At 71.6% G+C, this 449477-nt stretch carries 443 protein-coding genes, 1 rRNA gene, 1 other RNA gene and 1 pseudogene (1 of these 446 running past the window's edge); 245 read left to right on the top strand and 201 right to left on the bottom strand.

Going from position 1 to position 449477, the window contains the following annotated elements; genetic code table 11:
• Positions 1-84, bottom strand: the start of a protein-coding gene (locus SD460_RS02230) for a DinB family protein (RefSeq protein WP_290055462.1). 462 nt of this gene lie to the left of the window's left edge; only the first 84 of its 546 coding nucleotides appear in the window; it begins with the start codon at positions 82-84; its stop codon lies beyond the left edge, outside the window.
• A gap of 108 nt (positions 85-192) precedes the next feature.
• Here SD460_RS02230 and guaA point away from each other — a divergent pair, with 108 nt between their 5' ends.
• Complete coding sequence (guaA, locus tag SD460_RS02225) at positions 193-1749, top strand: glutamine-hydrolyzing GMP synthase (protein ID WP_290055463.1); 1557 nt, start codon at positions 193-195, stop codon at positions 1747-1749.
• Between the two features lie 66 nt (positions 1750-1815).
• On the opposite strand, the gene SD460_RS02220 is transcribed toward guaA, so the two are convergent.
• Positions 1816-2058, bottom strand: coding sequence for a hypothetical protein (locus tag SD460_RS02220; RefSeq protein ID WP_290055464.1), 243 nt, complete (start codon positions 2056-2058; stop codon positions 1816-1818).
• Positions 2051-3319, bottom strand: a complete 1269-nt coding sequence (locus SD460_RS02215; protein ID WP_318305871.1) for a PspC domain-containing protein — start codon at positions 3317-3319, stop codon at positions 2051-2053. Before SD460_RS02215 ends, SD460_RS02220 begins: the two co-directional genes overlap by 8 nt.
• A gap of 332 nt (positions 3320-3651) precedes the next feature.
• On the opposite strand from SD460_RS02215, the gene SD460_RS02205 reads away from it, so the two are divergent.
• From SD460_RS02205 to SD460_RS02195, 3 genes are read left to right on the top strand one after another with little or no spacing between them, the layout of a single operon-like run.
• Complete coding sequence (locus SD460_RS02205) at positions 3652-4068, top strand: restriction endonuclease (RefSeq protein ID WP_498371756.1); 417 nt, start codon at positions 3652-3654, stop codon at positions 4066-4068.
• Positions 4069-4119: 51 nt separating this feature from the next.
• The gene (locus tag SD460_RS02200; RefSeq protein WP_290055466.1) at positions 4120-5412 is read left to right on the top strand and encodes an ATP-binding protein; all 1293 of its coding nucleotides are present in this window, start codon (positions 4120-4122) and stop codon (positions 5410-5412) included.
• Positions 5413-5431: 19 nt separating this feature from the next.
• The gene (locus SD460_RS02195) at positions 5432-6100 is read left to right on the top strand and encodes a response regulator (protein WP_364623679.1); all 669 of its coding nucleotides are present in this window, start codon (positions 5432-5434) and stop codon (positions 6098-6100) included.
• Here SD460_RS02195 and SD460_RS02190 read toward each other — a convergent pair.
• Positions 6097-6999, bottom strand: coding sequence for a DMT family transporter (locus SD460_RS02190; protein WP_290055467.1), 903 nt, complete (start codon positions 6997-6999; stop codon positions 6097-6099). The genes SD460_RS02195 and SD460_RS02190 overlap by 4 nt on opposite strands.
• Positions 7000-7102: 103 nt before the next feature.
• Here SD460_RS02190 and SD460_RS02185 point away from each other — a divergent pair, with 103 nt between their 5' ends.
• Entirely contained in the window at positions 7103-8005 is a 903-nt protein-coding gene (locus SD460_RS02185) for a LysR family transcriptional regulator (RefSeq protein ID WP_318305870.1), read from the top strand.
• Here the strand turns inward: SD460_RS02185 and SD460_RS02180 are convergent.
• The 7 genes from SD460_RS02180 to SD460_RS02150 form a co-directional block, all read right to left on the bottom strand.
• Entirely contained in the window at positions 8002-9096 is a 1095-nt protein-coding gene (locus SD460_RS02180) for a serine/threonine-protein kinase (protein ID WP_318305869.1), read from the bottom strand. The genes SD460_RS02185 and SD460_RS02180 overlap by 4 nt on opposite strands.
• Before the next feature lie 13 nt (positions 9097-9109).
• Positions 9110-10729, bottom strand: a complete 1620-nt coding sequence (locus tag SD460_RS02175) for a serine/threonine-protein kinase (RefSeq protein WP_290055470.1) — start codon at positions 10727-10729, stop codon at positions 9110-9112.
• Positions 10730-10944: 215 nt separating this feature from the next.
• Positions 10945-11718 (bottom strand): hypothetical protein, encoded by a 774-nt coding sequence (locus SD460_RS02170; protein ID WP_290055471.1) that lies wholly within the window; start codon positions 11716-11718, stop codon positions 10945-10947.
• Positions 11719-12060: 342 nt separating this feature from the next.
• Positions 12061-13365: a hypothetical protein gene (locus SD460_RS02165; RefSeq protein ID WP_290055472.1), complete on the bottom strand. Its 1305-nt coding sequence runs from the start codon at positions 13363-13365 to the stop codon at positions 12061-12063.
• Between the two features lie 334 nt (positions 13366-13699).
• On the bottom strand, positions 13700-14017 hold the full coding sequence (locus SD460_RS02160) for a hypothetical protein (protein WP_290055473.1): 318 nt from the start codon (positions 14015-14017) through the stop codon (positions 13700-13702).
• A 64-nt stretch (positions 14018-14081) separates the two neighbouring features.
• Positions 14082-14378: a chorismate mutase gene (locus SD460_RS02155; RefSeq protein WP_290055474.1), complete on the bottom strand. Its 297-nt coding sequence runs from the start codon at positions 14376-14378 to the stop codon at positions 14082-14084.
• A gap of 166 nt (positions 14379-14544) precedes the next feature.
• Positions 14545-14967 (bottom strand): DUF1707 SHOCT-like domain-containing protein, encoded by a 423-nt coding sequence (locus tag SD460_RS02150; RefSeq protein WP_290055475.1) that lies wholly within the window; start codon positions 14965-14967, stop codon positions 14545-14547.
• Between the two features lie 350 nt (positions 14968-15317).
• Here SD460_RS02150 and pcrA point away from each other — a divergent pair, with 350 nt between their 5' ends.
• Positions 15318-17732, top strand: coding sequence for a DNA helicase PcrA (gene pcrA / locus SD460_RS02145; protein ID WP_290055476.1), 2415 nt, complete (start codon positions 15318-15320; stop codon positions 17730-17732).
• A gap of 687 nt (positions 17733-18419) precedes the next feature.
• Here pcrA and SD460_RS02140 read toward each other — a convergent pair.
• Positions 18420-19100, bottom strand: a complete 681-nt coding sequence (locus SD460_RS02140) for a M23 family metallopeptidase (protein ID WP_290055477.1) — start codon at positions 19098-19100, stop codon at positions 18420-18422.
• Between the two features lie 1072 nt (positions 19101-20172).
• Here SD460_RS02140 and SD460_RS02135 point away from each other — a divergent pair.
• The 9 genes from SD460_RS02135 to SD460_RS02095 all read left to right on the top strand — a co-directional run bounded on the left by SD460_RS02135 (position 20173) and on the right by SD460_RS02095 (position 30292).
• Entirely contained in the window at positions 20173-21957 is a 1785-nt protein-coding gene (locus SD460_RS02135; RefSeq protein ID WP_318305868.1) for a hypothetical protein, read from the top strand.
• 179 nt (positions 21958-22136) lie between these two features.
• On the top strand, positions 22137-22430 hold the full coding sequence (locus SD460_RS02130) for a hypothetical protein (RefSeq protein ID WP_290055479.1): 294 nt from the start codon (positions 22137-22139) through the stop codon (positions 22428-22430).
• A 132-nt stretch (positions 22431-22562) separates the two neighbouring features.
• The gene (gene sucC / locus SD460_RS02125; RefSeq protein ID WP_290055480.1) at positions 22563-23732 is read left to right on the top strand and encodes an ADP-forming succinate--CoA ligase subunit beta; all 1170 of its coding nucleotides are present in this window, start codon (positions 22563-22565) and stop codon (positions 23730-23732) included.
• Between the two features lies 1 nt (position 23733).
• Positions 23734-24624 carry a succinate--CoA ligase subunit alpha gene (sucD, locus tag SD460_RS02120; RefSeq protein ID WP_125307394.1) on the top strand — a complete coding sequence of 297 codons (891 nt, stop codon included), beginning with the start codon at positions 23734-23736 and terminating at the stop codon, positions 24622-24624.
• A gap of 272 nt (positions 24625-24896) precedes the next feature.
• Positions 24897-25679, top strand: a complete 783-nt coding sequence (locus SD460_RS02115; RefSeq protein ID WP_290055481.1) for a DUF5336 domain-containing protein — start codon at positions 24897-24899, stop codon at positions 25677-25679.
• Between the two features lie 144 nt (positions 25680-25823).
• Complete coding sequence (locus SD460_RS02110) at positions 25824-27275, top strand: cell division protein PerM (RefSeq protein WP_438860599.1); 1452 nt, start codon at positions 25824-25826, stop codon at positions 27273-27275.
• 78 nt (positions 27276-27353) lie between these two features.
• Positions 27354-27971, top strand: coding sequence for a phosphoribosylglycinamide formyltransferase (gene purN / locus SD460_RS02105; RefSeq protein WP_318305867.1), 618 nt, complete (start codon positions 27354-27356; stop codon positions 27969-27971).
• Positions 27961-29520 carry a bifunctional phosphoribosylaminoimidazolecarboxamide formyltransferase/IMP cyclohydrolase gene (purH, locus tag SD460_RS02100; RefSeq protein WP_290055484.1) on the top strand — a complete coding sequence of 520 codons (1560 nt, stop codon included), beginning with the start codon at positions 27961-27963 and terminating at the stop codon, positions 29518-29520. Before purN ends, purH begins: the two co-directional genes overlap by 11 nt.
• A 25-nt stretch (positions 29521-29545) precedes the next feature.
• Positions 29546-30292: a hypothetical protein gene (locus tag SD460_RS02095; RefSeq protein WP_290055485.1), complete on the top strand. Its 747-nt coding sequence runs from the start codon at positions 29546-29548 to the stop codon at positions 30290-30292.
• On the opposite strand, the gene SD460_RS02090 is transcribed toward SD460_RS02095, so the two are convergent.
• Entirely contained in the window at positions 30289-31047 is a 759-nt protein-coding gene (locus SD460_RS02090; RefSeq protein WP_318305866.1) for a hypothetical protein, read from the bottom strand. The two genes, SD460_RS02095 and SD460_RS02090, sit on opposite strands and share 4 nt — an antisense overlap.
• A 63-nt stretch (positions 31048-31110) precedes the next feature.
• Positions 31111-31572, bottom strand: coding sequence for a GNAT family N-acetyltransferase (locus SD460_RS02085; protein ID WP_290055487.1), 462 nt, complete (start codon positions 31570-31572; stop codon positions 31111-31113).
• Between the two features lie 210 nt (positions 31573-31782).
• Between SD460_RS02085 and imuA' the strand changes: the two genes are divergently transcribed.
• The 4 genes from imuA' to SD460_RS02065 all read left to right on the top strand — a co-directional run bounded on the left by imuA' (position 31783) and on the right by SD460_RS02065 (position 38316).
• Entirely contained in the window at positions 31783-32493 is a 711-nt protein-coding gene (gene imuA' / locus SD460_RS02080; protein ID WP_318305865.1) for a DnaE2-dependent mutagenesis accessory factor ImuA', read from the top strand.
• Positions 32494-32785: 292 nt separating this feature from the next.
• The gene (locus SD460_RS02075; protein ID WP_290055489.1) at positions 32786-34393 is read left to right on the top strand and encodes a DNA polymerase Y family protein; all 1608 of its coding nucleotides are present in this window, start codon (positions 32786-32788) and stop codon (positions 34391-34393) included.
• A gap of 2 nt (positions 34394-34395) precedes the next feature.
• Positions 34396-35004: a hypothetical protein gene (locus SD460_RS02070; RefSeq protein WP_318305864.1), complete on the top strand. Its 609-nt coding sequence runs from the start codon at positions 34396-34398 to the stop codon at positions 35002-35004.
• Complete coding sequence (locus tag SD460_RS02065) at positions 35005-38316, top strand: error-prone DNA polymerase (protein ID WP_318305863.1); 3312 nt, start codon at positions 35005-35007, stop codon at positions 38314-38316.
• Here SD460_RS02065 and SD460_RS02060 read toward each other — a convergent pair.
• Genes SD460_RS02060 through SD460_RS02050 form a run of 3 tightly spaced genes read right to left on the bottom strand, consistent with a single transcriptional unit; the run spans position 38309 to position 40284 of the window.
• On the bottom strand, positions 38309-39046 hold the full coding sequence (locus SD460_RS02060; RefSeq protein ID WP_290055492.1) for a class I SAM-dependent methyltransferase: 738 nt from the start codon (positions 39044-39046) through the stop codon (positions 38309-38311). The genes SD460_RS02065 and SD460_RS02060 overlap by 8 nt on opposite strands.
• A 13-nt stretch (positions 39047-39059) precedes the next feature.
• Positions 39060-39479: an acyl-CoA thioesterase gene (locus SD460_RS02055; RefSeq protein ID WP_290055493.1), complete on the bottom strand. Its 420-nt coding sequence runs from the start codon at positions 39477-39479 to the stop codon at positions 39060-39062.
• Positions 39445-40284 (bottom strand): AraC family transcriptional regulator, encoded by an 840-nt coding sequence (locus tag SD460_RS02050; RefSeq protein WP_290055494.1) that lies wholly within the window; start codon positions 40282-40284, stop codon positions 39445-39447. The genes SD460_RS02055 and SD460_RS02050 overlap by 35 nt, the downstream gene beginning before the upstream one ends.
• A 77-nt stretch (positions 40285-40361) precedes the next feature.
• Here SD460_RS02050 and SD460_RS02045 point away from each other — a divergent pair, with 77 nt between their 5' ends.
• Complete coding sequence (locus SD460_RS02045; RefSeq protein ID WP_290055495.1) at positions 40362-40829, top strand: VOC family protein; 468 nt, start codon at positions 40362-40364, stop codon at positions 40827-40829.
• Between the two features lie 24 nt (positions 40830-40853).
• Positions 40854-41441 (top strand): pentapeptide repeat-containing protein, encoded by a 588-nt coding sequence (locus SD460_RS02040; protein ID WP_290055496.1) that lies wholly within the window; start codon positions 40854-40856, stop codon positions 41439-41441.
• A 46-nt stretch (positions 41442-41487) separates the two neighbouring features.
• Here the strand turns inward: SD460_RS02040 and SD460_RS02035 are convergent, their stop codons facing one another.
• Entirely contained in the window at positions 41488-44301 is a 2814-nt protein-coding gene (locus SD460_RS02035) for a glycohydrolase toxin TNT-related protein (protein WP_318305862.1), read from the bottom strand.
• Between the two features lie 223 nt (positions 44302-44524).
• Here SD460_RS02035 and SD460_RS02030 point away from each other — a divergent pair, with 223 nt between their 5' ends.
• Both SD460_RS02030 and SD460_RS02025 read left to right on the top strand, forming a co-directional pair.
• Positions 44525-45382, top strand: coding sequence for a bifunctional methylenetetrahydrofolate dehydrogenase/methenyltetrahydrofolate cyclohydrolase (locus SD460_RS02030; protein WP_290059767.1), 858 nt, complete (start codon positions 44525-44527; stop codon positions 45380-45382).
• Positions 45379-45702: a DUF3017 domain-containing protein gene (locus SD460_RS02025; RefSeq protein WP_290059765.1), complete on the top strand. Its 324-nt coding sequence runs from the start codon at positions 45379-45381 to the stop codon at positions 45700-45702. Before SD460_RS02030 ends, SD460_RS02025 begins: the two co-directional genes overlap by 4 nt.
• A 51-nt stretch (positions 45703-45753) precedes the next feature.
• Here SD460_RS02025 and SD460_RS02020 read toward each other — a convergent pair whose 3' ends face one another.
• A complete protein-coding gene (locus tag SD460_RS02020; protein ID WP_290059764.1) occupies positions 45754-46935 on the bottom strand; it encodes an MFS transporter in 1182 nt (393 codons plus the stop codon).
• 183 nt (positions 46936-47118) lie between these two features.
• Positions 47119-47442: an ArsR/SmtB family transcription factor gene (locus SD460_RS02015; RefSeq protein WP_290059763.1), complete on the bottom strand. Its 324-nt coding sequence runs from the start codon at positions 47440-47442 to the stop codon at positions 47119-47121.
• A gap of 109 nt (positions 47443-47551) precedes the next feature.
• On the opposite strand from SD460_RS02015, the gene SD460_RS02010 reads away from it, so the two are divergent.
• Complete coding sequence (locus SD460_RS02010; protein WP_290059761.1) at positions 47552-48730, top strand: MFS transporter; 1179 nt, start codon at positions 47552-47554, stop codon at positions 48728-48730.
• Here SD460_RS02010 and SD460_RS02005 read toward each other — a convergent pair.
• Entirely contained in the window at positions 48727-48915 is a 189-nt protein-coding gene (locus SD460_RS02005) for a DUF1918 domain-containing protein (RefSeq protein WP_290059760.1), read from the bottom strand. The two genes, SD460_RS02010 and SD460_RS02005, sit on opposite strands and share 4 nt — an antisense overlap.
• Positions 48916-49110: 195 nt before the next feature.
• Here SD460_RS02005 and SD460_RS02000 point away from each other — a divergent pair, with 195 nt between their 5' ends.
• Positions 49111-49545 carry a TrmH family RNA methyltransferase gene (locus SD460_RS02000; protein WP_290059757.1) on the top strand — a complete coding sequence of 145 codons (435 nt, stop codon included), beginning with the start codon at positions 49111-49113 and terminating at the stop codon, positions 49543-49545.
• Entirely contained in the window at positions 49542-50093 is a 552-nt protein-coding gene (locus SD460_RS01995; RefSeq protein ID WP_290059754.1) for a hypothetical protein, read from the top strand. Before SD460_RS02000 ends, SD460_RS01995 begins: the two co-directional genes overlap by 4 nt.
• Here SD460_RS01995 and SD460_RS01990 read toward each other — a convergent pair.
• Complete coding sequence (locus tag SD460_RS01990) at positions 50090-50671, bottom strand: HhH-GPD-type base excision DNA repair protein (protein ID WP_290059752.1); 582 nt, start codon at positions 50669-50671, stop codon at positions 50090-50092. The two genes, SD460_RS01995 and SD460_RS01990, sit on opposite strands and share 4 nt — an antisense overlap.
• 30 nt (positions 50672-50701) lie before the next feature.
• Positions 50702-51478 carry a helix-turn-helix domain-containing protein gene (locus tag SD460_RS01985; RefSeq protein ID WP_290059751.1) on the bottom strand — a complete coding sequence of 259 codons (777 nt, stop codon included), beginning with the start codon at positions 51476-51478 and terminating at the stop codon, positions 50702-50704.
• Positions 51479-51527: 49 nt separating this feature from the next.
• Here SD460_RS01985 and SD460_RS01980 point away from each other — a divergent pair, with 49 nt between their 5' ends.
• Positions 51528-51941, top strand: coding sequence for a DUF2000 domain-containing protein (locus SD460_RS01980; RefSeq protein ID WP_290059749.1), 414 nt, complete (start codon positions 51528-51530; stop codon positions 51939-51941).
• 84 nt (positions 51942-52025) lie between these two features.
• The gene (locus SD460_RS01975; protein WP_290059747.1) at positions 52026-52514 is read left to right on the top strand and encodes a hypothetical protein; all 489 of its coding nucleotides are present in this window, start codon (positions 52026-52028) and stop codon (positions 52512-52514) included.
• On the opposite strand, the gene SD460_RS01970 is transcribed toward SD460_RS01975, so the two are convergent.
• The 4 genes from SD460_RS01970 to SD460_RS01955 are packed head-to-tail and all read right to left on the bottom strand — an operon-like array spanning position 52504 to position 54729.
• A complete protein-coding gene (locus SD460_RS01970; RefSeq protein ID WP_290059744.1) occupies positions 52504-53190 on the bottom strand; it encodes a hypothetical protein in 687 nt (228 codons plus the stop codon). The two genes, SD460_RS01975 and SD460_RS01970, sit on opposite strands and share 11 nt — an antisense overlap.
• Positions 53187-53804, bottom strand: a complete 618-nt coding sequence (locus SD460_RS01965) for a class I SAM-dependent methyltransferase (RefSeq protein WP_318305861.1) — start codon at positions 53802-53804, stop codon at positions 53187-53189. Before SD460_RS01965 ends, SD460_RS01970 begins: the two co-directional genes overlap by 4 nt.
• Positions 53805-53813: 9 nt before the next feature.
• Positions 53814-54194, bottom strand: a complete 381-nt coding sequence (locus SD460_RS01960) for a DUF2203 domain-containing protein (RefSeq protein WP_290059739.1) — start codon at positions 54192-54194, stop codon at positions 53814-53816.
• A gap of 25 nt (positions 54195-54219) precedes the next feature.
• On the bottom strand, positions 54220-54729 hold the full coding sequence (locus SD460_RS01955) for a hypothetical protein (protein WP_290059737.1): 510 nt from the start codon (positions 54727-54729) through the stop codon (positions 54220-54222).
• 258 nt (positions 54730-54987) lie between these two features.
• Here SD460_RS01955 and SD460_RS01950 point away from each other — a divergent pair, with 258 nt between their 5' ends.
• Both SD460_RS01950 and SD460_RS01945 read left to right on the top strand, forming a co-directional pair.
• Positions 54988-56211 carry an NADP-dependent isocitrate dehydrogenase gene (locus SD460_RS01950; protein ID WP_290059736.1) on the top strand — a complete coding sequence of 408 codons (1224 nt, stop codon included), beginning with the start codon at positions 54988-54990 and terminating at the stop codon, positions 56209-56211.
• A gap of 183 nt (positions 56212-56394) precedes the next feature.
• Entirely contained in the window at positions 56395-56691 is a 297-nt protein-coding gene (locus SD460_RS01945; protein ID WP_290059734.1) for an SH3 domain-containing protein, read from the top strand.
• Positions 56692-56695: 4 nt separating this feature from the next.
• Here the strand turns inward: SD460_RS01945 and SD460_RS01940 are convergent, their stop codons facing one another.
• From SD460_RS01940 to SD460_RS01930, 3 genes are all read right to left on the bottom strand, one after another.
• The gene (locus SD460_RS01940; protein ID WP_318305860.1) at positions 56696-57244 is read right to left on the bottom strand and encodes a permease; all 549 of its coding nucleotides are present in this window, start codon (positions 57242-57244) and stop codon (positions 56696-56698) included.
• Positions 57245-57323: 79 nt separating this feature from the next.
• Positions 57324-57899: a TetR/AcrR family transcriptional regulator gene (locus SD460_RS01935; RefSeq protein ID WP_318305859.1), complete on the bottom strand. Its 576-nt coding sequence runs from the start codon at positions 57897-57899 to the stop codon at positions 57324-57326.
• 349 nt (positions 57900-58248) lie between these two features.
• A complete protein-coding gene (locus tag SD460_RS01930; RefSeq protein WP_318305858.1) occupies positions 58249-58992 on the bottom strand; it encodes an MBL fold metallo-hydrolase in 744 nt (247 codons plus the stop codon).
• A gap of 91 nt (positions 58993-59083) precedes the next feature.
• Between SD460_RS01930 and SD460_RS01925 the strand changes: the two genes are divergently transcribed.
• Positions 59084-59890 carry an exodeoxyribonuclease III gene (locus SD460_RS01925; protein ID WP_290059725.1) on the top strand — a complete coding sequence of 269 codons (807 nt, stop codon included), beginning with the start codon at positions 59084-59086 and terminating at the stop codon, positions 59888-59890.
• On the opposite strand, the gene SD460_RS01920 is transcribed toward SD460_RS01925, so the two are convergent.
• Positions 59887-60360: a cupin domain-containing protein gene (locus SD460_RS01920; protein WP_290059723.1), complete on the bottom strand. Its 474-nt coding sequence runs from the start codon at positions 60358-60360 to the stop codon at positions 59887-59889. The genes SD460_RS01925 and SD460_RS01920 overlap by 4 nt on opposite strands.
• 82 nt (positions 60361-60442) lie before the next feature.
• On the opposite strand from SD460_RS01920, the gene SD460_RS01915 reads away from it, so the two are divergent.
• Positions 60443-60943, top strand: coding sequence for a MarR family winged helix-turn-helix transcriptional regulator (locus SD460_RS01915; RefSeq protein ID WP_318305857.1), 501 nt, complete (start codon positions 60443-60445; stop codon positions 60941-60943).
• A 58-nt stretch (positions 60944-61001) separates the two neighbouring features.
• Here the strand turns inward: SD460_RS01915 and SD460_RS01910 are convergent, their stop codons facing one another.
• Positions 61002-61730, bottom strand: a complete 729-nt coding sequence (locus SD460_RS01910; RefSeq protein WP_318305856.1) for a chitinase — start codon at positions 61728-61730, stop codon at positions 61002-61004.
• 430 nt (positions 61731-62160) lie between these two features.
• Between SD460_RS01910 and SD460_RS01905 the strand changes: the two genes are divergently transcribed.
• The 6 genes from SD460_RS01905 (at position 62161) to SD460_RS01880 (ending at position 66970) form a co-directional block, all read left to right on the top strand.
• Positions 62161-62538, top strand: a complete 378-nt coding sequence (locus tag SD460_RS01905; RefSeq protein WP_290057750.1) for a hypothetical protein — start codon at positions 62161-62163, stop codon at positions 62536-62538.
• Positions 62539-62785: 247 nt separating this feature from the next.
• The gene (trpS, locus tag SD460_RS01900; RefSeq protein ID WP_290057751.1) at positions 62786-63820 is read left to right on the top strand and encodes a tryptophan--tRNA ligase; all 1035 of its coding nucleotides are present in this window, start codon (positions 62786-62788) and stop codon (positions 63818-63820) included.
• Positions 63817-64317: an AAA family ATPase gene (locus SD460_RS01895; protein WP_290057752.1), complete on the top strand. Its 501-nt coding sequence runs from the start codon at positions 63817-63819 to the stop codon at positions 64315-64317. The genes trpS and SD460_RS01895 overlap by 4 nt, the downstream gene beginning before the upstream one ends.
• A gap of 45 nt (positions 64318-64362) precedes the next feature.
• The gene (yhjD, locus tag SD460_RS01890; protein ID WP_290057753.1) at positions 64363-65373 is read left to right on the top strand and encodes an inner membrane protein YhjD; all 1011 of its coding nucleotides are present in this window, start codon (positions 64363-64365) and stop codon (positions 65371-65373) included.
• Between the two features lie 56 nt (positions 65374-65429).
• Positions 65430-66536 carry an acyl-CoA dehydrogenase family protein gene (locus SD460_RS01885; RefSeq protein ID WP_290057754.1) on the top strand — a complete coding sequence of 369 codons (1107 nt, stop codon included), beginning with the start codon at positions 65430-65432 and terminating at the stop codon, positions 66534-66536.
• On the top strand, positions 66533-66970 hold the full coding sequence (locus tag SD460_RS01880; protein ID WP_318305855.1) for a winged helix-turn-helix transcriptional regulator: 438 nt from the start codon (positions 66533-66535) through the stop codon (positions 66968-66970). Before SD460_RS01885 ends, SD460_RS01880 begins: the two co-directional genes overlap by 4 nt.
• On the opposite strand, the gene SD460_RS01875 is transcribed toward SD460_RS01880, so the two are convergent.
• Positions 66967-68211 carry a D-alanyl-D-alanine carboxypeptidase family protein gene (locus SD460_RS01875; RefSeq protein ID WP_290057757.1) on the bottom strand — a complete coding sequence of 415 codons (1245 nt, stop codon included), beginning with the start codon at positions 68209-68211 and terminating at the stop codon, positions 66967-66969. The genes SD460_RS01880 and SD460_RS01875 overlap by 4 nt on opposite strands.
• A gap of 43 nt (positions 68212-68254) precedes the next feature.
• Here SD460_RS01875 and SD460_RS01870 point away from each other — a divergent pair, with 43 nt between their 5' ends.
• Positions 68255-68485 (top strand): SCO4848 family membrane protein, encoded by a 231-nt coding sequence (locus tag SD460_RS01870; protein ID WP_318305854.1) that lies wholly within the window; start codon positions 68255-68257, stop codon positions 68483-68485.
• A gap of 63 nt (positions 68486-68548) precedes the next feature.
• Positions 68549-69943, top strand: a complete 1395-nt coding sequence (locus SD460_RS01865; protein ID WP_318305853.1) for a S8 family peptidase — start codon at positions 68549-68551, stop codon at positions 69941-69943.
• 43 nt (positions 69944-69986) lie between these two features.
• On the opposite strand, the gene SD460_RS01860 is transcribed toward SD460_RS01865, so the two are convergent.
• The 7 genes from SD460_RS01860 to sdhC form a co-directional block, all read right to left on the bottom strand.
• A complete protein-coding gene (locus SD460_RS01860) occupies positions 69987-71432 on the bottom strand; it encodes a hypothetical protein (protein WP_290057760.1) in 1446 nt (481 codons plus the stop codon).
• Positions 71425-72726 (bottom strand): tyrosine-protein kinase family protein, encoded by a 1302-nt coding sequence (locus SD460_RS01855; RefSeq protein ID WP_290057762.1) that lies wholly within the window; start codon positions 72724-72726, stop codon positions 71425-71427. The genes SD460_RS01860 and SD460_RS01855 overlap by 8 nt, the downstream gene beginning before the upstream one ends.
• Positions 72723-73175, bottom strand: a complete 453-nt coding sequence (locus SD460_RS01850; protein WP_290057763.1) for a hypothetical protein — start codon at positions 73173-73175, stop codon at positions 72723-72725. The genes SD460_RS01855 and SD460_RS01850 overlap by 4 nt, the downstream gene beginning before the upstream one ends.
• Before the next feature lie 83 nt (positions 73176-73258).
• Positions 73259-74029 carry a succinate dehydrogenase iron-sulfur subunit gene (locus SD460_RS01845; protein ID WP_290057764.1) on the bottom strand — a complete coding sequence of 257 codons (771 nt, stop codon included), beginning with the start codon at positions 74027-74029 and terminating at the stop codon, positions 73259-73261.
• On the bottom strand, positions 74029-75783 hold the full coding sequence (sdhA, locus tag SD460_RS01840; RefSeq protein WP_290057765.1) for a succinate dehydrogenase flavoprotein subunit: 1755 nt from the start codon (positions 75781-75783) through the stop codon (positions 74029-74031). Before sdhA ends, SD460_RS01845 begins: the two co-directional genes overlap by 1 nt.
• A 19-nt stretch (positions 75784-75802) precedes the next feature.
• A complete protein-coding gene (locus SD460_RS01835) occupies positions 75803-76216 on the bottom strand; it encodes a succinate dehydrogenase hydrophobic membrane anchor subunit (protein WP_247060758.1) in 414 nt (137 codons plus the stop codon).
• A 1-nt stretch (position 76217) separates the two neighbouring features.
• Positions 76218-76661 (bottom strand): succinate dehydrogenase, cytochrome b556 subunit, encoded by a 444-nt coding sequence (sdhC, locus tag SD460_RS01830; protein WP_103353015.1) that lies wholly within the window; start codon positions 76659-76661, stop codon positions 76218-76220.
• 622 nt (positions 76662-77283) lie between these two features.
• Here sdhC and SD460_RS01825 point away from each other — a divergent pair.
• From SD460_RS01825 to SD460_RS01800, 6 genes are all read left to right on the top strand, one after another.
• Positions 77284-78426 carry a BMP family lipoprotein gene (locus SD460_RS01825; protein WP_290057767.1) on the top strand — a complete coding sequence of 381 codons (1143 nt, stop codon included), beginning with the start codon at positions 77284-77286 and terminating at the stop codon, positions 78424-78426.
• Between the two features lie 169 nt (positions 78427-78595).
• The gene (locus tag SD460_RS01820) at positions 78596-80167 is read left to right on the top strand and encodes an ABC transporter ATP-binding protein (protein ID WP_290057769.1); all 1572 of its coding nucleotides are present in this window, start codon (positions 78596-78598) and stop codon (positions 80165-80167) included.
• Positions 80164-81255 (top strand): ABC transporter permease, encoded by a 1092-nt coding sequence (locus SD460_RS01815; RefSeq protein ID WP_290057771.1) that lies wholly within the window; start codon positions 80164-80166, stop codon positions 81253-81255. The genes SD460_RS01820 and SD460_RS01815 overlap by 4 nt, the downstream gene beginning before the upstream one ends.
• Positions 81255-82532, top strand: a complete 1278-nt coding sequence (locus tag SD460_RS01810; RefSeq protein WP_290057772.1) for an ABC transporter permease — start codon at positions 81255-81257, stop codon at positions 82530-82532. The genes SD460_RS01815 and SD460_RS01810 overlap by 1 nt, the downstream gene beginning before the upstream one ends.
• The gene (locus SD460_RS01805; protein WP_438860642.1) at positions 82532-82933 is read left to right on the top strand and encodes a cytidine deaminase; all 402 of its coding nucleotides are present in this window, start codon (positions 82532-82534) and stop codon (positions 82931-82933) included. The genes SD460_RS01810 and SD460_RS01805 overlap by 1 nt, the downstream gene beginning before the upstream one ends.
• The gene (locus SD460_RS01800; RefSeq protein ID WP_290057773.1) at positions 82930-84213 is read left to right on the top strand and encodes a thymidine phosphorylase; all 1284 of its coding nucleotides are present in this window, start codon (positions 82930-82932) and stop codon (positions 84211-84213) included. Before SD460_RS01805 ends, SD460_RS01800 begins: the two co-directional genes overlap by 4 nt.
• A 177-nt stretch (positions 84214-84390) precedes the next feature.
• On the opposite strand, the gene SD460_RS01795 is transcribed toward SD460_RS01800, so the two are convergent.
• Positions 84391-85518 carry a coiled-coil domain-containing protein gene (locus tag SD460_RS01795; RefSeq protein WP_290057774.1) on the bottom strand — a complete coding sequence of 376 codons (1128 nt, stop codon included), beginning with the start codon at positions 85516-85518 and terminating at the stop codon, positions 84391-84393.
• A gap of 213 nt (positions 85519-85731) precedes the next feature.
• Here SD460_RS01795 and SD460_RS01790 point away from each other — a divergent pair, with 213 nt between their 5' ends.
• Together SD460_RS01790 and SD460_RS01785 are read left to right on the top strand one after the other, a co-directional pair.
• Positions 85732-86826, top strand: a complete 1095-nt coding sequence (locus SD460_RS01790; protein WP_318305852.1) for an adenosine deaminase — start codon at positions 85732-85734, stop codon at positions 86824-86826.
• Positions 86827-86914: 88 nt separating this feature from the next.
• On the top strand, positions 86915-88123 hold the full coding sequence (locus SD460_RS01785; RefSeq protein ID WP_290057777.1) for an MFS transporter: 1209 nt from the start codon (positions 86915-86917) through the stop codon (positions 88121-88123).
• 557 nt (positions 88124-88680) lie between these two features.
• Here the strand turns inward: SD460_RS01785 and SD460_RS01780 are convergent.
• Complete coding sequence (locus SD460_RS01780) at positions 88681-89949, bottom strand: SatS C-terminal domain-containing protein (RefSeq protein WP_290055543.1); 1269 nt, start codon at positions 89947-89949, stop codon at positions 88681-88683.
• 151 nt (positions 89950-90100) lie between these two features.
• Here SD460_RS01780 and SD460_RS01775 point away from each other — a divergent pair, with 151 nt between their 5' ends.
• The 3 genes from SD460_RS01775 to SD460_RS01765 all read left to right on the top strand — a co-directional run bounded on the left by SD460_RS01775 (position 90101) and on the right by SD460_RS01765 (position 93902).
• Positions 90101-92605 (top strand): DEAD/DEAH box helicase, encoded by a 2505-nt coding sequence (locus SD460_RS01775; RefSeq protein WP_290055544.1) that lies wholly within the window; start codon positions 90101-90103, stop codon positions 92603-92605.
• 38 nt (positions 92606-92643) lie between these two features.
• Positions 92644-93687 (top strand): C45 family autoproteolytic acyltransferase/hydrolase, encoded by a 1044-nt coding sequence (locus SD460_RS01770; protein ID WP_290055545.1) that lies wholly within the window; start codon positions 92644-92646, stop codon positions 93685-93687.
• A gap of 77 nt (positions 93688-93764) precedes the next feature.
• A complete protein-coding gene (locus tag SD460_RS01765; protein ID WP_318306579.1) occupies positions 93765-93902 on the top strand; it encodes a hypothetical protein in 138 nt (45 codons plus the stop codon).
• A gap of 3 nt (positions 93903-93905) precedes the next feature.
• On the opposite strand, the gene SD460_RS01760 is transcribed toward SD460_RS01765, so the two are convergent.
• A complete protein-coding gene (locus tag SD460_RS01760) occupies positions 93906-94487 on the bottom strand; it encodes an NADPH-dependent F420 reductase (RefSeq protein ID WP_438860607.1) in 582 nt (193 codons plus the stop codon).
• Positions 94488-94555: 68 nt separating this feature from the next.
• On the opposite strand from SD460_RS01760, the gene SD460_RS01755 reads away from it, so the two are divergent.
• A complete protein-coding gene (locus SD460_RS01755) occupies positions 94556-94879 on the top strand; it encodes a winged helix-turn-helix transcriptional regulator (protein ID WP_290056053.1) in 324 nt (107 codons plus the stop codon).
• On the opposite strand, the gene SD460_RS01750 is transcribed toward SD460_RS01755, so the two are convergent.
• A complete protein-coding gene (locus SD460_RS01750) occupies positions 94770-95420 on the bottom strand; it encodes a hypothetical protein (RefSeq protein WP_318305851.1) in 651 nt (216 codons plus the stop codon). The genes SD460_RS01755 and SD460_RS01750 overlap by 110 nt on opposite strands.
• Before the next feature lie 157 nt (positions 95421-95577).
• Complete coding sequence (locus SD460_RS01745) at positions 95578-96564, bottom strand: sugar-binding transcriptional regulator (protein WP_290056055.1); 987 nt, start codon at positions 96562-96564, stop codon at positions 95578-95580.
• A 129-nt stretch (positions 96565-96693) separates the two neighbouring features.
• Between SD460_RS01745 and SD460_RS01740 the strand changes: the two genes are divergently transcribed.
• From SD460_RS01740 to SD460_RS01725, 4 genes are read left to right on the top strand one after another with little or no spacing between them, the layout of a single operon-like run.
• Entirely contained in the window at positions 96694-97698 is a 1005-nt protein-coding gene (locus SD460_RS01740) for a zinc-dependent alcohol dehydrogenase family protein (RefSeq protein WP_290056056.1), read from the top strand.
• Complete coding sequence (locus tag SD460_RS01735; RefSeq protein ID WP_290056057.1) at positions 97691-99025, top strand: ABC transporter substrate-binding protein; 1335 nt, start codon at positions 97691-97693, stop codon at positions 99023-99025. Before SD460_RS01740 ends, SD460_RS01735 begins: the two co-directional genes overlap by 8 nt.
• Positions 99025-99957, top strand: a complete 933-nt coding sequence (locus tag SD460_RS01730) for a carbohydrate ABC transporter permease (RefSeq protein ID WP_290056058.1) — start codon at positions 99025-99027, stop codon at positions 99955-99957. The genes SD460_RS01735 and SD460_RS01730 overlap by 1 nt, the downstream gene beginning before the upstream one ends.
• Positions 99954-100781, top strand: a complete 828-nt coding sequence (locus SD460_RS01725) for a carbohydrate ABC transporter permease (protein ID WP_290056059.1) — start codon at positions 99954-99956, stop codon at positions 100779-100781. The genes SD460_RS01730 and SD460_RS01725 overlap by 4 nt, the downstream gene beginning before the upstream one ends.
• A gap of 78 nt (positions 100782-100859) precedes the next feature.
• Here the strand turns inward: SD460_RS01725 and SD460_RS01720 are convergent, their stop codons facing one another.
• The 4 genes from SD460_RS01720 to SD460_RS01705 form a co-directional block, all read right to left on the bottom strand.
• Positions 100860-101876: a hypothetical protein gene (locus tag SD460_RS01720; protein ID WP_290056060.1), complete on the bottom strand. Its 1017-nt coding sequence runs from the start codon at positions 101874-101876 to the stop codon at positions 100860-100862.
• A 142-nt stretch (positions 101877-102018) separates the two neighbouring features.
• Positions 102019-102213 carry a ferredoxin gene (locus SD460_RS01715; RefSeq protein WP_290056061.1) on the bottom strand — a complete coding sequence of 65 codons (195 nt, stop codon included), beginning with the start codon at positions 102211-102213 and terminating at the stop codon, positions 102019-102021.
• 36 nt (positions 102214-102249) lie between these two features.
• The gene (locus tag SD460_RS01710) at positions 102250-103449 is read right to left on the bottom strand and encodes a cytochrome P450 (RefSeq protein WP_318305850.1); all 1200 of its coding nucleotides are present in this window, start codon (positions 103447-103449) and stop codon (positions 102250-102252) included.
• Positions 103450-103459: 10 nt separating this feature from the next.
• Entirely contained in the window at positions 103460-104683 is a 1224-nt protein-coding gene (locus tag SD460_RS01705) for a cytochrome P450 (RefSeq protein ID WP_290056063.1), read from the bottom strand.
• 179 nt (positions 104684-104862) lie between these two features.
• Between SD460_RS01705 and SD460_RS01700 the strand changes: the two genes are divergently transcribed.
• A complete protein-coding gene (locus SD460_RS01700; RefSeq protein WP_290056064.1) occupies positions 104863-105501 on the top strand; it encodes a TetR/AcrR family transcriptional regulator in 639 nt (212 codons plus the stop codon).
• Between the two features lie 64 nt (positions 105502-105565).
• Positions 105566-106426 carry a GH12 family glycosyl hydrolase domain-containing protein gene (locus tag SD460_RS01695; RefSeq protein ID WP_318305849.1) on the top strand — a complete coding sequence of 287 codons (861 nt, stop codon included), beginning with the start codon at positions 105566-105568 and terminating at the stop codon, positions 106424-106426.
• Here SD460_RS01695 and SD460_RS01690 read toward each other — a convergent pair.
• From SD460_RS01690 to SD460_RS01650, 9 genes are all read right to left on the bottom strand, one after another.
• On the bottom strand, positions 106423-106986 hold the full coding sequence (locus tag SD460_RS01690) for a hypothetical protein (RefSeq protein WP_290056066.1): 564 nt from the start codon (positions 106984-106986) through the stop codon (positions 106423-106425). The genes SD460_RS01695 and SD460_RS01690 overlap by 4 nt on opposite strands.
• A 2-nt stretch (positions 106987-106988) precedes the next feature.
• Positions 106989-107744, bottom strand: a complete 756-nt coding sequence (locus SD460_RS01685) for a hypothetical protein (protein WP_290056067.1) — start codon at positions 107742-107744, stop codon at positions 106989-106991.
• 10 nt (positions 107745-107754) lie between these two features.
• On the bottom strand, positions 107755-108069 hold the full coding sequence (locus tag SD460_RS01680) for a hypothetical protein (protein WP_290056068.1): 315 nt from the start codon (positions 108067-108069) through the stop codon (positions 107755-107757).
• Positions 108066-108335: a hypothetical protein gene (locus tag SD460_RS01675; protein ID WP_290056069.1), complete on the bottom strand. Its 270-nt coding sequence runs from the start codon at positions 108333-108335 to the stop codon at positions 108066-108068. The genes SD460_RS01680 and SD460_RS01675 overlap by 4 nt, the downstream gene beginning before the upstream one ends.
• On the bottom strand, positions 108332-108790 hold the full coding sequence (locus SD460_RS01670) for a YbaB/EbfC family nucleoid-associated protein (protein ID WP_290056070.1): 459 nt from the start codon (positions 108788-108790) through the stop codon (positions 108332-108334). The genes SD460_RS01675 and SD460_RS01670 overlap by 4 nt, the downstream gene beginning before the upstream one ends.
• 135 nt (positions 108791-108925) lie before the next feature.
• Positions 108926-109792 (bottom strand): aldehyde dehydrogenase family protein, encoded by an 867-nt coding sequence (locus tag SD460_RS01665; RefSeq protein ID WP_290056071.1) that lies wholly within the window; start codon positions 109790-109792, stop codon positions 108926-108928.
• The gene (locus SD460_RS01660; protein WP_290056072.1) at positions 109785-111215 is read right to left on the bottom strand and encodes an aldehyde dehydrogenase family protein; all 1431 of its coding nucleotides are present in this window, start codon (positions 111213-111215) and stop codon (positions 109785-109787) included. The genes SD460_RS01665 and SD460_RS01660 overlap by 8 nt, the downstream gene beginning before the upstream one ends.
• Positions 111215-112189 carry a deoxyribose-phosphate aldolase gene (deoC, locus tag SD460_RS01655; protein ID WP_318305848.1) on the bottom strand — a complete coding sequence of 325 codons (975 nt, stop codon included), beginning with the start codon at positions 112187-112189 and terminating at the stop codon, positions 111215-111217. The genes SD460_RS01660 and deoC overlap by 1 nt, the downstream gene beginning before the upstream one ends.
• An 84-nt stretch (positions 112190-112273) precedes the next feature.
• Positions 112274-112888 (bottom strand): DUF1707 SHOCT-like domain-containing protein, encoded by a 615-nt coding sequence (locus SD460_RS01650; protein ID WP_290056092.1) that lies wholly within the window; start codon positions 112886-112888, stop codon positions 112274-112276.
• An 85-nt stretch (positions 112889-112973) separates the two neighbouring features.
• Here SD460_RS01650 and SD460_RS01645 point away from each other — a divergent pair, with 85 nt between their 5' ends.
• Genes SD460_RS01645 through SD460_RS01635 form a run of 3 tightly spaced genes read left to right on the top strand, consistent with a single transcriptional unit; the run spans position 112974 to position 114968 of the window.
• Complete coding sequence (locus tag SD460_RS01645) at positions 112974-113396, top strand: protein-tyrosine phosphatase family protein (RefSeq protein WP_290056074.1); 423 nt, start codon at positions 112974-112976, stop codon at positions 113394-113396.
• A gap of 5 nt (positions 113397-113401) precedes the next feature.
• The gene (upp, locus tag SD460_RS01640) at positions 113402-114025 is read left to right on the top strand and encodes a uracil phosphoribosyltransferase (RefSeq protein ID WP_285482509.1); all 624 of its coding nucleotides are present in this window, start codon (positions 113402-113404) and stop codon (positions 114023-114025) included.
• Positions 114026-114059: 34 nt separating this feature from the next.
• The gene (locus SD460_RS01635; RefSeq protein ID WP_290056075.1) at positions 114060-114968 is read left to right on the top strand and encodes a pentapeptide repeat-containing protein; all 909 of its coding nucleotides are present in this window, start codon (positions 114060-114062) and stop codon (positions 114966-114968) included.
• A gap of 36 nt (positions 114969-115004) precedes the next feature.
• On the opposite strand, the gene SD460_RS01630 is transcribed toward SD460_RS01635, so the two are convergent.
• The gene (locus SD460_RS01630; protein ID WP_290056076.1) at positions 115005-115616 is read right to left on the bottom strand and encodes a TetR/AcrR family transcriptional regulator; all 612 of its coding nucleotides are present in this window, start codon (positions 115614-115616) and stop codon (positions 115005-115007) included.
• Between the two features lie 83 nt (positions 115617-115699).
• Here SD460_RS01630 and SD460_RS01625 point away from each other — a divergent pair, with 83 nt between their 5' ends.
• From SD460_RS01625 to SD460_RS01590, 8 genes are all read left to right on the top strand, one after another.
• On the top strand, positions 115700-116101 hold the full coding sequence (locus SD460_RS01625; RefSeq protein WP_290056077.1) for a MerR family transcriptional regulator: 402 nt from the start codon (positions 115700-115702) through the stop codon (positions 116099-116101).
• Between the two features lie 50 nt (positions 116102-116151).
• Positions 116152-117075 (top strand): aldo/keto reductase, encoded by a 924-nt coding sequence (locus SD460_RS01620; RefSeq protein WP_290056093.1) that lies wholly within the window; start codon positions 116152-116154, stop codon positions 117073-117075.
• 150 nt (positions 117076-117225) lie between these two features.
• The gene (locus SD460_RS01615) at positions 117226-118767 is read left to right on the top strand and encodes an NAD(P)-binding domain-containing protein (RefSeq protein WP_318305847.1); all 1542 of its coding nucleotides are present in this window, start codon (positions 117226-117228) and stop codon (positions 118765-118767) included.
• On the top strand, positions 118767-119837 hold the full coding sequence (locus SD460_RS01610) for an alpha-hydroxy acid oxidase (protein WP_290056078.1): 1071 nt from the start codon (positions 118767-118769) through the stop codon (positions 119835-119837). Before SD460_RS01615 ends, SD460_RS01610 begins: the two co-directional genes overlap by 1 nt.
• Positions 119834-121099, top strand: coding sequence for a cytochrome P450 family protein (locus SD460_RS01605; protein ID WP_290056079.1), 1266 nt, complete (start codon positions 119834-119836; stop codon positions 121097-121099). The genes SD460_RS01610 and SD460_RS01605 overlap by 4 nt, the downstream gene beginning before the upstream one ends.
• Positions 121096-122376, top strand: a complete 1281-nt coding sequence (locus SD460_RS01600; RefSeq protein WP_290056080.1) for a cation:proton antiporter — start codon at positions 121096-121098, stop codon at positions 122374-122376. Before SD460_RS01605 ends, SD460_RS01600 begins: the two co-directional genes overlap by 4 nt.
• Before the next feature lie 64 nt (positions 122377-122440).
• Positions 122441-123088: a response regulator transcription factor gene (locus SD460_RS01595; RefSeq protein WP_318306533.1), complete on the top strand. Its 648-nt coding sequence runs from the start codon at positions 122441-122443 to the stop codon at positions 123086-123088.
• Positions 123085-124293, top strand: a complete 1209-nt coding sequence (locus SD460_RS01590; RefSeq protein ID WP_290056082.1) for a sensor histidine kinase — start codon at positions 123085-123087, stop codon at positions 124291-124293. The genes SD460_RS01595 and SD460_RS01590 overlap by 4 nt, the downstream gene beginning before the upstream one ends.
• Before the next feature lie 68 nt (positions 124294-124361).
• On the opposite strand, the gene SD460_RS01585 is transcribed toward SD460_RS01590, so the two are convergent.
• The 9 genes from SD460_RS01585 to SD460_RS01545 all read right to left on the bottom strand — a co-directional run bounded on the left by SD460_RS01585 (position 124362) and on the right by SD460_RS01545 (position 133071).
• Positions 124362-125645, bottom strand: coding sequence for a HEAT repeat domain-containing protein (locus SD460_RS01585; protein ID WP_290056083.1), 1284 nt, complete (start codon positions 125643-125645; stop codon positions 124362-124364).
• 32 nt (positions 125646-125677) lie between these two features.
• Positions 125678-126967 carry a histidine--tRNA ligase gene (gene hisS / locus SD460_RS01580; protein ID WP_290056084.1) on the bottom strand — a complete coding sequence of 430 codons (1290 nt, stop codon included), beginning with the start codon at positions 126965-126967 and terminating at the stop codon, positions 125678-125680.
• A 26-nt stretch (positions 126968-126993) separates the two neighbouring features.
• The gene (locus SD460_RS01575; RefSeq protein WP_290056085.1) at positions 126994-127383 is read right to left on the bottom strand and encodes a hypothetical protein; all 390 of its coding nucleotides are present in this window, start codon (positions 127381-127383) and stop codon (positions 126994-126996) included.
• A gap of 91 nt (positions 127384-127474) precedes the next feature.
• Positions 127475-128641 (bottom strand): amidohydrolase family protein, encoded by a 1167-nt coding sequence (locus SD460_RS01570; protein ID WP_290056086.1) that lies wholly within the window; start codon positions 128639-128641, stop codon positions 127475-127477.
• Between the two features lies 1 nt (position 128642).
• Positions 128643-129758 (bottom strand): MAB_1171c family putative transporter, encoded by a 1116-nt coding sequence (locus tag SD460_RS01565; protein ID WP_318305846.1) that lies wholly within the window; start codon positions 129756-129758, stop codon positions 128643-128645.
• Positions 129755-130276, bottom strand: coding sequence for a hypothetical protein (locus SD460_RS01560; protein ID WP_290056088.1), 522 nt, complete (start codon positions 130274-130276; stop codon positions 129755-129757). Before SD460_RS01560 ends, SD460_RS01565 begins: the two co-directional genes overlap by 4 nt.
• A complete protein-coding gene (locus SD460_RS01555) occupies positions 130273-130677 on the bottom strand; it encodes a helix-turn-helix domain-containing protein (RefSeq protein ID WP_290056089.1) in 405 nt (134 codons plus the stop codon). Before SD460_RS01555 ends, SD460_RS01560 begins: the two co-directional genes overlap by 4 nt.
• 307 nt (positions 130678-130984) lie before the next feature.
• Positions 130985-131437, bottom strand: coding sequence for a flavodoxin family protein (locus SD460_RS01550; protein ID WP_290056090.1), 453 nt, complete (start codon positions 131435-131437; stop codon positions 130985-130987).
• On the bottom strand, positions 131437-133071 hold the full coding sequence (locus SD460_RS01545) for a phospho-sugar mutase (RefSeq protein ID WP_318305845.1): 1635 nt from the start codon (positions 133069-133071) through the stop codon (positions 131437-131439). Before SD460_RS01545 ends, SD460_RS01550 begins: the two co-directional genes overlap by 1 nt.
• A gap of 30 nt (positions 133072-133101) precedes the next feature.
• Between SD460_RS01545 and SD460_RS01540 the strand changes: the two genes are divergently transcribed.
• On the top strand, positions 133102-134262 hold the full coding sequence (locus tag SD460_RS01540) for a glycosyltransferase (RefSeq protein ID WP_290058048.1): 1161 nt from the start codon (positions 133102-133104) through the stop codon (positions 134260-134262).
• Positions 134263-134343: 81 nt separating this feature from the next.
• On the opposite strand, the gene SD460_RS01535 is transcribed toward SD460_RS01540, so the two are convergent.
• The 3 genes from SD460_RS01535 to SD460_RS01525 are packed head-to-tail and all read right to left on the bottom strand — an operon-like array spanning position 134344 to position 136477.
• The gene (locus SD460_RS01535) at positions 134344-135123 is read right to left on the bottom strand and encodes a purine-nucleoside phosphorylase (protein ID WP_290058049.1); all 780 of its coding nucleotides are present in this window, start codon (positions 135121-135123) and stop codon (positions 134344-134346) included.
• The gene (locus tag SD460_RS01530) at positions 135120-135539 is read right to left on the bottom strand and encodes an ABA4-like family protein (RefSeq protein WP_290058050.1); all 420 of its coding nucleotides are present in this window, start codon (positions 135537-135539) and stop codon (positions 135120-135122) included. Before SD460_RS01530 ends, SD460_RS01535 begins: the two co-directional genes overlap by 4 nt.
• Positions 135536-136477: a hypothetical protein gene (locus SD460_RS01525; protein WP_290058051.1), complete on the bottom strand. Its 942-nt coding sequence runs from the start codon at positions 136475-136477 to the stop codon at positions 135536-135538. Before SD460_RS01525 ends, SD460_RS01530 begins: the two co-directional genes overlap by 4 nt.
• Positions 136478-136598: 121 nt before the next feature.
• Between SD460_RS01525 and SD460_RS01520 the strand changes: the two genes are divergently transcribed.
• Positions 136599-137225, top strand: a complete 627-nt coding sequence (locus SD460_RS01520) for a MerR family transcriptional regulator (protein WP_438860646.1) — start codon at positions 136599-136601, stop codon at positions 137223-137225.
• Here the strand turns inward: SD460_RS01520 and SD460_RS01515 are convergent.
• Positions 137222-138964, bottom strand: a complete 1743-nt coding sequence (locus SD460_RS01515; protein WP_290058056.1) for a serine/threonine-protein kinase — start codon at positions 138962-138964, stop codon at positions 137222-137224. The two genes, SD460_RS01520 and SD460_RS01515, sit on opposite strands and share 4 nt — an antisense overlap.
• A 138-nt stretch (positions 138965-139102) precedes the next feature.
• Here SD460_RS01515 and SD460_RS01510 point away from each other — a divergent pair, with 138 nt between their 5' ends.
• From SD460_RS01510 to SD460_RS01490, 5 genes are all read left to right on the top strand, one after another.
• Positions 139103-140938, top strand: coding sequence for a methylmalonyl-CoA mutase family protein (locus SD460_RS01510; protein WP_318305844.1), 1836 nt, complete (start codon positions 139103-139105; stop codon positions 140936-140938).
• The gene (gene scpA, locus SD460_RS01505) at positions 140935-143103 is read left to right on the top strand and encodes a methylmalonyl-CoA mutase (RefSeq protein WP_290053534.1); all 2169 of its coding nucleotides are present in this window, start codon (positions 140935-140937) and stop codon (positions 143101-143103) included. Before SD460_RS01510 ends, scpA begins: the two co-directional genes overlap by 4 nt.
• 3 nt (positions 143104-143106) lie before the next feature.
• A complete protein-coding gene (meaB, locus tag SD460_RS01500) occupies positions 143107-144102 on the top strand; it encodes a methylmalonyl Co-A mutase-associated GTPase MeaB (RefSeq protein ID WP_290053531.1) in 996 nt (331 codons plus the stop codon).
• 49 nt (positions 144103-144151) lie between these two features.
• The gene (locus tag SD460_RS01495) at positions 144152-144454 is read left to right on the top strand and encodes a hypothetical protein (RefSeq protein WP_290053529.1); all 303 of its coding nucleotides are present in this window, start codon (positions 144152-144154) and stop codon (positions 144452-144454) included.
• A gap of 197 nt (positions 144455-144651) precedes the next feature.
• Positions 144652-145953: an amidohydrolase gene (locus tag SD460_RS01490; protein WP_318305843.1), complete on the top strand. Its 1302-nt coding sequence runs from the start codon at positions 144652-144654 to the stop codon at positions 145951-145953.
• A gap of 298 nt (positions 145954-146251) precedes the next feature.
• Here SD460_RS01490 and SD460_RS01485 read toward each other — a convergent pair whose 3' ends face one another.
• The gene (locus tag SD460_RS01485; protein WP_318305842.1) at positions 146252-146704 is read right to left on the bottom strand and encodes a gamma-glutamylcyclotransferase family protein; all 453 of its coding nucleotides are present in this window, start codon (positions 146702-146704) and stop codon (positions 146252-146254) included.
• A 128-nt stretch (positions 146705-146832) separates the two neighbouring features.
• Here SD460_RS01485 and SD460_RS01480 point away from each other — a divergent pair, with 128 nt between their 5' ends.
• From SD460_RS01480 to SD460_RS01460, 5 genes are all read left to right on the top strand, one after another.
• Entirely contained in the window at positions 146833-148233 is a 1401-nt protein-coding gene (locus tag SD460_RS01480; RefSeq protein ID WP_290053522.1) for an NAD(P)H-quinone dehydrogenase, read from the top strand.
• Positions 148234-148305: 72 nt separating this feature from the next.
• Positions 148306-148755, top strand: coding sequence for a hypothetical protein (locus SD460_RS01475; RefSeq protein WP_290053541.1), 450 nt, complete (start codon positions 148306-148308; stop codon positions 148753-148755).
• A 139-nt stretch (positions 148756-148894) separates the two neighbouring features.
• Positions 148895-149446: a hypothetical protein gene (locus SD460_RS01470; protein ID WP_290053519.1), complete on the top strand. Its 552-nt coding sequence runs from the start codon at positions 148895-148897 to the stop codon at positions 149444-149446.
• 83 nt (positions 149447-149529) lie between these two features.
• Positions 149530-150177, top strand: a complete 648-nt coding sequence (locus tag SD460_RS01465; protein WP_290053517.1) for a class F sortase — start codon at positions 149530-149532, stop codon at positions 150175-150177.
• 86 nt (positions 150178-150263) lie between these two features.
• Positions 150264-151067, top strand: coding sequence for a VOC family protein (locus SD460_RS01460; RefSeq protein ID WP_318305841.1), 804 nt, complete (start codon positions 150264-150266; stop codon positions 151065-151067).
• A gap of 57 nt (positions 151068-151124) precedes the next feature.
• Here the strand turns inward: SD460_RS01460 and glpK are convergent, their stop codons facing one another.
• Positions 151125-152639: a glycerol kinase GlpK gene (gene glpK, locus SD460_RS01455; protein ID WP_290053514.1), complete on the bottom strand. Its 1515-nt coding sequence runs from the start codon at positions 152637-152639 to the stop codon at positions 151125-151127.
• Positions 152640-152670: 31 nt separating this feature from the next.
• Positions 152671-153420 (bottom strand): MIP/aquaporin family protein, encoded by a 750-nt coding sequence (locus SD460_RS01450; protein WP_290053511.1) that lies wholly within the window; start codon positions 153418-153420, stop codon positions 152671-152673.
• 247 nt (positions 153421-153667) lie between these two features.
• Here SD460_RS01450 and SD460_RS01445 point away from each other — a divergent pair, with 247 nt between their 5' ends.
• Positions 153668-155401, top strand: a complete 1734-nt coding sequence (locus tag SD460_RS01445) for a glycerol-3-phosphate dehydrogenase/oxidase (protein ID WP_290053508.1) — start codon at positions 153668-153670, stop codon at positions 155399-155401.
• A 351-nt stretch (positions 155402-155752) separates the two neighbouring features.
• Here SD460_RS01445 and SD460_RS01440 read toward each other — a convergent pair whose 3' ends face one another.
• From SD460_RS01440 to SD460_RS01405, 8 genes are all read right to left on the bottom strand, one after another.
• Positions 155753-155998, bottom strand: a complete 246-nt coding sequence (locus tag SD460_RS01440) for a hypothetical protein (protein WP_290053506.1) — start codon at positions 155996-155998, stop codon at positions 155753-155755.
• Complete coding sequence (locus SD460_RS01435; RefSeq protein ID WP_290053503.1) at positions 155995-156525, bottom strand: GNAT family N-acetyltransferase; 531 nt, start codon at positions 156523-156525, stop codon at positions 155995-155997. Before SD460_RS01435 ends, SD460_RS01440 begins: the two co-directional genes overlap by 4 nt.
• A 59-nt stretch (positions 156526-156584) precedes the next feature.
• Complete coding sequence (locus SD460_RS01430) at positions 156585-157598, bottom strand: hypothetical protein (RefSeq protein ID WP_318305840.1); 1014 nt, start codon at positions 157596-157598, stop codon at positions 156585-156587.
• An 81-nt stretch (positions 157599-157679) separates the two neighbouring features.
• Entirely contained in the window at positions 157680-158699 is a 1020-nt protein-coding gene (locus SD460_RS01425) for a hypothetical protein (protein ID WP_290053500.1), read from the bottom strand.
• Positions 158700-158772: 73 nt separating this feature from the next.
• The gene (locus tag SD460_RS01420; protein ID WP_290053498.1) at positions 158773-159150 is read right to left on the bottom strand and encodes a DUF1707 SHOCT-like domain-containing protein; all 378 of its coding nucleotides are present in this window, start codon (positions 159148-159150) and stop codon (positions 158773-158775) included.
• A 17-nt stretch (positions 159151-159167) separates the two neighbouring features.
• The gene (locus SD460_RS01415; protein ID WP_290053496.1) at positions 159168-159710 is read right to left on the bottom strand and encodes a DUF1707 SHOCT-like domain-containing protein; all 543 of its coding nucleotides are present in this window, start codon (positions 159708-159710) and stop codon (positions 159168-159170) included.
• A 58-nt stretch (positions 159711-159768) separates the two neighbouring features.
• A complete protein-coding gene (locus tag SD460_RS01410) occupies positions 159769-161562 on the bottom strand; it encodes an acetyl/propionyl/methylcrotonyl-CoA carboxylase subunit alpha (protein ID WP_290053493.1) in 1794 nt (597 codons plus the stop codon).
• A gap of 106 nt (positions 161563-161668) precedes the next feature.
• A complete protein-coding gene (locus SD460_RS01405; protein ID WP_086673790.1) occupies positions 161669-161944 on the bottom strand; it encodes an SAV_915 family protein in 276 nt (91 codons plus the stop codon).
• Positions 161945-162073: 129 nt separating this feature from the next.
• On the opposite strand from SD460_RS01405, the gene SD460_RS01400 reads away from it, so the two are divergent.
• On the top strand, positions 162074-162808 hold the full coding sequence (locus tag SD460_RS01400; protein ID WP_290053488.1) for a hypothetical protein: 735 nt from the start codon (positions 162074-162076) through the stop codon (positions 162806-162808).
• A 34-nt stretch (positions 162809-162842) separates the two neighbouring features.
• Here the strand turns inward: SD460_RS01400 and SD460_RS01395 are convergent, their stop codons facing one another.
• The 4 genes from SD460_RS01395 to SD460_RS01380 all read right to left on the bottom strand — a co-directional run bounded on the left by SD460_RS01395 (position 162843) and on the right by SD460_RS01380 (position 167433).
• Complete coding sequence (locus tag SD460_RS01395; RefSeq protein ID WP_290053486.1) at positions 162843-164195, bottom strand: dicarboxylate/amino acid:cation symporter; 1353 nt, start codon at positions 164193-164195, stop codon at positions 162843-162845.
• 100 nt (positions 164196-164295) lie between these two features.
• A complete protein-coding gene (locus SD460_RS01390; protein WP_290053484.1) occupies positions 164296-164925 on the bottom strand; it encodes a Maf family protein in 630 nt (209 codons plus the stop codon).
• Positions 164926-165212: 287 nt separating this feature from the next.
• The gene (locus tag SD460_RS01385; RefSeq protein ID WP_318305839.1) at positions 165213-166826 is read right to left on the bottom strand and encodes a DHA2 family efflux MFS transporter permease subunit; all 1614 of its coding nucleotides are present in this window, start codon (positions 166824-166826) and stop codon (positions 165213-165215) included.
• Positions 166807-167433 (bottom strand): PadR family transcriptional regulator, encoded by a 627-nt coding sequence (locus SD460_RS01380; RefSeq protein WP_290053479.1) that lies wholly within the window; start codon positions 167431-167433, stop codon positions 166807-166809. The genes SD460_RS01385 and SD460_RS01380 overlap by 20 nt, the downstream gene beginning before the upstream one ends.
• Before the next feature lie 172 nt (positions 167434-167605).
• Here SD460_RS01380 and SD460_RS01375 point away from each other — a divergent pair, with 172 nt between their 5' ends.
• Together SD460_RS01375 and SD460_RS01370 are read left to right on the top strand one after the other, a co-directional pair.
• Complete coding sequence (locus SD460_RS01375; protein ID WP_290053477.1) at positions 167606-168499, top strand: LLM class flavin-dependent oxidoreductase; 894 nt, start codon at positions 167606-167608, stop codon at positions 168497-168499.
• A 9-nt stretch (positions 168500-168508) separates the two neighbouring features.
• Complete coding sequence (locus SD460_RS01370) at positions 168509-168967, top strand: MarR family winged helix-turn-helix transcriptional regulator (protein WP_290053476.1); 459 nt, start codon at positions 168509-168511, stop codon at positions 168965-168967.
• Here the strand turns inward: SD460_RS01370 and SD460_RS01365 are convergent.
• Genes SD460_RS01365 through SD460_RS01340 form a run of 6 tightly spaced genes read right to left on the bottom strand, consistent with a single transcriptional unit; the run spans position 168964 to position 173883 of the window.
• The gene (locus SD460_RS01365) at positions 168964-169185 is read right to left on the bottom strand and encodes an acyl-CoA carboxylase subunit epsilon (RefSeq protein ID WP_290053474.1); all 222 of its coding nucleotides are present in this window, start codon (positions 169183-169185) and stop codon (positions 168964-168966) included. The two genes, SD460_RS01370 and SD460_RS01365, sit on opposite strands and share 4 nt — an antisense overlap.
• Positions 169182-170819, bottom strand: coding sequence for an acyl-CoA carboxylase subunit beta (locus SD460_RS01360; protein ID WP_290053471.1), 1638 nt, complete (start codon positions 170817-170819; stop codon positions 169182-169184). The genes SD460_RS01365 and SD460_RS01360 overlap by 4 nt, the downstream gene beginning before the upstream one ends.
• Before the next feature lie 26 nt (positions 170820-170845).
• The gene (locus SD460_RS01355) at positions 170846-171508 is read right to left on the bottom strand and encodes a response regulator (RefSeq protein WP_290053468.1); all 663 of its coding nucleotides are present in this window, start codon (positions 171506-171508) and stop codon (positions 170846-170848) included.
• The gene (locus SD460_RS01350) at positions 171505-172608 is read right to left on the bottom strand and encodes a sensor histidine kinase (RefSeq protein WP_290053465.1); all 1104 of its coding nucleotides are present in this window, start codon (positions 172606-172608) and stop codon (positions 171505-171507) included. The genes SD460_RS01355 and SD460_RS01350 overlap by 4 nt, the downstream gene beginning before the upstream one ends.
• A gap of 35 nt (positions 172609-172643) precedes the next feature.
• Positions 172644-173435 carry an SRPBCC family protein gene (locus tag SD460_RS01345; protein WP_290053462.1) on the bottom strand — a complete coding sequence of 264 codons (792 nt, stop codon included), beginning with the start codon at positions 173433-173435 and terminating at the stop codon, positions 172644-172646.
• Between the two features lie 31 nt (positions 173436-173466).
• On the bottom strand, positions 173467-173883 hold the full coding sequence (locus tag SD460_RS01340; RefSeq protein WP_290053460.1) for a MarR family winged helix-turn-helix transcriptional regulator: 417 nt from the start codon (positions 173881-173883) through the stop codon (positions 173467-173469).
• Between the two features lie 79 nt (positions 173884-173962).
• On the opposite strand from SD460_RS01340, the gene SD460_RS01335 reads away from it, so the two are divergent.
• Positions 173963-174526 carry a flavodoxin family protein gene (locus SD460_RS01335; RefSeq protein ID WP_290053457.1) on the top strand — a complete coding sequence of 188 codons (564 nt, stop codon included), beginning with the start codon at positions 173963-173965 and terminating at the stop codon, positions 174524-174526.
• Positions 174527-174585: 59 nt separating this feature from the next.
• Complete coding sequence (locus tag SD460_RS01330; protein WP_290053455.1) at positions 174586-174747, top strand: hypothetical protein; 162 nt, start codon at positions 174586-174588, stop codon at positions 174745-174747.
• Here SD460_RS01330 and SD460_RS01325 read toward each other — a convergent pair.
• Complete coding sequence (locus SD460_RS01325) at positions 174713-175078, bottom strand: winged helix-turn-helix transcriptional regulator (RefSeq protein ID WP_290053453.1); 366 nt, start codon at positions 175076-175078, stop codon at positions 174713-174715. The genes SD460_RS01330 and SD460_RS01325 overlap by 35 nt on opposite strands.
• A gap of 83 nt (positions 175079-175161) precedes the next feature.
• On the opposite strand from SD460_RS01325, the gene SD460_RS01320 reads away from it, so the two are divergent.
• Positions 175162-176019: an NAD(P)-dependent oxidoreductase gene (locus SD460_RS01320; protein WP_290053452.1), complete on the top strand. Its 858-nt coding sequence runs from the start codon at positions 175162-175164 to the stop codon at positions 176017-176019.
• Positions 176016-176765: an SDR family oxidoreductase gene (locus SD460_RS01315; RefSeq protein WP_290053450.1), complete on the top strand. Its 750-nt coding sequence runs from the start codon at positions 176016-176018 to the stop codon at positions 176763-176765. Before SD460_RS01320 ends, SD460_RS01315 begins: the two co-directional genes overlap by 4 nt.
• Here the strand turns inward: SD460_RS01315 and SD460_RS01310 are convergent.
• Entirely contained in the window at positions 176749-177477 is a 729-nt protein-coding gene (locus tag SD460_RS01310) for an NAD(P)H-dependent oxidoreductase (protein ID WP_290053447.1), read from the bottom strand. The two genes, SD460_RS01315 and SD460_RS01310, sit on opposite strands and share 17 nt — an antisense overlap.
• 71 nt (positions 177478-177548) lie before the next feature.
• Here SD460_RS01310 and SD460_RS01305 point away from each other — a divergent pair, with 71 nt between their 5' ends.
• Both SD460_RS01305 and SD460_RS01300 read left to right on the top strand, forming a co-directional pair.
• Positions 177549-178547 carry a GlxA family transcriptional regulator gene (locus SD460_RS01305; RefSeq protein ID WP_318305838.1) on the top strand — a complete coding sequence of 333 codons (999 nt, stop codon included), beginning with the start codon at positions 177549-177551 and terminating at the stop codon, positions 178545-178547.
• Between the two features lie 19 nt (positions 178548-178566).
• On the top strand, positions 178567-179430 hold the full coding sequence (locus SD460_RS01300) for a transglutaminase-like domain-containing protein (RefSeq protein ID WP_290053444.1): 864 nt from the start codon (positions 178567-178569) through the stop codon (positions 179428-179430).
• On the opposite strand, the gene SD460_RS01295 is transcribed toward SD460_RS01300, so the two are convergent.
• Positions 179387-180286 (bottom strand): LysR family transcriptional regulator, encoded by a 900-nt coding sequence (locus SD460_RS01295; RefSeq protein ID WP_290053442.1) that lies wholly within the window; start codon positions 180284-180286, stop codon positions 179387-179389. The genes SD460_RS01300 and SD460_RS01295 overlap by 44 nt on opposite strands.
• Positions 180287-180382: 96 nt before the next feature.
• Here SD460_RS01295 and SD460_RS01290 point away from each other — a divergent pair, with 96 nt between their 5' ends.
• Positions 180383-180766: a nuclear transport factor 2 family protein gene (locus SD460_RS01290; RefSeq protein ID WP_290053440.1), complete on the top strand. Its 384-nt coding sequence runs from the start codon at positions 180383-180385 to the stop codon at positions 180764-180766.
• 358 nt (positions 180767-181124) lie between these two features.
• Here SD460_RS01290 and SD460_RS01285 read toward each other — a convergent pair whose 3' ends face one another.
• The 3 genes from SD460_RS01285 to SD460_RS01275 form a co-directional block, all read right to left on the bottom strand.
• Positions 181125-181736: a TetR/AcrR family transcriptional regulator gene (locus tag SD460_RS01285; protein WP_290053438.1), complete on the bottom strand. Its 612-nt coding sequence runs from the start codon at positions 181734-181736 to the stop codon at positions 181125-181127.
• A 25-nt stretch (positions 181737-181761) separates the two neighbouring features.
• Positions 181762-182580: a class I SAM-dependent methyltransferase gene (locus SD460_RS01280; protein WP_290053434.1), complete on the bottom strand. Its 819-nt coding sequence runs from the start codon at positions 182578-182580 to the stop codon at positions 181762-181764.
• Between the two features lie 70 nt (positions 182581-182650).
• Entirely contained in the window at positions 182651-182980 is a 330-nt protein-coding gene (locus tag SD460_RS01275) for a DUF6223 family protein (protein WP_290053432.1), read from the bottom strand.
• A gap of 152 nt (positions 182981-183132) precedes the next feature.
• Between SD460_RS01275 and SD460_RS01270 the strand changes: the two genes are divergently transcribed.
• Positions 183133-184233: a sensor histidine kinase gene (locus SD460_RS01270; protein WP_290053429.1), complete on the top strand. Its 1101-nt coding sequence runs from the start codon at positions 183133-183135 to the stop codon at positions 184231-184233.
• Complete coding sequence (locus SD460_RS01265) at positions 184230-184907, top strand: response regulator (protein ID WP_290053426.1); 678 nt, start codon at positions 184230-184232, stop codon at positions 184905-184907. Before SD460_RS01270 ends, SD460_RS01265 begins: the two co-directional genes overlap by 4 nt.
• On the opposite strand, the gene SD460_RS01260 is transcribed toward SD460_RS01265, so the two are convergent.
• Positions 184880-185902 (bottom strand): C40 family peptidase, encoded by a 1023-nt coding sequence (locus SD460_RS01260; protein WP_290053425.1) that lies wholly within the window; start codon positions 185900-185902, stop codon positions 184880-184882. The genes SD460_RS01265 and SD460_RS01260 overlap by 28 nt on opposite strands.
• A gap of 81 nt (positions 185903-185983) precedes the next feature.
• Between SD460_RS01260 and SD460_RS01255 the strand changes: the two genes are divergently transcribed.
• From SD460_RS01255 to SD460_RS01235, 5 genes are all read left to right on the top strand, one after another.
• Positions 185984-186781: a biotin--[acetyl-CoA-carboxylase] ligase gene (locus tag SD460_RS01255; RefSeq protein WP_290053422.1), complete on the top strand. Its 798-nt coding sequence runs from the start codon at positions 185984-185986 to the stop codon at positions 186779-186781.
• 85 nt (positions 186782-186866) lie between these two features.
• Positions 186867-187445, top strand: coding sequence for a PH domain-containing protein (locus SD460_RS01250; RefSeq protein ID WP_290053419.1), 579 nt, complete (start codon positions 186867-186869; stop codon positions 187443-187445).
• Positions 187445-188374: a hydroxymethylglutaryl-CoA lyase gene (locus SD460_RS01245; RefSeq protein WP_290053417.1), complete on the top strand. Its 930-nt coding sequence runs from the start codon at positions 187445-187447 to the stop codon at positions 188372-188374. The genes SD460_RS01250 and SD460_RS01245 overlap by 1 nt, the downstream gene beginning before the upstream one ends.
• A gap of 37 nt (positions 188375-188411) precedes the next feature.
• Positions 188412-189335, top strand: a complete 924-nt coding sequence (locus tag SD460_RS01240) for a TNT domain-containing protein (RefSeq protein ID WP_290053414.1) — start codon at positions 188412-188414, stop codon at positions 189333-189335.
• A complete protein-coding gene (locus tag SD460_RS01235) occupies positions 189335-189595 on the top strand; it encodes a hypothetical protein (protein WP_003105220.1) in 261 nt (86 codons plus the stop codon). The genes SD460_RS01240 and SD460_RS01235 overlap by 1 nt, the downstream gene beginning before the upstream one ends.
• Before the next feature lie 41 nt (positions 189596-189636).
• On the opposite strand, the gene hisN is transcribed toward SD460_RS01235, so the two are convergent.
• Complete coding sequence (gene hisN / locus SD460_RS01230; protein ID WP_290053411.1) at positions 189637-190422, bottom strand: histidinol-phosphatase; 786 nt, start codon at positions 190420-190422, stop codon at positions 189637-189639.
• Positions 190423-190464: 42 nt separating this feature from the next.
• On the opposite strand from hisN, the gene SD460_RS01225 reads away from it, so the two are divergent.
• Both SD460_RS01225 and SD460_RS01220 read left to right on the top strand, forming a co-directional pair.
• Positions 190465-191160, top strand: coding sequence for a response regulator transcription factor (locus tag SD460_RS01225; protein ID WP_290053539.1), 696 nt, complete (start codon positions 190465-190467; stop codon positions 191158-191160).
• A gap of 3 nt (positions 191161-191163) precedes the next feature.
• A complete protein-coding gene (locus SD460_RS01220) occupies positions 191164-192447 on the top strand; it encodes a sensor histidine kinase (RefSeq protein ID WP_290053408.1) in 1284 nt (427 codons plus the stop codon).
• On the opposite strand, the gene SD460_RS01215 is transcribed toward SD460_RS01220, so the two are convergent.
• The 8 genes from SD460_RS01215 to SD460_RS01185 all read right to left on the bottom strand — a co-directional run bounded on the left by SD460_RS01215 (position 192444) and on the right by SD460_RS01185 (position 199915).
• Positions 192444-193076, bottom strand: a complete 633-nt coding sequence (locus SD460_RS01215) for a response regulator transcription factor (protein ID WP_290053537.1) — start codon at positions 193074-193076, stop codon at positions 192444-192446. The two genes, SD460_RS01220 and SD460_RS01215, sit on opposite strands and share 4 nt — an antisense overlap.
• Positions 193077-193194: 118 nt before the next feature.
• Positions 193195-193839: a response regulator gene (locus tag SD460_RS01210; protein ID WP_290053406.1), complete on the bottom strand. Its 645-nt coding sequence runs from the start codon at positions 193837-193839 to the stop codon at positions 193195-193197.
• An 18-nt stretch (positions 193840-193857) separates the two neighbouring features.
• A complete protein-coding gene (locus tag SD460_RS01205; protein WP_290053403.1) occupies positions 193858-194712 on the bottom strand; it encodes an NAD(P)H-binding protein in 855 nt (284 codons plus the stop codon).
• A gap of 10 nt (positions 194713-194722) precedes the next feature.
• A complete protein-coding gene (locus SD460_RS01200) occupies positions 194723-196012 on the bottom strand; it encodes an MFS transporter (protein WP_290053400.1) in 1290 nt (429 codons plus the stop codon).
• Between the two features lie 86 nt (positions 196013-196098).
• Positions 196099-196458 carry a GNAT family N-acetyltransferase gene (locus SD460_RS46875; protein ID WP_354670609.1) on the bottom strand — a complete coding sequence of 120 codons (360 nt, stop codon included), beginning with the start codon at positions 196456-196458 and terminating at the stop codon, positions 196099-196101.
• Positions 196459-196618: 160 nt separating this feature from the next.
• On the bottom strand, positions 196619-197143 hold the full coding sequence (locus SD460_RS01195) for a GtrA family protein (RefSeq protein ID WP_290053399.1): 525 nt from the start codon (positions 197141-197143) through the stop codon (positions 196619-196621).
• 38 nt (positions 197144-197181) lie between these two features.
• Positions 197182-197679, bottom strand: a complete 498-nt coding sequence (locus tag SD460_RS01190; RefSeq protein ID WP_290053396.1) for a GtrA family protein — start codon at positions 197677-197679, stop codon at positions 197182-197184.
• A 10-nt stretch (positions 197680-197689) separates the two neighbouring features.
• Complete coding sequence (locus tag SD460_RS01185) at positions 197690-199915, bottom strand: sigma-70 family RNA polymerase sigma factor (protein WP_318305837.1); 2226 nt, start codon at positions 199913-199915, stop codon at positions 197690-197692.
• 254 nt (positions 199916-200169) lie between these two features.
• Here SD460_RS01185 and SD460_RS01180 point away from each other — a divergent pair, with 254 nt between their 5' ends.
• The 5 genes from SD460_RS01180 (at position 200170) to purE (ending at position 205328) form a co-directional block, all read left to right on the top strand.
• Positions 200170-201018 (top strand): GGDEF domain-containing protein, encoded by an 849-nt coding sequence (locus SD460_RS01180; RefSeq protein ID WP_290059633.1) that lies wholly within the window; start codon positions 200170-200172, stop codon positions 201016-201018.
• 71 nt (positions 201019-201089) lie between these two features.
• Positions 201090-202439, top strand: coding sequence for a glycosyltransferase 87 family protein (locus tag SD460_RS01175; RefSeq protein ID WP_290059631.1), 1350 nt, complete (start codon positions 201090-201092; stop codon positions 202437-202439).
• The gene (locus SD460_RS01170; RefSeq protein ID WP_290059629.1) at positions 202414-203622 is read left to right on the top strand and encodes a glycosyltransferase 87 family protein; all 1209 of its coding nucleotides are present in this window, start codon (positions 202414-202416) and stop codon (positions 203620-203622) included. The genes SD460_RS01175 and SD460_RS01170 overlap by 26 nt, the downstream gene beginning before the upstream one ends.
• A 13-nt stretch (positions 203623-203635) precedes the next feature.
• A complete protein-coding gene (locus tag SD460_RS01165) occupies positions 203636-204820 on the top strand; it encodes a 5-(carboxyamino)imidazole ribonucleotide synthase (RefSeq protein WP_290059627.1) in 1185 nt (394 codons plus the stop codon).
• 10 nt (positions 204821-204830) lie between these two features.
• Complete coding sequence (gene purE, locus SD460_RS01160) at positions 204831-205328, top strand: 5-(carboxyamino)imidazole ribonucleotide mutase (RefSeq protein WP_086857853.1); 498 nt, start codon at positions 204831-204833, stop codon at positions 205326-205328.
• Positions 205329-205332: 4 nt separating this feature from the next.
• Here purE and SD460_RS01155 read toward each other — a convergent pair whose 3' ends face one another.
• The gene (locus SD460_RS01155; RefSeq protein WP_290059624.1) at positions 205333-206022 is read right to left on the bottom strand and encodes an SDR family NAD(P)-dependent oxidoreductase; all 690 of its coding nucleotides are present in this window, start codon (positions 206020-206022) and stop codon (positions 205333-205335) included.
• A 107-nt stretch (positions 206023-206129) separates the two neighbouring features.
• On the opposite strand from SD460_RS01155, the gene SD460_RS01150 reads away from it, so the two are divergent.
• Positions 206130-207143: an Lrp/AsnC family transcriptional regulator gene (locus SD460_RS01150; RefSeq protein WP_318305836.1), complete on the top strand. Its 1014-nt coding sequence runs from the start codon at positions 206130-206132 to the stop codon at positions 207141-207143.
• Here SD460_RS01150 and SD460_RS01145 read toward each other — a convergent pair.
• The gene (locus SD460_RS01145; RefSeq protein ID WP_290059620.1) at positions 207132-208808 is read right to left on the bottom strand and encodes a class I adenylate-forming enzyme family protein; all 1677 of its coding nucleotides are present in this window, start codon (positions 208806-208808) and stop codon (positions 207132-207134) included. The genes SD460_RS01150 and SD460_RS01145 overlap by 12 nt on opposite strands.
• 114 nt (positions 208809-208922) lie before the next feature.
• Between SD460_RS01145 and SD460_RS01140 the strand changes: the two genes are divergently transcribed.
• From SD460_RS01140 to SD460_RS01130, 3 genes are all read left to right on the top strand, one after another.
• Positions 208923-210080, top strand: coding sequence for an acyl-CoA dehydrogenase family protein (locus SD460_RS01140; protein WP_290059617.1), 1158 nt, complete (start codon positions 208923-208925; stop codon positions 210078-210080).
• A 159-nt stretch (positions 210081-210239) separates the two neighbouring features.
• Complete coding sequence (locus SD460_RS01135) at positions 210240-211160, top strand: esterase/lipase family protein (protein ID WP_290059615.1); 921 nt, start codon at positions 210240-210242, stop codon at positions 211158-211160.
• Positions 211161-211228: 68 nt separating this feature from the next.
• Positions 211229-211654, top strand: coding sequence for a hypothetical protein (locus SD460_RS01130; RefSeq protein ID WP_290059613.1), 426 nt, complete (start codon positions 211229-211231; stop codon positions 211652-211654).
• Here SD460_RS01130 and SD460_RS01125 read toward each other — a convergent pair.
• Positions 211651-212037: a hypothetical protein gene (locus SD460_RS01125; protein ID WP_290059610.1), complete on the bottom strand. Its 387-nt coding sequence runs from the start codon at positions 212035-212037 to the stop codon at positions 211651-211653. The genes SD460_RS01130 and SD460_RS01125 overlap by 4 nt on opposite strands.
• Before the next feature lie 81 nt (positions 212038-212118).
• Between SD460_RS01125 and SD460_RS01120 the strand changes: the two genes are divergently transcribed.
• Positions 212119-212934, top strand: a complete 816-nt coding sequence (locus SD460_RS01120; RefSeq protein ID WP_290059607.1) for a DUF1206 domain-containing protein — start codon at positions 212119-212121, stop codon at positions 212932-212934.
• Here SD460_RS01120 and SD460_RS01115 read toward each other — a convergent pair.
• Positions 212931-214784, bottom strand: a complete 1854-nt coding sequence (locus SD460_RS01115) for a GTP-binding protein (protein ID WP_318305834.1) — start codon at positions 214782-214784, stop codon at positions 212931-212933. The two genes, SD460_RS01120 and SD460_RS01115, sit on opposite strands and share 4 nt — an antisense overlap.
• Positions 214785-215031: 247 nt before the next feature.
• On the opposite strand from SD460_RS01115, the pseudogene SD460_RS01110 reads away from it, so the two are divergent.
• A pseudogene (locus tag SD460_RS01110) lies at positions 215032-215468 on the top strand (DoxX family protein).
• Here SD460_RS01110 and SD460_RS01105 read toward each other — a convergent pair.
• Positions 215465-216175 (bottom strand): TIGR03089 family protein, encoded by a 711-nt coding sequence (locus tag SD460_RS01105; RefSeq protein ID WP_290059603.1) that lies wholly within the window; start codon positions 216173-216175, stop codon positions 215465-215467. The pseudogene SD460_RS01110 and the gene SD460_RS01105 overlap by 4 nt on opposite strands.
• A 108-nt stretch (positions 216176-216283) precedes the next feature.
• Between SD460_RS01105 and SD460_RS01100 the strand changes: the two genes are divergently transcribed.
• Entirely contained in the window at positions 216284-217120 is an 837-nt protein-coding gene (locus SD460_RS01100) for an NAD(P)H-binding protein (protein WP_290059602.1), read from the top strand.
• Positions 217121-217248: 128 nt separating this feature from the next.
• On the opposite strand, the gene SD460_RS01095 is transcribed toward SD460_RS01100, so the two are convergent.
• Complete coding sequence (locus SD460_RS01095; protein ID WP_318305833.1) at positions 217249-218541, bottom strand: LCP family protein; 1293 nt, start codon at positions 218539-218541, stop codon at positions 217249-217251.
• A gap of 37 nt (positions 218542-218578) precedes the next feature.
• Entirely contained in the window at positions 218579-220105 is a 1527-nt protein-coding gene (locus SD460_RS01090) for an LCP family protein (RefSeq protein ID WP_318305832.1), read from the bottom strand.
• A gap of 138 nt (positions 220106-220243) precedes the next feature.
• Here SD460_RS01090 and rfbB point away from each other — a divergent pair, with 138 nt between their 5' ends.
• Positions 220244-221233: a dTDP-glucose 4,6-dehydratase gene (gene rfbB / locus SD460_RS01085; protein ID WP_290062691.1), complete on the top strand. Its 990-nt coding sequence runs from the start codon at positions 220244-220246 to the stop codon at positions 221231-221233.
• A gap of 11 nt (positions 221234-221244) precedes the next feature.
• Positions 221245-222132 (top strand): dTDP-4-dehydrorhamnose reductase, encoded by an 888-nt coding sequence (gene rfbD / locus SD460_RS01080; RefSeq protein ID WP_290062692.1) that lies wholly within the window; start codon positions 221245-221247, stop codon positions 222130-222132.
• 111 nt (positions 222133-222243) lie between these two features.
• On the opposite strand, the gene SD460_RS01075 is transcribed toward rfbD, so the two are convergent.
• From SD460_RS01075 to SD460_RS01065, 3 genes are read right to left on the bottom strand one after another with little or no spacing between them, the layout of a single operon-like run.
• Positions 222244-223329: a glycosyltransferase family 4 protein gene (locus SD460_RS01075; protein WP_290051656.1), complete on the bottom strand. Its 1086-nt coding sequence runs from the start codon at positions 223327-223329 to the stop codon at positions 222244-222246.
• On the bottom strand, positions 223322-225823 hold the full coding sequence (locus SD460_RS01070; RefSeq protein WP_318305831.1) for a glycosyltransferase: 2502 nt from the start codon (positions 225821-225823) through the stop codon (positions 223322-223324). The genes SD460_RS01075 and SD460_RS01070 overlap by 8 nt, the downstream gene beginning before the upstream one ends.
• Positions 225824-225853: 30 nt before the next feature.
• On the bottom strand, positions 225854-226789 hold the full coding sequence (locus SD460_RS01065) for a glycosyltransferase family 2 protein (RefSeq protein WP_290051659.1): 936 nt from the start codon (positions 226787-226789) through the stop codon (positions 225854-225856).
• Between the two features lie 9 nt (positions 226790-226798).
• On the opposite strand from SD460_RS01065, the gene SD460_RS01060 reads away from it, so the two are divergent.
• On the top strand, positions 226799-227875 hold the full coding sequence (locus tag SD460_RS01060; RefSeq protein ID WP_290051661.1) for a glycosyltransferase family 4 protein: 1077 nt from the start codon (positions 226799-226801) through the stop codon (positions 227873-227875).
• A 72-nt stretch (positions 227876-227947) separates the two neighbouring features.
• Complete coding sequence (locus SD460_RS01055; RefSeq protein WP_290051768.1) at positions 227948-229078, top strand: glycosyltransferase family 4 protein; 1131 nt, start codon at positions 227948-227950, stop codon at positions 229076-229078.
• Positions 229079-229191: 113 nt separating this feature from the next.
• Here the strand turns inward: SD460_RS01055 and SD460_RS01050 are convergent, their stop codons facing one another.
• Positions 229192-229725 carry a hypothetical protein gene (locus tag SD460_RS01050; RefSeq protein WP_290051663.1) on the bottom strand — a complete coding sequence of 178 codons (534 nt, stop codon included), beginning with the start codon at positions 229723-229725 and terminating at the stop codon, positions 229192-229194.
• Positions 229726-229859: 134 nt separating this feature from the next.
• Here SD460_RS01050 and SD460_RS01045 point away from each other — a divergent pair, with 134 nt between their 5' ends.
• Positions 229860-230717 (top strand): glycosyltransferase family 2 protein, encoded by an 858-nt coding sequence (locus SD460_RS01045; protein ID WP_290051664.1) that lies wholly within the window; start codon positions 229860-229862, stop codon positions 230715-230717.
• Here the strand turns inward: SD460_RS01045 and SD460_RS01040 are convergent.
• Positions 230714-231166: a hypothetical protein gene (locus SD460_RS01040; protein WP_290051666.1), complete on the bottom strand. Its 453-nt coding sequence runs from the start codon at positions 231164-231166 to the stop codon at positions 230714-230716. The two genes, SD460_RS01045 and SD460_RS01040, sit on opposite strands and share 4 nt — an antisense overlap.
• Before the next feature lie 142 nt (positions 231167-231308).
• On the opposite strand from SD460_RS01040, the gene manB reads away from it, so the two are divergent.
• A complete protein-coding gene (gene manB / locus SD460_RS01035) occupies positions 231309-232388 on the top strand; it encodes a mannose-1-phosphate guanylyltransferase (protein WP_318305830.1) in 1080 nt (359 codons plus the stop codon).
• Between the two features lie 3 nt (positions 232389-232391).
• On the top strand, positions 232392-233288 hold the full coding sequence (locus tag SD460_RS01030) for a DNA-3-methyladenine glycosylase family protein (RefSeq protein ID WP_290051669.1): 897 nt from the start codon (positions 232392-232394) through the stop codon (positions 233286-233288).
• 38 nt (positions 233289-233326) lie between these two features.
• Here SD460_RS01030 and SD460_RS01025 read toward each other — a convergent pair whose 3' ends face one another.
• Genes SD460_RS01025 through SD460_RS00995 form a run of 7 tightly spaced genes read right to left on the bottom strand, consistent with a single transcriptional unit; the run spans position 233327 to position 238108 of the window.
• On the bottom strand, positions 233327-233587 hold the full coding sequence (locus SD460_RS01025; protein WP_290051671.1) for a hypothetical protein: 261 nt from the start codon (positions 233585-233587) through the stop codon (positions 233327-233329).
• Positions 233584-233955, bottom strand: a complete 372-nt coding sequence (locus SD460_RS01020) for a GntR family transcriptional regulator (RefSeq protein ID WP_290051673.1) — start codon at positions 233953-233955, stop codon at positions 233584-233586. The genes SD460_RS01025 and SD460_RS01020 overlap by 4 nt, the downstream gene beginning before the upstream one ends.
• Positions 233952-234443 carry a hypothetical protein gene (locus tag SD460_RS01015; protein WP_290051675.1) on the bottom strand — a complete coding sequence of 164 codons (492 nt, stop codon included), beginning with the start codon at positions 234441-234443 and terminating at the stop codon, positions 233952-233954. The genes SD460_RS01020 and SD460_RS01015 overlap by 4 nt, the downstream gene beginning before the upstream one ends.
• Before the next feature lie 27 nt (positions 234444-234470).
• Complete coding sequence (locus SD460_RS01010; RefSeq protein ID WP_290051677.1) at positions 234471-235016, bottom strand: NUDIX hydrolase; 546 nt, start codon at positions 235014-235016, stop codon at positions 234471-234473.
• The gene (locus SD460_RS01005) at positions 235013-236407 is read right to left on the bottom strand and encodes a coenzyme F420-0:L-glutamate ligase (protein WP_290051679.1); all 1395 of its coding nucleotides are present in this window, start codon (positions 236405-236407) and stop codon (positions 235013-235015) included. The genes SD460_RS01010 and SD460_RS01005 overlap by 4 nt, the downstream gene beginning before the upstream one ends.
• Positions 236343-237332 carry a 2-phospho-L-lactate transferase gene (gene cofD / locus SD460_RS01000; RefSeq protein WP_290051680.1) on the bottom strand — a complete coding sequence of 330 codons (990 nt, stop codon included), beginning with the start codon at positions 237330-237332 and terminating at the stop codon, positions 236343-236345. Before cofD ends, SD460_RS01005 begins: the two co-directional genes overlap by 65 nt.
• Positions 237329-238108: a GNAT family N-acetyltransferase gene (locus SD460_RS00995; protein ID WP_318305829.1), complete on the bottom strand. Its 780-nt coding sequence runs from the start codon at positions 238106-238108 to the stop codon at positions 237329-237331. The genes cofD and SD460_RS00995 overlap by 4 nt, the downstream gene beginning before the upstream one ends.
• Positions 238109-238167: 59 nt before the next feature.
• On the opposite strand from SD460_RS00995, the gene SD460_RS00990 reads away from it, so the two are divergent.
• From SD460_RS00990 to dapC, 3 genes are all read left to right on the top strand, one after another.
• A complete protein-coding gene (locus SD460_RS00990) occupies positions 238168-238341 on the top strand; it encodes a hypothetical protein (RefSeq protein ID WP_290051681.1) in 174 nt (57 codons plus the stop codon).
• A gap of 109 nt (positions 238342-238450) precedes the next feature.
• The gene (gene fdxA / locus SD460_RS00985) at positions 238451-238771 is read left to right on the top strand and encodes a ferredoxin (RefSeq protein WP_086865075.1); all 321 of its coding nucleotides are present in this window, start codon (positions 238451-238453) and stop codon (positions 238769-238771) included.
• On the top strand, positions 238768-239859 hold the full coding sequence (dapC, locus tag SD460_RS00980; protein WP_318305828.1) for a succinyldiaminopimelate transaminase: 1092 nt from the start codon (positions 238768-238770) through the stop codon (positions 239857-239859). The genes fdxA and dapC overlap by 4 nt, the downstream gene beginning before the upstream one ends.
• Here dapC and SD460_RS00975 read toward each other — a convergent pair.
• On the bottom strand, positions 239853-240470 hold the full coding sequence (locus SD460_RS00975) for a TetR/AcrR family transcriptional regulator (RefSeq protein ID WP_290051686.1): 618 nt from the start codon (positions 240468-240470) through the stop codon (positions 239853-239855). The genes dapC and SD460_RS00975 overlap by 7 nt on opposite strands.
• A gap of 81 nt (positions 240471-240551) precedes the next feature.
• On the opposite strand from SD460_RS00975, the gene SD460_RS00970 reads away from it, so the two are divergent.
• Complete coding sequence (locus SD460_RS00970) at positions 240552-241958, top strand: FAD-dependent monooxygenase (RefSeq protein WP_290051688.1); 1407 nt, start codon at positions 240552-240554, stop codon at positions 241956-241958.
• Here the strand turns inward: SD460_RS00970 and SD460_RS00965 are convergent, their stop codons facing one another.
• The 4 genes from SD460_RS00965 to SD460_RS00950 form a co-directional block, all read right to left on the bottom strand.
• The gene (locus tag SD460_RS00965; RefSeq protein ID WP_290051690.1) at positions 241959-242135 is read right to left on the bottom strand and encodes a hypothetical protein; all 177 of its coding nucleotides are present in this window, start codon (positions 242133-242135) and stop codon (positions 241959-241961) included.
• Positions 242136-242239: 104 nt separating this feature from the next.
• Positions 242240-243169, bottom strand: coding sequence for a CHAD domain-containing protein (locus tag SD460_RS00960; RefSeq protein WP_318305827.1), 930 nt, complete (start codon positions 243167-243169; stop codon positions 242240-242242).
• A 28-nt stretch (positions 243170-243197) separates the two neighbouring features.
• Positions 243198-244181, bottom strand: a complete 984-nt coding sequence (gene dapD, locus SD460_RS00955) for a 2,3,4,5-tetrahydropyridine-2,6-dicarboxylate N-succinyltransferase (RefSeq protein ID WP_318305826.1) — start codon at positions 244179-244181, stop codon at positions 243198-243200.
• A 28-nt stretch (positions 244182-244209) separates the two neighbouring features.
• Positions 244210-244638: a hypothetical protein gene (locus SD460_RS00950; RefSeq protein WP_290051695.1), complete on the bottom strand. Its 429-nt coding sequence runs from the start codon at positions 244636-244638 to the stop codon at positions 244210-244212.
• A gap of 23 nt (positions 244639-244661) precedes the next feature.
• On the opposite strand from SD460_RS00950, the gene dapE reads away from it, so the two are divergent.
• Both dapE and SD460_RS00940 read left to right on the top strand, forming a co-directional pair.
• A complete protein-coding gene (gene dapE / locus SD460_RS00945; RefSeq protein ID WP_290051696.1) occupies positions 244662-245732 on the top strand; it encodes a succinyl-diaminopimelate desuccinylase in 1071 nt (356 codons plus the stop codon).
• 136 nt (positions 245733-245868) lie between these two features.
• Positions 245869-246672: a DUF3152 domain-containing protein gene (locus tag SD460_RS00940; protein WP_290051697.1), complete on the top strand. Its 804-nt coding sequence runs from the start codon at positions 245869-245871 to the stop codon at positions 246670-246672.
• Positions 246673-246714: 42 nt separating this feature from the next.
• Here SD460_RS00940 and SD460_RS00935 read toward each other — a convergent pair whose 3' ends face one another.
• From SD460_RS00935 to SD460_RS00905, 7 genes are all read right to left on the bottom strand, one after another.
• Positions 246715-247767, bottom strand: a complete 1053-nt coding sequence (locus tag SD460_RS00935) for a chitinase (protein ID WP_290051698.1) — start codon at positions 247765-247767, stop codon at positions 246715-246717.
• A 145-nt stretch (positions 247768-247912) separates the two neighbouring features.
• Entirely contained in the window at positions 247913-249517 is a 1605-nt protein-coding gene (locus SD460_RS00930) for a M28 family metallopeptidase (RefSeq protein WP_290051699.1), read from the bottom strand.
• A gap of 106 nt (positions 249518-249623) precedes the next feature.
• On the bottom strand, positions 249624-251888 hold the full coding sequence (locus SD460_RS00925) for a M4 family metallopeptidase (RefSeq protein ID WP_290051701.1): 2265 nt from the start codon (positions 251886-251888) through the stop codon (positions 249624-249626).
• A gap of 110 nt (positions 251889-251998) precedes the next feature.
• Positions 251999-252169 (bottom strand): hypothetical protein, encoded by a 171-nt coding sequence (locus SD460_RS00920; RefSeq protein WP_290051702.1) that lies wholly within the window; start codon positions 252167-252169, stop codon positions 251999-252001.
• Positions 252170-252212: 43 nt separating this feature from the next.
• A complete protein-coding gene (locus SD460_RS00915; protein WP_290051703.1) occupies positions 252213-253478 on the bottom strand; it encodes a helix-turn-helix domain-containing protein in 1266 nt (421 codons plus the stop codon).
• Positions 253479-253556: 78 nt separating this feature from the next.
• The gene (locus SD460_RS00910; protein ID WP_318305825.1) at positions 253557-255572 is read right to left on the bottom strand and encodes a M4 family metallopeptidase; all 2016 of its coding nucleotides are present in this window, start codon (positions 255570-255572) and stop codon (positions 253557-253559) included.
• A gap of 256 nt (positions 255573-255828) precedes the next feature.
• Entirely contained in the window at positions 255829-257121 is a 1293-nt protein-coding gene (locus SD460_RS00905; protein ID WP_438860559.1) for a helix-turn-helix domain-containing protein, read from the bottom strand.
• A 95-nt stretch (positions 257122-257216) separates the two neighbouring features.
• Between SD460_RS00905 and SD460_RS00900 the strand changes: the two genes are divergently transcribed.
• Genes SD460_RS00900 through SD460_RS00890 form a run of 3 tightly spaced genes read left to right on the top strand, consistent with a single transcriptional unit; the run spans position 257217 to position 260428 of the window.
• Complete coding sequence (locus SD460_RS00900; RefSeq protein ID WP_290051707.1) at positions 257217-259049, top strand: glycoside hydrolase family 9 protein; 1833 nt, start codon at positions 257217-257219, stop codon at positions 259047-259049.
• 9 nt (positions 259050-259058) lie between these two features.
• Complete coding sequence (locus SD460_RS00895; protein WP_290051708.1) at positions 259059-259844, top strand: LOG family protein; 786 nt, start codon at positions 259059-259061, stop codon at positions 259842-259844.
• A complete protein-coding gene (locus SD460_RS00890; RefSeq protein ID WP_290051709.1) occupies positions 259844-260428 on the top strand; it encodes an LOG family protein in 585 nt (194 codons plus the stop codon). The genes SD460_RS00895 and SD460_RS00890 overlap by 1 nt, the downstream gene beginning before the upstream one ends.
• On the opposite strand, the gene SD460_RS00885 is transcribed toward SD460_RS00890, so the two are convergent.
• A complete protein-coding gene (locus tag SD460_RS00885) occupies positions 260397-261239 on the bottom strand; it encodes a LysR family transcriptional regulator (RefSeq protein ID WP_318305824.1) in 843 nt (280 codons plus the stop codon). The two genes, SD460_RS00890 and SD460_RS00885, sit on opposite strands and share 32 nt — an antisense overlap.
• A gap of 70 nt (positions 261240-261309) precedes the next feature.
• Here SD460_RS00885 and SD460_RS00880 point away from each other — a divergent pair, with 70 nt between their 5' ends.
• Positions 261310-262026: an SDR family oxidoreductase gene (locus tag SD460_RS00880; RefSeq protein ID WP_318305823.1), complete on the top strand. Its 717-nt coding sequence runs from the start codon at positions 261310-261312 to the stop codon at positions 262024-262026.
• Positions 262027-262030: 4 nt separating this feature from the next.
• Here SD460_RS00880 and SD460_RS00875 read toward each other — a convergent pair whose 3' ends face one another.
• Entirely contained in the window at positions 262031-262705 is a 675-nt protein-coding gene (locus SD460_RS00875; RefSeq protein WP_290051770.1) for a lysophospholipid acyltransferase family protein, read from the bottom strand.
• 51 nt (positions 262706-262756) lie between these two features.
• On the opposite strand from SD460_RS00875, the gene SD460_RS00870 reads away from it, so the two are divergent.
• Positions 262757-263659: a glucosyl-3-phosphoglycerate synthase gene (locus SD460_RS00870; RefSeq protein WP_290051714.1), complete on the top strand. Its 903-nt coding sequence runs from the start codon at positions 262757-262759 to the stop codon at positions 263657-263659.
• Here SD460_RS00870 and cydC read toward each other — a convergent pair.
• Genes cydC through SD460_RS00850 form a run of 4 tightly spaced genes read right to left on the bottom strand, consistent with a single transcriptional unit; the run spans position 263595 to position 268907 of the window.
• Entirely contained in the window at positions 263595-265187 is a 1593-nt protein-coding gene (cydC, locus tag SD460_RS00865; protein ID WP_290051716.1) for a thiol reductant ABC exporter subunit CydC, read from the bottom strand. The genes SD460_RS00870 and cydC overlap by 65 nt on opposite strands.
• Positions 265184-266746: a thiol reductant ABC exporter subunit CydD gene (gene cydD, locus SD460_RS00860; protein WP_290051718.1), complete on the bottom strand. Its 1563-nt coding sequence runs from the start codon at positions 266744-266746 to the stop codon at positions 265184-265186. The genes cydC and cydD overlap by 4 nt, the downstream gene beginning before the upstream one ends.
• 10 nt (positions 266747-266756) lie before the next feature.
• Positions 266757-267743, bottom strand: coding sequence for a cytochrome d ubiquinol oxidase subunit II (gene cydB / locus SD460_RS00855; protein ID WP_290051720.1), 987 nt, complete (start codon positions 267741-267743; stop codon positions 266757-266759).
• A gap of 3 nt (positions 267744-267746) precedes the next feature.
• Positions 267747-268907, bottom strand: a complete 1161-nt coding sequence (locus SD460_RS00850) for a cytochrome ubiquinol oxidase subunit I (protein WP_290051722.1) — start codon at positions 268905-268907, stop codon at positions 267747-267749.
• Between the two features lie 141 nt (positions 268908-269048).
• On the opposite strand from SD460_RS00850, the gene SD460_RS00845 reads away from it, so the two are divergent.
• Genes SD460_RS00845 through SD460_RS00825 form a run of 5 tightly spaced genes read left to right on the top strand, consistent with a single transcriptional unit; the run spans position 269049 to position 271365 of the window.
• Complete coding sequence (locus SD460_RS00845) at positions 269049-269366, top strand: helix-turn-helix transcriptional regulator (RefSeq protein ID WP_086681660.1); 318 nt, start codon at positions 269049-269051, stop codon at positions 269364-269366.
• Entirely contained in the window at positions 269363-270031 is a 669-nt protein-coding gene (locus SD460_RS00840) for a permease prefix domain 1-containing protein (RefSeq protein ID WP_290051725.1), read from the top strand. The genes SD460_RS00845 and SD460_RS00840 overlap by 4 nt, the downstream gene beginning before the upstream one ends.
• Complete coding sequence (locus SD460_RS00835) at positions 270028-270351, top strand: DivIVA domain-containing protein (protein WP_290051727.1); 324 nt, start codon at positions 270028-270030, stop codon at positions 270349-270351. Before SD460_RS00840 ends, SD460_RS00835 begins: the two co-directional genes overlap by 4 nt.
• Positions 270348-270806 carry an SRPBCC family protein gene (locus SD460_RS00830; protein ID WP_290051728.1) on the top strand — a complete coding sequence of 153 codons (459 nt, stop codon included), beginning with the start codon at positions 270348-270350 and terminating at the stop codon, positions 270804-270806. Before SD460_RS00835 ends, SD460_RS00830 begins: the two co-directional genes overlap by 4 nt.
• On the top strand, positions 270799-271365 hold the full coding sequence (locus SD460_RS00825) for a DNA-3-methyladenine glycosylase I (RefSeq protein WP_290051730.1): 567 nt from the start codon (positions 270799-270801) through the stop codon (positions 271363-271365). Before SD460_RS00830 ends, SD460_RS00825 begins: the two co-directional genes overlap by 8 nt.
• A gap of 41 nt (positions 271366-271406) precedes the next feature.
• On the opposite strand, the gene SD460_RS00820 is transcribed toward SD460_RS00825, so the two are convergent.
• Positions 271407-272201 (bottom strand): enoyl-CoA hydratase-related protein, encoded by a 795-nt coding sequence (locus tag SD460_RS00820; protein WP_290051731.1) that lies wholly within the window; start codon positions 272199-272201, stop codon positions 271407-271409.
• A 198-nt stretch (positions 272202-272399) separates the two neighbouring features.
• Between SD460_RS00820 and SD460_RS00815 the strand changes: the two genes are divergently transcribed.
• Positions 272400-272567, top strand: coding sequence for a DUF3117 domain-containing protein (locus SD460_RS00815; RefSeq protein WP_013222969.1), 168 nt, complete (start codon positions 272400-272402; stop codon positions 272565-272567).
• Positions 272568-272657: 90 nt separating this feature from the next.
• Positions 272658-274112 (top strand): leucyl aminopeptidase family protein, encoded by a 1455-nt coding sequence (locus SD460_RS00810; RefSeq protein ID WP_318305822.1) that lies wholly within the window; start codon positions 272658-272660, stop codon positions 274110-274112.
• Positions 274113-274245: 133 nt separating this feature from the next.
• On the opposite strand, the gene SD460_RS00805 is transcribed toward SD460_RS00810, so the two are convergent.
• Positions 274246-275151, bottom strand: coding sequence for a LysR family transcriptional regulator (locus tag SD460_RS00805; protein ID WP_438860560.1), 906 nt, complete (start codon positions 275149-275151; stop codon positions 274246-274248).
• Positions 275152-275201: 50 nt separating this feature from the next.
• Between SD460_RS00805 and SD460_RS00800 the strand changes: the two genes are divergently transcribed.
• Positions 275202-276386 carry an MFS transporter gene (locus SD460_RS00800; RefSeq protein ID WP_318305821.1) on the top strand — a complete coding sequence of 395 codons (1185 nt, stop codon included), beginning with the start codon at positions 275202-275204 and terminating at the stop codon, positions 276384-276386.
• 199 nt (positions 276387-276585) lie between these two features.
• Here SD460_RS00800 and SD460_RS00795 read toward each other — a convergent pair whose 3' ends face one another.
• Complete coding sequence (locus tag SD460_RS00795; RefSeq protein ID WP_086865531.1) at positions 276586-277230, bottom strand: O-methyltransferase; 645 nt, start codon at positions 277228-277230, stop codon at positions 276586-276588.
• A 211-nt stretch (positions 277231-277441) separates the two neighbouring features.
• On the opposite strand from SD460_RS00795, the gene sigE reads away from it, so the two are divergent.
• The 4 genes from sigE to tatB all read left to right on the top strand — a co-directional run bounded on the left by sigE (position 277442) and on the right by tatB (position 281298).
• Positions 277442-278032 carry an RNA polymerase sigma factor SigE gene (sigE, locus tag SD460_RS00790; RefSeq protein ID WP_290051771.1) on the top strand — a complete coding sequence of 197 codons (591 nt, stop codon included), beginning with the start codon at positions 277442-277444 and terminating at the stop codon, positions 278030-278032.
• Positions 278029-278679: an anti-sigma factor family protein gene (locus tag SD460_RS00785; RefSeq protein ID WP_290051746.1), complete on the top strand. Its 651-nt coding sequence runs from the start codon at positions 278029-278031 to the stop codon at positions 278677-278679. The genes sigE and SD460_RS00785 overlap by 4 nt, the downstream gene beginning before the upstream one ends.
• Positions 278680-279291: 612 nt before the next feature.
• A complete protein-coding gene (locus tag SD460_RS00780) occupies positions 279292-280809 on the top strand; it encodes a trypsin-like peptidase domain-containing protein (RefSeq protein WP_318305820.1) in 1518 nt (505 codons plus the stop codon).
• A 78-nt stretch (positions 280810-280887) separates the two neighbouring features.
• Entirely contained in the window at positions 280888-281298 is a 411-nt protein-coding gene (gene tatB, locus SD460_RS00775) for a Sec-independent protein translocase protein TatB (RefSeq protein ID WP_290051750.1), read from the top strand.
• A gap of 49 nt (positions 281299-281347) precedes the next feature.
• On the opposite strand, the gene SD460_RS00770 is transcribed toward tatB, so the two are convergent.
• Genes SD460_RS00770 through SD460_RS00755 form a run of 4 tightly spaced genes read right to left on the bottom strand, consistent with a single transcriptional unit; the run spans position 281348 to position 285205 of the window.
• Positions 281348-282493, bottom strand: a complete 1146-nt coding sequence (locus SD460_RS00770) for an Mrp/NBP35 family ATP-binding protein (RefSeq protein ID WP_290051751.1) — start codon at positions 282491-282493, stop codon at positions 281348-281350.
• 10 nt (positions 282494-282503) lie between these two features.
• Positions 282504-283013: a DUF1003 domain-containing protein gene (locus SD460_RS00765; RefSeq protein ID WP_290051752.1), complete on the bottom strand. Its 510-nt coding sequence runs from the start codon at positions 283011-283013 to the stop codon at positions 282504-282506.
• On the bottom strand, positions 283006-284283 hold the full coding sequence (locus SD460_RS00760) for a magnesium transporter MgtE N-terminal domain-containing protein (RefSeq protein WP_290051753.1): 1278 nt from the start codon (positions 284281-284283) through the stop codon (positions 283006-283008). The genes SD460_RS00765 and SD460_RS00760 overlap by 8 nt, the downstream gene beginning before the upstream one ends.
• Before the next feature lie 10 nt (positions 284284-284293).
• Positions 284294-285205: an aminoglycoside phosphotransferase family protein gene (locus tag SD460_RS00755; protein ID WP_290051755.1), complete on the bottom strand. Its 912-nt coding sequence runs from the start codon at positions 285203-285205 to the stop codon at positions 284294-284296.
• A gap of 91 nt (positions 285206-285296) precedes the next feature.
• Here SD460_RS00755 and SD460_RS00750 point away from each other — a divergent pair, with 91 nt between their 5' ends.
• A complete protein-coding gene (locus tag SD460_RS00750; RefSeq protein WP_318305819.1) occupies positions 285297-286148 on the top strand; it encodes a slipin family protein in 852 nt (283 codons plus the stop codon).
• Here the strand turns inward: SD460_RS00750 and SD460_RS00745 are convergent.
• On the bottom strand, positions 286145-286768 hold the full coding sequence (locus SD460_RS00745) for a DUF4190 domain-containing protein (protein ID WP_290051757.1): 624 nt from the start codon (positions 286766-286768) through the stop codon (positions 286145-286147). The genes SD460_RS00750 and SD460_RS00745 overlap by 4 nt on opposite strands.
• Positions 286769-286802: 34 nt before the next feature.
• Positions 286803-287165 (bottom strand): DUF4190 domain-containing protein, encoded by a 363-nt coding sequence (locus tag SD460_RS00740; RefSeq protein ID WP_290051758.1) that lies wholly within the window; start codon positions 287163-287165, stop codon positions 286803-286805.
• Between the two features lie 131 nt (positions 287166-287296).
• On the opposite strand from SD460_RS00740, the gene SD460_RS00735 reads away from it, so the two are divergent.
• The 6 genes from SD460_RS00735 to SD460_RS00710 all read left to right on the top strand — a co-directional run bounded on the left by SD460_RS00735 (position 287297) and on the right by SD460_RS00710 (position 294140).
• The gene (locus SD460_RS00735) at positions 287297-288493 is read left to right on the top strand and encodes an acyl-CoA dehydrogenase family protein (protein ID WP_290051760.1); all 1197 of its coding nucleotides are present in this window, start codon (positions 287297-287299) and stop codon (positions 288491-288493) included.
• A 570-nt stretch (positions 288494-289063) separates the two neighbouring features.
• A complete protein-coding gene (locus SD460_RS00730; protein ID WP_290051772.1) occupies positions 289064-289582 on the top strand; it encodes a YflT domain-containing protein in 519 nt (172 codons plus the stop codon).
• Positions 289583-289839: 257 nt separating this feature from the next.
• Positions 289840-291162 (top strand): ABC transporter substrate-binding protein, encoded by a 1323-nt coding sequence (locus tag SD460_RS00725; protein WP_290051762.1) that lies wholly within the window; start codon positions 289840-289842, stop codon positions 291160-291162.
• Positions 291159-292121: a carbohydrate ABC transporter permease gene (locus tag SD460_RS00720; RefSeq protein WP_290051764.1), complete on the top strand. Its 963-nt coding sequence runs from the start codon at positions 291159-291161 to the stop codon at positions 292119-292121. Before SD460_RS00725 ends, SD460_RS00720 begins: the two co-directional genes overlap by 4 nt.
• Positions 292121-292960, top strand: coding sequence for a carbohydrate ABC transporter permease (locus SD460_RS00715; RefSeq protein ID WP_290051765.1), 840 nt, complete (start codon positions 292121-292123; stop codon positions 292958-292960). Before SD460_RS00720 ends, SD460_RS00715 begins: the two co-directional genes overlap by 1 nt.
• 4 nt (positions 292961-292964) lie before the next feature.
• Positions 292965-294140, top strand: a complete 1176-nt coding sequence (locus tag SD460_RS00710; RefSeq protein WP_290051767.1) for an ABC transporter ATP-binding protein — start codon at positions 292965-292967, stop codon at positions 294138-294140.
• Positions 294141-294202: 62 nt separating this feature from the next.
• Here the strand turns inward: SD460_RS00710 and SD460_RS00705 are convergent, their stop codons facing one another.
• A complete protein-coding gene (locus SD460_RS00705) occupies positions 294203-295096 on the bottom strand; it encodes a hypothetical protein (protein ID WP_290058058.1) in 894 nt (297 codons plus the stop codon).
• 253 nt (positions 295097-295349) lie between these two features.
• Here SD460_RS00705 and SD460_RS00700 point away from each other — a divergent pair, with 253 nt between their 5' ends.
• Positions 295350-295544, top strand: a complete 195-nt coding sequence (locus tag SD460_RS00700) for a PspC domain-containing protein (protein ID WP_290058059.1) — start codon at positions 295350-295352, stop codon at positions 295542-295544.
• A 10-nt stretch (positions 295545-295554) separates the two neighbouring features.
• Here the strand turns inward: SD460_RS00700 and SD460_RS00695 are convergent, their stop codons facing one another.
• Positions 295555-296220 (bottom strand): TetR/AcrR family transcriptional regulator, encoded by a 666-nt coding sequence (locus tag SD460_RS00695; RefSeq protein ID WP_290058060.1) that lies wholly within the window; start codon positions 296218-296220, stop codon positions 295555-295557.
• Between the two features lie 120 nt (positions 296221-296340).
• Here SD460_RS00695 and SD460_RS00690 point away from each other — a divergent pair, with 120 nt between their 5' ends.
• Positions 296341-297840: an MFS transporter gene (locus SD460_RS00690; RefSeq protein WP_290058061.1), complete on the top strand. Its 1500-nt coding sequence runs from the start codon at positions 296341-296343 to the stop codon at positions 297838-297840.
• 44 nt (positions 297841-297884) lie between these two features.
• On the opposite strand, the gene SD460_RS00685 is transcribed toward SD460_RS00690, so the two are convergent.
• From SD460_RS00685 to SD460_RS00675, 3 genes are read right to left on the bottom strand one after another with little or no spacing between them, the layout of a single operon-like run.
• Positions 297885-298541 (bottom strand): response regulator, encoded by a 657-nt coding sequence (locus SD460_RS00685; RefSeq protein ID WP_290058062.1) that lies wholly within the window; start codon positions 298539-298541, stop codon positions 297885-297887.
• Positions 298538-299671 carry a sensor histidine kinase gene (locus tag SD460_RS00680; RefSeq protein ID WP_318305818.1) on the bottom strand — a complete coding sequence of 378 codons (1134 nt, stop codon included), beginning with the start codon at positions 299669-299671 and terminating at the stop codon, positions 298538-298540. Before SD460_RS00680 ends, SD460_RS00685 begins: the two co-directional genes overlap by 4 nt.
• Positions 299668-300498, bottom strand: coding sequence for a CPBP family intramembrane glutamic endopeptidase (locus tag SD460_RS00675; RefSeq protein WP_290058064.1), 831 nt, complete (start codon positions 300496-300498; stop codon positions 299668-299670). Before SD460_RS00675 ends, SD460_RS00680 begins: the two co-directional genes overlap by 4 nt.
• Before the next feature lie 179 nt (positions 300499-300677).
• Between SD460_RS00675 and SD460_RS00670 the strand changes: the two genes are divergently transcribed.
• Together SD460_RS00670 and SD460_RS00665 are read left to right on the top strand one after the other, a co-directional pair.
• Positions 300678-301172 carry a SigE family RNA polymerase sigma factor gene (locus SD460_RS00670; protein ID WP_290058065.1) on the top strand — a complete coding sequence of 165 codons (495 nt, stop codon included), beginning with the start codon at positions 300678-300680 and terminating at the stop codon, positions 301170-301172.
• Positions 301172-301912 (top strand): hypothetical protein, encoded by a 741-nt coding sequence (locus SD460_RS00665; RefSeq protein WP_290058066.1) that lies wholly within the window; start codon positions 301172-301174, stop codon positions 301910-301912. Before SD460_RS00670 ends, SD460_RS00665 begins: the two co-directional genes overlap by 1 nt.
• A 99-nt stretch (positions 301913-302011) precedes the next feature.
• Here the strand turns inward: SD460_RS00665 and SD460_RS00660 are convergent, their stop codons facing one another.
• The 3 genes from SD460_RS00660 to corA all read right to left on the bottom strand — a co-directional run bounded on the left by SD460_RS00660 (position 302012) and on the right by corA (position 304771).
• Positions 302012-302851, bottom strand: coding sequence for a chromosome partitioning protein ParB (locus tag SD460_RS00660; RefSeq protein WP_290062712.1), 840 nt, complete (start codon positions 302849-302851; stop codon positions 302012-302014).
• Positions 302848-303498 carry a metallophosphoesterase family protein gene (locus SD460_RS00655; protein ID WP_318305817.1) on the bottom strand — a complete coding sequence of 217 codons (651 nt, stop codon included), beginning with the start codon at positions 303496-303498 and terminating at the stop codon, positions 302848-302850. The genes SD460_RS00660 and SD460_RS00655 overlap by 4 nt, the downstream gene beginning before the upstream one ends.
• A gap of 184 nt (positions 303499-303682) precedes the next feature.
• Positions 303683-304771, bottom strand: a complete 1089-nt coding sequence (gene corA / locus SD460_RS00650; protein ID WP_290062710.1) for a magnesium/cobalt transporter CorA — start codon at positions 304769-304771, stop codon at positions 303683-303685.
• A 312-nt stretch (positions 304772-305083) separates the two neighbouring features.
• Here corA and SD460_RS00645 point away from each other — a divergent pair, with 312 nt between their 5' ends.
• Both SD460_RS00645 and SD460_RS00640 read left to right on the top strand, forming a co-directional pair.
• Positions 305084-305587, top strand: coding sequence for a MaoC family dehydratase (locus SD460_RS00645; RefSeq protein WP_247014510.1), 504 nt, complete (start codon positions 305084-305086; stop codon positions 305585-305587).
• A 7-nt stretch (positions 305588-305594) separates the two neighbouring features.
• Entirely contained in the window at positions 305595-306689 is a 1095-nt protein-coding gene (locus SD460_RS00640) for a DUF2332 domain-containing protein (RefSeq protein WP_290062709.1), read from the top strand.
• A gap of 410 nt (positions 306690-307099) precedes the next feature.
• Here SD460_RS00640 and SD460_RS00635 read toward each other — a convergent pair whose 3' ends face one another.
• Entirely contained in the window at positions 307100-307513 is a 414-nt protein-coding gene (locus tag SD460_RS00635; protein ID WP_290053822.1) for an NUDIX hydrolase, read from the bottom strand.
• 185 nt (positions 307514-307698) lie between these two features.
• Between SD460_RS00635 and SD460_RS00630 the strand changes: the two genes are divergently transcribed.
• The 7 genes from SD460_RS00630 to SD460_RS00600 all read left to right on the top strand — a co-directional run bounded on the left by SD460_RS00630 (position 307699) and on the right by SD460_RS00600 (position 314085).
• Positions 307699-307863, top strand: coding sequence for a hypothetical protein (locus SD460_RS00630; RefSeq protein WP_163046845.1), 165 nt, complete (start codon positions 307699-307701; stop codon positions 307861-307863).
• A gap of 20 nt (positions 307864-307883) precedes the next feature.
• Positions 307884-308444 (top strand): PH domain-containing protein, encoded by a 561-nt coding sequence (locus SD460_RS00625; protein ID WP_290053824.1) that lies wholly within the window; start codon positions 307884-307886, stop codon positions 308442-308444.
• Positions 308445-308497: 53 nt separating this feature from the next.
• Positions 308498-309361 carry a PHP domain-containing protein gene (locus tag SD460_RS00620; RefSeq protein ID WP_438860579.1) on the top strand — a complete coding sequence of 288 codons (864 nt, stop codon included), beginning with the start codon at positions 308498-308500 and terminating at the stop codon, positions 309359-309361.
• Position 309362: 1 nt separating this feature from the next.
• Entirely contained in the window at positions 309363-309992 is a 630-nt protein-coding gene (locus SD460_RS00615) for a MarC family protein (protein ID WP_318305814.1), read from the top strand.
• Between the two features lie 135 nt (positions 309993-310127).
• On the top strand, positions 310128-312587 hold the full coding sequence (locus tag SD460_RS00610) for an alpha-L-rhamnosidase-related protein (RefSeq protein WP_290053830.1): 2460 nt from the start codon (positions 310128-310130) through the stop codon (positions 312585-312587).
• Between the two features lie 55 nt (positions 312588-312642).
• Complete coding sequence (locus SD460_RS00605) at positions 312643-313494, top strand: RecB family exonuclease (protein ID WP_318306532.1); 852 nt, start codon at positions 312643-312645, stop codon at positions 313492-313494.
• A gap of 12 nt (positions 313495-313506) precedes the next feature.
• Complete coding sequence (locus SD460_RS00600; protein WP_318305810.1) at positions 313507-314085, top strand: hypothetical protein; 579 nt, start codon at positions 313507-313509, stop codon at positions 314083-314085.
• Here the strand turns inward: SD460_RS00600 and SD460_RS00595 are convergent.
• Positions 314078-315421: an Rv3212 family protein gene (locus tag SD460_RS00595; protein ID WP_318305808.1), complete on the bottom strand. Its 1344-nt coding sequence runs from the start codon at positions 315419-315421 to the stop codon at positions 314078-314080. The two genes, SD460_RS00600 and SD460_RS00595, sit on opposite strands and share 8 nt — an antisense overlap.
• Positions 315422-315446: 25 nt before the next feature.
• On the bottom strand, positions 315447-317051 hold the full coding sequence (locus tag SD460_RS00590; protein WP_290053895.1) for a DEAD/DEAH box helicase: 1605 nt from the start codon (positions 317049-317051) through the stop codon (positions 315447-315449).
• Positions 317052-317467: 416 nt separating this feature from the next.
• Between SD460_RS00590 and SD460_RS00585 the strand changes: the two genes are divergently transcribed.
• The 3 genes from SD460_RS00585 to SD460_RS00575 all read left to right on the top strand — a co-directional run bounded on the left by SD460_RS00585 (position 317468) and on the right by SD460_RS00575 (position 319057).
• Positions 317468-318121 carry a ferritin-like fold-containing protein gene (locus SD460_RS00585; protein WP_290053833.1) on the top strand — a complete coding sequence of 218 codons (654 nt, stop codon included), beginning with the start codon at positions 317468-317470 and terminating at the stop codon, positions 318119-318121.
• Between the two features lie 119 nt (positions 318122-318240).
• Positions 318241-318471 (top strand): DUF3107 domain-containing protein, encoded by a 231-nt coding sequence (locus SD460_RS00580; RefSeq protein WP_125307071.1) that lies wholly within the window; start codon positions 318241-318243, stop codon positions 318469-318471.
• A 136-nt stretch (positions 318472-318607) separates the two neighbouring features.
• The gene (locus SD460_RS00575) at positions 318608-319057 is read left to right on the top strand and encodes a pyridoxamine 5'-phosphate oxidase family protein (RefSeq protein ID WP_290053837.1); all 450 of its coding nucleotides are present in this window, start codon (positions 318608-318610) and stop codon (positions 319055-319057) included.
• On the opposite strand, the gene SD460_RS00570 is transcribed toward SD460_RS00575, so the two are convergent.
• Positions 319054-319371, bottom strand: a complete 318-nt coding sequence (locus SD460_RS00570) for a DUF4873 domain-containing protein (protein ID WP_290053839.1) — start codon at positions 319369-319371, stop codon at positions 319054-319056. The two genes, SD460_RS00575 and SD460_RS00570, sit on opposite strands and share 4 nt — an antisense overlap.
• Positions 319368-320135 (bottom strand): TetR/AcrR family transcriptional regulator, encoded by a 768-nt coding sequence (locus SD460_RS00565; protein WP_290053841.1) that lies wholly within the window; start codon positions 320133-320135, stop codon positions 319368-319370. Before SD460_RS00565 ends, SD460_RS00570 begins: the two co-directional genes overlap by 4 nt.
• Positions 320136-320190: 55 nt before the next feature.
• Between SD460_RS00565 and SD460_RS00560 the strand changes: the two genes are divergently transcribed.
• Positions 320191-321099, top strand: coding sequence for an AurF N-oxygenase family protein (locus tag SD460_RS00560; protein WP_290053842.1), 909 nt, complete (start codon positions 320191-320193; stop codon positions 321097-321099).
• Positions 321096-322010: an alpha/beta fold hydrolase gene (locus SD460_RS00555; protein WP_290053843.1), complete on the top strand. Its 915-nt coding sequence runs from the start codon at positions 321096-321098 to the stop codon at positions 322008-322010. The genes SD460_RS00560 and SD460_RS00555 overlap by 4 nt, the downstream gene beginning before the upstream one ends.
• A 66-nt stretch (positions 322011-322076) precedes the next feature.
• On the opposite strand, the gene SD460_RS00550 is transcribed toward SD460_RS00555, so the two are convergent.
• The gene (locus SD460_RS00550) at positions 322077-322703 is read right to left on the bottom strand and encodes a TetR/AcrR family transcriptional regulator (protein WP_125307066.1); all 627 of its coding nucleotides are present in this window, start codon (positions 322701-322703) and stop codon (positions 322077-322079) included.
• Positions 322704-322780: 77 nt separating this feature from the next.
• On the opposite strand from SD460_RS00550, the gene SD460_RS00545 reads away from it, so the two are divergent.
• From SD460_RS00545 to SD460_RS00495, 11 genes are all read left to right on the top strand, one after another.
• Positions 322781-323794 (top strand): alpha/beta fold hydrolase, encoded by a 1014-nt coding sequence (locus SD460_RS00545; protein WP_438860580.1) that lies wholly within the window; start codon positions 322781-322783, stop codon positions 323792-323794.
• Positions 323795-323874: 80 nt separating this feature from the next.
• A complete protein-coding gene (locus SD460_RS00540; protein WP_290053845.1) occupies positions 323875-325023 on the top strand; it encodes a DUF3152 domain-containing protein in 1149 nt (382 codons plus the stop codon).
• 95 nt (positions 325024-325118) lie between these two features.
• Complete coding sequence (gene moeZ / locus SD460_RS00535; protein WP_290053846.1) at positions 325119-326294, top strand: adenylyltransferase/sulfurtransferase MoeZ; 1176 nt, start codon at positions 325119-325121, stop codon at positions 326292-326294.
• A 141-nt stretch (positions 326295-326435) separates the two neighbouring features.
• Entirely contained in the window at positions 326436-327233 is a 798-nt protein-coding gene (locus SD460_RS00530) for a TIGR02569 family protein (protein ID WP_290053847.1), read from the top strand.
• A 132-nt stretch (positions 327234-327365) separates the two neighbouring features.
• The gene (locus SD460_RS00525; protein ID WP_290053848.1) at positions 327366-329414 is read left to right on the top strand and encodes a molybdopterin oxidoreductase family protein; all 2049 of its coding nucleotides are present in this window, start codon (positions 327366-327368) and stop codon (positions 329412-329414) included.
• Complete coding sequence (locus SD460_RS00520) at positions 329411-330838, top strand: FAD-dependent oxidoreductase (protein ID WP_290053849.1); 1428 nt, start codon at positions 329411-329413, stop codon at positions 330836-330838. Before SD460_RS00525 ends, SD460_RS00520 begins: the two co-directional genes overlap by 4 nt.
• A complete protein-coding gene (locus tag SD460_RS00515; protein ID WP_290053851.1) occupies positions 330835-332226 on the top strand; it encodes a nitrate/nitrite transporter in 1392 nt (463 codons plus the stop codon). Before SD460_RS00520 ends, SD460_RS00515 begins: the two co-directional genes overlap by 4 nt.
• Position 332227: 1 nt before the next feature.
• The gene (nirB, locus tag SD460_RS00510) at positions 332228-334735 is read left to right on the top strand and encodes a nitrite reductase large subunit NirB (RefSeq protein ID WP_318305795.1); all 2508 of its coding nucleotides are present in this window, start codon (positions 332228-332230) and stop codon (positions 334733-334735) included.
• The gene (gene nirD / locus SD460_RS00505) at positions 334732-335076 is read left to right on the top strand and encodes a nitrite reductase small subunit NirD (RefSeq protein WP_290053854.1); all 345 of its coding nucleotides are present in this window, start codon (positions 334732-334734) and stop codon (positions 335074-335076) included. Before nirB ends, nirD begins: the two co-directional genes overlap by 4 nt.
• Complete coding sequence (locus SD460_RS00500) at positions 335073-336176, top strand: uroporphyrinogen-III synthase (protein ID WP_318305793.1); 1104 nt, start codon at positions 335073-335075, stop codon at positions 336174-336176. The genes nirD and SD460_RS00500 overlap by 4 nt, the downstream gene beginning before the upstream one ends.
• A 100-nt stretch (positions 336177-336276) precedes the next feature.
• Complete coding sequence (locus SD460_RS00495) at positions 336277-336942, top strand: DUF4097 family beta strand repeat-containing protein (protein WP_290053857.1); 666 nt, start codon at positions 336277-336279, stop codon at positions 336940-336942.
• Positions 336943-336945: 3 nt separating this feature from the next.
• On the opposite strand, the gene SD460_RS00490 is transcribed toward SD460_RS00495, so the two are convergent.
• Both SD460_RS00490 and SD460_RS00485 read right to left on the bottom strand, forming a co-directional pair.
• Complete coding sequence (locus tag SD460_RS00490; RefSeq protein ID WP_290053859.1) at positions 336946-338043, bottom strand: DNA glycosylase AlkZ-like family protein; 1098 nt, start codon at positions 338041-338043, stop codon at positions 336946-336948.
• Between the two features lie 9 nt (positions 338044-338052).
• Entirely contained in the window at positions 338053-338448 is a 396-nt protein-coding gene (locus SD460_RS00485; protein WP_290053861.1) for a DUF3224 domain-containing protein, read from the bottom strand.
• 62 nt (positions 338449-338510) lie between these two features.
• Between SD460_RS00485 and SD460_RS00480 the strand changes: the two genes are divergently transcribed.
• Positions 338511-339479 carry a helix-turn-helix transcriptional regulator gene (locus SD460_RS00480; protein WP_290053862.1) on the top strand — a complete coding sequence of 323 codons (969 nt, stop codon included), beginning with the start codon at positions 338511-338513 and terminating at the stop codon, positions 339477-339479.
• Positions 339472-340278, top strand: coding sequence for a uroporphyrinogen-III synthase (locus SD460_RS00475; protein WP_290053864.1), 807 nt, complete (start codon positions 339472-339474; stop codon positions 340276-340278). The genes SD460_RS00480 and SD460_RS00475 overlap by 8 nt, the downstream gene beginning before the upstream one ends.
• Positions 340279-340372: 94 nt before the next feature.
• Here SD460_RS00475 and SD460_RS00470 read toward each other — a convergent pair whose 3' ends face one another.
• Together SD460_RS00470 and SD460_RS00465 are read right to left on the bottom strand one after the other, a co-directional pair.
• Positions 340373-341227, bottom strand: a complete 855-nt coding sequence (locus SD460_RS00470; protein ID WP_318305788.1) for a siderophore-interacting protein — start codon at positions 341225-341227, stop codon at positions 340373-340375.
• A gap of 28 nt (positions 341228-341255) precedes the next feature.
• Positions 341256-341579: an MGMT family protein gene (locus SD460_RS00465; protein ID WP_318305786.1), complete on the bottom strand. Its 324-nt coding sequence runs from the start codon at positions 341577-341579 to the stop codon at positions 341256-341258.
• Positions 341580-341718: 139 nt separating this feature from the next.
• On the opposite strand from SD460_RS00465, the gene SD460_RS00460 reads away from it, so the two are divergent.
• A complete protein-coding gene (locus SD460_RS00460) occupies positions 341719-344892 on the top strand; it encodes an ATP-dependent helicase (protein WP_318306531.1) in 3174 nt (1057 codons plus the stop codon).
• A 73-nt stretch (positions 344893-344965) separates the two neighbouring features.
• Positions 344966-348202, top strand: coding sequence for an ATP-dependent helicase (locus SD460_RS00455; protein ID WP_318305784.1), 3237 nt, complete (start codon positions 344966-344968; stop codon positions 348200-348202).
• Between the two features lie 3 nt (positions 348203-348205).
• Here SD460_RS00455 and SD460_RS00450 read toward each other — a convergent pair whose 3' ends face one another.
• The gene (locus SD460_RS00450; protein ID WP_290053872.1) at positions 348206-348574 is read right to left on the bottom strand and encodes a DoxX family protein; all 369 of its coding nucleotides are present in this window, start codon (positions 348572-348574) and stop codon (positions 348206-348208) included.
• Between the two features lie 91 nt (positions 348575-348665).
• Here SD460_RS00450 and SD460_RS00445 point away from each other — a divergent pair, with 91 nt between their 5' ends.
• Together SD460_RS00445 and SD460_RS00440 are read left to right on the top strand one after the other, a co-directional pair.
• Positions 348666-349748, top strand: a complete 1083-nt coding sequence (locus SD460_RS00445; RefSeq protein ID WP_290053874.1) for a potassium channel family protein — start codon at positions 348666-348668, stop codon at positions 349746-349748.
• A gap of 78 nt (positions 349749-349826) precedes the next feature.
• Positions 349827-350246 (top strand): hypothetical protein, encoded by a 420-nt coding sequence (locus SD460_RS00440; protein WP_290053898.1) that lies wholly within the window; start codon positions 349827-349829, stop codon positions 350244-350246.
• Here the strand turns inward: SD460_RS00440 and SD460_RS00435 are convergent.
• Positions 350239-351258: a neutral zinc metallopeptidase gene (locus SD460_RS00435; protein ID WP_438860581.1), complete on the bottom strand. Its 1020-nt coding sequence runs from the start codon at positions 351256-351258 to the stop codon at positions 350239-350241. The genes SD460_RS00440 and SD460_RS00435 overlap by 8 nt on opposite strands.
• A 250-nt stretch (positions 351259-351508) precedes the next feature.
• Between SD460_RS00435 and SD460_RS00430 the strand changes: the two genes are divergently transcribed.
• The 6 genes from SD460_RS00430 to SD460_RS00405 are packed head-to-tail and all read left to right on the top strand — an operon-like array spanning position 351509 to position 357535.
• A complete protein-coding gene (locus tag SD460_RS00430) occupies positions 351509-352672 on the top strand; it encodes a hypothetical protein (RefSeq protein WP_290053876.1) in 1164 nt (387 codons plus the stop codon).
• A complete protein-coding gene (locus tag SD460_RS00425; protein ID WP_290053877.1) occupies positions 352666-353298 on the top strand; it encodes a DUF4129 domain-containing protein in 633 nt (210 codons plus the stop codon). The genes SD460_RS00430 and SD460_RS00425 overlap by 7 nt, the downstream gene beginning before the upstream one ends.
• A gap of 34 nt (positions 353299-353332) precedes the next feature.
• Positions 353333-354472, top strand: a complete 1140-nt coding sequence (locus tag SD460_RS00420) for a DUF4350 domain-containing protein (protein ID WP_318305779.1) — start codon at positions 353333-353335, stop codon at positions 354470-354472.
• The gene (locus tag SD460_RS00415; RefSeq protein WP_290053879.1) at positions 354469-355434 is read left to right on the top strand and encodes an AAA family ATPase; all 966 of its coding nucleotides are present in this window, start codon (positions 354469-354471) and stop codon (positions 355432-355434) included. The genes SD460_RS00420 and SD460_RS00415 overlap by 4 nt, the downstream gene beginning before the upstream one ends.
• Before the next feature lies 1 nt (position 355435).
• Complete coding sequence (locus SD460_RS00410; RefSeq protein ID WP_290053881.1) at positions 355436-356728, top strand: DUF58 domain-containing protein; 1293 nt, start codon at positions 355436-355438, stop codon at positions 356726-356728.
• A 60-nt stretch (positions 356729-356788) separates the two neighbouring features.
• Entirely contained in the window at positions 356789-357535 is a 747-nt protein-coding gene (locus tag SD460_RS00405; protein WP_318305777.1) for a hypothetical protein, read from the top strand.
• Here the strand turns inward: SD460_RS00405 and SD460_RS00400 are convergent.
• Entirely contained in the window at positions 357527-358534 is a 1008-nt protein-coding gene (locus tag SD460_RS00400) for a stage II sporulation protein M (RefSeq protein WP_290053885.1), read from the bottom strand. The genes SD460_RS00405 and SD460_RS00400 overlap by 9 nt on opposite strands.
• 33 nt (positions 358535-358567) lie before the next feature.
• Here SD460_RS00400 and SD460_RS00395 point away from each other — a divergent pair, with 33 nt between their 5' ends.
• Positions 358568-359452, top strand: coding sequence for an RDD family protein (locus SD460_RS00395; RefSeq protein WP_290053899.1), 885 nt, complete (start codon positions 358568-358570; stop codon positions 359450-359452).
• 4 nt (positions 359453-359456) lie between these two features.
• Here the strand turns inward: SD460_RS00395 and SD460_RS00390 are convergent, their stop codons facing one another.
• Together SD460_RS00390 and SD460_RS00385 are read right to left on the bottom strand one after the other, a co-directional pair.
• Positions 359457-359969, bottom strand: a complete 513-nt coding sequence (locus tag SD460_RS00390; protein ID WP_290053887.1) for an SMI1/KNR4 family protein — start codon at positions 359967-359969, stop codon at positions 359457-359459.
• A gap of 2 nt (positions 359970-359971) precedes the next feature.
• On the bottom strand, positions 359972-361201 hold the full coding sequence (locus SD460_RS00385; protein WP_290053889.1) for a neutral zinc metallopeptidase: 1230 nt from the start codon (positions 361199-361201) through the stop codon (positions 359972-359974).
• A 377-nt stretch (positions 361202-361578) separates the two neighbouring features.
• Between SD460_RS00385 and SD460_RS00380 the strand changes: the two genes are divergently transcribed.
• The 11 genes from SD460_RS00380 (at position 361579) to SD460_RS00330 (ending at position 375492) form a co-directional block, all read left to right on the top strand.
• Positions 361579-363291, top strand: coding sequence for a DUF2207 family protein (locus tag SD460_RS00380; protein WP_318305772.1), 1713 nt, complete (start codon positions 361579-361581; stop codon positions 363289-363291).
• 2 nt (positions 363292-363293) lie between these two features.
• The gene (locus SD460_RS00375; RefSeq protein WP_318305771.1) at positions 363294-364901 is read left to right on the top strand and encodes a DUF2207 family protein; all 1608 of its coding nucleotides are present in this window, start codon (positions 363294-363296) and stop codon (positions 364899-364901) included.
• Between the two features lie 9 nt (positions 364902-364910).
• Entirely contained in the window at positions 364911-366203 is a 1293-nt protein-coding gene (locus SD460_RS00370; RefSeq protein ID WP_290060144.1) for a M16 family metallopeptidase, read from the top strand.
• The gene (locus SD460_RS00365) at positions 366200-367579 is read left to right on the top strand and encodes a M16 family metallopeptidase (RefSeq protein WP_290060143.1); all 1380 of its coding nucleotides are present in this window, start codon (positions 366200-366202) and stop codon (positions 367577-367579) included. The genes SD460_RS00370 and SD460_RS00365 overlap by 4 nt, the downstream gene beginning before the upstream one ends.
• Positions 367579-368598, top strand: coding sequence for an NAD(+) diphosphatase (gene nudC, locus SD460_RS00360; protein ID WP_290060142.1), 1020 nt, complete (start codon positions 367579-367581; stop codon positions 368596-368598). The genes SD460_RS00365 and nudC overlap by 1 nt, the downstream gene beginning before the upstream one ends.
• 230 nt (positions 368599-368828) lie before the next feature.
• Positions 368829-370028, top strand: a complete 1200-nt coding sequence (locus SD460_RS00355; RefSeq protein WP_290060146.1) for an ROK family transcriptional regulator — start codon at positions 368829-368831, stop codon at positions 370026-370028.
• An 11-nt stretch (positions 370029-370039) separates the two neighbouring features.
• On the top strand, positions 370040-371398 hold the full coding sequence (locus tag SD460_RS00350) for an extracellular solute-binding protein (RefSeq protein ID WP_290060141.1): 1359 nt from the start codon (positions 370040-370042) through the stop codon (positions 371396-371398).
• Positions 371395-372378, top strand: coding sequence for a carbohydrate ABC transporter permease (locus SD460_RS00345; protein WP_290060140.1), 984 nt, complete (start codon positions 371395-371397; stop codon positions 372376-372378). Before SD460_RS00350 ends, SD460_RS00345 begins: the two co-directional genes overlap by 4 nt.
• On the top strand, positions 372375-373265 hold the full coding sequence (locus tag SD460_RS00340; RefSeq protein ID WP_290060139.1) for a carbohydrate ABC transporter permease: 891 nt from the start codon (positions 372375-372377) through the stop codon (positions 373263-373265). Before SD460_RS00345 ends, SD460_RS00340 begins: the two co-directional genes overlap by 4 nt.
• Positions 373262-374527 (top strand): 6-phospho-beta-glucosidase, encoded by a 1266-nt coding sequence (locus tag SD460_RS00335; RefSeq protein WP_290060138.1) that lies wholly within the window; start codon positions 373262-373264, stop codon positions 374525-374527. The genes SD460_RS00340 and SD460_RS00335 overlap by 4 nt, the downstream gene beginning before the upstream one ends.
• On the top strand, positions 374524-375492 hold the full coding sequence (locus SD460_RS00330) for an N-acetylglucosamine kinase (RefSeq protein WP_290060136.1): 969 nt from the start codon (positions 374524-374526) through the stop codon (positions 375490-375492). The genes SD460_RS00335 and SD460_RS00330 overlap by 4 nt, the downstream gene beginning before the upstream one ends.
• Positions 375493-375546: 54 nt before the next feature.
• Here the strand turns inward: SD460_RS00330 and SD460_RS00325 are convergent, their stop codons facing one another.
• The 4 genes from SD460_RS00325 to SD460_RS00310 form a co-directional block, all read right to left on the bottom strand.
• The gene (locus tag SD460_RS00325) at positions 375547-376053 is read right to left on the bottom strand and encodes an SRPBCC domain-containing protein (RefSeq protein ID WP_290060135.1); all 507 of its coding nucleotides are present in this window, start codon (positions 376051-376053) and stop codon (positions 375547-375549) included.
• Entirely contained in the window at positions 376050-376370 is a 321-nt protein-coding gene (locus tag SD460_RS00320; RefSeq protein WP_225439772.1) for an ArsR/SmtB family transcription factor, read from the bottom strand. The genes SD460_RS00325 and SD460_RS00320 overlap by 4 nt, the downstream gene beginning before the upstream one ends.
• 68 nt (positions 376371-376438) lie before the next feature.
• Entirely contained in the window at positions 376439-377803 is a 1365-nt protein-coding gene (locus SD460_RS00315) for a GntT/GntP/DsdX family permease (protein WP_290060134.1), read from the bottom strand.
• Positions 377800-378294, bottom strand: coding sequence for a gluconokinase (locus SD460_RS00310; protein ID WP_290060133.1), 495 nt, complete (start codon positions 378292-378294; stop codon positions 377800-377802). Before SD460_RS00310 ends, SD460_RS00315 begins: the two co-directional genes overlap by 4 nt.
• Positions 378295-378397: 103 nt before the next feature.
• Between SD460_RS00310 and SD460_RS00305 the strand changes: the two genes are divergently transcribed.
• The gene (locus SD460_RS00305) at positions 378398-379081 is read left to right on the top strand and encodes a FadR/GntR family transcriptional regulator (protein WP_438860822.1); all 684 of its coding nucleotides are present in this window, start codon (positions 378398-378400) and stop codon (positions 379079-379081) included.
• A gap of 75 nt (positions 379082-379156) precedes the next feature.
• Positions 379157-380047 (top strand): cobalamin biosynthesis protein CobD/CbiB, encoded by an 891-nt coding sequence (locus SD460_RS00300; protein ID WP_318305758.1) that lies wholly within the window; start codon positions 379157-379159, stop codon positions 380045-380047.
• 135 nt (positions 380048-380182) lie between these two features.
• Here SD460_RS00300 and SD460_RS00295 read toward each other — a convergent pair whose 3' ends face one another.
• The 3 genes from SD460_RS00295 to SD460_RS00285 are packed head-to-tail and all read right to left on the bottom strand — an operon-like array spanning position 380183 to position 382203.
• Positions 380183-380797: an FMN-binding negative transcriptional regulator gene (locus SD460_RS00295; RefSeq protein ID WP_290058100.1), complete on the bottom strand. Its 615-nt coding sequence runs from the start codon at positions 380795-380797 to the stop codon at positions 380183-380185.
• A 50-nt stretch (positions 380798-380847) separates the two neighbouring features.
• A complete protein-coding gene (locus SD460_RS00290; protein WP_290058099.1) occupies positions 380848-381681 on the bottom strand; it encodes an SURF1 family cytochrome oxidase biogenesis protein in 834 nt (277 codons plus the stop codon).
• Positions 381682-381741: 60 nt separating this feature from the next.
• Entirely contained in the window at positions 381742-382203 is a 462-nt protein-coding gene (locus tag SD460_RS00285; RefSeq protein ID WP_290058098.1) for a low molecular weight protein-tyrosine-phosphatase, read from the bottom strand.
• 162 nt (positions 382204-382365) lie between these two features.
• On the opposite strand from SD460_RS00285, the gene SD460_RS00280 reads away from it, so the two are divergent.
• From SD460_RS00280 to SD460_RS00260, 5 genes are all read left to right on the top strand, one after another.
• Positions 382366-382524 (top strand): hypothetical protein, encoded by a 159-nt coding sequence (locus tag SD460_RS00280; RefSeq protein ID WP_290058097.1) that lies wholly within the window; start codon positions 382366-382368, stop codon positions 382522-382524.
• 293 nt (positions 382525-382817) lie between these two features.
• Positions 382818-383639, top strand: coding sequence for a Nif3-like dinuclear metal center hexameric protein (locus tag SD460_RS00275; protein WP_290058096.1), 822 nt, complete (start codon positions 382818-382820; stop codon positions 383637-383639).
• An 11-nt stretch (positions 383640-383650) separates the two neighbouring features.
• The gene (locus tag SD460_RS00270; RefSeq protein ID WP_290058095.1) at positions 383651-384388 is read left to right on the top strand and encodes a zinc ribbon domain-containing protein; all 738 of its coding nucleotides are present in this window, start codon (positions 383651-383653) and stop codon (positions 384386-384388) included.
• Complete coding sequence (locus SD460_RS00265; protein WP_290058094.1) at positions 384385-385506, top strand: bifunctional RNase H/acid phosphatase; 1122 nt, start codon at positions 384385-384387, stop codon at positions 385504-385506. The genes SD460_RS00270 and SD460_RS00265 overlap by 4 nt, the downstream gene beginning before the upstream one ends.
• 183 nt (positions 385507-385689) lie before the next feature.
• The gene (locus tag SD460_RS00260) at positions 385690-387432 is read left to right on the top strand and encodes a HAMP domain-containing protein (protein ID WP_290058093.1); all 1743 of its coding nucleotides are present in this window, start codon (positions 385690-385692) and stop codon (positions 387430-387432) included.
• Here SD460_RS00260 and SD460_RS00255 read toward each other — a convergent pair.
• The 5 genes from SD460_RS00255 to SD460_RS00235 all read right to left on the bottom strand — a co-directional run bounded on the left by SD460_RS00255 (position 387416) and on the right by SD460_RS00235 (position 393612).
• On the bottom strand, positions 387416-388657 hold the full coding sequence (locus SD460_RS00255) for an SLC13 family permease (RefSeq protein WP_290058092.1): 1242 nt from the start codon (positions 388655-388657) through the stop codon (positions 387416-387418). The genes SD460_RS00260 and SD460_RS00255 overlap by 17 nt on opposite strands.
• Before the next feature lie 88 nt (positions 388658-388745).
• Entirely contained in the window at positions 388746-389858 is a 1113-nt protein-coding gene (gene sfnG, locus SD460_RS00250; protein ID WP_290058091.1) for a dimethylsulfone monooxygenase SfnG, read from the bottom strand.
• A gap of 31 nt (positions 389859-389889) precedes the next feature.
• Complete coding sequence (locus tag SD460_RS00245; RefSeq protein ID WP_318305749.1) at positions 389890-392676, bottom strand: AAA family ATPase; 2787 nt, start codon at positions 392674-392676, stop codon at positions 389890-389892.
• A 31-nt stretch (positions 392677-392707) separates the two neighbouring features.
• Positions 392708-393037, bottom strand: a complete 330-nt coding sequence (locus tag SD460_RS00240; protein ID WP_290058089.1) for a hypothetical protein — start codon at positions 393035-393037, stop codon at positions 392708-392710.
• Positions 393034-393612 (bottom strand): sigma-70 family RNA polymerase sigma factor, encoded by a 579-nt coding sequence (locus SD460_RS00235; protein WP_290058088.1) that lies wholly within the window; start codon positions 393610-393612, stop codon positions 393034-393036. Before SD460_RS00235 ends, SD460_RS00240 begins: the two co-directional genes overlap by 4 nt.
• 248 nt (positions 393613-393860) lie before the next feature.
• Between SD460_RS00235 and SD460_RS00230 the strand changes: the two genes are divergently transcribed.
• The 13 genes from SD460_RS00230 to SD460_RS00170 all read left to right on the top strand — a co-directional run bounded on the left by SD460_RS00230 (position 393861) and on the right by SD460_RS00170 (position 409276).
• A complete protein-coding gene (locus tag SD460_RS00230) occupies positions 393861-394529 on the top strand; it encodes a DUF4142 domain-containing protein (RefSeq protein WP_290058087.1) in 669 nt (222 codons plus the stop codon).
• Between the two features lie 6 nt (positions 394530-394535).
• Positions 394536-395336 carry a ferredoxin gene (locus tag SD460_RS00225; RefSeq protein ID WP_290058086.1) on the top strand — a complete coding sequence of 267 codons (801 nt, stop codon included), beginning with the start codon at positions 394536-394538 and terminating at the stop codon, positions 395334-395336.
• Positions 395333-396544, top strand: a complete 1212-nt coding sequence (locus SD460_RS00220) for an NAD(P)/FAD-dependent oxidoreductase (RefSeq protein WP_318305744.1) — start codon at positions 395333-395335, stop codon at positions 396542-396544. The genes SD460_RS00225 and SD460_RS00220 overlap by 4 nt, the downstream gene beginning before the upstream one ends.
• Positions 396545-396564: 20 nt before the next feature.
• Positions 396565-396960: RNase P RNA component class A (rnpB, locus tag SD460_RS00215), an RNA gene on the top strand.
• A gap of 109 nt (positions 396961-397069) precedes the next feature.
• A complete protein-coding gene (locus SD460_RS00210) occupies positions 397070-397924 on the top strand; it encodes an SCO6745 family protein (protein WP_290058084.1) in 855 nt (284 codons plus the stop codon).
• Positions 397925-398373: 449 nt separating this feature from the next.
• Complete coding sequence (locus SD460_RS00205; protein ID WP_290058083.1) at positions 398374-398547, top strand: hypothetical protein; 174 nt, start codon at positions 398374-398376, stop codon at positions 398545-398547.
• Positions 398548-399060: 513 nt separating this feature from the next.
• Positions 399061-399327: a hypothetical protein gene (locus SD460_RS00200; RefSeq protein WP_125307003.1), complete on the top strand. Its 267-nt coding sequence runs from the start codon at positions 399061-399063 to the stop codon at positions 399325-399327.
• 12 nt (positions 399328-399339) lie between these two features.
• The gene (locus tag SD460_RS00195) at positions 399340-399867 is read left to right on the top strand and encodes a hypothetical protein (RefSeq protein WP_318305738.1); all 528 of its coding nucleotides are present in this window, start codon (positions 399340-399342) and stop codon (positions 399865-399867) included.
• 3 nt (positions 399868-399870) lie between these two features.
• The gene (locus tag SD460_RS00190) at positions 399871-402840 is read left to right on the top strand and encodes an ATP-binding protein (RefSeq protein WP_318305736.1); all 2970 of its coding nucleotides are present in this window, start codon (positions 399871-399873) and stop codon (positions 402838-402840) included.
• Positions 402837-404921 carry a magnesium transporter gene (locus SD460_RS00185; RefSeq protein WP_318305734.1) on the top strand — a complete coding sequence of 695 codons (2085 nt, stop codon included), beginning with the start codon at positions 402837-402839 and terminating at the stop codon, positions 404919-404921. Before SD460_RS00190 ends, SD460_RS00185 begins: the two co-directional genes overlap by 4 nt.
• Positions 404922-404924: 3 nt before the next feature.
• Entirely contained in the window at positions 404925-405524 is a 600-nt protein-coding gene (locus SD460_RS00180) for a hypothetical protein (protein WP_290062852.1), read from the top strand.
• Between the two features lie 17 nt (positions 405525-405541).
• Positions 405542-406528 carry a C40 family peptidase gene (locus SD460_RS00175; RefSeq protein WP_438860714.1) on the top strand — a complete coding sequence of 329 codons (987 nt, stop codon included), beginning with the start codon at positions 405542-405544 and terminating at the stop codon, positions 406526-406528.
• Positions 406529-409090: 2562 nt separating this feature from the next.
• Positions 409091-409276 carry a hypothetical protein gene (locus SD460_RS00170; protein WP_290060722.1) on the top strand — a complete coding sequence of 62 codons (186 nt, stop codon included), beginning with the start codon at positions 409091-409093 and terminating at the stop codon, positions 409274-409276.
• On the opposite strand, the gene SD460_RS00165 is transcribed toward SD460_RS00170, so the two are convergent.
• Positions 409273-410217, bottom strand: coding sequence for an ATP-binding protein (locus SD460_RS00165; RefSeq protein WP_290060725.1), 945 nt, complete (start codon positions 410215-410217; stop codon positions 409273-409275). The genes SD460_RS00170 and SD460_RS00165 overlap by 4 nt on opposite strands.
• Before the next feature lie 129 nt (positions 410218-410346).
• Between SD460_RS00165 and SD460_RS00160 the strand changes: the two genes are divergently transcribed.
• From SD460_RS00160 to SD460_RS00150, 3 genes are read left to right on the top strand one after another with little or no spacing between them, the layout of a single operon-like run.
• A complete protein-coding gene (locus SD460_RS00160; protein ID WP_318305729.1) occupies positions 410347-411747 on the top strand; it encodes an RNB domain-containing ribonuclease in 1401 nt (466 codons plus the stop codon).
• The gene (locus SD460_RS00155) at positions 411744-412517 is read left to right on the top strand and encodes a helical backbone metal receptor (protein WP_290060729.1); all 774 of its coding nucleotides are present in this window, start codon (positions 411744-411746) and stop codon (positions 412515-412517) included. The genes SD460_RS00160 and SD460_RS00155 overlap by 4 nt, the downstream gene beginning before the upstream one ends.
• Positions 412518-412552: 35 nt before the next feature.
• Entirely contained in the window at positions 412553-413260 is a 708-nt protein-coding gene (locus SD460_RS00150) for an MBL fold metallo-hydrolase (RefSeq protein ID WP_318305727.1), read from the top strand.
• A 1-nt stretch (position 413261) separates the two neighbouring features.
• Here SD460_RS00150 and SD460_RS00145 read toward each other — a convergent pair whose 3' ends face one another.
• Both SD460_RS00145 and gabT read right to left on the bottom strand, forming a co-directional pair.
• A complete protein-coding gene (locus SD460_RS00145; RefSeq protein ID WP_290060732.1) occupies positions 413262-414689 on the bottom strand; it encodes an aldehyde dehydrogenase family protein in 1428 nt (475 codons plus the stop codon).
• Positions 414686-416041 (bottom strand): 4-aminobutyrate--2-oxoglutarate transaminase, encoded by a 1356-nt coding sequence (gabT, locus tag SD460_RS00140; RefSeq protein WP_290060734.1) that lies wholly within the window; start codon positions 416039-416041, stop codon positions 414686-414688. Before gabT ends, SD460_RS00145 begins: the two co-directional genes overlap by 4 nt.
• 107 nt (positions 416042-416148) lie before the next feature.
• On the opposite strand from gabT, the gene SD460_RS00135 reads away from it, so the two are divergent.
• Positions 416149-417588, top strand: coding sequence for a PucR family transcriptional regulator (locus tag SD460_RS00135; protein ID WP_290060736.1), 1440 nt, complete (start codon positions 416149-416151; stop codon positions 417586-417588).
• Between the two features lie 30 nt (positions 417589-417618).
• On the opposite strand, the gene SD460_RS00130 is transcribed toward SD460_RS00135, so the two are convergent.
• The gene (locus SD460_RS00130) at positions 417619-418326 is read right to left on the bottom strand and encodes a cache domain-containing protein (RefSeq protein ID WP_290060739.1); all 708 of its coding nucleotides are present in this window, start codon (positions 418324-418326) and stop codon (positions 417619-417621) included.
• A gap of 35 nt (positions 418327-418361) precedes the next feature.
• Positions 418362-419096: a FadR/GntR family transcriptional regulator gene (locus tag SD460_RS00125; protein WP_290060742.1), complete on the bottom strand. Its 735-nt coding sequence runs from the start codon at positions 419094-419096 to the stop codon at positions 418362-418364.
• Positions 419097-419206: 110 nt separating this feature from the next.
• Between SD460_RS00125 and SD460_RS00120 the strand changes: the two genes are divergently transcribed.
• From SD460_RS00120 to SD460_RS00100, 5 genes are all read left to right on the top strand, one after another.
• Positions 419207-420628, top strand: a complete 1422-nt coding sequence (locus SD460_RS00120) for a gamma-aminobutyraldehyde dehydrogenase (RefSeq protein ID WP_290060744.1) — start codon at positions 419207-419209, stop codon at positions 420626-420628.
• A gap of 8 nt (positions 420629-420636) precedes the next feature.
• Positions 420637-421698, top strand: coding sequence for an ABC transporter ATP-binding protein (locus SD460_RS00115; protein WP_290060745.1), 1062 nt, complete (start codon positions 420637-420639; stop codon positions 421696-421698).
• 18 nt (positions 421699-421716) lie between these two features.
• Positions 421717-422919 (top strand): ABC transporter substrate-binding protein, encoded by a 1203-nt coding sequence (locus tag SD460_RS00110; RefSeq protein ID WP_290060746.1) that lies wholly within the window; start codon positions 421717-421719, stop codon positions 422917-422919.
• Positions 422920-423011: 92 nt separating this feature from the next.
• Positions 423012-423851, top strand: coding sequence for an ABC transporter permease (locus SD460_RS00105; protein ID WP_290057845.1), 840 nt, complete (start codon positions 423012-423014; stop codon positions 423849-423851).
• 8 nt (positions 423852-423859) lie between these two features.
• A complete protein-coding gene (locus SD460_RS00100) occupies positions 423860-424657 on the top strand; it encodes an ABC transporter permease (RefSeq protein ID WP_290057846.1) in 798 nt (265 codons plus the stop codon).
• A 397-nt stretch (positions 424658-425054) separates the two neighbouring features.
• Here the strand turns inward: SD460_RS00100 and pip are convergent, their stop codons facing one another.
• Positions 425055-425999 (bottom strand): prolyl aminopeptidase, encoded by a 945-nt coding sequence (gene pip, locus SD460_RS00095; RefSeq protein ID WP_290057847.1) that lies wholly within the window; start codon positions 425997-425999, stop codon positions 425055-425057.
• Between the two features lie 421 nt (positions 426000-426420).
• On the opposite strand from pip, the gene SD460_RS00090 reads away from it, so the two are divergent.
• Both SD460_RS00090 and SD460_RS00085 read left to right on the top strand, forming a co-directional pair.
• The gene (locus SD460_RS00090) at positions 426421-427347 is read left to right on the top strand and encodes an undecaprenyl-diphosphate phosphatase (RefSeq protein WP_290057848.1); all 927 of its coding nucleotides are present in this window, start codon (positions 426421-426423) and stop codon (positions 427345-427347) included.
• A 1-nt stretch (position 427348) separates the two neighbouring features.
• Positions 427349-428200, top strand: a complete 852-nt coding sequence (locus SD460_RS00085) for a cytochrome c oxidase assembly protein (RefSeq protein WP_290057849.1) — start codon at positions 427349-427351, stop codon at positions 428198-428200.
• Here SD460_RS00085 and panB read toward each other — a convergent pair.
• A complete protein-coding gene (gene panB, locus SD460_RS00080; protein WP_290057850.1) occupies positions 428197-429072 on the bottom strand; it encodes a 3-methyl-2-oxobutanoate hydroxymethyltransferase in 876 nt (291 codons plus the stop codon). The genes SD460_RS00085 and panB overlap by 4 nt on opposite strands.
• 239 nt (positions 429073-429311) lie before the next feature.
• Between panB and lysX the strand changes: the two genes are divergently transcribed.
• The 3 genes from lysX (at position 429312) to SD460_RS00065 (ending at position 433917) form a co-directional block, all read left to right on the top strand.
• A complete protein-coding gene (gene lysX, locus SD460_RS00075; RefSeq protein ID WP_290057865.1) occupies positions 429312-432635 on the top strand; it encodes a bifunctional lysylphosphatidylglycerol synthetase/lysine--tRNA ligase LysX in 3324 nt (1107 codons plus the stop codon).
• A gap of 63 nt (positions 432636-432698) precedes the next feature.
• Positions 432699-433265 carry a hypothetical protein gene (locus SD460_RS00070; protein WP_290057851.1) on the top strand — a complete coding sequence of 189 codons (567 nt, stop codon included), beginning with the start codon at positions 432699-432701 and terminating at the stop codon, positions 433263-433265.
• 73 nt (positions 433266-433338) lie between these two features.
• Positions 433339-433917: a DinB family protein gene (locus SD460_RS00065; protein ID WP_290057852.1), complete on the top strand. Its 579-nt coding sequence runs from the start codon at positions 433339-433341 to the stop codon at positions 433915-433917.
• Positions 433918-433923: 6 nt separating this feature from the next.
• Here SD460_RS00065 and SD460_RS00060 read toward each other — a convergent pair whose 3' ends face one another.
• Positions 433924-434454 (bottom strand): methylated-DNA--[protein]-cysteine S-methyltransferase, encoded by a 531-nt coding sequence (locus tag SD460_RS00060; protein WP_290057853.1) that lies wholly within the window; start codon positions 434452-434454, stop codon positions 433924-433926.
• A gap of 82 nt (positions 434455-434536) precedes the next feature.
• Between SD460_RS00060 and SD460_RS00055 the strand changes: the two genes are divergently transcribed.
• Both SD460_RS00055 and SD460_RS00050 read left to right on the top strand, forming a co-directional pair.
• Positions 434537-435874, top strand: a complete 1338-nt coding sequence (locus tag SD460_RS00055) for a S8 family peptidase (protein WP_318305714.1) — start codon at positions 434537-434539, stop codon at positions 435872-435874.
• 7 nt (positions 435875-435881) lie between these two features.
• The gene (locus tag SD460_RS00050) at positions 435882-436496 is read left to right on the top strand and encodes a VOC family protein (RefSeq protein WP_290057856.1); all 615 of its coding nucleotides are present in this window, start codon (positions 435882-435884) and stop codon (positions 436494-436496) included.
• 114 nt (positions 436497-436610) lie between these two features.
• Here the strand turns inward: SD460_RS00050 and SD460_RS00045 are convergent, their stop codons facing one another.
• Positions 436611-438332: an NAD+ synthase gene (locus SD460_RS00045; RefSeq protein WP_290057857.1), complete on the bottom strand. Its 1722-nt coding sequence runs from the start codon at positions 438330-438332 to the stop codon at positions 436611-436613.
• 119 nt (positions 438333-438451) lie between these two features.
• Positions 438452-440791 (bottom strand): accessory Sec system translocase SecA2, encoded by a 2340-nt coding sequence (gene secA2, locus SD460_RS00040; protein ID WP_290057858.1) that lies wholly within the window; start codon positions 440789-440791, stop codon positions 438452-438454.
• A 156-nt stretch (positions 440792-440947) separates the two neighbouring features.
• On the opposite strand from secA2, the gene SD460_RS00035 reads away from it, so the two are divergent.
• Both SD460_RS00035 and SD460_RS00030 read left to right on the top strand, forming a co-directional pair.
• Positions 440948-442510 (top strand): alpha/beta hydrolase, encoded by a 1563-nt coding sequence (locus SD460_RS00035; protein ID WP_290057859.1) that lies wholly within the window; start codon positions 440948-440950, stop codon positions 442508-442510.
• A complete protein-coding gene (locus SD460_RS00030; protein ID WP_290057860.1) occupies positions 442495-443958 on the top strand; it encodes an alpha/beta hydrolase in 1464 nt (487 codons plus the stop codon). Before SD460_RS00035 ends, SD460_RS00030 begins: the two co-directional genes overlap by 16 nt.
• Here SD460_RS00030 and SD460_RS00025 read toward each other — a convergent pair.
• The gene (locus tag SD460_RS00025; RefSeq protein WP_290057861.1) at positions 443955-444611 is read right to left on the bottom strand and encodes an LppX_LprAFG lipoprotein; all 657 of its coding nucleotides are present in this window, start codon (positions 444609-444611) and stop codon (positions 443955-443957) included. The two genes, SD460_RS00030 and SD460_RS00025, sit on opposite strands and share 4 nt — an antisense overlap.
• 87 nt (positions 444612-444698) lie before the next feature.
• Between SD460_RS00025 and SD460_RS00020 the strand changes: the two genes are divergently transcribed.
• From SD460_RS00020 to SD460_RS00005, 4 genes are all read left to right on the top strand, one after another.
• A complete protein-coding gene (locus tag SD460_RS00020; RefSeq protein ID WP_290057862.1) occupies positions 444699-445979 on the top strand; it encodes an MFS transporter in 1281 nt (426 codons plus the stop codon).
• 61 nt (positions 445980-446040) lie between these two features.
• Positions 446041-447384 (top strand): type I glutamate--ammonia ligase, encoded by a 1344-nt coding sequence (glnA, locus tag SD460_RS00015; protein WP_290057863.1) that lies wholly within the window; start codon positions 446041-446043, stop codon positions 447382-447384.
• Positions 447384-448940, top strand: coding sequence for an amidase (locus SD460_RS00010; RefSeq protein ID WP_290057864.1), 1557 nt, complete (start codon positions 447384-447386; stop codon positions 448938-448940). Before glnA ends, SD460_RS00010 begins: the two co-directional genes overlap by 1 nt.
• Before the next feature lie 433 nt (positions 448941-449373).
• Positions 449374-449477, top strand: a 16S ribosomal RNA gene (locus SD460_RS00005); the annotation flags it as partial.

Below are 449477 nucleotides of genomic sequence, written 5' to 3'. Positions count from 1 at the left end.
GAGCCCCTCGAGCTTCGGGCGCGTGTGCACGTTCCAGTGGAAGTCGAGCTGGTCGGTCAGTTCCTTGGTCCAGTTCACAGCCATACGCGGACCGTAGGTCCGATCGCGGACAGGGGCGGCCCTGAATCCCGGGTGACCCAGCCCACCTGGGACGATGGAGGGGATTCCCGCTTCTCGCCAGGAGGTCGCCAGGTGCCCAGTCCCACCGGTCCGGTTCTCGTCGTGGACTTCGGGGCGCAGTACGCGCAGCTGATCGCCCGGCGCGTCCGCGAGGCGCAGATCTACTCGGAGGTCGTGCCGCACAGCGCGTCCACCGAAGAGATCCTCGCGAAGAACCCCGCGGCCATCATCCTTTCCGGCGGCCCCTCGAGCGTGTACGCCGAAGGCGCGCCGGGCATGGACCCGAAGCTCACCGAAGCCGGCGTCCCGATGTTCGGCATCTGCTACGGCCACCAGCTGCTCGCCAGCGCGCTCGGCGGCGTCGTCGAGCCGACCGGCGTCCGCGAGTTCGGCCGCACCGAGGTCCGCGTGACCGGTGACGGCGGCGTCCTGCACGCCGGCCTGCCCGCGCACCAGCCCGCGTGGATGAGCCACAACGACAGCGTCACCAAGGCCCCGGAAGGCTCGGTCGTCACCGCGTCCTCCGACGGCGCCGAGGTCGCCGGCTTCGAAGACGTCGAGCGCCGCTTCGCCGGCGTCCAGTACCACCCGGAGGTCGCGCACTCGCCGCACGGCCAGGAGGTGCTGCGCCGGTTCTTGCACGACATCGCGGGCATCAAGCCGCAGTGGACGACGTCGTCGATCGTCGAGGAGCAGATCCAGCGGATCAGCGACCAGATCGGTGACGGCCGCGCGATCTGCGGCCTGTCCGGCGGCGTCGATTCCGCCGTCGCGGCCGCGCTCGTGCAGCGTGCCATCGGTGACCGGCTGACCTGCGTGTTCGTCGACCACGGCCTGCTGCGCGCGGGGGAGCGCACCCAGGTCGAGCGCGACTTCGTCGCCGCCACCGGCGTCAACCTGGTGACCGTGGACGCGCGCGAGCGGTTCCTCGACGCGCTCGCCGGCGTCACCGACCCGGAGCAGAAGCGCAAGATCATCGGCCGCGAGTTCATCCGCGTCTTCGAGCAGGCCGAGCGCGACCTCAAGGCGCAGGGCGACTACAAGTTCCTGGTCCAGGGCACGCTCTACCCGGACGTCGTCGAGTCCGGCGGCGGCGAGGGCACGGCCAACATCAAGAGCCACCACAACGTCGGCGGCCTGCCGGACGACCTGGAGTTCGAGCTGGTCGAGCCGCTGCGGCTGCTGTTCAAGGACGAGGTCCGCAAGGTCGGCACCGAGCTGGGCCTGCCCGAGACGATCGTGCAGCGCCAGCCGTTCCCCGGCCCCGGCCTGGGCATCCGCATCATCGGCGCGGTCGACCAGGAGCGCCTCGACACCCTGCGCGCGGCCGACCTGATCGCCCGCGAGGAGCTGACGGCGGCCGGGCTGGACCGCAGCATCTGGCAGTGCCCGGTGGTGCTGCTGGCGGACGTCCGCAGCGTCGGCGTCCAGGGCGACGGCCGGACCTACGGGCACCCGGTGGTGCTGCGGCCGGTGTCGTCCGAGGACGCGATGACCGCGGACTGGACGCGCCTGCCCTACGACGTCCTGGAGCGGATCTCCACGCGGATCACCAACGAGGTCGCGGAGGTCAACCGGGTGGTGCTGGACGTGACGTCCAAGCCGCCGGGCACCATCGAGTGGGAATAAGGGCCTGGACAGGACTCGAGGCCCTGGCGTGGGATCCAGGGCCTCGAGAGTGAGTGGTGCGCGCGGTCAGCGCCGCCGTTTGCCGCCGAAGGACGCGCCGAGGAGCAGCAGCCCCACGAACACCGCGCCGCCGGCGATCACCCAGCGGAAGTCGAACGAGGGCAGCCAGCTGGCGCCGTCCGAGAGGACGTAGGCCGACACCAGCAGGGTCGCGACCCCGACGATCAGGGTGAAGACGTCCAGGCCGCCGCGCTTGGCGGGCTGGGCGTCCGCCGGGTTGTCGTAGGCGTAAGGGTTCTGCTCAGCCACGTCGCACCTCCACGCTGCCCACGCTGTTGTCCACCTTCAGGGTGATCTTCTGGCCGCCGACGCCGTCGGGGCCGTTGTCCGTGCCCTTGAGCGCGGCCTGGCTGATGCCGTCGGTCGAGCGGTCGAAGCAGTCCGTCGAGCCGGCGCCGGTGTGGCACTCGTAGGTGACGTCGGCGTTCTCCGGCACGGTGACCTTGGTGTCGCCGGCCCCGTTGGAGATCGTCGTCGAGTACGGGTCGCCGACGGGCAGCTTGCTCAGGTCGATGTCGATGTCGCCGGCCGCGTGCTGGTAGCTCGGCTGCACGTCGGCGATGGTGGCCGGGGTCGCCTTGATGTCGCCGACGCCGCCGCGGAAGTCGATGTGCTCGAACGGCGCGGTCGTCAGGATCATCCCGACGATCGCCAGCGGCACGGCGAGCCCGATCAGGCCGCGCCCGCCGCGGGCGAACGCGCCGGCGACGAGACCGATCCCGGTCACGCCGAGCACCAGCCCGATGATGTGCTGCGCGGAGAACCAGTCCACGTCGTTGAGGTTCAGCAGCACCCCGGCGCCGGCGGTCAACACGGCGAACGCGAAGGTCACCGACCCGACCTTGGAGTGCGGCCGTCGCTCAGGCGCGCGGTAGGACGGCGGCGCGGTCGGCGGCGGCGGCTCGGCCGGCGCGTCGGGCAGGTCCCAGCCGGCCGGGTCGGCGGCGAGCGGGTCGAACCCCCGCGCCGGCGACTGCGCCTCGGCGGTGTCGGTCATGGTGAAAGCTCCGTTCCCGGTGACGGACTCGGTCCGCGTCCGCGGCACGACCCGCGCCGGCCGGTTTAGGTGCCCACGGCTGCGGTGCAGCAGGTAGAGAGCGGTGGAGACGAGCGCGAAGCCGATCAGCCCGCCACCGTCGAACCAGGTGGAGCTGAACATCCCGCCCGCACTGACGACGGTGAGCACGGCCAGCACGACGGCGAAGGCGGGCGACACGGTCGACCGGCCACGCCCGATGAGGCCCTCGAAGCCGGACACCTCGTCGTTTTCGCCGGGCAGGAACAGCCACGCCAGCAGGTAGAAGGTCAGCCCGAAGCCCCCGAAGACCGTGGCGACGACCAAGGCGATCCGCACGACGACGGGATCGACCCCGTACCGGTACCCGATCCCGGCGGCCACCCCAGCGACCTTCCGCCCGGCCTGCGGCCGCCGCGGCCGGCTGGCCCAGAAGTCCTTGACGGTCTCCTCGAAGCCGTTCAGGACCCCCGGCTTCTCGCTCACACCACTCATACCGAGAAGCATGCGGCACCGGCGACGGCGGGACATCCGGGATGGTCCCTGAGGTTTCCCGGAGAGGGTCGCGTAACAGGCGGCTCTCCGGCACGACCTTGTTCCGAGTCCGCTTCGGAGGAGGAACCCGCGATGGCGCGGAGGAAGAAATCGGCAGGCGACAACGGCTGCGCCGTGGTCGGGATCGCCGTGGTCGGGATCGTGGTGCTGATCGTGCGGTTCGTCTCGGAGCATCCGGTCGCCTCGCTCGCCGGGGGCACCGTGGTGATCGGCGTGACGATCTGGGGGGTCGTGCTTTGGCGGCAGAAGCAGGCCCGTGAAGCGCGGCAGGCGTGGGAGCTCGAGGTCGCGCGGTCCCAGGAGATCGCCCGCTACCACGCGATGGCACCCGACGAGTTCGAGCGCGCGCCCTCGCTTTTCTCTGCTCGCGGGACGGCTGCTCGCAAGCGACGGTCACCGGCCGCGCCGGTGACCTGGGCGCGGACGTGACCGCTTACGCGCCCGACGGGCGCAAGATCGTCCTGCAGGCCAAGCGGTACGGCGGCACGTCCAAGGTCACCGGTCCGGACCTCCAGCGCTTCGGCGGTACCTGCTACTCCGTGCACGGTGCCCGCGTCGCCGCCGTCGTCACCACTTCGACGTTCACGAAGCAAGCCCGTGAATATGCCGCCCACCACGGCATCCGCCTGCTCGACGGGCCCGGTCTGGCCGCATGGGCCGGCCGCACCGGTCCGGCGCCTTGGCACTGACCTGGGGATCAGGGGTTTCCCCGATGGAACCCCAGGCCCCTGCGTGTGACCATGGACCCCGTGCAGGACTCCCTCGACCTCGTAGCCACCGACCAGGCGGTCGCCGTCCCGGAAAAGCCGAAGATGTTCCGGCGCCGCAACGGGCGGGCGATCGCCGGGGTCGCCGGGGGGCTCGCCGATCACCTCGGGGTGCCGGTGCTCTGGGTGCGGACGGCGTTCGCGCTGCTCGCCGCGCTCAACGGGGCCGGGTTGCTCGCCTACGGGCTGCTCTGGGTGTTCGTGCAGCAGCAGTCCCAGGAAGCCACCGACTCGCCGACGCCGAAGGAACGGCAGCAGGCGTTCGGCCTGATCGCGCTGGGCGTCGGCCTCGCCGTCGCCAGCGGGACGCTCACCGGGTTCATCAGCGGCTGGGTGGCCGTGCCGCTCGCCGTCGCCATGATCGGTCTCGCGGTCGTCTGGCGCGAAGCCGACGAGTCGCAGCGCCGTCGCTGGCGGGTCGGCGCGAAGGACGGCTTCGCGGGCGCCTTCCTCGGCGGTGGCGGCTGGTCGGCCGCCATCCGGATCGTCGCCGGCGTCGCGCTGGTGATCACCGGCATCACCGTCGTCGTGCTGCGCAGCGGCACCCTCGACCAGGTCCAGTTCGCGCTCATCGCGGTGCTCGCGACGCTCATCGGCGTCGCCGTGCTGACCGTGCCCTTCTGGCTGCGGCTGGTCCGCGACCTCTCCGACGAGCGCAAGGCCCGCATCCGCACCGACGAGCGCGCCGAGATCGCCGCCCACCTGCACGACTCCGTGCTGCAGACCCTCGCGCTCATCCAGAAGCAGAGCGAGCAGCCCCGCGAGGTCGCGCGCCTGGCCCGCAGCCAGGAACGCGAACTGCGCGGCTGGCTCTACGGCCCCAACGGCTACGGCAAGCCCACCGAAAACGAAGAGGAAGCCACCGGCCAGCTGTCCGAAGCGCTCGCGACGGCGTGCGGCGAGGTCGAGGACACCTTCGCGATCTCGGTCGGCCAGGTCGTCGTCGGCGACGCGGAACTCGACGAGTCGCTGGTCGCGCTCGTCCAGGCCGCCCGCGAGGCCATCGTCAACGCCGCCAAGCACGCCGGCGTCGAGGAGGTCAGCGTCTTCGCCGAGGTCGAGCCGACGGCGGTCACGGTGTTCGTCCGCGACCGCGGCAAGGGCTTCGACCCCGACCTCGTCCCAGACGACCGCCACGGCCTCGCCGACTCGATCCGCGGCCGGATGACCCGCCACGGCGGCACGTGCAAGGTCCGGACCGCGCCGGGCGAGGGCACCGAGGTGCAGCTCGCCATGCCGGTGAAAGCGGGCAAGGGAGCGGCGTGAGGCGGCTATGCTCGACGACGTGACGGACAGCCAGCGTGAACCGGTCAAGGTGTTCCTCGTCGACGACCACGCCCTGTTCCGCGCGGGGGTGCGCACCGAGCTCGACTCGATCACCGACGAGGTCCGCGTCGTCGGTGAGGCCGGGTCGGTCGCGGAGGCGGTCGCCGGCATCGCGCGGACGAAGCCGCAGGTCGTGCTGCTCGACGTCCACATGCCCGACGGCGGCGGCGCCGAGGTGCTGCGCCGCGTCCGCCCGGAGCTGCCGGACGTCGTCTTCCTGGCGCTTTCGGTTTCGGACGCCGCCGAGGACGTCATCGCGGTCATCCGCGCCGGCGCCCGCGGCTACGTGACGAAGACGATCTCGTCGAAGGAACTGGTCCGCGCGGTGGTCCGCGTCTCGGACGGCGACGCGGTGTTCTCCCCGCGACTGGCCGGCTTCGTCCTGGACGCGTTCGCCGACCGCCCCGGCTCGGCCCCGATCAACGACCCCGAACTCGACCTGCTGACACCCCGCGAGCGCGACGTCCTGCGCCTCCTGGCCCGCGGCTACGCGTACAAGGAAATCGCGTCGGAGCTGTTCATCTCGGTGAAGACGGTCGAGACGCACGTCTCGAGCGTGCTGCGGAAGACCCAGCTGTCGAACCGCTACGAGCTCTCCCGCTGGGCTTCCGACCGCCGCCTCGTCTAGACGCGTTCCAGCACCGGCTCCACCGGCGCCCGCTTCGGCAGCCGCGTCAGCGCGACCCCACCGAGCACGATCACCATGCCCGCGATCACCCGCAGGTGCAGCTGCTCACCCAAGAACAGTGCGCCGAGCAGCACCGACACGACCGGCAGCAGATAACCCACCACCGACGCCGCCACCGCGCCTTCGCTCGCCAGCAGCTGGTAGTTGAGCGCGAACGCGAAGCCCGTCGACCCGACCCCGAGCACCAGGATCGCCAGCAGCGGCCCGGTGGACACGTGCACCGGCGTGAACCCGCCCGCCGGCAGCGCGAGCACCAGCATCCCGCTGGCCAGCAGCATCTGCCCGGCCGAAGTCGCGTATGGCGACAGCGACGAGTCCGACAGGTACTTGCCCTCGTAGACGAACGCGAAGCCGTAGCTGGCCGCCGCCGCGAGGCAGGCCAGCGCGCCCCAGCTCAGCAGGCCCGACGCCTGCCACGGGGCGAAGATCAGCAGGATCCCGCCGAGCCCGATCAGCAGGCCCGCGAACCGCGCGCCGGACATCCGCGACGACGTCCCCATCAGCGGTGCCGCCAGCAGCACCCACAACGGCGTCGTCGAGTTCAGCACGCCGGTGATCCCCGAATCGACCGTCGTCTCGCCGATCGCGAACAGCAGGAACGGCAGCGCGTTGTGGAAGAACGCCGCGACCGCCAGGTGTCCCCACATCCGGCGGTCGCGCGGCAGCCGGGCCCGCTGCAGCCGGCACAGCACCAGCAGCGTGGCCGCGCCCAGCACGAGTCGCGCCAGCACCAGCTGGACCGGCGAGAACATCCCCAGCCCCAGCTTGATCCAGAAGAAGCTCGAGCCCCACATCAACGCCAGCGCGCCGATCCTCAGCAGGGTCTTCGTCTCGCCCACCCAGTCCTCCTCAGCCGATCAAGCGCCAGCTTCGCTCTCCTCAGACGTAAGGACAAGCGAAAATAACTGCAGGAACACTTAAGCCCAGCTGTACGATCGAGCCATGCTCGACGTCCGCCGCATGCAGGTCCTCCGTGCCGTGATCACCAGCGGGTCGATCACCGCCGCGGCCCGCAACCTGGGCTACACGCCGTCCGCGATCAGCCAGCAGCTGTCCGCGCTGGAACGCGAAGCCGGCACCGAACTCCTCGAGCGCGTCGGGCGCGGCGTCCGGCCGACGCCGGCGGGGGCGCTGCTGTCCGAGCACGCCGAGACGCTGAGCATGGAGCTCGCCAAGGCCGAGGCGGCGCTGGCCGAGCTCAAGGAGGGCCGCACCGGCCGCGTCTCGATCCGCTACTTCGCCACGGCGGGCGCGTCACTGGTCCCGCCCGCGATCGCCGCGGTCCGCCGCGAGCACCCCGGCGTCCACCTCGACCTGAAGCTCGTCGAGCCCGACGACCCGATGACGGACGTCGAGGCGGGCAAGGCCGACGTCGCGATCACCGTCTTCCCGCGCAAGACCCCGCCCGGCAAGGGCGTCGAGCTGGTGCACCTGCTCGACGACCCGTACCGGGCCGTGCTGCCGAAGGCCCACCCGCTGGCCCGCAAGCGCGTGCTGGACCTGACGGAGTTCGCCGACGAGCCGTGGGTCGGCGTCGACGGCCTGCCCGGCATCTGCCGCGACATCCTCGACAGCGCGTGCGCGTCCGCCGGGTTCACGCCGAACATCGTCGTCGAGTCCGAGGACTACCAGACGGCGCAGGGTTTCGTCGCCGCCGGCATCGGCGTCGGGCTCGTCCCGGAACTCGGCCTCGGCGCGCAGCACCCCGGCGTCGTCGTCCGCCGGATCCGGAACCCGGAGCCGGTCCGCGCGATCCACGCCGCGGTCGCGTCCCGCGCGTGGGGCTCCCCGGCCGTCCGCACGCTGCTGGAAGCCATGCGCGCAGCGACCGCCAAGGTGGCCTAGACGAAGAACAGCTCCGAAACGAGGATGCCGACCAGCACCGCCGCGAGGATCGCGGCCACGGTGACCAGCGTCTTCTTCGACACCGGCAGGGTCCACGCCTCGGCGGGCCGCGCCGGGGCGGCGGGCGGCGGCGCGTACTGCGTCGCCTGCGGCGGGGGAACCGGCTGCATCCGCTGGGTTTCCTCCGCGGGGGAGTAGCCGGGCGCGACCGGGATGTGCTGCTGGAACTGCGGACCCGACGGCGGCATCGGCGGCGCGGCCGGCGCGAGCCCCGGGTTGAACGGTGGCGGCGGGGGCGGCGGCAGCCCGGGCGCCGTCGGCGGGATGAACGCCGTCTCACGACCTTCGGTGATCGCCTTCAGCGAGCGGACGGTGTCCGCCATCGTCGGGCGCGTGGTCGGGTCCGCGCGCAGCATCTTGCGCAGCGCCTCGGTGAGGACACCGGCGTTCTGCGGCGGGCGTTCGGACGACTGGCCGTCGTCCCCGAACGGCGGCACGCCCTCCACCGCCGTGTACAGCGTCGCGCCGAGGGAGAAGACGTCCGCGGCCGGCGTCGGCGGCAGCCCGCGAACGACCTCGGGCGCCACGTAGGCCGCGTGGGGCCCGCCGCCGCTGATGCCGATGTCGGTGAGCTTCACGCCGCCGTCGTCGGCCAGCAGCACGGTGCCCGGCTCGAGCGTGCGGTGGACGAACCCGGCGGTGTGGATCGCGGCCAGCGCGTTCCCGAGCTGGATGCCCAGCGCCGCCGCCTGGTCCGAGGTGAGCCTGCCGTGCTCGGCGAGGAACGTCGCCATGCTGCGCGAGGGGATGTACTCCATCACGAGCCAGACGTCCTGGCCTTCGGGCAGCACGTCGAACACCTTGATCGCGCACGGGTGCTCGATCCGGGCCGCGTCCTTGCCCTCCTGCATGGCGGCCGCGCGCGCCTGCTCGGCGCGGTCACCGCCGCCGACCGGCAGGTACATCCGCTTCATCGCGACGGTGCGGAACAGCCGCGTGTCGAACGCCAGCCACACGATGCCCGCGCGGCCGCGGCCGATCGGCTGGTCCAGCCGGAACCGGCCGCCGACGATGGTGCCTTCAGAACTCAACTCGGATCCTCGGTCATCCGCCAGCCGGGGTGGAGGTCGGCGTCACGGGAGTGGTCGGCGTCGTTTCGACGGGGGTCGTGTCCGGCGGAGTAGTTGTCTTCGGCGTCGTCTTCGGAGTCGTGGTCTTCTCCGGCTCGCTGGCCCGCGAGGTCGTCTTCTTCGACGAAGACGTCGCCTCCTCCGTGCTCGACGGCAGGTCGACCGTGCTGGTCGGCAGGTCCGTCGTCGAGGGCAGCGACTCCGACGTCGCGGCGGGCTTCGGCTTGCTGCTCGACACCGGCGCGGCCGGCGCCTCCGGGTTGTTCGGGCTCAGCAGCCAGACGACGAGGGCCACCAGGCCCACGACCACGACACCGCCGATGATCGCCGGGCGCTTCCACGCACCGGGCTTCTCGTCGTCATCGTCGGGCCGCGTCTGCGGGCGGGGCCGCGGCGGGGGCGGCGGGGCCGGCTCGTCGTCGTAGTCGTCGTACAGGTCGTCCGCGTACGGGTCCTGGCCGGGCGGCGGCACCGGCACCGCGCGGGTCGCGGCCAGCCCGGGCGGCACGCCCCCGTGGCGGTTGTCCTCGGGGTAGTGGTCGTACCCGTCGTAGTCGTCTTCCGGGTAGCCGGTGCCCTCCGGGTAGTCGTCCTCGTCGTAGTACGGGACGGCCTGGGTCGGCGCCTGCCCGTCGAGCAGGCTGCCCGAGTGACCCGCCGGGATCTCGTCGAACATCTGGGTCGCGTTCGGGTCGGCGAGGGCGGCCGCGCCGAGGACGCCGGCGGCCGGCGCCATCATGGTCTCTTCCGCGGGGCCGCCGAGCGGCGTCTCGCCGCGCGCGACGGCCGCGAGCAGCTCCTCGCACTCTTCGGCGGTCGGGCGGTGCTCGACGTCCGGGTGCAGCAGCACGGCCAGCACGCTGGCCAGCGGCCCGGACTGGCGCGGCGGGTTGATCTGCCCGGCCGCGACCGCGTGCAGCAGGCTCAGCGTGTTCTCGGACAGCCCGAACGGCGGCTGGCCCTCGCACGCGGCGTACAGCGTCGAGCCGAGCGAGAAGACGTCGGACTCCGGGCCGGGCTCGCCACCGATGGCGACCTCGGGGGCCAGGTAGGCGGGGGTGCCGGCGATCATCCCGGTCTTGGTGACCGTGACGTCGTCCTTGGCGCGGGAGATGCCGAAGTCGGTGATCTTCACGACGCCGTTGGCACCGAGCAGGATGTTGCCCGGCTTGATGTCGCGGTGCACGATGCCGACCGCGTGCGCCTCGCGCAGCGCCGCGGCGACCTGGGCGCCGATGCGCGCCACCTCGGTCGGCGGCAGCGTGCGGCGTTCCTGCAGCACGGCGGCCAGGCTGGTGGAGTTGAGGTACTCCATGATCAGGCAGGGCTGGCCGTTGTCGTCGGTGACGACGTCGAAGACGGAGATGGCGTTCGGGTGGTGCAGCCGCGCCGCAATCCGGCCCTCGCGCATCGTGCGCTGCCGGGCGTCTTCGGCGTCGTGCTCGTCCAGGTGCGGCTGGAGGAGGAGCTGCTTGATGGCCACGGTGCGGCCCAGGACGTCGTCGTGCGCCTGCCAGACGGCCCCCATCGCGCCCGTGCCGATCCGGCCGACGATGCGGTACCGATCGGCGACCAGACGACCCTCGTCGCTCACGCGACCTCCCTTTGGGCTCCGACTTCACCAGGGCGTGAGGATAGGTGCCTGGTGACGCGGCCACGAACACGCCGCGTCGCTGGAGCGTATGCACATGTCGTGGGCTCTGTGCCGGCTTTTCCGAGACCGGCCCGTGACAAGGCTAGGCGCTCACTCTGCGCACACGAATCCGGCACGGGCACTTGAACCAGGGGTGAAGGGATGATCGCCGAGGGCTACATGTACTGGGCCGAAACGAGCTCGGCCTCGGTGATCAGCCCGCCGGTGTCGGCGACCCGGAACAGCTGGGTGACGCGCACCAGCGCGCCGTCCGGCCGGTGCAGCGTCGCGACCGCGAGGATCGAGCCGTCCGGCTTGATCTGCGTGTCGGCTTCCTGCACGTCGATGGCGTCCATCGAGCTCCAGGTGCGGACGAGTTCGCCGGCCGCGCCGCCCGCCAGGTCCGGGCTCAGCAGCGCGAGCGCGCCCCGGGAGTCCCGCGCGATGGCGGCGTAGAAGTCCTTGACCGCCTGGATCTTCCGGCTCGCGCTGCGCGCGTCGGCCGCCTTGTCCGGGATCGGCTCGGTGGCGCTCGGCGCCGTCTCCTGCCGCGGGCCCTCGGCGGTCTCGGCGACCGGCGTGCCGCCGTCGGCGGGCGAACCCTGCGACGACTGCCCAGGCCGCGCCGGGGTACCGCCGCCAGCCTGGTGCTGCGGGACGGCGAGGCCGCCGAGCTCCGCGGCCCCGCTGAAGCCGGCCGGGGTGGACTGGCCGCCGGCGGACACCGCGCGGTGGGAGCTGGTCAGCATCGGGGCGGCGATGACCGCGCCGGCGACGAGCGCGCCCGCGGCGACGAGACCGGCCAGCTTGGCGCGGCGGGACAACTTGCTTTCGGGCTCACCGGCGTCTTCGGCCTGCTCCGGTTCGCGCACCGGCTCGGGCCGCGGCGGCAGGAACTTCTGCGGGTCGCGGAAGACCTGCTCGAGATAGTCGCGGTCGGCGTCTCCCACGCCGTCGAGAATCTCGGCCGGGATGACATCCTCGACGCGGACGGCGTGGGGTGTCTCACGCCGTGTGCGCTGCCGATCAAGCACGAAAGTCCTCGCTCTGGGTTCCGGGGACGGTCGCTCGGCCGTTCGCCGGGCTTCCGTTGGTCCGGATGGCCGACTCGTGGCCGGATCCGGATTCGCTGTCGTCAGGTAACCCTGTGCGGACGGCGACCACCAGGCTCTGTCGCCGGAATGCCGTCGCGATACGACGAGCGGCAGCTTATGTCACCCACCTGGACCAGGCATTACCGCTCGGCGATCCGCACGTGCATCAGAACGGGCGAACCGCACGTGCAGGAGTGGTTACTGGCCGTCAGCCGCGATCTTGTCGCCGTCGCCGAACGTCAGCGTGCGTTGTTCGATCGTCTTGGTCCCGTCCGTGTGGGTGACTTCGACGGTGTTCACGGTTACGCCGCGTTGCTGGTCGATGCTGACCTTTTTGACCTCGAAGTAGGCGATGCCGGCGTACCGCTCCGCCAGCGCCTGCGGTCCCTGGTCGTGCAGCTCGCCGGTGGTCACCGCCGACGCCGAGGCGGGGTCGGTGGTGACGGTGTTGAAGAACTTCTCCGAGTTGTCGCCCATGGTCTGGGCGTCCGGCGGGAAGGAGTACCACCACGGCGGTTTGACCGGGGTCTCGCGCTGCGCGGGCGTGACCGGCGGCTTCTGCGGCTGGCTGCTGCTCGGCGTGGCCGTGCCGGGCGTCGTCCCCGAGGGGCCGGACGTGCTGCTGCCCGAGGCCGAGCCGTCGACCGGCCCGGTGCCGCCACCGCCGGTCTTCTTCTCGCCGGCGTTGTCGTTGTCCGGCCGGGCCGAGCTGTCCGGGCCCGACGCGGAACCGCCCTCCGACGGGGGCTGGTGCTCGCCGGTCGGGTCGACGACCGTCGGCACGCCCTGGTAGCCGGGCCACGAGCCTTGGACGGCCTGGTCCACCGGCGGCTTCCCGACCAGGAACGAGCCGGCGCACAGCAGCCCGACGACCACGGCGCCGGACGCGCCGGTGGCGAACCAGGCCGCCTTCCGCCACGTCTTCGGCGGCGTCACGGACGCGGGCACCGAGCCGATGGTGAAGCCGCCCAGCCCGTCGATCGGGGGCGCGCTGTAGACGCGGACGTCTTCCTCGTCGAGGTCGACCCGGCGCGGCTTCGGCGCGGCCAGCGAAACGCGGGTGCGGCGGGCGGCCTGGTCGGCGCGGGACTCGGCCGGTTGCGGCTCGTGGTCGTCGTGCTCGTCTCGGCCGGTGTCGAGGGGGAGGCTGCCGTGCGCGGCCGGGAACAGCGGCCGCCCGTCCCGCGGCTGGGGCAGCGGGAGCGACCCGGAGACCGGCGCGAACGCGCCGCCACCCGGCTGCGGGAGCGAGCCGGTCGCCGTCGCCCCGAGGACGCCTTGCGGACGAAAGGGACGTGCGCCGGAACCCGGGGCGGGGGGATACCCGCCCTGCTGCGGAAGGGGCAGTGAACCGGACACCGGCGGGTCGACCGGGGCCGCGCGGTGCCGCACCGGGCGGTGCGGCGGCAGTGGCGGCGTCCAGTCGTCCGCGCCGCCGGGCCGGTGCCGCCCGGGGTGTGCGGGAGCGGCGCCGCGTCCGTGGAACTCCGTGCCGTTGCTCATGTGGGCTCGACCACCCGGCCGATCGGTCCTGACGCCATCCGGCGGCGGAACGACCCGAAAGGAGCACCCTCACGAGCGGAATCTCGTTCGGAATCCTGCGCAGATGCACGCGCACGCGACAGTGGACGCGCGGGGCCGATGCCCCCGCGCGTCCGACGGGCCGTGCCCGACCCAGACGCAAGGGTCCTCACGCCGTCAACCCTAAAAGCATCCGGCGGAGAAAGTCGCCCCCAAACTTGCAAGTTGCAGAGGTTTCACTCGGTCGGGCGCGACCGATCGGGCGAAGGTCACGCTGCGAAGTTTTACGCAGCGCCATCAAGCCAGCTCAGGGGATTCAGCCGCCGGTGCGGTAACGATCCCGGGTGGATTGCAGGGCCTTCGTGGCCACCGCGCCGCTACCCGCAGCGACGAGGATCGCCACGATGTCGAGGGTCGTTCCCCCGGACGTGAGCAACCAGGCGAACAGCGAAGCCGCGGTGGTGCCGCCGGCCACGGCCCACCGGCTGCGGACGTACTGCCCGACCGGAGCGCCGCTGGCGCCGCGCTTGCCCGCCGCGCTGTTCAGCAGCGCCAGATAACCCACATGGCCCAGCGCGGCCAGCACGCTCGCGAGCGCGACGATGACGGCGATGAGGTTCACGAGCCAGTCCATGACCCCAGTCTGCCCGTGCCGGGGCCGCCGGTGCCTCCGGGAAGTCCCCGAATTCGGCCAACCGTTACCGGCCGAGCCTGCCCCGGCCGAGGTTCAGCAGCGCCATGGCGAGCTGGCGGCCGTCCGGGCCGAGCTCGCGGTAGCGCGCGAGCACGTCCATCTCACGGTTGTAGACGATGCGCGTGCCACCCGCGGCCATCCGCGCGGCCCCGATCGTCTTGGACACCTCCACCCGGCGTTTCACCAACCGGAGGATCTCCTTGTCCAGCCAGTCGATCTCCTCGCGGAGCGACGAGATGTCCTCGGCGGCGGGGGTGTGCTCGGCGGGCTGGCCGTCGGCGTTCGTCGCTTGTGCGTTCATCGGGACCTCTTCCTCGAATCCCGGACCCGCCCGGCCCCAGGGACGGCGACAGCCCCGGGTCCGAGGACTCCGGGGCTGGCGGTGATGGCGGTGGTGGCACTACGCGATCACGGGAGCCGGAGTCCGGGTCCCGTAAAAAAATCGCTCTGCGTGGTGCCGCACGCCTTCAGTATGGCACAGCGGCACCGGCGCGCTCCCGGAACGACCGCGCGCCCGCGTGCACCAGGAGGCTCACGGTGAGCCAGAACATCGGGAAGGCGGGCCAGAAGAAGCCGGCCCCGAGCACCGCCCACCGCACGATGGCCAGCACCGAGATCGCGACCACGACGGCGAGGTGCAGGCGCACCGCCGGGTGCCGCAGCGCGTCCCGGGTCAGCGGGAACCCCGGCCGCGGCGCCGGTGGCCGCGGCAGATCGGTGGTGAGCGCGGCCAGCTCGTCGGTGAACCGCGCGGCGTAGACGCGGGCGAGGCGCTCTTCGACCTCTTCGAGGGTGAGCCGGCCTTCGGAACCGGCGGACTGGACGGTCTTCGCGACGCGCTCGCGATCGGCGTCGGCGGCCCGGATGCGGGCGGGGTTCGGTGCGTTCATGCCCACCGATGCTCCGCGCGCGCAGCCCCCACCGCGTCGGGCACGAGGCGACACTCCCCGCTACGCCCGGCGCGGTACCCGGCCCGTACTGACGTGAATGACTCGTTCACGACGTTCGGCCACCGGTCCCCGGGTGCCACCTCCCATGCGCCCAGCGGAGGCTTGCCGAAGGCGGTGTCGCGAATGACTCATTCGGGACCTCCGAAGCCGCCAATGACTCATTCGCGACCTCGCTCGAACCGCCCACCCTGCCTGCCGGCGGTGAAGCGAGCCGGGTCGGCGGCACCCTGACCCGCCGCGTCGGCACGCTCTGCCGCCCTCCTACCCGCCCGGGGTAGCGTGGACGGACGATGGACACCCTCTTCGATCTCCCCGCCGAGACCCCCGCGCGCAAGCCCGCTTCCGGCGGGCAGGCCGAGCTGCTCGAAGACCTCAACCCCGCCCAGCGCGAAGCCGTCACCCACGCCGGTGGCCCGCTGCTGGTGGTGGCGGGTGCGGGATCGGGCAAGACCCGGGTGCTGACCCGCCGGATCGCCTACCTGCTCGGGCAACGCCGCGTGCACCCCGGCGAAATCATGGCGATCACGTTCACCAACAAGGCCGCCGCCGAGATGCGCGAGCGCGTCGCGGCGCTCGTCGGGCGCCGCGCGAACGCCATGTGGGTGTCGACGTTCCACTCGATGTGCGTGCGGATCCTGCGCCGTGAAGCCAAAACGCTCGACATGTCGTCGAGCTTCTCCATCTACGACTCCGACGACACCAAGCGGCTGATCACCTTGGTGGCGCGGGACCTCGACATCGACCCGAAGCGGTACGCCGCGCGCACGCTCGCCGTGCACATCTCGAACCTGAAGAACGAGCTCACCGACCCGGAGACGGCGGCGGCGAACGCGGGCAACGACCTCGAGCGCCGCGTCGCCGAGGTCTACGCCGAATACCAGCGGCGGCTCAACCAGGCCAACGCCTTCGACTTCGACGACCTCATCATGCGCACGGTCTCCCTGCTGCAGGCGTTCCCGGACGTCGCCGAGTACTACCGGCGCCGGTTCCGCCACGTGCTGGTCGACGAGTACCAGGACACGAACCACGCGCAGTACACGCTGGTGCGCGAGCTGGCCGGGACCGCGCCGAACGAGTCGGGTGTCGAGCCGGCCGAGCTGGTCGTGGTCGGTGACGCGGACCAGTCGATCTACGCCTTCCGCGGCGCGACGATCCGCAACATCGAGGAGTTCGAGCGCGACTTCCCGAACGCGCACACCATCCTGCTGGAGCAGAACTACCGCTCCACGCAGACGATCCTGTCCGCGGCCAACGCCGTCATCGAGCGCAACCCGAACCGCCGGGCGAAGCGGCTGTGGACGGATTCGGGCGACGGCGAGAAGATCGTCGGCTACGTCTCGGACAACGACCACGACGAAGCCGCGTTCGTGGCGGGCGAAATCGACGCGCTGGCGGAGCGCGGCGAGGCCGACTACTCCGACGTCGCCGTCTTCTACCGCACCAACAACCAGTCCCGCGTCTTCGAAGAGATCTTCATCCGGCTCGGCCTGCCGTACAAGGTCGTCGGTGGCGTGCGGTTCTACGAGCGGCGCGAAGTCCGCGACATGATCGCGTACCTGCGCGTGCTGGCGAACCCGGAGGACACGGTCAGCCTGCGGCGCGTGCTGAACGTGCCGAAGCGCGGCATCGGCGACCGCGCGGAAGCCGTCGTGGCGACGCACGCCGAGCGCGAGCGGATCTCGTTCGCGGCCGCGTTGCGGGACGCCGTCGAAGGCAAGGTGCCGCTGCTGAACCCGCGCTCGGTCAAGGCGATCGGCGGGTTCGTGGGCCTGCTCGACGAACTGGGGCTGCTGGTCGAGCAGGGCGCCGAGGTGCACGACGTCCTCGAAGCCGTGCTGGAGAAGACCGGCTACCGCGTCGAACTCGAGGAGTCGGACGACCCGCAGGACCACACGCGGGTGGAGAACCTCGACGAGCTCGTGACGGTCGCGCGCGAGTTCACCGAGATCACCGCCGAGGTCGTCGCGGACGAGAACGCCGAGCTCGTCGTGGAACCCGGGGTGCCCGCGCCGGGCTCGCTGCCCGCGTTCCTGGAGCGCGTTTCCCTGGTGGCGGACGCCGATTCGGTGCCTTCGCCGGACGGCGGCGAGGAAGGCGACGGCGGCGCGGGCGTGGTCACGCTGATGACCGTGCACACCGCGAAGGGCCTGGAGTACCCGGTGGTGTTCTGCACCGGCTGGGAGGACGGCGTTTTCCCGCACATGCGGGCGCTGGGCGACCCGACCGAGCTGGCCGAGGAACGGCGGCTCGCGTACGTCGCGATCACGCGGGCGAGGAAGCGGCTGTACGTCTCGCGCGCGATCACGCGTTCGGCGTGGGGCCAGCCGTCGATGAACCCGGCTTCGCGGTTCCTCGACGAGCTGCCGCCGGACCTCGTCGACTGGCGGCGCCTGGAGCCCTCCAGCCCCGGCTTCGGCTTCGGCGGCGGCTCGCGGGGCACCCCGCGCGCGGCGACCACCTGGGGCGGCCGCCGGACTTCGTCGCCTTCGACATCGACGGGCACGCCGTCGTTCGGCAAGGGCTGGAAGGACACGGTGGCGCTGAAGCTGGACGTCGGCGACCGGGTCAGCCACGACAAGTACGGCCTCGGCACGGTCATCTCCTGCGACGGCGTCGGCCCGCGCGCGACGGCGACGATCGACTTCGGCGCGGCGGGCAAGGTCCGCCTGATGCTGATCGGCAGCGTGCCGATGGTGAAGCTCTAGCGCAACCCGGACGAGTGAATCCGGCGGCGATCCCCGCGATCGCCGCCGGAATCGTCGTACCCACCCGGTACAACTGACCCCACGATCGAACAAAGGTTCGACGGAGGGGGTAGTGTGGTGTGGACGCGGTGCTGTTTCACCTGTTGGCCGAAGGGGTACAAAAATACCTGCGGGGAGTCCTGCGGTCGACGGTTCGGGATCGGGGTCCGGAGCCATCGGGGGCCTCAGGAAGTGCCCCGCGTGCGGGAGCGGAGGCGTGCCGGCTGGCCGCCGCCTGGCGAGCGCTGCTCAGGCAGCACGAGCTGGGCGCGGACGGGCACTGCGTCACCTGCGGCCGGGGACGCCGCTGGACGACCAGGGCCCGGAGTGCCGCGCGTGTCCGCTCCGCCGGGGGCGTCGCGCCCTGGGGCTGGTTGCCCGTGCGACGGCCGACCGAGCTGTGCTCGGTGTGGCAGGTCGCGGTGGCGTACTTCATCCGCCGTTTGCCGGGCGGGCACCGCTAGGGCGTTGCGGGCGCTGAGGGGCTTGTGGCGGGTTTTTCGCGGCCTCGGCGTGGTTCCGGACGTGTCAGCGGGTTACGACGCCGCTGAGGCGAACACCGCGTCCGATGAGGTCCGGACCAATGCGGGTACCCGAACTTCGACGTGCCCGGCCGTCCTGCCGGACGGCCGGGGTGGAGCGATCGGATCAGAGAACGATGCCGCGCGCGGCCAGCCAGGGCCGGGGGTCGATCTTCTTGGTGCCGTTCTGCCACACCTCGAAGTGCAGGTGCGGGCCGGTGCTCTGACCGCGGTTGCCGATCTCGGCGATCTGCTGGCCGCACTTGACCTTCTGCCCCTCCTTGACGGAGAAGCTGTTCATGTGGCCGTAGACCTGGATCGTGCCGTCGTCGAGCTGGACGCGCACCCAGAGGCCGAAGCCGCTGGCCGGGCCGGCGTCGATCACGGTGCCGTCGGAGGCGGCGTAGATCGGGGTGCCGATGGCGTTGGCGATGTCGATGCCGAGGTGGCTCGTGCCCCACCGGGCACCGAAGCCCGAGGTGAAGGTCCCGTGGGCCGGGAGGCAGGTCTTGGGGCGAGCGGCTTCTTCGGCGGCCTTCTTGGCGGCGTCGGCTTCACGCTGCTCACGGGCCTGCGTGATGGAGGCGGAGTCCGCGATCTTCGCGGCCTCGGCGGAAGCGTCGACGGCGTGGCCGGTCGGCAGGAGCTCCGGAGCGCCCCCGGTGCCCGCACCTCCCGCGGTCAGCGAAGCGCTGGCGTCCTGGCTGTTGGCCAGGGGAGTCACGGCGGCGTCGGAGTCGGTGACGGTCTTGAGGGTCTGCCCTGCCGCTGCGGCAGCGAAGGCTCCGGCCGCAACCGCGGCAACCACGACCCGGCCACGAAGGGCCGAGGAGGGCGGGGCGATGCGGTGCGCACCCCGGACACGAACGACCGCACCTTCCAGTGCGTCCTTCAGTGCCGGGGAAGGAGCTTGGCCGCCGGGGGAGCGGTGTGAAGCCAAGACAGGGCCTTCCATCGTCGGGGAGCCGGGTCGAGGACTGCGGGCGGGGGAACCCGGTGAGCAAACCTCGGGGGTGGTTCGCTCGGTGTCCTACTTCGTGACCTGACTGTAATGGGGACCCCGGGACAGTAACGAAGGGGCACCGTTGTCGGCAAGATCTGCCCCGCCGGTCGGCCGATCGGGTGGCGCCCAAGCGACGCTCACCTGTGGGAATTACCCAAAGTTAGAAGGGGTTTACTGCTTTGGTTGTGACTTGCCTTACAGCTCTTGCGGACCGTTTAAGACAACCAACGGCCACAGACGCCCGGAAGCGGCGGAATAAGGGTTTGCCAGGGGATGTTCAAAGCCATTCGACTCCTGAACCGCGCTCCCGACGCCCTTCCGGCTCGAGTTGTGGTTCCTCTCGAGGCGGTCTGACTCGACCGTTCATCGACGCAGGAGAACCGCTCGCCGACTGAGTCGGCAAGATCGCGGTTGACTGCCAGATTTGTCCCCTTGCGCCCCGAACTTCGGCCACCAGACGGGCCGCAGGTCACGTTTCTCGTCCTCGCTCGTCAGTCACGCTCGGCCCGCCAGCCGCCGTTCCCAGATCACGCCCGCTGACGGGCGCTTTGCCTCGGCCGCCGTCCCGCCGCGCCCGGACCGGCTCCCCGCCACCCGCCTCGCCCGGACCGGCTCCCCGCCACCCGCCTCGCCTACTCCTCTTCATCGCAGCGTCTCCCCGTCGCAGCCCTCTCCTGAGTGCCAACCCGCCGCCAGCACCCTCCCGTTGCGCGCGGCCTCGCTCGTCGAGTCCGCCACCCAGACCTGCCGCGGTCGCCGCCAACCCACTGCCCCGTCCGCGCCACTCGTCGACTTCCGTCACCCCTCCTGGCCCGTTCGCCGACTCGCGACCCGCTGGCACCTCCCATCCCGCGCAACCTTGCTAGCGTCGCCCGCGATGCCCCCACGCTCAGATCCCCCAGGCCCGAGCTCCCCGGCTCCCGCGGCCCGTCCCACCGGCGAAGAGACACCACCGCCGTCCTGGGTCGAGAACGATCGCCCCCAGACAATCGCCCTCGGCCTCGCCGCCGCCGGTGCCGTCGCACTCGCCGCCGGTGCCGTCGCCCGCGTCTCCCCGGACGCAGGTCCCGGGTTCACCAGCTGGCCGTGGCTGGCTGTTCTCGCGCTGGCCCCCGTCGTCGCCGCGATCGTGGCCGCCGGGAAACGGCCCGCGCTGGCCGGCGGTCTCGTCCTCGGCCTCGCCGCTCTCGCGCCCGGGCGGCTGGTGCTCGACCTGCAGTTCGCCGTCAACGGACCGCTCGCCGTCCGCCCGGAGCTCTACCTCGCCGACCGGTTCGTCGGCGGCTCGGCCGTCGGGGCCGGGTTCTGGCTGCTGATCGCCGGGCACCTGCTCACCCTCGCCGCGGGTGTCGCCGCCTGGCGGGCGAGCCAGACCGGGGAGGAGCCCGAACGGCGGCGGTGGCGACTGCTCGTGCCGCTGCTCGCCGTGGCCGCTTCGGTCGGGTTGCTGACCGCGCCCGTCCACTCCGCCAACGGCTTCCTCCTCGCCCGCGCGTCCTTCGAAGGACCCTGGCCCGCCCTCGGCGGCTACCTCCTGCTCGCCGCCGCGCTCCCGCTGGCCGCCGCGCTCGCGCTCGCCGCGCCCGCCGAGCGGACCGCGCGTGGCGCGCTGCTCGGGCTGGCCGCCGGCGCGTTCGGCGTCGCCGTGCCGCCCGTGGTGGCCGGACTGTCCCGGGCCGACCTCGGCGTCACCTGGGGACCCGTCCTCGTCCTCCTTATGACGGCTGTCATAGGCGCGCTCGCCTTCACCCGGCTCGCCGAGAAGCCCGCCGACGACGAAGCCGACCTGAAGATCCCCGGCCTCTTCTGGTGGCGGCTCGTCACCGGATTGCTCGGTCTCGCCACGGCGTTGGCCGCGGTGATCGGCAGCTTCGCGCCGCAGGTCGCCGTCACCGCGCTGAACCCCGGGGCCACCGCGCCGGTCAGCGCCGCCGCCGAAAGTCCCGCGCGGTGGTTCCTGCTCGTCGCCGCCGTCGTGCTGGCCGTGGCGGCCCTCGGCGTGCTCGTCCCCAAGACCGCCCCCGGCGCGCGGCCGCTGCTCGGGCTCCTCTGGGCCGGGATCGTCCTCGCCGGCACGGCCGTCCTCAACACCGCGCTCACCGCCACCCAGGCCGGCAACCTCGGCGGCTTCGGGGGCACCGCCGCCCCCGCGTTGACCTACGACCTCGGCGCCGGCGCCGCCTGGACGTTCGCCGCGCTCGTGCTCGCCGTACTGACCGCGCTCGCCGCCGCCGGGACCGGGGTCGTCGAACGCGAGGACGCGGGGAACGCCGCCGAGCCGGGCAAGAACGTGCTCACGCCGGTCGTCGCCGGGGCGGTGCTGGCCGTCGCCGCCTTCGGACTGCCCGTCTTCACCGTGCCCGGCTACGTCACCGCCGGGCTCTGGTCGGACTTCGACACCCCGTCGTGGGGGCTGCTGACCGCCGCCGTGGCGGTCGTCGGCGCCGCCGCGCTCGCACTGCGGGCCCGCCCGAAGCCCGCGGCGGCACTCCTGACCGGCGCCGCCGTGCTCACCGCCCTGCACGCCGCGGAGCTCCCGCTCGTCGGCGGAACCCTCGGCGGCGCAACCCCGGCAACCGGCTTCTGGCTCGCCCTCGCCGCCACGGCCGCCCTCCTGATCGCAGCCGGCCTCGCAGCCGCAGGCGGACGCCGTGACGCGTGACGTGATCGCGCTCGGCCTGTCCGCTCTCGGCCGGCGCCGTCATACCGCCCTTCCCAGCAGGCGCGGTCGAACCGCAGCGACCCAGGCGGACGCCATGACGCGTGACCTGACCGCGCCCGGCCCAACCACCCCCGCTGTCCACGCTCGAACCGCCCACCCGACCACCGACGGCGGCCGCCGTGGCGCGTGACCGGCCCCGGGTGCTGCTCGTCGAGTTCGCCCGTCCCGACCCCGCCGCCGTCGCACTCGGCCGCCTCCTGCGCGACGAAGGTCTCGAAGTCATCCACGCCGGCCCCCTCGGCACCGGCGAGCAAATCCTCCGCACCGCCGAGCAGGAAGACCCCGACGCGATCGCCGTCCTCGGCGACCCGCCCACAGCCGAACTCCAAGCCGCGCTCAGAGATTTCCGCGTCTTCACCACCCCCGAAGAAGGCGCCCGGTGGGCGGTCTCACACCGCGAGAACACCGTCTGACCGCGCACGGTGACCGACTTCACCAGGTGCGGAGTCCCCGCCGTTCACGCAGGTCGCTAACCTCGACTGGTCCGACAGCGCGGTCCGGTAACGCGGACCACCACAGTGGCGTGTCGTCAGGAGACTGGAGTAGTGGACCTCTACGAGTACCAGGCGAGGGATCTCTTCGCCGCCCACGGAGTACCGGTTCTGCCGGGCTCGGTGGCTAGCACCCCCGAAGAAGCCAAGACCGCCGCGGAGCAGATCGGTAACCAGGTCGTCGTCAAGGCGCAGGTGAAGGTCGGCGGCCGCGGCAAGGCGGGCGGCGTCAAGCTGGCCCAGACGCCGGACGAGGCGAAGGAGAAGGCGGAAGCCATCCTCGGCCTCGACATCAAGGGCCACATCACGCGCCGCGTGCTCGTGGCGGAAGCGTCGGACATCGCGTCCGAGTACTACTTCTCCTTCCTGCTGGACCGGGCGAACCGCACCTTCCTGGCGATGGCTTCGTCCGAAGGCGGCATGGAGATCGAGCAGCTCGCCGTCGAGCGCCCCGACGCGCTCGCGAAGATCCCGGTCGACGCGATCGCCGGGGTCGACAAGGCGAAGGCGCTCGAGATCCTGAAGGCCGGCAACTTCCCGGCCGACATCATCGACGAGGCCGCCGACGTCGTCGTGAAGCTCTGGGAGACCTTCGTCTCCGAGGACGCCACCCTGGTCGAGGTCAACCCGCTGGTCCGCGACCCGCAGGACAAGATCATCGCCCTCGACGGCAAGGTCACCCTCGACGAGAACGCGGACTTCCGCCAGCCGGGCCACGAGGCCCTGGTGGACAAGGAAGCGGAGAACCCGCTCGAGGCGAAGGCCAAGGCCAAGAACCTCAACTACGTCAAGCTCGACGGCCAGGTCGGCATCATCGGCAACGGCGCGGGCCTCGTGATGTCCACTTTGGACGTCGTGGCGTACGCGGGCGAGAAGCACGGCGGCGTGAAGCCGGCGAACTTCCTCGACATCGGCGGCGGCGCGTCGGCCGAGGTCATGGCGGCCGGGCTGGACGTCATCCTCAACGACACCGACGTGAAGAGCGTCTTCGTCAACGTCTTCGGCGGCATCACCGCCTGCGACGCGGTGGCGAACGGCATCGTCGAGGCCCTGAAGATCCTGGGTGACGAGGCCAGCAAGCCGCTGGTCGTCCGCCTGGACGGCAACAACGTCGTCGAGGGCCGCCAGATCCTGGCCGACGCGAACCACCCGCTGGTCACCGTGGTGGACACAATGGACAACGCGGCCGACAAGGCTGCCGAGCTCGCCGCGGCAGGTGCGTGAGATGTCGATCTTCATCAACGAGAACAGCAAGGTCATCGTCCAGGGGCTCACCGGCTCCGAGGGCACGAAGCACGCGACCAAGATGCTGAAGTCCGGCACGAACATCGTGGGTGGCGTCAACGCCCGCAAGGCCGGCCAGACCGTCACCATCGAGGGCAAGGACCTCAAGGTCTTCGGCACCGTCGAAGAGGCGATCAAGGAGACCGGCGCCGACGTGTCGGTCATCTTCGTGCCGCCGAAGTTCGCGAAGGACGCCGTCCTCGAGGCCATCGACGCCGAGATCCCGCTGGCCGTCGTCATCACCGAGGGCATCCCGGTGCACGACTCGGCCTACTTCTGGGCGCACGCGGTCGCCAAGGGCAACAAGACCCGGATCATCGGGCCGAACTGCCCCGGCGTCATCAGCCCCGGCAAGTCGAACGCCGGCATCATCCCGGCCGACATCTCCGGCCCGGGCCAGATCGGCCTCGTGTCGAAGTCCGGCACGCTGACCTACCAGATGATGTACGAGCTGCGGGACATCGGCTTCTCCACCGCGGTCGGCATCGGCGGTGACCCCATCATCGGCACCACGCACATCGACGCCCTCGAGGCGTTCGAGGCGGACCCCGAGACCAAGGTCATCGTGATGATCGGCGAGATCGGTGGCGACGCAGAAGAGCGCGCCGCGGCCTACATCAAGGAAAACGTGACGAAGCCGGTCGTCGGCTACGTCGCGGGCTTCACCGCGCCCGAGGGCAAGACCATGGGCCACGCGGGCGCCATCGTGTCGGGTTCCTCCGGCACGGCCGCCGCGAAGAAGGAGGCCCTCGAGGCCGCCGGCGTCAAGGTCGGCAAGACCCCGAGCGAGACCGCCGTCCTCGCGCGTGAGCTGTACAACAGCCTCGGCTGACGACAGTGTCAACCCCGGGGGCAGGCCCCCGGGGCCGGGGGCCTGCCCCCGGACCCCCGTAAAAGCCGGGGGTCGTAACCGCAGGTAGAGCCGGGCACCCACAAGGTGCCCGGCTCTCCTGCTTTCGGGCACGAAACCTCCCGAGGTATTCACGCGTCTGGTGGGCTGAGGGCTTGAGAGTGCGCTAGCGTTCTGCGCACACAAGCCGCCTCGTCTTCCCCCGGGTGCCCGCGTGCCCCGGAGTGCCGGTCGAACCGACAGGAGTGCATCCGATGACCTTCCCCAGCGGCGGGCCTGGCTACCCCCAGCAGGGTGGCGGCCAGCAGCCCCCCGGACCGCCGCCCACCGGTGGCTTCCAGCAGCAGCACGCGCCCCAGGCGCCCCCCGCGTCGGGCCCGGCGGGCCTGCCGCAGAACCTGCCGTTGCTGCTCGCCCTGGTCGTCGCGGTCTTCGGCCTCGTCCAGTACTTCCTGGGCTTCTCCGACAACGCCGACGTCGGCCTGGCCACCACGTTCCTGCTGGTCGCCGGTCTGCTCGCCGGGCTGCACGTGCTGCCGAAGGGCCCGAAGACGCTGCCGTTCGTGGCGCTGTTCAGCGTGCTCGGTGCGCTCGACGCCCTCGACTCGCTGGTCGCGCTGCCCACGACGCCGGGCATCGTCACCGTCATCCTGATCCTGGCGATCCTGCAGATGGCCGTTTCGGTCGGCGCGCTGCTCATCGAGCACGACGTGATCAAGCCGCCGTCGCCGAAGCCGGCCGCGCCGTCCTACGGCGGTCAGCAGCAGCAGTACGGCCAGCCCGGACAGCAGCAGTACGGCCAGCCGGGTCAGCAGTTCGGCCAGCCGGGTCACGGCCCGGGCCCGGTCGCCCAGGCCGGGGAGCCGTCGGCGCCGTTCTCGCAGCCGGGCCAGTACGGCTCGCCGAACCCGCCGTCGACCACGCCGCCGCCGGGGCAGCAGGCCACGACGTACGCCCCGCAGCAGGGCTCGTTCTTCCAGCAGCCGCCGTCGGACAACCCGGGCACCCCGCCCGGTGGCTTCGGCAAGTCGAACTGACGAGGTCCCCGAAACACCCGCTGTGACGCAGAGTGTCACGGCGGGTGTTTTGCACTCCGGGGGTTACTCGACCGGGTGGGTTAGCTTCCCCACGTCGGACGGCGGCGGCGTGGCTCACCCGGACGGACCAGCCCGGATGTCAGGGTGCGGATCATGGACCTGCTCACCGACGCCCGCGAGGAGCCGGTGAGCGACCTCGATCCCGACGTCGGGCTCTCCCGGGCGGCGCGGGTGCGGGTGTTGCTCGCCGCCGCCCTCGGCCCGCTGGTCACCGGCTACGCCGTCGTCGCGACCGTGCTCGCCCTGGTCGCGCTCACCGCGGGCCGCGCTGTCTTCTCCGGCACGGGCGTGCTGCTGGCCGCCGGGCCCGGCTGGCTCGCCGCGCACCAGGTCCGGCTCGGCCTCGGCGGTCACCCGCTCGGCGTGCTGCCGCTCCTTGCGACGCTCGGCGCGGCCCTGCTGGCCGCCCGGACGGCGGCCGGTGCCGCCCAGCGCCTCGGCTGCCGCTCGGCCCGCGAAGCGCTGCCCGTACTGCTCACGATCACCGGCGCGCACGCCGTGTTCGGGCTGGTCATCGCGCTCGGCGCGCAGGGCTCGCCGGTGTCGGCGAACCCTGTGGTGGCGTTCGTCGTGCCCGGGCTGCTCGCCGCGGTGGCCGCCGGCACCGGCGTCATCCGGACCTGCGGGCTGCCGGACGTCGTCGCGGCCCGCCTCGACCCCCTCGCCCTGCGCGGGCTCCGGGCCGGCGCGCTGGGCTTCGCGGTGCTGGTGGCCTGCGGTGCCGCGGTGTTCACCGTCGCGACCGCGGTGTCCTGGGCGACCGTGTCCGACGTCTACGAGCCCGCCTTCGGCACCAGCTTCGGGCTCTTCCTGCTGTCGGTGCTGTACCTCCCGAACGCCGTCGCCGCCACGCTGTCCTTCGTCACCGGGCCCGGGTTCTCGATCGGTGATCTGAACGTCGGGATGTTCGGCTACCGCGGCGGCGCCGTGCCCGGCGTCCCCCTGCTCGGCGGCCTGCCCGAGCAGCACGCGGCCTGGTGGCCCGCCCTGCTCGTGCTGCCCGCGGCGGCCGGCGCGCTGGTCGGCTGGTCGCTGCGCAAGGTCGACGCCGACCCGGCGCAGCGCATCCGCGCGGTCGCGGTGGCCGGCGCGGTCGTCGCGCTCGGCTGCGTCCTGCTCGGCACGCTGTCCGGCGGGCGGCTCGGCGACGGCCCGTTCGACCCGGTGAGCGTGCCGATGGGCGTCGCGTCCGTCGTCGCGTTCTGCTGGATCGTCATCCCGGGTTCGTTCGTCGCGTTCTTCACGGGCGAGCACGAGCCGCCCGCGCCGCCGCCGGAAGCGCTCGAAGACAACGAAGCCTTCGAAGACGCGGACGAGGTCGACCCCGAGGAAGCGGCCGAAGCCGTCGCGGAACTGGAAGCGGCCGAGCCGTCCGAGCTGTCCGAAGAGGACGAAGAAGAACCCGGCGAGGACGCGGAGTTCGAAGCCGAAGCGGACGCCGAACTCGGGCTCGAAGACGAGCCCGCTGAGGACGAACCTGTGACCGGAGGCACCGAGACCTGCGGCGACGTCGAGCCGGACGAGACCGACCGTTAGGGTTGACGCGACCTGGTGAAGCGCCGTGCGCCCCGGCGGCGCACCGCCCGCGGCAAGGAGCCTGCTCTGTCTCAACGGTTGGAGCTGCCCACTCCGGTGAAGCTCGTCGTGCTCGCGTCGGGCTCCGGCACCCTCCTGCAGGCGGTGCTGGACGCCACCGCCCGGTCCGGCTTCCCGGCCAGGGTCCTCGCCGTCGGCGCCGACCGCACCGGCATCGAAGCCCTCACCCGCGCCGAACGCGTGAGCATCCCGTCGTTCACCGTCCGCGTCGCCGACCACCCCGACCGCGCGGCCTGGGACAAGGCGCTGACCGAGGCCGTCGCGGCGTACCAGCCCGACCTCGTCGTCTCCGCCGGGTTCATGAAGATCCTCGGTGAGCAGTTCCTCGGCCGCTTCACCGTGGTCAACACGCACCCGGCGCTGCTCCCGTCGTTTCCCGGGATGCACGCGGTCCGCGACGCGCTGGAGGCCGGCGTCAAGGTCACCGGCTCGACCGTGCACTTCGCGGACGCCGGGGTCGACACCGGGCCGATCATCGCCCAGGAAGCCGTCGTCGTGGAGTACGACGACACCGAAGACGTCCTGCATGAACGGATCAAGGCCGTCGAGCGCAGGCTGCTGGTGGAAACGATCGAGCGACTCGGCCGCGGTGGCTGCACCGTGGACGGACGAAAGGTGACATTTCGTGAGCACTGACCTGGGACGGCGCCCGGTCCGCCGGGCGCTGATCGGCGTCTCGGACAAGGCGGGCCTCTTGGACCTCGCGGCCGGGCTGCACGCGGCCGGCGTCGAGATCGTCTCCACCGGCGGCACGGCGAAGGCCATCGCCGACGCTGGGGTCCCGGTCACGCCGGTCGAAGCGGTCACCGGCTTCCCCGAGTCGCTGGACGGGCGCGTCAAGACGCTGCACCCGAACGTGCACGCCGGGCTGCTGGCCGACCAGGGCAACGCGGACCACGTCGAGCAGCTGCGCAAGCTGGACATCGCGGCGTTCGACCTGCTGGTGGTCAACCTGTACCCGTTCGCGCAGACCGTCGCGTCCGGCGCGAGCGCCGAGGACTGCGTCGAGAACATCGACATCGGCGGCCCGGCCATGGTCCGCGCGGCGGCGAAGAACCACGGCAGCGTCGCGGTCGTCGTCGACCCGGCCCGCTACGGCTGGGTCATCGAGCGCGTCGCCGACGGCGGCTTCGACTTCGAGGACCGCAAGCGGCTCGCGGCGCGCGCGTACGCGCACACGGCGGCGTACGACACGGCCGTCGCTTCGTGGTTCGCCAGCGCCTATGCGCCCGCGGACGACGCCGGCTTCCCGGACTTCCTCGGCGCCACCTGGGAACGCGCCGACGTCCTGCGCTACGGCGAGAACCCGCACCAGAAGGCCGCGCTGTACAAGAGCGACCGCCCGGGCCTGGCGCACGCCGAGCAGCTGCACGGCAAGGCCATGTCCTACAACAACTACGTCGACACCGACGCCGCGCGCCGCGCCGCGTACGACTTCGCCGAGCCCGCCGTCGCGATCATCAAGCACGCCAACCCGTGCGGCATCGCGGTCGGCGCGGACGTCGCCGAGGCGCACCGCAAGGCGCACGCGTGCGACCCGGTTTCGGCCTACGGCGGCGTCATCGCCACGAACCGGCCGGTCACCCGCGAGGCGGCCGAGCAGATCGAGAAGGTCTTCACGGAGGTCGTGCTGGCGCCGGACTTCGACGCCGAAGCGCTGGAGATCCTGCAGCGCAAGAAGAACATCCGGCTGCTCAAGCTGCCGGCGGCCCCGGCGTCGTCGATCGAGTTCCGCCCGATCTCCGGCGGCGTGCTGCTGCAGACCGCCGACGCGATCGACGCGCCGGGCGACGACCCGGCGTCGTGGCAGCTCGCCACCGGTGCCGCGGCCGACGAGCAGACCCTGCGCGACCTCGAGTTCGCGTGGCGCTCGCTGCGCGCGGTCAAGTCGAACGCGATCCTGCTGGCCGCCGACGGCGCGACCGTCGGCGTCGGCATGGGCCAGGTCAACCGCGTCGACTCCTCGCGGCTCGCGGTCTCGCGGGCGGGGGACCGGGCCAAGGGTTCGGTGGGCGCGTCGGACGCCTTCTTCCCGTTCCCGGACGGCCTGGAGGTGCTGGTCGAGGCGGGTGTCCGCGCGATCGTGCAGCCCGGTGGCTCGGTCCGCGACGCCGAGGTCATCGCGGCCGCGGAGAAGGCGGGCGTCACCATGTACCTGACGGGGACGCGCCACTTCGCGCACTGACCCGCGCTTCGAGAGGGAGGGCTCGATGCAGCAACCGCCGCAGTACGGACACGGTCAGCAGGGGTACCCGGGCTATCCACAGCAGCCCGGGTACCCGGGTCACCCCGGTTATCCGCCGCAGCAGGGTTACCCGCCGCCCGGCTACGGCGCGCCGATGCCGCCGCCGAAGAAGAAGCGCACCGGGCTGGTCCTGGGCATCATCGGCGGCGTCGTCGTGCTGCTCGGCGCGGGCATCCCGCTCGGCATCTTCGCGAGCGACTACTTCGCGAGCACGGGCAAGGCGCCGAGCTCGGACGGGCCGGCGGCCGAGTGCGCGATCCCGGCGGAAGTGCTGGCGAAGGCCGGGTTCCCGAGCTACGTCGGTGGCAAGCCGGCCGGCGGCGAGACGTTGCCGGGGCTGAAGCAGATCGGCTGCGGCTTCAAGCCGGGGCCCGACGAGTACGTCCGCGACGCCACCCTGAACGTCCGCGTCGTCGAGTACTCCGGCGAAGACGCGGAGGCGCAGGCGAAGGACAACTTCATGACGACGAAGCCCGAGGTGCCGCCGGTCGACGTGCCCGGCATCGGCGACAAGGCGGTGCTGGTCCGCCTGATCACGAAGAGCGCGTTCAGCGGCGCCGAACTGAACGTCCTCGCCGGCTCGAACCTCGTCACGGTCGAGGTTTCCGGGTGGGACAAGGGGTTCTTCTCGAACTCGCCGATGCCGCAGGAAGAGTCCGACGCGACGGTGAAGGCGGTCGGCGCCGAGATCGTCAAGAAGCTGCCGCGCTAGGCGGGCGCGGGCAGCGCCTTGCAGAGCGCGACCGGGAACTTCGGGTCGGCCGCCCGGATCTCCGCGCAGCCCCCGGACTTGGTCTGCGCGAACGACGTCCACCCGCCGTCGCCCCAGCGGAACGCGGTGCGCGACGGCGCTTCGGTCTGGCGCAGCAGGAGGTCGACGACCAGCCAGGCCGGGTCGCAGGCGCGGGTGGTTCCGGCGCTTTCGGCGCCCGCGGCGGACACCGCGGCGCCGATCCACGCGGGGTCGCAGTGGTCGGCGGGCGGGGCGCAAGTGCCTTGGCGGTCGCAGTGGCCCCAGCCGGCGCCGAGCTTGTGCCAGGCGTTGCCGGTGTCGGCGTTGAGGATCACGGTCCGGTCCGCGATCGGCGCTGAAGTGGTCAGCCGCAGTTCGGCGGGCACCTTGTCCTGGCAGCCGCCCGCGGCGGGCCGGGTCGAGTAGACGACGTCGGCGCGGATGTCGGTCTTCGCCTCGACGAGCTGCTCGATCCGCGGCTCCCGGACGCAGCCGGGGTCCTTGCCGGGCAGCGCGACCTGCACGAACAGGGTGGTCTCATCGGGGCCGGGGCGGATCCCGGTGACGTCGGCGCGGAACGAGCGCCACTCCGCGCCCATGGTCGTCGGCCCCGGGGCCGCGGCCGTGGCGCCGGGCACCCCGCCGCCGGCGGTCAGCACCACGGCGGCCACCGCGCCCACCGCGACGAGCGCGCCGGCGATCCACAGGACCGCCTGTCTCCGCCGTTCGGTCATCGCCACCCCCAAAGTCCACCGGGCAATCTAGCCGACCCCGCGGCGGCCGGTGGGCGGACCGGGCTATTGGCGGTCCTTCTCCAGGTACACGGCGCCGGCGATGTGGCCGCCGGCCTCGGCCGCGTCGGTCAGCCGGTAGCCCGCGCGCTGGTACATCGTGATGTTGCGGACGCTCTTGGCCCCGGTGAAGAGCGCGAACCGGCGGGCTTCTGCCGGCGCCTGCGCTTCGGCGTGGGCGAGCAGGCGGCGGCCGAGCCCGCGGCCGGTGAAGTCCGGCGCGACCATCAGCCTGCCGAGCTCCCAGCGATCCCCTTCGAGCCGGGCCCGGACGCCGCCGATCAGGCGGCGGTCCTCGCGCAGGGTCCACACCGACCACGTCTTGGTCCAGTCGCGCACGTCCTCGAGGGATTCGTGCAGCGCGGGGATGTCGAGGGTGTCGTTCAGGATGGCTTCCTGGACCCAGCAGCAGCGTTGCAGGACCAGCAGCTCCGGGGCGTCTTCGGGCTGGGCGTCGGTGAGCTCCACGCGGTGTGTCTAGCTGCTCCGACGCGGCTCGGGCAACTGGTTTGCGGTGCGCTATCGGGTGACTTGACAGGTCTGGTGGTTCGCGGTTGACTGGTTCTTGTCGAACAGGCGTTCGATACCGCCGCCTTCCCCGCGGCGGACCAGAGCCGTCGGTCGTGTTTTGGGAGAGGCCCGACCGCCGGCCCAGTCCGTGGTGGGGAGGTGCGTGCGGTGACCGCTGTGGTGGAGCCGCCGGTGGCCCGGCTGGCGGCCCTGCCCGGGGTCAGCACGGCGAGCGGGGTGGCGGCCCAGGCCGAGCGCGCGCGGGCGACGGGAAGGGTGCTCCCGGTCGCCGAGGCGCTGGCGGGCCTGCTGCCCGCCGCCGGGCTCCGGCGCGGGAGCACGGTGGCGGTCCACGGCTCGACATCGCTGCTGCTCGCCCTCCTCGCCCCGGCTACAGCGGCGGGTTCATGGGCGGCGGTGGTCGGCCTGCCGTCGTTGGGCCTGGCGGCCGCGGCCGAGTACGGCGCGGACCTGAGCAGGCTGGCCTTGGTCCCCCGCCCGGGAGCGGAGTTCCCGGCGGTGGTGGCGGCACTGCTCGACGGCGTGGACGTGGTGGCGGTCCATTCCGGGACGGTGCAGCCCGCGGTGGCCCGGCGCCTGTCGGCCCGAGCCCGCCACCGTGGAGCGGTGCTGTTGACGTCGGGCGCGTGGCCGGGAGCGGACGTCGAGCTGTCCTGCCGCCGCGAGGCATGGACCGGCCCCGAGAGCGGCTACGGCCACCTACGCGAGCGCAAGGCCGTGGTCCGAGCCCACGGCCGCGGCGCAGCGGCCCGCCCGGTATCGGCGGAGCTGTCGCTACCGGGCCCAGAGGGCGGCGTAACCCGGGCGGAGCGGTCGTTGCGTGGCGCGGCGGGGTTCGGCGACGAGGCAACGGCATGAGGGTCGTTCCGCACCTGCTTCGGCCGGCTCGGGCACTTTCGCTCGGCTCCGAGGCGCGCTCGCCCGCGGCCGGCCACACCGAGCCCAGCGCACCGGTCCTCCGCCTGCGCGGGTCCTCGGCGTGCGCGGGCCCGACCCTCCCGGTCAAGCGCACCACTCCCGCTCGGGGGCGCCGGTCTTCCGGTCACCAGCGCCGGCTCTCGGTGGGCGCGACCCTCCCAGTTCAGCGCACCCCTTCCGCTCGGCGCCACCGGTCCTCCGACCGCCCGGGCCGAGCCTGCGGGCAGGCCACATGACCGTCCCAGCCCAGCGCGGCACCGCCGACACCCCCGCCCGGCTGCTGGTCCTCTGGTGCCCGGACTGGCCCGCCGTCGCCGCCGCGGCCGTTGCCGGGATCCCCGTGACCGAACCCGCCGCCGTCTTCAGCGCGAATCGGGTCGTCGCCTGCAACGCCGTCGCGCGCCGGAGCCGGATTCGGCGGGGGATGCGGCGGCGGGAGGCGCAGTCGAACTGTCCCGAACTGGTCGTCTTCGCCGCCGACGATGGTCGTGACGCGCGGCTCTTCGAGGCCGTCGCGCGGGCGGTCGAGGGGCTCGTCGTCGGCGTCGAAGTCGTGCGGCCGGGCCTCGTCGCGGTGCCCGTCGACGGCGCCGCGCCCTACTTCGGCGGCGAACACGCCCTCGTCGAGCGGCTCGTCGACGAGGTCTCGGCCGCGACCGGCGTCGAATGCCAGGTCGGGATCGCCGAGGGGCTCTTCGCCGCGACGCTCGCCGCCCGCTGCGGGGAGTTCGTCGAACCCGGGCGCGTCGCCGATTTCCTCGCGCCGCTGCCCGTCACCGAGCTCGACCAGCCCGGCGCCGAACGCGCGGAGCTCGTCGACCTGCTGCGCCGCCTCGGGCTGAAGACCCTTGGCGCGTTCGCCGCGTTGCCGGAGCGCGACGTCGCCAACCGCTTCGGCACGGCCGGGCTGCTCGCCCACCGGCTGGCGCGCGGCCGCTCCGAACGACCGCCGTTGCGCCGCCGTCCGCCGCCGGAGCTGACGCTGACCGAGGAGTTCGACCCGGTCGTCGAGCGCGTCGACGTCGCCGCGTTCCTCGCCAAGGGCCTCGCGACGCGGTTCTGCGCGGGCCTCGCCACCCACGGCCTGGCCTGCACGCGCCTCGGCATCTACGCCGTCACCGAAGCGGGCGAACACCTCGGCCGCGGGTGGCGCTGCGCCGAACCGCTGACCCCGGCGGGCGTCGCCGACCGCGTCCGCTGGCAGTTCGAAGGCTGGCTGCGCGCGGCACCCGGCCGGCGCCCGACGTCCGGCGTGGTGCGGCTGCGGCTCGAACCGGAGGAGACGGTCGAAGGCCGGTCGCTCCAGCTCGACCTCTGGCAGAACGGCGGCTCCGACGAAGACGACGAGCGCGCCGCCCGCGCGTTCGTCCGGGTCCAGGGCCTCCTCGGTCCCGAAGGGGTGCTCACCCCGTTGCTCGACGGCGGCCGCGACCCCGCCGGCCGCGTCCGCCTGGTGCCCTGGGGCGACCCACGCGAGCGCACGAACCCCCCGGACGCGACCTGGCCGGGCCGCCTGCCGGCTCCGTCCCCGGCGACGGTCCTGGACCGGCCGGTGCCCGCCCAGGTCTTCGACGCCGAGGGCCGGGGAGTGGGACTCACGGCCCGCGACCGGATCACGGCACCTCCGCACCACCTGACGATCGCCGGCGGCCCGCCCCGGAACGTCGTGGGCTGGGCGGGCCCGTGGCCGCTGACGCCGGACCGCCGCCGCCCGGGCCCCCGCCGCGCCCGGCTCCAACTCGTGCTCGCCGGCGAGGGCGACGAGCCACCCGAGGCGGTGCTGGTGCACTGCGCGGGCACGGAAAATCCACTGTGGACGGTCGAGGGAGTGTACGACTGAGCATGGACGAGAACTACGCACGACGCCTGCGCGACTGGCTGCGAGCCGAACCCGAGGCAGCGCCCCACCAATGGCTGAGGGAGATCCCGGCCTCGGAGGAGTCGCCCGAGCGGCATGCAGCGGACCGCTGGTCGGTGCGCGGCCAGCTGCCGCCCGCCGACCCCGCGGACAACGCCGACGCCGCAGTCGACAAACCGACAGCCGACGAAGGTGGCTTGGCGCTGGTGATCCCGCTGCCCCGCCCCTCACGCGAAAACGGCTGCCGCCTGAGCGACGCCGAAGCCCGCAGCCGACGAAACCACCCCTCCAACTCGCTGCGCCGCGAGCAAGCCGAGCCGCCAACGGCCCTGAGCGAGGCGGAGGCCCACAGCCGCTGGAACCACCCGTCGAACTCGCAGCGTCGCGACGAAGCCGAGCCACCAACGCCCCTGAGCGAGGCGGAGTCCCGCAGCCGTCGAAACCACCCCTCCAACTCGCCGCGACGCGAGCAAGCCGAGCCGCCAACGCCCCTCAGCGACGCCGAAGCCCGCAGCCGCTGGAACCACCCGTCCAACTGGCACCGCCGTCGCCGCGCTGCCGAACCGCCGCGTGATGAGCCCGGGAGTCGCTGAATGGGCTGGAACAACCCACCCGTCCGCTGGCAGGACCTCGCCCGCACCCTCGCCGGCGACATCCCGCCCGGTGACCACGGCGACAGTCCCGCCTGGGGCCGCCACCGCGAGGGCTACCAGCGGCCCCAAGACCTCCCGGCGCGCGGCAGCGACGACGGCGGCGAAGCCGTCCGCGTCCCCTACGCCGAACTGCACTGCCACTCCAACTTCAGCTTCCTCGACGGCGCCAGCCACCCCGAAGAGCTCGTCGAGGAAGCCGCGCGGCTCAAGCTCGACGCCATCGCCCTCACCGATCACGACGGCATGTACGGCGTCGTCCGCTTCGCCGAAGCCGCGCGGGAGCTCGGGGTCGACACCGTCTTCGGGACGGAGCTCAGCTTCGGCCTGCAAACTCCGCAGAACGGCGTGGCCGATCCCGAAGGCGAGCACCTCCTCCTGCTCGCCCGCGGCGACCAGGGCTACCGGGCCCTCTGCCGCGCCATCACCGCCGGGCAGATCGACGAACGCGCCGAGAAGGGCAAGCCGACCTACGACCTCGGGGCGGTCGCCGAGGAGGTCGCCGGGCAGTGCGTCGTCCTGACCGGGTGCCGCAAAGGGTCGGTGCGCTCGGCGCTCGTCACGCACGGCCCGGCGGCCGCCGCCGAACAGCTGCGGCTGCTCGTCGACCGCTTCGGGCGCGACCACGTCTACGTCGAGCTCACCGACCACCGCCAGCCGCTGGACAGCACCCACAACGACCTCCTCGCCGAGCTCGCGCGGGAACTGGGCCTGCCGACCGTCGCGACCACCGCCGCGCACTACGCGCGTCCCGAACGGGCGCCGCTGGCCGACGCGCTCGCCGCCATCCGGGCGCGGCGGGGCATCGACGAGCTCGAAGGCTGGCTGCCCGCGGCCGGCACGGCGTTCCTGCGCAGCGGCGCCGAAATGGACGTCCTCTTCCGCCGGTACCCGGGCGCGGTCCGGCGCAGCGCGTTGCTGGGTGCGGAATGCGCGTTCCCGCTGAAGCTCCTCGCGCCCAAGCTGCCGCCGTTCGACGTGCCCGAGGGGGAGACCGAGGCAACCCACCTCCGCAAGCTCACCGCGGCGGGCGCGAGGGAACGGTTCAAGGGCAAACCCCACGAGGACAAGGCGAACGCCCAGATCGAGCACGAATTGCGGATCATCGAAGAGCTCGGCTTCCCCGGGTACTTCCTGATCGTCTGGGACATCGTGCGGTTCTGCCGCGACAACGACATCCTCTGCCAGGGCCGCGGCTCGGCCGCGAACTCGGCCGTCTGCTACGCGCTCGGCATCACGAAGGTCGACTCCGTCGCCTACGAACTCCTCTTCGAGCGCTTCCTGGCCCCGGACCGCGACGGCTACCCGGACATCGACCTCGACATCGAGTCCGACCGCCGCGAGGAAGCCATCCAGTACGTCTTCGCCAAGCACGGCCGCCTCCGCACCGCGCAGGTCGCGAACGTGATCACCTACCGCGCCCGGTCCGCGGTCCGCGACGCCGCCCGCGCGCTCGGTTACTCGCCGGGCCAGCAGGACGCCTGGAGCAAGCAGATCGACCGCTGGGGCTCGCTGCGCAGCACCGAAAAGGACCACGACCACGACATCCCGGACGAGGTCGTGCAGCTGGCCTTCGCGCTCGAGGACTTCCCGCGCCACCTCGGCATCCACTCCGGCGGGATGGTGATGTGCCAGGAGCCGGTGAGCCAGGTGGTGCCGGTCGAGTGGGCGCGGATGGCCGACCGCAGCGTCATCCAGTGGGAGAAGGAGGACTGCGCGGCTGCCGGGCTCGTCAAGTTCGACCTGCTCGGCCTCGGCATGCTTTCCGCGCTGCACTACATGATCGACCTCGTCCGCGACTACAAGGACGAGCGCGTCGACCTCGCCGAGCTGGACCTCGCCGACCAGCAGATCTACGAAATGCTGTGCCGCGCCGACGCCATCGGCGTGTTCCAGGTCGAGAGCCGCGCGCAGCTGGCGACCCTGCCGCGGCTGCAACCACGGGAGTTCTACGATCTCGCCGTCGAGGTGGCGCTGATCCGGCCCGGCCCCATCCAGGGCGGCTCGGTGCACCCGTACATCCGCCGCAAGCAGGGGCGCGAGGAGTGGAGCTACGACCACCCGCTGCTGGCGAAGGCACTGCACAAGACCAAGGGCGTGCCGCTGTTCCAGGAGCAGATGATGCAGATCGCGCTGGACGTCGCGAACTTCACCGCGGCGGAGGCCGACCAGCTGCGGCACGCGATGGGGTCGAAGCGCTCGGACCGCAAGATGGAGCGGCTGCGGCAGCGGTTCCTCGATGGCGCCGCCGCGAACGGGGTCGAGGACGAGCTCGCGCAGAAGATCTTCTTGAAGCTCAAGGCGTTCGCGAACTTCGGGTTCCCGGAGAGCCACGCGCTGAGCTTCGCGCATCTCGTGTTTTCCAGTGCCTACTTCAAGTTCTACCACCCGGACGCGTTCCTCGCGGGCCTGCTGCGCGCGCAGCCGATGGGGTTCTACTCACCGCAGTCGCTGGTCGCCGACGCGCGGCGCCACGGCGTCACCGTGCACGGCCCGGACATCAACCGCAGCCTGCCGCACGCGACGCTGGAACCGTTGCCGGACGGGGGCAAGCTGCACGCGGTCCGGACCGGGCTGAGCACCGTGCGGAAGATCGGCGAGGACGTCGCGAAGCGGATTTCGGCCGAGCGGCGGGAAAACGGCGAGTACCGCGACCTCGCCGACGTCGCCCGCCGCGTGCGGCTGACCACCCCGCAGATCGAAGCGCTCGCCACGGCCGGCGCGTTCGCGAGCTTCGGCGGCGACCGCCGCCAGGCGCTCTGGACCGCGGGCGCGGTCGCCGGCGAGCGGCCGGAGAAGCTGCCCGGCCTGGTCGGCGCGCAGGCCCCGGCACTGCCGGGCATGGACGGCCTCGACCTCGCGGCGGCGGACGTCTGGGCGACGGGCGTGTCCCCGGACAGCTACCCGACCGAGTTCATCCGCGACCACCTCGACGAACTGGGCGTCGTCCCGGCGAGCGGCCTGGCCGCCCTCGACGACGGCGCCCGCGTCCTCATCGGCGGCGCGGTAACCCACCGCCAGCGCCCGGCGACCGCCGCCGGCGTCACCTTCCTCAACATCGAGGACGAAACGGGGATGGTGAACGTGATCTGCACGCTCGGCCTGTGGCAGCGCTACCACCGCGTGGCGCGCAGCAGCCCGGCACTCCTGATCCGCGGCGTGCTGGAGAAGGCCGACGGCGTGGTGAGCGTCCTCGCCGACCGCGTCGAGCCGCTGCAGATGCGGATCAAGGCGAAGTCCCGCGACTTCAGGTGAGGGGCCGCCGAACGATCGTGACGATCTCAGGACTGCGGCCGGTCACCGGGGTGCGGTCCCAGTAGCCGTACTGCTCGTCGACCACCAGGCCGGCTTCCTCGATGAACCCGCCCAGCGCCGGGACGTCGAGGAACCGCAACGTGCTCTCGCTGTACCGCGGCGCGTCCCAACCCGGGCTTTCGTACGTCGTCGTGAAGCTGACGTACCCGTCTTCGAACGGCCCCGCGTCGTTCCACGACCGGACGGTGCTCCCGTCGGCTACGACCACTTCGGACACGTGGCCGGGCGTCCACCGCTCCCAGCCCCGAGCCGCCGGGTTGCGGGTGTCGAACCCGAAGCGGCCGCCCGGCTTCAGCGCGCGCCGGATCGCCGCGAAGGCCGTCCGCAGCTCCTCGTCGGTCAGCAGGACCTGGAACGCGTGGCCGGTCATCACGGCGAAGTCGAACTCGCAGTCCCAGGACGCGGTCGACAAATCGCCGAGGACCCACTCGACGTCGTCGCGGCGGCGGGCTTGCGCGAGCATGCCCTCGGCGGGGTCGAGCCCGACGAGCCGTCCGAGGTGGCCGGACTCGCGAGCCCAGTGCAGCAGGGAACCCGTGCCGCAGCCGACGTCCAGCACCGACTCCGCGGCCAGGATCATCGGCAGGTAGAACGCGAAGTCGCCGGAGCGCGGGTTCATCGCGTCGTACAGCGAAGCCAGGCCGGGATCGGCGAAGTGCTGGTCGGGCATGCCGACACCGTAGTCAAGCCAGCCCCAGCAGTTCCGGATGTTTGGCCAGCTCCCGCCAGCACGCCGCCGGGTCGCTCACCAGCCGTCGCCGGTCGAAGTCCAGGAGGCCCGACACCGACGTCACCGACGCCACCAAAGTGCCCCCAGGGTCGTGGAACTCCTGCACCACCCGCGAAGTCTTCCCCGTGCCCCACCGGAACGAGCAGCTGACCGACACCTCGCCGCCCGGGGTGAGCTCGTGGTGGAAGCGGACCGTCGTCTCCAGGTTGACCGGGCCGATGCGGCGTGCGGTCAGCTCCGCCAGGTCGATGCCCGCGGCCTGGACGCACGACCAGCGCGCGTGGTCGGCGTACGCCAGGTAAGCCGGGCCGCGGACGTGGCCGTTCGCGTCGATGTCGTCACAGCGCACCGGGATCGTGACCTGGAAAGCCATGCCGCCGATCCTGGCCCGGCGGCACCGGCCGCGTCTGGAACTTTTCGGCCACCCGGACGAGCGCCGCGGGCGAAGACCCCGACAGGCGGCGGCAGTCGCGGCCGAGGTGAGACTGGTCGGCGTAACCGAGGTCCGCCGCGACCGCCGCCAGCGACGTCCGGTGGGCCGCGAGCGGCTCGAGCCGGTGCAGAAAACGCTGGAACCGCCGGATCCGGTGCACCTGCTTCGGGCCGGCGCCGACCGCGTGCACGAGGTGGCGCCGCAGCGCGCGTTCGCTCACGCCCAGTTCGCCCGCGACTTCCGCGGCGCGCACCGAAGGGCGGCCCAGCACGAGGACGGCGGCCAGCACCCGGCGGTCCGGTGTCACGCCCCGGCCCGCGACGAGCGCTTCGAGGATTTCGCGCTGCGCAACAGGATCGGCGGTAGCGGCCAGGGCGTCCTCGGCCCGGCGGGCGCCGTCGCCCCAGAGGTCGCTCAGCCGGGTCGCGCCCGCGGGCAGCTCCGGCATCGGCGTGCCGAGGACCGCCGCCGCGGCGCCGCAGCGCAGCCGGACGCCGACGCGGGTTTCCGACGCCGGGAGCCACATCCGCACCGGAACGCCGACGGTAACGGCCACCGTCAGCGCGGTGCCGTCCCAGACCAGGTCCGCGCAGCCGTCGGGGAGGACGCGCAGCGGCCGCGCCCAGCCGGTGCGCCCGTGCCAGCCGCACGCCAGCACCGCCGCGAGCGCGGGTGGCGGCGCGACCTCGCGGTACACCGACCGCGCCGACGCGGCCACCGCCGTCGGCCGCAGCGGAACTCCCATGGATCCCAGTATGCAGCGGCCGGGAACTGTCCTAATTCCGCAATAACGTCGCCGCCAGCCAACCGAGGAGGAACACCATGGCCAGCCCCGTACCCGCCGGCTACACCACCGTCACCCCGTGGATCATCGGCCGCGACACCGCCGCGCTGCTCGACTTCCTGAAGCAGGCCTTCGACGCCGAAGAACTCGGCCGGGTCATGGGCGAGGACGGGAGCATCGGGCACGCCGAGGTCCGCATCCGCGACGCCGTCGTGATGGCGTTCGACGGGCCCGCGGACTGGGCCGAGACCCCGGCCTTCCTGCGGCTCTACGTGCCCGACAGCGAGGAAACCCAGCGCCGGGCCATCGCCGCGGGCGCCACCGAGGTGACGCGCCAGACGGTGCTGTTCTTCGGCGACCGCGTCGGCCGCGTGCGGGATCCGTTCGGCAACCTGTGGTGGATCCAGACCCGGCTCGAAGACCTCGACGAAACCGAAATGGCCCGCCGCGCGCAGCTGCCCCAGTACGTCGAGGCGATGAAGTACGTCCAGGGTGCATTGCCCTGACGGCCGGTGTGGCACCCTGGGCCGGTGCTGGAGACCGGGGAGGACTACCGCGAAGCGGTGTTGTCGGGGCAGTGGTGGGAAAAGCGCCGGTTCACCGGCTGCGACTTCACCGGGGCGGACCTCAGCGGGCTGCGGACCCGCGGCTGCACCTTCGACGACTGCGTGTTCAGCCGGGCCGACCTCTCGCGCTCGCGCCACGACGCGTCGGCGTTCCGCTCGTGCACCTTCGAGCGGACGGTGCTCGCCGAAAGCCGCTGGACGTCGTGCTCGCTGCTCGGCACGGCGTTCACCGACTGCGGGTTCGGCGGGATCGCGCTCACCGAATGCGACCTCTCGCTGGCGTCGCTGGCGAAGGCGCGGCTGCGCAAGCTCGGGCTGTCGGGGCTGCGGCTGCGGGAAGCCAACCTGACCGACGCCGACCTCTCCGGCGCCGACCTCCGCGGCAGTGACCTGACCGGCGCCCGCCTGCACGGCGCGAAGTTCGACGGCGCCGACCTGCGCGGCGCGCGCCTCGACGCGAACGCCCTCGTCCAGGCCGACCTGCGGGGTGCCGACGTCGACGTCGACACGGCCCTCGCCTTCGCCGCCGCGCACGGGCTCGTCATCCGCTGAACACGCGGGAACCGGCGGCCGGAGCCGCCGGTTCCCGGGGTGACACTCAGTCGACCGGGGGTTCGCCCGGGTCGAGTTCGATCAGGTCGCCCTCGGCGAGCAGTTCCTCGATCGACGCCGGGAGCAGGTACGCCGACCCGCCGCCGGGCTGGTTGAACCACGGGATCGCGACGCCGGCGAGCGTCTCCAGCGGCCGCTGCACCCGGTAGACGTGGTACGGGCGGTTGACCCACTCCGGCACCAGCGACCGCTCGGCGAACGGCGTGCCCGCCGCGTACGTCAGGTTGCCGGCCGGGCCGCCGAAGCGGTCCAGCTCGCTGCCCGCGGGCAGCTCGCGCAGCTCCTTGCCGCGGAACAGCGTCAGCGGCGGCTCACCGGCCATCGGCCCGATCGGCCACTGCTGCTGGCCACCGCCACCGCCGCCGTTGACGGCCGCGCGAACGGGTTCCTGGCGCGGCTGGACCGGCGGCGCGGCCGGGGGCGGGACCGGCGGGACACCCGGCGGCACCGGGGCCAGGACGGTCGGCGCCGACGGCGGTTCACGCCGCGGCGGCGCGGGCGGCGGGGCGACCTGCTGCTGCGCCGGCGGCGGCCCGGCCGGGACCGGCGCGGGCGGGGCGGGCTGGCGCGGCGGGGCCGGCGGCTCGTCGTCTTCGAGGTCGCCGAACAGCTCCTCGGCGCTGGTGAACGCCGTCTGCTCCTGCGGGGGCACCGGCTCGGGCTTGCGGACCGGGTACGAGCCGGTCGCGACCTCGGGCGACAGCGTCGCGACGACCCGCTGCGGGGCCGGCTCGGGCTCGGGTTCCGGTTCGGGCTCCGGCGCGGGCGGCTCCTCCTCGGGCACGTGGCCTTCCGGGTTGAGCAGCACCTTGCCGAGCATGAACGCGGCCGCGTCCTCGGCGTCGCCGAACACCGCGGGGTTGCTGAGCTTGCCGTCGTACCAGCCGACGCGCCAGCCGTCGTCGACCTCCTCGACGCTCCAGCCGTGTTCGGCGGGCTCGCCGAGCTTGTAGCCGCTTTCGGGCACGTCGAGCTCGTCGAGCTTGGTTTGCAGCCCCGCGAGCACCGGGTGGTCCGGGGTCTCCCGGCGCAGCGCCCGGCGGCCCGACCGGGGCGCGGGCGCGGCCGGCTCCGCCTGGGCGGCCTGCTGGGGCGCCGGGGCCTCCGGCACCGGCAGGACGCCGGGGATGTCGGTCTGGGTGATCATCGTCGGCGGGCCCGGGTCGAACGCGGGTGGCTCCTCGCGCCGCGGCTGGAAGGCGTGCGCGTCCTCGTCGTGCCGCCCGCCGGGCTCGTCTTCGTGCCGGGCCTGGCCGGGCGCGAAGGCGTGGGCGGGTTCGTCGTCGTGGTGCGGCTGGTCCTCGTCGTGGGGCTGGAACGGCGACTCCTGGCCGGCCTGGAAGGCGGCTTCGTCGTCGTGGCCGGGCTGGAACGGCGGCTCTTCCTCGTGCCGCGCCTGGCCCGGCGCGAAGGCGTGCGAGGGCTCGTCGTCGTGGCGCGGCGGCTGGAAAGCGGTGTGCGCGTCCTCGTCGTGCCGGGACGCCTGACCGGAGTCGAACGCGTGCCCGGCCTCGTCCTGGGCCGCGGCGTGCTCGCCGTCCCGCGGCTCCTGGCCGTGCCCGATCGGCTGGTCCGGCACGTACTCCGCGGTCTCGTCGAGGTCGGGCACGCGGCCCGGCTCCGGCGACGAGCCGTTCGTCCCGGCGTGCTCGGACTGCTGGTCGTACTCCGCTTCGCCGTACTGGTCGTCCTCGGCGAAGCGGTCGTCGAACTCCTGGTCGTCGTAGCCGTCCTCGGCGTACTGACCCTCTTCGACGTACTCGTGCTCCTCGGCCGGGGCTTCCGGCTCGGCGGGCGCGTGCGCCGCCTGGGGCGCCTCCGCGGGCGCGGGCGGCTGCGGCGGGACGACCGGCGGGACGACGGCGGTGGGCGGCGGGCCCACGGGTGCCTGCTGCTGCGGGGGCGGCCCCTGCGGCGGCGGGCCCTGGGGCGGCGGCCCGGCCGGGCGCTGCTGCGGCGGGGGCGGCGGCTGGTTCCCCCGGGTGAGGTACCCCGCGGCGGCCTGCAACGTCGGCTCGTCGACCGGCGGCAGCTTGAAACCGACCGCGCGGACGTGCTCGACGAGGTCCGGTTCGGGCGAAACGCCGTACTTGTGCAAGTAGAAGTTGACGGCGGCGGGCCAGATCCACTGGCCGTCGCTGTGGAAGGCGACCGGGACGGTGGCCTCCGGCGTCGCGGCCAGCCGGTCGATGTCGTACCCGCGCTCGGGCACCACCAGCGGCGCGCGCTCCAGGTACTCCAGCAGCCGGTCCTGCTCGTCGACCTCGAGGTCGGGCCGGTTGATGACCGGGCGGCCGGCCGGGCCGACGGTGTCGAAGATCCGGGCGATCCGGAAGTGCGGCCCCGGCTGCTCCGGGCCGAGCCCGGACATCCGCCGGATCAGCCACTCGGGCACGTTGTCCTCGGTGCGCGGGAACATCCGCAGCTCGTCGGAGTAGGCCTGCGGCGGCGGCGCGAGGTTCCACACGGGTTCGTCGCGGTTGTACTCGAGGTTGTAGCTCGACGGGTGGTCGAGCTGGTAGCGCGCGTTGAACCACGTCCCGCGGCCGTCGCGGTACATGCCACCGCGCAGCCTGCCGAAGAGCGTGGCGATGTCGTGGGTGGCGAGCCACTCGTGGACCGTGCCGTCTTCGGTCACGATCTCGCCGGTCAGCTCGTGGTACCTCCCGACGGCTCGGTACTCCGCGGAGACCTTGCGCCAGTCGCGCGGGGCGGCACGCAGCAAGGCCAGTCCGATCTGCTTGACCAGGGTGTCCTGCTCGGTCGCGTTCAGCTGCGTCGTCGGTTGTGCCACCCGCACATTTTGACTGCTCGCGCGCGCGTGTGCACCCCGCATGTGGGTTTTGCCGCTCGACCACCCGGCGGCACCCGGTCTGACCTCGCGTGATGCGAAGTGCGGTAGATCACAGCTTGATCGCGGACGGCGTCGCGAATGGACCGTGTGGGGTAGCGGCCAGTCTACGGGCAGCGACCAGTCGCGCCTGGAAGCGACGCGCGGGGGTCGCTTTGCCAGAATGGGCGGCGTGACGGCGAAGATTCTCGACGGCAAAGCCACCAAGAACGCCATTTTCGCGGAGCTCGAGCCCCGCGTCGCGGCCCTGGCCGCGAAGGGGGTGACGCCGGGCCTGGGCACCGTCCTGGTCGGCGACGATCCGGGGTCGCACTCCTACGTGCGGATGAAGCACGCCGACAGCGCGAAGATCGGCATCAACTCGATCCGCCGCGACCTGCCCGCGGACATCACCCAGGAGAAGCTCGAAGCCGTCATCGACGAGCTGAACGCCGACCCGGCGTGCCACGGCTACCTCGTCCAGCTGCCGCTGCCGAAGCACCTGAACCCGTACCCGGTGCTCGAGCGCATCGCGCCGGAAAAGGACGCCGACGGCCTCGCCCCGATCAGCCTCGGCCGGCTCGCGCTGGGTGAGCCCGGCTCCCTGCCGTGCACGCCGTACGGGATCATCGAGCTGCTCAAGCGCCACGGCGTCGAGCTGAACGGCGCGCGGGTCACCGTGGTCGGCCGCGGCATCACCGTCGGCCGCACGCTGGGCCTGCTGCTGACCCGCCGCAGCGAGAACGCGACCGTGACCCTGTGCCACACCGGCACCCGCGACCTCGCCGCCGAGGTCCGCCGCGCCGACGTCGTGATCGCCGCGGCCGGGGTGCCCGGCATCATCACGCCGGACATGGTCGCGCCGGGCGCCGCGGTGCTCGACGTCGGCGTGTCCCACGTGGACGGAAAACTCACCGGCGATGTTCACCCGGACGTGGCCGAAGTGGCCGGCTGGATCTCGCCCAACCCGGGCGGGGTCGGCCCGATGACGCGGGCGATGCTCGTCAGCAACGTCGTCGAAGCGGCGGAGCGCTCGCTCCAAGGCCGATGACGATGACCGAAGACCGGCGGGACGTCGGCGACCGCCGGGACAAGCGGGCCCGGTTCACGCAGCTGCCGTTCGCGCTGGTGCTGCTGGTGGCCGCCGTCGCCGTGCTGCGGATCGTCCAGTACCACTGGCGGGAGGGCGCGGCGCTGATCGGCGTCGCGCTCCTCCTCGCCGGGGTGCTGCGGGCGGTGCTCCCGGCCACGAGGGCGGGCCTGCTGGTGATCCGCGGCAAGGTCGTCGACATCGTGACCTACACCGCCCTCGCGGCGGCGGTGCTCTACGTGGCCCTGACGATCATCGGCGGCCCGTTCGCCTCCTCCTGAACGCCCAAAGCGCCACTTTCATAGGGAAAGTGGCGCTTTTGGGAGTCGCTGTCAGGAAACGAGGGCGAGTTCGCGGCGTTCGGCTTTGGCCTCGCGGCGGTCGAGGGTGCCGGAGACGATCGCCAGCGAGAGTCCGAACACCGCCAGCAGCGCGCCGACCCAGTTCGGGGCGACCAGGCCGAGGCCGCCCGCGATCACCAGGCCGCCGAGGTAAGCCCCGATCGAGTTGGCGATGTTGAACGCGGACTGGACGGCGGCCGACACCAGGGACGGTGTGCCGCCCGCCTTCTCCATGATCCGCGCCTGCATCATCGGGCCGATCATGAACCCGGCGACGCCGACGAAGAAGATCGTGATCGCGGCGCCGACCTTGCCCTGCGCGGTGATCGTGAAGATCCCGAGCACGCAGGCCAGCGACAGCAGCGCCGCGTACAGGCCCGGCATCAGCGCGCGGTCGGCCAGCCGGCCGCCGAGCAGGTTGCCGATCGTCATGCCGACCCCGGCCAGCGACAGCAGCAGGGTGACGTTCGACGGCGAGTAGCCGGCGACGTCGGTCAGCATCGGCGTGATGTAGGACAGGCAGGCGAATACGCCGCCGAGCCCGAACGTGACGATCGCCAGCGCGAGGTGCACCTGCGGCCGCTTGAACGCGCCGAGTTCGCTGCGCAGCGAGGCCTCCGCGGGCCGGCCCTGGTGGGGCACCAGCTTCGCGATGGCCGCGGCGGCGACCAGGCCGATCACGGCGACGACGCCGAAGGTGGCGCGCCAGCCGACCTGCTGGCCCAGCAGCGTCCCCAGCGGCACGCCGATGACGTTCGCCAGGGTCAGGCCGAGGAACATCATCGACACGGCCTTCGCGCGCTGACCCGGCCCGACGAGGCTCGAGGCGACGACGGCTCCGGCGCCGAAGAACGCGCCGTGCGGCAGGCCGGCGAGGAACCGGAACGCGACGCCGAACTCCTGGTTGGGGGAGAGCGCGAAGAGGGCGTTGCCCAGGGTGAACAGGCCCATCATGGCCAGCAGCATGGTCTTGCGCGGCAGCCGGACGGCGGCCGCGGTGAGCAGGGGGGCGCCGATGACGACGCCGAGGGCGTAACCGGAGATGAGGTAGCCGGCGGTCGGGATGTCGACGCCGAAGTCGGCGGCCGCCTGGGGCAGCACGCCCATCATGACGAACTCGGTGGTCCCGATGCCGAAAGCTCCGATGGCGAGCGCGAGCAGCGCGACGGGCACGGCACTCCTTCCAGGGTGGGAAATCGATTACTCAGCCGATCTCTGGATCGGTTCAGTACGGGGGCACAAATAAAGGCAGCCGTTCGGCCCCAGCGCCGTGAGCTGCCTACGGACAGTCCAACAAGGGGAGGGGGTCGTTGTCATCCCGATATCGGGTGACGATCCACACCGTAACGCCGGTGATCAGCGCGGAGCGGCCAGAACGCCGTCGAGCAGGCCCGGGAACAGGGCGTTCAGGTCGTTGCGGCGCAACGAGTTGAACCGGGTCGTGCCTTCCTGGCGGCCGGTCACGACGCCGGCCTGGCGCAGGATGCTCAGGTGGTGGGTGATTGTGGACTTGGTCACCGGCACCGTCAGTGCACCGCACGCGATCTCGGTGTCCGCCGCCGCGAGCTGGCGGACGATGTCCAGTCGCACCGGGTCGGCCAGTGCGCGGAGCACGCCTTCGACGGTGATCTCGTCCAGTCCGGGGTGAACGATCGGCGGCAGCGCGGCGGTCTTGGCCATGCACTCATTGTACGACGACTGTCGAAATTGCGGCAGGCTCGTAGTACGGTGACTGTCGAACTACGACGTTCGTCGAACCAATCCCTGCTTCGCTTGGGGGCCCCAGCCCATGTCCACACCCACGTCCTCGAGGATCTCGGTCCTCGCCTTCGGCGCGTTCGGCGTCGGGACCAGCGGCTACATCGTCGCCGGGCTGCTACCCGCGCTGACCGGCGAGCTGCACGTCTCGGCCACCGCCGCCGCCCAGCTCGTGACGGCCTTCGCCATCGCGTACGCGATCGGCTCGCCCATCTTCGCCGCCGCCACCGGCACCTGGGAGCGCCGCGCGCTGCTGGTCGCCGCCCTCGTCGTCACCGGCGCCGGCAACCTGTTCGCGGCGCTCGCGCCCGGCTACGGCTCCCTCCTGGTGGCCCGGGTGGTGACCGCCATCGGCGCCGCGGTGTTCACGCCGGCGGCGAGCGCGGTGGCGGCCGAGCTGACCGCGCCCGAACGCCGGGGCCGGGCCGTCGCCATGGTGTTCGGCGGCCTCACGGTCGCGCTCATCTTCGGCGTCCCGCTCGGCAGCCTGATTTCGCAGCACCTCGGCTACCGGACGGCGTTCGCGCTGGTCGCGGCGTTCTCGCTGGTGAGCGCGCTGGCCGTCCGGCTGGCGCTGCCCGCCGTCGCCGCGCCGCCGAAGGTGCGCCTGGCCGAGCGGTTCGCCGCGGGCCGCGACCCCCGCGTGCTCGTCATGCTGGCCGTGACGGTCCTCGGCTGCCTCGCCGCGTTCATGGTCTACACGTTCGTGTCGCCGCTGCTGGCCGCGACCGCGGGCCTCCACGGCACGGCGGTCACGATCCTGCTCTTCTGCTACGGCGTCGGCGGCGCGGTCGGCAACTTCGCCGCCGGCCGGGCGACCGACCGCTGGGGCTCGCGCACGCCGCTGCTGGCCGTGACGGCCGCGATCACGGTCGTGCTGGCGCTGCTGCCGATCGCGACGACGATGCCGGTCGCGGCGGGTGTCGCGCTGTTCGTGTGGGGCGTGGCGACGTGGTCGTTCAGCCCGCCGGTGCAGCACCGCCTGATCGAGCTGGCCCCGGGCCACGCCGGCCTGGTGCTCTCGCTCAACGCGTCCGCGATCTACCTCGGCGTCGGCCTGTCCGGCGTCGTCGGCGGCGCGGTCCTCACCTCGGGCGGTCCGCTGCTGCTGCCCGAGGTCGCGGCCGCGCTGACCCTCGTCGCCCTGGTGCTCGTGGGCGCGGCGTGGGGGCGGGTCCGCGAACCCCGGGAGCAGGTCGCGGTCGGCTAATCGGCGCGGGCCTGGACCTCGCAGTCGGGCCCGGGGTAGACGAGCGCCTCGTGCCCGTCGGCGAACCGCACCAGGTAGGGCGGCGCGCCGTCGGGCCCGCGGACTTCGAGGATCTCGCCGCGCTGCTCGACCGCGCCGACCGTCCGGCCGTGCACCTGGATCTCGTCTCCCACTCCTGCGTGCATGGGCTTCACCTCCGCATCCAGGGTAGGAGCGAAATCCGGTGCCCGGTCCCGGCGAACGGGTTAGGCTGCGGGCGTGATCAGCGAAATCGGAGGCGCCGCGCCTCGGCGCCGGTGAGCCCGTCGGTCCGGGTCCGCACGCCACGCGAACTGCGGAAGTCCCGGCGGAGCAACGCGCATTCCTGTTGGGGCCACCTGGTGGCCGCCCCGCTCTGGCCGATGCACGGCGCGAACCTCGGCACCCTGCTGCGCACGTGCGACGCGGTCGGCGCGTGCCTGGCCGTCCCGCGCTTCCCGTGGGTCCCGGAGGCGTTGCGACGCGGCAACACGTTGCGACGCCCGGCCTGCGTGCACTGGGTCCACGACCCACCCGGCTGGCTGGCGCGCGAGCGCGCCGCGGGCACGACGGTGGTCGGCGTCGAGCTGGCGGAGGAAGCGGTCCGCCTGGCCGACCTGCCCGCGGCCCGCGGCCGCACGATCGCCGTGCTGGGCCACGAGGGGACGGGGATCCCGCCGGAGGCACTCGATTCGCTCGACACCGTCGTGGAGATCCCGATGGTCGGCATCGGCGCCAGCCTGAACGTCGCGGTGGCGGGCAGTCTGGTGCTGTACAAACTCGCGGGGCTGGTGTGACGAGTCTGAAGTGGACGGTCGCGGAGAACGCGTCCTGGTGCGATCTGGTCTGTCCCGGGCAGTTCCGCCCCCGTGCGTGGACGAGCCCGGCCCGCACCCCGCGGTACTACCCGGACGCGGTGACCCTGACCCCGGACGCGACGGCCGCCGACATCCTCCCGTACATCGACGATTCCGCGGGCTGCTCGGTGAAGGACAGCTTCGCGACCCTGGACCTGCCGGGGTTTTCGGTGCTGTTCGAAGCGACGTGGCTGGCGTGCGGCCCGGGCGTCCCCGAACCGGGCTGGCAGCGAACGGCGTCCCCGCTGGGCCTATCGGTGGCGCTGCTGTCCCACGGCGAGAACGAGGTCGTGGCTCACCGCGGCGAGGGCGTGGTCGGGCTGTCCAACTTTTCCGGCACGGAAGAGTCTTGGCCGGGCGCGGTCGCGGCGGTGGCGTCGGCGTTCCCAGGCGTCCCGGTGGTCGGCTACGAGCACGGCGACACCCTGCGGGTAGCCCTCGAGAACGGCGCGCGGCCGCTGGGCCCGTTGCGCGTCTGGGTGCGCTAGCCGCTCTTGGCCGCGGCCTTGGCGGCCTTCTTGAACGCCCGCACCTCGGCGAGCGTCTCGGCACTGGTGACATCGGCGATCGACCGGCGTGACCCGCGGTCGCCGTACGCACCGGCCGTTTCGCGCCAGCCCTTCGGCTGAACGCCGCGCTGCTTGCCCAGCAGGGCCAGGAAGATCTTGGCCTTCTGCTCCCCGAACCCCGGCAGCGCCCGCAGGCGCTTGAGGACCTCGGGCCCGTCGGGCTTCGGCCGCCCGTCGAGCCAGATGCCCTCGGTCCGGCCGTCGTAGTTCTCGATGATGTGCTCCGCGAGCGCGTGCACGCGACGCGCCATCGACCCGCCGTACCGGTGAATGGCCGGCGGCACGACGCACATCTCGACAAAGGTCTCGACATCGGTGGCGGCGATCTTCTGCAACGAGAAGCCGTCCATCCGATCGGCGATCTTCCGCGGGCCGGCGAAGGCGTGCTCCATCGGGTACTGCTGGTCCAGCAGCATCCCGACGAGCAGGGCGAACGGGTCTTCGTTGAGCAGCTTGTCGCCCGCCGGGTCGCCGGTGAGATGCAGTTCGCGCAGCATGCCGTCATCTTGACACAGCCGGCGCGCAGGTCAACGAGCCTTCGCGTACCGCGACGGCGTCGTGCCCAGGTACCGCTTGAAGTGCCGCGTCAAGTGCGCCTGGTCCGCGAACCCCGCCGCGGTGGCGACCTCCGCCGCCGGGGTGCCGTCGAGCAGCAGGCGGCGGGCGCGGTCGACGCGGCGGCCGGTCAGGTACCTGTGCGGCGGCAGCCCGAACCGCGCGCCGAAGCAACGGACCAGGTACGCCGGGTGCGCGCCGAGCGTCTTGCCCGCTTCGGCGAGCGTCAGCGCTTCGGGCAGCTTCGCGTCGAGGAGGTCCCGCAGCTCGTCGGCCAGCCCGCGCTTCGGTTCGTGGACCGCCGGCCGGCCCAGGTGCGTGTGCAGCCGGTCGGCCACCAGTGCGAGCCGGCTTTCGGCCTCCAGTGCGTCGCCGGCGTGGGCGAGGGACTCGTGCAGCTGGTGGATGCGGGTCCGCAGCAGGTTGTCGGCGAGGCTCGGCCGGTCCACCGCGGCCCCGATCAGGTCCTCGCCGAGCACCGAAGCGTCCAGGTACAGCACGCGCTTGCGGAAGCCGTGGCTGGTCGCGGCCCGCCCGTCGTGGGCGACGTTCGGCGGCAGCAGCGTCACGGCCGGGCCGAGCGCGCCGTGGTGGTGGCGGTCGAGGTCGTAGCGGATGACGCCGTCGTCGACGATCAGCAGCGTCCACGTGTCGTGCGTGTGCAGCGGGTAGGCGTGCGTGGTGAAGCGGGCGTGGAAGACCTCGGCGATCCCCGGGACCGCCGGCCGCCAGGCTTCGACGTGCGCCATGTCAAGAACGTACAAGACGCGCGGGTGGCCGGCGGACGAGTCTTCGGCCATGAGTTCCTTCGACACGAAGATCGCCGTCCTGCTCCGCGACGACCTGGCGTCCTGGCAGCGGCTGAACGTCACCGCGTTCCTGGTGAGCGGAATCGCCCACGTGACGCCGGAGCTGATGGGCGAGTCCTACCTCGACGCCGACGACACCGAGTACCTGCCGATGTTCGGCCAGCCGGTCATGGTGTTCTCGGGCACGGGTGACGTCCTGACCGCGGCGCACGCGCGGGCGCTCGGCCGCGGCCTGCGCATTTCGATCTTCACCGACGAGCTGTTCCACACCGGAAACGACGTCGACAACCGCGCCGCGGTGCGCGCGGTGCCGGGGGAGAAGCTGGCGCTGGCCGGCCTCGCGGTGCACGGCCCGAAGAACGCGGTCGACAAGATCCTCAAGGGCGCGTCCCTGCACCGCTGAGTAGAAACCCCCTGTACGGCGCCCGGGCGCGCTGTCAGCATGATCGACGTGCTGCGAAAAAGCGGCCGGAAATGGGGAGAATCCGTGAAATCACTGCATCGCGCCGGCGTGGTCCTGACGGCGGCGGCGGGTCTGGGCCTGGCGGTCGTCCCGGTCGCTTCGGCGGATCCGCTGCGAACGGTGGACTACACCTCGGAAGCGGGCGCCTGGCCGATGGTCGGCGACGCCCACTACACGTCTGCGGGCGCCGAAATCAACGTGTGGCAGCGCGATGGGAAGCTGACGGTCGACGTCGACGCGAACTTCGACTACCTGCGCGTCGTGCTGAGCGCCCCGGCGGGGGAAACCCTCCACACCGGGACGTACACGGGCGCGCGCTACCGCGACCAAGACGAGCCGCCGCTGAGCACACCGGGCTTCTGGGCGGTCACCGCCGGCTTCGGCTGCGGCGACGACTACGCGGACTTCACGATCGACCGCCTCGACGCGACCGGCGTGGACCTGACGTTCGTCCAGCACTGCGGCAGCCCGGACGGCCCGGCCACCCGCGGCGAGGTCCACTTCACGGCCTGAGCCGCTCGACCGGCGGCAGCGCCCCGGTGGTCACCCAGGTGACCCAGTCCTCGGGCTCGAACACGCAGTTCCCGGACGACACCCGGCTGGCGTGCCGGCCGAGCAGCTGCACCGCGCGCCACAGCTCGTCGTCGGCGTCGTGGCGCTCGAACACGACCGGGTCCGTCGCCCGGCAGAAGACGCCGGTCAGCGAATTCGCCAGCCGGTCCCGGCGCTGGAGGAACCAGCCGCCGGGATCGGCGGGCGTGCCCGCCTCGCCGCCGTAGGTGCGCCACACGACGGCCGGAGCCAGCCGCGTCGCGAGGTCGAGCGCGTCGGCGGACTCGAAGGTGCAGCGCCTCGGGTCCGGCCAGGGCGGCACCGGCCGCGGCTCGACCCCCAGCGACTTCAGCTCGAAGGCGGCCGCGGCCACCCGGACCCGGTCCGGTGCGAAGAACTCGACCGTCACCAGGCCGTCGCGTTCCCAGCTCCACGGTTCTTCCAGCGCGTGGTCCGCCGACGGCGGCTCGGCCGCTTCCAGCTCCGCCGGATCGGCGGTCAGCTCGAAGACCTCGACGACGGAGACCTCACCCGGCACGAGCCGGTACTCCACGTACGCCTCGAGCCGCAGCGAGACCCGGCTGCCCTCCGTACGGACCTCCGTCAGGTGCCCGTCGGCGAACCGCGCCAGGTTCACGGCGCCGTCGCGTGCACCAGGAACACGCTTCGCACCCGGTCCCCGCCCTCGACGCTGAACGTCCGCGCCGAAACGTCCACGAACCCCGCCGACGAAGCCAGCGCCGCCGCCCCGTCGTCGTCGGTCGGGAACGACAGGTCCCGCGGCACGAAGTCCGCGAACGCGCCCGACGGCTTGAACCGCGCCCCCGAAACGACCGAAAACGCCAGCCGCCCGCCGGGGCGGAGCACCCGCAGCCAGTCCGCGAACGCCACCGCCCCCAGGAAGTGCAGCGAGGACGCGCACAGCACGACGTCGGCCGAGCCGTCCGCCGCCGGCATCGGGACGGCGGGCGCGACCTGCCACGAGATCACCCCGTCCGGGTCCAGCTCAGCAGCCTTCGCGGAAGCGCGGGCCAGCATCGCCGGCGACAAGTCGACAGCCAGCACCCGAGCCGGCTTCAGCCGCAACGCCGCGTACGCCGCGAAGCCGGTCCCGGTGGCTACGTCGAGGACGAGCCCCGGCGCGTCGGGCAGCGGCGAAACGAGCGCCTCGGCCACGGCAGCGTGCCAGGGGTCTTCGTCGTAGTGCTCGGCCGTGCTGTCGAAGAGGGCTGCCCTCGAGTCGTGGTCCACGGACCCAACCTAACCGGGCCCACCAACCGTTTTCAGCGGACGGCGGCCGGCGAAGCCCAGGTCGGCGCGGTGGTACCAGCTCAGCTCGCGATCACCCTCGAGCCAGCACAGCAGCACGTCGGTGCCGTCGAGCTCGGCCGGGAAGTCGACCAGCAGCGGCGCGAACCCCTTGAGCTCGGCGCCGGTGCGCTGGACCGTCGTCATGAGGTCGTCGAGGCGGGCCTGCGCGGCCTTCCACTCCGGCAGCCCGCCCAGCTCGGTGCCCCGGCCGCCCGGGCGCAGCGACGCGGCGAGCTCGGCCGCGTCGGCGCGGACGCGCACCAGCTCGTCGAGGACCGGCCGCAGCCGCGCCAGTTCGTCACGTGCTTCCGCGACGGTGAACAGTCCCATCCGCCGATTTTGCCACCGGCGTGGTTCAGCTCTCGCGGCGCCGCCGCACCAGCGCGTTGGCCAGTCCGCTGCCGACCAGCAGGAAGCCCACGCCGAGCAGCCCGCCGATGAAGAGGAAGTCCATGACGCCGTACGCGATGTCGCTCTTCGGCATCAGGTTGACCAGCCGGAACCCCCATTCGGGCACCGCCATCGCGGCGACGCCGGGCAGCACGCCGTAGATCAGCCCGCCCAGGATCGGGCCGACCGCGGACAGCGCGCCGAGCGCGGCGACGACCAGCAGCAGGATCGCCCCGCCGGCCAGCAGCGCGATGCCCAGCGGGTCGCGGTTGGTGCTGAGGGTGGCTTGGATCAGCTGCTGCTGGCGCAGCCCGCCCCAGCTCAGCAGCCCGAGGGCCACCGGCGTGAGCACCAGCCCGCCGAGCGCGCTGACGACGTGCGCGCCACCTCGGCGCGGCCGTTCGTCGAGAACGTCGGTGCTGTCTTCGTAGTCTTCGTAGTCGTCTTCGTAGTCGGCGTACCGATGGGTCGACATGGCCGTCACCTCCCGCATGATGAGTTCACGGGTGGCATCGTGCCTTGGTTCACCCCCTCGGCGCGACGCTCGCTCGGCGAGCGGTCGGCTGAGCCGAGCGGTCGGCTCAGCCCCGTGAGCTGTGCCACAACACGCGGGTGGAGACTTGATACCGGCCACTACTGGAACCATCCAGCTCGGTCAAGCAGTACGCTTGTACCGCTACCGGCGAGACTTAAAAGAAGAACGCGAAGATCCGCGGAAGGAGCACCGCTGCTCATGGCCAAGATCAAGGTCCAGGGCACCGTCGTCGAACTCGACGGCGATGAGATGACCCGCATCATTTGGCAGTTCATCAAGGACAAGCTGATCCACCCGTACCTGGACGTGAACCTGGACTACTACGACCTGGGTATCGAGGAGCGGGACCGCACCGACGACCAGGTCACGGTCGACTCCGCGAACGCGATCAAGAAGCACGGCGTCGGCGTCAAGTGCGCCACGATCACCCCCGACGAGGCGCGCGTCGAAGAGTTCGGCCTCAAGAAGATGTGGCTGTCCCCGAACGGGACGATCCGCAACATCCTCGGCGGCGTGATCTTCCGCGAGCCGATCGTCATCCAGAACATCCCGCGGCTGGTGCCGACGTGGACGAAGCCGATTATCATCGGCCGCCACGCCCACGGCGACCAGTACAAGGCGACCAACTTCAAGGTCCCCGGCCCGGGCAAGCTGACCGTCAGCTACACCCCGGACGACGGCTCCGAGCCGATGGAGTTCCAGGTCGCGCAGTTCCCCGAGGGCGGCGGCGTCGCCATGGGGATGTACAACTTCAAGAAGTCGATCGAGGACTTCGCGCGCGCGTCGCTGCAGTACGGCCTCGACCGCGGCCTGCCGGTCTACCTCTCCACGAAGAACACCATCCTCAAGGCCTACGACGGCCAGTTCAAGGACGTGTTCGAGGAGATCTTCCAGAACGAGTTCAAGGCCGACTTCGACGCCAAGGGCATCTCCTACGAGCACCGCCTGATCGACGACATGGTCGCCGCGGCGATGAAGTGGGAGGGCGGCTACGTCTGGGCGTGCAAGAACTACGACGGTGACGTCCAGTCCGACACGGTCGCGCAGGGCTTCGGCTCGCTCGGCCTGATGACGTCGGTGCTGCGCACGCCGGACGGCCGGACCGTCGAGGCCGAGGCCGCGCACGGCACGGTCACCCGGCACTACCGCCAGCACCAGCAGGGCAAGCCGACGTCGACGAACCCGATCGCGTCGATCTACGCCTGGACCCGCGGCCTCGAGCACCGCGGCAAGCTGGACGGCAACCAGGAGCTGATCGGCTTCGCGAACACGCTGGAGCAGGTCGTCGTCGAGACCGTCGAGAGCGGCCAGATGACGAAGGACCTCGCGCTGCTCATCAGCAAGGACCAGCCGTGGCAGACGACCGAGGAGTTCCTCGCGACGCTGGACGACAACCTGGCGAAGAAGATCGCCCAGGGCTGAGTCCCGCTGCTTGAGAAGCCCCCTTCCCGATTCGTCGGGAAGGGGGCTTTTCGCATGCACGGTGTGTCACCGCGGAGTGACTTGATTGGCGCCTCCGGGTGGTTGCTGCGTACGGCGCTGTCGGTCCGGGTAAAGGATTGCCTACCCTTGGCGGGGGACGGGGCTCGCGTGATGGAGGAAGGCATGTCGAAGAAGACTCTGCTCATCTTGGGCGCCATCGTCCTGGTCATCGTCGTGTACGTCATGAACACGGACAAGCAGGCTTCGGGCGCTTCGGCGACCGGCTGCAAGGTGACCGTGACCGCGGACGTCTTGAACGCCCGCGAGACAGCGGACGGCAACGCCAAGATCGTCGGCAAGTACCTCCGCGACGCCCAGTTCGACGCGCTCCCGGGCGTCCAGAACGGCTTCCGCAAGGTCGCCGACGACAAGTGGGTGGCGGCCGCTTTCACCCAGCCCGTGGAGGGCTCCACCTGCTGACCGCTCAGACGCCCAGCAGGTCGGCCGCCAGAGTGGCGACCCCGAAGGCGGCGGCCGACAGACCCAGCGTGCGAGCCCGCTTCGGATCGCGTTTCGCGGCAGCACGCCAGTAGAGGCCGGTGCCGATCGCCAGCATCAGAAGTTCGACGACGGCCGAGACGGCGGGCAGCCGCCAGAGCCCGAAGCCGAACGTGGGCAGGTCGCCGGCGTTGCCGGGCAGGATCGGCAGGTCGGCGCGGTGCACGACGAGGTCGAGCAGCCAGTGCGAGAACACGACGCCGCTGAGGATCAGCCCGGCTTCGCGGCCGAGCTTGACGGCCGCGACGCCGCCGAAGAGCACGGCGAGCACGAGCGCTCCGACGAGCGAGTGCGTGTAGTCGGCGTGGATGACGCCGCCGCCGTAGCCCGCGCCGTCGACCGTCTCGGCGCCGCTCAGGTAGAGCGGCACGAACACGACGTCGAGCCACGCGGTGGCAAGCATGAGCGTCCAGACGGGGATCGACGGCCGGCCCGCCTTGACGGCGGCGGCCAGCCCGAAGTGGCCGGTGATCATCTGCGAACCCCCGTCCAGGGGAAGCGGGCGTCGAGCACGCCGAGCCCGACGGTGAAGAGGAGTACGGCGAGGATGAAACTCATGGTGTCTCCGCGTAGTCGACGAGGCCTTGGACGAGCATCTTCTTGAGCACTTCGAAGCTTTCGCCGACGTCTTCCGGGCGTCCGAAGCCGCCGGAGGCCTCGAGCCCGGCGAAGCCGTGGACGGCGGCGCGGATGCAGCGCGTCGCGTGCACGGCCTGGCCGTGGTCGAAGCCGAACGGCCGGAGCACAGCGAAAACGACCTCGGCGACGGCGTGGGTCGCGGTGCTGAGCTCGGCATCGGTTTCGTTCGGCGCGGTGACGAGCGCGTGAGTGCGGCGCGGGTACTGCCGCAGGTAGCCGCGGTAGGCGTCGGCCAGTGCGGCCACGGCCTCCGCGCCTTCGCGGCCGGTCACGGCGGCGCGGAGGGTCTCGGCCATTTCCTTGACGACGCGGAGGTCGATGAGCCGCCGTAGGTCAGCGAGGTTCTTCACGTGCTTGTAGAGGGAAGGTGCGGCGACGCCGGCGCGTTCGGCGATCTTGGCGAGGGTGAGGGCGTCAGGACCGGCTTCGTCGACGACGGCGATGGCGAGACTGACCACCGCGTCGGTGGTCAGGCCGGCTCTAGGGGACATCTTGGCTACTCTGCATAGCTTTAAAGCTAAGGCTCATAGCTTGGCGGGTCAAGGCACGGTTTTTGTCGGTGGTGGGTGCTAGAACTGATCACGTCGAGAACCGCAGGTGGCGGCCCATGGTCGCGGGAGAGGAGGCACCGTCCGGGGACGGGCGACAACTGAATGCGGCACGAGCCGGGCGCGACGTCCGCGAGGTCTCCAGGGGGAGTCTCGCGGGCAGTGGGAGCCGGGTCGGTGCGGCGCTGATCGGTGCGGCTGCGATGGCGAGGCCCGCAATGGTCGAACCTGGGGAACGCGCTCGGACGGGGGTCGGAGCGCGAGGGGAGGGCTGCGGTGGGCTCCGACGGGGTCAGAGTGCGATCGTGAGGTCCTCCTCCGCGACCAGCACCTCGCCGGCGAACTCGGCGCGAGCCTCCTCGGCCGCGGCGGCCCGATCGGTGCCAGGCCAGAAGTGGGTCAGCAGCAGCCGGCGGGCCCCGGCTGCCGCCGCCCAGTGGCCGGCTTCGGTGGCGGTCATCAGGTAGCGGGGTTCTCCCTCCGCCGGTGGGGTGCGGAGGGTGGCGTCGCAGATGACCAGGTCCGCGTCGCGGCCGAGCTCGGCCAGCAGCGGCGACGGTCCCGTGTCTCCGGTGTACGCCACGGTGAGCCCGGGCGCGCTGAGGCGCACGCCGAAGTTCGGCTGGTGGTGCGGCAGCAAATACGGCGTCAGGCGGAACGGCCCGACGTCGGCCGGGACGCCGAGGTCGTGCACGGCGAACAGCTCCGCCGGGTGCGGCCGCGGCTCCAGCGCCTCGAGCCGGCGGACAGTGCCGGGCGTGCAGTGCAGCGGCAGGCGCTCACCGGGCGGACCGGTGTAGTGCCAGGCGCGGCCGAGCGCGCTGACGTCGGCGCAGTGGTCCGGGTGCTCGTGCGTCACGACCACCGCGTCCGGCAGCCGGCAGTGCGCGAACAGCCGCGCGGCGGCGCCGTAGCCGAGGTCGAGCACGACGTGGAAACCGTTGTGCGACAGCAGGAATCCGGCGCACGCCCGGCCGGGTTCTGGCCAGGCGCCGCAGCTGCCGAGCACGGTCAACCGGCTCACGGCGTCGCTCATGCGCGGCAGTCTGGCAGAGCGCGCGCGGCGGCGCGGAACGGTTTTCGCCGACCGGCCCCGATGGTCCGGACGCACCGGCCCGGCCGGTAGCGTGCGAGGCGTGCTGACCGTCTCCACCGTGAACGTCAACGGCCTGCGTGCCGCCGCCAAGAAGGGCTTCGTCGAGTGGCTCGCCGCCACGAAGGCCGACGTCGTCTGCTGCCAGGAGGTACGCGCCACCGCGGAGCAGCTCCCTGCGGAGGTCGTCGAGCCCGAAGGGTGGTTCGTGGCGCACGCGCCGTCGGCCGTCAAGGGGCGCAACGGCGTCGCGGTGTACAGCCGCGTCGAGCCCGACGAGGTGCGCGTCGGCTTCGGCGAGCCCGAGTTCGAGGACAGCGGGCGCTACCTCGAAGTCCACCTGCCGGGCGTCGTCGTCGCGAGCCTGTACCTGCCCAGCGGCGAGGTCGGTACCGAACGCCAGGAGGAGAAGGAGCGCTTCATGGCCGCGTTCCTGCCCTACCTCGTCGAGCTGCGGGCGAAGGCCGCCGCGGACGGGCGCGAAGTCGTGGTCGTCGGCGACTGGAACATCGCCCACGACACCATCGACCTCAAGAACTGGCGCGGCAACCGCAAGAACTCCGGCTTCCTGCCCGAGGAACGCGAGTGGCTCGGCCGGGTCTACACCGAGGCGGGCTACACCGACGTCCAGCGCCGGCTCGACCCCGAAGGCCCCGGCCCCTACACCTGGTGGTCCTACCGCGGCCAGGCCTTCGACAACGACTCCGGCTGGCGCATCGACTGCCAGCTCGCGACGCCCGGACTGGCCGAGAAGGTCGTCGAGGTCGTGGTCGAGCGCGCGGCCGCGTACGACCAGCGCTGGTCCGACCACGCGCCGGTCACCGCGACCTACGACATCTAGGCCGCGCGGGCCGCGCGCCAGGCCGCGCTGTCCACGAAGTGGTTGTCGAACCGGTCCTGCGTCGCCAGGATCTCCGCCGGCGACGCCTCGCCCCGCCGGATCCGGTCGATCATCCGGAAGTACTCGAAGCGCTCGACACCGGGCGTGAACACGATCAGCACGTCCGCGCCCGACCGTTCGGTCGCCCCGAACGCGTGGGTCGTGTGCGGTGGCACGAACAGCATGTCACCCGTCCGGACCGTCACGACGTCGTCGCCGTTCAGCACCTCCAGTTCCCCGTCCAGCATGAAGAACATCTCGGCCGACGAGGTGTGGAAGTGCGGGGTCGCCCCGTCGCGCCCGCGGCCGAGGGACGCGCGGTTCGTGCTCAGGTGCCCGCCGGTCTGCGAGACGTCCGCGAGCAGGGTCATCGTGTCGGGGGTCGAGCCGAGCTGCTCGGCTTCGTCGTGGCGTACCAGCAATGTCGTCATGCCCAGGATGGTTCCACGCCTGATAGTTCGCTGTCAAACTATCAGGCGACGAATAGTGCTGGCGTCGAATAGAGTGCGGGGTGTGAGTGACGAAGACGCCGTCGACGCCGTCGTGTCGGCTTGGCACCGCGAACGCCCCGACCTCGACCTGACCGCGATCGGCGTCGCCGGCCGGATGGGCAGGCTGGCGCTCGTGCTCGGCCCGGCCCAGGAGCGCGTGTTCGGCAAGTTCGGCCTGCAACGCGGGGAGTTCGACGTCCTGGCGGCGCTGCGCCGGTCCGGGAAGCCGTACACGCTGATCCCGTCCGAGCTGTCCGCGACGCTGATGATGTCCCGCGCCGGCATGACGAGCCGCCTCGACCGGCTGGAGAAGGCCGGTTTCGTCGAGCGCGCGCTCGACCCGAACGACCGCCGCAGCTTCCGGATCCGCTTGACGGACGAGGGTTTCGCCGCCGTCGACGCGGCGATGACCGAGCACACCGCGAACGTCTCCGAGCTCCTTTCCGGACTGTCCGGAAAGGAGCTGGGCCTGCTCGACGACGTCCTGCGCAAGCTGCTGGAAAGCCTCGAATCCCCAGCCTGACGACGAAGAAGGGCCTCCCCGGCAGCACGCCGGGAAGGCCCTTCTCGCCGCGCCCGGCTCAGCAGGACAGGTTGCTGCCCGCCGGGACCCCGAGGATCCCGGTGATCTGTGTGTACTTGTCGATCCGGCTCTGCACCTGCGCGGGGTTGCCGCCGTTGCACTCGATGGAGCCGTTGATGCTGCGGATGGTCTCGCCGAACCCGCGCTGGTTGACCATCGCGTCGTGCGGCGTCATGGTGCCCGGCCCGGTCTGGGTGTTCCAGTACCAGAGCCCGGTCTTCCACGCGACGGCCGAGTTCTGTTCGACCTGGTACGGGTTGCCGAGCAGGTCGATGCCGAGCGCGTCACCGGCGGCCTTGTAGTTGAAGTTCCAGCTGAGCTGGATCGGGCCGCGGCCGTAGTAGGCGGCCTGGCCGGCCGGGCAGCCGTAGGACTGGCTCGCGTCGCAGTAGTGCGGGTAGTTCGCGGTGTTCTGCTCGACGATGTAGACGAGCCCGCCGGTCTCGTGGTTGACGTTCGCCAGGAACGCGGCCGCTTCCTGCCTCTTGACCGTGTCGTCGCCGGTGTTGGCGAAGCCGGGGTAGGCCGACAGCGCGTCGGTCAGGCCGCTGTAGCTGTAGAAGCTGTTGCGGTTCGGGAAGATCTGGTTGAACTGGGCTTCGCTGACGACGAACGACGCGTCCGCCGCGGCGGACGCGGTGGTGGCCGGCAACACGACGGCGGCGGCCGCCGCGGCGAGCGCGCTCACCGCCACTCCGGTGCGCTTCAAGAACCGGGTCATCGACATTCGGGACTCCTCTTGATCACGCCGGTCGTGCGCGGTCCGACCGAGCCGAATGGGCTACTCCAAGAGGTATAGACCAATCACTATTGAGTGAAAAGTTTTCCGAATAAGACGACGCGATCGGAGCAGTCGACGCTGCGGCGAATGGCAGAGGGTGAGCCGATTTTGTGCCGAACGGGTGGCGGACGAGCGGACACGAATCAGTCAAGATCTACTTTCGGTATGAGTGTTCCGCCCTCCGCAACACCCACTTGGGCGGTTGGAGTGAACCGCGGGGGCGCTCGGACCGTGTTCCCGGTTGGGCGCTAGTCTCGTCCCCCGAGCCGATCGGGCCGGCAGGTCTTGACACGCTCGGTAGCTTTTTGACCAGCAGCACGCAGCGTCTCACTCGGATGGGTGAGCGTTTCGCTCGTCAATCGCGGGAGGCACTCCGGTGCGCAACCCAGGTCATCTCCTGTTGCGGTCCACGCTGCGCGGCTCCCGCGCGGCCGCGGTGATCGCGCTCGTCCCGGCCACCCTGCTCATCGCTGGTGGCGGCAGCGCGTTCGCCGACGTCACGACGACCGCGCAGGCCGAAACGACCGCGGAGAGCTTCGGCGTACTCGGTCCGGTGGGCCTGGTCGCGGTCGCGCTCGGCATCGTGGGCATGACACTGGGTGTGCTGCGCCAGCGCCGCAAGAACCGGGTGGCCGAAGCCGCCCCGGCCGCCCCCGAACCCCCCGGCCCGGTCACGGCCATGGCGGAAGCAGTCCTCGGCGAGCCCGACGCGACGCCGACCCGCCCGTTCCTCACCCAGCACCCGCACGCCTGAGCCGTTCGACGCCGCGGGCCGGGGAGTCCTGCTCGGCCGCCGAGCCGCCACGCCGCTGGAGAGCAGCTCCCGCCGCTTGAGCCACTGAACCGTGCCGTCGGGGGTGGCCTCGCTTGCTTCGCCGCCGGTTCCGCGCGCTGGCCATCGGCACCGCAGGCTGGGCTTGTCCAAGCGCGCCCACTCAGCCCTCCGGCTGCCCAAGGCCCCTCACCGCCCGGCCGCTCGCCCGGCCTGAAAGAATCTCAGTGTGTCCGAAGAGCAGACCGTCGCAGCCGCACGCCGTCCGCGGGTCCTGTCGGGGATTCAGCCGACCGCCGACTCGTTCCACCTCGGGAACTACCTCGGTGCCCTGCGCCAGTGGGTGCGGATGCAGGACACGCACGAGACCTTCTACTGCGTGGTCGACCTGCACGCGATCACCGTCGAGCAGGATCCGAAGGTGCTGCGGCAGCGCACCCGCGTCTCGGCCGCGCAGTTGCTCGCCATCGGCATCGACCCGCAGCGCAGCGCCCTGTTCGTGCAGAGCCACGTGCCGGAGCACGCGCAGCTGAGCTGGGTCCTCGAATGCCAGACCGGCTTCGGCGAGGCCGGCCGGATGACGCAGTTCAAGGACAAGTCCGCCAAGCAGGGCTCCGACCGCTCCAGCGTCGGCCTCTTCACCTACCCGATCCTGCAGGCCGCGGACATCCTGCTCTACCAGGCCGACGCCGTCCCGGTCGGCGAGGACCAGCGTCAGCACCTGGAGCTCACGCGCGACCTCGCGCAGCGCTTCAACAACCGGCTCGGCAAGACGTTCGTCGTGCCCGAGCCGTTCATCATCAAGGACACCGCGAAGATCTACGACCTGCAGGACCCGACGAGCAAGATGAGCAAGTCGGCGTCCACCGCGAACGGTCTCGTCGAGCTGCTCGAAGACCCGAAGCGCTCGGCGAAGAAGATCCGCTCGGCGGTCACCGACACCGGCCGCGAGGTCAAGTTCGACGCCGAGAACAAGGCGGGCGTCTCGAACCTGCTGACGATCTACTCGGCGCTCACCGAGCGGACGATCGCCGACCTGGAAGCCGCCTACGAAGGCAAGGGCTACGGCGACCTGAAGAAAGACCTCGGCGAGGTGTTCGTCGAGTGGGTCACGCCGATCCAGGAGCGCGTCAAGTCCTATTTGGACGATGTCGCCGAGCTCGACAAGGTCCTCGCCGCCGGCGCCGAGCGCGCCCGCGAGGTGGCGTCGAGGACGCTGGCCAAGACGTACCAGCGGATCGGGTTCCTGCCGCCGGCGCGGTGAAGCTGATCCTCCTCAACGGCCCGCCGGGCAGCGGCAAGTCGACGCTCGCCCGGCGCTACGCCGACGACCACCCGCCGGCGTTGGCACTGGACGTCGACCACGTCCGCGCGATGCTCGGCGGCTGGCGCACCCGGCCCGGCCCGGCCGGGCTGCTGGCCAGGGACATCGCGGTGGCCGCCGCGCGCACGCACCTGAGCGCGGGCCACGACGTCGTGGTGCCCCAGCTGCTGGCTCGCCCGGGGTTCGCCGAGCGCCTCGAAGCGCTGGCCGGCGAAACGGGCGCCGAGTTCCACGAGTTCGTGCTCCTCCCCGGCCGCGAAGTGGCCCGGCGCCGCTTCGCGACACGCGGCTCGTCGGAGATCGAGGCGGCCACCCCGCTGACCGGCGCCGAACTGGACCGCGCCTACACCGCCGTCGAGGAGTTCGCGGCGAGCCGCAACGCGCGGATCCTGATCGGCGCGGACGCCTACGAAGCCTTGCGAGCCTCCCTCAGTTGAGCCGCTCGCGTTGCGGGGTTCACTGCCCGTGGTTAGCGTTTCACAGTGGCGAACGAAGAGAAGGAAAAGCTCCTGCCGCGCCTGCGCAGGAAGTACCCGTGGCTCGATCACCTGATCCGGGCCAACGAAGCCTTCACCGAGCGGTACGGCAACCACTACGCCGCCGCGATCACCTACTTCAGCGTGCTGTCGGTCTTCCCGCTGTTCATGGTCGCGTTCGCCGTCGTCGGGCTGGTCGTCAACCACGACCAGACGATCATCACCAAGATCACCGACGGCGTGAACAACGCCGTGCCCGAAGGGCTGCGCGAGCTCGTCAACGGCATCGTCAAGGGCGCGCTGGACTCCGGGGGCACCATCGGCGTCTTCGGTCTGCTCATCGCCCTCTACTCCGGCATCGGCTGGATGTCGAACCTCCGCGACGCGCTCACCGCGCAGTGGGGCCAGGAAAAGCAGTCGCAGCCGCTCGTCAAGCAGACGCTCAAGGACCTCGTCGCGCTCGTCGGGCTGGGGGTGGCGCTCATCGTGTCCTTCGCACTGACCGCCGTCGGGGGCGGGGTCGGGCAGTTCCTGCTGGAACTCGTCGGGCTCGAGCACGAAACCTGGGCGATCTACCTGCTCCGCGGGGCGACGATCGTGCTCGGCCTGCTCGCCAACACCCTCGTCTTCCTCTGGGTGATCGCGCGCCTGCCGCGCGAGCGGGTCGCGCTGCGCAGTGCCGTGAAGGGCGCCGCCGTCGCCGCCGTCGGGTTCGTCATCCTGCAGCAGGTCGGCTCGATCTACCTGGCCAGCGTCACGAAGTCGCCGTCGGCCGCGCTGTTCGGGCCGGTCATCGGTCTGCTCGTGTTCGCGAACCTCGTCTCGCGCTTCCTGCTGCTCATCACGGCGTGGACCGCGACGGCGAAGGAGAACGAGCGCACGGTCGTCCAGCCCCCGCCGCCGGTGCGGCTCGAGCAGAGCGTCACCGTGCAGCGCGGGCCGGGCCTCGGGGCCGTCGCGGGTGCGTTCGGCGCCGGGGCGCTGCTCGCGTGGTTCGGGGGCCGCCGCAAGCCTTGACAGCGAGCAGGGCGGTAAAGAAACTGAACCGGTAAGAAATCTGAACCGGAGGTTTCATGCTGGACGCCGCCCGCGAGTGCGCCGCGCTCGCCAAGACGCTCGCGCCGGTCACCGAGCGGCAGCGCGCGCTGCCGGCCGAGCTCGTCGCGAAGCTGACCGACGCCCAGCTCCTGCGCAGCGGCGTCCCCGGCTCCCTCGGTGGCCCGGAAGCGCCGCCCGCCGTCAGTCTCGAAACCGCGGAGACGGTCGCGCGCGGCGACGCGTCGGCCGGCTGGTGCGTCTCGATCGCCGTGACGAGCAGCCTGCTGTCGGCGTACGCCCCGCGGAAGTGCGCCGAAGAGGTCTTCGGTGACCCGCGCACCGTCGCCGCCGGGGTCTGGGCACCGCGTGGCTCCGGTACGAAGGTCGACGGCGGGTACGTCGTGTCCGGCCGCTGGGCGTTCTGCAGCGGGATCCCGCACTGCGACTGGCTTTTCGCTGGATTCGTCCACGAAGGACAGCTCAACGTCGCCGCGTTGCCGAAGGCCGGAATCACCGTGCTCGACACCTGGCACACCAACGGCCTGCGCGGCACCGGCAGCCACGACTGCGTTGCCGACGCGCTGTTCGTCCCGGACCACCGCGTCTTCTCGGTCATGACCGGCCCGCCGCCGGAAGCCGTTGCCCTGCACCGGTTCCCGCTGTTCGGCTACTTCGCGCTGTCGGTCGCCGCGGCCGCGCTGGGCAACGCGCGCGGCGCGATCGACGACCTCGCCGAGCTGGCCGCCACGCGGAAACCGCTCGGCTCCAGCCGGTCGCTGGCCGAGCGGTCGCAGACCCAGGCCGCCGTCGCGGAGGCCGAAGCGGCGCTGCGCGCGGCGCGATTGCTCTTCTACGGCAGCATCGACGACGCCTGGCAGGCCGCGCAGGGCACCGAACCGGTGTCGGACGCGCTCAAGCTGGGCCTGCGGCTCGCCGCCACGCACGTCACGCGCACGGCCGCGAAGGTCGCCGAAAGCATGTACGACCTCGGCGGCGGCGCCGCGATCTACGAGACTTCGCCGCTGCAGCGCCGGTTCCGTGACGCCCACACCGCGACCGCCCACTTCCAGGTCAACCCGGCCAGCTTCGAGCTGCCGGGGAAGCTGCTGCTGGGCGTGCCGGCCCGCACGGAGCAGCTGTGAACGACCTCGGCCACCGGTTCACCGCGGATTCCGTCGGGCGCGCGCTCGACCTGGTCGGCGAGCGGTGGAGCCTGCTCATCCTGCGGGAGGCGTTCTTCGGCGTGCGCCGCTACGGCGAGTTCGCGCGCACGCTCTCGATCCCGCGCCCGACGTTGTCCGCGCGGCTGAAGACCCTCGTCGACGCGGGCGTGCTCGACCGCGTCGACCCGGTGCCCGAGTACCGGCTGACGCCGGCCGGGCGCGACCTCTTCGGCGCCGTCGTCACGCTCATGCAGTGGGGCGACCGGCACCTCGCCGGGCCGGACGGGCCGCCGATCCTGTTGCGGCACAACGACTGCGGCGAGATCGCCGAGACGTTCGTCGCCTGCGGGCACTGCGGTGGCGCGATCGCCACCGACAAGGTGACCCCGGAACCCGGGCCCGGGTTCCGCTAGCTCGCGTTCTTCTTGCGCTGGTGCCCGACGACGAACCCGCCGACGATGACCAGGAACACGACCAGCGTGAGGACCCAGCCGGTGACGCCGAACGGGTCGTCCTTGCCCGCGGCGGCGCTCGACGACGTCCCGCTGTTGCTCGTGCCGCCGTCCGCCAGCACCGACGGGTCGTCGTCCGGCGACGTGGTCGACGGTGCCTGGTAGGTGATCTGCCCGACCTGCTCGGCGCGGTCGTCTTCCAGCGCGAAGCCGTAGTCGAGCAGCTTCGCCGCCTGGTCGACCACCTTCGTCGGCTTCTGCTCGGCGCGCAGCATCACCACCGCGAGCCGCTTGCCCTTGCGCTGTGCGGAACCGACGTAGGTGTGGCGGGCGTCGTCGGTGAAGCCGGTCTTGCCGCCCAGGAAGCCGGGGTAGACGCCGAGCAGCTTGTTGTCGTTGAAGAGCGGGATCGCGGGCTTGCCGCCGGTCGGCGGGATCTCGAAGTTCTTCGTCGCGACGACCTTCGCGAACTCGGGCTGCTTCATCGCGTAGTGGAAGATCAGGCTGAGGTCGTACGCCGAGGTCGACATGCCCGGCCCGTCGAGGCCCGACGGCGTCGCGGCCCGCGTGTCGAGCGCGCCGATCCGGGCCGCCAGCGCGTTCATCTTCGCGACCGTGGAGTCGACCCCGCCGAGCGCCGTCGCCAGTGCGTGCGCGACGTCGTTGCCCGAGTGCATCAGCAGGCCGTGGAGCAGCTGGTCGACCGTGTACTGGCCACCGGCGACGAGACCGACGCAGGTGCACTCCTGCTCGGCGTCCTCCTTCGTCGCGACGAGCACCTGCTGCGGGTTCAGCTGGGTGACGACGACGAGCGCGAGCAGCGTCTTGATGAGCGACGCCGGCCGCTGCCGGGCGTGCGGGTCCTTCGCCGCGACGACCGCGCCGGTGTCGAGGTCCTGCACCAGCCAGGACGCCGCGGTGTTGCCCTCCGGCGGGTTGAGCGCGCCGTCCGGGGTGATCAGGCCGCACTCGGCCATCCGCGGGCCGCCGACCGGGGCGGCGGGCACGGCCAGCGGCGCCGGGGCCTGCTTGCCGGGCGCGGGCTTCTCCGACGTGTCGACGGGCGGCGGGGGAGCGAGGTGGTTCGCGCACTGGCCCGGCTGCGGCGCCGCACCCGCGGCGACCGGGGTGCTCAGGGCCAGGAGGGCGGCGGCGAGCGTCGTCGTGAAGACCTTGAGCGACCGGGAGACAGCGGAGTGCACCCACGCAATCTAGCGCCGCGGCCGTCGGCGCATACTCAGGGGCATGCGCCTTTCGCGACGAACCTCGCTGTTCCTGCTGGCCTTCGGCGTGTGGTCGTGGATCATCTGGATCACGTTCGCGAAGAACCTGTGGGAAAGCGACCGGGCGTGGGCCGCCGACGGCTCGCCGACCGCGTACTTCATCGTGCACGCCGTGCTGACCGTCGTCTCGTTCGTGCTCGGCACGATCATCGGCGTGCTGGGCTGGCGCGGCGTGCGCACCCGCGCCTCCTGACTTTGGTCGGTGGCGCGGTCTCCGGAGCCGGTTTAGGTTGACGCCACTGACTCTGGAGGTGGAATGTCCCGTTTACGCCGAATGGCGGCCCCGCTCGTGCTGGCCGTCGGGGGCGGCCTGTTCGCGGCGGCGCCGGCCGCGGAGGCCGCGCCGGTCGCTTGTGACACCACGAGCCCGTCGTACACCTACGTGGTGACGTACCAGCCGGGCACGCGCGCGTCGGCCGTCGACAAGGAACTGGCGGCCAAGTGCGGCACGAAGGTCGCGTACTACGCCGAGATCGGCGTCGCGATCGCCAGCTCGCGCAACGCGGACTTCCAGCAGAAGATCGGCGTCTACCGGGCCTACTCGGGCGGTCGCGACGTGGCCTCGGCCGCTTCGGCCCGGACTTCGCTGGGCGCCGTGCGGACACTGGAGGACACGCGGACGTTCGCCGCGGCCGGTGACCTGTCGGCGCAGCAGTGGGACATGAAGGCGATCCACGCGCCCGAGGCCAACAAGAAGTACCAGGGCAGTTCTTCGGTGACGGTCGGCGTGCTCGACTCGGGCATCGACGCAACGCACCCGGCGTTGAAGGCGGCCGTTTCGCCCTCGGCTTCGGCGGGCTGCATCACGGGGGCGCCGGATTTGACGCCGGCGTCGTGGGCCCCGACGACGTCGGACCACGGAACGCACGTGGCGGGCACGATCGCGGGCAAGGACCAGGCGGCGGGCTTCACGGGCATCGCCCCGGGCGTGAAGCTGGCCTCGGTCAAGGTCGTGAACGACGACGGCTACATCTTCCCGGAGTCAGCGGTCTGCGGCTTCGTGTGGGCGGCCAAGCACGGCTTCCAGGTGACGAACAACAGCTACTACATCGACCCGGGCATGTTCTTCTGCTCCCGCGAGCCAGGCGACGCGGCCGCGTACGAAGCGGTGCGGCGCGCGATCGAGTTCTCGACGCGCCACGGCGTCCTGAACGTGTCGGCGGCGGGCAACTCGGGCTTCGACACCCGCACCCAGACGACCGACCCGAACCGCCCCCACCCGGTGGACTCGTCGTGCGGCATCCTGCCGAAGGCGATCGACGGCGTGGTGACGGTGTCTTCGGTGGGCTACGCGGGCACGAAGTCGTCGTTCAGCAACTACGGCGAGATCGACGTGACGGCGCCCGGCGGAGACTTCTCGCAGACGCCGCCGGAGGGCGCTGGTCCGGCCTGCCCGCTGTCGACAACGGTGTTCGGCGGCCTTTACGGCTCGAAGTGCGGCACGTCGATGGCCTCCCCGCACGCGGCGGGCGTCGCGGCACTGCTGGCATCCCGCTTCCGCGGCCTGCCGCCGTCGCTGCTGGCTCGCGTCCTGACGGGCGAGGCTGACCCGGTGAAGTGCGCATCGACGGAGACGGAGTGCACGGGCCCGGCGAAGAACAACTCGTACTACGGCCACGGCCTGGTCAACGCCCTGGACGCGGTCCGCTAACCCGCGGTTGCGGGGAGCGGTTGACCGCCGCTCCCCGCAACGGTCAGCTTTTCGGCCTGGGGACGCCACCCTTGCGGCCGAGGCCGAACGCCAGCCGGTACACGTCGGGCAGGTCGATCTTGCCGTTGGCGCGGCGGGTCATGATGCCCAGGGTGATCAGCTCGTCGATGAGCTTGGGATAGTTTCTGGCATTCCGCGGGCCGGTTCGTGTCCGGTCCAGCGAGTCGTTGTGTGCTTCGAGCAGCGTCTCCAGGTCATTACTTCGCCAGCGAGCGACGAGATCCGCTTCCTCCATAGGAACCTGCATGCCCTTGAGCGGCTCGATTGCCGTCTTCACCCAGGGCATGTCCTCACTAACCTGTTCCACTCGGATCTGCGACGCTTTCTGAACTCCGCGTCGAATCGCATCCCAATGCAGTGGGTGGCCGTGACCGACGAAGGTGCGCTGGGTTTCCTCGCCTGCAGCTCGGAGCGCGACCAGGAAGCTGCGTGGGCTGGTTTGCCCGTTCCCGTCGGCCAGGTGGTTCGGCAACCAGGGGTAGGTATAACCCTTTCGGTGATCCGTTCCCATGTAGGCGCTGGCGAGTTCGGTGACGTACTTTGTCTGTACGTCCCGATCGCCGATCAGGCCTTCCGGTGGCACCTGGCGTTCTTCGTTGCCTGTCCAGCGGCCGCTGTGCGCGCGGAAGAGTGCGGACTCCGGCGTGTCCGTGTTGCCGAGGTACTGGAACAGCAAACCGTAGAGATCAGTGACCGACCAAGTGAGATCTGCGGCGTTCGAGGTGAGCTTCGAAGCGTCGGGAAAAGTTGGAGCGCTTTCGAGCATGTCGTGCCGGATAAAGACCTTCGCCCGGATATTGCTGGTGCTGAGTCGCAACTCCAAGGCGACCTGGAGAATGCCGCTCGCCAGTCTGTCCGACTTCGCTCGCTCGGAATTGAGCCGGTCAAGAGCGTCGAAGAGGATCAGCTTTGTCTTTTTCTCCGCCTTGGAAAGGTTGTCTGCTCGTTCCCTGGCCCGCGCCGCCTTCTCGGGCTGGTCGCGAAGCCAGCGAATCCGCTCGGACCACTCCCAATCCGGATTAGCGCGGAATTCTTCAATGTCCAGCGCCTTCAGGACAACTGTCGTCCAGATATCGACCGGATCAACGCCGTCTTCGACGAGTTTAGCGAGAATGCGCGAGTCGGGATAGCTGTCGGTTTCCTGCCTCGAACCGAAGCCGGCCAGTGTCTCGACCTGTTTCAAGTGCGGGAGTCGGTATTCTGCCGCGGCGAGTTCACGCAGTTCCGGCTCGCGCAGCGACTTGAACCAGTACGTCTTACCGACGCCTCGTGCGCCCTTGACGACGGTCACGTCAGGCTCTAGCGCACGCCTGTGGCTGTTCGGCGTGAACAACGTTTCACGCTGCACCGGATCGGTGTCCGAATCGGCGGCATCCGGGAGTGCCTGGATGACCAGATCGCGGTACTGGGCGGTGGTGATCTCAGGCATTGTCCGTCCCGAAAATCCAGTCGGTGGCCAGGGACAAGAAATCTCCGAAGGCGGTTTTCACGTAATCCTCCCCGTACCACTCCGGCCGCTGGGCGGGATCCAGCCCGACGAGGTCTGTGTGGAAGAGGATCGGCCAAGGGTAGTGCGGAGCAGTTTCGTCGCCGACCGGGAAGTTAAGGGATTCCAAGTCGCCCGCATCCGCGTCCTCGTACAGAGTTTCGGCGAAGCAGCTTTGTGCGTGATCGGCGAAGCCGGCCAGATAGCTTTCCGGATCACGGGATGGAGTCATCGAGGAGACCATCCGCAGCCGCCGGGTCAGGTCGGCCCGGTTGTCCAGGCTCCGCCACTGGCTCAGCAGCATCCGGTAGCCGGACCACGTTTGGGGTGTATCCGCGGCGAAGAGGAGATTCAACGAACTCAGCCGGGTGAGAGCAACCGCGGCGATGTCGTGCAGCCCGGCGCGGCTGTCGAGGAGCACGACATCCGGGGAACGGCCGCCGGTCGCCTCGACCTGTGCTTCGCACGCGGCGATCGCCGCTTCAAGTCGGGAACCGAAGTCGCGAGGATTGCCGTCGTCGTCCGGCGCCAGGTCCGTATAGACCCGGTTCAGCTTGGCCAGGTAGTCATAGCCGTCACGAGGGCGGCCACCTGTACTGGCCAACCAGACTTCCCCGTACCGGGAAGCCGTGATGACCTGGCTTCGGCTCACGAGGTCGAGCCCGTCGGCATTGCCAACGCCAGCCTCGATCAAGTGGTCGACAATGCCATGCTCGGCCAGGTTTTCCTCACGCTGGGCAAGACTGCCCACGCCAGGCGACTCCAGATCGAGATCGACGACCAGAACCGTTTTCCCTTGCTCGGCGAGATGCTGGGCCAGCATGAATACAGCTGTCGAGCGTCCGACACCACCTTTGAAGCCGTACAAGCTCACGCGACGGCTCGGCGGATCGATCCCGGGCCTCCGCCAGTCTCCGCCGATGACGCTGCGTTCCAGCACGGAAAGCCCGCCGTTGCCGGCTTCTCCGGAGATCCTCACGAGATCCGGTGACCTCATGATCGAATCCTGATCAATGAGGTCACTGGCCGCGATAACCGGGCTCGGTGCCGTGAACAGGCCTGCTGTCTCACGGATCCGCTGGGTGGTCTCATCCAACGGAAGCTCATCCGGTCCGTCGAGGAACAGGCAAATCCGGCCCAGCATGTCGCGGACCAAGACGACCTCGAAACCGCGGTCGGCCACTTCTCGCGCGATCTCAAGCGATGCCGACCACGCCGAATCGAACCGGATCGTCACGGTAGTACTCCGTTGCTCCTGGCGAGCTGGTGCATGGCGAGAATTTTCTTCGCTTCGGAAAGGTGGCCAGCGGCTCGCTGCTCGCTGATGTGCTTGCCGTCGCTGTACCGCTCGCCGACATTCCAGTCGCCGAATGGACTCGACGCGGCAATCAGGGCAGCGAACTGGGCCCCACTCCGGCCGTGTGCTGTCGCGGCCAGATGGCCCCACAACGAGTCGATGTGCCCGTAGTAGCCGATCTTCTCAGGCATGTTCGGATGGACCGGCCGGTCTTTCTTGTCCTTCTGCCCACCGAGGAAGTCGAGCAGAATTGCTTTCAGGCCGCATTCGGCTGCGACGCCTGAGAGATGATCGGTGTTCGGCCAGCGTTGCTGCGCGTGGAGCAACTGGGCGTCTTGAAGATGCCGCAGGCCTGCGGCGGCGAAGTCGGAGGTCGCGGTGGTCGACACCGCGTCAGGCTACCGTGCCGGACGCGGAATGCCTGGTAGGCGCCTCGGGGACGCGCTCCGAGCAGAGCGCGTCCCCGGGCCGCTCAGACGCGCTTGAACAGCAGAGCGCGCTTCACTTCCTGGATCGCCTTCGTCACCTGGATCCCTCGCGGGCAGGCGTCCGTGCAGTTGAACGTCGTGCGGCAGCGCCACACACCCTCACCATCGTTGAGGATGTCCAACCGCTCCTCCGCCCCCTCATCCCGCGAGTCGAAGATGAAGCGGTGGGCGTTCACGATCGCCGCCGGGCCGAAGTACGAGCCGTCGTTCCAGTACACCGGGCACGACGAAGTGCAGCAAGCACAGAGAATGCACTTTGTCGTGTCGTCGAACCGGTCGCGGTCCGCCTGGGACTGGATGCGCTCGCGCGTCGGCTCGTTGCCGTACGTGATCAGGTACGGCTTGATCGCCCGGTACGCCTCGAAGAACGGGTCCATGTCGACGTACAGGTCCTTCAACGTCGTCAGGCCCTTGATCGGGGCGATCGTGATCGTCGTCGGCTTGCCGTTGGCCGAGAGCAGGTCCTTCATCAGGACCTTGCAGGCCAGGCGGTTGATGCCGTTGATCTGCATCGCGTCCGAGCCGCACACGCCGTGGGCGCACGAGCGGCGGAAGGAGAACGTGCCGTCGATGTAGTCCTTGACGTAGAACAGCAGGTTCAGCAGGCGGTCGGTGCGCTGCGCCGGGACCTCGTAGGACTCCCAGTGCGGCTCCGAATCCACCTCCGGGTTGAAGCGGAGGATCTTCAGCGTGACCGTGATCGGGGTGTGCTCGTCCGTGGCGGCCGGAGCGTCCTCAGCAGTAGCCGTAGTCATCAGTACTTCCGCTCCATCGGCTCGTAGCGGGTGAAGGTGACCGGCTTGTAGTCGAGCCGGATGTCGGACGCCAGGCCGGTGCCCTGCTTGTAGGCCATGGTGTGGCGCATGAAGTTCGTGTCGTCGCGGGTCGGGTAGTCCTCGCGGGCGTGGCCGCCGCGGGATTCCTTGCGGGCGATCGCGCCCACGATCAGGACCTCGGCCAGCTCCAGCAGGAAGCCCAGCTCGACGGCCTCCAGCAGGTCGGTGTTGTACCGCTTGCCCTTGTCCGACACGGTGATCCGGTCGTAGCGGGCCTTCAGCGCCTGGATGTCGGTCAGCGCCTGCTTCAGCGTGTCCTCGGTCCGGTACACCGACGCGTGGGAGTCCATCGTCTGCTGCATTTCCTTGCGGATGTCGGCGACGCGCTCGTCGCCGTGCTCCGACAGCAGGCCGGCGAGCTGCTCCTCCACCAGCTTGGTGGGCTCCGCGGGCAGCTCGACGTGCTCGTGCGCCAGCGCGTACTCCGCGGCCGCGATGCCCGCGCGCCGGCCGAACACGTTGATGTCCAGCAGCGAGTTCGTGCCCAGGCGGTTCGAGCCGTGCACGGACACGCACGCGACCTCGCCCGCGGCGTACAGGCCCGGGATGACGTTCTCGTTGTCCCGCAGCGCTTCGCCGTGGATGTTGGTCGGGATGCCGCCCATGACGTAGTGGCACGTCGGGAACACCGGCACCGGCTCCTTGACCGGGTCGACGCCCAGGTAGGTCCGGGAGAACTCCATGATGTCCGGGAGCTTCGCGTTCAGCGTCTCCTCGGGGATGTGCGTGACGTCCAGGACGACGTAGTCCTTGTTCGGCCCGCACCCGCGGCCCTGCAGCACTTCCTGCACCATCGAGCGCGCCACGATGTCGCGCGGCGCGAGGTCCTTGATGGTGGGGGCGTAGCGCTCCATGAACCGCTCGCCGGACGCGTTGCGCAGGATCCCGCCCTCGCCGCGGACGGCTTCGGAGATGAGGATGCCCAGGCCCGCGAGGCCGGTCGGGTGGAACTGGAAGAACTCCATGTCCTCCAGCGGGAGGCCCTTGCGGAAGATGATGCCGAGGCCGTCACCGGTGAGGGTGTGCGCGTTCGACGTCGTCTTGAAGATCTTGCCCGCGCCGCCGGTGGCCATCACGATCGACTTCGCCTGGAACACGTGCAGCTCGCCGGTGGCCAGCTCGTAGGCGACGACGCCGGAGGCGACCGGGTTGCCGTTCTCGTCCGGGGTGGTGACGAGGTCGAGCACGTAGAACTCGTTGAAGAACTCCGTGCCGTACTTGACGCAGTTTTGGTAGAGCGTCTGCAGGATCATGTGGCCGGTGCGGTCCGCGGCGTAGCAGGCGCGGCGGACCGCGGCCTTGCCGTGGTCACGCGTGTGCCCGCCGAAGCGGCGCTGGTCGATCTTGCCCTCGGGCGTGCGGTTGAACGGCAGGCCCATCTTCTCGAGGTCGAGGACCGCGTCGATGGCCTCCTTCGCCATGATCTCGGCGGCGTCCTGGTCGACCAGGTAGTCGCCGCCCTTGATCGTGTCGAAGGTGTGCCACTCCCAGTTGTCCTCTTCGACGTTCGCCAGTGCGGCGCACATGCCGCCCTGGGCCGCGCCGGTGTGGGACCGGGTCGGGTAGAGCTTGGTGAGGACCGCGGTGCGGGCGCGCTGGCCGGACTCGATGGCCGCGCGCATCCCGGCGCCGCCGGCGCCGACGATCACCACGTCGTACTTGTGGAACTGCATGGTGGGAGGTCTCCGGGAGTCAGTTCGCGGGCATGTTCGGGTCGAAGGTGAAGATCACCATCGTGCCGACGGCCAGGATCAGCACCATCGAGACGTAGAGCAGGATCTTCAGCCAGAACCGCGTGCTGTCCTTGCGCGCGTAGTCGTCGATGATGGTGCGCAGGCCGTTGCCGCCGTGGATCTCGGCGAGCCAGAGCATGGCCAGGTCCCAGAACTGCCAGAACGGCGAAGCCCAGCGGCCGGCGACGAAGCCCCAGTTGATCCGGTGCACGCCGCCGTCGAGAATGTTCATGATCAGCAGGTGGCCGAGCACCAGGATGATCAGCGCGAGGCCGGAGATCCGCATGAACAGCCAGCTGTAGAGCTCGAAGTTGCTCCGGCGGGCGGCGGGACGCTTCGGCGCGCGGGGGTTCGCGAGGGCGAGGTCGGCCATGTCAGTTACCCCCGAAGAGCGTTTCGACGGTGCGCTTCAGCATGAAGAAGGCACCGGGGACCATCACGACGACCCAGACCACGCCGATCACCCAGAGCATGGCCTTCTGCAGCTTCGGGCCCTTCGACCAGAAGTCGACCAGCATGACGCGGATGCCGTTCAGCGCGTGGAAGAGGACCGCGCCGACCAGCCCCACCTCGAGGAGGTTGACGATCGGGGTCTTGTACGTCTCGATGACCTGGTCGTACGTGTTCGGCGACACGCGCACCAGCGCGGTGTCGAGCACGTGCACGAACAGGAAGAAGAATGTGAGCACGCCGGTGATGCGGTGCAGCACCCAGGACCACATGCCGGGGTCGCCCCGGTAGAAGGTCCCCTGCCGGCGTGAGGCACCCGCCCGATCGCTCGCCCCTGCCGCTGTGGCAGTGCTCGCCGTGGTGGACATCGGTGAACGGCCTCCAACGTCTGACTGTGTGCCCGGTGGCCGTGAGGTCCGCAGTCGCCGTTTGCGGTGGCAATGCCGAAGTCAACGTCATCGAGCGTGGATGAATCGGATGCTAGACCCGCCCCGGACGGACGGCTCATCTCCGGGTTCCTCTCTGTGATGGACCAGACACCTGGGTGTGCGCCGGTTGTGGGCGTCGTCACAGAGCGAGGGGTCCACTGTGGACGCACCGCGTCGGCTCGCTCGTCCGGCTGACGCTCGATCGGGCGACGGGCAGCTGAAACGATTCGGAAGGCGTCCCGCCCACCTGCGTCTCACAGGGTGATCGGACTGGTCCACTCCTCGGTCGGACTGGCACACTGAGTCACAGCAAACGGCAATTCGGCCGTCCCGTCAGCTCGGGATTCCGCCGAAAGCAGCACCCTGTGACGTCTTTGATCACTTTGGGTGCACGTCCCGTCGCGCGTGCGATGCGTGAGTAAACGTTTGTGTTACGTAGCGTGCCGTTCCTATGGCGCATTCCTGTCCGTTGGGTACGGTCCACCAGTCGACCCGGCAGTGGGCCCGGTCGTGCCCTGGACATCCGCTGGATCAGCGGGGAGGGAGAAACACGTTGCGTCGCATGCGTGGAACCGCGCTGGCCGCCGCGGCCATGGCCGGGGTGCTCGCCCTGGCCGGGTGCGCCAAGGACTCCAGCGGTGGTAGCAGCTCGAACAACACCGCGGCCTCTTCGGGCGGTTCCGACTGCGTCACCGCGCAGAAGCCGCCCGCGGCGCCCGCCGCCGCCAGCAGCTCGGCCGCGGCCGGCGGCAAGGTCGACGGCAGCGCGCTGAAGATCGGCCTGGCCTTCGACGTCGGCGGCCGGGGTGACGCGTCCTTCAACGACGCCGCCGCCGCGGGCACCGACAAGGCGAAGGCCGAGCTCGGCGTGACCACGGTCAACGAGAGCACCGCGTCCGCCAGCGAGGCCGAGTCGGCCAAGCAGCAGCGCCTCGACCAGATGGCCGCCTCGGGCCTGAACCCGATCGTGGCGGTCGGCTTCGCCTACGCGCCGTCGGTCAAGGTCGTCGCCGCCAAGTACCCGAACACCAAGTTCGCGATCGTCGACGACGACTCGATCCAGCTCCCGAACGTGACGCCGCTGGTCTTCGCCGAGGAGCAGGGCTCGTTCCTGGCCGGCGTCGCCGCCGCGTACAAGAGCAAGAACTGCCACGTCGGCTTCGTCGGCGGGGTCAACACCCCGCTGATCCAGAAGTTCGAGGCCGGCTTCCTGCAGGGCGCGAAGACGGTTTCGTCCAAGATCAAGATCGAGGACGACTACCTGACCCCGGCCGGCGACTTCTCCGGGTTCCAGGACCCGGCGAAGGGCAACGTCAAGGCCGCGGCCGAGATCGCCAAGGGCGCGGACGTGATCTACCACGCCGCCGGCGCCTCCGGTAAGGGCGTGTTCGACGCCGCCAAGGCGGGCAACGCGCTGGCCATCGGTGTCGACTCCGACCAGTACAACCAGAAGACGGTCGCCGCCGACAAGGACGTCATCATCACGTCCATGCTCAAGCGCGTCGACGTCGCCGTCTTCGACTACGTCCAGGCGCTCGCCAAGGGTGACCTGACGACCCTGCCGAAGCGGTTCGACCTCAAGGTCGACGGCGTCGGCTACGCCACCTCCGGTGGCAAGGTCGACGACATCAAGGACGTCCTCGACGGCTACAAGGCCCAGATCATCTCGGGCGCGATCACCGTCTCGGACAAGCCGCAGAAGTGAGGCTTATTCTGGCTAGCCCGGCGCACCTGGCCGCAGGTACATGCCCCAGCCGGCTTGCGCCGGGCGACGGTGGAATAAGCCTCACCTAGCTCACAACGCGTCGGGGCTCGGAGGATTTTTTCCTCCGGGCCCCTCACGCGTTTAGACGAGATATGGAATTCTCCCGCCCATGAGCACTGCCGAGGCCCCGGCCGAAGCCGTCCCCGACCGGGGCGCGCCCGCCGTCCAGCTGACCGGGATCACGAAGCGATTCCCCGGCGTGGTGGCCAACTCCGACGTCAACCTCACCGTCACCACCGGCGAAGTGCACGCCATCTGTGGCGAGAACGGCGCCGGCAAGTCCACCCTGATGAAGATCCTCTACGGCATGCAGCCGCCGGACGAGGGCACCATCGCGATCAACGGCGGCGAGGTGAAGCTGCGCAACCCGCAGGACGCCATCCGCGCCGGCATCGGCATGGTGCACCAGCACTTCATGCTCGCCGACAACCTCACCGTCGGCGAGAACGTCTTCCTCGGCGCCGAGGGCCTGCACGGCATCGGCCGCGCCGCCCGCGCGCGGCTGGCCGAGCTCGCGGAGCGGACCGGCCTGCACGCCAAGCCGGACACGCTGCTGGAAGAGCTCGGCGTCGCCGACCGCCAGCGCGTCGAGATCGTCAAGGTGCTCTACCGCGGGGCCAAGATCATCATCCTGGACGAGCCGACCGCGGTCCTGGTGCCGCAGGAGGTCGACGCGCTGTTCGAGACCGTCCGGGAGATGAAGGCCGACGGCTACACCTTCCTCTTCATCTCGCACAAGCTCGACGAGGTGCGCGCGATCGCCGACACCGTCACGGTGATCCGGCGCGGCACCACGGTCGGCACCGCCGACCCGAAGACGATCACCTCCCGCGAGCTGGCGGAGATGATGGTCGGGTCCGAGCTGCCCAGCCCGGAGACCCGCGAGTCCACGGTCACCGACCGGGACGTGCTGCGGCTGACCGGCCTGACGCTCGGCGCCGAGGGCTCCGACCGCAACGCGCTCGACGACGTCTCCTTCACCGTGCGCGCGGGCGAGGTGCTCGGCATCGCCGGGGTCGAGGGCAACGGCCAGACCGAGCTCGTCGAGACGATCATGGGCATGCGCAAGCCGTCCGGCGGCACGATCGAACTGGTCGACGCCGAGGGCAAGGCGCGCGACCTGACGAAGGCGGGCACGCTGGCGCGGCGCGAGGCCGGCATCGGCTACATCGCCGAAGACCGCACGCGGCACAGCCTGCTGCTCCAGCAACCGTTGTGGGTCAACCGGATCCTGGGCTACCAGACCCGCGAACCGGTCTCGAAAGGACAGTTGCTCGACATCGCCGGCGCGCGCGCCGACACCGAGCGGATCGTCCGCGACTACGACGTCCGCACGCCGGGCATCGACGTCCCGGCCGCGGCGCTCTCGGGAGGCAACCAGCAGAAGCTGATCGTCGGGCGCGAGCTGTCCGGCAACCCCGTGCTGCTGGTGGCTTCGCACCCCACCCGCGGTGTCGACGTCGGCGCGCAGGCGCTGATCTGGGAGCAGATCCGCCAGGCCCGCGCCGCCGGGCTCGCGGTGCTGCTGATCTCCGCCGACCTCGACGAGCTGATCGGCCTGTCCGACACGATCCGGGTCATGCTGCGCGGACGCCTCGTCAGCGAGGCCGACCCCGCCACCGTGACCCCGCAGGAACTGGGCTCCGCGATGACCGGCGCGGGGGAGGGTGACGAAGAATGACGTCCTGGCGTACGAAACTGCTGCCACCGCTGCTGGCGATCGTCTTCGCCGTGCTGCTGTCGGCGATCGCGCTGATCATCTCCGGGGCCGACCCGCTGAACGCGTACGGCACGATGATCGGCCAGATGTTCAAGGGCTCCACCGCGGTCGACACGGTGAACCTGGCGACGGTCTACTACCTCTCCGGGCTCGCGGTGGCCATCGGCTTCCAGATGAACCTCTTCAACATCGGTGTCGAGGGCCAGTACCGGTTCGCCGCGGTCGTCGCGGCCATCGCCGGCGGCGCGCTCAAGCTGCCGCCGGTGATCCACACGCTCGTCATCCTGATCGTGGCGGTGGCCGCCGGTGCGGCGTACGCGGCGATCCCGGCGATCCTCAAGGTCACCCGCGGGGTGAGCGAGGTGATCGCGACGATCATGCTCAACGCGATCGTCGGCGGCATCATCGCCTTCCTCATCAACGCCGACCAGTTCGGCGTGCAGACCGGCAACAACATCGGCACCCGCGTGATCGAGCCGTCCGGCCGGATCCCGGGCATCCCGCTCGGCTCGGGCACGCTGTTCGGGTTCGTCTTCATCGCCGCGCTGATCGGCGGCGCCTACTGGTTCATGCTCAACCGCACGCGGTTCGGCTTCGAGCTCAAGGCGTCCGGCGAATCCACCACCGCGGCCGCCGCGGGCGGCGTCAACGCGAAGAAGATGACGCTGATCGCGATGCTGCTCTCCGGTGGCGTCGCCGGCCTGGTCGCGATGCCGGAACTGCTCGGCCGCGACTTCAGCTATGGCATCACCTCGACCCAGATGTACGGCTTCACCGGCATCGCGGTCGCGCTGCTGGGCCGCAACCACCCCGGCGGCATCGCGCTCGGCGCGCTGCTGTGGGCGTTCCTCGACACCTCCGCGGTGTCGCTGGAGCAGATCAACGTGTCCAAGGAGATCGCGACGATCATGCAGGGCATCATCGTGCTGTCGGTCGTCGTGGCGTACGAGATCGTGCGGCGTGCCGACCTGGCCGCCGAGCAACGCCGGGTCGGCCGGGCCCTCGCCGGCCGCAAGGGTTCCACGGTCGCCGAAGGGGGTGCGGTCTGATGGCCGTCACCGACATTTCCCGGCCCGACGCGGGCAGTCCCGGCACGATGCCGGTGCACCGCAAGCGGTCCCGGATCCCGGGCTGGCTGCGCGGGGTCATCTGGGCGGTCATCGCCATCGCCGTCCTCTCGACGGCGTCCTACTCCACCGGCGTCGCCGCGCTGACGTCGTCGAACACCGCGCAGACGGCGTTGCGCCTGGCCCTGCCGATCCTGCTGTGCGCGCTGGGCGGGCTCTGGGCCGAACGCGCGGGCGTGGTCAACATCGGGCTCGAGGGCATGATGATCCTCGGGACGTGGGGCGCCGCCTGGGGCGCGTACTACGGCGGGGTGTGGGCCGGGCTGCTGGCCGCGCTCGTCTTCGGCGCGCTCGGCGGCCTGCTGCACGCGGTGGCGACGGTGACGTTCAACGTCAACCACATCGTCTCCGGCGTCGCGATCAACCTGCTCGGCCTCGGCGTCACGAAGTACCTGGCGAACCTGATCTTCGAGCCGCTGTCGGGCAACCCGCGGCAGTCGCCGGTGGTGCCGAAGTTCGACACCTACTCGGCTTCGGGCCTGTCCGACTGGCTCGGTGACCTGGAGAAGGAGCAGCGCGTCGGGATCTCCGACGTCGCCGGCATCCTGCGCGGCCTGGTCACCGAGGTCGCGCCGCTGACGATGATCGCGATCGTCCTGGTCCCGGTCAGCTTCTGGGTGCTCTGGCGGACCCGCTTCGGGCTGCGGCTGCGTTCCTGCGGCGAGAACCCGGTGGCCGCGGAGTCCCTGGGCGTCAACGTCTACCGGCACAAGTACATCGCGATGCTGATCTCCGGCGCGTTCGCCGGGATGGGCGGCGCTTCGCTGGTGCTGCTGCGCGGCGGCGCGGACTACCTGGAGAACCAGACTAACGGCCGCGGCTACATCGGTCTCGCGGCGATGATCTTCGGCAACTGGCGGCCCGGTGGCCTGCTCGGCGGCGCGGCGCTGTTCGGCTACGCGGACGGCCTGCAGCTCTCCGGCGGCGGCGAAGCGGTGCTCGCGCTGCTGTACGGCGCGGTCATCCTGGTCGGCGTGATCGTCGTCGTCCAGCTGTTCCGCCGTCAGTGGATCGCGGCCGGGCTCGGCGTCGTCGGCGCCGGAGTGCTGTACGCGATCTACTGGTCCAACGACACGCTGCCGTCGGACCTGATCCCGTACACCGCGCACTTCGTGACGCTGATCGTGCTGGCGGTGGCTTCGCAGCGGCTGCGGCCGCCGAAGGCCGACGGCCAGCCGTACCGGCGGGGTGAGGACTGATGACGTCCACTGTGTCCTCTGTGGACTGGGACGCGCTGCGGTCGCAGGCGATCGAAGCCGCTTCCCGTGCGTACGCGCCTTATTCGGGCCTGCACGTCGGGGTCGCGGGGATCGTCGACGACGGCCGCGTGGTGACCGGGTGCAACGTCGAGAACGCGTCCTACGGGCTCGGGCTGTGCGCGGAGTGCACGATGGCCGGGCAGCTGCGGCTCTCCGGCGGCGGGCGGCTCGTGGCGGTCGCGTGCCGCAGCGGCGCGGGTGACCTGCTGATGCCGTGCGGGCGCTGCCGCCAGATCCTGTTCGAGCTGGGCGGTTCCGCGTGCCTGGTGGACACGCCGAGCGGGATCCTGCCGATGTCGGCCGTCCTGCCGGACGCGTTCGGTCCGGACGACCTGCCGTGACCGCGTTCGCCGCGGTCGACGTCATCCGCGCCAAGCGGGACGGCGGCCGGCTCTCGGACGAGCAGATCGACTGGGTCGTCGACGCGTACACGAACGGCGTTGTGGCCGAAGAGCAGATGTCGGCCCTGGCGATGGCCATCTTCCTGCGGGGCATGGACTCCGCGGAGATCTCCCGCTGGACCCGCGCGATGATCGCCTCGGGTGAACGGCTCTCGCTGGACGTGTCGCGGCCGACCGTCGACAAGCACTCGACCGGCGGGGTCGGCGACAAGATCACGCTGCCGCTGGCGCCGCTCGTGGCCGCGTGCGGGGCGGCGGTGCCGCAGCTGTCCGGGCGCGGGCTCGGGCACACCGGCGGCACGCTCGACAAGCTGGAGTCGATCCCCGGCTGGCGGGCTTCGCTGACCACCGCGGAGATCGCCCGGCAGCTCGAGGACGTCGGCGCGGTGGTCTGCGCGGCGACGTCCGGGCTCGCGCCGGCGGACAAGAAGCTGTACGCGCTGCGGGACGTCACGTCGACCGTGGAGTCGATCCCGCTGATCGCCAGCTCGATCATGAGCAAGAAGATCGCCGAGGGCGCGTCCGGGCTGGTCCTGGACGTGAAGTTCGGGTCGGGCGCGTTCATGAAGACTTTGGACCAGGCGCGTTCGCTCGCGACGACGCTGACCTCGATCGGCGTCGACCACGGCGTACCGACGACGGCGCTGCTGACCGACATGAACGTCCCGCTGGGACGGGCGGTCGGCAACGCGGTGGAGGTCGCGGAGTCGGTTTCCGTGCTCCAGGGCGGTGGTCCTTCGGATGTCGTTGCGCTGACTCTCGCGCTGGCGCGGGAGATGCTGGCCCTGGCGGGCATTTCCACGGACCCGGCCGCGGTGCTGGCGTCCGGCGAGGCGTACGAGGTCTGGTGCCGGATGATCTCCGCCCAGGGCGGCGACCCCTCGGCACCGCTCCCGACGCCTGCTTCGGTGCACGTCGTGACGGCGCCTTCTTCGGGCGTGCTGGCCTCGCTGGACGCGTACGCGGTGGGCGTCGCGGCGTGGCGGCTGGGCGCGGGCCGCGCCCGCAAGGAGGACCCGGTCCAGGCGGCGGCGGGGATTCTGTGCCTGGCCAAGCCCGGCGACGCCGTCACCGAGGGTGAGCCCTTGCTGGAGCTGCACACGGACACGCCCGACGCGGTCCCCGCGGCCCTGGCGGCGCTCGAAGGCGGCTTCACCATCGCTTCGTCGGCTCCCGCCCTAGCCCCGATCGTCCGGGAGACGATCCGCGGCACGGTGTGATGATCATCGCCGCGATGATCACCCACCCGAGTGACGCCCGCGCATCTTTCCCTACGAAAGCTCCGCCCCGGGCCCCCGAAGCGGAGCTTTCGTAGGGAAAGTGCCGCGGAGTGGTTGCTCCGGAACGTGAAGAGGCCCCCGCCGGATCCGGTGGGGGCCTCTTTGTGTGGGGCTGGGTTACTCCGTGGCTTCTTCGGCGCCTTCGCCCGGCTTGGCCTTGGTGTCGGCCGGCTTCGGTGCACGGCCGTTGCGGGAGCTGCGGCGCGGCTGACGCGGGGCCGGGGGCGGCGGGGCGATCTGCTGGACGGCCGGGCCGCCACCGAGCATCAGCTCCGCGAACGTCGCCATCGCCTCGTCGAGCTGGCCGCCGATGCGGCGGACGCTCTCGTCGTTGCTCTTGCGGACCAGCGTGTCCACCGAGTCGGTGTCCGGCTGCTTGGACAGCGTGCCCTCGACCTTGGACAACCCGGCCTTGAGCGCGCCGTCGAGGTCGCCGATGCCGGAGAGGAAGCCGTCCTCCACCTTGTCGAGGCGGCCGGCCAGGTCGTCGAGGCGGGTGGTGACCGTTTCGAGGCGGTTGCCCAGGTTCTCCAGGCGGTCCGAGGCGTCGATCATCTCGCCGGTCTCGGTCAGCGCCACCTTGAGTGCTTCGGTGTTCGCGTCGATCCGCTCGTGCGTGGTGCGGCCCAGCTCGCCGACGCGCTCCTGCGTGACGCGGCTGAGCTCGTCGACCTTGCCGCGCAGCTCGTGGTCGGAGCCGTCGACGCGCTCGCGCAGCGTGTGCTCGGCCTGCTCGATCCGCTCGCGGACCGGACCGGTGACCGACTGCGGGATCGAGTCGAGCTTCGCGTCCTGCTTGTCCAGGTGGCCGCCCAGCTCGTCGAGCCGGCGGTGGATGTTCTGGAGCTTGTCCTCGAGCCCGTCCATCCGGCCGCCGACGCCCTCAAGGCGCGCCGCCATGCCGTCGAGCCTGCCGTCGAGCTGCGCGAACGGCTTGGCCAGCTTGTCGACGATGCTCTCGACCGCGCGGGTCAGTGCCGAGAGGGCGTTGTCCTGGGCCTCGAGGCGGGACATCGTCTCGTCGAGGCGCTCGGCCAGCACGCCGACCTCGGTGCGGTCGGGGAGCTCGGAGAGCCGCTTGCGGACCGCGCCCAGCGAGTCCACCGGCGCGAGGCGGGCGTAGATGTCGTCGAGCGCGTCGAAGATCTGCTGCTGCTCGCTCTCACGCACTTCGGCCGCGCGCACCAGCATGTTGCGCATCCGGTCGAAGGACGGGGCCGCGGCAATGTGGTTGTCAGTGGTCACTGCTGTGTGTCCTTCGTCGGCGGGGAAATGGAGGGACGTGCCACGAAGCTTATCGATTGCAAAAATTGCTGTCTGTATGGCCCCCGTGAAGAGCCTATTGCGGAGGCTGCCCCCGGATGGCCGATTCGTCGCATGATCGTCAACGCTGAGGGTTAGCCCGAGCCTGAGACTTACGGCCATGTAGGGGAATGACAACGAGGTTACCGTTGGGGGATGCCTGACGAAAGCCCTGTTCTGCCCAGCGAGACGCTCCGCCGCGCGCCCAAGGTGCTCCTGCACGACCACCTCGACGGCGGCCTCCGCCCGGCGACCGTCGCCGAACTCGCCGACGAGACCGGCTACGCCGGACTGCCCACCAGCGACCCGGCCGAGCTGGGCGACTGGTTCCGCCGGGCGGCCGATTCCGGCTCGCTCGTGTCCTACCTGGAGACCTTCGCGCACACCTGTGGGGTGATGCAGACCGAGGAAGCGCTGGTCAGGGTCGCCGCGGAAGCGGTGGAGGACCTGGCCGCCGACGGCGTCGTCTACGCCGAGGTGCGCTACGCACCGGAGTTGTTCGTCGAACGCGGTCTGTCACTCGATGCGGTGGTCGAGGCGGTCCAAGCGGGGTTCACGGAGGGCACTCGCCGGGTGGCCGCGAACGGCGGCCGGATCCGCGTCGGGACGTTGCTCTGCGCGATGCGCCAGCACGCCCGCGCCCTCGAGATCGCGGACCTCGCCGTCCGGTACCGCGACGCCGGCGTCGCCGGGTTCGACATCGCCGGGCCGGAAGACGGATTCCCGCCCACCCGCAATCTCGACGCGTTCGAATACCTGCGCCAGAACAATGCGCATTTCACCATTCACGCCGGCGAAGCGTTCGGTTTGCCGTCCATTTGGGAGGCGATTCAGCACTGCGGCGCCGAGCGGCTCGGGCACGGCGTGCGCATCGCCGAGGACATCAAGACCGACGCGGACGGCACGGTCCACCTTGGACGGTTGGCCGCGTATGTCCGCGACCGCCGCATCCCCCTGGAGATCTGCCCGACGTCGAACGTCCAAACAGGTACGGTCCGCTCGATCGCCGAGCACCCGATCGGCCTGCTCGCCAAGCTGCGCTTCCGGGTGACCGTGAACACGGACAACCGGCTGATGAGCGGATGCACGATGACCAGCGAATTCGCCGCGCTGCAGGAGACCTTCGGGTATGGCCTGGACGACTTCCGCTGGTTCACCATCAACGCGATGAAATCCGCGTTCATCGATTTCGACGCGCGGATCGCGCTGATCGACGGCGTGATCAAGCCCGGGTACGCCGCACTGGCCTGAGTCCCGCCTCGCCCTTGCGGTCCTTAGCCATGCCAACTATCGTTCACCATGTAGGAAGTGAGTCTTATATTGTGAGACGGTGAGGGCGATGGCGCAGGTCGCGGACGGCTCGGCGGAGCGGGTGCGGACGAGTTCGCGGCGGTGGCTCATCCTCGCGCTCGGCGTCGCCGCGCAGACCGCGAGCTGTTCGTTCCTCTACGGCATCCCGTTCCTGGTCCCGGTCATGCGGGACGCGGAGGGGCTGACGCTGGCCCAGGCCGGCACCGTCGTCGCGGCCCCGAGCATCGGGCTGTTGTTCACCCTGATCGTGTGGGGCGCGGCTGCGGACCGTTACGGAGAGCGCCTCATCATGGCCCTGGGACTGGGGGCCTCGGGGTTACTCCTGGTGTACGCCGGCATCGGTGATCACTCGGTCGGGCTCCTCTTTGGGGTGTTTCTGGCGGCCGGCGCGTGCACGGCCTCGGTGAACGCGGCGAGCGGCCGCGTGGTGATGGGCTGGTTCGCGAAGTCCGAGCGCGGCGTCGCGATGGGGATCCGCCAGACGGCCCAGCCGCTCGGCGTCGGCGTCGCGGCGCTGGGGCTGCCGCCGCTGGCCGCGCACTTCGGGTTCCGCGCGGCCGTGCTGCTGCCGGCCGGGCTGGCGATCGCCGTGGCGCTGCTGGTGGCGTGGCTGGTGACGGACCCGCCCCGGCCGCCCGCCGCTCCCGGCGGTGCCAAACCGCCCTCGCCGTACCGGCACGCGACGTTGTGGCGGGTGCACGGCGCGAGCGCGTTGCTGGTGGTGCCGCAGTTCGCGGTGTCGGCGTTCGCGCCGGTGTACCTGGTGGCGGTGCAGCACTGGAGCCCGCTGTCGGCGGGCTGGTACCTGGCGGTGGTCCAGGTGCTGGGCGCGCTGGGACGCCTCGGCTCGGGCTGGTGGTCCGACCGCGCCGGCAGCCGCCTGCGCCCGATGCGGCAGCTGGCGGTGCTGAGCTGCTTCGTGATGCTGCTGGTGGCGTTGGGGGACGTGACGTGGCCTTGGCTGGTGCTGGCGGCCCTGGCGCTGGCGGGGATCATCACGGTGGCTGACAACGGCCTCGGCTTCACGGCGTCGGCCGAGCTGGCGGGCCTGGCCTGGTCGGGCCGCGCGATGGGCACGCAGAACACGGGCCAGAACATCGCGGCTTCGCTGACCCCGCCGCTGCTGGGCCTGGTGATCGGCGACAGCCGCTACGCACTGGCGTTCTGCGTGGCGGCGATCTTCCCGGCCCTGGCGGTGGCGGTGGTCCCGGTCCGCGCGGAACACACGCGCGACTGACCCCGCCCCGCGGGGGCGCCCCCCGTCTCCAGCGTATCGGCGGCCCCCGACGAAAACCGGCCGCTTCGCCCGCGGCGGCCGCGGTTGTCCACAACCGGCCCGGCCTGTGGACGCACCCGGGCGGACCGGGCCGGGCCGGGCGGCGACGCGGCCGGCCGGGCGGCGAGCGGGGGGGGGGGGGGGGGGGGGGGGGGGGGGGGGGGGGGGGGGGGGGGGGGGGGGGGGCGCCCCCCCCCCACCCCCCCCCCCCCCCCCCCCCCCCCCCCCCCCCCCCCCCCCCCCCCCCCCCCCCCCCCCCCCCCACCCCCCCCCCCCCCCCCCCCCCCCCCCCCCCCCCCCCCCCCCCCCCCCCCCCCCCCCCCCCCCCCCCCCCCCCCCCCCCCCCCCCCCCCGGCCCCGGCCCCCCCCCCCCCCCCCGCCCCCCCCCCCCCCCCCGGCGCCCCGCCCCCCCCCCCCCCCCCCCCCCCCCCCCCCCCCGGACCCGCCGGACACCCAGCCCCGCGCACGACGAAGGCCGCCTCCCCGACTTGCGGGGAAGCGGCCTCCGAAGGGAAAACTCAAGCCACCGTCAGGCGGTTCTCGAACGTCTCCACCAGCTTCTGCCACGCGCTCTGCTCGGCGTCGAACGGCGCGCTCGGCTCGAGCCGCGTGGGGTCGGGGCGGAGGACGAACGACACCAGCCAGCCCAGGCTTTCGTTCGACGCCAGCGCCGTCTCGACGCTCTCGTCGCCCGCCCAGTCGGCCGCGTCCGTGATCAGCTCGACCGCCAGTTCCAGCTGCGTCGGGTCGATCGCCTCCGGGCCCTCCGCGATGTCCGCGTCGAGGCCGGTCAGCACGTACGTGTTCTCCGCGTCGACCTCGATCTCGAGTTCGCCCGCCGTGGCCTTCGCCAGCACCTCGTCCCACGTGGACACGTCGGCGAGGTCGGTGTCGGCCAGGTCCTTGCCGTCGGCCAGGGCCCGCGCCAGCGCCTTCGGCGACGTGAACACGTCGATCTCGCCCTCGCTGCCGAGGAACACCGGGGTGTCCTCGAGGTAGCAGCGCAGCGTGTAGTACTCCGCGCCGGACGTGATGATCTTGATCGGGTCGATGCCGACCTCGGCCCAGAAACCGACCGGGCCCTCTTCCTCGTCGTCCTCATCGGAGTCGGCGTCCGAGTCGGCGGAGTCCAGCGCCTCGAGGTCCTCTTCGCCGTCCGCGCCGGCTTCGGCCTCGGCGGACTCCTCGTGGAACGCCGCGAGCTCCTCGGCGGTCTGCTCCAGCACCTTCTCGTCGACGTCCGGCGTGGTCACCAGGCCGTCGATCGCGTCGAGCACGGTGTCCCACTTCGTCGACACCGTCTCGGACAGGTCGTTCCACACCTGGACGCCGACGCTCCCGGTGAACGGGAGGGTGCCCTGGTCGAGCAGCGAGAAGCCCTCGGTCGAGTCGAGGATCTCGTGGACCTCTTCGAGGTCGCAGACGTCGGCGAGCGACCGCACGATGCCGACGATCTCGGCCAGCTCGGCGATGTGCCAGACGTCCGGCTCCTCGGCGACGAGCTCCGGCACGCCGACGAGGTCGTACGTGTGGTCCTCGTCCGGGATCAGCTCCGGCACGTTCAGCGACGGCACCGCGTCCCACGCCGGGTGGTCCAGCAGGTCGTGGCGCTCGGACGTGCGGACGAAAGCGGCCAGGTGAGCGGCGTCCGGGAAGGCGTACAGGTCGTCCTCGTCGCCGAGGAACGCTTCCCACTCCTCGCCGTCCTCCCGCCAGCGCGGGGCCCACAGGGTGACGACGTCGCCCTGCGGCAGCCCGAGTTCGATCGGGATGATGTCCTGTGCCATTCCTAAGCCCTCCGGAGTACCGCCCGTGTGCGCGCGAGACCGAAAGTATCCCCCGGTCGGTGCGCGGTAACGCGAAGCCTACGGGTTTACCACCCGCGATGCGATCGCCCCTGCCGACTTTGCGACGAGCGGATGGCACGATGGACGCCTGATGACTCTCACAGACCTCCTGCCTGCGGATCCCGACCCCGACGCCCTCTTCGAAGCGTTCACGACCTGGACGGCCGAACGGGGCATCGAGCTGTACCCGGCGCAGGAGGAGGCGGTGATGGAGGTCGTCTCCGGATCGAACGTCATCCTCTCGACGCCGACCGGCTCCGGGAAGAGCCTCGTCGCCGTCGGCGCGCACTTCACCGCGCTCGCCCACGGCCGCCGCAGCTACTACACCGCGCCCATCAAGGCCCTCGTCTCGGAGAAGTTCTTCCAGCTCATCGAGATCTTCGGCGCCGACAACGTCGGGATGATGACCGGCGACTCCAGCGTCAACGCGGACGCGCCGATCATCTGCTGCACGGCCGAAATCCTGGCGAACATCGCGTTGCGGTTCGGTGCCGACGCGCCGGTCGGGCAGGTCGTCGCCGACGAGTTCCACTTCTACTCCGAGCCCGACCGCGGCTGGGCGTGGCAGGTGCCGCTGCTGGAGCTGCCGAACGCCCAGTTCGTCCTGATGTCGGCGACCCTGGGCGACGTGTCCTTCTTCGAGAAGGACCTCACCCGCCGCACCGGCAGGCCGACCGCCGTCGTCACGTCGGCGCAGCGCCCGGTGCCGCTGACCTTCCGCTACGCGCTGACGCCGTTGCACGAGACCATGTCCGAGCTGCTCAACGGCGGCCAGGCGCCGGTCTACGTCGTGCACTTCTCGCAGGCCGCGGCCATCGAGCGGGCGCAGACGCTGATGAGCATCAACGTCACCACCAAGGCGGAAAAGGAGGCGATCGCCGACCTGCTCGGCGATTTCCGCTTCTCCGCCGGGTTCGGGAAGACGCTTTCGCGGCTGGTCCGCCACGGCATCGGCGTGCACCACGCCGGGATGCTGCCGAAGTACCGCCGGCTGGTCGAGACGCTGGCCCAGTCCGGGCTGCTCAAGGTGATCTGCGGGACCGACACCCTCGGCGTCGGCATCAACGTGCCGATCCGGACCGTGGTCTTCTCCGCGCTCACCAAGTACGACGGCGTCCGCCAGCGCCACCTCAAGGCGCGCGAGTTCCACCAGATCGCCGGCCGCGCCGGGCGCGCGGGCTACGACACCGACGGCTACGTCGTCGTGCAGGCGCCCGACCACGTCGTCGAGAACGCCAAGGCGCTGGAGAAGGCGGGCGACGACCCGAAGAAGAAAAAGAAGATCGTCCGGAAGAAGGCCCCGGAGGGGTTCGTCAACTGGACCGAGAGCACGTTCGACCGGCTCATCGCGGCCGAGCCCGAGCCGCTGACGTCCAGCTTCAAGGTCACGCACTCGATGCTGCTCAACGTGATTTCGCGGCCGGGCAACGCCTTCGAGTCGATGCGCCACCTCCTCGAGGACAACCACGAGGACCGCGCGTCGCAGCGCAAGCTGATCCTGCGCGCGATCGCGATCTACCGCGCACTGCTCGCCGCAGGCGTCGTCGAACGGCTGCCCGAGCCCGACGAGCAGGGCCGGATCATCCGGCTCACCGTCGACCTGCAGTTCGACTTCGCGCTCAACCAGCCGCTTTCGCCGTTCGCCCTGGCCGCGATCGACCTGTTCGACCTCGAGTCGCCGAGCTACCCGCTCGACGTCGTGTCCACTGTGGAATCCACTGTGGACAACCCGCGTCCGGTGCTGTCGCAGCAGCAGTTCAAGGCGCGCGGCGAGGCCGTGAACGCGATGAAGGCCGAGGGCATCGAGTACGACGAGCGGATGGAGCTGCTCGAGAACATCACCTACCCGAAGCCGCTCGAAGAGCTGCTGCAGGGCGCGTTCCACAGCTACCGCCAGGGCCACCCGTGGGTCGACGACTACGAGCTCTCGCCGAAGTCCGTGGTGCGCGACATGTACGAGCGCGCGATGAACTTCGTCGAGTACATCGGGTTCTACCAGCTCGCCCGGTCCGAAGGGCTGGTGCTGCGCTACCTCGCCGACGTCTACGACGCGCTGCGCCACACGGTGCCCGACGAGGCCAAGACCGAGCCGCTGCAGGACCTCATCGAGTGGCTCGGCGAGCTGGTCCGGCAGGTCGACTCCAGCCTGCTGGACGAGTGGGAAGCGCTGCGGCACCCGGACGAAGAAGGCCCGGTCTCGACGCGGCCGCCGTCGGAGCCGCCGGCCGTCACGCGCAACGAGCGCGCGTTCCGCGTCCTGGTGCGCAACGAGCTGTTCCGCCGGGTCGAGCTGTTCGCGCGGCGGGCGTGGTTCCCGCTCGGCGAGCTGGACGCGGCATCGGGCTGGGACGCCGACGCGTGGCAGGAAGCTATCGAGGACTACTTCGAGGAGTACGACTCGCTCGGCACCGGCCCGGACGCGCGCGGCCCGGCCCTGCTGCTGATCGAGCAGCTGCCGGACGTCTGGAAGGTGCGGCAGATCTTCGACGACCCCGCGGGCGACCACGACTGGGGCATCAGCGCCGAAGTGGACCTGGCCGCGTCCGACGAGGCTGGCGCTGCGGTGCTCCGGGTGACGGACGTGGGTGCGCACTGACCGTTGCGGATTCCTGACTGCTCAGTCATCGTGATCACATGGTGGCGACAGTGCGGGAGCACCGGCTCGGCGACGTGCGCTGGACGATCGTCCGCGGGCCGCGGGAAGCCGCTTTCCGCGCGCTGGGCGAGTACGCCGCCGCCGACATCCGGACCGTCCTGGCGGGACTGCCGTCGTGGCCGGTCACCGCGCGGGCCCGGCGGTCGCCGGTGCGCTTCCGGGCGGTCGAATCGGCGTCGCAGGTCGAGCACCCGGACGCCTACGCCGAGCTGACGGCGCTGGCCGACGGCGCCGGGGTGCCGTTCGACGACCTGCTTCTGGCCAACCTGCGCGGCGACCTCGGCGCGGGCGACGGCACCGGCTGCACGGACCTCGCGTGGGCGGGTTCGCCGAGCCTGCTCGGCCACAACGAAGACGGCGCCCCGGTGTTCGACGGCATCGGGCGCCTGCTGACGCTGCTGATCGAGGGCGAGCCCGGCGTCTGCGTCTGGTGGTACCCCGGGTTCCTGCCGTCGAACACGTTCACGCTGACCACGCACGGGCTGGTGTGGGGGATCGACAGCGTGAGCGTGGTGACGCCGTCGCCGTGCGCCGGGCGGCACTTCGTGGCGCGCACGGCCCAGCGCGCGACTTCGGTGGCGGAAGCGGTTTCACTGCTGCGTGCCCACCCGTCGGCGGGCGGCTTCGCGTACACGATGGGCGCACTCGGTTCCCCGGCGGTGACGGTGGTCGAGAAGGCGGGCCACGACACCGCGGTGACCACTGTGGCCAGTGGGTTTTCCTGGCACACCAACCACTTCCGCCGGCTGCCGCCGCACCTGGACGTCGCTCCGGAGGAGAGCCTGGACCGCGCCGAGGTGTGCGCGCACCTGGCCCCGGCGTCCCCCGACGCGAAGTGGCTGGTTTCGGCGCTGACGAACGACGTCCACCGCGACGCGACCGGCGGCGACGAGCTGCTGACGTTGAGCACGCTGGTGACGGACCTCGGCTCGGGCGAGGTGACGCTGGTACCCCGCGGCGGCGAGCCGCTGCGGGCACTGGCCCGTGACCTGGCGCGGGGGAACGTCGACGCCGTGGGCTGAACGGCGCAATCCGCGCCGATCAAGGTGGTTCCGGCGGTAGCGTGGACCTTCCGAATCCGGGAGGGACCATGGGGAACGTGAAGCGTTTGCTGGCCGGGATCTTCCTCGCCGCGGCGGTGGCCGTGGCGATCGCCCCGGCGGCGTCGGCCGCATCGATGGTGGAGTACGCGCTGCTGGCGAGCCCCAACGCCACCGCCATCGAATACGGCCTCTGAGGCTCAGCCCGCGGGAGTGAGGATCGCCTGCGCGTCCTCGCCCGCGAACCACAACCCGATGACGAACGCCGCCGTGGCCTCCAGGAGGGCCGCGCGGTCGAGGCCGCCCGCGAGCACCGGCTTCGCGCCGATGTCGCGGACCAGCGTGCTCACCGCTTCGAGCGCCGCCGGGTCGTCGCCGCACAGCGGGACCGACAGCGGGCGGCCGCCGAACGACGGTGGGGTCATGCGCCAGACGTCGACGTGCGCGAGGTTGAACGCCTTCACCACGTGGGCGTCCGTGTCGATCCGCGACGCCACCGGCGCGCCGGTCAGCGCCGGGTCGTTGGTGCAGTCCACCAGCACCTTCCCGGCGAGCGGGCCCGCCGCCGCCACGACCTCGCCGATCGCGGCAGCCGGGACCGCCAAGAGCAGTACGTCCGCGAACTCCGCCGTCTCGCGCCACGATCCGGGCGTAGCGCCGAGCCGTGCGGCCAGCTCGGCGGGGTCGGACCGGCCGCTCACGCTCAGCTCGTGCCCGGCCCGCGCCCACTGCGTGCCGAGCACGTCCGCCATCCCGCCCGTGCCGAAGATCCCGATCCGCATGCGTCCTCCTTGTGCTTGGCTGGTACCAGCACGACGGTAGGAACCCGGGAAGGAACCGAACGGTAACCATGGACTTCCTCGCCGACTGCCGGACGCGGCTCGCGTTCGACCTGGTCGCCAACACCTGGCACCCGGTGGTGCTCTGGGCCCTGCGCCACGGCCCGCGGCGGCACGCCGACCTGCGGCGCGAGATCGGCGGGATCAGCGCCAAGGTGCTCACGGAAGCCCTGCGGCGCCTGGAGACGGACGGCCTTCTCGAACGCCGTGAAGGCGCGTACGCGCTTACGCCGCTGGGATCGAGCTTCCTGGAGCCGATCGAGGGCTTCGGCCGCTGGGCCGCGGAACACGGCGACGCCGTCGTCGCCGCTCAAAACCGAGCACGATCAGCGTGACCAGGGACAACGCGGGCAGCGGGTAGCCCAGCAGCAGCCCGGCGACGACGTCGAACGTGGGCGCGGCGACGCCCGCCACGAACACCCAGGCCGGCGCGGTCGGCGGCTTCGCGGCCGGTGACCACGGTGTCTTACGGCCCGGCTTCGCGACCGAGAGCCACGCCTGGAAGGCCAGTGCGCTCGCCATCAGCGACGCGCCCGCGACCTGCGGCCAGGCGACCGCGCCGGTGTCCGCGGACTCGTGCAGTGCGGGGGAGAGCAGGAAGATCCCGGCGTAGAGCTGCACCAGCGTCAGGACGAACTTCGTGAGCACCCACCAATGCCGGAAGTAGCCCCAGGCGGTCGCGCCGGCGAGCAGCAGGCCGGTGAACGCGGACACGTTCGCCATCGGCGCGAGCAGGACGGAGTCGAGCCGCTCGGCCATCGCGGGCGCACCCGTGGACGTCAGCACGACGAGGGCGAGGGCCTGGCTCATCCAGGCGACGGACGACACGACGTGCAGCCAGACGACAGCCTGGCGCCAACGGGGAGAGGTCTTCACGCCGTCCAGGCTCGCCGAGCGAGCCCGGCGGCACATCGGGCGCGACCCCGGTTTCGCCCCGGAGCCCGGCAACCCGCGCCTACCCCAGGCGATGTACGCCGCCGCGAGTGCCGTACGTCCCGGGTGGTCGTGAGTGTTTAGTCGGGTTCTAACCCGACTAAACACTCACGACGGGGTTCTTGGCCGCCAGCGCCAGCAAGGGGACCGCGGCGGCCGCGTCGGTGATCAGCGTCGAGACCATCCCGGACCGCAGCACCGCTTCCACCGCCGCCGCCTTCGGTTTGCCGTAGCCCAGCGCGATCACCTCCGGCACCGCCGTCAGCTCCTCGTGGCTGATCGCCAGCACGTGGTGCGCCAGCCCGGTCGACAACGCGTTCCCGGCCGCGTCGAACAGCCGCGCGGCCACCTCCGCCGTCGCTCCGCGGGCCGCGATCGCCGCGCGCTCGGCCTCGTCCAGGGCGTCGTACACCGTCGACTCGCCCGGCTGCCACGCGCCGATGCTGACCACCGCCTTGGTCAGGTTCCGGAACTGCCCGAACGTCTCCGCGATCCCCGGCTGCCGGCGCAGCGTCTCCGTCGTGCGGCGGTCGGGCAGCACCAGCGGGCCGAAGATCGGGTAGGCGTCGCCGCCGGACACCGCCGTCACGCGGCTGACCGTCTCCACCGAGCGCCCGCGCATGTCCATCCCCGCCTGCACCCCGCACAGCTGGACGACCGGGCAGCGCGGCATCGTGCGGATCGCCTCGGTCATCGCGTTGACCGAGCGCGCCCACGACAACCCGATGACGTCGGACGGGGTCGCGATCTCCTCCAGCAGCCGGGCGGCCAGCGCCCCGATCTTCGCGCGGACGACCTCCCGCGGCTCACGCTCGGTTGAGCGTTCGAGCACGAGGGCTCGCTCCAGGCCGTACGCCGCGCGCACCTCGTCGGACAGGGCGAGGTCGACCGGTGCGGGCAGCGCGAACTCCACTCGGACGAGCCCGGACTCCATGGCGGTGTCGAGCATCCGCGCGACCTTGAACCGGCTGACGCCGAACTCGTCGGCGATCTCCAGCTTGGAGCGTCCCTGCACGTAGAAGCGCCGCGCGACGGTCGCGAGCAGTATCGCTTCGGTCAGCGAGACGGGCTTGTTGGACGTGCTCATATGAGCACTCTAGCCGGAAATCCCTGCAAAAGGTTGACGAATCACACACGTCAGACCTGTAATGCCTTCACATGTTCTCGACGCCAATGGCCAATGCCGCTCATATGAGCGCGAGGAAAGGGGCTAGGCATGCGTGCCGCCATCATCGACCGGCCCGGCGAGATCAGGGTCGGTGACGTGCCCGATCCGAAGCCGCGGGAGCGGGAGGTGGTCGTCGAGGTCGGGGCCTGCGGGATCTGCGGGACCGACCTGCACATCGCGGACGGGCACTTCCCGCCGACGCCGTACCCGATCGTTCCCGGCCACGAGTTCGCCGGGAAGATCGTCGAGCTCGGCTCGGACGTGCCGGGCGGCTGGCAGGTCGGCGACCGCGTCGCCGTCGACCCGTCGCTGTTCTGCGGCTACTGCGGCCCGTGCCGCTCCGGCCACGGCAACCTCTGCGCCAACTGGAACGCCACCGGCGACACCGTCGACGGCGCCTTCGCCGAGTACGTCGCCGTCCCGTCGGCGAACTGCTACCGCATGCCCGACGCGATGACCTGGGAACAGGGTGCGCTGGTCGAGCCGGTTTCCTGCGCGGTGCACGGCGTGCGCCGCGTCGGCGTCGAGGCGGGTGAACGCTTCCTCGTCGTCGGCGCCGGCACGATGGGCCTGATCATGCAGCAGCTGCTGCAGCGGGCCGGCGCGCACGTCACGGTGGTCGACCGCAACGCCGACCGGCTGCCGCGCGCGGCCCGGCTCGGTGCCGTCGCCACTGCGGCGGACGTCGGCGAGCTGGACGACGAGAAGTTCGACGCCGCCGTCGACTGCACCGGCGCCGCGCCCGCCATCGAAGCGGCCTTCGACGCCACCCGCCGCGGGGGCCGGCTGCTCGTCTTCGGGGTCGCGCCGGCCGAAGCGCGCGTCGCGCTGTCGCCGTTCCGCATCTACAACGACGAGATCACCATCGTCGGCTCGATGGCCGTGCTGAACAGCTACGGCGCCGCGCTCGACCTGGTCGCGGACGGCGCGATCGACACCGAAGAGCTGCTCACCGACCGGCTGCCGCTGGAGCAGTACCCCGACGCGCTGGTCAAGATGCGCAGTGGCGCCGGCCTCAAGGTCCAGGTGCTCCCGGGAGGCGGTCGTGCGTAAGCTGCTCACCCTCCTCGCCGCGACGTCGCTGGTGGCCACCGGGTGCGCCGGCGCCGGCTCGCTCGGCCAGGGCAAGAGCACGCTCGTCATCGCGATCGTGTCCAACCCGCAGATGAAGGACGCGATCTCGCTCGCGCCCGAGTTCGAGCGGGCCACCGGTATCGACCTGAAGTTCGTGTCGCTGCCGGAAAACCAGGCCCGCGCCAAGATCACCGCGTCGACGGCCACCGAGGGCGGCGAGTTCGACGTCGTGATGATCAGCAACTACGAGGCCCCGCAGTGGGCGGCCAACGGCTGGCTCGAGAACCTCGAACCGCACATGGCGGCCACCCCGGGCTACGACGAAGGCGACTTCATCCCCAGCATCAAGCAGTCGCTGTCCTACCAGAACCAGATGTACGCGGTGCCGTTCTACGGCGAGTCGTCGTTCCTGGCCTACCGCAAGGACCTCTTCGAGAAGGCCGGGCTCACCATGCCGGCCAAGCCGACGTGGCCGCAGGTCGCCGAGTTCGCCGCGAAGCTCGACGACAAGGCCAACGGCGTCGCCGGGATCTGCCTGCGCGGCAAGCCGGGCTGGGGCGAGAGCCTCGCGCCGTTCAGCACGGTCGCCAACACCTTCGGCGCCCAGTACTTCGACAAGGACTGGAACGCCAAGCTGACGACGCCGGAGTTCAAGGCCGCCGCGAACTTCTACGTCGATCTCATCCGCGAGCACGGCGAGGTCGGCGCCTCCAGCGCCGGGTTCTCCGAGTGCGGCACGCGCTACACGCAGGGTCAGGCCGCGATGTGGTACGACGCCACGGTCATGGCGGGCACGAACGAGGACCCGGCGAGCAGCAAGATCGTCGGCAAGTCCGGGTACGCGCCGGCGCCGGTCGTCAAGACGCAGGCCAGCGGCTGGCTCTACACGTGGGCGCTCGGCATCCCGAAGGTCGCCAAGGACAAGGCCGCGGCCTGGAAGTTCATGGCCTGGATGACCGATAAGGCGTACGTGCGGAAGGTCGGTCAGACCTACGGCTGGAACCGCGTCCCGCCGGGCGTGCGTCAGTCCACTTACGACATCCCGGACTACGCCAAGGCCGCGGCGGCGTACGCGAAGCCCACATTGGACGGGATCGCGGACGCGAACCAGCAGAAGGCCATGGCGAACCCGGTGCCCTACCCGGGCATCCAGTTCGTCGGCATCCCCGAATTCCAGGACCTGGGCACCCGGGTGAGCCAGCAGCTGTCGGCGGCGATCGCCGGGCGCGAGTCCGTCGACGACGCGTTGCAGCAGTCCCAGGACTACGCCCAGACGGTGGGCGACTCCTACAAGGCGGTGCAGTGATGTCCACGCTTTCCGTAGACACGCCCCAGTCCCAGACACGCGCTAAGGTCGTGGAAAAGAAAGGCCTGAGCACCGCGGCCAAACGGCGGCTGCCGCTGCTGCCCGCGCTGGTCTTCGTCATCGCGGTGACGCAGCTGCCGTTCCTGCTCACCGTGTTCTACTCGTTCCAGTCGTGGAACCTGGTCCGCCCGGGTTCGCGGCACTTCGTCGGCCTCGACAACTACATCGACGTCTTCAGCGACACGACGTTCCTCGTCGCGCTGCTCAACACCGTGCTGCTGACCGTGGTGTGCGTGTTCGTCGCGCTGCTGCTGGGCCTCGGCCTGGCGATCCTGCTCGACCGGAAGTTCTTCGGCCGCGGCGTCGTCCGGACGCTGCTGATCACGCCGTTCCTGATCCTGCCGGCGGCCGGCGCGCTGCTGTGGAAGACGACGATGTTCGACCCGACCTACGGGTTGCTGCACTTCGTCTTCGGCACCGACGTCGACTGGCTTTCGGAGTTCCCGCTGGCGTCGGTGATGGCGCAGATCGTCTGGCAGTGGACGCCGTTCATGATGCTGCTCATCCTGGCCGGCCTGCAGAGCCAGGCCAAGGACGTGCTCGAAGCGGCCAATGTGGACGGTGCGGGCCGCTGGCGGACGTTCGTCTCCATCACGCTGCCGCACCTGTCCCGGTTCCTGCAGCTGGCGACGCTGCTGGGCGCGATCTACATCGTGAACAGCTTCGACGCGATCTTCCTGATGACCCAGGGCGGGCCGGGCACGGCCAGCACCAACCTGCCGTACTACATCTACCAGCGCGCGTTCGAAGGCTTCGACGTCGGCCAGTCGTCGGCGATGGGCGTGATCGTCGTGATCCTCACGATGATCGTCGCGACCTTCGCGCTGCGCTTGATGTTCCGCACGTTCTCCGTGAACGGAGGGATCAAATGACCACGCTCGCCCGCCGCAAAGCCGGCCCCCGCGCGCTCACGGCCGTCACGTGGGTCGTCGCGATCCTGTTCGTGTTCCCGCTGCTGTGGCTGATCCTCACGGCGTTCAAGCAGGAGGCCGACGCCTACACCGACCCGCCCAAGCTGTTCTTCAGCCCGACGTTCGACCAGATCGCCAACGTGCTGAAGGGCGGGTTCCTGCCCTACCTGTCGAACTCCGCGTTCGTCACGGTGCTCTCGACGGTGCTGGTGCTCGTCCTCGGCATCCCGGCGGCGTACGCGCTTTCACTGGCGCCGGTGAAGAAGACCTCGAACGCGCTCGGGTTCTTCCTCTCGACGAAGATGCTGCCGATCGTCGCGGCGATCATCCCGCTGTACATCATCTCCCAGAACACCGAGCTGCTGGACACGGTGTGGGCGCTGGTCATCCTGTACACGTCGATGAACCTGCCGCTCGCGATCTGGATGATGCGGTCGTTCTTCCTGGAAGTGCCGCACGAGATGATCGAGGCGGGCCGGATCGACGGCGCGAACCTGCCGACGCTGCTGCGCAAGATCATCATGCCGGTGGTCGCGCCCGGGATCGCGGCGACCGCGCTGATCTGCGTCATCTTCTCCTGGACGGAGTTCTTCTACGCGGTCAACCTGACGGCGGCGCGGGCCGGCACGGTGCCGGTGTTCCTCGTCGGGTTCATCACCAGTGAGGGCCTGTACTGGGCCCAGCTTTCCGCCGCCGCGCTGCTGGCGTCGCTGCCGGTGATGATCGTCGGCTGGATCGCGCAGAACCACCTGGTGCGGGGGCTGTCCATGGGCGCGGTCAAGTAGCGCCGGGCCTTTCGGGGGGACTGCGCGAGTGGGGCTCGGTGCAAGTGGTCGTGAGTGTTTAGTCGGGTTCTAACCCGACTAAACACTCACGACCGGCTCGCGGCTGCAGTGGCGGCAGGTCGGCTTCCGGCCGTTCGCGGGGTCCCAGCCCTCCCGGACGAGGACCTGCCGGACTTCCGCGGCGACCGCGCAGGGCATCGTGTGGACATCGCGCCAGCCGTACACGAGCCTCGCCCGGCCCGCGAGTTCAGCCGCGTTGTCCCGACGTCGGTCGCGGAAGGCGACACCCGCCGAGGCGTGGGTGGCGCGGCCGTCGAGGCGGATGGTGACCGCTGCGCCGTGCTTGTCGTACGTCACGTCCTCCCAAAGGGTCTTGCCGTCCACGAGGAACGGCGTCTGCCGGTCACCGCGGGGCAGGCCGTGCTCGTCTTCGACCGATTCGAGGTACTCGACTTCGAGCGCGGACATCAACCCGTTGCGCACCAGGCCGAGCCCGCGGCGGATGGCGGCCCGGAAGCGGAAAGGCGGCCGCAGCAGGAAGCAGTTCTCGACGTCTTGGGGCGAGATCGTGCTGCGACTGACGAGATCGACGACGAGCAACGTCGCTTTCTCCCCCGTCTCCTGTGAAACGGCGAGGTCGAGGATGGTGTCGGGACCGCGGGTGCGGGGCGGCACGGTCGGGAGCGTCGTGTACCTCAAGGCGCGCGAGCGGTGCACGACCACGAACGGAAGCTGGGAGACGGCCGAACTCGTGTAGGGGACGGTGATCTCGACCGGCCGGTCGGCGATCGGCACGAGGCCCCACTCCTCGGCCGCCGAATGGTGGCTGAGCACCGCGTGCCGGCCGCCGTAGAGGAGCGCCGCCGACAGGCGAGCCGGCCGGAGCAGCTCTCCGGTGAAGGTCGCGTAGACGCCCGGCAGCACGCGTTGCCACCGTCCGGCGTCGACGTTGGCCGTCAGGTCGGCTCTGCTGTGGCCGTACGCGCGCAGCTGCCGGATTCCGAGGACGCCGTACTGCTCGGCGAGGGTGACTTGCCAGCTCGGTCTGGCTGCGTCCGAAAGGTGATCGACGGACCACCGCGTGTGAAGGGGCATGCCACGACCATGGCAGCGCCGGCGGCCTCGTAGGAGGTGCTCGACAAATCTGTGGATGGTTCCAGACCCCTGTGGACAAGTTGTCGTGAGTGTTTAGTCGGGTTCTAACCCGACTAAACACTCACGACCGGCCGCGGCAGCGCTACTCCTGCAGCGAGAGGGCCTGGCTGGGGCACACGTGCACCGCTTCGCGGGCCTTCTCGACCAGTTCGCCCTCCGGCGTCTCGTTCAGCACGATGACCGTGCCGTCGTCCTCGCTCTGGTCGAACAGCGCGGGCTCGGTGAGCACGCACTGACCGGCGCCGACGCACTTGCCGGTGTCCGCGATGATCTTCATGGTCCTTCTTCCTGTGGTGGGGTGGCAGTCCGATCTCTACCAGGTCACCGGCAGCCGGTACAGGCCGTAGATGTTCGCGTCGTCCTTGAACGGCAGGTCGTCCACCGGAGCGCCCAGCGCCAGCGAAGGCACGCGGCGGAACAGCGTGTCGAACACGATCTGCAGTTCCATCCGGGCCAGGTTCTGGCCGAGGCACTGGTGCGGCCCGAAGCCGAACGCCACGTGATGGCGGGCGCCGCGCTCGATGTCCAGCTCGTCGGCGTTTTCGAACGCCCGCGGGTCGCGGTTGGCCGCGTAACCCAGTGCCAGCACGCCTTCGCCCGCCCGGATCAGCTGCCCGCCGACCTCGATGTCCTCGACGCACAGGCGCGCCGTGGCCGCGTCGACGATCGTCCAGTAGCGCAGCATCTCCTCGACTGCGTCGAGCGTCTTGCCCGCGTCGGCCTTGATCGCCGCGAGCTGCTCCGGGTTGCGCAGGAACGCCACCGTGGACAGCGAAATCATGTTCGCCGTCGTCTCGTGCCCGGCCACCAGCAGCAGGAACCCGGTCGCGGCCAGCTGCTCCCGCCGGTATGTGCCGTCCGCGCGGAGTTTGACGATCTGCCTGCCCAGCAGGTCGTCCGGCGGGTTCTCCTCCTTGGTCGCGATGAGGTCAGCCATGTACCCGCGGATGGTGTCGAACGCCGCCCGCCGCTCTTCCGCCGTCGTCGAACGCTTGATCAGCTTCGCCGTGTGCTCCTGGAAGAAGTCGTGGTCGCCGTACGGGACCCCGAGCATCTCGCAGATCACCAGCGACGGCACCGGCAGCGACAGCGTCTCCACCAGGTCGCCGGGGTTCGGCCCGGCCAGCAGCGCGTCGATCCGCTCGTCGACGATCTCCTGGATCCGCGGCCGCAGCGCCTCCATCCGGCGCACGGTGAACTCGCCGAGCACGGCCTTGCGCGCCGGCCCGTGCTCGGGCGCGTCCATGGTGATCATCGTGCGCTCGTCGCCCTGGCGCCGGAACCCGCCCTTGACCAGCTGCGGGAAGTCCGGGTGCTGCCGGTCGGCGCTGAAGCGCCGGTCGTTCAGCACCGTGCGGACGTCGTCGAGCCGCGTGACCACCCAGGCCTCGCCGCCGTCCGGCAGCCGGACCCGCTCGACCGCGGCCTCCTCGCGGATCTCCTCGTACGCCGGCGGCGGCGCGAAGGGACACGTGCGGGTCATCGGGAACTCGTGCTTCTCGACGGTCGTCATGACGTCTCCCTCACCAGGTCACGGGCAGGCAGTACAGGCCGAAGATGGACGAGTCGTGCTTGAACGGCAGCTGATCCACGGGCGCGGCCAGCTTCAGCTCCGGGATGCGGCGGAACAGCGTGTCGAACACGATCTGCAGTTCCATCCGGGCCAGGTTCTGGCCGAGGCACTGGTGCGGCCCGAAGCCGAAGGCGACGTGGTGGCGCGCGCCGCGCTCGAGGTCGAGCTCGTCGGCGTTCTCGAACGCGGCTTCGTCGCGGTTGCCGGAGTAGCTGAGGCCGAGCACGCCTTCGCCTTCGCGGATCAGCTGCCCGCCGATCTCGACGTCTTCGGTGGCGACGCGCGAGGTCGCGAACTCCGCGATGGTGAAGTACCGCAGCAGCTCCTCGACGGCGTCGAGCGTCTTGCCGGGGTCGTTCTTGATGATCGCGAGCTGGTCCTGGTTCTCCAGCAGCGCGACCGTGCCGAGCGAGATCATGTTCGCCGTCGTCTCGTGCCCGGCGATCAGCAGCAGGAACGCCAGCGACACCAGCGAGTCGTGGTCGGCTTCGCCGTGCTCCTCGCGCTGCTTGAGGATCTGGCGGCCGAGCAGGTCGTCGGTCGGGTCGGCTTCCTTCTTGGCGACCAGCTGGTCGAGGTACTCCTGCAGCTCGTCGACGGCCTTGACCCGGACCTCCTGGTCGACGTCCCGGTTGAGCAGCGTCGAGCTGCGGACCTGGAAGAACTCGTGGTCGCCGTAGGGCACGCCGAGCAGCTCGCAGATGACCAGCGACGGCACCGGCAGCGACAGCGCGGAGACCAGGTCGGCGGGCTTCGGGCCGGCCAGGATCGCGTCGATGTGCTCGTCGACGATCTGCTGGATGCGCGGCTCGAGCGCCTTCATCCGGCGGACGGTGAACTCGCCCACGACCTCGCGGCGGGCCGCGCCGTGCTGCGGCGGGTCCATGTTGATCAGCGACGCGGTGAAGTTGGTCCGCCGGACCGGCCGCCCCTGCTTGGTCAGGAACGGGAAGCCGGGGTTGAACCGGTCGGAGCTGAACCGCGGGTCGGTGAGCATCTGCCGGACGTCTTCGAGGCGGGTGATCGCCCACGCTTCCTGACCGGACTGCAGCTCGACGCGGTGCACCGGGCCCGCTTCGCGGAGCTTCCCGTAGGCCGGCGGCGGGGCGAACGGACAGCTGCGCACGAGCGGGAAGACTTCGTCCTTCGTGGTGGGATCGGCGACTTCGGTCATTTCGGGCCCCCTAAAACGGACGTACAGTATGCGGAGGATTACATTCCGGTTCCTCGGTCCAAGGTACCGAAGCGGACGGAAGTCGTCCACTAGCTAACGGGTGACCCGGTGCGGATCCATTGTGTGGCCGCCTGACCATGCGAGAATCACCCCGCGCGATCCAGCGAGGAGCGAACGGCATGACGGCAGACCCCGAGACCACCCTGCGAGCGGACGCACGGCGCAACCGCGACCAGATCCTCGCGGCGGCGAAGACCATCTTCGCCGCGTCCGGTGCCGAGGTGCCGATGGAGGAGATCGCCCGCGCGGCCGGCGTCGGCGTCGGCACGCTCTACCGCCGCTTCCCGGACCGGGACGCGCTGATCCGCGCCGTCGCGATGGACAACTTCGAGCGCGTGCTGGTCGATGCCAAGGTGATCGCCGCGGAGGAGACGTCGTCGTGGCGCGCGCTGGAGCGCCTGCTGCGGCAGTCGGTGGAGCTGCAGCTGAGCGTCCAGCTGGCGATGGTGTCGCATCGGGCGCTGGTGATCCTGAAGAACGACCCGGAGGTCCGCCGCCTGCGCGACGAGATCCTGGTGGTCCTGGACGGCTTCGTCGTCGGCGCGCAGGCCGAGGGCAAGCTCCGCGAGGACGTCGGCGCCGGCGACATCGCGATCCTGTTCGCGACCCTGTTGCGCCACATGCGCGCGAAGTCCGCGGACGTCTCCGAGATGGCGGCGCGCCGCTGCGTCGGCATCATGATCGACGGCCTCAGCGCGCGGCCGGGAACCGAGCTGCCGGGCCGTCCGATCACATCCCGTGACCTGGACCCCAGCTGATTCTCCGGATTTCCGTGTTAATGTTCCGCCTCGTTCTGCCTGATTCTGGCCGTGGGGCGGGAAAATGCGACGAAGATCCGCGTTGTTGGTCATTCCCTTGCTGCTGCTCGCGAGCTGCGGCCACGACGACGTGACGCCGGTCGCCGGGTCGGCCCCGCCGGCGCCGACGACGTCCAGCGCGTCGCTCGCGCCCCCGGCTTCGGTGCCGCCGAGCACGTCCCGATCTGCGTCTCCACCTGCGCCGACACCGACCGCGCCATCGGTGACACCGGCCCGGAACTGCAGTTCCCCGGAGTTCACGACGAGCGACGCCGACGGCGGCTGGTCGGACGGCGGGTACTACGTCCACAACAACATGTGGAACGCGGGCGAAGCGGGTCCGGAAACGCTGCGCGCGTGCGCGTACGACAACTGGTACGTGGATTCCGTCCAGCCGGATTCGACGTCGGTGAAAACCTATCCGAACGTGCACAAGGACATTAACGACCAGAACGGGAAACCGTTCAACGACTTCAAGGTGATCAAGTCGACCTTCGCGGGCCGCGGCCCGGACGTCGGCATCTACGACGTGGCGTACGACCTGTGGCTGAACGGCGTCGGCAACGGCAACGGCGTCAGCGAGCTGATGGTCTGGACGGAGAACCGCAAACAGGTCCCGGCGGGCGACAAACTGACGACGTACACCGCGGGTGGCTTCACGTACGACGTCTGGGCGGAGGACGAGGGGTACGTGGCGTTCGTTTCGCGGACGACGCAGTACTCGGGCACGGTGGACCTGAAGGCGATGATCGCGTGGGCGATCGGGAAGGGCCTGATCCCGGCCAATCCGACGGTGAACCAGATCGGGTATGGGATCGAGTTCTGCTCGACGGGTGGGGGGAAGGCGCGGTTCACGTTGACGGACTTCTCGGTGACGATGAGCTAGCGGGCGTAGCGCTGGATGGTCCGCTGGGAGGGGCGGAGAACGGGCCACCCCACGACGACATCGACGACTCCGAGCGCGACGGCCACCAGTGGCATGATCATGAAGACGAAGATCCCCGAGGTGATCTGGATGTCGCCCGCTGCCTGAGGCTCTGACCAGGTCAAATTCCCGCTGTAAAAGAGGTAGAAGAGCGGGAGCCCGACGACCGAAACGCTCCCGCCGCACAGCGGGCCGATGGACGCGGAAGCCGGCCGGAGCCGCAGGATGTGGCCGGTCCCGCCCGGGTGGTGCCCGACCTCGACCCAGGCTGGGGCGAACAACAGCGCGATGCCGGACATGAGCAGCATGACGGCGCTGAACAGGCCGCAGATGACGGGGATGTCGCTGGTGACGCTGTGACTGCTCGGCAGGGTGTAGCCCAGGACGGGAACGGCGACACACATGGCCAGCGCGACAACGGTGGTGAGGCCACCGAGGAGCGGCAGGGTCCGTTTCAGCTTGGCGGTGAGTCGAGGCGGGAGCCAGACGTAGGCCCGCGGGTCGATCGGGAAGTGGTCCATGGCTAATTGACTCGCCAGTCGCCGGGGTGGGACATGGTCGTGGTAATCGTCGGTTCCCAGCGGTCGCCGAGGTCGTCGACCTTGGCCTGGATGGAGTTCTGCTCGGTTTCGATCACGTCCAGCAGCGCCTCGATCGCGACGATGGTGCCGGTGATCGCGGGAACGGCCATGGAGATCGCGGCCGAAATGATCCCCAGTGCCAGTGGCAGGCCCATGACGGTGACCGCGCTGAGGATGGCGGACACGATGGCGGCGAGGAGTCCGCCGACGATCACTTTCATGGCCAGCCAGAAGGATTCGATGCCGTTGGCGAGGCTGGTGAGCGAGTCGCGCATCTGCTCGCCGAGATCCTTCATCGAGTCCAGGTGCTCAAGTTGTGCGGGAACCGCGGCCTTGTAGGTTTCGGCGCCTCGGCCCTGCCACTGGATGTTGGCTTTCAGCTTGTCCAGGTGCAGCGTGCCCGCGATCTCGTCGACCGTGTGCGAGAACTCCTCGATCCACTGCCGTCCGACCTGCTTCAGCTTGTCAGGATCGCCCACATCGTCCTTGAACCGCTGGACCGCCAGCAGGTATTCGCCGAACTTCCCGTTGACGTAGTTCACCAGATCGATGACGGGTTGGACGAGCGTCTCCAGAGCGCTCGGCACCCAGTCGAGGAGATCGCGTACTTTGTCCATGAACTCCCGGAACTTCTCTTCGATGGCGCGCAGGTCGTCCAGAGTCCGGTCGATGATCGCGGTGCCGCCCGGTGCGGTCATGGTCTTCCCCTCAGTGCCCGTCGAGATTGCCCAGGCGGTTCGCGTGGTCGGCTTCGGCCTGTTCGTAGATGGTCGCGCCGGTGAGCAGGCTGCCGGCGATGCCGCGGAAGTTCTCGGAACCCTGGGCGAGCAGGTGGTCGAGCTTCGCGCGCATGTCGTTGTAGCGGCGGTTGAAGCCTCTGGCGGCCGCGTAGCTCATGACGTCCTTCGGGGTGAGTTCCAGCGGTGCCACGATGCCGCGTGCCTGATTGAGGTTGTCGGCGGCCTGATCCCAGGTCGCGGCGTCCGAGCGGAGGGCTTCCAGGGCGACTTCGACGTCGCTCATCGGCGATCACGTCCTTCCGGGTGGCCGATGGGTGGGGTGAGACCGACCCGGCGCAGGAGCCGGGCCGGGTCGGCGAGCAACCCCAGCAGTTCCGTGTAGGCGGGACCTGGTGGCTGCGGCGCGAAGTCCGACGGAGCCGATCGGCGGTGCAGGGCGCGCAGAACGTCGAGCAACTCGCTCTCGACCTCGGCGTTGCGGGCGATCGAAGCCCAGGTCGCGTCGAGGTCCAGGCCGAGGTAGCGGCCGCTCCGGGCGCTGCCGCTCACATGGCCGCCGCTGCTTTCCGCGGTGACGACGTCGAGGCCGGCCGTGGACATCCGAGTCGAAAGCTGTTCCAGTTCGCCTCGCCTCGCACCGCGTCCTCCAGCCGGAAGACGTCGCGCGCCGTGAGCGGTGTCTCGTCCTGGGCGGCCGGTGGCCGCGATGCCGGGTTAGCCTCGACGTCCCGGGCGCGCCGTGCCAAAGCCTCGATGGTCGCCGCGTTCGCCGCGGTCAGCACACTCGAATGCAGGCCGCGGGGGTCGACCTTGGTTTTCCAGTCCTCGGCGAGCCTGACCCGCTGGACCTCACCCGCGGGCGAGACGGTCACCGTCACGACCGAATCCCCATCACGTCCGGCGGGGCCGTCCCGTTCCGGCTCGTCTTCGACCGGCGGCGGACTTTCGTCGTCGTCCCAGAGTTCGATCTCGTTTTCGAACGCCCACTCTTCGTCGTCCGGCACCTGCACCCTCCCCGATGCGTCACGCTGCGTACCTGGCTGGGACTGTACCGGTGATCGAGGTGGGCGTCAGGCGATCGGGCCCGAACGCGACGGAGGCCACCACCCGGTCTGGGTGGTGGCCTCCCGGCGTCGAACTCAGACGCCCAGCGGGTGCCAGACCGTCTTCGCCTCCAGGTACCGGCGCAGCCGGGTCAGGTCCGGAGCTGCCGTCCAGTCCGGCTCCGCCGCCGGGACCGTCAGCACCCGCTTCACCGTGTTCGCCGCTTCGCGTGCCAAGCCCGGGCGGTCGTCCGGGGCCGCTCCTGTCGGGTCCAGTGCGTTCACATCGCCGTGCGAGGCCAGCCACGGGCCCAGCTCCGACGCGTGGCCCGTCAGGATGTTGGCCACGCCGCCCGGGACGTCGGACGTGGCCAGGACCTCCGACAGTGTGATCGCCGGCAGGGGACGCTCCGCGCTCGAGACCACCACCGCCGTCGAGCCGGTGGCCAGGACCGGGGCCAGGACCTCGACCAGGCCCAGCAACGACGACGCCTGCGGGGCCAGGATGCCCACCACGCCGGTCGGTTCCGGGACCGTGAACGAGAAGTACGGGCCCGCCACCGGGTTGGCCGAACCCAGGACCGACGCGATCTTGTCCGTCCAGCCCGCGTACCAGACCCAGCGGTCGATCGCCGCGTCAACCAGGGACTCGGCCTTCTTCGCCGCCAAGCCCTCCGAAGCGGACACTTCCGCGATGAACTGGTCGCGGCGGCCTTCCAGCACCTCGGCCACCCGGTACAGCACCTGGCCGCGGTTGTAGGCCGTGGCGGCAGACCAACCGGGGAAGGCCTTGCGGGCCGCCACCACCGCGTCGCGGACGTCCTTGCGGGACGCGTGGGCCGCGTTGGCCAGGAACTTGCCCTTGCTGTCCGTCACCGGGTACACCCGGCCGGACTCCGAACGCGGGAACTTGCCGCCCACGTACAGCTTGTAGGTCTTGGCTACGGAAATCCGGTCAGACATTCAGGTACGCCTCCAGCCCGGTGCGGCCGCCTTCGCGCCCGAAGCCGGATTCCTGGTAGCCGCCGAAGGGGGCGGTGGGGTCGAAGCGGTTGAAGGTGTTGGCCCAGACCACGCCGGCGCGCAGCTGGTTCGCCATCCACAGGATGCGGGAGCCCTTTTCGGTCCAGATACCGGCCGAAAGCCCGTACGGCGTGTTGTTCGCCTTCGTCACGGCCTCGTCCGGCGTGCGGAACGTCAGCACCGACAGCACCGGGCCGAAGATCTCCTCGCGCGCGATCCGCATCGACTGGTGGACGTTCGCGAACACCGTCGGGGCGAAGAAGAACCCGCGGTCCGGCACCGGGCACGGGCTGGTCCAGCGCTGCGCGCCCTCGGCGTCGCCGGACTCGACGAGCCCCTGGATCTTCGCCAGCTGCTCGGCCGAGTTGATCGCGCCGACGTCGGTGTTCTTGTCCAGCGGGTCGCCGACGCGCAGCGTCGAGACGCGGTAGCGCAGCTTCTCCAGCACCTCTTCGGCGATGGACTCCTGGACCAGCAGGCGCGAGCCCGCGCAGCAGACGTGACCCTGGTTGAAGAAGATGCCGTTGACGATGCCTTCGATGGCCTGGTCCAGCGGCGCGTCCTCGAACACGATGTTCGCGGCCTTGCCGCCCAGCTCCAGCGTCAGCTTCTTCGGCGTGCCCGCGACCTGGCGCTGGATCGCCTTGCCGACCTCGGTCGAGCCGGTGAACGCGATCTTGTCGATGTCGCCGTGGTCCACAATGGACGCGCCGATGTCACCGGCGCCCGGCAGGATGTTGACCACGCCCGGCGGCAGCTCGGCCTGCTGGCAGATCTCCGCGAAGACCAGCGCGGTCAACGGCGTCGTCTCGGCCGGCTTCAGCACCACGGTGTTGCCGGTGGCCAGTGCCGGCGCGATCTTCCACGCCAGCATCAGCAGCGGGAAGTTCCACGGGATGATCTGGCCCGCGACACCGAGCGGCTTCGGGTTGGGCCCGTAGCCCGCGTAGTCGAGCTTGTCGGCCCAGCCCGCGTGGTAGAAGAAGTGCGCCGCCGCGGTCGGGATGTCGGAGTCGCGCGACTCCTTGATCGGCTTGCCGTTGTCGAGGCTCTCCAGCACCGCCAGCTCGCGCGAGCGCTCCTGGATCAGCCGCGCGATGCGGAAGAGGTACTTCGCTCGCTCGGTGCCCGGCAGCCTGGACCAGCTCGAAAAAGCCTTGCGCGCGGCCTTGACCGCGGTGTCCACATCGGACTTCGACGCGGTGCCGACCTCCGCGAGGACCTCTTCGGTGGCCGGGTTGATCGTCTTGAGCGGCTCACCCGAGCCGTCGACGAACTCGCCGTTGATGAACGGCTTGTAGTGGTCCTTGAGGTTCGCGATGGCGCGCGACTCGGGCGCCGGTGCGTACTCGAAAACAGGCATCAGTCCACCGTCACGTAGTCGGGGCCGCTGTAGTGGCCGTCCACCTGGGTGCGGCGCTGCAGCAGCAGGTCGTTGAGCAGGCTGGACGCGCCGAAGCGGAACAGGTCCGGGACCAGCCACTGCTCGCCGGCGACCTCGTGCACGGCGACGAGGTACTTGATCGCGTCCTTCGTGGTCCGGATGCCGCCCGCGGGCTTGACGCCGCGCAGCTCGCCGGTCTGCGCGTGCCAGTCGTGGACGGCCTGCAGCATGATGTGGGTGACCGGCAGCGTCGCGGCGGGGGAGACCTTGCCGGTCGACGTCTTGATGAAGTCACCGCCGGCCAGCAGCGCCAGCCACGACGCGCGCCGCACGTTGTCGTAGGTCGCCAGCTCGCCGGTCTCGAGGATGACCTTCAGGTGGGCTTCGCCGCAGGCGGCCTTGATGGCCTGGATCTCTTCGAAGACGTCCATGTAGCGGCCCTCGAGGAACGCGCCGCGGTCGATCACCATGTCGACTTCGTGCGCGCCCGCGTCGACGGCGATCTTGGTGTCGGCCAGCTTGATCTCGCGGCTCGTGCGCCCGGCCGGGAAGCCGGTGGCGACGCTCGCGACGTGCACACCGCTGCCCTTGAGCGCTTCGACGGCGGTGGCGACCATGTCCGGGTACACGCAGACGGCGGCGACGCGCGGGGTGTCCTGCCGCTCGGGATCGGGGCGGACGGCCTTCGCGGCCAGCGCCCGGACCTTGCCGCGGGTGTCGGCGCCCTCCAGCGTGGTCAGGTCGACCATGGAGATGGCGGTGTCGATGGCCCACCGCTTGGCGTCCTTCTTGATGCTGCGCGTGCCGAGGCCCGCCGCGCGCTGCTCGACGCCGACCTGGTCGACACCGGGCAGCCCGAGCAGGAAGCGGCGCAGGCTCGCGTCGTCGCGAGTCGCGTCCGCCAGCGGTGCCGGGGTGGCCGGCGCCGCTGACGTGCTGGTCGTGGCTGTCATGCGCCTGAGTCTAGGCGGCGGGTACGACAGTGCGAGCCCCCATCGGGTGTGACGCTGGGTGCCGAGCGCGTCACAACTCCGAGGTCAGCCCTTCTCGATCCGCGGCGGATCCACCCGCTGAGCCGGCCGCCGGTACACGACCACGCCGCCCCAGAAGCCCAGCCCGTTGATCTTCACCGTCGGTGCCGTCGGCGGGGCCGGGGGAGCTCCCGACTTGTCCTCCAGCACGAAGCCGCCCATGAAGCCGATGCCCGTCACGTCGACGTTGATGTCGTCGGGGACCGTGATCTGGATGCCGCCCATGATCGCGATGGCCGTGATCGTGCAGTGCTTGTCCGCGAACCTCGCCTGGCGCAGGTCTATCTCCGCGCCGCCCCAGAAGGCGAGGCTCGTGTGCTGCGGGGGCAGGACCCAGCTGCCCTTGCGGACCGCGCCCGACAGGACGCCGATCGACACCGGGGAGCCCGCGTAGCCGCCGATGCGCTGGTCCGGGAAGCCCAGCGCGCGGGACGTGGCCGGCTCGACGGCGCCCGACGACGTGGGCAGGTCCACCGTCACCGGTTTGAGGTCGCCGACGGTCTTCGCCGCGTAGACCGTCGACAGGCGCTCTTCGAGCTCGTTCACCGTGATCCGCCCTTCCGCGAGGGCGTTGTGCAGCACTTGGGCGACGCGCTCGCGGTCGGCGTCGGAGGCCCGCATCTGGTCGGGCGTCAGTTCGCTCACCCGGCGCAGCTTATCGGCGAAAACCACCCTCCGTGTCCACCTTCTGGAGGACACTGGGCCGATGGTGCGATTTCCCGACGGCGTCGAGGTGCGCGGGCGCGGCCTCGGCCGCCCGAAACCCGACGGAGCCGAGCCGGATTTCGGGCTCTACCTGGGGACGAGCCGGTTGCGGCGCAAGCACGGCGGGGGCATCACCTGGCCGCACGAATGGGTTAACTGGCCGGACTTCCTCCTGCCGGTCAACCCGCGAGACGCCCGCGAAAAGATCAAGGCCCTGCACGAACGCGCCAAGACCGAAAGCGTCGAAGTCGCCTGCTACGGCGGCGCCGGCCGCACCGGCACCGTGCTGGCCTGCCTCGCGGTCCTGTCCGGCGTGCCGGCCGGTGAAGCCGTCGCCTGGGTGCGCGAAAACTACGACGAACGAGCCGTCGAAACACCGTGGCAGCGCGGCTGGGTGAAGAGCTTCGCGAAACGGCTAGATTGACCCGCATGGATGTGCACGTCGTCGACCACCCCCTCGCGAAGGCCCGGCTCTCCACGATGCGCGACGCGCGCACCGACAGCGCCGCGTTCCGGGCCGCGCTGCACGAGCTGACCGTCATGCTGGTCTACGAAGCCACGCGCGACGTCCCGGTCAAGACCGAGCGGATCCACACGCCGGTCGCGCGCACCGAGGGCTACAAGCTCGCCAAGCCGCCGCTGCTCGTCCCGGTGCTGCGGGCCGGGCTCGGGATGGCCGACCAGGCGCACAAGCTGATTCCGGACGCGCAGATGGGCTTCGTCGGCCTCGCGCGCGACGAGGAGACGCTCAAGCCGACGCCGTACCTCGAATCGCTGCCGGAGTCGCTCGCCGACCGGCCGGTGCTGGTGCTCGACCCGATGCTCGCCACCGGCGGCTCGATGGAGTACACGATCCGGCTGCTCACCGACCGCGGTGCCGACGACGTCACGGCCATCTGCGCGCTCGCCGCGCCGGAAGGCTTGGCGCACCTGGAAAAGACCGGCCTGCCGGTCCGCGTGGTCACCGCCAGCATCGACGAGCGCCTCAACGATTCGGGCTTCATCGTGCCGGGCCTCGGCGACGCCGGTGACCGCCAGTACGGCGCCGTTTAAGACCTTGCCGGTCCTGAAGTGGCGGTGGATCGCGGTGACCGCCGTCGCGGTCGCGGCCGTCACCGCCGGGCTGCTGTGGCTCTTCCTCGCCTGGTCCGGGGAGCCGACCGCGCCGGTGCGCATCGACGCGGTCAAGACGGCGTTCGGCGTCGGCGCGGGCGCGGGCGGCGTGTTCGCGCTGTGGCTCGCGACGCGCCGCCAGCGCACCCTCGAACTGCAGCTGGCCGAGTCCACGCGCGTCGCCGGCGTGACCGAGCGGGACCTCGAGGAGCGGCGGGTCACCGAGCTGTACACGAAAGCCGTCGAACAGCTCGGCAGTGACAAAGCGCCGGTGCGGTTCGGCGGGCTGTACGCGCTGGAGCGGCTCGGGCAGGACAACCCGAAGCAGCGCCAGACGATCGTCAACGTCCTGTGCGCCTACCTGCGGATGCCGTTCGACGGCCCGAAGGCGGGCCTGAAGGGCACCGCGGACCTCGAGCCGCCCGACTACGACGAGGCCGAGCTGCTGGTCCGCCTGGCCGCGCAGGAACTGCTCAAGACCCACCTGACCCACGAGGAGCCCGGGTTCTGGCCCGGGATGGCGATCGACCTGCAACGGGCCACCCTCGTCGACTTCCGGCTGAGCGGCTGCACCCTGGCCGCCGCGGACTTCAGCCGCGCGAAGTTCGTCGGGGCGGTGCACATCCGCGGCACGACCTTCACCCGCCGGGCCGGGTTCTTCGGCGCGCAGTTCACCTCGGCGGTCAACTTCGACCGGTCGGTCTTCGAAGAGGGCGCGTTCTTCACCTGGGCGCGCTTCGGTGCGTTCGCCCGGTTCACCCGGGTCCGCTCGGGCGGCCGGTTCGAGTTGACCCGCGCGCGGTTCGAGGGCGAGGCCGACTTCGAGGGCGGCGAACACGAGGACATCGACCTGACGGACGCCCGGTTCCCGGAGAACGAATAGCAACGTCCCGCCCGGTGCCGGGACGCGAAGGGCCGGCTACGAGGGGTCGCTGTTCTGAGGCCGCAGCCAGCCGGTGGCGTTCGCGCGCAGCGCCCGCTCGTACGAGCCGGTCACGTCGAACTCGTCCGGCAGGTTGCCGGTCAGCTCCAGGGACACCAGCCCGTGCACGATGGCCCAGCAGCCGACCGCGATGGTGGCCGGCGGGACGTCGTGGAAGACGCCGTCGGCGACGGCTCGGCGGATGACCGTCTCCAGCGGCTCCAAGGTCTTCCTGGCCAGCTTTTCGGCGTCTTCGTTGGGCTCGAAGCCGGGCACCGACTTGCTGAACATGATCCCGTACAGGTGCGGGTCGGCGAGCGCGCTCGCGCGGTAGGCGCTGCCGAGCGCGACGAGGTCGCCGACGGCGTCGCCGGTGAGCTCGGTGCCCGCCATCCGCGCGCCGAAGCGGCGGAAGCCCTCGGTGTAGAGGGCGTTCACCAGATCGGGTTTGCTGCCGAAGAGGGAGTACACGGCGGTGGTCGACGTGCCCGCGTCGGCGGCCAGCTTCCGCAGGGAAAGCGCCTTCGGCCCGTCGGCGGCGATGAGCTCACCGGCGCGGTCGAGCAGCTTCAGCCGGAGCGCTTCGTCGTGCGTGCGGGGGCGAGCCATGTACGCAGCGTATCGCAACGCTGTTATGAATCGCCAGGTCAGGAGTTGACCTGGAGTGCACTCCAGGTCGTAGTGTCGAGGTCATGAGCTACTCGATAGCGGAAGCCGCTCGACGTAGCGGACTGTCCATCGACACCCTCCGGTACTACGAGCGCATCAAACTGCTCGACCCGCCCGCCCGTGACACCGCGGGCCGCCGGGCCTACTCGGACGACGACCTGAACTGGCTCGGTTTCCTGACCAAGCTGCGCACCACCGGGATGCCCATCAAGAGCATGCGCGAGTACGCGTCGCTGCGCCGCCTCGGCGTCGCCAGCGCGGGCCGCCGCAAGGCTCTGCTGGTGGAGCAGCGGCGGTCGGTGGCCGAGCGGATCGCCGAGCTGCAGGGCTGTCTCGACATCCTCGACTACAAGATCGACAACTACGCACAGGTCGAGCGCAACGTGCTCGGCGTGGAACCCGGCAGGGAGGAAATTTCCGCGTGAAGACCAGGAAGCTCGGCGGACTGGAAGTCGGGGCCCAGGGGCTGGGCTGCATGGGGATGAGCCAGGCGTACGGCGTCCGCGACAACGACGAGGAGTCGATCGCGACGATCCACCGGGCGCTCGAGCTCGGCGTGACGCTGCTGGACACCGCGAACGTCTACGCGAACGGCGTCAACGAAGAACTGGTCGGCCGCGCCATCGCCGGCCGCCGCGACGAGGTCGTGCTGGCGACGAAGTTCGGCATCGTGTGGACCGACGGCGTAATGGGGGCCCGCGGCGACGCGGCCTACGTCAAGCAGAGCTGCGACGAGTCCCTGCGACGGCTCGGCGTCGACCACATCGACCTGTACTACCAGCACCGCGTCGACCCGGACACGCCGATCGAGGAGACCTGGGGCGCGCTGGGCGAGCTGGCCGAGGCCGGGAAGATCCGGTACGCCGGGATTTCCGAGGCGAGCGCCGCGACGATCCGCGCCGCCCACGCCGTGCACCCGGTGACGGCGCTGCAGAGCGAATGGTCGCTGTGGACGCGGGGCATCGAGGGCGAAATCCTCGACACGTGCCGGGAGCTCGGCATCGGCGTGGTGCCGTTCTCGCCGCTGGGCCGGGGTTTCCTCACCGGCGCGGTGACGTCGATGGCGGACCTGCCGGCGGACGACATGCGCCGCGGCCTGCCGCGCTTCGCCGAGGGCAACTTCGAGCGCAACATGGCGATCGTCGAGGCGCTGCGGAAGCTGGCGGAGGAGAAGGGCGTCACCGCCGGGCAGCTCGCGCTCGCCTGGGTGCAGTCCCACGGCGAGGACGTCGCGCCGATCCCGGGCACCAAGCGCCGCAAGTACCTCGAAGAGAACGTGGCGGCGGCTTCGCTGGAGCTGACGGCCGGGGACCTGGCCGCGATCGAGGCGGCCGCCCCCGCGGACGCGATCGCCGGCGAGCGCTACCCCGAACGCCTCGCCCGCGCCGCCGGCCGGTGAGCAGTCTGCCGCGGCTGCTCGTGAGTGTTTAGTCGGGTTAGAACCCGACTAAACACTCACGACCGGGCCCGCGCTCTGAGGCTTTTCTGAGATCTCCGGAGCAGGCTCGGCGCCGATCAAGTGGTCGGTGCCGAGCCTCAGGAGGTCGTCGTGGCGGAGGAAGTGCTCGATTGTCTGGTGGTCGGGGCCGGGCCCGCGGGCTTGCAGCTGGGGCAGCACCTCGGCCGCGCCGGGCACCGGTACCTGGTGCTGGAGGCCGGTTCCGCGCCCGGCCACTTCTTCGAGACCTTCCCACGGCACCGGACCCTCATCTCCATCAACAAGAAGCACACCGGGTACGACGACCCGGAGCTGCGCCTGCGGATGGACTGGAACTCGATCCTCGCCGACGGCGACGACGACCCGGTGCTGTTCACGGACTACAGCGAAAAGCTCTTCCCGGACGCCCCGGACCTCTTGCGCTACCTGGCCGATTACGCGGCGAAGCACCAGGTGAACGTCCGTTACGACACCAGGGTGACGCGCATCCGCCGCGATCCGGAAAGCGCTCTCTTCGTGCTCACCGCGGGTGGCGAAGAGTTCCGCGCGAAGCGGCTGATCATGGCCACCGGCGTGACCAAGCCCTACATCCCGCGGTTCCCCGGCGCCGAGCTGATCGACCAGTACGTCGACGTCAGCGTCGACCCGGCCGACTTCACCGACCAGCGCGTCCTGGTGCTCGGCAAGGGGAACTCCGCGTTCGAGACCGCGGACAACCTCATCGAGCAGGCCGCCGTCGTGCACGTCGGCGGGCCGCGGCCGGTGAAGCTGGCCTGGCGCACCCACTTCGTCGGCCACCTGCGCGCCTACAACGCGGGCATCCTCGACATGTACCAGCTCAAGCTGCAGCACGCGATCCTCGACGGCGACGTGCGCGAGGTCCGCAAGGACGCCGACGGCTACCACGTCAAGTTCGCCTTCGCCCGCGCCGACGAGGTGATCAAGGAGATCCGCTACGACCGCGTGATCGGCTGCACCGGCTTCCGCTTCGACGCGGAACTCTTCGACGAGGACTGCCGCCCCGAGCTCACCATCGACGACCGGTTCCCGGCGCAGACGCCGAGCTGGGAGTCGACGAACGTGCCGGACCTGTACTTCGCCGGCACGATCACGCAGGTCCGCGACTTCAAGAAGGCCACCAGCGCGTTCATCCACGGCTTCCGCTACGGCGCCCGCGCGCTCGCCAAGGTGCTGAACGAGCGCTACCTCGGCACGCCGTGGCCGTCGGTCGAGCTGCCCGCCAAACCGGACGCGCTGACCGACGCCGTGATCACCCGGATCAACCGGACTTCCGCGCTGTACCAGCAGTTCGGCTTCCTCGGCGACGTCGTGGTCGTCGACGGCGACACCGCCCGCTACCTCGAAGAGGTGCCGGTGGACCGGCTGCTCGACGACCCGCCGGAGGACGCCTACGTCGTCACCCTGGACTACGGCCCGGACCACGACAAGATCGACCCGTTCGACTTCGTCGCGCGCGCCGCCCAGGACCAGGCCAACGACCACGGTGAGGGCCACTACCTGCACCCGATCGTCCGGCACTACCGCCGCGGCGAGCTGGCCGCCACCCACCACGTCACCGAGAACCTCGAGAACGAGTGGGACAAAGAGGTGCACGTCGAACCGCTGACCGCGTTCTTCTCGCGGGAACTCTGATGCGGACGATCGCGGAGTTCGAGGCGGCGGCTCGCGAACGCCTCGACCCGGCGCACTACGACTACTTCGCGGGCGGCGCGCAGGACGAGATCACCGTCGCGGAGAACGAGGCCGCGTTCCGGAGGCTGCGGCTGCTGTCGCGGGTCCTGCGCGGCAGCGACAAGCGGGACCTGAGCGTCGAGCTGCTCGGGACGTCGTCGTCGATGCCGATCCTCATCGCGCCCACGGCGTTCCACCGGCTCGCGCACGCCGACGGTGAACTCGCCACGGCCCGGGCGGCGGCGCGCGCGGGCACGATCCTGATCGTCAGCATGGCCGCCACCACGGCGATCGAAGACGTCGCCGCGGCGGCCCGCGAGGTCGCGCCGGATCCGGGCCTGTGGTTCCAGCTCTACCTGCAGCCGGATCTGGAATTCACCGAGGCGATCGTGCGCCGCGCGGAGAACGCCGGGGTCAAGGCGTTCGTCGTCACCGTCGACTCACCGGTGCTCGGCCGCCGCGAGCGCGACGACCGCAACGACTTCCACGACCTGCCGCCGGGATTCGCCGTGGAGAACCTGCGGAACATCGGCGAGAACCGCAGCGGCGGCAACGCGAGTCATGTCCGTGACATCGTCATGTCGGCCGGGCTCAATTGGGACCACATCGCGTGGCTGCGGTCGAAGACCAAGCTCCCGGTGCTGATCAAGGGCGTGCTGCACGCCGAGGACGCGCGGCTGGCCGTGCACCACGGCGTCGCCGGGATCGTCGTGTCGAACCACGGCGGCCGCCAGCTCGACACCGTGCCGGCCACCATCGACGTCCTGCCCGACATCGCGGCAGCCGTCGGCGGGGCGATCCCGGTGCTCGTGGACGGCGGGATCCGCCGCGGCACCGACGTCGTCAAGGCGCTGGCGCTGGGTGCGGACGCGGTCGCGGTCGGCCGTCCGGTCGTGTGGGGACTGGCCGTCGGCGGCCGTGAAGGCGTCACGCAGGTCCTGGAGCTGCTGCGGGAGGACTTCGACCAGGCCCTCGCCCTGTGCGGCGGCCGGCACCCGGCCGACCTGACCCCGGACCAGGTGCGGCGATGATCGGCAAAGCGCTGGCCGCGGCCGCGGTGGCGACCGCGCCCGCGTGGCTGCCGTCCCGGGTCGTGGCGCTGCGGATGAAGATCTTCTCGCTGGTCAACGGCCAGGAGACGGTGACCATCCCCGGCGAGCGGGTCGGCGTCGAGGACTTCCGCCGCGTCTACGCCGACCCGGCGGCGAACGGCCGCAGCCGCGGCGCCGCGCTGTCCGACCTGTTCTGGTACTGGCTCGCGCCCGGGCCCGAGGTGCACCAGGAGCACCTCGAACCCGGGCCGCGCTACGACGAGGTCGCCAAGTGCACCCGGCACATCCTCATCCGGTCCAAAAAGGACTCGGAGGAGCTGGCCCGGCGGGTGGCCGCGCACGTCCTCGACGGCGTCGGGCCCGGGCTCGTCCGGCTGCGCGACGAAATGATGCCGATCTGGGCCGAGCTGTACTACGAGCTCGTCTTCGAGGAGCCGTGCCCGCCCGAGGCGCGGGACCTCATCGTGGCGCACGCCGACGACGTCGTTTCGGCGCTGAAGTGCGTGCGCCCGCGGAACATGCGCCGCCGGGCCCGGCTGACGAAGTACCTGCGGCGGCGCCTCGCCGACGTCCCGCACCCGCTGCCGCCGTCGCTGACCCCCGAGGAACAGGCTTACTACCTGCAGGGCACCTTCTTCAACACGGCCGTCGTGCAGATGTCCGAGGCGATGGCGCACCTGCTGATGATCATCGCGAAGTCTCCGGACACCCAGCGGCGCCTCGCCGAGCACCCGGACGACGACGCCTACCTCGACCGCGTCATCGACGACGGCCTGCGCCGGTTCCCGCTGTTCGGCATCGCGCACCGGATCTCCACGGCCGACATCGAGCTGGCGGACCTGACCATCCCGGCGGGCACGGTGCTGTGCTTCTCCTACCCCGAGTTCGCCGCGCAGTCCGAAAAGGACGCGTTCATCCCGTTCGGGGTCGCGCAGAACCGCGCCTGCCCGGCCCGCGGGCTGGCGCCGCCGACCATGCGCGTGGTGACGCGCGAAGTGCTGCGCCGGTTCAGCCTCGCCTCCACGGCGGGCCACACGCGGTCGATCCCCAACCGCGGCCCGGCGCTGCTCACCCCGCGCGGTGCCCGGCGAAAGCGCTTGCCGCTGCTCTGGCTGGCGGTGCGCGACCGCTGGGAAGACGTCTGGCGCAGCTTCGCCCAGCTCGTGTTCGGCACGTACATGGTCCTCGACGCCCGTCGCCAAGCCCTGTGCACCACCTACTTCGCCGGAGGCAAGTCATGACCCCCACCGAAGCGGCACCGGCTTTCTTCCTCGCCGTCGCGGCGATCCTCGTCGTGTGCCGGCTGGTCTGCCTGGTCGCGGTGCGGCTGGGCCAGCCGCCGGTGGTCGGCGAGATGATCTCCGGCGTGCTGCTCGGCCCGTCGTTGCTGGGGCTGGTCCTCCCCGACGTGCAGACGGCGTTGTTCCCGGACGGCATCCGCCCGCTGCTCTACGTCGGCGGGCAGATCGGCCTGGTCATCTACATGTTCGGCGCGGGGTACGAGTTCAGCCTCCGCAGCATCCGCGGCTCGGCGAAGTCGGTCGGCGCGATCTCGGCCGCCGGCACGGTGGTGCCGCTCGCGCTCGGGGTCGGCGTCGCCGTGTTCGGCACGAGCTGGGCCGGCATCGCCAAGGACGGCGTCTCGCTCACGACGTCGGCGGCGTTCGTCGGGGTAGCACTGGCCATCACCGCGTTCCCGATGCTCGCCCGGATCATCACCGAACGCGGTCTCGGCGGCACCCGGTTCGGCTCGCTCGCACTGGCCTGCGGCGCCCTCGACGACGTCCTCGCGTGGATCCTGCTGGCCGTGGTGCTGGGCATGCACGCGGACTCGGCCGGCCCGGTCGCGCTGGCCGTGGGCGGCGGCCTGCTGTTCGCGTTGCTGCTGGTGCTCGTCGGCCGCCGGGTGCTCGCGAAGGCGATGGGCAGTGAACGGCTTTCCGCCGACCAGAAGATGCTGATCACGGCGTTGACCCTGTTCGCGGCCGCCTGGTTCACCGACGTCATCGGGCTGTACGCGGTGTTCGGCGCCTTCTGCGTCGGCATCGTGTTCCCCCGCGTGCCCGCCGCGGACGCCGTGCTCGCGAAGATCATGCCGATCGGGCGGATCGTGTTCCTCCCGCTGTTCTTCACCTATTCCGGCCTGAACACGCGGTTCGCGCTGCTCGCCGATCCGAAGCTGCTGCTGTTCGCCGTGCTCTGCGTGGTCGTCGCGATCATCGGCAAGCTCGGCGCCTGCTGGGGAGCGGCGCGGCTGGTGGGGGAGTCGCAGCCGATCGCGTTGCGCGTCGGCACGCTGATCAACGCCCGCGGGCTGATGCAGCTGATCGCGCTCAACGTCGGGCTCGCCGCCGGGATCGTTTCGCCGGCGTTGTTCACGGTGCTGGTGCTGGTGGCGTTGGTCACCACGATCATGACGGCGCCGCTGCTGAGCTGGCTCGACCGGCGGGATACCCGCAAGGGGAGCAGCGAAGTGCTCTTGATGGCGGAACCGGTGCCGGTGACCGGGAAAAGTTGACAGTTCAAACTTAGAAAATCACTGCCAGTATGGATCCGTGCACGATGGGGCGACGAGACCACGGGTGCTCGTGGTCGAGGACGATCGCGAGCTGGCGGGCCTGCTCGAAGAGCTGCTCGCGGAAGAAGGCTACGAAACCGACGCGGCGCACGACGGGCAGCGCGGTCTGCACCTCGGGCTCACCGGGCGGTACGACGTGATGATCATCGATCGCCGTCTCCCGGTGCTCGACGGCCTGGAGCTGGTGCGGCAGCTGCGGGCCAGGGCCGTGACCACGCGCGTGCTGGTGCTCTCGGCGCTGGGCGAGCTGGCCGACCGCGTCGGCGGGCTCGACGCCGGCGCCGACGACTACCTCGTCAAGCCGTTCGAGGCCGAGGAACTGCTGGCTCGCCTGCGCGCGCTGGGACGGCGTGACCTCGAAGGCGCGGAAAGCCTCCCGCTCGGCACGGCGGCGCTCGACCTGCGGCGGCACGAGGTCGTGCTGCCGCGCGGCGAGCGGATCACGTTGTCCGGGCGGGAGTTCGAGCTGCTGCGGACGCTGGCGCAGCGGCCGAAGGCGATCCACCCGCGGGCGTCACTGCGGACCAACGTCTTCGCCGACTCGACCGGGGAGTCCATTGTGGACACGTATGTGTACTACCTGCGGCGCAAGCTCGGCCGGGACGTCGTGCGGACCGTGCACGGCCTCGGGTACCAGATCGGCGCGGTGTGAGACCCGGCGGCGACCCCGAGGACCGCGCCCTGCGGCGGGCGCGGTGGGCGATCACCGCGCAGATCTCCGTCGTGGTGTCGCTGCTCGTGGCCGTCGCCGGCGCGATCGCGTACGGGATGCTGCTGTCCGGGCAGCACGCCGACGCCGACCGGGTGCTGGCCCGCACGATCCAGCTCGGCCCGGCCGAAACCCCGCCCGGCTGCGTCTGGCTGTTCACGCCGGTGCTGCACGCACCCGCGGGACCGCCGCCGGCCGGGATGCCGCTGGCGGCACTGGCCTCGACCGTTCCCGCGCCCGGCGACGTCCACACGGAACGGCGCCCGATCGGCGCGATGACGTACACGATCCGCGTCGAGAACCGCGGCGGCGTCGTGTCGCAGGCGTACTTCGAGGAGGTCTACCAGATCCAGGACCGCTCGTCGCTGGTGTTCGGCCTCGGCGTCGCGGAGGTGCTCGCGCTGCTCGCGGCGGTGCTGTGCGGCCGGGTGATGGCCGGCCGAGCGATCCGCCCGCTGGCCGACGCCCTGCGGCGGCAGCGGACGTTCGTCGCCGACGCGTCCCACGAACTCCGGGCCCCGCTGACCCGCCTGCACACCCGCGCCCAGCTCCTGGCCCGGCGCGCGACGGGCCGGGACGCCGCCGACCTCGAGCAACTCGTCCGCGGCACCCGGGAGCTCGGCGAAGTCGTCGAAGACCTGCTGATGTCGGCCCAGGCGGGCGACCGGTCCTCGCTGGAGCTGGTGGACCTGGGTTCGCTCGCGGAGGAAGCGGTCGCGGCGGAGACGGACCGCGCCGGAGCCGGCCGGGTCCGGCTCGCGGTGACCCGCGAACGGCGGCCGTACGTGGTCCAGGGCGTGCCGACGGCGTTGCGGCGGGTGCTGTCGGCGTTGCTGGACAACGCACTCGGCCACACCCCACCCGGCGGCTCGATCGAGGTGTGGCTGGGCGTCCCGGACGAGCGGCACGTGGAGGTCCGCGTCCGCGACACCGGAGTCGGCTTCCCGGCCGCCGACGCGGACCGCATCTTCGAGCGCTTCGCCCGAGGCTCCGACGGCGACGGCCGCCGCTTCGGCCTGGGTCTCGCGTTGGTCCGCGAGGTGGTGACGGGCCACGGCGGCACCATCGCGGCGGTGGGACGGCCGGGCGCGGGAGCGACGTTCACGCTGAGGTTGTTGCGCGCGGACGCGGTCAGCGGGGGAGCGTGAGCGGGGTGCGCCGGGTTGTTTCGGTGCCGGGGCGGTGTTGACGGCGATGCTGCTGCGCCCGGACGCGGTCAGCGGGGGAGCGTGAAGCGGATCCGCCGGGCCGTTTCCTCGGGCACGCGGGTGAGCAGGCCGTCGATCGCGGCGGCCAGTTCCGGTAGCGGAGCCGAGTAGATTCCGGCCGACTGGAGCAGCCAGTTCTCCAGGTCCCGGCGGGCGTCGGCGGCGAGGTCGTTGTCCCGCAGCAGCGCGAGGTCGGTGTGCAGCCGCAGCCAGGTGTCGCCGTCCCGCAGGAGCGCGGCGGCCGCCCGGCGGGTCGGGAGCGGCCGATCCTCGCCGAGCAGCTCCCGCAGCACCGCCACCTCGACCGCCTTGCCGCGCAGGAACGCCACCACCTGCCGGACCACTACGGACGACGGGTCGGTCAGCAACGGCCGCACCGCCGTCGAGTCGGGTGCGATCCGGCGCAGGCCGCGGACCGCGAGCGCGCGGACCCGGGGCCGGTCGTCGGTCAGGTGCTGTTCGAGCTGCCCCGCGTCGGCCTCGGTGCCGGTCTCGCCGAGCCCGGCGATCGCGCTAGGGGAGGCGGGCAGTGCCCGGTAGTGCGCGGCGGGGTCGCCGCCCGCCTTGCGGACGAGGAACTGGGCCATCGAGCGGACCAGGGACGAGCGGTCCGCCAGATGGGCCTCGACCGTGGCCGGGCCGACGAGCGTCAGCGCGCGCATCCGGACCCTCGGTGACCCGGCGGCCAGGAGCTCCTCGACGAACTCGCCGCGGTCGAGCAGCGCGTCGCCGCACAGCGTCCGGACCACGAGGTCGTGGTCCCGCCGGGCGATCCGCAGCAGGCGTTCGCGCGGAAGCAGACCCAGCGCTTCCGTGTGCGCCCACCGGCGGCTCGTGCGATCTTCCAGCGCCAGCGCGGTGTCGAGCACGCGCGGCAGGTTTTCGCGGAAGAGCGTGGTCATCCAGTCGTCGACCTGCCGCCGCCCGAGGACGGCGATGAGCGGCAGCATCGCGCGCAGCGACGATTCGTCCAGTTTGGCCGCAACCGCCTGCCGGGCCGCCGCCCGGACCGGCGCCACCCAGTCGACGCAGCGGATCAGCAGCAGCGGCAGCGCTTCGAGCTCGTCGCCGGCCGCCAGCCACTCGACCGCGGCCTGCCGCACCCGCCCGTCGCCGTGGCAGGCGGCTTCCGCCAGCACCTCGCGCCGCGGCCGGCTGCCGAGGTCGGCGGTGCGCAAGTTGAGGTTGGGCCGCCACCAGCGGCGCACGGCGAGGTCGAAGTCCGCCCATCGGCGGACGTCGCCCCCGGCGAGCGACTCCAGCTCCTGCGCAGACAGCGGCGTATCGAACACTCCTCCAGCGTGGCAGGGGTGTCGAACCGATTTCAGGCCAGCAGCGCCTGGACCGCCGCGGGGGCGTCGGCGATCGCGACCGGGTTCTGCTCGCGCGTGGCCAGGCTGCGGACCGTCACGTTGCCGGCCGCCCAGTCGTCCTGGCCGACGATCACGACCGCGGCCGCGCCCGCCTTGTCCGCGCGGGTCAGCTCCTTGCCGAGCTTGCGGTGCTCGATCGGCGTCGACGTCCGCAGGCCCGCCGCGCGCAGGGCTCGCGCGACCGTCCGGGCCTGGTCCGAGAGGTCTTCCGTCACCGGGATGACCATGACGTCGACCTCGCTGCGCGGCGCCGGGGTCAGGCCGTGGGTGTCGAGGAAGTCCATCAGCGTGACGTCGCCCATGCCGAAGCCGATCCCCGGGATCTGCTGCGCGGTGAACATCGACGCGAGGTCGCTGTACCGCCCGCCGCCGAACAGCGCGCGGCGGTTCTCCGGCGAGGTGTCGAAGACCTCGAACACGGTCGACGTGTAGTACGCCAGCCCGCGCACGATGATCGGCTCGTACTTCACCAGGTCCTTGGCGCTGCTGTTCAGCACCTTGACCAGGTTCGACTGCTCGCGCACCTCGGCGGGAATCTCGTCGAGCAGTGCCTCGCCCATGTCGAGCGTCTCGGCCAGCTTCTCGAACTGCTTGTCCGACAACCCGATCTCGCCGGCGCTCTCGGCGAGCTTCTCGCGCGGGTACTTCTCCCACCGGTCGACCAGCGCGAACACCTGCGCGAGGTGGTCCTCGGACACCCCGGCGACGTCGGTGAGCGCCGACGTCAGCAGGTTCCGGTCGTTGACGCGCAGCACGAACATGTCCGGCGTCGCCCCGAGCGCGCCCATCAGGTCGTGGACCAGCTCGAAGATCTCGATCTCGCAGTTGGCGCTGTCCGACCCGAAGATGTCGGCGTTGATCTGCCAGTGCTCACGGACGCGCCCGCGCTGCGGTGCCTCGTACCGGTGGCAGTTCGGGTGGCTGTACCAGCGCACGGGGAACGACAGCGACTTGGCGCTCCCGGCGATCATCCGCGCCACCGACGGCGTCATTTCGGGCCGCAGCGCCAGCCGCCGCCCGCCCTTGTCGGTGAGCGTGTAGAGCTGCTTGTCCGCGATCTCCTGCCCGGACTTCCGCTCGTAGATCTCGGCCGACTCGAGGATCGGCCCGTCGTAGCGGAGGAAGCCGCGGCGCTCGAGGACGTCGTAGAGATGACCGAACACCTGGGTCCGCACGGACATTTCGGCGGGCAGGAAGTCCCGGGTCCCCTTGTAGGGCGCGGTCGGCAGGTATTCAGGCACGTCCTCAAGCTTAACGACCGGGTTCGTCAGGCGAAGGCGACCCCATAGGCGGTGAGCAGCGTCGCGGCGCCGAGCAGGACCGCGCCGACGCTCGTGACGCGGCCGCCGAGCTTGTTCCGGTTCGGCAGGAGGTGGAGGAAGAAGCCGCCGGACTGGGCGAGGACGCCGAAGAGCAGCAGGAAGCACGTGATCCAGAGGGTGGTGTCGGCCAGTGTCGTGCGGCTGAGGATCTGCAGGGCGACCAGGGCGAGGATCAGGAGGACGCCGGCGTGGGCGTGGCCGGCTCGGAACATCGCGCGTTGGTGTTCGGTGAGTTTGCGGTCTCGCATGACGCCCATGAGGGCGTAGCCGCCGTACATGACGGTCGGGAGCGAGACCAGGGCGATCACGGTGAAGAGCTGGGTGGGTCCGTGCATCGGGGGACTCCTCGGGTTGGGGTGGCGCCAACAGTAACACTGTTTTAAAACGCTGTCACCAAACCGGGTGTTCCCCGATCGGGGTACGCGCTCAGGCGGCGCGGCCCTGGGCGAGCACCAGCAGCGGATTCCGCAGCGCGCTCAACGAAGCCAGCGGATCCCCCTCCACCACGAGCACATCACCCGCCAGCCCCGCCTCCAGCCGCCCGGTCACCCCCGACAACCCGAGTCCCGCCGCCGAATCGCAGGTCGCGATCTCCAAGATCCGCCGCCGCGAAAACCCGAGCCACTCGTACAGCTCCAACGCCCCCACCGGATCGTCGAACACCGACCCCGGCAACCCCGCGTCCGTCCCGGCCAGCAGCCGGACACCGTGCTCCTCCAGCCACGGCAACCGCCCGTACATCGCCGATGCCGTGCTCTCGCCCAGCTTCTCCACGATCACCCGCCAGTTCCGGCTGCTCGTCGAACACGCCGAAATCCCCGCCTCGGCCATCCGCGCGGCCACCGCGTCCCGCCGGTCGAACGTCCGCGGCCCCGTGAGAAAACTGCAGTGCTCCACCGTCGACACCCCGGCCGCCACCGCCGCCTCGATCGCGTCCGCGCCGTGCGCGTGCGCCGCCACCGGCAACCCGTGCGAAGCCGCGTGCGAGACCACCACCGAAAGCTCCCGTGCGGAGAACTGCGACTCCCACATGTCGGCCCCGCCCTCGGTGATCTGGCCGCCGCTCGCCATCACCTTGATCACGTCCGCGCCCGCCGCCGCGTTCGCGTCGATCCGCTCGCGGATGTCCGAATCCGAAGAGACCGCGCCGCCGAAGAAGTGGCAGTGCCCGTCCGGCACCGTCAACGGCGGGCCCGACACCAGCAGCCGCGGGGCCACCTCGCCCGCGAACGACCGGCGGACCGCCGCGCCGAGGTGGTCGCGGTCGCCGAGGTCGCGGACCGTCGTCACGCCGCTGCGCAGCATCGACGTCAGCCGCGCACGAGCGTCCTCCACCGGTGAAGAAGCATCGGAAAAGTTCGCCAGCATCTCCCGCGAGGCGTCGAAAGCCAGGTGGGTGTGGACGTTGAACAGCCCGGCCAGCGCGGTCCCGGTCGGGAAGTCGTGCCGGACCGCGTCCGGTGCCGCCTGCGCGACGACGTCCGCCCGCGGGCCCGCCGCCACGATCAGGCCGTCGCGGACCAGGACGGCGCCGTCGGGCACCGGGGCCGACGGCCGGGGAAGGACCCGGGCGGCCGTGATCAGCGTGTCCACGTCACGCGTCCATCGCGGCCGACAGCGCGAGCAACGGCCGGACGTCGGACTCGATGTCGTCCGCGTGGGCGGGCAGGACCTGCTTGGCGCGGCCGTCGTTCTCCTCGCCCGCCGCGTGCCGCTCGAGCGCCGCCTTCAACGCGGCTGCCGCGGCGCCCGGGTCGGTGGCCACGGCCTCGCCGAAGTCCGCCGACAGGTACGGCGACAGCTGGACCAGCCCGTCCCGGATCTCGATCACCCGCCGGTAGTGCACGCGGTGGATGCTGCGCGGCGAGAACCGGTCGCGGCGCGGTGGCGTGCGCAGCACGATGCTGGGGAACGCGCGGACCAGCGCCGTCCACAGTGGAGCGAGCGCCCGGTGCTCGCGCCGGTGCTGGCGGCGGCGGCGCACCGCCGAAAGCCGTGCCCGCACGCCCGGGTAGGTGACGCCGGCCAGGAACAGCACGCCGCCGAGGATCACGAACGGCACGCCGAGCAGCAGCAGGACCTTCACCACCGGCCCGAACGCCCACGCCACCACGATGTAGAGCGCGCGGAAGATACTGCCCGCCGCCGCGCTGGCCATGCCGATCGCGCTCAGCTTGAGGCCGATCCGCAGGTTCCGGTCGGCCACCCGCAGGTACCGCACGATCCACGCCGTGCACGCGATCAGGCCGTAGATCAGGTACAGCCCGGCGCCGAGGTAGAACAGCGCGACCCCGCTGTCGTGGACCGTCGACGGCCCCAACGGGAGGCCGCGCAGCTCCGGCGGCGTCACGGCCATCGCGACGACCATCAGCGCGATCGCCGCGGCCAGCGGGATCAGCTCGGCCGTCACCCGGCGGTACCGGCGCGGCCCGAGCGCCGAGCCGAGGAAGAAGATGACCAGCGCGCAGATGCCGCACGCCAGCAGTGCGTTGTTCGCCACCCGCGCCGCGCCGCGGCCGAGGAGGGCGTCCACTTCGTCGGAAATCGCCGTCTGCTGCAGCAGGAACGCCGCGGTGAAGCCGGCCACGCACGCCGTCACGGCCCAGTTCGGCACCGTCGGGGCGCGCTGCACCTGGTAGATCCGCCACGCCAGCGCGGCGGCGAACAGCACCAGTGCGACAACGTTCACCGGACTGAAAAGTGTGCTCACAACCACCCTTGGTGATCGCCGAGCGCCCCCTGGATCCGGCGGAGATCCCGGTCAGCGGCGCGCCGCGGGATCGTGTAGTTCAGGACCGACGCCCACTCGAGGACGATGGTCGCGACGGTCTCCGCTTCCCACTCGTGCGCGTCATCGTAGGACGAGCGGCGCAGGGCGCGGTGTACGGCATCCGGGTCAAGATCGGTCGCGGGGCCGCGCAGGAAGTCCGCCGGCTCGGCGTCGCCCTGCGGGTGGTGGTCGGCCAGCATGTGCCCGAGCTCGTGCAGGATGATGTGGTCCTGGTGCGATTTCGTCGTTTCGGCCTGGTAGAAGATGTAGTCCGCGGCCGCCGTCGCGATCCAGCAGCCGAACGGGCCCGGCACTTCGAGCGGGTACGCCATCAACCGGATCGGCTTGCCGCGCTGCTCGCCCAGCCGCGCGCACAGCACCTCGACGTCGAGCGGGGGACCGATGTCGAGGTCTTTCAGCAGCTTCCGGCACCGGCGGCGCAGCTCCCGCTCCTTCATCGAGCCGCGTCTTCCGGATTCCGGCCTTCGCGTTCGGCCCGCTCGTAGCGTTCGACGAGGTCGAGCAGGTCCATCACCTGACGGCGGCCCTGCGGCGACAGCTCCTGCGCCCGCATCGCCATCAGCTGGGCCTCGCCCGCCGGGGGCGCGGCCGCTTCCGCGTCGAAGAAGTACGTCACCGGCACGCCGAACAGCCGGGCCAGTGCCTCGACGTAGTGGATCTTCGGGTTGACCCGCTTCCCGGTCGCCAGCTGCTGCAGGTAGGCGGGCGACATCGCCGGCCCGCCCGCGCGCTCGACGGCCGCGGAGATCTCCCGGTAGCTGTGCGGCGCGTGGCCGTCCAGCCGGGCCGCGTCGATCAGGGCACTCAGCCGTTCCGCGAAGGTGCGTTCCCGTGCCATCCCCGCCCCCTAGGTTTCCGCCGTGAAAATTCTAGCCGGGAAACCACTGTACGCACACGTTGACAGCTATCGTATGCAGTGGTTTACAGTTGGCACGCCTCTCGCCTGGCGGTCCGTGCCCTGGGGGTGTACGGAACAGCTGGGCGAGGGGCTTGTCGTGCCTTCGACTCGTCATGATCGGCGGTCTGTAGTACGCTGCACAGGCCAAGGTCGATCGCCCTCGGGAGGATCCCTTGGCCACGGCCTGTTGCCGGAGGTCGACCCCCAGGGCTTCCGGTGACAGGCCCCCTTCTTTTTCCGGGCTGGTTCAGCCCAGCAGGGTCGCGGCCAGCGTGCCGCCCAGTTCCGTACACGCTTCCAGCGTCTTTTTGTCCGGTTCGCCCGTGCTGACCACCGCTTCCGCCGCCTGGGTCCAGGACAGGCCCGTCGTGATGGCCAGCAGCTGCCGCTGCGTCCCCGACGTGTCGCTGCCGCCGTGGATCCAGTACCCGAACGGACGGCCCCGCGTCGCGTCCAGGCAGGGGTAGTAGACGGTGTCGAAGAAGTGCTTCAGCGCACCGCTCATGCTGCCGAGGTTCGCCGGCGTGCCCAGCAGGTAGCCGTCCGCCTCGAGGACGTCGGGGACGGTCGCCGCCAGCGCCGCGCGGCGGACGACCTCCACCCCCTCGACGTCCGGGTGCGTCGCCCCCGCGAGCACGGCCTCGAACAGCGCCTGCGTCGACGGCGACGGCGTGTGGTGCACGATCAGCAGCCGCGGCATCAGGCGAGCAGCTCCTCGACGTCGGCCCGCACCGCCGCCAGCCGCTCCTGCGCCGCCGCGCGCGCGTCCGCGAGTGAACCGGTGACCGGGGCCACCACCTGCAGGTACGCCTTCAGCTTCGGCTCGGTCCCGGACGGCCGGATCACCACGCGCACGCCGTCGCCGGCCAGGCGGACGACGTCCGCGTCCGGCAGCAGGTCTTCCATGCCGACCGCCGCGCCGCCGAGCGACGACGGAGGCGTCTTGCGCACCTTCGCCATCAGCTGCCCGCGGACGGCGAGGTCCGTGACGCGCAGGGAAACCTGGTCGGTCAGGTGCACGCCGTGGCGTTGCGCGAGCTCGTCGAGCACGTCCAGCGGCGTGCGGCCCTGCGCCTTGAGCTGCGCGGCGAGCCCGGCGGCCAGCGTGGCGGCGGCGATGCCGTCCTTGTCGCGCACGAAACCCGGGTTCACGCACAGGCCGAGCGCCTCTTCGTAGGCGAACACGAGCCCTTCGCCGGCCCGCACCAGCCACTTGAACCCGGTCAGCGTCTCGGCGTAGCGGGCGCCCTCGGCCTTCGCGATCTCGCCGAGCATCGACGACGACACGATCGTCGTGGCCACCAGCGGGTCCGGCAGCTGGGTGCGGTCCACTGTGGACAGAACGTACGAGCCGAGCAGGACGCCGGTCTCGTCGCCGCGCAGCATCCGCCACGACCCGTCGCGCTCGCGCACGCCGAGGGCGCAGCGGTCGGCATCCGGGTCGAGCGCGATCGCCAGGTCGGCGTCCACATCGGACGCCAGCGCCAGCAGCAGGTCGGTCGCGCCCGGTTCTTCCGGGTTCGGGAACGACACGGTCGGGAAGTCCGGGTCCGGCGTGGACTGGGCGGTGACCAGGTGCAGGTCGGTGAACCCGGCCCGCTCGAACGCCGCGCGCAGCGTTTCGGCGCCGACGCCGTGCAACGCCGTCGCGGCCACCCGCACCGCGCGCCCGGCGCCGAGCGGCAGCGTCGCGACCTCGTCGAGGTACCGGTCGACGACGTCGACGACCTCGGCGCCGGCGGCCCGCTCGACGCTCGCCGCGGCGGGCGCGGCCTGGATGGCGCGCTCGATCTCGCCGTCGGACGGCGGCACGATCTGGCCGCCGGTGGCGTCGTAGAGCTTGTACCCGTTGTCCGCCGGGGGGTTGTGCGACGCGGTGATCTGGATCCCGGCCACCGCGCCGAGCCGCCCGACGGCGAACGCGAGCACCGGCGTCGGCAGCGGGCGGGGGAACACCTTGACGTCGAAGCCCGCCGCGGTCAGCACTTCGGCGGCCGCGGTCGCGAACGCCTCCGAGCCGTGGCGCGCGTCGCGGCCGACGACGACCAGCGCGCCCGCGTGCCCGTGCGCCGTCAGCCAGCCGGCCACCCCGGCCGTCGTGCGGGTGACGACGGCGACGTTCATCCCGTTCGGTCCGGCGCGCACCGGCCCGCGCAGGCCGGCGGTGCCGAACTCGAGCGGCCCGGCCATCCGGTCGGCCAGCTCGGCGGCGGCACCGGCGTCGCCGCCCATCGCCTTCGCGAGGACGGCCTGCAACTCGGCGCGCGCGCCTTCGTCCGGGTCGTCGGCGATCCAGCGGAAGGCGGCGTCACGCAGGGTGGAATTCACTGTCACCGCGCCAGCCTACGGGCTAGGGTCGGGTGAGTGCGCTTGCTCTTCACCTCACTGGGGTCCTTCGGTCACACGTTCCCGCTCGTGCCGCTGGCGGTCGCCGCGCGCGACGCCGGCCACGACGTCGTCTTCGCCACCTCGGAAGACTTCCTGCCGCAGCTGACGAAAGCCGGGCTCGAAACGGCCGCTGCCGGGCTCGCGATCAAGGACGCGTTCGGGCAGGCCTTCGCCGAGTCCGGGCCGCCCGGCCCGCGGCGCCCGCCCGGCGAGGTCCCGCCCGAGGTGCTCGGGCCTATCGTGGCGAAGGTGTTCGGCGAGGTCATGCCGAAGCGGTTCGTCGACGACCTGCTGCCGCTGTTCGGGCACGTCCGGCCGGACCTGGTGGTGAGCGAAGCCGGCAACTCCGGCGGCGCGTTCGCCGCGTTGCGGGCCGGGATCCCGGTGGTGGCACACGGGTTCGGCCGCGTGTCGAGCGAAGACCCGATGGTGGCGCGGATCCGCGACGCGATCCGCGCGCACGGCCGGACGCTCGGCATCGAGGTCGGGGAGGACCTGGCGTTCGACGGCCCGTTCATCGACATCTGCCCGGAGTCGGTGCAGGAGCCGGGTTTCCTGGCGCGGGCGCACCGCGTGCCGTTGCGGCCGGTCGGCTGGAGCGAGCCGGGTGACCTGCCCGCGGGCGTGCTGGACAAGCGGCGGCCGCTGGTCTACCTGACCCTCGGCACGGCGATGGGCCACGCGGGCGTGCTCGGCGCGGCGATCGCCGGTCTGTCCGGTTTGGACGCCGACGTCCTGGTCGCCACCGGCCCGACGGTCGACCCGGCCGCGCTCGGCGAGGTGCCCGACAACGTCCGGCTCGAGGCGTGGGTCCCGCAGTCGGCGCTGCTCCCGCACGTCGACCTGGTGGTCCACCACGGCGGCAGCGGCACGACGCTCGGCGCGTTCGGCGCGGGCCTCCCGCAGCTCCTGCTGCCGCAGGGCGCGGACCAGTTCAGCAACGCGGACGCGGTCGTCGCGGCCGGCGTCGGCGCCCGGCTGCTCGCCACGGAGGTCACGGCCGAAGCCGTCGCCACCCAGGCGCGTCACCTGCTCACGGACACCTCCGTCGCCGACGCGACCCGCGCACTGGCCACCGAGGTGGCGGCCATGCCCTCCCCAGCCGACGTCGCCGCCCAGCTCCCCACCTTCGCCTGACCCAAGCGCCACTTTCGGTACGAAAGTGACGTGGAGGAGCAGCCTCCGGATCACTTTCGTACCGAAAGTGCCGCCATCGGGTCAGGCGCGGGTGACGAGGTCGCGCAGCAGGGAGCCCATGCTCGTGGCCGCGGCGCGGCCCGCTTCCAGGACTTCCTGGTGGTTGAGCGGTTCGCCGGTCATGCCCGCGGCGAGGTTCGTCACCAGCGACAGCCCGAACACCTCGACGCCGGCCGCGCGGGCGGCGATGGCTTCCAGGACCGTCGACATGCCGACCAGGTCCGCGCCCAGCGTGCGCAGCATCCGGATCTCCGCCGGCGTCTCGAAGTGCGGCCCGGTCAGGCCCGCGTAGACGCCTTCTTCGAGCGACGGGTCGATCTCGCGCGCGATCTTCCGCAGCCGCGCGGAGTACAGGTCCGTCAGGTCGACGAAGTTCGCGCCCACGATCGGCGAACGCGCGGTCAGGTTCAGGTGGTCGGCGATCAGCACCGGCTGCCCCACCTGGAAGCCCTCGCGCAGGCCGCCCGCCGCGTTCGTCAGCAGCACCGTCCGGACGCCGGCCGCCGCCGCGGTGCGCACGTTGTGCACCACCGGGTCGATGCCCTTGCCCTCGTAGAAGTGCGTCCGCCCCAGCATGACCAGGACGTTCTTGTCGCCGATCTTCAGCGAGCGGATGGTGCCGCCGTGGCCCACCGCGCCGGGCGTGGTGAAGCCGGGCAGTTCGGCGAACGGGATCTCCGTCTCGCACTCCCCGATGACGTCCGCCGCCGGGCGCCAGCCCGACCCCAGGACCACCGCGATGTCGTGCGCGTCAACGCCGGTGCGCTTGGCGATGGCGCTCGCGGCTTCGTGTTCACTCATGCGAGGGAGCGTAACCGGACGCCGCGCGCCAGCAGGAACACGACCAGCCCGAACGGCGACAGGAAGATCGTCACCACCAGGATCGGGCTGACCAGCCACGGCGAAAGCCCCACCGCGCGCCCTTCGAAGTACATCCACCGCGCGATGAACAGGTCGAACGCGATGAGGTGCGCCCAGACGAGTCCGGCGCCCCACGGCGTGGCCAGCAACGTCTGCAGCACGCCGAGGTCGGGCCGGAGCATCGCCCGGCCCCACTCGCCGAAGTGCGGTAGCACGAGCGCGAAGTAGCAGGCCAGCGGCAGCAGCGGCACCCACGGCGACGCCATGATCCGCGGCGTCCACCGCCAGTTCGGCGCCAGGATCATCGCCGCCCAGAACGGCACGGCCAGCGGGAACGCGAGGTCGAAGGCGGTCATCGGACGCGCACCGCGGCCCACGAGCCCAGCGAGACTGCCGCGACCAGCGCCGCGGCGGCGCCCAGCGTCATCGCGTCCGGGTGCACGATCGACTGCGCCCGCAGCGCCTGCCACGTCACCAGCCCGATCAGACCGGCGTACCCGGCGGCCCCGATCAGGACGAGCCGCGCGCGGACGGCGTCGTCGCGCAGCCGCGGGAAGCGCGAGGCCAGTGCCACGAGTGCGAACGCCAGCAGCGGCAGCGCCTGCAGCGCGTGCATCCCGACGAAGTGCGGGATCCGCAGGTCGCCCGCCACCGTGCTCCAGCCGAGGATCGGCAGGCCGGGGCCGCCGTCGGCGAGCCCGACGGTGTGCCCGCCGACCATGTCCGGGCGCCCGCCGGTCCGCCACTGCGCGAGCTGCTGCGCGGTCGGGCTGGTCATCAGCTGGCCGAGCGTGATCCCCACCAGGGAGAGAGCCGCCCCGGTCCGCACCGCCCAGGCCGACGCGCGGTCGGGCACCTTCGTGAACATCACCAGCACCGTCAGCACCAGCGTGGCGACCCAGAGCACGGCGATCATCGCGGCCATCGTGCCGAAGATCGCGGCGTCCTGCGGGGTCGAGATGTTGAAGTGGCTCGCGTGGCCGCGTACGGCCTGGAACACCAGCAGGCCGTACTCCGCGAAGAAGATGACGACCAGGAGGTTCGTCAGTCCGTTCGCCGTGCGCCGGAACCGCGGCAGCAGCGAGACGAGCCAGCTCCAGGCGGCGAAGTAGAAGGCGCCGGAGACGGCGAACTTGAACGGCTTGGCCCAGACCGGCGCGCCGGCGAGGGTCCGCTGGTCGACGAGCATCGCGATGACGCACAGCACCGCGACGACGGCCAGGACGGCGGCGGCGAGCGCGGACGGCCGGTGCCACCCGCGCGTTCTGCTCCGGACGTCGGCAAGGATGGTCATGGTTCCCTCCCAGAATGGATAGTCAAGCTCTCCGTTATGGGAAGTTAAACTCTCCATGCTGAGAAAGTCTTCAGGGTCGACCCTGAAATCGGCCCTGGGATCGGAGCGGATGCGCATGCGGATGGCCGAACTGAGCGCCGAGTCGGGGGTGCCGGTCGCGACCGTCAAGTACTACCTGCGTGAAGGGCTGCTCCCGCCCGGGGAGCGCACCAGCCCGAACCAGGCCCGGTACTCCGCGGTCCACGTCCAGCGCCTGCGGCTGATCAAGGCGCTCACCGACGTCGGCGGCCTCTCGCTGGCGTCGGTCGGCGCGGTGCTGGGCGCGATCGACGACGACGAGACCCCGCACCGGACGATGGGCGTCGTCCAGCAGGAACTGGCCGGGCCGCCGCCGGAGGTGTCCGAGGAGGCCCGCGAATGGGCGGCCACGCTGCTCGAGGAGCTGGTCCACCGCCACGGCTGGCAGTGGCACCCGCCGCAGCACAAGGGCATCGGCAACCTCGTCGCCGCGCTGGCCACGGCGAAGGAGCTCGGGCACGAGAAGCTCGCCGAGCGCCTCGACGACTACGCCCGGCTGGCGCTGGACGTCGCGAAGCTGGACGTCGAGGTGGTGACCGGGCTGACGTCGTTCGACAAGATCATCGAGGCCGGCCTGATCGCCACCGTGCTCGGCGACCGCATCTTCACCGGGCTGCGCCACCTCGCGCAGGAAGCCGTCACCCGCGAGCTGCTGAACGGGACGCGCTAGTCCGAGACGGTGAGCGTGCCCGAGACGCGGTCGAAGACGTCGCGGCGGGTCGCGTCCTCCTGCTCGACCGGGGCCGTCACGGACAGGACCCACAGGCTGTCGCCCGCCTGGACCAGCTTCATGAACGTCACCCGCGTGACGCGGCCGTCGTCGTCGCTGCCCGGGAGCAGACCGCTCTCCAGCGTGCGGTAGGTGAACGTCGTGCCCTTGCCGCCGGCGTCCGGGGACGGGCCGAACAGCTCGAAGCCCTCGCCGGAGTAGGACTGCTTCAGCCACTCGACGTATTCGGCGTCGTCCGGGAACTTGCCGAAGTAGTTCGCCAGCCGCTCCACCCGGATCGAGCGGCGGCCGTCCGGGGAGACGTACTGGACGGCGGTGCTCGCGCCGAACTTCGTGGTGTTGTGCGGTGCGACGAACTTCTGCCAGCCCTGCGGCACGTCGAGGCCGAACTGGCCGCCGTCGCCGGTCGCGTAGCTCGCGTCGCCGGACTGGCGGACCAGGGACGGCGGTGGGACGTCGGTGAGGCCGTTCGACGTGCTGCGCGGCTCGGCCGCCGGTGGCAGCAGCGACTGGCCGCCGACCGCCCTGGCCAGCGCGAACCCGCCACCCGCTGCGACGAGGAAGAGCAGGATCGCCACCGCGACGAGCACCGCGGTGGCGCGGGTGTCGCGCCGGGCGGGCCGGGGCGGGGCGACGAACACCGTCGGCTGCTGCCCGGGCGCCGAGACCGGGACGGGCGGACGCAGGAACGGCAGCGGGCCGGGGTCGGTGGCCAGCTCGCTGCTCGACCCTTCGGCCTTCTTCTCGGCCTTGTCCTCGTCGCGGTCCTTGTCGGGCAGGACGGTTTCGATCACCTGGGTGTCGGTCGCGTCCGGCTGCGCGGACGTCTTCTTGCCGTCCGGGGTGCGGAACAGCTCGGGTCCGAACAGGTCGAGCGGCGTCTTCGACTGCAGCGGGTACAGCCGGTGCCGGACCTCGCGCAGGGTGATCCGGTCGCCGGGCTCCTTCTTCATCAGCGCCGAGATGACCTCGGCGAGCGGCCCGGCCTTCGGCTTGGGCACCTTGCCGTTGACGACCTTGCCGACCGTCTCCAGCGGGTCGCCGTCGGCGTCGTACGGCGGCGCGCCCTCGACCGCGGCGAACAGCGTGGCGCCGAGGCCCCAGAGGTCGGCGGCCGGGATGACCGCGCCGCCGGAGGCGACTTCCGGCGCGATGTAGGCGGGGGAGCCGAGCATGATCCCGGTGCGGGTCATGGTCGCCTCGGAGACGTTGCGGGCGATGCCGAAGTCGGTCAGCTTGATCCGGCCGTCGCTGGCGACCAGCACGTTGCCCGGCTTGACGTCGCGGTGGGTGATCCCGGCGGCGTGCGCGGCCTCCAGCGCGGACGCCACGGCGATGCCGACCGCGGCGGCCTGCTCGACGGTCAGCGGCCCGTGGTCGCGCAGGATGTGCGCCAGGCTGCGCGAGGGCAGCAGCTCCATGACCACGAACGGCTGGTCGTCCTCGCGGGCGACGTCGTGCAGGATGATCACGTTCGGGTGAGACAGGACGGCGATCGCGCGGGCCTCGCGCAGCGTGCGCTCCCGCAGCTCGTCCGCCTGCGACGCCGGGATGCCCGGCGGCACCTTCATCTCCTTGACGGCCACCTGGCGGTGCAGGAACTCGTCGTAGGCCGACCAGACGGTGCCCATCGAGCCGGAGCCGAGCACCGAACGCAGCCGGTAGCGACCGGCGACCACTCGCGTCTCTTCGCTGGAGGGGGGCACGCGCCAATTGTGTCGTACCCGCGCGACCGGCCCCTAACCTGCCCGGGCCGTCCCCCTAGCGCGACCAGACTCACAGGGCGAGCGCGGCGAGTGCCTCTACCATCACTGGGTATGACTGAAGTGGCCGGTCCGGAGTCAGTGCCGATCTCCGAACTCGCGCTGGCGGCCGAGTTCCCCCAGGCGACGCGCGAGCAGTGGCAGGAGCTCGTGGCGGGCGTACTGCGCAAAAGCGGCAAGCTGCCCGAGGACTTCGCGGGTGCTCCGGAGAGCAAGCTCGTCACGCGGACCTATGACGGCATCGAGATCCAGCCGCTGTACACGGCCGAGGACGTCCCCGACGACATCGGCTTCCCGGGCTTGCCGCCCTACGTGCGCGGCGCGCGGCCGGAAGGCCAGGTCAGCACCGGCTGGGACGTCCGCGCCCGGTTCACCGGCGACGACGGCCGCGCGGTCAACCAAGCGATCCTGGCCGATCTCGAGGGCGGCGTGACGTCGATCTGGCTGTCGGTGCCCGCCGAGGCGCTGGCCGACGCGCTCAACGAGGTCTACCTCGACCTCGCGCCGGTCGTCCTGGACGCCGGCGCCGGCTTCGAAGCGGCCGCGGACGCGCTGTTCGAGCTCTTCGCCGAGCGCGAGATCCCGGCGAGCGAGGCCACCGCCGTGCTGGGCGCGGACCCGATCGGGCTGGCGGCCCGCTCCGGCGCGCCCGCCGACCTCGGCCCGGCGGCCGCGCTGGCCGCGCGTGTCGCCGCGAAGTACCCGAAGGTGCGCACGATCGTCGCCGACGGCCTGCCGTTCCACGAAGCGGGCGGCTCGGACGCCCAGGAGCTGGGCGCGCTGGTCGCCGCCGGCGTCTCCTACCTGCGCGCGCTCACCGAATCGGGTCTCGACGCCGAAGCCGCGGCCGGCCAGCTCGAGTTCCGGCTCGCCGCCACCGCCGACCAGTTCTCCACCATCGCCAAGCTGCGCGCGGCCCGCCGCCTGTGGGCCCGCGTCGCCGAGGTGTGCGGCTTCTCCTCGCCGATGCGCCAGCACGCCGTGACGTCGCCGTCGATGCTGACCCAGCGCGACCCGTGGGTGAACATGCTCCGCACGACCGTCGCCTGCTTCGGTGCCGGGGTGGGCGGCGCGGACGCGGTCACCGTGCTGCCGTTCGACGCCGCGATCGGCAAGCCCGACGCGTTCTCCGCGCGGATCGCCCGCAACACCCACGCCGTGCTGCTGGAGGAGTCCAAGCTGGCCGGCGTGGTCGACCCGGCGGGCGGCTCCTGGTACGTCGAGAAGCTCACCGACGACCTCGCGCACGCGGCCTGGGCCGAGTTCACCGCCATCGAAGGCGCGGGCGGCCTGGTCGAGGAGCTCGCGTCCGGCGCTTTGGCCGCGCGGCTGGCCGAGACGTGGGAGAAGCGGTCGAAGCGGATCGCCACCCGCCGCGACCCGCTCACCGGCGTCAGCGAGTTCCCGAACCTGGCCGAGAAGCCGGTCACCCGGGAGCCGGCCGCGTCCACTGTGGAAGGCGGGCTGCCGCGGCACCGGTACGCCGAAGGCTTCGAAGCCTTGCGGGACGCTTCGGATGCGTACCTCGCTTCGCACGGCGAGCGGCCCAAGATCTTCCTCGCCACGCTGGGCCCGGTCGCCGCGCACACCGCGCGGGCCGGGTTCGCCGCCAACCTGTTCCAGGCCGGCGGGATCGAAGCCGTCAACCCGGGCGCGACCGACGACCTGCCGGGCGCGTTCCGGGCGAGCGGAGCCACGGTCGTCTGCCTCTGCGGCACCGACGACGCCTACGCCGAGCAGGCCGCCGAAGTGGCCGGGTCCCTCGGCGCCGATCACGTACTACTGGCGGGCAAGGGTTCGTACGACGGCGTGGACGGGAACGTCTTCGCCGGCTGCGACGCCCTCGACGTCCTCAACGGCCTGCACGCCAAGCTGGGAGTCACCCGATGAGCATCCCGAACTTCGCCGGTCTCGACCTCGGCACGCCGTCGCCGGGCGACCGCGACGCCTGGGCTCGCGCGGTGCAGGAAGCGACGGGCAAGGGCCCGGACGCGCTGGACTGGGAGACGCCGGAAGGCATCGGCGTCAAGCCGGTCTACACCGCCGCCGATCTGTCCGATGTGGACTTCCTGGGCACGTACCCGGGTGTCGCGCCGTTCCTGCGCGGGCCGTACCCGACGATGTACGTGAACCAGCCGTGGACCATCCGCCAGTACGCCGGGTTCTCCACCGCCGAGGAGTCCAACGCCTTCTACCGGCGCAACCTCGCCGCCGGGCAGAAAGGGCTTTCGGTCGCGTTCGACCTGGCCACCCACCGCGGCTACGACTCCGACCACCCGCGCGTCTCCGGCGACGTCGGCATGGCGGGCGTCGCGATCGACTCCATCTACGACATGCGCCAGCTCTTCGACGGCATCCCGCTCGACAAGATGTCGGTGTCGATGACGATGAACGGCGCGGTGCTGCCGGTGCTGGCGTTGTACGTCGTCGCGGCCGAGGAGCAGGGGGTGAAGCCGGAGCAGCTCGCGGGGACCATCCAGAACGACATCCTCAAGGAGTTCATGGTCCGCAACACCTACATCTACCCGCCGCAGCCGTCGATGCGGATCATCTCCGACATCTTCTCCTTCACGTCGCAGCACATGCCGAAGTACAACTCGATCTCCATCTCCGGCTACCACATGCAGGAAGCCGGGGCGACCGCCGATCTGGAGCTGGCCTACACGCTGGCCGACGGCGTCGAGTACATCCGTTCCGGCGTCGACGCCGGGCTGGGTGTGGACAAGTTCGCGCCGCGGCTGTCGTTCTTCTGGGCCATCGGCATGAACTTCTTCATGGAGGTCGCGAAGCTGCGCGCGGCGCGGCTGCTGTGGGCGAAGCTGGTGAAGGGCTTCGACCCCAAGTCGCAGAAGTCGCTCTCGCTGCGCACGCACTCCCAGACGTCGGGCTGGTCGCTGACCGCGCAGGACGTCTACAACAACGTCGTGCGCACGTGCGTCGAGGCGATGGCGGCGACCCAGGGGCACACGCAGTCGCTGCACACCAACGCCCTCGACGAGGCCCTGGCCCTGCCGACCGACTTCTCCGCGCGGATCGCGCGCAACACGCAGCTGCTGCTGCAGCAGGAATCCGGCACCACGCGGGTGATCGACCCGTGGGGCGGCAGCGCCTTCGTCGAGAAGCTGACCTACGACCTCGCGCGCAAGGCGTGGGGCCACATCAGCGAGGTCGAGCAGGCCGGCGGCATGGCCAAGGCGATCGACGCGGGCATCCCCAAGCTGCGCATCGAAGAAGCCGCCGCGCGCACCCAGGCACGCATCGACTCCGGGCGGCAGCCGGTGATCGGCGTCAACAAGTACCAGGTCACCGGGGACGAGGACATCGAAGTCCTGAAGGTGGACAACGCGGGCGTCCGGACGCAGCAGCTGGAGAAGCTGCGGCGGCTGCGCTCCGAAAGGGACGGCCTGGCGACCGAAGACGCCCTGCGGCGGCTCACCGAAGGCGCCGGGAACGGCGGCAACCTGCTGGAGCTGGCCATCGGCGCGGCCCGCGCGAAGGCCACCGTCGGCGAGATCTCCGACGCCCTCGAGAAGCTCTGGGGTCGCCACTCCGGGCAGATCCGGACGATTTCGGGCGTCTACCGCGAAGAGGTGGGTAAGTCGCAGAACGTCGAGCAGGCCCGTGAGCTGGTCGAGAAGTTCGCCGAGGAGGAGGGCCGCCGTCCCCGCATCCTGGTCGCGAAGATGGGCCAGGACGGCCACGACCGCGGCCAGAAGGTGATCGCCACCGGCTTCGCCGACATCGGCTTCGACGTCGACGTCGGCCCGCTGTTCTCCACCCCGGCCGAGGTCGCCCGCCAGGCGATCGAGGCGGACGTGCACGTCGTCGGCGTCTCGTCGCTGGCCGCCGGGCACCTCTCGCTGGTGCCGGCGCTGCGCCACGAGCTCGCCGAGCTGGGCCGCGAGGACATCATGGTGGTCGTCGGCGGTGTCATCCCGCCCCAGGACTACCCGGCGCTGCGCGAAGCCGGCGCGGCCGCGATCTTCGGCCCCGGCACGGTGCTCGCGGACGCGGCCATCGACCTGCTCGGTCAGCTGACGGCGCAGGAGTCCTGACCCTTGCCGCGCAAGATCGACGTCACCGCCTACGCCAAGGGCGTGCTGGCGGGCGACCGCGGGACGCTGTCCAAGGCGATCACGCTGGTCGAGTCGCAGCGGGAGGACCACCGGGCACAGGCCCAGGAACTGCTGGTCGAGCTGCTGCCGTCGTCGGGCGGCGCGCGACGCATCGGCATCACGGGCGTCCCCGGTGTCGGCAAGTCGACATTCATCGATCAGCTGGGCACCGACCTGACCGCGGCCGGGCATCGCGTCGCCGTCCTGGCGGTCGACCCGTCGTCGACGCGTACCGGCGGCTCGATCCTCGGCGACAAGACCCGGATGGCGCGCCTGGCGGTCGACGAACGGGCGTTCATCCGGCCGTCGCCGACGTCCGGGACGCTCGGCGGCGTCGCACGGGCGACGCGCGAGACGATCGTGCTGATGGAGGCCGCCGGCTACGACACCGTGCTGGTCGAGACGGTCGGCGTCGGGCAGTCCGAGGTGACCGTGGCGAACATGGTCGACTGCTTCCTGTTCCTGACGCTCGCGCGCACCGGTGACCAGCTCCAGGGCATCAAGAAGGGCGTGCTGGAGCTCGCCGACGTCATCGCGGTCAACAAGGCCGACGGCGACCACGAACGCGACGCCAAGCGCGCGGCCCGCGAGCTCTCGGGCGCGCTGCGGATGATCTACGGGCCCGAGGCGGCGTGGACCCCGCCGGTGCTCACCTGCAGCGGCCTGCACAACCTGCGCCTGGACGAGGTCTGGGGCGCGATCGAGCAGCACCGCGACACGCTTTCGGCGTCCGGTGAGCTCGAAGCCCGCCGCCGCCGGCAGCAGGTCGACTGGACGTGGGCGATGGTGCGCGAGCAGTTGCTCAGTCGCCTGGCGGCGCATCCGGACGTGCGAACGGTCGTTCCCGACGTCGAACGGGCGGTGCGCGCCGGTGAGCTGACGGCTACCCTCGGTGCACAGCGGATCCTCGACGCGTTCAGTCCACCTCGTGGCGGCTGACGCGCGGGCGTTCCGCGGGGAGAATGCCTGGTCGTGGCGAAGGGATGACATGGCGAAACTGCGGGGTCTGGTCCTGGTCGGCGTGCTCGGCGCGGTGCTGTTCACCGCTTCGCCCGCGCTGGCCGAGCCGGTGCGGCCGGCGACGGTTTCGGTGACCACGGGTTACGCGGCGGTCGCGCCGGTCCAGGCGCAGACCCAGCCGCCCGGCCCGGTGCTGGACCCGGCCCAGACCGACAAGGCGAACACCCAGAAGACCAAGAACAAGCTGATCGCGGGCCTGATCGCGGTCGTTCTGCTCGGCATCGTCATCTACGGCAGGCGGATCCGTTCGAAGAAGGCGAAGAAGTCCTGAAGCGTTCGGCTTTGCCGAACTACTGCACACCGTTCAACGCAGATCCGCTACCGGCCAACTAGGACGGCCGTTTTCGAGGCGCGGCTTGCCGCATGCATGGTGCACGATCGTCTGCAAATGCGTACAACAGATCGATCGGCACGATGCGTGACCCCAGCCGCTGCGCGGGTTACCCGTGTTGCGGGAGGAGGTGCGGCGTGACGGTGTTGGATTCACGGCCGGACGTTCCAGGCGACCCCCATGGGCGCATGATGACCCCTATGGAGGGGCCTGAGGCGCTCATTTCCGAAGCCGGCGTAAGCATGGCTCCCGTGGAAGACCTTGGCGCGGGCCGCGGCCCGTTCTGGCTCGACGACTGGCTGCGCGCCAACGCGACCGACGTGCTGGCCTGGCGCCGGCACATCCACGCGCACCCGGAGCTTTCACGGCACGAGTTCGCGACCACGGAGCTGGTCGTCACGCTGCTGCGCACCGTCGGGCTCAAGCCGTGGGTGCTGCCCGGCGGCACCGGCGTCGTCTGCGACATCGGCAGCGGCGAGCGGTGCGTGGCGCTGCGCGCGGACATGGACGCGCTGCCGCTCACCGAGGACACCGGGCTGCCCTACGCCTCGACGTCGGAGGGCGCGGCCCACATGTGCGGCCACGACGCCCACACGGCGATCCTGCTCGGCGCGGCCCGCGCGCTGGCCGGCGCGCCGGAGCTGCCCGGCCGCGTCCGGCTGATCTTCCAGCCCGCCGAGGAGGTCATGCCCGGCGGCGCGCTGGACATGATCGCGGCCGGCGCGCTCGACGGCGTCGAGCGGATCTACGGCCTGCACGTCGACCCGCGGCTCGAAGTGGGCTCGGTCGGCATGCGCGTGGGCGCGCTGACGTCCGCGGCGGACCTGATCGAGCTGCGCCTGACGTCGCCGGGCGGCCACACGTCCCGGCCGCACCTGACGGCCGACCTGGTCCACGCGCTGGGCACGGTGATCACGTCGCTGCCCGCGGTGCTCTCGCGCCGGGTCGACCCGCGCTCCGGCACCGTCCTGGTGTGGGGCGCGGTCCACGCGGGCCAGGCGGCCAACGCGGTGCCCCAGGACGGCGTCCTGCGCGGCACGCTCCGCACCGCCGACCACGAGGTCTGGACGTCGCTGGAGCCGCTGGTGGCGTCCTCTGTGGAGTCCCTGCTGGCCCCGACCGGCGTCGGCTTCTCGCTGGACTACCGCCGCGGCGTCCCGCCGGTGGTCTCGGACGCGGACTCGACCGCGCTGATGCGCGCGGGCGTCGAAGCGGCCCTCGGCGAGGGCGCGGTGGCCGGCACCGAGCAGTCCTCCGGCGGGGAAGACTTCGGCTGGTACCTGGAGCACGTCCCGGGCGGGTTCGCCCGCTTGGGTGTCTGGCCCGGGCCGCCGGCCCCGCAGTCGGACATCCACCGCCCGACGTTCGTCCTCGACGAGCGAGCCCTGCTCTGCGGGGTCCGCACGCTGGTCCACACCGCATTGACGACGCTCGCCTGACCGCGGGTTGTCCACAGCTCCACCGAGTTGTCCACAGGCCGTGAATCGGCCCTTCCCTCGATCGGGGGAAGGGCCGTTTTGCGTGCCCGCGGACCGGCGGGCACACTGGTCGACGGCCCGCCGCGCGAGCGCTGCCGGCCTGCTTTTTGCGTTGTGCCGCAAGGAGTTTCACGTTCGCCCGGACCCGGGGCGTCGCCGGCTTGCACATGCGGGCCGGCGCGCGTGACGGGGTGCCCGGCGAGTCTCGCGCGGGCTCGTGGTAGCGCTCAGGCCACCGAGTTGTCCACAGGGTGTGGAGTCAGCCGCTGATGCCCGAACAGGGGCGGGTCCGCAGGTCGTCGACGTAGTCCGACGGCGCCCCGGCCGCCTCCGCGGCATCGGCCAGCACACCCAGGTACCGCGCCGACGGCAGCCCGCCCTCGTACGCGTCCAGGACGTACAGCCAGGCCAGCACCGAGCCGTCCATGCTCTGCACCCGGAGCCGGATCTTCGAGTGCATCCCGAGCTCCCCGCCTTCCCAGCGGTCCAGCCCGTCCTCGTCCAGCGGCGTCACGTCGTAGAGGACGACGAAGACCCGGGATCCCGGGTCTTCGACGATCGTGGCCAGGGCACCTTCCCAGCCGAGGTCCTCGCCGCCGAAGGTCAGGCGCCACCCCTCCAGCCAGCCGCTGCCGGCCATCGGAGAGTGCGGCGCGCGCTCCAGCATCTGGGCGGGCTCCATGTTCGATCCGTAAGCGGCATACAACGGCACGCCGACAGCGTAGCGACCTCTGCCCGGCCAGAGTGGACGCACTCGCCGTGTTCGCCCACTTCAGTGTCCGGACACCTGCGCCGCGTACGGTGAGACCACCGCACACGAGCACATCGAGGAGGACCCAGGTGACCAGGATCGTGATCATGGGCGGGGGCCCGGCCGGCTACGAAGCCGCGCTCGTCGCCGCCCAGCACGGCGCCGACGTCACGATCGTCGAACGGGACGGCCTGGGCGGCGCCTGCGTGCTCTACGACTGCGTTCCGTCGAAGACGTTCATCGCGAGCTCCGGCGCGCTGGCGAAGATGCACGACCTCAGCGAGCTCGGCATCAACACCGACCTGGCCGACACCAGCATCGACCTCCCGACCGTGCACGGCCGGGTGAAGGGCCTCGCGCTCGCCCAGTCCGCCGACATCCGCGCCCGCGTGCAGCGCGAAGGCGTCCGCGTCCTCATCGGCGAAGCCCGCTTCTGCGACGAGGAGACCGGCCTCGCCACCCACAAGGTCGCCGTGACGACCAAGGATGGCACCGAGGCCCTGCCGGCCGACGTCGTCCTGATCGCGACCGGCGCCACGCCGCGCGTCCTGCCGGGCGCGGTGCCGGACGGCGAGCGCATCCTCGACTGGCGCCAGCTCTACGAGCTCCGGGAGCTGCCGGAGCACCTCGCCGTGATCGGCTCCGGCGTCACCGGCGCCGAGTTCGCGTCCGCCTACACCGAGATGGGCGTCAAGGTCACCGTCGTCTCCAGCCGCGACCGCGTCCTCCCGCACGAGGATGCCGACGCCGCCGCGGTGCTCGAGGAGGTCTTCTCCCAGCGCGGCACGACCGTGGCGAAGCAGGCGCGCGCCGACCGCGTCGAGCGCACCGACAAGGGCGTCGAGATCCACCTCGCCGACGGGCGCGTGATCGAGGCCAGCCACGCGCTGATGACCGTCGGGTCGGTCCCCAACACCCAGGACATCGGCCTCGACAAGGTCGGCATCGCGCCCGGCCCCGGCGGGTTCATCACCGTCGACCGCGTTTCGCGCACCTCCGTGCCCGGCATCTACGCCGCCGGCGACTGCACCGGCGTGCTCATGCTGGCCTCGGTGGCGAGCATGCAGGGCCGCATCGCGATGTGGCACGCGCTGGGCGAGGGTGTCGCGCCGATCAAGCTCAAGACCGTCGCCGCCAACGTGTTCACCCACCCGGAGATCGCCACCGTCGGCATCAGCCAGCAGGCGATCGACTCCGGCGAGGTGCCGGCGCGCACGATCATGCTGCCGCTGGCCACCAACGCGCGCGCGAAGATGGAGGGCCTCCGCCGGGGCTTCGTGAAGCTGTTCTGCCGCCCGGCCACCGGCGTGGTCGTCGGCGGCGTCGTCGTGGCGCCGCAGGCGAGCGAGCTCATCCTGCCCATTGCGCTCGCCGTCCAGAACCAGCTCACCGTGGACCACCTGGCGCTGACGTTCTCGGTGTACCCGTCGCTGTCGGGCTCGATCACCGAGGCCGGGCGCCAGCTCATGCGCCACGACGATCTCGACTGAGTTCGCAGGCAACCCGTCGCGCCCCGTCGCGTCTTGTCGGTGGTAAGGCTGAAGGACGCGAAGGGTGCGATGGTGCGCAAGACGGTGGTTTTCGTTGCGGCAGCGGTGATCGGGGCGACGGCGCTGGCGGCGCCCGCGACAGCGCAGAGCAGCAGTCCCGCGGCGCCCGCGCCGGCCGGCAGCGTCCAGCTCAACGTCAACACCGCGATCAACCAGTCGCTCGTGGACAAGTACGTCCGCGACGCGCCGAACGTGGCGCTGGCCAAGTGCGAAGGCGCTTCGCCGAAGTTCTCCTCGCCGGCACTGGACTTCGCGAACTACACCCCGGGCCCGTTCATGGGCGCGGACGCGAACATCAGCGCGGACGCCACGCTCAAGCCCGGCACGGCCGCGGGGGAGTACCCGCTGACCGTCACCTGCGGCGGCCAGACGTACACCACGAAGTTCACCGTGCCGGCCGCCCAGGTCGCGAAGGTTCCGTCCGGCGCCGCGAAAGCGGGCGACGGCAGCATGGCCGGCTGATTCTTCTTTTTCGGAAACCGCCCCGGAGTCGCTCCGGGGCGGTTTTTTCATGTCTGTTTCGTGACCTTCGGGCGCAACCAACCGCAGGTGGGGACGTCTTTGGAAGTGAGGACGCTTTCATTCCACAGGGGAGAAAAGAATGAAGAAGACTGCCGTTGTCACGGGTTTCGCCGTCGCATTCCTCGTCGTCGCACCCGGCGCCGCGCTCGCGACGACACCCACCACCACGACCCCGTCCGCCTCGCCCACCTCGACGGTGCCGGTGGACCCGGAGGGCCCGTTCTCCCGGATCACCCGGCTGCTGACCGTGTCCCCGGCCGCCGCGCAGCCGGGCGCACGCGTGAAGCTGGACTTCGCCTGCCAGACCCGCGAGCCCGCGGAGAAGGTCACCGTCCGCTCGGCGGCGCTCGTCTTCGGCAAGGGCCTGTGGGACACCGGCACGGTCAAGGACGTCAAGCCCGGAAAGTACACCGTGACGCTGCACTGCGGCCCGGAGACGTCGGCCGCGATCCTGGAAGTCCTGCCGGTGAAGAAGCAGGTCGTGAAGGTGCCCGCGGGCGCACCGCAGACGGGCGGCACGGACGCCCCGCCCGACGGCTCCGGAGCCCCACTCGCGGCGGCGGCCGCGATGGGCGCGCTCGCACTGGGCGGCAGCGGCCTGGTGCTCGCCCGGCGGGCCCGGCGGCGCTGATCCGCGCCGGGGTACCGTCGGGACTCAACCGAAGAGACCACCCGGACGTGTGAACGGCAGGCGCGAAAGTCACGGGGGAGAACATGTCGACGAGGAGCACCAGCCGACGGGGCTACCTGATCGCCCTCGTCCTCGCGTTGCTGGCCGCGCTGGTGGTCGTGGCGCTGGTGTTCGGGGGCCGGTCCGAGCCCCCGGCCGCCCAACCACCGCCCGCGCGGCCCGTTGCCGTTCAGCCCGAACCCGCGGCCGGGAGCCAGGACGCCGTCGCGGCCCTGCCCAAGTCCGAGCCGGTTTCGCTCGACATCCCGAAGATCGGCGCGCACTCGTCGCTGGTGCCGCTCGGGCTCAACCCCGACAACACCGTCGAGGTGCCGCCGGTGACGACGCCGCTGCAGGCGGGCTGGTACACCTACGCGCCGACGCCGGGCGAGACCGGCCCGGCCGTCGTGCTCGGGCACGTCGACGGCAACCACCAGAAGGGGATCTTCTTCCGGCTCAAGGAGCTCGCCGCGGGCGATCGCGTGTCGATCGCCCGCAAGGACGGCACCACGGCGACGTTCGAGGTGACGAAGGTGCACCAGGTGCCGAAGAAGGACTTCGAGGGCGAAGGCGTCTACGACGACACACCCGGCCCCGAGCTGCGCCTGATCACCTGCGGCGGCGTCTTCGACCGGACCGCGCGCAACTACGTCGACAACATCGTCGTCTACGCGAAGCTCGTCGGGCACTGAGTCCTTCGGCCCTGGTTTTGTCGGTGGTGGGTGCCAGACTGTGTCGGCCGTCACCCCGGCGGCGTTCACGAGGGTTGGGAGTCGACATGGTGTTCCGGGACGAGCGGTGGCCCGACGGCACGCCCAGTTGGGTGGACCTGATGGTGCCGGACCAGGCGAAAGCGGTGGCCTTCTACAGCGGCCTGTTCGGCTGGGACGTGCGCACGGGCGGTGAGGAGACCGGCTTCTACGGCATGGCGGAGCTGCGCGGGCGCCCGGTCGCCGGCATCGGGCAGACGCCGCCGGGCCAGGAGATGCCCGCGTTGTGGACGACCTACCTTTCGGTGTCCGATGTGGACAAGACGGTCGCGGCGATCACCGAAGCCGGTGGCCAGGTCCTGATGCCGGTCATGGACGTCATGAAGGAGGGCCGGATGGCCGTCGCGGCCGATCCGGCGGGCGCGGTCTTCGGCCTCTGGGAGGCCGGGAACCACATCGGCACCCAGGTCACGGCGGCCCCGGGCACACTGGCCTGGAACGAGTGCATGAGCCGCGACTACCCGGCGGCCAAGGCGTTCTACGAGCAGGTCTTCGGCTTCGGCTTCGAGGACCTGTCGAACGACGACTTCACGTACGCGGTCCTGCTGGTCGACGGCCGCCCGGTCGGCGGGCTCGGCGCGCTGCCCGCGTCGGTCCCGGCGGCGGTCCCGTCGAACTGGTCCACGTACTTCTCGGTGGCGGACGCCGACGCGAGCGCCGCGAAGGTCGCGGAACTCGGCGGCCAGGTGCTGGACCAGCCGTTCGACTCGCCGTACGGCCGGCAGGTGCGGGTCCAGGACGACCAGGGGGTGCCGTTCCTGGTGATCGCGCCGAACGAGCAGTCGGGCAAGCCGGAGGGCTGGGAGGAGTGACGAAGGGTCCTTTCCCGGCAGGTGGTGCCAGGAAAGGACCCTTCAGCGCGGCGGGGTTCAGTCCTCGTCGGACACCCAGTCGAAGGTCTTCGTCACCGCCTTCTTCCAGTTGCGGTACTCGCGGTCGCGGCGGGCGTCGTCCATCGATGGCTCCCACTGCTTGTCCTGCGCCCAGTTGGTCCGGATGTCGTCTTCGGACTTCCAGAACCCGACCGCCAGCCCGGCGGCGTAGGCGGCGCCCAGCGCGGTGGTCTCGTTGACCACCGGGCGGATCACCGGCACACCGAGGATGTCGGCCTGGAACTGCATGAGCAGCTCGTTGACGACCATCCCGCCGTCCACCTTGAGGGAGGTGAGCGAAACACCCGAGTCGGCGTTCATCGCCTCGAGCACCTCGCGCGTCTGGAAGGCGGTCGCTTCCAGCACCGCGCGGGCCAGGTGACCCTTGTTGACGAACCGGGTGAGCCCGACGATCGCGCCGCGGGCGTCGGAGCGCCAGTAAGGAGCGAACAGGCCCGAGAACGCCGGGACGAAGTACGCGCCGCCGTTGTCCTCGACGCTGCTCGCGTGCTCCTCGATCTCGGCCGCGGTGCTGATCATGCCGAGGTTGTCGCGCAGCCACTGCACCAGCGAACCGGTGACGGCGATGGAGCCTTCCAGCGCGTAGACCGTGTCGTTCGAGCCGATCTTGTAGCAGATCGTGGTGAGCAGCCCGTTCTGCGACATCACCTTTTCGGTGCCGGTGTTGAGCAGCATGAAGTTGCCGGTGCCGTAGGTGTTCTTGGCCTCGCCCGGTGAAAGGCAGGCCTGGCCGAACGTCGCGGCCTGCTGGTCGCCCAGGATGCCCGCGATCGGGACGCCCGCGAGCGCGCCCTTCTCGCGGACCTTGCCGTACTCCTCGGACGAGGAGCGGATTTCCGGCAGCATCGAAAGGGGGATGCCCATCTCGCCGGCGATCTCGGCGTCCCACTGCAGGGTGTCGAGGTCCATCAGCATGGTGCGCGACGCGTTCGTGGGGTCGGTGACGTGGACCCCGCCGTCGGCGCCGCCGGTCATGTTCCACAGCACCCAGGTGTCCATGTTGCCGAAGATCAGGTCACCGGCTTCGGCCTTCTCGCGCGCACCTTCGACGTTGTCGAGGATCCACTTGATCTTCGGCCCGGAGAAGTACGTCGCGAGCGGGAGGCCGACCTTCTCGCGGTAGCGCTCCTGGCCGCCGCCGAGGTTGCCGAGCTCGGTGACGATCCGGTCGGTGCGCGTGTCCTGCCAGACGATCGCGTTGTACACCGGCTTGCCGGTCTTCTTGTCCCAGACGAGCGCGGTCTCGCGCTGGTTGGTGATGCCGACGGCGGCGATGTCCTTCGCGGTCAGGTCGGCCTTGGCCAGCGCGCCCGCGACGACCCGGCGGGTGTTCTCCCAGATCTCCTCGGCGTTGTGCTCGACCCAGCCCGCCTTCGGGAAGATCTGCTCGTGCTCGCGCTGGTCGACCGAGACCACGCGGCCTTCGTGGTTGAAGATCATGCACCGGGTCGACGTCGTGCCCTGGTCGATCGCGGCTACGTACGAAGTCATCTGCGCTCCAGGAATTCGAAGGGAGAGGCGATCAGGTCAGGTTGTGCACGGCGAGGTAGAGCAGCGCGGCCAGCGCGCCACCGACGAGCGGGCCGACGACCGGGATCCACGAGTAGCCCCAGTTGGCGTTGGCCTTGTTCTTGATCGGCAGCAGGAACGCGTAGGCGATGCGCGGGCCGAGGTCGCGGGCCGGGTTGATGGCGTAGCCCGTCGGCCCGCCGAGCGACGTGCCGATCACGAGGACGACGAACGAGACGCCCGCGTAGCCCAGCGCGGAGTTGCCGAAGTTCGGCGTGCCGCCGTCGCCGGCGGCGAAGACGGGGCTGAGCAGGATCCACGCGACCAGCACGAACGTGCCGATGATCTCGGTGACGAGGTTCCACGCCGTGTTCGGGATCTGCGGTGCGGTGGAGAAGATGCCGAGCGTGTTCTCCGGCTCCGGGTGGTCGTCGAACTGCAGCTTGTAGGCGGCCCAGCAGAGCACGGCGCCGAGGATGGCGCCGACCATCTGGCCGAGGAAGTAGAGCGGGACGTCGGCCCACGGGGTCTTGCCCGAAATGGCCAGGCCCAGCGTCACCGCCGGGTTGAGGTGCGCCCCGCTGGGCGCGGCGATGCTGGCGCCGGTGAAGACGGCGAACGCCCAGCCGAAGTTGATGAACAGGAACCCGGCGTTGTGCCCGTTGTTCTTGCGGAGCACGTGGTTCGCGACCACACCGTTGCCGAGCAGGATCAGCGCGGCCGTTCCCAGTAGTTCCCAGACGATTATTGCCCCAGCACTCACCGCTGCACCTCCACACTGGACACTCTGCGCAGGGTCGATCACGGCGTGCCACGGCCCCGTTGCCGACCCACGTCGAGGGGACGTTACCGGGGCGTAGAAGCGGATTCCAGGCACCGGGTAGCCGAATCTTTTCAAGATCGTGCACAAGATCACCGACGGTTACGCCACACGTGTCGTCCGCGAACGGGCGGGGGATCACCGGGTCGTGCGATGCTGGAAGCCTCGCCGGCACGAGGAGGAATGTCACGTGGCGCAGCACGCAGCGGAGACGAACCCGGCTCGACTGGGCCCGGTCAAGCGGGAAGAGACGTGGCAGCGCCTCGGCAAGGAGACGTTCGACCTGGTCGTCATCGGCGGCGGCGTGGTCGGCGCGGGTACGGCGCTCGACGCGGCCACGCGCGGGCTGCGCGTCGCCCTCGTCGAAGCGCGAGATCTCGCCTCGGGGACATCGAGCCGATCGAGCAAGCTGTTCCACGGCGGCCTGCGGTACCTGGAGCAGCTCGAATTCGGCCTGGTGCGCGAAGCGCTCCGCGAGCGCGAGCTGATGCTGACGACGATCGCGCCCCACCTCGTGAAGCCGGTGAGCTTCCTCTACCCGCTGACGCACCGCGTGTGGGAACGCCCGTACACCGCGGCCGGCCTGCTGATGTACGACACGATGGGCGGCGCCCGCAGCGTCCCGGGCCAGAAGCACCTGACCCGCGCGGGCGCGCTGAGAATGGTGCCCGCGCTCAAGCGCTCCGCCCTGATCGGCGGGATCCGCTACTACGACGCCCAATCGGACGACGCCCGCCACACCATGACGGTCGCCAGGACGGCGGCGCACTACGGCGCGGTCGTGCGGACGTCGACGCAGGTCGTCGGGTTCCTGCGTGAGGCCGACCGGGTGTCCGGCGTACGCGTCCGAGACGTCGAAGACGGCCGGGAAACGGAGATTTCGGCGGCCGCGGTGATCAACTGCACCGGCGTCTGGACCGACGAGCTGCAGCGCCTCTCCGGTGGCCGCGGGCGGTTCCGCGTGCGCGCCAGCAAGGGCGTGCACATCGTCGTGCCGCGCGACCGGATCGTCTCGGAGTCGGGGATGATCCTGCGCACCGAGAAGTCGGTGCTGTTCGTGATCCCGTGGCGGAATCACTGGATCGTGGGAACCACGGACACCGACTGGAACCTCGACCTCGCGCACCCGGCGGCGACGAAGCACGACATCGACTACCTCCTCGAGCACGTCAACAGCGTCCTGGCGACCCCGTTGACGCACGACGACATCGAAGGCGTGTACGCGGGCCTGCGCCCGTTGCTGGCGGGGGAGAGCGAAGAGACGTCGAAGCTCTCGCGCGAGCACGCGGTGGCGCGGGTGGCCCCGGGCCTGGTGGCGATCGCGGGCGGCAAGTACACGACGTACCGGGTGATGGCGGCGGACGCGGTCGACGCGGCCGCGGTGGACCTGCCGGGCCGTTCGCAGCCGTCGATCACGGACAAGGTCCCGCTGATCGGCGCGGACGGCTACCACGCGCTGGTCAACCAGGCCGACCACGTGGCCGCCGAGCACGGCCTGCACCCGTACCGCGTACGGCACCTGCTGGACCGCTACGGCTCACTGGTCAACGAGGTCCTGGCGGCGGCGAACGGCCGCCCGGAACTGCTGAAGCCGATCGAGCACGCCCCGGATTACCTGGGCGTCGAGGTGGTGTACGCGGCTTCGCACGAAGGCGCGCTGCACCTCGAAGACGTCCTGGCCCGCCGGACACGAATTTCGATCGAGTACGCCCACCGCGGCGTGGACTGCGCGGAGCAGGTGGCATCGCTGGTCGGCGAGGTCCTCGGCTGGTCGCCCGAAACGGTGAAGCGCGAGATCGAGGTCTACAACGCCCGGGTCGAGGCAGAGCGCGAGTCCCAGTCCCAGCCGAGCGACGAAGCGGCGGACGCCCTGAGGTCGGCGGCCCCGGAGGCCCGCGCGGGCATCGTGGAGCCGGTGAGCTGAGCGCCGTTGTCCACAGCCCCCGCGGGTTGTGGACAACAGCGCCCGCCACCGCTTCGGCCGGCGGGCGCAGCAGCGCGACCCGGGTAGCGGGGGCGACTCGAGCAGCAGCCCTCGCCGTCCGGCCGCCTCGCCGGGAACCGCGAAAGCTTGATGAGCCTGCCGGGCGACACGGGATCGGCGCTGCGTTGACCGGGATCGCCGACGGCAGGCCCGCGGCCGTCGTCGAGCGCCGGCGAGTCCCCGACCGAGTCCGGCAACCGGTTGAGGGCCGCCGGCCGCCAACGAGGCGAGGTTGCCCATCGAGACCGGGCCGCCCCCCAGTGAGTGGCGGGATTCACGCTGTCGGCGACGTCAGTCCGCGCTGTCGAACTCTGCCTTCCGCCGGGCCGAGTACGCCGGCCAGTCGTTTCGGGCTGCGATCACGTCCTCGATCGTCAGCGTGCGCACCGCGCAGCCACTCAATGAGCACGCCCGAGGGGCGCTCGCGTCGATCAGCGAAATCCCGCCGATTTCGTCGTCGTCGACATACGTGCACAGCACCGGGTGGAACGAGCAATCCTCGTAGATCTCCCCGGGCCGGATGTCCGCCGGAGTCACGACGTCCGGTGCCAGCGGATCAGGCGTTCCCCCGTCGGCGCCCGCTCGTCCTCCGGGCCCAGCAGCGTGAACCCGCACCGCTCGGCGACGATCGCCGAAGCCGCGTTGCTCTCCTCGTACCGATAACTCACCTCGGTCAGCCCCAGGCCGCCGAAACCGAAGCGCAGGGCCGCGCTCAGCGCCGTCGTCGCTATCCCCTTGCCGCGCTCCGCCGGGTGGACCCAGATGGTCGCCTCCGCGTACGCCGCGTCCAGGTTCAGCTCGCGCAGGCCCACCTCGCCGAGCAGGCGGCCGGACGTCGGCTCGGCGATCGCCCACGAACAGCGCTCGTCGCCCGCCCACTGGGCCGCGCGCAGCGTGACGTACTCGGTGGCCTCGTCCAGGGTGCGCAGGCGGTAGTTCAGCACGTACTTGCGGTGCGTCGGGTCGGCGAACGCCTCCATCAGCAGCGGGCGGTCGTCCAGGTGCCGGTCGGCGCGCAGCTGGCGCAGGTAGTAGGTGCCCGCGTTGATCTCCACCGGTTCCACTCCGCCCAGCCTAGCCAGGCCGGGAGCGCGCCGCTCCCGGCCTGGTGATCAAGGCGTGTTCACGGGGTCAGGTGCCACACCACCGGCACCCCGCCCGCGTCCACCGAGCCGTTCGTCGCGAAGCCGGCCAGGGAACCGTCGTCCGCGGCGAGCCTCGCCTGGAACTGCGTGTACGTGCCCGGGCGCTGGACCTCGCCCGGGACCGTCCCGCGCCACGCCGTCGCGTTGCCGGGCCACGCCGAGCTCGACGGGTTCGGGAGCAGGCCCGCCGTCAAGCCCACCTGGTTGACGCTGATCGCCGAAGCGCCGCCCTCCAGCCCGGTCGTCGAGTCCGGAGTGGACCAGCGGGCCGCCTGCTCGACGCCGCCCCAGGACCGCTTGCCGACGACGACCCCGTTGCGGATCGCCAGCGCCTCGGCCCACGCCGCCGGGCTCGGGGACAGCTGCCGGATCACGCCGTTCTTCCACAGCGCCGACGTCGCCCCCGAGTCGAACAGGATCGTGCCGTCGTCGTCGAGGTCCCGGGCGTAGTACGTGTCGTTGCCCGAGGGGATGATCGTCGGCGCGGACCCGTCGGCCGGCCACAGGACCGTCGCCGCGTACGGGCCGGTGCGGTTGGCGCGCGCGAGCACGTCGCCGCGGGCGTTGACCGCGACGGCGTACAGGTTCTCCCAGGTCGGCGGGTTCTCCTTGACGTGGAACCCGGTCGAGTCCAGGACGAACACGCGGTTCGCCTTCGTCTCGTAGTCGTAGGCGGTGCCCACCACGACCCCGGACGCGTTTTCGTCGACCGCGTCCGCGCGCTCGTACCCGCCCGGCAGCCCGCGCACCACGGGCTGCCCGCTCCGCCAGCTCACCACCTGCTGGACGCTGTTCACCGTGAACGTGCCCGTGTACTCGCCCTTCCCGTTCGACCCGGTCAGGAACCCGCTGCCGCCGCCGGACGGCAGCGGCAGCACGGTGGGCCGCCACGGGATGCGGATCGCCAGCGCGCCGGCGGGCTGCGCCAGCGCCACCACCGAAACCGCGGCGACGACGGGCGCGGCGAACCGCGCCCAGGACTTGCTCTTCATCGAATCTCCGTTCCCCCGACCTGCACTGGGGACAACGCGGCGAACGGCGCTCGCGTTATCCGGCGAACGGAGCAATTTCGATCAAGGGGTCAGGCGCCAGACCACCGGCACGCCGTACGAGTCGCTCGCGCTGTTCGCCGCGAAGCCCGCCAGGGAGCCGTCGTCCGCCGCCACCCGGGCCTCGAACTTCGAGTAGCCGCTCGGTGCGCGGACCTCGCCCGGCGTCGTCGTGCGCCACACGATCGCGTTGCCGACGATGACCGGCCCCGACGGGTTCGGCACCAGCCCGGCCGTCAGGCCTGCCTTGTTGACGCTCAGCGCGCGCCCACCGCCCGGCAGCGCGGCCCACGAGCTCGTCGCGGAGGACCAGCGCACCGCCTGCTCGACGCCGCCCCGGATCGCCGTCCCGACCACGACGCCGTTGCGGATCGCGTAGCCCCAGGCCTGCAGGGACGGTTCCGGCGAAAGGTAGCGGAGAATGCCGTCCTTCCACAGCGCCGAGCGGTTGCCGGAGTCGAACAGGATCGTGCCGTCCTCGTCGATGTCGCGCGCGTAGTACGTGTCCGGCGTCTTCGGGATCAGCACCGGCGCGCTGCCGTCCGCGCGCCACAGCACCGCGGCCTCGGCGCCACCGCTGCCGAACTGCGTCGCCCGGCCGAGCAGGTCGCCGCGGGCGTTGATCGCGACGCCGTAGACGTAGTCGTAGCCCGCCGGGACGTCCCGCATGTGGAACCCGGTCGCGTCCAGCGTGAACGCCCGGCTGATGAAGGTGTCGTAGTCGTGCACCGTGCCGGCCACAACGCCGGCGGCGTTCTCGTCCGCGGCGAGCGCGGCTTCGTACCCGCTCGGCACGCCCCGCACCACCGGCTGCCCGTTCCGCCAGCTGACGACCGTCTGCACGCCGTTCACGTCGAACGTGCCGGTGTACTCGCCCTTCCCGTCCGATCCGGTCAGGACGCCGGTGCCCGCGCCGGACGGCAGCGGCAGGACCGTCGGCCGCCACGCGATGCGGATCGCGGCGTCCGCGGGCTGCGCCAGCGCCGCCACCGAAACCGCGGCGACGACGGGCACCACGACCCGCGCCCAGAACTTGCTCTTCATCGTCTCTCCCTTGTCCCCGACCTGCACCTGCTCCACGTCCGGTGCGGCGGTTCGGTTGCCGGGAGGAGGAAGATCAGCGCGGGCGACGAACCCGCGCGAGCGCCGCGACGACGAGCGGCAGCGCGACCGAGATGATCAGCAGCCTGCCGCGCGAGAGGATGAGCACCGCGATCGCCAGCACGATCGCGATCGGCACCGCGCTGCGCGTCAGGAACTGCGACAGCGCGGTCTCCCCGGCCGGGGCCGTCACCGGGGCGGAAGCACCGTTCAGCAACGCGCTCGGGCGCGGCGACGGCAGGTCGTCGAACAGCGGGACGAGCTCGCTGACCCGTTTGGCGGCGGTGACCTTCGCCGTCCGGGACCCGTACTCGTCGATGTCGAGGCGGCCGCTGCGGACGTGCTCTTCGAGGACGTCGAGGGCGTCCTGGCGCTCGGCGTCGCTCAACCGCATGTCGCCGACGGCCACGATCAGCGGCCCAGCTCGCGCCGGTAGGAGTCGCGCAGCTCGCGACGGCGCTCGCGGTCGCGCAGGTGGCGGTCGTGGCGGCGGCGGTGCTGCTCGTCGTGGTTCCAGCCGTGGCCCCACATCGCCTTGCCGAAGACGCCGACCCCGATCGGGAGGAAGATGATCGGCCACGCGAGCGTGCCGGTGGCGATCAGCGCGATCGCGGCGATCAGGGTCAGCGGGAAGATCGCGGCGACGAACCGCTGCGGCGGCGACCAGTTCTCCGGTCCACCCGACGGCCGCGGCGCCGGGGCGGCCGCCGCCGGTTCGGGCGCCGGTGCCACCGCGGCCTGCGGGACGTCGTCGTAGCGGGGGTGCGGGGCCGGCAGGTCCGTGAAGACCTCGCCGAGCTCGCCGCGCGTCTTCGCCGCGGTGATCCGCGCCGAACGCTCGCCGTACTCGTCGATGTCGATCCGCCCCGCGCTCATGTGCTCACCGAGCGCGGACAGCGCGGACTCGCGGTTCTGGTCGCTGATCCGCAGCTGCGGAGACGGGACTTCGGTCACGTAGTCGATGGTAGGCCGCCTCGGGGGCGGCCCACCACGACATCTGTAACGAACCGTCCTACTTCAGCTCGAGCAGTTGTGTGCCCTGCGTCACGGCGGCGCCGACCTCGACGGAAAGTCCGGTGACGGTGCCCGCTTTGTGTGCGGTGACCGGGTTCTCCATCTTCATCGCCTCGAGGACGACGATCAGCTCACCGGCTTCGACCGTCTGGCCCTCTTCGACGGCGACCTTGACGATGGTGCCCTGCATCGGCGCCGTGACGGCGTCGCCGCTGACCGCGGCCTTGGTGCCGCCGGCCCGCTTGCGCGGCTTCGCCTTGACGGCGGTGCCGCCCCCGCCGCCGCCTTCGAGCGCGAACCCGCCCGGCAGCGACACTTCCAGGCGCCGCCCGCCGACCTCGACCACGACGTTCTGCCGCGGCTCTTCTTCGGCGGTCTCGACGTCCGGCGCCACGAACGGCTCGATCCGGTTGTCGAACTCCGTCTCGATCCAGCGCGTGTGCACGCTGAAGCCGTTCTCGTCGCCGATGAACGCGGGGTCGTCGACGATCACGCGGTCGAACGGCAGCACGGTCGCCATGCCCTCGACGACCATCTCCGCCAGCGCGCGGCGGCTGCGTTCGAGGGCGTTGTTCCGGTCCGAGCCGGTGACGATCAGCTTCGCCAGCATCGAGTCGAACTGCCCGCCGATGACGCTGCCGGACTCGACGCCGGAGTCGACGCGGATGCCGGGGCCGCTCGGCGCGACGAACTTCGTCACCGTGCCCGGCGCGGGCAGGAAGCCGCGGCCGGCGTCCTCGCCGTTGATGCGGAACTCGATGGAGTGGCCGCGCGGCTCGGGGTCTTCGGTGATCCGCAGCTTTTCGCCGCGCGCGATGCGGAACATCTCGCGGACGAGGTCGAGGCCGGTGGTTTCCTCCGACACCGGGTGCTCGACCTGCAGGCGCGTGTTGACCTCCAGGAAGGAGATCGTGCCGTCGGTGGCGACGAGGTACTCGACCGTGCCGGCGCCGTAGTACCCGGCTTCCTTGCAGATCGCCTTGGCCGAGGAGTGGATGCGCGCGCGCTGGTCGTCGCTCAGGAACGGCGCGGGCGCCTCTTCGACGAGCTTCTGGTGCCGCCGCTGCAGCGAGCAGTCGCGGGTGCCGACGACGATCGCGTTGCCGTGCATGTCGGCCAGTACCTGGGCCTCGACGTGCCGCGGCTTGTCCAGGTAGCGCTCGACGAAGCACTCGCCGCGGCCGAACGCGGCGACCGCCTCGCGGGTGGCCGACTCGAACAGCTCGGGGATCTCTTCGCGGGTGCGCGCGACCTTGAGGCCGCGCCCGCCGCCGCCGAACGCGGCCTTGATGGCCACCGGCAGGCCGTGCTCGTCGGCGAACGCGACGATCTCGGCGGCGTCCTGCACCGGCTCCTTGGTGCCCGGCACCAGCGGCGCGCCCGCGCGCATCGCGATGTGGCGCGCGGTGACCTTGTCGCCGAGGTCGCGGATGGCCTGCGGGCCGGGCCCGATCCAGGTCAGCCCGGCGTCGATGACCGCCTGGGCGAAGTCCGCGTTCTCGGAGAGGAAGCCGTAGCCCGGGTGCACCGAGTCGGCGCCCGAGCGCTTGGCGGCGTCCAGGAGCTTTTCGATGTTGAGGTAGCTCTCCGCGGCGGTGGTCCCGCCGAGCGCGAAGGCTTCGTCCGCCAGCCGGACGTGCGGTGCGTCGCGATCCGGATCGGCGTACACCGCGACGCTGGCCAGACCGGCGTCCTTGGCCGCTCTGATCACGCGTACCGCGATCTCGCCCCGGTTGGCGACCAGGATCTTGGTCACCGGACCACCGGTGGATTCGCCGACCTGCTCGGCCACCCCGCACCTCCTGCGTCCCGACAGCTGCATTGCTGACCGCCCACGCGGTACCGGGGAGTCTACGGATATGACGTCGCGAGTCAGTTGAGTGAGAGGTGAACCACGCTCAGACGTGGTGGCGCAGCTCCTGGGGCAGCGGCGAGTCGAGCACGATCACGTCGTACGGGTTCGCGGCGTGCACCTTCGGCAGGTGCTCGGTGTTCACCAGCACCCACGGCTGGTGCTCGCCGCAGCAGTCGATCAGCCGGTCCAGCGCGGTGAACGCGACCAGCGCGGTGCGGCCGTCCGGCGTCCGGCGGAGTTCGATCGAGGCGCCTTCGGTCTCGGCGCTGGCCGGGCCGGTGGGGAGGTACAGGGCGGGGGGAAGGTTCGGGTTGGTCACGGGGACAACATAGACGGACACGCTGCGCGAGCCACGCCCTCACCGATCGGGTGCCCGGCCGGGGGATTTCAGCCACATCGGCCCGGGCGTTGCCCACACACCGTCGCGAACCGGCTTACGCTCTGTCTTATGCGGACTACGGCAGCGCGGACGCCCCGGTCGGCGCTGCTCACGGCGGTGCTGGCCGCGGTGGTGACGCTGGGCGCGATCGGCGCCGTGTTCGCGCTGCGCCCGCGCCCCGAGGTGCCCTCAGGCGCGGCCGAACCCGCGGCGGCGCCGGTAGCACCCGCGGTGACCTGCGGCGGCGGCCCCTGTCGCCAGCTCGCGGCGGTCACCGTCGGTGGCACGCCGGTGGTGCTGCTGACCGACACGTCCGGCGGATCGGCGCGGCTGCGCGTCGGGCCCGAGCCGGGCACGGTGTTCGAGCTGGCGATCGCCCAGCTGGGCGTGCGGCTGGACCAGAACTCGCTGCGCTGCGTCGACGGCGCCGCCCCGGCGTGCCTGGTCCGCGGCGACGTCGGCGACGACAGCGACGACGGCACGGCCGCGTACGGCGAACTGCTGGTCGGCAGCGGGGGAGTGTGGCGCGACCCGGGCAAGCCGTACTACGCGGACGCCGGGACGCTGTCGCTCTACGACGTCACGGCCGACGGCCGCGCGGACGTGATCGTGGTCCGCCACGACTGCGGTGGCGCGGCGTCCGGCACCCCGAAGTGCGAGGCGTCGCCGGTGCTGGGCGAGGTGTACGACCTGACGGGCAAGTCGGTCGGCTGCACCCGCCGCTACACCGCCCCCTCGGACCTGCGCGGCTGGCCGGACATCCGCCTCACCCGCGCCGACCTCCGCCCCTGCCCCACTTCCTGACCCAAACCCGTCACTTTCATGACGAAAGTTGCGCTCAGGCGGGGGCGGGTTCCGCGTGGCGGGCGGAAGTGCCGTCGTCGCTGTGGAGCGGGTTGTCCGTCGGGGCGTTGAGGACCTCTTCGTCGAGGAGGCCTTCGCCGCGCGCCACGATCACCGGGACGGCGATCTGGCCGGCGACGTTCGTGGCGGTCCGCATCATGTCCATGATCGGGTTGACCGAGTAGATCAGCGCCAGGCCGAGCGCCACCTGCTTGGCGTCGAGGCCGATGAACGACGTCGTCAGCGTGAACGCCGTCAGCCAGCCCGTGGTCCCGGCCGTCGCCAGCGCGCCGACCACGGCGACCACGACGATGCCCACGTACTGCCAGAAGTTCAGCGACACCCCCGCCAGGTTCGCGACGAAGATCGCCGCGATCGCCGGGAAGACCGCCGCGCAGCCGTCCATCTTGGTCGCGCTGCCGAGCGGGGTCGCGAAGGCCGCGTACGCCGGCTGGACGCCGAGGTTGACCGCGGACTGGCGGGTCAGCGGCAGCGTCGCGGCCGAGGACTGCGACGCGAACGCGAACTGGATCGCCGTGCCCGCCTTGGCGAAGAACTTCAGCGGGCTGACCTTCGCCACGAACTGCAGCAGGATCGGGTAGACGACGAAGAGCACGACCAGGCAGCCGACGTACACCGCGAGCGTGGTGGAGAACAGCGGCCGGAACAGCGCGTCACCGTAGTTGGAGACGGCCGCGCCGATCAGGCCGATGATGCCGATCGGGGCCAGCCGGACGATCCAGCCGAGGTAGCGCTGGATGATTTCGAAGACGCTCGTCGTGAAGTCCACGAACGGCTTGGCCTTGTCACCGAGGCTGTACGCGGCCGCGCCGATCACCAGCGCGAGGAAGAGCACCTGCAGCGTCTCGCCGTCGGCAAACGCTTTCACGAAGTTCTCCGGCAGCAGGCCGTCGATGAAGGCGCTCCACGAGCCCCAGTGGTCGACGCTGGCCGCGGCCTTGTCGGCGTTCTTGGCGGTCGCCTCGACGCCGCCGAGCCCGCCGGCACCGGGGTTGAAGAGCTTGCCGACCGCGATGCCGATCAGGGACGCGATGAACGACGTGATCGCGAACCACAGCACCGTCTTGCCGCCGAGGCGCGCGGCGGTGCGGCCGCCGCCGAGCCCGCGGAGGCTGTTGATGCCGACCACGATGGCCGTGAAGACCAGCGGGATCACCGCGATCTGCAGCAGCGTGGTGAAGATGGTGCCGATCTGGTCGAGGAGATCGGTCAGCCAGCCGGCCTCGGTCTGCCGTGCGACGACACCCAGCAGGGCGCCGACGACGAGCGAGCCGAGGACCGCGGCCGCGAACACCCGCGGTTTGGTGTATGTCCGTACGAAAGACACGGGGCGACTCCGGTGCTCGAAAATTTCTCGTCTTGCCTCGTCAGGAGAACGTTAGGCAAGAGCGGACTCTTCCGGATCACCCGTTCGTGTGGCGCCCTTCTCAGGATGCGGGACGCTCCCAGAGATCCACGACACTGACGCCGACCTCGGCCAGCAGCCGGCGCGTCAGCGGCAGGCTGATCCCGATGACGCTCGTGTGGCCGCCGTCGAGCCCTTCGACGAACCAGCCGCCCCGGCCGTCGATCGTGAAGCCGCCCGCCACGTGCAGCGGTTCGCCACTGGCGACGTAGGCGTCGATCTCGCGCTCGCTCGGCGTGCCGAACCGGACGGTCGTCGATTCCCAGCCCGCGGCCTCCTTGGCGCGCGTGCCGCCGTCGAGCCGGACGACCGCGTGTCCGGTGAGGAGTTCACCGGATGTCCCGGCCATCGCGGCCCAGCGCTGCCGCGCGATGTCCGGATCGGCCGGTTTGCCGACCATCTGCCCGCCGATGTCGAGCATCGAGTCGCAGGCGACGACGACGGCGTCGGGGTGCACCGCGGCGACCTTGTCGATGACGGCTTCGGCCTTGGCCGCGGCGAGGGCGGCGACGAGTTCCGAAGGCGAGGGATCGGTCAGCGCGGCGGCCACGGCGTCCTCGTCGACGCCGGAGACGAACACGGCGGGATCGAGGCCAGCGGAGCGCAGGAGGGCGAGCCGGGCGGGGGACTGGGAAGCGAGGACGAACTGCACCCCGGGAACCTACCCGGCCGCCCGTCGTGACCGAATTGTGACCGGCACCACTTCGCGGGAGAGTTATTTTGTTGTGGCTCGCAACATATGGATCCGGCGCGGGAGGTGCCCATGACCGTGCGCGTGACGGAATCGACGCCGGTACCGCGGTCGTCGTGGTGGACGAAACGCCGCGCGCCGCGCCGGGCCGGCTCGGCCCGGCGCCGGAGCTGATTCCGGACCAGAGACCACCGCTCCCGCGGTCCGTGCGAGCCCCCGGCACCCGACACCGGGGGCTCGCACGGTTTTCAGGCCGCGGCGGCTTCGGGCGCCGGCGCCGGGGTTTCCCAGCGGGGCTTGACCTTCCGCAACAGCGCCGCCGACAGGATCCCCAGCAGCAGCACGCCCATCGGCAGCAGCATCGTCACGCGGGCGGCGTCGGTGAGTCCACTGTGGACCGCCTCCGAAGCCAGCTTCCCCGCCTGCGCGGCGATTTCCGCCGGCAGCCCCGGCATCGGCGCCGGCCCGCCGGCCGAACCGAACTCGCCGGTGCTCGCGGCGGCGTGCGCGATGCCGTCGGCGAACGGCGCCCGGTACTGCTCCGGCAGCTGCGAAGCCGCCTTCGTCGCTTCGTCCGCGATGGACGCGCTGATCCGCGCCTGCAGCAGCACGCCGATCGCCGCGCTGCCCAGCACGCCGCCGACCTGGCGGGCGGTGTTGAAGATGCCGGACGCCGTCCCGGCCAGCCGCGGCTCGACCGACCCCATCGTCATGTTGCTCATCGGCGAGAAGATGCAGCCGATGCCGAGCCCGCACAGCAGCAGCGCCGGGATGAACGCCCACGGGCTGCTCGTCGGCGTCGCCTGCAGCGCGATGACCCCCAGCCCGGCCGCGAGCGCGGCGAGGCCGAAGATGACCAGGTACTTGCCGTTCACCTTGTCCGACGCGCGCCCGATGAACGGCGCCACGATCCCGGACAGCAGCGACATCGGCGCGGTCAGCAGGCCGCCCATGGTCGGGGTCAGCCCGAGCACCGACTGGATGTAGATGACCAGCGGCAGGAACATGCCGGTCATCGCGAAGCCGACGGTGGTCGCGGTGAGCGTCCCCGCGGAGAAGTTCCGGTTCGAGAACACCTGCAGCGGCAGCAGCGGCTCACGCTTGTTGAAGCGCTGCCACACCAGGAACGCGGCCAGCAGCACCACGCCGGCGCCGATGATCTCGAAGACGGTGATACCGCCGAAGACCGTGCCCCAGTCGTACTGCTGGCCGTTCTGGACGCCGAACACGATGCAGAGCAGCGCCGCACTCGACAGGAAGATCCCCAGCAGGTCGAAGGAGTGCGAGTGCTTCGGCTGCCAGTCCGGAACCAGCAGCAGCGTCAGCACGATGGCGATCACGCCGATCGGCACGTTGACGATGAAGATCCACTCCCAGCCGAAGTGGTCCACCAGCACGCCGCCCAGCAGCGGGCCGGCGATCGTCGCCAGGCCGGCGACGCCGCCCCACATGCCCATCGCCGGGCCGCGCTTGGCCGGCGGGAAGAGGTGCGTGATGAACGCCAGCGTCTGCGGCGTCATCAGCGCGGCCCCGAGCCCCTGCACGGCACGCGCGGCGATCAGCATTTCGACGTTGCCGGAGAGCCCGCACCACAGCGACGCGCCGGTGAACACGACGAGCCCGGCGAGGAACACCCGCTTCGGCCCGAAGCGGTCGCCGAGCCGGCTGGTGAACAGCATCGGTACCGCGTAGGTGAGCAGGTAGACGCTGATCACCCAGACGACGGAGTTCAGCCCGGCGTTCAGATCGCGCAGCATGGTGGGGATCGCGATCGTCACGATCGTCGTGTCGAGCAGGATCATGAAGAAGCCGAGGCACAACGCGCCGAGCGCGGCCCACGGGTTAGCTTGTCTGGCGTTCATCGTCGTCTTCCCTGGTGATGAGCGTGAGCTTGGGTTGTTCGCAGTCCTGGAACGGGATCCGCCCGGACTTGAGGTCGTCGAGGAGCCGCTCGGTCCACTCGAGCTCGAACTTCCGGTGGTCGCACTGGTAGCGCCAGTCGAGCCAGTAGATCGGCGGCGTGTCGTCGCCGGCCAGCCGCTCCAGCACGGCCTGGTCGGCGGCCACCGCGGCGCGCAGCCGCGTGACCCGGTGTTCGAGCTCGATCAACGAGGTCTCGCGCCCCAGTTCGTCGATCACGGCGAGCCCGGACAGGAAAGCGGGGAACTCGGCGGCGAGATCGCCGAGCAGCTCGCGACCCCGCTGGTTGAACTCGTCGAGGCCCGCCTGCGTCATGCCGTAGACGGTCCGTTCGGGCCGCCTGCCGTCACGCTGCGTGTCGACGACCTCGATGAGTCCGTCGCGCCGCAGGCGTTCCACGGTGTGGTAGAGCGACCCGGCTTTGACGTTGACGCGCGTGTTGACGTACCGCTCCCGCATGAGCTGAGCCATCTCGTACGGGTGCATCGGCTTCTCGTGCAGCAGTTCGAGCACGGCGATACCGAGCGGCGTCAGCTTGGCCGAGGCCATGGCGTGTTCCCTCCAGGTCGGTTATTCCACGTGGACTATACGGCGTGGGGTAGGGACGGGTCCACGGTCGTTTCTGTGACGGTGCGTACACGGTGCGGAGGCAGCTTCTTAAGTAGTTCGCGCTAGGAACCATCCATGATAAGTTCGTAGTACGAACTAACTGGGAGGATTCATGACTCACTTCGGCATCGGCGTCTCCACCGCCACCACAGCCGTCCCCGCCACCCTCGAACTCGCCGTCCAAGCCGACCGCGGCGGGCTCGATCTGCTCACCGTCTCCGATCACCCGTACCACGCCGATCGGCTCGACGCCTACGCCGAACTCGGGGTCCTGCTGGGGAAAACCGAGCGGATCTCCGGGCTCGTCAGCGTCACCAACCTCCCCACCCGGCCCGCGGCGATGCTCGCGCGCACGGTCACGAGCCTCTCGGCGCTGACCGGCGGGCGGATCGTGCTCGGCATGGGTGTCGGCGGGCTTTGGGACGACATCGCGCGGCTCGGGTTCACCAAGCTGACACCCGGCCAAGCCGTCCGCGCCTTCGAAGAGGGCATCCGGCTGGTCAAGCTGCTCGGCGGGGGCGGTGACCCCGTCACCTTCGACGGCGAGTTCCACCGGGTCACGAACCTCGTACCCGCGCAAGAAGCCATGCCGCCGGTGTGGACCGGGTCGGTCGGGCCGAAGTCGCTCGCCGTCACCGGGCGGGTGGCCGACGGGTGGATGCCGGGGCACGCCGCCGACTGGCTCAGTGAGCGGTACCGCACCTCGCGTCCCGTGATCGACCAGGCCGCCGTCGATGCCGGGCGGGAGCCGGGTGCGATCGTCACCGTTTACAACTTCCCGGGCCGCATCACCGCGGAACCGCTCGCCAAGACCCGCGGCGACGACGGAAGGTGGATCGGGGGCTCGACCACGCAATGGATCGAGGAGCTGACCGGTGCGGTGCTGGAGCACGGCGCCGCCGGCTTCGTGCTCTTCGGGCCCGGCGGTCGCACGCCCGACGAGACCGCCGCCGCGCGGTGGGCCGGGGAAATCGTGCCCGCCGTGCGCGAGGCCGTCGCGAAGTAGGCTGTGGGGATGGGGAAAAGCGGGGAGGACCTCGGTGTGGTGGCCGGGCTCGTGCGGGCGTCGTTCCTGGTGAACGCCGTCTACGCCGAGTCGGCCCGCGAGTACGGGCTCACCGTGCAGCAGGGCCAGCTGCTGTGCGTGCTGATGGCGCAGCCCTACGGCATGGGCGAGCTGGGCGCGACGCTCGGCCTGGAGAAATCGAGTCTCACCGGCCTGGTCGACCGCGCGGTGCGGCGCGGGCTCGTCCACCGCGAGCCCGACCCGGACGACCGCCGCGCCGTGCACGTCGTCCTGACCGGCGAAGGCCGCGAGCTCGCGGAGCACTTCTACGCGGCGACGTGCCGTCGGATCGACGAGCTGGCCGCGAACCTGCCCACCGCGGACCGCGACCGGCTCGCGACGCTGCTGGGCCGGATCGTGCGGGAAAACGAGGTCCCGACCGTCTTCCTCGACGCCCTGCCGCGTTAGAAGCCGGGCAGCCCCGAAGCGCGCCAAGCACCTTCGCCGGCGTGGAGCGGCTTGCGCAGCGAAGCCGCGTGATCGCCCCACCACGACGTGCGCGGCTTCGGCTTCTCCGCGGGCGAAGCCGCCGATGCCGCGGCGACGACCGCCGTCAGCGCCGCCAGTTCGGCGTCGCTCGGGTTCCCGCGGACCACCCGCAGCAGGGGACGCTCTTCGCCGGTCACAGCGGGATGTTCCCGTGCTTCTTGGGCGGCAGCGACTCGCGCTTGTTCCGCAGCAGCGACAACGCCCGCGCGACGTGCCCGCGGGTGTGCGCCGGCACGATGACCGAGTCGACGTAACCGCGTTCGGCCGCCGCGTACGGGTTGAGCAGCGTGTCCTCGTACTCCTGGATCAGCTCCGCGCGCAACGCGTCGACGTCGCGACCCTCGTTCGCCGCGTTCGCCAGGGTCTTGCGGTGGACGATGTTCGCCGCGCCCTGGGCACCCATCACCGCGACCTGCGCGGTCGGCCACGCCAGGTTGATGTCGGCGCCGAGGTGCTTGGACCCCATGACGTCGTACGCGCCGCCGTACGCCTTGCGCGTGATGATCGTGACCAGCGGGACCGTGGCCTCCGCGTAGGCGTAGATGAGCTTCGCGCCGCGGCGGATGATGCCGTTCCACTCCTGGTCGGTGCCGGGGAGGAAGCCCGGCACGTCGACGAAGGTCAGCACCGGGATGTTGAACGCGTCGCAGGTGCGCACGAACCGCGCGGCCTTCTCGGACGCGTCGATGTCGAGGCAGCCGGCGAACTGCGTCGGCTGGTTGGCGACGACGCCGACGCTCTGCCCGTCGACGCGCCCGAAGCCGACGATGATGTTCGGCGCGAACAGCTCGTGGACCTCGAGGAAGTCCCCGTCGTCGACGACGCGTGTGATCACCTCGTGCATGTCGTACGGGGTGTTCGGCGAGTCCGGGATGATCGTGTCGAGCTCGCGGTCGGCGTCGGTGACGTCGTCGAAGAAGCCGGCCGGGGCGTCCGACGGCTCGAACACGGGCGCGTCGGACAGGTTGTTCTGCGGCAGGTAGGAGAGCAGTTCCTTGACGTAGGCGATGGCGTCTTCGTCGTCGTTGCCGAGGTAGTGCGCGACGCCGGACTTCGTGTTGTGGGTGCGGCCGCCGCCGAGCTCCTCGAAGGTGACGTCCTCGCCGGTGACCGTCTTGACGACGTCCGGGCCGGTGATGAACATCTGCGAGGTCTCGTCGACCATCACGACGAAGTCGGTCAGCGCGGGGGAGTAGACGTGCCCGCCCGCGTTCGCGCCCATGATCAGCGAGATCTGCGGGATGACGCCGGACGCCTGGACGTTGCGGCGGAAGATCTCGCCGTAAAGGCCGAGCGAGACGACGCCTTCCTGGATGCGCGCGCCGCCGCCTTCGTTGATGCCGACGATCGGGCGGCCGGTCTTGATCGCCAGGTCCATGACCTTGACGATCTTCTCGCCGTAGACCTCGCCGAGGCTGCCGCCGAAGACGGTCACGTCCTGGCTGAACACGCACACCGGGCGCCCGTCGACGGTGCCGTACCCGGTGACGACGCCGTCGCCGTAGGGCCGGTTCTTCTCCTGGCCGAAGTTGGTCGAGCGGTGCCGGGCCAGCTCGTCGAGCTCCACGAACGAGTTCTCGTCGAGCAGCAGCTCGATCCGTTCTCGCGCGGTTTTCTTGCCCTTGGCGTGCTGTTTCTCCACCGCACGGGCCGAGCCCGCGTGCACCGCCTCGTCGTACCGGCGGTACAGATCGGCCAGCTTGCCGGCCGTGGTGTGGATGTCCGGTTCATCCTCGGGCGGCGTCCCGAGCGGCTCCGTCGCACTGCTCATGCCACGGGAGCTTAGCTACTTGCCGGTCACTTCGCGTGTGGCGTAGGCAACGTCCGGCCGACCAGGCCGGATTCGTACGCCGCGATCACGAGCTGCGCCCGGTCGCGGGCCGAGAGCTTGTGCAGCAACCTCCCGATGTGCGTCTTCACCGTCGCGATCCCCAGGTGCAGGCGCGCCGCGATCTCGTCGTTCGACAGCCCGCGCGCGATCAGGGTCAGCACCTCCTGTTCCCGTGCCGTCACGCCGTCCAGGCGCGTGACCGGGCCCGTCGGCAGCCGCGCGAACTCGGCGACCAGCCGTCGCGTCACCGACGGTGCGAGCAGCGCGTCGCCGGATGCCACGACTTCGATCGCCGTCAGGAGGTCCGCCGGGCGCGTGTCCTTCAGGAGGAACCCGCTCGCGCCCGCGCGCAACGCCGCGTAGACGTACTCGTCCAGGTCGAACGTCGTCAGCATCAGCACCCGGGCTTCCGTCGAAGCGCTGATCAGGCGCGTTGCCTCGATGCCGTCCATCGAAGGCATCCGGACGTCCATGAGCACGACGTCCGGCCGCTCGCGCCGCGTCAGGGCGACCGCCTCGACGCCGTCGGAGGCTTCGGCGACCACCTCCAGGCCCGGGGCGCTGTCGACCAGTACCCGGAAGCTGCCGCGGAGCAGGGCCTGGTCGTCGGCGATCAGGACGCGGGTCATCGGGCCACCGCCGTCTCGTAGGGGAGCCGCGCGAAGACGCGGAAGCCGTCGTCGGAGGGGGTCGCGGAGAACTCGCCGCCGTAGACGGCCACGCGCTCGCGCATGCCGATCAAGCCGTGGCCCGGGGTCGCGTCGCCGCCGCGGCCGTCGTCGCGGACTTCGATGGCGACCTCACCGTCGCCGCCCGTGACGCGGATGCGGCACGTCGTCGCGGCCGCGTGCTTGACCACGTTGGTCAGCGCCTCCTGCACGATCCGGTACACCGACTGGCCGACGCCGGCCGGGAGTTCGTCGAGGCCTTCGACGGCGAGGTCGACCGGCAGGCCGGTCAGCTGCGCGCGGTCGGCGAGCGCGCGCAGGTCGGCGAGCGTCGGCGCGGGCGCGAGGGCCGGGACGCCGGTGCCGTCGCGTAGCACTCCCAGCACGCGCCGCAGTTCGGCCAGCGTCTCGCGGCTCGTGTCTTCGATGACCCGCAACGCTTCCCGCGCCTGGTCGGGCTGTTCGAGGGCGACGTGGTTGCCGACCGCCGCCTTCACCGCGATCAGGCTCATGCTGTGCGCGACGACGTCGTGCATCTCCCGCGCGATCCGCAGCCGTTCCGCGGAAACCGCTTCCCGCGCGTGGTTTTCCCGCTCGATCGCGGCGTACTCGCGGCGGCCGTGGACGGCGATGCCGAGCGCGAACCCGACGATCAGCGCCGACGCCCCGAAGTTCACCGTCGTCGCGGTGCTCGGGTTCGGCACCGCGATGCCGAGCAGGCCGATCCCGAGCAGCCCGGCCGCGAACCCGACCCGCGAGGCGCGGCTGCCGCGGTGCACGACGAACGTGTACAGCGCGCACCCGGCCGCCACCACCGCGACCGCCAGCACCGGCCCGCCGATCGGGATCGCCGCCGCGGTCAGCACGAGGGAAAGGACGTAGGCGGGCCGCGGCCACCAGCGCCGCAGCAGGATCGGGGTGACGCTGGTCAGCAGGATCGCCCAGCCGAGCCAGGCGGGCAGCCACGGCGGCAGCGTCCACGCGCCGGCGGCGAGATTGCCGCCGGCGCCGATCGCCAGCACGAGGACGGCCAGTACGTCGAGAACCACGCGAACGCGCATGAACCGAACGTAATGCGGACCCCGGCGGGCGCGCGTCAACCCTGGGGCGGACGCTCCGCGTAGTGCTTCCGCGCGGCCGCCACGCGGTCGGGCGTCCAGTCCGGCAGGACGACGTCGTGAGTGGCGGCGAACAGCTTGTCGAGCTGCTCGTGCCGCCGCGCCAGCTGCGCGGCGACGTCGGCTTCGCGTGCCTCGGTGAACTCGACGCGGGTGCCGTCGAGGGGATCCTGGAGCACGTGCCAGCCGGGTTCGTCCGGCAGCAGCGCCCGGACTTCCTCGACCGGCTTCCAGCCGAGGTCGCGGCGGAAGCGGATCGTCCCGTCCGCGAGCACCTCGCCGTCGCCGAGGCCGAATTCGTCCACATAGGACGCCATGCGGGCGTGCCAGTCCGGCGGCTGCTCGGCGTCGCGGCCGGACAGCCACGCGTCGAGGGCGTCGAGGCAGAAGTCCCAGCCGGCGGCGTTGCGGCCCGCGGCGAGCTTCGCGATCGCCGGGTCGCCGCGGCCGAAGGTGTGCGTGAACTCGAGGAGGCTGCCGTCGCCGTCCGGGGAGATCAGCCAGCGCAGGGTGTCGTCGTTCCAGACGAAGGTGAACTCGCGCGGCGGGTCGGCCGTCACGACCCGCCCGGTCGTCGAGGTGTCCTCGCCGGGGAAGGTGAACCGGATCGCGCCGCCGTCACGCAGCTCGACGTCGACCTTGGCCGGGAACCAGTGCTCGAGTTCGGCCGGATCGGTGATCGCCAGCCAGACCCGCTCGGGCGCGTGCTTCAGCCGGCGTTCCAGCCGGAGGACGGGACGGTCGTCGTCGGTCAGCAGGTTCGCGGGCATGCCTGTATATAATCACCGGGGCATATAAGGGTCAAGCGCCGCGGACGGCGGCGACCGCGCCGGCCAGCTCCGGGTCGCTCGCGGCCTGGTCCAGCGCCGTCCGCAGCACCGCGCAGTACGTCGGCTCGGTTTCGGCGTAGCGCTTGCGGCCGGCGTCGGTGATCACCGAGTAGACGCCGCGGCGGTCGTCCTCGCACAGGTCGCGGATGGTCAGGCCGGCGTCCTCGAGGCGGGCGCACATCCGGCTGACCGAGCTCTGGTTGAGCCCGATGGCGTCCGCGAGCTCCTGCATCCGCAGCCCGCCGCGCGGCCCGGCGACCAGCTTGCCGAGCGCGCGGTACTCGGACAGGCCGAGCCCGTGGCGCCGCTGCAGTGCTTTGGCGAGGTCCTGCTCGATCCGGGCGTGCAGCACGAGCATGCGGCCCCAGGACTGTTCGTCGACGGTCATTTCCCGCCCTCCTCTTGACGCCAGGATAGTCCATGGGCAGTCTTTATATGTACATGCAAATAACTGGAGGGGTTCGAACATGAGCGACCGCAGCTTCCTGTTCCTGGTGGGTGCCGCGCGGGCCGGTGGCAACACGGAAATGCTGGCCCGGCGGGCGGCGAAGGCGCTGCCCGGAGACGTCGAGCAGCGGTGGATCCGGCTGCCGGAGGTGCCGCTGCCGCCGTTCGAGGACCGCCGTCACGGCGCGGGTTCGCACCCGGAGCCGGGCGAGAACGAGCAGCTGCTGATGGACGCGACGTTCGCCGCGACCGACATCGTGGTCGTGTCGCCGGTGTACTGGTACTCGCTCGCGGCGAGCGTGAAGCTCTACCTCGACTACTGGTCCGGCTGGATGCGCCTGCCGGTGGAGTTCAAGCCGCGGATGCGCGGGAAGTCGCTGTGGGGCGTCAGCGTGCTGAGCGAGACCGCACGCGAAGCCCAGCCGCTGATCGGCACGCTGGAACTCTGCGCGGAGTACCTGGGCATGAACTGGGGCGGGGTGCTGCTCGGCAACGGCAGCCGCCCCGGCGACGTCCTGCTGGACGAGGACGCGATGGCGGCCGCACCGGCGTTCTTCACCGGCGCGGACCTGGTCACCGCCTAGTTCGCGACGGCCTGCGCGATCCGGCGCAGGCCGTCGACCAGGTCGGCGCCCGACGGCGCGTGGCCCGGGTCGATCAGCCGGCGCTGCCGTCGTCGAGGACTTGGAAGTGGTTCGTCCCGCCGACGCGGGCGTGGCGGAAGTTCCGCAAGCTGATCGAGGAGCTGCCGCTCAAGGCGGGCAACGCCATCACGCTGAAGCGGTATGCGGGGGTGCCGGTGTGACGCCGCGGCGCTTCGCGATGCCGGTCATGTTCTCCTCGCCCCAGTCGCCCAGCGGCAGCAACGCGGTGTTCAGCCGCTGACCCAGCTCGGTCAGCGAGTACTCGACCTTCGGCGGGATCTCGTGGAACACCTCGCGGTGCACCACCTCGTCCGCCTCCAGTTCCCGCAGCGCCTGGATGAGCATCTTCTCGCTGATCCCGGCCACCTTCCGCTTCAGCTCGCCGAACCGCAGCGGCTCGGCGTGCAGCGCCCACAGGATCAGGGCCTTCCAGCGCCCGCCGATCACGTCGACCGCCGCGTCCAGTCCGCAGCGGTAGGTCCGAGGCTGCATGCAGGATCCTTACCTTTGGGTGGGTACCTGACTTATTAGTCGGTACTTGTCCAGTGTAAAGCGCGCCTCGCAGCATGGAACCCATGGGAGAAAGCAAGAAACAGGTGGGCGTGCTCGGCCTGGGGCGGATGGGCGCCGCCCTCGCCGGCGCGCTGCTGGGGGCGGGACACGACGTCTCGGTGTGGAACCGTTCGCCGCTCAAGGCGGGCCCGCTGCTCGACCGCGGCGCCCGGCTCGCGGCCACGCCGGCCGAGGCGGCTTCGGCGGACGTCGTCGTCAGTTGTCTGTCCACATACGACACCCAGCAGCCGGTCCTCGACGCGGCCGCGTTGCGGGGCCGGACGTTGGTGAACTTGACGTCCGGGACGCCGGACCAGGCCCGCGGCGTCGCGAAGTGGGCGGCGTCGGAGGGCATCGACTACGTGGACGGCGTCATCATGGCGGTGCCGCAGGGCATCGGGACACCGGGCGCGCGGATCCTGTACAGCGGCTCGGAACCCGCGTTCGCGGCGCAGCGGGACGTGCTGGCGGTGCTCGGCGAGCCGGTGTTCCTCGGCGAGGACGCCGGGCTGGCGGCCCTGTACGACCTGGCCCTGCTCGGCGTCATGTGGTCGGCGATGGGCGGCTACCTGCACGCGCTCGCGCTGGTCGGCAGCGAAGGCGTCACGCCGGGGGAGTTCACGCCGATGGCCCTGGACTGGCTGTCGTCGGTCGGCGGGTTCCTGACCGGCATCGGCGCGCAGGTCGCCAGCGGCGACTACGAGACCGACGTGTCCGCTTTGGACATCAACGCGGCCGGGCTCGGCATGCTCGTCGAGACGAGCCGTTCGCAAGGGATCAGCACGGAGGTGCCCGCGGCGTTGCGGGCGTTGTTCGACCGCGCGGTGGCCTCGGGCCACGGCGCGCACGCCATCGCGAGCGTCATCGAGGAGATCCGGTGAAGTACCTGGGGAAGAAGGCCGTCGTCACCGGCGGCACGCACGGCATGGGCCTGGCGGTGGTGCGCGCGCTGCTCGACGGCGGCGCCGAGGTGCTGCTGACCGGCCGCGACGTCTCGCCGCTGGAGGGGAAGCTGCCGGGCAAGGCGCACCTGCTGTCGTCGGACGCGGCCAACCTCACCGACGTCGCCGAGCTGGGCGCGGTCGCCGCGTCGGCACTCGGCGAGCTGGACCTGGTGTTCGTCAACGTCGGCTTCTCGACGCTGACGCCGTACGAGGCGGCGACGCCCGAGGTCTACGACCGGACCTTCGACGTCAACACCAAGGGCGCGTACTTCACGGCGCAGCGCCTGGCCCCGCTGGTGCGGCCCGGCGGCTCGTTCGTCTTCACGACGTCGGTCGCGGCCGAGGCCGGGATCGCCGGCATGGGCCTGTACTCGGCGGCGAAGGCGGCGGTGCGGTCGTTCGCGCGCACGTACGCGGCCGAGCTGGCGCCGCGCGGGATCCGGGTCAACGTGGTCAGCCCGGGCTACACGGACACGCCGACGATGGGCGTCACCGGCGTACCGGCCGAAGTGCTGGCGCAGTTCAAGACGACGGGCGACGAAGTCACGCCTCTGAAGCGCCACGCGACGTCCGAGGAGGTGGCGGCGGCGGTGCTGTTCCTGGCCTTCGAGGCCACGTTCACCACCGGCGCCGACCTCCCCGTCGACGGCGGTCTCGGCCAGCGCCTCACCCTGCCCGCGTGAGGTGGACGGCGAGCCCTTCCGCGCCCGGCGCGCGGTCGGGCCGCAGGACGAGATCGTCGTCGTAGTCGCCGCTGTTCTGGGTGCGGAACGGGATCGGTTCCGTCGTTTCGAGTGCGCGGAGGCGGCTTCGCAGTAGGTCGCGGGCTTTCACGAACTGCTCGCCGGACACCCGGTCGGCGCCGAAGACCGGCACCGGCGGCAGCACGGACATCCCGGCGTAGAACAGCGTCCCGTGGTGCAGCGGGAACAGGACGTCGGCGAGCGCGCCGTTCACCCCGCGCGGTCCCATGGCCGGTTCGCGGGCACCCGCGGTGAGCACCACCACCGCGCGCTTGCCCGCGAGCCGGCCTTCGCCGTAGCGCAGCGTCCGGCCGTCTTCGCCGCGGACGCCATACCCGAAGCCCTTCACGAAAACGCGGTCGAACCAGCCCTTCAGGATCGCCGGCAAGCCGTACCACCACAGCGGGAACTGCACGACGACGGCGTCCGCCCAGCGCAGTTTTTCGTGCTCGGCAACGATGTCCGGGCTCAGCCGGTCTTGTTCGTACGCCCCGAAGTCGGCGGCGCCGACCACCGGGTTCCACTTCATCGCGTAGAGGTCCGACTCCCGGACGTCGTGCCCGAGCTCCCGCAGCGTCCGGAGCCCGTCGTCGCGGAGGGCCCCGCTCAGCGAGCGCGGCTCGGGATGCGCGAAAACCCACAAGACGTTCATGACCTCGATGATCACGCCGGTCGCGGGCCGATTCGAGTGGCCCGATGGCCAACCTGTGCAAGAATCGGGCCATGCCCGAATTCGCGCACCCGAACCGCCACCACGTCGCCGTCCTCGTGCGGCACGGGATGCTCGTGATGGAGCTCGGCATCGTCCACCGGCTGTTCGGCGAGGCGCGTTCGGCGTCGGGCGAGCCGCTGTACGAGGTCGTGACCTGCACGCTCGAGCCCGGGCCGGTGCGCACCGATGCGGACTTCACCATCCCGGTCGACCGCGGCCCCGAGGTCCTGGCCGAGGCGGACACGGTGATCGTCCCGGCGTCCCGAGTCGAGTACGAGCCGCTGGCGCGCGTGCTGACCCCGCCGCTCGAAGCCGCGCTCGCCCGCATCCCGGAGCGCGCGCGGATCGCGTCGATCTGCACCGGCGCGTTCGTGCTCGCCGCGGCCGGGCTCCTCGACGGCCGCCCGGCCACCACCCACTGGCGCTCCGCCGAGGAACTGCAGGAGCGCTTCCCGGCGGTCGACGTCGACCCCTGCGTGCTCTACACCGACGACGGCGACGTGCTGACCTCGGCGGGCGTCGCCGCCGGCATCGACCTGGTGCTGCACATGATCCGGCGCGACCACGGCGCCGCCGTGGCCAACGAGGTCGCCCGCGGCACGGTCGTGTCCCCCCACCGCGAGGGCGGCCAGGCCCAGTTCGTCCGCCGCCCGGTACCCGAGCCGCGCACGTCGTCGACGAAGGAAGCGCGAGCCTGGGCCCTGGAGAACCTGCACCGGCCGCTGACCCTGCGCGAGCTGGCGGCCCGCGAGGCGATGAGCACCCGCACGTTCACCCGCCGCTTCCGCGAGGAAGTCGGCATCTCGGCACTGCAGTGGCTGACCCAGCAACGCGTCGAGCGCGCCCGCCAGCTCCTCGAGGAGTCCGCCCTCCCGGTCGACCGCGTCGCCACCGAAGCCGGCTTCGGCACGGCGGCGTCCCTGCGCCAGCACTTCCAAGCGGCCCTCGGGGTGTCGCCGAGCGCCTACCGCACGACGTTCCGCGGCGAACTGGCCGCGCAAGCCGGGTAAATCCCGCTAGCGTCGGCCCATGGACGACTTCTACGTCAGCCAAAGCCGCTTCTCCGACCCGGGCGCGCAGGCGTCCTGGCTCGACGCGACACCCCGCGACGTCGCGGCTTTGCGCGACGCGGCCTTCCAGCTCGTGTTCCACTACTGGGCCCACGGCGACATCACGCAGCACGGCTTTCCCGCTTCGCGCCGCGAAGAGATCACCCTGCGCTACGCGTCGGACATGTTCGCGCGCCTGCGCGAACTCGACCCGGCACCACCCGGTGGACCGCGCCCGCCGTTGCACCGGATCGTCGGCTGCTGCCGCGATTACACCCTCCTATTCGTTTCGATGGCTCGCCACCACGGAATCCCGGCCCGTGTCCGCGTCGGCTTCGCCGGCTACCTGATGCGCGGCTGGTTCATCGACCACGTCGTCGCCGAAGTCCACGACGGCTCCGGCTGGCGCCTCGTCGAACCGGGCTTCGACGAGCCGGGCGGGTTCGACCTCCTCGACGTGCCCCGCGACCACTTCCTGACCGGCGCCGACGCGTGGACGGCCGCCCGCGCGGGCGACCTCGACCCGGCCCGGCTGGTCGTCTCCCCGGACCTGGACGCGCCGTTCCTGCGCGGCCTCCCGTACGCGCGGCACAACCTCGTGCTCGACCTCGCCGCGCTCAACAAGCACGAGATGCTGCAGTGGGACCTCTGGGGCGAGCTCGACACCGCCGCCGCGCTCGACCCGGCGGCCCTCGCCCGCGCCGACGAGCTGGTCGAGCTGATGGCCGGCGCGGACGTCGATCAGCTGCGCGTGGCGTTCGAGGCCGACGACGTCCGGGTGCCGCCGGTGATCCGTTCGCTCACCCCGCCGGCACAGCTCCCGGTCGAGGTCGTGCTTCGCTGAGCTCGATGGCCGTCCGCACGAACCTTGCGATCCGCAAGTCACGCGCGGTGGCCGCCCAGGCGAGTGCGAGCGCGTACGGCGTCGCGTCCACCACCGGCCGGTAGACGACGTCGTGGCGCGACCGCAGGTCGGCCACCGACGCCGGCAGCAGCGCGATCGCCTGCCCGAGCGCGACGGTCTCCAGCAGCTGGGCGCTGTCGCGCACCACGGGCCCCGGCGTCACGGGCCCACCGGTGACGTCCTGCCCCGACCAGTACGCCCGCTCCGCGGCGGAAGAGCCCGGCCAGAGCGGCGTGGCCCGCCCGGCGAAGTCCGCGCAGGTCAGCACCGAACGCCGGGCCAGCTCGTGCCCCGAGGGCAGCGCGGCGACCCGCGGCTCGCTGACGAGCACCTCGACGTCCAGCCCGTCGTGGTCGCCCGGGCACCCGAGCACCGCGACGTCGGCCTGGCCATCGCGCAGCAGGTCGGCCTGTTCGCCGAACCCGCTGACCCGGATCTCCACCGGATCCGGGTGCGCTTCGGCGATCCGCCGGAGCAGATCGGTCGCGACCCCGGGTTTCGCGGTGACGACCAGAGCCGGCAGCTGCTGGACCGCCCGCCGGGTCCGCCGCACCGCCGCGGCGACCGCGTCCAGCGCCTTCGCGGACTCGACGAACAGGACGTTCCCGGCCGGTGTCAGCGACACGTGCCGGCTGGTGCGTTCGAAGAGCTGCACGCCGAGCCGCCGCTCCAGCAACCGGATCGCCCGCGAAAGCGGCGGCTGCGCCATCCCGAGCCGCTCGGCGGCACGCGAGAAGTTCAGCTCCTCGGCGACCGCGCGGAAATACCGCAGCTCACGGACCTCGACATCGTCCATACCGGGAGAGTATCGCGGCAGAGTCCACAGGTCTTTCCCTTTCTGTTTCGCGGATGGTGGGGTTGGTGTCGATAACTCCACAAAGGACGGACAGTGATGACGGATTCGCAGCGGAACAAGGAAGTGGTCCTCGGGTTCCTCCGGGTGGCGTTCGGGGAGAAGCGCCCGGAGGTGGCGTTCGAGACGTACGTGGGCGAGGACTACGTCCAGCACAACCCGCACGCACCGGGGAGTGCGGCGGAATCGGCCAGGTATCTGGCGGGGTTCGTGGCTCGTTTTCCGGAGTTGACGCTGGAGGTGAGGCGGGTGGTCGCGGAGGACGACCTGGTGTGCACGCACAGCTTGATGAGGTTGACGCCGAACGCGCGGGGCAGCGCGATCGCGGACGTGATGCGGGTGCGGGACGGGCGGATCGTGGAGCACTGGGATGTGGTGCAGGAGGTTCCTGAGGCCACGGTGAGCGGGAATTCGATGGTTTAGGCGGGGGTGCGAGGTGCGCGCGCAAGGTTGGGTGGGCCGGGGTTCGTGGGGTGGGGCCGCATTGCGGGTGGTGCCGGGCGGGCCGGTCACGGGTGTGCTGAGCGAGCGACCGGTGGGCTTGCGGGGTGCGAGCGCTGGGGTTCGCGGGCCGCGCGGTGGGTTGTGGGCGGGCAGGGGTGGAGGGTGCGAGGCGCGTGATCCGGGCGGAGGGTGCGGGCCGGTCGCGGGTGGGTGAGCGAGTGCCCGGCGGAGAGGCTCGGGAGCGAGTGCCCGGCCGGTAGGCGCGGTTTCGTGGGAGCGGGCGCCCGACGGATGGGAGCGGGGTGGTCGTCCGGGCCAGTTGGTGGGCTGGGGCCGGCTAGGGGTGGCTGGGTGCTATGCCGTTGAGCACGGTTCTGATCACCGCGGCCGGCTCTGGGGGGTTGGTTCGGCTTGCGTGGGGGAAGATCGTGCCCAGGACCGTCTCGTGGCAGTAGCCCACCAGCAGTACCGCTGTTGCGTCCACATCGGACTCCGGGTGGATCCTGCCCAGGGCTTGCTCTTCCCTCAGGTACGCCAGCAGGCGGTCGCGCCAGTAGCCGGGGCGCTCGCCGATGTCCGTGAAGCGCTGGAGGATCTGGGGGTTGCCGTGGAGGCCGCTGAACACCGGGACGATCATGCGGTGGAGGCCGAGGCCGTACTCCAGGTGGCGGTGGAGGTTGTCCGCCAGTGTTCCTTCGCCCGCCACCGGCAGCTCGCCCAGCAACGTCTCCGCCGTGCGAACGTGCCTGTTCAGGGCCCTGGCCACCAGCTCCTCCTTGTCGGAGAAGTGGTTGTACAGCACGCCGTCGGCGACGCCGGCCGTGCGGGCTATTTCGCGCACGGTCAGGTCCGCAGTGCCGCGGGTGGCGATCAGCTTCTCGGCGGCTTCGACCAGGAGGTCGTACAGGGACTGCCCGTCCTTCTGGGCCGCGGCTCTCCTCGGTGACATCCCCGCCATCGTACGGGGACCTTCGTCAGGACCTCCTTCCCGTGACCAGCCACGCCGTGCCGCGCAGGCGGATCGCGTCTGGGGTCGCGAACGGCGTCAGGGCCGCCGTGAGGGCGTCGGTCGCCTGGGTTGCCGTCGCGGTGTCGACCAGGCCCAGGTGGTGGCGGACCGGGCCCCAGCCGGCGATGAACTTCGCCGCGTCCGGGACGTCGTGGCCCCAGACCTGGTCCGCCTCGACGTGGGTGCACGCCACGTCTTCGAAGCCGGCTTCGGTCAGGACCGCCTTCGTGCGGTCCGGGTCCGCGAACGACGTCGGGCCGCTGCCGTCCGGGCCCGTCGGCTGGGGGAGGTACGGCGCCATCGCGCCGAACAGCCGGCCGAGGTCGGTACCCGCCAGGGCGGTCATGCACAGGAACGCCAGGCGCCCGCCGGGGCTCAGCGCGCGCCGGACGTTGGCGAACGCCGCCACCGGGTCGGCGAAGAACATCACCCCGAACCGGCTGACCGCCAGGTCGAACCCGCCGTCGGGGAACGGGTGGACCTGGACGTCGCCCTGCTCGAACCTCACGTTCGGCACCGGCGCCGCCCGGGCTCGCGCGGTCGCCAGCATCGGCCCGGACAGGTCCACCCCGGTCGCGGTCCGGGCTCGCGCCGCGGCCAGGCGGGTCAGCTGGCCGTTGCCGCAGCCGATGTCGAGCACCCGGTCGTCCGGGCCGACCTGGTCGAGCAAGTAGTCGTTGAAGCCGCTGTTCACCGCGTCATAGCGGTCGGCGTGCGTTGCCCAATGTTCGCCCTCGTAGCCGTTCCACGCCTCGGCTTGCGCGGTGTTGACGATCCCGGTCATGTCCATCCTCCTCGTTGCGAACGCACGTTCATGAACATGTGTTCATCGTGGCGCGCGACCCCGAGGCAAGTCAAGGAGATGTCCTTCGATCACCTGTTCGAGTGGACCGCGCGAGCGCCAGTCCGCTGACGGCCACCGCCACCAGGCCGATCACCAGCGCCGCGTAGCCGCCGACGATCCCGTAGCCGGTGCCCGGACCGCCCTTCGCGGCCGCCACGACCCACCCGCCGACGACCGCGCCCACGGCTCCCGCGACGAGCGCGACCACCCCGCCCACCCCGCCCTTGCCGCGGCGGAGGGCCAGCCCGCCCACGATCACCCCGGCGATACCCAGCGCGGCACCCACCAGGGACCACAGTCGTCCCGGCGTCAGGTCGTAAGCGCTGACGGCGATGTTCATGAGCTGCTCCTTCGCTTCCCGGATCGGATGTCTCCGAGCATGTCCGCGAGGCCGCCGCCGGTCGTCGTGCGCACGTCGGCACTCCGCTACCGCGTTCGCGGTAGCCGGAAAATGCTCCCTGGGCGGCAGTTCGGCGCGGCTAGGGTGCGGGGGTGAGCCGCGCGCGGATCGTGGACGGGGTGATCGCCGCCGGCGTGGCGGTGGCCCAGCTGAGTGCCGGGCTGTCGGCGGACCACCCGCCGTCGGTGCCGGGGTACGCGGCCTTGGTCGCGGGCGGGCTGGCCTTGGCCGCGCGCCGCCGGGCGCCGGTCGCCGTGCTGGTGGCGACCGCGGGGTGCGCGCTGGCCCACCAGGCCGCCGGGTTCGAAGTGCCCGTCGTGGCCTACCTCTTCGCCGTGTACGCGGCGGTCCGGGCGGGACACCGCGTCGCCGCGGTGGTGGCGTCGGTGGCCATGCTCGCCGCGGTCCCGCTCGTGCTCCTGGCTTCGGGCCTGCACGACGCGAACCAGGCCTTCACGCAGTCGCGGGACGTCCTTCAGCTGGCGTGGCTGATCGCGGCCGGCGCGGCGGGGGAGGCACTGCGCCAGGCCGAGCGCCGCGCCGACGAGGCCGAGCGCACCCGCGAGGAGACCGCGCGGCGGCGGGCCGACGAGGAACGCCTGCACATCGCGCGGGAGCTGCACGACTCGCTCACCCACCAGATCTCGGTCGTCAAGGTGCAGGCCGAGGTCGCCGTCCACCTGGCCCGCAAGCGCGGCGAGGACGTGCCCGAGTCCCTGCTGGCCATCCGGGACGCCGGCCGTGAAGCGGCGCGGGAGCTGTGCGCGACCCTCGGGGCGTTGCGCGACGACGACAAGAACCCGCCGCGCGGTCTCGACGACGTCCCGGACCTCGTGCGCCAGGCCCGGACCGCGGGGCTGGACGCGCGGCTGACGGTCGAAGGCGACGGCGCCGGGGTGCCGGCCGCGGTGGGCCGGACCGCCTACCGGATCGTCCAGGAGGCGCTGACCAACGTCGCCCGGCACGCCGCCGCGGCCACCGCGTCGGTCCGGATCGACCACCGGCCCGGCGCGCTCGTCATCCGCGTCGACGACGACGGCCGGGCGACGGTGGCGGCCGCGCCGGCGCCGGGCGTCGGCCTGCTCGGGATGCGTGAACGCGTCACCGCGCTCGGCGGTCGGCTCCAAGCCGAGCCACGCGCCGAAGGCGGCTTTCGCGTCGAAGCCGAACTGCCCGTGGACCACCCGGCATGATCCGCGTCCTGCTGGCCGACGACCAGCCGCTCATCCGCAGCGGCTTCCGCGCGCTCCTGGACGCCGAGGACGGCGTCGAGGTGGTCGCCGAGGCCGCTGACGGCCGCGAAGCCGTGGCGCTGGCCCGCGAACACCTGCCGGACATCGTGCTGCTCGACGTCCGGATGCCCGACGTCGACGGCCTCGAAGCGACCCGGCGCATCGCGGCGGACCCGGCACTGGCGGCGGTGCACGTCGTCATCCTGACCAACTACGGCCTGGACGAGTACGTCTTCGAAGCCCTGCGCGCCGGCGCGGCCGGGTTCCTCGTCAAGGACATCCGGCCGGAGGACTTCCTGCATGCCGTCCGCGTCGCGGCCCGGGGTGACGCCCTGCTGGCGCCGTCGATCACCCGCAAGCTGATCGACCGGTACGTCACCCAGCCGCCCGCCCCCGGGAAGGGGCTCGCCGAGCTGACCAACCGCGAACGCGAGGCCGTCGCCCTGGTCGCGCGGGGCCTGTCCAACGACGAGATCGCCGCGCGGATGGTGATCAGCCCGCTCACCGCGAAGACGCACGTCAACCGGGCCATGGTCAAGCTGCGGGCCCGCGACCGCGCGCAGCTGGTGGTGTTCGCCTACGAGTCCGGGCTCGTGCCGCCGGGACCTCAGGCCGGGCGGCCCGCGCCCGCGTAGTCGTCGCCCTTCGAGTGGTACGTGTGGATCTGGATGGCCTGGCCCTCGGTCGGCGCGTTGATCATCAGGCCGTTGCCCAGGTACAGGCCGACGTGGTGGATGCGCGTCGCCGGGCTGCCGTAGAACACGAGGTCACCCAGGCGCGGCTCCTCCGAGGCCGGCACCGGCGGGAGCGCGCGGAACTGGCTGTCCGCCGTCCGCGGCAGGCCCACGCCCGCGCTGTCGTAGGACGCCTTCGTCAGGCCGGAGCAGTCGAAGCCCGCCGCGCCCGCGTCCGGCCCGTTGCCGCCCCAGACGTAGGGGAGGCCGAGCTGGCCGAGTGCGAAGCGGGTCGCCTTGACCCGGGGCGAGTTCGCCGCGGCCGGGTCCAGCGACAGCGTCGCGTAGAGCTGGGCCATGCCGAGGACCCGCTGGCGGAACAGCTCCGAGTCGCCGCCCGGGTGGTAGGCCGCGATCGCCTTCCACCAGCCCGCGCCGGCCCCGAGGTCGGTGCCGCCCGCGCAGAGCGCCCGTCCGGCCGCGGCCGGCGCGTCTTCGCCGTACTTCTTCGTCTGCGCCGGGGACAGCCCGAGCAGGCTCCCGCCGGCGCGGCCGTGGTCGGACGCCGCCGAGCCCATGCCCGCGAGGGTGACCCACGAGAGGTGGCAGGACGGGGCTTCCTTCCGCAGCGCGCGCTCGCCGTTCGCGTAGCCGATCAGGGCGTCCGCGGGGATGTCGAGGGGACCGGCCAGCTGCTCGGCCCACTGCTGCAGCGGACTCTTGCCACCCTGTCCGGACGCGCCCTGGCCCGGTTCCTGCGCCTTCACCGGTGCGCTGACCTCGAGGACCGACGGGCCCGAAGCCACGTCCCGCGCCACGGGCAGCGGGGCCGGCGCGGGTTCCGGCGAGCGGTCGGCCAGCAGCCAGCCCGCCGTCACCAGTCCCGCGACGAGGGGCAGGGCGACCAGGCCGCGCAGGGCTGCCCCACGGGCCCAGGAACTCGGCTTCGTCGTCACGGGGTCCAACTTAGAAGAGCGCACCTCTAAGTGAACGACTGAGTAGCTTGCACGTTAGGGGGACTCCCATATGGTGGGCACATGGCTGAGATCGATGTCGTCCGGTTGCGAGACGCGCTCCAAGATCGGTACGCGAAGATCGACGTCGTCGAGCGAACCGGTTCCACCAATGCCGACCTGCGGAAAGCGGTCGAAGAAGGCGCTCCGGACCGGACCGTTCTGCTCGCCGAAGAGCAGACGGCGGGGGTCGGGCGCCGGGCGCGGCCGTGGAGCTCGCCGAAGGGTGCCGGGCTGTACCTGAGCATCGCGCTCCGGCCGGGCGTGCCGTTCGCCGCCCTCGGCTCGCTCTCCATCGTCGCCGGGCTCGCCGTGCGCGAGGCCGCCGCGTCCGTCGGGGTCGACGCCGTGCTGAAGTGGCCCAACGACGTCCTCGTCAACGGCGCCAAGTGCGCCGGCATCCTCGCCGAAGCCGTCGCCGGCCCCGAGCCGTCCATCGTGCTCGGCATCGGCCTCAACGTCCTGCCGCTCGGCGACGTCACGCCGGGGCCCGGCGGGCTGCCCGCGACGTCGCTCGCCGAGCAGGGGGCCACCACCACCGACCGCACCGACGTCGCCATCGCGCTGCTCACCGGGTTCGCCGGTCTGGAAGAGCGGTGGCGGCTGGCCGGCGGCGACCTCACCGAAGCCGGGCTGCTCGGCGACTACCGCGCCCACTGCGCGACCCTCGGCCAGGACGTCGAGGTCCAGCTGCCGGACGGGACGTCGCTGACCGGGCGCGCGGCCGACATCGACGCCGCCGGGCAGCTGCAGGTCGACATGGCGGGCGGGCAGCGGCACACCGTGTTCGCGGGTGACGTGGTGCACGTCCGCCCGGCCTGACTTCTCGGGGCGTTGCACGCACCGGCCGAGCGTCTCGCCGGTACGGTGAGACGACACCGCCGCACCGACCTTGGGAGCGTCCGCCGTGGCTTATCCGGACGAATTGCTCAGCGAGCAAGAGCACGTCGTGGTGCACAGTCACCCGCACTTCAAGATGCTGATCTTCCCGACGCTCGCGTTCCTGGTCACCCTGGGCGCCGGCATCTGGCTCGCGATCCTCGCGAAGGACGCCGGGTCGCCGTGGAACACGGTCGGGCTGATCGCCATCGCGGTCGTCGCGCTGGTGCTGATCGTGTGGCTGTTCCTGGCTCCGCTGGTGCGCTGGCGGACCACCCACTTCATCGTGACGACGGACCGCCTCATCGCGCGCGAAGGCGTGCTCAAGCGCACCGGCATCGACATCCCGATGGGCCGCATCAACAGCGTCCAGTTCGAGCACGGCCTGCTGGACCGGGTGTTCGGCTGCGGCACGCTGATCATCGAGTCCGCGTCGGACGAGCCGCTGCGGTTCGAGGACATCCCGCACGTGGAGAAGGTGCACACGGTCATCTACCGCGAGGTCAACGACAACCCGTACGACGACTACCGGCCGGGCGCGCAGCAGACCACGCCGCTGCCGCCACCGGGTGACGGGCACCCGCCCCGCGGCGAGCGACGTCGCTGATGGGCACGCGTGAACTGGGCCTGCCCGAGCGGGTGCCCGCGGCGGGCGAGCTGCCGGAGCGGGTCACGATCTGGGAGGTCGGCCCGCGGGACGGGCTGCAGAACGAAAAGACGATCGTTCCCGTCGAGGTCAAGCTGGAGTTCCTCGACCGGCTCGCCGGTGCCGGGCTGACCACGCTGGAGGCGACCAGCTTCGTGCACCCCAAGTGGGTGCCGCAGCTCGCCGACGCCGAGCAGCTGCTGGCCGGGCTCGACCGCCGCGAAGGCGTCCGGTACCCGGTGCTCGTGCCGAACGAAAAAGGTCTGAACCGGGCGCTCGAAGCCGGTGTCGAGCACATCGCGATCTTCGCCAGCGCGACGGAGACGTTCGCACGCAAGAACCTCAACTCGTCGCTGGACGAGCAGTTCGCGATGTTCGAGCCGGTCGTCACGCGGGCCAGGGAAGCCGGGCTGGACGTGCGCGGGTACCTCTCGATGTGCTTCGGCGACCCGTGGGAGGGCGTCGTGCCGGCGAAGCAGGTCGCCGACGCCGGCCGCCGCCTGCTGGACATGGGGTGCTCGCAGCTGTCGCTGGGCGACACCATCGGCGTCGCGACGGCGGGCCAGGTCGAAAACCTGATCGGGCTGTTCGGCGATGTCGGTACTTTGGCCGTGCACTTCCACGACACCTACGGTCAGGCTCTCGCGAACACGCTGGCGGCGCTCCGATGTGGAGTGTCGACTGTGGACTCTTCGGCGGGCGGGCTGGGCGGCTGCCCGTACGCCGAGTCGGCCACCGGGAACCTGGCGACCGAAGATCTCGTGTGGATGTTGAACGGCCTCGGCGTGGAAACCGGTGTCGACCTCGACGTGCTGGTGGCGGCCAGTTCCTGGATGGCGGGGCAGCTCGGCCGCCCGAGCCCGTCCCGCGTGGTCAACGCGCTCAGCTGACGCGGACCACTGTGCACTACCGAGCCGGAGGATGTGGGTGACGGAGCCTTCCGAGGCGGGCGGGGACGACCTCGACACGGGGCCGGTGCGACTGCCTGGGCTGCCCGAGGACGCCCCGACGCCGCCTTCGGGCAGTCCGGCGGCGTGGCCGCACGCCGTGTCGCCGCTGCTGCCGCCGTTCCCGCTGCCCCCGGCCCCGCCGATGCCCGCGGCCCCGCCGCCCCCGGTCTCGCCGGCGCCGCTCGCTCCCGCGCCGGTTTCGCCGGCGCCGGTGCCGCCGCTGGGTTCGCCGCGCACCGAGCGGGAAAGCGTTGTCGCGTTGTTCCTGGTGCACATGTTCCCGATCGGGCACCTGCCGATCGCCATGGACAAGCCGGCGCGGCAGCTGCCCTTGCCGGACGACGACCCGGAGGGCTTCGGCCCCAACGACCACCCGGACGCCCGGCTGATCTTCGACGACCAGGCGCTCACCAACGTGACCGCGGGCTTCCGCCGGTCGCCGACCGCCCGGTCGCGGCCGGTGCCGCGGCACCTGACCGAGGGCTACGTGCCCTACGCCCACGCGACGCAGGCGGTGTGGATCCGCCGGTTCGTCGTCGGGCACAGCGACCTCGGGCCCGAATACGCGTGGCCGCCGGGCGACCACTACCCGGAGGGCAGTGTCGACCACGGCGAGCCGGTGATGGTCCCGATGAACACCGTGCTCGACCGCTTCGGCCCGGCGTACGGGCGCGTGTTCTTCGCCGACGGCACGCCGTTCGCGGAACGCTCGCTGCCGCCCGGGATGCTGGACGCCGAGTACCGCCGGTACGTCGTGGTGCGCGCGGTGCCGATGTGGCGCTCGGAAACGGCGAACTGGTTCGGGCAGGTCGGCGGGGGTACCCGGTACCGTGCCCTGCTGGCCGCGGACGAACTCGTGACCCTCGGCTACCTCGCCGAGGCCAAGGGGGAAGAGGATTGATGAACACCCAGTCGATCCAGCGCTGGCTCGGCGTGCTGGGCGTGCCGCCGGAGGTCGTTTCGCTCGGCGCCGAAGTCGACAACGCGTGGTGCCTGATGCAGGGCGAGGACGAGGCGTGGGAGGTGTTCTGGCGGGAGCAGGGCAACCGCTACGACTGGGCGCGGTTCACCAGCGAACAGGTCGCGTGCCACTACCTCTTCGGCAGGCTGGCCTGGGCCCAGGTGGCCCGCGGCGCGGTCGGCCTGCTCCCCGGCTCGTGAGTGTTCAGTCGGGTTAGAACCCGACTGAACACTCACGAGCGTCAGCGCTTGAGGGTCGCCAGTGCCTCGTCGTGCAGGAGGCCGTTGGTCGACAGGGCGCTCCCGTTGTCGTAGCGCCCGACGCCGTCGAGGTCGCTGAAGCGGCCGCCCGCCTCGGTGACGATCACCTGCGCCGCGGCGACGTCCCACGGGTTCACGATGCACTCCGCCGCGACGTCCAGCGCGCCCTCGGCGACTAGGACGTGCGACCAGAAGTCGCCGAACGCGCGGGACTCCCAGCACGCGTTCACCAGGTCCAGGTACTTCTCGCGGGAGTGGTACTCGACCCACGAGTTCAAGTCCGTAGTGGACAGATAAGCGTCCGAAAGGGACGAAACCCGGGAAACCGACAGCCGGCGGGTGCCCGCGGTGTCCGACGAGAACGCGCCGGACCCCGTGGCCGCCCACCAGCGGCGGCCGAGCAGGGGCGCGCTGATCATGCCGACCACCGGGTCGCCGTCTTCGACGAGCGCGATCAGCGTCGCCCAGACGGGTACTCCGCGGAGGAAGTTCTTGGTGCCGTCGATCGGGTCGAGCACCCACGCGCGGCCGGTCGCCGCGGAGCCGCCGCGCTCCTCGCCGAGCACCGCGTCGGCCGGGCGTTCCGCCGCCAGCAGGTCGCGGATCGCGTCCTCGACCGCGGTGTCCGCGTCGGTCACCGGGGTGCGGTCGGGTTTGCGCGACACCGCGAGGTCCAGGGCGCGGAACCGCGCCGTCGTGATCGCGTCGGCGGCGTCAGCCAGCCGGGTGGCGAGGGCCAGATCATCTCCGTAGCCAGGCACGGTCACGATGGTTTCACGCCCCCGCGCCGTAGAGTTGACCAGGTGAGCATGGTCCTACTTGCCGAAGACGATCCGGCCATCGCCGAACCGCTCTCCCGCGCCCTCGAACGCGAGGGATACGAGATCCACGTCGTCACCGACGGCCCTTCGGTCCTCGACGCCACCGCCGCCCAGCGCGTCGACCTGCTCGTGCTGGACCTCGGCCTGCCCGGGATGGACGGCTTGGAGGTGTGCCGCCGGCTGCGCGCCAACGGCACCGAGCTGCCCGTCCTGATGCTCACCGCCCGCACCGACGAGGTCGACTTCGTCGTCGGCCTGGACGCGGGGGCCGACGACTACGTCGCGAAACCGTTCCGGCTCGCCGAGCTGCTGGCCCGGATCCGCGCGCTGCTGCGCCGCCGGGTGCCCGAGGTGCTCGAGGCGGGCGGGGTGCGGATGGACGTCGGCGCCCGGCTGGTCACCGTCGACCTGCACGAGGTGCAGCTGGCGAACAAGGAGTTCGAGCTGCTGCGCGTGCTCATGAGCCGTGCCGGGCAGGTCGTCAGCCGCGACGAGATTCTCGCCGAGGTCTGGAACGACCTCGAGTCGAAGACGTCCAAGACCCTCGACATGCACATGTCGTGGCTGCGGCGGAAGCTCGCCATCGCCGCCGACGACGCCGCGGGCCGCACCAGCAAGGCCCACGACGGCGAACGGCGGATCGCGACCGTCCGCGGCGTCGGCTTCCGGTTCAACGCCGAATAAGCCGTGCGCCGCCGCATCCTCCTGGCCATCCTGCTCGCGGTCGCCGTCACCGCGGCGGTCCTCGGCATCCCCCTGGGCATCGTGGCGAGCTGGCAGATCGAGTCGAGCTACCGCGAGACGCTGGCCGAGAACGCCCGCGCGGCGGCGGCGATCCTCGACACCGAGATCGCCAACGGCCAGGAGATCGACCTCGACCAGGTGCGGGCGGCGGTCCCGGCGAACGGGCTGCTCACCGTCCGCGCGAGCGGCCAGATCGAGAAGCGCTACGGCAGCGACCCGGGCAGCGACACCGTCACCGAGACGGCCGACCTCGCCCGCGACGGCAAGGTGGAGATCGCCGTCCCCGCCGGGCCGATGCACGAACGGCAGACGACGGTCACGCTCGTCGTCGTCCTGCTGGTGCTGCTGTCGATCGGGACCGGCGCGGTGGTGGCGCTGGTGACGGCCCGGCGGCTCGCGAAGCCGTTGCGGCACGTCGCCGAACGCGCGGCCCGCCTCGGCGGCGGCGACTTCCGGCCCGACCCGAGCCGCTACGGCGTCGGCGAGCTCGACATGGTCGCCGAAGCGCTGGACGCGTCCGGGACCGCGCTCGCCCAGCTCGTGCAGCGGGAACGCCAGCTCGTCGGCGACGTCTCGCACCAGCTGCGCAGCCGCCTGACGGCGTTGCAGCTGCGGCTGGAACCGCTCACCGTGCACCCGGACGACGAGGTGGCCGACGAGTCGAAAGCCGCCCAGGAACAGGCCGACCGGCTCGCGGAGGCGCTGGACGAGCTGCTGGCGGCGGCGCGCGCGGCCCGCGAGGTCGGCGCGGAACCGGTGGACCTGCCCACGCAACTGCCCGAGATGGCCCAGGAGTGGCGCGAGCTGCTTCGCGCGGAAGGCCGCAACCTCCGGACGCGCGTGGCCGACGGGCTGATGGCGCGGGCCACGCCCGGCCGGCTGCGCGAAGTCATCGGGGTCCTGCTCGACAACGCGCTGCGCCACGGCTCGGGCACGGTCACGCTGGTCGCCCGCCGCGGCGACGCCGAGGGCACGGTGGTGATCGAGGTGAGCGACACCGGCTCCGGCGTGCCCGACGAGCTCGCCCCGCACATCTTCGAACGCGGCTTCTCCGGCGGCGGCTCCACCGGCGTCGGCCTGGCACTGGCCCGCGCGCTGATCGAGGCCGACGGCGGGCGGCTGGAGCTGTCCAACCGCCGCCCGGCCGTCTTCAGCCTCTTCCTCAAGGTGCCGCGGCCCAGCGACGTCCCGGAAGTCCGCTGGCCCGCCGAACGCGTCCCGCGCTAGATCAGTCCTTCACGCAACGCGTACGCCACCGCGTGCGAGCGGTTGCGCAGCTGGAACCGGTTGGTCACGTCGTGCAGGATGCTCTTCACCGTGCGCTGCGAGTAGCACAGCTGGTCGGCGATCTCCTGCGTCGAATACCCCGCCGCGACGAGCCGGAGCACCTCCGTCTCCCGGTTGCTCATCCCGCCCATGTGCAGGCCTCGCGGCTGCAGCACCTGGCGCTGCAGGCGGGAAACCCGGTTGAGCAGCCGGCCGAGCAGGTCGGGCGGCAGCGCGCCCTCGCCCGCCGCGGCCGCCTTGATCAGCCGCACGAGCACCTCCGGCCCGGCGTCGGCGCGGCGGGCGACCGCGCAGACGCCGTGCTCGACGGCGTTGAGGACCTCGTTGTCGTCGACTTCGCCCGCGATCAGCACGATGCGGGTGAAGCCCTGGTGGTGCAACGCGGACAGCAGTTGCGTCATCGTCTCGTCGAGCCGGTCGGCGACCAGCAGCGCGACCACGGCGGGGCCGGCCGAGTCCCCGTCGACCACCCGGACTTCGTCACGCGAACGCAGCGCCACGCAGACGCCGTTGTGCAGGATCGGATCGGTGGCGCGGACCACCACCGGAGTCCTGTCGGATTCGAACATCGTCACCCATTCCCCTCGAACGGTGCGAGGGGGTCCACCCCCCACGTCACCACAGTGCCCGTAGAGGTGTCCCGGGCGCATGGGACCGGCGTCCCGATGTTGCCCGGGAGGCTGCCCGTCAGGACCGGCCGAGGCCCGCGTCCCTGGCCCGGACGATCGCCTCGGCGCGGTCGGTGACGTGCAGCTTGGCGAAGACGTTCGAGATGTGGTTGCGGACCGTCTTGGGGCTCAGGCACAGCGTGTTCGCGATGACGCCGTTGCTGTGGCCGGCCGCGATCAGCTCCAGCACCTCGCGCTCGCGCGCAGTCAGTTCGGGGAACACCGGCTCGCTGGCCGGCGCGGGCTGGTTGAAGAAGCCGAGCACGCGGTTGGCGATGTCGGGCCCGAAGATGGCTTCGCGCCGGGCGACCGCCTGCACCGCGCGGATGATCTCGTCCGGCTCGGCGTCCTTGAGCAGGTAGCCGCGGGCACCGGCGCGCATCGCCGCGAAGACCGACTCGCTTTCGTCGGCCATCGTCAGCATCAGCACGCCGGTGTCCGGGTTGGCCGTCACGATGTGCCGGGCCGCCTGGATCCCGGAGAGGTCGGGCAGGTGCAGGTCCATGACGACGACGTCCGGGCGCAGCGCGGCGGCGGCGTCGACCGCGTTCGCGCCGCTGGCGGCCTCGCCGACGACCTCGATGCCCGGTTCGTTCCCCAGCAGCGTCGCCACGCCGAACCGGAACAGGGGATGATCGTCCACGACCAGGACGCGCAGACCCATCCCGTCACCTCCCCGCCGTCACCCCCCGTAATGGTATGCGAATGCGGCCGCGTTCTCACGTGCCCATTTCGCGAAGTTCAGCGGCGGCCTGCCGAGCACGCGTTCCACGGTGTCGAAAACGACGTGTTCGTGCTCGGCGGACTCCCGCTTGAGCGCGAAGAAACCGTCGACGGCTTCGGCGGGCCAGCCGAACTGGCGCCGCATCCGCTCGCGGGCCGCGGCGTGCGGTTCTTCGACGTATTCGATCGGGCGACCGAAAGCGTCGGAAAGGACCGCGACCTGTTCCCGGGTGGTGAGGGCTTCGCCGCCGGTGAGTTCGTACGTCGCGCCTTCGTGGCCCGGCGTCGTGAGGGCGAGCGCCGCGACCGCGGCGATGTCCCGGACGTGGACCAGCGCGGACGCCGGGTCGCCTTCGGGGACGTACACGGCGTTCTCGTCGCGGATCGAGCCGAGCCAGGCGAACCGGTTGTCCATGAAGGCGCCGGGCCGCAGGATCGTCCAGGACGGCCCGGCTTCGCGGATCGCCTGCTCGGCTTCGGCGTGGGCGCGCGTGATCGGATCCGTCTGTCCGAAGTGGACACCGGTGGTGGACAGCTTGACCAGGTGGGTGGCGCCAGCCTGGGCGGCGGCCCGCGCGACCGCCGCTTCCCGGTCGGCGCTGTGTCCCTGCGTCAGCACGAACACGCGGTCCGAGCCGTCGAGCAGCGCGGGCAGGTCCGCGGTGTCCAGGTCGCCCTGGACGGCTTCGGCGCGCGGGTCGATCCGGGCTTTCGCCGGGTCGCGGGTCAGGGCGCGGACGGCGGCGCCGGCGTCGAGGAGGGCGGGGACGAGGGCGCGGCCGACCTTGCCGGTGGCGCCGATGACGAAGATCATCTTGGTTCTCCTAGCGGTGGAGCGGGACGTGGGGGAGTGCGAACGCCGTGACGAGGGCGAGCGCGAGAACGGGCAGCAGAGCGAGGAAAACGCCGTGGGCACCCGCGTGGTACGCGAAGCCGAGCGCGACCGGCCCGAGGGCCGAGCCGAGCGCGCGGGCGAGGTTGATCGCGGCGGCGACCGCGCCGCGATCCCCGGGCGGCGCGGTGTTCTGCGTGGCCAGGGCGAGCACCTGGAGGTTGAGGCCCGCGGCGAGGCCGAAGACCACCAGGCAGGCCAGGACTTCCGGAAGCCCGCGCAGCGTCGTCAAGCCGAGCACCGCGAGCAGGCCGAGCGCCATGCTGAGCCGAGGTGCCCACCGGTAGGCTCCGGTGCGGGCGATGATCTTGCTCGCGACGACGGAGGAAAGCGCGACGGCGAGCGTCATCGGGACGAGCAAGAGTCCGCCCTCCGCCGGACCGGCGTCGGCCTGCAGGTAGCCGGCGATGTAGTTGACCGAGCCGAGGAACGAGAACCCGGCGAGCACGCTGAGCAGCACGGACACGGTGAAGGTCCGGTCGGTGAAGAGCCGGAGCGGGAGCACGGGCGCTTCGGCCCGGCGTTCGACCAGCACGAACGCGACGGCCGCGGCTGCCCCCGCCGCGACCGACCACGGCGTCAGCAGGGTGAATCCGGTGATCGCGACGCCGAGGAGGACGACGCCGGCGAAGTCGAACGGCGCGTCTCTCCGCCGTCGCGGCAGTTCGAGGGCGTTGAGGCAGGCCGCGGCGGCCAGCCCGAGCGGCAGGTTGACGAGGAAGATCCACCGCCACCCGGCGAGCCCGGTCAGGAAGCCGCCGGCGACCGGCCCGGCGAGGGAGGCGACGGCGAAGCAGATCGAGAACCACCCGAAGTACTTCGCGCCTTCGCGCGGGGTGAACAGTTCGCCGAGCGCGGCGCCGACGGACACGAACAGGCCCCCGGAGCCTGCCCCCTGCACGACCCGCCCGGCAACGAGCACCGCGGCCGACGGCGCCAGTGCGCAGGCGAGCGAACCGAGCAGGAAGAGGGCGAGCGCGCCCAGGAGCACACGTTTGCGCCCGTGGACGTCACCGAGCTTCCCGTAGAGGGGAGCGGTGACGCTGCCGGCGAGCAGGTAGGCGGTGGTGACCCAGGCGTAGGCGCCGGTTCCGCCGAATTCGGCGGAAATCCGGGGCAGCGCGGTGGCGACGGCCTGTGCGTCGAGCATCGCGAGGAAAACGGGCAGGAACAGACCGGCGAGAGCCGTTTTTCGGACGCGCTGAGGCGCGATGGTGTGCAAGAGGATGTCCTTGTTTCGTCAGAAGGGACGAGAGGTGCGGACGCGCGGGAAAACGCGCCCCGTCGAGTCGGGAAAAGGCTCCATCGTCACCCGCTGGGCGGGTGCGACCTCTTCGCGCTCGGAAACCACCTCGAATCGTCCCGCTCGCCCGGCCGAACCCGGACGGCGTCCTCACGAAGGAACACTGATGAAGATGACTGTAGACAACTACATGTCAGAAGACAAGGAGTTTTCGATCCAGTACCGGCGGACCTGGCGACGTTGTCCGCCGCGCAGACCAGCAGGACGCGGGACATGCCCAGGGCGCGCGCTTCGTCCAGGATCCGGCCCAGCGCCCAGCTCGCCACCCCGCCTCCGCGCGCGGACGGCCGGATGCCGTAGCCGATGTGGCCGTACCGCCGGATGAAGTCGTCGAAGCCGTGCCGCAGCGCGATCCCGCCGAGCACCTCGCTCGCCTTCGATGATCCAGCGGTAGGTGCAGGCCTCGACGTTCAGCCTGGCCAGCCAGGCCGCGAAGCCGGCGGCGGTGCCGACTTCATCCGGTGCCTGGAGGTCGAAGCCGTCCTCGTGCGCACCCGTGCGACCAGCTCGCGCAAGCGCTCGGCGCTAGCGGATCCGCGTGACGTCGCTGTCCCGCCGCCGCTCGCCGAGCTCGTCCGGGAACACCCACTTCTTGAAGCCCCAGAACCGGAAGAACATCGCGAGCAGCATGCCGATGATCGAGCCGCTCGCGAAGTCCGCGACCTCCTGCACCAGCCGCGTCACGTGGGGCATCTCCAGGTGGAGCACGTACCTCGACACGTACAGCGGGATCAGGTTCACCACGACCGCGATCCCGCTGATCACGAAGAACAGCGCCGCTTCGTGGTGGCGTTCGCGGCCGCCGCGGGTGCGGAAGGACCACTCGCGGTTGAGGATGTACGACACGATCGTCGCGACGATGATCGCGATCGCCTTCGCGGTGGTCGGTTTCGGCTCCAGCACCGTCAGCTTGAGCAGGTACCAGACCCCGTTGTCGACCAGGAACGTCGTGCCGCCCACGATCGCGAACTTCAGCAGCTCCCGGTGCTTGATCAGCACCGAACGCAGTGGTTCCGGCGTGCGCTTGAGCACGGTTTCCACAACGGTCACACCACGCAGTCTAGGAGCACACCGCGATGACCTGTGGCTCAGGCGGCTTTCCGGTCCTGAATGTCCGGATCCTCCGTGACCTCGGCGAACCGCGCGTCCTCGGCCGGGAACACCCACTTCTTGAACGCCCACCAGCGGAACACCGTCCCCAGGAGCGTCCCGATGACGATTCCGCTGACGAAGTCGGCCACCTCTACGCCGAACGGAGACAGCCGCGGCGCCTGCAGGTCCAGTACGTACCGCGAGAACCACTGCGGCAGCGCGTTCAGGCCCAGCGCGATGCCGCTGAACAGGAAGAACAACGCCGCTTCGTGCGCCCGCTCGCGGCCGCCGCGGGTGCGGAAGGACCACTCGCGGTTGGCGACGTAGGAAAAGATCGTCGCGACCAGGACGCCGAGGATCAGCGCCGTCACCGGGTGGGTCCGCAGCACGGTGAACTTCAAGCCGTAGTTGACGGACATCGTGATCACGAAGCTGATCCCGCCGACGACGGCGAAGCGGAGGAGCTCGCGATGCTTCTTCAGCAGCTCGCGCACCGCGCGGACGCTACCCCGTCAGCCAGCCGAAACCCTTCTCGGGGGTGACGGTCGGCTGCTTCGGGCCCGGGTTCGTGCCCGGCCGCGGCGGCGCGCTGGTCGTGGTCGTCGACGCTGGGGGCTCGGTCGTCGGCTCGGTCTCGGTCGTCGTCGGCGGGGTCGACGACGGCTTGGACGGAGTCGGCTTCGACGGCTTCGTCGGGGTCGTCGACGAGGGCGGTGCCGTGGTAGTGGTCGGCAGCGGGTCCTTGCCGCACCAGTGGTGCCAGCAGCCGAAGTCGACGGTCACCGGCTGCGCGGACGCCTTGCCGAGCTTCGCGGTGATCGTCACGCGCCCGTCGTCGGGACGGCCCTTCAGCCGCACCCACAGGTTGACGTGCTGGCCGGGGGCCACCGCGCTGTTCGTCGTGCAGGTCGCGCCTTCGCCGGACGGCGTGCACGGGAAGCCGCGCAGGCTCCACCACTGCCAGAGCGGGTGGTCGAAGGTGACCGTGACCGGCTTGGTCGTCTCGCCGGTGTTGCGGACCCGCACGTAGACCAGCGGGTTGCGGGTCCACGGGAACGCCGAAAGCCCGTCGCCCTGCGCTTCCAGGACCACGCCGTCCGGCGGCTGCTTCACGGTGACCTTGACGCTCACCTGGACGTTGACCTGCACGCCCGCGGTGACGGACCCGGTGACCGTGCCGCCCACGGCGTCCTCGTCGGCCTTGAGCCGGAAGTTCAGCGTGGCGCTCTGGCCGGGCTGGAGGCCGCTGCCGGTCTTGCAGACGATCGTGCCGTCGCCGCCCGGGCAGTTGACCGAGATCGGGGCGCCGCCCTGCGCGAACGCCATCGGCGCGCCGCCGCCCGCGGCGTCGACCGCGTGCACGCCCGGCGGGAGGTTCAGCGCGACGGCCACCGGGTCGGACACGCTGCCGCCGTCGTTGCGCACGGTGATCGGCAGGTTCGTCGCGGAGCCGGGGCTCAGCTCGAGACCGTCCGGCGGGGTCGTCGCCGACATCGACGGCGGGGCCGGCGCGGGGGGCGCCGGGGGCGGCGGCGCGGGTGCGGGCGGCTCGACGGGCGCCGGCGCGGGCTCGACCGGGGGCGCCTCGGGCGGGGCCGGCGGGGCCGGTGGGGCCGGCGGCTGCGGCGGCTGCGGCGGCGCGGGGGGAGCCGGCGGCTGGGGCTTCGGCGCGGGCGGCTGGACGGGCTGGACGGCCGGCGGCGGCACCTGCGCCGCGACCGGGACGTCCTGGGTCCCGCCGCCGGCGGCGAGCGCGATGACGACGGCCGCGACGACCGCCGCGCCCGAGGCGGCCACCCCGGCGAACTGGCGGGGTCCGGCCGCGGCGGCTCCCGCGGCCGCACCGGTCTTGCCCCCGGCGGCCGCACCCGCGGCGGCGGCCGCACCGGCGGTCGCCGCCGTGGCCGCGCTCGCTTTCGCGGCGCCGATGGTGGCGAGGTAGCCGAGGGCCGCGCCGCCCAGGACGATCGGGGCGATGATCGCGCGCAACCCGCCGTTGACGTCGGCGAGTTCGGCGGCCAGCGCCCGGCAGTTCTCGCACTCGTCGAGGTGGTTCTCGACCTGGGACCGTTCGCGCTTGGACAGCCCGTCGCGGGTCCAGGCACCCAGCCGGTCGGCGCAGGCGCGGCAGCGGTCCTCGGCGTTCTCCTGCAGGTGGACCTGCAGGTAGGCCTGCCGGAGGCCTTCACGGGCGCGGTAGGCGAGCGCGGAGACGCCGTTCGCGGTGAGCCCGAGCAGGGGCGCGACCTCGGCGGGGCTCTGCTGCTCGATCTCGGTGTGCCAGAGCACCGCCTGCCAGCGTTCGGGCAGCCGGGCGAACGCCTTCGCGGCCATCGTCCGCTCGAGCCCGGCGACGGCGGTGTCGGAGAACGGCACGGTCAGCGCCTCGGCCGCGGCGCCGCCGACGTCGCTCATGTCCTCGTTGAGGTCGACCCGGCGTTCCTTGCGCGTGCGGTCGTACGCCGTGTGACGAAGTGCGGTCAGCAGGTACGCCCGGAAGGCGGTGTCCGGGCCCTTGCCGCCACGCAGCGTGTCCAGCACCTTGGCGAACGCCTCGGACACGAGGTCGTCCGCCTCGGAGCTCGAGCGGGCCAGCTGGCGGGCCAGGTTGTGGGCCGCGCCGGTGTGCCGTTCGTAGAGTGCCCCGTACGACGCGATCTTCCCCGAGCGGACTTCCGCGATCAGCTCGGCGTCACTCTTTCCGCTGAGATCGGCGGGAACGGTGGACACGGCACTCCTCGGTCGGCTAGGGCCAGGACCTGCCATTACAGGCCGATCCGGGACGCGACACAAGTGTGACTGACCTGCCCCGGGCCGTCACGCGGTGGTCGGGGTGTTGACTCCGACGGCGGAGCAAAATCACCCGCTCCCGGGTCACGCCGTGGAAAAGCTTCTTAACAAAACTCGCGAGTACGCGTCACGGCGCCCGGTGGGGCACGTCCTCACCGTGACGCACCGACCAAGATCAAAGGGATGGGGGGCCAGTGGACGTTCCGGCAACGCGCTCCGGCCCCGGTGACGTCCCGCCCAAGGCGCAGGCCGAACGCGATCGGTCCCTGCGCGCGTTGCGTGCCCGCTGGCGCACGGCCAGCCTGGCCGCGGGCTGGCGGTTCCCCAGCGACTGGGCCCTGCCCGAGGTCGACGCCGTCTGCGCGGCCGTGATGGCCAAGGGCCGGGTCGAAGCCGCCGAAACCGCGCTGGCCGGGCTGGCCAGGGCGCGGGCGGCGGCCGGCGCGGGGCTCGCGGAAACCCTGACCGACCTCGCCGCGCTGCACGCCGTTCTCGACCACGGCGGCGACGGCTTCGTCTCGCCCGACGTCGACGCCACCCCGGCGCGGCTGCTCCGGACCACCGCGCTGGCCTGGGCCGACGTCGCCACCGACCAGCTCGTGCACACCGAGGTCACCGACCCGCTGACCGGCCTGCCCTCGGCCGCGTACCTGCGCACGCGGCTCTACGAGGTCTACCGGGCGGCCGCCGCGCGCGAGCGGCCCGCCGCCGAGGAGCACGTGCTCCTGGTCGTTTCGCTCGACCTCAGCGCCGTCGCCGGGTTCCCGCGGCTGACCGGGATGATCCTGGTCGCGGACGCGCTGCGGGCGGTGTTCGACACCGGGCAGAGCGTCGCTTCGCTCGGGCCGTCCGTCGTCGCCGCGCTGGTCCCGAAGGACGAGCGGGTCGGTTCGCACGGGGTCGCGCTGCGGCGGGCGCTGAACGAGCGGCTGTCGGTGGACGCGCAGCTGGCGGAGGCGGGTCAGCCCCGGGTGTCCGCGGTGCGGCTGCCCGCCACCCACGAGCTCGCGTGCGACCTGCTGGCCCAGCTCGCGCGAGCGTAGAACGCCCGAAAAGTCCGCTTCCGCCCGGACCTCGCTGACCTGGACCGGGCCGGTCATGATTTCCTGATGAGGTGACCAGGACCGTACCCTCCGACGTCGACGGCGAAGTCGTGGCCAGATCCCAGCACCGGCTGGCCCTGCGGAAGTCCCTCGCCCGCCTGTCCGTCCGCCCGCGGTCGATCCTGATCCTGGCCGTGATCCCGCTGGTCGCGATCGGGTACGGCATCTACGGCTGGCAGCACGACTGGGTGCTCGGCGTGGACAGCGCGGTCTACCGGGCGGGCGCGCTGACCCTGCTGCACGGCGACTCCCTCTACGACGCGAACACGCTGCCGAACGAACCGTGGTGGGCGCTGCTGCCGTTCACCTACCCGCCGACGGCGGCGCTGATCTTCGTCCCGCTCGCGGCCTTCCCGACGCAGATTTCGTGGGGCCTGATCACCGCTGTCTCGCTGGCGGCGATGGCGCTGTCGATCCGGATCGCGATCGGCGCCCTGCCCCGCCCGGCCTCCGACGGGCCGCGCTGGTGGGCCTCGCCCGCCCGCTCGACCATCGTGTTCTTCCTGGTCTTCCTCGGCCTCGAGCCGGTGTGGCGGACGATCTTCCTCGGCCAGATCAACCTGATCCTGATGGCCATGATCCTGCTCGACATGCTGGTCATCGGCGCCCGCGGCAGCCGCTGGGGCGGCGTGCTGGTCGGGATCGCGGCGGCGATCAAGCTCACGCCGCTGGTCTTCCTCGGGCACCTGTTCGTCACCGGGCGGCGGATGGACGCGATCCGCGGGTTCGCGACGTTCGTGCTGCTCCAGGGCTTGATGTTCCTGATCAACGCGCACGACGCGGCCAAGTACTGGACCGTCACGCTGCCGGACACCGGCCGGATCGGGCCGGTGCACTGGGCGGGCAACCAGTCGCTGAACGCGCTGATGAACCGGGCCACCGACCTCGCGCCGTGGGCGTCGAAGGCGGCGATGGGCATCGGCGCCCTGCTCGCCATCCCGGCGCTGTGGCTGCTCATGCGGTTCCACCGCAAGGGGCAAGCGCTTGCGGCGCTGCTCGTCACGGCGTTCTGGACGCTGCTGATCTCGCCGATTTCGTGGACCCACCACTGGGTGTGGGTCATCCCGCTGATCGTGCTGCTGGTCTCGCGGCTGCCGAAGACCACCCCGAAGACGGCGTGGAAGCGCTGGGTCGGGACGTTCCTCGCGGCGTTCGTGTTCCTCAGCTGCGTGCTGCTGATCCTGCCGAACGGCCGCAACGTCGAACTGCACTGGACGGTCTGGCAGAACATCCTGGGGGACGCCTACATCCTGATGCCGGTGGTGCTCGCCGTGGCGCTCGTCCTGCGCTGGGGCCTGCAGCGGCGGGCGCGCAAGAAGGTCGTCGCGGACGAGCATGTCGACGTCGCGTCCGGCGTCTGAGGCCCGCACCGGCCGGGTGCTCGCGGGGGTCCTCGCGCTCCTGGTGCTGGCTCTGGGCGTGGTCGTCTGGCTGGCCGGGTGGCACCTGGGCGCGGACAGCGCCGTCTACCGCGCCGGGGCTCTGACGCTGCTGCACGGCGATCCGCTGTACACGCGGGACGTGCTGACCGCGCTGCCCGACTGGGTGCGGCTGCCGTTCACCTACACCCCGGCCGCCGCGCCGCTGTTCCTGCCGCTCGCGCTCGTGCCATCGGGCCTCGTGTGGGGCGTGATCGCGTTTTTGTCGGTGGTCGGTCTTATGGTCGTCGTCACGGTGGTTTCGTCGTCGCCGGGGGGCCCGTCGCTTCTGGGAAGAAGCCGGTGGGCGCTGCCGGCGGGAACGGCCATCGCGCTGGCGCTGGAACCGGTGTGGAAGACGCTGTTCCTGGGCCAGATCAACTTGATACTGATGGCGTTCGTGGTGCTCGACGTCCTGGTGCTGTCGGCGCGCGGGTCGCGCTGGGCGGGCGTGCTGATCGGCGTGGCGGCGGCGATCAAGCTGACCCCGCTGATCTTCGTGCCGCACCTGTTCTTCACGGGCCGGTGGAAGGACGGGCTGCGGGCCCTGGGCACGTTCGTGGCGCTCGAAGCGGTGATGTTCGCGGTCATCCCGGTGGACGCGGCGCGGTTCTGGCGGGATTCGGCGACCGACCCGAGCCGGGTCGGGTCGGTGCACTGGATCTTCAACCAGTCGCTCAACGGGCTGGTCAACCGGGCCACGCACCTCTCGTCCTGGTCGCTGGCGGTGGCGGTCGGCGTGGCGGCGGTGCTGGCCGTGCCCGCGGTGTGGCTGGTCGTGCGGCTGCACCGGCGCGGGGAAGACGCGGCCGCGTTGCTCGTGACGGCGTTCTACGGGCTGCTGCTCTCTCCCGTGTCGTGGTCGCACCACTGGGTCTGGTGCGTGCCCTTGCTCACGCTCCTCGTGGTGAAGGCCCGCTGGTGGGCCGCGGCGGCGGTTGCGCTGCTCTTCGCCTCGCAGATCGTGATGCTGGTGCCCAACGGCGGCGACCAGGAGTTCGGCTGGGGCCTGGGCTGGTCGGTCCTCGGCAACGTCTACGTGCTCGCGGCGGCGGCCGGGATCCTCGGCCTCGCGGCGCGTGAGCTACGCCTGGTCCGGCGGTCGACCCGCCTCGTGACCGTTTAGGCTGATCGGCGCTATGGACAAACACACCGGTCTGCCCGTCGTGGGCATGGTGGGCGGCGGCCAGTTGGCCCGGATGACCCACCAGGCGGCGATTTCCCTCGGTCAGTCCCTGCGCGTGCTCGCGGCGGGGGAGAACGAAGCCGCGGGGCTCGTCGCGGGCGACGTCACCCTCGGGCACCACACGGACCTCGACGCGCTGCGGAAGTTCGCGGCCTCGGTCGACGTGCTCACCTTCGACCACGAGCACGTGCCGGGCGAGCACCTGCTGACGCTGGCGATGGAGGGCTTCGTCATCCGGCCGGCGCCGTCGGCGCTGGGCTTCGCGCAGAACAAGCTGGTGATGCGCGAGATGATGGCGGGCCTCGGCGTGCCGGGCCCGGCCTTCGCCGAAGTGTCCACTGTGGACGACGTGGTGAAGTTCGGCGGCGAGCACGGCTGGCCGGTGGTGCTCAAGGCGTCGACCGGTGGGTACGACGGCCGCGGCGTCTGGATGCTGGACACCGCGCGGCACGCCCGCGAGACCGTGCCGGAGCTGCTCGAAGCGGGCACGGCGCTGCTGGTCGAGGAGAAGGTGGCGATGCGGCGGGAGCTGGCCGCGCTCGTCGCCCGTTCGCCCTTCGGCCAGGGCGCGGCGTACCCGGTGGTCGAGACGGTCCAGCAGGGCGGCATCAACACCGAGGTGCTCGCTCCCGCGCCCGGGCTGTCCGACTCGCGGGTGCACGAGGCGCAGGACCTGGCGCTGCGGGTGGCGTCCACGCTGGACGTCACCGGCCTGCTGGCGGTGGAGCTGTTCGAGACGGACACCGGCCTGCTGGTGAACGAGCTGGCGATGCGGCCGCACAACTCCGGCCACTGGACCATGGACGGCTCGCGCACGTCCCAGTTCGAGCAGCACCTGCGCGCGGTCCTCGACTACCCGCTGGGCCGCACGGACCTGGTCGCGCCGGCGTGCGTGATGGCGAACGTGCTGGGTGCGCCGGAGCTGCCCGAAATGGGCCCGGACGAGCGGCTGCACCACCTGTTCGCGCGGTACCCGGAGGTCCGCGTGCACCTGTACGGCAAGCAGGAGCGCCCGGGGCGCAAGCTCGGCCACGTCAACTTCACCGGCGAGCGCATGGAGGACCTGCGCAACCGCGCGCTGCTGTCGGCGCACTGGCTGTCCCACGCCGTCTGGCTCGACGGCTACGAAATCCACTAGGAGATCAGGTATGGCGCCGCAGGTGGGCGTGATCATGGGCAGCGACTCGGACTGGCCGACGCTGGAGGCGGCCGGGGCGGCGCTGGACGAGTTCGGCGTCGAGTACGAGGTCGGCGTCTACTCGGCGCACCGGACCCCGCAGCGCATGCTGGACTACGCGACGTCGGCGGTGGCCCGCGGCATCCGCGTGATCATCGCGGGCGCGGGCGGCGCGGCCCACCTGCCGGGCATGGTCGCCTCGGCGACGGTCCTCCCGGTGATCGGCGTCCCGGTCCCGCTGAAGTACCTGGACGGCATGGACTCCCTCCTCTCGATCGTCCAGATGCCGGCCGGCGTCCCGGTGGCCACGGTCTCCGTGGGCGGCGCCCGCAACGCGGGCCTGCTGGCGGTCCGCATCCTGGCGGCGTCCGACGAGGGCCTGCGCTCGAAGATGGCGAAGTTCCAGCAGGACCTGGAGAAGCTGGTCCTGGACAAGGACGCGGCCCTGCGCGCGAAGACCGGCCACTAGCGGGTCACCACGGCACGGTCTTGCCCTCCCGGTCCAGGTACTCGAGGCCGGGGCGGCCCCGCTTCGCGAGCAGGACGTCGACCACCTTCGGGACGGTTTCCGCCATCGTGAACGGCGCTTCCGGTCCGCCGAGGGCCGTGCGGATCCAGCCGGGAGCCACGAGGACCAGCGCGCGCCCGGTGTCGGCTTGGCGGGCGGCGAAACTGCGCATGAGCATGTTGAGCGCGGCCTTGCTGGCGCGGTAGACCTCGCGTGAGCCGGTTTCGTTGTTCGTGATGCTGCCCTGGCCGGACGACATCGCGCCGATGAGGCCGTCGGTGGGCACGAGGTCCTGCAGTGCCTCGATGACGCGCATCGGGCTGAGCGCGTTGGTGACCATGACGTCGACGAAGTCGGCGGTCGGCACCTCGCCGATCGGGGTCGCCGGGTTGTTCGTGGTGCCCGCGTTGACGAAGAGCACGTCGAGCCGGCGGCCGGCGAGCCGTTCGCGCAGGGGCCCGAGCTGCCCGGGTTCGGTGATGTCGAGGTGCTCGACCTCGACGCGGCCGTCGGAGGCGTCCGCCAGGTCGTGCAGGGGAGTGCGCGCGGCCGGGTCTCGGACGGTGCCGATGACGTGCCAGCCGCGGGTGGCGAGTTCGGCGGCGATCGCGTGCCCGAGTCCGCGCGAAGCGCCGATGATGAGGGCGGTCTGCATGGCTGTTCCCTTTCGGTCGGCTGTGGACCCGAGTCTGTCCGCGTGGCCGGCGAACGCGCCCGTCCGGACCAGGGATTTGTAGGATTGCCTCGATCGAGGAGGCGTCGATGACCGAATCCCTCGCTGTGCAGCCCGACGATGTGCGTCTCATCCGCGCGCTCCAGATCGCCCCGCGGGCCTCGTTCGCCTCGATCGCGGCCGCGCTCGGCGTCACCGAGAACGCCGTCGCGCGGCGCTACCGGCGGCTGCGTGCCGAGGGGGTCCTGCGGGTCGCGGGCATCGTCGACCCGGGCGCGCTGGGGCAGAGCAAGTGGCTGGTGCGGCTGCGGTGCCGGCCCGGCAGCGTCGCGGCGATCGCCGACGCACTGGCGAAGCGGGACGACGTCAGCTGGGTGGGGCTGTGCGCCGGCGGCTCCGAGATCGGCTTCGCGGTGCGTTCGCGGACGCGGGAACAGCGGGACGACCTGCTCGGCCAGCAGTTGCCGCGGACCGCGGCCGTCCTCGACATCCACGTGGCCGCGATGCTCCGCCAGTTCGTCGGCGGCCGCGGGCACTACTGGGCCGCGCTGCGGGGCACCCTGGACCCCGAGCAGGAAGCGCGGCTCGGGGGCGACGGGGCACCGTTCACCGAAGCCCCGGTCGTGGCCCGCGAGCCGGTGCACCTCACGGCCGAGGACGAGAAGCTGCTCGCGGTCCTCGCCGCGGACGGCCGCGCCGCACTGGTCGACCTCGCCGCGGCCGCGGACCTGACGCCCGGTCGCGCCGCACGCCGCCTGGCGGCACTGGTCCGGTCGCGCGTCGTCCACATCGACGTCGAAATCGCGGCCGCGGCGCTCGGCTACCACGCACGGGCGAACCTCTGGTTGCGCGTGCACCCGTCGGCAGTCAAGGACGTCGGGCGCACGCTCGCGCAGCTGCCCGAGATCGCCTTCGCCGCCGCGGTTTCCGGGCCGCACAACGTCCACGCCGTCACGCACTGCCGGGACCTCGACGAACTGTTCGAGTTCACCTCCGACCGGATCGGTTCGCTGCCCGGGTTGCAGAGCATGGAGGTCTCGCCGCTGCTCAAGCACGTCAAGCAGGCGGGGACGCTCCTGTCCGGCGACCGGTTAGCCGGGTAGCTCGCCGGTCAGCTGCTGACGCAGTTCGCGCTTGAGGACCTTCCCCGCCGCGGACACCGGGATCTGCTCGACCACGTGCACCTCCCGCAACCGCTTGTAGGGCAGCACCTTCTCGTTGACCGCGGCCATCAGCTCGGCCCCGTCCAGCGGCCCGCGCGGCACCACGAACGCCACCGGCAGCTCGCCGACCTCGTCGTCCGGCCGGCCGACGACCGCGGCCGCCGCCACGCCGGGCATGGTCACCAGCAGTTCCTCGAGCTCGCGCGGGAAGACGTTGTAGCCCTTGTACAGCAGCATGTCCTTCTTGCGGTCCACGATGGACAGGTAGCCGTCGGCGTCGAGGATGCCGATGTCGCCCGTGTGGAGCCAGCCGTCGACCAGCGCCTGCGCCGTTTCCTCCGGGCGGTTGCGGTAGCCCCGCATGATCTGCGGGCCGCGGAGGCAGACTTCGCCCTTCTCGCCCGCGGGGAGCGGATCCTCGCCGCCCTCGGCCGGGACGATCTTGACCTCCGTGTCGAAGATCGGCACGCCCACCGAGCCGACCTTGCGCGTGCCCGAGCGATACGTCGGGGAAATGACCGCGCCCATGGTCGCTTCGGTGAGGCCGTACCCCTCGGCCACGACCACGCCGGGGAACCGCTCACGCAACGCGTTGATCATCGCGTGGTTCATCGGGGCCGCGCCGGAGCCGATCGACTTCACGGACGACAGGTCCGCGGTCCGGAAGGCGGGCGTCGCGAGCAGCGCGGCGAACAACGCGGGCGCGCCGCCGATGCCGGTGATCCGCAGCCGTTCGGCGTCGGCGATGTAGGCGGCCGGGTCGAAACGCGCGTGGAGCACGGTCGTGGTGCCGGCGAGGACGGCCGCGTTCAGTCCGCCGATGATGCCCATCGCGTGGAACCAGGGGGTCAGGTTGATCGCGACGCCGGTGCCGAGCCGGGACGGCCACTCGTCCTCGCTGCCGATCTGGTCGATCGTGACGTCGCCGTGCTCGTCGAGCGCCGGCACCGAGCCGGTGCCCCAGCACGCGTGCTGGAGGGTGTTGACCACGACGTTGCGGTGAGTGAGCCGCACGCCCTTCGAGCGGCCGGTGGTGCCGCCGGTGTAGGCGAGGTGCGCGAGGTCTTCGTGGACGTCGGTGTCCACCGAAGGGCGCGTCTCCGGCTGCCCGGCGTGGAACGCCTCGAACTCGACGGCGCCGGCGGGCAGGTCGGCGGTGGGGTTCACGACGATCGTCAGCCGGGCCGGGATCCGGTCGGCGACGCTCGCGAGCGCGCCCGAGACCGGGCCGAACGTCACCACGGCCGCGGCCTCGCAGTCGGTGAGCTGGAAGGCGAGGTCACCCGGCGGGAGCAGCGGGTTGGCCGGGCTGAAGGTGGCCCCGGCCAGCAGCGTGCCGTAGTAGGCGACCGGGAAGGCGAGGCAGTTCGGCAGGTGCAGCGCCACGACGTCGCCGCGGCCGATGCCGCGGGCCCGCAGCGCGTGCGCGAACCGGCAGGCCGCGCGGTGGGTCTCGGTGAAGGTCAGGCTCCGGCCGTCGTGTTCGAAGGCGATCCGGTCGCCCCAGCGGGCGGCGCCCGCGGCGAGGATCGAACCGACGGGGACTTCGGGGTAGTCGAGGGAGGCGGGCAAACCGGGCGGCGTCGTCGGCGCGGTGAGCGGCATCACTCGACCTTACGAATTGTGCGGTCAACGACACAAGGACGAGGGCGCCGCCGCTTGTGAACGAGCGCTAACATCGACAGAACTCTTCCGACGTTGCAGAGAAGGTGACCCGAAGTGACCGACGGCCTGTACCAGCTTGCCGAGGAGCACGAGGAGCTGCGGGCCGCGGTCCGGGCCCTGGCCGAGAAGGAGATCGCGCCCTACGCGGCCGAGGTCGACGAGAACGAGCGCTACCCGATCGAGGCGTACAACGCGCTCGTCAAGTCGGGCTTCAACGCCGTCCACATCGGCGAGGAGTACGACGGCCAGGGTGCGGACGCCATCGGCGCGTGCATCGTGATCGAAGAGGTCGCGCGGGTCGACGCGTCGGCGTCGCTGATCCCGGCCGTGAACAAGCTCGGCACGCAGCCGATCATCCTGTCCGGTTCGGAGAGCGTGAAGAAGCTGGTGCTGCCCTCGATCGCGTCGGGCGAGGCTTCGGCGTCGTACGCGCTTTCGGAGCGCGAAGCGGGCTCGGACACCGCGTCGATGCGCACGCGCGCCCGGCTCGACGGCGACCACTGGGTGCTCAACGGCACCAAGTGCTGGATCACGAACGCGGGCGAGTCCTCCTGGTACACGGTGATGGCCGTGACCGACCCGGACGCGGAGAAGAAGGCCAACGGCATCTCGGCGTTCGTCGTGCACAAGGACGACCCGGGCTTCTCGGTGGGCCCGAAGGAGAAGAAGCTCGGCATCAAGGGTTCCCCGACCCGCGAGATCTACTTCGAGAACTGCACGATCCCCGAGGACCGCATCATCGGCGAGCCCGGCTCCGGCCTGAAGACGGCGCTGCGCACCCTCGACCACACCCGCCCGACGATCGGCGCCCAGGCACTGGGCATCGCCCAGGGCGCCCTCGACGCGGCCGTGGCGTACGTGAAGGACCGCCGCCAGTTCGGCAAGGCGATCGCGGAGTTCCAGGGCATCCAGTTCATGCTGGCCGACATGGGCACCAAGATCGAAGCGGCCCGCCACCTGGTCTACGCCTCCGCGGCGGCCACCGAGCGCGGCGACAAGCGCGCGGGCTTCATGGCCTCGGCGGCGAAGGCGTACGCGTCGGACATCGCGATGGAGGTCACGACGGACGCCGTCCAGCTCTTCGGCGGCGCCGGCTACACCCGCGACTTCCCGGTGGAGCGCATGATGCGCGACGCGAAGATCACGCAGATCTACGAAGGCACGAACCAGATCCAGAAGGTCGTCATGGCCCGCGCCCTGCTCAAGGGCTGATCCCCGCACGAACGACGCCCCCGGTACCCACGTGGTGCCGGGGGTTTTCGCTGTGTCGAAAAATCACTCACCAGGGGGAGTGTCCGGACAAGTTACCCGCGCGTTAACCAGTCGGTGACGTGGATCACCATCCTTCACAGAGAGGTGAACGGGATGGGTATGACGCGCAGGTGGCTGACCGCGGCTCTGGCCGCGGCGGTGGCGCTCACGCTGGGGGCCGGGGCCGCGCAGGCCGCGGAACGAGAACCGACCGGGCCCGTGCAGCCGAACATCCTCACGGCCGCGCTCTACTCGCTGGGGGCGCCCACCATCGCGCCGCCCGGGGCGAACGACTGGAACTGCAAGCCCTCCGAAAAGCACCCCAATCCCGTGCTGCTCTCCAACGGGACCACCGCCAACGCCTACGAAAACTGGGCCAACCTCTCGCAGAAGCTCGCCAACGCCGGGTACTGCGTCTTCGCCGGGAACTTCGGCGGGGCGCCCGGCTCCTTCCTGCAGACCGTCGGGCCGGTCGCCGACACCACGAAAGCGCTTGCTGCCTTCGGGGACAAGGTCCTGCAAGCCACCGGTGCCGGCAAGCTCGACGTCGTCGGGCACTCGCAGGGCGGGATGAACGTCCGGTACTGGATCAAGTACCTCGGCGGCGCGGACAAGATCAGCCGGCTTGTCGGGCTGTCCCCCTCGAACCACGGGACCGACCTCTTCGGCCTGCTCAGCACGCTCGAGCGGATCCCCGGCGTGCCCGCCGCGCTCGGGACCGTCTGCCAGGCGTGCAACGAACAAGCCGTCGGGTCCGACTTCCTCACCGACCTCAACGCCGGTGGGGAAACCGTCGACGGCATCCAGTACACCGTGATCCAGACCCGCTACGACGACGTCGTGACGCCGTACACGAGCGCGTTCCTGCCGGCGAAACCGAACGTCAAGAACATCCTGCTGCAGAACGTCTGCGGGCTCGACTTCACCGACCACCTCGGCATCACCTACGACCCCGTCGCCCAGGGGCTGGTGCTCAACGCGCTCGACCCCGCGCACGCCAAGACGCCGCCGTGCGTGCCGGTGCCGCCCGTGATCAGCTGAGTTTCGCCACATGAGACATAACCCACCGCCGGGGCGGATTTCCGCTCCGGCGGTGTCACCCTCGAAGCATGTACTGGCCGGTTCCGGCGTCCTGGACGCCCCACGACGAAGCCGAGCTGGTCGCCGGCTGGCGGCTGTGGCTCGAGCTGTCCGACCGGGCGTGGCCGACGGCCGCCTGGGACGGGACGCCGGCCGGTGCCGTGCGTCAGCTGCGGGACCTGCTCGCCGCGTGCGACGAGATCGAAACCGCGTACCGCGCGGACGCCGATGAGCCGTCGGACGGCTTCCTGCGCCTGACGCAGGGGCTCGCCGTTACGGCGGGCTCGGTGATTTCGCTCTGGTTCGACGACGTCGACCAGCTCGACGGCGACCGCGCCGCCCTGCTGCACGACGACCTCGCGCGGTTCGCCGAACAGGCCGAGCAGATCCTGACGCTGCTCGCCGTCAACGGCGGCTGGACCGGCCTCGGCGAAGTCCGGCGCCGCCCCGCCTAAGCCAGCGTCGGGTCCGTCCCGCCGCCTTCGACGGGCAGGAACCGGGTGCCGCCGAGCATGTCGTCGAGCGGGCGGTCCAGGGTCAGCCCGCGGTCCGGCTCGAGCGTCCAGGCGAGTTCGAGGCGGGTGTCGACGTGCTCACGGCGTTCGACGCGGTGGCTGCCGTCCGCCGCCCACGTGCCGTCGATCTCCAGCCGCAGGCGCAGGTCCAGCCGTCCCGGTGCCGGCGTGTGCCAGTCGAACCGGTGGACGACGAACTCCGTGCTCCAGCTCGACCAGTACTGCCAGCCCGTCCCGTCGGCGCGGAAGCCGAGCTCGGTGTACTCGGTCGAGCCGGGGTGCACCTCCGACTCCGACCAGTAGCCGATCAGTCGCGCGTTCACGCAGGGATCGTCCCAGGCACAGCAAGTGATTAGGCCGCATGGCCCAGCCGATGGCGCGTCGGAATGGGTACTAGAGCAGGCATGAACCGGACAGAGGCCACCGCCCGAAGGGGCGAGAAGAGCGACACCGTGCAGCTGCTCGGCAGGATCGGGATGGCGTGCTACGGCGTCGTGCACCTCGTCATCGCCTACCTGGCGCTGCAGGTCGCCTTCGGAGACAGCGAGCAGGCGGACCAGAAGGGAGCGCTGCAGCAGGTCGGCTCGACGGCGTTCGGCCAGATTCTGCTCTGGGTGATCGCCGTCGGCCTCGTCGCCTACGGCCTCTGGCAGTTCCTGATGGCGGCCAAGGGCTACACCTGGGTCAGCGGCGGCAAGCGGACGCGCAAGCGGATCGGCGCCGCGGCGCGCGGGGTCGCCGTGCTCGTGCTCGGCTTCACCGCCGTCCGGATCGCCACCGGCAGCGGAGGTGGCGGCTCGAACAACCAGAGCCAGCAGGAGTTCACCGCCGAGCTGCTGAAGCTGCCGGCCGGGCCGGCACTGGTGGTCGTCGCCGCGGCGTGCGTGCTCGGCGTCGCGATCGCCGCCGGGGTGAAGGGGTTCAAGAAGAAGTTCCTCGAAGACCTCGACACGAGCGAGCTGCCGGGCAAGACCAAGCGCTGGATCGGCTGGGTCGGCGCCACGGGCTACCTCGCCAAGGGCGTCGTCTTCGCGATCGTCGCGATCCTCCTCGCCATCGCCGGGTTCCAGGCCGACCCGAACAAGGCCGGCGGGCTGGACGCCGCGCTCAAGACGCTCGCCGCCCAGCCCTTCGGCGTCGTGCTGCTGACCGTGGTGGCGCTCGGCCTCGCCGCGTTCGGTGCGTACTGCTTCGGCGCGGCCTGGGCCCACAAGCGCTAACGCCGGGCGACCTGCGCCAGGTATTCCTTGCGGTCCAACGGGTTGTCGCCGGTCCGGGGGCGGACCGGCGGCGGCCCCGGGTACGGCCGGTACTCGCAGAACTCGCTGAGGAACACGCCCTCGCCCTGGCCGAGTGCCGGCAGTGCCTGCTCGAACTCGTGGACGTGCGCCGCCGGGATCGTGCCGTGCAGCGTGCAGGTCCCGGTCCCGGTGACGGGTTCGCCGGGGACCGCCCGCAGCTCGGCCAGCTTGAGCAGCACCGCGCTGACGGCAGGCACCGGGACCTCCAGCTCGAAGCGGTGTATCGGCTCGTGCACCCGCGTGCCGGCCACCTTCAATGCCGCCATGAGCACCAGCGGCGTCATCTTGCGGAAGTCGCCGGCGGCGCTGAGCGGGCTGAAGAACGCCGTGTGCGTCAGCGTGACGGCGATGTCCAGCACCTCCCAGCCGTACAGCCCCTGTTCGAGCGTCCGGTGGACGGTCTCCTCGATCGCCTTGTGGAACGCCAGGGGCAGCGAACCCAGCTCCACCGACAGCCCGAACGCGACTCCCGGCCCGGGTTCCACCCGCAGCCCGACCGTCGCGAAGAAGTACAGCCGCTGCTCCGGGTCCAGCTCCTCGACGGCCTCGCCGCGGGCGACCGGCTTCTCGACGTACAGCGTGCGCGTCCGCTCGAAGGTGACGTCGATCCCGGCGCCCTCGGCGAGCATCGAGCGCAGCACTTCCTTCTGCACTTCGCCGTAGAGCCGCACCGAAACGTCGTGGCCGTACCGGCGGACGTCGATCAACGGGTCCTCTTCGGACAGCCGGGTCAGCGCGGTGAACAGCGCGGCAGCCTGCTCGGGCCGGACCGGCCGCACGACGGTTTCGAGGCTCGGCGGCGCGAACACGCCGTCGCGAGCGGCGCCGGGTGACCCGAGCCGGTCGCCGATCCGGACCTCGCGCAGTCCGCGCACGCGGGCGACGTCCCCGGCGAGTGCGACGTCGTCGCCGACGACTTCGACCGCCGAGACCCGGCCGGTGAGCTCGGTTTCGCCGCGGTAGAAGGAAATCCGCTGCCGCGCGGCCAGTGTGCCGGAGTACAGCCGGGCGTAGGCGATCTTCTCCCCGGCGCGGCCGCGGTCGATCTTGAACACCGTCGCGGCCAGCGGCCCGTCGCCGGTGCGCTCGGTCGCCGGGAGCAGCTCGGCCATCGTCGTCACCAGGTCCGCGACGCCGTCGCCGGTGATGGCCGAGCCGGACAGCACGGGGTGCAGCGCGCCGCGGGCGACCTGCCGGGCCAGCTCGGCGCGGCGGGCCGCGGCGTCGACGTTGTCGTCCACATAGGACCTCAGGAAAGCGTCGTCGCCGTCGGCCAGCAGCTCGCTCAGCTCGTCGGGTGACGTCTGGTGCGGCGCGAACGCCCGTGGCGCCAGCTTGGCGCGGATGTCGCCGAGCTGGTCGCGGGCGCCGGCGCGGTCAGTCTTGTTGACGAAGATGAGGGTCGGGATGGCGAGACGGCGCAGCGTGCGCATCAGCACGCGGGTCTGGGCTTGGACGCCCTCGACGGCGGACACCACGAGGACGGCGCCGTCGAGCACCCGCAGGGCACGCTCGACCTCGGCGATGAAGTCCGAGTGGCCCGGGGTGTCGATCAGGGTGATCCGGGTGCCGCCGGTCACGAAGGACGCCACCGCGGACCGGATGGTGATGCCACGGCGGCGTTCGAGCTCGAGCGAGTCGGTCTGGGTGTCACCCCGGTCGACGCTGCCTAGGTGGTCGAGGACGCCCGCGTCGAACAGCAGGCGCTCGGTCAGGCTGGTCTTACCGGCGTCGACGTGCGCGAGAATGCCGATGTTCAGGGTTTTCACGGTCGTGAGGAGTCCTTTGTGATGCGGGTGACAGGCCGGGTCGGACGGTCTGTCGGCGCATCGGGGTCTCCTCGCGGTCGTCGGCGCAGGTCAGGGCGAAGATAGCGCTCGTCGGCGCCGTGGCCAACCGCTTTTCTGCTCCCTGTCGGTTCCCTGTCGATCACCCTCCGGAGCTTCGAACGGGACTTCCGGACCCCTAACTTGGGGCGGGTCAGTTGAAAATTCACCCACCGGGGAGCTGAAACCGATGTTCGGACGATTCAAGGACGTGGCCCTGTTGCTGGGGAGGATCGGCGTCGCGGTCGTCTTCCTGGCGCACGGCATCCAGAAGTGGAACAACGGCATCGACGGCACGGCGAAGTTTTCGAGATGACGGGCATCCCGCTGCCCACCGCCGCCGCGGTCTTCGCGATGACCGTCGAAATCCTCGGGTCCGTCGCGTTCATCGCGGGTTTCCTGCTGCCGCTGGTCGGCATCGGGTACGTCGTGATCTCGGTCGGCGCGCTGCTGTCGGTGCACATCGACAACGGCCTGACCGGGCAGGGCGGCTACGAGCTCGTCCTGGTGCTGGCGCTGGCCGGGCTCGCCCTCGGCTTCAACGGCGGGCGGCTTTCGCTGGACCACCTGCTGTGGGGCCGCAAGCGCGCCCGCCGCGTCGAAGCCGGGGAACTGCAGAACGCTTAAGCCGGGAGGTCCGCCGTGGTGCGCTCGGCGTCACGGCGGGCCCCCAGTTTCGCCTCGTCCGCGTTGCTGACGTGGACGAGGTGGGCGCCGGCGGCGAGCGGGACGAGGAAGCCGTCGAGGATGCCCTCCGGCCCGTCCCAGTCCCTTGTGGACAGCACGCGGTCGTCGTGACCGAGGCCCAGTTTCGCCGCACGGGCGCGGGCTTCGGCCAGCACTTCGTCCACAGTGGAGTCGAAGAGTGCCGCCGTGTCGCCGGGGATCGGGAAGAGCGGGCGGTACTGGTCGCCCGCCATCCGTGACTCCGTCAGGTAGTCGAACGCGCCGCCGCCCGGCGGTTCGGACAGGCCGCGGCCCATCGGGTCGAGCGTGACGACGGCGGTCGAGGTCGCGCCGGTCGGCTCCGGGTCGTCCGGCCCGACGAACGCCACCCGCGCGCCGGCGCCCTCGGTCACCACGCGCGCCCCGCACCACCACGCCCCGAGCAGCACGCCGACGGTCTGCCAGTGCGCCGGGAGCTGCACGGCCACCGCGTCGCCCGGCTCTACGTCGAACTCTTCGGTCAGCCAGTTGGCCGTCTTCGCGGCCCAGTTGGCGGTGGTCGCCACGGACAGCTCGACGCGGCTGCCGAGCTGGTCGTCGTAGTGGGTGATCAACGGTCGGGCGGGCGAGGCCAGCAGCGGGCGCAGCAGCTCGTCGGTCAGGCTCATGCGGACAAGGCTAAGGCGCGGACCAGAGACCTCGCCGGTTGACACCGGATCGCGGGCCTGAGTAGCTTTGCTTTGCAAGCAAAGCTATCTGGGAACTGGGGTTCACTCATGACCATTCTCGTCACCGGGGCTCGCGGCAACGTCGGCCGAGCGGTGCTCGAAGAGCTTGTTTCCGCAGGTCAAGACGTACGTGCGGCGAGCAGGGACGCGACCACGCTCGACGTTCCGGACGGCGTCGCGAAGGTGAGCGCGGACCTCGAAGACGCGTCGACGCTGGACGCCGCGGTGGCGGGGGTGTCCGCGGTCTTCCTGTACACGCGGCCGCAGGGCATCGAGGGATTCGTGAAGGCGGCTGAGGCGGCGGGCGTGCGGCACGTCGTCCTGCTGTCGTCGTCGGCGACGCTCGAACCGCAGTCGGCGGAGGGCCGGATCGCGCGGCTGCACCGCGCGGCGGAAGAGGCGCTGGCGGCGGCGCCGTTCGCCTCGACGGTGCTCAACCCGGGCGCGTTCGCGACGAACGCCCTGGGCTGGCGCGCGGACATCGCGGAGGGCGTGGTCCGCACGGCGTACCCGGACTCGAAGATCGGCGCCATCCACGAGCGCGACATCGCGGCGGTCGCGGCCCGGATCCTGATCGACCGCTCGCACGCCGGCGAAGCGCTCGCGCTGACGGGCCCGGAGCCGATCTCGTTCCGCGAGCAGGCCGCGATCCTGGCGGACGTCCTCGGGCGGCCGTTGCGGGTCGAAGAGCTGACGGCGGAGCAGGCGGCCGAGCGGATGGTCGCGTCAGGCTTCCCGCCCGAGGTGCCGCCGGACGTCTTGCGGGTGTGGGAGCGGACATTGCGGGAGCCGTCGCTGGTGACGGACGTGGTCCGCGAGGTGACCGGCCGCGCCCCGAGGACGTTCCGGCAGTGGGCGGAGGACCACCGCACCGACTTCGCCTGACACCCGGGCGCCACTTTCACGTGAAAGCGGCATGAGGTTCGTGTGAGGTAGCGGCACTTTCGTCATGAAAGTGCCGCGTGAAGTTCTTGTGAGGTGGCGGCACTTTCGTCATGAAAGTGCCGCCGGGGTCAGTTGACGCAGGGGACGCCGGGGGAGGCTTGGGGGAGCGGGGCCGCGGCGGGGGCGGAGCCGGCGGGGGCGAGGGGGAGGGCGGAGCCGGCGCCTGAGCCTCCGCCGGACGGGGGTGCGGGAGCGGGGGTGCGGCCGGCCAGGCCGGCCACGTACTCGCGGACCGCCTTCGGGTCGATCTCCACGATGCTCTGGCCGTCCGCGCTCCGCCCGTTCGCGGTGATCACCGGGATCGTCGCGAACGCCAGGTCCCCGGACGCGATCCCCTTCGCCTGCTGCGCGAACTGCAGCAGGTCGAGGCCCGGGTCGATCGTCAGTGCCCGGTGTGCCGCGTCCGTCAGGCCGTTCAACGTCCCCGGGCTGGTGAGCGTGCCCGCCGACAGCACCTGGTGCAGGGCCGAGGACAGGAACGCCTGCTGGCGCACGATCCGGTCCAGGTCGCCGCGGGGGAGGTTCTTGCGCTGGCGGACGAACGACAACGCCTCGCCGCCCGAGACCGTTTGCTCGCCGCGGGGGAAGTTCGCGCCCGAGTCCTTGTCCTCCGTCGCGTGGTTCAGGCAGACCTTCACGCCGCCGAGGGCCTCGGTCAGCAGGTAGAAGCCCAGCAGGTTGATCTCGGCGTAGTGGTCGATCCGCACCTGCGTCAGGTCCTGGACCGTCTGCACGAGCACCCGGCGGCCCTCGGTGTCCGAATCACGCTCGATCTTCGCCTGGTCGCGCTCGCCCTGGCCACGCAGCTCCTGCGCGAAGTGCGCTTTCGCGATGCCGTACGCCGAGTTGATCTTCGCCGGGCCGCGGCCTGGGATGTCGGTCCACGTGTCGCGCGGGATCGAGATCGCCGACGGCTTGGCGCCGTTCTTCGGGACGCGCAGGACGATCACCGTGTCGGTGTTCACCGCGCCGTTGTTGGCCTCCGTGCGCAGCTGCCGCAGGAGCCGCGCCGGGAGGGGGTTGCCCTGGGCGTCCGTGCGCGCGTCGCTGCCGACCAAGAGGATGTCGTCGGCGCCGTCGTCCGCCGGAGGCGGGGCGGGCTCGCCGGCGCGCGGGGTCAGCGCGTCGGTCGTCGGGACGGTGCTCTGCAGCTGGTCCTTCGTCACGTACGCGTAGCCACTCGCGCCGAGCGCGAGCAGCGACACCAGGCCGAGCGCGACCCGGCGGGTCACGCGGCCGGCTCGTCGCACGCGTGACGGCGCCGGAGCGGGAGCCGTCCGTGGGAACGGCGACGGCTTCCACTCGTCGCTCTGCGTCACCGGCTCGGCGGCCGCCTCCGGCTTTTCCTGCTCGTCTTCCACCCTGGACTTCCTCCCCCGACCACCCTGCGTACGCAGTCTAGTTGACGCAGGGGACGTCGCCCGCCGTGATCGGCGGCGCGGCGGGGGTGGTGGGTGTCGCAGTGGACGCCGGCGGCTTCGCGGCCGTCGACGTCGGCGCGCCACCGGGTGCGGCGGCGGAGTTCCGGAAGTCCTTGCCGAGCAGCACGCGCACGTGCCCGGCGGTGACGTCCCGGTCCGGCTCGGCCTGGACCGTCGTGCCCAGCGCTTGCTTGACGAGCGCCAGCGCGGTGTCGTCGGCCGGGTTGTACCGGACGACCGTCGTGGTGCGGGTGCTCAGCTTCTGGTCCGCGGCCAGCGTGAAGCCCTTGCTCTGCAGCGCCGCGTGCGTCTGACCGGCCAGCGCCGCCGAACCCGTGCCGTCGAACAGCTCCACCGTGACGGCCTTCGCGCCCGGCAGCTGCGTCGACGTCGGCGTCGCGGGGGTGTCGCCGTCCGACGTCAGCCGCGCGACCTCCGCCGCCACCGCCGCCTGGTCGACGCGAAGCACGTCCGCGCCGCCGATCACCGCGTTGCCCAGCGTCGGGATGGTCTGGAACTCGATGTTGCCGCCGGTCAGGCCGCGCATCTGCTCGGCGAACTCGGTCAGGTCCCAGCCCTGCGACAGCACGACGGACTTCTTCACCGCGCCCACGAGGTCGGCGATCTTCCCCGGGCTGGTCAGCACGTCGGTCGAGATCACCTTGCGGGCCAGCCCGGACAGGAACGCCTGCTGGCGGGCGATCCGGTCGAGGTCGTAGTTGGGCAGGCCGTAGCGCTGGCGGACGAACGCGAGCGCCTGCACGCCTTCGATGGTCTGGCGCCCGCCCGGCAGGTCCACGCCGGACTTCACTTCCTTGACCGGTCCGTTGAGACAGACCTCGACGCCGCCGATCGACTTGGTGATCTCGTAGAAGCTCGCCAGGTTGACCTCGGCGTAGCGGTCGATCATGCCCGGCTTGCCGATGAACTTCTCGATCGTGGCGATCAGGTTCTTGCGCCCGGCGACCTTCGCCTCCTGATCGGCCTGCTTCAGGTCGGTCATGCCCTGGCGCTGCAACGTTTTGTAAGTGTCCGTGTACGCGTAGACAAACGCGCTGTTGAGCTTGTGCTTGCCGTAGCCGCCGGCCAGCTCCACCCAGGAGTCGCGGGGAAACGAGATCGCGATCGCGCGCTTCCCGTTCTGGGGGATGTGCACGAGGATCATCGTGTCGGTGTTCAGCTCGCCGTCGGAGACGCCGGCGTGCAGCATGTCCAGCACCTCGCGGGGCAGCGGGTTGCCCTGCGCGTCGGTGCGGCTGTCCTGGCCGACCAGGAGGATGTCGATCGCGCCGTCGAGCGGCTTCGCGTGCGCCTCGGTGTCGGCGAAGACGTTCGTGGTGGTCAGGCCGCTGTTCGGGTCACCGATGAAGTGCCAGCCGTACCAGGTCAGGGCCAGGATCGCGACGGACAGCAGCGAGACGACGACCTTGCCGCCACGCCGCGCGGCGAGCGCGGCGCCGCTGCCCCGGCGCGCCGGGATGGGCGGCGCAGGCCATTCGGTCACGCGCTTCCTCCCCTGTGAAGCCCCGTACTTCCCCCAGGGCACCAGTGTGCCTCCACCGAGACTCTACTGAGGGTGTTGTGGGACCTCCGTAGGCTGGGGGCGGATTGCCCCGTCCGGGGCGCGAGGAAAGGCGGGGTTATGCGGGTCCTGGTCACCGGTGGTGCGGGCTTCATCGGGTCGCACTACGTCCGGCAGGTGCTGACCGGCGCCTACCCGGCGCTGCGTGACGCCGAGGTTGTCGTGCTGGACAAGCTCACCTACGCCGGCAACGAGGCCAACCTGGCCCCGGTCGCCGCCGACCCGCGACTGCGGTTCGTCCGCGGCGACATCTGCGACACCGCGCTGGTCACCGAGGTCATGCGGGGCGTCGACCTGGTCGTGCACTTCGCCGCCGAGTCGCATGTGGACCGCTCGATCCTCGGCTCCGCCGACTTCGTGCTGACGAACGTGCTCGGCACCCAGAACCTGCTGCAGGCGGCCGTCGACGCGGGCGTCGGCAAGTTCGTGCACGTGTCCACCGACGAGGTGTACGGCTCGATCGCGGAAGGTTCGTGGACCGAAGACCACGTGCTGGAGCCGAACTCGCCGTACTCGGCGTCGAAGGCGTCGTCCGACCTGGTGGCGCGGTCGTTCTTCCGCACCCACGGGCTGCCGGTGTGCGTCACCCGGTGTTCCAACAACTACGGTCCGTACCAGTTCCCGGAGAAGGTCATCCCGCTGTTCGTCACCAACCTGCTGGACGGGCGGAAGGTGCCGCTCTACGGCGACGGGCTGAACGTCCGTGACTGGCTGCACGTGGACGACCACTGCCACGGCATCCAGCTGGTCGCCGAGGGCGGGCGGCCCGGCGAGATCTACAACATCGGCGGCGGTACCGAGCTGACCAACCGGGCGCTGACGGAAAAGCTGCTCGAAGCCGTGGGGGCCGGCTGGGACAGCGTCGAACCGGTCGAGGACCGCAAGGGCCACGACCGCCGGTACTCGGTGGACATCACGAAGATCAGCAGTGAGCTGGGGTACGCTCCGCGCGTGTCCTTCGAGGACGGTCTGGCCGCGACAGTGGCCTGGTACACGGACAATCGCGCGTGGTGGGAGCCCCTGGCGGAGCGGGCCGCGCTGAAGAAGTAAGGGATCTTTCTGTGCGGCTGACGGTGCTCGTCCCCGGTGGTTCCGGACAACTCGGCCGGGATCTCGCCGCGCTGGCGTCCTCCGAGGTCGACGTGGTGGCGCCGGGTTCCGCGGAACTCGACGTGACGGCGACGGGCCAGGTCCTCGCGGCGGTCGGCGCGCTGGCCGATCGTGCCCGGGAGACGGGTTCGGCGCCGGTGGTCGTCAACGCGGCGGCGTACACGGCGGTCGACGCGGCGGAGAAGGACGAAGAGCGTGCGTTCGCGGTGAACGCCGACGGCCCCCGCGTCCTGGCGGCGGCGTGCGCGGCCCGGCGCGTGCCGCTGATCCACGTGTCGACGGACTACGTGTTTTCCGGCGACGCTTCGGTTCCCTACGAGCCGTCGGACGAACTCGGGCCGCGTTCGGCGTACGGCCGCACGAAGGCGGCGGGCGAGGACGCGGTGCTCGGGTCCGGGGCGTCGTCGTGGGTGGTGCGGACCGGGTGGCTGTACGGCAAGTCGGGGTCGAACTTCGTGAAGACCATGGCTGCGCTGGAAGCTTCGCGTCCTGAACTGTCCGTTGTGGACGACCAGGTGGGCGGTCCCACGTGGACGGCCGACCTGGCCGGCGGTCTTCTGGAGCTGGCCTCTCGCGTGGCCGGCGGGGATGGGCCGGAGGCCCGGATCCTGCACTGCACGAACGCGGGATCGGTGAGCTGGTGCGGTTTCGCCCGCGCGGTGTTCGAGCGGCTGGGCGCGGATCCGGCGCGGGTGCGGCCGTGCACGACGGAGGAGTTCCCGCGCCCGGCGGTACGCCCGGCGTACTCGGTGCTGTCGCCGTCGTCGTGGAAAGCGGCGTGGCTGACCCCGATGCGGCCGTGGGAAGAGGCGCTGGACGCCTACTTCGCGGCCGAGTAGGGCCCGGACTCAAGCGCCCCAATGTGGCGTTCGGTGCGTCCAACGCACCGAACGCCACATTGGGTGCGCTGGACGCAACCAACGCCACATTGGGGCGCTTGGGGCAGTCGGTCAGTGACGGCCGGAGGCCAGGCGGTACGCGCCCACCGTCAGTTCCGCGCACGTGCGCCACGTGAAGCCCGCCGCGTGGGTGCGGCGGGCCGCCGACGTCGCCACCGCGTGCGGGTCCGTCACCGCTGTCCGCAGGGCCGAAGCCAGGCTGTCCACGTCGCCGTACGGGACCAGGCTCGCGCAGTCGCCCGCCACTTCGCGCAGGGCCGGGATGTCCGTGCAGACCACCGGGACGTCCGAGGCCATCGCTTCCAGTACCGGCAGGCCGAAACCCTCGTCGCGCGAGGGCAGCACCAGTGCCGACGCGCCCGCCACCACCGTGCGCAGGTCCACATCGGACAGGTAGCCCGTCTGGGTCCGGCGTGGGCCGTGGGGGAACGGGCCGGGCCCGGCGAACACCAGGTCCGGGAGGTCCGGGGCCGCGTCGTGCGCGCGGGTCAGCCAGTCCAGGCCCTTGCGCGGGCCCGCCGCGCCCGCGAACAGCAGGTACTTCGCGGGCAGGCCGAGGCGGGCGCGGCGCTCGTCGTCCGGGGGACGCGCGGTGAACCACGCCGGGTTGACGCCCAGCGGGGTCACCACGATCTTGTCGCGGGAAACGTCGAGGCGCTCCGCCACCGCGTCCGCGACCGCGGCCGTCGGGGTGCAGATCACGTTGGCCCGGTGCGCGCCGCGGCGGACCAGTTCCGGGAGGTCGCGGTCGCTCGGGGCCAGCTCCGCCGGGTTGTCCAAAAAGGCCAGGTCGTGGATCGTCACCACGCCCGCCGCGCGGAACCGGCCCGGCAGCACGAAGTTCGTGCCGTGCACGACGTCGGTCGGGCCGGCGAACAGCTCCACCGGCGGGAAGTCCGAACGGACCCACGCCATCCGCAGCAGCCGCGCCGCCACCGGCATCCCGCGGGCCTGCGCGCCGTACGGGAGCACGTGCCGCAGCCGCCGCCAGCCGCGCAGCGTGAACGCCACCGCGCGCGTGTCCACCTCGGAGATCGACACCAGTTCTTCGATCAGCGCGGACGTGTACCGGCCGATCCCGGTGCGGGCACCGAGGAGCGGGGTGCCGTCGAGGAGAACGCTGAGGGACCTAGCCACGGCGGAGCCGTTGCTTCGCGACCTTGAGCACGCGGCCGCCCGCGCGCCGGGCCAGCTCGCCCGCACCGCCCGCGGTCAGGTACTCGCGGACGAGGTCGACGTCCCGCCGCAGCATCGCCCGCCCGCGCACCGCCGGCGTCTTCACCAGGTCGGCGGACCCGGGCAGCCGGTCGGCCGCCGGGCGCGGGTCGCGGCAGAACTCCACCAGCGGCTTCAGTGCTTCGGGCCACGCGAACCGCTGCGCGACGACGGCGATCCGCTCGACGCAGCCGGCCGCGAACTCCTCGTCGTACAACGACTTTTCCAGTGCGTCCGCCAGCGCGGAAGCGTCCTCGGCCGGCACGACCACGCCGAGCTTCTCCGCCCGCACCAGGTCGGCGAAGGCGTCGCCGTCGGTGGTGACGATCGGCAGGCCGGCCCACAGGTAGTCGAGGACGCGGGTGCGGAACGCGAACGTCGTCTCGACGTGCTCGTAGTGGGTCGTCACCCCGCAGTTCGCGTCGAGCAGCCAGTTCTGGCGCTCGTGGTAGGGCACCCACTGCTCGTTGAAGTAGACGTGCTTGCCCGTCAGCCCCAGCGAATCCGCGAGCCGGATCGTGCGGGTGCCGATGTCCATCTCGGCGACCTCGGGGTTCGGGTGCTTCATCCCGAGGAACACCAGCCGGACGTCGCCGCGGCGGCGGCGCAGCTCGTCGATCGCGCGGACCAGCGTCAGCGGGTCGAACCAGCTGTATACCCCGCCCGCCCAGAGCACGACGTGGTCCGTGCCGCCGATGCCCAGCGTCGAGCGCAGGCCCGGCCCGGTGCGCACCGGCGGCTCCGGCGACAGTCCGAAGGGGACGACCGCGAGCAGCGACTGCGTCGTCGGATCGGCGTCGTAGAGCCGCGGGGAAAGCCGGCCCAGCGCGGCCAGGTGACCGAGCCAGAAGTGCCGCTGCCGCTCGGACGCGCAGAGGAAGAAATCGCCGCGCTCGAGCTGCGCGTCCAGCACCTTCGTGACGCCGGCGAGGTCGGCCGCGCGCTGGTCGTCGGCGACGCCCTTGCCCTGCTCCAGCAGCTCCAAGTGCATCGGGTCGTAGAGGTCGGCGACGACGATCTTGCCGCTGTGCTGCTTCTTCAGCGTCGGCGCCAGTTCCAGCACGTGACCCTGCAGGACGATGACGTCGGCCCAGGCGATCGGCGCTTCCAGCTCGCGGTGCTTGCCGGCGCTGACCCGGAACGGCGCGGGCGGCGGCGTCGCGAGGGGGTTGGTGGTGACCAGGTGGACGTCGTGCTCGGCGGCCAGCGCCAGCGCGATGTTCCAGGCGCGGATCGCCGGGCCCGCCATCCGCTCGGTGAGCGCGTCGCCGGTGATCACGAGGATCCGGCGCCGCTGCCCGAAAGCCTTTTCGATGCCGAACGCCTCGACGAGGATGTCGTGCGCGGCGAGGTAACGCGGCAGCGGGTACGCCGGCTCCAACGCCTTGCGCAGCAACGGAAGCAGGTCGGCGTCGGTGCGGACGCGCGCGGCCTGCTCGACCGCGCGGGACTCCGCCAGCGACGGCAGCTGCTCGACGAACTGGTCGATGGCGAGCAGTCCGGCCAGCGTGGTCCGCGGGACGGCGACGTCGCCGGACTCGATCGGGCCGACGCCCTGTTCGAGGTCGAGCTGGGTCGCGTCCAGCTCGCCGCGGGCGGTGGCCCGGCGCACGGCCAGCGCGAGCGCCGCGGGCAGCGCGCGGGCCAGCGTTTCGTCGGAGAGGTTCTTGTAGAGCGCGGCGAGTGCGTTGCGCTCCAAGAGAAAGGTCTCGCGGCCGGTCTCCGGAGCGTCCACTGTGGACATCGTGCCGTGGTGGCGGTGGAACGCCTGCGATTCCGGGACGTACCGCACCCGCCAGCCGCGCAGGTTCAGCCGCCAGCCGAGGTCGACGTCCTCGTAGAACATGAAGAACCGCTCGTCGAAGCCGCCGAGCTCGGCGAACACGCTTTCCCGGACGAACATCGCCGAGCCGGTGCCGAACAGGACGTCCTTCGCGACCTCGTGCTCGGCGGCCGGGACCTCGGCCAGCGGGAGGCCGGCGTGGCGCTTGTAGCCCATGCCGAACCAGGTCAGGCCGCCGTCGACGAAGTCGGTGCCGGTGCCGTCCCAGTCGACGACCTTGCTGGCCACGGCGGCGACGCGGGGCTGGGCGCGCAGCTCGGCGACGGCCGCGGCGACCCAGCCGGGTGCCGGGCGGGCGTCGTTGTTGAGGAAGCCGAGGACGGTGCCCTTCGCGTGCTTCGCGCCGAGGTTGCAGCCGCCCGCGAACCCGGTGTTGCGGCCGGCCTCGATCACCTGGGCCGACGGCACGGCCTCGCGGATGCGCGCGGCCTCGTCCGAGTTGTCGACGCAGATGAGCTCGAGCTCGGGGTAGTCGTGCTCGGCGAGCGCGCGCAGGCAGGTGATCGTGTCGTCGGCGCCGTGGTAGTTCACCACGATCACCGAGACGAGCGGTTGCGGTTCCCCCTGCGCCAAAGCCTGCTCCTTCGTCGGATGGGCGCCAGCTTAAAGGCCCGCCCAAGCCTCCCAGACCGCGCCTCGGCCGAGCGTCGCGCGGCGGCCGATCCGGCGGCGGGCGAGCACCGTCGCCGGCAGCCGCGCGGCGACCTCGGCGAGGACCCGGCAGCGCAGCCCGAACCGGAAGTTCGCCGCGGCCGGCCGTCCCGGCCGCAGCGGCAGCACCGCTGTCAACACGGCGAACCTGACCAGCTGGTTCACCGCGACCCCGCGGGGCGCGCACCGCAGCAGCATGAGCAGCCGGTTGCGCTCGTTCCAGCGGTGGAACAGCGGCGAACCGGGCTTGCTGCTGACGCCGTGCGCGTGCCGGACGCGGGCGCCGGGCACCGCGACGACGTCCCAGCCGGCCAGCCGCAGCCGCCACGCGGTGTCGGTGTCCTCGTAGTAGCAGAAGAAGGCCGCCGGGACGCCGTGCACGCTCTTCAGCACGTCCGTGCGCAGCAGGGCCGCGCCGCCGCAGAAGGCGAACACCTCGCCGGCCGGCTCGGTGAGGTCGGCGCCGTGGCCGTCGGCGGTCAGCCGGACCCCGGCGGACTGGGTGGTGCCGTCGGGCCGCACGAGCAGCGACGTCGCCGCGGCCGCCAGCGGTGCTTTCCCGAGGGTGTCCTCCAGCGTCGCGAGCCAGTCCGGGGCCGGTTCGGCGTCGTCGTTCAGCCACGCGATGAGCGGCGTACCGACCTTCTCGAGCGCGACGGCGAGGGCGCCCGCGTACCCGGTGTTGCGGGGAAGGCGGAGTACTTGCGGACGCGAAGGATGGCCTTCGAGCAGGGCGGCGGTGCCGTCGTCGGAGGCGTTGTCCACCACGAGCGTCCGATGTGGACGCGTCTGCGCGGCGAGCGCGTCGAGGCAGGCGGTGACGTGCCCGGCACCCCGCCAGGTCACGACGACCACCGTGGTGGCGGGATTCGCGGTCACGTCCCGCACAATAGCCGCGTGCCCGAACTGGTCGTGCTCGCCGAGCAGCTCCTCGCGCCCGTGCCCGGTGGCACCGGGCGCTACACGGCCGAGCTGCTCCCCGCGCTCGCGAAGACCGCGCCGCCGGGCTGGACGGTGTCCAGCGTGGTCGCGCGGCACGCCGACGTGACCGTGGCCGAGCTCGACGGCGTCGACGGCCCGCGGGTGCTGAAGATCCCGCCGCGCGCGCTGGTCGCCGCGTGGCAGCTGGGCCTGCGCTGGTGGCCGGGCGGGGATGCGGTGCACGCGCCGACGCCGTTCGCGCCGCCGCGCGCGCCGGCCGGGAAGACGCTGAGCGTGACCGTGCACGACACCGTGCCGTGGACCCACCCCGAGACGCTGACCGCGCGCGGCGTCAGCTGGCACCGGTCGATGATCGCGCGGGCCGCGCGGCGGGCGTCGGGGCTGGTCGTGCCGACCCGGGCGGTCGCCGACGAGCTGGCGGTGCTGATCGACCTCGACGTCCCGGTGCGCGTGGTCCCGCACGGCGTGCGGGTGCCCGCCGGCGACGCGGACCTCGAGCTGCCCGCCCGGTACGTGCTGGCGGTCGGCACGATCGAGCCGCGCAAGGGCATCGACGTGCTGATCGACGCGGTCGCCGCGCTGGACGGCGTGATGCTCGTGCTCGCCGGCCAGCCGGGCTGGGGCGGCGTCGACCCGGTCGCCTTGGCGGTCGAGCGTGGCCTTCCCGCCGAGCGGCTGCGGGTGCTCGGGAAGGTGTCGGACGCCGAGCTGGCGACCGCGCTCCGGCACGCGAGCGCGCTGGCCGTGCCGAGCCTCGCCGAAGGGTTCGGGCTGGGCCTGCTGGAGGCGATGGCGGCCGGGGTCCCGGTGGTGCACACCGACGTCCCGGCGCTGGTCGAGGTGGCCGGCGGCGCGGGCGTGACGGTGCCGCGCGGCGACGCCAGGGCGCTGGCGGCCGCGCTCCGGGAGGTGCTCGGTTCGCCGTCCCGGGCGGCGGAACTGGTGCGGTCGGGGCGGGACCGGGCGAAGGCGTTCACCTGGCGCCGCGCCGCGGAAGCCGTCTGGGCGATCCACCGGCGGCCCCGCGATTAGCCCGGTTTGCCAGTTCCCCACCAGCGGGAAGGGCTGCCGCCGTACCCTGCAGGGGTGAGCGATGACCCCCGGGTGCTGATCGACGCGACGGCGGTGCCCGCGGACCGCGGCGGGGTGGGCCGGTACGTGGATTCGCTGGTCGCCGCCCTCGACGCGGACGGCGCGCGGCTCACCGTCGTCTGCCAGCCCCGCGACCTGCAGCTTTACGATCGGCTGGCGCCGCGCTCGCGCGTCGTGCCCGCCTCGCCGTCGACGACCACCCGCACGGCGCGGCTGACCTGGGAACAGGCGACCCTGCCCCGGCTGACCCGCCGCCTCGGCGCGGACGTCGTCCACTCACCGCACTACACGATGCCGCTCGCGACGTCGGCGGCTTCGGTGGTCACGCTGCACGACGCGACGTTCTTCACGGACGCGGTGCTGCACTCGTCGGTGAAGGCCCGCTTCTTCCGCGCGTGGACGGCGACGGCGTTGCGCCGCGCGACGCTGTGCGTGGTCCCCTCGGCGGCGACGGCGGCGGAGCTGGCCCGCGTCGGCCCGGTCCGGCACGCGTCCTTGGAAGTCATTCACCACGGCGTCGACACCGAGCGCTTCCACCCGCCGTCCCCTGCGGAGATCGCCGCGGCGCGGGCCGCGGTGGGCCTCGGGCGGACGCCTTACGTGGCGTTTTTGGGGGCGCTGGAGCCGCGCAAGAACGTGCCGGCCCTGATCCGCGGGTTCGCCCGCGCGGTGGCGGGGCGCCCGGACGCGCCGGCGTTGGTGCTGGCCGGGCAGCCGGGGTGGGACACGCAGGTCGAGCGGGCTTTGGACGCGGTCCCGCACCGGCTGCGCGTGATCCGGGCGGGGTACCTGCCGTTCGGCACGCTGGCGGGGTTCCTGGGAGGGGCTTCGCTGGTGGCGTACCCATCGCTGGGCGAGGGCTTCGGGCTCCCGGTCCTGGAGGCGATGGCGTGCGGCGCGTGCGTGCTGACCACCCGTCGGCTGTCGCTCCCGGAGGTGGGTGGGGACGCGGTGGCGTACTGCGGCGTGGGCGCCGGGGACGTGGCCGCGGCGATCAGTGAGCTGCTGGCCGATCCGGGGCGACGGGCGGAGCTGGCTACGGCGGCGCAGCAGCGGGCGAAGGAGTTTTCCTGGGCCACGACGGCGGAGCGTCATCGGGAGGCTTACGGGAAGGCCTGGTCACGGCACCTGCGGAGCCGCTGAGCGTTCCGGGCTGTGATCGACGGTGGTACGCTGGGTGTGCGAGGTCCCCGTGGGGCCGAGTATGAAAGCCCGTGACGCGTCCGGACGGTCGTCTCGCGGGCTTTTCGCTGTTCTCATACCTCGAAGCGCTCGATGACCAGCGGACTCGCGCGGCGCCGCCAGTCGCCACCCGCCCCGACGCACCAAGCCACGGCATCGGATATCCACAGGAGCGGCTCCGCGGTGGAGTCGACGTGCTCGTAGGTGAGTTCGGTCTTCGACGGCCGGAAGCCGAGTGCGTGCTGCAGCGTTCGGCGGTCGTGTCCGTCGCGGTGGTCGCGGCTGTCGAGGACCAGCCGGTGCGCTTGCGCCCCGAGCAGGTCCTGGGTCAGGTGCGCCAGGCAGCGTTGCCGGGCCGCTTCTTCGGCTTTCGGCGCGCAGGTGGCGAAGTAGAGCCGCGCGGTGACCGGCATCGCGGCCATCCGGTCGATGAGCATCCTGCGGCGAGGTTCCTTCTCCTTCTTGAAGTGCAGCTCGCGCGCACCGCGCATGAGGAGCGACATCAACGCACGGCGAGTGGGGGTCAGGTGCGCCGGTTCGACGATTGTCGCGCAGAGTAGATAGCTGCCGGTCCGTGCCGACTCGTCGACGAAGGCGTGCACCGTCATCCCGCCATCATGACGTGCGGTGTTGTCCGTGCTGGATCGGGTGACTACGTGAAGTGACGAGTGAACACTTCTCCGAGCGTGCTCCTCACCCGGGGTGCCGGGAGAGCGCTGCGTGACGAGGGGACAATGGCCCGGTGACTGAGCAGACCCGCTACGGCGACCAAATCGGCGTCGTCACCGTGACGTACTTCTCCGGCGACACCCTCGAGCGGTTCCTCGACACCCTCGAGAAGGCCACCGATCGCGACGTGCAGGTTGTCGTCGCCGACACCGTCTCCACCGATGGTGCGCCCGAGAAGGCCGCGAAGCGTGGGAACGTGCACCTGCTCAGCATCGGGGAAAACGTCGGGTACGGGACCGGGTGCAACCGCGGGGTCGCCGAACTGGATGACCGGTACGGGTGGATCGTCATCTCCAACCCGGACCTCGAATGGGAGCCCGGGTCCCTCGACACGCTGCTCGAAGCCGCGAAGCGGTGGCCGCGTGGGGGGTCGTTCGGGCCGCTGATCCACGAGCTCGACGGGACCACCTACCCCTCCGCCCGGCTGCTGCCCTCCTTCGGGCGCGGGATCGGGCACGCCGCGCTCGGGAAGATCTGGCCCGGGAACCCCTGGACCAAGCAGTACCGGCAGGAGACCGGGACGCCCGTCGAGCGCGTCGCCGAGTGGCTGTCCGGCTCCTGCCTGCTGCTGCGGCGGGAGGCGTTCGAGTCGGTCGGGGGGTTCGATTCGCGGTACTTCATGTACTTCGAGGACGTCGACCTCGGGGACCGGCTCGGCAAGGCCGGCTGGCTCAACGTCTACGTGCCCTCGGCCGGCGTCATGCACCTCGGCGGGCACTCGACGTCGCAGGCGTCCAAGAAGATGCTCGCCGCCCACCACGCGAGTGCCTACCAGTACCTCGCCGACCGGCACCCGGGCCTGCTCTGGAAGCCCGTGCTGGCCGCGACGAAGCTCGGGCTCGCGCTGCGGCTGAAGCTCGAAACCCGCTAGATCCCGTCGAGCCGGCGCGAGAGGTCGGACCTGCCGTTGGTCTGCGTCACCGTCGGCACCAGGCCGGTGTCCTCCGGGTCGGGCTCCTTCAGCGGGCTCGTGATCGGCTCGGCCTGGGGACGCCGGGCCAGCGGCGTGGGCATCGGTGTCGTCGGCGTCGGCGTGCTCAGCGGTGTCGTCTGCTGCGGGCGGCGGCCGCCCGGGACCTCCAGCCGGCGCGTCGGGGACGAGCCGGCCAGCGGGTGGTCGTTCTCCTCGATCAGCGACGCCGGCAGCTGCGTCGTCGTGTCGGGGTCCCGGCTCCGGTCGAGGCCGTCGATCGCCGCGCGCGGGATCTGCTGGGTGTTCGACGAGTCCATCGGCGACGTGGCGCTGTCGGGTGTCACCACGAACACACCGCGCGCTTGGGCTCGTGCGAGCAGGGCGTCCGCCCGATCGCGGGGGTCCATCCCCTCGGCCTCCCGACTGACCCGGGGGCCCTCTGGGGAGGGGCCCGCCTGTTTCCTGTCTAGGGTAGGCCCTCCGGGCGACCTCCGTCAGGGTTTCCCGCGGCTTGTCGCTCAGCGGTGCGTGATACAGGAGGAGATTTCCGTGACGTCCGAGGTCGAGGTCGACGCCGTCGTGCTGGTCGGGGGCAAGGGCACCCGGCTGCGCCCGCTCACCCTTTCGGCGCCGAAGCCGATGCTCCCGACAGCCGGGACGCCCTACCTGAGCCACCTGTTCTCGCGCATCCGCGAGGCCGGGATCCGGCACGTCGTGCTGGGGACGAGCTACCGGGCGGAGGTGTTCGAGGAGTACTTCGGCGACGGCAAGTCGATCGGTCTGGACCTGGAGTACGTCGTCGAGGAGGAGCCGCTGGACACCGCGGGCGCCATCCGCAACGTCTACGACAAGCTGCGCGCCGACCACGTGATCGTCTTCAACGGCGACATCATCTCTGGGTCGGACCTCGGCGAGCAGCTGCGCGTCCACCGCGAGTCCGAAGCGGACGTCACGCTGCACCTGCAGCGCGTGCCGGACCCGAGCCGGTTCGGCTCGGTGCCCACCGACGAAAACGGCCGGGTGCAGGCGTTCCTCGAGAAGACGCCGAACCCGCCGACCGACCAGATCAACGCCGGCTGCTACGTCTTCCGCCGCCCGGTGATCGAGGGCATCCCGACCGGCCGCCGCGTGTCGGTCGAGCGCGAGACGTTCCCGCAGCTGCTGGAGCAGGGCGCGCACATCCACGGCTTCGTCGACGCGTCCTACTGGCTGGACGTCGGCACACCGGAAGCGTTCGTCCGCGGCTCGGCGGACCTGGTGCGGGGCGTCGCGCCGACGTCGGCGCTGCCCGGCCACCCCGGTGAGTTCCTGGTCCTCGACGGCGCTTCGGTGGCCGAGGACGCCCAGCTCTCCGGTGGTTCGACCATCGGCGGCGGCGCGGTCGTCGGCTCGGGCGCGAAGATCGACGGCTCGGTCCTGTTCGACGGCGCCGCGGTGTCCGAGGGCGCCATCGTCGAGCACTCGGTGCTGGGCCACGGCGCGCGCGTCGGAGCCGGTGCGGTGCTGCGGGGCGTGGTCCTGGGCGACGGCGCATCCGTCGGCGCGGGCTGCGAGCTGCTGGAAGGCGCCCGCGTCTGGCCCGACACGGTGCTGCCCGACGGCGCCATCCGCTTCTCGAGCGACGCGTAGCCGATGTTCTGGCGTCCCGCGTTCGAAGTCGACTTGGGGAGGGTCCTGAGTCCGCTGAAGCGCGGGCGCGGGTCGCTGAACATCCTCACCGACGAGCGCGGGATCACCTGGCTGGCGATGAACACCCCCGACGGCCCCGGCACGCTCGCGCTGCGCCGGCTCACGGACGGGCGCGTCGAGGCCGCGGCCTGGGGCGACGGGAAAGATCGCCTGCTCAGCGGCGTCCCGGCGCTGCTGGGCGCGGACGACGACGACACCGGCTTCGTCGCGCACCACGACGTCGTCGCGCGCGCCCGGCGGGCGAACCCCGGCCTGCGGCTCGGCGCCACCGGCGTCGTGTGGGACTGGCTGGTGCTCGCCGTGCTGGAGCAGAAGGTCGCCGGCAAGGAGGCGATCCGGTCGTGGGCCGAGCTGTGCCGCCGCTTCGGCGGGACGGCGCCGGGGCCGGGGCCGGAACGCCTGCGCGTGCCGCCGACGCCGGTGACGCTGCGCTCGCTGCCGGACTGGCACTGGCACCGCGCGGGCGTCGACATCAAGCGCCGGACGGCGTTGCTGAACGCGGCGCGGGTGGCGCCGCACCTGGAGCGGGCGGTGGAGCTGCGCGGGCTCGAGGGCAGGCACTGGCTGCGCCAGGTGCCGGGCATCGGCGTCTGGACGGCGGCGGAGGTCGCCCAGCGTGCGTGGGGCGACCCGGACGCGGTGAGCTTCGGCGACTACAACATCCCGTCGATGGTCGGCCACGCGCTGGCCGGCACGAAGGCGGACGACGCGGCGATGGCCGAGCTGCTGGCGCCGTACGCCCCGCAACGGCAGCGCGCGGTCCGCTACCTGGAGGCGGCCGGGCACACGCGCCCGCGCTTCGGCCCGCGCATCGAGCTGCGCGACTACCGCGCGATGTGAGCGGACGTTGCCGCGCGGGACCGGCCTGGGGTACCGGACTACTGCGGTGGCGGGGGATAGCTGCCCGGCGGGGGCGGGTACGGGGGCTGCTGGCCGGGGTACGGCTGCTGAGGTGGGTAACCGGGGGAGCCCGGCGGAGGCGGGAAGCCTTGCTGCGGTGGGTATCCCGGCTGCGGGTAGCCCGGGTACTGCGGCGGGTACGGCGGTTGCTTCGGCTTGGCGGAGTGGACGATCACCGCCACCACCGCGCCGATACCCCCGAGGAGCACCAGCAGGATCAGCAGCATCAGGACGCTCACGCTCGGCCTGTCCCTTCGTCGAGTGCGGCCTGGACGATCGACAGCGCCTCCGCGTCGTCCACGCCCAGTTTGCGGGTCAGCGCAGCGTATTCGGCCGCGGCCTGCTGGGCGCGGCGGCGGCTCTGGTCGCCGGACGCCGCGACGAAGCTGCCCGCGCGGCCGCGGGTCTCGATCAGGCCCGCTTCCTCCAGTTCGCGGTAGGCGCGCGCGACGGTGTTCGGGGCGATGCCCAGGTCGGCCGCGAGCTGCCGGACCGTCGGCAGTTTCGTGCCGACGGCCAGGCTCCGGTCGGTGATCCGCGTCGCGAGCCCGGACCGGACCTGCTCGAACGGCGGCACCGGCGAGCTGCTGTCGAAGGGGACGATCACCAGCTCTGCGGCCCCGCACCCGGGCCCGGCGGCGGCTGCTGCGGGAACGACGGACCCTGCGGCGCGTACTGCTGCGGGGCGGGCGGGTACCCCGGCTGCTGCGGGAAACCCTGCTGCGGCGAAGGCGGGTACCCGGGCTGCTGCGGGAACCCCTGCGACGGCGGCGCGAACCCCTGCTGCGGCGCCGCGAACCCGGGCTGGGCGGGCGCGAACCCCGCCTGCTGAGGCGCGAATCCCGGCGCGGGCGGCGTGAATCCCTGCGGTGGTGGCGCGAACCCTTGCTGTGGCGGGAAGTTCGGGTTCGGCGGGAACTGCCCGCCGTTCTTCATCGCTTCCTCGCGGCGCATCTTCGACACCCGGACGATCACCGCGATGATGAACACGATCACGCCCAGGATGATCAACCCGAGCACGATGTACCCGAACACGCCGGTGTCGCCGCCACTGCCGGAGTGGTAGTGCACCCGCTGCGGGAACTGCGTAGCCATGTGGTCCCTCCCTGTCCGCGATCCAGGCTAGTGCCCGGCACCGACAGGAATGGCCGCTTTCACCAGATCGGCGAGATCTTCCGACCCCGCGGGAAGCGCGTCCGCCGGCCACCACCGCAGGTCGTCGGACTCGTCGCTGCGCACCGGCGACGCACCCGGCGGGGCGTGCACCGCGAACCGGACGTCGAAGTGCCGCGTCGGCACGCCGAGCGAGCACGTGATCGGGTGGACGTCCAGGTGCACCGGCTCGGCGGAGATCCGCAGCCCGGTCATCCCGGACTCCTCGGTGGCCTCCCGCAGTGCGGCGCCGGCCAGCGAAGTGTCCGACGGCTCGCAGTGCCCGCCGAGCTGCAGCCACCGGCCGACGCGCGGGTGCAGCGTGAGCAGCACCCGCGTGCCGGTGTGGTCCAGCAGCACCGCCGACGCCGTCAGGTGCCCGGCCGCGCACGAGCGCTGACAGCTGTCCTCGCGCGCCGCCAGGAAGCCGAGGAACGCCTGGCGCAGCGATTCCTGGGAAGCGAGAGCCGGCCGCCACGACGAAAGCGTCGAGACGGCGTCCGCGTGCAGGGTCACAGCTCCAGCAACCCTTCGCCGGGCGAAACCTCGCCACGCGGGGGCGGGGAGTCCAGCGGGACGCCGATTGCGACCGAACCGAGCGGCTGCCAGCGGTCGTCGAGGCCGAGGACCTCCCGCACCAGGTCGGCGGCGAAGATCGTCGACCCGATCCAGCACGAGCCGAGCCCCTCGGCCGCCAGCGCGACCAGCAGGCCCTGCACCGCGGCGCCGCCGGCCACGGTGAACATCGTCTTCTCACAGTCGTTGCGGCGCTCGTCGCGGTAGGTGTGCGCGCCGTCCGGCACCAGGAACGGGATGACGACTTCCGGGGCCCGGTACAGGATGTCGCCGCGGCTGAGCCGCTTCGCGATCTGCTCTTCGGTGAATTCGTCGCCGCTCAGGTCCGCCCGCCACGATTCGCGCATGGCGTCGAGCAGCTTCTTGCGCGTTCCGCCGTCGCGCAGCCAGACGAACCGCACCGGGTGCGTGTGATGGGGCGCGGGCGCGGTCAGCGCGGACCCCACGGCCCGACGCAGCGCGTCGGGATCGACCGGCTCGTCGGCGAACTGCCGCACGGAACGCCGGGCCGGGACGGCTTCCCGGCGCCCCTGCGCGATGGCTTCGTTGGTGCCCAGCCGGAAGAGGTCCTCTTCCAGGGGGCGGATCAGGTTCCGCGCGGTCGAGCCGTCGTCGACGAGGTCGAGCCCGCGGACGACCGCGACCGGCGTCCCGCCGAGCTTGCCCTTGACCAGGTCGGCGGCCGCGGCGAGCTCATCGGCGACGGCGACCTCGGTGACGGCGAGTTCGTTGCCCTGCCCGTCGATCTGCCCGCGGTAGGCGTGCAGCACGCGCAGGCCGGACGCGCCGATCGCGTTGTCGGTCTGCCCGACGCGCCAGGCGCGGCCCATCGTGTCGGTGACGACGACGGCGACCTCGACGCCGAGCCGTTCGCGCAGGCCGTTGCGCAGCGCCAGCGCGGAAGCGTCCGGGTCGGCGGGCAGCAGCGCCACCTCGTCCCCGGCCACGTTGGACGCGTCGATCCCGGACGCGGCCTGCACGATGCCCAGCGGGTTCTCGGTGATCACCGTGCGCGCGATCCGCGCGACCACCCGGACGGCTTCCTGCTCGACGAGCTTCCGGCGCTCGGTGTCGCGGGCCTCCGGGTCGGTCGGCACGCGGACGAGCCTGCCCTCGGCCTTGGAGACGATCTTGCTGGTCACGACCAGGACGTCACCCGAACGCAGCCAGGGTGCCGCACCCACGATCGCGCCGGTCAGGTCGTCGCCGGGGCGGAATTCGGGGAGCCCGGTGACGGGCAGGATCTCCAGCTTGGGGGAGGCGTGGTCACTCAACGGGGGCTCCGGCCAGTTCGAGCGCCGCGCGGGCCATCGCCGCGGTCGCGTCCACATCGGACATCAGCAGCGGGACGTCGCGGACGGTCACGCCCGGCACGTCGGCCGTCTCGCCCTCGGCGATCAGCCAGCCGTCGAGCACGCCGCCGTCCTGGCGCGAGCCGTAGTGCCGGCCCACCGCCTCGGCCGACGTCTCGACGCCGATCGCGGTCAGGCACGCGTCGGCCATCCCGCGCAGGGCCTTGCCGCCGATGATCGGCGACACCCCGACGACGCCGGCGCGCGTCTTGCGCAGCGCGTCCCGGATTCCCGGCACGCCCAGCGTGGTGCCCACCGAGACCACCGGGTTCGACGGCGCGAGCAGCACCGCGTCGGCCTCCTTGATCGCCTCCAGGACACCCGGCGCGGGCTTGGCCTCGTCGTTGCCGACCGCGACGATCGAGTGCGCCTTCGGCTCGGCGCGGTAGCGGACCCACCACTCCTGGAAGTGGATGGCCTTCTGCTGGCCGTCCTGCTCCGGGTCGTCGATCACGACGTGCGTCTCGACGCGGTCGTCCGACATCGGCAGCAGCCGGACGCCGGGCTGCCAGCGGTCGCACAGGGCCTCGGTCACCGCCGAGAGCGGGTAACCCGCGCGCAGCATCCGCGACCGGATCAGGTGGGTGGCGATGTCCTTGTCGCCGAGCCCGAACCAGTCCGGGTCGGCGCCGTAGGCCGCCAGCTCCTCCTTGACCACCCAGGTCTCGCCCGAGTGGCCCCAGCCGCGTTCCTTGTCGATCCCGCCGCCCAGGGTGTACATGCAGGTGTCCAGGTCGGGGCAGATCCGCAGCCCGTGCATCCAGACGTCGTCGCCGGTGTTGACCAGCGCCGTCACCTCGTGCTCGGACTCGGACGCACCTTCCGGCGCCATGCCCAGCGCCGCCTTCACACCCAGCAGGAAGCGGGCCCCGCCCACTCCGCCGACCATCACCACGATCTTCACGACGTCGAATCCTCGCACGAGCCGGGTGCGGGCACCCAGTACCGGTATCTGTGGTGCGGGGCGTAGCCGAGCCCCGCGTAGAGCGCGAGCGCGCCCGAGTTCCCCTCCGCCACCTGCAACACCGCGCTGCCCGCTCCCTGTTCCACGCCCCAGCTTCCCAGTGCCGCCATCAGCGCCGACGCCAGCCCGCGCCGCCGGTGCTCCGGGCGCACGGCGAGCCGCCCGACGTGCAGCCAGCCGTCCACCAGCGCCCCGCGGACCGCGGCCGTGGTCACCTCACCGTCGGTCGCGACGCCGTAGCCGACCTTCCCACCACCCAGCACAGCCCGCGCGGCTTCGGTACCGGCGTCGGACCCCAGCACCAGCTCCCACCACCCCGCCGTCGCCTCGTCCGCCACTTTCACGTGAAAGCGACCACCTGGGGGCGTCGCTTTCACGTGAAAGCGGCGCTTCTCGAGCGGGGCGGTCAGGACGACGACCTCGTGGCCGGCGCCGTGGGAAGTCGCCGGGACCCAGCCCGCCGCGGCGATCGCGTGCTCGTTCGGGCTGTCGCGGACCACCTGAGCCATCGGCGGGATCCCCCGATCGTGGGCGAAGTCACACACCGCTCGCAGCGCCGCCGGTACCGGCCGATCGGGGTCGCCGACGGCGAGGACGCTGTTGGCGCGCCCGGTGAACCCGTCCGCCCAGCGCAGGCGCCAGCCGCCGAGGAACTCCTCGGCCACCGGCGGCCATGCTCTGCTGCAGGCGATTTCGAGCGTCTCGGGTGCGTTCACCGCTAGATTGTGACGGAGGCGGTGAAAGTCGCGGAGCGGATTTCTTCCAGGAGGTGGCCGTGGGCATCCAGCGCAAGGACGAGCGGCACAACGAGAAGCTCGTCGACGAGATCTCCGAGGGGTTCAACCGGGCCGTCGGGGAGAAGAAGACCGAGGAAGAGGCCCCCAAACCGCGATTCGTCATCACCGGCGACGCACGGGCGACCCCGCCCCCGCGCCGCCGTGAGCGGTGAGCTCCATACCCGGGGTATGGCTAAGGCTTGCCTCACCAACCGAACGGGTGCCGACGCCGCGTAATGTCGGCACGGACTGGCTGTTTGCAGAGAAAAGCAGGAGTGCGCAGTGACCTACGTGATCGCCGAGCCCTGCGTCGACGTGCTCGACAAGGCGTGTATCGACGAGTGCCCCGTGGACTGCATCTACGAGGGCGAGCGGATGCTGTACATCCACCCCGACGAGTGCGTCGACTGCGGCGCCTGCGAGCCGGTCTGCCCGGTCGAGGCGATCTACTACGAGGACGACGTCCCGGACAACTGGTCGGACTACACCAAGGCCAACGTCGACTTCTTCGACGAGCTGGGCTCGCCCGGCGGTGCCTCCAAGGTGGGCAAGACGGCCAACGACCCGTCGTTCATCAAGGCGCTGCCCCCGCAGGGCGAATGAGCCCGGTCGCGCTGCCCGACTTCCCCTGGGATTCGCTCGCCGAGGTCAAGGCCACGGCGCAGGCGCATCCCGGCGGGGTCGTCGACCTCTCCATCGGCACCCCGGTCGACCCGGTCCCGGCCGGCATCCGCGACGCGCTGGCGTCGGTTTCGGAGATCCCCGGGTACCCGACCACGCACGGCATCCCGGCGCTGCGCGCGGCCGCGATCGCCGCGCTCGGGCGGCGGCACGGGGTCACCGGCATCGAGCCGGACGCCGTGCTCCCGACGATCGGGTCCAAGGAGGCCGTGGCCTGGCTGCCGCGCCTGCTCGGCTTCGGCGCGGGCGACCTCGTCGTCATCCCGGAGCTGGCGTACCCGACGTACGAGGTCGGGGCGCTGCTGGCGGGCGCGTCGATCCTGCGTGCCGACAGCACGGTCGCCCTCGGCCCGCAGCGGCCGTCGATGATCTGGCTGAACTCGCCGTCGAACCCGACCGGCAAGGTGCTCCCGGTGGAGCACCTGCGCAAGGTCGTCGAGTGGGCGCGCGAGCGGGACGTCGTCGTGGTCTCCGACGAGTGCTACCTCGCGCTCGGCTGGGAGGCCGAGCCGCGGTCGATCCTGCACCCGGACGTCTCCGGCGGCCGGACCGACGGGCTGATCGCGGTGCACTCGCTGTCGAAGTCGGCGAACCTGGCCAGCTACCGAGCCGGGTTCCTGACCGGTGATCCCCGGCTGATCAAGCAGCTGCTCGACATCCGCAAGCACGCGGGCATGATCGTGCCGCGCCCGGTCCAGGAGGCGATGGTCGCCGCGCTGACCGACGACGAGGCACTGGAAGCCCAGCGCGGGCGCTACGCCCGCCGCCGGCTCGTGCTGCGGAAGGCGTTGGAGGACAACGGCTTCCGCGTCGACCACTCCGAGGCCGGCCTGTACCTCTGGTCCACCCGCGACGAGGACGCCGGCGCCACCGTCGCGTGGCTGGCCGAGCGCGGGATCCTGGTCGCGCCCGGCACGTTCTACGGCCCGGCGGGCGGCAAGCACGTCCGCGTGGCGCTGACCGCGACCGACGAGCGCATCGACGCCGCCGTGGAGCGGCTCGCTCAGTAGTCGCGGCCGGTGAGGCCCCGGTAGACGAACCGGGTCAGCAGCTCGACGGCTTCTTCGTCGGTCGGCGGCGTCCAGCCCGGCGGTGAGCCGTGCAGCCATGTCGCCGCGAAGGCGTCGACGAGGTTGTACATCAGCATCCCGCAGCGGTCCGGCGTCGTGGGCAGCTTCAGCCCGGCGCGGGTGACGTGCTCGAGGTGGTCGTCGAGGTCGGCGGCCTGGGACGCGCCGAACTGCGCGAGCGTGCGCGCGAACGACTCGCTGACCATCGCGGCCTGGCGCAGGGCCAGCATGGTCGCGGCGTTGTCCCGGTAGAAGTCCCAGTACTGCTTGACGTGCCAGCGCACGGCCGCGGGGTCGCTGAAGTCGTTCTGGTGGTCCTCGTGCTCGGCGCTTTCGTCCCCGGACGCCGCGATGTCGGCGAGGAGCGCCTCGAGCAGCTCTTCCTTGCCCGCGAAGTGGTTGTAGAACGACCCCGCGGCCCGGCCCGCCTCGGCGGTGATGTCGGTGATCTTGGTGTTCAGGTAGCCCTTGCGCGCGAAGACGCGCTTGGCGGCGGCCTTGAGCGCGCCCTCGGTCTCCGCGGCCTTCTCCTTGCGGCTCGTCGCCGTCATCGGCACCTCCCTTGACACGGGACGCTAGCAGCGCCATTCTGAATCTAGATTCACTGAATCACAATTCACTGGGAGGACGACGTGGACACTCGGGTGCTGATCGCGGGAGCGGGACCGACCGGCCTGACCCTGGCCATCGAGCTGGCGCGGCGGGACGTCGCCGTGCGGATCGTCGACAAGGCCGAGACGTACTTCGTCGGCTCGCGCGGCGACGGGCTGCAGCCCCGCACGCTGGAGGTCTTCGAGGACCTCGGCGTGCTCGACGCGGTGCTGGCCGCGGGCATGGCGCCGGTGCCGATGAAGATCCACCTGGGCGGCGAGGTGGTCGGCGAGCGGATGATGTTCGACCCGGTCGAGCCCACGCCGTCGAAGCCGTACCCGACCGGCTGGTTCCTCGGCCAGTCGCAGACCGAAGGCATCCTGCGCGACCGGCTGGCCGAGTTCGGCGTCCGCGTCGAGCTGGCCACCGCGCTGACCGGCTTCGAGCAGGACGCCGACGGCGTCACGGCCACGCTGAGCACGGGCGAGACGGTCCGGGCCGGGTACCTGGTCGGCGCCGACGGCGGCAAGAGCTTCGTGCGCAAGGCGCTGGGGATCGCGTTCGAGGGCGCGACCGACGAGTCGATCCGGATGCTGCTCGGCGACGTCCGCGCCGACGGCCTCGACCGGAACTACGGGCACTGGTTCGCCACGCCGGAAAGCCCGATGAACGGCATGATGTTCAGCCCGCTGCCGGGCACGCCGCACTTCCAGTTCGGCGCCCCGCTCGGCGAGGGCGAGCTGGACGCCGAGACGGCGTTGCCGGCGGTCCAGGCCCGGCTCGACGCGCTGAGCGGCGGCACGGTCAAGCTGTCCGACCTGGCCTGGTCGACGGTCTGGCGGCCGAACGTCCGGCTGGCGGCCCGGTTCCGCGACGGCCGCGTGTTCCTGGCCGGCGACGCCGCGCACGTCCACCCGCCGACCGGCGGCCAGGGCCTGAACACCGGCATCGGCGACGGCTACAACCTGGGCTGGAAGCTGGCCGACGGGTCACCGGAGCTGCTCGACAGCTACGAGCCCGAGCGCCGCGCGAACGCGGCACGCGTGCTCGGGATCTCGAGCGAGCTGATGCGGAAGTACGTCGACGGCGACGAGGATGCGCACAAGCGCGGTGAAGACACGCAGCAGCTGGACGTCACCTACCGCGGCGGCCCGCTGTCCCCGGCGGGGACGGGCGAGCTCCGCCCGGGCGACCGGGCACCGGACGCGCCGCTGCTCGACGCGAACGGCAAGCGGGTCCGGCTGTTCGAGCTGTTCCGCGGCCCGCACGCGACGGAGCTGGTGTTCGGCGACGGTCCTTCGGAGGGCTACCGGATCCTGCCCGCGGGGAGCGCCCCGGCACCGGGCGCCCTGATCGACGACGGCGGCCACGCGTACGCGGCTTACGAGGCTTCGGACGGGCGTCGCGTGCTGATCCGCCCGGACGGGTACGTCTGGTCGATCGCCTGATCACGACATCCCGTTGTGCGTGGAGTTGTCGTAGGTGCCGTTCGGCTTGGCGCGGTACGGGTAGCGGCCGAGCTTCCGCCCGCGGCGCACCCGGCGCCCGGCCAGGACGCCGGCCGTGAGGATGACCAGGACGAGCAGGACCACTCCGCCGATGGCCAGGGTCAGCGCGGTTTCCATCGCCCCAGCGTAGGTGGGCGACGTCGGTCCGGGGTCGGCCGAAACGACGTGAATGACTCATTCCTGTCGCCGGACGACAGGAATGAGTCATTCACGTCATCCCGTCAGGCGTGCAGAGCTCGAGCGGCGCGGTCGACCGCCACCCAGGAAGCCCGCCAAGTTGCGCGGGCCTCGGCGCGGCGAGCCAGCTCGCGCTCCGCGATCCGGCCCGCGACGAAGCCGACCTCGGCGTCGGCGGACTCCAGTACCGAGCGCATCCGCTCGGCCGCGTTCACCGCGTCCTGGTGGTCGCCCAGCACGGTCTGGAAGTCCCTCGTCGCCCGGATCAGGTCCTTGATGCGCTTCGCGCGCTTCTTCTTCGCCGACGTCTGGGCCAGCTCGGCGGCGTACCGCAGCTTCTTGCCGTGGATGCGCAACGCGTGCAGGTCGTCGTCCGGGGGGTCGGCGGGCAGGGCGCGGACGGCCTTGGTGAGCTTGCGGTGCGGCTTCGCCAGCCCGTCGACCAGGTCGTGCGGCTGCTCTGGCACCTCGGCGCCGGAGCGGGTCAGCAGGCTGACCTCGCGCAGCAGCGTCGAGTAGCGGGTGCTGGTCAGTGCGCTGGTCAGCCGCCGCTTCGCCGTCGCGCGCTCGGTGATGAACCGGGCCACCAGGCGGTGCCCGGCGGGCTGGTCGCGGACCTCGAAGTCGGCGATGACCTCGCGCAGGTGCCCGATGAGGACGTCGTAGTCCCGCACCTCGCCGAGCGACTGCCCGAGCCAGCCCAGCTCCGCGCGCACCGGCTCGGCGCCGTCGCCGACCAGGGTGCCGGACAGCTTGAGCACGCTGCGCATCCGCCGCAGGGCGACGCGCATCTGGTGCAGGTCCTCGGGGTCGGCGCCGGAGCGCGTGCCGGGTTCGTACGCCAGCAGGGCGCGGATCTCCCGGTCGAGCTTGGCCCGCACGTGGTGCACGGCCGGATCCGCGGGACCGGCTTCCACCGGTGCGTCCGGCAGGCCCAGCTCGGCCGGGGTGCGGGGCAACGATTCGGTGGTCACCCCGTGAATTGTAGGTGAATTCGCAGCGTCAGTCGTTGGCGTGCAGCATCGCGTTCAGCGTGACCCCGGTGCCGGCCCGCGGCACGACCTCGACCGCGCCGGTGCCGGAGTTGCGGCGGAACACCGCGCCGGAAATGCCGTTGAGCTCCAGCGCCTTCACGACCTTGCCCTCGACGACGACCTTCGTCCCCGCCGTCACGTACAGACCGGCTTCGACGACCGAGTCGTCGCCCAGGGAGATGCCGATGCCGCCGTTCGCGCCGATCAGGCAGCGCTCGCCCAGCGAGATCGTCTCCTTGCCGCCGCCCGAGAGCGTGCCCATGATCGACGCGCCGCCGCCGACGTCCGAGCCGTCGCCGACGACCACGCCGGCCGAGATCCGGCCTTCGACCATGGACGCGCCGAGCGTGCCGGCGTTGAAGTTGACGAAGCCCTCGTGCATGACCGTGGTGCCGGACGCCAGGTGGGCGCCGAGCCGGACGCGGTCCGCGTCGCCGATCCGGACCCCGGACGGCAGGACGTAGTCGACCATCCGCGGGAACTTGTCCACGCTGTACACGGTCACCCCGCCGCGAGCCCGCAGCCGCAGCCGGGTCTGCTCGAAGCCCTCGACCGGGCACGGGCCGTGGTTGGTCCACACGACGTTGGCCAGCAGGCCGAACATGCCGTCGAGGTTCTGGCCGTGCGGGCGGACCAGCCGGTGCGAGAGCAGGTGCAGCCGCAGGTACATGTCGTGGGTGTCGGCCGGGGCGTCGGCGAGCTTGCCGATCGTGGTCCGGACGGCGACGACCTCGACCCCGCGGTCGGTGTCGGGGCCGAGCAGCGCCGCGGCCGCCTCGCCGAGGATTTCGGTGGCTTCGGCCGCGCTCAGGCGCTCGGTGCCGGACGCGCCGCCTTCGGTCAGCTTCGGGTGCGGGTACCAGGTGTCGAGGACCGTCCCGTCGGTCGCGACGGTGGCCAGCCCGACGCCGCTGGCGCCGGTCGTTTCGGGGTTCGGGCTCTGCTCGCTCACGGCCATCACCGTAGTGGAGTGACGCGGATCAACCACCCGTGGGCCGGGCGTCTACCTGCTTCTTCACGCCGTCGAGCGCGGCGGCGACGTCGACCAGCGCCTGCGTGCAGGGGCCGCCCGGGTCCGGCACGGTCGTGCAGCCCGCGCTCCGGAACGCCTTCACGGCGGTGTCGAGCTTGTCCGCTTCGGCGACCAGCTGCGGGTCGCGGTCGTCCGCGCGCTTGCGGGCGGTGCCCGGGACGTTGCCGACCTCCGTGACGTACTTTTCGCAGCCCTTCGGCAGCTGGGTGCGCGGGCTGGCGTAGCACTGGTCGGCGGTCAGCGCGGTCAGCTTCGTCGGGAGCGCGTCCGGCCCCGGCTCGCCGCCCTGCTTGGGGGTCGGGCCCGCCTCGTTGCCGCAGCCGGACAGGACGAGGACCAGCAAAGCGCCGCCGACCGCGACTCCGAAGCTACGCACGCCCCCACGGTAGCGTGCGGGGCATGAGCCTCGACCTGCACGCCGATCCCGTCGACCTGACCGCGGCCCTCGTGGACGTCTTCAGCGTGTCCGGTTCGGAGGCCGAGCTCGCGACGCTGGTGCAGGAAGCGCTCCAGGCGCAGGCGCCGCACCTGGAGGTCGTCCGCAACGGCGACGCGGTACTGGCGCGGACGAACCTCGGCCGCGGGTCGCGGGTCGTGCTCGCCGGGCACCTGGACACGGTGCCGGAGAACGGCAACTTCCCGTCGCGGCGCGAAGGCACCGGCGACGACGAGGTGCTGCACGGCCTCGGCGCGGTCGACATGAAGGGCGGCGACGCCGTCTTCCTGCACCTGGCCGCGACGCTGCCGTCGCCCAAGCACGACGTCACCTTCGTCTTCTACGACAACGAAGAGGTCGAGGCGGTCAAGAACGGCCTGGGCCGGATCGAGCGCGACCTGCCGGAGTGGCTGGCGGGCGACCTGGCGATCGTCGGCGAGCCGTCGAACGGCGTCATCGAGGCCGGCTGCCAGGGCACCATGCGCGTCGAGCTGCGGTTCGCGGGCAAGCGCGCGCACACCGCGAGGGCGTGGATGGGGGAGAACGCGATCCACGCGCTGGCCGGCCCCCTCCGGCGGCTGGCCGAGTACGAACCCCGGATCGTCGACATCGACGGCCTGACCTACCGCGAGGGCCTCCAGGCGACGGCGATCAGCGGCGGGGTGGCGGGCAACGTCGTCCCGGACGCGGCGGTACTGACGGTGAACCACCGCTTCGCGCCCGACCGCTCGCCGGAAGCGGCGGAACGTCACCTCCGCGAGGTCTTCGACGGCTACGAACTGTCCGTTGTGGACCTTTCGCCGGGCGCGCTGCCGGGCCTGTCGGCCCCGGCGGCGGCGGAACTGGTGACGGCGGCGGGCGGCCGCGCGGCGGCGAAGCTGGGCTGGACGGACGTCGCCCGTTTCGCGGCGCTGGGCATGCCGGCGGTGAACTTCGGCCCGGGCGACCCGACGCTGGCGCACACGCAGCAGGAGAACGTCCGGACGGCGGAGATCCGCCAGGTCGCCGACGTCCTGCGCAAGTTCCTGGGCTGAGTCCTCCCAGCACTGTGGCCGTCGTCACAGTCGTGCGGCCTGAGCTGCGGTGACTCGCTGTCGCCACAGCTCACCGCAACTTTTCCCGCCGCTCGGCCGTATGCCCTGATGAAAGCCGCGCACCCGAGGGGGACCCATGCCCGAAACCGCGAGACGGGCCGCGGTTGCCGCCCTGCTCGCCGTGGTGGTGGCCGGGGTGGTCACCGCGTGTGAGCAGCAGCCCGTCGCCGCGCCCGCGGCCGGGCCGATCCGGACGGCCATCGGGGAGGCCACCGCGCTGCCGCCGCCGCCCGACGAGCCGGCCGTGCCCGTGACGCAGGCCGCGCCCGTCGAGGTGGCCATCACCTTCCCGCGGACCGGGTCCGGGCAGTGGATGTTCACCCCGGGCAGCGACGAGGTCGCCGGCACCCAGGGACGCCTGATGCGGTACCGGATCGCGCTCGAGACCGACATCGACGGCGTCGGGCCCGCCGACTTCGCGAAGAAGATCCGCGGCATCCTCGGCGACGACCGCGGCTGGACCGCCGGCGGGCAGTGGCGGCTGCAGCAGGTCGGACCGGCCGACAGCGCCGACTTCACGATCTACCTGGCCACCCCGGCCAGCCGCGACAAGCTGTGCGGTGGCACCCCGGACAGCTACACGTCCTGCCGCAACGGCAGCAACGTCGTGCTCAACGTCGCCCGCTGGGCCAACGCCGTGCCGAACTACGGGGCCCCGCTCGACGTCTACCGCCAGTACATGGTCACGCACGAGACCGGGCACCGGCTCGGCCAGGGCCACGAGCTGTGCCCGGGCCCCGGCAAGCCGGCGCCGGTGATGGAGCAGCAGACGCTCGGGCTGCACGGCTGCGTCCCGAACCCCTGGCCGTTCCCGAACGGCCGCGCCTACTCCGGCCCCTCGGGCGAGTACGACGACCCCATCCCCGCCGGCGACTCGTGAGTGTTTAGTCGGGTTAGAACCCGACTAAACACTCACGAGGCTTTACCGGCCCTGCAGGGACTTGACGTTGTCGCCGAAGGTCCAGCCCTTCGAGCCGTCCCAGTTGATCGACCAGTCCATCAGGCCCTTCAGGCCCGGGACCGACCGCCACGCCTGGGAAACCAGGCTCGGTGACATGTACCCGCCACCCGCGCCGGGCTGCGCCGGCAGGCCCGGGACCTGCTTGTCGTACGGGACGCGGATCGTCGTGCCCTGCACGACCAGGCCGTTGTTCAGGCACTGCGTCTGCACGGTGAAGCCCTGCACGGTCCCGGCCTGGTACGAATCGCCGGCGCAGCCGTACATGGATCCGTTGTAGTACTGCATGTTCAGCCACCACAGCCGGCCGTTGTCCGCGTACTTCTTGACGATCGGCAGGTACGCGCCCCAGATCGAGCCGTAGGTGATGCTGCCGCCGGTCACGTACGCGGTCTCGGGCGCCATCGTGAGCCCGAAGCCCGCCGGCATCTGCGCGAGCACGCCGTCGACGATGCGGATCAGGTTCGACTGCGACGCCGAGAGCGTCTTGATGTTCCCGCTGCCGGTCAGCCCGGTCTCGATGTCGATGTCGATCCCGTCGAAGTTGTACTGCTTCAGGATCGGGACGACCGTGGCGACGAACTTGTCCGCCACCGCCGACGACGAGAGGTCGATACCGGCCGCCGCGCCGCCGATGGACATCAGGATCGTCGCGCCGGCGGCCTTCGCCGCGCACATCTCGGCGGGCGTCGACACCTTCACGCCGGCGTCCATCCCGTTCTCCCACAACACGGTCCCGTCGGACCGGATCACCGGGAAGGCGGCGTTGATGACGTTGTAGCCGTGCTGGGCCATGCGGCTGTCGGTGATCGGGATCCAGCCCAGCCCGGGGTGGACGCCGTTCGCGGCGCCGTCCCAGTTCTCCCAGTACCCCTGGATGACCTTGCCGGCGGGCCGGGGTTTCACCGCGCACGTGTCGGCCTGCACCGCCCCCTGCGCGGGGGCCGGCACGAGCAGCGGGACGGCCAGCGCCGCGGCCAGGAGGGCTCCGAACAAGCGGTTTCTGCGACCGGACATACCGATTCCCATCGTCGTTGAGGGCGAACGCGGTGTGTCCGCCCAACATAAGCGCCGCGGGGAACCGGTGACTACCTACGAACGGGTGGTCTAGACAAATTCGGGAGGGCGGCACTTTCCCTACGAAAGTGCCGCCCTCCGCAGGTCAGACGGTGAGGGTCCAGGAAGAGAGGTAGCCGGTGTCGGCTGGGCCGACGTCCCGGATGCGGAGCTGCCACGCGCCGTTCGCGGCCTCCGAAGAAGCGTTGACGGTGTAGGTGGTGTCGAGGTTCGGCGTCGAGTCGCTGCTCGAGTTCTTCAGCCGGTACGCCGTGCCGTCCGGGGCGACGAGGTCGATGACCAGGTCACCGCGGTAGGTGTGGGTGATGTGCACCTCGACCTTGGTGGTGCCTGACGCGTTGCGCGCGCAGCCGCCGACGTTCGCGGTGCTGTTCACCGCGGCGGCCGGGTAGTCCGGGATGTCGAGGCGCGTCGAGTTGGTCACCGGTGCGCACGAAGACGTCCCGATGCCGAGCGAGAACGACGCTGTGTGGTCGGCGTTCGCGCCGTCGGCCGTCACCGTGATCGGGAACGTACCGGTCGGGGTCGAAGACGACGTCGAGATGGTCAGCGTCGAGGAACCACCCGAGGAGATGGTGGCCGGGCTGAACGACGCCGTCGCGCCCGACGGCAGGCCGGACGCGGACAGCGAGATCGACTGCGCGCTCCCGGACGTCGTCGTGGTGTTCACCGCGACCTGCAGCGACTGTCCCGGTTGGACGGTGCCGGCGGTGGGGTTGAGCGCGACGGAGAAGTCGTTGCCCTGCGTGGTGGCGACGGCCAGCTTCCAAAGCGCATACCCGATCGCGTCGGAGTTCTTCTCCAGCGGGGTGTCCGGGATGTTGGACGTCGTGTCGCACGCGCGGTGGTAGCAGTTGTCGAACGCCGCGCCCGCGGTGCCGCCCCACTTCTGGGCCTGCGCGGAGCTCTTGATGTCGCCGGCGCCGGTGGCCAGGCCGCCGACCGGGATGCCCGCGCTCTTGAACGACGCGTGGTCGGAACGGCCGTCTCCTTCGCTGTCGCCCTCGGTCTGGATGCCGATGGAGGAGAAGTACTCGTCGAAGATCGCCTTGACCGAAGCGACGTCGTCGTAGACGAAGTAGCCCCAGTTCTTCGAACCGATCATGTCGAAGTTCAGGTACGTCTTGATCTTCGTGCGCTCGCTGCTCGGCAGGTTGTTGACGTAGTACTTGGAGCCGACCAGGCCGGACTCCTCGTCGGCCCACCAGCCGAAGCGGACGCGCTTGGCCATCGCCGGGTTGGTGCGGGCCAGCGTCAGCGCGGTCTCGAGGATCGACGCGCTGCCGGAGCCGTTGTCGTTGATGCCGGGGCCGGCGCTGACGGAGTCGAGGTGCGCGCCGAGCATGATGACCTGGCTCGCGTCACCCTGCGGCCACTCCGCGATCAGGTTCTGGGACTGGCCGATGCAGCTCGTGCAGGTCTGGCGGGTCGTGGTGTAGCCGGCGTTCTTGAGCAGGTTTTCCACATAGGACACCGACGCCGCGTAACCGCCACCGCGTGGCGAACGCGTGCCGCCGTTGTTGTTCGCGATGGTCTGCAGCTGGTTGAGGTGGGTCTTGATGTTGGCCAGCGAGATGTCCGGCGCGGCGAGCGCCGTGGCGGGCGCGGCGGTGGCCGCTGGCGCGCTGACAACGCCCAACACGGCCGCCAGGGCGGTGACCCCGGCGCCGATCTTGCTCTTCCACTTCATGGCGGTGAATTCCTTCGGTGGGGGTTGGGAGCACTCCGGGGGCGTCGCTTTCACGTGAAAGCGACGCCCCCAGGTGGTCGCTTTCACGTGAAAGCGACGGGGTGGATCAGACGGTCAACGTCCAGGAGGACAGGTAACCGGTGTCGGCGGGGCCGACGTCTCGGATGCGGAGCTGCCACGCGCCGTTCGCGGCTTCCGAAGAAGCGTTGACGGTGTAGGTGGTGTCGATGTTCGGGGTGGAGTCGCTGCTGGAGTTCTTCAGCCGGTAGGCGGTGCCGTCCGGCGCGACCAGGTCGAGGACCAGGTCACCGCGGTAGGTGTGGGTGATGTGCACCTCGACCTTGGTGGTGCTGGACGCGTTGCGCGCGCAGCCGCTGACGGTGCTGGTGCTGCTGACCGCGCTCGCCGGGTAGTCCGGGATGTTCAAGCGCGTCGAGTTGGTCACCGGCGCGCACGACGAGGTGGTCCCCACGGTCAGCGTGTACTGCGCCGTGTGGTCGGTCGTGGCCCCGTCGGTGGTGACGGTGATCGGGTAGCTGCCGGTCGGGGTCGACGCGGTGGTCGCGATCGTCAGCGTGGAGCTGCCGCCCGACTGGATCGTCGCCGGGCTGAACGTCGCGGTCGCGCCGGCCGGGAGGCCCGACGCCGACAGCGTGATCGACTGCGCCGCGCCGGAGGTGATCGTGGTGCTGAGCGTGGTCGTCGCCGAGGCGCCCGGCTGCACCGAACCCGAGGCCGGGTTCAGCGCGACCGAGTAGTCGGCGCCGCCGCCGCTGCACGAGGTCGGCTCACCGCTGACCGTGGTGACGGAGACGGCGTCCCACGCGGCCTTGGTGGCGTTGTACTCGGTGCAGCTGCCCGGGAAGAGCGCGATCGCGGCTTCTAGGGTCGCCTTGCGGGCGGCCTTGTGGTTCCACGACGAGGTCTTCTTCAGCAGGCCGTTGTAGAAGATCTTGCCGGCCTTCTGGATGCCGACGCCGGTGACCGACGAGCTGTTGCAGGTCGGGCTGGCAGGCTTGCCGCCACCGGGGTTCGAGCCCTCTGCCAGCAGGTAGAACCAGTGGTTCTGCGGGCCGGCGGCCGCGTGCACCTCGGTGCTCGGGATCGACGACGAGTAGCAGTTCGGGTCGCCGACCTTCGACGGCTGGTACATGTAGCGGATCGGGCCCTGGCCGACCAGGTTGACGCCCTCGCCGACCTCGTAGTCCGGGGTGTCCTTGGTGTTGTTCGCGTACGCCTCGGTCAGCGCGCCGAAGATGTCGCCGGTGGACTCGTTGAGGCCGCCGTTCTCGTTGCCGGAACCCGCGCCACCCGGGGTGAACTGGAAGATGCCGTGGCCGAACTCGTGCCCGACGACGTCCATCGAAGTGGCCTGGCGCTGGTTGTCCTGCGAGTGCCCGAAGTGGGTCGAGGAGCCGTTCCAGTAGGCGTTGACGTCGGACAGGCCCACCGAAGCCGGGTAGCCGGTGCCGCTGCCGTTGATGCCGTTGCGGCCCAGCCAGTCGGCGAGCATCTTCCACTCGGTCTGGACGCCGTAGAGCGTGTCGACGCAGGCGGTTTCGAGGTCGGTGCCGGAGCCGTTGCCCCACGCGTTGTCGGTGCCGCTGTAGACGGAACCGCCCTCGCGGCCGCAGCTGATGCCGGTGCGGCCCGGGTCGCGCAGCGTGTACGTGCTGCCGGACTGCGTCGTGTCGATGGAGACGTTGCCGACGTAGTAGCTGTTGCCGGTGCCGGCCACGTTCACCGTCGTGGGCTGGGCCTGGGTCCGCGCTCCCGAGGCGAACGTCTTGACGTCGTCCCGCTTGTCGAGCACCGCGCCGGTCGCCGCGTCGACGAACACGTGCAGGTTGCTCGGTGCCGTCGCGGTGCGCCCGGCGACGACGACCTCGTAGGCGAGCTTCGGGCTCGTCCCGGCCAGCACGACCTTCTCCGGCGTGCTCACACTGTCCACAGTGGCCAGTTGAGCGCGCGCGGTGGCCGCGGCCTTCGCGGCGTCGACGAGCGCCTGCGTCCCGACGGTGATCGGTGCGGTGTCGGCGGCGCTGGTGCCGCGCACCCGCCCGGCGCCGTCGGCGACGACGACCGCGTCCCCGCCCACGACCCGCAGGCCCTGGTAGGTCCGCTGGTAGGCGCCGTAGAACAGGCCGCCGCCCCCGGCGGTCAGGCCGATGCGCTGGAACGCTTCGGCCGGGCCGCGCTTGAGGGCGTCGAGGCCGTTCGCGGCGGCCTGGTCGGCCGCGCGGGCCGCGGCCACGTCCGGTGCGGCGGGTTGTGCCTGGGGAGTCGCGCTCGCCGGGGTCACCGGTAGCGCGAGCGTCATGGCGAACCCGGCGGCGGCCGCCAAGCCCGTCCTGAACCCACGATGGGTCATCGAGGTCAACCTTTCCATGAAGGCAGAATCGAGGTCCGGTAAGGGAAAGAGGGGAGACGTGTCCGGCGGGCTAACAGGAGGTATGCGTCCGGACGCATCCGAGTAAAGGATCAGCGGATCTGGGCGTCAATGCGCCGAACGGACCAACGCCGCGTTCCGGATTCCCGGATCAATTCGTACAAAGCCCGCCGCAGCAGGGCATTCACTGCCTGATTCGAGCCGGAACGACTTTCGTAGGGATTGTCCCCGACACCATCCGAACGCCGGACGATCTCGATCACCGGGAATCGTTAGTGCTGCAAAGGAAAACGTTGTCGTGCCTGCTCAGTCGGCTTCCGCGCCCAGCGCGATGAGCCCGTCGCGCAGCACGTCCGCCGCCTCCGCCTGCTTCCCGGTCTCGCCCAGCAGCTCGCTCAACGGCCGCAGCGCGCGGACCAGCACCCCGCGCGCGCCCAGGCCGGTGGCCAGCTCGACGGCGGCACGCAGGTCCTCGGCCGCGCGCCGGGCGTCCCCGCGGGCCCTGGCCAGCGAACCCAGCTGCAGCCGCAGTTCCGCGGCCAGCGCCGTGCCCGCCACGACCGAGGGGCGCACCTGGTCGAGCAGCGCGGCCGCCGTTTCCAGCCGGCCCGCGGCCAGGTACTCCGCGGCGAGCTCGACGGTGATCGCCGGGACGTCGTCCGGCCACGCCGTCTCCCGCGCCGCGCCGAGGTCGGCCAGTGCGCCCTCGACGTCGCCGGCCCGGCCGCGGACCCGGGCCCTGGCCAGCAGGCAGTGCGCCATCGCCGGGTGCAGGGCCCGTTCCTGCATGAGGTCGTAGGCCGCGGCGACGGACGCGGCCGCGTCGGCGAACCGGTCGGCCGCCAGGTGGCTGCGGCACACCTCGACGTGGCTGCGGGTCAGCTCGGCCAGCACCGCGGGACCGCCCCGGGTGAGCCGCAGCGCCGAATCCGCGTACTCCGACGCCCGTTCCAGGTCACCCTGGCGCAGGTGCCGCTCGGCCAGGCAGGCTCGCAGCGTCAGCAGCATCGACGGCTGCGGGTAGCCGTCGCGCAAGAGCTCCGCGTGGCAGGTTTCCAGCAGGTGCAACGAATACTGGGCCTCGCCCCAGCCGCTGAGCACCGCCGCGCGCAGCGGCACGACCATCGCGCGGACCGGCGGCGGCTCGCCCGACAACAGCGTTTCGGCCTCCGCGACGTACTTCGTGCGGACGTCGCCGGTCGAATACCCGGCCAGCCACAGCAGCGCGATCCCGGCCTGCCGCGGCCGGTCCAGACGCTCGGCGTGCCGCCGGATCCGCTGCATGCGGGGTGCCGCGCGGCGGACGTCCCCGGCCAGGAACCGTTCCGCCGTCTCGATCAGCTCGAGGTCGAGTTCGAGCAGCTCCCGCGGGGAGCGCCCGCCGAGCAGTTCGTCGGGGTCGATGCCGAGTTGCCGGGCGAAGAACCGCAGCGCGTCGCCCGACGGGGTCCGCGCGCCGGTTTCGACCGACGACACGTACGCCGCGGAGTACTGCGGCCCGGCGAGCTGGCGCTGCGTGAGCCCGCGTTCGGTGCGCAGCTCACGCAGGCGTTCGCCGACGCTCTCGCTCACCCAGGTGCCTTTCCGCCGTGGACGTCCAGGGTAGGCCGCGCGGTGGCGGGGGAGTCGCCCGCCACCGCGCGACCGGGATCAGCAGGCGCCGCTGTCGCTCCACACGGCCCACGAGGTGGGCGCGCCGGGCTCGGCACCGGTCGAGTACCACAGGGACGTCCACTTGTGACCGTTGTGGCCGACGACGTCGTTGGGCACGTACGGCTTCGCCACGTCCCACTCGGCGAGGCCGTCGCAGCCGGTCGGCGGGGTGCCGGTGCCGACGGTCAGCGAGAACTGCGCGCTGTGGTCGGCGTCGGGGCCGTCACCGGAGACGGTCACCTGGCTGGTGCCCTGCGGCGTGCTCGCCGACGTGGTGATGGTCAGCGTGGCGGTGCCGCCGGACTGGACGCTCGCCGGGCTGATCGTCGCCTTCGCGCCCTCGGGCAGGCCGGAGGCCAGCAGCTGGACGGTCTGGGCGTTGCCGGAGGTGACCCGGGTGGTGATGGTCGTGGTCGCCGTCTGCCCGGGCTGGACGGACGCCGAGGTCGGCGACAGCGTCAGCGAGTAGTCGTTGCCGGCCGGCGGCTGGCCGCTGCACGTCGGCTCCCCGCTGACCGCGGGGACGCTCACCGCGTCCCAGGCGGCCTTCGTTGAGGTGAACTCGGTGCAGCTGCCCGGGAACAGCGCGATCGCCGCTTCCAGCGTGGCCTTGCGGGCCGCGCGGTGGTTCCACGACGACGTCTTCTTCAGCAGGCCGTTGTAGAAGATCTTGCCGGCCTTCTGGATGCCGACACCGGTGACGCTGGAGTTGTTGCACGTCGGGCTGGCCGCGCTGCCCTGGGAGAGGAGGTAGAACCAGTGGTTCTGCGGGCCCGCGGCGGCGTGCACCTCGGTGCTGGGGATCGAGGCCGAGTAGCAGTTCGGGTCGCCGACCTTGGACGGGTTGTCCATGTAGCGGATCGGGCCCTGGCCGACGAGGTTGACGCCTTCGCCGACGGAGAAGTCCGGGGTGTCGACGGGGTTGTTGGCGTAGTACTCGGTCAGCGCGCCGAAGATGTCGCCGGTGGACTCGTTGAGACCGCCGTTCTCGTTGCCCGACCCGGCGCCGCCCGGGGTGGTCTGGAAGATGGCGTGCCCGTACTCGTGCCCGACGACGTCCATCGGCGTCGCCTGGCGGCGGTTGTCCTGCGAGTGCCCGAAGTGCGTCGACGACCCGTCCCAGTAGGCGTTGACGTCGTTGAGGCCGACGCTCGCGCGGAACCCGCCGCCGGCGCCGTCGATGCCGTTGCGGCCGAGCCAGTCGTTGAGCATCTTCCACTCGGTCTGGACGCTGTAGAGCGTGTCCACGCAGCCGGTTTCGAGGTCGGTGCCGGACCCGTTGCCCCAGCTGTTGCTGCTCTTGGTGAAGATCGAGCCGCCCTCGCGGCCGCAGGCGACGCCGCGCCGGCCGGGGTCGGTCATCGAGTAGGAGCTGCCGGAGCCGGAGGTGTCGATCGAGACGCTCCCGGCGTAGTACGAATTGCCGGTGCCGGCCTCGCGCACGTCGTCCCGGGTGTCGAGGACGGCTCCGGTCGCGCTGTCGACGAAGACGTGCAGGTGCGTGGGCCGGCCGTGGTCGCGGCCGCTGACGACGACTTCGTAGGCGAGCTTGGGGGCGGCCCCGGCCAGCACGACCAGCTTCGGCGCGTCGGCCTTGTCCACAGTGGACACTTTGCTTCGGGCGATCGCTTCGGCTTTGCCGGCTGCCAGCGTGGCCTGGGTGCCGACGGTGATCGGCGCGGTCTCGGCGGCCTCGGTCCCGCGGACGCGCCCGGACCCGTCGGCGACGACGACCGCGTCCCCGCCGACGACCGGCAGGCCGTGGTAGGTGCGCTGGTAGGAGGCGAAGTAGAGCCCGCCGCCACCCGGGGTGACCCCGGTGCGGACGAAGGCCTCCCCGGCGCCCTTGGCGAGCCGGTCGGCGCCGCTGAGGGCAGCCTGGTCGGCGGCTCGCGCGGCGAGCGCCTCGGGTGGGGTGGCGACGGGAGGTGCGGCAGCGGCGGCCGGGATCACCGGCACCGCGAAACTCAGGGCCAGGCCGGCGATCGCCGCCAGCCCTCGTGGGGATCTCATGGGGAACCTTTCCGGGGACCGTGGGGAATGTGTCCGGCGGAATAACTGCTGTTATTGCGCCGGACGCGTCCGAGTAAAGGTTCCGGTCGTGCGCCGGTCAATGGGCCGGATGGCGTAGTGGTCGTGCGGCAAGATCGCGGCGTTCGGGGTGAAACCGCAGGAAACGGCGGGAGCGCGTACTGGTCTGAACCAATTCACAGACTTTCGTAGGGAGTTGGTTCTGGTCCGGACCACTGAGCCCAGTGGTCCGCCGAATTCAGGCCTCGGTGCCCGCCGCCGAGTCGAGGCCTCGACGGTAGGCCTCGATGGCCTCCGTCAGATGACCACGTTGTCGGAGCACATCACCGAGCCGCAGCGACGTCGAAACCGCCGCCCCGTGCAGCGATGCACCTCGCTGGATCTCCACCGCCTCGCGCAGCAGCCGGATCGCCGTCTCCGGGTCGCCCTGGGCGGCCGCGATCTGCCCGCGCAGCCCGGTGGCCTCGCCGAGTGCCTCCACGTCCCGCGTGAGCAACGGCCACACCTCCGCAACCAGCGCCGCCGCCTCGTCCGGGGCGCCTTGGCGGAGCCGGACCTCGGCCAGCTCGACCGTCGCGCCGGCCAGGCCCTCTTCGGAACCGATCGCCGCGAGCTGGTCGCGGGCCGCCGTCAGCTCCGTGCGGGCTTCGGGGAGGCGGCCCAGTCGGCGCAGCAGGTAGCCGCGGGCCCAGCGGCAGCGGGCCGCGTCGCGGTCGAACCCCACCGACTCGAACAGCCGGCACGCCTCCGTCAGGTCCCGCAGCGCCTGGTCCGCGCGCCCGATCGCCTGCCACACCTGCGACGCCTGGCGGTGGAAGCGCGCCACGAAGTCCGGCCGGGTGGCCGCGCGGGCCAGGCGCCTGCCGTCCTCGGCCGCGCGGCGGGCGCGGTGCAGGCCGCCCATCTCCATCAGCGGGTGGATCAACGCGCTGAGCAGGCACAGCTCGGCGTCCGGGTCGGCCGGCCGCGCGGCCAGCTCCGCCTCGACGCGCGCGATCCCCGCGCCCGCGTCGCCGCTGAGGTACCGGCAGCCGGACCAGCGGTGCACGATCATCGCCCGCAGCCACGGCGGTGCCGCGCCCGCCAGCTCGTCCGCGTGCTCCAGTTCCGCCTGCGCGCCGGTGACGTCGAAGAGCTGCCACTTCACCTCGGCCTGGCAGAACCGCGCGTAGCACTCGACGTCGTCGAGGTGGTAGCCGGCGGCCTGCTTGGCCACGGACGCGAACCGCGTCTCGGCGTCGGCGACGCGGCCCTGCTCGAGGTCGCGGTAGCCCTCGTCCAGCGACGCGCGCAGCTCGTCGGCGACGCCGGGGGGACGGCCGAAGCGCAGCTCGTCGACGGTCAGCCCGAAGCGCTCGGCCAGGTACGCCAGCATCTCGTCCGACGGCGGACGGCTGCCGGTCTCGACCTTCGCCAGGAAGCCGCGGTCGTAGCCGGGCTCGGCGAGCTCGCGCTGGGTCCACCCGCGGTCGGTGCGCAACCGCCGGATCCGCGCGCCGAGCGGTTCGGTCATCTCCCCACGGTAGGTCATCGCCCGTGAAGTCGCGGAAACGGACATATTGACGCCCCGGCCGCCGTCAGGCTAGCGTTAAATAGGAAACTTTCCTAACAAAGTGGAGGCCGATCATGCGCCTGCTTCCCCTCGTGACGGCGGCCGCGCTCGCCGTGCCCCTCGCCGCGGTCCCGGCCGAAGCCGCGACCCCGGCCGAGGTCCGCGTCGACCAAGTCGGTTACGCGCTGGGGGAGGCGAAGCACGCCTACCTGCTCGGCGGTGCGGCGGGGAAGTTCACCGTCGTCGACGAGCGCGGCCGCACGGTCCGCGAGGGCCGCACGGGAGCGAATCTCGGCGCCTGGAACGCCGCTTACCCCAAGGTTTTCGACCTCGATCTGTCCACTCTGGACCGGCCGGGCACCTACCGGGTCAAGGCCGCCGGCGCGACTTCGCCGCCGTTCCGGATCGACACCGCGAGCCGGCTGTTCCGCCCGCTCGTGCGCGCCACCACCGAGTTCTTCCAGGCCCAGCGCGACGGCCACGACGTCATCCCCGGCCGCCTCGACCGCCAGCCCTCACACCTCGCCGACCGCACCGCGACCGTCTACGCCGAACCGAAGTTCGCCGGCGAGGGCGGCGACGAAATCGTCGAACCGCTGAGGCCGACCGGCGGCCCGGTCGACGTCGAAGGCGGCTGGGTCGACGCCGGCGACTTCGTGAAGTTCACGTCCAACACCGCGTATGCGCTGGCGGAACTGGGTTTCGTGCTGCGCGAGGACCCCGACCCGGTGCTGGCGAAGGAGGTCCGGTTCGGCCTCGGCTGGCTCGACAAGGTCTGGGACGGCCAGACCAAGACCCTCTACGCCCAGGTCGGCATCGGCACCGGCAGCGAGGAGTTCGGCTTCCTCGGCGACCACGACGTCTGGCGCAATCCCCAGGACGACGACGCGCTCGACGTCAAACCCGGCGATCCGGCCTACTTCGTCAAGTACCGCCCGGTGTTCCCGGCCGCTCCGGCGGGCGCGCCGCTCTCGCCCAACCTCGCCGGCCGCGTCGCCGCCGCGTTCGCGCTCGGCGCGCAGGTGTACGCGCACCGGGACCCGCGGCTGGCCCGCCACTACCTGGCGGAGGCCGCGGCGGTGTTCGCCCAGGCCCGGACGACCGGCGTCGGTGAGCTCGTCACCGCGTTCCCGCACGCCTACTACCCGGAATCGTCCTGGGAGGACGACCTGGAGCTGGGCGCGACGCAGCTCGCGCTCGCGGCGCGCGCGCTGAAAGATCCGCGCGCGAACGGCTGGGCTCGCGACGCGGCGAAGTGGGCGAAGGCGTACATCGGCAGCGGCGACACGAGCACGCTGAACCTCTACGACACCAGCGCGCTCGCCCACGCCGACCTCGCCGGGCTGCTGCGCACCGGCGTCCCGGGTGCCGCGCTCGGCGTCCGCGAGCTGACCGCGGACCTGCGGCGCCAGCTCGACTCCGGCGTCGAGGCGGCGAAGCGGAGTCCATTCCGGACGGCGGTCGCCGTCACCGACTTCGACGCCGCCAGCAAGAGCTTCGGCTTCGCCGCCACCGCGCGGCTCTACCAGCGCGTCACCGGCGACACCCGTTACGCCGCCTTCGGCGCGCAGCAGCGGGACTTCACCCTCGGGGCCAACGCCTGGGGCGTCTCGCTCGTCGTCGGCGTCGGCACGACGTCGCCGCAGTGCCCGCACCACCAGGCCGCGAACCTCGCCGGCCCGTCGAAGGTGCTGTACGGCGCGGTCGTGAACGGGCCGAACGGCGCGGACAACTTCGCCGACCTCCCGTTCCCGGCGGGCGCGAAGGCGTGCACTCGTTCGTATGAACCCTTCGACGGACAGGGAAGCCGCTACGCCGACGACTTGAGTTCATGGCCCAGCAACGAGCCGGCCATCGACTTCACCTCGACGGCGCTGCTCGCATTTTCGCTGGCGGTGAGGCCGTAGCATGGGGAAGTGAGCGATCAGTCTGAATGGCCGGACGGCCAGTACCCCGAACGCCCGGTGGAGCGGCACAAGGGCCCGGTCGTGCTGCGCCGCGACCGCCGCGACCAGGGCAGCACCACCGACCAGCGGCTCCTGGATGCGCGCGGCCCGAGCGACTGGGTGCACACCGACCCGTGGCGCGTCCTGCGGATCCAGGCCGAGTTCGTCGAAGGCTTCGGCGCGCTCGCCGAGGTCCCGCGCGCGGTCACCGTGTTCGGCTCGGCCCGCACCAAGCGCGACAACCCGGAGTACGAGCTCGGCCGCAAGATCGGTGCCGCGCTGGCCGACGCCGGGTTCGCCGTGATGACCGGCGGCGGCCCGGGCGCGATGGAGGCCGTCAACCGCGGCGCGGCCGAGGCCGGCGGCTTCTCCGTCGGGCTGGGCATCGAGCTGCCGTTCGAGCAGGGCCTGAACCCGTGGGTCGACCTGGGCGTCAACTTCCGGTACTTCTTCGCCAGGAAGACGATGTTCATCAAGTATTCGCAGGCCTTCATCTGCCTGCCCGGCGGCTTCGGCACGCTCGACGAGCTGTTCGAGGCGCTGACGCTGGTGCAGACCAAGAAGGTCACCAAGTTCCCGGTGGTGCTGTTCGGCAGCGACTACTGGGGCGGGCTGTACGAGTGGATCAAGAACTCGGTGATGGCCGAAGGCAAGATCAGCCCGCACGACCTCGACCTGCTGCACGTCACCGACGACATCGACGACGCCGTCCGCGTGGTGCAGGAGTCCTACCAGGCGTGGGAGGACACCCACTGATGAGCCGGATCTGCGTGTTCTGCGGCTCGTCCATGGGCTTCTCGCCGCGCTACGCCGAGCAGGCGGCCGCACTCGGCAAGCTGCTGGCCCAGCGCGGCATCGGCCTCGTCTACGGCGGCGCGAGCGTCGGCACGATGGGCGTCGTCGCCGACGCGGCCCTCGCGGCGGGCGGCGAAGTGATCGGCGTGATCCCGGAGGCGCTGTCTTCGGTCGAGATTTCGCACGCCGGGCTGTCCGAACTGCACGTCGTCCGCGACATGCACGAGCGCAAGGCCAAGATGGCGGCCCTGTCGGACGGCTTTCTGGCCCTCCCGGGCGGCGCGGGGACGCTGGAGGAGCTGTTCGAGGTCTGGACGTGGGCCCAGCTCGGCCTGCACGGCAAGCCGATCGGCCTGGTCGACGTGGACGGCTACTACGGGCCGCTGGTGTCGTTCGCCGACCACATGGTGACCGAGGGGTTCGTCAAGGCGGAGTACCGCGAGCTGCTGATGGTGGACGCGGACCCGGCGGTGCTGCTCGACCGGTTCGAGACGTATGAACCGCCGGCCCCGCCTAAGTGGGCGAAGGGAGCGCCGGGGATCTGACGTCGGTGCTCGCCCGGACGAACGCGGCCACCGCCCGCGAGCGCGTCCGGTCGGGCCACGCCAGCAACACCGACGTCCGGGGCGCGTCGAGCACCGGCAGGCACACGATGTCCGCCCGCGCGTGGCGCCGGGCCGACTCGGGGACCACCGCGACGACCTGGCCCAGCGCCACCAGCTGCAGCAGCTGCCCCGGATCCCGGATCTCGGGGCCGTTCACGTCGCTGCCGGGCCAGCGGGGGAACGGCTCGCCGTCCAGGTCCGCGAGCACCAGCGCCGCCCGGTCCGCCAGGCGGTGGCCGCGGGGGAGGAGCACCAGCTGGTCCTGCTCCAGCAGCAGCTCGGTGTCGAACCCGGCGACGTCGTCGTGCGGGCCGTGCAGGAACGCCAGGTCGACGCGGCCGTCGCGCAGCATGCGGGACTGCTCGCGGATCCCGCCGACGACGATCTCGACCTCGATCGCGTCCGGATCGGCCCGGTAGCCGGGGAGGATCCGCTCGAGCAGGCCCGCGTCGCCGTCGGGCTTCATCGCCACGAGCAGCTTCGGCACGTCTTGCCCCGCGCGCTGGGCCCGGCGCACCGCGGCGTCCACCGCGTCGAGCGCTTTGCGGCTCTCCGCGAGGAACACCGCGCCGGCGGGCGTCAGCGTCACGCCGCGGCTCGTGCGGTCCAGCAGCGGCACGCCCATGCGGCGTTCGAGCTGCTGGATGGCGCGTGAAAGCGAGGGCTGCGCCATGCCGAGGCGCCGCGCCGCCCGGCCGAAGTGCAGTTCTTCGGCGACGGCGACGAAATACGCGAGCTCCCGCGTCTCCATACCGCCAGGGTATCCGCCGATGCGGCATCGGTGTTGGCTCTCGCGGACGGCTCGCTGGTGTGCTGGAGCCATGGACGAAATCACTTTGGTCACCGGCGCTAACAAGGGCATCGGCCGCGAGATCGCCGCGCAGCTGGCCGCCCTCGGGCACACCGTCGTCATCGGCGCCCGCAGCGCGGAACTGGGCGAGAAGGCAGCCGCGGAGCTGGGCACGGATCCGGTGGTCCTCGACGTGACGGACCCGGCGTCGGCCGCCGCGGCCGCCGCGCACCTCGACGAGCGCTACGGCCGGCTCGACGTGCTGGTCAACAACGCCGCGATCGCCCGCCCGCCGGGCACGGACCTGGCGCAGCAGCGCCCCAGCACCGCCGACCTGGGCACGCTGCGCACGATCTTCGAGACGAACTTCTTCGGCGTCATCACGGTCACGAACGCCCTGCTGCCGCTGCTGCGCCGGTCGGCCGCGCCGCGCGTCGTCAACGTCTCCAGCAGTGCCGCGTCACTGACCCGGAACGCCGACCCCGAGGCCCAGCTGCCGATCTCCGCCGGCTACACCCCGTCGAAGACCGCGTTGACGTCGTTGACTCTGCAGTACGCGCGCGAGCTGCGTCCCGACGGGATCCTGGTCAACGCCGTCTGCCCCGGCTATTGCGCGACGGACCTGAACGGCCACACCGGCTTCCGGACCCCGGCCCAGGGCGCGGTCGCGGCGGTGCGGATGGCGACGATCCCCACGGACGGCCCGACGGGCACGTTCGTCGACGACGAGGGCCCGGCGCCCTGGTGACGCCTCAGGCGACGCCTTCGCTCGGCCTCTTGTGGTAGGTGTCCACGTATTCCTGGCCCGAGAGCTCCAGGATCGCGTACATGACCTCGTCGGTGACCGACCGGCGGATCGCCGGCGCGTAGTCCTGGCCCTCGTAGCGCGAGAAGTCCAGCGGCTTGCCGAACGTGATCCCGATCTTCGCGCGCCGGGGGATCTTCGCGCCGTTCGGCTGGAGGCCTTCGGTGCCGGTGAGCGCGACCGGCACCACCTTCGCGCCGGTCGCCAGCGCCAGCGCCGCGACGCCGGTGTGGCCGCGGTGCAGCCGGCCGTCCAGTGACCGGGTGCCCTCCGGGTAGATCGCGAAGACGCCACCCGCGTCGAGGACCTTGCGCGCCGCTTCCAGCGCGGCGAGCCCGGCCTGGGCGTTGCCGCGCTCGACCGGGATGTAGCCGAGGCCGCCGACGAACCCGGCCATCAGCTTGCCCTTGAGGCCCTTGCCGGTGAAGTACTCCGCCTTGCCGAGGAACTTCACCTGGCGCGGGGTGGCGAACGTGATCACGCCGGTGTCGAGCGCCGCCCGGTGGTTGGCCGCCAGCAGCACCGGGCCCGTGGCGGGCACGTTCTCCACGCCGCGCACCTCGGGCCGGTAGAGCGCCCTGGCCAGCGGCCCCAGCACGAAGCGGACGAGCTGCGCGATCAAGTGGTCCTCCTCCTCGGTGACGGTCACCCCAGCATGGCACGATCGTTACTCGTGAGTTGGTTCGAGCGGCGTACGTGGCAGGAGCCCGGTTGGACGCCCGGGGACATCGTGACCGCGAAGGGTGACCGGACGGTTTCCGTCGTGCTACCGGCCCTCGACGAAGAGCGGACCGTCGGTGACGTCGTCGCGTCGGTCCGCCCGCTGGTCGGTTCGGTCGTCGACGAGCTCGTCGTCGTGGACTCCGGGTCCACGGACGCCACCGCGCGGACCGCCGAAGCCGCGGGCGCCCGGGTGGTGCGCCGCGAGGACGTGCTGCCGGACCTGCCGCCGGTCCCCGGCAAGGGCGAGGTGCTGTGGCGCTCGCTGGCCGCCACCACCGGCGACCTCGTCGTCTTCCTCGACTCCGACCTGGTCGACCCGGACCCGGCGTTCGTGCCGTCGCTGCTCGGACCGCTGGTCACCGAGCCGGGGGTGCACCTGGTCAAGGGCTTCTACCGCCGTCCGCTGCGGCTGGAGAGCAGCGGCGGCGGGCGCGTCACCGAGCTGCTGGCCCGGCCGGTGCTCTCGGCGCTGCGGCCCGCGCTCGGCGGGCTGGTCCAGCCCCTCGGCGGCGAGTACGCGGGCACGCGCGAGTTCCTCGAGTCGGTGCCGTTCGCGGCCGGGTACGGCGTCGAGATCGGGCTGCTCCTCGACGCCGAGGCGCGGTACGGCCTCGCCGGGCTCGCCCAGGTCAACCTCGGCGTCCGCAAGCACCGGAACCGGTCGCTGGCCCAGCTCGGCGTGATGTCCCGGCAGATCCTCGGCACGGCGCTGGAGCGCTGCGGGGTCCCGGCCGCCGACGCGCCGTTCACCCAGTTCGTCCAGGTCGACGAGGAGTGGCTGCCGGACGTCACCGACGTCCGGGTCGCCGACCGGCCGCCGATGCGGGAAGTGCTCGCCCGTCCTCGAGGGTGAGCACCTCGTCGAAGCCGTCGAGGTGCTCGGGGCGGTGGGTGACCAGGACGACCGTGCCCTTCGCGTGGGCGAGGACGTTCTTCAGGACGGCGTCGCCGTGCGCGGGGTCGAGGCCTTCGACGGGCTCGTCGAGCACCAGCACCGCCGGGTCCGCCAGCACCGCGCGGGCCAGCACGAGCCGTTGCCGCTGACCGCCGGAGAGGGCGTCGCCGTCCGGGCCGGTGCCGCGGTCGAGGTCCAGGTCGAACCCGGCGACCGCGCACGCGGCCCGCAGTTCGTCGTCGGTGGCGTCCGGCTTCGCGAGCAGGAGGTTCTCGCGGACGGTCGTGTGGAAGACGTGCGCGTCGGCTTCGGCGCCGGAGATGATCTCCGGCAGGTCGGCGTACTCGCTCAGCGGGTGGCCGTCGAGGAGCACCCGGCCTTCGGTGGGTGACTGGCTGCCGAGCAGGAGGCGGAGCAGCGTCGTCTTGCCGGCCCCGCTGGGGCCGAGGATCCCGACGCGCTTGCCGGGTGGCAGGTCCAGGTCGACGTGCCGCAGCGCGGGCGCGCGGCCGGGGTGGCGGACGCCGGCGCCTTCGAGCGTGAAGTGCCCCTTTCCGGGCGTCCGCGTGCCTTCGGGGACGGCCGGTTCGCTGAGGACGGCCCGCACCCGGCCGGCCGACGCGCGGATCTCCGGTACCCGCCGGGCGGCGCCGATCAGCGGGAGCACGACCTCGAAGCTGGTCATGGCGGCCAGGGTGAGCGCGGCGGTCCAGGGCACGGAGGCACCGGCCAGCAGCGCGACGGCGACGGTGGTGCCGAGCTGGACGAGCACCCCGGCGGCCCCGAGCAGGGCGGATCGGTCTGAGACGGCCCGCTCGTTCGCGGCGATCTCGCCGACGACGCGGGCTGCCAGGGCGCGGTGGCCGTCCAGCGCACCGGCGGCGACGAGTTCCCGGTGCCCGGTGACGAGCTCGACCGCGCGTTCGGCCAGCTCAGCGCGTTTCGGGGCACTTTCGCGGGCGGCACGGGCGGTGCCGCGGACGACCAGCCAGGGCAGGACGACCCCCGCTGTGAGCAACCCGGCGGCAAGCGCGGCTGCGGCGGCCACGGAGGCGGTCGCGGTGACGCCGACGGCGGTGGCCCCCACGATGGCGGCGACACCCGCGGGCAGCAGCCACCGGAGGACGGCGTCCTGGAGAGCGTCCACATCGGACACCAGCCGGGTGACGAGGTCGCCGCCGGAGTACCGCGAGCCGGGCACGAGGGCCTGGTAGACGCGGGTGCGCAGGGCCCCGAGCCAGCGGAGGACGACTTCGTGCCCGGCGAGGCGTTCGGCGTACCGGAGGCCACCGCGGAGGAGGGCGAGGGTCCGGACCCCGACGATGGCGAGGGTGAGCGCCCCGAGCGGCGGCCGTTCGGCGGCGCGCAGGAGCAGCCAGGCGGCGGTGGCCATGAGCGCGAGGGCGGCGAGTTCGGCGCCGGCGCCGAGGAGGGCGGCACGGGCGAGGCGGAGGGTGTCCCTTGTGGACACGGCCCAGAGGTTCACGCCGCCACCTCCGTGCGGATCCGGCCGTCGCGCAGCTCCACCACCCGGTCCGCCAGTGACGCCAGCGCCGGGCGGTGGGCCACCAGCACCGCCGTCCGGTTCGGCAGCAGGCGCCGGGTCGCGGACAGGACCGTCTCCTCCGTGCGCGAATCCAGCCGGGTCGTCGGTTCGTCGAGCAGCACCAGCCCCGACGACGTCCGGGCCAGTGCCCGCGCCAGGCCCACCCGCTGCCGCTGTCCCGCCGACAAGCCCTCGCCCAGCTCGCCCACCTGGGTCGCGTACCCCGCGGGCAATCCCGCCGCCACGGAGTCCAACGCCGCGGCCCGGGCGGACGCCGGGACGTCCGCCGACGGCAACCCCAAAGCGATGTTCTCCGCCAGCGATCCCCGGAACAATGTCGGCCGCTGCGGCACCCACGCCACCTCCGCGAGCCAGTCCGACGGCGACAGCGAGCGCAGGTCCACCCCGTCGACGAGCACCCGCCCCGACGTCGGCGTGACGAACCCCAGCAGCACCGCCAGCACCGTGCTCTTCCCCGACCCGCTCGGCCCCACCAAAGCGATCCGCGAACCCGCCGGCACGCGCAAGTCCACTTCGGACAACGCCGGAACCCCGTCGTAAGCCACCGAAACCCGGTCCAGCACCAGCGAAGGCGCACCCCGCCGTCGAGTCGAAACCGCCGTACGAGGGGAAACCACCGGGACCGCAAGGGCTTCCCGCAACGCCGTCAGCCCCTCCGCCGCCGCGTGGAACTTCGCGCCCGCCGCGCGCAGGGGCAGGTACGCCTCCGGGGCCAGCACGAGCACCAGCAACGCCGTCCGCGCGTCGAGGCCGCCGTCCAGGAGGCGGAAGCCGATCGGGACCGCGACCAGCGCCACCGACATCGTCGCCACCAGTTCCAGCACCAGCGCCGAAAGGAACGCGACCCGCAGCGTCTTCATCGTCGCGTCCGCGTGGGCGGCCGCCATCGACCGGACCGTCGACGCCTGCGCCGCCGCCCGGCCGAACAGCCGGAGCGTGCCCAGACCCCGGACCACGTCGAGGAAGTGGCCGCCCAGCCGGGTCAGCAGCGACCACTGCCGCTCGGTGCGCGTCGCGGTGTGCTTGCCGACCAGGATCGCGAACACCGGGACCAGCGGCAGCGTCGCCGTGACGACCAGCGCCGGCACCAGGTCCGTCGTGAACAGCCGCGCGAGCACCGCCACCGGCACCACCACCGACACGACCAGCGCGGGCAGGTACCCGGTCAGGTAGCCGTCCGTGGCGTCGATCCCGCGCGTCACCTGCGTCGCGACGACGCCCGCGCGGTCGGCGCGGGAATCGAGCAGCCGGCGGCGCAGGCCACCGCGCACCGAAGCCGCGAACCGTCCACTGAGGACGCCGTGCCCCCACGAAAGCAGGACCCGCGCGGCGATCGCGACGATGAGGAACAGCGAGACCCCGCCACCGGTGAGCAGCGTGGCGAGACCTTCGGCCTGCAGCAGCACCGCCGCGGCGGTGAGCACCCCGAGCGCGGCCAGCACGGCCAGGTAGCGCCGGAGTCCGGGCAGAGCGGGCACGGCGTTCCCCTTAGAAGTGCAGCAGCGAGCGCTGGTCGACGGGATGGCGGTGGGCGCGCCAGGTCAGCCACTGCACGACCAGCAGCACCAGCAGCGACGGCGGCGCGAACCACGCCAGCAGCGCGAACGTCCCCGGCGCCGTCGCCGCCTGCTCGACCGTCAGCGTGTAGCCGGGCGAGGCCAGCACGGCGGGGAACCGCAGCGTGCCGGCGAGCAGGGCCGGGCAGGCGGCCAGCACCATCGAGCCGATCAGCGCGACCCGGTTGCGGCGCAGCGCCAAGCCGAGCCGGGTGACGGCGAGGGCGGCGAACGCCAGCACCGCGACACCCGCGCCAAGCGCCGTGACGCCGTCGAGTGTGAAGAAGCCCCACACCGTCGCGATCACCAGGAACGCCAGCACGGGCGCGGTGAACGCGCGGGCCAGCCGCACCGCGCGCCCGGTCAGCTCGGCCGGGCCGCGCACGGCGAGGAACGCCGCGCCCTGCAAGGCGAACAGCGCGACGAACCCGAGTCCCCACAGCACGGCGTACGGGCTGAAGAGCGCGAGGACGTCCCCGGACGGCGAGCCGTCGGCGGCCAGCGGCAGCCCGGCCACGAGGTTGCCGAGGAACAGGCCCCACGACAGTGCCGTGACCAGCGCGCCGCCGACGATGCCCGCGGTCCAGGCACCGCGCCGCGCGTCCGGGCGGCGGCTGCGCAGCTGCATCGACGCCGTGAACGTGACCAGGCCGAGCAGCAGCGTCACGACCAGGACGTAGGCCCCGGCGAACACCTTGCCCTCCAGGTGCGGGAACGCGCCGAACAGCAGCCCGATCGCCGCGACCAGCCACACCTCGTTGGCCAGGAAGAACGGGCCGAGCGCGCCGAGCATCCGGCGCCGCCGCCGTTCGTCGGTTTCGAACGCGGGCAGGAGCATGCCGACGCCGTAGTCGTAGCCAGCGAGCGCGAAGTACCCGCAGGTCAGCAGGCCGAGAACGCACCACCAGAAGGTCACCACCGGTCAGACTCCGCTCAGGGCGGGCTGCTCGGCCGGCTCGTCGACCGGGTCCGGGCCGCGCTTGGCGACGCGCGCCAGGAGCACCCAGTCGGCGACCGCGAGCGCGGCGAACAGCAGCGAGAAAGCGATGAAGGAGAACAGGATCTGCCCGGCCGGGACGTCCGCGACGGCGTCGGCCGTGCGCAGCTTCCCCCAGACCAGCCACGGCTGGCGGCCGAGCTCGCGCACCAACCAGCCCATGATCGACGCGAGGAACGGCAACGGGATCGCCGCGACCATCAGGTAGTGCAGGAACCGGGCCTTGGTGAGCCAGTTCCGGAACAGCAGCAGCGTGCCCAGCAGCGCGCAGAGCAGCATCAGGAACGCGAGCATGATCATCAGGCCCAGCGGCAGCCCGACCGCACCCACCTTGAGCTTGTCGGGCTGGTACATCTTCAGCTGGCCGAACTGGGCGAAGCCCTGGTTGACCACGAAGATCGAGCCGATCAGGGCGGTGACCACGCCGATCCGCATCGAGCGGCGGAAGAACTCGACCTCCGTCGTGCGCTTGAGGAAGTGGTAGGCGCTGACGCCGACGACGAAGAACCCGCCGGTCACCAGTGCGGCGCTGAGCACGTGCGGCAGCGACGCGACCAGCGCCGGGTTCGAGAACAGCGCGCCGAAGTCGTCGAGGTGCAGGGTGCCGCCTTCGAGCCGGCTGCCGACCGGGTTCTGCAGGAACGAGTTGGCCAGCATGATGAACAGCGCCGACGCGTACGCGGTCAGCGTGACCAGCCAGATCAGCGCCAGGTGCAGCCACTTGCCCAGCCGCCCGAAGCCGAAGATCCACAGGCCGAGGAAGGTCGACTCCAGGAAGAACGCGACCAGCGTCTCAATGGCCAGCGGCGCGCCGAAGACGTCGCCCGCGAATGCGGAAAGCCCGGTCCAGGTCAGTCCGAACTGGAATTCCATCACGATTCCGGTGACGATCCCCAGCGCGTAGTTGATCACGTACAAGCGGCCCCAGTAGCGGGTCATGCGCAGCAGTTCGGGCTTGCCGCCGACCGCCGCGCGCGTCTGCATCACGGCCACCACGGTGACCAGCCCCAGCGTGAGCAGCACGAACAGGAAGTGGAACGAGGTCGTCGTCGCGAACTGGAGTCTCGCGACCGGGAGTGCGTCCATGCCGACGGACTATATACGTAGCCTGCCTACATGTAGCCACCAAATCTATGAGATCCGGGTCATCTCCGGGATATCCCCTGGTGCGTCCCCCGCGCCCGGGCAATAGCCTCTCCGGGGTGGGGATGCGTAGACTGCGTACCTATGAAGGCGGATACCCTGCGCGGGCACCTCGACGCGCTGCTCCTGGCCGTGCTCGACGGCCGGAAGCTGCACGGCTACGCGATCATCGAGGCGCTCCAGCTGCGCAGCGACGGCGCGCTCGACCTGCCGACCGGCACCGTCTACCCGGCGCTGCGCCGGCTCGAACGGGCCGGCTGGCTGGCCAGCGAGTGGGACGTCGTCTCCGGCCGCAAGCGGCGCACCTACCGGCTCACCCGCTCCGGCCAGCAGGCACTGGCCGCCGAACGCGCCGAGTGGCGGGAGTTCACCACGGTCATCGGGGGAGTGCTGGGGACATGATCGACGAATACCTGGGGGATCTGGACCGCAGACTGCACGGCTGCGGCCGGTTCAAGGCCGACCTGCTGGGGGAGGCGCGGGACGGCCTGCACGACGCCGCGGACGCGTACCGCGCGGGCGGCTGGAGCGAGGAGGACGCCGAGCGCCGCGCCGTCGCCGACTTCGGCCCGCCCGCCGTCGTCGCCCGCGACTACCAGGCCGAGCTCGGCATGCTCAGCGGTGTCCGGACGCTGTGGAAGCTCGTCATCGGCGTCCCGGCGATGCAGATCGCGTGGGACTACGCCCGGATCCTCACCTTCGGCGAGTGGACGAAGATCTCGACGCCGACGCCGGAGTGGTACAAGGTCGTCACGCACGTCACCCACGGCGCGGTGTTCGTCGTGCCGGTGATCGGCGTGCTCGCGCTGCTCGGCATCCGCTGGCTGAGCCGCCGCCTGGACGGCACCGGGCTCGCGCGGTTCTGCGGCAGCCTCATCGCGGTCGCGGTCGGCGTCAACCTGGCGTCGGTCGGGCTGCTGATCGGCGCGACCGGGTTCGTCGACGCGTCGAGGCTGTTCCTGAGCGTCCCGTGCGCCCTGTTGATGGTCGCCTGGGTGCTGCTTTCGCTGCGGCTCGTCGTGCTCGCGAGACGATCCTGGGGTGGGTATGCCACGATCGTCGCGTGACGACCGCGCTGATCTACCTCGTAGTCATGCTGCTGGTGGCCGCCGTGGTGTTCCTGCTCGCCGCCGTGGTCTTCGGCCGGGGTGAGGAGCTCGCCCCGCTGCCGCCGGGCAGCTCGCCGACGCGGCTGCCCGCCGAGGACATCACCGGCGAGGACCTGACGGAGGTCCGCTTCCAGCTGGTGCTGCGCGGCTACAAGATGTCCGAAGTGGACTGGGTGCTGCGGCGCCTCGGCGTCGAGCTCGACGAGCTGCGCGCCCGGGTCGGCGAGCTGGAACAGCGCGAACGCGAACGGGAGAGTTCGCCCGAAGGCGCCCAGTGACGGATCTGATCCTGTCGGTCGACGTGCGCGCGCCGGCCGGGACGACCTGGCTCGCGCTCACCGACTGGACGCGCCAGGGCGAGTGGATGCTCGGCACCGAGGTGGAGGTCGTCGAGGGCAACGGCCGCAGCGTCGGGTCGCGCCTGTCGGCGTTCACCGGGGTGGCCGGCATCGGGTTCACGGACAAGATGGAGATCACGAGCTGGGAGCCGCCGGTGCGGTGCGCCGTCCGGCACCTCGGCAGCGTCGTGCAGGGCACCGGCGTGTTCCAGGTGGTGCCGAAGGGCGCGACGCGCTCGACGTTCGTCTGGGCCGAGCACCTGCGGCTGCCGTTCGGGCCGCTGGGCCGGCTCGGCTGGCCGTTGGTGCGGCCGGCGTTCGCGCTGGGCGTGCGCCAGTCGCTGCGGCGGTTCGCGCGGTTCGCGGAGGACTATTCGGTGGGTGGGGATGACTGAGCTGTTCGGCACCGACGGCGTCCCGCGGTGCAGCTGGGGCAATTCGGCCCCGGACTACGTGGCCTACCACGACGAGGAGTGGGGCGTGCCGCTCCACGGGCAGGACGAGCTGTACGAGCGGCTGTGCCTCGAGTCGTTCCAGTCGGGACTGTCGTGGATCACGATCCTGCGCAAGCGCGAGAACTTCCGGAAGGCGTTCAAGCGGTTCAAGCCGGCGCAGGTGGCGAAGTTCGGCGACGCCGACGTCGAGCGGCTGATGCAGGACGCGTCGATCGTGCGGAACCGGGCCAAGATTCTGGCCGCGATCAAGAACGCGCAGGCGATCGGTGCTTTGGACACGCCGTTGGACGACCTGCTGTGGTCGTTCGCGCCTTCTTCACATCGCCGTCCGAAGACGATGGCCGACGTCCCGGCGATCACGGACGAGTCCAAGGCGATGGCCAAGGAGCTGAAGAAGCGCGGGTTCGTCTTCCTCGGCCCGACCACGTGCTACGCGCTGATGCAGGCGACCGGCATGGTCGACGACCACGTCCAGGGCTGCTTCCGCGCCGGCTCGTGAGTGTTTAGTCGGGTTAGAACCCGACTAAACACTCACGAGCGTTACTTGCCCTGGAAGTTCGGCTTGCGCTTGCCGACGAAGGCCTCGACGGCCTCGGTGTGGTCGGCGGTCGCGCCGAGGGCGGCCTGGGCGGCGTCCTCCGCGGCGAGGGCCTCGTCGAACGTCGACTGCGCGGCCAGGTTGAGCACGCCCTTGATCTTCGCGTAGGCCACGGTCGGCCCGTTCGCCAGCTTCGCCGCGATCTTCTGGGCGCGGGCCGGGAGTTCCTCGTCCGGCACGACCTCGCCGACCAGGCCGAGCCGCAGCGCCTCGGCGGCGTCGACGGTCCGGGCCAGCAGCATCAGCTCGGCGGCGCGGCCGTAGCCGACCAGCCGCTGCAGCGTCCACGACGCACCCGAGTCCGGGCCGAGCCCGACGTTGGCGAAGGCCATCAGGAACGACGACGATTCGGCGGCGATCCGCAGGTCACTGGCGTAGGCGAAGGCGGCCCCGGCGCCCGCGGCGGTGCCGTTGACGGCCGCGATGACCGGCTTCTCCATGTCCACGATCGCCTTGACGATCGGGTTGTAGTGCTCCTTCACCGTCTGTAGCGGGGCGGGGTCACCCGCCTGGAGCAGCCCCACGTGTTCCTTCAGGTCCTGGCCGGCGCAGAACGCCTTGCCGGACCCGGTCAGCACCACCGCGCGGACGGCTTCGTCGCCCGCCGCCGCCCGCAGCGCCGCGAGCAGTGCTTCCTTCAGCTCGACGGTCAGCGAGTTGTACGCCTGCGGCCGGTTGAGGGTGAGGGTGCGCACCCCTTCGGCGTCGGCGATCAGCAGGACGTCGGATGTGGTCACGTCTTCTCCTTGCGCGGAAAACTTCGGTCGGCCGAGAGTCTTCCACCTCTCCCGGGCCGCATACCAGCACCGATACAGCGGCAAATGATCGGTCCGCTGATGCGCCCGGCCGCTGATGAGGGACAATGGACACCAGACCCGGCTGGCTTTCACGCGAGCGCGACCCGGGCGCGCCGGTTGAGACGGAGGGAGCACGCTATGGCGGCCATGAAGCCCCGGACCGGAGATGGTCCCCTCGAAGTGACTAAGGAGGGGCGGGGCCTCGTGATGCGCGTACCGCTCGAGGGCGGTGGGCGACTCGTCGTCGAACTTTCCGCGGAAGAAGCGAAGGACCTCGGCGCCGCACTGGCGGAGGTCACGGGCTAGCAAGCCTCCCTCGAACCGTCCTTCCGTCGCACCCCGGTCTCCCTTCGGAGGCCGGGGTCGCGGTTCCTCAGCGCCCGGAGGTTGCTCACTGTGCGTAATCCGCTACCCCCCGTTCCGACCAGTCTGCTCGACATCGAGGTGGCGGCGGAGCTCCGCCGCGGCACCCCGACGGCCCGGCTCGTGACCGCGCCGGCGGACGACGTCGAGTCCGAGCCGCTCGAGGTCGGCGGCATCCGGATCACCGGCAAAGCGGGCGACGTGCAGGCGATCCCCGGCGACGGTCCCCGCTGGGTCGCGGGCCTCGGCGACGGCGAGCCGAAGCAGTACCGCAAGACCGGCGCGGCGCTGGTCCGCGCGGTGAACGCGGCGCTGGCGGAGGACGTCGACGGTGGGGGGAAGGCCTTCCGCGCGGTGCAGGTGGCGCTGCCGGAAGAGGCGTCCGGCGAGCACGTGACCGAGCTGGCGCTCGGGCTGCTGCTGGGCGGGTACCGCTTCAAGGTGTCCGGTGAGGACCCGAAGCCGTCGGTGCGGACGGTGCGGCTCGTGACCGCGGACCCGGCTTTCGGCGAGCTGGTCGCCCGCGCTTCGGCACTGGCCGCGGCGACGGCGCTGACCCGCGACCTGGCGAACACGCCGTCGAACGTGAAGAGCCCGGCGTGGCTGGCGGACACCGCGTCCAAGGTGGCCGGACCGGGTGTCGAGGTGACGGTCCGCGACGAGAAGTGGCTGACGACGCAGGGCTTCGGCGGCGTCGTGGCGGTCGGCGGCGGCTCGGCCCGTCCGCCGCGCCTGATCGAAATGTCGTACAAGCCGTCGGGGGCCGCGAAGCACCTGCTCCTGGTGGGCAAGGGCATCACGTTCGACACGGGCGGCCTGTCCATCAAGCCGGCCGACGGCATGCACCTGATGCGCACGGACATGGCGGGCGGCGCGGCGGTGATCGCCGCCACCCGCGCGATCGCGGCGCTGGGCCTGCCGATCCGCGTGACGGCGCTGGTGCCGGCGGCGGAGAACCACGTGTCGGGCTCGGCGTACCGGCCAGGCGACATCGTCCGCCACTACGGCGGCAAGACCACAGAGGTGTCGAACACGGACGCGGAGGGCCGCATGGTCCTGGCGGACGCGCTGGCGTACGGCATCCGCCGGTTCAGCCCGGACTACGTGGTCGACGCGGCGACGCTGACGGGCGCCATGAAGGTCTCGCTGGGCCTGCGGACGGGCGGTCTGTTCGCTTCGGACACCGCGCTGGCCACGGCGGTCGTCGCGGCGGGCGCGCGGGTGGGCGAGGCGTGGTGGCGCATGCCCCTGGTGGAGGACTACGCGGACAACGTCCGCGGCGAGTTCGGCGACGTCCGCCAGACGCCGGGAGGCCCGGGCAGCATCACGGCGGCGCTGTTCCTGCGTGAGTTCACGTCCGGGCTCCCGTGGGCGCACCTGGACATCGCGGGACCGGCACGGTCGGAGAAGAACTACGACGAGGTGGTCCCGGGAGCAACGGGCTTCGCGGCCCGAACACTGGTGGAGCTGGCGGCTTCCCTGGGCTGAGGGGTTTGTCCACAACCCGGCTGGGGTGTGGACAACCTGCTGTTCGCGGCCGGGTTCGTCGGTGGGTGCCGATAGGCTGGAGCAGGGACGCCCCCCAGGGTTGGGCGGGGGCTGTCCGGCGGGGGATGGGGGCTCAAATCCCGGCTAGCACGTGGTCGCGGAAGCCGTTCACCGCCGGGGTCATCGGCTCCTCCGCCCGCCAAGCCAGCCCGATCGTCCGGTACGGCGGCGGCGACAGCGGCACCTCCGCGACCCCCGCCGGGCTGCCCGGGCCGAACCGCGGCAGCAGCGCCACCCCCAAGCCCGCCGCCACCAGGCCGCGGACCGTGTCCGACTCCTGGCCCTCGAACGCGATGCGCGGGGTGAACCCCGCCGCCGCGCAGAGCTCGTCCGTCAACGTCCGCACGCCGTAACCCTGCTCCAGCAGCACGAACTCCTCGTCCGCCAGCTCCGCGACCCGCACCGAGCGCCGGCCGGCCAGTGGGTGACCCGCCGGCACCGACAGCAGGATCTCCTCCTCGACCAGGCCCGCCGACGCCAGCGCGGGCACCGACGGCAGCGGCGCCAGCAGGGCCAGGTCCAGCTCGCCGCCCGCCAGGCGGTCGATCATCTCCTGCCGCGAGCCCTGGACCAGCGTGAACCGCACGCCCGGGTACCGCGCCCGGTGGCCGCGCAGCAGGGACGGCACCAGCGACCGGCCGAGCAGGTGCAGGAACCCGAGCACCACCAGACCCGACTCCGGGGACACCTCCTCCCGCGCCAGCCGGACGCCGGTGTCGAGCGCCGCCAGGCCGCGCTCCGCCGCTTCGGCCAGCAGGTCCGCCGCGCGGGTGAGGCGGATCCCGCGGCCGTCCGGCACCGTCAGGGGCGCGCCCAGCGCGTCCGCCAGCGCCGCGAGCCGGCGGCTGACCGTCGGTTGCGGGACGCCCAGCAGCTCGGCCGCGCGTGTGATGTTCCTCGTCTTCCGCAGGGCGGCCAGCAGCGGCAGGTGCGGTGCGACCTGGGCTGACAGCGAGTCATACGTCACCGCATGAATCATGCCAGGTGAACGCATTGGACGTATTGGTTAGCTCTGCTTACTTTCGGAGGGTGACTTCCACGCGCCGAGTCAAGATCGCCGTCGCCGCGGCCGGGATCTCCTCCTTCGCCCTGCTCTACGCGCCGCAGCCGGTGCTGCCGCAGCTCGCCGCGCAGTACCACCTGGACCCCGGCGGCGCGGCGCTCGCCGTCAGCGTCGCGACCGGTGCGCTCGCCATCGCCGTCCTGCCGATCGCCGCGCTGTCGGAAGTGGTCGGACGACGGCCGGTGATCCTGACGTCCGTCATCGCGTCGGTCGTGTTCGGGCTGCTGCTGCCGCTGATGCCGACGTACCCGGCACTGCTCGTCCTGCGCGCGCTGCAGGGGATCGCGATCGCCGGCTTCCCCGGCGTCGCGGCCGCCTACCTGGCCGAACGCCTGGGCCGCGCGGGTGTCGCCGCCGCGGTCGGCGCGATGATCGCCGGCAACACCATCGGCGGCATGCTCGGCAGGCTCGCCAGCGGGTTCACCGCGGGCCCGCTCGGCTGGCGCGGCGCGCTGTTCGTCGTCGCGGGGGTGGGCGCGGTGTGCTCGGCGATCACCGTCGTGACGCTGCCGCCGGGCACGCGCCCGCGGGGGAACGCCCAGCTCCGCGCGGTCGGGCAGGGGCTGGTCACGGCGGTGCGCAAGCCGGTGCTGCTCGCGCAGTACGCGGTCGCGCTGCTCGCGATGGGCTCGTTCGTCGCGCTCTACAACGCCGCCGGCTTCCGGCTGACCGGCGACCCGCTGGACCTGTCGCCGGCGGTCGCGTCGCTGGTGTTCCTCGCCTACGCGACCGGCTCGGTGTCCTCGGCCGCGGCCGGCCGCCTGGTCGCACGCGTCGGCCGCCGCCGCGCGGTGATCGGCGCCCTGCTGCTGACGGCGGCCGGCGCGGCCCTGACGCTGCCCGACTCCCTGCCGCTGGTCATCGCCGGGTTCCTGGTGCTGACCTGCGCGTTCTTCGCCGCGCACGCGGTCGCGAACGGCTGGGCGGCGGCCGACGCCCCCGAGAACGCGCGCGGCCAGGTCGGCGGCATGTACACGGCGACGTACTACCTGGGCAGCAGCGTCGGCGGCGCGGCCGGCGCGTGGGTGTACGGCCACGAGGGCTGGCCGTGGCTGATCGCGGTGGTGGTGGCCTGGCTGCTGCTCGCGGTGGCGGCGGTCGGCGCCGGGACGCGGGTCCGGGTGGCGCGGCGGGAGCTGGTGGCGAGCTGATCCGGAGCGGCGGGCACGTCGTGAACGGATCGTTCATGGCGCTTTCGGGCCGGTGTTGCCGCTGAGGTCGGGTGGTGCTGGCTGCTGTGGTGTCGCGAATGACTCATTGGGGACCTCCGAGGTCCCCAATGAGTCATTCGCGACCTTGGCGGAGCAAACGCGAGTTGTGCACAGGCTCGCGAGGTTGTGGACAGCTGAGTCAGATCGCGGCCGCGACCAGCAGCCCGCCGCCCACCGGGAGCAACGCCGGGACCAGGCGGTCGTCCTCGCGGAACGCTCGCGCCACCTCGCGCAGCGCCAGCGTCTCCGGGTCGCGGTGGGACGGGTCGATCACCCGGCCGCCCGCCAGCACGTTGTGGAACGCGATGATCCCGCCCCGCCGCAGCAGCGACACGCCCAGCTCGTAGCACCCCGGGTACTCGATGTGCGCGGAATCGACGAACACCAGGTCGTACCCGCCCGGCGTGAGCCGCTGCAGGACGTCCAGCGCCCGCCCGATGATCAGGCGCGTGCGGCCCGGCGCGTAGCCGGCCTCGCGGAACGTCGCGCGCGCGGCCCGCTGGTACTCCGGCTCGACGTCGATCGAGGTCAGGATGCCGTCGGGGGCCATGCCGCGCAGCAGGCTCAGCCCGCTGACGCCGGCGCCCGTGCCGACCTCGACGACCGCCTTCGCCCGCAGCGTCGCGGCCAGGAAGCGCAACGTCGCGCCCGCGCCCGCGCTGAGCGGGACGCAGCCCAGGTCTTCGGCCCGTGCGCGCGCCGAAGACAGCACTTCGTCGTCGGGCAGGTACCCGTCGACGAACCCGGAATCGGCCGGCGCGGCCGCAGGGGTGGGCGTGTTCACGCACGGAGGTTAGCGTTGGTTGTCGATAAATCCTCGCAGGCTCCCGGGTAAGCACCCGGGAAGAACTTCTCAGCCTGCTCTCAGTCCAGTCTCACTAGAACCATAAGGAACCCCGACAGACTGAAATCCAGACACACGGGAACACCGTGGCCGAGGCCCGCGTTGGGTGGAGCAGACAGGAGAGACGCAGATGGAGGTGCCTGCTCCCGCCATGCAGAACGCCGTTGCCGACGCCGGGGCTCAGCCGGTGACCCTGGACGAGGCGACTTGGACGCCGCCGTCCTGGGACGAGGTCGTGCGCGAACACGGCGACCGGGTCTACCGGCTCGCCTACCGCCTGACCGGCAACACCCACGACGCCGAGGACCTGACGCAGGAGACCTTCATCCGGGTCTTCCGCTCGCTGGCGTCGTACAAGCCGGGCACGTTCGAGGGCTGGCTGCACCGGATCACCACCAACCTCTTCCTGGACATGGCCCGCCGCCGCTCGCGCGTGCGGATGGAAGGCCTGCCCGAGGACACCGACCGCATCGTGGGCGACGACCCGAGCCCCGAGCAGGTCTACACGGACACCCACCTGGACCCCGACCTGCAGGCGGCGCTCGACGAGCTGCCCCCGGAGTTCCGCGCCGCGGTCGTGCTGTGTGACGTCGAGGGCCTGTCGTACGAGGAGATCGGCGCGACGCTCGGTGTCAAGCTGGGCACCGTCCGCAGCCGGATCCACCGCGGCCGCCAGGCGTTGCGCGCTTCGCTCGAGCGACGGCGCGCTTACGCACCGGAGTCTGCGAAGGTGTCGGTATGACCGCACCGCGAGGCTGGGGACTCCCCGAGTCGCACTTGCTGCCGGACGTCGTGGTGGCGTTCGTGGACGGAGAGCTTTCGCACGGCGCCCGCGACCGCGCGGCGTCGCACATCACGCGCTGCCAGGCGTGCGCGGCCGAGGTCCGCGCCCAGCGGCAGGCGGTCGACGCGATCCGGCACGCCGGCGCCCCCTCGATGTCGGCGGGGTTCCTGGCGAGCCTGCAGTCGATCCCGCAGCACACGGAGCTGCCGGGCACCCCGGACAACCTGGCGATCACGGCCGACGGCCAGCTGGTCGCGGTCCAGCGCCCCGACCGGGTCGCGGGCCTGCGTGACTCCGGCGTGCTGGGCGGCGTGGCGCCGCTGGGGTCGTCGGCTCCGCTGGGCCAGTCCCCGAACGTCCTCGGCGGCGGCCGCTTCAAGCGCCGCGCGGCCCAGGGCGCGGGTGTCGTCGTGTCCGGCCTGGTGCTGAGCGCGCTGGCGCTGGTCGGCACGTCCGCGGACGGCGACGGCAGCCCCGAGCAGGGCGGCGGCGCACCGCAGCCGGCGAACCTGCTCCCGGCCCAGCTGGCGGTGCCCCCGCAGCCGGCGCCGAAGTCGATCCCGGTGAGCACGTCACCCGCCGCGGTACCCGCCGGCATCCGCTGAACAGCTTGACCGAGGCCGTCGCGAGGAACCCCCCCGTGGCGGCCTTCGTCGTGTCCGGAGCGGGCGGGCCGCCGCGGATCAGCCCAGTGCCCTGAATGACTCATTCAGGACCTCGCGCGGGGGCCGGCAAGGTCGTGTCCGGGCCCGGCGGGTCTCGGGGTGTCTTGAATGACTCATTCAAGTCCTCCGGCGACAGGGTCCCGGCAAAGTCGCCGGCCTCGGCTCGCTTCACCGCCGGCAGGCGGAGTGGGCAGTTCGAGCGAGGTCGCGAATGAGTCATTGGCGGCTTTGGAGGTCCCGAATGAGTCATTCGCGACGCCGCCTTCGGCAAGCCGCTCGGTGTGCGGGAGGTGGCGTCCGGGGATCGGTGGCCCGAGCGTCGTGAACGGGTCGTTCACAACATCGCGGCGGATCCGGCCGATCGCGCACACGCGACTTTGCCGGGACCCTGTCCTCCGGCGACAGGAATGAGTCATTCAAGACATCCGGTGAGCGTCGCCCCTCCCCGCCGTAGCCCAAGAAACAGCCACTTCACCGCCGGACCGGCAGACTCGGAGCACTGGGCTTGGGTATCGTCACGCCCAGCCACCTGATCTTCTTCTGCACCGGGGAATGATGACCGAGCCGAACGTGAATCCCGAGCAGCCCGGCGCGCGTGATGCCGACAGGCTGGGTCCGCGGCCGCTCGCGCGGCCCGCCGTCGATCCGGCCCAGGCCGCCGTGTTCGGGCGGCCGCAGGGGGTCGACGGGGCGTTCGACAAGCTCTACAGCCCGCAGAAGGCCAACGGCGTCAACCTCGCGCCGCCCGCGCCCGAGTCGCTCGCCGAAGCCTTCCGGCGGCCGCCTGGGGCCGAGGGTGTGCTGCTCGAGCGGCCGCGGGAAGCCACCGGTGACCCGAAGGAAGCCGATCCGCCGCTCTGGCACAGCACGAGCGACCCGTGGCGCGATCCGGGTGCCGGGGCCGTGCTGGCCGGGCCCGCGATGCCCGCCGAGGAAGAGGAAAAGCCCGCCAAACGGCCGCCGGGAGCGTTGCTCAGCCTGCCCGAGCTGCTCTTCGGACGTCGCGTGCAGCCGAAGGCGCTGGCTCTGCTCGGCGTCGTCGCGCTGCTCGTCGGCGCGGCCGGCGGCCTCGTCGGCTGGTGGGTCGCCGACACCGGCACCGAGCTCACCGGGTCCGCGACGATCTCCGAAGCCGAGGCCGCGAAGGAGCGTCCGGCCGGTTCGGTGGCGGAGATCGCCAAGCGCGTCGCGCCTGCCGTCGTTTCACTCGAGGTCTTCAAGCCCGGCGCCGAGTCCGGTGAGCAGGGCTCCGGCGTGATGATCGACCCGCAGGGCTACATCCTCACCAACGAGCACGTCATCGCCTCCGCCGCCGCGGACCCGGGCGTCAAGGTGACCGCGATCTTCGTCGACGGCACCCGCACCGAGGCCAAGCTCGTCGGCGCCGACCAGAAGACCGACCTCGCCGTCGTGAAGGTGAACGTCACCAACCCGACCGTGCTGCAGATCGGCAAGTCCGCCGACCTGCAGGTCGGCGACACCGTGATGGCGATCGGCTCGCCGCTGGCGCTGCAGAACTCCGTCACCGCGGGCATTGTCAGCGCGCTGAACCGGCCGATCACCGCGGGCGGCGACAGCGGCGCCCCGCCGGTCACCTACGAAGCCATCCAGACCGACGCCGCGATCAACCACGGCAACTCGGGCGGCGCGCTCGTCGACTCCACCGGTGCGCTGGTCGGCATCAACTCGTCGATCCGCTCGTCCAGCGCGGACGGCGGCAGCATCGGCATCGGCTTCGCCATCCCGAGCGACTACGCGATCAAGATCGCGAAGTCGCTGATCAAGGACGGCAAGGTCCAGCACGCGGACATCGGCATCAACGCGTCGTCGACGGTCGCCGGCTCGTCCACGATGGGCGCGCAGGTCAAGAACGTCGCCCCCGGCGGCCCGGCCGCCAACGCGGGCATCAAGGAGGGCGACGTGATCACGAAGATCGGCAACCGGCTGGTCCGCGACTCCGCGGAACTGACGGTCGCGGTCCGCGCCCACGACGTCGGCGAAGTGGTCCCGGTGTCACTGGCCCGCGATGGCGCGAGCTTCGTCGTGGACGTAACCCTGGCTTCCGACTGAGTTCCCGCGTTCGGCCTGCCGGCGCACGGCGGGCTGCGGGTACCCTGGGCGGGTAGGTTCAGCTGCGGAGGTTGACTGGTGTTCGACAGCGTCGGGTGGGGCGAAATCCTCGTCCTCATCATCGCCGGTCTCTTCATCCTCGGCCCGGAACGCCTCCCCGAGGCGGCGTCCTGGCTGGCGAAGAGCGTGAAGAAGGTCCGCGACTTCGCGACGGGTGCGCGTGAGCAGTTGCGCGAGGAGATGGGCCCGGAGTTCGACCAGCTCCGCAAACCCCTCGAGGACCTGCGCGGGCTGCGCAACTTCGACCCCAAGCGCGTGGTGACCCAGCACCTCTTCGACGGCGACGCGGACCCGCTCGGCCTCAAGGGCATCACGAACGGGACCAACGGAACCAACGGCTCGAACGGCACGACGGTCGGGCAGACCCAGTCCCAGCCGGAGCCGCTGAAGCCGGGGGAGCGCCCCCCGATCGACCCGGACGCCACCTGACGCACTGAAGGCCACCCCGCGGGGTGGCCTTCAGTGTCCGGCAGGAAGATCAGCGGCCGGCCGGCGTCACGTTCAGCATCATCCCCGCCAGGCCGCGGGCCCGGACCGAAAGCTTCTTCGCGACGTCGTTCAGCACCGCCGACGCGGGCGCCTCCGGCTCGGACAGCACGATCGGTGTGCCCGCGTCGCCCTGGGCGACCACCCGCGGGTCCATCGGGACCTGGCCGAGCAGCGGGACCTCGGAGCCGATCGACTTCGTCAGCGAGTCGGCCACCGTCTGGCCGCCGCCGGCGCCGAAGAGCTCGAGCCGGGAGCCGTCGGCCTGCTCCAGCCACGACATGTTCTCGATGACGCCCGCCACGCGCTGGCGCGTCTGCAGCGCGATCGCGCCCGCGCGCTCGGCCACCTCGGCCGCCGCCTGCTGCGGGGTCGTGACGACCAGGATCTCCGCGTTCGGGATCAGCTGGGCCACCGAGATCGCGATGTCACCGGTGCCCGGCGGCAGGTCCAGCAGCAGGATGTCGAGGTCGCCCCAGAACACGTCGGCGAGGAACTGCTGCAGCGCGCGGTGCAGCATCGGGCCGCGCCACACCACCGGGGTGTTGCCCGGGGTGAACATGCCGATCGAGATCACCTTCACGCCGTGGGACTGCGGCGGCATGATCATCGTGTCGACCTTGGTCGGCTTCTCGCGCGCGCCCAGCATGCGGGGGATCGAGTGGCCGTAGATGTCCGCGTCCACGACGCCGACCGACAGGCCCCGCGCGGCCATCGCCGCGGCCAGGTTCACCGTGACCGACGACTTGCCGACGCCGCCCTTGCCCGAGGCCACGCAGTACACGCGGGTCATCGAGCCCGGCTGCGCGAACGGGATCACCGGCTCCGCCGCGTCCCCGCGCAGCGACTTCCGCAGCTCGGAGCGCTGTTCGTCACTCATGACGTCGAGCTCGACGCGCACGTCCGCGACGCCGGGGAGCTTCGAGACGGCTTCCTTCGTGTCGTTGGTCAGCGTCGCCTTCAGCGGGCAGCCCGCGACCGTCAGGTAGATCCCGACCGTCACGACGCCGTCGTCGCCGACGACCACGTCCTTGACCATCCCCAGGTCCGTGATGGGTTTGCGGATCTCCGGGTCTTGCACGCTCTTCAGCGCGCTGCGGACGTCGTCGACGCTGGGGAGCTGCTGCGTACTGGTCACCCCGCCCATGTTACGTACCGGTAGCGCCCCGGTCCGCCTTGGCCTTCCTGGGCTTCACGGAAAGGTCCTCCCGGAGCCGGTCCAGCTCGCTGCGCAGGTAGTCCCGCGTGGCCACCTCGCCGACCGCCAGCCGCAGCGCCGCCAGCTCCCGGGCCAGGTATTCCGTGTCGGCTTTCGTCTGCAGTGCCCGGTTCCGGTCCTCCTCCAGGGAGACGCGGTCGCGGTCGTCCTGCCGGTTCTGCGCGAGCAGGATCAGCGGCGCCGCGTACGCCGCCTGCGTCGAAAACGCCAGGTTGAGCAGGATGAACGGGTACGGGTCCCAGCGCAGCGACACCGCCGCCAGGTTCAGCACGATCCAGACGATCACGATCAGCGTCTGCCAGAACAGGTACTTCCCGGTGCCGAGGAACCGCGCGATCCGCTCGGTGAACCGGCCGAACGAATCGGGGTCGATGTTCAGCCTGAACCGGTTCTGGCCGCGGGGCTGGTCGAGCCGCCGTCCCGAAGTCGGCTCAGGCACGGTGTTCCTCCAAGGTGTCGTGCAGGCCGGTCTCGCGCCAGTCCTCGGGCAGCAGGTGGTCGAGGACGTCGTCGACGGTCACCGCGCCGATCAGGTGGTCCTCGGCGTCGATGACCGGCCCGCAGGTCAGGTTGTAGGCCGCGAAGTACCGCGTGACCTCGGCCAGCGAGGCCTCCGGTTTCAGCGGGGGCAGCCCGGTGTCGACGGCGCTGGCCACCAGTTCGGCCGGCGGCTCGCGCAGGAGCCGCTGGAAGTGGACGACGCCGACGTAGCGCCCGGTCGGCGTCGCGGTCGGCGGGCGGCAGACGAACACCATGCTGGCCAGCGCCGGGGGCAGCTCGGGGTTGCGGATGTGGGCCAGCGCCTCCGCGATCGTCGTGTCCGGGGTGAGCACGACCGGCTCCGGCGTCATCAGGCCGCCCGCGGTGTCGGACGAGTACTTCAGCAGCCGCTTGACCGGCGCCGACTCCTCCGGCTCCATCAGTTCCAGCAGCCGGCTCTGGTCGGCCGGGGCGAGCTCGGCCAGCAGGTCGGCCGCGTCGTCGGGGTTCATCGCCTCCAGGACGTCGGCGGCGCGCTCCTCGGCCAGGTACGCCAGCAGCTCCTTCTGGTCGTCGTCCGGCAGCTCTTCGATGACGTCGGCGAGGCGCTCGTCGTCCATCGCGTCGGCGACCTCGTGGCGCCGCTTGAGCGGCAGGTCGCGCACGGTCGCGGCGATGTCGGCCGGCCGCATGGTGTCGAACAGCATGAGCAGCTGGCCGGCGCCCTGCGGCTGCGCGCCGAGGTCGGCCAGGCCCAGCCCGGAGACCTCCGACCAGGGCAGCACCTGCATCGCCGAACGGCGGCGGCCCAGCCCGCCCCGCCGCTCCCGGATGGCCAGCTTGGCCAGCACCCAGTCACGGGTGCGGGTCGGCTCCATCCCGGCGTCGACGACGGTGATGCGCGTGCCGGACGCGGTGAGGGCGGCGTGCGCGTCGAGCAACTGGCCGAGCACCAGCACCTCGTTGGGCCGCTGGACGAACTGGCGCATGTTGACCGAGCCGGTGGCGAGCGTCACGGCGGTCGGCTCGATCGCGGTGACCCGCAGCATCGGCACGAAGACGCGCCGCCGCGTGCTCAGCTCGACGACGAGGCCGAGGATCCGCGGCGGCTGCGCGTCGAGGCGCAGCCCGGCGACCAGGTCGCGAACCCGGCCGATCGACTCGCCGTCCGGGCCGAATACCGGCAACCCGGACAGCTGAGCTGCGAAAACCCTGTTGACCGCGGCCATGCCGCTGACACTATCGGCTGGCTGCCCAGGGGGCGATTTCCGCCACTGTGACGAACGCCGGGTCGTCGCTGTCTTCGCCGGTCTCGTCGAGCTCTTCGACCATCCAGATCCAGTTCTGCACGGCTCGCACGAGCGTCCACGCCCGTGCCTTCGAAGCGTCCAGTTCGTGCGAAGCGACGATCAGCGCGAACCGTTCGTCCAGTGTGGACTCGGTGAAGCGGTTCCAGAACAACGGGATGACACCCCACTCGAGGTCGCCCGCCAAGGGCTTGGGATCGATCACCAGCCACGGTTCGCGCGTGCCGGCGAGGACGTTCTCGAAGTGCAGGTCCTCGTTCACCAGCAGCTCACCCGCGTCCGGCCCGAGCTCGCGGCAGAGCGCGACGGCGTCGTCGACCAGCCGCCGCTCGAACGGCTCGCCGAGCTCGGCCCAGCGGCGGGGCAGCTCTTCGGCCAGCTCCGCGGCTTCGGTGCGCAGGTGCCGCTTCAGCGACGGCGGCGCGGGCACGGCAAGCCGGCGCGCCAGACCGCCGATGAGCGGGATCGCTTCGCGCAGCGGGAGGTCGTCCAGGGTGTGGTCCGCGTCGAGCCGTTCGAGCAGCAGGACGCCGTCGGCCGGCGCGGAGTCCAGCAGCAGCACCGCACCCCGACCGGCCCATGTGGACAGTGCGAGGGGCTCGTCCGCCGACTCTTCGTCGCGCCAGCCGAGCTTCAGCACCACCGGCGTGCCGTCGGGCAGGCGTGCCGGCTGCGCCACGCCGACGTAGCCGTGCATCGCCTCGCCCTCGAACGTCAGGCCCCACCGGCGGGCGTACCGGGCGGCGAGCCGGGGTAGGTCCGCGAGCCAGGGGACGGCCTCGGGGCCGAGCACCCGGGGCGCGCGGGCGGCGAAGAGCGGCGGAACGCGAAGATCGGTCACCACCTCAGCCTGGCAGTCCCGTCCAGCGCGTTTCGTCCTGGTCGCGGCGGGCGTACGCTGGGCTTTCAGGGGAAACGCAACCCCGGGAGCAGCCATGGTGGTGGAGATCCTCAGCGCCGTCGTCGTCGCGGGTGGAGCCTGGCTCGCGGCCAGCGTGCGCGTCGTCAAGCAGTACGAACGCGGACTCGTCTTCCGGTTCGGCCGGGTGCGGGCGAAGGTGCGGGAGCCGGGGCTGGCGGTGCTGGTGCCGTTCATGGACCGCATCCAGAAGGTCAACATGCAGATCGTCACCATGCCGATCCCCGCCCAGGACGGCATCACCCGCGACAACGTCACCGTCCGGGTCGACGCGGTCGTCTACTTCAAGGTCATCGACCCGGTCGTCGCCGCGGTCAACGTCCAGGACTACCGGTCGGCGGTCGGCCAGGTCGCGCAGACGTCGCTGCGCTCGATCATCGGCAAGAGCGAGCTCGACGACCTGCTCTCCAACCGCGAGCGCCTCAACGAGGGCCTGGAGCTGATGATCGACAGCCCGGCGCTGGACTGGGGCATCCACATCGACCGCGTCGAGATCAAGGACGTCGCACTGCCGGAGGCGATGAAGCGCTCGATGTCGCGCCAGGCCGAGGCGGAGCGGGAACGGCGCGCGCGCGTCATCTCCGCCGACGGCGAGCTGCAGGCGTCGCACAAGCTCGCGCAGGCCGCGGCGACGATGGCCGACACCCCGTCGGCGTTGCAGCTGCGGCTGCTGGAGACCGTCGTGCAGGTGTCGTCGGAGAAGAACTCGACGCTGGTGCTGCCGTTCCCGGTGGAGCTCCTGCGGTTCCTGGACGCGCAGACGCCGAAGCCCGCGCCGCCGGAGCCGCCGGCCGAGGCGAAGCCGGAGGTGAACGGTCACGCGACCCCGGCGCCGCGGGCCCCCGGCGACGCGGTGCTGCCGGACTAGTTCAGCTGCCCGTTCGCGCTCAGCACGATCAGGGTGGTGAAGAACCCGACCCAGAGCGCGACGACGACGTAGCCGACGATCACGGCGGCCGTGGCCAGGCCGCGGCCGCCCGCTTCACCGCGGTTCGTCTTGCTCAGCGCGATGTGGCCCATGACCAGGCCGGCGATCGCCGTGATGCCGGAGCAGAAGCCGAGGATCGAGCAGACCAGGGCGCCGATCGCCAGCGCGTTGTCCTGCCCGCGCGCCGAAACCCCGTACGGCTGCGGGTACTGCGGCGGCGTCACGTACGACTGGTACGGCGGGTACGGCGGCGGCGGGTACGCGGGCGGCGCGTACACCGGCTGCGGCTGGCCCGGCGCGGCGTAGGGCGTGCCGGGGATGTGCGCGGCCGGCGTCTCGAACGAGCCGGGCGGCAGCGGACCCGGCTGCTCCGGCTCCGGCGCGGCGGGCGACTGGGTGGCCGCCGGTTCCGCGACGGTGGTGTCCGCGATCGTCGCGTCGCCGGCCGGCGGGTCGTACTTCTCCGGCTCGTACGACGTCGTGTCCGCGGCGGGCGGCGGGTCGTAGGCCACGGTCGGGTCGGTGGCCGGGCGGTCCTTGTCCCCGGACGGGTCGGTCATGACGGGTCCCCTCGGTGCGTGCGGGAAGCCAAGGCTAGCGCCAGCCGCTGAACGCGCCGATCCCGATGAACAAGGCGAACAGCCCGATGTTCAGCGCGACCGCGCAGTAGCCGATGATGATCCCCGCCAGCGCGAGGCCCTGGCCGTCGGCGACGCCGCGCTTGGCCTTGCCGTAGGCGATGTGGCCCATGATGATGCCCGCGATGCCGACGGCGAAGCAGAGGACGAGCCCGAGGATCGAGCAGACCAGCGACCCGACGGCGAGGCCGGAGCCCTCCACCGGGGGCTGGTAGCCGCCCGGGTAACCGGGGTACTGCGGGTAGCCGGGCTGCTGGTAGCCGTACTGCTGGCCATATTGCTGACCGTACGGATTGTTCGGGTCCTGCGGATAAGTCATGGTGCTCCCCTCCGCGCCGCACTCTACGGCGGGAATCGTGAGCGCCCTCATAGCAGGGTCCGGCTTTTCCGGTCATACTCACCGGTAACCCAGCGCCGGGAGCGGCGTCGTATTCCGGAAAGGGAGCCGTGATGGCCCGTCTCGCCCAGACCGCCGGCCTCACCGACGTGCAGTCGGAGATCCTCGCCACCGTCCGCCAGTTCGTGGACAAGGAGGTCATCCCGCACGCACAGGAGCTCGAACACGCCGACACCTACCCGGCGGACATCGTCGAGGGCATGAAGGAGATGGGCCTGTTCGGGATCACGATCCCGGAGGAGTACGGCGGGCTCGGCGAGTCGCTGCTGACCTACGCGCTGGTCGTCGAGGAGATCGCGCGGGGCTGGATGAGCGTCTCCGGCGTCATCAACACCCACTTCATCGTGGCGCACATGATCTCCCGCCACGGCACGGAAGCGCAGAAGCAGCACTTCCTCCCGCGCATGGCCACCGGCGAGGTCCGCGGCTCGTTCTCGATGTCGGAACCGGACCTCGGCTCGGACGTCGCCGCGATCAAGACCCGCGCCCGCCGCGACGGCGACGGTTACGTCATCGACGGCTCCAAGATGTGGCTGACCAACGGCGGCTCGTCCAACCTGATCGCGCTGCTCGTCAAGACGGACGAAGGGGCCGAGAAGGCCCACCAGAACCTGACGACGTTCCTGGTCGAGAAGCCCGAGGGCTTCGGCGAGGTGGCGCCGGGCCTGACCATCCCCGGCAAGATCGACAAGATGGGCTACAAGGGCGTCGACACGACCGAAGCGGTCTTCGACGGCTACCGCATCGGGGCCGACATGGTCCTCGGCGAGGCCCCGGGCCGCGGGTTCGCGTACATGATGGACGGTGTCGAGGTCGGCCGCGTGAACGTCGCGGCGCGGGCGTGCGGCATCGCGATCCGCGCGTTCGAGCTGGCGGTGGAGTACGCCCAGCAGCGCAAGACGTTCGGCAAGGCGATCGCCGAGCACCAGGCCGTGGCGTTCAAGCTCGCGGAGATGGCGACCAAGGTCGAAGCGGCCCACCTGATGATGGTGAACGCGGCCCGGCTGAAGGATTCGGGCGAGCGCAACGACGTCGAGGCCGGGATGGCGAAGCTGATCGCGTCGGAGTACTGCGCGGAGGTCACGCAGGACGCGTTCCGCATCCACGGCGGCTACGGGTACTCGAAGGAGTACGAGATCGAGCGCCTGATGCGCGAGGCCCCGTTCCTGCTGATCGGCGAGGGCACGAGCGAGATCCAGAAGACGATCATCAGCCGCGGCCTGCTGCGGGAGTACAAGTCACGGAGCTGAGTTACCCGGACGGCGATTGTCGCCGTGTCGACAAATGGACCTCCACGGGCTTGAAAAAGAGCTGGGTGGTCATCCCGTCGCCTGAGGCCGTCAAATCACTTTGAGCCGGGCCCGCAACACAGAGACCAACGCGAGAGAACAACGCAAGCTTGCGGGCCCGGCTCAAAGTGATAGGCCTCGCTCAGGCGACGGGATGACCACCCAGCGACCCACCGCGCAAGGTGGGTGAGCAGCGGGACGGCAGGTCATCCCAGAGCCTGCCTGTCCGGCGAGGACATCTTTTCGCCCAAAGGTGGCGGCCTCGACATCCCCCGCCCCTCCTCGCGGAGTTTTCAGCCGCCGGTCGAGCTTGTCAAGGCGGGAAAGCGTGCCTTGACAAGCTCGACCGCCGACTGAAGGGCGGCGAGGACGAGGGGCGGGGGAGGTCTGGTGATCTCCTGCTCGATTCGCGTCGCTGGCCGCCGGTTCGCTCGGCGAAGTCCCACGCGGTCCGGCCTTTCGGGGTAAGCGGCTCGCACGGTTCCGGCCTTCTTGACAAGATGGACGCCCGAGACCACGAGTGCGCAGGTGATGATGGTGAGTAGTCCCTTCGGCGGGGGCCGGGCGTCCCAAGGCCTGCCGCGGCTGCCGACTCCGCCGACCGGCTGGCCGATCGGGTCGTACGCGACCTACGGCGAGGCGCAGCAGGCCGTCGACTTCCTCGCCGAGAGCGAGTTCTCGGTCTCCGACGTCACCATCGTCGGCGTCGACCTGATGCTCGTCGAGCGCGTCATCGGGAAGCTGTCCTGGGGCCGCGTGCTCGCCACCGGCGCGGTGTCCGGCGCCTGGTTCGGCATCTTCGCCGGGCTGCTGCTCGGGCTGTTCGTCAGCCAGGGCTTCTTCCTGCAGGTGCTCACCGGCCTCGTGCTCGGCGTGCTGTCCGGGATGATGTTCGCCGCCATCGGGTACAGCATGTCGCGGGGGCGGCGGCGGGACTTCTCCTCGGCGAGCCAGCTCGTCGCCGGCCGGTACGACGTCCTGTGCCAGCCGCGTTCCGCCGAACAGGGGCGCGAATTGCTCGCCAAGCTCGCGCTCAAGCCGAGCCCCTAGCGTCCGACCCCCTATAAACTCCGCCTCTACCAGGGAAAAATCACGATTCGGCGCGCGGTGGGCTGAATCGTTACCGATACTGCTTGCGGGGTGTGATCGCCCGGCATAAGTTGTCCGACACCAGTCGGGCGGCCTCGCCCAACCAGCGCGGCGGCCCGAGCACTAGCACGTCGGGGTGCTGGCGCGGTTCGCCTCATCGCGTCGCGGTGCCCACCGGGTACCGCGGTAACCGGCGTGCACGCGGGTGAGGAGGCCTTATGGGGAAGAGGATCGGCGCGGGCGAACGGGGACGCTCGCCCGGCCGTGCCGCGGTCCTGCTGGGGGCAGGGGCATTGGTGACCGGTCTGCTGGCCGGTTGCGGATCGGGTGGCGGCCTGAAGATCAACGTCTACTACGCGCCCGAAGACAGCTTCCAGAAAGTCGTCGACAACTGCAACGCGGCGGCCGGCGGGAAGTACGAGATCGTCTACAACAAACTGCAGCGCGGCGCGGACGACCAGCGCCTGCAGATGGCCCGGCGGCTCGCCGCCGGCGACTCCGCGATGGACGTCCTCGGCCTCGACGTGACCTGGGTTTCGGAGTTCGCCGAAGCCGGCTGGGTCGAGGAGTGGACGGGACAGAACAAGGCCGAAGCCACGCAGGGCGTCCTGCAGGGGCCGCTGGAAACGGCGACCTACGACGGGAAGCTCTACGCCGCGACGAAGAACACCAACGTCCAGCTGCTCTGGTACGACGACCGGATCACGCCGACGCCGCCGAAGACGTGGCAGGAGATGATCGCCAAGTCGAAGGAGCTGAAGGCGGCGGGCAAGCCGTACAGCATCGTCTTCACCGGCGCGCAGTACGAAGGCCTCGTCGTCTTCTACAACACGCTCGTCAACTCGATGGGCGGGCACATCGTCTCCGACGACGGCAAGTCCGTCGTGATGGACGACGGCGCGGTGCAGGCGCTCGCGCTGCTGAAGGAGGTCACGTCGTCGGGGATCACGGACCCGTCGCTGACCAACTCCAAGGAGGACGACGTCCGGCAGGCGTTCCAGCGCGGTGACGCCGCGTTCGAGCTGAACTGGCCGTTCGTCTACGCCTCGTACGCCAAGGAAAAGCCGCAGGACGTTTCGCACATGAAGTGGGCCGTCTACCCCGAGGCGAAGGCGGGCACGCCGGCGAAGACCACGATCGGTGGCTACGACCTCGCCGTCAGCTCGCTCTCGGCGCACAAGCCCGAGGCGTTCGAAGCGGCGCTGTGCCTGCGCAACGCGGAGAACCAGAAGTTCTCGGCGATCAACGACGGTGTCCCGCCGACCATCGAGTCGGTGTACCACAACGACGCGCCGCTCGACCCGTCGAAGCCGGCGAGCGCCGACAACCCGAACATGGCGCTGAAGTACCCGATGCGCGACTCCATCATCGCGGCCATCAAGGACTCCGCGGTGCGGCCGCTGACCCCGGCCTACCAGAACCTGTCGACGGTGATGTCCAAGGTCCTTTCCCCGCCGAGCGAAATCGACCCGAAGGTCACCGCGGACAAGTTGCGCGAGCAGCTCAACGACGCGCTCCAGTCGAAGGGAGTGATCCCGTGACCGTCCAGGACCCGACCACCGCGGGGGCCACCGCCGCTCAGGAACCCGTGTCCCACAAGAAGGGCAAGCCCGCCCTGTCCGAGGGGAAGAAGGCCGAGCGGCGGCTCGGGCTGTGGCTGTGCGCGCCCGCGTTCATCGTGATGATCGCGGTCACCGGCTACCCGATCCTCTACTCGATCTGGCTGTCGCTGCAGCGCTACGACCTCAGGTTCCCGGCGCAGCAGGAGTTCGTCGGTTTCGACAACTACGGGGCCGTGCTGTCCAATTCGTACTGGTGGACCGCGTTCGGCACCACGATGTTCCTCACCGTGGTGTCGGTGGCGATCGAGTTCGTCCTCGGCATGGCGCTGGCGCTGGTGATGCACCGGACGCTCGTCGGGCGCGGGCTGGTGCGCACGGTCGCGCTGATCCCGTACGGCATCGTCACGGTCGTCGCGGCGTTCTCGTGGTACTACGCGTGGACGCCGAAGACCGGCTACCTGGCGAACTGGCTGGCCGCCGACGCGGCACCGCTGACCGAGCAGTGGCCGTCGCTGTTCATCATCATCGGCGCCGAGGTGTGGAAGACCACGCCGTTCATGGCGCTGCTGCTGATGGCGGGCCTGGCGCTGGTGCCGGACGACCTGCTCAAGGCCGCGTCGATGGACGGTGCGAGCGCGTGGCAGCGGTTCACCAAGGTGATGCTGCCGGTGATGAAGCCGGCGATCCTGGTGGCGCTGCTGTTCCGCACGCTGGACGCGTTCCGCATCTTCGACAACATCTACGTGCTCACCTCGGGCGCGCAGGACACCGGGTCGGTCTCCATGCAGACCTACAACAACCTGGTCAAGGGGCTCAACCTCGGGATCGGGTCGACGATGGCGGTGCTGATCTTCATCACCGTGGCGATCATCGCCTTCGTCTTCATCAAGGTGTTCGGCACGGCCGCACCGGGTTCGGACGACGGGGGTAAGCGCTGATGGTGATGGGAACCGTCACGACGGGCCGCAAGCTCAGGTGGGGCCTGGTCGACATCCTCGTGCTGGTGTTCGCGCTGGTGCCGGTGCTCTGGGTGGTTTCGCTGTCGTTCAAGACCAAGGACACGCTGACCGACGGGAACTTCATCCCGCGGTCGTGGACCTGGCAGAACTACGCGGACATCTTCCAGACCTCGGAGTTCCTGCTGGCGCTGGTCAACTCGATCGGCATCGCGATCATCTCGACGGTGATCGCGGTGGTGCTGGGCACGATGGCCGCGTACGCGATCGCGCGGCTGGAGTTCCCCGGCAAGCAGCTGCTGGTCGGGCTGTCGCTGCTGATCGCGATGTTCCCGCAGGTGTCGCTGGTGACGCCGTTGTTCAACATCGAGCGGAACCTGGCGTTGTTCGACACATGGCCGGGGCTGATCCTGCCCTACATCACGTTCGCGCTGCCGCTGTCGATCTACACGCTGTCGGCGTTCTTCCGGGAAATCCCGTGGGAGCTGGAAAAGGCGGCGAAGATGGACGGGGCGACGCCGGCCCAGGCGTTCCGGAAGGTGATCGCGCCGCTGGCCGCGCCGGGTGTGTTCACCACGGCGATCCTGGTGTTCATCTTCTGCTGGAACGACTTCCTGTTCGCCATCTCGCTGACGTCGACGACGGCGTCGCGCACGGTGCCGGCGGCGTTGTCGTTCTTCACCGGGTCCTCGCAGTTCGAGGACCCGACCGGGCAGGTGAGCGCGGCCGCGGTCGTGATCACCATTCCCATCATTGTGTTCGTCTTGTTCTTCCAGCGTCGCATCGTGGCGGGGCTGACGTCCGGTGCGGTGAAGGGGTAGCGCTATGGCAGAGATCGTGCTCGACAAGGTGTCGAAGAAGTACCCCGACGGCGCCCTCGCCGTGTCCGAAGTGGACATCACCATCGCCGACGGCGAGTTCATCATCCTGGTCGGCCCGTCCGGCTGCGGGAAGTCGACGACGCTGAACATGGTGGCCGGCCTGGAGGACATCTCCTCCGGTGAGCTGCGCATCGACGGCAAGCGCGTCAACGAGAAGGCCCCGAAGGACCGGGACATCGCGATGGTGTTCCAGTCCTACGCGCTCTACCCGCACATGAGCGTGCGGGAGAACATGGCGTTCCCGCTGCGACTGGCCAAAGTGGACGACAAGACGGTGCGGGCGAAGGTGGAGGAAGCGGCGACGATCCTCGACCTGACCGCGCACCTGGACCGCAAGCCGGCCAACCTCTCCGGTGGCCAGCGCCAGCGCGTGGCGATGGGACGGGCGATCGTCCGCAGCCCGAAGGCGTTCCTGATGGACGAGCCGCTGTCCAACCTGGACGCCAAGCTGCGCGGCCAGATGCGGACGTCGGTGTCGAAGATCCAGAAGCAGCTGGGCACCACGACGTTGTACGTGACGCACGACCAGACCGAAGCCATGACCCTGGGCGACCGGGTCGTGGTGCTGCGGGCGGGGTACGTGCAGCAGATCGGTTCGCCACAGTTCCTCTACGACAACCCGGCGAACCTGTTCGTGGCCGGGTTCATCGGTTCGCCGTCGATGAACTTCGTCCCGGCGACGCTGGAGAACAACGAGCTGCGGTCGGCGCTGGGCACGACGCCGTTGACCGACCGGGTCCGCCGGCTGGTGGAGCGGGCCGACGCGCCGCGTGAGCTGATCGTCGGCATCCGGCCGGAGCACTTCGAGGACGCCGCGCTGGTGGCCGACAAGAGCGGCGGGGGGACGTTCACCGCGCACATCGACGTGCTCGAGTCGATGGGTTCGGAGAAGTTCGCCCACTTCACGCTGGAGGGCGAGACGGCGACGTCCGAGGAATTGGCGGAGCTGGCCGCGGACAGCGGTTCGTCCGACGTCCCGGGCGGCGAATCCCAGATCGTGGCCCGGTTGTCGGCCGAGTCGTCGGCGGCGGAGAACGTGGACCTCGAGGTCTGGTACGACGCGGACAAGATCAAGCTGTTCGACCCCTCGAACGGCAAGAACCTGACGTACGAGGACTAGGTCTGCCGCCGCGGTCGTGAGTGGCAAGTCGGGTTCTAACCCGACTTGCCACTCACGACCCGTCAGGGCGTGGGGAGGCGGGGCAGGATCGATGTCGCCGCCGTGCGGGCCAGTGCGCAGGTGGCGTCGTTCGCCGTGCCCGCCGTCTCCACCACGCTGATCTCCGCCAGCTCGCGGCGGCCCGGGACGCCGGGGGCCGGCTGGGTGGTGTCGACCAGGCAGAACGCGCCCGCGGTGCGGACCCGGGCCGGGCGGCCGCCCAGGATTTCCGGTGGGGACTGGGGTTCCGTCGTCTCGACCGTCAGCTTGACGCTGACCTTGCCGCGGATGCAGCTGTGCCCGGACAGGCTGGTGGTCGGCTTGCTGCCCGGGCCGGCGGCGGCGTCGAGGTCGTGGCTGTCGAGCAGCACGCACGGCGCCACCCGGCCCCACGAGCGGTCCGGGAACGTCAGCCTGCCGACCTTGTTCGCGGTGACGGCGGCCAGCGCCGAACCGACGGCGGCGTCCGCGACACCGCACCGCGTGGCCTGGTCGCTGCCGGTGTCGGTGACCGACAGGTCGAGCCGGTTGCCGTCGGCGAAGGTGATCGCGCGGGTGCACGCGCTGCGGTCGTTGAACATCGACTGCTGGATCGCCACGCCTTCGGGCACCGAGCCGAGGTAGGGGTAGGGCTTGATGTTCGGGTCGGAGTCGAACGCCAGCGGCCCGAGCTGGACCTTCTGCGTGCCGCGGGTGGCCAGGCAGGTCTCGAACGTCGGCACGGCGACCGCGCCGGGCGCCACTTCGGCCACGTTCAGGAGACTGCAGTAGTCGACGCTGCCGAAGTCGCCCAGCGCGGCGGACGCCGTCAGCGGCGACGGGCCGGTGTGGTCGGGCGCCGCCTGCGTCGTCGAGCACGCCGCCGTGAGCAGGGCGCAGAACATCGCGACGGCCAAGCTTTTCGCACGGGGGTACACGGGGAGCAAGTATCACCACATCGGCCGGAAAAACCAGCCCTGACGGGGACATCTCTCAGTATTTCCGGTGTCTTCGCCGGGAAACCCGCAGTTCAGGCGGATTCCGCACGGGCGGCCCGGGATTTCCCGGACTCACGAATGTTTTTCGGCTTTACCGTCCCCTAAGGGAACGGTCCTTCCCGCGAGCGATGCGGGAGCGGGCCGTCCGGTGGTGAACTGGGTTCATCGGAACTTCGAGGAAAAGGAAACGACGATGAGCGCACCGGTCACCCGCCGCCTGTCCCGCCCCCGCCACGGCCGCATGCTCGGCGGCGTCTGCGCGGGCCTGGCCCAGCGCTGGGGCATGAAGCCCGGCACGGTCCGGCTGCTGGCCGTGCTGTCCTGCCTGCTGCCCGGCCCGCAGTTCGTGGCTTACGTGATCCTGTGGGCGGTCATCCCGTCCGAGTGAAGCGCTGCCCTCAGGGGCGCCAGCACGACATCGCTTCGTCCACCTCGTCCACCCCGAGAGGGGGGCGCGGCAGCTTCGACGGCTTGCCGGGCTCCGCACGCAGGCCGTCCAGGAGCATCGCCAGGCAGCGGCGCCACAGGTCCGGCTCCACCGCGGACGTGAACTCGATCGCCGAGCCGATCATCATGTGCAGCAGCGGGATGTCCGTCGGGGCGAAGTCGGCGCGCAGGCCGCCCGCCGCCTGGGCGCGTTCGACGAGCTGTGTGATCAACGGCACCATGCGGGCTTTCTCTTCCGCGACGTGCTCGTGGCCGAACTTGTTGGACAGCATGATCTCGCGCAGGCCGCGGTCGCCCGAGTGGAGTTCGATCGACTTCCAGGTGAAGTCCACGAACGCCTGCCACGCGTCTTCGGCCTTCAACGCCTCTTCGGCGAGGTCGCCGATTTCCTCCATGCGTTCGGCGAACATGGCCTCGACCAGGTGTTCCTTGCTGGGGAACCGGCGGTAGACCGTGCCGACGCCGAGGCCGGCGTGGTGCGCGATGTCGTCCAGCGTGGCTTCGAGCCCGCGCTGGCCGAAGACCACGCGGGCCGACGCCAGGATGCGACGGCGGTTGAGTTCAGCGTCACGCCGCAGCGGCCGCGCCGGTGCGGCGGGACCAGCGTCCCGTGCCATACCGACCAGTCTAACTCACAAAGTAGAGGCACCCTCTCCGGTTTGTGTGTACCTTGGGTCGCGTAAGGGGAGATACCTACTCCACATACCTTCCTGATCACTCCCAGTGAGGGGACACCCATGTCCGAATCCACTCTCGAGGTCGCGCCGCCGGGGGACGTGCGCGCCGCCGAGAACCCCCACCACAGCCGGCGGTGGCTGATTCTGGTGATGATCGGCATCGCCCAGCTGATGGTCGTGCTGGACGCCACCGTCGTGAACATCGCGCTGCCCTCGGCCCAGGTCGACCTCGGTTTCTCCAACGACGCCCGCCAGTGGGTCGTCACCGCGTACGCGCTCGCGTTCGGCAGCCTGCTGCTGCTCGGCGGGCGGCTCGCCGACCTCTTCGGCCGCAAGAACGCCTTCCTGGTCGGCCTGGCCGGCTTCGCCGCGGTGTCCGCGCTGGGGGGCGCGGCCGCCAACATCGAGATGCTGCTGATCGCGCGGGCCGCGCAGGGTGTGTTCGGCGCACTGCTCGCGCCCGCCGCGCTTTCCCTGCTGACGACGACGTTCACCGACCCGAAGGAGCGCGGTCGCGCGTTCGGCGTCTTCGGTGCCATCGGTGGTGGCGGTGCGGCGATCGGCCTGCTGCTCGGCGGCGTGCTGACCGAGTACCTCGACTGGCGCTGGTGCATGTTCGTCAACATCATCTTCGCCGTGGTGGCCTTCGTCGGCGGCTCGTTCCTGCTGCGCCGCGAGGAGTCCGGCGGCCCGCGCCCGAAGCTCGACCTGCCGGGCACGATCACGGCGTCGGCCGGTCTGTTCGCCCTCGTCTACGGCTTCGCGAACGCGGAGTCGCACTCGTGGTCGGCGGTCTCGGTGTGGGGCTTCCTCGCCGCCGGTGTGGTGCTGCTGGGCGTGTTCGTGTGGCTGCAGCAGCGCGTCTCGCACCCGCTGCTCCCGCTGCGCGTGCTGCTCGACCGCAACCGCGGCGGCTCGTACCTGGCGATGTTCCTGCTCGCCATCGGCATGTTCGCGATCTTCCTGTTCCTGACGTTCTACGTGCAGCAGAACCTGAAGTTCACGCCGATCGAGAGCGGCGTCGGCTTCCTGCCGATGGTCGCGACGCTGATGCTGTCCGCGACGACGGCGACGGCCGTGCTGCTGCCGCGGTTCGGTCCGCGCCCGCTGGTCCCGACCGGCATGGCGATCGCCGCCGTCGGCCTGTTCTGGCTGAGCGGGATCGGCCTCGACAGCACCTACGCCTCCGGCGTGCTCGGCCCGCTGCTGGTCATGGGCTTCGGCATCGGCCTGGCGATGGCGCCGGCGATGAGCGTCGCGACCTTCGGGGTCGAGGCGCACGACGCGGGGGTCGCGTCGGCGGCGGTCAACACCATGCAGCAGGTCGGCGGTTCGATCGGCACGGCGCTGCTGTCGACGCTGGCCGGCAACGCGGCGACGGCGTACCTCGCGGGCAAGGTCCCGACCCCGCAGCTCGCGGCCGAGGCGTCGATCGAGAGCTACACGACGGCGTTCACCTGGGCGGCCGTGATCTTCGCGGTCGGCGCGGTGCTCAGCGGCCTGCTGCTGCGCCCGGGCGTCCCGAAGGGCGAAGCCGCTCCCGGCGCCGTCCACATGTGAGACCCGCCGGCGCGGGCCTTCGGGGGGCCCGCGCCGGCGGCGCGTCAGGTGACCAGGCCGTGGCGGTAGGCGTAGACGACCGCCTGGACGCGGTCGCGGAGGTCGAGCTTGGTGAGGATCCGGGAGACGAACGTCTTGACGGTTTCCGGGCTGATGACGAGCTTCGCGGCGATTTCGGCGTTCGAGAGGCCGTCCGCGAGCAGGCGCAGTACCTCCAGCTCGCGAGGCGTCAGCGGGTGGCCGGCCGCGGTGCCGGCGGGCCGGATCCGGGCGGCGTGCCGGCCCACGAGCCGGCGCGTCACCTCCGGGTCGAGCAGCGCCGCGCCGGTGGCGACCGTCCGGATCCCGTGCAGCAGGTGCTCCGGCGGCGCGTCCTTGAGCAGGAACCCGCTCGCCCCCGCGCGCAGTGCCTCGTAGACGTACTCGTCGAGGTTGAACGTCGTCAGCACGAGCACCTTGACCGGGTGCGCGACGCCGGGCCCGGCCAGCAGGCGGGTGGCTTCGATGCCGTCGAGCACCGGCATGCGCACGTCCATCACCACGACGTCCGGGCGCACCCGCCCGGCGAGCTCGACCGCGGCCCGCCCGTCCCCGCACTCACCCGCCACCTCGAAGTCCGGCTGCGCGCCGATGATCGTGACCAGGCCGGTGCGGATCAGCATCTGGTCGTCGCAGACCAGGACCCGGATCGGCGCGGTCACGCCCGGTCCCCGGTGGGGATCCGGGCGCGCACGACGAACCCCGCACCCTGCCGGTCGGCGCTGAAGTCGCCGCCGAGGACGCCGACCCGTTCGCGCAGGCCGGCCAGGCCGCGCCCGCTCCCGCCGGGGGACGGGCCGCCCGCGCCCGCCGTGCCGATCTCCACTTCGATCTCCTGTCCGCCGTGGCGCACCCGCACCGAGGTGCGGCTGCCGCGGGCGTGCTTGAGGGCGTTCGTGAGCGCTTCCTGCACGACGCGGTAGGCCACGAGCTCGGCGCTGCCCGCGGCGTCGGCGGGCGTGCCCTCCTCGGTGAACTCCACCGGCTGCCCGGCCTCGATCGCGTGGTCCACCAGCGTGCGGAGACCGCCCGGCGGCGGCGTGACGTCGGGACCGTGGCCGGGTTCGAGCAGGTCGAGCAGGTGCCGCAGGTCCGCGATGGCCCGGCGGCCGGTGCCGGTGATCGCGGTCAGCGACTCGCCGAGGCGGTCGGGGGCGGCGGTCAGGTACCGGGCCGCCTCGGCCTGCACGACCATCGCCGTCACGTGGTGGGTGACGACGTCGTGGAGTTCGCGCGCGATCCGGGCGCGTTCGGCCGCGCGGGTGTCTTCGGCGACGCGGCGGCGCCGGCCGGCCTCGGCGGTGCGGGTGGCGCGCAGCCACGCGCCGAGGCCCCACGCGAACACCAGCAGCAGGTAGAACGTCACGAACTCTTCCGGCGGCTCCGTACCGAGCCGGAAGAGGACGACCGAGAGCGGGACGTACGCCGCGGAGAACAGCAGCGCGGTGGTGCGCCGGTGCCGATCCAAGTGGGCGCCCGCGCTCAGCAACGCGATCGCCAGCGCCGTGCCGGAGACCAAGTGGTAGCCGCGGAGCTGGTCGACGGCGAACCCGAGCGACACCAGCGTGAGGCACAGGGCGGGCCACCGCCGCCGGACGGCCAGCGGGAGGCATTCGAGCCCGGCGGCCACCAGGGCCAGCGCGTCGAAGGGCCGCTGTGGGAGACCGCCGAGCTGCGTCCCGTGGCTCTGCACCACGGGCAGGAAGGCCAGCGCCAGGACCAGCACCGCGAGCGGGAGGTCCCGGACGGTGACGTCGAACCGGCGCCACCGCGCCCGGAACCGCTCGATCACCGGGCGAGTGTAGTGACGCTGTCGACCCGCCCGGCGCGCCTGCGGCGGGGGACCAGGGTGCCGCGCCGGTGGGCCAGCCACAGGAACGCGCCGGTGCCCAGGAGGCAGAACAGCAGCGAGTACAGGCTGCCCTCCGGGCCGAAGGCGCCGCCGGTGACGGCGACCGGGCCCGACGTCACGCCGTCCAGCAGGCCCTGCGGGGTGCCGTTGCCCGAGACCTCCGTGCCGAACAGGCCGGCCGCGGCGAAGTTCCAGCCGAAGTGCACGCCGATCGGCAGCCACAGCTTGCGGGTGGCGACGTACGCGGCGGTCAGCAGGCCACCGGCCTCGATCGCGATGGCGAGCGCGCCCCACAGGGTCGCGTGCGCGTTGAACAGGTGCGAAAGGCCGAACAGGACGCCGGTCAGCAGCAGGGCGAGCCAGGTGCCGGCGCGCTCCTCGATGATCCGGAACAGCACGCCGCGGAACAGGAGCTCTTCCGTCACCGCCGCGGCGGCCATGAAGCCGAGGAGCCCGGCCGCGCCCGAGACCGTGCCCCAGCCGCGGACTTCGTAGTCTCCGAGCAGCGCGATGTTCGCGATGACGGCCGCGAACAGCGCGAACCCGATCAGCGTCCCCCACGCCAGCCCGGTCGTCGGCCTGCCCAGCTCCACGACCGGCCGCTGCTCGGTCCGACGCACCACCCACCGGTACCCCAGCACCGCGAGGACGGCGGTCACCGCGCCGGCCACCAGCGTGAGCCACGGGTTGCCGGCCACCGCGTTGACGGCCTGGCCGCCCAGGAAAGCGATCGCCGCGACCGCGAGCAACTGCCACAGCAGCCTCATCAGAACTCCTTCGCCGAACTCGCGCACCGACGTGCCGCGACTGCGGAGAACGCTAGGGAAGCGGCGGCCGGGAATCGTCCCCTCGCGGTGGACACCCGCGCGTAGCTCGCACGGGGGACGCTTGAACCTTTCCGGCCCTTCGCGCACTAGTAAGACTGAGAACGGGCGAAGGAGGCCGGGTGGGGGCGTCGAGAGACCTCGATTTCAGCGAATACTTCGCCGCGCGGGTCCAGCGGTTCCGCCGGGTGGCGTTCGCCCTGTGCGGCGACTGGCACGGCGCGGAGGACCTCGTGCAGGCGATGTTCGTCCAGCTGTACCGCCGGTGGCGCCGGGTGCGGCCGGACACGGTCGACGCGTACGCGCGCCGCGTCCTGCTGAACCTCTTCCTCGCCGGGCGGCGGAAATCGGGGCGGGAGTACGTGACGTCGTCACCGCCCGAGCCGGCGTCGCCACCGGGCCGGGACACCCCGCTGCGCCTCGACGTCGAGCGGGCGCTGGACGGCCTGACGCCGAGGCAGCGCGCGATGGTCGTCCTGCGGTTCCTGGAGGACCTGCCGGTGGCCGAGGTGGCGGCGCTGCTGCGTGTCGCCGAAGGCACGGTGAAGTCCCAGACGTCCCGCGGGGTCGAAGCCCTGCGCGCGGCCCTGCCGGCGCCGACGAGCGAGGAGTGGTGATGGAAGACGTCCGGTCCTTGCTGACGGCGTACGTGACCGAAGACGAGCCCCCGATCGGCCTGTCCGGCGACGCGGTTCTCTCGGCGGCCCGCGCGTCTCGCCGCCGTCACCTGCTGACGGGAGCGGCGGCGCTGGCGGTGGTGCTGCTCGCGCTGGTGCTGACCGTGGTGGTCCTGCCGCACCGGGGTCAGGTGGCGGACGTCCCGTGCCCCACGGCGTCGGACACGCGGGAGGCGCTGACCGACCGGCTGAGCTGCGTGGTGGGCCGCGCGATCCGCGCGCTGGTTTCCCCGGACGCGCGGATCACGCGGCTGACGATCCCCGGCGAGACCCCGCCGTCGGACCCGTTCCACCTGATCGCCGACCCGGCGGGCGACGCGCCCCGGGACGCGTTGTTCCACCTGGGCGTCCGGGTGACGGACGCCCAGGGCTCGGGCTCGGTGTACGTGCTGATGCTGCCGGGCGGCTTCGGCGGGCCGGCGTGCGGCGAGGCGGGGGAGGTTTCGTGCCGGACGGAACGGACGCCCCAGGGGGAGCTGTGGCGGTCGACGTTGCGCTCGGGTGAGGTGCTGACCCACCGGGTCTCGCGGGCGGGGCCGGGCGTGATGGTGCAGTTCTGGTCGAACAACAGCGGGGTGCTGGAGCGGTCGGGGGTGCGGCTGCCGGGACAGCGCCCGGACCCGACGTTGACCGAGGCGCAGGTGCGCCAGCTGGCGCTGACACCCGGGCTGGACTTCTGACGCCGGCCCCAAGCGCCCCAATGTGGCGTTCGGTGCGTCAGACGCACCGAACGCCACATTGGGTGCGTTGGACGCAACCAACGCCACATTGGGGCGCTTCTAGTGCTGCCGGGACCGCAGCGTCTCGATGACCTCGTCGTCCCAGCGGTGGGTCCGGATCAGCCGGTACCGCTCCGCCGCCACCCACATGTACGCCTCGGCGTCGGTCCGGTCGCCGATCAGGTCGGCCTGCCGCAGCATCGCCACCACCGGGACGAACTCCTCGTCGAACCACCGCTGCGCCACGCTCGCCCGGTCGGAGAACTTGCCCTCGTCCTGCATCAGCCGGAAGCCCCACGCCTCCACGTGCTCGCCCAGCCGCGCGTAGTCCCACGGGTCCGTCACGATCACCGACGCCCGCGCGTGGCCCGTCAGGGGAACCCGCTCGAGGAACAGGCGCCGGTAGTCCTTGACGATCAGGTCGCCGCGGTGGCGGATGCCGCTCGGGTCCAGTTTGGTCCGGACTACCGTCACTTCGGCCTCTATTGTGGACAGTCCCTGCGCGATCGCGACCGAAACCCGGTGGTGGCCGTCGATGATGAAGTGCAGCTCGCCGACGCGGTACACCTCGATCGGCGGGATCTCTTCGCCGCGGCGCGAGGCCAGCGCCAGGCGTTCCCAGCGTTCGCGGACGCGGGCGGACGTCGGGCGGAAGCGGCGGTCGAAGTCGCGGCTGCGGTCGACCGTGCCGACGATCGAGTCCAGCTTGATCACCCGCCGCCCGATCCGGTGCTCGCCGAGGTAGCCGAGCGCCTCCACGACTTCGTGGAACGGCAGCATGATGTTGACGTCGTCGGGCTCGCGGCGAAGCCACGTCGAGAGCCGTGAAAGCACCTGGCCCCGGCGCGCGCGGAGGAAGTCGTTTTCCGCGTCGGCGCGGGGGAATCCCGTCTCCTTCATGAAAACTCCATGATCCGGTGGCCCACCACGTTGCGGACGCGGGTTTCGCCGACGACCCGGTCCGGCACCGGCTCGCCGTGGGGGTGGATGTGCCCGTGCAGCAACCACTTCGGGCGCAGCACGTCGATCGTCCGGTGCAGGCACGCGAACCCGCGGTGCGGCGGGTCCGCCCGGTCGCCGAGGTCGAGCGGCGGCGAATGCGTCAGCAGGACGTCGACGGCACGGCCGTCACGGCGGCGCCGCCACTTCGCCCGCCGCACCAGGGCGCGGGCGCGGCGCGCCTGCTGGCGCTGCGTCCACTGGTTCGGCCCGTCGTTGTAGCGGATCGAGCCGCCCAGCCCGGCGATGCGCAGCCCGGCGACGTCGACGACCCGGCCGTCCGCGTTGACGCCGCCCGCCGGGCCCGGCCAGGCCGTGGGGAAACCGTCCTTCATGGACAGCCCGCCGTAGCGCGTGTAACCGCTCAGGTCCGGGTCGTGGTTGCCGGGCACGAACACGCACGGCACGTCGAGCGCGCCGGCCAGGAACGCCAGGTAGTCGTAGGGGAGGTCGCCGGCACCGATGACGAGGTCGACGGAGACGGCGCGGACCGCGCCGGTCCACAACCGCTCGTCGACCTCGTCGGAGACCACCAGCGCTTTGGGCACCCACCCAGGGTACGACCCCCGGGCGTCATTTCATCCCGTGCGCGAACCCCGGGTCGGCGACGATGACGAAAGTGATGACGACGATCCAGAGCACGCTGAGCGCGAGCGCCCAGAACTTGAGGTTGGACAGCATCCGGGGCATCACGAATTCTCCTGCACTGATTCCGGTGGAAAGAAAGGGGACCTAGAGCCAGCCGTTCTTCCGGAATATTCGGTACAGCAACAGGCAGATGCCGAGGATCACGGTGATCACCAGCGGGTACCCGAACTTCCAGTGCAGTTCGGGCAGGTAGTCGAAGTTCATGCCGTAGATGCCGGCGATCATCGTCGGCACGGTGATGATCGCCGCCCACGACGTGATCTTGCGCATGTCGGTGTTCTGCTGCAGCGAAATCTTCGCGACCGTCGCGTCGACCAGTGTGGACAGCAGTTCGTCGAACGCCGCCACCCGTTCGGACACGGTCGTGAGGTGGTCGGCGACGTCGCGGAAGTAGGAGCGGACCTCGTCCGGCACCAGCCGGGTGTAGCCCTCAGCGAGGCGCTGGACCGGCGTCGCCAGCGGCATCACCGCGCGGCGCAGCTCGAGGACCTCCCGCTTCATCAGGTAGATCTGCTCGGCGCTGACCTGCGACCGGGGCGCGAAGACCTGCGCCTCCATGACGTCGATGTCGTTCTCGATCCGGCCCGTGACGTCGAGGTAGTGGTCGACGACGTGGTCGGCGATCGCGTGCACGACCGCGGCCGGGCCCAGCTGCAGGCGCTCGGCGTCGTCGTCGAGCTCCCGGCGCAGCCGCGCCAGGCCCGAGTGGTTCCCGTGCCGCACGGTGATGACGAAGTCGCGGCCGAGGAAGACCATGAGCTCGCCGGTCTCGACGATTTCGTTCGCCGTGGTGGGGGACTCGTGTTCGACGTACCGGACGGTTTTCACCACGAGGAACAGTGTGTCGTCGTAGCGCTCGAGCTTCGGCCGCTGGTGCGCTTCGAGCGCGTCCTCGACCGCCAGCTCGTGCAGCCCGAACGTGTCCGCGACGCCCTGGATCTGCTCGGCGTCCGGCTCGTGCAGCCCGATCCAGACGAACCCTTCGTGCCGCTTCCGGACCTCTTTGATGGCTTCGGTGTGGGTCCAGCGGCCGGGCAGGCGCTCACCGCCGACGTAGACCGCGCAATCGACGACGTACGCCGACAGCGGCACCGGAACCGGGCGGACGGGCACGCCCTTGGCCCGGCTGTTGCCGCGGCCGCGAAGGCCGCCGAGCGAAGGAATGGCAGGCATGGGATCTCCTGGGCGTCGTGCGTGGTCGTGCGAGACGACTGACCAGGGGCGGACACGCGTCCGCCCGGCGACACCAGCGTTCCCGAGGGGGTGAAAAAGGCCTACCTGGAGACGACCCGTGAGGTGGGAACGCTGGGACTACTAGGGAGCGGACTATCGCCACTGCTCATCGGGTTCCTCACCTCCTTCGGGCCGGGTGCAGAGTGGTGGGGCTCGCGTTGACGCGCGAGAACCGATGGTTGAGGGTACTCCTCACTACCGATGCGTGTCGTACCAGCCTCACACGGCGTTACCGCGGACAGGAGAAGACGAGTGCAGTTCGGTCGGTACTACGAGGAGTTCGAGGTCGGTGCGGTCTACAAGCACTGGCCGGGCAAAACGGTCACCGAATACGACGACCACCTGTTCTGCCTGATCACCATGAACCACCACCCGCTGCACCTGGACGCGCACTACGCCGGGGAGACGACCGACTTCGGCAAGAACGTCGTGGTCGGGAACTACGTGTACTCGCTGCTGCTGGGCATGTCCGTGCCCGACGTTTCCGGCAAGGCCATCGCGAACCTCGAGGTCGAGTCGCTCAAGCACGTCAAGCCGACGTTCCACGGCGACACCATCTACGGCGAGACCGAGGTGCTCGACAAGACGCCGTCGAAGTCGAAGGACGACCGCGGTGTCGTCTACGTCGAGACGCGCGGTTACAAGCAGGACGGCCTGATCGTGTGCACCTTCCGGCGGAAGGTGATGGTGCCGAAGCGCTCCTACGGGGAAACTCGGGGCGGGGAGCAGCCGGGCCGGCCGGTGCCGCACGAATGAGGCTCTGATGGACCTGGACGCGATCAAGGAAGTACTGCGCACGTTCGCGGAAGTCGAGGCCCGCGGGGTCTCACCGCTCTACGAACACCTGGCGCTGGAGGCGGCCGCGGACGACGACGTCGCCGGCCTGCTGTCGGTCGCCCGCGACGGCGAGGTGCGCGCGACGCTGCTGATGGCGACCGCGCACCGCCTCGTGCAGGCGGACCCGATCCACCCGCTGTCGCGCTACTACCCGTCACTGGGCGGCTTCGACGGCGTCGACACGGAGACGTGGCCGCTGTTCCGGTCGTTCCTGCTGGAGCGCGCGGAGAAGGCGCGGGCGCTGATTTCGTCGCGCTACACGCAGACGAACGAGGTCCGCCGCGCGGCGCTGCTGTACCCGGGCGTGGCCCGGGCGGCGCGCGAGGCGGGCGGCAAGGTCGCGCTGCTCGAGGTCGGCTGCAGCGCGGGGCTCCTGCTGGGCCTGGACCGCTTCGGCTACCGCTACCAGTGCGACGGCGGCGAGCAGCTGACGGCGGGCCCGGCCAAATCGGCGGTCGGCCTGCACTGCGCGCTGGACCTGGCGCCGGGCGCGATCACGCCGAAGCTGCCGAAGAAGCTGACGATCACCGACCGGGCCGGCCTCGACCGCGCCCCGGTGGACCTGTCGGACGAGGACGAGCTTGCGTGGCTCGAGGCGTGCGTGTGGGCCGACCAGCCGGACCGGATCCGCTTGCTGCGCACGGCGGCGGCCGAGCAGGGGAAGCACCGCCCCCGGTTGATCACCGGGGACGCGGTTTCGGACTTCGCTTCGGCGGCTTCGTCGCTGGAGGGGCCGTTGGTGGTGGTGACCAGCCACGCTCTGGCGTACTTGTCGGCTTCGCGGCGGGGGGAGTTCGTCGCGGAGCTCGCTTCGCTGGCGGCTTCGCGGCCGGTGTGGTGGGTTTCGGAGGAGTTCTACGGGGCGGGGTTGGAGGAGGTTCTGCCTGGCCGGGGGGACCTTGCCGGTGGGGACGGGCTGGCGACGCTGGGCGTGGTCCGGTGGGAGGACGGGAAGGCGGAGGCGCACGCCTTGGCGCGGACCGCCCCGCATGGGCAGCGGATGACCTGGCTCCCGCTCTAGCCCGCTTCGCTGCCGGTCACGGCGGCGCTTCGACCCCGGGACGTCTTGAATGAGTCATTCAGGACCTCCGGCGACCTGAATGACTCATTCAAGACATCAGGCCGGCCCGCCGAGCGCGCCCAGGACGGCGGCCACTGGGTGCCCGGGGCCCGCGAGGTCCAGTGCGGCGGGCACCCCCGCGCGCCGGCCCCGAGGTCGTGAATGACTCATTGGGGACCCTGGAGGTCGCGAATGAGTCATTCGCGACGTTGCGGCGGCTCTCGCTGCAGCCCGCGGCCGGTCACGGCGGCACTCCGACCCCGGCGGCACCGGCTCTACCGAGGTCGCGAATGACTCATTCGGGACCCCAGAGGTCCCCAATGACTCATTCGCGACCTCCCGGCGCTCCCAACGGCCGCTCCCGGGCCGGCTCAAGCACGGGGCAAGGCGTCCCACTCACGCAAAGTCACGTACAGGAGATCCACCAGCTCCCCGGCCGCGTCCATGTCCGAAAGGTCTGCCGCTTCGGACCAACGCGCCTCCGTCGCATCGTCACCCGCTGTGAGCACTCCACCCGTCACCACGCACGCGTAATCGAAGATCAAGTACGGCCCACGCCGGACGCTCCCGATCACTGTGCCCGGAATCACGTCCAGTCCGGTCTCTTCCCGAAGCTCCCGAATGACCGCCGCTTCGTCCGTTTCGCCCGGTTCGACTCGGCCACCCGGCAGCGACCATTGACCCGAACCGGGGTCATTGCGGCGCCGGATGAGCAGCAAACGGCCGTGGTCGTCGTACGCGATGCCGCCGACGCAGCGGATCGTGGTGCTCTTGAGGCCCTCCATGTCCCCAACGGTAGACGTGACCGAACTGAAAACGGATGTCCTGTACACGGAGAGTAGCCGTACGGTACACTTCGGACCACGTGCTGACCCAAGCGCGGGACTTACCTCCCGTGCGCCAGTTGAGTGCGGTACAACGTAAAAAGTCTGTTGTCCGGTGTCACCGTAAGAGACGGGATTTGATCGCGGTGAACGTGAAGAAGATTGCGGGCCTCGCCGGTATCGCGTTGGTGCTGTTCTTCGTCATTGCCCAGCCGGGGCAGGCCGCTGGCCTCGTCGGCAACATCATCCAGTTCCTCCGTGACTCGGCCGAATCGGTGATCACCTTCGTCAGCAACGTCTTCAAGGGCTGATAGAGGGCTACCCTCGAGCCATGTTCGCGCCACGCGACCCCGACGAGTACCTCCTCGACACCGAGCGGCGGGTCATCCGGATCCGCCGCCACTGGGCGGTGCTGCTGTGGGACACCTTCGAGGCGGCCGCACTGCTGGCCATCTGCGTCCTGGTGTCCTACCTGCTGCCACCGGCGCTTTACATCGGCCAGAACATCCTCTGGTACGTCGCGCTGCTCGTCGTCCTGCGGTTCGCGTACGTGGTGATGGAGTGGTGGGTCGAGCGGCTGGTGGTCACCGACAAGCGGTTCGTCATGACCACCGGGGTGTTCACGACCAAGGTGCTGATGATGCCCATCAGCAAGGTCACCGACCTCAGCTACGTGCGTTCCGCCACCGGCCGCATGATGGGTTACGGCACGATGGTTGTCGAGTCGGCCGGGCAGATCCAGGCGCTCAACAAGATCGACTTCCTGCCGCGGCCCGAGGAGTTCTACGACACGATCTCGGAGCTCGTCTTCGGCGACAAGCAGAAGCAGGCCGAGCGCTTCTCCATGATCAAGGCCCAGCGCGCCGCCCGAGGCAAGAAGCCGGTCGGCTGAGCCTCCTCATCCCGCCGAGCGTGTGACCCAGCGCATCGTCGACAATGGACACGATGCGCATCGACCTGCACGCCCATTCCACCGCTTCCGACGGCACCGACACGCCGGCCGGGCTCGTCGCCGCGGCCGCGAGAGCCGGGCTCGACGTCGTCGCGATCACCGATCACGACACCACCGCGGGCTGGGCCCCGGCCACCGCGGCCATCCCGCCCGGCCTGACGCTCGTGCCCGGCGCGGAGCTCTCCACGGTCTCCGTCGACCCCGGAACCGGGCGCCAGATCAGCGTCCACCTGCTCGCCTACCTCTTCGACCCGACGTCCGAGCCGGTCGTCACCGAGCAGACGCGGCTGCGCGTCGAGCGCCGGACGCGGCTGCGCCGGATGGCGGAGCGGATGGCCGCGGACGGCCTGCCGATCGACATCGACGAGATCTTCGGCCTGCTGCCCGAGGACTCGCCGCCCGGGCGGCCGCACCTGGCCCAGGCGCTGGTCCGGGCCGGGCTGGTCAAGTCCGTCGACGAGGCCTTCGCCGACTACCTCAGCCCGCGCCGCGGCTACTACGTCGCCCGCCGGGACACCCCGGTCGAGGAGGCCATCGACATGATCGCCGCGGCCGGTGGCGTCACCGTCATCGCGCACCCCTTCGCCTTCAGCCGCGGCGCCACGATCAGCGAGGACACCCTCGCGGGCCTGGCCGCGCGCGGTCTCACCGGCGTCGAAGCCGACCACCCGAACCACGACGAGCCGACGCGCGCCCGCACCCGTGCGCTCGCCGGCGAGCTCGGCCTGCTCGTCACCGGGTCCAGCGACTACCACGGCACCAACAAGACGATCCCGCTCGGCGCGTGCACCACCGACCCCGGGCAGCTGGAGCAGCTGGTGGCGCGCGCGACCGGGTTCCAGGTCGTGAAGGGCTGACATGGCGATCGCCGACGTCTTCGACGCGAAGCTCTTCATGAGCGCGACGATCACCCTCGTCGTCATCATGGACCCGCCCGGCACCGTGCCGGTGTTCCTCAGCCTCGTCGGCCGCAAGCCGGTCGCGACGCGGGCGCGCGCCGCCCGGCAGGCTGTGCTGGTGTCGCTGCTGGTCATCAGCCTGTTCGCGGTCGCGGGCCAGGCGATCCTCGCCTACCTCGGCATCGGCATCCCCGCGCTGCAGGGCGCCGGCGGCCTGCTGCTCCTGCTGATCGCGCTGCAGCTGCTCACCGGCAGCGGGCACGAGCCGGAGGCCGCCGCGGAAGACGTCAACGTCGCGCTCGTGCCGCTCGGCACGCCGCTGCTGGCCGGGCCCGGCGCGATCGCCGCGACCATCGTGTTCGTCCGGCAGGCCGACGGCCACATCGGCGCGTACATCGCGCTGGCGGCGGCGATCGTCATGACGCACTTCGTGATTTACATCTGCATGCGCTACTCCGGCGTCGTCATCCGGCTGATCAAGGAAAGCGGCATCACGCTGCTGGCCAAGGTGGCCGGCCTGCTGCTCGCGGCCATCGCCGTCGAGCTCGTCGCGAACTCCGTGCGGGGCTTCATCTCCGGCGGCAACTGACCCCGCCTTTCGGGTTGTCCTGCCGGACAGGAACCGGCGGGTTCGTTGACATCGTTGGCGCCGCTCGCGCAGCCTGAACCTCAGCTCAGCGCTTGAAACGATTCAATCGCCTGGTGTCGGTTTTCGGAGGCCTCGATGAAGTGGCTCAGAGCATTCCTGCCGGTCACGGTCCTGGTGGCGAGCGGCGTGGTCGCCGTCCCGGCCGACGCCGCGCCGGGGTGGCAGAAGTACGTCGTCGCGCCGTCGAGCCGGGACGTCCGGCCGGTGAAGGTGCTGTCGACGAGCGGCGACGTCACGAACCCGGACGGCCTGCTCGGCCGGGGTGTCGCGACGTTCAAGCGGCAGGCGCCGCCGCCGAAGCCGGCCTGGCCCACGGGGACGACGGCGGCCGCGTCGTCGTTCCACGCCCCGAACAACGGCGGGAACGGCCAGCCGCGGACGTACGCGCCCGGCAACGCCGTCGACGGCAACCTCGACACCTTCTGGAACGACGACACGCTCGGCGCCTACCCGGACGTCCTGACCATCACCTCGGCCGCGCCCGTCGCGCTACCCGGCGTCACCATCCTGTCCAGTGTGGACGGTGTGCCGCAGGACTACACGGTGGAGGTGCTCGACGCGGGCGCGTGGCGCGTCGCGGCTTCGGTGAGCGGCAACACCGCGGTCCAGCGGGCCGTCACGTTCGACCGGCCGGTGACGACCGCGCAGGTCCGGATCACCGTCACGAAGGACCAGAACACGCCGTCGGGGGAGTTCAGCCGCGTCACGGAGGTCTGGCCCGGCCTGGTCGCCGACCCGCCGGTGCCGGTCGCGGTGGTGGACTTCGGCAAGGTCGTCGCGGGGTACCCGAAGATCTCGTTCGCGGGCGCGTCGGCGAACCACCCCGGCGTCCGGGTGTCGACGTCGGAAACCCAGCAGTACCTGGGCGAACGCTCCGACTTCTCGCGCTCGGACTTCGCCGGCGGGCCGGGCAGCGACCAGATCGCCGTGCCGGCGACGCCCACCGTCTGGCGGGACACGAAGGGCTGCGCGTCCGGCACGCAGGTGTGCGCGGACGGCCTGCGCGGCTTCCGCTACCTGCGGATCAGCCTCGACGCGCTGGCTTCGGACGCGCCGCTGACGCAGCCGTCCGGTGAGGTGCGGATCAACGGCGTCTCGCTCGACTTCACGCCGTTCCTCGGCACGCCGGACACCTACCGGGGCTGGTTCGAGTCGTCGGACGAGGACCTGAACAAGTACTGGTACGCGGCGTCCTATACGAACGAGCTGGGCATGGACACGTTCCGCGAGTCCGATGTGGACCCGCGCGGCGCGTTTTCGCCGTCACTGGACGGAAAGCTCGTGCTGCACGACGGCGCGAAGCGCGACCGCGACCCGTACGTCGGCGACGTCGCGGTGTCCGGGCTGACCGAGTACCTGACGCACCAGGACGGCACCGCGGCTCGCAACGTGCTCGCGGACCTGGCCGACCACCAGCGGGCGGACGGCTGGATCCCGCCCGCGTCGATCAACGACTACACGTTGCCGCTGTTCGACTACCCGCTCTGGTGGGTGACGTCGAGCTGGGACTACGTGCTCTACACCGGCGACACCGCGTACGCGGCTTCGTACTACTCGCACCTCGTGAAGACGCTGGACACGTGGTACCCGTCGGTCACCGATTCGCGCGGGTTGCTCGCGAAGGGCCTCAACGGCACCGGCGGCTACGGCGACTACGCGTTCCTGCCGCGTACGGGCGAAGTGACGTACTACAACGCGTTGTACGTCCGGGCGCTTCAGGGCGCGGCGGGTCTGGCGCGGGCGACCGGGCACGCCGCTGACGCGAATCGGTGGCTTTCGCGGGCTTCCGGCGTCGCGGCTGCGGTGAATGCCTACTTGTGGGACCCGGCAGCCGGGGCGTACCTCGACTCGGGGACGGGCGCGGTGCGCCACGGCCAGGACGGCAACAGCCACGCGATCCTGGCCGGCATCGCGTCGCCGGCGCAGGCTTCTTCGGCGTTGGCGCGGCTCGCGGCCGGCGCGCTGCCGTACGGGAACCCGTTCATGGACAACGACACGCTCGTCTCGGACGGCACGAAGCGCGTGTACGCGTTCACGTCGTTCCCGGAGCTGCAGGCGCGGTTCCGGAGCGGGCAGGCGACGTCGGCGATCGACCAGATCAAGCGGATGTACGGCTGGATGGCCACCCACGACCCGGGAACCACGGCGTGGGAAGGCATCGGCGAGGGCGGCTCGCACTACGAGCAGGGCTACACGTCGGCGGCGCACGGCTGGTCGACGGGTGTGGTGCCGGCGTTGACCAACGACCTGCTGGGTGTCTCGCCGACGTCGCCGGGCTTCGAGACCTGGACGGTTTCGCCGCATCCGGGTTCGGTCGCGTGGGCCAGGGGCGCGGTGCCGACGCCGAAGGGTGCGTTGTCGGCTTCGTGGTCTCAGCAGGGTTCGGTGTTCTCGCTGACGGTTTCCGCGCCCCGCGGGACGTCGGGGTCGCTGGCGGTGCCGTCGGGTCGTCTGGTGCTGCTGGACGGGAAGCCGATGAGGAGCGGTTCGCTGGCTGTCTCCGGCGGCACGCACACGGTGCTCGTCGTGCGGTAGGTCCGCGCGGAAAGTGTCGGTGGTGGTGCGTAGCGTGGGCGTCGTGAAGGAGCAAATGGGGTTCGACTTCGGCGTGGCGCAACCGGTGCGGCTCACGAAGGTCTCGCCGGCGCGGCTGGCGACCTTCGACGACTGCCCGCGCCGGTACCGCCTCGCCTACCTCGACCGGCCGACGCCGCAGCGGACCGGGCCGTGGGCGCACAGCACGCTCGGCGCGGTGGTGCACAACGCGTTGCGGGCGCTGTTCGACCTGCCGGTGCTCAAGCGGGTGCCGCAGCGGGCGGTGGCGCTGGTGGCCGAGTTCTGGAAGGACGCGGGCTTCGAGACCGAAGAGCAGGCGGCGCGCTACCGGGCGCGGGCCAAGGGGTGGGTGGCGGAGTACGTCGAGGACAACGACGTCACGCACGAGCCGGCCGGGCTGGAGCGCTGGGTGTCGGCGCCGGTCAACCCGGAGCCGGGGGCGCGGCCCTCGATGATCATCGAGGGCCGCGCGGACCGCATCGACGCGCGGGCGGGGGAGCTGGTGATCGTCGACTACAAGACGGGCCGCCGTCCGCCCGACGAGTACGAAGCGCGGGCGTCCCAGGCACTGGCGCTGTACGCGGTGGCCGCGGCGCGGACGTTGCGCATGCCGTGCACGACGGTCGAACTGCACCACCTCCCGACAGGCACGATCGCGGCGGCCGAGCACACCCCGGAAAGCCTGCGCCGGCACCTGCAACGCGCCGGCGAGACCGCCGATGACCTCCGGCTGGCCACGGATACCCTGAAGGCGGACGGAGACGGGGACGTGCTGTTCCCGCCCCGCCCGGACCGGCGTTGCGCGTGGTGCGACTTCAGGCCGAGCTGCGCGGCAGGCCAGGAAGCCGCCCCGCAGGCGCAGCCGTGGGACCTGCTCGCGCCCTGAACGGGAGGGAATGTGGCTTCACCGGACACCGACGAGCTGGCGACGGTGCCCTTGCCATCGGGCACCCCCGGAACAGCACCACCCCCACGGGCGGCGCCGAAGGGGGCGGAGGAGCAGGCGGCTGAGGCGGGGGCCGCCTCGAAGGAGCCGGGCACCGAAGAGCTTCCTGCGGCTCCGGAGCAAGCGAGCGGGGCGGCGGAGGCGAAAACCGAGCCCCACGACCTGAGCGCCGCCACCGAAGCGCACACCGTGCCCCAAGACCGGGCAGATCCCGAGCGCATCGAATCCGACACCACCGACGCCCCGGCCCGCCCCAAGGACCGCGGTCGCTGGTGGCGCGGCCTCACCGGCTCACTGGCCGCCGGGCTCACCGTTCTCGCCCTCGGCGTGCTCGTCGTAGCCGGAGTCTGCCTTTACACCGGAGCCCCCGGGCCAGGCGCGACCCTCCTGATCGGTCACCCCGTCGCCGCGGCTCTCGCTCTGCTCGCTCAGCGGGTCGCCGATCGGCGCAACGGCCTCGCGGCCGCTGGGGCCGGGGTTGCCGTCGTGCTCTTCGCCGTCTCCGCGCTGACCCTCTTCTGGCTCACTTGAGCGCGGTCAGCGTCTCCCCGCGCTCCTCCAGCAGCACCGGCCCCGCGGCTCCCAGGCGGACCGCACCCGAATAACCGCGCCGGTCGACGCCGACCGTGCGGATGGTCGAGCCGTCGTTCTCGTTCAGCACCGCCAGGCCGCCCTTGATCGGGACGACCAGCTGGTTCGCGAACGTGATGCCCGGGCCCATCGCGCTGCTCAGGGTCCAGCGGGGGGACAGGTCGTCGCGGGACAGGGCCAGCGTCTTCGAACCGCTGAACCAGTACACGTTCGCCGCCGTCTGGGTGGTCGCCTCGACGCCCGACGGCGGGTCCTGGGCGAGGTCCGACGGCGGCACGTCCAGGGGGTACGCCGCGCGCTGGGTGCCGTCGCCGTTGTAGGTCACCAGGAGCTTCTGGTCCGGGAGCACCACCGCGGTCAGCTCGCCCGACATCGCGATCACGCGGGCGCGCTTGCCCGCCAGCACCGAACTGAAGCTGACCTGGGGTTCGTCGTCCTTCTCCGGGGCCGCCTTGTAGACCGTCAGGCGGTCGGCCGGGTCGCCGGGGCAGCGCTCGATCACGCCGATCTTGCCCGACGCCGCTGCCACTGTGCCGTACGTGCAGCCCGTGCGAGGCTGCTTGCCCGCGTTGACCAGCGCCGGGACCTGGCCGTACTCGGCGCTCTTCACCAGGTCGTCGCGCCAGGTGTCGAGGAGCTTCTTGCCCGTCGCCGTCACGTGCGAACCGTCGCTGACCAGCTGCGTGCCCAGCTCCGCGTTGCCGTTGCGCTGCGCGGTGATCCGGCCCGTGCCCGGGTCCAGCTGCGTGACTTCGCTGCAGTTCTCCGTCTTGTGGTAGACGGCGTTCAGTCGCCCCCACGTCTCGTTCAGCGTGCAGAGCGGCAGGTCACGCGCGTAGTGCCAGCGGATCTGGCCGGTGAGCGGGTCGCGGGCGGCGACCTCGCCGCCGTCCGCCGTGGCCACCGCGTCGCCGGCCACCACCGGGACCGGGGTCGCGCCGCTGCGGGCGCTCCACAGCTCCGCCAGCGAGCCCGGCACCTTGTCCGGGGCCGCGGGCAACGGCGGGGGTGCCGCCGCACGGGTGTGATCCGTGGCCGCGCTGTCGCTGGTCGTGCCGATGATCAGCCCGGCCGCCAGCACGGCCACCGCGATCGCCGCGGCGAGCACCCGGTCCCGCCCGCGGTTCCACGGCGACCTACGGGCCTTGACCCGCGGAACCGGCTCGGCGGCGGGAACGTCCTCCAGGACGTCTTCGGAGCCGTACTCGGGGGCCGGTTCCTCCGCGGGCGTGACCTCTTCAGGCGCGCTTTCGGGCGCCTTCTCGTCTTCGCTCACTTACCCGACCCCCGCTGCGTAGGCCTCAGTCTGCCGACGCAGGTGTATCAGACGTGGCCGCCGGGCGGCGACGGCGGCGCCGACGAGCCGGGCGCTCGGCGTTCTCGCCGGCTTCCTTCTCGACGGCCGGGCCGGTCGCTTCCGGGGCGTTGCCGGTGCGGGTGCGGCGGCGGGTCCGGCTACGACCCTCGGCTGCCGGAGCGTCTTCCGACGTCGTCGCGGCGTTGTCCGCGGCCTCGATCGCCTCGGCCGCCCGCGAACCACCGCGGGTGCGCTTGCGCGGGGCCCGGGCCCGCTTGCGCGGCGCCTCTTCCGAGGCCGTGTCGTCGGTCTTGCCCCGGCCACGCGGGCCGCGCTTCTTGCCGCCCAGGTCCTCTTCCACCTCGGCGCCCAGGCCCGCGCGGGTGCGCTTGGCCAGCGGCAGCCGCCCGGTGGTGCCCTCCGGGATGCCCAGGTCCTCGTACAGGTGCTTCGAGGAGGAGTACGTCTCGACCGGCTCCGGCTTGTCGAGGCCCAGGGTGTCCGAGATCAGCTTCCAGCGCGGCATCTCGTCCCAGTCGACGAGCGTGACGGCGACACCGGTGCGGCCCGCGCGGCCGGTGCGGCCGATGCGGTGGACGTAGGTCTTCTCGTCGTCCGGGCACTGGTAGTTGATCACGTGCGTGACGTCGTCGATGTCGATGCCGCGGGCGGCGACGTCGGTCGCGACCAGCACGTCGACCTTGCCGGAGCGGAACGCGCGCAGTGCCTGCTCGCGGGCGCCCTGGCCCAGGTCACCGTGCACGGCCGCCGCGGCGAACCCGCGCTCGACCAGGTCGTCGGCCACCTTCTGCGCGGTGCGCTTGGTGCGGCTGAAGATCATCGTGAGGCCGCGGTCGGCCGCCTGCAGGATGCGGGCGATGACCTCGGGCTTGTCCATCGAGTGCGCCCGGTAGACGAACTGCGTGGTGCGCTCGTGGATCGCGCTCGCGTCGTTCTCCTCGGCGCGGATGTGCGTCGGCTGGTTGAGGAACGTGCGGGCCAGCGTGATGATCGGCCCCGGCATGGTGGCCGAGAACAGCATCGTCTGGCGCTCGTCCGGCACCATCCGCAGGATGCGCTCGATGTCGGGCAGGAAGCCCAGGTCGAGCATCTCGTCGGCCTCGTCGAGCACCAGGCCGCGGACCTTGCCGAGCACCAGGTGCTGCTGCTCGGCGAGGTCGAGGAGACGGCCCGGGGTGCCGATCACGACGTCGATGCCCTTGCGGAGCGCCTCGATCTGCGGCTCGTAGGGGCGGCCGCCGTAGATGGCCAGCGTCCGGATGCCGAGGTGCTTGCCGGCGCCCTTGAGGTCGTTGGCGACCTGGATGCACAGCTCGCGGGTCGGCACCACGACGAGCACCTGCGGGGTGCCGTCGCCGGGCACCTGCACGCGGTGCAGCAGCGGGACGCCGAAGCCCAGCGTCTTGCCCATGCCGGTGCGGGCCTGGCCGATGAGGTCGTCGCCGGCCATCGCGAGCGGCAGCGTGAGCGCCTGGATCGCGAAGGTCCGCTCGATGCCGGCCTCACCGAGCGCCTTCACGATCTCCGGCTTGACGCCGAAGGACGCGAAGGTCGGGGCCTCGGGCTCGACCTCGACGCCCGCCTGCAGCGGGTGCGAGGTGTCGAGCGCGGCCGGTCCGGTCTCGCTGTGTTCCAGCGCGACGGCGGGGGTCTGTTCGGTTGTGGGAATTTCTGCGGTCAGGGTGATCGCCTCTCTCGTGACCAGCGCGCACAGCCGTGGGTCCGCTCGACACTCGACCGGGAGGAACCCCTGGTCCCCAGCGCTGATCTGAAGCGCGGAACCGGTCCGTCCCCGGGAATGCCGGAAGAGGCGTGCACGCACATTGCAGTACGTCGGCAAGCCACGTGACCTGCCTGTTCCCGACGCCGGTATGGCGTACGGAAGCTTCGATATCATTCGCAGTGTACCTGGTCAGCAGTTTTTCGACAGTACCCGCCGCGCCGGAACCAGTGGGATCGGTCTCGTCGCGGCACGCCCGGGTGCTTCGGCGATACCCTGCCCGGGTGACCGACCCGAAAGAGATCAGCGAAGGCGTAGTCGACCTGCTGGGTGTGATCGCCTACCTCGAACTGTCCGCCTTCGACCGGCTGGCCGAGGACTCGCGCAGCGCCCCGACGCTGACCGGGCGCGCCGCGCTCGCGACGATGGCGGCCGCCGAGATCGGTCACTACGGGCTGCTGGCCCAGCACCTGGCCGCCCAGAGCGTGAAGATCGAGGACGCGATGGCGCCGTTCGTGGCCCAGGTCGACGCCTGGCACGCCTCGACGCCGCCGAAGTCGTACCTGGAATCGCTGGTCAAGGCCTACGTCGGCGACGGGCTGGCCGCGGACCTCTACCGGGAGATCGCCAGCTGGCTGGACCCGGAGACCAAGGACCTCGTGCTGACCGTCCTCGCCGACACCGGGCACTCCGCGTTCGCCGAGCGCGAAGTGGCGGCCGGCATCGAAGCCGATCCCAAGACCCGCGACAAACTCGCCCTGTGGGGCCGCCGCCTGCTCGGCGAGGCACTGACCCAGGCCCAGTACGTCGTCGCCGAGCGCGACGGGCTGGCCGAGCTCATCATCGGCGGCTCCGGCGACCTCTCCGGAATTGCGGCGCTGTTCCGGCGGTTGCAACAGGGGCACACGAAGCGCATGCAGGCGCTCGGCCTGGGCTGACCCCGATGGAGTACCCGGAATTGACGACGCGGTCAGGCGCGGTCATGCGCCACCGGAACGAGCCCGTTCGGTTAGCCTTGCCGAGCACATCCCTTACGAATTTCCAGCGGAGGTCCCACGTGGAGGTCAAGATCGGCATCAAGGACACACCGCGCGAGCTGGTGGTGTCCAGTGGCCAGTCTCCCGAAGAGGTGGAGAAGCTGGTCGCCGAGGCCCTGACGGCCGGTGACGGGCTCTTCCGCATCAGCGACGAGAAGGGGCGGAAGTACATCGTCCCGTCCGACCGCATCGCGTACGTCGAGATCGCCCCGTCCGACGTCCGCAAGGTCGGCTTCGGCGTCGGCGACTGACCGACGGTCCCGCGAGGCCGTCCCGGGGTGCCCCCGGGGCGGCCTTTCGCGTGTTGTCCCCCTGGTGGGCGGCACTTTTCACCGGATCGGCTCAGGTCTTTTGGTGTGTCGCCGGGCAGCTGCCTAGCTTCGGCCGGTGACCACTCTCGAACAGTCCGCCGTCGCGGATCTCGTGCGGAACACGCTCTCCGCGCACAAGTCGTTGTTCCTCGCCACCTCGGGCAGCGCCGGGCCTTGGGTCGGCGGGGTGTACTTCGCCGAAAGCGGCGAATTCACCTTGAACCTGGTGCTGGAGGACCGCGGCCGGACGCTGGCCGCGATCCGGGAGAACCCGGTGGTGTCGGTGGTCGTCTCGACCGGTTCGCCGATGCAGCCGTTCCTGCAGGCCCAGGCGCTGGCCGAGGTCGTCGGCGCCGAGGAGGACGCGCGGGTGCGCGAGCTGCTCGTCGCGAAGGTCCCGGAGGCCGAGCCGTTCCTGGCCGCGCCGGTCACCGCCGTCCGGCTGACCGTGCAGAAGTGGCGGGCCACGGACATCGCCAACGGCCTCCTGCCCGGCGTCGAGCTGCCGGGCCCGCGCCTGCCCTAGGCGTTCAGCTCCTCGAGCGACGTGGGGACGTGGAACGGCGGGGTGCTCGTGCCCATGATCCGGTAGCGGCCCCACGGGTCCGGGTCGGACAGCTCGCCGTCCGCCGAGTGCTCGCCCGCCTGGATGGTGACGGCCTTCTTCTTGCCGCCCGCCAGGCGGGTCAGCTCCTCGTTCACCGCCACCCGGCCGTACCAGCGGTAGTAGCCGTCGATCGGCTGGAAGTAGCCGCGCAGCTCGACCGTCGCCGTCAGGGACACGCCGTCGACCACCAGGGTCGCTTCGCCGCTGTAACCGTCTTCGTCGTGCTCGCTCATGACGTCTCCTCCGCCGATTCCGCGCGGCCCAGCTGGACCACCTTGTTGGCTTCCAGGGGCTGGTTCGGGTCGATGACGACGCCGTGCTGGCGGCTCAGCCCGTCGATGGCCGCCCAGATGATCTGCGTCAGGTACTCCACGACCGAGTCGCGGCCCATCGAGCGGCGGTCCAGCCACCACTCGCCGGTGTTCTGGACCATGCCGACGATGCCGTGCGCCCACGGCTCGGCCGCGCCGGAGTCCATGTTGAACATCCGCATGTAGTCGCCGAGCAACGCGGTCAGCGCCGACGCGATCAGCTCCTTGTCCTCGGCCACGACGTCCGACGACACCGGCTTCTCCGGCCGTCCGTGCGCGAGCAGCCGGTACAGGTTCGGGTGCTCCTCGATCACGGTGAAGAACGCGTCGAGCGCCATCCGGATCCGCGGCACCGGCGCCAGTTCCGCGTTGATCGCCGGGATCAGGCGCTCGAACAGGATTTCCGTGCCGCGCTGGCCGAGCGCCACGTAGAGGTCGGCCTTGTCGTCGAAGTGCCGGTACAGCACGGGTTTCGTGACGCCCGCCTCGGCGGCGACGTCCTCCATGCCGAGGTCGGGGCCGTGCGTGTCGAGGGCGCGGAGCGCCGCTTCGACGAACTCCTTGCGCCGCGCGATCCGGTGTTTGCGCCAGCGGTCGCGCCGGGCGTCGCCGGTCGTCTCCTCGCCGCGCGAGGCCTTGCTGGACTGCTTGCCGGAGCGCTTGACACGTTCGATCACGAAGGTCATGCTACGCACAGGTAACTGTTACCTCAAGTTACACATTGCGGAAGGGGTGTCGGCAATGACGCGGACGCTGAAGGAACCGGACCGCGAGAAGACCGCGGACCGCCTGCTGAAGTCGTCGGCGAACAAGTTCTACGACCCCGACGTCGACATCGACTGGACGGCGCCGCTCGTCGAGGGCAAGCGGTACATCCTGGACGAGCGATCGTCGCTGTACGGCACGGAGCTGTGGGACGAGCTGACCCCCGAGCAGCGCATCGAGCTGGGCAAGCACGAGGTCGCCAGCATCGCCACCACCGGCTTGTGGTTCGAGATCCTCCTGATGCAGATGCTGCTCAAGGAGGTCTACGAAGAGGACCCGACGTCCGCCCACGCCCAGTTCGCGCTCACCGAGATCGCCGACGAATGCCGGCACTCGACGATGTTCGCGCGGATGGCGTCGCGGATCGGCTGCCCCGCCTACGGCCCGGTGCCGTGGCTGCGGAAGCTGGCGAAGCTGATGCCGTCGATCTCCTACGGCCCGGCGCGCTACGGCGCGATCCTGGTCGCCGAGGAGGTCCTCGACCGGCTGCAGCGCGAGCAGATGAACGACGAAGGCGTCCAGCCGCTGGTCCGGATGGTCAACCGGATCCACGTCCTCGAAGAAGCCCGGCACGTCACCTTCGCCCGCGAAGAGGTCACGCGCGGCATGGCGAAGCTGTCGAAGGCCGAAATCGCCTACCAGCAGTTCGTCATCGCGCTCATCTCGTACTTCGTGACGCGGGCGTTCATCAACCCGCACGTCTACAAGGCGGTCGGCATCCGGCCGCGCGACGGCGTCGAAGCGGCGCTGAACAACCCGCACTGGCAGGGGACGATCGCGTGGGCGGGGGAGAAGATCATGCCGTTCCTCGAGGAGTCCGGCCTGGTCGGGCTGCCCGGGAAGTACTTCTGGCGCAAGTCGTTCCTGCTGCCGGCGGGCCGGTGACCACCGCGTCGCGGCTGCGCGACCCCTCGGCCGGGCACCGGTTCGTCGCGAGCGACGGCGCCGCGCTGCACGTCGTGGCGTCGGGTCCGGCGGATTCCGCGGTGACGCTGGTGCTGGTGCACGGCTGGACGCAGGACCACCGGACGTGGGACTACGTGCTGCCGCACCTCGACCCCGGCGTGCGGGTGCTGCGCTACGACCTGCGCGGTCACGGCGGTTCGGCGCACGCCCGGCCGGGCTCGGCGACGATCGCGCGGCTGGCCGACGACCTCGCCGAGCTGATCGCCGACCGCGTCCCCATCGGGCCCCTGGTCCTGGCCGGGCACTCGATGGGCGGCATGACACTGATGGTGCTCGCGGAGCGGCACCCTTCCCTCGTCAGGGAGCGCTTGGCGGGGGCGGCGTTCGTGGCGACGTCGTCGGGGGACATGGACCAGCTGACGCTCGGGTTCCCCGGGCTGGTCGGCCGCGGCGTGACGCGCTTCGAGCCGCGGGTGGCCCGCCTGCTCGCCCGGTTGCGGTCCGACACGCTCCGGCTGCGGCCGGGCGTGGTCCGCTCGGGTGCCCGCCGGCTCGTCTTCGGCGTGCGCCCGGGGCGTGCGCAGGTGGACAGCGTCGTCGAGCAGCTGCTGTGCGCGCACCCGGCGAGCGCGGGGCTGTTCCTGGACGCGATCGCGTCCCACCGCGGCGTCGGCGGCCTGGGCGCGCTCTGCGACGTGCCTTCAGTGGTCTTGGCCGGGGAGCGGGACCGTCTCTGCCCCCTGGCGCACGCGAAGGTGATCGCGGACGAGCTGCCGCACGCGGAGTTCGTCCGCTACCCCGGCGCCGGGCACATGCTCCCGCAGGAGCGCCCCTTCGAGGTCGCCCGCCGCCTCTCGGCCCTGATCCGCGTCGCCACTGCCGTCACCTAGGCAACTTTCATAGGGAAAGCTCCGCTTTGCGACACAAAGCGGAGCTTTCCCTATGAAAGTGCCGCCTCAGGAGTCCTTGAGGGGGAAGCCGCCGCCGATGCCGCGCCAGGCGAGGTTGGCCGTCAGGGCCACCGCCTCCTCGCGGCTCATCGACTGGTGGTGCTGCAGCCAGAACCGGGCGCTGACCTGGCTCATGCCGACCAGCCCCACGGCCAGCAGCCGCGCCTTGTCCTCGTCGAGGCCCGCGTCCGCCGTGATCGTCTCCGTGATCGCGTCCACGCTCGCCGACGTCGCCCGGTCGACCGCTTCCTGGACCGCGGGCTCGCCGCGCAGGTCGGACTCGAACACCATCCGGAACGCGCCCGCGTCGTTGCTGACGAAGTCGAAGAACGCGCCGACCGTCGCCGGGACGCGCTGGCGGTTCTCCGTCGTCGAGTCCAGCGCCGTCTGCACGCGCTTCACCAGCTCGTCGACGTGGCTCTCCAGCAGCGCGATGTACAGATCGAGCTTGCCGGGGAAGTGCTGGTAGAGGACCGGCTTGCTGACACCGGCCACTTCGGCGATCTCGTCCATCGCGGCGGCGTGGTAGCCGTTCTCGGCGAAGACCCGCTGCGCCGCGGCGAGGAGCTGGGCCCGGCGCTCCGTCCGGGGCAGCCGCACCCCGCGCTGCTGCAGCCGCGTCATCTCCGTCATGCTCATCCTCCCGTCTTCACACCTTCGACGGGCGGGGTCGCCACCGCGTGAAGTCGTCCTGAAGATTACTCGCCGGTATGTATGCCGTGCCACGGGTCGGGCATCCTGGGTCAGTGAACACCGCCGCGACCGCGCGGGCGCCGCTGACGCACGTGCCCCTGTCGACCAGGGAATTGCCGTCCCTCGAGCCGTTGAAACCCCCGTGGCCGACGGCCTTCGAAGAGGTCGGCACCGCCCGGCTCCACGTCCGCCGCACGCCGGGCCCCGATGGCGTGCCCGCGGTCTACGTGCACGGGCTCGGCGGCTCGTCGACGAACTGGACCGACCTGGCCGCGCTGCTCGCCCCCGTCGCCGGCGGCACCGCGCCCGACCTGCCCGGCTTCGGCTACTCCGAGCCCGAAGAAGGCTTCGACTTCACCCTCGACGCCCACGCCGATGTCGTCGCGAAGCACATCGAAGCCGTCGGCGCGCCGGTGCACCTGTTCGGCAACTCCATGGGCGGCGCGATCGCGCTGCTCGTCGCCGCCCGGCGCCCCGAACTGGTCAAGACGCTCACGCTCATCTCGCCCGCGGTCCCCGACCGGCGCCCCGACCCGCGGCGGCTGTCGGACCCGCGGATGGCGCTCGCCTACCTGCCGCTGGTCGGCGCGCGCGTGCGGGCCCAGCTGGCCGGGCTCGGGCCGCGTGAACGCGCCGCGCAGGTCATCAAGCTGTGCTTCGCGGACCCGTCGAGGTTCCCCGACAGCAGGCTCGACGAGCTGAGCGAGGAGCACGGCGCCCGCGCGGGCTTCGCCTGGGCGGCGCCCGCGATGGCCCGCAGCACGTTCGCCATCTTCCGGGCGTGGTCGACGCTCGGGAAGGCGTCCCTGTGGTCGGTCGCGCCGCGGGTGACGGCACCGACGCTGGTGGTCTGGGGCCGCGAGGACCGCGTCATCTCGGTGAAGCGGGCCGTGCGCACCGCGCGGGCCATCCCGCGGGCCCGGCTGCTGGTGCTGCCGCGAACCGGGCACGTGGCCCAGATGGAACGTCCGGTGGTCGTCGCGAAGGCCGTTTTGGGCATGTGGGAGCACGTCGAAGCCGGCACCTGGTAGCCCGATCGAGTGACAACAACCCCCTGCGTGGTCAGCCAGTCGCCGATAACGGTTCGGTGGCGCTGTGGCACCCTGGTGCGGTGGACCGGGTGAAGCAGGACGCGCGAGGCGACGATCGGCGGGCTCCCCACCGTGCGTCGGCCCGCCGGACCGCGGAGCCCGAAGAGTCGCCGCGCACGGGGCAGTACCGCCCGTCGTCGAAGGCGCCCGCGCAGCGCGTCACCGAGGACCGCTACCGCCCGGGCGGGCGCCGGACCAGCGCCGAGCCGCTGAGCGCGTCCTGGAAACCGCACGAAGAGGCGCCGCGCGAGCCGAAGCCGGCGCCGCCGAAGTCGGGTCTCGCGAAGCTCACCAAGACCTACGGCTGGCGCGTCTACGCGCTGCCGATCCTCGTCGTGCTGACCGTGCTCGTCGTGGTCAACACCGCCACCAGCCCGGCCCAGCCGATCGCCGAGCAGAGCAGCGCGCCCGGCGTCGAGTCGGCGGGCGGCGACGCGGCGGGCGGCGCCATCGACGGCGACGGCGAAGCGGGCATCCCGGAGAACCCGGCCAAGCCGGTCGACCTCAAGGTGCCCACCGCCGACCTGCCGAACGGCAGCCCGTTCACCCAGGCCGGCCGGGGCAGCTGGCACGTCGTCCCCGGCAGCGGTCCCAAGATCGGCACCGGGAAGCTGTACACCTACACCGTCGACGTCGAGGACGGCATCGACCCGGCCAGCTACGCCGGCGACGACGCCTTCGCGGCCGCGGTCCAGGGCACGCTGTCCGATCCCAAGAGCTGGACGTGGGACGGCAAGATCGCCCTCCAGCGCGTCGACGCGAACTTCCCGAACCCGTCGTTCCGCGTGAGCCTCACCACGCCCGAGACGACGCACCGCGCCGACGCGTGCGGCTTCCAGATCACCTTCGAGGCGTCCTGCTACCGCAAGAGCATGGGCCGGGTGCTGATCAACCTGGCCCGCTGGGTGCGCGGCGCGAAGGCGTTCAACGCGGACATGACCGGGTACCGCCAGTACGCCATCAACCACGAGGTCGGGCACGCGCTGGGCAACCAGCACGTCGGCTGCGGCGGCAACGGCCAGCCCGCGCCGGTGATGATGCAGCAGTCGTTCGGCGTCTCCGACGACTACGTCTCGATGCTCAACGACATCCCCGGCGGCGACAAGGGCAAGGTGGCCAAGGACGGCCGCGTGTGCCTGCCCAACGCCTGGCCCAATCCCACTCCGTAAGACCTTCCCAGCATGTGGCATAGGGGAAGGTCTGTTTGCCTGCGCGGGTTGTGCATAGTGGGATGGACGCGAACCGCGCGCGAGATGGAGGACCCATGTCAGCACTGCCGCCGCTCGTCGAGCCGGCTGCCGAGCTCACCAAGGAAGAGGTGGCCAGGTACAGCCGTCACCTGATCATCCCGGACGTCGGGGTGACCGGGCAGAAGCGGTTGAAGAACGCCAAGGTCCTGGTCATCGGCGCCGGCGGCCTGGGCAGCCCCGCGCTGCTCTACCTGGCCGCGGCCGGCGTCGGCACGCTCGGCATCGTCGACTTCGACGTCGTCGACGAGTCGAACCTGCAGCGCCAGGTCATCCACGGCCAGTCCGACGTCGGCAAGCTCAAGGCCGCGTCCGCGCAGGAGTCGATCGCCGAGATCAACCCGCTGGTCAAGGTGCACCTGCACACCGACCGCCTCGACTCGTCGAACGCGCTCGAGATCTTCGAGCAGTACGACCTGATCGTCGACGGCACCGACAACTTCGCGACGCGCTACCTGGTCAACGACGCCGCGGTGCTGCTCGGCAAGCCGTACGTGTGGGGCTCGATCTTCCGGTTCGAGGGCCAGGTCAGCGTGTTCTGGGAAGACGCGCCGAACGGCAAGGGCCTCAACTACCGCGACCTCTACCCGGAGCCGCCGCCCCCGGGCATGGTCCCCTCCTGCGCCGAGGGTGGCGTGCTGGGCGTGCTGTGCGCGTCCATCGGCTCGATCATGGTGACCGAGGCGATCAAGCTGCTCACCGGCATCGGCGAGCCGCTGCTCGGCCGCCTGATCAGCTACGACGCGCTGGACATGAAGTACCGCGAGGTCAAGATCCGCAAGGATCCGGACACCCCGAAGATCACCGAGCTGATCGACTACGAGGCGTTCTGCGGGGTCGTGTCCGACGAGGCCGCGCAGGCCGCGTCGGGCAGCACGATCACGCCGGCCGAGCTCAAGGCCAAGTTCGACAACGGCGACAACTTCGCCCTGATCGACGTCCGCGAGCAGCACGAGTACGAGATCGTCAACATCAAGGGCGCGACGCTGATCCCGAAGGACCGCATCCTTTCGGGCGAGGCGCTGGCGGAGTTGCCGCAGGACAAGCCGATCGTCCTGCACTGCAAGTCGGGCGCCCGCTCGGCGGAGGCGCTGGCGGCCCTGCACGCGGCCGGTTTCAAGGACGCGACGCACCTCGGCGGCGGCGTGCTGGCCTGGGCGAAGCAGATCGACCCGAGCCTGCCGACCTACTGATCGTCGTTCCACGAGGGGCACCTTCCCGGCTTTTGACGCCGGGAAGGTGCCCCTCGCGGCGTTTCGTCCGAGTTCTAAAACACTGTGTGACCAGCGCGTCTTCTCGAACGTGGAACACCCGGCCGGGTAACGTCAGGACTCGTGCGGTCAACCCTCGAACGCCCTCCGGCGCACGTCTGCTCGGCCTTCGGTGGTCTTGACGACGCCAGCGAACGGCTGCCGGACTCGACGGCGTGGCGCTGCGGCGACCTCGTGCTCAAGCCGGTCACCGACAAGGCGAAGACGCTGTGGACCGCCCGCGCCCTCGACTACATCGCCGAGTCGGGCCTGCGGGTCGCGAAGCCGGTCGGGTCCACCGACGGCCGCTGGATCGTCGGCGGCTGGACGGCGTCCCGCTTCGTGGCCGGCACCCCCGAGCACCGCGGCGACGAGTCGGTGCTCGCGGCGGTGAAGCTCCACCGGGCGACGATCGGCCTGCCCCGCCCGGACTTCCTGGCCGCCCGCCGCGACGTCGAAGCGATCGCCGACCGCGTCGCCTGGGAGGAACTCGAGGTCCCCCTGGAGGAGACGAAGGGCGGCCGCTGGTTCGAGGTCCTCGCCGGCGCCCGCCGCCCGATCAAGCTGCCGCTGCAGGTGGCCCACGGCGAACTGCTGGCCGGCCTGCTCTTCGACGGCGACGCGGCCCCGGGCCTGGTCGACTTCGTCCCGTACTACCGCCCGGGCGAATACGGCGCGGCGATCGTCGCGGTGGACGCCCTCGCCTGGGGCGGCGCGACACGCGAGCTGCTGGAGCGGTGGGCGCACCTGCCGGAGTGGCCGCAGCTGCTGCTGCGCGCGATCCTGTTCCGGCTGGCGTCGAACGCGCTGAACCCGCGCTCGACGCAGGCCTCGCTCGACGGGCTGCGCGTGGCGGCCCGTGAGGTCAGCGGCGTTCTGTAACCCAGGTCACGCACCTCACCGCGGTGGCCGCGTGATTTCCGCAGCAATGTCAACTGCCTGAAACATTCGGTCGATTTCGAGTAACACAGCCTCCTTAGCGTCGGTGCATCCCGAGCCGCCGAGGAGGTGCCCGTGCCGCAGGTCGACACCCACTGCCCGTACTGCGCGCTGCAGTGCGGGATGAGCCTCGACGGGCCGCGCGTCACGCCGCGGGACTTCCCGGTCAACGCCGGCGGGCTGTGCCAGAAGGGGTGGACCGCCGGCAGTCTCCTCGGGTCGCCGAAGCGCCTCACCACCCCGATGATCCGCGTCGACGGCGCGCTCGAGCCGGTGAGCTGGGACTTCGCCCTCGACTTCGTCGCCCGCAAACTGCGTGAGACGCAGGAGAACCACGGGCCGGACGGCGTCGCGATCTTCGGCGGCGGGGGACTCACCAACGAGAAGGCCTACCTGCTCGGCAAGTTCGCCCGCGTCGCGCTCGGCACCTCGCAGATCGACTACAACGGCCGCTTCTGCATGTCGTCGGCCGCTGCCGCCGGGATCAAGGCGTTCGGGGCCGATCGCGGGATGCCGTTCCCCGTCACCGATCTCAAGCAGGCCGACGTCGTGCTGCTCGCCGGGGCGAACCCGGCCGAGACGATGCCTCCGTTCCTCCAGCACCTGCGGGGGAGCGACCTCGTCGTCGTCGACCCGCGGCGGACGCCGACCGCCGAGCTGGCGAGTCTGCACCTCGCGCCCACGCCCGGCACGGATCTCGCGCTGGCACTGGGGATCCTGCACGCCGTCGTCGAAGGCGGTCACCTCGATCGGTCCTATGTGGATGAACGGACCAGCGGTTTCGCCGACGTGTGGCGGATCGTGGCGTCCTGGTGGCCGGAACGCGCCGAGCGCGTCACCGGCGTGTCGGCCGCCGACATGCGACTGGCCGCGGAAAAGCTGGCCGGGGCGCGCAACGCCTACATCCTCACCGCGCGTGGCACGGAGCAGCACGCCACCGGCACCGCCACCGTCGGCGCCTGGATCAACCTCGCCCTCGCGCTCGGCCTGCCGGGCCGCGCGGGCTCCGGCTACGGCTGCCTCACCGGCCAGGGCAACGGCCAGGGTGGCCGCGAGCACGGTCAGAAGGCCGACCAGCTGCCCGGCTACCGCAAGCTCGACGACCCGGCCGCCCGCGAGTACGTCGCCGGCGTGTGGGGTGTCGAGCCGGACAGCCTGCCGGGTCCGGGCCGCTCGGCCACCGAACTGCTCGAAGCGCTCGGCCAGGACGACGGCCCGAAGGCGCTGATGGTCTTCGGCAGCAACGTCGTCGTCTCGGCGCCGCGCTCGCAGCGCGTCCAAGATCGACTGTCCGAACTGGACTTCCTGGTCGTCGCCGACTTCGTGCTCTCGGAAACCGCCGCGCTGGCCGACGTCGTCCTCCCGGTCACCCAGTGGGCCGAGGAACACGGCACGCTCACGAACCTCGAAGGCCGGGTCCTGCTGCGCCGCAAGGCACTCGACCCGCCGCCGGGTGTCCGGTCCGATCTGGACGTCCTCAACGGACTGGCGAAACGGCTGGGGCAGCCGGAAGACCGGTTCCCGATCGACGCCGAGACCGTGTTCGAGGAGCTGCGGATCGCGTCCAAGGGCGGGATCGCCGACTACTCCGGCGTCAGCTACGACCGGCTGCGCAACGGCGAAGCCCTGCACTGGCCGGTCCCGGAGGAAAACCACCCCGGTACGCCGCGGATGTTCCTCGACGCCTTCGCCCACCCGGACGGCCGCGCGCGGTTCGTGCCGGTCGAGCACACCGGACCGGCCGAGCGGCCCGACGACGAGTTCCCGCTGACGGCCACCACCGGCCGCGTGCTGCAGCACTACCAGTCCGGCGCGCAGACGCGGCTCGTCAAGGAGCTCAACGACGTCGTGCCGGAGGTGTTCGTCGAGGTCCACCCGGATACGGCCAAGCGTGCCGGGCTCGAAGAAGGCGACCCGGCGCGGATCCGGTCCCGGCGCGGGGAGGCGATCGCGAAGGTCCGGTTCGTGCCGAGCCTCCAACCCGACGTCGTGTTCCTGCCGTTCCACTTCCCCGGTGAGCAGCGCGCGAACCTGTTCACCAATCCCGCACTCGACCCCGTGAGCAGGATGCCCGAGTTCAAGGTGTGTGCCGTGTCCCTGTCTACTGTGGATGGTGCCGCATGAGTCCCCGTGAAGTCGTCATCGTCGGCTACGGCATGGCCGGTGCCCGGCTGGCCGACGAGATCCGCCGCCGCGACCCGATCGTCGAGCGCGTCCGGCTGACCGTGCTCGGCGCCGAAAAGCACGCCGCCTACAACCGGGTGCTGCTCTCGGCCGTCGTCGCCGGCGGGATGAGCGCCGAGAGCGTGCGCCTGCACGACGACGAATGGGCCGCGCGCCACAACATCGACCTGCGGCTCGGCGTCGACGTCGCCCGCGTCGACCGCGGGAAGCGGTGCGTCGAGCTCGCCGACGGATCCACAGTGGACTACGACGCCTTGGTCCTCGCGACCGGGGCCAACCCGTGGATCCCGCCGGTCGAAGGGCTCGAAGCCGGGCCGGGCGTGGTCGCCTTCCGCAGCCTCGACGACTGCGCCAAGATCCTCGAAGCCGCCCGGTTCGGCGCACCCGTCGCGGTGCTCGGCGGCGGCCTGCTCGGCCTGGAAGCCGCCCGCGGCCTGGCCGGGCGCGGGAACCAGGTCACCGTCGTGCACCCGCTGGGGCACGTCATGGAGCGCCAGCTCGACCCGGCCGCCGGGCACGTGCTGGCCCGGCAGCTCACCGACATGGGCGTGACGTTCAAGTTCGGCGCCACCGCCGCCCGCTACCTCCCCGGCGACGGGCTCAAGCTCGACGACGGCACCCTCGTCCCGGCCGATCTTGTCGTGGTCGCCGCCGGTGTCCGCGCCGAGACGAGCCTGGCCGACGACGCCGGGCTCGACGTCGACCGGGGCATTCTGGTCGACGACACCCTGCGCACCAGCGACGGCCGCATCCACGCCCTCGGCGACTGCGCGCGCCACCCGGGCGCGCCCGCCGGGCTGATCCAGCCCGCGTGGGAGCAGGCCGAAGTCCTCGCCGACGTCCTGACCGGCACGAACGCGGCCGCCCGGTACCGCGGCACCACCGCCGTCACCCGGCTCAAGGCCCGCGGCATCGACCTCGCCGCGCTCGGCGAGACGCAGCTCGACGCCGGGAGCCCCGACGCCGAGGTGCTCACGTTCAACGACCCCACCGGCGGCCGGTACGGCAAGCTCGTCGTCCGCGAAAACCGGGTGGCGGGGGCGATCCTGCTCGGACTGCCCGACGCCGCCGCGACGATCACCCAGTTCCACGACCGCGGCACGCTGCTGCCCGACGACCGCCTCGCCGTCCTGCTGGGCCGCGCGCTGCCCACCGGCAGCACCCCGGCCGCCAGCCCGGCCGACCTGCCCGCCGCGGCGGTGATCTGCCGCTGCAACAACGTCACCAAGAGCCGGCTGATCGAAGCCTGGAAGGCCGGCGCCACCGACACTCCCGCACTGGCGCGGGCCACGCGAGCCACCACAGGCTGCGGCGGGTGCACCGACACCGTCGGCGGCATCGCCAACTGGCTCGCGGCGCAATGACCGAACCGACCCGTCGCAAGGAGAACTCCGTGGCACACCAAGGCAAGCACTGGATCGAGCACTGGGAGCCCGAGAACGAAGAGTTCTGGGAGTCCACGGGCAAGAAGATCGCCCGCCGCAACCTCTGGTTCTCGGTCTTCGCCGAGCACATCGGCTTCTCGATCTGGACCCTGTGGTCGGTGATCGTGCTGTTCATGGGCAAGGACTACGGGTTCTCCGCCGCCGACAAGTTCCTGCTCGTCTCGACGCCGACGCTGATCGGCGGCCTGATGCGGCTGCCCTACACCTTCGCCGTGGCGAAGTTCGGTGGTCGCAACTGGACGGTCGTGTCGGCCGCGCTGCTGCTGATCCCGACGACCCTGGCGGCGGTCGTGCTGCACCCCGGGACTTCGCTCGGCACGTTCCTGCTGGTCGCGGCCCTCGGCGGGGTCGGCGGCGGCAACTTCGCGTCGTCGATGACGAACATCAACACGTTCTACCCCGAGAAGCACAAGGGCTGGGCGCTCGGCCTCAACGCGGGCGGCGGCAACCTCGGCGTCGCCGCGATCCAGCTGGTCGGGCTCCTGGTGATCGGCACGGCCGGTGCGACCGCGCCGCGGATCGTGCTCTACGTCTACATCCCGCTGATCGTCATCGCCGCGGTGTGCGCGTACTTCTACATGGACAACCTCGCCACCGTGAAGGGCGACACCAAGGCGATGCGCGAGGTCGTCAAGGACCCGCACACCTGGGTCATGTCGTTCCTCTACGTCGGCACGTTCGGCTCGTTCATCGGCTACAGCTTCGCCTTCGGCCTGGTGCTGCAGAACCAGTTCGGCCGCACCCCGCTGCAGGCGGCCGCGGTGACGTTCCTCGGCCCGCTGCTCGGCTCGCTCTCGCGGCCGGCGGGCGGCTGGCTGGCCGACCGGATCGGCGGCGGCAAGATCACCTTCTTCACGTTCGTCGGGATGGCGCTGGCGACCGTGGTGCTGATCCTCGCGTCGACGTCGAAGTCCCTCGCGCTGTTCACGATCGCCTTCATCGTGCTGTTCGTGCTCACCGGGGTCGGCAACGGCTCGACGTACAAGATGATCCCGGCGATCTTCCGCGCCAAGGCGAAGGTGGCGATCTCGAACGGCGCCGAAGAGGCGGCCGAGCTGCTCAAGGCGCGGCGCCTGTCCGGCGCGCTGATCGGCCTGGCCGGCGCGATCGGCGCCGAGGGCGGCCTGTTCATCAACCTCGCGTTCCGGCAGTCGTTCGCCGACGCCAAGAGCGGCGTCCCCGCCTTCATCGGATTCCTCGTCTTCTACGGGCTGTGCTTCGCCGTCACCTGGGCGGTCTACCTGCGCAAGCCCGCCGAACAGCCCACGAGTGAGCGCGGTCTGGCGCTCGCGGGAGCGGAGGTCTGAGATGCCCACCCTGGTCGTCGCCGGACACGGCATGGTCGCCCACCGGCTCGTGGAGGCGGTGCGCGCCGAAGACCCTTCCGGCACTTGGCACATCGTCGTCCTGTCCGAGGAGCCGCGCCCGGCGTACGACCGGGTGGCGCTCACGTCCTACGTGGACACCTGGGACCCGGCTTCGCTGGCGCTGCCCGGCTCCGACTACGCGGGCGACCCGCACGTCGACCTGCGGCTCGGTGAGCCGGCCGCCTCGGTGGACCGGGACGCCAAGACGGTCACCACGGCGTCCGGTGCCGTCGTCGCCTACGACACGCTGGTGCTGGCCACCGGCTCGCGGCCGTTCGTGCCGCCGGTGCCCGGCCACGACCTGCCCGGCTGCTTCGTCTACCGGACCATCGAGGACCTCGACGCGATCCGCGCCGCGGCGGTCGACAAGCCCGGCCGCGGCCGCCGCTCGGCCGTCGTCATCGGCGGTGGACTCCTCGGCCTGGAAGCCGCGAAGGCGTTGCGGGACATGGGTCTCTCCCCGCACGTCGTCGAGATGGCGCCGCGGCTGATGCCGCTGCAGGTCGACGAGGGCGGTGGCTCGCTGCTGCGACGGCTGATCACGAGCCTCGACGTCACCGTCCACACCGGAACGTCGACCGACGCCATCGCCGCCGACGGCTCGCGGCTGCTCGCCAAGCTGGGCAACGGGACCGAACTCGACGTCGACCTGGTCGTGTTCTCCGCCGGCGTCCGGCCGCGCGACGACCTGGCCAGGCAGTCCGGTTTGGACGTCGGCCCGCGCGGCGGTGTGCTCACGGATTCCTCCTGCCGGACCAGCGATCCGGCCGTCTACGCGATCGGTGAGTGCGCCGCGGTCGACGGCCGCGTCTACGGCATCGTGGCGCCCGGCTACGCGATGGCCGAGATCGTCGCGGCCCAGCTCACCGGCGGGTCGGGCGAGTTCCCGGAGCCGGACACGTCCACCAAGCTGAAGCTGATGGGCGTCGACGTCGCCTCCTTCGGGGACGCGCACGCCGCCACCGAGGGCGCGCTGGAAGTCGCCGTCAACGACGCCGTCGCGGGCACGTACAAGAAGCTCGTGGTCACCGACGACGGCAAGACGCTGCTCGGCGGCGTGCTGGTCGGCGACGCGACCGAGTACAACACCCTGCGCGCGCTGGTCGGCCGTCCGCTGCCGGCCGAGCCGGGCGCGATCCTCGCCCCGGCGGGCGGGGGCGCGGCGGTCGGTGTCGACGCGCTCCCGGACGCGGCGCAGATCTGTTCGTGCAACGCGGTGTCCAAGGGCGCGATCACCCGCGCGATCCACGAAGACGGCTGCGACACGGTGCCGAAGCTCAAGGCGTGCACCCGCGCCGGCACCGCGTGCGGCTCGTGCGTCCCGCTGCTCGGCAAGCTGCTGACGGCGTGCGGGGTCGAGCAGTCGAAGGCCGTGTGCGAGCACTTCCCGCAGTCGCGCGCGGAGCTGTTCGAGATCGTCCAGGCCACCCGGATCACGACGTTCAGCGAACTGATCGGCCGCTACGGCTCGGGCAGCGGCTGCGCGGTCTGCAAGCCCGCGGTGGCGTCCATCCTGGCCACCCTCGGCAACGGCCACGTGCTCGGCGGCGAGCAGATGACGTTGCAGGACACCAACGACCGGTACCTGGCGAACCTGCAGCGCAACGGCACGTACTCGGTCGTCCCGCGGATTCCCGGCGGCGAGATCACGCCGGAGAAGCTGATCGTGATCGGCCAGGTCGCGCAGGACTTCGGGCTGTACACCAAGATCACCGGCGGGCAGCGGATCGACCTGTTCGGGGCCACTGTGGACCAGCTGCCGCTGATCTGGCGGCGGCTGGTGGACGCCGGGTTCGAGTCCGGGCACGCGTACGGAAAGGCGCTGCGCACGGTCAAGTCGTGCGTCGGGTCGACGTGGTGCCGCTACGGCGTGCAGGACAGCGTCGGGCTGGCGATCGAACTGGAGCTGCGCTACCGCGGGCTGCGGTCGCCGCACAAGCTCAAGTCGGCGGTGTCGGGGTGCGCGCGGGAATGCGCGGAGGCGCGGAGCAAGGACTTCGGGATCATCGCCACCGAGAACGGCTGGAACCTCTACGTCGGCGGCAACGGCGGCACGACGCCGCGCCACGCCGACCTGCTGGTGTCCGATGTGGACACGGCCACCCTGATCCGTACGATCGACCGGTTCCTCATGTTCTACGTCCGCACGGCCGACCGGCTGCAGCGGACGGCGCCGTGGATCGAAGAGCTCGACGGCGGTCTCGACCACCTGCGCGCGGTGATCGTCGACGACTCCCTCGGCATCTGCGAAGACCTCGACGCGGCGATGGCCAAGCACGTCGACAACTACGCCGACGAGTGGAAGGGCGTGCTCGAGGACCCGGAGAAGCTGGCCCGGTTCACCTCGTTCGTCAACGCGCCGGGCACCCCCGACCCGGCGATCTCCTTCCGCTCCGAACGCGAGCAGAAGGTACCCGTGATGCTGGGTGTCCCGGAGGTGCGCCGATGACGACGTCGATCGAACGGACCTGGACGGCGGTCTGTTCCGCCGAAGTGGTGCCGGAGTACGCGGGCGTGGCGGCGCTGCTCGACGGCGGGGTGCAGGTGGCGATCTTCCGCCTGCCGGGCGAGCGGTGGTACGCACTGTCCAACTGGGACCCGTGCAGTGGCGCGGCGGTGCTCTCCCGCGGGATCGTCGGGGACGCGGGCGGTGTCCCGGTGGTCGCGTCGCCGGTCTACAAGGAACGGTTCGCGCTCGACAGTGGACAGTGCCTGGACGCCGAGGACGTGTCCGTTCCGGTGTACGAGGTGCGCGTGCGAGAGGGCGTGGTCGAAGTGGAGAGCCCGTGACCGGTGTCCTCCCGCTGACCGGCTTCGTGGTCGGCATCACCGCGGCGCGCCGAGCGGACGAGCTCGGCGCGCTCCTGGTGCGCAAGGGGGCGGGTGTCCGCTACGGCCCGGCGATCCGGATCGTGCCGCTGACGGACGACACGGAGCTGCACACGGCGACGGCCGGGCTGCTCGAGACGCCGGTGGACGCGGTGGTGGCGACCACAGGCATCGGCTTCCGCGGCTGGCTCGAGGCGGCGGAAGGCTGGGGTCTCGGCGATGCGCTGATCTCCCGCCTCTCGGAGTGCGCCCTGCTGGCCAGGGGCCCGAAGGTGACCGGCGCGATCCGCGCGGCGGGGCTGTCCGAGGCCTACTCGCCGGCGTCGGAGAGCAACGCGGAACTGTTGCAGCACCTGCTTTCCTCGGACGTCACGGGCAAGCGGATCGCGGTCCAGCTGCACGGCGAGCCGCTGCCGTACTTCGTGGAGACGTTGCGGGCGGCGGGCGCGGAGGTCATCGAGATCTCGGTGTACCGCTGGGTCGGCCCGGTGGACCCGGGCCCGGTCGACCGGCTGCTGGACGGGGTGCTGGACGGTTCGATCCACGCGCTGCCGTTCACGAGCGCGCCCGCGGTGGCTTCGCTGCTGGCGCTGGCCCGGCGCACGGGCCGGCTGCCGGGCCTGGTTTCGGCGCTGTCGGGCCCGGTGGTGGCGGCCTGCGTCGGCCCGATCACGGCGGGGCCGCTGGCGGCGCTGGGGATCCCGACGGTCCAGCCGCACCGGGCGCGGATCGGCGCGCTGGCCCGCACGGTGGCGGAGACGCTGGTGACGCGGTCGCCTCGGTTCCTCGCGGGCGGCCTTCAGATCGAACTGCGCGGCCAGGCGGCCATCGTGGACGGTGACTGGCGGGAGGTGGCGCCGGCGCCGATGGCGTTGCTGCGGGCGCTGGCGGCCTCGCCGGGGCGGGTCGTGTCGCGCCGCGAGCTGATCTCGGCGCTGCCCGGCGGCGGGGAGGAGCACGCGGTCGAGACGGCGATCGGGCGCCTGCGGACATCGCTCGGGGGCGGGAAGGTCGTCCAGACGGTGGTGAAACGGGGGTACCGGCTGGCCGTGGAGGCCTGACCGCGGTGTCAGCGGCCGTGTCAGCGCGGTGGCCATCCGGTGTCAGTGAGCCCGGCGAAGGTGGCTTCACACCGAAAACCGAGACACCAGGAGCCCCGGAATGCAGCACTTCGCCACCACCGCCCCGATCGCCACCGTCCTCGACATCGCCGCCGGCCGCGTGCGGTTCGTCGCCGCCGAGGTGGCCGAGACCACCGTCGAGGTCCTGCCCGCCGACCCCGCCAAGAACCGCGACGTCAAGGCCGCCGAGCAGGTCAAGGTCGAGTACGCCGACGGCGTCCTGCGGATCGAGGGCGTCGTGAAGAACCAGTACTTCGGCCCGTCCGGCTCCCTCGACGTCACGGTCCGGCTGCCTGCCGGGTCGGACGTGCGGGCCAAGGCCGCCAGCGTCGAACTGCGGGGCGTCGGCCGGCTCGGCGACGTCACCGTCGAAGGCGCGCACGGCGGCGCCGTGTTCGACGAGGCCGCGAGCCTGCACCTGACCGCCCACGCCGGCGACGTCTCGATCGGGCGCCTCACCGGCCCGGCGGAGATCACCACCGGCAAGGGCGACATCCGGATCGCGGAGGCCGTGGCCGGCAACCTCGTCCTCAGCACCCAGGCCGGCGACATCACGGTCGGCGCGGCCACCGGCGTGTCCGCGTCCCTCGACGCCGGCACCACCTACGGCCGGATCCGCAACTCCCTCAAGAACACCGAAGGCACGCCGGGCCTGACCATCCACGCGACCACCGCGTACGGCGACATCGACGCCGCCAGCCGGTGACCGTCACCCCACCCAGGAGACGGTGTGCTTTTCGAACCCCCGTGCCGCCGCCACCCGCGCGGCTTCGGCTTCGGCCTCCTCGCGCAGGGGCGGGCGGAGGGGGTCGAACGCCGTCACCGTGAACGTCAGCTTCGCGCCGCTGCCCTTCGTGCGCCAGGTGCCCGCGACGTCGCCGTCGGCCAGGAGGACGCCGGGGTTGCCCAGCATCTTCCAGACCTCCTTGCGGCGCGCCGGGTCCGGGACCAGCAGGGCCTTGTCGCGGGCCTGGATGAAGGGGTCCAGCGGGGGCAGCAGCCGGACCAGGTCCGGCTCCGGCGGGTTCTCCAACGCGTCGAGGCGGTCCGGCGGCAGGTACTTCCGGCGCCCGTCGACCTCGACCTCGGCCAGGTCCGCCGGCCACGTGCGGTCCACGACCGCCTTGGCCGTCCCCACGAACTCCGCCGCCTCACCGGGGGACGCCGGGCCGTTGAGCCGCAGGTAGTCCTCGACCACCTTGGTCGCGGCCGCCGGATCCGGCGTGCGGCGCATCCGGCCGCGCCCTTCCAGCGGGGCCAGCGTCGCCGGGGAGGCGCCCGCGACCAGGCGGACGCCCGCGTGCGGCGCCGCGATCCGCATCAGCTGTTCCTGGATGTGGGTGGCGCCGCACCCCCGGCACCACCGCGAGAACGACGGCGGCAGGGCCTTCGTCACCGCGGTGCTCGCCGCGCCCTTCGACATCGGCTTGGTGACGACCTTCCGCAGCACGGCGGCCGCCGTGAAGACGACCTCGGCCGCCGCCTGGCCGGTCGCCGCCAGTTCCTTGCGCTGCCAGAGCATCCGGGCGAGCGCGTCCGCGTCGTCGAGGGGCACGAGCGCCCGCGTCACCTCCTCGAGGCCGAGGTGGAAGTGCGGTGCGCCGCGCAACGTCCAGGCAAGCACGAGCCGCGGATCGTCCACAAGGGACACTTCGCCGTCCAGCCGGGCCACGAGGGCGAGCAGCGCGGTGTCGCGCATGCTGTCCTGCAGCCCGGCCCGGACGACGGCGAGCTCGGCCAGGTCGCGGGCGGTGCGGTGCAGGCCGTGCTCGGCGATGCGGTAGGCGAGTACCTGGCGGCGGTCCACGTGCGGCTCCTAGAACGTGTACTCGAAGGTGTAGCCCACCTTGTCCTCGCCCAGCGCGCCGCCGGCGGTACCGGAGCCGGTCAGCCCGGCCAGCGCGCCGGTGCCCGAGCCGGGGACGACGGTGAAGTTCGAGGCGATGCCCTTGGCGTCGAACGTGTACTCGTGGCGCACGATGAACGTCCCTTCGCGACCCTCGACCTTGCCCTCGAAGCGCTCGAAGCTCGGCGAAGTCGTTTCGCCGCTCTCGTAGCCTTCGCCCGCGTAGTACAGCAGAAGGTCGCAGATCGATTCGCCCTCGAGGACGCCTTCGTACGCGAAAGAAGCGTGCGCGTAGGCCACCCGCGGGCCGCCCGCGGTGCCGCTGACGATCTTTTCTTCCCAGTTCTTCGTGGTGAATCCGTTCATGGGAGTCACCCTGCCGGACATACCTGTCAGCTTGTGTCAGGTATTTCTGCCAGAATCGGGGCATGCGTGCGAGCCGCCTCCTGTCCGTCCTCCTGCTGCTGCAGAACCGCGGCCGGATGACGGCCGAGGAGCTGGCCGCGGAGCTCGAGGTCTCGGTGCGCACGGTCTACCGGGACATCGACGCGCTGTCGGCGTCCGGCGTCCCGGTGTACGCCGACCGCGGGCGGACCGGCGGCTACCGGCTGGTCGACGGCTACCGCACGCGGCTCACCGGCATGACGGAGGAAGAGGCGCAGGCGCTGTCGCTGGCCGGGCTGCCCGTGGCGGCCGCCGAGCTGGGCCTCGGGACGGTGCTCGCGGCGGCGCAGCTCAAGCTGTACGCGGCGCTGCCGCCGGAGCTGCGCGACCGCGCGGGGCGCGTCGCCGAGCGGTTCTACCTGGACGTCCCCGGCTGGCACCGGGGGATCGAGAGCCTGCCGACGCTGTCCGCCGTGGCCGACGCCGTGTGGTCGTCGCACCGGATCCGGATCCGCTACGAGCGGTGGGGGCAGCGCGTCGTCGAGCGGGACGTCGAGCCGCTGGGCCTGATCCTCAAGGCGGGCAACTGGTACCTCGCGGCGCGGTGCGAAGGCACCGACCGGACGTACCGGATCTCGCGGGTGCAGGCGCTGGAGGACCTCGGCGAGGCGTTCGAGCGGCCGGCCGGGTTCGACCTCGCGCGGTACTGGCAGGAGTGGTCGGAGCAGTTCGAACGCCGGATGTTCCCGCGCGTGGCCGTGGTGCGGCTGTCGCCCCGGGCGCAGGCTCTCGTACCGTTCTACGCGGGCGCGCTCGGCGCCCGCGCGCTGCGGTCGGCCGCCGGCGAACCGGACGCGGACGGCTGGCTCACCGTGGAGCTGCCGGTCGAGCGCGGCGAACCGGCCATCGGGGAGCTGCTGCGCTTCGGGCCGCACCTGGAGGTCCTCGAACCGGCGGACCTGCGGGCGGAGCTCGCGGAAGCGATCGAGGAGATGGGCGCGATCTATGGGTGAACTGAGCGGGGTCGCCATCGGCGTCACGGCCGAACGCCGGGCGGACGACTTCATCGCCGCGCTCGAACGCTACGGCGCCGAGGTCCGCCACGCGCCGACGATCACCATCGTGCCGCTGGACGCCGACCCCGAGCTGCGCGCGGGCACCGAGGCGGTGCTCGCGGAGCCGGTCGCGTTCACGGTGGTCACGACGGGCGCGGGCTTCCGCGGCTGGCTCGACGCGGCCGCCGGCTGGGGCCTGCGCGAGCCGTTGCTGGACCGCCTGCGCGAGTCCCGGATCTACGCCCGCGGCCCGAAAGCGGTCGGCGCGGTCCGCGGTGCGGGCCTGCGCGAGTCCTTTTCGGCCGAGTCCGAATCGAACGCGGAACTGTTCGGCGCGGTGGCCGCGGCGGGTGTCGAAGGCGCGCGGGTGGCGGTCCAGCTGCACGGGACGCCGCTGCCGGAGCACACGTCGGTGCTGGCCGGGGCCTCGCTTGTGGAAGTGCAGCCGTACCGGTGGTATTCGCCGCCGGACGTCGGGCCGGTGCACTCGCTGATCGACGCGGTGGTGGCGGGCGAGCTGGGCGCACTGGCCTTCACGAGCGCCCCGGCGGCGGCGAACTTCCTGGCGCTGGCCCGGTCTTACGGCCGCTACGAGGCCGTGGTGACGGCACTGCGGGGGCCGGTGGTCGTGGCGTGCGTGGGCCCGGTGACGGCGGCCCCGCTGGAGGAGGCGGGCATCCGGACGATCCAGCCCGACCGCCAACGGCTGGGGGCCCTGGTGAAGCTGCTGGTCACGACTTTCGCGGCGCCGGCCTAGCGCCCCAATGTGGCATTGGGTGCGCTGGACGCACCCAATGTGGCGTTCGGTGCGTTGGACGCAACCAACGCCACATTGGGGCGCTTGGGGCCGGTCAGTCCTCCGCCGGGACCTCGCCGGCCTCGGCCGCGCGGACCGCTTCCCGGCTCGCGGCCTCCTCGCTCAGCCCGCGGCGCCAATAGCCCGTGAAGCAGATCGAGCGCTTGTCCACCTCGCGCTCCCGGACCAGGTGCCGCCGCACCAGCTTCACCACGCCCGCCTCGCCGGACACCCACGCGTACGGCGACCCGCCGGGGAACGCCGCGCCGCGCACCGCGTCCAGCAACGCTTCGCCCAGCGGGCGCGCGCCGCGCAGGATCCAGTGGACCTCGACCGCGCCCAGGGTGTCGAACGCCTGCCGGTCCGCTCGGTCCGCCAGCTCGACGTACACCGAAGCCCGCGTGCCCGGGGGCAGCCGCTCGACGATCGCGCCGATCGCGGGCAGGGCCGTCTCGTCGCCCACCAGCAGCTGCCAGTCGGCGGCGGGCGGGGGCGCGTACAGGCCGTACGGGCCCATGAACGCGACCCGGTCGCCCGGCCGGACCCGGGACGCCCACGCCGACGCCGGGCCCTCGTCGCCGTGCAGGACGAAGTCGACGTCGACCTCCGCCGCTTCCGGCCGGACCGCGCGGGCCGTGTACGTGCGCATCGGCGGCCGGACGCCGTCCGGCATCGCCAGGTACGTGCGGTACCACGACATGACGTCGGAAGCCGTCTCCGGCAGCACCGGCTCCTCCTGCCCGGCGAGCGGGAAGAAGAGCTTCACGTACTGGTCCGGCGCCTGTGGCGTCAGCTCGCGGAAGGTTTCCGCGGCGAGCGTCACGCGCACGAGGTGCGGCGACAGCGGCCGGACCACCGTGACCGAAGGCCGGTGGTAGGTCAGGGTGGTGCGCTCCGCCTGCGTCGTCATTAGGCGAGGCTAACCTAAGGATCAGGGGTCAGAACAGCCCTTCCGGACCGGGATCCTCGTCACCTCCCGGCTTCCAGCGGTACTTCCGCAGGTCCACGCGCTGGCCGTCGGCCAGCACGCCTTCCGCGCGCAACCGATCCAGCTGGTCGTGGACCAGGTGCGGCGCCGGGGTGCCGTTCGCGCGCAGGATCCGGTGCCACGGCAGGTCGTGCCCGTCCTCGGCGAGGATGGCGCCCACCATCCGCGGCGAAGGCGCGCCCGCGAGCGCCGCGATGTCTCCGTACGTCGCCACCGTGCCGGCCGGCACCGACTCGATGATCTCCCGCACGCGCTCGTGCAGAACGTCGTCCATACCGACACTCTGCCGTAGGGGTACGACACTTTCCGTCGCCGTCCGCCGCTAAGCCGTGCCGGTGCGACACCCGCTACTCCGGACGTGGTTCCATCGCGGGGTGAACGGGAGGCGAACGGCGCAGGCGGACGCGCGGCTGGTGCGCACGCCGGTCCCCGACGCACCCACGTTCACCTGGGACGAAGGCGCCCGGCGGCTGCTCTCCGCGCCCGGCGGGTTCCGCCGCGTGCTCGGCGGCCCCGGCACCGGCAAGACGGCGCTGCTCGCCTCCGCCGTGACCCGCCGCATCGCCGAGGGCGCGGACCCGGAGAGCGTGCTCGTGCTCACCACGTCCCGCAAGTCCGCGGACGCGCTGCGCGCCGACATCACGCGCCGGCTCACCGCCGACCCCGACCAGGCGCGGCCGCTGCCCCGGACCGTCCGCGAACCGCTCGTGCGCACCGTGCACTCCTACGCCTACTCGCTGCTGCGGCTGGAAGCGATGGCCGGCGAGCTCCCGCCGCCGCGGCTGCTCGCGGGCGCCGAGCAGGACGTCGTCGTGCGCGAACTGCTGGCCGGCGACCTCGACGAGGAAGCCGAGTACTGGCCGGAGCCGCTGCGGCCGGCCCTGATCGTCCCCGGCTTCGCCGAAGAGCTGCGCGACCTGCTGATGCGCGCGGCCGAACGCGGGCTCGGCCCGGAGGACCTCGCCGAGCTCGGCCGCCGCCGCGGCCGCGACGAATGGATCGCCGCCGGGCAGTTCTGGGCGCAGTACGAAGAAGTCACGCAGCTGCAGGGCGCGGGCGGCAACGCGCTCGGCGTGGCGAGCGCGCCCGCGCTGGACGCCGCCGAGCTGGTCACCTCCGCGCTGCTCGCCCTCGAGGACGACGACGAGCTGCGCGAACGTGAACGCACCCGCGTGCGGTACCTGTTCGTCGACGACGCCCACCACCTCGATCCGCTGCAGACCAGCCTGGTCCGGGTGATCGGGCACGCCGCGGCCGAGTTCGTCGTGGCCGGCGACCCCGACCAGAACGTGTTCTCCTTCCGCGGCGCGGACGCGAGCCTGTTCGCCGACGCCGACCCGGACGGCAGCCGGACCGTCACGCTCACGACGTCGCACCGGCTGGCCCCGGCCGTCCGCCTGGCGGTGGCGAAGATCGGCGCGACCCTGCCGGGCGCCTCGGCGCACCGCAAGATCGTCCCGCCGAAGGGCGCCACCGGCGGGCACGTGCGCGTCCGCGTGATGCCGACGCCCGCCGCCGAGGCGAGCTGGATCGCCGACCAGCTGCGCCGTGCGCACCTCGTCGACGGCGTGCCGTGGTCGGAGATCGCGGTGCTCGTCCGGTCGCCGGCGCGGACTTTCCTGGTGCTGCAACGAGCTTTGCGTGCCGCCGGCGTCCCGATCGGCTCGGCGACGGAGGAGCTGCCGCTGGCGAAGCAGCCCGCGGTGCGGCCGCTGCTGGCCGTGCTGAAGCTGGCGCCCTCGCCCGAACTCCTCGATGTCGATCTCGCGGAAATGCTGCTGTCGTCGGCGCTCGGCGGCGCGGACCCGCTGGCCCTGCGGCGGGTGCGGCGCGGGCTGCGCCGGCTCGAACTGGCCGGTGGCGGGCAGCGCTCGAGCGACGAGCTGCTCGTGGAAGCGTTGCGCGGCGGGGACATCCTCGCCGGGCTGGCCGACGCCGAGGCCGAGCCGGTGCGGCGCGTCGGCGGGCTGCTGCGCGTCACGCACCAGGCCGTGGCCCGCGGCGACGGCGTCGAGCAGGTGCTGTGGCAGCTGTGGAACGAAAGCGGGCTGCAGGACAAGCTGCTGCGGCAGGCCGAACGCGGCGGTTCGCTGGCCGCGCAGGCCGATCGGGACCTCGACGCCGTGGTCGCGTTGTTCGACGCCGCCGGGCGGTACGTCGACCGGCTCCCACGCGCGAGTGTCGCGTCCTTCGCGGATTACCTGGGCGCACAACGGATCGCGGGTGACACGCTGGCCCCGGCGGCCGTGCCCGGCGACGGCGTCTCACTGCTCACCGCGCACGCGGCCGCCGGTCGCGAGTGGACGGTCGTCGCCGTCGCCGGCGTCCAGGAAGGCGCGTGGCCGGACCTGCGGCTGCGGGGATCCGTGCTGGGCGTGGAACGGCTGAAGGACCTGATGGCCGGGGTCGACGACGACGCCGTGTCCCAGACCGCGCCGATCCTCGCCGAAGAGCGGCGCCTGTTCTACCTCGCGATGAGCCGCGCGAAGCAGACGTTGCTGGTCACCGCGGTTTCGGGCGAGGACGAGCAGCCGTCGCGCTTCCTCGACGACCTCGAAGAGAACGGCGCCGACGACGGCGGGCTCGACTCGCGGATGAAGCCGCCGGGCCGGTCGCTGGTGCTGGCCGAGCTGGTGGGGGAGCTGCGTGAGGTCGTCTGCGACGACAAGGCGGAGCCGGCACGCCGTCGCCGTGCGGCGAAGCAGCTCGCCCGGCTGGCCGACGCGAAGGTGCCGGGCGCGCACCCGTCGACGTGGTACGGCCTGCTCCCGGCGTCGAGCGACGAGCCGGTGCACCCGCCGGGCGACCTGATCCGGATCTCACCATCCACAGTGGAAATCCTGACGAAGTGCCCGCTGCGCTGGATGATCGAGCGGCACGGCGGCAGCGACCCGGCGCAGCTGGCGGCGGTGACGGGGACGCTGGTGCACGGGCTGGCGGAGGCGGTCTCGTCCGGCCGCACCGAGGCCGAGCTGCAGGCCGCGCTGGACGAAGCCTGGGTGCGCGTCGATGCCGGGGCGCCGTGGTTTTCGCGGCGGGAACGGCGGCGCGTCGAGCAGATGCTGCAGAACTTCGTGACGTGGCTGGAGCGCAGCCGGGCGGAGCTGAAAGAAGCCGGGGTCGAGCAGGACATCGAGGTGGAGCTGCCGGCAGGTGGCGAAGACGAGGTCCGGGTGCTGCTGCGCGGGCGCGTCGACCGGGTGGAGCTGGACGCCGACGGGCGGCCGGTGATCGTCGACATCAAGACGGGGAAGGTGCCCGTCTCCGGCGCGGACGCCGAGGCGCACCCGCAGCTGGCGGCGTACCAGCTGGCCGTGCTGCTGGGCGCGATCAAGGGCAGCAACGAACCCGGCGGCGCGAAGCTGGTGTACGTCGCCAAGGCGAACAACAAGACGGGGGCCACCGAACGCTCCCAGCCGCCGATGGACGACGTCGGCGGCAAGCAGTGGCTGGAGCTGGTCCGCGACGCCGCGGCGTCGGCCGCCGGGCCGGACTACCAGGCGCAGGAGAATCCGGACTGCGACCGCTGCCCGGCCCGCGGCTGCTGCCCCCTGCGTCCCGAAGGCAGGCAGGTGCCAGGCCCGTGACGCCGCACGACCTCGTGAGTGAAAAGTCGGGTTCTAACCCTACTTTCCACTCACGACCGGTGGGGGTGGGGAAGTGAGTCCGCTTGTCGTCGCCAACCCCGTCGAGCCCGCGGAGCTCGCGGACGCGCTCGGGCTGCACCGGCCCACGCCCGAGCAGGCCACCGTCATCGCCGCGCCCGTCGAACCGTCCCTTGTGGTCGCCGGGGCCGGGGCGGGGAAGACCGAAACCATGGCCGCGCGGGTGGTCTGGCTCGTCGCCAACGGGATCGTCAGCCCCGATCGCGTGCTCGGCCTCACCTTCACCCGCAAGGCCGCCCGCCAGCTCGGGGAACGCGTCCGCGCGAGGCTGCGCCGCCTCGCCGGGTCCGGGCTGCTCGACCGCCTCGACCCCACCGGCGGTCTGCGGTCCACTGTGGTCGCCGGGGAACCGACCGTCCTCACCTACCACGCCTACGCCGGGCGCATGCTCTCGGAGCACGGCCTCCGGCTGCCGGTGCAACCCGGCGTCCGGCTGCTTTCCGAGACGTCGTCGTGGCAGATCGCGCACCGGGTCGTGTCCACTTGGGACAACGAGCTCGACACCGACCGCGTCCCGCCGACCGTCACCGCCGACGTCCTGCAGCTCGCCGGCGAACTCGGCGAGCACCTGATCTCCACCGAGCAGCTCGCCGAGTACACCCAATGGCTGTGCCGGGTCATCGAAAACGCGCCGCGCGCCAAGGGACAGCGGGCCGCGCTGCCGCAGAAGCTCACGGAAATCATGGCGGCACAGCACTTCCGGCTCGCGCTGCTGCCGCTCGTCGAGGAGTACCACCGGCGCAAGCGCAACGAAGGCGCGCTCGACTTCGCCGACCAGATGTCGCTGGCCGCGCAGCTGGCGAGCGGGTACCCGTCGGTCGTGCGCGGCGAGCGGGAGCGCTACGGCGCCGTGCTGCTCGACGAGTACCAGGACACCGGGCACGCCCAGCGCGTCCTGCTGCGCGCGCTGTTCGGCGGCGTCGAGAACCCGCCGATGCCGGTGACCGCCGTCGGCGACCCGGCGCAGGCCATCTACGGCTGGCGCGGCGCCAGCGCCGCCAACCTGCCCCGGTTCACCACGGACTTCCCGCGCTTCGACGGCGAACGCCTCGTCCCCGCGCACGAATTCGGGCTGCTCACCAGCTTCCGCAACCCGCCGGAGATCCTCGACCTCGCCAACGCGATCGCCGAACCGCTGCGCGCCCGCGGTCTCGGCGTCGAACGGCTGCGGGCGCGGGACGGCGCCGGGCCGGCGGACATCGCGTGCGCGCTGCTGCCGGACATCCGCGCCGAACGCGAGTGGGTCGCCGACGCGCTGTCCCGCCGCTGGTACGCCCACCAGGAGGCGACCGGCAAGCCGCCGACCGCCGCGGTCCTCGTGCGGCGCCGCGCCGACATGGCCCCGATCGCCGCGGAACTGCGGGCGCGCGGGCTGCCCGTCGAGGTCGTCGGGCTCGGCGGGCTGCTCGACGAGCCCGAGGTCGCCGACCTCGTTTCGACGTTGAAGGTGCTGGCCGACCCGCTGTCGGGCAGCGCGGCGGCCCGGCTCCTGACCGGTGCGCGCTGGCGCCTCGCGGCCGCCGACGTCGCCGCGTTGTGGCGGCGCGCGGGCGAGCTGTCCAGCCCGGAGAAGTCCGACACCCCGGAGCTGGTCGTCGAGCGCGTCGAGCAGGCCGGGCTGATCGACGCCATCGACGAACCCGGCGCGGCGGAACGGTATTCGGCGGAGGGCTACCGGCGCATCCGGCGGATCGGCTGGGAGCTGGCCGCGCTCCGGCGACGGCTCGACCAGTCGCTGCCGGAACTCGTCGCCGACGTCGAGCGCACGATGCTGCTGGACGTGGAGTCGCTGGCGCGCCCCGGATCCGCGGGCCGCGCGCACCTGGACGCGTTCGCCGAAGTCGTCACCGACTACGCCGAAACGGCGCCGACCGCGACCCTGTTGTCCTTTGTGGACTACCTGAACACCGCCGCGCACGCCGAAGACGGGCTCACCCCCGGCGAGGTCGAGGTCGTCCCGGACCGGGTGCAGGTGCTCACCGTCCACTCGTCGAAGGGCCTGGAGTGGGAGGTCGTCGCCGTCCCGCACCTGGTGCACGAGGTGTTCCCCGGACGGCGGCGGTCGTCGTCGTGGCTGCGGACCGCGACCTCGCTGCCCGCGGTGCTGCGCGGGGACGCCGAAGACCTGCCGGAACTGCGCATCGCCGACGGCTACGACCGCAAGGAAGTCCAAGAAGGACTGGAACTGCACGAAGCCGGGTTCGTCGAGCGGGAGCAGTCGGAGGAGCGGCGGCTCTGCTACGTGGCGCTGACGCGGTCCGAGCACGCGCTGATCGTCTCCGGGCACTGGTGGAACGAAAGCAGCAGCCGCGCGAAGGGACCGTCGGAGTTCCTGACCGAGATCGCCGATGTGCTGCGCGAAACCGGCGTCGGGCAGCTGGCCGACTGGGCGCCGGAACCGGGGGCGGACGACGAAAACCCGCTGGTGTCGGACTCGCGGAAGGGCCGCTGGCCGGTCGACCCGCTGGCCGACCGCCGCACCGGCGTGCAGACCGGGGTCGAGCTGGTCTCAGAGGCGATGGCAGCCCCGGATCCCGAGGAGGAAGAAGACGACGACCCCGACGGCTGGCTGACCGACACCGACGTCCTGCTGGAGGAGTGGGCGCGCAAGGACGACCACGTCAAGCGGGTCCCGCTGCCGTCGCGGCTCACGGTGAGCCAGCTGGTCACGCTGGCCGACGACAGCGCCCGGCTCGCGAGCGACCTGCGCCGGCCGCTGCCGATGGAGCCCAACAGCTTCGCCCGCCGGGGCACGGAGTTCCACGGCTGGCTGGAGCGCCGCTTCGGGGGCGACCAGCTCATCGAAATCGACGACCTCCCCGGCGCGGCCGACTTCGACGAGGCCCCGGACGCGGACTTCGAGGAGCTGCGAGAGGCGTTCGAGGAAAGCGAGTGGGCGGAGCGGGTCCCGGAGGCGGTGGAGGTCTCGTTCTCGGCGGACGTCGAGGGCATCACCCTGCGCGGCCGGATGGACGCGGTGTTCTGGCACCCGGACGGCTACTGGGAGGTCGTGGACTGGAAGACGGGCTCGGTCCCGGCCGAGTCACGGCTCCCGGCACTGTCGGTCCAGCTGGCGGCCTACCGGATGGCGTGGGCGGCGCTGAAGAACGTGCCGGTGGAGCAGGTCCGCGCGGCGTTCCACTACGTGCGGGCGAACCGCACGATCCGCCCGGCGGACCTGCTGGACGCGGAAGGTCTCCGCCGGCTGCTGCGGGACCTCCCGGAGGCGTGACCTTCAGGCGCGGTCGCGGACCTTCAACGCCCACGCGATCAGCGGCCACTGCAGCGGCAGCCGGCCCCACGCGATCGCCCGCTGCGGCACCGGCGCGGTCCGTGCGTCCACCGCCATCTTGACGTTCCCCGGGAACACCCCCAAGAACAGCAGCGCCGCCGCCAGGCCGCCCAGGCGGCGGGTGCGCGGGGCCGCCACCGCGGCCGCGACCGCCAGCTCCGCCACCCCCGAGCCGTACGTCCACGCGCGGCGGGAACCCGGCAGCGAGCGTGGGATCAAGCCATCGAACGGCTTGGGCACGGCGAAGTGCAGGACGCCCATGAAGCCCAGCGCCCCCGCCAGGAGGTGCGCGGGCCGTTGCGAAGTAGCCATGGGCTCATCGTTCCACGCGGCGGCCCGCCACCCGGTTGGGCTATCCTCCGGGCGTGAGTGACGCTCGACACCAGCCGCTGGGAGCCGGTGCATGAAGGCCCTGAGGCGGTTGCCGCTGGGCAGTCTCACCGATCGGCCGGACCACGAGCTCGTCGGCGTCCTGCGGATGCCCGAGCTGACGGTCAGCCCGCTGCGGTCCATCGTGAAGCGGATCATCGGCGCGACGCTCGCGCTGCTGGCCACCGTGATCATCGTCTACGTCGACCGCGACGGGTACCGCGACGCGAACGGCGACGGGCTGTCCCTGCTGGACAGCCTGTACTACGCCACCGTCTCGCTCTCGACCACCGGTTACGGCGACATCGCGCCGGCCACGTCGTCCGCCCGGCTGGTGAACGTCCTGGTGATCACCCCGTTGCGGGTGCTCTTCCTCATCGTCCTGGTCGGGACCACCCTGGAAGTGCTCACCGAGCGCTCCCGCCAGGCGTTCAAGATCCAGAAGTGGAGGACGAAGGTGCGCGACCACACGGTCGTCGTCGGGTTCGGCACCAAGGGCCGGTCCGCCGTCAACGCGCTGCTCGGCGACGAGAACGCCGAGCCCGGCCAGATCGTCGTCGTCGACACCGACCAGCAGGCCCTCGACGCGGCGAGCGCGCTGGGCCTGGTCGCCGTGCACGGCTCGGCCACCCGCTCCGACGTCCTCCGCGTCGCCGCCGTCCAGCACGCGCGCGCGGTCGTCGTCGCCCCGAACCGGGACGACACCGCTGTGCTCGTCACGCTCACCGCCCGCGAGCTGGCGCCCAAGGCGCACATCGTGGCGTCGGTGCGGGAGGCGGAGAACGTCCACCTGCTCAAGCAGTCGGGCGCCAACCAGGTCGTCGTCTCCAGCGAGACGGCGGGCCGGCTGCTCGGCATGGCGACGTCGACGCCGCTGGTCGTCGACATCATGGAGGACCTGCTCACGCCCGAATCGGGTCTGGCGATCGCCGAGCGCGCGGTCGAGCCGTCCGAGGCGGGCGGGTCGCCGCGGCACCTGCCCGACCTGGTCCTCGGCCTGGTCCGCGACGGCGTCCTCTACCGCGTCGACGCCCCGCAGGCCGACGCCATCGAGCCCGGCGACAAGCTCCTGTACGTCAAGAAGGTCACGCAGGCGGAGAAGATCGAGCAGCGGTGAGGCCGCCTGGGTTTCGGCCGCGGTTTCTGGAACCATGGCCGGGTGCCCCCGCGATCCCTCGCCCTCAAGTGGCCCACGGTGGCGATCCCGGCCGCGGCGGGTGTGCTCGTCGTGCTGCTCGCCTGGCTGGCCGGGCCCGGGCTGCTGGGCATCACCAACGCCGACCTCGGCGCGCCGGTGCAGGCCGAGGTCGTCAAGCCCGCGGCGTGCGACAAGCCGGACGCGGTCGAGACGGTCAAGTTCACCATCGCGGGCAAGACGCACGAGGGCACGCTGAACGGCTGCGGGCACGGCCAGGGCGAGCGCGTCGAGGTCGGCGTGCCGGAGGTGCTGCCGGAGCAGGGCGCGGTCACCGTGCACGCCGCCGACACCTCGGTCGGCGCGTCGGACGCGCGGCGGCCGCTCGGGCTGGCGCTGCTGGTGTTCGCCTGCTTCTCCGGCGGGATGTTCGTCTACCTCTGGCTGAGCATCCCGCTGCGGCCCAAACCCGCTAGCTGACCTCGGACGACGGCGCCGCGAAGGTGTTGCAGTCGGCGATCCGGTTGCTCGTCGCGCCCGCCCGCCACCAGGCCGCGTAGTGCGCGTTCGTGCCGTGGTCGTGGCTGCGGGAGGTGTTGTCGCCGCGGGTCTCCTGGTCGTTCCAGGCCTTGTTGTACATGTCGCGGCTGATCGTGCCGCCCTGGTCGACGTGCGCGCCGAGGAACATGCCGGAGAAGCACTGGGCCTGCAGTTCCTTGCGGCGCGACATCTCCAGCCCGGCGGGGCTGTTCTGGCCCGCCTCGTAGATCTTCTGCCAGGCCGCGTCCATCAGGCCCGCGACTTCCTGCACGTGGTGGCCGTACTCGTGGGCGAACAGGGCCAGGTACACGCCGGGGTTGTTGCCGTACTGGTCGGTCTGCAGCCCGCGGAACGGGACGTACAGGTTGTTTTCGCAGTAGTACGCGGCGGTCGCGATGCCGACCTGGATGGTGCCGCACTCGGTCTCGAAGCTCGCGCCGGTCGGGAAGTGCAACGCCGGCGGCGTGAACGGCAGGTGGTAGGCCTCGAGGAAGGGGCCCCACGCCGCGTCGAGGCACTTGCTGGCCGCGGTGAAGAACGCCTCCGCGCCGGCCTGCGTGCTCTGCCAGGTCGGGAGCGTGCAGACGCGGTTCTGGAGACCGGCGTTCGGGTCCTGCAGGATCGGGTGGTCGGCCAGCTTGAGGACCTTCTGCGGGCCGGTCGCGCTGGGCGACGGGGTTTCCGACGACGGGGCCGAAGCCGACGCCGGGGCACCCGCGCCGCCGGGCGGCAGCGGAGCCGGGCTGTCCTGCGACGACGGTGCGTCACGGAAGTTGGGGTTGGCCAGCGGCGTTTCGGTGCGGTTGAGCGCGACGATCGCGACCAGCCCGAGCACCAGCACGGCCACCGCGCCCAGGGACACGCCGATCACCGCCGCCGGCGAACGGCGCTTCGGTGCGGCCACGGTGTGCGGCTGGCCGAGCCACGGGAGATCCGGTTGCGCACCCGGCACCGGCGGCGGCTGAACGGTTCCGCGAGGCGGTACCTGGCCGTGGGGCGGTTGCGTCACTAGGCAGTCCCGAAGGGTCTCGGTACGGACCGGGGGTACCCGATCCCGCCATTCAGCATATCGGGGGAATGGGCCGTCTCGCACCCGTCCGTGCGCGTGGTGTCACGGCGACCGGACGTCACCCCAGGTCTGGCCGGGTGCAACGGGCTCTGAGAGAGTGTCCGCAAGCAGGTACTGCAGGCGAGGGGCTTCGATGACAGACACCGGTGGCGCGTCCGGCGGAGAGGGCGCCGACACGCCGACACCGAGCCAGGGCGTGCCCGCGGCTCCTGCCCCCGGATCGGGTGAGCCGAAGGCGTCGGGAGATCACCCGGCGTCACCGGCCACGCCGCCGCGGGGCTGGCAGGCGCCGGACACCCCGGCCGCCCCGCCCACGCCGCCGCCGGGCTGGCAGCAGCAGGCACCGGGCTGGCAGCCGCCGGCACCGCAGTACGCGCCGCAGCCGCGCTGGAACCCGCACGGACTGGGCAAGCCGGGTGTGATCGCGCTCCGGCCGCTGAACATCGGCGACATCCTCGACGGCGCGATCACCACGCTCCGCCGCCACGCGCTGCTCGTCCTCGGCATCGGCGCGGTGGTCGCGGTGATCAGCGCCGCGCTGACCTTCGCCGCGCAGAAGTTCCTGTACGCCGACCTCGAGAGCCTGGCCACGACGGCCGAGCTCGGGCCGGGCGCGACCGAAGAAGAACTGCGCAACGCCCTCTTCGGCACGTTCGGGGACCTCCTCATCGTGGCGCTGCCGGCGTCGCTCATCTCCACGCTGCTCATGACGATCACCACCGGCCTGATGGCCGCGGTGGTGGGCCGGGCCGCGCTGGGCCGCGAGGTCACCTTCGGCATCGCGTGGCGCGAGGTGCAGCCGCGGCTGCTGCCCCTGCTGGGCGTGGCTTTCGTCTACGCGCTGGTCACCACGGTCGGCCTGATGCTGTGCATCATCCCTGGCGTGCTCGCCTGGGTGTTCTGGGCGCTGGCGTCCCCGGCGCTGGTGCTCGAACGCGGCACGTTCCGGGAGGCGTTCGCCCGGTCGGTCAAGCTGGTGAGCGGCGCGTTCTGGCGCGTGCTCGGCGTGCTCCTCGTGGCGCGGATCATCCAGTCGTTCTTCGAGAACATCATCCAGCTGCCGTTCACCATCGGCACCGGCGTGTTCGACGGGTTCCTCAACCCGGGCAAGGTGTCCGTGCCCGGTACCGGCGAGCTGCTGCTGCAGTCGGCGGGGCAGATCGTCTCCGGCACCATCGCGATCCCGTTCGTCGCGCTGGTCACCGCGATCGTCTACCTCGACCAGCGGATGCGCCGCGAAGGCATGGACATCGAGCTGGCGCGCGCGGCCGGGGTCCAGCCCCCGCAGGCGTGGTGACGCTGTTCTTGACTGACGTCCCGGTCGACATAGACCGGGACTCGGCCCGCCGCGCCGCCGCGGAGGAGCTTTCGGACCCGAAGTACCGCGACGCGCAGCCGGGTTTCCTGGAGCAGGTCGGGCAGTGGCTCGGCGAGCAGCTGGACAAGCTGCTGCGGGGGATGTCGTCGGTGGTCCCGGGCGGGCCCTTCGGGCTGCTGCTGGTCCTGGTGCTGCTGATCGTGCTCGTCGTCGTGGTCCGGCTGCGCACCGGCAAGGTCGCTCGCACGGCCCGCGCCGACCGGGTCGTTTTCGGCGGAGAGCGGAAGAACGCCGCCGACTACCGCCGCTCGGCCGCCGAAGCCGCCGCGGCCGGCCGGTACGACGACGCCGTGCGCGACCGCTTCCGCGCCGTCGTGCGGGCGCTGGAGGAGCGCGCGCTGCTCGACACGCGCTCCGGCCGGACGGCGGACGAAGCCGCCGCCGAAGCCGGTGTCCTGCTGCCCAACGTGGCCGACGCGCTGAGGACAGGCGCGCGGCTCTTCGACGACGTCCACTACGGCGGCCGCGAAGGCACCGAAGCGGCGTACCGCACGCTGACCGAGCTGGACGAGCAATGCCGCCGCGAGCGGCCGGTCGCCGTATGAGCACCGCCGACGTACTCCCTCCCGCGGAGGCGGCATGAGCACAGCGGTCTCGCCGGACTTGCGCCGGATCTGGCGCGGTGCGCGGATCCCGCTCGCGCTCGTCGCGCTGATCTTCGGCGCGGGCGCTCTGCTCCTGCTCGGCCGCGGGGAGCAGACCCACGGCGCCCTCGAACCCGGCTCGTACGAACCCGGCGGCGCCCACGCGCTCGCGAAGCTCCTGCGCGACCAGGGCGTCGACCTCCGGACCGCGCACACGATGGCCGAAGCGGACGACGCCGTCGGCCAGAACGCGACGCTGCTCGTCACCCAGCCCGACCTGGTGCCGGCGAAGCGGCTCGACGCGATGAGGCGGGGCTCCGCCGACGTCGTGCTGGTGGCGCCGGGCGCGGTGACGCTGCACGACTCGCTGCCGCTGGTGCGCCGGGAAAGCGACAACGACGTCGGCACGCTGAGCCCGCAGTGCACGGTCGCCGCGGCCGTCGCGGCGGGCGACGTCACGCTCGGCGGGACCGGGTACGCGGCGCCGGGCGCGCGGTCCTGCTACCCCGGCGAAGACGGCGGTGGCACGCTGCTGCAGCTCGCCGACGCGGGCGGCACGACGACGCTGCTCGGCTCGGCGGCGCCGCTGACCAACTCGCGGCTCGCCGACCAGGGCAACGCGGCGCTCGCGCTGCGCCTGCTCGGGGCGCACCCGCGGCTGGTCTGGTACCTGCCGTCGGTGTCGGACCCGGGGCTGGACGACACCCGCAAGTCGATCTTCGACCTGATCCCGGCCGGCTGGTACTACGGCGCCGCGCAGGCCGGGATCGCCGTCGTGCTGCTGGCGTTGTGGCGGGCGCGGCGGCTGGGCCCGGTGGTCACCGAGCCGCTGCCGATCGTCGTCCGCGCGGCCGAAACCGCCGAGGGGCGCGCCCGGCTGTACCGGCGGGCGAAGGCCGCGGACCACGCGGGTGAGACGCTGCGGAAGGCGGCGCGGACCCGGCTGCGGACCGCGCTGGGCCTGCCGCGCGACGCCGACCCGGCGGCGCTGGTGGCCTCGGTGAGCGAGCGCACCGGCCGCGCCGCGAACGACGTCGGGGCGGTGCTCTACGGCCCGCCGGTGACCGGCGACGCCGAGCTGGTCCGGCTGGCGGGCGAACTGGACAGGGTGGAACGAGAGGCAGGGCGAACTTGACCAGCGAGAACGCGACCGGGGCCCGTGACGCGCTGATCGCGCTGCGCGCCGAGGTCGGCAAGGCCGTCGTCGGCAACGACGCCGCCGTCACCGGCCTGATCCTGGCGCTGCTGTGCCGCGGGCACGTGCTGCTCGAAGGCGTCCCCGGCGTGGCGAAGACGCTGCTCGTGCGTGCGCTGGCCGCGGCGCTGGACCTGGAGACCAAGCGGGTGCAGTTCACGCCGGACCTGATGCCCGGCGACGTCACCGGCTCGATCGTCTACGACGCCCACAGCGGCGAGTTCTCCTTCCGCGAGGGGCCGGTGTTCACGAACCTGCTGCTCGCCGACGAGATCAACCGGACGCCGCCGAAGACGCAGTCGTCGCTGCTGGAGGCGATGGAGGAGCGGCAGGTCTCGCTGGACGGCAAGACGCGGCCGCTGCCCGACCCGTTCATCGTGATCGCCACGCAGAACCCGGTGGAGTACGAGGGCACCTACCCGCTGCCGGAGGCGCAGCTGGACCGGTTCCTGCTGAAGCTGACCATGCCGGCGCCCTCACGCGAGGACGAGATCGGCATCCTCTGGCGCCACGCGCAGGGTTTCGACCCGCGCAACCTCGCGGCGGCGGGCCTCAAGGCGGTCGCGGGCGCGGTGGAGCTGGCGGCCGCGCGCGAAGCCGTCGCCCGCGTCACCGTCGGCCCCGAGGTGATCGGCTACGTCGTCGACCTGTGCCGGGCGACGCGGTCGCTGCCGTCGGTGCGGATCGGCGTTTCTCCCCGTGGTGCCACGGCGTTGCTGGCGGTCACCCGGGCCTGGGCGTGGCTCGCCGGGCGCGACTACGCCACCCCCGACGACGTCAAGGCGCTGGCACGGCCCGCGTTGCGGCACCGCCTCGACGTCCGGCCGGAAGCCGAGCTCGAAGGCGTCACCGCGGACGGCGTGCTGGACCGCGTGCTCGCGTCCGTGCCCGTGCCGCGCTGACATGGCCGTCACCGGGAGGCTCGGGCTGCTGGCGCTGTTCGGCGCGCTGGTGGTCGGGCTGCTGGCGCCGTCGGACGCCGGGCTGCTGGCGGTCGGTGGGGTGCTGCTGGTGCTGGTCGTCGTCGACCTGGTGCTGGCGGGCAGCGTGCGGGCGCTGACGTTTTCGCGCTCCGGCGACACTTCGGTCCGGCTCGGCGAGCCGTGCGAGGTGACGCTGCTGGTCGGCAATCCCGGCGGGCGGACCGTGCGGGGACCGCTGCGCGACGCGTGGCCCCCTTCGGCGGGCGCGTCCGATCGGCACGTCTTGCGCGTCCCCGCTGGGGAGCGGCGGGCGCTGGTGACTTCGTTGCGGCCGTCGCGCCGCGGTGACCGGACGGCGGCGCGGGTGACGGTCCGGTCGGTGGGGCCGCTGGGGCTGGCCGCGCGGCAGGGTTCGCACGAGGTGCCGTGGACCGTCCGGGTGCTGCCGCCGTTCCACAGCCGCAAGCACCTGCCGTCGCGGCTGGCGCGGCTGCAGCAGCTCGACGGCCGCAACGCGGTGCTGATCCGGGGCCAGGGCACGGAATTCGACTCGCTGCGCGAGTACGTGATCGGCGACGACGTCCGCTCGATCGACTGGCGGGCGACCGCGCGGGCCGCCGACGTCATGGTCCGGACGTGGCGCCCCGAGCGCGACCGGCACCTGGTGCTGGTGCTCGACACGGGCCGCGTTTCGGCCGGCCGGGTGGGCGACGCGCCCCGCCTGGACGCGGCGATGGACGCGGCGCTGCTGCTGGCGGCACTGGCGTCCCGGGCCGGCGACCGCGTCGACCTGCTGGCCTACGACCGGCGGCCGCGGGCGGCGGTGCAGGGTTCGTCGGGGGCCGCGCTGCTGACGTCGCTGGTGAACGCGATGGCGCCGCTGGAGCCGTCGCTGGTCGAGACGGACGCGCGGGGGATGGTCGCGGAGGTGCTCCAGCGGACGCGCCGCCGAGCGCTGGTCGTGCTGCTGACCGGGCTCGACGCGGCGCCGCTGGAGGAGGGCCTGCTCCCGGTGCTGAGCTCGCTGACCGCGCGGCACGAGCTGATCGTGGCCTCGGTGGCGGATCCGAGGGTGGCGGAGATGCTGACCGGCCGCGGCGACGCCGAAGCGGTGTACGACGCGGCGGTGGCGTCGCGCACGCTGGCCGAGCGGCGGCGAGTGACCGAGCGCCTGGGGCGGCACGGGGTGAGCGTGGTGGACGCGGTGCCGGAGGAACTGCCCCCGGCGCTGGCGGACCGCTACCTGGCGTTGAAGGCGGCCGGGCGGCTCTAAAGGGTGGCTGCGGTGGTGAACGTCCGTTCGGCCTGTTAAGCCCGGAGGATGTTCAAGTTCATGGCGGTGGTCTTGGCGATGGCGTCGGCGCCGGTGGTCTCGGACGGCGCCCCGGTGTACTTGGCCGACGGCGGCGGGAAGGTCTCGCTCGCGGTGGTTTCCGGCCAGCCGGTGCTGGCGGACGCGGGGGACGCGGGGGCGGCGTGGACGTACGCTTCGCAGCACTACACGAATGTCTCAAGTGGACAGTGCTTGACCGCGGTCAGCCCGGTCGACGGGGTCGCGGTGAAGCTGGCGGCGTGCGACGCGGCGGACAAGCACCAGGCGTGGCGGCGGATCGCGGGGCTGCCGGGTCTCGTGGAGATCGCGAACGTGGCCACCGCGCGTTGTTTGACGGCGGAGAGCCCTTCGGTGGGGGCGCGGCTGTACCAGGAAGTCTGTTCCCTGACGGGAATCGCCAACACGTGGGCCGCGGGCGGGCGGACGTTGGCGATCCTTTCCGGCAACGGCCAGCGGCTGGCGTCGAAGGACCCCGGCGCACCGTTCGTGGTCCGGGTGATCGGCGAAAACGGCCAGCCGGCGGGTGATGTGCCGGTGACGTTCTTCGTGCGGGCGGCCCGGCCGAAGAGCGCGTTGGTCTTCGAGGGCGGCGGGGAGACGGTGACGGTGAAGACCGGGGCGGACGGGACGGCGTCGAGCCCGAAGGTGGTGCTGACGGAGGTGGGGGAGTTCGAGGCGCGCTTCGTCGGGTCGGCGGGGCTGGAGGACGGTTCGTCGATCGCCTTCGAGGGGTCGTGCCTATGCTGACTCGGGCAGCGCGTCCCCGGCGTCCCTCGCGTCGAGATCGCCCACTTCGCCTTCCTTCGCCGCCCGCCTGCCGAGCGTGAAAACGTAGACCAGGAAAGCCACTTCGACGACCACGCCGATCCCCACCCGGATCCACGTCGGCCACCCCGACGGCGTCACGAACGCCTCGATGATGCCCGTCACCAGCAGCACGCACGCCAGCCCGAGCGCGATCACCACCACCGAACGGCCTTGCTCGGCCAGCGCCGCGCCGCGGGAACGGCGGCCGGGGTCGATCACCGTCCAGCCGAGTTTCAGCCCCGTGCCCGCCGCCACGAAGACCGCCGTCAGCTCCAGCAGGCCGTGGGGGAGCAGGAGGCCGATCATCACGTCGCCGCGGCCGGCCGCGCTCATCGCGCCGATGATCACGCCCGCGTTGAGGGCGTTCAGCCAGAGGCCGCCGATCACCGGGATGCCGAGTGCGATGCCGAGGAACAGGGAGTTCGCCGCCACCAGTGCGTTGTTCGTCCAGACGCGCGCCGCGAACGAGCCCGCCGGGCCGGTCGAGTAGTAGTTCTCCGCCTCGCCGCCGGGCCTGGTCAGCTCGCGCAGCTCGTCCGGGGTGGCCATCGACGCGCGGACGTGCGGGTCGCCCGCCACCCAGACCGCGATCACCGCCATCACCGCGATCGACACCAGCGCCGCCGGGATCCACCAGCGCCGCGACAGGTACACCGCGGCCGGGAAGCGGCGCGTGAAGAACAGCGCCACCTCGCGCCACGCCGGGTTGTGCGACCCCGAGATCGCCGACCGGCCGCGGGCCACCAGCTCGGACAGCCGTCCGATCAGCGCCGGGTCCGGCGCGACCGACCGGACGATCGACAAGTGCGTCGCCGTCCGCTGGTAGAGCGTCACCAGCTCGTCGGCCTCGGCGCCGGTCAGCTTGCCGCCGCGGCGGCTCAGCTCGCCGAGCCGGTTCCACTCCGCCGCGTGCGCCGCGACGAAGACGTCCACATCCACGACGTCACCCTATCCGTCGATACGCTGGGCCGCGTGCACGAGGAATCCGAGCTGGTCACCGGCGAAGCGGTCGTCCTGGACCTGCGCGTCGCCAAGCTCGCCAGCCGCGCGCTGGCGATGGCGCTGGACGTCCTCCTGCAGTTCGCGGTGCTGCTGGCCGCGTTCATCGTGCTCACGCTGACGGTCCCGGGCGAGGACGAAGCCCTCGCGCTGACGCTGATCCTGGTGTGCGTGGTGCTGATCCTGGTCGGCTACCCGGTGCTGTCCGAGACGCTCACGCGCGGCCGCTCCCTCGGCAAGATGGCGGTGGGCCTGCGCGTGGTCCGCGTCGACGGCGGCCCGATCCGCTTCCGGCACGCCCTGGTCCGAGGCCTCGCCGGCTTCGTCGTCGACTTCTGGACGCTCGGCCTGTTCGGCGCGGTCGCGGTGATCGTGTCGCTGTGCTCGTCCGACGGCCGCCGCGTCGGCGACTTCCTGGCCGGCACGCTCGTGATCCGCGAGCGCGTCCCGGAGACGACCGGCCACCCGGCCATCGCGATGCCCCCGGGCCTCGAAGGCTGGGCGTCCCACCTCGACCTGACGCGGCTCCCGGACGACCTCGCGCTGGCGAGCCGCCAGTTCCTGACCCGCTTCGCCCAGCTGCGCCCGGAAGCGGCGCAGGCGCTGGGCTGGGGGCTGGCGCAGCAGGTGGCCGAGGCACTGGGCACGCCGGTGCCGCCCGGGGTGCCGGCGTGGGCGTTCCTGGCGGCGGTGCTGGCGGAGCGGCGCAACCGCGACCACGCCCGAGCGGTCCAGGCGTACACGGCCCGCGTGCAGGCGGCGCGGGGGCAGGGCTACGGGGCGCCGTCCGGGTTCGCACCCGCGCCGGAGCCCCCGACGCCGCCGTCCGGCGACAACCCGTTCACGCCGCCGAGCTAGGGGTTCAAGCTTCTTCGACGACGTAGTCTTCGTCCGGGAAGCCTTCGGGGATGACCGGTGAACTGATTTCCCCGTTGGTCAAGCTCGCCCAGAAGTCCCCGAACCCGCCGTCGAACTCCCACCACTGCGAGCTCTCCTCGACCACGATCGTCCACTCCGACGGCTTTCCCCGGGTCCGCCAGAAGTAGTACCCCAGGTCGGCGTCGAATCCCCACAGCAGCAGGCCGCCGGCCGCCGGGTACATCGACAAGGACATCGCGGGTGGCCCGAACGTCGGCCCGAAGGCCCGCCACGCGTCACGGATCCGCTTGCCGAAGGCGAGCAAGTTCAGCGCGGGGTCGGCGTGGCCGGGGTGCAGGATGGTGATCAGCGAGTCGAAGTACAGCGCCGGGTACTGCTCGGCGTAGGACTTGTAGTCCTCGGGCAGGCCGACGCCGAGCGCGGCTTCGACCTCCGCCCACTCCACCGTCCGGCGCTTCCACAGCTCGTCGCCGAACATCGCGCGGAAATCGGTCATCGCTAGGACACGTCTCCCGAAGCCGCGAGCCACGTGTTGCACTGCTGGTTGCGGTTGGTCGTCGCGCCGTGCTGCCACCAGGACGTGTTGTGCTTGGCGCTGCCGTGGTCGCGCTTGCCGTTGCGGGCGTAGTCGTCGCCGCGGTCCTGGGCGTTCCAGGCCTCGTTGTAGATGTTCTTGTCGACCGAACCGCCGGAGACCGAGGTCGACCCGAGGAACATGCCGGAGAAGCACTGCGCCTCGAGTTCCATGCGCCGCGACAGCTCCAGGCCCGCCGCCGAGTCGGCGCCGGCGTCGTAGCGCTGGTTGCCGTACGCCTCGGAGATGCCGGCCATGTTCTGCACGTGGTGGCCGTATTCGTGGGCCAGGATCGACAGGTACGGGCCGGGGTGGTTGCCCCACACATCGATCTCGATGCGGTCCATCGGCATGTAGATCGTGTTGTTGCTCGGGCAGTAGAACGGCGTGACCCCGGTGGTCGTGCCGCCGCTGCCGCACGGCGTCGACGACTCGGAAAGCGACCGCGGCACCGCCAGGTTCGGCGACTCGAACGGCAGGTCGACGGCGCCGAGCATGCGTGACCACATCGCGTCGAGGCACGTGATGGCCGACTGGAAGAACTTCGTGGCGCTGTTCTGGTCGGTCGCCCAGCGGCTCAGCGAGCACGAGACGTTCTGCAGGCCGTAGTCCGGGCTGCCGAAGAGCGGGTTGTTCCCGGTGGCGACCACCGAGCGCGGGCCGGACGGGGTTTGCGACGTCGGCGTCTCGCGCTCGGAGGTGCGGGTCCTGGTCGTTTCTTCGGTCGTCGAGGAAGACGTGGTTTCGGTGGTTTCGGTGGTCTCTTCGGTGCTGGTCGGGTAGGTGCTCGAATACCCGGCATCGGCGACGTGCCGCGAGTTCCCGCCGATCAGCGCGACGGCGGCGACGAGCCCCCCGGCGACGGCGACGATGGCGAAGATCGCCACCGCGACGATCACCCCGGTGTTGGACTTCTTGGCGGGGTAGGGCCCGAAGCGCGTGCCGTAGGGAGCGTAGGGCGGCGGCGCGACGTACCCACCGGGCACGAAGGCGGCCGGCGCGGCGGCGGGTGGCGGCAGCGGGCTCCGGGCGGGTGGCGGTGCGGGGTAGCCGAAGGGCGGGACGGGGTTGGGGCCGGTCGGCGGTCCGTAGGGCGCGGTGCCCTGCGGCGGACGACCCGGGCCTTGCGGCGGCTGCGGGTATCGCGGCGGCACGGGGTACTGCGGCTGACCTGGGCCTTGCGGCGGGTGGCCCGGTGCGCCGGCCGGCCGCTGCCCGGTCGAGCCGGGACCTTGCGGGCCAGGGTGCTGCGGTTGCCCAGGCACGCCACCGGGGCCCGGCTGCCCGGGCACGCCACCCGGTCTCCCCGGCGGCAACGGACGCGCGGCCGGCGGCGGCAACGGGCGGGCCCCCGGCGGCGGGCGCCGCGGATCGTGCGGACCGGGACCGTGTGGACCGGGACCCTGCGGGCCGTGCGTCATCGAGTGGAACCCCCCAAGACTTTTCCCCGTCGGAAGCGGCGTACCTGCGGTGATCTCGCCGTTCCGGGCGTCAGCATAGATCGAGTGCTCTAGGGTGTGGTGCTGTGTCGATGAAATGGGGGGCCACGGCCGCGCTGGTCGTCGTGGCCGGGGTGCTCGGGGCCGGGACCGCGGCCGCGCAGAACGCCGGGCCCAGCCTGCCGAACCTGCCGAGTGACCTGGTGCCGAAGCCCCAGCAGCTCACCGGCGGGGAGAACCTCCAGCCCCCGGACGGCCCGATCGCCGACGTCGCCCTCAAAGTCCTCCGCGACGGCTCCCTTTCCGTCACCGAAAAGGTCACCGTCCCCGGCGGGAAGCAGCTCACTTCCCGCGTCCCGCTGCGGGTCCCCGCCGGCGACGACCAGGACCGCGTCTACGCCGTCCGCGACGTCAAGACCGAAGGCGCCGCCACCAGCCAGCTCACCGGTGACCAGCTGGTGCTCACCTTCGCCGGCGGCGCCGGCACCGTCACCTACCTGGTCGACGGCGCGATCGCCGACCAGGGCGGCCGCCAGCAGGCCCGGTGGCAGGTCGCCAGCGGCTTCGACACCCCGCTGACCAAGCTCACCGCGTCCTTCCTCGCGCCCTCGCCGGAACTGTCCCCCGTGGACTGCTTCGCCGGCCCCGTCGGCTCGAGCCAGCGCTGCACCCTCGCCGAACTCGACCACACAGGGGTCGTGCGCCTCGAACAGAACGACGTCCGGCCCGGTGACCGCGTCGACCTGCTCGTCGGGCTGCCCGCGAACACCGCGCCCGCGACCGCGAAGTTCGCCGAGATCGGCCTGCTCGCCAACGCCTTCGCGCTCACGCCGCTGACGGGCGTCGTCTTCGCCGTCCTGCTCGTCCTCCTCGTCGCCGCCGGGATCCTGGTGTGGCGGCGACGCAAGCAGGACGCCGGCGCGCTGCGGGTCGCCACCGGCCCGGTCGAGGTCCTCCTGCGCGACGGCGACCGCGTCTTCTTCGCCAGTCCGGACGGCGTGCTGCCCGGGCAGGTCGGCACGGTCGTCGACGAGACCGTCGACGTCGTCGACATCAGCGCCACCGTCGTCGACCTCGCCGTCCGCAACTACCTCTGGCTGGCGGAAGTCCCCGGGAACGACTGGCAGATCTCCCGCCGCAACCCGCCGGACGAGCACCTCCACGAGTTCGAGCGCGCCGTCTGCGAAACCCTCCTGCCCGAAGGCACCGACACCGTGCTGGTGTCGCAGCTGCGCGCCCGCGGCGGGCTCGACCTGCGCCGGATCAGCGACGCGATGTACGCCGACGTCGTCACCAAGCGCTGGTTCTCCCGCCGCCCCGGCACCGCGCGCGGACGGCTGACCTGGCTCGGGGCCGGGATCTTCGCGCTCGGGCTCGTCGCCACCGCGGTCCTCACGTTCACCGTCGGGGACGCGCTGCTCGGCGTCGCCGTCGCGCTGGCGGGCCTCGGCGTCGTCGCGGCGGCCGCGCTGCTGCCGACCCGCACCGCGCGCGGCCGCGCTCTGGCCGGCCAGGTCCGCGGCCTGCTCGACTACCTGCACACCGCCAAGGCCGAGGACATCCCGCCCGCCGACCGCGAGCTGGTCTTCTCCCGCTCGCTGCCGTACGCCGTGGTCCTCGGCGACACCGAACGCTGGCTCGGCGCGTTCGCCGGGCTGAACCCGGCGGCGGACGGCTCGGCCGGGCTGTACTGGTACGGCGGCATGGAATCCGACCCCGACCTGCGGCGGTTCGGCACGCACTTCCCGTCGTTCCTGACCGCGCTCGACGGGCTGCTCACCGCGTCCGGCCGCACCGCGCGCTGACCGTGCTCGCCGCGGCCGCGCTCGCGCTCTTCCTCACCGCGGCACCGCTCGAGCAGCCGCCGCTGCCCACCCTGCCGCAGAGCGCCGAGATCCAGCTCAAGCTCGAGCGCGACGGCTCGCTGTCGGTCGCGGAAGCGATCTCGGTGCCCAACGGCGTCACGATGGACCGCCGGGTCGCGTTGCGCGTCGCCGCGCCCCACCACAGGGACCGCCTCTACCAGGTCCGCGACGTCGTCCTCGAAGGCAGTGGGACGGCGAACGTGGCCGAGGACGCCTTCACCGTCCACCTCACCTCCGGCACCTCGATCCTCCGGTACACAGTGGACGGTGCGGTGGCCGGCGACCGGGTCACCTGGGAGCTGGCCGGCGGCTGGAGCACCGAGCTGAAGTTCCTCCGCGCCTCCTTCGCCGCGCCGAAGATCCCGGTCGCGGTCGACTGCCTCGCCGGCCCGCCGGACTCCGACTTCCCGTGCGGCGCCGCGCAGATCGACCACGCCGGGCTGACCCGGTTCAGCCAGCAGAACCTGGCCGCGGGGCAGCGCATGACGACGACCGTCGAGCTGCCCGTGGGGACCGTGCCCGCCAACGCCGTCGTGGTGCCGGCCGAGACGATCGCGGGCGCGTTCGTGCTCACCGCCCCGGTCGGCTGGGCCTGGGCCGGCTTCGGCGCGCTCCTGCTCCTGACGGCCGCCCTGGTCTGGCGCGCCCGGCACTTTCACGTGAAAGTGCGGCCCCCAGGTGCGCACTTTCACGTGAAAGTGACGGAGGGGGGCGAGTTCGCGTCGCCGGAAGGGGTGCTGCCGGGGCACGCCGGCCTCCTGCTGCACGGGCGCCCGGGGCCCGCCGACCTGGCCGCGACCGTGCTCGACCTCGCCGTCCGCAACTACCTGTGGGTGAGCGCCGGGGACGGTGACTGGCGGCTGACCCGCCGCAACCCGCCCGACGAGCACCTGACGGCCTTCGAACGTGCGGTGTTCGCGGCGGCCGAGGACACCGGGGCGGTCGCCGAGCTGCGCCGCCGGCACGTCGACGTCGACGACGCCCTGCACGCCGACGCCGTCCGCCGCGGCTGGGTCGTCCGCGAGCCCCGCCGGCTCGGCCGGGCGGGGATCCGGGTCGTCTTCTACGGCCTGTTCCTCACCGTGCTGCTCGCGCTCACCGTCGGCTACGCCCAGCTCGGCGTGATCCTGGCGCTGGCCGGGGTCGCCGCCGTCGTGACGTCGGCCGCGCTGCCCGCGCGGCGGCGGGCGGGCACCGACGTGGCCCGGCGCCTTCGCGGCGTCGCCGCCCAGCTGGCGTCGGCCAAGCCCGAGGACCTGACGAAGCCGCAGCGCGAGCTCGTCTTCTCGCGAGGGCTCCCGTACGCGTCAGCTCTGGGCGAACTGGCGCCGTGGGTCGCCGCCTTCGCCGCACTCCCGCACCCGCCGCGGGTGTACTGGCACGCCGGCGAAATCGGCCCTGACCAGGCCGGATCCTTCGCGGCGGCGCTCGCGGGCGCGTTCGCCGGCGCCCGCCGCGCCCACCTCGTCGACGTCGCGGGCGGGAAACCGGGTGAGAACCCGGTTTCCCACTCCCGAGGCCGGACGCCGGAACCCGCTCCGCCGTCGTAGGGTGGGGCCATGGCCGATCCCGAGCTCGTCCGATACACCCTCGACAACGGTCTGCGGGTGGTTCTCGCCCCCGACGCGACCGCGCCGGTGGTCGGCGTCAGCGTGCACTACGACGTGGGTTTCCGCTCCGAGCCGGAGGGGCGCACCGGTTTCGCGCACCTCTTCGAGCACCTGATGTTCCAGGGCTCCGAGAGCCTCGAGAAGCTCGCGCACTTCCGGCACGTCCAGTCCAGCGGCGGCACCTTCAACGGGTCGACCCACCCGGACTACACCGACTACTTCGAGGTCCTGCCCAGCGCCGCGCTCGAGCGCGCGCTGTTCCTCGAAGCTGACAGGATGCGCGCGCCGAAGCTGACGGCCGAGAACCTGGCGAACCAGATCGACGTCGTCAAGGAAGAGATCCGGCTGAACGTGCTGAACCGGCCGTACGGCGGGTTCCCGTGGATCACCCTGCCGCCGGTGCTGTACTCGACGTTCCCCAACGCGCACAACGGCTACGGCGGCTTCGAGGACCTCGAGAGCGCCACGGTCGAGGACTGCGCCGCGTTCTTCGACACCTACTACGCGCCGGCGAACGCCGTGCTCACGGTGGCCGGTGACTTCGAGGTCGGCGCGGCCAAGGACCTGATCGAGAAGCACTTCGGCGACGTCCCGCACCGGCCCGCGCCGGAGCGCCCGTCGTTCGCCGAGCCGCTGCCGACCACCGAGCTGCGCGGCGAGACGATCGACCCGCACGCCCCGCTGCCCGCGCTCGGCATCGGCTACCGGATGCCCGACCCGATCAACGACGTCGACAGCTACCTGGCCTACCTCGTGCTGGCCGGCGTGCTCACCGACGGCGACGGGTCCCGCCTCCAGCAGCGGCTGGTGCACCGCGAGCCGCTGGTCGTCGACATCGGCGCCGGCGCCGGGCTGTTCGGCCCGTTCGAGGCCCGCGACCCCGACACGTTCACCATCACCCTCATCCACCCGCACGAGGTGCCCCGCGAGCAGGTGCTCGCCGCGCTGGACGACGAGCTCGAGAAGCTCGCCGAAACGCCGCCGAGCGACGAAGAGCTGCGCAAGGTGACGGCCCGCTGGACGGCGAGCCTGCACTCGGAGCACGACCGCCTGGTGTCCCGGACCCTGGCGCTCGGCTCGTTCGAGCTGCTCTACGGCGACGCGTCGCTGGTGTACCGGCTGGCGGACCGGATGTCGGCCGTCACCGCGGAGGCCGTCTCGGCGGCGGCGAAGGCGCTGCGCCCGGACGCGCGTGCCGTGCTGGTGGTCAAGCCCGCTTCGGAAGGGAACAACGAGCAGTGACTTCGGCAACGCACCGCAGTGCGGAAGAGATCGGCCGCACCGCGCAGGGCCCCCGGCCACTGCCCCCGCTCGGCGCGCAGCGCGCTGCCGCCGACCTGTCCCACGTGGACACCGAACTGAGCAACGGCCTGCGCGTGCTCGCCGTGCGCAAGGCGACCGTGCCGCTGGTCGAGGCGCGGCTGTGGATCCCGTTCGCGGGCGACGACGCGCTGCACCCGGCGATCGCCGAGGTGCTCGCCGAGACGATCCTCACCGGCACCGCGCGGCGCAACCGCATCGAGATCGACGCCGAGCTGGCGCTGATCGGCGGCGACATCGGCGCCGGCGTCGACCCGGAACGCCTGGTGCTGACCGGATCCGCGCTCGCCGACAAGCTCCCGACGTTCCTCGACGTGCTCGGCGACGTCCTCACCGGCGCGACGTACGCCGACGACGAGATCGCCCGCGAGAAGGAGCGGCTCGTCGAGCGGATCGCCGTCTCGCGGACGCAGCCCCGCACGATCGCGCGGGAAGCACTGCAGAAGCACCGCTACGGCGACCACCCGGCCACCCGCGAGGTCCCTCGCGCCGAAGACGTCGCGGTCGTGACGCCGGAGCAGGTGCGCGCGCTGCACCAGGCCTCGGTCCTGCCGCGCGGCGCGGTGCTGGTGCTGGTCGGCGACCTCGACCCCGCCGCCGTCATCGGCGACCTCGAAAAGGTGCTCGGCGGCTGGGCGTCCGACCGCTCCGCCGTGCGGCTCCCGGCGCTGCCGGACCTGACCGGGCCGAACGTGCTGCTGGTGCCGCGCGCCGGCGCCGTCCAGTCGCAGATCCGGCTGTCGGCGCAGACCGTCCCGCGCACCGACCCGGGGTACGCGGCGCTGCAGCTGGCGAACCTGGCCTACGGCGGGTACTTCTCGTCGCGGCTGGTGGAGAACATCCGCGAGAACAAGGGGTACACCTACTCCGCGCACTCGGGCTTCGAGTTCACCGACGGCACCGCGGTGGTGAACGTCGACGCGGACACCGCGACTGACGCGACCGCTCCGGCGCTGCTGGAAACCCGATACGAACTGGGCCGCCTCGGCCAGGTCCCGCCGACCGGCGACGAGCTGGAATCGGTGCGGCAGTACGCGATCGGCTCGCTGCTGACGTCGACGTCGTCCCAGGCCGGGCTGGCCGGGCAGGTGCTCGCGCTGGCCTCGACCGGGCTGGGCCTGGAGTGGCTGAACGAGCACCCGGCACGGGTGGCCGCGGTGACCGCCGACGAGGTGGCCGAAGCGGCGCTGAAGTTCTTCGCCCCCAAGCGGTTCACCGGCGTGGTCGTCGGCGACGCGGAGGTGCTGGAACGCAAGCTCCTCGCACTCGGCGACGTCGTGGTGGGCGAGCCCGCCTGATGTCCGTCCCGTTCACGCTGGGGGACCTGCCCACCCTGTCCCGGTCCACTGTGGACCGCCAGGAAGGCTTGCGCACCAACCCTTCGCGCCTGTTGTCCCGATGGGCGGACGCCCGGGTCGTCCTGCTGGACGACACCGGGCGCACCCCGGTCGTCGAGGGGGCGTCCGTGCTGGCCTTCCGCAAGGCGATCGATTTCGGTACTGCGCCGCCCGCGGACGCGGTCTTCCTCGGCGAGTGGCAGGACACTGACTACTGGTCGCTCCCGGGCGGCCCGTCGGGCGACGCCGGCACGGTGAAGATGGCCGGCAGCTGGGGTTTCGTCGAGGAGGTCCCGGCCGCCGACGGCGAGATCTGGGTCGAGCTGCGCGGCTACGGCGACCTGCTGGACGACACGTCGGCCGGCTTGTTCACGACGGCGCAGGCGTTGCGGAACTGGCGCCGCCAGGCCAAGTTCTGCACCCGCTGCGGCCACCCGACAGAGCTGATCCAGTTCGGCTGGGCGAGCAAGTGCACCCACGACGGCCGCGAGGAGTACCCGCGCACGGACCCGGCGGTGATCTGCCTGGTCCACTCGCTGGAGGGCACGAACGGCTCGCACGTCCTGCTGGCCCGCCAGCCGATCTGGCCGGCCGGGCGCTATTCGGTACTGGCCGGCTTCGTCGAGGCGGGGGAGTCCCTGGAAGCCTGCGTGGTGCGGGAAATCCGGGAAGAGGTCGGGGCATCGGTGTCCGACGTGCGGTACCTGGGCAGCCAGCCGTGGCCGTTCCCGCGTTCGATCATGCTGGGCTTCACCGCCCGAGCGGACCGGACGCTGCCCCTGGTCCCGGCGGACGGCGAGATCGAAGAGGCCCTATGGGTGTCGCGCCCGGAGGTGCGGGCGGCGTTCGAGAACAGTTCGGTGCGGGGCGAGGGTTCGAAGCCGACGCCGATCGCGGATGGCGCGGCGGAGATCATCCTGCCGGGCAACTCGTCCATCGCCCGCGTGATGCTCAAGGCTTGGGCGGACGCGGAGGAGTAACCACCCGCCACAGAGTGCGACGACGAAAACGGCCCCGGCTACTCGCCGGGGCCGTTTTCGTTGCGCCCCGTGCATGTTTCCGCCACGTGGCCCAGTCACCCGGCAAGCGTTACCTCGACGTTTCAAGAGACCGTTGACGGCTGTGCTCCGGCTCACTACAGTCCCCGGAAACCGTCTGTAAAGTATCCTAATTAAGTCGGGAGCAACGAGTGCGAGCCGGTAGCCCGCGGATGCTGCGCGAGATCAACGATCGCGCCGCCATCGAGGTCCTCCTCCGGGAAGGCCCGCTGACCCGCGCTGAACTCGAGCTCGCCATCGGCCTCTCGAAGCCCGCTACCGCGCAGCTCATCACCCGGCTCGAGCTGGACGATCTCGTCGTCAAGGCCGGGGTCCGGGGTGGGGGACGCGGGCCGCGGGCCCAGCTCTGGGCCGCCAACGGGAGCCTCGCCTTCGTCGCCGCTGTCGATCTCACGCCGCACTTCGCGGACTTCGTCGTCGCCGATGTCGCCGGGGTCGTGCTCGCCGAGTACCGGACGCCGCTGCCCGTGCACGAAGGGGCCGACGTCGTCGGGGCCTTCGGCGAAGCGCTCCAGAAAGTCGCCGGAGAGGCCGGGATCCAGCGAGAAGACCTGGCTCACGTCGTGATCGGCGCGCAGGGGGCGTTCGATCCGCGGACCGGCCTGCTGTCCTCTGCGCCGCACATCCCCGGCTGGCTCGGCTTCGACGTCCCGCAGAAGCTCTCCGACGAGCTCGGCGTCGACGTCCTCATCGAGAACGACGTCAACCTCGTCGCCGTCGAGGAGATGAGTGTCGGGCAGGCCCAGGACGTCGACGACTTCGTCATGGTGTGGCTGTCCGAAGGCGTCGGCGGCGCCGTCGTGATCGGACGACGGCTGCTGCGCGGCGCGACCGGTGGTGGCGGTGAGATCGACTGGATGCGCGTCCCCGATCCGGCCACTGTGGACACCGGTGACGCCTGGCCCGAGGCCGGCGCCCGGTTCGGCAACCTGGTCGACTCGCCCGCCATCTGCCGCCTCGCCGCCGCGCACGGCATCGAAGCCGGAACCGCGTGGGAAGCCGTGGCGAAAACCGAACCACGCCACCCGTTTCGGCACGACCTGGCAAAGCGGGTCGCCGGTGGGGTCGCCAACCTCGTCGCCGTCGCCGACCCGCAGCTCGTGCTCCTCTGCGGGGACACCAGCCGCGCGGGTGGCGAGGAATTCGCCGCGCTGGTCGAGGAAAAGCTGCACGAACTCGTCCTGCCGCGCACGCCCGTCGGCTGCGCTTCCGTGCAGGGCAACGCCGTTCGCGCGGGCGCGCTGCAGTCCGCGCTCGCCAAAACCCGCGAGGACGTCTTCGGCGTCGTCACCCCCACGCTCCTCGGCTCACGCCGGACCGAGGACAAGCACCCGAGTAGCCCCAACCGATGAGGAGGAGGGCCATGCCCCCTACCACCCGGACCCGTCGCGGCGCACTTCTTGCGGCCGCCGCCGCGGCGTCCGTCCTGCTGACCAGCGCCTGTTCCGGCGCCGCCGCCCCGAGCGGGGGTGACGCCGCGGCCGCGCCCGGCAAGGACGACAAGCTCACGATCACCGTGTACTCGAAGTTCACCGACCGCGAGTACGGCGTGGTCACGGCCGGGCTCAACAAGCTCAAAGCGAAGTACCCGAACATCGAAATCAAGCACGAGGGCAACCAGGACGACGACAAGCTCACCCAGTCGATCCGCGGCGGCAACCCGCCCGACGTCGCGATCTCGTTCTACACCGACAACCTGGGCGCCTGGTGCTCCACCGGCAGCTTCCAGGACCTCAAGCCCTACATCGAGCGCGACAAGATCGACCTGAACCAAATCCCCGAAGCCGTCCGCAACTACACCGAGTACCAGGGCAAGCGGTGCGCGATGCCGATGCTCGCCGACGTCTACGGGATGTACTACAACACCGACATGTTCGCGTCGAAGGGCATCACCTCGCCGCCGAAGACGCTGTCGGAGTTGTTCGAGGACACCAAGAAGCTCACCGAGTTCAACCCGGACGGCTCGATCAAGGTCGCCGGTTTCCTGCCCTCGATGCCCTTCTACGCCAACCAGGCGCAGTACTGGGCGCAGTACTTCGGCGCCACCTTCCTCGGCCAGGACGGCAAGTCGGACCTCGCCACCAACCCCGGCTGGAAGGCGATGTTCGAGTTCCAGAAGCAGCTCATCGACTTCTACGGCGGCCACGACAAGGTCGAGAAGTTCAAGGCGGGCCTCGGCGACGAGTACTCCGCCGACCACGGCTTCCAGAAGGGCAAGCTCGCCATGATCATGGACGGCGAGTTCCGCACCGCGTTCCTCAAGGACCAGGCCCCCGACGTCAAGTACCAGACCGCGCCGTTCCCGGTGCTCGACTCGCTGGCCGACCGCTACGGCGGCGGCTTCACCACCGGCACGATCATCGCGATCCCCAAGGGCGCCAAGAACCCCGGCGCCGCGTGGGAGCTGATCAAGCAGGTCACCCTGGACACCGACACCCTGGTGGACATGGCCAACGGCCTGAAGAACGTGCCCAGCACCAAGGCTTCGCTCACCTCGCCGAAGCTGGACCTGCAGCCGCAGTTCAAGACGTTCCTCGACATCTACGACAGCGGCAAGCTGGTGGCCAACCAGACCACGCCGATCGGTGACGCGCACCTCAAGGCCGTCAACGACTTCGCGGAGAAGTGGCAGGCCGGTTCGGTGCCCGACCTGGTGGCCGGCCTGAAGACGGTCGACGCGCAGGTCAACGACGAACTCAAGCAGAAGGGCGCGGGCGGATGACCACGCTCGTGGAAAAGGTGTCCCCGTCCGTGCCTGCCAAGGCACGGGCGGGGGCCCGCCGGGCCAAGCGCCGCCGGACCGTCTTCTTCTTCATGGCGCCGGCGTTCCTCGGGTTCCTGATCTTCTTCGGCTACCCGCTGATCGCCACGGTCTACTACTCCTTCACCCGGTACGACCTGATCAACGCGCCGGTGTTCATCGGCTTCGACAACTACGTCCGGATGTTCACCACCGAGCCGCTGGTCGGCACGGCCGCGTACAACACGCTGTGGCTGGTGGTCATCCTGACGGTCTGCCGCGTGGTGTTCTCCCTCGGCGTCGCGTCGGTGATCTCCCGGCTCAAGTCGGGCGTCGGCCTGGTCCGGACGCTCTGCTACCTGCCGACGCTCGCCCCGCCCGCGGCGGCGACGCTGGCCTTCGTCTTCGTGTTCAACCCGGAATTCGGGCCGGTCAACCGGTTCCTGCGGCTCGTCGGCATCGACGGCGGGCTGTGGTTCAACAGCCCGGAGATGTCGAAGCCCGCGCTGACGCTGCTGGCGCTGTGGGGCTCCGGCGAGCTGATGATCATCATCCTGGCCGCGCTGCTGGACGTCCCGACCGAGCAGTACGAGGCCGCCGAGCTCGACGGCGCCGGCCCGATCCGCCGGTTCTGGCACGTCACGCTCCCGTCGATCTCGCCGGTGCTGCTCTTCGGCGTGGTCAACTCGATCATCTACGCCCTGCAGTTCTTCACCCAGGCGATCGTGGCGGCCTCCGCGAGCGCGGGCACCGCGGACGTGGCCGGCAACTCGAAGCTCATCGGGGCGCCGCAGAACTCGACGCTGACGTACCCGATCTGGCTGTACGTCCAGGGTTTCCGCTACTTCAACATGGGCTACGCGGCGGCGATGGCCGTGCTGCTGTTCATCGTGAGCGCGGCGTTCACCTGGATCCTCGTGCGCCAGCTGCGCAAGTCCCAGCACCAGGAGGAGGGCGCATGACCGCGTTGGCCGAAGCGCCGCAACGCGCGGCGGGCGTGCCGCCGAAGGTGAAGTTCAAGCGGCAGTGGGACAAGCGGCTGTCGTACATCGCGACACACGCGGTCGGGATCGCGCTCGGCGTCATCTTCATGCTGCCGCTGCTGTTCGTCTTCCTCACTTCGGTGATGAAGAGCGACCAGGCGATGACGGCGAGCCTGTGGCCGACCGAATGGCACTTCGAGAACTTCGTCGAAGTGTTCGAGAAGGCGCCGCTGCTGTCGTACTTCGGCAACAGCCTGCTCTACTCGGGCGTGGCGACGGCGGGCGCGCTGCTCTCGGCGATCCCGGCCGCCTACGGGCTTTCGAAGCTGCGGTGGCGCGGGCAGAACCTGTTCTTCATGCTGACCGTGGCCGCGATGCTGCTGCCGCCGCAGGTCACCATCGTGCCGCTGTACGACCTGTGGGTGCGGATGGGCCTCACCGGCACGCTGGTTCCGCTGATCGTGCCGTACTTCTTCTTCGACGCCTTCTCGATCTTCCTGCTCCGGCAGTTCTTCCTCACGATCCCGAAGGACTACATCGAGGCGGCGAAGATCGACGGCTGCAACGAGTTCCAGGCGATGTACCGGGTGCTGATCCCGATGGCGAAGCCCGGGATCGCGGCCACGGCGATGTTCTGCTTCCTGTTCACCTGGAACGACTACTTCGGGCCGCTGCTCTACACCGGGGAAAACCGCGACCACTGGCCGCTTTCGCTGGCGATCGCGTCCTTCCGCGGCATGCACCACGTCGAGTGGAACCTGACGATGGCCGCCACGGCCCTCATCATGGCGCCGGTCATCGTGCTGTTCATCTTCGCCCAGAAGTCGTTCGTCAAGGGCATCACATTCACGGGGGTCAAGGGATGAAGCTGGCAGTCGTCGGTGGCGGGTCCACCTACACGCCGGAGCTGATCGACGGGATCGCCGGTCGGCGGTCCACTTTGGACGTAGACGAGATCGTGCTGGTCGACCCGGACGCCTACCGCGTGGACGCCGTCGGCGGGTTCAGCCAGCGCATCCTCGACCACGCCGGGCACCCGGCGCGGGTGCGGACCACGCAGTCGCTGGAGGAGGGGGTCGACGGCGCGTCCGCGGTGCTGATCCAGCTGCGGGTCGGCGGGCAGCGGGCGCGGCGCTCCGACGAGACGTTCCCGCACGCCTGCGGCTGCGTCGGGCAGGAGACGACCGGCGCGGGTGGCCTCGCGAAGGCGTTGCGCACGGTCCCGGTGGTGCTCGACATCGCCGACCGCGTGCGCAAGATCGCCGGCGACGACACGTGGATCGTCAACTTCACCAACCCGGTCGGCATCGTCACGCGCGCCCTGCTCAACGAGGGCCACCGCGCGGTCGGGCTGTGCAACGTCGCGATCAACCTGCAGCGCCAGTTCGGGAAGCTGCTCGGCGTCGGCGCGGACGACGTCAAGCTCGTCCACACCGGACTGAACCACCTGAGCTGGGAGCGCGGCGCGCTCGTCGACGGCGTCGACCGGCTGCCGGAGCTGCTGGACCAGCACCTCTCGTACTTGTCCACTGAGGTCAGTGTGCCGGAGGAGTGGCTGCGGCGGATGAACGTCGTGCCGTCGTACTACCTGAAGTACTTCTACGCGCACGACGAGCAGGTCGCCAAGCAGCGCACCGAGCGGCCGCGCGCGGACGTCGTGTCCGACGTCGAGGAAGAGCTGCTGAAGATCTACCTCGACGAGGACCAGAACACGAAGCCGGAGTCGCTGGAGAAGCGCGGCGGGGCGTACTACTCGGAAGCCGCGGTGCAGCTGGTGCACGCGCTGACCGCGGGCGGGCCGGCCGAGGAGCACGTGGTGAACGTCCGCAACGACGGCACCTTCCCGTTCCTCCCGGACGACGCCGTCGTCGAGGCCCGCTCCACTGTGGACTCATCCGGTGCCACGCCGATCCCGCAGCCGCCGGTCGAGCCGAACTTCTCCGGCCTGATCTCGGCCACGACGGCGTACGAGTTCCTCGCGCTGGAAGCGGCGATCAAGGGCGGCCGCGACCGCGTGGCGGACGCGCTCCTGGCGCACCCGCTGGTCGGCCAGTACACGAAGGCCGACACGCTCGCCGACTCGCTGGTGCGGATCAACCGCGAGTACCTGCCGTGGGCGCGCGGATGAAGCCTGCCATCATCGCGATCGACGGCGGCAACAGCAAGACCGAGGTCCTCGTGATCTCGGAAGACGGTGTCGTGCTCGGCAAGTCACGCGGTCCGGGCGCGTCGCCGCAGAACGTCGGCGTCGCGGCCTGCGTCACCGCGCTGGAAGGCCTGGTGCTGGCGGCGTACCCGGACTTCGGGGAAAAGCCGTTCGCGGTCCACACCTCGGCGTACCTGGCCGGGCTGGACTTCCCGCGTGAAGAAGAGGTGCTGCACGCGGCGCTGTCCGCGCGCGGCTGGAGCGACACCCTGACCGTCGGCAACGACACCCTCGCGCTGCTGCGGGCGGGCAGCGCGGGGGTGGGCGTCGCGGTGGTGTGCGGGGCCGGGATCAACGGGGCCGGCGTCGGCCCGGACGGCCGCGTCCACCGCTTTCCCGCGCTGGGCAAGATCTCCGGCGATTGGGGCGGCGGCTACCGGCTCGGCGAAGAGGCGTTGTGGTGGGCGGTGCGCGCCGAAGACGGCCGCGGCCCGCGGACCGCGCTGATGCCCGCGGTGGCGGCGTACTTCGGGAAGCCGGCCTTGCTGGACGTCGTGCAGGGCCTGCACTTCGAGGAAATCCCGGCCGCCTCGATCCACGGCCTGTGCCCCCTGCTGTTCGAGGTGGCCGCGGACGGCGACGAGGTCGCCCAGGACATCGTGACGCGGTTCGTGGAGGAGGTCAGCGTGTTCGCCGCGGTGATCCTCCGCGAGCTGGAGCTGACCGAGGAAGCCCCGGAGATCGTCCTCGGCGGCGGCGTGCTGACCGGGATCGGCGCGCCGGTGATCGCGGAGATCGAGAAGCGGTGCCTCAAGGTGGCGCCGCGCGCGGTGGTCCGCGTCGTCGACGTGAACCCCGTGGTGGGGGCGGCGCTGTTCGGACTCGACACGCTGGGTGCGCCCGAGGCCGCGAAGGCGGCGTTGAAGGCGGCGACCCAGCGCGTCTGAAGACCCTGGCGGGACCGGTCTCGAAGCGGCGCGAGACAGGTCCCGCCAGACCCCCTACGGCACCAGGATTTCCCCGGTTTCCAGCAGCGACTTGAGGTCCGAGAGCACCCAGGCCCAGCCACCGCCGGCGTTCTCGCCCGGCCCGGCGTTGACGTCCTCGTGCACCCCGGCGACCATGTCGGCGGTCAGCGGCGCACCGGTGACGTCGTGCGTGACGGTCAGTCTGGTGCCGGCGGTCTTCGTCGCTTCGATGTCGTAGGTGAGCGTCGTGTAGGGCTCGGCGCCCATCCCTTCGGGGCCCATCAGCAGTTTCCAGGTGATGACGAGCTTGCGCGGCGGGTCGACCTCGAGGACCTCGCCGTCGACGAGGTCACCGGTGAACCCGGCGTCGATGAACGCCTGCGTCGGGCGGGTGCGGTGCTTGCCGCCGACCTTGAGGTCGAAGTCGGCGAGGCCGGTGTAGCCGTACTTCTGCGTCCACTCGGGCTTGGTGATGGCCTCCCAGATGCGTTCCGGGGTGGCCTTGATGTAGACGCGGTGGACCTGCACGGTGTTCGTCATGGTTCTTCGCCTTCCAGTTCGTTCTTGAGGTCGAGCAGCGCGGTGACCTGGCGCTCGGTGTACTTGTCGATCCACCGGTCGTGGATCTGCCGGATCGGCACGGGGTTGAGGAAGTGCCGCTTCTCGCGGCCGTCCTTCCGCGTGACGACGAGCCCGGCTTCCTCCAGCAGCTTCAGGTGCTTCATGACGCCGAAGCGGGTCATCTCGACCTGGGTCTCCAGCTCGGTGAGCGTGCGGCCGTCACGTTCGAAGAGCAGGTCGAGCAGGAACCGGCGGGTCGGATCCGCCAGCGCCTTGAACACCAGGTCGTCGTGCACGTCCTCAAGATAGGTGACCAAAAGGTCACATGTCAACGGGCGCCGCTTTCACGTGAAAGTGCGTTGGTTCAGACCAGCAGGGAGAGGGGGAGGATCAGGGCGATCGCCACCACGGAGATCAGCGTCTCCATCACCGACCAGCTCTTCAGGGTCTGGCCGACCGACAGGCCGAAGTACTCCTTGACCAGCCAGAATCCCGCGTCGTTGACGTGCGAGAAGAACAGCGACCCGGCGCCGATCGCCAGCACCAGCAGCGCGCTCTGCGACGAGTCCATGTGCGCCGCCAGCGGAGCCACGATGCCCGCGGCGGAGACCGTCGCCACCGTCGCCGAACCCGTGGCCAGGCGGATCGCCACCGCGACCAGCCAGCCGAGCAGGAGCGGCGACAGGTTCGCGTCCTTGGCCAGGCCGGTGATGACGTCGCCGACGCCGGCGTCGACCAGGGTCTGCTTGAAGCCGCCGCCCGCGCCGACGATGAGGATGATGCCCGCGATCGGGCCGAGCGAGTCACCGACCACAGTGGACAGCTTGGCCCGGCCCAGCCCGGCGGGGCGGCCCAGCAGCACCATGCCGACCAGGACCGCCGCCAGCAGCGCGATCAGCGGGTCGCCGACGAAGTCCAGGATCTTGCGGGCGCCGCTGTCCTTGGCCAGCAGGATGTCGGAGAGCGCTTTCGCCAGCATGAGCACGACCGGCAGCAGCACCGTCGTGAGCGTCGCGGCGAAGCTCGGGCGCGGCTTGTCCGTGTCGGCGCGCTCCGGGACCAGCCGTTCGGGGGCGACGGCGTCCGGCACCAGCCGCGCGGCGAGCTTGCCGAACAGCGGGCCCGCGACGACCAGCGTCGGGATGCCGACCAGCAGGCCGAACGCCAGCGTGATCCCGACGTTTGCGTTGAGCGCGCCCGCCGCGGCGAGCGGGCCCGGGTGCGGCGGGACGAGCCCGTGCAGCACCGAAAGCCCGGCCACCGCCGGAATCCCCAGCAGCATCAACGGTTTCCCGGTGCGCTTGACCGCGAGCAGTACCACCGGGATCAGCATGACGAGCCCGATCTCGAAGAACATCGGCAGCCCGATCAGCGCGGCGACGAGCGCCATCGCCCACGGCAGGCTCTTGTCGCGGGCCTTGCCGAGCACGGTGTCGACGATCTGGTCGGCGCCGCCCGAGTCGGCCAGCAGCTTGCCGAGCATCGCGCCGAGTGCGATCAGGATGCCGACCGACGCGACCGTGCTGCCGACGCCGGTGGTGAAGCTCTTGAGCAGTTTGTCGACCGGCATCCCGGCGGTCAGCCCGAGCACGAGCGAGCCGAGCACCAGCGACAGGAACGGGTGCAGCTTCACCTTGGTGATCAGCACGACGATGACGGCGATCGCGACGACGGTCGCGATGATCAGCCGGGAGTCGTGGCCGGTCCAGGCGGCGGCGAGGGTGGTCATGAACGCTCCCGGAAGGCGGTGAGGGCGGCGTCGGTGATGTCCGCCGGCGTGTCGCTGATGTCGAAGATCGCGCCGGGCTCGTCCGGTTCGAGGGGTTCGAGGTCGGCGAGCTGGGAGTCCAGCAGCGAGACCGGCATGAAGTGGCCCGAGCGCGACTTCATGCGTTCGGCGAGGAGTTCGCGGTCGCCGTGCAGGTGGGCGAACCAGACGTTCCCGCCGGTCCGCAGCACGTCGCGGTACCGGCGCTTGAGCGCGGACGACGTCACGACGCCGCCTTCGGCCTGGTGCTCGCGGATCCAGCCGGCGATGGCCTCGAGCCAGGGGGCGCGGTCCTCGTCGGTCAGCGGGTGCCCCGCGGTCATCTTGTCGATGTTGGCCTTCGGATGGAACGAGTCCGCTTCGGCGTACTCGACGCCCAGCGCGCCGGCCAGCGCCGTGCCGATCGTCGTCTTCCCGGAGCCTGACACCCCCATCACCACGATGACGGTCATCCGCACCTCCCACTTCGTTGTGCTCAGGTGAGTGAAACTCAAAAGTACTACTTATTCAAGATGAAGTACTACTTAATCGAGTCAGACGGCTAGGTTGGGCCGGGTGAGGCACGAGCAGGTACTGGACGCGCTGGGCGCGGCGATCGCGAACGGGTCGCTGCCACCCGGCACCGTGCTGCGCTCCGAAGAGCTGCAAGAGCGCTTCGGGGCTTCGAGGACGGTAGCCCGCGAAGTGGTCCGGGTGCTGGAGACGATGCGGCTGACCAGCAGCAAGCGGCGCGTCGGGGTGACCGTCCGCGAGACCGCGGAGTGGAACCACTACGACCCGCGCCTGATCCGCTGGCAGCTCGACGGCCCGGCCCGCCCGGCGGCGCTCGCGACCCTGAACGAGCTCCGTTCGGCGATCGAGCCGTGCGCGGCGCGCTACGCGGCCCTGCGCGCGACGCCGGAGGAGCGCGGCCGGCTCGGCGCGCTGGGGGAGCGGCTGGCGCGCACCGCGCGGGCCCGCGACCTCACGACGTTCCTCGAGTTCGACATCGCGTTCCACGACCTGCTGCTCAGCGCGTCGCGGAACCCGATGTTCGCGCAGCTGTCGGAGGTCGTCGCGGAGGTGCTCACCGGGCGGACCGGGCACGGCCTGATGCCCCCGGAGCCGCAGCCCGAGGCCATCGCGCTGCACCTGGAGGTGGCGGCGGCGGTGGCGGCCGGGGAGGCGGACCGGGCCGAGCGGGCGATGCGGGACATCGTCGTCCAGGCACGCGAGGAGATCGCGGCGCTGGTCGAGTAACCGGGGTTTCCGGCGGTCTTCCTGGGTCGAGTAGCCTCCTCGCGTACTGCAGTTTTCTTCTGCCGGGGGGCACGGGTGAGCGCGGCGCGCGCGATCGGACTGGTGTTGGGTGTGGCGGCCGACGGCGCCCTGGGCGACCCGCGCCGCCGTCCGCCGGTGACGGCGTTCCGCCGGCTCACGCCCGGCCGTGGCGCTCTCGTCGCGGGTGTGGCGGTGGTGGGCGGGGTCCTGCTGGAGCGGGCGGGCCGCGGCCGTCCCGTGGTCCAGGCTTCGGCGACGGCCGTCACGACGTGGGCGGTCCTCGGCGCGGCCGGCCTGGCGCTGCAGGGCACCGAGCTGGCCCGCGACCTCGAGGAATGCCGCTTCGAGCCGGCCCGCACCACACTGTCCGAATTGGACCCGCGGGTGGCCGACGGCCTGGGCGCGATCGCGCTGTCCCGCGCCTCGGTGGAGACGCTGGCCGAGAACACGTCCGACGCGGTGGTCGCCCCGCTGGTGTGGGGCGCGCTGGCGGGCGTCCCCGGCCTGGCCGGCGCCCGCGCGGTGAGCCTGCTGCGCCGCGCCCGCGTCGGCCGCCGCGGCCACTGGGCGATCGACCGCCTCGACGAGCTCGTCCACCTGGTCCCGACCCGCGTGGCCGCGGCCTTGACGGTCCTGGCGGCCCCGGTGGTCGGCGGCTCGGCGGGCGGCGCGTGGCGCGCCTGGCGCCGCGACACGATCGCCCACCCGAGTCCGAACGCGGGCCGCGTGGAGGCGGCGTTCGCGGGCGCGCTGGAGATCCGCGTCGGCGGCCGCACGGTGTACCCGCACGGGGTGGCCGAGCTGCCGGTGCTGGGCGTCGGGCGCAACCCGGACGCGGGCCACGTGACCCGCGCGGTGGAGCTGTCCCGCGTGGTCGGCTGGCTGGCCGCGGTGACCTCGGTGCTGCTGGCCGTGGTGACGGGGTTGCGCCGCCGCTCGCGCTGAGCCGGATCACGCCTAGTGGTCCCGAATGACTCATTCGGGACCACGGTGGTCCCGAATGAGTCATTCGCGACCTTCACGCCTCCGCCGAGGCAGGCCACGACCGCCGCCGGTGCTCGGTCACTGCGTCCCGGCCTCTCAACCGCGCCGGCGCAGCTGCGTCACCGCCTCCGCGTCCAGCCGCCCGCCGCGTTCGGTCAGCCGGGACCCGATGCGGTCCCGGTCCTCGGCCGTCTTGTTGCCGCCGAACTTGAACTTCGCCCGGACGCCCGTGATCGTGAACTCGATCCCGCGGATCCCCGGCAGCAGCCGCCGGTCCGGCGCCTCCGTGGCGCTCACCGGAGCCCGCGCGCCGTCGGGCTCGAAGTGCCGCAACTGCTCGTCCAACAGCGCCGCCTTCGCCGCCGGGTCGTCGATCAGACGGACGTCGCCCTCGAGCTGCACGGTCGCGTAGTACGACGTCGGCACGCCGCGGGCGGGATCCCCGGTCGTGTTCCAGTCCGCGCGGATGTAGGTGTAGTCGTCGACCACCGTCAGCAGGGCACGCGGGTGCTCTTCCAGCAACGGCCAGATCGGGTTGGGGCGCGCCAGGTGCGTGACGACCGTCCGGTCGCCGTCGAACGCGAAGTGCGCTGGGGTCACCACCGGCAGGTCGCGGCCGGTGCCGCCGGCGATGAGCTGGCCGAAGTCGTGCGAGGACAGCCACTCCCGCCACTCGGAGTCGTCGGCGGCGTCCCACGGGTGGATCAGCATGCCCGCAGTGTCACCCGGCGAAGTGGCCGCACCGAAGGGCCATTTCCGGCTTATTTCTGGTGGCCACTTTCGGCGAGCTCGTCTTCGGCCAGGATCTCGGCCACCGTCTTGCGCCGCGACTTCTCCGGCGTCGACGAATCCAGCGCGCCACCCGGCTTCAGCTCCCGCACGGTGAAGTACAGCCAGCCGAGCAGCGCCATCGCGCCGAAGGCGATCCACTGCAGCGCGTACGACAGGAAGGGCCCCGAGTCCGTCTGCGGCAGCGGCAACGCGCCGAGCACGCCGGGCTGGCCGGTGTCGAGCTGGAAGTAGCCCGGCCGGATGTCGAGCTTCCCGGCCCGCGCGACGACCTGCGAATCGACGACGTAGCTCTGCAGCTGCCCGCCGGTCGAGGCGTCGGCGAACGCGTCGCGGTTCTTCGGGTCCGTTTCGTCCGCGCGCGCCCGCGCGGTCACCGTCACCGTGCCGGCCGGGGCGGGCGGGAACGGCAGCGCGCCGGACTTGCTGTCGAGCCGGACGTACCCGCGGTCGATCAGCACGATGGTGCCGTCGGTGGTCTGCAGCGGCGTCAGCACCTCGAAGGCACCCTCGCCCTGGACCGTCCGCAGCCGCGCGACGACCTCCTTGTCCGGCAGGTACCGGCCGGTGATGGAGACGAGGTGCCATTCGGTCCGCGGGCCGATCACCGTCCCCGGCGGCAGCAGCTGCGCCAGCGGCAGCGGCGCGGCCGTGAACGACGTCTCCAGCGCGGAGTTCTGCTGCTCGCGTTCGGTGTTGCGGCTGAACTGCCACGGGGAAAGCAGCGTGAAGCAGCAGATGGCGAAGGTGAACACCACCGCCGTCAGAGCCAGCCACCCGGGCTTGAGCAGGAACCGCAACCGCACCCCACCACGGTAGGCCGTGCCCCGGCCGGGCCGCCCGCCGACCTCCGCCACCTGTGACTTCTACCCCCGCGAACGCACCCAATCGAGCAATCCGGGCACCGTGCGCTCGACCATGCCGAGGACGTCCTCGAAGCCGTCGTCACCGCCGTAGTAGGGGTCGGGGACCTCGGCGCCTTCGGGTGCGGTCGGGTCAAACGACCGCAGCAGCCGCACCTTCGCCGGATCATCGACCCGCGAGCGCAGGAAGGCGGCATGCCCCTCATCAGCGGCCAGCAGCAGATCGGCGGCGAGGTCTTCGTCCGACACCTCGGACGCCACGTGTGAAGTCGGGTAGCCGTGCGCTTTCAGCGTCGCGCGGGCCCGCTTGTCGGCGGGCTCCCCGGCATGCCACGGCCCGGTACCGGCGCTGGTGACGCGCACGGCGTCGCCGAGGCCGGCTTCGTCGAGCTTGGCCTGGAACACCAGCTCGGCCATGGGGGAGCGGCAGATGTTGCCGGAGCAGACGAAGACGATGTGGGTCACGTTCGCGAGGGTAACGGTGGCGATCGGGAATCGAACGACACCGACTCCCCGGTCGAGCTGCGGAAGGGCGGCAGTCGAGGCCGCGCCGCCATCGGTCCGCTGATCCTGCTCGGGTCACCGCGAACCCGACAGCCGCGAGCGGCCGACGCCGGTGCCGGCTGGGTGCTGCCCGATCGCACCAAGGGCTACCAGGCGGCGTGCGAGACCGCGCTGTCCGTGCGCCGCGGCTTCGGGTGGGGCCTGCTCGCGCTCGGCGTGCTCGTGTTCGCCGGTGCGCTCGTCGTCCGGCGGCCCGAGGGGGCCGGCCGCGCGGCGGCCTAGTCAGCCACCGGGCGCCGTTCGCGAGGGTAATCGGCGGTTCACCCCTTCACCCGCTCGCTCGGCGGTACCCGCGGCCCGCGATCGGCACTTAGCGTGATCAAGCGAGGACGCGAACCGGAAGGAAAGCGATCATGCACGGATGCTGCTCGAAGTGCACCGGTCAGGGCTGCGGCTGCTGCGGCAACTGCAACTGACCCTCCACGCGGCGCTCACGGCGGCGGCGGCCAGACGCCGCCGGAGCGCCACCCACAGCACACCGCACGGCCGGAAAACGTCCATGCGAAGATCCCCGGATGCCCGCACTCTCCGAAGTCATCGCCGTGCTGGAGCAGGCCTACCCGCCCGCGCTCGCCGAGTCGTGGGACGCCGTCGGTCTCGTCTGCGGTGATCCCGCCGAGCCCGTCACGCGCGTGCTCTTCTGCGTCGACCCGGTCGCCGAAACCGTCGACGAGGCCGCCGAGCTCGGGGCGCAGCTGATCGTCGCGCACCACCCGCTGCTCCTGCGCGGTGTGCACGGCGTCCCGGCCGACACGGCCAAGGGCGCGCTCGTGCATCGGATGATCCGCGCCGGCATCGCGCTCTACTGCGCCCACACCAACGCCGACTCGGCCGACCCCGGTGTCTCGGACGCGCTCGCGCAGGCGATCGGGCTCCGCGTCACCGGCCCGCTGGCGCCCAACGCCGACGGCGTCACCGGGATCGGACGGCTCGGGGAGCTGCCCGAGCCGGAGCCGTTCGCGATCTTCGTCCAGCGCGTGGCCGACGCCCTGCCCGAGACCGTGCCCGGGGTGCTCGGCGCGGGCGACGAGGAGCGCGAGATCCGCACCGTCGCCGTGTCCGGCGGGGCCGGGGACTCCTACCTGAAGCAGGCCACCGCGGCCGGTGCCGACGCCTACGTCACCGCCGACCTGCGGCATCACCCCGCCGGTGAGCACCTGGCCGGGACTCCGCCGGTGCCCGCGCTGGTCGGGCTGACCCACTGGGCCAGCGAATGGCCGTGGTGCGGGCAAGCCTCGGCGGTCGTGGCGCGGGCGTTTGCGGGTAACGTCGACACCTGCGTCTCCACGCGGTGCACCGACCCGTGGAACGTCCGCGCCGAGCGCACATCGAACTAAAGAGGAGCACCGTGAAGGCCGAACCCGCCGTGCAGCGCCAGTTGCTCGAGCTCGCCAAGGTGGACGCCGAGCTCTCGCGCACCGCGCACCGCCGCCGCACCCTGCCGGAGCTGGCCGAGATCGACGCGGGGGAGAAGACCGCCCGCGAGCGCCGCGACGCGCTCGTCTCCGTGGAGACCGCCGCCTCTGACCTCGACCGCGAGATCGCCCGGCAGGAGAAGGAGATCGAGTCGGTGCGCGCCCGCGAGGACCGCGACCGCAAGCTCCTCGCGTCCGGCTCGGTGAACTCGAAGCAGATGACCGACATCGAGCACGAGCTGCAGTCGCTGGAGCGGCGCCAGCGCGCGCTCGAGGACGACCTGCTGGAGCTGATGGAGCAGCGCGAAGCCCTCGGCCTGGACGCGCAGCGCACCGGCGCCGAGGTCGACAAGGCCGAAGCCGAGGTCGTCGCCGCGACCGCCCGCCGCGACGAGGCGTTCAAGGACCTCGACACCACCCGCGCGCGCCGCGAGGAAGACCGCGAGAAGCTGGTGCCGCGCTTCCCGGAGCCGCTGCTCAAGCTGTACGAGCGGGTCCGCGAGCACAAGGGCATCGGCGCCGCCCTGCTGCGCGCCCGCCGCTGCGGCGCCTGCCAGCTGGAGCTGGACCGCAGCACCATCAGCGAGATCAAGGCCGCGCCGGAGGACGACGTCATCCAGTGCGAGAACTGCGGCGCGATCCTGGTCCGGACCGTGGAGTCGGGGCTGTGACGTCGCACGTCCTGATCGAGGCCGACGGCGGCTCCCGGGGCAACCCCGGGCCCGCCGGCTACGGCGCCGTCGTCAAGGACGCCGCCACCGGTGACGTCCTCGCCGAGCGCAAGGAAAGCCTCGGCGTCGTCACCAACAACGTCGCCGAGTACCGCGGCCTGATCGCCGGGCTCGCCGCCGCGGCCGAGCTCGGGGCGTCCACTGTGGACGTCCGGATGGACTCGAAGCTCGTGGTGGAGCAGATGTCCGGGCGCTGGAAGATCAAGCACCCGGACATGCAGCCGCTGGCCGAGCAGGCCAAGGAGCTGGCCGCCGGCTTCTCCCGCGTCAAGTACGAGTGGATCCCGCGCGCGCAGAACTCCCACGCCGACCGCCTGGCCAACGAGGCCATGGACGAAGCCGCCGGGAAGCCCGCCGCCGCGCCGAAGCCGACGCTCCCGACCCGCAAGCCCGACCGCGCGACCGTGGCGTGGACCGGCGCGAAGGGCACTCCGACCCGGCTGCTCCTGCTGCGCCACGGCCAGACGGAGATGTCGGCGCTGCGCCGCTACTCCGGCCGCGGCGACGTCCCGCTCACCGAACTGGGCCGCGCGCAGGCCGCGGCCGCGGCGAAGCGGCTGGCCGCGATGGACGGCCTGGTCGTCGACGGCCAGGCGGTTCCGATCATCGCGTCGCCGCTGACGCGCACGAAGCAGACCGCGCAGGCCGTCGCCGACGCGCTCGGCGGCCGCGTCGAGACCCACCCCGGCCTCATCGAGACCGACTTCGGTGACTGGGAAGGCCTGACGTTCGCCGAAGCGGCCGACCGCGACCCCGAGCTGCACGGCTCCTGGCTGGGTGACAGCGCGGTGCCGCCGCCGGGCGGGGAGAGCTTCGACGTCGTCCACCGGCGCGTCCGCAAGGCCCGCGACGAGCTGATCGCCGAGCACGGCGGGCGGACGTTGCTGCTGGTCAGCCACGTGACGCCGATCAAGACGCTGCTGCGGATGGGCCTCGACGCCGGCCCGCAGCTGCTGTTCCGGCTGCACCTCGACCTCGCGTCGCTGTCGATCGTCGAGTTCTACCCGGACGGCAACGCCTCGGTCCGCCTGGTGAACGACACCTCGCACCTGTCCTGACCCGTCGAATGTGGGGTGGATCACGCTCAATGCCGACGCGTGGCCGACCCCCGATGGGGTATTGGCTACAGTGTCTCGACCGCGTCGCCGCGGTGGCGGGTCCGCCTGTGGATCCACTTCAGGGGGCGCCGGCTCGCGCGTATCCCACCGGCAGAAGCCTGCGGGCGGAACAGTGACGAGGACATGACGGCTAGCGCACTCACCGAGACCTCCCCGAGCGACGTCCCCGAGGACCCCGCGCCCGCGACGACGACGCGGAGCTGGGGCTCGCGGCTCGCACCGGTGCTGGCCGTGCTCGCCGGCGTCGCGGCGGTCGCCGTGCACGCCACCCGCTACGGCCACTGGATCGTCGACGACGCCGCCATCACGTTCTCCTACGCCCGCAGCTTCGCCGACGGCCTCGGCCCGGTGCTGCAGCCGGGCGCCCCGCCGGTCGAGGGCTTCTCCGACCCGACGTGGATGGTGCTGCTCGGCCTCGGCAAGCTCGTCGGCCTCTTCGACCACGGCTCGCTCTTCGGTCTGCCCGACTACGTGCTGTTCCCGAAGGCGCTGGGCCTGCTGTTCACCGGCGGCATCCTGACCGCCTGCTACTTCGCCGCGAAGCAGATCTTCACCCGCTTCGCGTGGCTGGCCACGCTGGTCGCCGGCCTGACGCTGGCGACGATCCCGTCGTTCGTCATCTGGGTCGTGTCCGGCCTGGAGAACTCGCTGTTCGCGTTCGCCGTGGTCACGCTGGCCGTGACGCTGTTCGTCGCGGTCCGCAACGATCGCCTGCTGACGCCGAAGGTCGCGCTCTGGGCCGGGGTCATGGTGGCGTTCGCCGCGCTGACCCGGCCGGAAGGCCTGATCTACGCGGGCGCGTACCCGCTGACGGCGCTGTTCCTGCTGCGCGGCGGGCTGTTCTGGAAGAGCTTCCGCCTCGCGCTGCTGTCCGTGGCGGCGTTCGCGGTGCCGTTCGGCGCGTACGTCGTCTGGCGCCACGCCGAGTTCGGCCGGCTCCTGGCCAACCCGTCGGTGGCGAAGCAGCAGGGGTTGCCCGGCTTCGACGCGGTGAAGCGCCCCTTCGAACTGGCCGAATACGCGGGCTGGGCCGGCGTCGTGGTGCTGGCGCTGGTGATCGCGTTCGCGCTGGTCAAGGCCCCGTGGCGGCGCTCGCTGATCGCGCTGCTGGTGCCGCTGGGGCTCGGCATCGTCGCGTACGGCGTGATGGTCGCCGACTGGATGTACCAGCACCGTTTCGCCAGCCCGATCTGGGCGCTGGCGGTCATCGCGGGCACGCTGTCGGCGGGCGAGCTGCTGCGCCACCGCCAGGCCCTGCTGCGCGTCGGCGTGGTCGTGGTGCTGGTGGGCGCGTTCGTCCCGTCGGCGATCGGGTTCGCGGCCGCGGCCGACAAGTTCGCGAAGAACCCCAACATCACGGCGTGCCTGGTGGCGGACCGCTTCGGCCGCGGCTTCAACACGTACGCGGACATCCTCGGCATCCAGAAGGCGTCGCTGCTGCTGCCGGACCTCGGCGGTTCGTCGATGACCAGCCGCCTCGAGCTGGTCGACATGGCGGGCCTGGTCAACAAGCCGATCGCGGACCTGGTCCACGACAACGACCTGGCGGGCCTGCGCAACTACGTGTTCGACACGGTGAAGCCGACGTTCATTCACTCGTGGGGCCCGTGGGCGGCGGGCAACGGCATCGCGCTGGACCCGCGCCTGGACCGCGACTACGTGCTGATCTACAGCAGCCCGATCGAGGGCCTCCGCAACGGCGACTGGGTCCGTCGCGACGCGGCCACCGACCCGGCGAAGCTGAAGGCGGCGCAGGAGTACGCGGCGAAGACGATCCCGGCCGTGGCGGCGGACCGCTTCGGCGGCCCGCTCGACGACTGCGGGGCGACGATGAAGCCGGGCCAGACGATCACGATGCCCAGCTGAGACTCACCCACAACGCGACCGTCGCCGCGGCCAGGCACAGCGGCGTCGTGATCGCGCCCAGCGCGTGGAACGTGCGGGCCGACGGCGGGGCCGGGAGCGTCCGGCGCCACAGCAGTGTCGCCAGTGAGCCCAGGTAGGTCGCGTTCGGGCCGATGTTGACGCCCAGCAGGACCGCCAGCAGCACGCCCGGTGCCGGGTGCGGGCCGAGGACCGAGAGCAGGATCAGCGTCGCCGGGAGGTTGTTGACGAGGTTGGCGAGCAGCGCCGCCACCCCGGCCGCGACCAGGAGGTCCAGCAGGCCGGTGGACGTCGGCAGGACGTCGCCGAGGAGGCCGCCCAGCACGTGCTCCGACACCGCCTCCACGACGACCGCCAGGCCCAGCACGAACAGGCACAGCTGCGGCGACGCTTCGGTGACCAGCTGCCACGGTCGGATCTTTCCTGTCGCGAGGGCCCGGACGCCGAGGATCAACGCCGCGAGCGCCGCGATCCAGACCGGCTCGACGTGGCCGAGCTGGCCGATGCCGAAGCCGGCCAGCGTCAGGCCGAGGACGACCAGCGCGAACGTCGGCGTCTCGAGGTGCTGCTTCGGCTCGGCCGTCTCGCGGGGACGCAGGTCGGCGGCGAAGAACCGCAGGAACACCAGCAGTTCGATCCCGATCGTGACCAGCCACGGCAACGCCATCAGCGCCGTGAACCCGGCGAACGTCAGTCCCGACGCGGCGAAGGCGAGGAGGTTCGTCAGGTTGGACACCGGCAGCAGCGTCGACGCCGAGTTGGCCAGGTGCGCGCACGCGTAGACGTGCGGGCGGGGCGGCAGCGCCAGGCCCTTCGCCGTGGCGAGCACGACCGGGGTGAGCAGGACGACGGTGGCGTCCAGGCTCAGGATCGCGGTCACTCCGGCCGCCGCGGCGAAGGTGAGCACCAGAAGCCGGCGCGGTTTGCCGTGGCAGGCCTCGGCCAGGCGGTTGCCGAGCCAGCTGAAGACGCCGTCCACACTGGCCAAAAAGGACAAAAGCAGGATGGCGGCCAGGAAGCCCAGGGTCGGGAGGATCTCGACAGCCCGTTGCCCGGCCGCTTCGGGACGGACGAGCCCGAGCAGCAACGCGAGACCCGCCGCCGGCACCGCGGCAACGGCTTCGGGCCAGCCGCGCGGCCGGACGATGGCGAAGACCAGCACGACGGCCAGCAGTGCGAGGCTGCCGGCCCCTGCCCAGAAGTTCACGTGCCCACGCTAATCGACGGCCGCGCAAGCGCCCCAATGTGGCGTTGGTTGCGTTCAACGCACCGAACGCCACATTGGGGCGCTTGCGTCAGACCCCCAGCGGCTCCGGCGTGGCCGCGCCGCGGGCCAGGTCCTGTTCCTTCGCGCGGATCACCGGCAGCACCTCCTTGCCGAAGTGCTCGACGTCCTCCAGGTAGTGCAGGAACCCGAGCAGCAACAGGTTCGCCCCGCGCTTCTTGTACTCGATCGCCCGGTCGGCGATCTGCTCCGGCGTCCCGATCAGCTTCGTCCGGAAGCCGTCGTTGTACTGCACCAGGTCCTCGAACTCCGAGTCCGCCCACATCCCCTTCGCGTCCGAAGTGGACTTGCCGGCCTGTGCCACCGCCGAGCGGAAACCCTCGACCGCCTCGACGTTGGCCTTCTCGACGATCTCCTTCAGCACCGCGCGGGCCTCGCTCTCCGAAGAACGCGCGATCACGAACCCGTTCAGTCCGAATCGGACAGTCCGGCCGGCAGTAGCGGCGTAGCCGCGCACCTCCGAAACCTGCTCGCTGAACCCGTCGAAATCCTTGCCATTGCTGAAGTACCAGTCCGAAACGCTCCCGGCCAGCTTCCGCGCCGCCGTCGAATTGCCGCCCTGGAAGATCTCCGGGTGCGGGGCCGCGACCGGCTTCGGTTTGATGTCGAAGTCGTGGATGCGGTAGAAGTCGCCGCGGAACTCGGCGTGGTCGTTGGTCCAGAGTTCGCGCAGGACGCGGATGAACTCCTCCGAACGCCGGTAGCGCTCGTCGTGCTCCAGCCACGGTTCGCCGAGGCCGGTGAATTCGCCCTTGAACCAGCCGCTGACCACGTTCACCGCCGCGCGGCCGCCGGAAATGACGTCGGCGCTGGCGATGAACTTCGCCAGCACGCCCGGGTGCCACAGTCCCGGGTGGACGGCCGCGATCACCTTCAACCGTTGTGTGGCCAGCAAAAGCGCCAAGCTGAACCCGGTCGACTCGTGCTGGTAGGAGGCGCCGTAGCTCGCGGTGTAGCGAACCTGGGAAAGCGCGTACTCGAACCCGCTGTTCTCGGCCAGCACCGCCAGCTGTTTGTTGTACTCGTAGCCCCAGTCCGTCCGCTGTTCGATATCGGACGTGACGAGGCCACCGCTCACGTTCGGGACCCAGTAGGCGAATTTCAACGGCTCTTCGAACGACATGACCCGAGTAGAGCAACGACCCGGAAACGGGTCAACGCGCGTCCGCACGGTGGGACTTGGCCAGCGCGCCACCGAGTTCCGCGCGGCCGGGGATGCCCAGCTTCCGGTACGCACCCGACAGGTGCAGCTCCACCGTGCGCCGCGTGAGGTGCAGCGCCGTCGCGATTTCCCGGTTGGTCAACCCCTGCGCGGCCATCACGGCGATGCGGTTTTCCTGCCGGGTCAAGCCGTGTTCGTTGTCCTTGGCCGGGGTCAGCGCGCGCCGCGCCGAACGCAGTTCCTCCGCCGCGCGCCGGGCGAGCGGGCGCGCGCCGCAGTGCTCGCTCAGCTCCACCGCCTGTCGCAGCGTTTCGATGGCCTTTTCGGACTGGCCGTGCCGCGCCTGCAGGCTGCCGAGCTCCGTCAGCGCCGTCGCCAGCTGCAGCCGCGCCGGGGACGTCCGCAGCGTCGTGATCGCCTTGGTCAGCGCGCGCTCGGCTTCGTCGTCCTCGCGCACGAGGCCCAGCGTCGTCAACGCCGTGCCGAGCGGGCGCGCCGCGCCCCAGCGGGCCGCCGCGTTGCTGTCCTCTTCGGCCAGCCGGGCCGCGTCGTCGGCCTGCCCGAGCGCCAGCGCGGCCCGCGCGGCGTGCGCGCGCCACGGCACGAACCCCGGGAATCGCATGCCGTGGTGGGCCAGCCGCCGTCCGCAGCTGAGCAGGTCCTCGAACCCGAAGCGGGTGTACCCGGTGGCGACGCGCAGGCGTCCCCGCGCGTACAGCAGGTAGGTGTGGGTGAACAGGCCCTGGCTGGCCACGAAGTCCATCCGGTCCAGCAGCGACGTCGCCGCCTCGAACCGGCCCAGGTCCACCCAGCACTCGACGAGTCTCGCCGCGCACAGCACGCCGACCGGGCAGGTCGTCGTGCCGCCGCGCTCGTCGAACCGGCGCAGCAGCGATTCGAAGTGCACGCTCGCGCGCTGCAGGTCACCGCTGGCCTGCAGCGCGATGCCTCGGGCCAGGGTGGGCAGCGCGCCGTGCGGCACGTGCACGTCCCACGGCTCGCGCTCGACGTCGAGGACGCGGCAGAGCCGGTCGACGTGGGCCGGCTCGTCCGCGAGCACCGCGGTGGCCAGCGTGAAGAAGTAGTGCTGCTCGAACAGTTCTCCGTCGTCGCCCGACAACGCGTCCGTGAAGTGCCCGAGCGCGTCCTGCGCGGACTCACCGCTGCGGACGGCGTCGAGCGCGAGCAGCGCCGAGCGGCTCCGCTGCGCCGCCGGGTCGGTCAGCGGCGCCCACTGCTCCTCGAAGTCGCGGAACTCCGGGGGCGGGCCCAGCCGGCTGCCCGCCTCGGCGAGGTAGGTCATGCACAGCAGCGGCCAGACGGCGTCCGGCCCGCCGGCGTCGAGCCGCGCCGCGATCTGGCCCGCCGCGCTGATCCCGAGCCGGGCGTCCTGCCCGCCGCAGAGGGACAGCAGCATCGCGGAGGCGATGAACGCGGCCGTCTCGCGGTTGCTGATCGTGTCGACGGCTTCCCGCACCCGCTTCGCCGCGGCCTGCGGGTCGACCTGGAACTCCGCGTGCGCCAGCTGCAGCAGCACGGCGACCCGGCGCCCGGACGTCAGCCGTTCCGCCAGCGCCCGCCGCAGGTGCCGCGCCGCCAGCTCGGGCCGTCCGGAGAACACGGCGTCACGCGCGCTCAGCCGGAGCACGTCCACGCCCCACGGGATCCGGATCGACGTCGCTTCCAGCAGGTGCGCGGCCACGCGCTCGACCGGCGCGCCCGTCTCCGACAGCAGCTTCGCCGCCCGCCCGTGGTTGACCGCGCGAGTCGTCTGCGGCATGTCCTTCAGCAGGGAGTTGCGGACGAACGAGTAGGTCAGCGACGGCTGGTTGCTGTTGGTGAGCACGTGCAGCCGGACCATCGTGTCGATCGCCTGCAACGCGTCGAGCTCGTCGACCCCGGCGAGCTGGGCCAGCAGGTCGAACCCGGCGTCCTCGCCGAGGATGGCCGCCGCGTGCAGGATCTCCGCCGCGTGCGGGAACTCCTGCATCCGCGTGTGGAGCACCTGGCCGATCAGCGACGAGCCGAGCTCGTGCGGGTCCGCGCCGGGCAGCAGCCGCGGCCGCAGGGCCTGCAGCAGGTACGGGTTGCCGCCAGTCGCTTCGCGGCACGCGGTGGCGAGCTCGCCGGGGGCGAGGCCGAGGATTTCGGCCGCGGCCGCGTCGCCGAGGCCGTTGAGGGTGATCGACGCCGGCGTGCAGCCCGCCATCTCCAGCAGCGCGACCTCGTGGTGCGGCGGGTGCCCGGTCAGCGCCGTCAGGAGGATCAGCACCGGCAGGTCGAGCACGCGGTTGCGGATGTAGGCGAGGCACCGCATGGACCAGGCGTCGGCGAGGTGCACGTTGTCGATGCCGAGGAACAGCGGCCCCCGGCCGGCCGCCTCGCGGACGAGCCCGAAGAAGAGTTCGAGCGCTTCGCTCTCCCCGGCCGGTCCGCACAGCTCGGCGGTCCGCGGGCGCGGCGCGCCGGGTTCGCTCAGCGCGTCCGCGAGCTGGCGGGCGAGCCCGCCCGGCAGGTGGCTCTCCAGCCGCGACCCGGTGGCGATCGCGACGGTGAAGCCCGCGTCCGCGGCCAGCGCCGCGACGGTGTGGAGGGTGGCGCTCTTGCCCATGCCGAACTCGCCGACCAGGACCGCGCTGGCCGCCCGGCCGCCGAGCGCGGCGGGGAAGAGGCTGGTCAGACGGCTGAGCTCGGGCTCGCGGCCGGGGAGCCGCGGGGCGGGACGCTTCGGTACCGAAGCCCCGCTGACGGGGTTCTCGGGATTTACTTCGGTATCCACCGTAAGGACTTTCATGTTGGGTTGGGGCAGACTACTGGAATCCGGCCGACCAGGGGAGATCCCGCGGAGCGCGGCCGGAACGGGCCACGACACGAGCAGGGGAGACGATGGACGCAGCCGATGCGAACCGGTCCTTCTCCTCGGCCGGCCCCGCCGCACCCCCGTCGGGCAGCGGGTAGCCGGAGCCGCCGCGGGGGAGGTACCCGAGCCGGTCCGCCTCCGCCAGCGCCTCGCCCACCGAGCGGAACTCGGCCACCAGGACCCGGCAGCGCGCGCAGCCCCGCAGGTGCGTTTCGAACTCCGCCGGATCGTCGAGGACGCCGAGCCCGTGCGCCGCGGCGTCCCGGTGCTTCCCCGTCATCGCACCGCCACTTCCCCGAGCGCCTTCCGCAATTGCCGCATCGCCGTGTACAACCGCGATTTAACGGTTCCTTCCGGAATTCCCAGAATTTCCGCCGCCCGCCGAACGGTGTTTCCGGCGAGGTAGGTCTCGTAGATGACGGACTGGTATTTCGCGTCCAGTTCTCCCAATGCCCGAGTAATCGTTAGTGCGGCTAACGAACTGTCCGCCCGGTCGGCCGACTCGGTGTTTTCCGGGATGTCCAGAGCGACCTCCTGCGGGCGGACCCGGCGATTTCTCCAGCCGTCGATGACGATCCGGCGGGCCACCGTGAGCAGCCAGCCGCGCAGCATTCCGGGGTCGCGTTCGAGGGTGTCCGAGTGCTGCCACGCGCGGATCATGGTCTCCTGCACGACGTCTTCGGTCCACTGTCGGTCGTGGTTGGTCAGGGCCAGTACCTGCGCGAACAGGGTGGCGCGGAAGTCCTTGTACAGCAACGGGACGAGATCGTCCGCCGGATCGGCCGCGACGGCGGCCGCGGTGGCGGACGAGGCGTAGCCGAGCTGGCCGCGACTTTCTCTGCCCAGTGCTTCCATAAAGCTCGCAACCTCACCTGACTGGCGGACCGTGGGGCCATCGGAGCGTAGCGCAAAACCACTTAATAGGCCATATGCATTAGTTTCCGTGCCCCATTAGCGTCGGCGTCGACGACGCGCGTTCAAGATCGGTTCAGAATGTGTCTTGTGATGCACGTCACAGGTCACTAAAAGGTGACATCGAGAACCGGATCACACCTTTCCGCCGTAGCTGGATGTGAGGACTCCTTCGCGAAGGGACAACGGGGATGCCGCTCCGATTCATGGCGCTGCTGGCCGCCGCGGCCGCGTTCGCGCTCGGGTGCGCGCTCCCGGCGGCCGCGGGCGAACTGCAGCAGACCGATCGCGGCCTGCTGACCCGGCTGAAGCAGCACACGCTGTGGGCCGGGCCGTCGAGCAGGCTCGCCGCCGAGCGGGCCGTCAACCGCCGCGTCCGCGCGGTCGCCGTCCGCATCGCCGACGACCAGGCCCGCCTCGACGTCGCCCTGCGCGCGGTCGCCGACCGGCTCGCGATCACCCTCCCGGGGGAACCGACCGGCCAGGAGCGCGCCTGGGCGGAGGAAATCGCCGCGGACTCCGGCGACGCGTTCGACCGCGCCTACGTCAACCGGCTCCGCGCCGAGTACGGCAGCCTCTTCGCGCTCGCCTCCGACGTCCGCGCCGGCACCCGCGACGACGACGTCCGCGCGTTCGCCCAGACCGCCGTCGACACCGCGCTCGGGCACCTGACGCTCCTGGAGAGCACCGGGCTCGCCGAAACCACGTCCCTGCTCGTGTCCGCCACCGAAGCCGACACCCTCGGCGGCGGCGACCTCGCCGCCGGTGCCGTCCTCGTGGCCCTCGCCGCCGTCGCCACGTTCGGCCTGCTCCGCCTGCTCGGAACTCCCCGCACGACCCCGCCGCGCACCCGGAGGTAGCCGCCCATGTCCCCCTCTGCCGCACTGGTCCCGGTGTCGCCGCACGACACCGGGATCGCCGAGGCGGCCGCGCTCTCCGGCCGCCTCACCTACCTCTGCATGTGCCTCACCCTGTGCTGGGGCGTGCTCGCCGCCACCGGCTGGGTCCGCCGGCTCAGCGGCCAGGACGCGCTGCGCACCGGGCACGTCCTGCTCGCCGCGTTCACCCTCGCCACCGGCACCGTGCACGGGCTGACCTTCCTCTTCCTCGAGGACGACCCGTTCGGCGCCGCCGACCTCCTGCTGCCCTTCTACGACGGCGCCCCGCGGCACGCGCTCGGCATCGCCGGTCTCGAGCTGGTGATCGCCGTGTCCGTGACGGCGGGCCTGCGCCGCGGCGCACGCGAAGGCCGCTGGCTGCGCTTCCACCAGGCCGGCTACCTCGCGATCGGCCTCCTCGCCGTGCACGCGTGGCTCGGCGCCGTCTCGAGCGGGCACCTCGCCGTCGTCTGGCTGGCCGGTCTCACCCTGCTCGTCCCGCCGGTGCTGCTGTCGGTCCTGCGGGTGCTGCCCGCCGCGGTGCTCGCCCGCGCCGGGCTGATCACCCCGCCCGAGCCGGAGCCGGCGGCGCTGCGCGTGGACGTCGACAGCGACCGGTGCCACGCGTACGGCGTCTGCCAGAGCGAGGCGCCCCAGGTGTTCCAGCTCGGCCAGGACGGACGGCTCGAGTACGAGAAACGCCCCGGCGCGGGGGAGGCCCCGAACGTCCGCGCCGCCGCACGCGCCTGTCCCATGCGAGCCATCCACCTGCTGGGAGCGATCAGATGACTGAACGCATCGTCATCGCCGGAGCCGGACTGGCCGGCCTGCGCGCCGCCGAACGGCTGCGCGAACTGGGGTTCGACGGCGAGGTCGTCGTCCTCGGGGCCGAATCCGGCATCGCCTACCACCGCCCGGCGCTGTCCAAGCAGCTGCTCACCGGTGCGGTCAGCCGCGCCGACACCCTCCTCGCCGACCCGCTCGAAGTGGACGCGGAATGGCGGTTCGACACGCCGGTCACCGCGCTGTCCCCGCACCGGCAGGTCGTCCACCTCCGCGACGAGGAACTCCGCTACGACGGCTTGATCATCGCCACCGGCGTCGAACCCCGGCGCCTGCCGGGCGCGCCGCACGGCCACCCGCGCGTGGTCGTCGTCCGCACCCTCTCCGACACCGTCGCCCTCCAGCGCGCGCTGGCCGGCCACCCGGGCCCGGTCGCGGTGATCGGCGACGGCTTCATCGGCTGCGAAGTCGCGTCCAGCCTCCGCGAGACCGGCCGCGGCGTCGTCCTCTTCGGCCGGTCGCGCCCGCTGCTGGCCGACGTCCTCGGCCCCGACATCGGCGACTGGCTCACCGCGCTGCACACCGCCCGCGGCGTCCACCTGGAACTCGGCACGACGATCCGCCGCTGGCGCCCGGGGACGACGTCCGTCGGGCTCGAGTTCGCCGACGGCCGCGCGCTCGACGTCGCGTGCGTCGTCGTCGCGGTGGGGAGCGTCCCGGCGGTGTCGTGGCTGCGCGGCGCGAAGCTGCCGCTCGACGACGGCGTCGTCTGCGAACCCACCTGCCACGTCGTCGGCTCGTCGACGATCGTCGCGGCCGGCGACGTCGCCCGCTGGCCCAACCTCCGCTACGACCCGGCACCGCGGCGCGACGAACACTGGCTCAACGCCGTCGAAATGAGCCGCGCGGCCGCCGAGAACCTCCTGGCGGGGCCGCAGGGCGCGCGGCCGTACACGCCGGTGCCGCGCTACTGGTCCGAGCAGCACGGCGTCCGCATCCAGGTCGCGGGCCGCCCCGCGCTGGCCACCGACACGGTCCTGCTGGAGTCGCCGGTGCCCGGCACGCGGCCCATCACGGGCTTCGTCCGCCACGGCAGGCTGGTCGGGCTGATCGGCCTGGACAGCCCCGCCGCCGTCCTGCACTGGACGGCCGAACTGGCCCGCCAGCACCCCGCGCCGGCCCGCCACCACACCGAAGCGGTGGCGGGCTACTGAGCTACCATCCTGGCTGCGGACGAGCTGGCAGGGCGGCCGCGGGCCGGGGCGACCCGGCCCGAGGAAAGTCCGGACTCCACGGGGCAGGGTGGTTGCTAACGGCAACCCGGGGTGACCCGCGGGAAAGTGCCACAGAAAACAGACCGCCCCCGCCTTCGGGCAGGGGTAAGGGTGAAACGGTGGTGTAAGAGACCACCAGCGTCCCGGGTGACCGGGACGGCTAGGTAAACCCCACCCGGAGCAAGGCCAAGAGGGAGCTTTCGAGCTCCTGCGCAGGCGTTCGAGGACGGCCCGTCCGAGCCTGCGGGTAGGCCGCTGGAGCCTGCCGGCGACGGCAGGCCGAGATGGATGGCCGCCGCCCCGGGAGCCGCGAGGCGACCGGGGAACAGGATCCGGCTTACATGCCAGCTCGTCCGCCCCTCCTTCACGCTCACGCTCGTGAGTGGCAAGTCGGGTTAGAACCCGACTTACCACTCACGACCGCAGGCGGTTCCCCGCGGGGTTACCCGGTAGTAGGGTGCCGCTATGGCGGGTGACGAGAAGCGGTTCAAGTCGGCGTTCGATTCCCTGCACGCTCTGGCGTACTTCGCCCCCGAGGTGGACGAAGCGCTCACCGGAGCCGGCCTGCGCCCCGGGCGGATGCCGTACTTCGCCGGGCGGTCCGCGGCCATGGGCGCCGTCGGGCCCGAGGTCGTCGCGGCCACCTTCTACAACTTCAACCCCGAGGTCGTCGCCCGCGTGATCCCGCGCGCCTGGACGCTGGCGACACCGGAGCAGGTCCTCGAAGCCCGCGTCGACGGCGTCGACAAAGCGCTGACCAGGCTGCTCGGCGACCACGTGAAGAGCGACGAGGTCGCCGAAGCCGCCGAGCTCGCGCGCGAAGCCACCGCCGGCTGCACCGCCGAAGGCCGCCCGCTCTACGCCGCGCACGCGGGGCTCGGCTGGCCGGGCGAGGCGCACCTGGTGCTCTGGCACGCGATCACCCTGATCCGCGAGTACCGCGGCGACGGCCACATCGCCGCTCTGGTCCTCAACGGCCTGAGCGGCGTCGAAGCCCTGGTCACCCACGTGGCCACCGGCCGCGGCTTCCTCACCGCCACGGCCAAGCTGACCCGCGGCTGGAGCGACGAAGAGTGGGCGGCCGCCGAAGCCCGGCTCGTCGAGCGCGGTCTCCTCGACGCCGAGAGCCGGCTGACCGACGAGGGGGCCGCGCTCCGCGACCGCGTCGAGGTCGCGACGGAGGCGGCCGCGCGGGGGCCGTGGGAGCACCTGGGCGAGGAGCGGACGGCCCGGCTCGAGGAACTTTGCCGCGGGTTGAGCCGGCGGGTGGTCGAGGCCGGGGCGTTCCCGGAGGGTGTCTTCGCGAAGCGCCGGGCCTGACGTTCGGGATCACGCGAGTCGCAGGGTTGCGGCAGTGTCGGCACTCACGGTGAACAAATGCCGGGCGTCGGGGTGAGTTCGTTAGTGCGTCGAGAATTTCGGGTGGCCGGGTTTGCCCCTGAGAGCCCTCGTCACGATGGTGTGGGCGTGGAGTTTTGGTGGGCCAGGCGCACCGCACCGGTTGACAAGGCAGCTGTCGTTTACGCAGCGCGCTTTGACCACTACAGCTCGTAGCTTCCATGATGGTGTTCGAAGCTACCCGGACAGCGTGAAGCTGTCGGCTCAAGCAAACGGGGCGCCCCCTGCTGCAACAGGCGACGCCCCACCACGACAAATCCGCACGCGACTAACGAGCAGGAGAATGCCGCATGTCCAAGACTAACGGCAGCAGACGACGTGGCCCAGCCTCGGAGCCTCGTCACACCTTCTGGTGGGCAGTGGTCAAAATCTTGGCCAGCAAGAAGTTGCATCGACGTTGTACTGAATATGTGCACCTGCTCGGCAGGATCGCGATCACCTTGGTTGCTCTGGCCGCGGTGGTCCTTTTGGTTCGAGGGCCGGACTTGGCCGCGGTCATGCACGACTTGGTCGCCGCCCGCGTCCTTCCGAAGGTCGCCGGCTGACTGCCCCGAGGTGATCCCTGGTGGGCTCGGCTCGTGGTGGTCGAGCCCACCAGGGGTGTAAAGAAATGATCACGCTATGTAGTGAAAAATGTGTGAAGTCCAGCGCGCCCTGTGACGGACGGCCCAGCCTCTCAAGATCGAGATGGCCGCCGACCGGCCGAAGGGTTGTCACAGAACGGACTCGTGCGACACGGCCGTTCGGGTCATGTCACACTGTTCCAGGCCGCACACCGGCCACGGTGCCAGTACCCACAGTGAGCAAATCCCGGGCATTGGGGTGAGTTCGTCAGCACACTGAGAAGTATGGGTGGCCGGGGTTCAACCCGAGGGCCCTTGCCGCGATGATGGTGGGCGTGGAGATTTCGTGTGCCACGCGCACCGCACCGGTTGAAGAGGCAGCCGGTATTCACGCAGCGCGCTTTGACCACTACCCCTCGTAGCCCCCATGATGTTGTTCGAAGCACCGCCTGAGCCAGAACCGCGCGGCCCCCACCGCGCACCGGGAGTATCGCGATGACGACCTTGACCACCCTCGACACGCTGGCCGCCGGCGAGCTGGGCACGGGAAACGTGCGCACCTGGCTGATCGACAACATCATTCCGCTGGTGCTGTTGGCCGTAGCGCTCCTCCTGCTCTGGCTCGGTGGCGGCAAGGGCGACAACGCCGGTGTCATGCGCCGGCTCGCCGGTGTCGTCATCGCGCTCGCCATCATCGGACTCGCGGTCAGCGGCGCCGGCGTCAACGTGGGCCAGTGGATCGCCGGCCTGTTCACCGGCTGAGGCGGGGCCCGCGTGCGCATCAGGACGGATGACGAGGTCTACCGGGTCGACGCCGTGTGGCTCGGCCCCCCGAAAGCGACTTTTCCCTGGAGAGCCCGGTACGTCGCCTGGCTCATCGGCATCCCGACGTTCTTCGTCGTGCTCGGCGTCGAACGCTGGGCGGGCTGGAGCTTCGGGTTCTTTTCGACGGCGTGGGCGTTCGTCGCCACCATCGTCGTGACCCGGCTGCTGACCGCCAAGATCAGCCACGAGCGCCCGCTCGGCGCCGTGGTGGCGATGGCGGGGCGCGAGCTCAACACCCCGAGAGAACTGACCACGGGCACGGGCGGCGCGGTGAGCGCCAGCCGGGTCCGGGTGCGGGCCGAGCGCCCGCTGCCGAAGCACCGCCGGAGGCGGCAGTACCAGCACCACGGCGGCCAGCCGGGTGCGGCTCCGCCCATGCCACCCTCGACGGGGGCGCGCCGCGCCACCGCGCCGGTTCACCAGGGAGCACCACGAGCGCGCCGGGGCCGCGGCAACGCGGCCCGGGCCGGGAGGTAGTCGTTGTTCGGTCGCGGCGATAGCCGAGGAAAACGGGGTCGGGACGCACACTCGGGCGCGTGGCAACCGCCCGAGCAGGTCCGCGCGTCGCGGAACGGCTCGGGTGGCAAGACCCGGCGCTTGACCGGGGAGCAGGCGATTCCCGCGTATACCCCGTCGATCGCGGTGCGAAGCATCGACGGGCACCTGGTCCGCACCGGGTTCGAGGTCTACGCCTGGTACCGGCTCGCGCCGCAGCGCTGGTCGTTCCGCTCGGACTCGCAGCGGCGCGACCTGATCGCGGCCATCGCCGGCCAGTACGCCGAGCTGCAGGGCCGCTGGCTGCACCTGCGCGTCACGAACCGGCCGTACCCGATCCGGATGTGGGCCGAGGCGCACGTCTACAACGCCCACAACCGCCCCCAGGACGTGCCGGGCGCGATGTCGTTCGACGACTACCTGATCGGCGAGCAGCAGCAGCTCATGGGCCGCTCGATGGCCGAAAAAGAGGTCTACATCGGCGTCCAGGTGCAGACCCGGCGGATGGTCGACCGCGCGGTCGAGCGCGCCGCGCCGGTGCTGCGCAAGATCCTGCCCGAGGCCGTCGACGCCGAGCTGAGCGCGCTGGACTCCGAGGTCGAGCACCTCGACCAGGTCATCGGCAGCGCCGGGCTGGAAGGCCGTCCGGTGCACGCCGAGGAGATGTCCTGGCTGATGCACCGCTCGTGCTCCCTCGGCCTGCCCGCGCCGCGGAACATGCCCGCCGTGCCGGGCGCGGCCTGGGAGCCGGAGGACCTGGCCAGCTTCACCGACGCGGCCGACTTCTACGCCGAGCCGTACGCGCCGACGGTGACCGTCCGCGGCCGCACCGGCTCCAACGCCGGCGTCTCGCGGCACCTGGCGGTGCTGACCGTCGGGCAGATGCACGGCCTGCAGATCCCCGAGGTCGACGACCCGTGGATCCAGCACGCCGACCGCCTGCCCGCCGCGGTCGAGGTGTCCGCGCGCATCTACGTCCGGCGGCCCGAAGAGGTCGCCGGCGAGCTGCAGCGCCAGATGAACAAGGTCCGCTCGCAGGTCAAGCACTACACCGACGAGCACGAGCTGGAGCCGCCGCAGTCGCTGTCGCGGCAGGCCGGGCGCGTGCTGGAGATCGACGACGAGATGACGTCGGGCTTCACCGCGCTCGCCACCCGCGTGCGCTCGTGGTGGCGGCTGGCGGTGTCCGGCCCGACCGAGCGCGACGCGCTGCGCCTGGCCCAGCAGCTGCTCGACCTGTACAAGCCGAAGATCGCCATCGAGCACCCCGAAGCCCAGTACGCGCTGGCCAGGGAGTTCATCCCGGGCGAGCCGCTGGCCTCGGCGGCGTACATGCGCCGCGGCTCGGTCGTCTGGAGCGCTTCGGCGGTCCCGACGGCGACGGCGGAGGTCGGCGACCGCCGCGGCATCCTGCTCGGCGAGACGTGCACGGCGACCCGCCGTCCGGTGGCCTGGGACCCGTGGATGGCCCAGGAGATCCGCGACGGCTCCGGCCTGACGGCGATGGTCGCGGGCCTGGGTGGCGGCAAGTCGTTCCTCGGCGGCGGCATCGTCTACAAGACGCTGCGCGCGGGGGCGAACTGGACGATCCTCGACCCCTCCGGCCCGCTGTCGCGGCTGTGCGACCTGCCGGAGCTGCGCCCGTACGCGCGGCCGATCAACCTGCTCAACGCCCAGCCGGGGATCCTGAACCCGTACCGGGTGGTCGCCGAGCCGCTGATCGAGCACTTCATGGACGAGGACGACCCGGAGCGCTCCTGGCGCCGCGAGAAAGCACTGGCCGGCGCGACGCGGCGACGTCTCGTGCTGGACGTCCTGACGGGTGTCCTGCCGTACGAGGTCTCCCGGATGGCCCAGACCCGGATCGTGCTGCTGCGCGCGGTGCGGGCGGTGGGTGGCCGCTTCGACGCGGACCCGGGCCAGGTCATCGACGCGCTGCGGCGGGATTCTTCGGAACACCACGAGCACGCGGGCGTCGTCGCGGACTTCCTCGACGAGATGCGCGAGCGGATGGCGCTGCTCATCCCGGAGGCGGACGCGGACCCGTACTCGGAGACGCGTGACGACCGCCTGACGGTCCTGACGATGGCCGGGCTGACGCTGCCGAAGGACGGCGTCCCGCGCGAGTACTGGACGGACGCGGAATCCCTCGGCGTCGAGATGCTGAACCTGGCGGCGTGGCTGACCCAGCGGTCGGTGTACGAGAAGCCGAAGGAGATGCGCAAGGGCGTCTGGATCGACGAGGCGTTCTTCCTGTCCGAGGTCCCGACCGGGCGCGTGCTGATGAACCGCTTCGCGCGCGACTCGCGGAAGTGGAACGTCCGGGTCCTGCTGTCCTCGCAGATCCCGGCGGACTTCCTGAAGATCCAGGGCTTCGTGGCCCTGCTGGACTCGGTGTTCGTCGGCCGTCTCGACGACGACGACGCCCAGGCGGACGCGCTGCGCCTGCTGAAGGTCCCGGTCGGCGTCGGCTACGAGCAGGTCGTCGCGGCTCTCGGACGTCGTCCGGGCGCGCAGCGAAGCGGTCTCGAGCGCGACGTCGAGCCCCGCCAGTTCATCTTCGGCGACGGCGCGGGCGGCGTGGAGCGCATCCGCGTCGACTTCTCCGGCCCGCACCTCGACCACCTGCGGTCGGTGATGGACACGACTCCGGGCTCGAAGGACGCGGCATCCCCACCCCGCCGGCCCGGCAACGAGCTGGCACTGCCGCCCAACGGAGTCCCGCCGGAGAAGCCGTTCGTGGCCACCCCGCCGGAGGACGACATCGAGCTGGAGCAGGACTTCGAGCTGGCGGCCGAACTGGAGGTCGGCCTGGCCGACGAGAACCTCCTGGGCGCGCCGGACCCGCTGGCGTCCGAGACCGGGGAAGTGGAGGGCGGGGTGCAGCCGTCCAACGGGCAGCAGCAACACGCCCGCACGGGTGGAAAGGGCGGCACCGGCCGGGACGCCGCATGAACACCGTGGCGACACTCGCGGTCCTGCTGACGATGGCCGCGGGGTGGCACTCGCTCAAGCGGCGGATCAAGGAAGGCCCGCGGCCGGGCCGCCGCACCCCGGGACGCAAGGCGACGATGTTCGCCGTCATGCTCGTGCTCGGTCTCCAGGCAATCGCGACCGCCCCGGCGGCGAGCGCGGCAGCGTGCGGCGAAGCCCCCAACCCGGAACGCCCCGGCGCGGGCATGGTCGGCGCGATCGACCCCGCCGAAGGCCACGGCGAGGCGGGCAGCGCCTACGTCGACTACAGCTACGCCGGGTTCGTCTGGAACACCTTCGAGACGAACTGCTCCGGGCTGAGCCTGACGCCGCCGGGCTCGACGCTCGACACCTGGGGCGGCAACCAGCTGTTCAACCTGGGCAAGAACATCGTCGGCGCGACGAACTCGCTGCACTACACCGTGCTCGAAGGCGGCCTGCTCAACCCGATCTACAGCGCGGTGAAGTCGGGCGCGGAGAAGGTCTACAACAACATCTACGCCCAGCTGTTCGGGCTGGTCGCGCTGGTCATGTCGATCATGTTGTTCCGCAACATCTGGCGCGGCGACCTCGCCGCGGTCAGCAAACGGGCGCTGTACGCGCTGGCCGGTGTCTGGCTCGCCGCGTCGTCGCTGGCGATGCTGCGGTACTTCGACCCGATCGACAAAGCGATCGTCCAGACCACGACGAACATCCAGGCCGGTTTCGTCGACGACTCCGACAACCGGGTCATCCGGCACGTGCTGCCGACGAACCTGCACAACGAGATCGTCTACAAGAACTGGGTGCGCGGCGAGTTCGGTTCGCCGACCGCGCCGCAGGCCGACCAGTTCGGCCGCCCGCTGCTGGACGCGCAGGCGTTCACCTGGGCGCAGCTGCGCAACGGCGACGACGGCAACCAGGCCGTCATCGACGGCAAGAAGAACGCCTACAAGGACATCTCCACCAAGCTCGGCCCCGCCACCGGCTACTTCACCGGCGAAGCCGGCGGCCGCACCGGCGCGGGCTTCCTCTCCCTCGGCCAAGCCCTCGTCTACTCGCTCTTCCAGCTCCTGGCGAAAGCGTCAGTGCTGCTGGCCCAGGTCCTGATCCGCCTCTTCGCGCTCACCGCGCCGCTGATCGGGCTCGTCGCCCTGCTGCACCCGGAGATCCTGCGCCGCGTGCTCAAGGTCGCCGGCGGGGTCGCCTTCAACCTCGTCGTGCTCTCCGTCCTCGCCGGCGTGCACGCCCTGCTCCTGCAGGCCATCTTCGACGCCGGCAACTCGCTGAACATGCTCACGCAGATGGTCCTCGCCGGGCTCATCACCGTGCTGCTGTTCATGGTCGGGCGGCCGGTGCGGCGGCTGTGGCAGATGGTCGAGATGTCGGTCAGCATGGTCGGCGCCGCCGTGCCGTCGCCCGGGGGCGGGATCTTCTCTCGCTTCAAGCGCAACCGCAGCGGGCCGACGCCGCAGGACGAGTTCTGGCAGACCGTGCGGGACACCGACGACGTCGTCGACGGCGAGCAGCGCGGTCCGCTCGGCGCCACCGCCGGTGGTGGCCGGTTCCGGCCGGAGGCCACGATCTTCGCCAACGCCCAGCGGCTCGACAACGCTTCGGGCGCCGCCCGCCCGGCGGCCGCCTGGTCCGGGGCCTGGCCGGGCGCCGTCGGAGGCGGCGGGGCCGCGGGCGCGCTGCCCGCGGGCGGCCGTCCCGGCTCGCCGGTGTTCGGCCAGTACAACCCCGCCAACGGCGACCCGGGCGACTACGTCGTCGTCGGGTCCAACGGCAGGCCGACCACGCGGGAGGAGAGCCGGCGCGTCGACACCTCGCCGGTGGCCGACCGGCGGTGGAACGACGAGCCCGAGCCCGTCGTCGTGCCGTCCGACCTGCGGGCGCCGGAGGCTGGGTTCAACGACTACCCGGCGCAGGACGCGGCCCGGGCGCCGGGTGTGCGCGCCCAGCCGCGTCGCGTCGACCCGGAAGTCGTCGCCGGCAAGCCGGTGTTCGTGCTGTACCGGCCGTCGCGGGGCATCGAGGTCCGCGAGGAACCGCGGGACACCGACCAAGTCATGGGGCGGTGACCGATGCCGATCCGCACCAACCGCGGCCGCGCCGCGGTCTACCGGCGCCTGTGGGGCTGGCCGCTGCGCTCGCCGCGCCACCTCATCGGCGCGCTCGTGTTCCTCGCGATCCTCATCACCGCGCTCGGCATCGTGCTGCCCAAGGTCGTCGGCAAGCCGCAGGCCAAGGCGTCGCCGGCCACGGGGACGACCACGTCGGTGACCAGGACCGCGCCGGGCGTCGCCGCGCCGGTGCCGACGTCGAACCTGCCGACGCGGCTGTCCACGCCGCTGGCCACGCCGACCCCGGCGCCGCCGAACGCCGACGCGATCCGCGTCGCCAAGGAGTGGGCCGCGGCCTGGGTGAACCACCCGGCGGGCATGACGTCCGAGCAGTGGCTCGCGCAGCTGAAGCCGTTCACCACCGAGGAGTACCTGCCGGTGATGGGCTCGGTGGACCCGGCCAACATCCCCGCGACGAAGGTCACCGGTGAACCGGTCGTCGGCACGTCCTACCCGAACTCGGTGCAGCTGACCATCCCGACCGACGGGCCCAAGCTCGCGATCACGATCATCAGCACCAACGCGGGCTGGCGCGTCGCCGACTACGACCAGGCGAGCTGAGCGTGCGGCGCCTGGGGTTGTGGCTGGGGCTGATCGTGTTCGTCGCGATCGGCGCACTGGTCGTGACCGCGGTCGCCGCGAAGGTCGTCATCGACAACCAGCAGGCGCAGGCGCGGGGCGTGTCGCTGACCAGCTGCGACGCCTCGGTCGGGCCGACGCAGCCCGGCCAGGGCGAGCGCGGCACCGTCGACGCGTCGAAGCTCGACGACGAGCAGCGCGGCATCGTCGCGGTGATCATCTCGATCGGCAAGCAGCGGTCGCTGGCGCCGCGCGCGTGGCAGGTCGCGATCCAGGCCGGGATGACCGAGTCCGGGCTGCACAACCTCACCTACGGCGACCGGGATTCGCTGGGCATCTTCCAGATGCGCCCGTCGATGGGCTGGGGGACGGTGGCGCAGGTCACCGACCCGACGTACGAGGTCAACAAGTTCTACGACGTCCTGCTCGCGGTGCCGGACTGGGAGAACAAGCGCCCGGGCGACGCGGCGCAGGCGGTCGAGCGCTCGGGCTTCCCCGACCGCTACCACAAGTGGGAGCCGATGGCGGCGACGCTGGTGGAGAACGTCGGCCAGGTCGTCGACGTCGTCGCCTGCGGCACCGGCCTGGGCCAGCTGCTCCCGCCGAGCCAGGCGGCGGCGAAGGCGATCAGTTTCGCGCTGGGCGAGCAGGGGAAGCCGTACGTGTGGGGCGCCACGGGCCCGAACTCGTACGACTGTTCGGGGCTGATGCTCCGCGCGTACGAGTCGGCCGGCATCATCCTGCCGCGCGTGTCCCGCGACCAGTACCACGCCGGCGCGCTGCTGCCGGTCGCCGAGGCGCAGCCGGGTGACCTGATCTTCCTGGCCACGGATCCCTCGGACCCGAACAGCATCCACCACGTGATGATGTACCTGGGCGACGGCAAGGTCGTCGAGGCGCAGCAGACGGGTGTCCCCGTGCACACGCGGCCGTTCCGGTTCGACGAGGCGGAAGTCGTTCCGCAGGCGGTCCGCCCCGGCGTTTAGCATGGGTCGCAGAGGGCCTTGACACGAATCGGCCGATTCACCCGACGTCGCGGCGCTTTCCACGAGCAGGCGGCCGCGTACTGGCAGAGGATGAGCACGTGGGACGTAAATTCGGCAAGCGAGGCAAGTCCGGCGGCACCGAGCCCCGGGACCCGGCGTCGCTGTTCGGCGCGCCCCAGCCACCCCGGCAGTCGGCCCGCCCCGCGTCCAGCACGCCCCTCGCCGACCAGCTGAGCCAGGGTTACCCGGGGGTGGACGCGGGGTACGTCGTGCTGCCGAGGTCGCTGGCGGAGGGCATGTCCCTGCCGTGGCAGCACCAGATGGCGGCCCTGCTGGCCCAGTTCCACGCGGAACACGCCCGGCTGGCGTGGCCGATCTACCGGGTGGTGCCGTCGCGGTACGAGAAGCTGGCTGACCTCGACGAGGAGCAGCTCGCGGAGGCGGGCTACCTGGTGGAGATGGACGCGGACGGCGAGATGGTCTACCGCGAGCGGAGCGGCCGGAAGGTCGAGGACCCGCTGAACACGACGGTGCTGGTGTCAGCGCTGGATCCGATCCCGAAGCCTGCTTCACGTCCGGCTCCGCCGCCTCCGGGTGCGCGCCCGGCCCCCGGGCAAGCACCGGCCCCGATGAACATCGGTCCGGCCCCGGTGTGGCGGACGGTGCCCCAGCCGCCGCCGGCGCCTTCGGTGCCGGGGACGCCTGGGCAGCAGGTGCCTTGGGGACGTCCGGAGGAGGGTGGCTCGGCGGAGCAGCCTGGTGAGCCTCGGCATGCGGCTGGTTTCGCGCCGGGTTCGCCTGGTGGGGAGGGTTGGGGGGCTGAGCAGCGTCCTGGGCCGCCGGTTCGGCCTGAGGCTGCGGCGCCGCCTGCGCGGGTGGAGGCCCCTCCTGCAGCGGTCGCTCCTCCGGCGGCAGCGGCTCGGCCTGCGGCGGCGGAGGAGAAGTCGGGGCGGCCTGACTTCGCTGGGCCGTCCGCGATGTCTGGTGGCGTCTCGCAGCCGGGGGCGCCGCAGCAGCACGCACGGCCGGAGATTCCTGTTGTGCCGCCGGCGCCCGCGCCGCAGCCCGCAGCCGTCGAGCCTCAGCCGCCTGTGCCGCAGCCGGAGCAGGCTGTGCCTCAGCCTGCGGCTGAGCGGGTCCCGCCGCAGCCACCTGTGCCGCCGCAGCCTGAAGTTGAACAGGTTGCGCCGCAGCCCCCCGTGCCGCAGCCGGCGGTGGAGCGGGGTGCGGCAGCGGTCGCGCCTCAGCCTGCAGCGGAGCAGGTCGTGCCCCCGCCGCCTGTGCAGCGGCCAGAAGTCGAACAGGTTGCGCCTCAGCCACCGGCCGCCGCGCCTGAACCGCCTGCTGTGCCCGAGCCGTCTGCGCCCTCGGCGCAGCAGCCGGAGCCAGTGGTCGCCAGCCAGCCACCGGCTGCGGTGGAGCGTCCGCCCACGGACGTGACACCTCCCCCCGAGGGGGCGGCTTCATCGCAGCTTCCGGCCGAGTCGAAGTCGGAACCGCCCGCGGTCGAGCAGGCGTCCGCTGCGCCGAGCAGCGAATCCGCCGCCGAGCCGCTCTCGAATGGTGGGCGGCCGACTTCTCCGCAGGCTCAGCAGCCGTGGACGACCGTCGACTTGCCGGTTTCCGGCCCCGCGCAGGAACCCGCCAGTTCAGCCACCGAGACCCCGAACCATGCCGCGCCGGTTCCGGAAGTTCCCCCGGCGCATGTCGAAGGCCAGGCCGCAGCACAGGTTCAGCCTCCCGACACGGCTGCCGCACCGGAGTCGGCTTCTGCCAGCGACCCGCTGCCTGGAACCTCCACGGCGCCGGCTACCGCAGGCAGCTCGGCTTCGACGCAGGGGCCCAGCCCCGCACACGCCCAAGAGCCGGTCGACCCGACCCCGGCAACCTCGCAGGAGCCGCTCTCCGAGCCCACTCCGGCGCTGGCACCGGGCACGCCGCAGGGAACGCTCCCTGACGCCACTCCGGCGCCCGCCCCGGTCACCCCGCAAGCGCCGCCCCCTGGATCGGCTTCGGCGCCTGCCCCGCAAGCGCCCGCCGGATCAGCTCCGGCGCCCGCCCCGCAGGTGCCGCCCCCCGGACCAGCCCCCGCACCCACGCAAGCGACCCCGCAAGCGCCGCTTCCCGCAGCGGCCCCGGCCACCCCGCCGGCGCCGCCCCCCGGACCAGCCCCGGCACCCACACAAGCCACCCCGCCGGCGCCAAGCACACCCCAAACCCCCCGCCCCAAGCCGGTGTTTCCCGGCCCGGAGTCCACCCCCCAACCGTTCCCCGCCCGGCACGCCGCCCCCGCTCGCCCGGTCTTCCCCGGTCCCGGCACCCTGCCGCCCGTTCCGAACACCGATGCCCGCCCGGTCTTTCCCGGCAAGAACACCCCGCTCCCGCAGCCCACCACCCGCACCGAACCCGAAACCCCGCCTCGCGGCACCCCCCGCGGCTGGTTCGACGAACTCCCCGAACAGCAAGAAGAAGCCCAGGACTTCGGCCCCACCGGCCAGCCGACCGAGATCCCCTACAAGTACAAGCGCTGACAGCGGGCGCACCACCTGCCAGGCTGGGGTCATGTCGAAAGATCCGAATCCCGACCAGGGGTGGTACTACAACACCCGCACCCACCAGGTCGAGCACCTCGAACGCAGCCGCAGCGTCGACCTGCTCGGGCCCTACCCCGACGAGGCCACCGCCCGGCGGGCGCTCGACATCGCCAAGGAACGGACCCGGCAGGCCGACGCCGCCGACGACGACTAGACCACCAGCTGCGGTCCCAGGACGAACTCCGGATCCACCTGCGCGGCCAGGTCCGCGCCGGCCCAGGCGTGGGCGTTGCGCAGGTGGAACTCCACCGCCTGGCGCTGGTAGCGCGCCCAGTCGCGGTGTTCCGCGTCCACCGCCGCGTGCATCGAACGCAGCGTCGAGAGGTTGCGGGGCTCCAGCTCGCTGATCGGGCGGGCTGTGCCGCGCTCGGCCGCGCGGACGTGGCGGGACGCCGACAACCAGCCCAGCAGCGCGCCGCCGACCTGGTCCTGCAGGAACTCGACGTCCTCCGCGTCCGTCACCTTGTTGCCCACCACCACGAGCCGGACGCCGAAGTCGCGGGCGTAGTCCGCGTACTGGCGGTACACGCCCACGCTGCGCACCGTCGGCTCGCACACCAGGAACGTCACGTCGAACCGCGTGAACAGGCCCGAAGCGAACGCGTCCGCGCCCGCCGTCATGTCCATCACGACGTACTCGCCGTCCACGTCGACCAGGTGGTTCAGCAGCAGCTCCGCGGCTCCCACCTTCGAGTGGTAGCACTTGACGCCCAGGTCGTCCTCGTCGAACTGGCCGGTGACGCCGAGCCGCACGCCGCCCAATTGGCGGAAGCACGCCGAGAACACCGGGTTGTCCTCGAACGGCCGGACCAGGCGGGAGCCCCGCCCTGGCGGGGTCGTCTTGATCATCGACGCCGCGTCGGGGATGCGCGGGTTGTCGCCGCGCAGGTACTCCTTGATCAGGGCCATGTTGTCGCCGAGCGTCGGCCAGGCCAGTGCTTCTTCTTCGGTCGCGCCGAGCGCCACCGCCAGGTGCTGGTTGATGTCGGCGTCGATCGCCAGCACCGGCAGGCCGGCGTCGGCGAGGTACGCGACGAACAGCGACGAGAGCGTGGTCTTGCCGCTGCCGCCCTTGCCGACGAACGCGATCTTCACTTGTCGGGCACCCTTCTGATAACGAAGACGGTTTTCATTATTGCCCGACAACGTACACCCGACCGGCCCGCGCCCGATCGGGCGATCATCGGCCCCTTCCGGGGTTAGGGTTGGGGGGTGCCTCCCCTGGTGATCAGGACACACTCGGCGGGCGGGGACTTCGGGCCCCTGCGCGCCGAGTTTTCGCTGCCGGAGTCGTTCGGGCCGGACGTGCTGGCCGAAGCGGAGGCGGCGGTCCTCGACCCGCTCGCCGAGCCTCGCGAAGACGCGACCGAGCTGCCGTTCGTCACCATCGACCCGCCCGGGTCCAAGGACCTCGACCAGGCGATGGTCGTGGAGAAGACCGCGCGCGGCTTCCGCGTGCACTACGCGATCGCCGACCTCGCCGCGTTCGTCCCGCCCGGCGGCGCGCTCGACCGCGAATCACGCCTGCGCGGGCAGACGCTCTACCTGCCCGACGGGAACGTCCCGCTGCACCCGCCGGTGCTGTCCGAAGGCGCCGCGAGCCTGCTGCCGGGCGAGGTCCGGCCCGCGGTGCTCTGGACCATCGAGACCGACGAAGCCGGCGAGCCGACGTCCACGCGCGTGCGCCGCGCGCTGGTCCGGTCCACCGAGCAGTTCGACTACGAGACGGTGCAAGCCGCGCTCGACGCCGGGAAGCCGCACCCGTCGGTGGCGGCGCTGCCCGAGCTCGGGCGGCGGCGGCGCGAACTGGCCGTCCGCCGCGGCGCGGTCGAGCTGCAGCTGCCGGAGCAGGAGATCAGCGGCAACCCGGACGGCGGCTGGGTGCTCGCCCGCCGGCCGCGGACGGTCGTCGACGCCTGGAACGCCGAGATCTCGCTGCTCACCGGGATGGCGGCGGCGCGGATCATGATCGACGCGCGGGTCGGCGTCCTGCGCACGCTGCCCGACCCGGAACCCGAGGCCGTCGACTGGCTGCGCCGCTCGGCCGACGCGCTGGGCATCGCCTGGGCACCGGAGACGACCGTGTCGGAGTTCCTGTCCGCGCTGGACCCCGGGCAACCTGCCTCGATGGCGCTCTACGCCGACACGACGCGGCTGCTGCGCGGCGCGGGCTACACGGCGTTCGACGGCGAACTGCCGGCGTTGACGACGCACGCGGGCATCGGCGGCGCGTACGCGCACGTGACGGCGCCGATCCGGCGGCTGGTGGACCGCTTCGCCACGGAGATCTGCCTCGCCGTCTCGGCGGGCCGCGAGGTGCTGGCGTGGGTGCGCGCGGCGCTGGCGGACGTGCCCGAGCGGATGAGCGCGTCGGACACCCTCGCCGCGAAGGTCGAGCGGGCGTGCATCGACCAGGTCGAAGCGTGGGTGCTGGCCGAGCACGTCGGCGGCGAGTTCAGCGCGGTGGTGCTGCGCGCGGACGAGAACAAGGCGGAGATCCTCGTCGAAGACCCGACGGTGATGGCGAAGTGCGCGGGGGAGAAGCTGACCGCGGGGGAGCGGATCGCCGTCCGGCTGACCGCGGTGGACGTCGAGCAGCGGAAGGTGTCGTTCGAACGCGCATGACCTCTCTCGTCGACGACCTCGGGGAGCCGGTGCCGCTGTCCGGCCCGGCTTCGCGCATCGTGTCGCTCGTGCCGTCGCTGACCGAAGCGGTCGAGGTGAGCGCGCCGGGGCGCCTGGCCGGCGTCACGGACTACTGCACGCATCCGTCCACTTTGGACGTCCCGCGGGTGGGTGGGTCCAAGTACCCGAAGCTCGACCGGGTGCTGGACCTCGCGCCGGACCTCGTGCTGGCCAACTCGGAGGAGAACCGCCCGGAGGACGTGGAACGCCTGCGCGCCAACGGGATCCCGGTCTGGGTGATGGCCGCGTCGGCGTCCGTGCCCGCCGCGCTGGCGTCGCTGCGGCGGATCCTCACGCAGGCGTGCGAGCTGGACGAACCGGACTGGCTGGTGTCGGCGGAGGAACTCTGGCGCGAGACCCGGCCGGTGCGCTTCCACGCGGTGGTCCCGGTCTGGCGCAAACCGTGGATAGTCCTGGGCCGCGACACCTTCGGCGGCGACGTCCTGCGCCGCGTCGGCGTGGCGAACGTCTACGCGGGGTCGGACGAGCGCTACCCACGGCCGGACGTGGCGGAGCTGCGGGCGCACTTGAGCGCGGACGCGGACCTGCTGGTGCTGCCGGACGAGCCGTACCTGTTCACCGAGGACGACGGGCCGGACCACTTCCCGGGCGCGCGGTACGTGCTGATCTCGGGGCGGCACCTGACGTGGTACGGACCTTCGCTGGTGGAGGCGCACGCCGCGCTGACGGCGGCGCTGCGGGCGGAATGATTGCGCCCGGCTCCGCGGCCTGACACGGTGAGCCGATGCTGAACGAGGTGGCCGACGGGGTCTGGGTGCGGCAAAGCGGCTGGGTCTGGAGCAACACCACCGTCATCCGCGCCGACCACGGCCTGGTCGTGGTCGACCCCGGCATCGAAGGCGCCGAGCTGGACGCGCTCGCCGACGACCTCGACCGGCTCGGCGAACCGGTGGTCGCCGGGTTCTGCACGCACCCGCACTGGGACCACCTGCTCTGGCACCCCCGCTTCGGCGACGTGCCGCGCTACGCCACCGCCGCCTGCGCGCAGGTCGCCGGCGAAGTTCGCGAGCGGGCCCAGGCGATGGCGGCCGAGACCGCCGAGGACGTTCCGCTCGACCTCGTCGCCCTGCTCACCCCGCTGCCGTCCGGCGGCGGGCCGATACCGGGTGAGGTAGTCGAGCACGACGCGCACGCCGTCGGGCACGCCGCGGTCCTGCTCGCGGACCGCGGCGTCCTGCTGGCCGGGGACATGCTCTCCGACGTCCTCATCCCGCTCCTCGACCCGCGCCGTACCGGGCAGCAGGAGGCCTACGAGGCCGCTCTCGATCGGCTGGACAAGGCCGCCGAGCACGTCGACGTCCTCGTTCCGGGCCACGGCGCCGTGGCCCGGAACGACGAGATCGCGGCCCGGTTCGCCGTCGACCGCGCCTACCTCGAAGCGCTGCGACGCGGCGAAGAGCCGGCCGACGAGCGCTGGGGGAAACGCCGGTAGCTCAGAGCGTCAGTCCGGTCAGGACGGTCACCCGCTCCTCGGTGAAGTCCGCCATCGCCGACGCCGGGCCCTCGCGGCCCACGCCGGAGTCCTTCACCCCGCCGTAGGGCATCTGGTCCGCGCGGAAGCTCGGGACGTCGCCCACCAGCACGCCGCCCACCTTCAGCGCCGCCGACACCTCGAACGCCGTCGGCAGGTCGCGGGTGAACACGCCGGCTTGCAGGCCGAAGCGCGACGCGTTGATCCGGGACACGCCCTCGGCGACCGAAGCCACCCGGACCAGCGAAACCACCGGTCCGAACACCTCCTCGGCCATCACCGACGCGTCCTCGGGGACGTCCGCCAGCACCGTCGGCTCGACCGTGGCTCCCGACCGCCCGCCACCCGTGAGCAGGCGTCCGCCCGCGGCCACGGCGGAGGACACCCACGACTCGACCCGCGAAGCCGCGTCGGTGCTGATCAGCGGGCCGACGTCGACCCCGTCGGCGCGCGGGTCGCCGGTGCGCAGCGCCTTGACCTGCTCGAGCACCTTTTCCTGCAACGCGTCGAAGACGTCGGAGTGCGCGTACACCCGCTGCACCGAAATGCACGACTGTCCGGCCTGGTACATCGCGAAGGTCGCGATCCGCTGCGCCGCGAAGTCGAGGTCCGTCCAATCAGGACAGACCAGCACCGCGCCGTTGCCGCCGAGCTCCAGTGCCACGTGCTTGCGCGGGACGCGGTCGCGGATCGCCCAGCCGACCGGGACCGAGCCGGTGAACGACACCACCGGCAGCCGCGGGTCCTCGACCAGCCGCGACGACGTCTCGTTGTCCACCGGCAGGATCGACCACGACCCCGCCGGAAGGTCCGTCGAAGCCAGGATTTCGCCCAGCAGCAACGCCGTCAGCGGCGTCGCGGGCGCGGGCTTGAGCACGATCGGCGCGCCCACCGCGATCGCCGGGGCCACCTTGTGCGCCACCAGGTTGAGCGGGAAGTTGAACGGCGTGATGCCCAGCACCGGCCCGCGGGACACGCGCCGGACCAGCGCGAGCCGCCCGGTGCCGCCGGGGTCGGTGTCGAGGCGCTGCAGCTCGCCGGAGAACCGGCGGGCTTCCTCGGCCGCCCAGCGGAACGTCGAGACCGCGCGGCCGACCTCGCCGCGCGCCCACTTCAGCGGCTTGCCGGACTCGGCGGTGATCAGCGCCGCGATCTCCTCGGACCGCTCGCCCAGCGCCCGGGACACGTGGTCCAGCGCGCCGGCGCGGACGTGCGCGGGCAGCGTCGCGAACTCGTCGGCGACGTCGTGCGCGGCCTGGACCGCGGCTTCGACGTCCGCCTCGGACGGCACGTAGTGCGACCCGGCGGAGGAACCGTCGTAGGAATGCCGGACGAGCGCGGTCGCGCCGGCGGTCACCGGCTTCCCGGCGACCCAGAACGGGAAAGTCATGCGAGAACCTCCGTGCGGACAGCGTGTTCGAGGACCGAGAGGCCCTCGTCGAGCAGGTCGTCGGCCAGGGACAGCGGCGGCAGCAGCCGGACGACGTTGCCGTAGGTGCCGCAGGTCAGCACCACCACGCCGGCTCGGTGGCAGGCTGCCGCGACGCGCTTGGTGAGGTCGGCGTCCGGTTCCGAAGAACCGGGCTTCACGAACTCCGCGGCCAGCATCGCGCCGCGCCCGCGGACGTCGCCGATCACCCCGGTCTCGGCGGCCAGCGCGCGCAGCCGCGGCAGCACGACGTTTTCGATCCGCTTCGCCGACGAAGCCAGGTCTTCGTTCTTCATCGTCTCGATCGAGCCGAGCGCGGCGGCGCAGGCGATCGGGTTGCCGCCGTACGTGCCGCCGAGCCCGCCCGGCCCGACGGCGTCGAGCAGCTCCGCGCGGCCGGTGACGGCGGACAGCGGCAGGCCGCCCGCGATGCCCTTGGCCGTCGCGATCAGATCGGGCACGACGTCTTCGTCACTCGACGCGAACCAGGAACCCGTGCGGCAGAAGCCGGTCTGGACCTCGTCGGCGACGAACACGACGCCGTTTTCGCGGCACCACGCGGAAATCGCGGGCAGGAAGCCGCGTGCGGGCTCGATGAACCCGCCTTCGCCCTGGATCGGCTCCAAGACCACGGCCGCGACCTGGTCGCCGCCGATCTGCTTCTCGATCCGGTCGATGGCCAGCGCGGCCGCTTCGGGACCGGACAGACCGTCGCGGTAGGGGTAGGAGCCCGGCACGCGGTAGACCTCGGGCGCGAACGGGCCGAAGCCGTGCTTGTAGGGCACGGACTTCGCGGTCATGCCCATCGTCAGGTTGGTGCGGCCGTGGTAGGCGTGGTCGAACACGACGACGGCCTGGCGCCCGGTCGCCGTGCGCGCGATCTTCACGGCGTTCTCGACGGCTTCGGCGCCGGAGTTGAACAGCACGGACTTCTTCGCGTGGTCGCCCGGCGTCAGCTCGGCCAGCGCCTCGCAGACCTCGACGTACCCCTCGTACGGCGTGACCATGAAACAGGTGTGGGTGAACCAGCACGCCTGCTTGCGGACGCGGTCGACGACGGCGGGCGCGGAGTGCCCGACGTTGGTCACCGCGATGCCGGAGCCGAAGTCGATCAGGACGTTGCCGTCGGCGTCGGTGAGCAGCCCGCCGCTGGCGGAGGTGACGTAGACGGGCAGCACCGAGCTGACGCCGGCGGCGACGGCGTTCGCGCGGCGCTCCTGCAGCTCGCGCGAGACGGGGCCGGGGATCTCGGTGCGCAGCCTGCGCTGCCGGGGCGCCGGGGCCTGCGGCTCGGCGGTGGTGCTTGCGGTCACGGCGTGCTCCTGCGGACGCGAACGGGGTGGACGTCCTCAGGATGGGTGCCGCGGCGACCGCCGTCAGCTGGCCGTTCCGTACAAAAAGACGCGTAGACTTGGCCGTTATGGCACTCACGCTGGCCGGACTGGCCGCCGACCGCCCGCTCGGGCTGCGCGTGCTGACCGGCGACGATCTCCTGGACCGCCCGATCGGCTGGGTGCACCCGACCGAGCTGACGGACCCGCAGGCGTTCCTCGAAGGCGGCGAGCTGCTGCTGACCACCGGGCTGGCCCTGGACGAACAGACCTCGCCGGCCTACGTGCGCCGGCTGGTGGCCGCCGGGGTCGCCGGGCTCGGCTTCGGCGTCGGGCTGAGCCACGACGCCGTCCCGCGGTCGCTCGTGGCGACGGCGGCCGCGGTCGGGTTCCCGGTGCTGGAGGTGCCGCGCGAGACGCCGTTCATCGCGATCACGCGCGCGGTCTCGCGGGCGGTGGCGGCCGACGAGTACGCGGCGACGGTCCGCATCGGCCGCGCGCAGCAGGAGCTGACCCGCACGGCGGTCGGCAAGGGCGGCCCGCCGGGGGTGCTGCGCAAGCTGGCGAAGCTCGTCGACGGCTGGGTGCTGCTCTTCGAACGCACGACGGTCGTCGAAGCCGCTCCGGCGAGCGCGCGGGCGTACGGCGCTTCGCTGCGTGAGGAGCTGGAGCGCCTTCGCACCGGCACGCGGGTCGTCGTGCTGGACGGGCAGGAAGTCGTGCTGCAGACCCTCGACACGAGCGCGCGCCGGGTGCTCGCCGTCGGGGCGTCGCTCGACACGGCGGGGCACCACATCGTCAACACGGCGGTGTCGGTGCTTTCCTTGGCGCTGGAACAGGATCGCGCGCAGGCCGCGGCGCGCCAGGCGTTGCGGACCGGGGTGGTGGAGCTGCTCGTCGGCGGCCAGGCCGAGCTGGCGCTGCGGGTGCTGGACGCTTCCGGGGCCGAGACGCCCCCGGCGCCGTGGTCGGTGCTGGCGTTCGTGGGGGCGCCCGCCGCGCGGCGCAAGCTGCTCGGCGCGCTGGAGAACGAGCCGGTGTTCGCGGCGCGCCGGGGTTCGTCGGTGGTCGCGTTCGGCGCGGCCGACGCCGTGACGGACGCGGCGCTGCGGATCGGCGGCCTGCACGGCGGGCTGGCCGGCCCGGTGTCCCCGGCGGACTTCGCGGCCGGCCTGGAGCAGGCGGAACTGGCGGCCGGGGTGGCGGAGGCGGAGGGCAAGCTGCTGGTGTCGGCGGTGGAGCATTCGGGCCGCGGGCTGCTTTCGCTGATCGAACCCGCGGTGGTGCAAGCGTTTGCGCGCGGGGTGCTGACGCCGTTGCGCAACCACGACGAGACGGGCCGCGGCGACCTCGTGGACTCGCTGCGCTGCTGGCTGGAACACCACGGCCACTGGGACACCGCGGCCGCCCGCCTCAGCGTCCACCGCCACACGCTGCGGAACCGGATCAAGAAGGCCGAGGAGCTCCTCGGCCGCGACCTCGACTCCCCGGGCGTCCGCGCGGAACTCTGGCTGGCGCTGCAGGCCTAGCCCCTAGCGCCCCAAGGCCGCCTTGGGGCGCTAGGTGCCGCTGACCAGCACGATCGGCGAGTCGCCGCAGCGGCGCAGGGTCTCGCCGGGCTCCGCGCCCGCCGACCACCAGGCCGGGACGTCGACCTCCCGCACCAGCGATCCGGTCGGCTGCCGGACGCTGTTGGAGACGATCACCCGTCCCTGCGCGTTGAGCAGCGCAGCTCCGCGCCCCAGCGCACGCAGTCGCGGTCGCACCGCCCGCTCGAACTCGCGCACGTACACGTCCGCGCCGACCACGCCCGCGAAGGAACCGCCGAGCACCACCGGGATCGTGAACGTCAGCGTGTACTCGTCGGTGCACAGGTAATCGACGTACGGGCCGTTGATGTGCCGCCGCCCGGTGTCGCGCGGGACCGTGAACCACGACTGGCGGGTGTAGTCCAGGAAGTTCTCGCTGCCGGGGTCCAGGCTGATGAACAGCTGGGCCGGGGGAGCACCGGCCGTCCACCACTCGAAGCCGAACTCGGAGTCGGTGAGGACGCGGGGTGCGCTGACGAAACCCGCGCCGATGATCAGCCCGCCCAGTGCCTCGGTGACCTGCGGGCGGATCCGGTGCAGGGCCGCCGCGGACGGGGACTCCGCCAGCACCGATTCGGCCGCCGCCAGCAGGGGCTTGAGGCGTTCGAAGACCCCCTCCGCCAACGCCGAGACCTGCTCGACGACCTCGTCGCCGGCCTGCGTGCGGGTGTCGTTCACGGTGCTCACCTCGGGTGTGCGGAGTAATGCGGAGTTTAGGGGGCGAGCAGGCCGAGGTGCACGTCCGCGAGGCGGTCGAGGGCGCCCAGGAGGTGCTCCTCGGTGAGCTTGCGGGCCAGCTCGCCGTCGGCGGCGTCGATCGCGGTGGTGATCGCCGCGTGCTCTTCGCAGGAGTGTGCCCCCGGCTCGAACGGCAGCCACAGCAGGCCGCCCAGTTCGCTCTGCAGGTGGACTTCTTCGTGCGTGAGCCGCGGCGACTGCGCGGCCGCCGCGACCTCCAGGTGGAACTGCCGCTCCGCCCGCGTGAAGTCGATGCCGTGCGCCGTGCGGAGGTCGTCGGTCGCCAGCCGCAGCCGGGCGATGTCCTCGGGGGAGCTGCGTTCGGCGGCCAGCTTCGCGGCGGCGCCGGCGATCGCGAGGTAGTGGTCGCCGACGTCACGGAGGTCGGACAGCGACACCTCGCGCAGCCGCGCGCGCCAGGCGTCCGACGGCGGGTCGGCCGGCGCGCGGACGAAGCTGCCACCGCTGCGGCCCCGGCGCGTCTCGACCAGGCCCTGCTGCCGCAACGCCACGAGTGCTTCCCGGACCGTCACGGTCGAGACGCCGAACTGGGCGGCCAGGTCGGCCTCGCTCGGCAGCTGCTCCTCGTCGGCGAGGAAGCCGAGCGTGATGGCGTCGACCAGCCGCGCCGCCACCGCTTCCGCCCGGCCGACCTGGCCGAGCGGCGCGAACATGGCGGACCGCGCGCTGTGCGACATGCCCTTGCGCATCGTGACCCTTCGCCGCCGGAGTACCCGTTCGCACCAATCTTGCCTGATCCTCTTGTCCTATTACATATGGACTTATATGTTTTAGCTCCCGTCAGCATCGAGGAGCAACCGTGCAGGAGCTGAAGCACTACGTCGGCGGCGCGTACATCGAGTCGAAGTCGGGCCGGACGGCGGAGATCGTCGACCCGGTCACCGGGCGGCCCTACTGCACCGCGCCGATCGCCGGGCCCGAAGACGTCGACCACGCGCTGCGGGTGGCCGCGACCGCGTTCGAGACCTGGCGGGAGACGACGCCGGCCCAACGCCAGCTCGCGCTGCTCAAGATCGCCGACGCGCTCGAAGCCCGCGCGGACGAGGTCGTCCGCGTCGAGTCCGCGAACACCGGCAAGCCGATCGCGCTGACCACGGCCGAAGAAATCCCCATGGTCCTCGACCAGGTCCGTTTCTTCGCCGGGGCCGCGCGCGTGCTCGAAGGCCGCTCGGCCGGTGAGTACATGGAGGGCCACACGTCCTTCGTCCGCCGCGAACCCGTCGGCGTGTGCGCCCAGGTCACGCCGTGGAACTACCCGCTGCTGATGGCCATCTGGAAGATCGCGCCCGCGCTCGCCGCGGGTAACACCATCGTGCTGAAGCCGTCCGACACCACGCCGGCGTCGACGCTGCTGCTCGCCGAAATCGCCGGTGAGTTCCTGCCGCCGGGTGTCTTCAACGTCGTCTGCGGCGACCGCGACACCGGCCGCGCGCTGGTCGAGCACGACATCCCGGCGATGGTGTCGATCACCGGCTCGGTCCGCGCCGGCATCGAGGTGGCCAAGTCCGCCGCGAACGACGTCAAGCGCGTGCACCTGGAGCTCGGCGGCAAGGCGCCGGTCATCGTGTTCGCCGACGCCGACCTCGAAGCCGCCGCCGAAGCCATCGCCGTCGCGGGGTACTTCAACGCCGGTCAGGACTGCACCGCCGCCACCCGCGTCCTGGTCGCGGACGAGGTGCACGACACCTTCGTCGCCGCCCTTTCGCGCCAGGCCGAAGCGGCGAAGACCGGCAAGCCGGACGACGAAGACGTCGCTTTCGGCCCGCTCAACAACGCGGCGCAGCTGGAGAAGGTGGCCGGGTTCGTCGACCGGCTCCCGGACCACGCGACCGTCCACTGTGGCGGGCACCGCGTCGGCGACGAGGGCTACTTCTACGAAGCCACCGTGGTTTCCGGCGTCCGCCAGGACGACGAGATCAGCCAGAACGAGATCTTCGGCCCGGTGATCACCGTCCAGCGGTTCGCCGACGAGGCCGAAGCGCTGACCGCCGCCAACGCCGTCCAGTACGGCCTCGCGTCGTCCGTCTGGACCCGCGACCACCAGCGCGCCATGCGCGTGTCGGCGAAGCTCGACTTCGGCTGCGTCTGGATCAACACGCACATCCCCCTGGTCGCCGAGATGCCGCACGGCGGGTTCAAGAAGTCCGGCTACGGCAAGGACCTCTCGCTCTACGGCCTCGAGGACTACACCCGCGTCAAGCACGTGATGAGCGCACTGTGAGGCTCGCGATGCCCAACCAAGCACCGTCCGAGACGCGGGAAGAGCCCGCGGCGCCCGAAAACACGGGCCCGGCGATCCGGCTCACCGGGCTGCGCAAGCACTTCGGCGACGTCCACGCGGTCGACGGCGTCGACCTCGACATCCCGCCCGGCGAGTTCTTCTCCATGCTCGGCCCGTCCGGCTCCGGCAAGACGACGGTGCTGCGCATGATCGCCGGCTTCGAGCTGCCCACCGCGGGCACCATCGAGCTGGAAGGCCGGGACGTCACCCGCCTGGCGCCGTTCGAACGCGACGTCAACACGGTGTTCCAGGACTACGCGCTGTTCCCGCACATGACCGTGCAGCAGAACGTCGAGTACGGCCTGAAGGTCAAGCGCGTCCCGAAGCGGCAACGCCGGGAGCGCGCGCTCGAAGCGCTGGAAACCGTGCGGCTGGCGGACTACGGGTCGCGCAAGCCCGCGCAGCTGTCCGGCGGGCAGCGCCAGCGCGTCGCGCTCGCCCGCGCGCTGGTCAACCGGCCCAAGGTGCTGCTGCTCGACGAACCGCTCGGCGCGCTGGACCTCAAGCTGCGCCAGGCGATGCAGCTCGAGCTCAAGCAGATCCAGCGCGACGTCGGCATCACGTTCGTCTTCGTCACCCACGACCAGGACGAAGCCCTCACGATGAGCGACCGCATCGCGGTCTTCAACGACGGCAAGATCGAGCAGGTCGGGCCGCCGGAAGAGGTCTACGAGCGCCCCGCCAGCGCGTTCGTCGCCGGCTTCGTCGGGACGTCGAACCTGCTCGGCGGGCGCGGCGCCGAGACCGTCATCGGCCGGCCGGGGCTGTTCAGCATCCGGCCGGAGAAGATCCGCATCGACGGCGACCTGTCCGAGCCCGCCGCGGTGGGGGACACCAGCGCGACCGGCACGGTCACCGACGTCGTGTACGCCGGCGCGACCGTGCGGTACGCGGTCGCGCTCGACGCGGGCGGCCAGCTTTCGGTCGTCCGGCAGAACACCGACGGCGCCTTCGCCGACGGCCGCGTCCGGCTCAGCTGGCGGAACGAACACAGCTTCCAGGTCCAGTAGTACCTCGAAAGGGATGCCATGAAGAACAGGAAGACGCGGCTCGCCGGCCTCCTCGGCGCCAGCCTGCTGTTGGCTGCATGTGGCACGTCGGGCTCGAACTCGGCCGCGCCGCCCGGCGCGCAGGGGTTCACCCCGCCGAAGCTGGAAGCGCTGAAGGCGCTCGGGCAGCCGGAAGGCCAGCTGAACGTGCTCGCCTGGCCGGGTTACGCGGAGAACGGCGCCAACGACCCGAAGGTCAACTGGGTCACGCCGTTCGAGCAGCAGACCGGGTGCAAGGTCAACGTCAAGCCGTTCGGCACGTCCGACGAAGCCGTGACGCTGATGAAGACCGGGCAGTACGACGTCGTGTCCGCCTCGGGTGACGCGTCGCTGCGGCTGGTCGCGTCCGGGGACGCCGAGCCGGTGAACACCGCGCTGGTGCCGAACTACGCCGACGTCCAGCCGTTCCTCAAGGACAAGTCGTGGAACAGCGTCGGCGGCGTCTCCTACGGCATCCCGCACGGCTGGGGCGCGAACCTGCTGACCTGGCGCACCGACAAGGTGACGCCGGCCCCGACGTCGTGGTCGGTGATGTTCGACGCGAACTCGCCCTACAAGGGCAAGGTGATCGCGTACGACTCGCCGATCTACATCGCCGACGCCGCGCTGTACCTGATGGCGCACCAGCCGGACCTGGGCATCAAGAACCCGTACGCGCTGGACGACAAGCAGTTCACCGCCGCGGTGAACCTGCTCAAGCAGCAGCGGCCGCTGGTGAGCGAGTACTGGTCGGACTACCTCAAGGAATCGCAGGCGCTGAAGAACGCCGACGCCGTCGTCGGCACCGCCTGGCAGGTCACGGTCAACCTGACCAAGGGCGAAGGCGCGCCGCTCGAGGCGTCCGTGCCGAGCGAGGGCGCGACCGGGTGGTCGGACACCTGGATGGTCGCGGCGAAGTCGCAGCACAAGACGTGCGCGTACAAGTGGCTCGACTACATCGTCAGCCCGAAGGTGAACGCCCAGGTCGCCGAGTACTTCGGCGAAGCGCCGGCGAACCCCAAGGCGTGCGCGGAGATGACCGACAAGACGCTCTGCGACACCTACCACGCCAACGACGCCGGGTACGCGTCGAAGATCGCGTACTGGACCACGCCGATCCAGCAGTGCCTCGACGGCCGCACGGACGTCAAGTGCAAGGACTACGGCGAGTGGACGAAGGCCTGGACCGAGATCAAGGGCTGACGGCCTCCGCAAGCTCCGGCCGGTCGTGAGTGTTTAGTCGGGTTCTAACCCGACTAAACACTCACGACGACCCGCACCGACGGGAAGGTGACATGACCGCGCTCTCGGCTTTCTTCTACCGGAAACCCCGGCTGCGCCTCGGTTTTCTGCTCTCGGCGCCGCTGCTCTGGCTCGGCCTGGCCTACTTGGGTGCGCTCGCGGCGTTGTTCGTCACGGCGTTCTGGCACACGGACGCGTTCACCGGCCAGGTCGTCGTGGAGTGGTCGCTGGACAACTTCAAGACGTTGTTCAGCGACGCGGTGTACCGCACGATCACCTTCCGCACGGTCGGGATCGCCGCTCTGGTCACGGTGATCGACGCGGTCATCGCGTTCCCGATGGCGTACGCGATGGCCAAGCTGGCTTCGCCGCGGGCGCAGCGGATCCTGGTGATCGCGGTGATGACGCCGTTGTGGGCGAGCTACCTGGTGAAGGCGTACGCGTGGCGCTCGATGCTGTCCGGCAACGGCGCGCTGAGCTGGCTTTCGCCAGGGTACGGCGTCACCGCCACGATCATCACGCTGTCCTACCTGTGGCTGCCGTACATGATCCTGCCGATCTACGCGGGCCTCGACCGGCTGCCGGATTCCCTGGTGGACGCGTCGGGCGACCTCGGCGCTCGCTCGCTGAGGACGTTCCGTTCGGTGATCCTGCCGCTGACGTTCCCGGCGATCGTGGCCGGCTCGATCTTCACGTTCTCGCTGTCGCTGGGCGACTACATCGCGGTGAAGATCGTCGGCGGCACGTCGCAGATGCTCGGAAACGTCGTCTACGACAACATCGGCGCGGCCAACAACCTCCCGTTCGCGGCGACGGTGGCGACCGTGCCGGTCGTGATCATGCTCGTGTACCTGGCCGCGGTGCGCCGCACCGGCGCGCTGGACAACCTCTAGGAGCCTCGGTGCGGACGTCTCGGGCACTGCTGTGGACGGCGCTGGGCCTCGGCTTGGCGGTGATCTACTTCCCGCTGGTGGTGGTGCTGCTCAACTCCTTCAACGCGGACACGACGTTCGGCTTCCCGCCGACCCGGTTCACGCTGGAGTGGTGGAGCCGGGCCACCTCGAACGAGGGCGCGCTGCACGCGCTCTGGACGAGCGTGGAGGCGGGCCTCGCGGCCACGGCGATCGCGCTGCTGCTGGGCACGATGGCGGCGTTCGCGTTGCAGCGCTACCGGTTCTTCGGCCGCAACCCGGTGTCGCTGCTGATCATCCTGCCGATCGCGCTGCCCGGGATCGTCACGGGTATCGCGCTCAACAACGCGTTCCGGACGATCCTGGGCATCGACCTCGGCCTGCTGACGGCGATCATCGCGCACGCGACGTTCTGCATCGTGGTGGTGTTCAACAACGTCGTCGCCCGGTTGCGGCGGATGGGCGGCAACCTCGAGGAAGCGTCGATGGACCTCGGCGCGACGGGGTTCAGGACGTTCCGCCTGGTGACGTTCCCGATGCTGCGCTCGGCGCTGCTGGCCGGCGGGCTGCTGGCGTTCGCGCTGTCGTTCGACGAGATCATCGTGACGACGTTCACCCTGGGCACGGGCATGGAGACGCTGCCGATCTGGATCTACAACAACCTGTTCCGCCCCAACCAGGCCCCGATCGTCAACGTCGTCGCGGCGGTGCTGATCGTGGCCTCGACGGTCCCGGTGTACCTGGCCCAGCGCCTGTCGGGCGACACGGCTTCGGGCGGCCGGCTCTAGCGGAACGAGTCCGTCGCCGCGCTCACCAGGTATCCGACCGCGGCCGCGATCTCCTCCGGGCGGCCGAGGGGCCCGACGACGACGTTCGCCTGGTACGTCGCGCTCCAAGCGTCCGGGGGTCGCGTCGGTCGACAAATCGCTGAGGGGCACGGCCGCCGCGCCGATCTCCGCCTCGACCTTTTCAGTGCGGGCCGCGGAGATCCTGCGGGCGGGCATCGAGCGGCACGTCGAGAAGCACCTCACCGACCTGCTCCCCGGCCGCGAAAAGACGGGCCCGGCGCTGGTCCTGTCCGTGATCGCCGGCTTCCGGCTGATGCGCACGCTCATCGGCGGCACCGAGCTCGCGCGCGCCGACGAAGCCGTCGTCGAGCGCAAGCTGGCGCGGGTGTTCGCCGTCCTACTGGCGGAACGAGTCCGTCGCCGCGCGCAGGGCCGCCAGCATGCCCGGGTCGGTCACCGCGTGCCCGGCGCCCTCGACGAGCTTCAGCTCCGACCCCGGCCATGCCTGGTGCAGCTCGTACGCCGTGATCGGCGGGCACACCGCGTCGTAGCGGCCCTGGACGATGATGCCCGGGATGCCGGCGAGCTTGCCGGCGTCGCGGACCAGCTGGCCGTCGGCGAGCCAGGCGCCGTGGCGGAAGTAGTGGACGGCGAGGCGGGCGAAGGTCAGTGCGAACGCCGGGTCGGCGTACTGGCGGACGAAGGATTCCTGCGGTACCACCGAAACCGTCGCGCCCTCCCACGTGCTCCACGCGATCGCGGCCCGGTGGCGGACCTCCGGCGACGGGTCTTCGAGCAGCGTCGCGTACGCCGCGAGGGGATCGTCCCGGAGGGAAGCCGGGATCGGGGCGAGGAAGGCCTCCCACTCGCGCGGGAACAGGTTGGCCGCGCCGCCGCGGTAGATCCAGTCGAGCTCGCTCGGCCGCACGGTGAACACGCCGCGCAGGATGATCTCGCTGACGCGCGAAGGGTGGGTTTCGGCGTAGGCGAGGGCGAGCGTCGCGCCCCACGAGCCGCCGAAGAGCTGCCAGCGGTCGATGCCGAGCCGCTCGCGCAGGAGTTCCATGTCGGCGACCAGGTGCCACAGGGTGTTGGCGGTCAGGTCGTCCGCGCCCGGCGTCGACTGCCCGGAACCGCGCTGGTCGAACAGGATGATCCGGTACGCCGAGGGGTCGAAGTGCCGGCGCGCCATCGGCGCGATCCCGCTGCCGGGCCCGCCGTGCAGCACCACCACCGGCTTGCCGTCCGGGTCGCCCGCCTCCTGGCACCGGATCCGGTGGCCGTCGCCGACGTCCAGGAACCCTTCGGCGCGCGGCGGGATCGGCGGGTAGAGCTCATGCATGCCCGTCACTGTGCCGCACGGGTCCTGGCCGTCGTCCCGACACCCCGCCGCCAGGGATCGGGACGACGGCCAAGAAAGGTGGGAGCCCGCCCCCGCCGCCGGGCTGAGCGGGCTCCCGGTCAGGGGGCGTCAGCCGCTTCGGGGAACCGCGGGGTGGTCGTCGGAGTGGTCACGACGGCAGGTGATCCGCACACGCATTTCCCGTCCTCCTCGTCGAGGTTCGTTCCGTTGCGTCGTGGCGGCGACGGGCTAAACGCTAGGCCACGAGTCGAACGCTAGTCAAGAACATGACTGATGTTCATGGATGTGAACGCCCGCTGTGAGGACGCTGAGTGCACCCGTCCCCCTTGCCCCGCGTTAACGAATGGGCCGGTACTTTCCGGTGTCGGTAGCACGGAAAAAGGGGACGGAAAGGCACGGAATGTCCGCGGTGACCTATTTCGAGGCGATTGTCGTCGGCGCCTTGCAAGGGGTGTCGGAATTGTTTCCGGTGTCCAGTCTCGGCCACAGCATCCTGCTGCCCGCCTGGCTCGGCGGGCACTGGCAGCAGGACCTGAGCATCGGGAAGGACTCGCCGTACCTCGCGGTGCTCGTCGCGATGCACGTCGCCACCGCGCTCGCGCTCGTGCTGTTCTTTCGCAAGGACTGGGTCCGGATCATCGGCGGCCTGTGGACGTCGATCCGTCACCGCGAGGTCCGCACGCCCGACCAGCGGCTCGCGTGGCTGCTCGTGCTCGCCACCATCCCGGTCGGGCTGGCCGGCCTGCTGTTCGAAGGGCTGCTGCGCGACTTCCTCGGCAAACCGGTGCCCGCGGCCATCTTCCTCACGCTCAACGGCGGTGTCCTCTACGCCGCCGAGAAGTTCTCGCGCGCGAAACCTGCCGAAGAAGCGGACACCGTGGACTTCTCGAGCGAGGAGACGCTCGTCATGCGCGCGGTCACCGTCGAGGAGCGGACCGACGTCCGGCTGGCGAAGCTGCGCGTGGGCGAGGCGGTGCTGATCGGCGCGGCGCAGATCTTCGCGCTGCTGCCCGGCATCAGCCGCTCGGGCATCACGATGGTCGCCGGCCTGCGCCGCGGCCTGGGGCACGAAGACGCGGCGCGCTTCGCGTTCCTGCTCGCCACGCCGGTGATCCTGGCCGCGGGCGTGCTCAAGATGCCGACGCTGTTCGCGCCGGAGAACCACGCGTCACTCGGCCCGGCGCTCGTCGGCAGCGTCATCGCCGGGATCGCTTCGTACATTTCTGTCCGGTTCCTCACCGGATACTTCGAAACGCGCACTCTGACGCCGTTCGCCATTTACTGCGTGGTCGCCGGAATCGGCAGCCTGATCTTCTTCGCGGTCTGAGGTGCCGCTGACGTTCGACGCCCCGGCGGTCCTGTGCGTGCTCGTCCTCGGCACGCTCTACGTCCGCGCGGCCCGCGGCCGCAGCTTGCCGCCGGGCCGCACGACGGCGTTCCTCGCCGGCCTGGCGACGATCCTGGTCGTCACGTGCTCGCCGCTGGCGGTCTACGACACGACGTACTTCTGGGTCCGCGCGGTCCAGACGGTCACGCTGCTGATGGTCACCCCGCTGCTGCTGGCGCTGGGCGCCCCGATCCGGCTCCTGCTCGACACCGTCCCGGCGCCGTGGCTGCGCCGGCACGGCCGCGGCAAGGTGGCGCGGGCGCTGACGTTCCCGCCGGTCGTCACGCTGACGCTGGTCGTGCCGGTGCTCGTGCTGTACCTGACCCCGCTCTACGACCTGACGCTGCGGTCGCCGGTCGCCGACGGCCTGGTCCGGCTGGCGCTGGTGCTCGCCGGCTTCACGTACTTCTGGACGCGCCTGGGCCTCGACCCGACCCCGCGGCGCGACCCGCACCTGGTGTCGGTCTGGATCGCGTTCACCGAGGTCGTCTTCGACGGCGCGCTCGGCTTGGTCCTGTGGCTCGGCCCGCTGCTGGCGCCCGCGCACTACGCGGCCGCGCACCCCGGCCACGGCCCGGACCCCCGCACCGACCAGGTCATCGGCGCGGGGGTGCTGTGGATCGGCGGTGACGTCGCCGGCCTGCCGTTCGTCGTCGCGTTGTTCGTCCGGTGGGCCCGCGACGACGAACGGCGCGCGAAGCAGATCGACGTCCAGCTGGACGCAGCGCCCGCGACCGGGTTGTGGTGGGAACACGACCCGGCGCTGGCCGAGCGGTTCCGGAACCGGGGTTAGTCGTGGAAAGCGTGTTCCGGCGCCGGGAACTCGCCACGGCGGACGTCTTCCGCGAACGCCGTCGCGGCGTCCTGCAGCACCGTCGCCACGTCGGCGTAGCGCTTGACGAACCGCGGTGCCTTGCCGCGGCGCAGGCCGGCCATGTCCTGCCAGACGAGCACCTGGGCGTCGCAGTCCGGGCCGGCGCCGATGCCGACCGTCGGGATCTTCAGCTCCGCCGTGACGCGCTTCGCGGCTTCGGCGGGCACCATCTCCATCACCACCGCGAACGCCCCGGCCTCCTGCAGGGCCAGCGCGTCGGCGAGCAGCGCGTCCGCTGCTTCGCCGCGCCCCTGCACCCGGTAGCCACCGAGGTTGTGTTCACTCTGCGGGGTGAACCCGATGTGGCCCATCACCGGCACGCCCGCCGACGTCAGCGCCTCGACGTGCGCGGCGAACCGCCGCCCGCCTTCGAGCTTCACGGCGTGCGCGCGGCCCTCCTTCATGAACCGCACCGACGTCTCCAGCGCCTGCTGCGGCGACAGCTGGTAGGACCCGAACGGCAGGTCGGCGACCACGAGGGCGCGTTTGACCGACCGGGTGACGGCCCGCACCAGCGGCAGCAGCTCGTCGACCGTCACCGGCAGCGAGGTGTCGTAGCCGAACACGTTGTTGGCCGCGGAGTCGCCGACGAGCAGCACGGGGATCCCGGCCTCGTCGAACAGCGCGGCGGTGTACATGTCGTACGCGGTGAGCATGGGCCACGGCTCGCCGCGTTCCTTCAGCTCACGCAGGTGGTGCACGCGGACTTTCCGGCCCGAAGCCGGCTTCGTGCCGGGTCCGGTGCCGTAGGGGGCCGCCTCTTCGGCGGGCCCGTTCGCGGGGGCAGACATCGTCGTCGACCGTCCTTCCCTCGAGGCCTCGGTGAGGTCCCCGGGTCGTGGAGCAGGGGCGTCTCAGAGCGTGGCACGCTCACCGGCGGCCCCCCAACCTCGTGGGACCAGCTTCACACCCTCGGGGACTACCCACCGTCAGTCTTCAGGTTGATGTCGGGGGACAACCAACCTGTGTTCACTGACGTCAAGAAGACGGCATGAGCACCGATCGGCCGCGAAAGGCGACGAAAGCAACGATGGGAACCCTCGCGAGCACGCGCCCGCGCCTCCCCCGCTGGAAGGCGAAGGCGGGCGGCATCGTCGCGACCGTGGTCCAGCTGGCCGCGGTGTTTTCGGTGATCCTCCTCTTCACGAACGGCCCGCACGGGCGCCTGCTCAACGGCATCGACATGGCGTTCTCCGGTCTGAGCGTGCCGACCAGCGCGAGCCTGGTCATGGTGCTGCTGCTCGTGGTGCTCGGCGGGGCCCTGCGCCGTCGCAAGGCGGCGGCGCTGTACACGCTGGTGCTGTTCCAGGTCGGCGGCCTGGTGCTCACCCTGGCCCTGCAGGCGACGCTGCTGTGGTCACCCGAACTGCTGACGCTCGGCCCGAAGCAGGTCCGGCACATCCCGGCGCAGCTGTGGGTGCTGACCGTCGCCGACGTCGTCTCGATCGCGCTGATCGTGTTCCTGCTCGCGCTGCGCCCGGCGTTCCCGGCCCGGCTCGCGCCGAGCGCCTGGCGCGACGGCCTGACCATGCTGTTCGGCGGGTTCGCCGTGGTCATCCTGGTCGGCTGGGGGCTCGCGGAAGCGTTTCCCGGGCACCTCGGCGACACGTGGGAGCGCTTCGCCTGGGTCGTGAACCACGCCACCGGCGAAAACCTCCAGCTGCGCCGGATCGGCGTCGGCGAGGGGCCCGTCTGGCTGGACGCCTTCCTCGACCTCAGCGCGACCGCGGTCGCCACCGCGGCGCTGTACCTGCTCTTCCGCGGCGTCCGCAGCCGCCGCTTGCGCACCGACGACGAGGAATTGCGCCTGCGCGAACTCCTGGCCCAGCACGGCGAGGACGACTCCCTCGGCTACTTCGCGACCCGGCGCGACAAGAGCGTCGTCTTCGCGCCGAACGGCCGCGCGGCGGTCACCTACCGCGTGCTCGGCGGCACCAGCGTCGCCAGCGCCGACCCCATCGGCGACCCCGAGGCGTGGCCGGACGCGGTCCGCGCGTGGCTCGACGAGACGCGCACGTACGGCTGGACCCCCGGCGTGCTCGGCGCGAGCGAAAGCGGCGCGAAGGCGTACACCGACGCCGGTCTGCGGGCGCTGGAAATCGGCGACGAAGCCGTCCTCGACGTCCGGGAGTTCAGCCTCGCCGGGCCGGAGCGGCGCTCGGTCCGCCAGGCCGTCAAGCGCATCGAGCGGGCCGGCTACACCTCGCGGGTCCGCCGCCACGGCGAAATCCCCGACGCGGAGATGGCCGACCTGCTGGCCAGGGCCCAGGCCTGGCGCGGCGCCGAGACCGAACGCGGGTTCTCGATGGCGCTGGGCCGGCTCGGCGACGCCAGCGACGGCCGCAGCGTGATGGTCGAGGCCTACGACGCCCGCGGCGACCTGCGCGGCCTGCTCTCGTTCGTCCCGTGGGGCCGTCGCGGCCTCTCGCTGGACCTCATGCGCCGCGACCGCGACGCCGAGAACGGCCTCAACGAGTACATGATCGCCGAGGTCGTCGCGGCCGCGCAGCACCTCGGCGCGCAGCGGATCTCGCTCAACTTCGCGATGTTCCGCGCGGTGTTCTCCGAGGGCGAGCGCATCGGCGCCGGCCCGGTGCTGCGGGCCTGGCGCGGGATCCTGAGCGTCTTCTCGCGCTTCTTCCAGCTCGAGTCGCTGTACCGGTCCAACGCCAAGTACGGCCCGGACTGGGTGCCGCGGTTCCTCTGCTACTCCTCGGCCCGGCGGCTGCCGCGCGTCGGCATCGTCGCGGGCGCCCTCGAAGGGTTCGTCCCGACCGGCCGGGCGCGCTCGCTGCGCCTGGAGACGGTCGGCGACGACTTCGTCGCCCGCGCGAAGGAGATCGAGGAGTCGGCGGCGACGCCGGCCACGAAGCAGCTGCGGCGGCCCGAGCAGGTCCGCGTCCGGATCGCCAAGCTCGGCAAGCTGCGCGAGGCCGGGATCGACCCCTACCCGGTCGGGTTCCGCCGCGACGACCAGATCGGCGAGGTCGTGAAGAAGTTCGGCGGCCTGGCTCCGGACACGGCCACCGGGCACCGGGTCCGGATCGCCGGGCGCGTGCTGAACCTGCGCATCCTCGGCGGGCTGTGCTTCGCCCGCGTCAAGGACTTCAGTGGCGAGATCCAGCTGATGCTGGAAGCGGGGGAGCTCGACCTCGCCCGCTGGCGGACCGGCGTCGACCTCGGCGACCACGTCGGCGTCAGCGGCCAGGTCGTGACGTCGAAGCGGGGCGAGCTCTCGGTGCTCGTCGACGAGTGGACGGTCACCGCGAAGTGCCTGCACCCGTTGCCGGACAAGCGGAAGGGCCTCACCGACCCGGAGACGAGGGTCCGGCAGCGCTACCTCGACCTCGCGGTCAACCCGGACTCGACGAACATGCTCCGGCTGCGCTCCACCGTGGTCCGCGCGGTGCGCGACCGCCTGCACCACGCCGACTACCTCGAAGTCGAGACGCCGATGCTGCAGACGGTGCACGGCGGCGCCAACGCGCGCCCGTTCGTCACCCACATCAACGCCTACGACATGCGGATGTACCTGCGGATCGCGCCCGAGCTGTACCTCAAGCGGCTGTGCGTGGCCGGCGTCGAGCGCGTCTTCGAGCTCAACCGCAACTTCCGCAACGAGGGCGTCGACGCGACGCACAACCCCGAGTTCACGATGCTCGAGGCGTACCAGGCGTACGCGGACTACGACACGATGCGGACGCTGACCCGCGAGCTGGTCCAGCACGCGGCCGAAGCGGCGTACGGCGCCCAGGTCGTGCGCCGTCCGGACGACGCCGGGAAGCTCGTCGAGCACGACATCTCCGGCGACTGGCCGGTGATCCCCGTCCACGAAGCCGTCTCGCGGGTCTTCGGCGAACAGGTCGACTCCGGGACGTCCGTGGCCGAACTGCGCCGCCTGTGCCTGGCCGCCGGCGTGCCGGTGGGGGAGGACCCGAGCCACGGCGACCTCGTGCTCAAGGCGTTCGAGCACCTCGTCGAAGGCGCGACCGTGCTGCCGACCTTCTACACCGACTACCCGACCGACGTCTCGCCGCTGACCCGCCAGCATCGCGAGGACCCGCGGCTGGCCGAACGCTGGGACCTCATCGCGTTCGGCTCCGAGGTCGGCACCGCCTACACCGAGCTGACCGACCCGATCGAGCAGCGGCGGCGGCTGGAGGCGCAGTCCCTGCGCGCGGCCAGCGGCGACGTCGAGGCGATGGAGCTGGACGAGGACTTCCTGCTGGCCTTGGAGCACGGCATGCCGCCGACCGGTGGCCTCGGCCTGGGCGTCGACCGGCTGCTGATGATGCTCACCGGGGCGTCGATCCGCCAGACGGTCCTCTTCCCCTTCGTCCGTCCGCAGTCGTAACGAGCCGTCGTCCCGGTCAGTGTCACACCGCCATGACGCGGGCCTTCGCTTAGTGTGTGCCTCGTGCGCACGGCTCGAATCGCCTCGGCCCTCCTGATGGGGGTGGCCGTCCTCGGGTATTCGGGGTGGCTGCTGGAGTTCTTCTTCCCGACGGGCGTCTCGCCGGTCCACGACCCGGTCGAGGCGCTGCTGGCCGGACCGCCGGTGTTCCGGGTCCTGCTGGCCGTCTCGGGGGTCGCGTTCCTGCTCGCCGGCCCGCCCCTGCACCGCCTCGGCCCGGTCCAGTGGTCGGCGCGGCTCAGCTCCGTTTCGGTCAGCGTGTTCGGCCTGTTCGTGCTGATCCAGGCGGCCTACCCCGAACGCAGCGACCTGATTTCGTCGCTGCTCAACGTCGTCCTGGTGGTCGGCGTGATCAGCCTGATCCTGTGGTGGCCGCCGGGCTGGCGCGCGCTCGCGGTCGCCGGGCTGCTCGTGGTGATGGTGACCTGGCTGGCCGTCGTGCTTTCGCGGCAGTTCGACGCGTACGAGGGTGTCTTCACGCGGCTCCAGCTGGTGGTGCGGGCCGCGCTGTACGGCGTCGGCGGCGCGTACGCCTTCGTCAAGCCCGCGCCCCGGCACGCGCACCGGTAGCGCGATTCCGGTCCGGAATGTCGGTGCCGGATGGCACTATCCGGAGCAGATGTCCCTGTGCGGAAGGAACGACATGGCGGGAAACGTGCGTCCGGTGGCCGACGAGCGTGACGGGCTGCTGAGCTTCCTGGAACAGCAGCGGTACGTGCTGAAGTTGGCGGCACACGGGTTGACGGACGAGCAGGCGAGAGCGGCGTCGACGAAGAGCTCGCTGTCGGTGGGCGGGCTGATCAAGCACGTCGCGGCCACCGAAGACAGCTGGCTGGACACGATCCTGCAGGTGCCGCAGAAGCCGTTCGCGGAGAGCATCGCCGAGTACCAGTCGGCGCACACCCTGCTCCCGGACGAGACGCTGGCGGGCACGCTGGCCCGCTACGACGAGGTCGCGGCGCGGACGGTGGAGGTCATCGGCGGGATCGAGGACCTGGGCCAGGCGGTGCCGGTGCCGAAGGGCGTGCCGTGGTTCCCGAAGGACGTCGACGCCTGGTCGGTCCGGTGGGTCCTGCTGCACCTGATCCAGGAGACGGCCCGCCACGCGGGGCACGCGGACATCATCCGCGAGCACATCGACGGCGGCACGGCGATGCCCCTGATGGCCGCGGCCGAGGGCTGGCCGGAGTCCCCGTTCATCAAGCCCTGGCAGCCTGCTTGAGACCTTTCAGAACAGGGTGGGCTCGTCGGCCAGTGCGCCTTCGATGACCAGCATCCGGCGTTTCGTCTCGACGCCGCCGCGGGCCGAGAAGCCGCCGTCCTTGCCGCCCGCGGCCAGGACGCGGTGGCACGGCACGATGATCGGGAACGGGTTGTGCCCCATCGCCTGCCCGACGGCCTGCGCCGAACCCGGCTGCCCGAGCCGGTGCGCGATGTCGCCGTAGGTCAGCGTCTTGCCCGGCGGGATGCGACGCGCGATCTCGTACGCCCGGCGGTTGAACTCCGGCACCGCCGAGAAGTCCAGCGGGATCGACGCCAGGTCCGGCCGCGTGCCGTTCAGCAAGGCCACGATCCCGTCCACCGCCGCCTGGACCGCGGCCGGCGGCGTCCCCTCGACCGCGTCCGGGAAGCGCTTGAGCAGCCAGGCGCGGGTGCGCGCCTGGCTGCCTTCGGGCAGGGACGTGCCGACCACGACGTCGTCGCGCCACGCGAGCCCGCAGTCCCCGATCGCCGTGCCGAACACCGTGAAGCCCGTCATGCGGTCAGCCTACGACGGAAGAGGGGTACCGCCGCGGCAATTGATCGCTATGTTCGGTTCGGGCGGATCCGGAGGAGGACGTGTGCGGCGACTGATCTTGGTGACGGCGCTTCTGCTCGGCCTGATCGCCACCCCGGCCGCGGCGGATCCCCTGGTGACGCCGCACGTCGTCGTCACGCACCACACGTGGTGGGCCGAGCAGGTGGTCGAGCACAACGGCGGCACCGTCGTCGCGAGCTACCCGCAGATCGGCGTCGTCGTCGCGTACACGGCGAAGGACGACTTCGCCGCGAAGGTCCGTGCGACGCCCGGCATCGACGCCGTCGGCGCGACGCGCACCGCGAAGATCCCGAAGGAGTTCTTCGCGCCCCGCAAGGACGTCCGCTACACCGGCCCGAACTCGCCGAACTCCGGCCAGGTCCCGCCCGAGGGCACCGCGTGGGACGTCCCGGCGCTGCACCTCCCCGAAGCGCACGCGGTCACCGAAGGCAGCAGGCGCACCGTCGTCGGCGTGCTCGACGTCGGCGTCGACGACACCCACCCCGACCTCGCCGGTGCCTTCGACCGCAAGGACTCCGTGTCCTGCCTGTCCGGCTGGGCCGACCGGAGCGCCGGCGCCTGGCGGCCCACGCTCGACGGCCACGGCACGCACGTCGCCGGCACGATCGCGGCCGCCCGCAACGGGTCCGGCGTCGTCGGGGTCGCCCCCGGCGTCCGGATCGCCGCCGTCAAGCTGGCCGAACTCGACGACACCGAGACGGCCGAGAGCATGGTCTGCGGGTTCGTCTGGGCCGCCGAGCACGGGTTCGCCGTGACCAACAACAGTTACCGCTCGATCCCGTGGCGCTACAACTGCGACGACCAGCCGGACCAGGCCGCGGCGAAGCTCGCCGTCGGCCGCGCGGTCGCCTACGCCCAGCGCCGGAACGTCCTCGTCGTGGCGTCGGCCGGCAACGCCGGGATCGACCTCGACACCCGCTCGATCGACCGCGAGAGCCCGGCCGACAGCACCCCGGTGGAGCGCGCGATCAACCCGACCTGCACGCGGCTGCCGCACGAGCTCCCCGGCGTCGTCGGCACCGGCGCGCTCGACGAGAAGCTCGTCAAGGCGAGCTTCTCGAACTACTCGGCGTCGCGGATCAGCGTCGCCGCGCCCGGCGCGCGCGTCTGGTCGACCTGGCCGAACGGCGAATACCGGTCGGCGAGCGGGACGTCGATGGCCGCACCGCACGCGAGCGGCGTCGCCGCCCTGATCGCGAGCGAACACCCGCGCTGGAGCGCCGAGCGCGTCAAGCAGGCCCTGTACGCCACGGCGACCCCGCTGCCGTGCCCGGACGCCGTCTGCCGCGCGATCCCGGCCGGCACGACCTACTACGGCCACGGGATGGTCGATGCGGCGAGCGCCGTCGGCGCGGGATGATGGCGCGGTGCTCGATCACCTCGTCTACGCCGGCCCCGACCTCGCCGCCGCCGTCGCCCGCGTCGCCCAGCTGACCGGGGTCACCCCGGCACCCGGCGGCAGCCACCCCGGCCTCGGCACCGCCAACCACCTCGCCGACCTCGGCGCGGGGATGTACCTGGAGGTGATCGGCCCGGACCCGGCGCAGCCGGAACCCGAGCTGCCCCGCCCGTTCGGCATCGACGACCTCACCGAGCCCGCGCTGGTCGCGTGGGCGGTCCGCACGACCGACCTCGACGCGACGATCGCCCAGGCCCGCGCCCACGGCTTCGACCCGGGCGACGCGCGCGAGATGTCCCGGTCCACCGCCGACGGCGAGACGCTGCGCTGGCGGCTGACCCCGCCGAGCGCGCCGGGCACGCTCCGCCCGTTCCTGATCGACTGGGGCACCACCCCGCACCCGACGACCCGCGGCCTGCCGTCCCTGCCGCTCCTGATGGTGACGGCCACCCACCCGGACCCGGCGTCGGTCCACACGGCGACGGAGGCGCTGGGCCTGGAGTTCCTGGTCCGCCGCACCGAAAAGGCGACCCTCACGGCGGCCCTCCGGACTCCGGAAGGCCGCCAGGTCGCGCTCAGCTGACAGCGGCCCGATCCCCGCCCTTCCCGATGCCGCGAATGACTCATTCGGGACCAGCGAGGTCCCCAATGAGTCATTCGCGACCTTCTGCCGCCGATCCGACTCCGCCGGAAGCGGTCAGGCCTTGCCCTCGCGCCAGAGGTTGGTCATCGGGAGCCGCCGGTCGCGGCCGAAGGCCTTGAACGTGATCTTCGTGCCCGGCGGGTACTGGCGCCGCTTGTACTCGGCCTTGTCGACCATCCGCACGACCCGGTCGATGGTCTCGGCGTCGAACCCGGCCTCGATCAGGTCGGCGTACCCGCGGTCGCCCTCGACGTAGTCGTCGAGGATGTCGTCGAGCAGCGCGTAGTCCGGCAACGAGTCGGTGTCGACCTGCCCCGGCCGCAGCTCGGCCGACGGTGGTTTCGAAATCGAGTTCTCCGGGATCGGCGGGGTCTCGCCGCGCTTGGCCGCCTCGGCGTTGCGCCAGCGGGCCAGCTGCCACACGTGCGTCTTGAAGACGTCCTTGATCGGCGCGAACGCCCCGACCGCGTCCCCGTAGATCGTCGAGTACCCGACCGCCAGCTCGGTCTTGTTGCCGGTGGCCAGCACCAGGTGACCGTCCTGGTTGGACAGTGCCATCAGCAGCATGCCCCGCGTCCGCGCCTGGATGTTCTCCTCGGCCAGCCCGGTCAGCGAAAGCTGCTCGACGTACACGCGGACCATGTCCTCGACCGGCTCGACGCGGTAGTGCGCCCCGATCCGCCGGGCCAGGTCGGCGGCGTCGTCCTTCGAGTGGCCCGAGGAGTACTTCGACGGCATCGAGACGCCGTAGACGTTGTGGCCGCCCAGCGCGTCCGCCGCCAGCGACGCGCAGACCGCCGAGTCGATGCCGCCGGAGAAGCCGAACGTCACCGACGAGAAGCCGTTCTTGTGCACGTAGTCGCGCAGCCCGACGACCAGCGCGTGCCACACCTCGGCCTCGTCCGACAGCGGCTCGCTGATCACCGGCTCGGCCGTCGGCTCGTACGACGGCAGCGGTTCTTCGCTGAGCACCCGGCGCCGGACGTGCAGGCCTTCGAGCTCGCCGTCGCCGGCGTGCCCGCCCGCGGTGAGGTCCATGTCCAGCACGAGCAGGTGCTCGACGAACTGCGGCGCGCGCGCCACGACCGAGCCGTCCGCGGCGACGACGAGCGAGTCACCGTCGAAGACCAGGTCGTCCTGGCCGCCGACCTGGTTGGTGTAGACCAGCGGCGCGCCCGCTTCGGCGGCGCGGCGGGCGATCAGCGGCAGCCGCTGCTCGTCCTTCGAGCGTTCGTACGGCGACGCGTTCGGCGCCACGACGAGGTCGACACCGGCCCGGCCGAGTGCCGAGATCGGGCCGCCGTCCTGCCAGATGTCCTCGCAGATGACCATGCCGATGTCGAGCCCGTGGAACCGGACGACGTCGAGCGTGGTGCCCGGCTTGAACCAGCGGTGCTCGTCGAACACGCCGTAGTTGGGGAGGTGGTGCTTGAACTGCCGCGCGACGACCTCGCCGCGGTAGAGCGCCGCCGCCGCGTCGCGCGGGCCGGCCTCGTCGACGTCGAGGTAGCCGATGTAGGTCAGCACTTCGCCGCACCCGGCTTCGTCGAGGCGGCGCGCCAGCGACTCGACGCCCTGGCGGGAGGCCTCGGCGAAGGTGCGGCGCAGCGCGAGGTCCTCGACCGGGTAGCCGGTCAGGGACATTTCGGGGAAGACCACCACGTGGGCGCCGGCTTCGGCGGCCCGGCGGGTCCAGTCGACGTGCCGGTCGGCGTTGCCGTCGAGGTCGCCGACGGTGGGGTTGACCTGGGCGAGCGCGATGCGCAGTTGCGGCATGCCGCCATTCTGTCCCACGGCCACCCGGGAGGCCGAGCGAATGTGGGCGAACCGTCCGTGCCCCAGCCGGTCGTGAGTGTTTAGGACGGTTCTAACCGTCCTAAACACTCACGACAGCGTCACTTGCGCTTGATCATGCTCCGGACCTTCTTGATGGTCTGCTCGAAGTCCGAATCGAACGGGTTGTCGTGGACCAGGTACGTCCACGTCGTGTTCGCCCGCCGGACGCCCGCCTCGCCGAGGTCGATGCCCTCGTCGGTCAGCTCGGCCTCTTCGAGGGTCTTCGCCGCCCGCGAGTCGGCCTCGCCGATGATCTTGTGGAACTCCGGGATCGCCGCGCGGTGGAACTCGTCCAGCGGCGTCTCGCGCGCCAACGCCCGCAGGTGGATGCTCTCGCGGACGTCGGTCAGGTACGCCAGGTGGTCCGACCAGAGCTGGTCGATGTGGAACAGCAGCACCTCGCGGCACATCTGCTCCAGCTTCTCCTGGTCGTCGAGCTTCTCCTTCAGCTCGCCGAACTTCTCCGGGTGCGCCTTCTCCATCGCCTCCGCCGCGTACGCGGTGCGAAGCACCTTGTCGCGGTGGGTCAGCAGGTCACGCCGCTGCCGCTCGATCAGCCGCGTGTAGCGCCAGGTGTTGCGGTGGATCTCGAGGTCGACGCCCTCGGCGACGCGCTGGGCGTGGTTGAGCTGCCGCAGCGCCGCGCCGTCGGTGATCTCGCCGGTCTCTTCGTCGTCGACGATGCCCTCGGGCACGTCCGGCGCGTTCGACAGCACGAGCTCGTCGTTCAGGCTCGCGAAGAAGATCGCGCTGCCCGGGTCGCCCTGGCGGCCGGAGCGGCCGCGCAGCTGGCCGTCGAGCCGGCTCGACGGGTACCGCGCGGTGCCGATGACGTGCAGGCCGCCCAGCTCGACGACCTCTTCGCGGGTCGCGCCGTCGGTGCCGCCCAGCCGGATGTCGGTACCGCGGCCCGCCATCTGCGTGGACACGGTGACCGCGCCCTTCTTGCCGGCTTCGGCGATGATCGCGGCCTCTTCGGCGTCGTTGCGCGCGTTGAGCACGACGCACTCGAGGTCGACCTTCGCCAGCTTCTCGGCCAGCTCTTCGGACTCGGCGACGTCCTGGGTGCCGACGAGGATCGGCCGCCCGGTCTCGTGGACCGTCCGGATCTCCTCCTCGATCGCCCGCAGCTTCTGCGACGGCGACGCGAAGACGCGGTCTTCCAGGTCCTCGCGGACGTTCGGGGTGTTCGGCGGGATGACCGCGACCTCGAGCTCGTAGAACTCGCGCAGCTGCTCGGCGACGGCGACCGCGGTCCCGGTCATGCCCGCGACCTCGGGGTAGCGCGCCAGCAGCGCCTGGACGGTGATCGAGTCCAGGATCTCGCCGCGGTCGGTCGCGGTGACCTGCTCCTTCGCCTCGACGGCCGCCTGCAGGCCGTCCGGCCAGCGCTGCAGCTCGGCGACGCGGCCGCGGGCGGCGTTGATGAGCTGCACCTTGCCGTCTCGGACCAGGTAGTCGACGTCGCGGGTGAGCAGCGCGTGCGCGTGCAGCGCGACGTTCACCGCGGGGAGCCGGTCGGACGCCGTCTCGCCGTAGAGGTCGTCGACCTCCAGGCCGAGCGACTTCGCGACGACGGACGCGCCGGCGTCGGTCAGCCAGGCGTTGCGGCCCTCGCTGTCGGTTTCGTAGTGCAGGTTGAGCCGCAGCCGCCGGACGACCTTCGCGACCTCTTCGTCGGCGTCGGTGTGGTCGATCGAGCCGGCCATCACCAACGGGACGCGGGCCTCGTCGACCAGCACCGAGTCCGCCTCGTCGACGATCGCGACCTCGGGTTCGGGCTGGACGAGGTCGTCCACGCTGGTGACCAGGCGGTCGCGCAGCACGTCGAAGCCGATCTCGGCGACGGCGCCGTAGGTGACGTCCTTGGCGTAGGCGACCTTGCGCTCCTCGCGCGAGTGCGCGGGCTCGACCCAGCCGACCGACACGCCGAGCAGGGCGTACACCGGGCCCATCCACTCGGCGTCGCGGCGGGCCAGGTAGTCGTTGACCGTGACGACGTGCGCGCGCTTCCCGCGGATCGCGTAGCCGGCCGCGGCCAGCGCACCGGCGAGCGTCTTGCCCTCACCGGTCTCCATCTGGACGACGTGCTTGCTGAGCAGGCCCATCGTGCCGAGGATCTGGACGTCGAACGCACGCTCGCCGAGCGCGCGCCGGGCGGCCTCGCGACCGAGCGCGCAGATCTCGATCAGGTGGTTGTCGCCGAACGCGGTGTCCTTCAGCTTCTCGCGGAGTTCGCCCGCCCGCTCGGTCAGCTCTTCGTCGGAGAGCTTCTCGAGCTCGGGTTCGAGCTTCTCGACCGCGGGCAGCAGTGCTTCGTAGCGGGTCAGCTCGACGCTGCCCGGCCGCTGGATGATCCGGCGGAGCTTCTTGCCCACCCGGCTGATCAGTGCTGCCACCCCTGGTCTCCCGTTCTCTCTCGCTCGACCGGCCTTCCACCACCCAACGCGACGGTGGTGCGTTCGAGTTCCGCGGCCGGATGGGACGATCCAACCGTGTTCCCTCATCCCAGCGCCAGGTCCGGTCGTCGCCGGATCACCGCAATTGCGACATCCGTGCTGATCGCGGCCTCGCTGGCCGCCTGCACGTCCTCCGGAAAGCCGGCGCCGGTCGCGCCGACGACGGAGTCGCACCCGCCGTCCGGGCCGGTGCCGGCCGGGCTGGAGCGGTTCTACGGCCAGAGCCTGTCCTGGGCCGACTGCGCACCTTACGCGACGTCGGAGGACTCGCGGTCGGCCTTCCAGGCGAAAGACGTCCAGTGCGCGCGGCTGACCGTGCCGCTGGACTACGCGAAGCCGGCGGGGGAGACCATCACGCTGGGCTTGCTCCGGCACAAGGCGTCCGACGAGGGCTCCCGGATCGGGTCGCTCGTGGTCAACCCGGGCGGCCCCGGCGCCTCCGGCATGGTCGCGGCCGCCGGGCTGGTCAAGCCGACGGCGAGCACCGGCCTCGGCAAGCGCTTCGACCTGGTCGGCTTCGACCCGCGCGGCATCGGCGCGAGCCAGCCGGCCATCCACTGCCTGACCGACTCCGAGCGCGACGCCGACCGCGCCGACGACAGCGAGACCGACGGCTCGCCCGCCGGGGTGCTCAAGCAGGAAGCGCAGGAAAAGGACTTCGCCGCGAAGTGCGCCCAGCGCACCGACGACGGCGCCGGGATGCTCGCGAACGTCGGCACCCGGGACGTCGTGAAGGACCTGGACGTCCTCCGCTCGGTCCTCGGCGACGAAAAGTTGACCTATTTGGGCTACTCCTACGGCACCCGGATCGGGTCGGCCTACGCCGAAGCGTTCCCGAAGAACGTCCGCGCGATGATCCTCGACGGCGCCGTCGACCCCGAGCAGGACGCCGTCGAGTCGCTGGTCGCGCAGGGCCAGGGCTTCGGGACGGCGTTCACCGAGTTCGCCAAGTGGTGCACCGCCCAGCAGGACTGCGCGCTCGGCGGGGACGCGGGCGCCGCGGTCACGGCGTTCCAGAACCTGGTCCGCCCGCTGATCGACTTCCCGGTGCCCGTCGGCGACGGCCGCAAGCTCTCCTACGAGGACGCCACCACCGGCGTCATCCAGGCGCTCTACCAGCAGAGCCTCTGGGACACCCTCAACTCCGGCCTCAACGAGCTGAAGCAGCATCGCGGCGCGACGCTGGAGAAGCTGGCGGACATCTACAACGAGCGTGACTCCACCGGCAAGTACGGCACCACGCAGGACGCCTTCACCGCGGTCCGCTGCGTCGACGACCCGCGCGTCACGGACCCGCAGGTCATCCTGAAGGCGCAGGAGGAGTACGTGAAGGTGGCGCCGTTCCTCGACGACGGCCGCCCGGCTTCGGCGGCCCGCGACGCCTGCGCGTTCTGGCCGGTGCCGAACACCTCCGAGCCGCACGTGCCGAACGTCGAGGGCCTGGCGAAGACGCTGGTCATCTCGACGACCAACGACCCGGCGACGCCGTACCAGGCCGGCGTCAACCTCGCGAAGGGCCTGAAGGGCGCGCTGCTGACCTTCGAGGGCACCCAGCACACGGTGTTCCTCCAGGGCGTGAAGTGCGTGGACGAGGCGGGCGTGGACTACCTCGTCGACGGCACGGTGCCGCCGGACGGGACCCGGTGCTCCGGGCAGTAGGCGCCGTCGCGCTGGCGGTGCTGCTGGCGGCGTGCACGAGTGCTCCGGCACCCGTGCCGCTGCCACCACCACCTCCTGACCTGGGGAAGTTCACGTCGCAGCAGCTCACCTGGACCCCGTGCGGGCAGGCGCTGGACTGCGCGCACCTGACCGTTCCGCTGGACTACGCGGCGCCGGACGGCAAGACCGTCACGGTCGGCCTGCTGAGGCACAAGGCGGCGAAGCAGCGGATCGGCTCGCTGGTCGTCAACCCCGGTGGGCCGGGCGGTTCGGGGACGGCGACGGCGGCGGCGCTGGCGAAGACCCCCGCCGCCGCGCCCCTGCTGGACCGGTTCGACCTGGTCGGCTTCGACCCGCGGGGCGTCGGCACCAGCGAGCCGCGGATCACCTGCCGCACCGACGCCGAGCAGGACGCGGACCGCGCGTCGGATATCGAGAGCGACGCGTCGCCCGATGGGGTGAAAAAGCAGCTCGCCGAGACGACCGCGTACGGCGCGAAGTGCGTCGAAGCGACGAAGTACGGCAAAGAGTTCCTCGCCAACGCCGGCACCCGGGACGTCGTCCGCGACCTCGACGTCCTCCGCGCGGTGCTCGGCGACGAGAAGCTCACCTATCTCGGCTATTCGTACGGGACGCAGATCGGCGCGGCCTACGCCGAGGCGTACCCGCGCAACGTCCGCGCGTTGCTGCTCGACGGGGCCGTCGACCCCGCGCAGGGCCTGGTGGACTCGCTGGTCACGCAGGCCGCGGGCTTCCAGGACGCCCTGAACGAGTTCACGAAGTGGTGCACGTGCCCGTTCGCCGGCAGCACGGAAGCGTTCCAGCGGCTCGTGCGCCCGCTGGTCGCGAAGCCCCTCCCGGCGGGGACCCGGAAGCTGTCGTTCGAGGACTCGATCACGGGCACGTTCGGCGGGCTCTACTCCCGCGGCGACTGGCCCGCGTTGAAGGCCGCGCTCGCGCAGGTGGCCCAGGGCAACGGCCGGACGCTGCTGGCCTTCGCCGACGACTACTACCAGCGCGACCCGGAAGGCCACTACAGCGGCGCGATCGACGCGTACTTCGCCGTCCGCTGCGTCGACCACACCCGCGTGACCGACCGGGCCGAGATCGACCGCGCGCACGGGGAGATGCTGGCCGGCGCGCCCTTCCTGGCCGGCGGCACGCCGGACACGAGCGAACTCGACATCTGCTCGACCTGGCCGGTCCCGCCGACGTCGGCCGAACACACGCCGCGCGCCCCCGGCCTGCCGAAACCCCTGGTCGTGTCGACCACGCACGACCCGGCCACGCCGTACCGGCAGGGCGTCGACCTCGCCAGGGACCTCGACGGCGTCCTGCTCACCCACGAAGGCGTCCAGCACACGGTGTTCCTGCAGGGCAACGTGTGCGTGGACCGCGCGGGCATCGCGTACCTGATCGGCGGCACCGCCGCGACCACCCGCTGCTAGCCGAGGTCGACCGGCTCGTTCTGCCTGGTCAGCGACAGTTCGATCATCACGGGGCTGAGGTGGTCCCCGGCCGGCGGGATCTGCGCCCACAGGCGGGTGAACCGCCGCGGCCCGTCGACCGAAACCCATACCTTGACGACGACGTCCTCGGTGACCTGCGGCAGCACGCCGTGCGCGACGGCCGCGGGCACCTTGCCGCCGACGCGCAGGGCCGCGGCGCCGTCGACGTTCTCCTTGCCCTCGGTCTTGGCGTCGGTCACGCCGTCGAGGAGCCGCTTCAGCCCGGCGGACGGGCCGAGGAACGCGCCCACGGTGTACATCTCCGGCAGGGGCCCGACCTCGGGCTCCGTCGTGACGTCGTCCTTGCGGACGGTGAACCGCAACTTCGTGTGCCCGTCCCCGTCCTGGACGTCGGCCGTGCCGGTCGCCCCGCCGCCTTCGTCGAGGGTCGCGTCGCCCTCGATCTGCCGGAGCGGGAAGCCGGGGAGCACGCCGTTGACGCCGGCCGCGAAGTGCACGCTGCGGACCGCGGCGAACGACGTCGCGGCGTCGCGGACCAGGTCGGCGCCCGCGGGGAAGGGCCCTCGCGTGTCCGGTGATCCGGTACAGCCGGCGGTCAGCAGGAGCACGAGCAGAAGGGCGGCGCGGGGCATGCCGAGAGGGTAGCCGTGGCCCGATCCTTGCGGATGATGTCCTCCCGGCCACTTTCGACGTCACGCGCGCGCGGAGAGACTGCCTAGGTGACTGTTGAGACCCGTCCCGCCCCGAAGCTGCACCGCGCCTGGCCGATCGCCGGTGCCGCCTTCGTCGCGCTGCTGGCTTCCGCCGGCTTCCGCGCCGCCCCCGGCGTCCTCATCGACCCGCTGCACCAGGAGTTCGGCTGGTCGACGGCGACGATCAGCTCGGCCGTCTCGGTCAACCTGGTGCTCTTCGGCCTCTTCGCGCCCTTCGCGGCCGCGTTGATGGAACGCTTCGGCATCCGCCGCGTGTCGGCGACGGCGTTGTTCGTCATCGCCCTCGGCGCGGGCGGCACGGTGTTCATGACCGCGAGCTGGCAGCTCATCCTGTGCTGGGGCGTCCTGGTCGGCCTGGGCACCGGCTCGATGGCGATGGGCTTCGCGGCGATGGTCGCCGCCCGCTGGTTCGTCCGCAGCCGCGGCGTCGTGACGGGCGTCCTGACCGCGGCGGGCGCCACCGGCCAGCTGATCTTCCTCCCGCTCATCGCGAACCTCGCGGTGACCTCGGGCTGGCGGACGGCGTCACTGGTCATCGCGATCGCGGCGCTCGCCGTCGTCCCGGTGGTCCTGCTGGTCATCCGCGACCACCCGGCCGACATCGGCACCACGGCGTACGGCGCGCCGTCCGACGCGGAGGTCACCCGCCCGGCCCCGACGACCGGCTCGGTCCGCCGGGCGCTCTCGGTGCTGCGCCAAGCCGCCCGCACCCGTACGTTCTGGCTGCTCGCCGCCGGTTTCGCGATCTGCGGAGCGACGACGAACGGCCTGGTCGGCACCCACTTCGTCCCGGCGGCCCACGACCACGGCATGCCCCAGACGACCGCGGCGGGCCTGCTGGCCCTGGTCGGCGTCTTCGACGTCGTCGGCACCATCTTTTCGGGCTGGCTCACCGACCGCGTCGACCCGCGGCTCCTGCTCGGCGTGTACTACGCGCTGCGCGGGCTGTCGCTGGCCCTGCTGCCGCAGCTGTTCACGGACTCGGTCCAGCCGAGCATGTGGGCGTTCATCCTGTTCTACGGCCTCGACTGGGTGGCCACGGTTCCCCCGACGGTGGCGCTCTGCGTCCGCGCCTTCGGCGACGCGGGCCCGATCGTGTTCGGCTGGGTCTTCGCGAGCCACCAGCTGGGCGCGGCGTTCGCGGCCTCGGCGGCCGGCCTGGTCCGCGACCAGCTGGGCAACTACAACGTGGCCTGGTACTCGGCGGCGGTCCTGGCGGTGCTGGCGTCGGCGGCGTCACTGGCCATCACCCGCGCGAAGAAGCCCGTTCCGGTGCTCGCGAGCTGACTTCGTCACCCTCGGCGCGTCGTGAAACATCCCGTTAACACGCTGTCGTTAGGGTGCGGCCATGGATCGCCAGCAGGAATTCGTGCTCCGCACGCTCGAGGAGCGCGACATCCGTTTCGTCCGTCTCTGGTTCACCGATGTGCTGGGGTTCCTCAAGTCCGTCGCGGTCGCGCCCGCCGAGCTCGAGGGCGCTTTCACCGAGGGAATCGGGTTCGACGGCTCCGCCATCGAGGGCTTCGCGCGCGTCTACGAATCGGACATGGTCGCCAAACCGGACCCGGCCACCTTCCAGGTCCTGCCGTGGGAGACCCCGGACGGCGGCCCGTACTCGGCGCGCATGTTCTGCGACATCGCGATGCCGGACGGCTCGCCGTCGTGGGCCGACCCGCGGCACGTCCTCCGGCGTCAGCTGTCGAAGGCCGCCGAAGCGGGCTTCACCTGCTACGTGCACCCCGAGATCGAGTTCTTCCTCCTCGCCAACCTGCCCGACGACGGCAGCGAGCCGGAGCCCGCCGACAACGGCGGCTACTTCGACCAGGCCAGCCACGCGACGGCGACGCACTTCCGGCGGCACGCCATCGAGACCCTCGAGGCGATGGGCATCTCGGTCGAGTTCAGCCACCACGAAGGGGCACCGGGCCAGCAGGAAATCGACCTCCGTTACGCCGATGCGCTGACGATGGCCGACAACGTGATGACGTTCCGCTACGTCGTCAAGGAGGTCGCGCTGACCCAGGGCGTGCGCGCGACGTTCATGCCGAAGCCGTTCACGGACCAGCCCGGCTCGGGCATGCACACCCACATCAGCCTGTTCGAAGGCGATCGCAACGCCTTCTACGACGCCGAGGACCCGCACGAGCTGTCGGACACCGGCAAGGCGTTCGTCGCGGGCCTGCTGCACCACGCCAAGGAGATCTCCGCGGTCACCAACCAGTGGGTGAACTCCTACAAACGCCTGATCAGCGGCAGTGAAGCGCCGACGACGGTTTCGTGGGGCCGGGCGAACCGCTCCGCGCTCGTCCGCGTCCCGATGTATTCACCCGGAAAGGCGTCATCCCGGCGGGTGGAGATCCGTACGCTGGACTCGGCGTGCAACCCGTACCTGGCGTACTCGGTCATCCTGGCCGCCGGGCTGAAGGGGATCGAGAAGGGCTACGAGCTGCCGCCGCCGGCCGAGGACAACATCTGGCAGCTGAGCGACTCCGAGCGGCGCGCCGCCGGGTACTCGCAGCTGCCGCAGAACCTGGGGGAGGCGCTGGCGGAGATGGAGAAGTCCGAACTCCTGCCGGAAGCGCTCGGCGAGCACGTCTACGACTTCTTCCTCCGGAACAAGCGCGTGGAGTGGGACAACTACCGCAGCGCGGTCACCCCGTACGAACTCCGAACGCTCCTCCCGGTGCTCTGATGGGGCGGCGGCCGGTGTTCCTCGCGATCCTGGCCGCCGCACTCGTGCTTGTCACGGGCACACCCGCGACAGCGGCGCCCGCCCGCTTCGACCTCGACTCGGCCGACATCCCGGCACTGCAGGCGCGGATGGCGTCCGGCCGGCTCACCGCGGTGGGCCTGACCGGCAGTTACCTCGACCGGATCCACCGGATCGACGGCAGGGTCAACGCGGTCCTCGCGCTCAACCCGGCGGCCCTGAGCCAGGCCGCGGCGAGTGACGCCCGGCGTCGCGCGCACCGCCTGCGCGGCCCCCTCGACGGCATCCCGGTGCTGGTCAAGGACAACGTCGACACCCGCGACCAGTGGACGACGGCGGGCTCGCGGGCCCTGCGCAGCCTCCCGGCGAAGGACGCCACGCTGATCACCCGGTTGCGGGACGCCGGAGCGGTGATCCTCGGCAAGGCGAACCTGTCCGAATGGGCGAACTTCCGCGCCGCGAAACCGACGTCGGGCTGGTCGGGCGTGGGTGGTCAGACGAACAACCCGTACGTGCTGGACCGCAACCCGTGCGGGTCGTCCGCCGGGTCCGCGGCCGGCGTCGCCGCGTCGCTGGCCCAGGTCGCGATCGGCTCGGAGACCGACGGCTCGATCGTGTGCCCGGCCGGGATGACCGCGACGGTCGGTCACAAACCCAGCCTCGGCCTGGTCAGCCGCACCGGCGTGGTGCCGATCTCCGCCGAGCAGGACACCGCCGGGCCGATCGCCCGCAACGTCGTCGACGTCGCGCTGACGCTGTCGGTCCTGCAGGGGCGGGACCCCGCGGATCCCGCGACGGCGCAGTACCCGAAGTCGCAGCCGACGGACTACGCGAAGCTGCTGAAGCCGGGCGTCCTGCGCGGCGCGCGGATCGGCCTCTGGCGGCTGCCGGTGCTCGGCCGCGAGACCGACGCGGTCATGACGTCCGCCCGGAATTCCCTGGTCAAGGCAGGTGCGACGGTCGTCGAAGTGACTCCGCCGTACCAGGCCCGGCTCGGCGAACTGGAGTTCCCGGCGCTGCTCACGGAGTTCCACCGGGACATCGACAAGTACCTGGCCACCCGTCCGCGCGGGCCGCGGAACCTGGCCGAGCTGATCGCCTACAACCGGGCGGACCCGCTGGAGCGGACGTGCTTCGCCGGGCAGGAGCTGTTCGAGCAGGCGCTGGCCGCGCCGCCGCCGACCGACCCGGGCTACCTCGCCGGCCGGGCGGAGCTCTCGGATCTTGCCCGCCGCTCCCTCGACGAGACGCTGGCGAAGTACCGCCTGGACGCGATCGCGTCGCCGACGAACCCGCCGGCGTGGCCGACCGACTGCGCGGTGGGCGACAACGACGTGATCCCGTCGTCGACCCCGGCCGCGGTGGCGGGCTACCCGGACGTGACCGTGCCCGCGGGGTTTGCCGGCGCCCTCCCGGTGGGTATCTCATTCATGGGTGCCCGGTGGTCGGACGCCCGGATGCTCGGTCTCGCGGCCGACTTCGAACGGGCCGCGCCGGCGCGGGTCCCGCCGCGCTACCTGCCGACGTCGCCGTCGTAGGCGGGCGGACACGCTCTGACCTGCGGCAATGGCGTTAAGTGACCCCCCTGTTTTGGGGCGGTTCCAGGGCATGTAATCTTCTCTTCGTCGCCAGGAACACCGGGTCACACCGGGGCCGCAAGCCCCGGAGACCAGGCCGGGACGAGCGGGTTGACACCGCGGATCGGACCGGGTAATGTTCAGCGTCGGCCCACGAGCGGCCGCCGATTCCCTACGACTAACATCGTGGGATGAGGCATGCTCGACCAAAAGCTTGTGAATATCGCTTGGAACAACTGCCGAGGATATAGCCGCTGATAAGGCGGTGAATCCAGAGTGTGTTGCTTGAGAACTCAACAGTGTGCTAGTGAACTAAGCCAGTAGAGCTTATATATGAAACCTCGTATGAGGTTCCTTTGAGAGCAAGTAACATTTGCCTCGATTAAACTATTCATTGTTGGAGAGTTTGATCCTGGCTCAGGACGAACGCTGGCGGCGTGCTTAACACATGCAAGTCGAACGCTGAACCACCTTCGGGTGGGGATGAGTGGCGAACGG

The sequence above is a fragment of the Amycolatopsis solani genome, assembly GCF_033441515.1.
GTDB classification, from domain to species: domain Bacteria; phylum Actinomycetota; class Actinomycetes; order Mycobacteriales; family Pseudonocardiaceae; genus Amycolatopsis; species Amycolatopsis solani.
The sequence above is the reverse complement of the archived record's forward strand: the minus strand, read 5'-3'. Positions and strand labels throughout refer to the sequence as shown.

Coding starts and splice junctions, on each gene's coding strand:
- SD460_RS01725 (WP_290056059.1), top strand. CDS start 99,954: ATGACCACGCTCGCCCGCCGCAAAGCCGGCCCCCGCGCGCTCACGGCC.
- SD460_RS00815 (WP_013222969.1), top strand. CDS start 272,400: ATGGCGGCCATGAAGCCCCGGACCGGAGATGGTCCCCTCGAAGTGACT.
- panB (WP_290057850.1), bottom strand. CDS start 429,072: ATGTCTGCCCCCGCGAACGGGCCCGCCGAAGAGGCGGCCCCCTACGGC.
- SD460_RS01305 (WP_318305838.1), top strand. CDS start 177,549: ATGCCCGAATTCGCGCACCCGAACCGCCACCACGTCGCCGTCCTCGTG.
- SD460_RS01030 (WP_290051669.1), top strand. CDS start 232,392: ATGTTCTGGCGTCCCGCGTTCGAAGTCGACTTGGGGAGGGTCCTGAGT.
- SD460_RS00390 (WP_290053887.1), bottom strand. CDS start 359,969: ATGACCGATTTCCGCGCGATGTTCGGCGACGAGCTGTGGAAGCGCCGG.
- SD460_RS02075 (WP_290055489.1), top strand. CDS start 32,786: ATGACCGTCCCAGCCCAGCGCGGCACCGCCGACACCCCCGCCCGGCTG.
- SD460_RS01575 (WP_290056085.1), bottom strand. CDS start 127,383: ATGCACGGACCCACCCAGCTCTTCACCGTGATCGCCCTGGTCTCGCTC.
- SD460_RS01610 (WP_290056078.1), top strand. CDS start 118,767: ATGCGGACGATCGCGGAGTTCGAGGCGGCGGCTCGCGAACGCCTCGAC.
- SD460_RS01130 (WP_290059613.1), top strand. CDS start 211,229: ATGTACTGGCCGGTTCCGGCGTCCTGGACGCCCCACGACGAAGCCGAG.
- SD460_RS01695 (WP_318305849.1), top strand. CDS start 105,566: ATGCGACGAAGATCCGCGTTGTTGGTCATTCCCTTGCTGCTGCTCGCG.
- corA (WP_290062710.1), bottom strand. CDS start 304,771: ATGCCTGCCATTCCTTCGCTCGGCGGCCTTCGCGGCCGCGGCAACAGC.
- SD460_RS01705 (WP_290056063.1), bottom strand. CDS start 104,683: ATGACCGAAGTCGCCGATCCCACCACGAAGGACGAAGTCTTCCCGCTC.
- SD460_RS01555 (WP_290056089.1), bottom strand. CDS start 130,677: ATGGCACGGGAACGCACCTTCGCGGAACGGCTGAGTGCCCTGATCGAC.
- SD460_RS00605 (WP_318306532.1), top strand. CDS start 312,643: ATGGGGTTCGACTTCGGCGTGGCGCAACCGGTGCGGCTCACGAAGGTC.
- SD460_RS00170 (WP_290060722.1), top strand. CDS start 409,091: ATGTCGAAAGATCCGAATCCCGACCAGGGGTGGTACTACAACACCCGC.
- SD460_RS00325 (WP_290060135.1), bottom strand. CDS start 376,053: ATGACGAACACCGTGCAGGTCCACCGCGTCTACATCAAGGCCACCCCG.
- SD460_RS00430 (WP_290053876.1), top strand. CDS start 351,509: ATGACAGACACCGGTGGCGCGTCCGGCGGAGAGGGCGCCGACACGCCG.
- SD460_RS01215 (WP_290053537.1), bottom strand. CDS start 193,076: ATGTTCGAATCCGACAGGACTCCGGTGGTGGTCCGCGCCACCGATCCG.
- SD460_RS00495 (WP_290053857.1), top strand. CDS start 336,277: ATGCAGCACTTCGCCACCACCGCCCCGATCGCCACCGTCCTCGACATC.
- SD460_RS00480 (WP_290053862.1), top strand. CDS start 338,511: ATGCGTGCGAGCCGCCTCCTGTCCGTCCTCCTGCTGCTGCAGAACCGC.
- SD460_RS00700 (WP_290058059.1), top strand. CDS start 295,350: ATGAGCGCACCGGTCACCCGCCGCCTGTCCCGCCCCCGCCACGGCCGC.
- SD460_RS00450 (WP_290053872.1), bottom strand. CDS start 348,574: ATGGCTACTTCGCAACGGCCCGCGCACCTCCTGGCGGGGGCGCTGGGC.
- SD460_RS00890 (WP_290051709.1), top strand. CDS start 259,844: ATGAGCCGGATCTGCGTGTTCTGCGGCTCGTCCATGGGCTTCTCGCCG.
- SD460_RS01145 (WP_290059620.1), bottom strand. CDS start 208,808: ATGCCGCTCACCGCGCCGACGACGCCGCCCGGTTTGCCCGCCTCCCTC.
- SD460_RS00710 (WP_290051767.1), top strand. CDS start 292,965: ATGGCAGAGATCGTGCTCGACAAGGTGTCGAAGAAGTACCCCGACGGC.
- SD460_RS00845 (WP_086681660.1), top strand. CDS start 269,049: ATGAAGGCGGATACCCTGCGCGGGCACCTCGACGCGCTGCTCCTGGCC.
- SD460_RS01870 (WP_318305854.1), top strand. CDS start 68,255: ATGCGCCTTTCGCGACGAACCTCGCTGTTCCTGCTGGCCTTCGGCGTG.
- SD460_RS02025 (WP_290059765.1), top strand. CDS start 45,379: ATGACGATGACCGAAGACCGGCGGGACGTCGGCGACCGCCGGGACAAG.
- SD460_RS00485 (WP_290053861.1), bottom strand. CDS start 338,448: ATGAACGGATTCACCACGAAGAACTGGGAAGAAAAGATCGTCAGCGGC.
- SD460_RS00690 (WP_290058061.1), top strand. CDS start 296,341: ATGTCCGAATCCACTCTCGAGGTCGCGCCGCCGGGGGACGTGCGCGCC.
- SD460_RS01600 (WP_290056080.1), top strand. CDS start 121,096: ATGACCCCCACCGAAGCGGCACCGGCTTTCTTCCTCGCCGTCGCGGCG.
- SD460_RS01910 (WP_318305856.1), bottom strand. CDS start 61,730: ATGTCGATGACCCGGTTCTTGAAGCGCACCGGAGTGGCGGTGAGCGCG.
- SD460_RS01350 (WP_290053465.1), bottom strand. CDS start 172,608: ATGCGCGTTCGCGTGGTTCTCGACGTACTGGCCGTCCTCGTGCTGGCG.
- SD460_RS00715 (WP_290051765.1), top strand. CDS start 292,121: ATGGTGATGGGAACCGTCACGACGGGCCGCAAGCTCAGGTGGGGCCTG.
- SD460_RS00640 (WP_290062709.1), top strand. CDS start 305,595: ATGGACCTGGACGCGATCAAGGAAGTACTGCGCACGTTCGCGGAAGTC.
- SD460_RS00125 (WP_290060742.1), bottom strand. CDS start 419,096: ATGCGCAAGGGCATGTCGCACAGCGCGCGGTCCGCCATGTTCGCGCCG.
- SD460_RS02050 (WP_290055494.1), bottom strand. CDS start 40,284: ATGGGAGTTCCGCTGCGGCCGACGGCGGTGGCCGCGTCGGCGCGGTCG.
- SD460_RS01005 (WP_290051679.1), bottom strand. CDS start 236,407: ATGTGGACGCGACCGCGGCGATGGCCCGCGCGGCGCTCGAACTGGCCG.
- SD460_RS00850 (WP_290051722.1), bottom strand. CDS start 268,907: ATGGACGCACTCCCGGTCGCGAGACTCCAGTTCGCGACGACGACCTCG.
- SD460_RS00410 (WP_290053881.1), top strand. CDS start 355,436: ATGGCCGTCACCGGGAGGCTCGGGCTGCTGGCGCTGTTCGGCGCGCTG.
- SD460_RS00675 (WP_290058064.1), bottom strand. CDS start 300,498: ATGAGGCTGCTGTGGCAGTTGCTCGCGGTCGCGGCGATCGCTTTCCTG.
- SD460_RS00235 (WP_290058088.1), bottom strand. CDS start 393,612: ATGGAAGCACTGGGCAGAGAAAGTCGCGGCCAGCTCGGCTACGCCTCG.
- SD460_RS00350 (WP_290060141.1), top strand. CDS start 370,040: ATGCCCCCTACCACCCGGACCCGTCGCGGCGCACTTCTTGCGGCCGCC.
- SD460_RS02095 (WP_290055485.1), top strand. CDS start 29,546: ATGCAGCAACCGCCGCAGTACGGACACGGTCAGCAGGGGTACCCGGGC.
- SD460_RS00550 (WP_125307066.1), bottom strand. CDS start 322,703: ATGACGGAGATGACGCGGCTGCAGCAGCGCGGGGTGCGGCTGCCCCGG.
- SD460_RS01885 (WP_290057754.1), top strand. CDS start 65,430: ATGCTGGACGCCGCCCGCGAGTGCGCCGCGCTCGCCAAGACGCTCGCG.
- SD460_RS01665 (WP_290056071.1), bottom strand. CDS start 109,792: ATGTCTGACCGGATTTCCGTAGCCAAGACCTACAAGCTGTACGTGGGC.
- SD460_RS01980 (WP_290059749.1), top strand. CDS start 51,528: ATGAGTTCCTTCGACACGAAGATCGCCGTCCTGCTCCGCGACGACCTG.
- SD460_RS01120 (WP_290059607.1), top strand. CDS start 212,119: ATGAACCGGACAGAGGCCACCGCCCGAAGGGGCGAGAAGAGCGACACC.
- SD460_RS01425 (WP_290053500.1), bottom strand. CDS start 158,699: ATGAAGAGCAAGTTCTGGGCGCGGGTCGTGGTGCCCGTCGTCGCCGCG.
- SD460_RS01650 (WP_290056092.1), bottom strand. CDS start 112,888: ATGCGGGCCTCCGACGCCGACCGCGAGCGCGTCGCCCAAGTGCTGCAC.
- SD460_RS01745 (WP_290056055.1), bottom strand. CDS start 96,564: ATGAGCACGTCCAACAAGCCCGTCTCGCTGACCGAAGCGATACTGCTC.
- SD460_RS00565 (WP_290053841.1), bottom strand. CDS start 320,135: ATGACCTTCGTGATCGAACGTGTCAAGCGCTCCGGCAAGCAGTCCAGC.
- SD460_RS00660 (WP_290062712.1), bottom strand. CDS start 302,851: ATGAAGGAGACGGGATTCCCCCGCGCCGACGCGGAAAACGACTTCCTC.
- SD460_RS00060 (WP_290057853.1), bottom strand. CDS start 434,454: ATGACGGGCTTCACGGTGTTCGGCACGGCGATCGGGGACTGCGGGCTC.
- SD460_RS02060 (WP_290055492.1), bottom strand. CDS start 39,046: ATGCCCGACCAGCACTTCGCCGATCCCGGCCTGGCTTCGCTGTACGAC.
- SD460_RS00725 (WP_290051762.1), top strand. CDS start 289,840: ATGGGGAAGAGGATCGGCGCGGGCGAACGGGGACGCTCGCCCGGCCGT.
- SD460_RS01985 (WP_290059751.1), bottom strand. CDS start 51,478: ATGGCGCACGTCGAAGCCTGGCGGCCGGCGGTCCCGGGGATCGCCGAG.
- SD460_RS02200 (WP_290055466.1), top strand. CDS start 4,120: ATGGACCCCGTGCAGGACTCCCTCGACCTCGTAGCCACCGACCAGGCG.
- SD460_RS01805 (WP_438860642.1), top strand. CDS start 82,532: ATGACGTCCACTGTGTCCTCTGTGGACTGGGACGCGCTGCGGTCGCAG.
- SD460_RS01950 (WP_290059736.1), top strand. CDS start 54,988: ATGGCCAAGATCAAGGTCCAGGGCACCGTCGTCGAACTCGACGGCGAT.
- SD460_RS01810 (WP_290057772.1), top strand. CDS start 81,255: ATGGCCGTCACCGACATTTCCCGGCCCGACGCGGGCAGTCCCGGCACG.
- SD460_RS01955 (WP_290059737.1), bottom strand. CDS start 54,729: ATGTCGACCCATCGGTACGCCGACTACGAAGACGACTACGAAGACTAC.
- SD460_RS01235 (WP_003105220.1), top strand. CDS start 189,335: ATGAACACCCAGTCGATCCAGCGCTGGCTCGGCGTGCTGGGCGTGCCG.
- SD460_RS02010 (WP_290059761.1), top strand. CDS start 47,552: ATGTCCACACCCACGTCCTCGAGGATCTCGGTCCTCGCCTTCGGCGCG.
- SD460_RS01825 (WP_290057767.1), top strand. CDS start 77,284: ATGCGTGGAACCGCGCTGGCCGCCGCGGCCATGGCCGGGGTGCTCGCC.
- SD460_RS00515 (WP_290053851.1), top strand. CDS start 330,835: ATGACCGAACCGACCCGTCGCAAGGAGAACTCCGTGGCACACCAAGGC.
- SD460_RS01990 (WP_290059752.1), bottom strand. CDS start 50,671: ATGCTGCGCGAACTGCATCTCACCGGCGACCCGGCGGGCGACAAGCTG.
- SD460_RS01150 (WP_318305836.1), top strand. CDS start 206,130: ATGACCGAATCCCTCGCTGTGCAGCCCGACGATGTGCGTCTCATCCGC.
- SD460_RS01510 (WP_318305844.1), top strand. CDS start 139,103: ATGACTGAAGTGGCCGGTCCGGAGTCAGTGCCGATCTCCGAACTCGCG.
- SD460_RS00825 (WP_290051730.1), top strand. CDS start 270,799: ATGACTGAGCTGTTCGGCACCGACGGCGTCCCGCGGTGCAGCTGGGGC.
- SD460_RS00445 (WP_290053874.1), top strand. CDS start 348,666: ATGAAGGCCCTGAGGCGGTTGCCGCTGGGCAGTCTCACCGATCGGCCG.
- SD460_RS00925 (WP_290051701.1), bottom strand. CDS start 251,888: ATGACCCATCGTGGGTTCAGGACGGGCTTGGCGGCCGCCGCCGGGTTC.
- glpK (WP_290053514.1), bottom strand. CDS start 152,639: ATGACTTCGTACGTAGCCGCGATCGACCAGGGCACGACGTCGACCCGG.
- sucD (WP_125307394.1), top strand. CDS start 23,734: ATGTCGATCTTCATCAACGAGAACAGCAAGGTCATCGTCCAGGGGCTC.
- SD460_RS00900 (WP_290051707.1), top strand. CDS start 257,217: ATGCGCCTGCTTCCCCTCGTGACGGCGGCCGCGCTCGCCGTGCCCCTC.
- SD460_RS01620 (WP_290056093.1), top strand. CDS start 116,152: ATGGGGATGAGCCAGGCGTACGGCGTCCGCGACAACGACGAGGAGTCG.
- SD460_RS00615 (WP_318305814.1), top strand. CDS start 309,363: ATGGCGATCGCCGACGTCTTCGACGCGAAGCTCTTCATGAGCGCGACG.
- SD460_RS01310 (WP_290053447.1), bottom strand. CDS start 177,477: ATGAACGTCTTGTGGGTTTTCGCGCATCCCGAGCCGCGCTCGCTGAGC.
- SD460_RS01935 (WP_318305859.1), bottom strand. CDS start 57,899: ATGTCCCCTAGAGCCGGCCTGACCACCGACGCGGTGGTCAGTCTCGCC.
- SD460_RS00105 (WP_290057845.1), top strand. CDS start 423,012: ATGACCGCGCTCTCGGCTTTCTTCTACCGGAAACCCCGGCTGCGCCTC.
- SD460_RS00355 (WP_290060146.1), top strand. CDS start 368,829: ATGCTGCGCGAGATCAACGATCGCGCCGCCATCGAGGTCCTCCTCCGG.
- SD460_RS01550 (WP_290056090.1), bottom strand. CDS start 131,437: ATGCCGCGGCTGCTGATCGTGCACCACACGCCGTCGCCGTCGACGCAG.
- SD460_RS01255 (WP_290053422.1), top strand. CDS start 185,984: ATGGCTGAGATCGATGTCGTCCGGTTGCGAGACGCGCTCCAAGATCGG.
- SD460_RS02115 (WP_290055481.1), top strand. CDS start 24,897: ATGACCTTCCCCAGCGGCGGGCCTGGCTACCCCCAGCAGGGTGGCGGC.
- SD460_RS01560 (WP_290056088.1), bottom strand. CDS start 130,276: ATGAAGGAGCGGGAGCTGCGCCGCCGGTGCCGGAAGCTGCTGAAAGAC.
- SD460_RS01280 (WP_290053434.1), bottom strand. CDS start 182,580: ATGACCGGGATCGTCAACACCGCGCAAGCCGAGGCGTGGAACGGCTAC.
- scpA (WP_290053534.1), top strand. CDS start 140,935: ATGAGCATCCCGAACTTCGCCGGTCTCGACCTCGGCACGCCGTCGCCG.
- SD460_RS01760 (WP_438860607.1), bottom strand. CDS start 94,487: ATGCGGATCGGGATCTTCGGCACGGGCGGGATGGCGGACGTGCTCGGC.
- SD460_RS01170 (WP_290059629.1), top strand. CDS start 202,414: ATGTCGACGTCGCGTCCGGCGTCTGAGGCCCGCACCGGCCGGGTGCTC.
- SD460_RS01205 (WP_290053403.1), bottom strand. CDS start 194,712: ATGATCTTCGTCATCGGCGCCACCGGCAAGGTCGGCCGCGCCCTCGTC.
- SD460_RS00310 (WP_290060133.1), bottom strand. CDS start 378,294: ATGACCGTCATCGTGGTGATGGGGGTGTCAGGCTCCGGGAAGACGACG.
- SD460_RS00570 (WP_290053839.1), bottom strand. CDS start 319,371: ATGAGCGAGCACGACGAAGACGGTTACAGCGGCGAAGCGACCCTGGTG.
- SD460_RS01320 (WP_290053452.1), top strand. CDS start 175,162: ATGGGAGAAAGCAAGAAACAGGTGGGCGTGCTCGGCCTGGGGCGGATG.
- SD460_RS00370 (WP_290060144.1), top strand. CDS start 364,911: ATGGCCGATCCCGAGCTCGTCCGATACACCCTCGACAACGGTCTGCGG.
- SD460_RS00465 (WP_318305786.1), bottom strand. CDS start 341,579: ATGGACGACGTTCTGCACGAGCGCGTGCGGGAGATCATCGAGTCGGTG.
- SD460_RS00520 (WP_290053849.1), top strand. CDS start 329,411: ATGAGTCCCCGTGAAGTCGTCATCGTCGGCTACGGCATGGCCGGTGCC.
- SD460_RS01050 (WP_290051663.1), bottom strand. CDS start 229,725: ATGACGGTGCACGCCTTCGTCGACGAGTCGGCACGGACCGGCAGCTAT.
- SD460_RS02070 (WP_318305864.1), top strand. CDS start 34,396: ATGGACGAGAACTACGCACGACGCCTGCGCGACTGGCTGCGAGCCGAA.
- SD460_RS00155 (WP_290060729.1), top strand. CDS start 411,744: ATGACCTCTCTCGTCGACGACCTCGGGGAGCCGGTGCCGCTGTCCGGC.
- SD460_RS01645 (WP_290056074.1), top strand. CDS start 112,974: ATGGTGCGATTTCCCGACGGCGTCGAGGTGCGCGGGCGCGGCCTCGGC.
- lysX (WP_290057865.1), top strand. CDS start 429,312: ATGGGAACCCTCGCGAGCACGCGCCCGCGCCTCCCCCGCTGGAAGGCG.
- SD460_RS00200 (WP_125307003.1), top strand. CDS start 399,061: ATGACGACCTTGACCACCCTCGACACGCTGGCCGCCGGCGAGCTGGGC.
- SD460_RS01630 (WP_290056076.1), bottom strand. CDS start 115,616: ATGGCTCGCCCCCGCACGCACGACGAAGCGCTCCGGCTGAAGCTGCTC.
- SD460_RS01360 (WP_290053471.1), bottom strand. CDS start 170,819: ATGAGCAGTGCGACGGAGCCGCTCGGGACGCCGCCCGAGGATGAACCG.
- SD460_RS01815 (WP_290057771.1), top strand. CDS start 80,164: ATGACGTCCTGGCGTACGAAACTGCTGCCACCGCTGCTGGCGATCGTC.
- SD460_RS01685 (WP_290056067.1), bottom strand. CDS start 107,744: ATGACCGCACCGGGCGGCACCGCGATCATCGACCGGACTCTGGACGAC.
- SD460_RS02055 (WP_290055493.1), bottom strand. CDS start 39,479: ATGGCTTTCCAGGTCACGATCCCGGTGCGCTGTGACGACATCGACGCG.
- SD460_RS01520 (WP_438860646.1), top strand. CDS start 136,599: ATGGCCGAACTGAGCGCCGAGTCGGGGGTGCCGGTCGCGACCGTCAAG.
- SD460_RS00295 (WP_290058100.1), bottom strand. CDS start 380,797: ATGCTGATCCACCCGTGGGACGCCGCCGACGACTCCGAGTGGCGGGAG.
- SD460_RS01820 (WP_290057769.1), top strand. CDS start 78,596: ATGAGCACTGCCGAGGCCCCGGCCGAAGCCGTCCCCGACCGGGGCGCG.
- SD460_RS01740 (WP_290056056.1), top strand. CDS start 96,694: ATGCGTGCCGCCATCATCGACCGGCCCGGCGAGATCAGGGTCGGTGAC.
- SD460_RS01860 (WP_290057760.1), bottom strand. CDS start 71,432: ATGCCTGAGATCACCACCGCCCAGTACCGCGATCTGGTCATCCAGGCA.
- purE (WP_086857853.1), top strand. CDS start 204,831: ATGGCGCCGCAGGTGGGCGTGATCATGGGCAGCGACTCGGACTGGCCG.
- SD460_RS00045 (WP_290057857.1), bottom strand. CDS start 438,332: ATGCCGCAACTGCGCATCGCGCTCGCCCAGGTCAACCCCACCGTCGGC.
- SD460_RS00805 (WP_438860560.1), bottom strand. CDS start 275,151: ATGATTCATGCGGTGACGTATGACTCGCTGTCAGCCCAGGTCGCACCG.
- SD460_RS00260 (WP_290058093.1), top strand. CDS start 385,690: ATGACGGCTAGCGCACTCACCGAGACCTCCCCGAGCGACGTCCCCGAG.
- SD460_RS01755 (WP_290056053.1), top strand. CDS start 94,556: ATGGACTTCCTCGCCGACTGCCGGACGCGGCTCGCGTTCGACCTGGTC.
- SD460_RS01210 (WP_290053406.1), bottom strand. CDS start 193,839: ATGGGTCTGCGCGTCCTGGTCGTGGACGATCATCCCCTGTTCCGGTTC.
- SD460_RS00145 (WP_290060732.1), bottom strand. CDS start 414,689: ATGACTTTCCCGTTCTGGGTCGCCGGGAAGCCGGTGACCGCCGGCGCG.
- SD460_RS00620 (WP_438860579.1), top strand. CDS start 308,498: ATGCGCATCGACCTGCACGCCCATTCCACCGCTTCCGACGGCACCGAC.
- SD460_RS00275 (WP_290058096.1), top strand. CDS start 382,818: ATGCCCGCACTCTCCGAAGTCATCGCCGTGCTGGAGCAGGCCTACCCG.
- SD460_RS01340 (WP_290053460.1), bottom strand. CDS start 173,883: ATGACCGTCGACGAACAGTCCTGGGGCCGCATGCTCGTGCTGCACGCC.
- SD460_RS01710 (WP_318305850.1), bottom strand. CDS start 103,449: ATGACGACCGTCGAGAAGCACGAGTTCCCGATGACCCGCACGTGTCCC.
- SD460_RS00210 (WP_290058084.1), top strand. CDS start 397,070: ATGGCGGGTGACGAGAAGCGGTTCAAGTCGGCGTTCGATTCCCTGCAC.
- SD460_RS00560 (WP_290053842.1), top strand. CDS start 320,191: ATGACGCGGACGCTGAAGGAACCGGACCGCGAGAAGACCGCGGACCGC.
- SD460_RS01335 (WP_290053457.1), top strand. CDS start 173,963: ATGAGCGACCGCAGCTTCCTGTTCCTGGTGGGTGCCGCGCGGGCCGGT.
- SD460_RS02185 (WP_318305870.1), top strand. CDS start 7,103: ATGCTCGACGTCCGCCGCATGCAGGTCCTCCGTGCCGTGATCACCAGC.
- SD460_RS01465 (WP_290053517.1), top strand. CDS start 149,530: ATGTCGACGAGGAGCACCAGCCGACGGGGCTACCTGATCGCCCTCGTC.
- SD460_RS01290 (WP_290053440.1), top strand. CDS start 180,383: ATGACGGATTCGCAGCGGAACAAGGAAGTGGTCCTCGGGTTCCTCCGG.
- SD460_RS00335 (WP_290060138.1), top strand. CDS start 373,262: ATGAAGCTGGCAGTCGTCGGTGGCGGGTCCACCTACACGCCGGAGCTG.
- SD460_RS01845 (WP_290057764.1), bottom strand. CDS start 74,029: ATGACTACGGCTACTGCTGAGGACGCTCCGGCCGCCACGGACGAGCAC.
- SD460_RS01930 (WP_318305858.1), bottom strand. CDS start 58,992: ATGAGCGACGCCGTGAGCCGGTTGACCGTGCTCGGCAGCTGCGGCGCC.
- SD460_RS00695 (WP_290058060.1), bottom strand. CDS start 296,220: ATGGCACGGGACGCTGGTCCCGCCGCACCGGCGCGGCCGCTGCGGCGT.
- SD460_RS01775 (WP_290055544.1), top strand. CDS start 90,101: ATGACTCTCACAGACCTCCTGCCTGCGGATCCCGACCCCGACGCCCTC.
- SD460_RS02045 (WP_290055495.1), top strand. CDS start 40,362: ATGGCCAGCCCCGTACCCGCCGGCTACACCACCGTCACCCCGTGGATC.
- SD460_RS02150 (WP_290055475.1), bottom strand. CDS start 14,967: ATGAACGCACCGAACCCCGCCCGCATCCGGGCCGCCGACGCCGATCGC.
- SD460_RS01135 (WP_290059615.1), top strand. CDS start 210,240: ATGACGCGCAGGTGGCTGACCGCGGCTCTGGCCGCGGCGGTGGCGCTC.
- dapC (WP_318305828.1), top strand. CDS start 238,768: ATGAGCCCGGTCGCGCTGCCCGACTTCCCCTGGGATTCGCTCGCCGAG.
- SD460_RS01015 (WP_290051675.1), bottom strand. CDS start 234,443: ATGGCTACGCAGTTCCCGCAGCGGGTGCACTACCACTCCGGCAGTGGC.
- SD460_RS01285 (WP_290053438.1), bottom strand. CDS start 181,736: ATGTCACCGAGGAGAGCCGCGGCCCAGAAGGACGGGCAGTCCCTGTAC.
- SD460_RS02015 (WP_290059763.1), bottom strand. CDS start 47,442: ATGGCCAAGACCGCCGCGCTGCCGCCGATCGTTCACCCCGGACTGGAC.
- nirB (WP_318305795.1), top strand. CDS start 332,228: ATGCCCACCCTGGTCGTCGCCGGACACGGCATGGTCGCCCACCGGCTC.
- pip (WP_290057847.1), bottom strand. CDS start 425,999: ATGCATGAGCTCTACCCGCCGATCCCGCCGCGCGCCGAAGGGTTCCTG.
- SD460_RS01920 (WP_290059723.1), bottom strand. CDS start 60,360: ATGACGACATTGCTGGTACGCCACGACGAAGCCGAGCAGCTCGGCTCG.
- SD460_RS01325 (WP_290053453.1), bottom strand. CDS start 175,078: ATGCAGCCTCGGACCTACCGCTGCGGACTGGACGCGGCGGTCGACGTG.
- SD460_RS01730 (WP_290056058.1), top strand. CDS start 99,025: ATGTCCACGCTTTCCGTAGACACGCCCCAGTCCCAGACACGCGCTAAG.
- SD460_RS00150 (WP_318305727.1), top strand. CDS start 412,553: ATGCTGAACGAGGTGGCCGACGGGGTCTGGGTGCGGCAAAGCGGCTGG.
- SD460_RS00240 (WP_290058089.1), bottom strand. CDS start 393,037: ATGACGGGGAAGCACCGGGACGCCGCGGCGCACGGGCTCGGCGTCCTC.
- upp (WP_285482509.1), top strand. CDS start 113,402: ATGGATGTGCACGTCGTCGACCACCCCCTCGCGAAGGCCCGGCTCTCC.
- SD460_RS01940 (WP_318305860.1), bottom strand. CDS start 57,244: ATGATCACCGGCCACTTCGGGCTGGCCGCCGCCGTCAAGGCGGGCCGG.
- SD460_RS01495 (WP_290053529.1), top strand. CDS start 144,152: ATGGCGAAACTGCGGGGTCTGGTCCTGGTCGGCGTGCTCGGCGCGGTG.
- SD460_RS01945 (WP_290059734.1), top strand. CDS start 56,395: ATGTCGAAGAAGACTCTGCTCATCTTGGGCGCCATCGTCCTGGTCATC.
- SD460_RS01700 (WP_290056064.1), top strand. CDS start 104,863: ATGACGGCAGACCCCGAGACCACCCTGCGAGCGGACGCACGGCGCAAC.
- SD460_RS00750 (WP_318305819.1), top strand. CDS start 285,297: ATGGTGGTGGAGATCCTCAGCGCCGTCGTCGTCGCGGGTGGAGCCTGG.
- SD460_RS00475 (WP_290053864.1), top strand. CDS start 339,472: ATGGGTGAACTGAGCGGGGTCGCCATCGGCGTCACGGCCGAACGCCGG.
- SD460_RS00090 (WP_290057848.1), top strand. CDS start 426,421: ATGTCCGCGGTGACCTATTTCGAGGCGATTGTCGTCGGCGCCTTGCAA.
- deoC (WP_318305848.1), bottom strand. CDS start 112,189: ATGACAGCCACGACCAGCACGTCAGCGGCGCCGGCCACCCCGGCACCG.
- SD460_RS00635 (WP_290053822.1), bottom strand. CDS start 307,513: ATGGAGGGCCTCAAGAGCACCACGATCCGCTGCGTCGGCGGCATCGCG.
- SD460_RS02215 (WP_318305871.1), bottom strand. CDS start 3,319: ATGAGTGGTGTGAGCGAGAAGCCGGGGGTCCTGAACGGCTTCGAGGAG.
- SD460_RS01690 (WP_290056066.1), bottom strand. CDS start 106,986: ATGGACCACTTCCCGATCGACCCGCGGGCCTACGTCTGGCTCCCGCCT.
- SD460_RS01715 (WP_290056061.1), bottom strand. CDS start 102,213: ATGAAGATCATCGCGGACACCGGCAAGTGCGTCGGCGCCGGTCAGTGC.
- SD460_RS01770 (WP_290055545.1), top strand. CDS start 92,644: ATGGTGGCGACAGTGCGGGAGCACCGGCTCGGCGACGTGCGCTGGACG.
- SD460_RS00315 (WP_290060134.1), bottom strand. CDS start 377,803: ATGACCACCCTCGCCGCCGCCTGGACCGGCCACGACTCCCGGCTGATC.
- SD460_RS01375 (WP_290053477.1), top strand. CDS start 167,606: ATGACTCACTTCGGCATCGGCGTCTCCACCGCCACCACAGCCGTCCCC.
- SD460_RS01960 (WP_290059739.1), bottom strand. CDS start 54,194: ATGGGACTGTTCACCGTCGCGGAAGCACGTGACGAACTGGCGCGGCTG.
- glnA (WP_290057863.1), top strand. CDS start 446,041: ATGGATCGCCAGCAGGAATTCGTGCTCCGCACGCTCGAGGAGCGCGAC.
- SD460_RS00115 (WP_290060745.1), top strand. CDS start 420,637: ATGCCCAACCAAGCACCGTCCGAGACGCGGGAAGAGCCCGCGGCGCCC.
- SD460_RS00885 (WP_318305824.1), bottom strand. CDS start 261,239: ATGGAGACGCGGGAGCTCGCGTATTTCGTCGCCGTCGCCGAAGAACTG.
- rfbB (WP_290062691.1), top strand. CDS start 220,244: ATGCGGGTCCTGGTCACCGGTGGTGCGGGCTTCATCGGGTCGCACTAC.
- SD460_RS00380 (WP_318305772.1), top strand. CDS start 361,579: ATGAAATGGGGGGCCACGGCCGCGCTGGTCGTCGTGGCCGGGGTGCTC.
- SD460_RS01780 (WP_290055543.1), bottom strand. CDS start 89,949: ATGGCACAGGACATCATCCCGATCGAACTCGGGCTGCCGCAGGGCGAC.
- SD460_RS00025 (WP_290057861.1), bottom strand. CDS start 444,611: ATGCCCCGCGCCGCCCTTCTGCTCGTGCTCCTGCTGACCGCCGGCTGT.
- SD460_RS01660 (WP_290056072.1), bottom strand. CDS start 111,215: ATGCCTGTTTTCGAGTACGCACCGGCGCCCGAGTCGCGCGCCATCGCG.
- SD460_RS01295 (WP_290053442.1), bottom strand. CDS start 180,286: ATGGACGATGTCGAGGTCCGTGAGCTGCGGTATTTCCGCGCGGTCGCC.
- SD460_RS00065 (WP_290057852.1), top strand. CDS start 433,339: ATGGCGGGAAACGTGCGTCCGGTGGCCGACGAGCGTGACGGGCTGCTG.
- SD460_RS01865 (WP_318305853.1), top strand. CDS start 68,549: ATGTCCCGTTTACGCCGAATGGCGGCCCCGCTCGTGCTGGCCGTCGGG.
- SD460_RS00665 (WP_290058066.1), top strand. CDS start 301,172: ATGGAAGACGTCCGGTCCTTGCTGACGGCGTACGTGACCGAAGACGAG.
- SD460_RS01275 (WP_290053432.1), bottom strand. CDS start 182,980: ATGAACATCGCCGTCAGCGCTTACGACCTGACGCCGGGACGACTGTGG.
- SD460_RS01470 (WP_290053519.1), top strand. CDS start 148,895: ATGAAGAAGACTGCCGTTGTCACGGGTTTCGCCGTCGCATTCCTCGTC.
- SD460_RS00405 (WP_318305777.1), top strand. CDS start 356,789: ATGGCGGTGGTCTTGGCGATGGCGTCGGCGCCGGTGGTCTCGGACGGC.
- SD460_RS00740 (WP_290051758.1), bottom strand. CDS start 287,165: ATGACTTATCCGCAGGACCCGAACAATCCGTACGGTCAGCAATATGGC.
- SD460_RS00785 (WP_290051746.1), top strand. CDS start 278,029: ATGACCGCACCGCGAGGCTGGGGACTCCCCGAGTCGCACTTGCTGCCG.
- nirD (WP_290053854.1), top strand. CDS start 334,732: ATGACGACGTCGATCGAACGGACCTGGACGGCGGTCTGTTCCGCCGAA.
- SD460_RS00230 (WP_290058087.1), top strand. CDS start 393,861: ATGCCGCTCCGATTCATGGCGCTGCTGGCCGCCGCGGCCGCGTTCGCG.
- SD460_RS01300 (WP_290053444.1), top strand. CDS start 178,567: ATGGACGACTTCTACGTCAGCCAAAGCCGCTTCTCCGACCCGGGCGCG.
- SD460_RS00905 (WP_438860559.1), bottom strand. CDS start 257,121: ATGACCTACCGTGGGGAGATGACCGAACCGCTCGGCGCGCGGATCCGG.
- pcrA (WP_290055476.1), top strand. CDS start 15,318: ATGGACACCCTCTTCGATCTCCCCGCCGAGACCCCCGCGCGCAAGCCC.
- sfnG (WP_290058091.1), bottom strand. CDS start 389,858: ATGTCGTTCGAAGAGCCGTTGAAATTCGCCTACTGGGTCCCGAACGTG.
- SD460_RS02165 (WP_290055472.1), bottom strand. CDS start 13,365: ATGAGCAACGGCACGGAGTTCCACGGACGCGGCGCCGCTCCCGCACAC.
- sigE (WP_290051771.1), top strand. CDS start 277,442: ATGCAGAACGCCGTTGCCGACGCCGGGGCTCAGCCGGTGACCCTGGAC.
- SD460_RS00975 (WP_290051686.1), bottom strand. CDS start 240,470: ATGACGGCGACGAGCCGCAAGGAGAAGGCCGCGGAGACCGAGGGCGCG.
- SD460_RS00840 (WP_290051725.1), top strand. CDS start 269,363: ATGATCGACGAATACCTGGGGGATCTGGACCGCAGACTGCACGGCTGC.
- SD460_RS00135 (WP_290060736.1), top strand. CDS start 416,149: ATGGCACTCACGCTGGCCGGACTGGCCGCCGACCGCCCGCTCGGGCTG.
- SD460_RS00730 (WP_290051772.1), top strand. CDS start 289,064: ATGATGGTGAGTAGTCCCTTCGGCGGGGGCCGGGCGTCCCAAGGCCTG.
- moeZ (WP_290053846.1), top strand. CDS start 325,119: ATGTCAGCACTGCCGCCGCTCGTCGAGCCGGCTGCCGAGCTCACCAAG.
- SD460_RS01245 (WP_290053417.1), top strand. CDS start 187,445: ATGGGCACGCGTGAACTGGGCCTGCCCGAGCGGGTGCCCGCGGCGGGC.
- SD460_RS01400 (WP_290053488.1), top strand. CDS start 162,074: ATGCGGACTACGGCAGCGCGGACGCCCCGGTCGGCGCTGCTCACGGCG.
- SD460_RS00220 (WP_318305744.1), top strand. CDS start 395,333: ATGACTGAACGCATCGTCATCGCCGGAGCCGGACTGGCCGGCCTGCGC.
- dapE (WP_290051696.1), top strand. CDS start 244,662: ATGAGCCTCGACCTGCACGCCGATCCCGTCGACCTGACCGCGGCCCTC.
- SD460_RS01605 (WP_290056079.1), top strand. CDS start 119,834: ATGATCGGCAAAGCGCTGGCCGCGGCCGCGGTGGCGACCGCGCCCGCG.
- SD460_RS01040 (WP_290051666.1), bottom strand. CDS start 231,166: ATGGACCCCCGCGATCGGGCGGACGCCCTGCTCGCACGAGCCCAAGCG.
- SD460_RS02135 (WP_318305868.1), top strand. CDS start 20,173: ATGCCCCCACGCTCAGATCCCCCAGGCCCGAGCTCCCCGGCTCCCGCG.
- SD460_RS02155 (WP_290055474.1), bottom strand. CDS start 14,378: ATGAACGCACAAGCGACGAACGCCGACGGCCAGCCCGCCGAGCACACC.
- SD460_RS01345 (WP_290053462.1), bottom strand. CDS start 173,435: ATGCCCGCGAACCTGCTGACCGACGACGACCGTCCCGTCCTCCGGCTG.
- SD460_RS00110 (WP_290060746.1), top strand. CDS start 421,717: ATGAAGAACAGGAAGACGCGGCTCGCCGGCCTCCTCGGCGCCAGCCTG.
- sdhA (WP_290057765.1), bottom strand. CDS start 75,783: ATGCAGTTCCACAAGTACGACGTGGTGATCGTCGGCGCCGGCGGCGCC.
- SD460_RS01155 (WP_290059624.1), bottom strand. CDS start 206,022: ATGCAGACCGCCCTCATCATCGGCGCTTCGCGCGGACTCGGGCACGCG.
- SD460_RS02160 (WP_290055473.1), bottom strand. CDS start 14,017: ATGGACTGGCTCGTGAACCTCATCGCCGTCATCGTCGCGCTCGCGAGC.
- SD460_RS00625 (WP_290053824.1), top strand. CDS start 307,884: ATGTTCGCGCCACGCGACCCCGACGAGTACCTCCTCGACACCGAGCGG.
- SD460_RS01100 (WP_290059602.1), top strand. CDS start 216,284: ATGACCATTCTCGTCACCGGGGCTCGCGGCAACGTCGGCCGAGCGGTG.
- SD460_RS00340 (WP_290060139.1), top strand. CDS start 372,375: ATGACCGCGTTGGCCGAAGCGCCGCAACGCGCGGCGGGCGTGCCGCCG.
- SD460_RS01835 (WP_247060758.1), bottom strand. CDS start 76,216: ATGGCCGACCTCGCCCTCGCGAACCCCCGCGCGCCGAAGCGTCCCGCC.
- SD460_RS00470 (WP_318305788.1), bottom strand. CDS start 341,227: ATGACGACGCAGGCGGAGCGCACCACCCTGACCTACCACCGGCCTTCG.
- SD460_RS00420 (WP_318305779.1), top strand. CDS start 353,333: ATGAGCACAGCGGTCTCGCCGGACTTGCGCCGGATCTGGCGCGGTGCG.
- SD460_RS00185 (WP_318305734.1), top strand. CDS start 402,837: ATGAACACCGTGGCGACACTCGCGGTCCTGCTGACGATGGCCGCGGGG.
- SD460_RS01355 (WP_290053468.1), bottom strand. CDS start 171,508: ATGACCCGCGTCCTGATCGCCGACGACCAGGCCCTGCTCCGCGGCAGC.
- nudC (WP_290060142.1), top strand. CDS start 367,579: ATGTCCGTCCCGTTCACGCTGGGGGACCTGCCCACCCTGTCCCGGTCC.
- SD460_RS01625 (WP_290056077.1), top strand. CDS start 115,700: ATGAGCTACTCGATAGCGGAAGCCGCTCGACGTAGCGGACTGTCCATC.
- SD460_RS00610 (WP_290053830.1), top strand. CDS start 310,128: ATGAAGTGGCTCAGAGCATTCCTGCCGGTCACGGTCCTGGTGGCGAGC.
- SD460_RS01680 (WP_290056068.1), bottom strand. CDS start 108,069: ATGAGCGACGTCGAAGTCGCCCTGGAAGCCCTCCGCTCGGACGCCGCG.
- SD460_RS00780 (WP_318305820.1), top strand. CDS start 279,292: ATGATGACCGAGCCGAACGTGAATCCCGAGCAGCCCGGCGCGCGTGAT.
- SD460_RS01460 (WP_318305841.1), top strand. CDS start 150,264: ATGGTGTTCCGGGACGAGCGGTGGCCCGACGGCACGCCCAGTTGGGTG.
- SD460_RS01720 (WP_290056060.1), bottom strand. CDS start 101,876: ATGCCCCTTCACACGCGGTGGTCCGTCGATCACCTTTCGGACGCAGCC.
- SD460_RS00940 (WP_290051697.1), top strand. CDS start 245,869: ATGCCCGAAACCGCGAGACGGGCCGCGGTTGCCGCCCTGCTCGCCGTG.
- SD460_RS00935 (WP_290051698.1), bottom strand. CDS start 247,767: ATGTCCGGTCGCAGAAACCGCTTGTTCGGAGCCCTCCTGGCCGCGGCG.
- SD460_RS00880 (WP_318305823.1), top strand. CDS start 261,310: ATGGACGAAATCACTTTGGTCACCGGCGCTAACAAGGGCATCGGCCGC.
- SD460_RS02065 (WP_318305863.1), top strand. CDS start 35,005: ATGGGCTGGAACAACCCACCCGTCCGCTGGCAGGACCTCGCCCGCACC.
- SD460_RS00735 (WP_290051760.1), top strand. CDS start 287,297: ATGGCCCGTCTCGCCCAGACCGCCGGCCTCACCGACGTGCAGTCGGAG.
- SD460_RS02090 (WP_318305866.1), bottom strand. CDS start 31,047: ATGACCGAACGGCGGAGACAGGCGGTCCTGTGGATCGCCGGCGCGCTC.
- SD460_RS00010 (WP_290057864.1), top strand. CDS start 447,384: ATGGGGCGGCGGCCGGTGTTCCTCGCGATCCTGGCCGCCGCACTCGTG.
- SD460_RS01790 (WP_318305852.1), top strand. CDS start 85,732: ATGCCTGACGAAAGCCCTGTTCTGCCCAGCGAGACGCTCCGCCGCGCG.
- SD460_RS00745 (WP_290051757.1), bottom strand. CDS start 286,768: ATGACCGACCCGTCCGGGGACAAGGACCGCCCGGCCACCGACCCGACC.
- SD460_RS00965 (WP_290051690.1), bottom strand. CDS start 242,135: ATGGAAACCGCGCTGACCCTGGCCATCGGCGGAGTGGTCCTGCTCGTC.
- SD460_RS01225 (WP_290053539.1), top strand. CDS start 190,465: ATGGTCCTACTTGCCGAAGACGATCCGGCCATCGCCGAACCGCTCTCC.
- SD460_RS01105 (WP_290059603.1), bottom strand. CDS start 216,175: ATGAGCCTGACCGACGAGCTGCTGCGCCCGCTGCTGGCCTCGCCCGCC.
- SD460_RS01785 (WP_290057777.1), top strand. CDS start 86,915: ATGGCGCAGGTCGCGGACGGCTCGGCGGAGCGGGTGCGGACGAGTTCG.
- SD460_RS01420 (WP_290053498.1), bottom strand. CDS start 159,150: ATGCGGTTGAGCGACGCCGAGCGCCAGGACGCCCTCGACGTCCTCGAA.
- SD460_RS01430 (WP_318305840.1), bottom strand. CDS start 157,598: ATGAAGAGCAAGTCCTGGGCGCGGTTCGCCGCGCCCGTCGTCGCCGCG.
- SD460_RS00545 (WP_438860580.1), top strand. CDS start 322,781: ATGTATGCCGTGCCACGGGTCGGGCATCCTGGGTCAGTGAACACCGCC.
- SD460_RS02005 (WP_290059760.1), bottom strand. CDS start 48,915: ATGCACGCAGGAGTGGGAGACGAGATCCAGGTGCACGGCCGGACGGTC.
- SD460_RS01385 (WP_318305839.1), bottom strand. CDS start 166,826: ATGAACGCCAGACAAGCTAACCCGTGGGCCGCGCTCGGCGCGTTGTGC.
- SD460_RS01380 (WP_290053479.1), bottom strand. CDS start 167,433: ATGGCCTCGGCCAAGCTGACGCCGCTCGGTATCGCCGTGCTCGAACTG.
- SD460_RS00225 (WP_290058086.1), top strand. CDS start 394,536: ATGTCCCCCTCTGCCGCACTGGTCCCGGTGTCGCCGCACGACACCGGG.
- SD460_RS00760 (WP_290051753.1), bottom strand. CDS start 284,283: ATGGCCGCGGTCAACAGGGTTTTCGCAGCTCAGCTGTCCGGGTTGCCG.
- SD460_RS00910 (WP_318305825.1), bottom strand. CDS start 255,572: ATGAGATCCCCACGAGGGCTGGCGGCGATCGCCGGCCTGGCCCTGAGT.
- SD460_RS00180 (WP_290062852.1), top strand. CDS start 404,925: ATGCCGATCCGCACCAACCGCGGCCGCGCCGCGGTCTACCGGCGCCTG.
- SD460_RS01535 (WP_290058049.1), bottom strand. CDS start 135,123: ATGAGTGAACACGAAGCCGCGAGCGCCATCGCCAAGCGCACCGGCGTT.
- SD460_RS00345 (WP_290060140.1), top strand. CDS start 371,395: ATGACCACGCTCGTGGAAAAGGTGTCCCCGTCCGTGCCTGCCAAGGCA.
- SD460_RS01525 (WP_290058051.1), bottom strand. CDS start 136,477: ATGACCATCCTTGCCGACGTCCGGAGCAGAACGCGCGGGTGGCACCGG.
- SD460_RS01165 (WP_290059627.1), top strand. CDS start 203,636: ATGGACAAACACACCGGTCTGCCCGTCGTGGGCATGGTGGGCGGCGGC.
- SD460_RS01370 (WP_290053476.1), top strand. CDS start 168,509: ATGGGGAAAAGCGGGGAGGACCTCGGTGTGGTGGCCGGGCTCGTGCGG.
- sdhC (WP_103353015.1), bottom strand. CDS start 76,661: ATGTCCACCACGGCGAGCACTGCCACAGCGGCAGGGGCGAGCGATCGG.
- SD460_RS01265 (WP_290053426.1), top strand. CDS start 184,230: ATGATCCGCGTCCTGCTGGCCGACGACCAGCCGCTCATCCGCAGCGGC.
- SD460_RS00330 (WP_290060136.1), top strand. CDS start 374,524: ATGAAGCCTGCCATCATCGCGATCGACGGCGGCAACAGCAAGACCGAG.
- SD460_RS00930 (WP_290051699.1), bottom strand. CDS start 249,517: ATGAAGTGGAAGAGCAAGATCGGCGCCGGGGTCACCGCCCTGGCGGCC.
- SD460_RS01530 (WP_290058050.1), bottom strand. CDS start 135,539: ATGACCGCCTTCGACCTCGCGTTCCCGCTGGCCGTGCCGTTCTGGGCG.